Raw genomic sequence first — 452874 nt, 5'->3', positions numbered from 1 at the left:
CGACCTTGCGCCGGATCTCGGCCATGTGCCGTTTGCCGACGGGAAGTCCGGCCACCGTCACGGTCCCGGTACCACCGCTCAGAATGCCGTTGAGGTGCAGCACGAGGGTGGTCTTGCCGGCGCCGTTCGGCCCGAGCAGGGCGACGCGCTCGCCGCGCCCGATGGTGAAGTCGACGCCGAAGAGGGCCTGATGGCCGTCGGGGTAGGCGAAGGCCAGTCCGGCCACTTCGAGAGAGGGGGTCGTCACAGGGTCCATCCCAACAGGCATACAACGAGGGCGGCGAAGGGGAGGGCAAGGGCGTACGACCACTGTGCCCGGGACGCGGTCACCTCGTCGATGACCGGCATCGAGCCGGCGTACCCCCGGCTGACCATGGCGAGATGCACGCGCTCCCCGCGCTCGTAGGAGCGGATGAACAGCGCGCCCGCCGACTTCGCGAGCACCCCCCAGTGCCGTACGCCCCGGGCCTCGAACCCGCGCGACTCCCGCGCGATCCGCATCCGCCGCATCTCGTCCGCGATGACATCGCCGTACCGGATCATGAAGGAGGCGATCTGCACAAGGAGCGGCGGAAGCTTCAACCGCTGCAGGCCCAGGAGCAGTTCGCGCAGCTCGGTCGTGGAGGCCAGCAGTACGGAGGTGGCGACACCCAGCGTTCCCTTGGCGAGCACGTTCCACGCGCCCCACAAGCCGTTCACGCTCAACGACATACCCAGGACGTCCACCCGCTCGCCCTCCGCCACGAACGGCAACAGCACCGCGAAGGCGACGAACGGGATCTCGATCAGCAGCCGTTTCAGCAGGAAGAGAGCCGGTACGCGGGCCTTGTACGCGACCGTCGCGAGCAACGCGGCGTACAGCGCGAACGCCCACATCGCCTCGCGCGGGGTGGAGACGACCACGACCACGAAGCCGAAGGCGGCGGCGAGTTTGGTGTGCGCCGGCAGGGCGTGCACGGGCGAGTGCCCGTGCCGGTAGAGCTTGTGTGCGTGGCCCGCGCCCATCGGATCAGACGCCTTCGGGTACCGAGCCGGCAGACGCGTCGGCCGTACGGCGCCTGCGGACCGCCCAGAAGACCCCGGTGCCCGCGACGACGGTGACGCCGACGCCGATCACGCCCGCGAGACCGCCGGAGATCCGGGCGTCGGAGACGTCCTTGACGCCGTAGTCGGCGAGCGGCGAATCGGCCGCGGCGTGCTCCTCGACCTTCTTGTCCAGGCCCTTGTCCGTGGCGACCTTCTCCAGGCCGTCGGGGCTGGCGGAGGCGTAGAAGCTGACGAACCCGGCGAGCACGAGGGAGGTGACGAGGCCGGTGATCCACACCTTGCGGTGCGAGGCGCGGGCGGCGACGGGGACGGCGGGGGCGGGCGCGTCCACCAGCTCACCGTCGACGCGCAGCTTGAGCGGCTGCCGCAGACCGCGCGCCCCGTAGACGAGATCCGGCCGTACGGCGATGACGGCGCCGACCGTGAGCGCGGTGATCGCGGCCTCGCCGATGCCGATGAGGACGTGCACGCCGATCATGGCCGTGGCGACCTTGCCGATGGAGACGTCGGTCGTGCCGCCGAGGGCGTAGAGGAAGGTGAAGGCGAGAGCGGCGGCCGGGACGGACACCAGCGCGGAGACGAAGGCGGCAGCGGTGACGGAGCGCCGCCCCTGGGGCAGCACCTTCACCAGGCCGCGGAAGAGGGCGTATGAGACGAGGATCGTGACGATCGCCATGTCGGTGATGTTCACGCCGAGCGCGGTGAGGCCGCCGTCCGCGAAGAGGATGCCCTGCATCAACAGGACGACCGAGACGCAGAGGACGCCGGTATAGGGCCCGACGAGTATCGCGGCCAGGGCACCGCCGAGCAGATGTCCGCTGGTCCCGGCGGCGACCGGGAAGTTCAGCATCTGTACGGCGAAGATGAAGGCGGCGACCAGGCCGGCGAGCGGCGCGGTCCTCTCGTCGAGTTCGCGGCGGGCGCCGCGCAGGCTCACGGCGATGGCACCGGCGGCGACTACTCCGGCAGCCGCGGAGACCGGGGCGTTGATGAATCCGTCAGGCACATGCACCGTTCGATGATAGTGCCTTGTTGCGAATGCCTTGCAAGAGCGAGGCGCCTACGAATAGCCGCCGAGGACGGCCGGACGCGAATCCGACGGCAGCCGGACACCGACCGACCGAAGAGCCGCCCGACGCCCCCGGACGCCGGCACCCGGGGAGGCGGTTTCCGTGAGATGTGCGACATTGGAATGGTGACGGATTCACCCATTCCGCACATTTGCAGTCCCGCACAGGACATATGCCGTCCCGCACAGGTTACGCAGCGCAAGGAGTCGGCTCATGTACGCCGTCGAACAGTACGCCCGAGCCCACATCGTCACCGACACCGCCGACACCTTCGACGACGAACACCGATCCGTCCCGGTGGCCCTCCGGTACGACCCGGAGGACGACCCCCGCCTGGTGCACATCACGCTGCCCGGCCCCCATGAGTGGGTGTTCGCCCGCGAGCTCCTTGAGCAGGGGCTGCGGGTTCCGGCCAGCAGCGGCGGCGTCAGGATCTGGCCGTGCGGCCGGGTGCAGGCCGTCCTGGAGTTCCACTCGGCCCAGAGCGTGGCGGTCGTACAGCTCGACGCGAAGCCCCTGATCCGCTTCCTGCGCAGCACGTACAAGGCAGCGACCCCCGTGGCGCACTGACGCCGGAAGGGGCACCCCCGCCACCAGGCGACGGGGGTAACCCTTTCGCTGCTCGCACTACGGCGCGATCAGACCCGGAGCAGCATCAGACCTGCACCAGCGATCAGACCCGCACCAGCTCCCGCTCCTCGTCCGGATCCGGGTCCTTCGTCTGCTCGCGCAGACCCTCGCCCTCGACGTCCACGTTCGGCAGGGCACGGTCCAGCCACTTCGGCAGCCACCAGGCCTTCTTGCCCAGCAGGGCCAGGACCGCCGGGACGATCGCCATGCGCACGATGAACGCGTCGAAGAAGACGGCGATCGCGAGACCGAAGCCGATCATCTTGATCATCGACTCGCTGGAGCCGATGAAGCCGGCGAAGACGGCGATCATGATGACCGCGGCCGCCGTGACGACCCGGGCTCCGTGCCGGAAGCCGGTCACGATCGCCTGGGCGGGCTTCTCTCCGTGGACGTACGCCTCGCGCATCCGGGTCACAAGGAAGACCTCGTAGTCCATGGCGAGACCGAAGACGACGCCCACCATGAAGATCGGCATCATCGACATGATCGGGCCGGTCTCCTCGACGCCCATGAGCCCGGCCAGCCAGCCCCACTGGAAGACCGCGACGACGGCGCCGAGGGCCGCCAGCACCGAGAGCAGGAAGCCGAGGGCCGCCTTCAGCGGGACCAGGATCGACCGGAAGACCGCGATCAGCAGCAGGAAGGCGAGGCCCACGACCAGCGCCAGATACGGGACCAGCGCGTCGTTCATCTTCTGCGAGAAGTCGATGTTCATGGCGGTGGCGCCGGTGACCAGCACGTCGGTGTCCGTGTCGGCCTTGATGGCCGCGCCCTCGTCACGGATGGAGTGGACCAGGTCCTCGGTCTGCGTCGACGAGGGCTTGGAGTCCGGGATCACGGTGATGATGAAGGTGTCCCCGGCCTTGTTGTACGCCGCCGGGCTGACCGACACGACGCCGTCCAGGCCCTTGATGTCGTCGATCGTCGTCTTCTCGACCGCCTGCGGGTCGTCGCTGCCCTTGGCGTCACCCACGACCATCAGCGGGCCGTTGAAGCCGGGACCGAAGCCCTCCGACAACAGGTCGTACGCCCGCCGCTGCGTGGTCGACGTCGGCTGCGAGCCTTCGTCCGGCAGGCCCAGCTCCAGCGAGCTGACCGGACCCGCCGCGGCGCCCAGGCCGACGACGCCGAGGAGGAGGACGGCGACGGGACGGCGGACGACGAAGCTCGCCCAGCGCGTGCCCATGTTCGGCTTGCTTCCGTGCGCGGGCGCGGACTTCCTGCCGCCCCCGAGCAGCTTGCTCTTCGCGCCCGCCGGCTGCACCTTGCGGCCCGCGTAGCCGAGCATGGCCGGGATCATGGTCAGCGCGATCAGTACGGCGATGACGACTGTGCCCGCCGCCGCGAAGCCCATCTTGGTGAGCATCGGGATATTGACGACCGCGAGACCGGCCAGGGCGATCACGACCGTGAGACCGGCGAAGACCACCGCGGAGCCCGCCGTGCCGACCGCCCGGCCGACCGCTTCCTCGCGGTCGCGGCCCTCGGCGAGTTCGGCCCGGTAGCGGGAGACGACGAACAGCGCGTAGTCGATGCCGACGGCGAGGCCGATCATCATGGCCAGCGTCGAGGTGGTGGAGCCGAGTTCGAGCACGTTGGCCAGGGCCGTGATGGCGGAGACGCCGATGCCCACGCCGATGAGCGCGGTCAGCAGCGGCAGCCCGGCCGCGACCAGCGAGCCCAGGGTGATGACGAGGACGACCGCGGCGACGGCGATACCGATGATCTCGGTGGAGCCGGTCTCGGGTGTGGCCTCCAGCGCGTCACCGCCGATCTCGACGGTCAGCCCGGCGTCCCGTGCGTTCTGCGCGGCGTCCTCCAGGGCCTCCTTGGTCGAGTCCTCCAGCTCCCTGCCGGAGACGTCGTACCTGACTTGCGCGTAAGCGATCGTGCCGTCCTTGCTGACGGCCTGTGCCTGGTACGGGTTGGCGACCGAGGTGACCTCGGAGCCGCCGGACAGCTCCTTGACGGTCTTCTTGACGGTCGCCTTGTTGTCGGCCTCGGTCATCTTCTCGCCGGCGGGTGCCTTGAAGACGACACGCGCGGTCGCCCCGTCGGCGCTCATGCCGGGGAAGCGTTCGTCCAGCAGGTCGAAGGCCTTCTGGGCCTCGGTGCCGGGGATCGAGAAGGAGCTGTTGCCCGCGGCGGGGGCACTGGCCGCGCCGACGCCTGCGAGCGTCAGCAGCGCGACCCAGATCAGGGCGACGAAATGCCGTCGCCGGAAGGCGAGCCGGCCGAGTTTGTAGAGGAACGTGGCCACGTGGGCGTCTCCCGGTCAGGTCGTGGGGTGTTCAGGGGCAGGGTTGATCAACCCGGTGGGTGGCAGGGGTGATCGGCCCGACGACGTGAGCGGTCGCGTCAGGTGCTTGGTGCGAGGGACGATCAGGTGGTGGGAACGCCGAGGGCGGGGAGGACCACGGCGTCTATGTACGAGGTGAGGAAGGCCTGCGTCGGCGGCATCCCGTCGATCAGCGCGCGAGTGGCGAACGCGCCGAGCAGCATGTGCACGACGTAGCCCATCGCGGGGTTGTCCGCACGGACCTCGCCCCGGTCGACGGCGCGTTGCAGTATCCGCTGGAACTCCGCCAACTCCGGCTCCACGAGCAGTTCCTTGAACGCCCGCAGGAGATCCGGGTTGGTGTGCGCCGCCATGGCCAGCCCCCGCATCAGCGCTGCGTTCTGCTCCATGCCGCAGTCGTCCTCGCGGGTGACGAAAGCGTGGAAGTCGCCCCGCAGGGACCCGGTGTCGATGTCGGAGACCGACCCCGGCTTGCTGTGCCGGATCGCCTTCGCCACCAGCTCGGCCTTGCCGCCCCACTGGCGGTAGAGGGTGGCCTTGCTGGACCGGGTGCGGGCGGCCACGGCGTCCATCGTCACGGCGTCATAGCCGACTTCCCGGAGCAGGTCGAGCACGGCCGCGTACAGCTCGGCCTCGCGCTCGGGCGTGAGCCGACTCCGCCGCGCCGTTGCGGTCTCGGTCATGTCACTCACCTTCCCCCTCCGGACTTTTCCTTCGTACGACTCTGAAGATACTCCCGGCACGAGCGAAACGAAACCGTTTCGTACGTGTGGTGGGTCACGCTCGCGTTCTCAGAAGTTGCCGCGGTCCGCCGGGGGGAAAAGCATGGGGACGTGAGCGACGAGCACAAGAAAGCGACGGCAGGAACGGAAACGACGGAGCAGGCAACCGCAGGCACGGAAACGGCGAAGCAGGCAACCGCGGGCAAGGAGACGACAGACCGGGCGACCGCAGACAGGAAAACGACGGACCGGCCCACCGCGGACCGGGCCACAGGAGCCACCTACGCCCCCGGATACCTCCGCTACCCCCACCTCAGCGGCGACCTCCTCTGCTTCGTGGCCGAGGACGACCTGTGGCTGGCGCCCCTCGACGGGCCGGGCCGGGCCTGGCGGGTCACCGTCGACCGCACCAAGGTCGCCCACCCCCGCTTCTCGCCCGACGGCCGCCACATCGCGTACACGAGCTGGCGCAGCTACGTCCCGGAGATCCATCTGGCAGCGGTGGACGGCGGCCCCGGCAAACGGCTCACCTACTGGGGCAGCGCGGACACCCAGGTCTGCGGCTGGTCCCCGGACGGCGACATCCTCGCCGTCGCCTCGCACGGCGAGCCCTTCTCCTACTACACCTGGGCCTACAAGGTCCCCACCGACGGCGACCCCGGCGGCAAGCTGCCCTGGGGCCCGGCCGCCTCCATCCAGGTCGCCGACATCGAAGGCGAACGCAAGACCCTGCTGCTCACCGGCACCGCGCCGCACGAGCCGGCCGCCTGGAAGCGCTACCGGGGCGGTGCGATGGGCCGGCTCTGGCTGCATGGTCAGCAGTTGCTGGCCGACATCGACGGCCAGCTCGACTGCCCCATGTTCGTCGCCGGCCGGATCGCCTTCCTCTCGGACCACGAGGGCATCGGCAACCTGTACTCGTGCGCGTACGACGGCTCCGACCTGCGCCGCCACACCGATCACGACGCCTTCTACGCCCGCAACGCCTCGACCGACGGCAACCGGATCGTCTACCAGTGCGCGGGCGACCTGTGGATCGTCGACGACCTGTCCCCCGACTCGATCCCGCGCCGCCTCGACGTACGCCTGGGCGGTCCGCGCGCGGGACGCCGTCCGTACCAGGTGCCGGCGTCCCAGAACGTCGACGCGATCTCCGTGGACGAGACGGGCCGGGCCAGCGCCGTCGTCGTACGCGGCAGCCTGTACTGGCTCACCCACCGCGACGGCCCCGCGCGCGCCATCTCGGACACCCCCGGCGTACGCGTCCGGCTCCCCGAGATGCTCGGTCCCAGCGGCCGGGTCGCCTATGTGACGGACGCGGACGGCGCGGACGCCGTCGAGATCGTCTACCTGCCGCGCGCGACCGGCGACCGCGGACCGCGCCGCCTCGCCTCCGGCGAACTCGGCCTCGTACAGGAGATGGTGTCGGACCCGCAGGGCGAGTGCCTCGCGATCGCCTCGAACGACGGACGCCTGCTGCTCCTCGACGCCACCGAGGAGTCGGACGGCAAGATCACCGAGCTCATCCGGTCCATCAACGGGCCGGTACGGGATCTCGCGTTCTCCCCGGACGGGGCGTGGCTGACGTGGTCGCATCCCGGCATCGGCCGGTCGCTGCGGCAGATCAAGATGGCTCGGATGAAGGACCGGCTCATCGTCGACGTCACCAACGGGCGCTTCGAGGACGAGAACCCGGTGTTCACGCGCGACGGCCGGTATCTGGCCTTCCTGTCCTGGCGCGGCTTCGACCCCGTGTACGACGTGCACACCGGGGACCTGTCCTTCCCCGTGGGCTCCCGCCCGTACCTGGTGCCACTGTCCTCCGCGACCCCCTCCCCCTTCGCGCTGAACCCGGAGGGGCGTCCGGTCGCCGGGGGCCTGGACCCGGTCGAGGACGAGGGCGCCGACGGCGCGGTGACCGTCGAACTGGAGGGTCTGGAGAGCCGGGTGACGCCGTTCCCGGTCGCCGCCTCCAAGTACTCGTCGATGTGCCCGGTCTCGGGCGGCGGCCTCGTCTGGCTGCGCTGGCCGATCTCCGGCGCGCTGGGCGAGACGTTCGTGAACCCTGACGACAGGTCGGGCCGGCCCACCTTGGAGTACTTCAACCTCGCCAAGGCGAAGAGGTCCGAACTCGTCCAGCATCTCGACTGGTTCGCGGTGAGCGGCGACGGTTCCCGGCTGGTCGTCATGGAAGAGGGCGACCTGCGCGCCGTCCCCGCCACCGAGGCCGGCGACAGCGAGTCGACGGTCTGGATCGACCTGCGCCGCATCATGCACGAGGTGGACCCGCCCGCCGAGTGGCGTGGGGCGTACGACGAGGCGGGCCGGATCACCCGCGCCTACTTCTGGGACCCCGCCATGTCCGGCATCGACTGGGACGCCGTGCTCGACCAGTACCGCCCGCTGGTCGAACGGGTCGCGTCGCCTGACGACTTCGCGGACCTGCTGCGCGAGGTACTGGGAGAGCTGGGCACATCGCACGCGTACGTCGCCTCCGCGCGCCGCAACGAGGGCCCGGCCCACTACCAGCGCTGGCAGGGCCTGCTGGGCGCCAACTTCGTCTGCCGTGACGGCAGTTGGATGCTCAAGCGGATCCTCCCCGGCGACTCGTCCGACTCCAAGGCGCGCTCTCCTCTGGCCGGTTCGGGGATCCGCCCGGGCGCGGTGCTGACGCACGTCGACGGCCGTCCGGTGCACCCGGTCACGGGCCCGTACCCGTTGCTGGCGGGCGCGGGCGGTATGACGGTGGAGCTGACGTTCACCCCCGCGGAGGGCGACGGCCGGTCCCGGCGGGTGGCCGTGGTCCCGCTGATCGACGAACGCCCGCTCCGCTACCAGGACTGGGTGACCAAACGCCGCGAAGTCGTCCGGGAGGCGAGCGGCGGGCGCTGCGGCTACCTCCACATCCCCGACATGGGCGGCTCCGGCTGGGCCCAGTTCAACCGCGACCTGCGCATGGAGGTCTCGCGGCCCGCCCTGATCGTCGACGTACGCGGCAACGCGGGCGGCCACATCAGCGAGTTGGTCATCGAGAAACTGACGCGCACGATCCTCGGCTGGGACCTGACGCGCAACGCCCAGCCGGTGTCGTACGCCTCGAACGCGCCCCGCGGGCCCGTCGTCGCGCTGGCGGACGAGGCGACCTCGTCGGACGGCGACATGATCACGGCGGCCTTCAAGCTGTTGAAGCTGGGCCCGGTGGTCGGCCAGCGCACCTGGGGCGGCGTGGTCGGGATGACCGGGCGGCACCGCCTCGGCGACGGCACGGTGATCACGGTTCCGATGAACGCGGCCTGGTTCGACGCGTACGACTGGTCCATCGAAAACCGGGGCGTCACCCCGGACTTGGAGATCCTCCGCACTCCGCTGGACTGGGCGGAGGGCCGCCACGCCCAGCTCGTCGACGCCGTCCAGCTGGCCCTCGACCTGCTGATCACCCATCCTGCCTCGTCTCCGCCGGACTACTCGTCCGTCCCGGACCGGTCGCGGCCGAAGCTGCCGCCGCGGAACGCGGAGTGATGGACGCCGGTACGTGAGAGTGGGGTGCCCTCTTGGCAGAGGGCACCCCACTCCGGGCAAAGCCGGGTACGACGATCAGCGGTCAGACTGATCAGGCGTCGTAGTCCTGGTCGAAGCGCTCCTGGGCTTCGCGCTGCTCACGCTCCGGTTCCTGAGGGTTCCGGCCACGCCGCTGCGAGGAACGCTCGCGCGTCTGCTCGTGAGCGTCGCCCATCTTCTTCTTCGCCTGCTGCTTCAGCTGCTCGGCCTTGTCCTTGAACTGGTCTTGCATGCCCATGAGATTCACTCCCGTTGTGGGTGAGGGGGATCGGGCTCGACCAGACTGACACGCAGGGACAACGCACGCATTTCGATCAGTGACGCACGGTGAAGCGCCCCTGGTGACGCAGGGTGGGACGCACCTGGTGACGCGCCGTGGGGCGTGAGGCAGGGCGGGGGCTCACGGCGAAGTCCCTTGCCGCTCCTGCTCGTCGGCCGCCCCGCCCGCTCCGACCAGGCCCGTGCGCACGTCCCCCAGCCGCGGCTCGAACCGGCGCATCTCCCGCTGCCCGACCGCCCCGATGATCCCCGGCAGATAGCCGCGGACGCCCTGCATCCCGCGCAGCCACCACTGCGCGTACACATGGCTGGAGCGGCGCTCGATCCCCGCGACGATGCGGTCGACGGCGGGCCCCAGCGGATACGTCTTGTTGGACGGCCACGGCAGCCGCTGGCGCAGTTCGCGCATCACCTCGTCCTGGTCGGCACCGCGCACCATGTCCGTGTCGGTCCACGACAGATAACCGACCCCGACGCGCACGCCCTTGTAGCCGACCTCGGCACGCAGACTGTGCGCGTACGCCTCCACGCCCGACTTGGACGCGCAGTACGCGCTCATCATCGGGGCGGGGGTGATGGCGGCGAGGGACGCGATCTGAAGCAGGTACCCGCGGCTCTCCATCAGCACCGGCAGGAACGCCCGCGCCGTCACCGCCGACCCGATCAGATTGACCTCGATCACCCGCCGCCACGCGACCGGATCCGAGTCCATGAAAGGCCCACCGCTGGCCACACCGGCGTTCGCGACGACGATGTCGACCTTCCCGAACCGCTCCTTGACCTCCTGCGCGACCCGCGCCATCGCCTCGTGATCGGTGACGTCGGCGTACCAGTGGCCGCTGTCGCTGTGCAGCCGCTCCGAGACCTGCTTGAGCGCGTCCGCCTCAAGCCCGACGAGCGCCACCTTCGCGCCCCGCGCGGACAACTTGCGCGCCAGGAGCTCGCCGACGCCACGCGCCGCCCCCGTGACGACCGCGACCTGCCCGTCCAGGCTCACCCTGCTCATGCGCCCTCCCTGATCTCTGCGGTGTCCGAGTACGCGGCGACGCTCTCCGCGGTATCCGTGTACGCGGCGGCGAGTTCGCGTATGCGGGAGGTCACCAGCTCCGGCGCCTCCACCGGCGTCATGTGCCCGAGGCCCGGCAGCTCGGTGACACCGACGCAGTCCGGCAGGGCCGCCACGAGGGCGCGCGCGTGCACGACCGGCGTCAGCCGGTCCACCGTCCCGGCGACCACGGCCGTCGGCACCTTCAACTCCCGTACGCCATCGTCGAGATCGAGCATCTCGAGGACGACCGACCACGCATGGCGCACCCTGCGCGGACAGGCGTGCACGATCCGCGCGCACGCCTCCACCATGCCCGGCGACGAACCGGGACCCATGGTCGCGTACTTGAGGATCCGCCGGGCGACCGGCGTGACCGGCCCGAGCGGGGCGCGCGATCCGAGGACCGACTTGGTGATACGGGTCCGCAGCCGCCCGGCGCGCAACGGCACCACGCGCGCCTCCGCGACCAGCCGCGAGCTCCCCGTACTGCACAACAGCGCGGCCGCCGCGTGCTCCCGGAAACCCGCCCTCGCCGAGGCGGCCATGAGCGTCATCCCGCCCATGGAGTGCCCCACGAGCACGGCCTTCTCGCCCGGCGCGAGCGTGGCCGCGAGCACCGCCTCCAGATCGTCGGCGAGCGCCTCCGCGGTGTACGTGGCGCTCGCGGGGCTGCGCCCGTGACCGCGCTGGTCGTACGCGATGACCCGGTGGTCGGCGGCGAGGTCCCGTATCTGCGCCGCCCAGAAGGCGGTCGAGCAGGTCCAGCCGTGCACGAGGACGACCGAGGGCGCGTTCTCCGGCCCGTGCACCTCGACGTGCAGGCGCGCGCCGTCGGCGGAGACGGCGGTCAGTTCGTGCGCGGGCGCGGGAGGCGCGTACGCCCCGTGCGCCACATGCATCAGTCGGCTCACGCTTCGGCCTCCACCTTCTTCTTGCGCGCGTTCTTCGTTTGCGACGGCGGCGTCGAGCCGGGCTCGGACTCGGGTGCGGGCTGCGGTGTCCGCAGCACTTCGTACTCCCCCAGGTCCACGCGCCGCGTGGCCGTGCGGAACTCGCTCGTCGTACCCGGCCAGATGGTGGTGTTGACGCCGTTGGCGTCGAGGTACCAGCTGGTGCAGCCGCCGGTGTTCCACACCGTGCGCTTCATCCGCTCCTGGACCTTGCGGTTCCACGCGTTCACGGCACTGGGGCGTGCGTCGAGGGCCGCGCGCCCGCCGAGCCTGGGGGGTCCGGGGGGGCTCCCCCCGGAAAGCACAGTCAACTGCCGTACGAAGTCGGCCATGTAGTTCAGCTGGGACTCGATCATCAGGATCATCGACGAGTTCCCGAGACCGGTGTTGGGCCCGATGATCGTCATCCAGTTGGGGAAGCCGGCCGCGGTGGCGCCGCGCAGCGACTTCATGCCGGTCCGCCACACCTCGGCGAGCGTCTTGCCCTCCGCCCCGACGACCCGTTCCGCGATCGGCATGTCGGTGACGTGGAAGCCCGTACCGAAGATGATCGCGTCGACCTCGGCGGTACTGCCGTCGGCGGCGACGAGCGTGGAGCCGGCGATCTCGGCGAGCCCGGAGGCCACCACATCCACATTCCGCCGGGTGAGCGCCGGGTAGTAGCTGTTGGAGAGCAGGATCCGCTTGCAGCCGATCCGGTAGTCCGGGGTCAGCTTGGCCCGCAGGGCCGGGTCCTTGACGGCGCGGGCCATGTTCCGCTTGGCCAGCTGCTCGACCATGCCGAGCTCGCCCGGCCGCTTGGTGAACGCCTGGACCTGCAACTCCCGGATGCCCCACAGGAGTCCGCGCCGCGCCTGGGTCGTGAACGGCAGCTGCCGGTGCAGCCAGCGCTCGACACCGCTGATGGCCCGGTCGACACGCGGCATCACCCACGGCGGAGTGCGCTGGAAGAGGGTCAGCCTGTCGACGTCCGGCTGGATCGCGGGCACGATCTGGATGGCCGAGGCGCCTGTGCCGATCATGGCGACGCGCTTGCCACGCAGATCGTAGTCGTGGTCCCAGCGGGCCGAGTGGAAGACCTTGCCCGGGAAGGTGTCGATCCCCGGTATGTCCGGGACCTTGGGGTCGGAGAGCGGCCCGGTGGCGGAGACGACGACATCCGCCGTGAGGAACCCGCTGCTGGTCTCGATCCCCCAGCGCAGCTTCTCCGCGTCCCAGGTCATCATCTTGACCTCGGAGTTGAACCGCAGATGCGAGCGCAGCCGGAAGACGTCCGCGACGTGCTCCAGGTACGCGCGGATCTGCTCCTGCCCGGAGAAGGTGCGCGGCCAGTCGGGGTTGGGCGCGAACGAGAACGAGTACAGGTGGGACGGTACGTCGCAGGCGCACCCGGGGTAGCTGTTGTCCCGCCATGTGCCGCCCACGCTGTCGGCCCGCTCCAGGACGACGAAGTCGGTGACCCCCTCGCGGCGCAGCCGCACGGCGGCCCCCAGACCGCCGAATCCGGACCCGATCACCGCCACCCGTACATGCTCGTGCTCGGTGATCTCGCCGCTCGTATCGCCGCTCATCCGGGGCCTCCCTAGCCGCACGACCCTGCCAGTGAACACTGGCGCAATGGGGAGAGTAGAGCAGGTGCGTACTGATGGGTAGGGGTCGCGCGCGGGAAAGTTACCGGGGGTACGACGTAGGGTGCGGACGTGGCCGAGGGATCAGGAAAGCGGGGAGCGGGGGCGCGGAAGCGCGCGAACGGGACGCGTGAGCGAGGCGTTGGAGCGCAGGAGCGCAGGAGCGGAGAGCGCGCGAGCGGAGCGCGCGAACCGGGCACCGCAGCGCGGGCGCACACCACTCGGCCCGAACGCGGAAAGCGTGAGTACCGGACGGAGGAGCTGGCCAAGGAGGCCGGCATCACGGTGCGCACCCTGCGCTTCTACCGCGAGCGCAAGCTGATCCCGCCGCCCCGCCGCGAAGGCCGTATCGCCTGGTACGACGACACACACCTGGCCCGCCTGCGCACGATCTCGGCGCTCCTGGAACGCGGCCACACCCTCAGCGGCATCGCCGAGCTGGCCGAGGCCTTCGACCACGGCCGCGACGTGGGCGAGCTGCTCGGCCTGGGCGAGCCCACCGAGGAAACCCCGGTTCGCCTCTCCCCCGAGGAACTGGCCGACGTCTTCGCGGGTCAGGCGACCCCGGAGAACCTCGCCGCCGCCCTCGACCTCGGCTACCTCGGCACCGACGGCGGCGAGATCGTGCACATCAGCCACCGCCTGCTCGACGTCTCCGCGGCGCTGGTCCGCGAGGGCATCCCGCTGGCCGACGTCCTCACAGCCGCCCGCCGCGTGCGCGACCACGCCGAGGCGCTCGCCGAACTCTTCACCACCGTCGTCCTCACCGGGGACCGCACGGCCGAGGACCTCCAGCGCCTGCGCCCGCTCGCGAAGAGCGTGGTGGACGCGGAGCTGTCGATGGCACTGGACCGACGGCTACGGGATCAGCGCGATCAGGGGTCGCAGACGGATCACGGGCCATAGACGACGGTCACGGGCGCAGACGGATCACGGGCCGTAGACGAATCACAGGTCGTACACGACGGTCACGGGCGCGTGGTCGGACCAGCGCTCCCCATGCGTGGCCGCGCGCTCCACGAACCCCTTGACGGCCTTGCCCGCGAGCCCCGGCGTCGCGACGTGGTAGTCGATGCGCCATCCACTGTCGTTGTCAAATGCCCGGCCGCGGTACGACCACCACGAGTACGGCCCCTCGGCATCCGGTTGCAGCGCGCGCACGACATCGACGTACCCGCCGTCGCCCTCGTCGAGGACCTGCCCCATCCACGCCCGCTCCTCCGGCAGAAAGCCGGAGTTCTTCTTGTTGGCGCGCCAGTTCTTGAGGTCGGCCTCCTGGTGGGCGATGTTCCAGTCGCCGCAGACGACGACCTCCCGCCCGTCGGCGGCGGCACGCTCGCGCAGCTCCTTCAGGTGGGCGAGGAACTCGCCCATGAACCGGACCTTCTCGTCCTGCCGCTCGGTGCCGACTTCCCCGGAGGGGAGGTAGAGGGAGGCGACCGTGACACCGGGCAGGTCGGCCTCGACGTAGCGCCCGCTGGAGTCGAACTCGGCGGACCCGAAGCCGACCCGGACGCGGTCGGGCTCGCGACGGGTGTAGAGGGAGACGCCGGCCCGTCCCTTGGCGGCGGCGGGTGCGTGCACCACATGCCACCCGTCGGGCCGGCGCACCTCGTCCGGAAGCTGCTGCGGCTCGGCGCGCACCTCCTGGAGGCACAGCACGTCCGCGGAGGTCCCCGCGAGCCACTCCACGAAGCCCTTCTTCGCGGCGGCACGGAGCCCGTTCACGTTCACAGAGGTAACAGTCAGCACCCGGGCACGATACTTAATCGCTACCGCCGATCCGAACCCGGTCGGTATCGTCGACCGTCCACCCTCGATCCGAACCCGATGAACGCACAGATATACGATCAAGCGCATGAACATACGCCGGGTCCCCTTCGACCACCCCGACGCCATCAAGCTCAATGACCAGGTGCAGGCCGAATACGCCGAGCGCTACGAGGACGAGGGCGACGTCACCCCCCTCGACGCCTCGATGTTCGCCCCACCGTTCGGCCTCTACCTCATCGCGTACGACGAGCGGGACCGCCCGGTGGCCACGGGCGGCTGGCGCACCCAGGACGAGAACGGCGAGGGGTACGCGGACGGCGACGCCGAGCTCAAGCGCATGTACGTGATCCCCGAGGCCCGCGGCCTCGGCCTCGCCCGCCGCGTCCTGGCTGCCCTGGAGTCCGACGCCCGCGAGGCCGGCCGCACGCGCATGGTCCTGGAAACCGGCTCCAAGCAGCCCGAGGCGGTCGCCCTCTACACGTCGAGCGGCTACGAGCCCTGCCCCAAGTTCGGCTACTACCGCTTCCACGAACTGAGCCTCTGTTACGCCAAGGCGCTCTAGCCACAACTGAGGCCGCCGCATGGCGCCGACTCCCGCCCGCCGGCACCGCCTGACAGCGGTACGAGCCGCCGGCGGGCAACGTGCGCACGGCGGCCCCGAGTTGCGCGAACACAAAAGATCCCGCCCGATCAATCAGATCGGACGGGATCTCGTCAACCATCCCCGAGCTTTCTCAAGAACAGTCGCTGCGTGGACCTGAGGGGATTTGAACCCCTGGCCCCCTCGATGCGAACGAGGTGCGCTACCGGACTGCGCCACAGGCCCTTGCAACGAGTGAAACTCTAGCATCCCCATCGAGGTGCTTGGAAATCCGTTCCTGGCTGGTCAGGCGGGGGCTCCCGAGCCCCCGCCGTCACCCCTGTCACTCGTTGGCCGCACGCGGCCGGTCCCCGTCCTCGTACTGGTCGAAGAGCGGCGTTCGACCGCGCTCGCGTGCGCGCCGGGCGGACGCGGCGCGCCGTGCGTCGCTGCGACCGTCGTCGGCGGCTTCCGCGTTGTCGAGCCGCTCCTCGGCGGCCGGCTCCGCCTCCGGCGCGGACGGCTCCACGGCGCTGGAGCGTGCCGAGCTCCACGCGTCGTGCGTCCCCAGGTCGACGCTGGGCGTGGCCCGGGGCGCGACCGGCGCGGTCACGTACGTGGGCAGCGGAACCGGCACCGGGTCCCAGCTGTCGCCCTGGGCGGGACCGTGCTGGCGTTCGCGCTGCTGGTCGACCCACTCCGCGTGATCGGTCTGCTCGACGAGCGCACGGCGGTCGGCCGCGAGCGCCAGGAGGCCGGGGTCGGTCTCCGACTCTGGGCCCTCGCCCGTCTCGTCGACTCCGGGGTCGGCGGTCGGCCGTCTGCGCGGCTGCCGCTCCCGCAGCCGCTGCGCCGCGGCCTCGGCCCTGCGCCGGTCCATGGTGTAGGTGAAGCGCCGTCGCTCCTGGGCGCGCAGGTACACGATGTACGCGCTCAGCATCACGGCGGGCACGCCGGGCGCCCAGAGGAACGCGAGCCCGCCCACGGCCGCCACGATCGCGCCGAGCGTGAAGGCGAGGAAGAGCATCACCGTCGTACGCCGTCGGCGCGCGAGCACCTTCGAGCGCCGGGCACGCGCTGCGGCCTCCGCCGAAGGCCCACGACGCGCGCCCGGAACACGCCGGGACGCGGGTGCGGGCGCCGAGGCGGGCTGAGACGCGGAGATGTCTGACGACTTAGGTACGGGATGGGCCGACTGCTTCGGTACGGGCCTGCCGGCACCCGGCATCTCGTGCGTGCCCCCTTGTCTGGTGGCCGCCTGAGGCGCCGGCTCCGGCTCCGGCTGTGCCGGGGACGACGGCTGAACCTGCTCCTGCACCTGCGGCCGGTGCTGGACCTGCGCCTGGGGCCGGGTCGGAGGCATGACGAAGGCCCGGACGTCCACCGAGTCGGTGACGCCGTCCGGGTCGGCGCTGGGCTCCCCCTCCTCGGCGGAGCGCGCCCGCAGGTCCTTGGCGTACCGGCGCTCCATACCCGCCCTTCCGGACAGGAGCCGGATGGCGGTGCTGAAGCGTTCCGTCGGACGGGCTTCGTTCAGCTCGTCCTGCCTACGGAGCCACATCGGCACCAAGTAGGCGGCCCAGGCCCCGACGATGACTGCGTAGATGAGGCCGCTGCTGCTCACGTCTCACACGGTAGAGGGGTTTGCATGAGGCCATCTGCCAATTGAGCCGGTGTGTCGCACGATCTGGCTGATATTTCGAGCTTTTTTTGTGACCGATGCGATCAGCGGGCCATCGGGACCGCGAATTCAATGACCGGAGACCGACTCAAGACGATCGCCGACCGGTCAATTTCGAACACCTATTTCATTTACCGGCGTTGCCCGGCTGGCTCGGGTTCCGGCTCGGATTCTGCGCGCCCGTCTGCTCCGATCCCACCTGCTCCGAGCGGGTCTGCGCCGAGCGCGCCCGGCGCCAGCGTCCGAGCAGCCCTTCGGGCACCTCTTCGGCGGTGAGCGCGAACACGAGATGGTCGCGCCAGGCACCGTCGATGTGAAGATAACGTGGACGAAGCCCTTCCTCGCGGAATCCGAGTTTCTCCACGACCCGGCGGCTGGGCCCGTTCTCGGGCCGAATACAGACTTCGATGCGGTGCAGTCCCACGGTACGGAAGCAGTGGTCGGTCACCAGCGCCACCGCCGTGGGCATCACCCCGCGGCCGGCCACCGCCTGGTCCACCCAGTAGCCGATGTGCCCCGAGCACATCGAGCCCCAGGTGATCCCGGCGACTGTCAGCTGCCCGACGAGCCGCCCCTGGTACTCGATCACGAAGGGCAGCATCCGCCCCGCGTTGGCCTCGGCGCGCAGATGCCGGACCATCTGGCGGTAGGTCGGCCGGTGGGCTATCGGGCCGCTGGGCGTGGGCGGCGGAATGGTCGCCTCCCAGGGCCGCAGCCAGTCCCGGTTGCGCCGGTTGACCTCGCGCCAGGCCCGCTGATCGCGCAGCTTTATCGGCCGGAGGACGATGTCGCCGTCCACCAGCTCGACGGGCCAGGATGGGCTGTTCAGCTCGCACCCCCACTGCCGGTGGGTCTGGGGTGGTCGCCGCCGCGGATCTGGTCGACGGCGTGGATCAGGAGCGGCTCCAGGACGGCGAGGCCGTCGCGCACCCCGCCGGTGGAGCCCGGCAGGTTGACGATCAGCGTGCGTCCCGCGACTCCGGCGAGTCCCCGGGACAGCGCCGCCGTCGACACCTTCTCTCTTCCCAACGCCCTGATGGCCTCGGGAATGCCCGGCACCTCGTAGTCAAGCACGCGCCGTGTCGCCTCGGGCGTCCGGTCGGTGGGCGAGATCCCGGTGCCGCCGGTGGTCAGGATGACGTCGTACCCGGCGTCGACGCCCGCGCGCAGCGCCGTCTCCACCGGGTCGCCGTCGGGGACGACCTGCGGGCCGTCCACCGAGAAGCCGAACTTCGCGAGCCCCTCGGCGATCAAGGGCCCGCCCTTGTCCTCGTAGACACCGGCGGCGGCCCGGTTGGAGGCGGTCACCACCAGGGCGCTGTACGGCGCCACCAGGGCGCCGACGAGGGACGGGTCGAGGGTCATGCCCGGCTCCAGTGACCCGACTTCCCGCCTGTCTTCTCTTCCACCCGTACGTCCGTGATGACCGCCCCCTTGTCGACTGCCTTGACCATGTCGATCACGGTGAGGGCCGCCACGCTGACCGCGGTGAGGGCCTCCATCTCGACGCCCGTACGGTCCGTCGTCTTCACGGTGGCGAGGATCTCGACGGCGTCGTCCGCGACTGACAGATCAATCGTGACACCAGACACTGACAACGGGTGGCACAGCGGGATCAGGTCCGGCGTGCGCTTGGCGCCCATGATGCCCGCGATGCGCGCGGTGGCGAGGGCGTCGCCCTTCGGGACCCCCTCGCCGCGCAGCAGCTCGATCACACGAGGGGAGACCAGAACGCGGCCGCTGGCACTGGCGGTGCGCGCGGTCACGTCCTTCCCGGATACGTCGACCATGCGAGCGGCACCCGCGTCGTCGATGTGCGTCAGTCGGTCCTGCAGGGGTCCGGGGGTCTCACCCCGGGATGGAACAGTCATGTACGTGGGCGCTCCCGGTCACGGCCCCGCACGGTGCGGTGCGTGGGCCTGTTGTGCGCGACACGTTACCGCCCGCCCGTCTCCCGCCATCGCCCCCGCGTACGGCTGCGCTCCCCTCTCGATGTCGGAGCTTCCGGCGGTGCGGGCCCCTCCCGGGGCGCTCAGCCGAGCAGGACCACCTCGACCTCCGCGCCGGGCTCGGCCGAGGTGTCGTCCTCGGGGACGACGATCAGAGCGTCGGCGTGCGCGAGGGCCGCGACCAGGTGGGATCCGGCGCCGCCGACGGGCGTCACCTCGCCGTTAGCGTACGTCCCCCGCAGGAACTGCCGGCGGCCCGCGGGCGAGGACAGCGCCTTGTCGCTCTTCAGCGTCGCCCTGGTCGTGGGCCGGTGGACGTCCTCCAGGCCCATCAGGGTGCGGATCGCGGGGCGTACGAACAGCTCGAAGGAGACGTACGAGGACACGGGGTTACCCGGGAGCGCGAGCAGCGGGGTGTGGTCGGGGCCGATGGAGCCGAAGCCCTGGGGCTTGCCGGGCTGCATGGCGAGCTTGCGGAACTCGATGCCGCTGCCCGCCTCGTCCTCGTCGCCCACGGAGGACAGCGCCTCCTTGACGACGTCGTACGCGCCGACGCTCACGCCACCCGTCGTGACCAGCATGTCCGCGCGGACGAGCTGGTCCTCGATGGTGGAGCGGAGCGTCTCGGCCTCGTCGGCGACCGCACCCACGCGGTAGGCGATGGCTCCGGCGGCGCGGGCTGCGGCGCAGAGGGCGAAGCTGTTGGAGTCGTAGATCTGGCCGCTTCCCAACTCCTCGTCGGGCTGGACCAGTTCGCTGCCGGTGGACAGGACGACCACGCGCGGGCGCGGGCGCACGCGTACGGTGCCGCGGCCGATCGCGGCGAGCAGGCCGATCTGCGGCGGGCCGAGGATCGTGCCGGCTTCGAGGGCATGGTCGCCGGCCTTCACATCGCTGCCCTTCGCGCGCACGTGCGCGCGTGCCTGCACCGGGCGATGCACGTTCACGTGGCCGGTGGCGCCCTCGGGGGCCGCGCTGCGGGCGCGCATCCCGGAGACCGGGCCCTCGCCCAGGCCGCCGTCGGTCCACTCCACGGGTACGACGGCCTCGGCGCCGGGGGGCAGCGGGGCGCCGGTCATGATGCGGGCGGCCTGGCCGGGGCCCACGAAGGGCTGCTCGGCCTGGCCGGCCGCGACGTCGCCGACGACCGTGAGGGCAGCCGGGAACTCCTCGCTCGCGCCCGCGACATCGGCGACGCGGACCGCGTACCCGTCCATCGAGCTGTTGTCGAACGGCGGCAGGGAGACCGGCACCGTGACATCCTCGACCAGGACGCAGCCCTGGGCGTCGAGGAGTTGCAGCTCGATGGGTTCCAGGGGCCGGACGGTGGCGAGGATGTCCTCCAGGTGCTCCTCCACCGACCAGAGGTGATCCTGGTCGGCGGCGTGGGTCGCGGCGTTACTCAAAGTCCCTACATCTCCTCGGCTACGTAACTGCGAAGCCAGGTCCGGAAGTCCGGGCCCAGGTCTTCACGTTCGCATGCGAGTCTGACAATGGCACGCAGGTAGTCGCCACGGTCGCCGGTGTCATAGCGGCGCCCCTTGAAGACGACGCCGTGCACGGGGCCGCCGACCTTCTCGTCCGTGGCGAGCTGCTGGAGGGCGTCGGTGAGCTGGATCTCGCCGCCGCGGCCCGGTTCGGTCCTGCGCAGTATGTCGAAGATGTGCGGGTCGAGAACGTAGCGCCCGATGATCGCGTAGTTGCTGGGCGCGTCCGCCGCGTCCGGCTTCTCGACCAGGCCGGTCACCTTCACCAGGTCGCCCTCGTCGGTGGGCTCGACGGCGGCACACCCGTAGAGGTGGATCTGCTCGGGCGCGACCTCCATGAGAGCGATGACACTGCCGCCGCACTGCTCCTGGACCTCGACCATGCGGGCGAGCAGGGGGTCGCGCGGGTCGATCAGGTCGTCGCCGAGGAGGACGGCGAAGGGCTCGTGACCGACGTGCGGGGCCGCGCACAGGACGGCGTGCCCGAGGCCCTTGGGGTCGCCCTGGCGCACATAGTGCATGGTCGCTAGGTCGCTGGATTCCTGGACCTTGGCGAGGCGGCCGGCATCGCCCTTCTTCTGGAGGGCCGATTCGAGCTCGTAGTTGCGGTCGAAGTGGTCCTCGAGGGGGCGCTTGTTGCGTCCCGTGATCATGAGGACGTCGTCAAGACCCGCCGACACGGCCTCTTCGACCACGTACTGGATCGCCGGCTTGTCGACGACCGGCAGCATCTCCTTGGGAGTGGCTTTGGTGGCCGGCAGGAACCGGGTGCCGAGGCCCGCTGCGGGAATGACAGCCTTACTGATCCTGGGGTGTGACTCAGTCATGTCCGCAACCATATCCGGTGGCTATGTGCGGAATCTGTGGCTCCGGTTAATACGTTCTCATATGAGCGCATTGAGAAGGATACAGGAGCAACTGATGAGTCACGTCGGACGTGAATCCGAGCCTGGCAAGCGAATGTTGCGGCGAGGATTCCTCTCGGTGAGGAACGGGTTGACGGCCGATGACGTGCGGGAAACGGCCGCGGCTCTCGCGGCACGTGCCCTCGGGCTGCCCGAGCTGGCGCACGCGCGCACGGTGGCGGCGTACGTCTCCGTGGGGAGTGAGCCCGGCACCCTCGCGCTGCTGGACGCACTCCTCGCGCGCGGGGTACGCGTGCTGCTGCCGGTCCTGATGGCGGACAACGATCTGGACTGGGGTGCGTACGCGGGACCGGGCTCCCTCGTGCGCGTCCAACACGGCGGAAAGATGGCCCTCTTGGAGCCCGCGGGCGAGCGGCTGGGGCCGGAGGCCATCCTGGACGCCGACGCCGTCCTGCTGCCCGGTCTGGCCGTCGACGCCCGCGGCATGCGCCTGGGACGCGGCGGGGGCTCGTACGACCGCGTACTGGCCCGTCTGGAGCGCGCGGGGGCCGATCCGGCGCTGGTGGTGCTCCTGTACGACACGGAGGTCGTGGAGCGGGTGCCCGAGGAGGCGCACGACCGGCCCGTCCACGCGGTGGTGACCCCCTCCGGCGTGCGCCGCTTCCGCTGACGCCCGCCCCGCAGACGCCGGCGCCTGCCCCACACACAGGAAGTGGCCCTCCACGCGCGCGTGGAGGGCCACTTTCACGAGGCCTCGCCTTCAGGGCCTCACGGTCGTCCCGGAGGACCGCCGGAGCGTCACGGCTTCAGGAGCAGTGTGTCGCGCGTCTTCTCGTCGACCGCCTTCTCCGAGAAGGCCCATGGCAGCAGTTCGCCCTTGACCCACTTGTCCGTCTGGTCGATGTAGTGGGCGTTGTAGGCGTGCCCGGAGGCGCCGGAGAGGTTGATCCACCGGGATTTGTCGAGGTCCCCGAGGTTGACGACCATCCGCATGGACGGCACCCAGACCACTCCGTAGCCGCCCGCCGCGTTCCAGCCGGTCGCGTTGACGGTCGCCTCGCCGCCGCTGAGCTTCCAGGGGCCGCGGTTGAGCATGTACTGCAGGGCACCGGGGCCTTCGGTGCCCAGGGTCTGGTTCTTCAGGAACAAGCGGTGCAGCCGGCCCCAGCTCCAGGTGTCGATGTCCTTGCCGAGCTTGGCGGTCAGCTCCCAGCGCGCGTCCTTCATGGCCCGCGCGAACAGCTCGTCACGGGTGTCGGTCGCCTTGTCGAGGCGCGTCCTGGGCGCCGACCACCAGTCGTTGCCCTGGTCGTCGATGATCTTGCGGATGACCTCGAACCAGCGGTCGCCGCCGTCCGGCTGCGCCTGGTCCGCGTCTCGCTGGCCGCACTCGCGCACCCTCTGGTCCTCGTCCGCGGGGCCGGTGGTGTCGACCCGGTCGACCCACAGGCACTGGCCCGTGACCCGCAGCTCCTTGGGCAGCTTGTTGCCGAAGGCGAGCTTGAGGATGTTGCGCCAGGTCGCGTTGAAGTACGCGGCCGCCGCCGAGTCGGCGTCCTGGGTGTAGTCCCAGCCCTCGAGGAGCTTCTGCGCATCGCGGACGTCCTGGTCCGCGAAGTCGATCTTGAGCAGCTTGGGCACGATCAGCTTGGCGATCTCGCTGCTGTTGTCGAGCTGCATCTGGCGCATGTCGTCGGTCGAGATCTTGCCGCCGCCGTCGATCTTCGTCTTGATCAGATCGGCGATCCGCTGGCTGCGCGTGCCGTAGCCCCAGTCCGTGGTGAGCGTGTAGGGGTACTTGTTCTTGTCGACGGCGGCCTGGTTGGCCGTAACGATGTAGCCGCGCCCGGGGTCGTACTCGTAGGGCAGCTCGGCCTGCTTGATGTAGCCGGTCCACTTGTACTTGGAGTCCCAGCCCGGTGACGGGAGCGAGCCGTCGCCCTCGCCCCGCGTGGGGATCCTGCCGGGCAGCTGGTAGCCGATGTGGCCCTCGGTGTCGGCGTAGACCAGGTTCTGCGAGGGCACGTCGAAGGACGCGGAGGCCTTGCGGAACCCGGCCCAGTCCGACGCCTTGTCGATTTCGAAGACGGCGTCCATGGAGCTGCCCGGGTCCAGCGCGGTCCAGCGCAGCGAGATGCCGTAGCCGTCGCCGCGGTCGGGCGCCGCGGTGTCGACGGTGGCCTTCTTGCCGACCTTGACGAGTTCGTCGTCGCGGTCGGACAGCAGGGGCCCGTTGTTGGTCTCCCGGACGACGATCGTCTTGGACGGACCGCCCGCGACCTTGATCGTCTCCTTGCGGGACGTGAAGGGCACGACCTTGCCGTCGTACTGGTAGCCCTCGCCGGTGAGCTTCTCCAGGTAGAGGTCGGTGACGTCGACGCCCGAGTTGGTCAGGCCCCAGGCGATGTCCTGGTTGTGGCCGATGACCACTCCGGGCATGCCCGCGAAGGTGTACCCGGAGACGTCGTACTGGCACTTGGCGGAGACCGTGCGGCAGTGCAGGCCCATCTGGTACCAGACCGACGGCAGCGAGGGCGACAGGTGCGGGTCGTTGGCCAGCAGCGGCTTGCCGGTGATGGTGTGGTCGCCGTCGACCACCCAGGAGTTGGAGCCGATGCCGTCGCCGCTCACGCCGACGGCGGTGGGCAGGTCGTCGAGGACGTCGTAGAGCCCCGACAGCTGGCTCTGCAGGCCGGAGGACGCCGTGGTGTCGCCCGCGAGCCCCGTGCCCGCCGTGCCCTCCGTGCCCTCCGTGGACGCCGTGCCGGCGCTGCTCTGGGCGTACGACTCCGAGATGCTGTCGTACGCGCCCTCCTGGACGATCGTCCCGTTCCGGCTGTACGGGTACTCCGGGTACAGGTCGGCGATCTGCTTCGGGCCGAGACGGCTCGTCATCAGGGAGCGGTCGATCTCCTCCTGCATGTTGCCGCGCAGGTCCCACGCCATCGCCTTGAGCCAGGACACCGAGTCGACCGGGGTCCACTCCGCGGGCTTGTAGTCGTTGGAGAGACCGAGGGCCGCGTACTCCAGGGAGATGTCTTCGCCGTCCTTGTCCTTCAGGTAGGCGTTTACTCCCTTGGCGTACGCCTGGAGGTATTTCTTGGTGGAGGCCGACAGCTTGGTGTCGTACTCCTGCTTCGCGACCCGGTCCCAGCCCAGGGTGCGCAGGAACTCGTCGTTCTCGACCTGGCCCTTGCCGAACATCTCGGACAGCCGGCCCGAGGTCATGTGGCGGCGCACGTCCATCTCGTAGAACCGGTCCTGCGCCTGGACGAAGCCCTGCGCCATGAACAGGTCCTCGTCGGACGAGGCGTAGATCTGCGGGATGCCGTAGCCGTCGCGCTTGACGTCGACGGGGCCCGACAGGCCTTCGAGCTGAAGCGAGCCCTTGGTCTGCGGGAAGGAAGCGCGCACGGTGCTGATGCCCCAGTACGCGCCGGTGCCGACTCCCCCGAGGATGGCAAGAACCAGGACGATCAAGAACAGTCGGGCTTTGCGCCCCTTCTTCCTGCCGGACTTGCCGGGCTTTTGACCGGAAGAGGCGGTGGTGTTGGGGGGCATCGCTGTCCTTGCTGTCCTAACGCGAGCGGCAGGCGGTCCTGGAGTGCTGGAGCAACCATAGGCGCAGGGACAACCGCGCCTTGACGCGGAGTCCGGAACCCATACGGAGGAATGGTCGATCTTGCCCTCTGAAGCGTCAAGAAAGCGTCAAGAGTTAGGTAAGGTAACGAAGTACTTGGAGTGATGTACCGGTTTCGGGTGTTCGGATCGACGTGCTCGGCTCCACTGCCCGCATTCGGATTGGCGAGAAGGGAACAGCCGCTGACTGTCCACCACCTCAACCAGCTTCTGCTCGTGTGCGCGCTCGTCCTGCTCGTGGCCGTGGCAGCGGTCCGGATCTCGTCGCGCAGCGGGCTCCCCACGCTGCTCGTGTACCTGGGCATCGGCGTCGCCATGGGCCAGGACGGGATCGGCGGCATCCAATTCAACAACGCCGAGCTGACACAGGTCATCGGGTACGCGGCCCTGGTCGTGATCCTGGCCGAGGGCGGTCTGGGCACGAAGTGGAAGGAGATCAGGCCGGCCCTTCCCGCCGCCTGCTCCATGGCGCTGGTCGGTGTCGCGGTGAGCGTCGGAGTCACGGCCGCGGCGGCCCACTACCTGGTCGGACTCGAGTGGCGGCAGGCGCTCATCGTCGGGGCGGTGGTGTCCTCGACGGACGCGGCGGCGGTCTTCTCGGTCCTGCGGAAAATCCCCCTCCCCGCGCGCGTGACGGGCGTCCTGGAGGCCGAATCGGGCTTCAACGACGCTCCGGTGGTCATCCTCGTCGCCACCTTCTCCGCGGCGGGCCCTGTGGAGCACTGGTACACGCTGCTGGGCGAGATAGCCCTGGAGCTGGCCATCGGCGCGGCCATCGGCCTCGCGGTGGGCTGGCTCGGCGCGTTCGGGCTGCGGCACGTGGCGCTGCCCGCCTCCGGTCTGTATCCGATCGCCGTGATGGCGATCGCGGTCGTCGCGTACGCCGCCGGGGCGCTCGCCCACGGCAGCGGCTTCCTCGCCGTCTACCTCGCCTCGATGCTGCTCGGCAACGCGAAGCTGCCGCACTGGCCCGCCACACGCGGCTTCGCCGAAGGACTCGGCTGGATCGCCCAGATCGGCATGTTCGTGCTGCTCGGCCTGCTGGTCACGCCGCACGAGATGGGCGACGACATCTGGCCCGCCCTCGTCATCGGCCTGGCGCTGACCATGGTGGCGCGGCCGCTGAGCGTCTTCGTGAGCCTGCTGCCCTTCCGCATCCCGTGGCCGGAGCAGGCGCTGATGTCCTGGGCGGGACTGCGCGGCGCCGTGCCCATCATCCTGGCGACGATCCCGGTGGTGAGCGGCGTCGAGGAGAGCCGCCGGATCTTCAACATCGTCTTCGTCCTGGTCGCCGTCTACACCTTGATCCAGGGGCCCACGCTGCCCTGGCTGGCCCGGAAGCTGCGCCTGGGCGAGGCCGCGGAGGCCGCCGACCTGGGCATCGAATCGGCGCCCCTGGAGCGGCTGCGCGGCCATCTGCTGTCCGTCGCGATCCCCGAGGCGTCGCGTATGCACGGCGTCGAGGTGGGCGAGCTGCGGCTGCCCGCGGGCGCCGCCGTCACGCTCGTCGTACGCGAGGACAGGTCCTTCGTGCCGCTGCCCACCACCGTGCTGCGGCGCGGCGACGAACTGCTCGTGGTGGCCACCGACCCGGTCCGTGACGCGGCCGAGAAGCGGCTCCGCGCGGTGGGACAGGGCGGCAAGCTGGCCAGCTGGCTGGGCACGGTGGGCAACGGAACGGGACAGTAAACGCGACATTAAGGGGCGATGGGCATTCGCAGGCGAGCGCCGCCATGGTGCTCGTTTTCACAGGCTCCTGCGCCCGTGTCCCTGTACGATGAAGGCGCACCTTGATCGAACCAACTCTGTCTGACGCAGAGCTGGCGCGACCGTATGGCGGCCGCGGTGCCCTCGCAGTGGGCAGCCCGGTATCTACCGCAGTTCCGCGCAAGAGGACAGCTCTCGGCGCCCCCGCCCAAGGGGCCGCGCTACCAGGCGGCAGAAAGGCACGGGCCGTGGCATCCACGGTCACCTCCCGCCCTGGCTACGGACAGCTGCTGCGCACCCGCGGCGCCTGGACGTTCCTTCTTCCCGGCTTCGCCGCACGCCAGCCGTTCGCGATGCTGACCCTCTCCATCGTGCTGCTCGTGCGGCACACCACCGGCTCGTACGGGGCCGCCGGCGCCGTCGCCGCCGTCACCGGTGTCTCCATGGCGCTGTTCGCGCCCTTCACGGGACGTCTCGCCGACCGCTACGGACAGCGGGCCGTGCTGCTGCCCGGCGTCCTGGCGCACGCGCTGGCGGCCCTCTCCTTGACGGCGCTCGCGCTGGCGGACGCCCCCTTGTGGGCGCTGTTCGCCGCCGCCGTGCCGACCGGCGCCTCGGTGCCGCAGATCGGCCCCATGGTGCGTGCCCGCTGGGGCGTGAAGCTGCAGGGCTCGCCCCTGATGACCACCGCGGCCGCCTTCGAGTCCGTCACGGACGAACTGACCTTCGTGGTCGGCCCGCTGCTCGCCACGGCCCTGTGCACAACTGTGGACCCGGCCGCGGGCCTGCTGACCGAGGCCGCGCTGACGCTGGTCGGCGGCCTGCTGTTCGCCGCGCAGAAGAGCACACAGCCCTCCATCGCTGCCGACGGGCACGCGCGCGTGCGGCACGGTTCCGCTCTGCGGGTCCCCGGGGTGCGCGTTCTGATCGTGACCTTCCTGGGCATCGGCTCCGTTTTCGGCGGGATGCAGGTCTCCCTCGCCGCGTTCAGCGAGTCGGTCGGCGAACCGGAACTGAACGGCGTCCTGTACGGCATCTTCGCCGCGGGCAACATGCTCTCCGGCATCGTCTGCGGCGCCATCGCCTGGAAGGTGGCCCCGCAGCGACGGCTCGTCCTCGGGTACGTGGCCCTGGCGCTGACGGCCTCCGGGCTGTGGGCCGCCCACTCCGTGATCGTCCTCGGCGGAATCGGCCTGCTGGTCGGCATGTGCATCGCTCCGGCCCTGATCACCGGCTACACCCTGGTCGAGGGCCTGGTCCCGGCGGGCGCCCGCACCGAGGCCTTCACCTGGCTGACCGGCGCGGTCGCACTCGGCCAGGCGGCGGCCGTCACGGTCGCCGGACAGCTGGAGGACCGCCTCTGGGACGGCGCCGGGTTCCTGGTGCCGATGGCCGGTACGGCGCTGGCTCTGGCGACCCTGGTGACCCTGCGGTCCCGGCTGGTGCCGCAGGGCATGACCAGAGTGGTCGAGCAGGGCGCGGCCCGTCGCGAGCCTGTCTCTTCCGGCAAGATGTGACGTTTGTTTCTTTCGCTGTTCCTTTCACGGAATACGTCACTGTGACTCCGCCGCCGACGCGGCTTCTCACGTGGGCAGAGAAGGCCCTCACGCCGGGCAGGCCCTGCCCGCTGCCCGCGGGCAGGTGACGCGCGTTACTTCATTTGCTGGCGGCACGGGTTAGTATGGGCGATCGTTAGCACTCATTGAGTGAGAGTGCCAGGAGGAAGACAAGTGCCGACCTACCAGTACCAGTGCACCGAGTGCGGCGAGGGCCTCGAGGCGGTGCAGAAGTTCACCGACGACGCCCTGACCGAGTGCCCCAACTGCGGTGGCCGCCTGAAGAAGGTGTTCTCGGCCGTCGGCATTGTCTTCAAGGGCTCCGGCTTCTACCGCACGGACAGCCGCAGCTCCTCGTCCAGCAGCTCGTCGGCGTCGTCCAAGGCGTCAGCCTCTTCTTCGTCGTCGACGTCCTCGTCGTCTTCGTCGCCTTCGTCGTCTTCGGACGCGAAGTCGTCGGGCACCGGCTCGGCCGGCAGTTCCGCCGCGTAAGCCGCCTTCGAGGGACTCTTCTTACCGGACCCTGACGTCGTACGACGTCAGGGTCTTCGGCGTTCGCGGCCCGGCTAGGGTGCGGTCCATGGCGAACATGGAGAACCCACGGATCCCGGACGGGGATCGGACGACGGCCAGGGCCGAGATCGGTGTCATCGGCGGCTCGGGCTTCTACTCTTTCCTCGACGACGTCACCGAGATACAGGTGGACACCCCCTACGGACCGCCCAGCGACTCCCTTTTCCTCGGCGAGATCGCCGGGCGGCGGGTCGCCTTCCTCCCCCGGCACGGCCGCGGCCACCATCTGCCGCCGCACCGCATCAACTACCGGGCCAACCTTTGGGCGCTGCGCTCCCTCGGCGCACGCCAGATCCTCGGACCCTGCGCGGTGGGCGGACTGCGGCCGGAGTACGGGCCGGGGACGCTGCTCGTGCCGGACCAGGTGGTGGACCGTACGAAGGCGCGGACCCAGACGTACTTCGACGGGCTGCCGCTGCCGGACGGAACGGTGCCGAACGTGGTGCATGTGTCGCTGGCCGACCCGTACTGCCCCGTCGGGCGCAAGGTCGCCCTCGAAGCGGCACGCGGGCGGGACTGGGAGCCGGTGGACGGCGGCACGCTCGTCGTCGTCGAGGGGCCGCGGTTCTCCACGCGCGCCGAATCGCTCTGGCACCAGGCGCAGGGCTGGTCGGTGGTGGGCATGACCGGCCACCCCGAGGCGGCGCTCGCCCGTGAACTGGAGCTCTGCTACACGTCGTTGACCCTCGTCACCGACCTCGACGCGGGCGCCGAGACCGGCGAGGGTGTCTCGCACGACGACGTGCTGAAGGTGTTCGCGGCGAATGTGGACCGACTGCGGGACGTGCTGTTCGACGCGGTCGCGGGGCTGCCGGCGAACGAGACGCGGGACTGTCTGTGCACGACGGCGCTGGGTGGGATGGATCCGGGGTTTGAGCTGCCGTGATGGTTGCTGTGGCGGGTTGATGTGACGGCTGCTGTGCAGGTTGCCTCGACGGCTGCTGTGCCGGTTGGTGCGATGGCTGCTGTGCCGGTTGGTGCGGCCGTTGCTGTGCCGGCTGTTGTGGCGGTTGCTGTGCCGACGTCCGTCGCGGTGGCGGGCGAGCGGAGCGTCCCGTTCGGGTGATGGAGTTTTCCACAACTCGTCAGTAGTCCACGGGCTCCAGCGGGCTTCGTCGCGACGCCTCATCGTGGGATCGCAAACCGATCTCTCGTCGCAGGTGGTGGTCACCCATGGCACAGCTCTCCCCTCTCGCAGGCCCGCCCGGCACTCTCGTACGCCCGCCCGGCGCGGACACGCCTCCGACATGCGAGGTGCCGCACTTCGCTCCCGTACGCCTGCGCGGCGGGAGGTATCAGCTGCGGCGCCTCGCACGGCATCGACGGCGGGCCGTGGCCGCGGGGCTCGCGGTCACGGCGGCGGCCCTCGTGGCGGCGGGCCCTCGTGACGCCGAGCGGACGCGGGGGCATCCGACGGCCGCCTCCACAACCGCACCCTCTCCCGTACGCGAGCGGCGCGCTGTCAAGACGGTGATGGCGCCGGTGCGGATCTCCGACGGTGCCACCGTGCGGCTGTTGCGGCCAGGCGACCGGGTCGATGTCGTCGCGGCGGACAGTGGCGGCGCGGCGCGGGTGGTCGCGGCCGGGGCCCGGGTGACCGAGGTGCCGGACGTCAGCGCGACCGAGACCGGGGCGCTGGTCGTCCTCTCCGTCCCGCGGACGACGGCGGCACGGCTGGCCGGCGCGAGCGCCACCTCACAGCTGGCGGTGACGCTGTGCTGAATGGCGAATCGGCGTCAAGTTCCTCGATCGAGCTACGCAATTGGACAGTGCCGACAGACGCTGCCGTAGGTTGCTTAGCTGTTTGTTCCACAACCTGCGCAGAGGGGTCTCTTGGTGAGCGAGAAGAAGCAGCCCGGCGTCTGGGAGGGCTTCAAGGCCTTCCTGATGCGTGGCAACGTCGTCGATCTGGCCGTCGCGGTGGTCATCGGCGCGGCCTTCACCAACATCGTCAACTCGGTGGTCAAGGGCATCATCAACCCGCTGGTGGGTGCCATCGGCACGAAGGACCTCGACAGCTACAGCTCCTGCCTCAAGGGCCCCTGCACCGGCAGCGGCGACACCGCGACAGGTGTCCGGATTATGTGGGGCTCGGTGCTGGGCGCGACGCTCAGCTTCGTGATCACCGCTGCCGTCGTCTACTTCCTGATGGTCCTGCCGATGGCCAAGTACCTGGCACGGCAGGCGGCCCGTCAGAAGGCGAGGGAGGGCAAGCACGAGGTCATCGAGGTGTCCGAGCTGGAGGTGCTGAAGGAGATCCGCGACACCCTGGTGGCCCAGCGCGGTTCGGGACACAGCCAGAGCTGACGGCGCCACTCCGGGCCGGGGCCCAGTCAGAGCTGACGGCGCCACTCCGGGCCGGCGCCCAGCGGCTTGGAGGCCGAGCCCAAAGGCTCGGCCGCCGGGCCCGGCGGCTCCTGAGGCGCGCTCAGATGTGGTGGGGCGGCTTTTCGTCGAGGAAGCGCTTCAGGTCGGCCGCGCTGTCACTGGCGCTGTCGGGCCGCTCACCCCACCCACGGTCCGTGTCGTCCGAGGACTGTTGGCTCAGCGGGTCGTCGAAGACAAGCGCCGCCTTCGGATCGCGCGGTTCGGAGGCGGGGGCGGTACTCATGCGTCCAGGGTACGCGGAGGGGGTGGGCCGCCCTGGCTCAGCTGGGCGGCTCGGCGCCACCCTTCGGGATCTCGGCGCCCAGATTCGGGGCCCTGGCACCCAGGTCTCCTGTGAAGGAACTCACAAGAATTTCCGGGGCTTATCTGCTGTGCTTGGCCGCATGACGTCCCGTTCCACTTCAGACACCAGGCCCACTCCCCAGCCGTCCGGCCGTGGACCACTGCGCAAAATGGTCGCCCGCGGCCGCGACGAGGCGCACCGGACCGCGTCACCGCTGGAGCTCTTCTTCGACCTGTGTTTCGTCGTGGCCCTCGCCCAGGCGGGCGCCGAGCTGGTGCACGCCGCGGCCGAGGGCCACCCGGGCGAGGGCATCCTCAACTACGCGATGATCTTCTTCTCGATCTGGTGGGCCTGGATGAACTTCACCTGGTTCGCCTCCGCGTACGACAACGACGACGTGCTCTACCGGATCGTCACGCTGGTGCAGATCGCCGGTGTCCTCGTGCTCGCGGCCGGGATTTCCCGAGCCTTCGAGGACCACGAGTACCTGGCCGTCTGGCTCGGCTACGCGATCATGCGGTTCGCGATAATGGTGCAGTGGTTGCGGACGGCAATGTCCGCCGAAGGGGCCGAGAGAACCATGGCATTGCGGTACGTGGGCGGCGTACTGCTGTGCCAAATCGGCTGGCTGGGACTGCTGTTCCTGCCGCAGCCGGGCCGTCCCTGGGTGTTCCTGGTCATGATGCTCGTCGAGTTGGCCGTCCCGGTGTACGCGGAGAAGGACCTCGCCACACCCTGGCATCCGCATCACATCTCCGAGCGGTACGGACTGTTCACCATCATCGTGCTGGGCGAGACGATCGCCGCGGCCACGGCCGCCGTGAAGTCGGGCGTGGACCAGCACGGCGCGCTGCGCGATCTGCTGCCGATCGCCGCCGGCGGGCTCCTGATCGTCTTCTCCGCCTGGTGGATCTACTTCGTGGTGCCCATCCACCGGCATCTGCGGTCCAAGGCGCAGGCGTTCCCGTGGGGGTACGGCCACTATGTGATCTTCGCGTCGGCGGCCGCCATCGGTGCGGGTCTGGAGGTCGCGATCGAGCAGGCGATCGGCAAAGCACACATCTCGACGCTGGCGGCGTCCGCGGCGGTGACGCTGCCGACGGCGCTGTTCCTCCTGGCCGTGTGGGCGCTGCACTCCCGCCACTCCAAGGTGGGCATCGCGCAGCAGCTCGTCCCGCCGACCACCGCGTTGCTGGTCATCCTCTGCACGTTCCTGGGTGACCGGGCGGTGTTCGCGGCGGGCATCGTATCGGCGCTGTCGGTGGCGGTCGGGGTGATGTCGAGGGCGCGGCTGGTCGCGCGGGGGCAGGCGGAGGCCTACGCGGAGGCCTACGCGTAGGCGGTTCGCTTTCTGCCGGGGGGTGGGTCGGGGCCGTGCCGTGCGTCCGCGACTGCGGGCGAGTGGGGGCGCGCCCTCCAAACCCCATCCGGCACCATCCAGCCCGTCCGGCGTTCGCGGGCGGGGCAACGAGCCGCGCCCCCACCCACCCCGGCTGGCGAAGGTGGTTTCAGCCCGTCCGGCGCTTGAGGACGAGGCAACGAGCCGTACCCCCACCACCCACCCACCCCACCGCCCCTCCACCCCGGCCGGCGAGGTGCTTTCAGCCCGTCCGGCGCTTGAGGACGAGGCCGTTCAGGCCGAAGCGGGGGGCTGGGGGCGGCAGCCCCCAGGTACGGGAATGGGTAGGGGCGGAGGGGGCGATAAACATCCCCGCCCGCAGCTGGCAGGTGATGTCCCCGATGTCCCGCATGCGATGCGACTGACGTCGTCGGGGACGGTCGAGGGGGCGGCTGGCAAGACGGCCGCGGCGGGCAACGGGCTCAGCGGCTGGAGCACGTTGTGGATCGAGACAAGTGCCGTCTGGCGCTGGGTTTTTGACGACCGGGCAGGTCGCGTGGGAACTTGCCGCGCAAGGCGCTCGTTTTCCAAGCGTACGTTTTCTCGGTTCACGGACATGATGTCCTACCGAGGGGCTACGGTATGCACCCACAAGGTGACATGCAGCAACGCCGGGAGAAACCTTGAGCGTTCCGTACGAGACAGAAGCGTACGAACCACCCGAGTCGCCCGAGTCTCCGGAGGAGCATCTCGCGCGACTACTGGGTCGCGCCCTGAACTCCTTCGAGCTGCCCGACGAGAGGATACAGCGGCTCGACTGCGCGCTGGCGCACGACAGTTCGCTGCACTCTGCGCACCACAGCGCGGGACTGCACCGGGAGACGTACCGGCACACGTGGCTGCTCTCAGACGGCTCGGCGGTCACGCTGTGGGAGCTCGTGCACAACACGGCGCCCGGCAGCGACCCGCAGCACGAGGTGTACGTCGACGAGGAGGAGTTGCGCACCGCCACCGGCCGGCTCCCGCTGCCGCCGGACGCGCCGGACTTCGAACTGCCAGTGCTCGTCCAGTTGTCGACGATCCCCGAGCCGCGTCACGCCTACGTGCCCGACGACTCGGCGGATCACGCGCGCCGGCTCCTGCGACGGGCGGAGAACCCGGACCGGCCGGGGGCCGACATCGCGTCACTCCTGCTGGTCGAGGCGTTCGCCCACCAGATCACCCAGGCCTTCGGCCGCCCCGGCCGCGCCGGCCAGGCGGGGGTGTGCTTCTCGCTCTACGAGCACGCGTTCCTGCTGCGCGACGGGCAGGAGATCTCCCTGTGGGAGGTCGAGCACACGGCGACGCCGGACCGGCGCCACAAGTGCGAGGTGTACACGACGGAGGACGCGGCGCGGGACGCGATGGAGCGCCGCGCGGCGTGACTCGGCTGACACTGGGGCACGCGGCTTCACGCGCTACCGGCGGCTGTCGCCGAACTGGCGGACCAGGCCCGCGAAGGCGGCGCGTTCCTCGGGGGTGAGCTGGGCGGACTCCGCGGCGGGGCCGGAGCGGCGCTGGTGGGGGATGGCCCGGAGCGTGTCGCCGTCACGTCGCACAGCGACCTCGGAACGGTCGCGGCGCAGGAGGCGTACCAGGCCGACGACCCAGATGACGGTCGCCAGGGCGAGGACGGCCACGCCCATCAACGGGAGGATCGACACGTGCTCAGGCATGCGCCCCAGTAGACACCACGGTCCGGGACTTTAGTCCCGGACCGTGACGCATCTCGCAGATGCGGTGAACACCTCACAAGTGCCCTAACGGGGCAGGCGGTTGGCGGTTCAGGCCGCGACCACCGGCTCCTTCGATTCGGCCTGGGCCGATATCGGGGCGTCGGCGACCTCCGTGGCGACGCCCGCCGGGGCCGGCTTGCGCATGCCCTTCAGGACGACGACCAGGGCGGTGGTGACACAGACGCCCGCGGCGATGGCGATCAGGTAGAGGAACGGGTTGCCGATCAGCGGGACCACGAAGATGCCGCCGTGCGGGGCACGCAGCGTGGCGTCGAAGGCCATCGACAGGGAGCCCGTGACCGCGCCGCCCACCATGGCGGAGGGGATGACGCGCAGGGGGTCGGCTGCCGCGAAGGGGATCGCGCCTTCCGAGATGAAGGAGGCGCCGAGGACCCAGGCGGCCTTGCCGTTCTCGCGTTCCGTCTGGGTGAAGAGCTTGCCGCGCACCGTCGTCGCGAGGGCCATGGCCAGGGGCGGGACCATGCCCGCCGCCATCACGGCCGCCATGATCTTCATGGCCGAGTCGCTGGGGCTCGCGACCGCGATGCCGGCGGTGGCGAAGGTGTACGCCACCTTGTTGACCGGGCCGCCGAGGTCGAAGCACATCATCAGGCCGAGCAGGGCGCCGAGCAGGATGGCGTTGGTACCGGTGAGGCCGTTCAGCCAGTCGGTCATGCCCTTCTGCGCGGAGGCGATGGGCTTGCCGATCACCACGAACATCAGGAACCCGACGATCGCCGAGGAGATCAGCGGGATCACGACCACCGGCATGATGCCGCGGACGGCCGCGGGGATCTTCACCTTCTGGATCGCCATCACCACGCCACCGGCGATCAGACCGGCCGCCAGGCCGCCGAGGAAGCCCGCGTTGATCGTGAGGGAGATCGCGCCGCCGACGAAGCCCGGCACGAGGCCTGGCCTGTCTGCCATGCCGTAGGCGATGTACCCGGCCAGGACCGGGATGAGGAAGTTGAAGGCCACGCCGCCAATCTGGAAGAGCAGCGCGCCCCAGCTGTCCGCCTGGGTCCAGATGAAGTGGTCCATGACGGACGGCGCCTTGTTGATCTCGTAGCCGCCGATCGCGAAGCCCAGGGCGATCAGCAGACCACCCGCCGCGACGAACGGGACCATGTAACTGACGCCGGACATCAGCCACTTGCGCAGCTTGGTGCCGTAGCCCTCGGTGGAGTCGCCGGCCCGCTCGACCGGCGTGCCGCCGGGAGCGGCCGCCGCGCTCACCTCGCCGCGCGCGGCCTTGTCCCGCACCTCGGTGATCAGCTCGGTGGGCTTGTTGATGCCCGCCTTCACGCCGACATCGACCGTCGGCTTGCCCGCGAAGCGGTCCTTGTCCCGTACGGGTACGTCGTGCGCGAAGATCACGCCGTCCGCCGCCGCGATGACCGCCGGGTCGAGCCGGGTGAATCCGGCCGAGCCCTGCGTCTCGACGACGACCTCGACGCCCGCCTCGCGGCCCGCGTTCTCGAGCGACTCGGCCGCCATGTAGGTGTGCGCGATGCCGGTGGGGCAGGAGGTGACGGCGACGATACGGAACGGCTGAACGCCCTCGGTGCCGGTTGCGGCAGCGGTGGCGCCCGGCGCCGGGGCGGGTCCGTCCTCGACGGTCGCACCCGGCACCGGGGCCGTGCCGTCCGCGGCGGTGCCGGCGGAGGCCGCCGCATTCGACTCCGCCGCGGAGTCCTTGGAGGTACCCGGGACCTCAGCCGCCGGGCTCTCGGCCGACGGAGCCTCGGCCGCCGGTGCCTCAGCCGGGGCCTCAACCGACGGAGCCTCAGCCGCCGGTGCCTCGTCCCCGCGGATGAGCGCTGCCGCGGCGGTCGCGTCATCCACGGCCCGCAGCGCGGACATGAAGTCGGCGTTCATCAGCTGGCGGGCGAGGGACGACAGGATCGTGAGGTGGGCGTCGTCCGCGCCGGCCGGGGCGGCGATCAGGAAGATCAGGTCGGCGGGTCCGTCCAGCGCGCCGAAGTCGATCCCGGCCGCGCTGCGTCCGAAGGCGAGCGTCGGCTCGGTGACGTGTTCGCTCCGGCAGTGCGGGATGCCGATGCCGCCGTCGAGGCCGGTCGGCATCTGGGCCTCGCGGGCGGCCACGTCGGCGAGGAAGCCGTCGAGGTCGGTCACGCGGCCCAGGGCGACCATGCGCTCGGCGAGGGCGCGCGCCGCCGCTTCCTTCGTATCGGCGGACAGGTCGAGGTCGACCAGGTCCGCGTTGATCATCTCGCTCATCGCGGGCTCCTTCGCACGCGTATTGCCCGAGGGGAGTTGTGGGCGGGGGCGGGGACGGGGGTGTTGCGCTCGGAGGGGACAGGGGTGAGGGGCATGACGTGGAGAAGCGACCGGGTGCTCATGACACCGGCTCTGTCAGGACGAGATCCATCGGGACCTCCGACGTGACCGTCACCGCGGCGGGGTCGAGGTCGGCCGGACCCGGCATCACGCTGCCCGGGAGCTGGACGGCCGCGGCGCCGTGGGCGACGGCGGAGGCGAGGGCCTCGGGGCCGTTGCCTCCGGCGATCAGGAAGCCGGCGAGTGAGGAGTCGCCGGCGCCGACGTTGCTGCGTACGGCATCCACGCGCGCGCTGCCGAACCAGGCGCCCATGCCGTCCACGAGCAACTGCCCGTCCGCGCCCAGGCTCGCGAGCACGGCGCGCGCGCCCAGTTCGCGCAACTCCTCGGCCGCCTTCAGCGCATCGCCCACCGTCGCGAGGGGGCGCCCGACGGCTTCCGCGAGCTCCTCGGCATTGGGCTTCACCACGTCGGGCCGCTCGCGCAGCGCCGCGAGCAGCGCCGGGCCGGAGGTGTCGAGCGCGATCCGGGCGCCCGCCGCATGGGCCCGCGCGACCAGATCGGCGTACCAGGAGGGCGCGAGCCCGCGCGGCAGGCTGCCGCAGCAGGTGATCCAGTCGGTGTCGGCGGAACAGTACTGCCGGCGGACGGTCTCCAGGAGGAGTTCGGACTCGGCGGCGGAGAGTTCGGGGCCGGGGGCGTTGATCTTCGTGAGGGTGCCGTCGGGTTCGGCGACCGAGATGTTCGATCGGGTGGCTCCCTCGATCGGGACCGGCGCGACCTCGATGCCCTGCGCGTCGAGCAGGTCGGCGACGACCGCGCCGGGCGCACCGCCGAGGGGCAGGACGGCGACCGTGCGCTGCCCCGCGGCCGCGACCGCGCGCGAGACGTTCACGCCCTTGCCGCCCGGGTCCATACGGTCGCCGGTGGCCCGGATGACCTCGCCGCGGTCGAGGGCAGGGACCTCGTACGTACGGTCGAGGGAGGGGTTGGGGGTGACGGTGAGGATCATGCGCACTCGTTTCTCAGCACTCTCAGAGCACTCTCAGCACTTTCAGCACTCTCAACACACAGCACTTCCGTGCCGCGCTCTATACACACAGCACTTCGGTGCCGCCGCGCTCGATCGCGGAGGCGTCTTCCGGGCTCAGCCCGCTGTCGGTGATCAGCAGGTCCACATCGCTCAGGTCGCCGAAGCGGGCGAAGTGCTCCTGGCCGCTCTTGGAGGAGTCGGCGAGCAGGACCACACGGCGCGCGGCGCGCATGGTGGCGCGCTTGACCGCCGCCTCGGCGAGGTCGGGGGTGGTCAGTCCGTGGTCGGCGGAGAATCCGTTGGCGGCGATGAACAGGACATCGGCGCGGATCTCGCCGTACGCGCGGAGCGCCCACGCGTCGACGGCGGCGCGGGTACGGTGCCGGACTCGCCCCCCGACGAGATGGAGCTGGATGCCGGGGTGGTCCGCGAGGCGGGCCGCGATGGGCAGGCTGTGGGTGACGACGGTGAGCGCCGCCTCCAGCGGAAGTGCCGCGGCGAGCCGGGAGACGGTCGATCCGGCGTCCAGGATCACCGTGCCGTCGCTGGGCAGTTCGGCGACGGCCGCCTGGGCGATGCGGTCCTTCTGGTCGGCCGCGGTGGACTCGCGCTCGGCGAGGTCGGGCTCGAAGCCCAGGCGCCCGGCCGGAATCGCACCGCCGTGCACACGGCGTACGAGACCCGCGCGGTCCAGGGTCTTCAGGTCCCGGCGGATGGTCTCCGCGGTGACCTGGAACTCCTCCGCCAGGGAGAGCACGTCCACCCTGCCGCCGTCACGGGCGAGCCGGAGGATCTCCTGCTGCCGCTCCGGTGCGTACATGTCCGTTCGCCTCCGACTTCATGCCCGAACCTGTGGTTTCACTCGGAGGCTACGCCCGGATTTCTGGAAAGTAAACAGGTTCGGCGCGATCTGGGCATGAACGGACGCACCAGTCGGGCATGAACGGACTTTGGGCCTGCTGTCGCCGCAACGACAGAACGGCAGCAGGCCCGGAACCTGAGGTGCCGGGCCTGCCCTTTCCACCGGTCTCAGCCCACGAGTTCGGGCTCCGGCTTCCGCTCCCCCGCCCCGGTCTCCGCCGTCTCGGAGGCGCCCTCCACGTGCTGCGCCGGCCGCTTCGGCAGGGCGAACATCAGCAGGAAGATGACCGCCAGCACCGCCGCGACCCAGCCCAGCGCGTACTGGAAGGCGTTCGCGAAGGCGGGGCCCACCTGGGCGGGACGCAGGTGGTCACTGATCTGGCCGAAGAAGAGGACCGACACCAGCCCGAGCCCCAGGGCGTTGCCCATCTGCTGCACGGTGTTGATGAGCCCGGAGGCCGAACCGGAGTGCTCGCGCGGGACCTCCGACAGCACCGCGTCCGTCAGCGGGGCCACGATGAAGCCCATGCCAGCGCCCATGACCACCAGCGGAAGCGCCATCTGCCAGGAAGCGATGGACATTCCGTACCGGTCGGACTCCCAGATGTAGAGGAGCACTCCGAGCGCCATGATCAGGGCGCCCGCCTGCAGCACCTTGCGCCCGATGCGCGGGACCAGCAGCTGCACCGACATGCCCGCGGCCGCCGACACGGCGATCGAGAACGGCACCCCGGTCAGACCCGCCCGCAGCGGGCTCCAGCCCAGGCCGAACTGCATATACAGCGTCCAGACCAGGAAGAAGATGCCGAGCGCGACACCGAAGACGGTCTGTACGGCGATGCCCGCCGCGAAGCTCTTCACCTTGAACAGCGACAGCTCGACCAGCGGCGAACCGTCCCGCGCCGTCTTCCGCTTCTCGTACGCCACCAGCGCCGCGAAGACCACGAAGGAGCCGGCCATCGACGCGTACCCCCACAGCGGCCAGTCCAGCTCACGGCCGCGGGTGAGCGGGTAGATCAGCATCAGCATGCCGAGGGTGACGAGGGCGACGCCGACGAGATCGAGCTTGAGGGCCTTCGGGGCCTTCGACTCGCTGATGAACCGGCGGCCCAGGATCAGCGCGGCCACCCCCACCGGCAGGTTGATGAGGAAGATGGGCCGCCACTCCAGGCCGAACAGGTTCCACTCGGTGAGCAGCGCGCCGAGCAGCGGACCGGAGACCGCGCCCAGTCCCACGATCGCGCCGAAGAGGCCGAAGACCTTGCCGCGCTCGTGCGCCGGGAAGGTGGCGTGCACGATCGACAGCACCTGCGGCACCATCAGCGCGGCCATCGCGCCCTGCAGGATGCGGGAGGCGACGAGCATCTCCGGGTTCGCGGCGAAGCCGCACAGGGCGGAGGCGATCGTGAAGCCGGCTATGCCGAGGAGGAAGAGCCGCTTGCGGCCGTGGATGTCGCCGAGCCGCCCGCCCGTGATGAGTCCGGCGGCGAAGGCCAGTGCGTAGCCCGCCGTGATCCACTGGATCTGGCTGGTCGAGGCGCCCGCGTCCCGCTGGATCGACGGGATGGCGATGTTGACGATCGTGACGTCGACCAGATCCATGAAGGCGGCGGTCATCACGATGGCGAGGGCGATCCAGCGGCGCCGGTCGGCCACGGCGGTCACGCCCTGGCCGACCGGGCCGTCAGCGGGCTCGGCCGGGCTGCTGAGAGGGGTCTCGGTGGAGGTCATGGAGGGAAGATAGAGCCCTACTAGGTCAGATCATGTCCTAGATGTGCGGCACCCTGAAGAACATGACGACTGACACCCCGGCCCGGCTGCTTCAGCTCCTCTCCCTCCTCCAGACGCCCCGCGAATGGCCCGGCGGCGAGCTCTCCGAGCGGCTCGGGGTGTCCCGTCGTACGGTCCGCCGGGACATCGACCGGCTGCGGGAACTGGGGTATCCGGTGCAGGCGACCAAGGGGGCCGAAGGCGGGTACCGCCTGGTGGCGGGCAAGGCGATGCCGCCGCTCGTGCTCGACGACGAGGAGGCCGTGGCGATCGCGGTGGGGCTGCGGGCCGGTGCCGGGCACGCCGTCGAGGGCGTGGAGGAGGCCTCCGTACGGGCCCTCGCCAAGCTGGAGCAGGTACTGCCGTCCCGGCTGCGGCACCGCGTGTCCACGCTGCAAGCCGCGACCACCCCGCTGACCAGCGGGGACGGGGCGAGTATCGCGCCCGAGACACTGACCGTGATGGCGTCGAGCGTCGCCGGCCGGGAGCGGCTGCGGTTCGCGTACCGCTCCGGGGACGGGACGCCGTCGCGACGCCTGACCGAGCCGTACCGGCTCGTCTCCACCGGCCGTCGCTGGTACCTCGTCGCATACGACCTCGATCGCGAGGACTGGCGGACGTTCCGCGTCGACCGGGTCGCCGAGCCCTTCGCGACGGGGACACGGTTCGCGCCGGGCGAGCTGCCGGCGGGGAACGCGGCGGAGTTTCTGCGGCAGTCGATGTACCGGCGGCAGCAGACGTACGACTTCGAGGTCGTCTTCGCCGCGCCCGCCCTGTTCGTCGCGGCGAGCCTGCCCGCCTGGCTCGGCACGCCCGAGCCGATCGACGACCACAGCTGCCGGCTGCGCTCTTCCGCCGGCGACTCGGTGGAGTGGCTGGCGGTGCGGATCGCGATGGTCGACTGCGAGTTCGAGGTGCGGGAGCCTGCGGAACTGGTGGACTCTGTACGGGAGTTGGGTGGGCGGTTGCTGCGGGGGGTCGGCGCGGGCGGGGCGGGGTAGGAGGTTTTCGCCCCCTCCGCCCCTACCCGTCCCGTACCCCCAGACCCCCGTCTATCGCGCTTCGCTCTCGTCCTCAAACGCCGGACGGGCTGAACGCGCACTCCAGGGGAAGTCACGTAGCGCCGCGAGGTGGCGGAGCGCGAGCGCGACGGGCCCGTCCGGGCCGTCAGCGGCTTCGTCTCCCGCCGCCCAGGCCTCCACCGCGACCCGGACAGCCGCACTGGCCACGGCGGCAACGAGGCGGAGTTCGGCGGAAGGGGCAGGTGAGGGCTCGGCGGAATCGGCCCCCGGCCCTCTCGCCGCCAGCACCCCCGCCAACGTCCGTTCCGCCGTCTGGCGCGCCTCGCCCCAGACTCTCAGCAGGGCCGGGTTTTCCTCGGCCAGGCGGAGGAGGGCGCGGACCCAGTCCAAGGACTCAGGTCTGACGCCGACCCCCGGAGTCAGCGTGGAGACGATCGCGTGGTGGAGGGCCTCGGGGACCGTCAGGTGGGCCGGGACGTCGCGGACGGCCTCGGCCCACTTCTGGGCGCCCGCGGCCGGGTCACCCCGGGGTTCAGGTTCGGGGTGGCCCGGCAACGAGCTGCCCGGGGCCAGGCCCACGGCCCGCGTGGGACACCCGCGAAATCAGCGCGTAGAACACTCCCGAAGCCAAAAGAGAGCCGAGCCCCGGCGCCAGGGGGAGGACGCCGAGGCTCGGCTCGGGAAGAGTCCCGGCGCGGGGGGGGAGTGCGTCGGGACTCGGTACTGAGGGGGCGTACGCCCCGCGTGGAACCCTCAACCCTGGGCCCTGAAGTCTTGTGCCCAGAGCCCAGCAGGTTGAAGCGTTCAAAACACGGCAAGGTCTGGTCGACTTGCGGCCAAAGTTGTCCACCGTGGTCGGACAGCGCTGTCCGACGTCGTCGCCCAGCGTTGCCCAACACGGCCGGCGCGTGTCCGTAGGACCCGCACGAGGCGGGCTCCGTACGGTCACCCGAGTCAGCCGCCGTACGGTCCGCGCACGTCAGCCGCCGTACGAGCCTTACGCCGCCGCGTCGAACCCAGTGGAACGCGCCAGCTTCTTCAGCTCGAGCAGCGCGTGCTTCTCGATCTGGCGGATGCGCTCGCGCGTGAGCCCGTGCTCCTTGCCGACCTCGGTCAGCGTGCGCTCCCGGCCGTCCTCGATGCCGTACCGCATCTTGATGATGGAGGCCGTGCGCTCGTCAAGACGGCCGATCAGGTCGTCAAGTCCCTCGGTGCGCAGCAGCGTGAGGACGGACTGCTCGGGCGACACGGCCGACGTGTCTTCCAGCAGGTCGCCGAACTGGGTCTCGCCCTCGTCGTCCACCGCCATGTTCAACGAGACCGGGTCGCGGGCCCAGTCCAGGACGTCGCCCACGCGCTCCGGCGTGGAACCGAGCTCGGCGGCGATCTCCGCGTGCTCCGGCTCCCGCCCGTTCTCACGGTTGAACTCGCGCTGCACGCGCCGGATCCGGCCCAGCTCCTCGACCAGGTGGACGGGGAGACGGATCGTGCGCGACTGGTCGGCGATGGAGCGGGTGATGGCCTGGCGGATCCACCACGTCGCGTACGTCGAGAACTTGAAGCCCTTGCGGTAGTCGAACTTCTCGACCGCGCGCACCAGACCCGCGTTGCCCTCCTGAATCAGGTCGAGCAGGGGCAGGCCGCTGCGCGGATAGCGGCGGGCGACAGCCACCACCAGCCGGAGGTTCGAGCGGATGAAGATGTCCTTCGCCCGCTCGCCGTCGGCGACCAGCGCCTCCAGCTCCTCGCGGGTGGCATCCGCCCTGGCGTCCTCCGCACCGTCGAGGATCTGCCGCGCGAACACACCCGCCTCGATGACCTGGGACAACTCGACTTCCTTGGCGGCGTCGAGCAGTGGCGTACGCGCGATCTCGTCGAGGTACATGCCGACCAGGTCGCGGTCGGCGATCTCGCCGCCTACGGCGCGAACACTGCGTGCCGCGTCGGCGGTCTCGCCGGTGGCGGACGTACGACGGGCGACGGCACGGGTTGCCATGCGTGCTCCCTTGCGTATGGAGGCCCCCTGCCCGGGTGGTGCCGAGCGCTGTGGGGGAGGCTGGCGGGTGGTCCTGGACAGCGGGCTCACCCTCCCGGGCGCCTGCCATCCGAAGGAAACAACGACTGGAATCAGGACAGAATTCCCAACCCGCCCCTCAATTTTTCTGATCTTGCAGTACCCTGTCCCGCCACAGGGAGGACGGATGCCGCCGGAACGTACAGAGGTGCAGGTCAGGCCGGGAGTCGAGAGCGACCTCGACGCCCTCACGGACATCTACAACCACTACGTTCGCGAGACGCCCATCACCTTCGACACCGCCGTCTTCACGCCGGAAGAGCGTCGGCCGTGGTTGCTCTCCCACCCTGAAGACGGACCACACCGCCTGATGGTTGCCACGGACGCGGACTCCAAGGCGATTCTTGGGTACGCCACATCCAGCCCGTTCCGCCCCAAGCCCGCGTACGCCACATCCGTAGAGGTCACGGTCTACGTCGCGCCGGACGCGGGCGGACGCGGTACCGGCACACTCCTCTACAAGGCCCTCTTCGAGGCACTCGCCGGCGAGGACCTGCACCGCGCCTACGCGGGCATCGCCCAGCCCAACGACGCCGAGCCCAACGAAGCGTCCGTACGCCTGCACGAACGCTTCGGGTTCCGGCACATAGGCACCTACCGGGAGGTCGGCCGCAAGTTCGGCCGCTACTGGGACGTCGTCTGGTACGAGAAAGAGCTGAACCGATAGCGGCGAAGAGAGCCGAACGAAGAACGGCGAAGGGGCAGCCGAACCGTACGGCAGCCCAGCCGAACCGCACCGCGGCTCAGCCGAACTGCACCGACCGCTTCGCCATCCCCATCCAGAAGCCGTCGATCACGGACCTCTGCCCGTCCGGCTCACCGGCCGCGTCCGCCGCGCCCAGGGTCACGAAGAGGGGGGCGAAGTGCTCGGTGCGCGGGTGGGCCAGCCGGCCCGCCGGGGACTTGCGCTCGAAGTCGAGCAGCGCGTCCACGTCACCGGCGTCCAGGGCGCGGTGGCCCCAGTCGTCGAACTCGCTCGACCAGGACGGGACTCCCCCGCCGGCGTGCCGCAGGGCCGCCAGATTGTGCGTGAAGAAGCCGGAGCCGACGATCAGGACACCCTCGTCGCGCAGCGGCGCCAGCTTGCGGCCGATCTCGAAGAGGCGGACCGGGTCGAGGGTCGGCATGGAAAACTGCAGGACCGGGATGTCGGCCTCGGGGAACATCTCCGCCAGCGGGACGTACGCGCCGTGGTCGAGCCCTCGGTCCGGGATGTCCTGCACCGGCGTACCGGGCGCGCGCAGCAACTTCCTTACGGACTCGGCGAGTTCGGGGGCTCCGGGCGCCGCGTACGTGACCTGGTAGTAGTGCTCGGGGAAGCCCCAGAAGTCGTACACGAGCGGCACGGTCTCCACCGCGCCGAGGGCGAGCGGGGCCTCTTCCCAGTGGGCGGAGACCATGAGGATCGCCTTGGGGCGCGGCAGGTCCGCGGACCATGCGGCGAGCTGGCCGGGCCAGATCGGGTCGTCGGCGAGCGGCGGGGCGCCATGGCTCAGGTAGAGGGCGGGCATGCGCTCGAGCGCGGAACGCTCCTCGGTGGCGGCGGACATGGCGGCTCCCATGAGTACCTAGAGTCCAAAAGTCCTTAAAGTTTCAAGCTCTTTGGTCAAGCTTACGTGATTTTTGTTTAAGTTTCAAGAAGGGGCTCGTACAGTGGAGTACATGAACACGGCATCCGCTGAAGAGCCACGCTGGCTCAACGACGAGGAACAGCGCATCTGGCGTGCGTACCGGCACGCCACGACTCTCCTTGAGGACCATCTCGATCGCCAGCTCCAGCGTGACGCGGGCATGCCGCACATCTACTACGGCCTGCTCGTCCAGCTCGCCGAAGCACCGCGCAGGCAGCTGCGGATGACCGAGCTGGCGATGAGCGCGAAGATCACCCGCTCCCGGCTCTCCCACGCGATCGCGCGCCTGGAGAAGAGCGGCTGGGTACGGCGCGAGGACTGCCCCTCCGACAAGCGGGGACAGTTCGCGATCCTCACCGACGAGGGCTTCGAAGTACTGCGGCGCACCGCGCCGGGCCATGTCAGCGCCGTACGCCAGGCCCTGTTCGACCGGCTCACCCCGGACCAGCAGAAGGCCTTCGGCGACGCCATGCGGATCATCGCCGAGGGACTCCAGCCGAAGGACGCGGGGGCGGATCTGCCCTGGCTGCGTTAGGAGTGCGGAACTCTCGCCGGGCGGGCCGACGGGCCCCGGACGCGGGTCTGCCCCGGCTCCGCTCGGCCTGAGTGGCTGAGTTGGAGCCGGGGCAGTCCCTGGGAATCGTACGGACCGTCCCCATCCCGCGTCCGTACGCGAAGTACCCGGAGTGGCCGCAGTACCCGGAGTGGCCGCGGTGAGTGGCCGATGTACCCGGAGTGCGGACCGTGCCGTCAGTGGGCGATGACCGGCACCTTCACCTCGTCCTCGGCGTCCTCACCCTTGGCGACGGCCGAAGTGGCGTCCGGGCGGCCGGCGTTGATGAAGGTGAGGGCGATCGCCGCGGCGACCACGAGGATGCCGACGGCGAACCCGATCGCGCTGGTGTAGCCCTCCACCAAGCCCTCCAGCTGGACGAGCTGCTGCTGCGGCCGAGAGGCGGCACCGGCGATGTGGTCCTTGATGTACGAGGTGGTCGCCGAGGCGGCGATCGTGTTCAGCAGGGCCGTACCGATCGCGCCGCCCACCTGCTGCGAGGTGTTGACCATCGCGGAGGCGACACCGGCGTCGCGCGGCTCGATGCCGTGCGTGGACAGGGACATGGCCGGCATGAACGCCGTACCCATGCCGAGGCCGAGCAGCAGCTGGGCAGGCAGGAGCAGGCCCGCGTACGAGGAGCCGACCTCCATCTGGGTCAGCAGCAGCATGCCGACCGCGGCGGCCAGGAAGCCCGGGCCCATCAGCAGCCGGGCCGGAACGCGCGTCATCAGACGGGCACCGATCTGCGTGGAGCCCGTGATCATGCCCACGATCATCGGCAGGAAGGCGAAGCCGGTCCTGACCGGCGAGTAGCCCTTCACGACCTGCAGGTAGTAGGTCAGGAAGAGGAACAGACCGAACATCGCGATGACCGCGAGGCCGAGGGAGAGGTAGACGCCGGCGCGGTTGCGCTCGGTGATCACCCGGAGGGGCAGCAGCGGGGCCTTGACCTTGGACTCGACGAGGACGAACGCGGCCAGCAGGACGGCGGACGCGACGAACAGGCCGATCGTCATGGAGTTACCCCAGCCGTCGGACTCGGCGCGCGTGAAGCCGTAGACGAGGGCGACCAGGCCGAGGGTGGACAGGACGACACCCGGGATGTCGAGCGGCGAGCGGTTGCGGCCGCCCTCCGGCTCACGGATGACGAAGTACGCACCGGCGGCGGCGACGACCGCGAACGGGATGTTCACGAAGAACGTCCAGCGCCAGTCGAGGTACTCGGTGAGGAACCCGCCGAGGATCAGGCCGACGGCGCCACCGCCACCGGCGATCGCGCCGTAGATGCCGAACGCCTTGGCGCGCTCCTTGGCGTCGGTGAACATGACCGCGAGCAGCGACAGCGCGGCCGGCGCGAGCAGCGCGCCGAAGGCACCCTGAAGGGCGCGCGAGCCGAGCAGCATCGCCTCGTTGGTCGCGGCACCGCCCAGGGCGGACGCGCTGGCGAAGCCGATCAGGCCGGTCACAAAGGTGCGCTTGCGGCCCCACAGGTCGGCGATGCGGCCGCCGAAGAGCAGCAGACCACCGAAGGCCAGGGCGTAGGCCGTGATGACCCACTGGCGGTTGCCGTCCGAGATCCCCAGGTCCTGCTGGGCGGAGGGCAGCGCGATGTTCACGATGGTGGCGTCGAGGACGACCATCAGCTGGGCGAGCGCTATGAAGGTGAGCGCTTTCCAGCGATTGGCATGGGCGTCGGGGATGGCCGCCGACTTGCCGGTTGATGCGGATGTTGCAGACATGGGGGTACCCACTCCGGGACTTCGTAGCGAAAAAGGGCGAGGAAAGGTGAGGGAAGGCGAGGGAAAGGGACGGCTCGTCTTCGTCGACGGCCGGGCAGCTTCGTAGGACTCGGGAAGCTTTGTAGTGCTCGGGAAGCTTTGAGGCCTCGCAAAGCTTTGCGGCCCTCGGAGGCTTTGCAGGACTACTGACTGGCGCTGGGTGCTGAACTCACCGGCTCATCGGTTGCGTCATCTGTTTTCGTTCGCGTCATCGGTCGTCGTCGGTCTTCGTGTGCGTCGTCGGTCTTCGTGTGCGTCGTCGGTCTTCGGTCACGTCATCGGCTTCGGTCACGCTCGTCGGCTTCGGTCACGCTCGTCGCAGGTCCTCCACGGTGGCGGCCACTCCGGGCAGTTCGCCGGTGCGGGCCGGGGCCCGCATGCCGTCCAGGAACAGCTGCAGATGACGGTGCACGAAGCGGTCGTTGCCCTGGCACGCGGTCCCGGGCAGCGGCCTGGTGAGCTGGCTGACCGCGATCATCAGGTCGCCGAACTCGACGTCGGGGCGCAGCTGTCCGGCCTCGCGTGCGCGGGCCATCAGCTGCTCGATCAGGCCGGTGATCCGCTCGTTCGCGGCGACCAGGTCGGGATGGTGCTTGTCGAAACTCTCGGAGAGCATCGGGCACAGGGCGCCGATCCGCTCGTCGGCGGCGAAGTGCACAAAGCCGCTGAGCGCCTCGAAGGCGTCACCGCCCTCGGTGATGGCCTCCTCGACCCACTCCGACGTGCGGTCCATGACCGAGCAGACGACCTCACGCGCGAGCGCGTCGCGGTCGGGGAAGTTACGGTACAGCGTGGCGTTGCCGACACCGGCCCGGCGGGCGATCTCGTCGAACGGCACCTGAGCGCCGAACTCGACGAACATCTCGCGGGCAGCGGCGATGATCCGCTCCCGGTTGCGCAGTGCATCGGCACGGGGCCGGCCCACTCGGCGCAGCGCGGGGGTTGCGGTCTCCACGGTGTACTCCTCGGTTCGTGACCTGAGTTGAATCGGGGGTTGCGATCCGGGGACTGGCTCCCCGTTTCGCTCGGACGTATGGCTAAACGGGGAAACTGTCCCCGGTTATTTCCCGCCCTCGAAGAAATTTCATGTGACCCACATCACGTGTATTGGCTTGCGTCACGCGCATACGGGGTCCCGGCGGGGTCCTCGTGCGGAGTCCGCGGGGAGCCCTCGTACGGAGCCCTCGTACGGAGCCCTCGTACGGAGTCCACGTACGGAGTCCACGTACGGAGTCCACGTACGGAGTCCACGTACGGAGTCCACGTACGGAGTCCACGTACGGAGTCCACGTACGGAGTCCACGTACGGAGTCCACGTACGGAGTCCACGTACGGAGTCCACGTACGGAGTCCACGTACGGAGTCCACGTACGGAGTCCACGTACGGAGTCCTCATGAGCACTCCACCAGGCCCGCACCCCTCGATCGGGCTCCTCCAGCGCGCGCCCGACCCGCCGTCGACACAGGGTGATCGCAAGGGTGCAGCCCGGAACCGGCGGCTGCCGTGGAGCGAAGGGCCCCCGCATGCCGCCTGAGCGACCTCCGCTCCGCCGTCGGATACGCCCGCGCCGTACGGCCGCGCTCGCCGCGGTGACCGTCCTGACGCTGACGGTCAGCACCTCCGCAGGCACCGGACACCTCACGGGGGGCTTCACGGCGGGGGGCTCCATCGCACTGGCCCGCTCCGCCGCCCTCGGCCCCTGCCTGATCAATGGCCCAGTGGCCGTACTGATGGGGGAAGGCATACCGACCTCCCCCGGCTACGCCCGCTCCACCGGCACCGTCCGGGCCCTCACGCTGATGGTCGACTTCTCCGACGCGCCCGGAAAGGGCAGCGCGCTCGACCGCTACGGTGAGTTCTTCCCGCAGACCCAGCGCTGGTTCCATACCGGCTCGTACGGCCGCCTCGACTATCGCCCCGAGACCCCCATCAAGCGCTGGCTGCGGATGCCCAAGCCGTTCAAGGCGTACGGCATAGAGCGCGGCGCGCCCTTCGATCCCGGGTACCGCACTCTGGTCAAGGACATCGTGGCCGCGGCCGATCCGACCGTCGACTTCCGCGCGTACGACATCCTGAACGTCCTGGTGACCCCGAATGCCGGCCCCTCCGCGCTGGACACCGTGCTGTCCGTGACCTTCGCCGGCAACACGGAGGCCCCCGTCGCCGACGGCGTCCCGGTCTCCAACGCGTCCTTCGTCTACAGCCGCCAGGACGACGGCTCCGGCTCCTACACCGAGACCGGCTACCGGGTGCTCCCCCACGAGAACAGCCACACCTTCGGCCTGCCCGACCTCTACACCCAGGAGGGCGGGAGCGCGGTCGGCCACTGGGACATCATGAGCGAGGACTGGGGGGCCGACAACGATCTGCTCGGCTGGCACAAGTGGAAGCTCGGCTGGCTCGACGACACGCAGGTCCGCTGCGCGGTTGCGCCCGGCACCGCGGAGTACACGCTCACCCCGCTGGCCCGGCCCGGGGGCGACAAGCTCGTCTTCGTACCCACCGGCGCCGGCGCCGGGTACGCCCTCGAACTGCGCACCCGCGACGGCAACGACTCCGCGGTCTGCCGTCCCGGCATCCTCATCTACAAGGTCGACGCGGGCATCGACACCGGGAACGGGCCCATCACCGTGTACGACTCCCAGCGCGACAGCGGCGGCTGCACCCGCTCCCCCAACGTGCACGCGGAGCTCTCCGACGCGCCGTTCACGCCCGGCGAGTCGTTCAAGGACCCCCGGTTGGGCGTCACGGTCCGGGTCGCCGGGGTGGACCTCACGGGGAACCACCAGGTGTACGTGACGCGCCGCTGAGACCGCTCGGGCGGCGTGCCACTGACGTGCGTACGTGCGGCTGCCCTGCTGACGCGTGCCGCCGACCGGCTGTCGCGTGCGGCTTGGCCTGCTGCCGCGCGCCGCCGACCTGCTGACTGGCGCACCGCCGACCTGCTGAGGTGCCACGGCAAGCATTACGGTGTCTGTTCGGAGATCCGCACCACGGTGTCTCTCTGAGATTCGCACCACGTGTCTCTTCTGAGATCCCCACGGAGAGCCCATGCCATCGAACGTCGACCCGGCCCCCGAGACCGGGCCCGGGCCGGGGCCCGCGACCGGTCCCCAGCCAGGGACCGGGACACGGGTGCCCAAGACCGGACCCGGACGGCCGGAGACCACGGTGCCCGCCGAGGCCGTAACGCCCCTCATCCGCGGTATCGCCGTGCTGCGGCGGCTGACCGAGGCCGACGGGGTGTCCAGCCTGAGCGGGCTGGAGCGGGCCACCGGCCTGGCGCGTTCCACCGTCGACCGGATCACGGCGACCCTCGCGCGCATGGGGTACGTACGCCTCGACGGCCGGGACGCCGTACTGGCCCCGCGCCTGATGGAACTCGGCAACGCCTACCTCGCGTCCCTGCGGCTCCCCCGCCTGCTGGACGCGCACGCCGACGCGCTCGCCGACGAACTCGACGAGTCGGTGTCCCTGGCCGTGGGCGACCGGGACGGAATCCGCTTCATCCACCAGGCGACCCGGCGCCGCGCCATGTCACTGAACTTCCGCATCGGCGACCTGCTGCCCGCCGAACGCACCGCGCCGGGCCCGCTGTTCGCCACCGAGTGGGACGAGGAGGACTGGACCCGCTGGCGCGCACGCCGGGCGGCCGATCCGGAGGACCGGGGGTTTCCGGCCGTACCGGCCAGAAGCCGTCCGTACGCCGACGACGGCGCACCGGACCAGCGCACTCCACCGAGCCAACTCCCCACTGTCGGCGACGACTTCGAGCAGCGTACGGCCGAGGCCCGGGAGACCGGCTGGGCACTGGACGACCAGCTCATCGAGCCGGCGCTGGTCGCGATCTCCATGCCCGTACGGGAGGCGGGGCGGATCGCGTGTGTGGTGAGCGTGGTGAGTCACACCAGCCGGCACACCGCGGCCGACCTGCGGGACACGCTGCTGCCGCGGCTGCGGACGGCCGTGGCCGCGATGGAACGGGAGCTTCGGGAGGCGCCGCCCGCCGAACCGGACGCCGCGTCCGGGCTCGCCGGCTGGACCGGCGCCTCCAAGCAGGAGCTGGGGCGGGAGTTCGTCGAGTCGCTGGCCCGCGGGCTGACCGTGATCACGGCCTTCGGCGAGGGCCGCGCCGAGCTGACCCTCACGGAGGTCGCCCAGGCCACCGGTCTCGCCCGCGCGACCGCCCGGCGCGCCCTGATCACCCTGGAACACCTCGGATACGTCACCACGCACGGCCGCGTCTTCCGGCTCACGCCGCGTGTCCTGGGCCTCGGTTTCCCTCCGCTGTCGCGCACCTCGCTCCCCGAGATCGCGGCACCGCACCTCACCGACCTCTCGCAACGGCTGCACGACTCGGTGTCCCTCGCGGTCCTGACCGGCGACGAGATCCAGTACATGGGCCGCGTCTCCACCAGCCGTGTCATGAGCGTCAACATCACCATCGGCACCCGGCTGCCCGCGTACGCGACCTCGATGGGCCGCGTGATCCTGGCCGATCGGCCGGACCCCCGACTTCCCGATCTGCTCCCGCTGACCCCGCGCACCATCACGGACCCGGCCAAGCTCAGGGCCGAACTGGACCGCGTACGGGACGCCGGATACGCCCTGGTCGACGAGGAGTTGGAGGAGGGGCTGCGGTCCATCGCCGTACCGGTGCGCGAGCGCGGCGGCCGCGTCGTGGCCGCGGTGAACGTCGCCATGCACAGCAGCCGCCGCACCCCCGAGGAGTGCGTACGCGACGTCCTGCCCGAACTCCACGCCATGGCCGGCCGCATCGAGACGGACCTGCGCGTGGCGGGCCGCTTCCGACGCGTACCGCTCGGCTGACAGGCTCAAGAAGACGAGCGGCTCGGTTCAGTCCCCCGCGGAGACGGACGCCGACTGACGTTCCGCCTCATGGAGCCACGTCAGAAACCAGCCGGCGAAGGTCACCGGCTCACCATGCTCGTCGAGCAGTGGCGACAGGTCCTCGTCATCCACCCTGTTGTCGGACCAGATCCGCCCGCGCTCCGGGCCACTGATGACGAGCCATTGGCGGGCAGCACAGCCGATGTGGGAGATCACGATCGCGCCGACGGTGCGGTCTGAGGACCACATCACGGTTTCCCAGCGCTCATCCCATGCCTCCATGGCGTCATCGAAGTCTTCGATCTCCTCGAAGTCCTCCTCTTCCGGCTGCTCAGCAAGGAGCTCCCGCACAGCTTCGGGGTCGGCACCCTCACGCGGAAACGGCTCAGCCAGCCGGGACAAATCCGCCAGATCGGCTCCGTCTCCCTCCCACCGCCAGCGCCCTTGAACAAGCCGGACCGGAAACACCCCGTACGACGGCCCCGCCCCTCCGGCACCAACATGGCGAAGAAAGCCGCGGTACTCCTCCGGCAGCGTCACACCCATACAAGCTTCGAGGTCAGCCAGCTGAGCCGCAGTAAGCGGATCCTCAAGAAAGAACTTGTGCCCCAGCCCCCCGAACACACGGTCACCCGCGCCGACACCCCCGAGCGCCTGCACCCGCTCCCGCACACCCACCCACACCGAATCTCCCATAGGCGGAGCCTATGCACCGCAAGGCGGCCCGCACGGAGCACCCCATGACCAACACCACGGGGCTACCCCATGACCAACACCACGGGGCTCTGCACGACACCCGGAACCGGTACGACACCCGGAACCGGTACGACACCCCCTGCATACGACACCGGTACGACACCCCCGTACCGCCGGGCCAATCGAGCCCTACATCGTTGGCAACCGCCGCGGCCTCCAGACTGGCATCGCCCAGCCCCCTCCCAACCCGCCCCTCCCCCACCCCGACCTGCGAAAACCGGAACCCTCCCAGCCGCCATCCCACATCCGCTACGCTAGCCACCGGATCCCACCGAGATCCGCACGCCTTCGTAGCTCAGGGGATAGAGCACCGCTCTCCTAAAGCGGGTGTCGCAGGTTCGAATCCTGCCGGGGGCACACGACTAAGGGCCAGTTCAGAGGCTTGATCCTCTCGAACTGGCCCTTTGCCATGATCGCGGCCGTGCCACACCCGTGCCACAAAGTCCACTAAGAGTCCACGTCGCCCCGCGTCTGGCGGATCATCGAGCCGAGCCGATCGGCGATCTCCCGGTCACGGCCGCTGACCCATGTGCTGATAGATCAGCGCGGCGCGGGGTGTGCTGTGGCCCATCCGGGTCATCAGCTCGCGCAGGCTCGCGCCGGACGCGGCGAGGGTGTTCCCGGTGTGCCGAAGATCATGGAAGTGAACGTCTTCCGTGACGCCTGCCTTGGTCCGCGCCTTGATCCAGTCGTCCCGGAAGTTGCTCCGCCGCAGCCGACCGCCCTGGGGACCCTGGAAGACGTGACCATCACGGCCAGGTCCGGCGTAGCCGTCGAGGTGGCGCTTCACGTCCGGCAGGAGTTCGGCGGGAAAGGCTACCGGCCGAATCCCGGCATCGGACTTGGGCGCCTTGTCGAAGAGAGCTCCCGTCTGCATCTCGGCCTGTGAGCGCCGGACCATCAGCGCGGCATTCTCGGTGTCGACGTCCCGTCGGCGAAGTGAGGCCAGCTCCCCGAAGCGCAGCCCGGTGAAGGCAGCCAGGAGGACGAGCAGCCGGTAGCGCGGCGTGATCGCATCGGTCACGGCGAACACCTCGGCCACGGTGAGGACCGGCCGCTCTGGCACGTCGTAGCTATCGGCGCCCTACTACGCATACGTCGAGTGGCCCTGGGGCGAGATCGATCCTGAATCCCGGTTCCGGTGGAATGGGGGTCGCGCATTCGCCCGAAATCCGGACTCACAAGACTGGGTCGACTCCCCCTACCGAACGGACCCTGAACCGTGGCACCTGACCGAGAACGCCACGTGCATGGTCGGCATTCCTGAAACGATCGCTCAAGTCGTCGACATTCATCGATGCGATCAGCCCCAGGATGTGGGGTGGCTGCCTCGCCCCCGCCTCATGCTGGGCATCATTCCTGCCGACCGCTCCGAGTACATTGACCACGAAGACGCCGACGACACACGCTACTTCCCCACCGCGGAGCCGATCGCTATAAAGCGCGCGGCCGAGTGAGTGTCTGACTGCGTGACAACGCGGACGAACAGCGTCGGACAACCCCGCACACCTGCGGACCATCACCACAGCGCAGAGACACACCAATTCGAGATCGAGTCCCCGCCCGCGGGCACCTCAGCACCGCTCAACTTTGAAGACCCGCCTTGATCACTTGCCCCTCCTAGTCACTTGCCCTGCTGGGCCGGCCGGTGCCCCGGCACCGGGACGGAGGTGCCTTCGGCGGCTCGGCGGGCGACCCGGGGGTGCAGCCGGAGGATCATGACAACGCCCAGCAGCATCGGGACGTAGAGCCAGCAGAACGCCCAGCGGTAGGTCCCGGGGGTGTAGTCGCCGCCGGGGCTCGCAGCGTCCAGCAGCAGGCCGATGCCAAGGAGGGCGACCGTGGTGGAGAGGAAGCCGCCCATGTTGGCGATCCCGCTTGCCGTGCCGAGCCGCTCCGGCGGGTTGGTGGCACGGGCGTAGTCCAGGCCGATCAGGGAGGCGGGACCGTTGGCGCCCATGGCGACCATGAGGACGACGAGCAGCCACAGCGGCGGATGTCCGCCGGGCCAGGCGAGCACCACCGCCCACAGTGCGCCGGTGCCGAGTACGACGGTCAGCGCGACATGGGTGCGGGCGCCCGGGCGGCGGGCGATGAGCTGACCGAGCAGCGGGCCGCAGGGCATGCTGGCGAGCACCAGCACGGCGAGCAGTACGGCCGCCTTCTCCCGGCTGAGGCCCTGGCCCTCCACCAGATAGGGGATGCCCCACAGGATCGCGAAGGAGGCGGCCATAAACCCGGTCGTGAAGTGCACCCACAGGCCCAGCCGGGTGCCCGGTTCACCCCAGGCGGTCCTGATCTGCGGGAGGATCCGCGGCCGCGGGCCGGGCGCCGTACAGCGTGCTGGCCTGCGGGCCCCCTCGGGGGTCTCCCGCAGCAGCAGTCCGACCAGTAGCAGCACCGCGACGCCGAGCAGCGCGGTGCCGCCGAAGGTGACGGTCCAGCCGCGGCTGTGCAGCAGGGGTGCCAGTACTGCGGCCGTGCCCAGATTGCCGATGCTGCCGACCACTCCGGTGAGCTGGGCGACCAGCGGATTGCGGCGGGCGGGGAACCAGGGGCCGACGACCCGCAGCACGCTGACGAAGATCATGGCGTCGCCGAAACTGAGCAGCGCCCGGGACAGCAGCGCCGGGGTCATCGAGTGGCTGAAGGCGAACCCGAACTGGCCAAGAGTCAGCAGGGTCGCGCCGAGCAAGAGCATGGTGCGCGGCCCGAAGCGGTCGACCAGCAGCCCCACCGGAATCTGCATGCACGCGTAGATCAGCATCTGCAGTACGGCGAAGGTGGACAGCGCCGAGGCGCCGATGCCGAAGCGGTCGGCAGCGTCCAGACCGGCGACACCCAGGCTGGTCCGGTCTATGACGGCGACGAAGTAGACGGAGACGGAGACGGCCCATGCGGCCCATGCGGTGCGCCCGCCGGGCGGCGGGGACGCGGTGGGCGTCCGATTCAGAGGGGCAGACTGGCATGCGGGACTGGCAGGGTCCGTAGTCATGATGCCGCCACTCTAGTAATGCTTGATCAGGTCGGGTCGGGGTGGGTATGTCGCGGTAGCGGTGGCAGGTGGGGCACGCGCCAGTCCAGATCGCGAGAAGCGTCTGCAGCTCGCGGATGATCTGGTAGAGGCTCAGGCCGACCCCGTGTCTTTTAGGGCCCGAACCAGCTTCCCTAGCCGTGCGCGATCAACCGACGAAGGCCCATGCGTGACCAACCCGCGAGGTCACTGGCGCGGATGGCATACTTGAAGTATGGCAACCCGGAAGATCACCATCACCGTGCCGGAAGAGCTGGTGGAATCGATCAAGGAGCGCGTCGACGCGCGCGGGGTGTCCGGCTACATCGCGGCCGCCGCCGCTCATCAGGACGCCATGGACCGACTGCGCGAGTTGGCCGAACGCCTCGAAGACGAGCACGGCGCCGTGACGGACGACGAGCAGCAAGCAGCGCTGGACCGCATCGCCGCCATTGACGGCTGGCATGACGAGCAGCGCTCGCGTTCGGACGACGCCACGTGAGCCGCACCGCCCGAGCCAAGCTGCACCGGCCGCGACAGCGCGTCTTCGTGTTCGACTCCGAGGCTCTCTCCAAGGCGGTCCAGGGCGATCGGGAGATGACTGCGCTGATCAAGACGGCTCCGCGGCTCGACATCCCGATCGTCACCTCGGCGCTCACGTCCTTGGAGGCATGGGACCCTCGCGAAACGTCGAGGCAGGCACTGTGGAACTGGACCCTGTCCCGGATCCGCGTCGTGCACACGGACGACCAGGTGATCGCCAAGGCTCGCGACATGCTGAAGGCAGCCGGCCTGCATGGGCACAAGTACGCCATCGACGCCATTCTGGCGGCTGTGGCCGGGCGGGAAGCCGCGCAGGGAGCTCAGGCAACCGTCTTCACCTCCGACACCGACGACATGAATCAACTCCTCGCGGGACACTCCGTGCGAGTCGAGAAGGTCTGACGCGACGCCGCACGCACCTCACTCCGGGCGTGGTCGACCAGCGCGGCCGAGGCCGGTCCGGGTGGGCCGCAGTCGCAGGATGCGCGGGGCGCGGGACTCGGGGACCGGGCGGTTGGTCATGCGGGCGAGGGTGAGGCGCCGGCGGGAGGGCGGGACGGTCGGGCCGCAGGCGTCCATGACGGAGGTGTAGCGGAAGGCGACTCTCAGGGCGGCGAGGGCGACGGGTCAGCCAGTACCAGGCGGGGCGCCGCCACCGCAGGATGACTGCGGCAGCGACGACCAGCACCAGCGCGACCGTGAACCAGGTCATGGTCAGGCCGCCTTGGGCTTCGACGCACCGGCGGCCAGCGAGGTCACGGCGACCGCGCGGAAGGCGATGCCGTGGCGCTTCTGGCCGTTGAACTCGTTCTCCCACGCCGAGGCGACCAGGCCCGTCAGCGCGACCGGGGTGCCCATGGTCAGGTCCTCGGAGACACCGGGCTGCGGGACGGTGAGCTTGAGGATCTCGACCTCGTCGGGCGTGGAGAACATGACCTCCACGGTCATCAGCGTGACGCCGTCCTTGTCGGTGGCGATCTCGCCGGTCCGGCGGTCCTTGACCTTGGGCTGCGGAACCCGTTCCACCGACCTCAATTCGAATGCGCAGGCTATTTCTGGGAGGCGCGCATTTAGGTATTTCATTGCTGGATGAAATTCCGATATAAACCCACAGTGTCCGTTCCCAGATCGGCCAACGCGGTGAAAGATACAGTCGTCGAGGTCGCTGGTCGTCTTTATTGAGGGCGTGTGCTGGAATTAAGGAGGCGACCTGCCTATCGGGGTGCATAGCTAATGGTCTGGGCTGCGCAATTTCTGCCCATGTCCGCTGTTGCTTGTACTCCGTGGTGATTGGAAAAGAGGTGGCGGCAATTTCCGCAGCGAAGCTTTCTTGGTGTACGCGCACTGCATCAGTGTCCCTGGTGGCACTTGCGATCACGAGCGCTCTACCGACCGCTCAAGCCCAGGCCCTGGGCAATCCGGCGGGTGTGGACGCCCTTCGCGCATCCGGCACTCCGGGAGTCCCGCAGGCCCCGGTCACGGTGTTCGTCGAGGACTTCGAAAACAACACAGGCGACACCCCGACTTTCCTGGAGGACTACGTTGGGGCTCCACCGCTCAACGAGAGGTACACGGCCGACCCACCGTGGCTTGACCACGGACAGTGCAACGGCATCATCCTGAACCAGACTGGTGCTGATCAGCCTAACTGCCGGTGGGTGCAGTATTTGAAGGACATGGCCAATGCGCTGGGGCAGGTCGGCGGGATGAATCCGCCGACCAACCACGCGGTGTCGGCGTACAGCGACACTGTAAACCCTGGCTCCGACCGGGTGGAGTTCCGGACCGAGCAGCCGATCCCGATCACGAAGCCGAATCGCTACATCACCTTCGCGGTGGACGTAGCTGCGGATAATTGCGCACTCGTGAATCCGCTGCTGAAGTTCTATCTGACCGGCAGCGGTCCGGACATTCCGACCTTCACCACCCCCATCAATCCCTGTACCGACCCCAAATCCAAGCCCTACCCCGGAGGAATGAGAGGGCTCAAGGCCGGGTCGTTCGCCAGCGACAGAGCCGTACTGTTCAACGGCACCCAGTTGGGCATCAAGATGCTCAATGGGCAAGGAGAGTGGAACGGCAACGACCACGCCTTCGACAACATCCGGATCCTGGATGCGACTCCGCAGCTGGACAAGTCGTTCAGTCCCGCCACCATTGACGAGGGTGGCACCTCGACGCTCACCATGACGGTGACCAACACCAGTGAACTGGCGGCGAAGAACGACTTCGGCTTCACCGACAGCCTGCCCGCGGGCGTGAGCGTGGCCCCGTCCCCCAACACGTCGACGACCTGCGGCAACGGCACGGTCTCCGCGGCGGCGGGGGGCTCGTCCGTCGCTCTGACCGGCGGCGACCTGGCCGCCGGCGACAAGTCCTGCACGGTCACGGTGAATGTCACCGCTGACAAGGCGGGAACCTACGTCAACCGCCCCGAAGCGATCACCACGGTCGGCCTGAATCTCCCGGACCCCACGACCCTGACCGTCAAGGCAAAGGACTCGGCCGTGGGCACCGCGACGGGCTCGCCCGGTCTGCTGTCCGGCAACGTCGTACAGGCCCCGGTGGACATCCCCGTCAACGCGTGCGGCAACACCGTGAACGTCATCGGACTGCTCAATCCTGCGGCGGGCAACGCCTGCGTCAACGGCTAGCCGACCAGGTCACTCGCCGAGCTGGGACCTGGCAGGCCCCTGCGGCTACGCATGGTGCTCAACGGTCCATGAACCGGCCGACTCGCTCCCGCAGGTCCGCCAGGTCCAGGCACTGATGCCGTCGTCACGTCGTCGACCCACGACCGTCTCAAGGCGTTGCGCGTCAAGGCGCGCGAGCAGGCAAGAGCAAAGCCCACCGCGTATAAACCGTCCGGCTGACATCACCAGCTGGCATCAACGAGGCCGAACGAGACCGGACAACAGCGACTCAAGCCGGAACGCCAGGCAGCCACGAGGGCCCCTTCCACGCGGTCGCGCCACACAGCGATCGAACTCCTAAAGCGGGTGTCGCAGGTTCGAATCCTGCCGGGGCACCAGCGCAAAGGCCCCGGACCGATCATGGTCCGGGGCCTTTGACATCCACGTCTGACACCAACGAGCACGCTTACTGACGACCGGGGCGCTTCCTGAGCAGCCGGTCCATGTGGCTCATGGCCTCGCGCTGGGTGCGCGCTCCGAGCAATCAGCCGCCTGACGTCAGAGAAGGGGTACATCGTGGCTGGGGCGCTCGGCTCCAGGGACCTACGGCCCCACAGGCTGAAGCCGCCTGTGCGATCAGGGCTGGGTGATGCCAGTGCTGTCGTGGATGAAAACGGCTCGATTGTCCGAAGGGCTGTACTGCTCCTTGAACTCGAACTCTTCGGCAGTACCTGCCGTCGGGGCATCCGGTGGTTCGAAGTACAGGACGTAGGTTTTGGCCGTGTCGGTTTCACTCTCCAGTTGCAGCCACCCCGTGAAGCCCGCCGCTGGAAAGGTACCCGTCGCCTTGACCGTAACCTCGCTGGCCGAGCGGGTGACGGTGAATTGCGCCGTACCGAACTCAAGGCGCTTGAGGCCACTGTCCTTCCACCGCCTGAAGAGATCGATCCACTCCTGCGGCCACGGGCCGCCGAGCGAGACCGGCGGCATATCCGCTCCCAGACGGTCAAGGATCTGGTCCGCATGGGCGACCACATCCTCGTACGTCCACAGGTCGAAGGCGACACCCATGTGATCGCGGTCCGTCGCTCGGAACATGGGGCGGATGTGAAGCTCGTACACCGGCGTGCGCATCTAGGAGTACACCTCCATGAGGACGTCTTTCAGTTCGACTTCGTCGAGAGGTGCCACTGGCTGTGGGGGGCAGGCCGGTGTCGCTGGACGCCGGGACGCATTGCAGCGTGAGCGTGAGCACGTGGTCGGCGACAGGTGTCGGCGAACCGCCCAACACAGGGTGCGAGGTGGGTCTGCCTGCTGCAGCAGCTTTTCGAAGTAGTGCAGGGTGAGCCCGATGCCAGGGCAGGAAGAGATCTGCGCGCAGCGGTAGCAGGCGGACCAGCTTCCCTCAATTCGATGAGCCGTGCCTTACTTGAGAGGCGGCCGCGTCCCGCCCTGGCTCAACACTGTCTAGTGTGAAACGGGATGACGCAGGTCGCAACTGGCAGGAAACTGCGATGGACACAACGGACTTGGCGGGAACGTATACCTACCGAAGCTTCCTTGACCGGCCTGAACCGGTTGACGACTTCAAAACCTCAGATTTGCACAACTTGAGTTGAGGCCTACAGTCGAGAACTGAGGTGGCGTCCGCCCTCGAAGAGGCCGGCCTGTCGTCTGATCTGGCGTCGCGTCAGCCGTGGTCATGAGCCGGTGGGGCGGCATGGCCGACGCCGAGGCAGGGTTCAAGCCGGTGGACGACGGCGCGCGCGGCATCGGTTTGGGCGGTGTCCACGACGGTGGTGATCACAGGCTCGGGCCATTTCTCCGGCCGGGCGAAGCGGAATTCCGGCTTGTGCCTGGACGGATGGCCGCTGGTTCCCGGCAGACGCTCCGGCTTCGGCAGTCGCATAACCTTCGGCAGTCGCATAACACGGTCTGAATCGGTTCTGGCTACCGCGGCCCCAGATTGCGGAGGCGGCCCGCAGGAGCCACGCTGGTGCGGGTGCTATCTGTACGAGGCAGAAGTCGCACGGCTTTTCACAGATGCGGGCCGTACTTTCCGTGAAACACGTTGTGTTAGCCCGGAATTGGCGAACACGGTCACCGCCGAACGAGAGGTCGGTACAACGGCCCAGAAACCGATGGCCGACGCGAGACCGTCTGCTCCGGGCAGGCCTACGGAGGTGTATTTCAGTGTCGGAGAAGGACTCAGCGGACGAGACAGTCGAGCAGGAGTTCGGACCCAAGATGCTGCTGGAGGTCCAGCCGCCCTTCATTCCCGAGGGGGCTGCAGGGATGACCATCCTCGTCCACTGGCCTCCCGGTCACCCCGGCCTTCCTCCGCACCGCCACGCGGGGCCGGCTTTCGGCTACGTGATGGAGGGCGCGGTCCGCTTCGAGATCGAGGGTGAGCCAGAGCGCGTGGTCGAGGCCGGTGAGACGTTCTGGGAGCCGGGCGGCGACGTGATCCACTACCAGGACGCCAACGCCCTCTCGGACGCGCCGGCCAAGTTCGTCGCGTTCATGCTGTGCGAGCCGGATCAACCGATGTACACGCTGGTCGACGAGGACGAGCTGAAGCAGCGGGCGCACCTGCGCGCCCCGCGTCCCTCCGCAGGCTGACCCGCTAGGTGTGCTGTCCCGGGACGCTTGTGTTACGCGGACCGGGTCCTTGAAGAGGTGCGCGAACGCCACGATGGTCGGCATGTCCGAGCACCCCGATGCTCGACTGGTTCAACAGCCACTCAGCCTGACTGGCACCAGGCGCAAGGCACCAGAACCAGGCACCAGGACCAGCCGCCGCGCGGCGGCCCGGCCACCGCGCGGCGCTGACTCAGTCCTGGTACACCCGGTCGGTGCCCGGGCCACCGGAGAGCGTGTCGTTGTCGGCGCCCCCGTGCAGGAGGTCGTTGCCGCTGTTGCCGTACAGCTTGTCGGCGCCCGTGCCGCCGTAGAGGGTGTCGTGGCCGCGGCCGCCCTCCAGGAGGTCGGTGCCGGCGTTGCCATAGATCCTGTCGTTGCCGTCGTCGCCGTACAGGGCGTTGCCGTAGTCGGTGTACTCGGCGTTCTGCTCGCTGATGCCGCCGTGCAGGATGTCGTTGCCCGTGCCGCCGTGGCAGGTGTAGCCGCAGGCCGCGAGGTCGTCGTCGCCCGCGCCGCCGAACGCGCCCTCGCTGTAGGCTCCGCCGCCTCCGGACAGGCGGTCGTTGCCGTCCTGGCCGTAGAGGACGTCGCGGCCGTGGCCGGTCAGGGTGTCGTCGCCCGCGCCGCCGTAGATGCGCGAGTACCCGCTGTTGTTGGCGTTGACCGTCACGGTGTCGTCGCCGTCGCCGAGGTCGACGATCAGGGAGTCGAGGTCGGACGCCGAGGTGTTGGGCTCCGTCACCGTACAGGCGGCCTTGGTGTCGTCCGCGGCGTCCGGACGGACACAGCCCTCGCCCAGGGAGATCGTGACGGTGTCGTCGAAGGTGTAGATGTAGTCGGACAGCTGGGATCCCTCGTCGAACTCGCCGAGTTTCCAGGAGACGGTCAGGTTGTTCGCCTGGCCGGCGGCCGCCGTGTAGGAGAGCTTCTGGCCGGTGACGACGGCGGTCGCGGTCGCGGTCGCGGCGTGCGCCGTCGGGACGGCGACCGCCGCGGTCACGGCAGCGGTCGCGGCGGCGAGCGCCAGTGTCGCTTTCGGCAGGGCGGCGGTACGGCGACTGAACATGGTTTCCCCTTGGGCAGGTTCTGGGCTTCTGTGCGCGCTTGTGGTCGCCTTGTTCGACCCTGGGGATCCTGGGGTGGTTGTGACCACCGCCGCGTAACTTGCGTCAGTTCAGGGAGAGTTCACTCCCGATTGCCTTTCCCTTGGGGCTGACACCTCCGGGTGTTGGCGAACCACACCATCCGGCGACCCGGCGATACGGCGACGGAGGGCGGACCACAGCGTCAGCGTCACGGTGATCGAGGCAACCGCCATGACCGTCATCGCCGTTGCGGGAGAGGCGAATTGGGCGACCGCTCCCGCCAGCGCGGCGCTCACGCCCTGCATCGTGAGCATGCCCGCCGTGTGCAACCCCAGGGCGTGACCGCTCAGTTCGTCCGGGATCAGGGAGACCAGGCGTTCCTGCTGGATCAGGCTCGAGCCGAAGCCGATGGACGCGACCGCGACGGCGACCGCCGCCAACGGCACGCCCGGCCGCAGCGCGAACAGCAGATACGGCGTCGCCAGGAGCAGCAGGAACGGGATGCCCAGGCGGGCGCGCACCCGGGGCGGGAGGAAGCGGCCCGTCGTCACGTCCCCCACGAACATCCCGAACGCCGCGCAGGCGAACAGCGAGCCCGCGCGGGTCGGCGCGTACGCCACGTACAGCGACTCGCAGCCGACGATCAGGCCGTTGGGAATCCAGAGGAGGAGGTAGAGGGTGCGGCGCTCGGGCGAGGACCACAGGCGCGCGTTGGTGCGCCAGGTCTGCGCGACGGACGGGCGGCCGGAGGCGCGCGGGGCGCGGCGGGTCAGGCCCAGGCGGGCGGTCATGGCCGACGCCAGGTACAGCGCCGCCGCCGTGAGGAGCGTGATCCGCGGGGACAGCGTCGCGACGAGGACGCCGCCCGTCGCGTACCCCGTGATCTGCGCGATCCCGCTCATCATGTTGAACACCGAACGCCCCAGCAGGTAGCCCTCCTTGGCGAGGATCTCGTTCAGCAGGCCCCACAGGACTCCACCGCCGAACGACTGGATCAGGCCGAGGAGCAGGAGCAGGACAAAGATCGTCCAGACCGGGAGGCCGGGCGTCGCCATCGCCGCCGTGCCGAGCGCGAACGCGAGCGCGATGCCCGCCACCGTCGCGCGCGGCGGCAGCCGGTCCGCCGCCGACAGCAGCGTCGTCGCGCCCACGACCTGCGCCAGCGACGGGCCGAACATGCTCAGCGCGGACAGCAGCGGCGAGTCCGTGGCCCGGTACACCAGCGTGGCGAGGGCCAGACCGCTCACCGTGGAGGCCGCGGTCTTGAAACAGGTGGACACGAACAGCGGGGTGAACTCCCGCGTGCGGAAGAGGGCGGAGTAGCTGCGCATGCGCGCAGTCTCGGACGGCGCACGAGGCCGTCGATATTGTTTCGCGCAGGAGCGAAACATGTGAACGGCGCGCAAGGCGGGTGCGGGTATGGGCTGAGCAGCGGGTACGGGCACGGGCTGAGCAGCGGGTGCGGGCATGGCGGGTGCGGGCAAGGGCTGAAAGGAAGTACGGGCATGGGCTGGTGGCAGGTCAACGCCGACACCCTCGCCGGAAGCCGCTTCGTGATCTCGCCGCTCGCCGAGACCTTCGCCAGCCTGAAGGCGCTGCACGCGGGGGCGGCCACCCACCCCGGTGAGCGTGCCTGGCTGCGGGCGCATCTTCCCGCGTACCGCAAGCGGCTGGCCGCCGATCCCGTCACCGCGCTGCTCATACGTTCCGGGCTCGGGCGGGACTGGATCGCCGACTTCCTCACCCCGACCCCGTACGGCGACGAGACCTTCGAGGACGAGGTCGCCCGCGTGCGGGAGGCTTCGCCCGAGGACGCCCGCGCCCATCTCGCCCTCTCGCTGCGCGGCGGACCGCTGCCCCACGAACTGGCCGACCGTGACGATCTGCCCGCGCGTGCCGCGGGACTCCTCACCTCCGTATGGGAGGAGTCCGTACGGCCGTACTGGGACCGGCGGCGGCGCATCCTGGAGGCCGATGTGGTCGCCCGTACCGCGCAGTTGAGCCAGGGCGGCTGGGCGGCGGCACTGGACGCGCTGCGGCCGGGGACGCGGTGGCTGGGCGGGAACCGGCTCCAGGTGAACCCGCACGAGTATCCGCCGCGCGAGATCTCCGGAGCCGAGCTCCTCTTCGTGCCCGTCACGCCCAAGGCGGGGTGGGTGAGCTGGGAGGACGGCGTGCGGTACGCGGTCGTCTATCCGTGCTCGGGCGTCCTGGCCGACGCGGGGGCACGGGCCGTGGTGCCCGAGAGTCTCGGCGCGCTCCTCGGAACCGCCCGCGCCGGTGTCCTCGTCCTCCTCGACTCGCCCCTGTCCACGAGCCAGCTGGTCGCCGTGACCGGGCAGGGGCTCGGCTCGGTCGGGCGCCATCTGAAGGTGCTGCTGGACGCGCGGCTGGTGGAGCGGCGGCGGGCGGGGCGGTCGGTGCTGTACTCGCGGACGGCGGCCGGTGAGGTGCTCGTCACAGCCCAGCGCGTTTGACGGGCCTGTCGGTGAGCGCAGTTAGCATCCGCTTATGACTACTGACAACTCTGTGCTCGACGTCGAAATCGGGGCCCTCCAGGGTGGTTCCGCCGATCTGGGGCAGTACCGGGGCAAGGCCGTCCTCATTGTGAACGTGGCCTCCAAGTGCGGGCTGACCCCGCAGTACGCGGGTCTTGAGCGGCTGCACGAGCGGTACGCCGACCAGGGCTTCACGGTGCTCGGCGTGCCCTGCAACCAGTTCCTCGGGCAGGAGCCCGGGACCTCCGAGGAGATCGCCGAGTTCTGCTCGGCGACGTACGGCGTGACCTTCCCGATGACCGAGAAGGCCGAGGTCAACGGGGAGGGGCGGCACGGGCTGTACGAGCGGCTCGTGGGGACGTCCGACGCCGAGGGGCACAGCGGCGACATCCGCTGGAACTTCGAGAAGTTCCTGATCGGGCGGGACGGGAGCGTCGTGGGGCGTTTCTCGCCGCAGACCGAGCCGGAGTCCGCGGAGCTGGTGGCCGCCGTGGAGAAGGCCGTCGGCTGAGCACCGGTCGGCCTTGTTGACCTTGCCCCTGGGGCAAGGTCCACTGTGTGGGCCGGTCATCCGTGGCGGCGCAGGTCGTGGAAGAAGTCCTCGATGACGTGGAGTTGCCCGGAGCGGGCCGTCTCGTCGTAGACGTATTTGCCGACGGCGAGGTCGAGTACTCCGAGGCCGAAGGGCGAGAACACGAGGGGCCGGTCGGTGGGGGGTGTCACCCGTCCGGTCATGACGTCGGCAAGTGTGCCGTGCAGGAAGTCACGGTTGCCGGTGAGCTGTTCGGCCAGGTGCGGAGAGGTGTTGGCTTTGAGGCAGTGCTCGACGTCGTCGACGATGTTGGTCGAGCCGAGGATGATCTCGGGTGCCAGGTCGCGCAGGGACACATGAAGGACCAGGGGGTTGTGGTCGAACCAGGCCAGGTCGTTGATGTGTGGCTCGCCCGCGATGGTGGCGAAGACGACGAGGTCGCTGGAGCGGATGAGTTCCTCGGGGCTGTCGTACACGGTGATCTGTCCGGCGGCGTCGCTCTGTTGAAGGTAGTCACCGAAGCCGGCGGCGCTCTCGGGGGACAGGTCGTGGACGCCGGTCTGGTCGAAGGACCAACCCACGGCGGTCAGGAAGGTGTGGATGTAGCGGGCGATCAGGCCCGTGCCGAAGAACCCGATGCGGGTGGGGCGTTGCCGGCCGCGGATGAGGTGGCCGGCGGCCAGTGCCGCGGACGCGGCGGTTCTGGTGGCGCTGATGATGGAGCTTTCCAGGCAGGCGAAGGGGTAGCCGGTGTCGTGGTCGTTGAGGATCAGGACCGCGGAGGCCCTGGGGATGCCGGCCTGGACGTTGTCGGGGAAACTGGAGATCCATTTGAGGCCGTCCACCCGCACCTGGCCGCCGATCGAGGCGGGCAGCGCGATGATGCGGGAGGAAGGGCGGTCGGGGAAGCGCAGGAAGTAGGAGGGCGGGTTGACCGACTCTCCGGCGGCGTGCAGGTGGTAGGTGGCCTCGACGAGGTCCACGACCTGCTTCTCCCGGCCCTGCAGGGCGTGCTGGACCTGGGCGCCGGAGATCACCGCGAACGGTGGCACGGTGAGCGGCTGGGACATGGCGGGCTCCATTGCGGTCAAGGGGTGGGTGGTCATCCGGCGCTCACCTCGGAGGCCGGCAGGCACTCGGCCGGGCGTAGCGGCTCGGCCATGGCGACGAGTACCTCGCGCGGTCCTTGGAAGGCCTCCCTGCTGTGCGCGGTGCGCACATTGTCGACGAGCATGAGGTCGCCGGCCTGCCACGGCTCGCGGAGAGTGTGGGCGGTGTAGGTGTCGTTGAGGAGCTGGATGACGTCCGGGCCGATGGGGTCGCCGCCTCCGAAGCGGGTGTTGAACGGCAGTGACTCGGCGCCGTAGACGTCGATGAGGTAGTCGCGGATTTCGGGTTCGACCGTCCACTCGTTGAGGAAGGCGATCTGGTTGAACCAGCAGCGGCGGCCGGTGACCGGGTGGGCCGTCACGGCGGGGCGGCGCTGGCGGGTGCGCAGGCCGCCGTCGGGCTGCCACTCGAACGTGATCGCGTTGGCGCGGCAGTAATCCTCGATGGCCCTCCGGTCGTCGGTGCCGAAGGCCTCGGCGTAGGGGGCGCCGATCTCGTCGTTGTAGGTGCGGGTGAGCAGCCAGCCTTCCTGTTCGAAGCGGTGGACCAGCTCGGTGGGCAATGCCTCCAGGACGCTGGGGGCGTCGGCGATGGCGGTGGCTCCGCCGGTGGTGGGCGCGGTCAGACAGGCGAACAGCATGAGACCGGGCGGCTGGAGGGTGTAGCTGAGTTCGTGGTGCATGCACATCGGCTGGTTCGGCGGCCATGTCGAGGAGGAGTACACGCCTGGGGTGTAGCTCTGGCGGGGGGCGAAGGCTTCCTTGTCGGGCATCAGTGCCGGGGCCAGCCGGTGCAGGACGGCGCCGGCGTGGTCCGCGTCGCGCAGGTGCAGGCCGCGGACGAGGACCGCGCCGTGTTCGGTGACGAGGGAGCGCAGTGCGTGGTGGTGCTCGGCCGCCCAGGCCGACGCGTCGTCGGGGGTGTCGGTGTGCAGGATCGGGGGTGTGCCGGGGTGCAGGTCCACCTGGAGGAGGGACGCCGGGGTCGGGTACGGCATGGTGCTCTTTCCTTTCGATGCGGTTCAGGAGGAGGTCTCGATGCGGTTCAGGAGGAGGTCTCGATGTGGTTCAGGAGGAGGTCAGTAGTTCGGTTGCGTGGCGCCGGCGTTCGTTGTCGGCCAGGGCGGCGAGGTCGGTGAGGACGGGGTGTGCGGTGATGTCCTTGAGGGACACGGTGCGGTCCAGGGCGATGGCGAGCTTCAGCGCCGAGAGGGAGGTGCCGCCGCAGTCGAAGAAGTGGTCGCGGCGTCCGATCCGGTCGTGCGGGATGCCGAGGACCTTCGCCCAGGCGGCCGCCAGCCGCCGTTCGGCCGGTGTGGCCGGCGCCTCGTGGCCGTCCTCGGTGGCGGCGAGCTCCGCGGCGAGCGCCACCAGCACCTTCTTGTCGATCTTGCTGTTGGCGGTCAGCGGCAGGGTTGCGCGCCAGTGGAAGGCCGCCGGGACCATGTAGGCGGGCAGCGAGGCACCCAGCCGGTCGGTGAGGGTCCCGGTGTCGAGGGGTTCCGGGCCGGAGTAGAAGGCGACCAGGTGCTTGCTCCGGTCGGCGCGTTCGGCCACCACCACCGCGCCGTCGCGGACGCCTGGGTGGCGGAGCAGGGTGTTCTCGATCTCGCCGATCTCGATCCGGAACCCGCGGATCTTGACCTGGGCGTCGCGGCGGCCGAGGAACTCCAGCTTTCCCGAAGGGTGCCAGCGGCCGTAGTCGCCGCCGAGGTAGAGCCGCGCGCCCTCACGGTGCGGATCGGCCAGGTAGGTCGCTTGGGTGCGTTCGGGGTCGTTGATGTAGCCGCGGCCGACACAGACCCCGGAGAACGCGATCACGCCCGGGGCGCCCAGGGGCACCGGTGTGAGGTGTTCGTCGACGACGTAGACCTGCACGTTGTTGACCGCGTGGCCGAGCAGGATGCGGTCCGGTGCTCGGTCCATGACGTCGTGGTTGGTGTCGTCCGAGGTCTCGGTGAGCCCGTAGGCGTTGACCAGCCGGATCCGGGGCTGGGCGGTGAACCAGCGTTCGGCGAGTTCCTTCTTCAGCGCCTCGCCGGTGACCGACACGTACCGCAGGCCGGGCAGCGTGCGGGGGCGCTGTTCGAGCTCGGTCACGACGGCTTCGAGGTAGGAGGGCACGACCTGCAGGACGGTGACCCTGCCGTCCGCGATGGTGTCGAGGAAGCGGGGTACGTCGAGGATGACGTCCTGTTCGACCAGCAGGGTCCGCCCGCCGACCAGCAGCGCGGAGAGTAGCTGCCACAGGGAGATGTCGAAGCACTGCGGCGCGGTCTGGGCCACCACCTGTCCCTCGCCGACCTGGAGGTCGTCGATCTTGGCGTAGAGGTGGTTGAGCATGCCGGCGTGTTCACACATCGCGCCCTTCGGCTCACCGGTGGAGCCGGAGGTGAAGTAGAGGTAGGCGAGCTGGTCGGGCGTGACGTGGATGCCGAGATCGTCGTCGGCGTGGCCTTCCTCGTAGGCCGTGCCGACGAAGAGTGTGCCGACTCCGGGCAGGGAGTCGACGGCCCGGTCGAGGGTGGCGGTGCTGCCGGGTTCGGTCAGCACCAGGGTGCATGCGGCGCGGGAGAGGGTGGCGGCGATGCGTTCGGCCGGGAAGTGCGGCTCGATGGGGAGGTAGACACCTCCGGCTTTGAAGACCGCGATGACGGCGGCCAGCCAGTCGAGGTTGCGTTCGGTCACCACCGCGACGACGCCTTCGCGGGCAAGCCCGCGGGCTGTCAGGGCGCGAGCCAGCCGGTTCGCGCGGGCGTTGAGCTCCCCGTACGTCCACTGCCGGCCGGCGTGCACGGCGGCGACGGCCTCCGGATGGATCCGCACCCGGTCCTCGAAAAGCTGATGCATCCGCCTGTCGGGCAACTCCCGGACCGGTCCGGCCAGTTCCTCGAGCTGGAACCGCAGTTCGTCGGCGGACAGCAGGCTCTGGCGTGCGTGTTCGGCGTCGGGGTCGGCGGTGATGAGCGCGAGCGCGGTCAGGTGATAACCGGCGATGCGGGCGGCGCTGTCGGCGTCGAGCGCGTCGGTGCGGTAGCGCAGCCGCAGGACGAGACGGCCGTCGTGGTGACCGATGCCCACCCGCAGCGCTGTGTCCTCGGCGAGGTCTCCGTCGATCGCGGTGGGATCGAGGACGGTCTCGAACGACGGCCCGGTCAGGCCCAGTTCGCGCCTCAGATCGTCGATGCCACCGGCCGGGATGTCCTGGTGTGCCAGCAGGTCCGCGGCGACCTCGTGGGCGTTGTGCACCAGGTCCCGCCACGAGGCGGGTGCGGTCGTGAGCCGGCACGGCAGTGGACGGCCGTCTTCGGCGACGTACCCGGTGGTGACCTCCCGCTCTCCGGACAGTGCCGCGAGCACCTTGGCGTGCGCGGCCAGCAGGAGCGAACTGAGCGGCACCGCCAGCTCGCCCGCCAGTCGTCGCAGCCCGGTCACGGTGGCGTCGGGGATCAGTGTCCCGTACTCCCCCTCGCCGGTCACCGGGTGGAGGGTCCAGCGCGGGGCGGGGGTGAAACCACCGGCTGTCAGTACGCCGCGCCAGTACTCCCGGCCGGTCTGGGTACGACTCACATGCGTTGCCATCGGACTATTCCTCTGCTTGTTGCTGGTGTCGCGGGGTCAGTTGCCGCGTGCCGGGGCGGCGTGGGCGGCGTTGCGTTCTTGGCGGGCCTCAAGACGGGTCTGGCTGTCCGGCATGTCGCGGGCCGGGTTGCCTCCCCACTGGGCGCGCGAGGGGATTTCCTCGCCCTTCATGAGGAAGGAGTCGGGGGCGAGCAGGGCGCTGTCGCCGATCGTCACGCCGTAGTGGACGAAGGCGCCGACCCCGAGGGTGCAGCCGCTGCCGAGGGTGCTGCGGTCGGACTTGAAGGCGCCGTCCTCCTGCGAGTGGCACTGGATCACGGTCCCGGCGTTCAGCGTGCTGTCGTCGCCGATGGTGACGAGGGTGCGCTCCGGGAGGAAGCAGCCGTCGTCGAAGACCCGCTTGCCGATCCGGGCCCCCATCAGCCGCCAGATCACGTTCTTGAAGGGGGTGCCGTCGAAGATCTGGATGTAGTCGACCGAGGCCATCTTCCAGAAGCGTTCATGACGCCAGAAGGAGGGCTCGTAGATCGAGCAGTACAGCGGCTTCTGGGGCTTGAATCCGGCGGCGGCCCGTTCGATCAGCGCGAAGTAGACGACGGTGAACGTGAGGGTGAGAAGGCCGGCCAGTGCGATCGCCGGTGCGCCGAGCGAGGGGTAGAGATCGACTGTGACCATGGCGATGAGAGTGATCACGAAGAGGTGGATCAGCCGCGCCAGCAGGTACAGGCCGGCGGTCGCGGCGTTGTGCCTGTTCTTGGCGGCCAGACGGCGGCGCAGCTCGTCGCCGGTCTGCAGGTGGCTGAACTTGTTGTCACGCATCACCGTGCGCGGGATCTCGAAGCTGGGTGAGCCCAGCAGGCCCACACCTTCGCGCACCGGTCCGTCGATGGGGACCATGACCTTCGTCGCGAGCAGGCAGTTGTCACCGGTCTTGCCCTGTGGGGGGTAGGCGATGCGGTTTCCGAGGAAGTTGCGGGGCCCGATCGACGTACGGGACACACGGAACGACGTGCTCGAGAAGTCGGCGTTCATGACCGACAGCCCGTCGGCGATCATGGTGCCGGTGCCGACCGAGCTCAGATACGGGTTCTCGTGCCGCACCTCGGTGCCGAAGTTCGACCCGGTCTGCTCGACGCGGGACAGGTCGTACCCGACGTAGCGCAGGTAGTGGACGATGCCGGAGCTGTCGCCGAAGAGCGTGGTGAAGGACTTCCTGTTGGTCAGCAGCACGATCGCCCGGTGGATGCCGTAGTGGAAGCCGTACAGCGGATAGACCTTGCCGGGCTTGATGGCCCGGTTGAGGACGCGTGGCACGGTGCCCACGACCAGGAGGCCGGCGAGCAGGGAGCCGAAGAAGACGGTCAGGGAGACGGCCAGAGCGTCGGCGTAGAACGCCGGGCTGGTGAGGGCGGCCGACTGCTGGTTCAGAAGCCCATGAAGCTGCGGGACGCCGGCCAGGAGGACGCTCACGCCGACCATCGCCAGGGGCAGATACACCGTCAGCAGAATCAGGAGCTGCACCAGGCAGTAGCCGGTCCTTCTGGCCGTGGAGCAGCCGGTGGGCCCGACCGTCCGGTAGTCCACCTCGGTGGGCTGCGCCGGCGAGCCGTGCCAGGGTTCGCCGTCGGGCACCACCTGGCCGGTGTGCAGGGAGGAGGCGTGGCCCAGCTGAGCGCCGTCGCCCATCGCGGTGTCGATGTCGAGGACCGTGTGCTCACTGACGAGCACGTTGCTGCCGAGGGTGACCGGGCCCGTCCGGATCAGGCCGGACTGGGCGCGGTAGCAGGACAGGGACACGTCGTTGCGGATGACCGTGCCCTCCCCGATGGTGAGCAGGTCGGTGCAGACCGGGATCGTGCGGGAGAGGATCGTGACGCCCTTGCCGATGCGCGCGCCGAGCGCCCTGAGATAGAGCACGTAGAGCGGTGAACCGGCGAACAGGCGCAGCGGGCTGGTCCGGATCAGGGTCTTGACGACCCAGAAACGCAGATAGGCCATGCCCCACACGGGGAACTCGCCGGATCGCCAGCGGCCGATGAGCGCCCACTTCGCCACGATCGGGACCGTGCACAGAGCCACGAAGCCCGCGCCGGCGAACAGGACCGCCCGCAAGTAGACGTCGAGCAGACCCGAGCCCGCGGAGATCCACTCGTACCCCGCCGCACCGGCGAGAGCGGCGAGGCAGGAATGGACCAGGAAGAACAGGAATTGCAGCATTCCGCAGACGATGTAGCGCCGCGTACCGGCCGCTGCCGCCGCGTCGGACGACGCCCCCACGCCGGTCGGCGTCTGCGCCGGTGCCGACGCCTCCGCAACCGGGGCCGGGGACGGGACGGGCGCGGCGTCGGCGAGCGCGGTGGCCAGGCTCCGGATGGTGGAGTGCCGGTAGATGTCCTTCATCGACACCGTCGGCAGGTCCGCCCGCTTCCTGACCCGCGCGCAGAACTGGGCCATGACCAGGGAATCGGCGCCCAGGTCGTTGAAGAAGTGACCGTCAGCCGGCACCTGCTCGACGTGCAGGACGCCGGCCAGCACCTCGGCCAGAAGCCTCTGGGGGCCGGTCGCCGGGCCGGCGTCCCCGCCGTCCTGGGGGGTGGAGACGTCAGCCGGATCGGCATGCAAGACCTCCACAGTTTTCGCTGACACGTGAGCTCCTTGAGGGCGGTTCGGTAAGCGTCGGTCGGTGCGGACGGATTCGTGACGCCCGCCCCTCCAGTAGGCCCAGCCGGGGAGTACCTGTCCTGCCCCTGAATTTCGGGGCTTGACGAGGTACGCCGCTCTTGATAGCCCGACCGCTCTACCGGTCACCGCCCCGCTTTCCCTTGCTTTCTGTGCGCGTCGCCCGGCTTACGACCGCGTATCACAGGCACGACCGCGGATCACAGACACCCGATCAATCTGCGGGAAATCGAAATCGCCCGGGAATTTCGCTGACCGCCCTTTAAGCGCGAACAGGTGGACCGCCTTTAAAGCGCGAACAGGGTGCGTGTCAAGTCCCGAATTTCGGTGGCATGACAAGGCGGCACAGATTCGGCCGTACTGGAGGTGTTCCGGCGAGCCCCCACTCGCCGCCGAGATCTTCCCGGCCGAGACGGACAGCGGCCGGGAGACACCCCCGCCGCAGTCGAGGAGACAACCATGCCCGTCATATCCGTTCCCCAGGAATTCAACGAGGACGACCTCTACGTCGACCTCGAGGGAATCATCGGGCACCCGCTGTTCCTCAAATGCGAGGGCTTCAATTTCGCCGGATCGATCAAACTCAAGGCCGCCACCGAAATGGTCGAGGCCGCCGAACGCGACGGCCTGCTGACGCCGGACTCGGTTCTCGTCGAGTCGTCCTCGGGCAACCTGGGCGTGGCCCTGAGCATGATCGCGGCCAGCAAGGGCTACCAGTTCCTGTGCGTGACCGACTCCCGCTGCAACCTGGCGACCAGGCTGATGATGGAGGCCCTGGGCAGCCAGGTCCACGTCATCACCGAGCCCGACCCCGTCGGCGGCTTCCTCGGCGCGCGCATCGACCACGTCCGCGCGCTGTGCGCTTCCGACGACCGCTATCTGTGGCTCAACCAGTACGCCAACCCCAGCAACGGCATGGCCCACTTCCACAGGACCGCGCCTGCCATCGCCCGGCAGTTCCCCGACCTGGATGTGCTGTTCGTCGGGGCGGGCACCACCGGGACCCTGATGGGCTGCGCCCGCTACTTCCGCGAGTGGCACCGGCCGGTGCGCGTCGTGGCCGTCGACAGCGTGGGCTCGGTGACCTTCGGGGGCGCCCCGGGCCGGCGGATGATTCCCGGCCTTGGCACCAGCAGGCGGCCGCAGCTGCTGGACGAGTCCTACGTCGACGATGTGGTGCGCGTGACGGAGGCCGACACCATCCGGGCCTGTCACCAGTTGGCCAGGCGTGGATTTCTGTTCGGGGGCTCCACCGGCACGGTGGTCAGCGGCGCGGCGGACTGGCTGGCCCGGCAGGAGGGACGGAAGCTGACCGCGGTCGCCATCGCCCCGGATCTGGGTGAGCGGTATCTGGAGACCATCTACCAGACCAACTGGGTGAGGGACCTGTACGGCGAGGACGTCCTCGGCTCCCCGGAGCCGGCCACCGCACCCCAGGCGGCCTGAACGCGCTCGGGCCTCAGCCCCGCCCCGGCTTCCACGCACGATGTCGCGGGTGTTGCTGCCGATCCGGCTCACCTGCCGTTGCGACTCCCTCCTCCGTCCGGTCACATGGTGATCATCCAGGCAAACTCCGACCCTCACTTGAGGGTCCTGTCGGCCAACTGGAAGCGGGTTATTAGCGTCTATCCCAACAGACACCCGCCCGTACGAGCCGAACGGAAGAGCCGCAGTGGCCTTTGCCGAGCTGACCCCACGCCGCCCCGTCCTGCGAGGCGACAAGCCGGCCCGGACACGGGCGCCGTGGCATGTACGCCACCGAGTGCCGCTCACGGCCGCCGTCTGCGCCCTGCCGCTGTACTTCGTGTGGTGGGCCGTCATAGCCACCGGCGGCGGAGATCTGGCGGCACAGGTCGCGTGGGCCGAGTTCGCGAAGATGTACCCGGACTCCGCGTACAACCTGTTCTGGTACGGCGGTCTGCACGCGGTGAACTACAGCGTGCTGTCCCCGTATGTGATGGCGGCGTGCGGCGTGGTGCCCATGACGATACTTTCGGGGCTCACCGCGTCATGGCTGGCCGGTGAGGTCGTGGTGCGCACGGGCATACGCAGACCCGTGTGGCCCGCGCTGGCGGTGACGTTCTCGCTGTGGTGCCAAGTGGTCTCGGGGCGCTCGACGTTCATGCTGGGCACGGCCTTCGGCATGGCGGCCGTTCTGGCGGTGGTGAGCGGGCGGAGCGTGCGGCACCTCACGGTGGCGGCCGTGTGCGCGGCGCTGTCCACGATGGGGAGCCCCGTCGCCGGGCTGTTCCTCCTCGTGGTCGGCGCCGCGAACCTGCTGTCGCGCGAGTGGAGCCGGGCCGCCGCGCTCGTCGTGCCCCCGACCACCGTCGTCGCCGTCACCACGCTGCTGTTCCCGTTCGAGGGCGAACAGCCCATGCCTCTGGCCCGGATATGGCCGCCGGTCCTCCTGAGCCTGGTGGTCGTGCTGGTGGCGCCGCGCGCCTGGCGGGTACTGCGGTCCGGCGCCGCCGTGTACGCGCTCGGAGTGGTCCTCTGCTATCTGATCCCCACCCCCATCGGCACCAACGTCGAACGGCTCACGGAACTGGCCGCTCCCGCCGCCCTGCTCGCCATCGCGATGCACCGGTGCGACGGCCGCGCGGACGACGGCCGGCTCGGAAACGGCGCGGACGACACTCGGCGCGGAAACGGCGCGAACGACAGCCGGCGCGGAAACGGCGCGGTGTCCGCCCGGCTGCCCCAACTGCCCCTCGGCTGGTTCACACCCCGGCGGCGCACAGTGGCCTGCGTGGTGGCCATGGCCCTCTCCCTGACCTGGCTGTCCAGCAAGACCATCGCCGACATCGTCACCAACACCAAGGTTCCCGAGTGGGCCGTCAAGACCGACGGTGTCGTGAACGAGCTCAAGCGGCTGGGCGCCGAGCAGACGCGCGTCGAGGTGGTACCGGCCCGCGACCACCGGGAAGCCGCCATCCTCGCGCCCTACATCAACATGGCCCGCGGCTGGAACCGCCAGGCCGACGTCGAGCGCGGGCGCCTGTTCTACGAGGGGCACGGCGGGACCAAGGTGCCGGAGGGCGCCTTCTCCGCGGAGGCCTACCAGGCCTGGCTCTCCCAGTGGGCCGTGGGCTTCGTCGTCCTCGTCAACGGTGAACCGGACGGCCCCGCCAAGCTCGAACACGCTCTGGTGACCAGCGAGCCGGACTATCTGGAGCGCGTGTGGGAGGACGCCAACTGGAAGATCTACCAGGTGAAGAACGCGACCCCGCTGGTCGACAAGCCCGCCTCGGTGGTGAGCGCCGACGGCGCCAATCTCGTCGTCCACATGCCGAAGCCCGGCGCGGTCACCGTACGAATCGCCTACTCGCCCTGGCTGTGGGCGGACAACGGCTGCCTGGCCGACGAAGGCCATTTCACCCGGCTGACGGTCCACAAGGCCGGCGACGTCCGGATCAGCTCCGCGTACGGCGGCCCGTCCCGCAAGACCGCGCTGGAATGCGAGGATGCGGAGGACGGGAAAAACGGGGAGAACGGGAAGAACGAGGAGAACGGGGCGAAGTGAGAAAGCAGTGAGCTACTGAGGGGGACCGCCGGCGCGCGTCAGCGCCCGGCGGTGTCCACCACCCGCCGGGCGGCGGTCAGATGGGCCTCCCTGGTCGCCGTCAGGGCCCTGAAGTCCGCCGAGTGAGCCGCGATGGCGGTCCGCTGGATCCTCGTCTCGGCAGCGGACCAGACGGCCACGACCCCGGTCTCCTCCTTGCAGCGCACATCGGCGCGGGCCGCCTTGATCTCGCGGGCCGAGGGGGTTTCCCGGCCCGGCGCACAGGCTGTGCGCAGAGTCGAGAGGACGCCGGGTGGGCTGGTCAGGCCCTTGAAGTCGGTCATCCTGATCCTTACCCGCTACGGATGGTCGGTCCGGGCTCGGCTGTGAGCGATCACAGCGTTGCCAGGGGTGATCAAAGCATTAGAACTGACATTCGCCCACGACATTGATGACCAAAGCGGAACGACGACTACGAAGCCCCTTCATGACCGTCGGTGACAGGGGATCCGTGCACAATGACCGGCTTACGGACGACCCGCGCATACGGGAACGCCCCTCCCGGTTCTGTCGGACCGGAAGGGGCGCTGGGCGGTTCTGGTGCGCCGTCAGCCCAGCCGCGTCAGCTTCTTGCCGAAGCCCGGTTCCATGAGGTCCGACTGGAGCGCGACGGGGACCTCGACGGCGTCGCCCGTACCGTCTCCGACCGTGAGGACGCCCACCTCGGTTCCGGCCTTCGCCTCATGCGGGAGGGTCGTACCCCCGTCCGCCAGCTGCAGCTTGACCGTCTGCCCGGCCCAGCCCACCGCGGAGACGTCCTTGGTGGCGACGACCGGAGTACGGCCGCCGAGGCCGTCGTCGACGTAGCCGACGACGTCGCCCTTCTTCAGGATCGTGTCGGCGGTCAGCGCGTCCTGGGCGGCGAGCATCGCCTCCTTGCTGACAGCGTTGACGGTGTCGATGATCGGCGCCGTGTGCTGGCCGAGGACCGCGCCGACGACGGTGACGGTCTCGCCGCCGACCTCCTTGGTGGCGGCGAAGAGCAGGTTGCCGCCGGCCTTGGTGGTGGAGCCGGTCTTGATGCCGATCGCGTTGTCGAACGGGACGAGCGTGTTGTAATTGCGCCACTTCTTGCCGGAGGGGTCGGTCCACTCCGGGAGCTTGGTGATGTCCATCAGGGCCTGCATCTTCACCAGTTCGTTGCCCAGTTTGACCTGGTCCTCGGCGGTGGAGACGGTCGTCTCCTTCAGACCGGACGGGTCCGTGTACGTGGTGTTCTTCATCCCGAGGTCCTTCGCGGCGGCGTTCATCTTGTCGACGAAGGCCTGCTCGGACCCGTTCGCGTCCCAACGGGCCAGCAGCCGCGCGATGTTGTTCGCGGACGGGATCATGATGGCCGAGAGCGCGTCCCGCTGCGAGATCTGGGAGCCCGCCTTGACGGTGTTGAGCGTGGACTCGCCGTCCGCGTCGTAGCCGCCCTCCTTCTCGGCGGTGGCGTCGACGGTGATCGACGGGCCGTCCTCGCCCGCCTTCAGGGGCTTGTCCTTGAGGACGACGTACGCGGTCATCGCCTTGGCGACCGAGCCGATCGGCACGGCCTCCTGCTCACCGAAGCTGTCCATCGTGCCGATGCCGTTCACGTCCATCCAGCCCTGGCCCTCGCCGGGCCACGGCAGGGAGACCTTGTCGCCTTCGAAGGCGTGCGTCTCCTCGGCGGTCAGCGTGAGGGTGGGGGTCGGCAGCGGGCGTACAGCCTGCACGATCGCACCGATGATCAACAGCAGGACGACCAGCGGGGTCCAGATCTTGACGCGCCGCACGATCGTGCGGACCGGGGTCTCCGGGGGCGGCGGCGTGTTCGTCAGCTCGGCCAGGAGGTCCAGCGGCGGCCTGGGCGGCAGCGGCTGCTGGGTGGTGCGCTCGGGACCGATCTGCGGGAGGGCCGTGGTGGCCTCGGCGGGGCTGACGCGGCCGGCCTCCGGGGGCGTGAGCGCCGGGGACGCCGGGCCCGTCACGCCCGCCTGGGACGCCGGGCCTGCCGCCGGGCGCCTGGGCTCGTCGAGCGGCTTGAGGGCCACGAATTTGCTGGTGCGCTCGGAGTCGCTTTCACCGGCGGGCTTCGACTTCGTGCCCTCGGCGGCGGGATCGGTGTCCGGCTTGGACTCCGGCTTCGCGTCCCGCTTGGACTCCTGCCTGTCGCCGGGCTTGGCAGCGCCCAACTTGAGCATGGTGGTGGGCTGGTCCACCTTGGACTCCGGCTTCGCGTCCCGCTTGGACTCCTGCCTGTCGCCCGGCTTGGCAGAGCCCAACTTGAGCATGGTGGTGGGCTGGTCCACCGCGGGCGGGCGTACGGCCTTGAAGACGGCGGTGGGCTGGTCGACCTGGGGTTCGGCGGCGACGGGCTCGGAGTCCGCGGAGGTGGCCTTCGGGGAGCCGCCCGAGGGGCTCTTCGGGGAGTCCTCCGGGGCGCTCTTCGCCGAGGCGTTCGGGCTGGGGGCCGCGTCGTTGTCCGAAGTGGCGCCGCGCGGCTTGGGCTTGGGGGCGTCCTCGGAGGCGGAGGCGGATACGGGCGCGGACTCGGTCCCGGCCTCGGTCCCGGCCTCCGCCTTGGGCTCGTTCTCCGACGCGGGTGCGGACTCGGTCCCGGACTCGGTCCCGGACTCCGCCTCGGTGTTGTCATCCCCGGTCCTGACGGCGCCGACGGACGCGCTCCCGCCCCCGGACTTGGGCCCGTCCTCCGACGCGGGTGCGGGCGCGGACTCGGTCCCGGACTCCGTCCCGGACTCCGCCTCGGTGTTGTCGTCCCCGGCCCTGACGGCGCCGACGGACGCGCTCCCGCCCCCGGACTTGGGCCCGTCCTCCGACGCGGGCTCAGTCCCGGTCTCCGCCTCCGTCTTGGGGTCGGCTCCGGAGGCGCTCTCGGCGTCGGGCTCGTCCCCGGGCTCATCGGTGACGGAAGCCTCACCGGAGGTGTCCTGCGCGTCGTCGGCGTCCGCGTCGGCCGTCGCATCCCGAACTGACGCCTCGCCAGAGGCTTCCTCGGCCTCGGATGCAGCACCGTCCGCGCCACCATCGGCGTCCGCGCCGGTGTCGTCGGCGTCCGCGTCGGCGTTGGCGTTGGCGTTGGCGTTGGCGTCCGCGTCCGCGTCCGCGTCCGCGGGCTCCGCCCCGGCGCCGCGCTCCGCAGCCCCCGAGCCGCCCCCGGAACCGCCGTCGCCTTCAGCCGCCGCGGCGTCACCCGACCCCGCCACCCACGCGGCCACGGCCGCACGCAGCCGGGAGTCGCCCTCGGTGCCCTTCTCTTCGGCGTCCGAGGCCCCGTCGGCCTCCGGCTCCGTCAAGGCCTTCGTGGAGAACACGGCCGTGGCCTGATCCCCCCGTACCGCGGCCGCCCGCTCACGGGCCACCGCCAGACGGGGGTCGGCCGAAGCAGAGGCCGAAGCCGAAGCCGGGGTCGACGCGGACGCCGAAGCCGACACCGACGCCGACGCGACTCCGCGCGCCGGACCCGGAACCGACGCCGGGGCCCCCGGCGTCGGTTCTGCCGACGACGCCGATGCCGACGACTCGTGCTGCTTCGACCTGTCGGGGGACTCGCCCGCCACCGATGCCTCCTCCATGCGGCGCACGCCCTCCGCGCGCCCAACCGAACCGGCAAAACTCTTCAACCGCCGCCCGGACACCGCTGTCCGAACCATGTACCAGTGTCCTGTGTGAGGGCTTACCCCCCGCGCTAGACGAGAACGACATACCTACTGGTTCCACTACATTCCGGTCAGGCACTCTCGACAGACCAATGTGAGAGGGGTCACCCTGTCATTCATCCACGCGGGGAGGCATGGATGGGCAGGAGCCGCAGAACACTTCCGGAGGAGCTTCTGCTGCTGGCGTTGGACCCGACCACGGGTACCACCGCGCAGCCGCAGTCGCTCGACCTAGGTCTGGCCGGAGCACAGCTAGTGGAGCTGGCGCTGGCCGGACGGATAGCCCCAGACGGGGATCGTATCGCCGTGGTGGCCCCACGGCCGACTGGAGATCCGACATTGGACAGTGCGTTGGAGCTGCTTCGCCGACGCGGAGCACCCGTACGCGCGGTCAACTGGATTGGCGGACCCCGGCTGGGGCTCCGTCAGACCTACCTCTCGCATCTGGAGAGGTGCGGCATGGTGCATGCCGTGGCCGGCCAGATGTGCGGGGTGCTGCCGACGACTCGCTATCAGGCGACGGACACGGCGATCAGCCGGGAGATCAGGTCCCGGCTGGACAACGCGATCCGCACCGGCGTTCCGCCGGACCCGCGGACCGCGGCGCTCGCCGCGCTGGCCCATGCGGTCGGTCTCGGCAAGCACCTGTATCCGGGGAACGAGGGACGCTCGTCCCGCTCCCGGCTGCGGGACCTGATCAGGCACGACCCCATGGGCGGCCTCGTGGCGCACGCCGTCATGGACGTTCAGAACGGTGTGGCCGCACAGCCGCGCCGCAGCCCGGCATCGGCAGGCCGTACGGCCACCACCGGTGTCAGGTCCGCGCCGGAACCCGCCCGCGGTGTTCCGATGCAACCGCGCCGCGGTTCCATGGCGCGCGTCGTGGCCCACTGAGCCGCAGTCCCACGGCACCCGGCACCACACGCAGGACCAGCACCGCCAGTACCAAGCAGCACCGTCAGTACCTCAGCGCCGCACCGCAGTCCCCTATGACCCGGTTCGGGAGCCGTCGGCTCGCGCGGGGCGACAAGGCCGTACGTCCGGACGACGACACGGCCCCACCGCCCCGCGCGGCCGCATTGGTACGCCAGCACACGGCGATGAGCGACGCTCGCAACACGGCGACAAGCGACACTCGCACACGCCGATACGCGCCGCCGATACGCGCCGGCTCCCCGAACCGGCGTGTGCGCAGCGCATATCCGCTGTTTCCCAGCGGTAGAAAACACCTTGGTGGCAGTCTGCTCAGCAGCAGATACGCATAGTGGCAACCAGAGGCCCGCAGCCGGAGGTGCACGTCCCGTGGCGTCCAATGTCAATCCCACCGTCCGGCGGCGCCGGCTGGGCCAGGAGCTGCGCCGGCTCCGTGAGCTCAAGGGCATGACGGCCGAAGAGGTCGCCGAACGGCTGCTCGTCTCCCAGTCGAAGATCAGTCGGCTGGAGAACGGACGGCGCAGCATCAGCCAGCGCGACGTCCGCGATCTGTGCGGGGTGTACGAGGTCGAGGACCAGCGCATCGTCGAGTCGCTGATGCAGATGGCCAAGGACTCCCGCCAGCAGGGCTGGTGGCACTCCTTCGGCGACATCCCGTACAGCGTCTACATCGGCCTGGAGACCGACGCCGCGTCACTGCGCGTCTACGACCCCCAGGTCATCCCGGGACTGCTCCAGACCCGCCCGTACGCGGAGGCGCTCATCGTGGGCGCGCTCCCGGAGACCGCCACCGGCGACATCGACAAGCGCGTCCAGGTACGGCTGCGCAGGCAGGAACGAATCTCCGCCCCGGAGAACCCGTTGCGCCTGTGGACCGTGCTCGACGAGGCGGCCCTGCGCCGGGTTGTCGGCAACCGGTCGCTGATGCGCGAGCAGTTGGAGCATCTGGTCGAGCAGTCCCAGCTCCCGCACGTCACCGTGCAGGTGATCCCGTTCGAGATGGGCGCGCATCCGGGCCTCAACGGCCAGTACGCGATCCTGGAGTTCCCCGACGCGGCGGATTCCAGCGTCGTCTACATCGAGGGTGTCACCAGCGACCTCTATCTGGAAAAGGCCGCCGACGTGCAGAAGTACAGCGTGATGTACGAGCATCTGCGGGCCCAGGCCCTGAATGTGGATCAGTCCCGCCAGTTCATCGCGGGCATCGCCAAGGAGTACGCGGAGTACGGGCGCTGAGAGCCGGCAGAACCCGCCCGGCGCGGCGAGGGCCGTACGGTACACCTTCGCCTCGCCCGGACGGAAGGCCTCACTGGAATATGCCATCCAGTCGAGTGAATAGTCGCTCCGCATAGCGATGTTGGCGAGTAGCGTCGATCACGCCATCGGGTAACAGCGTTGGCGCAAACCGTGCCGTGGGTTCGGCGTGAACCACACGGGCGGCGACAGCAACTCACCACTGGTCAAGCGGAGCAAACATGGCAATTCAGCAAGGCGCCACGGACACCTGGACGAAGTCCTCGTACTCCACGGGAAACGGCGCGTGTGTCGAGGTCAAGTCCCCGGTTCCGGCGGCGATGGCCGTGCGGGACTCCAAGGTCCCGGAGGGCCCCACGCTGGCCTTCCCCGCGGTCTCCTGGAACACGTTTGTGACATCGGTCGGCCGGGGGGCGTTCGACCTCGGCTGACGCATCGATGACAACTCCATACGCACCACCGAAAGAGCCCTCTCGACTGGCCCGCCGTCCCGGCCGAGGGGGCTCGGCGTTACCGCCCGGCACCTGCCCCCTACCGCAGCCGGTCCACGTACGTGTCCGTCCCCGGCACCGTGGGAATGAACGGCGCCACCAACTCCACCCTCCCCAGTCCTGATGCGGCGACCCCCGCGTCCAGCCCCGTGAAGTACTCCTCCCAGCACTCCCGTGGATCGGCCTCCAGGAACCACAGCAGGGTCAGCCGGATGCCGACGCCCTCGACCTGCTTGACGTACGTCATGCGGTCGCCGGGGAGCGGGGTTGGCCGGAAGAGGGTGACGAGGGCGGCGGGTGAGCCGGCGAGGCGCTTGGGGAGGTGACGGGAGCGCAGCCACTCCACCAACTCGGCGCGTTGCTCTGCGGATTCCGCGTCGATGACCTCCAACACCAGGCCCGCGTAAGGGTGGTCGAGGGCGTGGAAGTCGCGGGGTCCCGCGGCACCGTCGCGGTACACCGTCGCCTCGTGGTCCTGGAACGCGGTGAAGACGTGTGTACGGTCCTGAAAGACGCGGCCGTCGCGGTTCAGCCGCTTGTTGATGCCGACGGTCCACTTCATGTGGTCGTCGTAACGGCCTTCGGTGACCCAGTACGTGGAGAGGTAGCAGCCGGTGGTGACCGGCTGGGCGACCGCCGACTTCTCCGGGTAGCGCAGGAGTTGGAGGTCACGGGTCGCCACCCAGCGGCGCCCTGCGTACATCCAGGGCATGGCCATCGCGCCGGCGTAGTAGTGGTCGTCCTCGTACCAGCGGTTGTACGCGTACTCGTGGCCCGGGTGCGGTTCGACCATGGTGATCAGGGCGTGGCCCGGGTGGACGCCGTACGGGCCGAGGGCGGCCAGCTCCGCGTACACCTCGCTGCGGGTCTCCTCACTCACGTCGCTCCCCTTCCTTCCTCCGGTCGACGCCCATACTCTGACGCCCCGTCAGGCAATGCGCCAGACTCCGCACCGGACTCAGGGAGGCCTCCGATGTCACTGCTCTCGGGCAAGACCGTCGTCGTGTCGGGGGTCGGGGCCGGTCTCGGGCATCAGGTCGCGGCGGCCGTAGTGCGCGACGGCGGGAACGCGGTGCTCGGGGCGCGTACGGAGGCGAACCTCGCCAAGGCGGCGGCCGAACTCGATCCGGACGGCGTGCACACGGCGTACCGGGCGACGGACATCACGGACGAGGGACAGTGCCGGTCACTGGCCGCGCTGGCGACGGAACGGTTCGCGGGGATCGACGCCGTCGTCCATGTCGCCGCCTGGGACAGCTACTTCGGCGGACTGGAGGACGCCGACTTCGCCACCTGGCAGTCGGTCATCGACGTCAATCTGCTGGGGACGCTGCGGATGACGCGCGCCTGTCTGCCGGCGCTGAAGGAGCGCGGCGGGTCGGTGGTCATCATCGGGACGCAGTCGGCCGTGGCCGCGCCGAGCCAGGTGCGCCAGGCCGCCTACGCGGCGTCGAAAGGCGCCCTGACCAGCGCCATGTACTCCCTCGCCCGGGAACTCGGCCCGCACCGGATACGGGTCAACACCGTGCTGCCCGGGTGGATGTGGGGCCCGCCCGTCGAGGCGTATGTGCGCTTCACGGCCCATACCGAGGGCGTACCGGAGTCGGACGTGCTGAAGCGGCTCACGGATCGGATGGCCCTGCCCGAACTCGCCACGGACGGGGATGTGGCGGACACCGCGGTGTTCCTGGTGTCCGACCGGGCGCGCGCGATCACGGGGCAGTCGCTGCTCGTGAACGCGGGCGAACTCATGCGGTAAGGGCGAGCGCGCCCTTGGCAGGCGTACGGGCGCACGATCCCGGCCGTACGGGACTCCTCACCCCCGCGGATACCGGGCCAGCCACCCGGGAGTAGACCTGCCCGGCCCATGCAGCGCCGGCCCCTGCGTCATCTCCATCGCGAAGTCGTCCGCGAGGACCAGCACCGTGGGACGGCCCTCCAGCTCGGCCAGCCAGGCCGGCGGAAGGGCCGTCTCGCCGTGCAGGGCTCCCAGCAGCCCCCCGGTGAGCGCCCCCGACACCCCCGAAGGCCCGCCCTGGTTCACCGCGAGACACAGCCCGTGCCGCACGTCCTCCCCCACCAGCGCGCAGTACACGGCGACCGCGAGCGCCCCCTCCGCCGTACCGGCCCCGGCGAGCTCCTCCACCCGCCCCGGCGAGGGCATCCCCTGCCGTACGGCCCCCAGCGCGTGCTGGAGCGCCTCGGTGACGGGCTGGTGGCCCGGACGCGGGGCCAGCATCGCGAGCGCCCGCTGTACGGCCGCGTCGAGGCTCTCGCCGCGGGCCAGGGCGTGCACGATCACGGCGTACGCGCCCGCCGAGAGGTAGGCGGTGGGGTGGCCGTGCGTCTGCGCGGCGCACTCGACGGCCAGCTGTATGACGAGCTGCGGCTCCCAGCCGACGAGCAGCCCGAAGGGCGCGGAGCGGGCGGTGGCCTCGGGCCCGAGCTCGCCGGGGTTCTTGGGCGCGTCCAGCGTGCCCATGGTCTCGTCGCCGAAGCCGAGCAGACAGGAGCGGGCGGGGTCGCGGCGGGCGTACAGCCACTCCTCGCGGGCCAGCCAGCCGTCGTCCTTGCGGCGTTCGTCGGGCCCCCAGTCGCTCTGGGTGGCGGCCCAGCGGCGGTAGGCCCGGTGGAGGTCGGTCGGCGGATGCCAGGCGCCCGTGTCGCGGCGGACCTGGGCGCGTATCAGCCCGTCGACGCTGAAGAGGGTGAGCTGAGTGAGGTGCGTCACGGCGCCGCGTCGGCCGTACCCGAAGGCCGGGTCGGTGAGGCCCTCCGCGCCGTGCGCCTCCCGGATCTCCTCCAGGCTGAGCCCGTCGAGCGGCGCGCCGAGGGCGTCGCCGACGGCCACGCCCAGCAGCGTTCCGCGCACCCGGCTGCGGAAGTCCTGCTGTTCGGCACGGCCCCAGACGGCACCGGCTGTCGCACTCACCGAGACCTCCCTAGGCACCGTCCGTACGACCGACAGCTCAGCACTGTAAACGAACGGGAACGGTCGGCTGTGGGCCCCGAACGGTATGCGCCATGTGACCGGCCAGATCGCAACAGATCACTTCTTAGCGTTGTTCGACCGGCCCTTTCGGTCACCCTGGCCGGCTACGGCGCCTCATCCGTCCCGGCGTACCGCGCCCTGATCGCGTCCCGCTCCCCCGTCACCCGCTCAAGGCGGGGCGCAAGGCGGGCCCGGTCCGCGCCGGGGCTGTCGCGGACCTCGCTCAGCAGGTCCGCCAGCCAGGCGACGTCGATCCACTCGCGGGGCTCGGCGAGCAGCCGGGTGAGCCGGTCGTCGAGGGCGGGCCAGTCCTCCAGGCCCGCGTCGATCACGGCGTGCAGGAAGTCGGCGGCGTCGCTCGTCAGCTCCCAGCCGGAGGACAGCCGGGCGGCCTCCCGCCACAGCGGCCGGGCGGCGTCCGCCCCGTCGTGGCCGCCGACGGTCATGGCGAGGCAGAACGCGCCGCCCGCCTCGTGGCGCCCCCGCATCCGCTCGGCCGTGCGCCGTGCCTCGGCCCACTGTCCGGACCTGCGCTGCGCCCTCGCCAGCTCCTCGAGCCCGGTGGGTTCTTCGAGGCCGTGCGCGAAGGCGGCGGCCACCGCGTCCTTGGCGGCCTCGGTGCGGCCGTACAGCAGATGGACCTGGGCGAGCGTGTGGTGCGCCCAGGCCAGGTCGTCGCCCTCCCGGAGGTAGTGCTCCAGACCGGCCAGGGCGTCCTCGGGCCGGCCGACGGCCAGCAGGGTGATGATCCGCCGCATCCGGTACCAGCCGCCGTCCGGATCGAGGCCGACGGCCCGGTCCAGGTCGGCCAACGCCTCCTGGAACCGGTGCAGTTCGTGCAGGACGGCGCCCCGGCAGCCGATCGCCCACGCGTTGCCGGGGTCGAGTTCGAGCGCCCGGTCCAGGTCGGTGCGGGCCTCCTCGAAGCGGCCGAGGCAGCGCAGCGCCTCACCGCGGTTCCACAGCACCCACGCCTGGTCGGGCCACAGCTCCGCGGCCCGCTCGGCGTCGGCGTACGAGGGTTCGTAGGAGGAGAGCCGGCGGTGCACCGCTGAGCGCTGGACGAGCGCCCAGGCGTACGACGGGTAGAGCTCCACGGCGCGGTCCAGGTCCGCGAGCGCCTCGTCGTGGCGGCCGAGCCGGGTGCGGGAGACGCCCCGACTCGCGTACGCCGACGCGTAGGTGTCGTTGAGCTCGATCGCCCGGTCGTAGTCGGCGAGGGCGTCCTCGTTGCGGCCCGCGACCCGCAGCGCGTCGCCGCGTTCGCAGGCCACCCAGGCCAGCTCGGGCCCCAGCTCGACCGCCCGGTCGAGATCGGCGAGTTGCTCGGTGTGCTCCCCGCGCGAGCGCCGTACGCGGGCGCGCCGCACCAGCGCCCAGACGTGCCGCGGGTCGAGCTCGAGGGCACGGTCGAGGTCGGCGAGGGCGGCGTCGGTGTCGCCCCTGCTGTGCCGGGTCACGCCCCGGGAGGCCCAGGCGCCCGCGAGTCCGGGGTCGGTCGCGATGGCACGGTCGAGGTCGGCGACGGCCTGCTCGTAGTCGCCCATGATCCGGTGGTAGTCGCCGCGCACGAACAGGATCCGCGCCTTGCCGGGACGCAGGGCGTCGGCGCGGTCCAGATCGGCGACGGCGGCCTCGTAGTCGCCCTGTTCGGCGCGGGTGACGCCACGGCCGTAGTAGGCGCGCTCCAGCTCCGGATCGAGCGCGAGGGCCGCCTCGTACTCGACGAGGGCCCGCGCGAAGTCGCGGTCCACGCGGTGGCCGAGGCCGCGCAGCATCCGGGCGACGGCTTGGCCGCGCGCGTCGAGCCCGCCCCGGTTCAGCAGCAGTCCCAGCGTGTCGTGGGTGCCGTTCTCCAGCTCCTCCAGCAGGTCGCGCCCCCACTTCGCCACGCTCTCCGCATCCGCGTCCTCGCCCGCCTCGACGAGCGTCCGCGCCCAGCGCCGGGCCACCACCGCGCCCTCGCCACACGCGTCGACGACATCGCGCAGCACGACGGGCAGCGCGGTCCGCGCCCCCGCGCACAGCAAGTGATACGACTCGGCGAGCCGCAGCTCCCGCCACTCCTCGCTGCCCCACACCTCGTCGCCAGGCAGGCCGGTTTCCGCCTCCGCCCGCCATCCGGCGAAGGTCTCGGCGAGCCGGGTGTGCCGTTCGGCCCAGCCGCGCGGGGAGCGCCGCCGTTGCAGCCGCAGCATCGGGGAACGGACCACGTCGTGGTACTGGATCCGGTCCCCGCGGTCGCTGACGAACGGCAGCCCGCGCAGCCAGCCGAACAGCGCGTCCACCTCGTCGTCCGGGCAGTCCACGGCGGCCCGGAAGACGTCCGCGTCCAGCCGCCGGGGCAGCGCGCAGGCCAGCGCGGCGGCCCGCCGTACCGGGTCCTGCTCCCACTTCAGGAAGCGCTCCACGGCCGTCGCGCTCGGATCGCCGACGTCGTCGGGGTCGCCGGGCCGGGACTCGGCGAGCGTCGACACGAGGACGGGCAGCCCGCCGGTGAGCCGCAGCACCTCCTCGACGACCGGCTCCGCCAGCACTCCCTTGTCGGCGAGCAGCCCGCGCGCCTCGGCCTCGGTGAACGGCCCGAGCGGTACGTCCGTCACGAAGTCCGCGAAGCCGCCCCAGCGGGCGGTGTCGAAGGGCCGCTGCCCGGCGGTCACGACGACGACATTCGCCGGAAGCGCCCCGTGCCGGTCGGTCGTCATCACCTCGTGCAGCCAGCCGTCGAGGAAGGGGCCGGTCCGCTCGTACGTGTCGAAGAACAGGACGAGCCAGCGGGCGCCGGCGGCGGCCTCGGCCAGCTCGCCGAGCAGCACCGGTGTCAGGACACGCTCGGGCGACAGGACGAGCTGGACGTCGTCCTGGTTGCGGAAGCGTGCGCTGAGCCCGGCGCGCAACCGGTCGGCACCGTGGGCGAGTTGAGCCGCGTCCAGGGCACCCGCTAACGAGCCGACGACCGGCACCAGGCCCAGCCCGACGAGACTGGCCCGGGCGGCCGCCATACTGGCCGGAGACGGCTGCGGTTCGAGCGTCTCCACGACCGCCGACTCCGCCTCGTGGCGCCGCTCCCGATGGGTGGCCAGCAGCCGGTCCAGCTCCTTGAACCGGTGGTCCTGCCGGGCGAATTGCGCACTGATCGCCGCCATCGCCTCGGGCACGCTGCCCACGCCCTCGTCGAGGTAGGCGGTCACGGCCCCGCGTTCCCGCGCGAGCTGCTCCAACTCCCTTACCAGGAAGGTCTTTCCGACGCCCGCGTTGCCGTGCACATGGAACAGGAACCGATGCCGCTCGTCCTCCGGCGGCACGTCGAAGTTCTCGCGGAACGCGGCCCGTTCGGCACCCCGCCCCACGAATCCGGCCCGCCTGCGCTGCAGGATCAGCTGCTGCATCGACGGCCGTGCCTGCGCCACCCGTACGTCCCCTCGTCCGCCCGCCTCAGAGCCCGTGCTTCATCATTCTGGCTCAACAAGTGGGCGCTGGGAGCCCGTCGGGATCCCTGCCATCCCTGCCTAGTCGTCCGAGCCGCCGCGCTGCCCCTGCCTCGAACTCCCGCTCGTACGCGCCAACACATGCAGCAGCTCGCCCGCCGCCCGGGTCGCGGCCGCCACCACGCGCACCCAGCGCGGGCCGCCCCGCGCCGCCCACACGACGCAGACGCATCCTCCGACGACGAGCACCAGCACAGCGGACAAGACGAGCACGGCCATGGTCATTTCCCCCTGCCTTCGATTGCGGTCGGGGCATCCTCCCAGCCCGCGCGACGGGCCGGCACACCAGCCCGCGCGACGGGCCGGCACACCAGCCCGTGCGCGTCGCCCCAGGGCTCAGTCCAACACCGGCAGCAGCTCCGGCAGATGACCGTCGGACGCCGCGGCCGTGCGCTGCCGCTCCTCCGGTACCTCTCCGTACAGCGTCGTCCGCGGCCGCGCCGGACGTCCCGCCGCCTCCGCCACCGCGATCAGGTCCTTGACCGACTTGTACGAGCCGTAGGAGGAGCCCGCCATGCGGGAGATGGTCTCCTCCATCAGCGTGCCGCCGACGTCGTTGGCGCCGGAGCGGAGCATGTCCGCCGCACCCTCGGTGCCCAGCTTGACCCAGCTGGTCTGGATGTTGGGGATGTGCGGGTGGAGGAGGAGGCGGGCCATCGCGACGACGGCGCGGTTGTCGCGGGTGGTCGGGCCGGGGCGGGCGATGCCGGCGAGATAGACCGGGGCGTTGGTGTGGATGAAGGGGAGGGTGACGAACTCCGTGAAGCCGCCGGTCTGTTGCTGGATGCGCGCGAGGGTGCGGAAGTGGCCGAGCCAGTGGCGGGGCTGGTCCACGTGGCCGTACATCATCGTGGACGATGAGCGGATGCCCAGTTCGTGGGCCGTCGTGACCACCTCGATCCAGGTCGCCGTGGGCAGCTTGCCCTTCGTCAGGACCCAGCGGACCTCGTCGTCGAGGATCTCGGCGGCGGTGCCGGGGATGGAGTCGAGACCGGCCTCCTTCGCCGACGTCAGCCACTCGCGGACGGACAGGCCGGTGCGGGTCGCGCCGTTCACCACCTCCATCGGGGAGAAGGCGTGGACGTGCATCCCCGGGACCCGCTCCTTGACCGCCTTCGCGATGTCGAAGTACGCCGTCCCCGGCAGGTCCGGGTGGATGCCGCCCTGCATGCAGACCTCGACCGCGCCGACGTCCCACGCCTGCTGCGCCCGGTCCGCGACCTGCTCCAACGACAGCGTGTACGCGTCCGCGTCCGTGCGGCGCTGGGCGAAGGCGCAGAAGCGGCAGCCGGTGTAGCAGACGTTCGTGAAGTTGATGTTCCGGGTGACGATGTACGTCACCTCGTCGCCGACCGCCGACTTGCGGACGTCGTCCGCGATCCGGCACAGGGCGTCCAGGGCCGGACCGTCCGCGTGCAGCAGGGCCAGTGCCTCGTCGTCCGTCAGACGGGTCGGGTCGTCCGCGGCCGTCGCGAGCGCCGCGCGTACGTCCGTGTCGATGCGGGACGGCGCCATGCCGGGCGCCGCCGCCTCGCGCAGCGCCTCCCAGTCGCCGTACACCGCGTCGAAGTCGTCGCGGCGGTCGGACGTACGCCCCGTGGTGTCGATCGTGTGGTGCAGGTCGGTGCGGCCCGAGGACGTAAAGGCCTCCTCCGGCTCCTGCCACGGGTGACCCTCGACCACCGCGTCCTCGCGCGCAAGACTCGTCTCGGGGTCCGCCAGCGCCCGTACGTGCGGAAGCAGGCGCGGGTCGAGCCAGGGCTCGCCGCGCCGCACAAACTCCGGGTAGACGCAGAGGCGTTCCCGCAGTGCGAAACCGGCCGCGGCCGACTTGGCCTCGAGCTCCTCGATCTGCGGCCACGGACGCTCCGGGTTCACGTGGTCGATGGTGAGCGGCGAGACCCCGCCCCAGTCGTCGATCCCCGCGCCGATGAGCCGCCCGTACTCGCTGTCGACCAGGTTCGGCGGCGCCTGGAGGCAGGCCGCCGGGCCCATGATGTGCCTCGCCACCGCGACCGTGGCGACCAGTTCGTCCAGTTCCGCGTCCGGCATCCCGCGCATCGCCGTGTCCGGCTTGGCGCGGAAGTTCTGGATGATCAGCTCCTGGACGCCGTGGTACGCGCGGGAGACGCGGCGCAGCGCGAAGAGAGACTCGGCGCGTTCCTCGTACGTCTCCCCGATGCCGATGAGGATCCCGCTGGTGAAGGGGACGGAGGAGCGGCCCGCGTCCTCCAACACGCGCAGGCGGACGGCCGGTTCCTTGTCCGGGGAGCCGTAGTGCGGGCCGCCCGGCTCGCTCCACAGGCGCGTCGCCGTCGTCTCCAGCATCATGCCCATGCTCGGCGCCACCGGCTTCAGCCGCTGGAAGTCGGTCCAGGACATGACTCCCGGGTTGAGGTGCGGGAGCAGGCCCGTCTCCTCCAGGATGCGGATCGAAATGGCCCGTACGTACGCGATCGTGTCGTCGTACCCGTGCGCGTCCAGCCACTCCCGGGCCTCCGGCCAGCGGTCCTCCGGCTTGTCGCCGAGGGTGATGAGGGCTTCCTTGCAGCCGAGTTCGGCGCCGCGCCGGGCGATGTCGAGGACCTCGTCCGGGGACATGAACATCCCGTGCCCGGCGCGACGCAGCTTGCCGGGGACGGTGACGAAGGTGCAGTAGTGGCACTTGTCCCGGCACAGCTTGGTCAGCGGGACGAACACGCTCTTCGAGTACGTGATGACGCCGGGGCGGCCCGCCGCCTCCAGGCCCGCGTCCCGCACCCGCGCGGCGGACGCGGCCAGGTCGTCGAGGTCCGCGCCGCGGGCCTGCAGCAGCACGGCCGCCTCGGCGACGTCGAGCGCGACGCCGTCGCGGGCGCGCTTGAGAGCGCGACGCAGGGAGTTCTCGGTGGGTCCGGTTCCAGAGGTCGCGGAAGTCGTCATCCTTCGAGCATACGATCGCGGTGATCGGCGTCAGGGGCGCGAGCGTATGCGTCGGGCGCGGCGGGTCGTTACGGCGTGCTCCTGGTGTCGAGGGGCGGGGCCGGCGGAGGGAGCGCCGGGCGTGCCTTGGGGCTCGGAGCTCGGCGGTTCGGAGCTCGAGGGCTCGGAGCTCGGGGACTCGAGGGCTCGGAGCTCGGCGGTTCGGAGCTCGGCGGTTCGGAGCTCGGCGGTTCGGAGCTCGGGGACTCGGAGCTCGGGGACTCGGGGACTCGGAGCTCGGGGGCTCGGAGCTCGGGGACTCGGGGACTCGGGGACTCGGGTCAGCCTTCGTCCCCGCTGTCGGCCTTTGTGAAAGCTGCCGATTCCCTTCCCGTGCATCGGCGTTCACGGCTGAATACCAGGCTTGTAGGTGCCTCGTTTGGGCCACACGATGTCATGTCACTGCCAGCGCGACACAACCCCGGGAGCAGCAGCATGTGCGACGACGACCACGGAAACGGAATGGGAAGACGTGCCCTGTTCGTGACGGGAGCGGCTGCCGCGCTTACGTTGGGGAGCGTGACTTTCGCGCAAGGCGCCGACGACCTTCACAACACCGAGACCCGGACGGTGCGCGGCACTCTGCCGCTCGGTTCCCCGGACTTCGTGTACCTGCCCGTCGAAGTCCCGTCCGGCGTACGGGAGATCAAGGTCGCCTACACCTACGAGAAGCCGCCCGTCCCGGCCGGCACCACGGGCAACGCCCTCGACATCGGCATCTTCGACGAGCGCGGCACGGAACTGGGCGGCCGGGGTTTCCGCGGCTGGTCGGGCGGGGCGCGCACGGAGTTCTTCATCCGGGCGGACGACGCGACGCCCGGCTACCTCCCCGGCCCGGTCCGCCCGGGCACCTGGCACATCGCGCTCGGCCCGTACACGGTCGCGCCGCAGGGACTGCCGTACGCGATCACGATCACGCTCACGTACGGGGAGCCCGCCGACGCGGCGAAGGCGACGTACCCGCCCACGCGGGCGAAGGGCCGCGGCCGGGACTGGTACCGCGGCGACTGCCACCTGCACTCCTGGTACTCGGACGGCCGCCGCACCCCCGCGGAGATCGCGGCGCTGGCCCGGGCCGCGGGCCTGGACTTCATCAACTCCTCCGAGCACAACACGCACTCGGCGCACGCGCATTGGGCCGCGGAGGCCGGCGACGACCTGCTGATCATGGTGGGCGAGGAGGTGACGACGCGCAACGGCCATGTGCTGGCGCTCGGCACCGAGCCCGGAACGTTCATCGACTGGCGCTACCGCGCCCGCGACAACCGCTTCGGCCGGTTCGCGCGCCAGATCCGCCGCGCCGGGGGCCTGGTCGTCCCGGCTCACCCGCACGCCACCTGCATCGGCTGCAACTGGAAGTTCGGCTTCGGGGAGGCGGACGCCGTCGAGGTGTGGAACGGCACGTACACCCCCGACGACGAGGTCGCCCTCGCGGACTGGGACAACATGCTGGTCTCGTCCGTACGCCAGGGCCACGACTGGATCCCGGCGATGGGCAACAGCGACGCCCACCGCGACCCCGACCCGGTCGGCACCCCCCAGACGGTCGTCCTCGCCGACGACCTCACCCGCGAGGCCATCCAGGAGGGCATCCGCGCGGGGCGGTCGTACGTGGCCGAGTCGAAGACGGTGTCGCTCGCGTTCTCGGCGACGGGCTCGAAGGGGGAACACGCGGGGATCGGCGAACGCTTGCGCGTGGACCGCGACACCCCGGTGACGGTCCGCCTGGAGGCCACCGGCGTCCCGCGGTGCACGGTCCGCTTCGTCACCGACCAGGGCGTGCTGTTCACGAGCGCGCCGCTGCCGGTGTCCGGATCCGGGACGGTCGAGTGGAGGACGACGGCTTCGTACGCGTCGTATGTGCGGGCGGAAGTGCGGCATGAGGTGGCGGTGGGTCCGCTGCCGGGGGCGCTGGCGGCGTTCACGAATCCGGTCTTCTTGGGGGACTGATCAGGAGCGGTGCCGGCGGACGTGACGGCGCCGCGCGTTTCACTGCGCCGCGTCGAACCAGGGCCTGTCGGCGGCCCAGTGCCTGACCCATCCGGCGAATCCGGGCTCCCCCGTGGTGAAGCCGAACTCGGCGCCGAAGGGGACCGCGCCCTCACCGCAGATGTTCCAGATGTGCCCGCGGTGCGGCCCGGGCTCCTTGGCGAACTCTGGTGGGACGCTCGGGTCCGAGTCCCACACCGCCACACAGACCCCGCCGGGCTCGGCCCCGGGGAACGAAGATGCCCACGGCCGTCCCCAGGGTGGTGAGCGGCACCGCGTGCCGTGCGAGGGCGATGAGGCCCACCCACTCGACGGCGGTACGCCGGGGAGCGGTGACGAGGTCGGCGGGGTCGGCACGCGTCACCCCGGCCACACCACCGCCTGTACCTCGCTGTACGCATGCAGCGCGTACGAGCCCACATCGCGGCCGACCCCGCTCTTCTTGAAGCCGCCGAACGGGGCCTCCATGTTGCGGCCGACGGTGTTGATGCCGACGCCGCCTGCGCGGAGCCGGCGCGCTACGCGGAAGGCGCGGGCGATGTCGCTGGACCAGACGTAGTCGATGAGGCCGTAGTCGGAGTCGTTGGCGAGGGTGATCGCCTCCTCCTCGTCGTCGAAGGGGAGGACGACGACGACCGGGCCGAAGATCTCCTCGCGGACCACCCGCATGTCCGGGGCGCAGTCCGCGAGAAGCGTCGGGGCGACGTAGAAGCCGCTGGAGAGGGCGGGGCGTACGCCGCCCACGACCACCCGCGCGCCTTCCTTCCGCCCCAGCTCGACGTACGACTCGACCCGGTCGCGATGGGCCGCCGAGATGACCGGGCCGACGACCGTCCCCCGCTCCCGCGGATCGCCCACCTTCAAGTGCCCGGCGTACTCGGCCAGTTGCCCGACGAGCCGGTCGTGCACGCCCCGCTGCACGAGCACCCGCGTCGGCGCCGTACAGATCTGCCCGCTGTAGAACGAGAACGTCGTGCCGATCCCCGACACCGCCGACTCCAGGTCGGCGTCGTCGAAGACGACCGCCGCGCCCTTGCCGCCGAGTTCCATCAACTGCCGCTTCATGCCGCGCCCGCACACCTCGGCGATGCGCTGTCCGACCGCCGTCGAGCCGGTGAAGCTGACCATGTCGACGTCGGCGCAGTCGACCGCGGCCTCGCCGGCCTCCGCCCCGGAACCGCTGACCACGTTCACCACGCCCGGCGGAGCGCCCGCCGCCTCCAGGGCCTCCGCCATGCGGTACACCGACAGAGGATCCTGGGGTGCCGGTTTCACCACCACCGTGTTGCCCATGGCCAGCGCGGGCGCGATCTTGCCGACCGGGTTCGCCCAGGGGTTGTTGTACGAGGTGACGCAGGTGACCACGCCCACCGGCTGGCGTACGGCCAGCGCGCCCATCACGGCCGCCTTGCCGAAGGGGCCCGCCTCGTTGATCTGCGGTGGCAGCGCCCATTCCGCCGGCTCGACCTTCGCGTACCGGCGGAAGCGGGCCGCCCCGACCCCCACCTGCATGCCGCGCGCTGTCGCCGTCGTCGCGCCGCTCTCGGCCTGGGCGAGTTCGGCGTACGGGACGAAGTGGCGCTGGATGACGTCCGCCGCGCGGGCCAGTACCGCCGCGCGCTCCTCGGCAGGAGTGCGCGACCACGCCTCGAAGGCCTCGCGGGCCGCCGCGGCGGCCGCGTGCACCTGATCCCGCGAGGCCTCCGGAGCCAGACCGACGACACCCTCGGTCGCCGGGTCGATCACCTCGTAGTAGCCGTGGTCGGGCACCACCCACGAACCGCCGATGAACAAGCGCTGCCCGTCCCTCATGTGGTGCTCACCGTCCGCGTGTCCCGCCCGGAGCGGAGCACCTTCCCGGGCACGGAACCCGTCACCGTGTCCTCCCGGATGGCCTCAACTCCGTTGACCCACACCGCCGTTATGCCGACGGCCTTGGAGTCGAGCCGCGGGCTGTCGCCCGGCAGGTCGTGCACCAGGGTGGCCTTGCCGGCGTCGATCCGTTCCGGGTCGAAGAGCACCAGGTCGGCATGCCACCCCTCCTCGATACGCCCGCGCTCCCGCAGCCCGAACAGCCGCGCCGGGTCGTCCGTCAGCATCTGCACGGCCCGCTCCAGCGTCACCAGCTTCCGGCCGCGCAGACAGTCGCCGATGAACCGGGTGGTGTACGGGGCTCCGCACATGCGGTCCAGATGGGCGCCCGCGTCGGAGCCGCCGAGCAGGACGTCCTGGTGCTGCCAGGTCTCGGCACGCAGCGCCCACGACGCGGGGTCGTTGTCGGTGGGCATCGGCCACAGCACCGTACGCAGGTTGTCGTGGGTGCAGATCTCGACGAGGCACGCGAACGGCTCCTGGCCGCGCTCGGCCGCGATGTCCTTGACGACCCGCCCGGTCAGGCCCTCGTTCGCCGCGCTGTACGTGTCCCCGATGACGTACCGCCCGAAGTCGGCGAGCCGCCGGAAGACGCCCGCCTCCTTACTCTCGGCCTGCCGCAGCATCTCGGCCCGTACGTCCGGGTCACGCAGCCGGGCGATCCGCTCAGGGACGGGCAGCCCCAGGATCGGCCCCCACCCGGGGATCAGGTTCAGCGCGCAGAAGGTGCCGAGCGACATGTTCATCGGCGTGAGGATCGGCATGGTGAGCGCGACGACGCGGCCGCCCGCCTTGCGGGCGCGCTCGCTCGCCTCCAGCTGGCGCGGGACGCGTCCGGGGACGGCGGCGTCGATCGTCAGGACGTTCCAGTTGAGCGGGCGGCCCGCCGCCGCGCTCATCTCCACGAACAGGTCGATCTCGGCGTCGCTGAACTGGTCGAGACACCCGGCCACGATCGCCTCGATCTGGGTGCCCTCGTGCTCCCCCACGGCCCTCGCCAGGGCGAGCAGTTCGGAGGGCTTCGCGTGCCGGGAGGCGACCGGCCTCCCGTCGCCGTCGGAGTGCGTGGAGGACTGGGTGGTGGACAGCCCCCAGGCACCGGCGTCCATCGCCTCGTGGAAGAGCGCGAGCATCTCGCCCAGCTGCTCCTGGGTCGGCTGCCCGCCCACCGCCTCCGCGCCCATCACATACCGCCGCAGCGCGCAATGCCCCACCATGAAGCCCGCGTTGACGGCGATCCGCCCCTCCAGGGCGTCCAGGTACTCGCCGAAGGTGTGCCAGTTCCAGGGCGCGCCCTCCTCCAGGGCGACCAGGGACATGCCCTCGACCTTGGACATCATGCGGCGCGTGTAGTCGGCGTCTTCGGGCCTTGCCGGGTTCAAGGGGGCGAGCGTGAACCCGCAGTTGCCGCCCGCGACCGTCGTGACCCCGTGGTTCAGGGACGGGGTGGCGTACGGGTCCCAGAAGAGCTGGGCGTCGTAGTGGGTATGCGGGTCGACGAAGCCGGGGGCGAGGACGAGACCGTGCGCGTTCTCGGCGGACCGGGCCTCCTCCGTGACGTGCGGACCGATGGCCGCGATGCGTCCGTCCCGTATCCCCACATCCGCGGTGTACGCGGGCGCGCCCGTGCCGTCCACGACGGTCGCGCCCTTGACCAGATGGTCGAGCATCTTCCCAGCACCCCCTTGTGCGGACTGCTACGCGGACTGCGGACTGCTACGCGGACTGCCGGAACCGGGTCGTCCGATGCACCGGATCCGTGTCGATCTTCGGAAGCACGTGCTCGCCGATCAGCCGGATCGTCTGGAGGGTCTCCTCCTTCGGCACCCCGACCGGCAGCCCGAAGCTCAGCTGGTCGGCCCCGGCCTGCTCCCAGCGCTTGCACTGGGTCAGCACCTCGTCCGGGTCGCCGCAGATCAACAGCTCCTCCTCGATGAGGAGTTCGACGAACTCGGCGTTGTACTCGGGCAGCGTCTCCGGCCAGACGGGGAAGCCCTCGGGGCGCGGGAAGGTGTCGTGATAGCGGAAGACGAGGGAGGGCAGGTAGTGCAGCCCGCCGCCGACCGCGATCCGTATCGCCTCGTCGTGCGTCGGGGCGCAGATGGCGGTGGTCGTCACCATCACGTTGTCGTTGACGAAGTCCCCGACCGGCTCGGCGTCGACGATCGCGGTCTTGTACTGCTGGAGCACCCACTCCATGTCGGCGACCTTCTGCACGCTGAAGCCGAGCACGCCGAGTCCCTTGCGGGCGGCCATGGCGTACGAGGGCGGCGACCCGGCGGCATACCACATGGCGGGGTGCGACGTCCCGTACGGCTTCGGCAGCACCTTGCGCGGCGGGAGCTGCCAGTGCTTGCCCTGGAACCCGGCGTACTCCTCCTGGAGCCACATCTTCGGGAACTCGGCGATGGTCTCTTCCCAGATCTCCTTGGTGTAGTTCATGTCGGTGATGCCGGGGAGGAAACCGAGGATCTCGTGGCTGCCGGCGCCGCGCCCGCTGCCGAACTCGAAGCGGTTCTCGGTGAGATGGTCGAGCATGGCGACCTTCTCGGCGACCTTCACCGGGTGGTTGACCTGGGCCAGCGGGTTGAAGATCCCGGAGCCGAGGTGGATGCGGTCCGTCGCGTGCGCCAGATAGCCGAGGAAGACGTCGTTCGCCGACAGGTGGGAGTACTCCTCCAGGAAGTGATGCTCGGAGGCCCAGGCGTACTTGAAGCCGGACTTGTCCGCCTGGATGACGTACTCGGTCTCCTCCATCAGCGCCTTGTGCTCCGCGAGCGGATCGGTCTCGGCCCGCTTGCCCACGTATCCCTGTACAAAGAGCCCGAATTCCAAGGAGATTCACCGTCCCCAGTATTTTCCTCTGACGTACCGTCAGATTCCATCTGTCGCCGACTGTTCCACCGCGCACAGGGAGCGTCAATACCTGACGCTGCGTCAGAGAACGCTCACCCCCGCCAGCCAGCCCCCGTCGATCACGAACGGCTGCCCGGTGATGTACGAGGAGTCCTCGCCGGTGAGGAAGAGGGCGAGGCGGGCCACCTCTTCCGGGCGCCCGATCCGGCCGAGCGGCACGAGCTTGCCGTACAGCTCGTCGAGCGCCTTGAGCATGTCCTCGGCGTTCCCGCCGGGGTCCAGCTGGGCCGGGTTGGACATCGCGGTGTCGATGGCGCCGGGGCACATGGCGTTGACGCGTATCCGCCGGCGGGCCAGCTCCATGGCGGCGACCCGGGTGAGCCCGAGGATCGCGTGCTTGGTCGCCGCGTAGGTGCCCACCGCCGCCATGCCGGTCATCGCGGTGTACGAGGCGGTGTTGACGATCGTGCCGCCCCCGGCCGCGGCGATCTCCGGTGCGACGCACTTGATCCCGAGGAAGCAGCCCACCTGGTTGACCTGCACGACCTGCATGAACTCGTCGAGGGGCGTGTCGAGGAGGGCGTTGAAGCGGAGAATGCCGGCGTTGTTGACGAGCCCGTCGATGCGGCCGTACGCGCTCTTCGCGACCGCCACCGCCGTGTGCCAGTCGGCCTCCTGACCGACGTCGAGATGGACGTACCGCGCGCCGATCTCCTTGGCGAGGGTCTCCCCCTGGTCGTCGAGCACATCCGCCACCACGACCTCGGCGCCCTCCTCGGCGAAGAGCCGCGCCTCCTGCTCACCCTGCCCGCGCGCCGCACCGGTGATGAGGACGACGCGTCCGTCCAGCTTGCCCATGGCTGACTCCCTAGTCGAGTTGGGGTGCGACTTCCGAGCCGAACGCCGCGATCTGGTCGGTGAGTTCGGTACGACCGCGGCTGCGGAACCGCACCTGGATCTGGTGCACACCCATGGCGCGGTACGCCCGCAGCGACTCGGCGAGGGCTTCGGGGGCGCCATGGATCGTGCGCCGCCCGACGCGCCAGCAGGGCTCACCGACGTACAACGGCTCGGTGATGGCGCCGATGGTCACGGGCTCCTCGACACCTGCCTCGGCGCGCAGGCGCCGCAGCCGGGCGATCTGCGCGGGCAGCCGGTCGCGCGGATCGCCCTGCGGCAGCCAGCCGTCCCCTTTGACGGCGGCCCGGCGTACGGCGGCGGGCGAGGAACCGCCGACCCACACGGGCACGCGCTCCTGCACGGGCCGGGGCCGCTGCCCGAGCCCTTCGAAGTCGTACAACTTCCCGTGATGGACAGGGAATTCATCAGGCCCGAGGGCCGCCTTGAGCGCGTCGATCGACTCGTCGAGCACTGCTCCCCGTTGCCGGAAGTCCACCCCGACCGCCTCGAACTCCTCCTCCACGTGCCCGGCGCCGACCCCGAGGATGAGCCGTCCGCCCGAGAGGTGATCGAGGGTGGCGTACTGCTTGGCCGTGACGAGCGGATGCCGCAGCCCGACGATCGCGACGTGACTGAGCAGCCGTACTCGCTCGGTCACAGCAGCGAGGTGGGCGAGGGTGGCGACGGGGTCGTACCAGATGGTGCCCATCGCGGGGGCGAGACGGCGCGGGATGGCGACGTGGTCGCAGACGGCTATGTACGCGAAGCCGGTGCGGTCGGCGGCGCGGGCGATCTCGACGAGGTCGGCGGGACCGGCGCCGGCTTCCCAGGGTTCGGCGTACAGGGTGCTCTGCGACTGGACGGGAAGCTGCATCCCGTAGAGCAGGCTCATGGGGCGCCGTCCCACAGGCCGTCCTCCGTCAGCCCGAGCAGCTCGATGGCGTTACCTCGTACGATCCGCTCCACAACGTCGGCCTCCAGGTGCCCCATCTGCGCCTCGCCGACCTCCCTGGACCTGGGCCAGGTGGAGTCGGAGTGGGGGTAGTCGGTCTCGTAGAGGACATTGCCGACGCCGATGGCGTCGAGGTTCCGCAGGCCGAAGGCGTCGTCGAAGAAGCAGCCGTAGACGTGGTCGGCGAACAGTTCGGACGGCGGCCGGTGGACCTTGTCGGCGACGCCGCCCCACCCGCGGTTCTCCTCCCAGACCACGTCGGCGCGTTCGAGGATGTAAGGGATCCACCCGATCTGACCTTCGGCGTACATCACCTTGAGGTTCGGGAAACGCTCGAACTTCCCGCTCATCAGCCAGTCCACCATCGAGAAACAGCAGTTGGCGAAGGTGATGGTGGAGCCGACGGCGGGCGGGGCGTCGGCGGACGTGGACGGCATGCGGCTCGACGACCCGATGTGCATGGCGATGACCGTGCCGGTCTCGTCGCACGCGGCGAGGAACGGGTCCCAGTCGTCGGTGTGGACGGAGGGCAGCCCCAGGTGCGGCGGTATCTCGGAGAAGGCCACGGCGCGTACGCCACGGGCGGCATTGCGGCGTACTTCGTCCGCCGCAAGAACGGGGTCCCAGAGGGGGACGAGCGTGAGCGGTATGAGACGACCGCGGGCGGCCGGCCCGCACCACTCCTCCACCATCCAGTCGTTGTAGGCCTTGACCCCCAGCAGTCCCAGCTCACGGTCCTCGGCCTCGGTGAACGTCTGCCCGCAGAACCGCGGGAAGGTGGGGAAACAGAGCGCGGACTGGACGTGGTTGACGTCCATGTCGGCGAGACGCTGGGGGACGTCGTACGAACCCGGTCGCATCTGCTCGTACGTGATGATGTCGAGCTTGATCTCGTCCCTGCTGTAGCCGACGGCGGTGTCGAGGCGGGTGAGCGGCCGGTGCAGATCCTCGTACACCCACCAGTCGCCGATGGGCCCGTCGTCGCCCGGGACGCCCATGACGGGCGCGAACTTGCCGCCCAGGAAGGTCATTTCCTTCAGCGGTGCGCGGACGATGCGGGGCCCGGTGTCCTGGTACTTCGCCGGGAGGCGGTCGCGCCAGACGTCCGGCGGCTCCACGGTGTGGTCGTCCACGGAAATGATGTCGGGGAAGGCGGCAGGGGTGTTGGTGGTCTCCATACGGGTCACGGTAGCGCCGATCTGACGGTCCGTCAGCTGTTGCGATGCGGGGCTTTGGCGGCTACGGCCGAGCGAACCTGCGCGAAAGTGTGGGGAGACCATGTGAGGACGTTGTGGTGTACCGTGCGGCGCCCTGTGATCGCTGTCTCGCACGGCTGACGCATCCGCCGTGAACAAGGCAAACTGGCCTCGTTGTACTGACGGTTCGGTGGGTTCGGTTGGGTTTCGGCAGGGGCAGCGATGGACGATGTGCCGCGAGTACCGGAGCAGTCGCGTCCCGGCTCTGAGGAGCCCGCGGCGCTGCGCTTCGGCGTGCTCGGGCCGGTGCGCGCCTGGCGCGGGGAGAATCCCCTGCCTGCGGGGTCCCCGCAGCAACGCGCCCTGCTGGCCGCACTCCTGCTCCGCGAGGGCCGCACGGCGACGGCATCCGAGCTCATCGACGCGCTGTGGGGGGAAGAGCCCCCGTCCCAGGCACTGGCCGCCGTACGGACGTACGCGTCGCGCCTGAGGAAGGCACTCGGAACCAACGTCCTGGTCAGCGAGTCGGGCGGCTACGCGATCCGCCTGACCCCGGGCGTCGGCACGCTGGACCTCGCCGAGGCCCAGGAACGGGCATCCGACGCGGAGAAGGCGCGGAACACCGGGGATCTCTGCAAGGCCCGCGAGCTGCTGCGCCACGCGCTCGGCACGTGGGACGGCGAGACGCTGGCGGGCGTGCCGGGCCCGTACGCGGAGAGGCAGCGCACGCGCCTGGAGGAATGGCGCCTCCAACTCCTTGAATCTCGGCTGGACATGGACCTGGAGCAGGGCTGCCACGCGGAGGCGGTCTCCGAGCTGACGGCGCTGACGGCGGCGCATCCGCTCCGCGAGCGGCTGCGCGAACTGCTGATGCTCGCGCTGTACCGCAGCGGCCGCCAGGCCGAGGCCCTGGCGGTGTACGCGGACACGCGACGCCTGCTGGCCGACGAACTGGGGGTGGACCCTCGGGCGGGCCTGAAGGAACTCCAGCAGCGCATCCTGCAGGCGGACCCGGGCCTGGCGGAACCGTCCGCCCCGGCGGCCGAACCCGCCGCGGCCCCGGTCCGCCCCGCTCAACTGCCCGCGACCGTCACTGACTTCACGGGCCGAGCCTCCTTCGTCCAGGAACTGAGCGACGTCCTGGCCTCCGCCTCCTCCGCCGAAGGCCGCGTCATGGCGGTCTCGGCGCTGGCCGGGATCGGGGGCGTGGGCAAGACGACCCTGGCGGTGCATGTGGCACACCAAGCGCGGAGCTCGTTCCCCAACGGGCAGCTGTACGTGGACCTGCAGGGCGCGGGGTCGCGGGCTGCGGAGCCGGAGACGGTGTTGGGCGCGTTCCTTCGCGCCCTGGGCACGGCGGACCCGGCGATCCCGGACTCCCTGGAGGAGAGGTCGGCCCTGTACCGCTCGGTCCTGGACGGCCGCCGGGTACTGGTCCTGCTGGACAACGCGCGGGACGCGGCGCAGGTACGTCCGCTGCTGCCGGGGACGGAGGGCTGCGCGGCGCTGGTGACGTCGAGGGTGCGGATGGTGGACCTGGCGGGCGCGCATCTGGTCGACCTCGACGTCATGTCCCCCGAGGAGGCACTCCAGCTCTTCACGAAGATCGTGGGCCAGGAACGGGTCGCCTCCGAGCGCGAAGCCGCCCTGGACGTGGTGGCGGCGTGCGGCTTCCTCCCCCTGGCGATCCGCATCGCGGCGTCACGCCTGGCCGCGCGCCGTACGTGGACCGTATCGGTACTCGCGGCCAAGCTGGCCGACGAGCGCCGCCGCCTGGACGAACTGCAGGCCGGCGACCTGGCGGTCAAGGCGACCTTCGAGCTGGGGTACGGCCAGCTGGAACCGGCCCAGGCCCGCGCCTTCCGTCTGCTGGGGCTGGCGGACGGGCCGGACATCTCGCTGGCGGCCGCGGCGGCTGTGCTGGATCTTCCGGTGGATGACACCGAGGATCTGCTGGAGTCCCTGGTGGATATGTCGCTGCTTGAGTCGGCGGCTCCTGGTCGGTACCGGTACCACGACTTGGTGCGGCTCTACGCGCGTGCTTGTGCGGAGAGGGATGAGCAGCCGCCGGGTGAGCGGGGTGCGGCTATGTCCAGACTGCTGGACTTTTACTTGGCTACGGCGGCACGGGTGTACGCCATTGAGCGCCCTGGGGACCGGACCGTGGATCACCTTGAGGTAACCCGGCACCCTGGCCAGGAGTTCAGCGATGATGGGAAGGCGCTGGACTGGCTGCACTCCGAGGCGGCTTGCATTCTGGCGTGCGTTCAGCAGTCCCTCGGGCCGGAAACGTTGCGACGAGGGGTTGATCTCCTCTTGGCAGCCAAGGACTTGACGGAATCCGGTGCCAGTTCGCTGACCTATGAAGCCGCGACCAGAGCCGCGCGGGACGCCGCGGACGCTCTGGGCGACGCCCACGCTGCGGGCCGTTGTCGAGTCACGCTCACTCAAGTGCTCAGCACGGCGGGGCGTTTCGACGAAGCCGCCGAAGAGGCCGAGCGGGCCACTGCACTGGGCCAAGCTGCCAAGGATCCCTGGACCAGCGGTAACGCGCCCAACGAGCTGGGCATCATCGCCATCTGCAGGAACGAGCACGCCGCCGGCGAAGCCCATCTCCTCAAGGCGATCGACTCCTTCCGCGCCGATGGCAACCGCCCCGGCGAGGCGAGTGCCCTGTGCAACCTTTCACGTGTCCTCGTCTCCATGGACCGCACCTCGGCGGGGATAGAACTCGTCCAACAGGGGATTGCGATCTACGACGAGCTGGGCCTGACTGTCCGGCTCGCCAACGCGAGGTACGCCCTCGGAATCGCCCTCGGCTACGCGGGCCGCGGCAACGAGGCACTGCAACAGCTGACGGAAGCCCTCACAATCTTCATCGAGAACCGCCAGCGCCTCTGGGAAGGAACCACTCACTTCCGCATCGCTCAGGTCCACCTAGCCGCCCGCAGGCCGGCCAAGGCGGCACAGCACGCCGAGCAGGCTCTCAGCACGGGCTGCATCGGCGGCGACTGGATGCGCGCGAATGTGCTCACCCTCCTCGGAAGGGCGCTCGAAGGTCTGGGGCAAGTGGACCGCGCGCGGGCTTGCTGGAACGAGGCGCTCACCATTCATGAGCAGTCGGGGGCGCCCGAGGCGGCCGAACTGCGCAGCCTCCTCAACCCCATCGCAGCGGCCTGAGGCGGTACCGGGCGGCGTTCATCGAACGTTTATGGGCAACTGCCAGTCTCGGTACATCGAGCCGTCGCGTCGGGGGGCAGACGGATCGGCGTGGGCCTCACTTATATGGTGAACGGCCCAGGAGCGCCCGTTCGGCGACCCACGGGGGAGTTGCCGAACGGGCGCTCCGTACAGAAGACCTTCAATTCCATGGGAGTTCTCAGCAATGAGCGATGCCAAGAAGAACGAGGACATCACCACCCTGGACAGCCACGCGCCCGTTCCGCCCAGCGCGGACGCCGTCGCCACCACGGATGACAGTCACGCGCCCGCGCCAAGTGGGGACTCCATCACCACGATGGACAGCCACGCGCCCGTCCCCCCCAGCGGGGACGCCATCACCACCCTGGACAGCCACGCACCCGTCCCGCCGGCGCTGGACCTGGACAACAAGTAGACCTCCATCCCGACGGGGATCGGCCGCGGCGGCGCGGAGGGGGAGCCGTCGCGGCCGAGGCGTGTCAAGGGGGAGGTTCAGGTCGATCCATGGCGGGAGCCGTTCGACTGACTCGAACAATCGTCCCCCCTGACGCTAGCGTCACTCGGTGTTCGGAAGTCCCCTCCCCAACAGGAGCCGAGATGACCCGCACCAAGAAGATCGTCGCCACCATCGCCCTGGTACTGGGCGCCACCGCCGCCGCCGCGAGCCCGGCGCTGGCCGACAACAGCGTGCCGGTGAGCCCGCAGGACACGGTCGCGGCCCCATTGGACAGCCACCAGCCCTGACAAGCACCTCACCGATGGGGCCGCACACGTCAGATGTCACCCGGCAGAAGCCGGAACGCCCCCTCCCCCGTGAGGGGCCGCATCATGCGGAAGTGGCGCTCCGTGGTGAAGATCGAGGTGGTCTGGAAGGCGGCCGCCAGGACCACGTTCATGGCGTCCGCGAGCCCAACTCCCTTGCCGCCTCCGGCGTCTTCATAGCCACGCATCACCGCCATCGCGCCACGAAGGTGCGGCGCCGCGTCCGGCATCTCGAAGCGCCGCGCCTCCGCCTGGCCGGCGATGAAGTCCAGGGCGTTCATCGACGCTCTGGGGCCCACCCGCTCCGTGAGCAGGTAGTCGAGTTCGGTGAGGACCATAGGCGACACGACGAGATGACCGACCTGAGCGAGAGCCTCGCGGTGTGCGGCATGGCGCGGGTCCTTCGGCGTGAACAGGCGGTAGAGCGCGTTGGTGTCGGCGATGGCCACGGCGACCTCAGTCATTACCTGCGCCCATTCCTCGCAGCGTCTCGTCGATCTCGTCGTCGCTCAGCGCCGGTCCGCCCAGGTCAGGAAGGTCGAGCAGCCCCATGGGGTCGGTCCTGAAGGCATACGCGGGCCGCCCCGTGCGAACCCCGCCTCGCACCCCGTGCGGAACGATGTCCCCTATCGGCACACCGTCCTTGGTGATGGTGACCGTCTCCCCCGCCTCGACGCGGGCCATGACGCGCGAGGTCTGCTGATTGAGCTCCCGGAGCGGGACTTCCCTGTTACTGCCCATACAGCGAGCGTACTACGCGTTCTACACCCTCGCCTGGCGCGCCGATGCATCGGTAGCCCCGGGCCCCCTCACCACCCCCGCAACTCCCCCTTGACCACCTTCCCGCTCGCGTTCCGCGGTAGCTCCCCCACGAACTCCACCACCCGCGGCACCTTGTAGTTCGCCATCTCCCGTCGCGACCACGCGATGAGGTCGTCGGCCGTCACGACGGCACCCGCCCGGCGGACCACGAACGCCTTGCCGACCTCGCCCAGGCGTCCGTCAGGGACGCCGATCACCGCCACGTCCGCCACATCGGGATGCAGGCCCAGCAGCTGCTCTATTTCCGCCGGGTACGCGTTGAAGCCGCCGACGATGAACATGTCCTTGATGCGGTCCGTGATGCGGAGATTGCCGTCGGCGTCCGTCACCCCCACATCCCCCGTCCGCAGCCACCCGTCCTCCCCCAGCACCTCCGCCGTCGCCGCCTCGTCCTCGTAGTAACCGCGCATGACGTTGAAGCCGCGGACCAGGACATCGCCGGGCGAGCCGAGGGGTGCGTCGACCCGTATCTCCGTGCCCGGGATCGCGCGGCCCGAGGTCGAGGCGATCACCGACGGTGGGTCGCCGCGGCGGCACATCGTGACGATGCCGCTTGCCTCGGAGAGGCCGTACGCCGTCAGGACCGTGCCCACGCCGAGTTCCGAGCGCAGGCGTTCCACCAGGCGCAGCGGCACCACCGCCGCGCCCGTCACGACCAGCCTCAACGCCGAGAGGTCGTACGCTTCCCGGGAGGGGTGGTCCAGCAACGACTGGTGGAGGGTGGGCGGGCCGGGGAGGACCGAGACGCGTTCCGACGCGACGTTCGCGAGCACCGTATCCACGTCGAACACCGGCTGCGGGATCATCGTCGCCCCGCGCATCAGGCAGGCCACGATGCCCGCCTTGTAGCCGAAGGTGTGGAAGAAGGGGTTCACGATCAGGTAGCGGTCGCCCCGCCTCAGCCCGGCCAGCTCGCTCCACACCTCGTACGCCCTCAGCGTCTGCGCGTGGGTGATCACCACGCCCTTCGGGCGGCCCGTGGTCCCCGAGGTGAAGATGATGTCCGAGGGGGAGGAGCCGGACAGGGCCGCCTCCCGCCTGAGTACCTCCGCCGTCCCTACCCCCTCCCCGCCCGCCAGGAAGTCCTTCCAGGTACGGAAGCCGGCGGGGGCGTCGTCCGCGAGCACCACCGCCTGTTCCAGGTGCGGGAGGCCGGGCAGAGGACCCTCTCCCGGGCCGTCGCCCGCCGCTCGGCGCAGGGACGCCACATACGACGTCCCCAGGAAGGTTCCCGTCACGAAGAGCAGGCGCGCCCGGCTCCGCTCAAGGACATACGCCGCCTCACTCCCCTTGTAGCGCGTGTTCAGGGGGACCAGTACGGCCCCCGCCGACACCGCGCCGAGGGCGGAGACGATCCAGTCGAGGGTGTTCGGGGCCCAGATGGCGACGCGGTCGCCCCTGCGCACCCCGCTCGCCATGCACGCCGCCGCCGCGCGTTCGACGCGGGCGCCCAGCTCCTCGTACGAGATACGGGTACGGCCCTCGACGACCGCCTCGCGGCCGGCGAAGCGCGTCGCCGCCGACCGCACCAGTCCCGGGATGCTGCCCCACTCCAGGTCTCCGCGCACAGCCGACCTCCCGCCCACTAGCTGACTACCCGTCAGATTAGCTGTAGCCTGACGCCCTGTCAGCCACCGGGAGCATCAGGACGTCTGCGGAGGTGTACGACGCATGCCAGGGATCAAGGACGCCACAGCCGTCGTCGGGATCGGGCAGACCCCCTTCGCCAAGCAACTCCCCGAGTCCGAGAAGGCCTTGGCCTGCCGGGCGATCCTCGCCGCCCTCGACGACGCCGGGATCGCGCCCGCCGAAGTCGACGGGCTCGCCTCCTACACCATGGAGGAGACGGACGAGGTGGAGGTGGCCAAGGCCGTCGGTCTTGGCGACCTCACCTTCTTCAGCAAGGTCGGGTACGGGGGCGGCGGCTCCTGCGCCACCGTCGCGCATCTCGCCGCCGCCATCGCCGCCGGTCAGGCGACGGTCGGCGTCGCCTGGCGGTCGCGGAAGAGGGGGTCCGGGCCGCGTCCGTGGAAAAACACGGCCTCCCAACTGCCCACCCCGGCCCAGTGGACCCGGCCCTTCGGGCTCCTCCGGCCCGCCGACGAGATCGCCATGCTGGCACGCCGCTACATGCATGAGTACGGGGCCACACGGGACCACCTGTTCCATGTCGCCCTCGCCTGCCGGAACAGGGCCAACCAGAACCCCGCCGCGATCATGTACGAGCGGCCCCTCACCCGGGAGATGTACATGACCTCCCGGTGGATCAGCGAGCCCCTCTGCCTTTACGACAACTGCCTTGAGACCGATGGCGCGTTGGCATGTGTCGTCGTGTCCGCCGAGCGGGCCCGGGACTGCCCGCAACGGCCCGTGTACGTCCACTCCGCCGCCCAGGGGCTGCCCGCCCAGCACCACGGCATGGTGAATTACTGGAACGACGACCCGCTCACCGGGCCTGCCTGGACCGCCGCCCGACACCTGTGGAAACACGCCGACTTCACGCCGGACGACGTGGATGTGGCGCAGATCTACGACGCGTTCACGCCGCTGATACCCCTGTCCCTGGAGGGCTACGGCTTCTGCGGCAGGGGCGAGGGCGCGGCCTTCACGGAGGGGGGCGCGCTGGAGATGGGAGGGCGGCTGCCCATCAACACCGGCGGGGGCGGGCTCTCCGAGGCCTACGTCCACGGCTTCAACCTCATCAACGAGGGCGTGAAGCAACTGCGGGGCACCAGTACCGCGCAGGTGCCCGGGGCCGCCACCTGCCTGGTCACGGCGGGGGAAGGGGTCCCGACCTCCGCCCTTCTCCTGAGGAGTTGAGATGCTGACACCTGTCGTCGACGACGACGGCGCGCCCTTCTGGCAGTACGCCGCCCAAGGCGAACTCCGCGTCCAGGCGTGCGCCGACTGCGGCGAGCTCCGTTTTCCGCCCCGGCCCTGCTGCCCGCACTGCCGCTCCTTCGCGAGCGAGTGGCGCAGGATGAGCGGGAGGGGGCGCGTGTGGTCGTACGTCATCCCGCATCCCCCACTGCTTCCCGGCTACGCGGAGCAGGCCCCGTACAACGCGATCGTGGTGGAGCTGGTAGAGGCGCCGAGGATACGGCTCGTGGGGAATCTGGTGAGTGGCCCCGGAGAGCCTCTCAACTCCCTTTCCCCGGAACGGATTCGGATCGGGGCGCGCGTGCAGGTGGTCTTCACGGACAGCGATGGTGTGTCCGTACCCCGCTGGGTCCTGGAGCGGCCATGAGTGGTGGAGGCCTGCGCGTTGCCGCCGACAAGGACACCGGGGTCGCCGTCCTCACCCTCGACCGGCCCGAGAAGCTCAACGCCATCGATCTCGACCTGGCCGCCGAACTTGCCGTCGCCTGGCGGGAGTTCCGGTACGACGACACCGTACGGGCCCTCGTCATCACCGGGGCGGGCACGCGGGCCTTCTGCACGGGGATCGACCGGGACGTGGTCGTGCAGCAGCCCAACTCTCCCTACATGGTGGACGATCCGCTCGTCGCGATCGGGCCGAAGGCGAACGACCTGTGGAAGCCCGTCATCGCCGCCGTGGAGGGGATGGCCTGCGGGGGCGCCTTCTATCTCCTCGGGGAGTCGGAGTTCGTCGTCGCCGGCGAGAGCGCGACCTTCTTCGATCCGCACACCACCTACGGGATGGTCAGCGCGTACGAGTCCATCTCCATGGCGCAGCGGATGCCGTTCGGGGAGGTGGCGCGGATGGCGTTGATGGGGACGGCCGAGCGGGTGTCCGCGCGGCGGGCGTATGAGGTGGGGCTGGTGTCGGAACTCGCGCCGGACGGTGGGGCGTTGGCGGCGGCCGTCTCGTGTGCCGGCGTGATCGCCTCGTATCCGGCGGAGGCCGTGCAGGGGACCGTGCGGGCGTTGTGGCTGGCCAAGGAGGCCGCACGCGCGCAGGCCCTCGCCCACGCGCCCCAGCTCATCTCTCTCGGGAATCTTCCCGCACGGCGCCAGGAGGAGCTGTTCCGCGGGAGGGGGCGGGAGTACCGCGTACGGTGATCCGGCCCCCTCCCCGGCCCGCTCCTCCGCCTCTCAACTCGCCGGTGTGGCCTTCGGGCCGAGGTCGCATGCGTCCACCGAGGCGACCAGAGCCTGGGAGGTACCCCCAGAGCGGGGGGACCCCCATCGTCCCTGGGGGCTGCCGCCCCCAGACCCCCGCTTCGGCCTGGACGGCCTCGTCCTCGAACGCCGGACGGGCTGAAACCTTCGCCGCCCGGGGATGGGGAGGCGCCGGACGGGCTGAGAATCTCACGTCGTCCGTGCCGTCCCCGTTCCCTTCTCCGCGTCCAGCGCGTACACGCAGCGGTCCTTGCTGCAGGCGTACACGACGCCGTCCTTGACCACCGGGGCGCCGGTGATCTCGCCACCCGTGGCGAGCTTCCAGCGCAGTCGCCCGTCGTCGGCTTTGAGGGTGTAGAGGAGGTGGTCGGTGGACCCGAAGTGGATGCGGCCGTCGGCCACGGCCGGGGCGCCCACGAGGTCACCCCCGGCCTGGAACCGCCACTTCGGCGTACCGGTGACCGCGTCCAGCGTGTACAGCCCCTTGCCGCTGCCGACGTGCACGTGCCCGGCGGCCACCAGCACCGGCTCGACCGAGGCGCGGGACTCGGTGGCGATGCGCCAGCGGTCGCGGCCGTCGGTGGCGTCGAGGGCGTAGACCGTGCCGAGGTAGTCGGCGAGATACACGCCGCCGCCCGTCACCGCCGGGCCCGGCGCGAAGGTGGGCGGACAGAGGAAGACGGCGGGTGCCTCGAAGTGCCAGCGGACATGGCCGCTGGCCACGTCGATGGCCAGGACCCGGGTGCCCGCGGTGACGTACACGTATCCGTCGGGAGCCGACGCGATCCACACCGGCACTCCCCCGCACGACGCCGCGTCGCCGATCGGGTACGACCAGCGCTCCTCGCCGGTACGGGCCTCCAGGGCGCGCAGGCGGGCGTCCTTCCAGACGTACACCGTGCCGTCGTGCAGGGCGGGCCCGGCCTCCGGGGACTCGAAGTCGGTCTGGGCGCCGGTGATCTCCCAGAGTTTCTGGCCGTTGGAGGCCTCCCAGGCCTGTACGCCGCCGCCGCGCGTGCCGGTGACAACCGTCCCGTGCCCGGCTTTCAACGAATACACCCAGGCGTCCGTCGAGAGCCGCCAGAGGTCCGCTCCCTCCCTTGCGTCCAGCGCGAAGAGCGTCGGCCCGTCGGAAGCGTGGATACGGCCGTCCGCGACCGCCATCGACCAGGCCACGTCCCGCGTCTTGAAGCGGCGCCGGCCGGTCGCGACATCGAGGGCGTGGACCTCGAAGGAGGTGACGTAGACCAGGTCGTCGGCGACCGAGGGCGTACCCCAGACATCGTTCGACATACGGAAGCGCCAGGGACGCCAGCCGGAGGGCGAGTCGGGCATGGGGGGCGCGACCGTGGGTGCGGCGGGCGCGGGGTCCGCGCCGTTCACGCCGGGGCGCGGCCGGGACCAGGACGCCGCGAGCCCGGCTTCCGGAGGAGGCGCCTTCACGGCGGCCGCGCGGGCGTCCGCGACGCGCGGGCCGGGGCCGATGGGCACCTGCGCGCCCGCGAGGCGTACGGGACCGCTGTCGGGCGCCCCTACGGGCACGGGGGCGTGCGAGGGAGGCGGAGGCACGACCGCGCGCCCCCCGCCGCTACGGCTCCCCGTCTGCGGCTTCACGGGCGGACGGCCGCCGCGGCGCGCCTCGATCAGGGCCACCGCCCGCTCGGGGAGCCACGCCGACGCCGTACCGCTGTCGTCGGAACCGGAGCCGAAGAGGTGCGGTGCCAGCTGGGCCTGGAGGTCGGCCGGGTTGGGACGGCCCGTCGCCCCCATCTGCATGCAGGACTCGATCAGCGGCCTGAGCTCGTCGGGCAGCCCCGACAGGTCCGGGCCCTCCCTGAGCAGCATGAAGACCGTCTCGACGGGGTTGGCCCCATGGAAGGGCGCGTGCCCCGTGGCGGCGAAGACGAGCATCGAGCCGAGCGAGAAGACGTCGCTCGCGCCGGTCACGCTGCGCGAGTCCTTCGCCTGCTCGGGTGACATGTACGCGGGCGTACCGACGGCGACGTTCGTCATGGTCAAACGGGTGTTCGAGACGCCGGACGCGATACCGAAGTCGATGACCCGCGGCCCGTCCTCGACGACCAGCACGTTCGACGGCTTCAGGTCGCGGTGGACGAGCCCGGCGCCGTGGATGGACTGCAGCGCCTCCGCGACGCCTGCCGCCAGCCAGCGCACCGCCTGGGCCGGGAGCGGCCCGCACTCGTTCACTATTTCCTCGAGCGAGGGCGCGGGCACGTACGCGGTGGCCAGCCACGGCACGGCCGCGCGGGGGTCGGCGTCGACCACCGCCGCCGTGTAGAAGCCGGAGACCGCCCGCGCGGCCTCCACCTCCCGTGTGAAGCGGACCCGGAACAGCTGGTCCTCGGCGAGTTCCGTCCTGACCGTCTTGATCGCCACGCGCCGGCCGGACGCCGAGCGCGCGAGATAGACCAGCCCCATGCCGCCGGCACCCAGCCGCCCCAGCACCTCGAACGGCCCGATCCGCCGCGGATCGTGTTGCGTCAGCTGATCCACCACTTGCCTGCCACCTCCCCGTACGGGCCGCGTCATCCACATGTGAACGCGACCCCGTGCAGCGTCTCACCACCGCACCGCCATGGCGGCACGCACCCCGATTCTTCCTGGCGGAGCCACAGGTTGCGAACTCGGGGGCGGATCGGGGTGTCTCGGGGCAAAAAGCCCCGCTTCACCGCCGAAGTCCCACGTGTCACCGCCGAAGTCCCCGTCTCACCGCTGGAGTACGGCGAACGACGCCCCCTGATTGTCCGTGACCACGGCCACCCGTCCGTACGACGTGTCGAAGGGTGTCGCCTGGATCCGGCCGCCGAGCCGATTCACCGTACCGATTACCTCGTCGCAGTCCTCGACGCCGAAATGGACGAGGAAGTGCGGCGGCATCTCGGCCAGGAAGACGCTGGAGACCAGCGCGCGACCGAAGTCGGGGGACGCGTCGGGGCCGAAGAGGGCGTCGTGGAAGAGGGAGCCGTAGAACCGGTCCACGGTCATCGTGTCCCGTGCGTACAGCTCGGCCCAGCAGAAGGTGCCCCGCTCGTGCCGTTTGCCGAAGCCGGAGAGGGTGTCGGCCTGCCAGAGGCCGAAGACGGCGCCCTCCGGGTCGGCCGCGAGGGCCATCGTGCCCAGGGAGTCCAACGGCTCGGGTGTCGTGATGAGCTGCCCGCCCGCGTCCGTGATCCGCCGGGCGAGTGCGGTGGCGTCGGGCGTCGCGAAGTACACCGTCCATACGGTGGGCATCCGGCCGTCCGTCTTGGGCGTGAGCCCGGCGACGGGCTCGCCGCCGAGGTAGGCCAGACCGGAGGGGCCGTACCCCTTCGCGAAGGTCCAGCCGAAGAGCTCGCCGTAGAAGCGCTTGCCCGCGTCCACGTCGGGGAGCTGTGCGTCGACCCAGCAAGGGGCGCCTTCGGTGAATACGGCCATACGGCCAAGCTAATGGTGTTTCATCCACCGCGCGCGGTGGCTTACGCCGCGAGCGCGCCGGGCACCCGCGTACGACGGCCACGCTCCGCGTACCGCGGCCCACGCTTCACCCGCGCCCCTCTTCGTCTCTTCTTCGCCCTTTCTTCGCTCCTGTTCCCCCCACTTCTTCCGGGCCTTTCGCACGGCCGCACCCCATTTGCAGTCGGCCGAATCGCGCTCCGATCACCCCTCGGTAAGCTGACGGCATGACAGGACAAGTGCGTACCGTCGACGGCCGCGTGGCCGGACGACGAGGGCAGGCGACCCGGCAGAAGCTGCTCGACTGCCTCAGCGAGATGCTCAGCTCTTCGCCCTACCGGGACGTCAAAGTCATTGATGTCGCCCGGAAGGCGGGGACTTCACCCGCGACCTTCTACCAGTACTTCCCGGACGTCGAAGGCGCCGTCCTGGAGATCGCCGAGCAAATGGCCGCGGAGGGCGCGGGGTTGACCCAGTTGCTCGAAGGGCGGTCCTGGGTCGGCAAGGCCGGTTGGCAGACCGCCCAGGAACTCGTCGACGGCTTCCTGGAGTTCTGGCGCAAGAATGACGCGATCCTCCGGGTCGTCGATCTGGGCGCCGCCGAGGGCGACAAACGGTTCTACAAGCTCCGTATGAAGATTCTGAACTCCGTGAACAACTCCCTTTCGGACTCGGTCGCCGACCTCCAGTCCAAGGGCAAGGTCGACAAGGACGTGAACCCGGCGGCCATGGCCGGTTCCCTTGTCGCCATGCTCGCGGCGGTGGCCTCGCACCAGAAGGGCTTCCAGACGTGGGGCGTCAAGCAGGCTGAACTCAAGCCGAATCTCGCGCTGTTGGTGTACCTCGGCGTGACGGGCAAGAAGCCGACCAGGTAACGCCCTCTTCCCCTTTTACTTCTCGCACACCCAACTCCTGTCATGCAGGCGGCAGTTCACCATGTGGACTGCCGCCTGCTGCGCTGTGGAGACAGTTTCCCGGCAGCGGAGGGTTCCCGCTGCGATCAGCGCCGTACGAGCCGGAACAGCCGGATCTCCCGGTCGACCCGCGCCTGATACGTGGCGTACGGCGGCCAGAAGGCCAGTACCGCCTTCCACGCCGCGTCCCGTTCCTCCCCCTGAAGCAGATGAGCGGTTACGGGGATGTCCTCGCCCTTCCGGCTGATCTCGGCGTCGGGATGGGCCAGGAGGTTGGCGGTCCAGGCGGGGTGGTCCGTACGGCCGAAGTTGGAGCCGACGAGGATCCAGCCGCGCCCGCCCTCCTCGGGCATGCAGGCGAGGGGCGTACGCCGGGAAAGGCCGCTCCTCGCCCCGGTCGCGGTGAGGATCACCCCCGGCAGCATCAGCGCGCTGAGCAGCGCCTTGCCGCGGGTGAGCCGGTGTACGGCCCGGTCGAGCGCGGGGATCACATGCGGGGCGACCAGGGCGAACCCCCGGGTCGAGGACACCTTCCGCACCGCCCGCACACCGATGACCATCAGACGGCCACCTCCTTCTGCTCGAAGAGCCGCGCCATGTGGGCCGCGTGCGCCCGCAGCCGGTGCACCGGCCCGAACAGCAGCTCGTCGCCGGCGGCGCGCTTGAAGTACAGGTGGGCCTCGTGTTCCCAGGTGAACCCGATGCCACCGTGCAGCTGGATGCCCTCGGCGGCAGCCGTCCGGAGCGCCTCCAGTGCCTGGGCGAGCGCGAGTCCGCCCGCCTTCTCCCCGTGCGCGGTCGCCCACGCCGCGTAGTACGCGGCCGAGCGCGCCGCCTGCACCGCCACGTACACGTCCGCCAGCCGGTGCTTGACCGCCTGAAAGGACCCGATCGCCCGGCCGAACTGCTCGCGCTGCCGCACGTACTCCACCGTCCGCTCCAGGGCGCGGTCGGCGGCGCCCACGGCTTCCGCGGCGAGCACGGCGGCGGCCGTGTCCCCGACGGCGGCGAGGGCGCCCAGCACGTCCGTCCCGCCCGAACGGCCCGCCCCGTCCGCACCGTCCGCACCGTCCTCGCCGAGCAACTCAGCTTCTACGTTCCGCAGTTCAAGCCGCGCCTGCGGCCGGGTGGCGTCGAGGGCGGTCTGCCGTACGCGGACGAGCCCGGCGGCGTCCCCCGTCACCAGGAACAGCAGGGTGCGGGAACGGGCGAAGCCACCGGTGTGGGCGGCGACCACGAGCAGCCCCGCACTGTGCCCGTCGAGGACCTGGTCGACCTGCCCGTACAGCCGCCAGCCGGCACGACCACGACCGTCCCCGCCGCTCCCCGCACCCCCACCGCCTGCGCCGTCCCGCCTCGCCTGTACGCCGCCCGCGCGCCCGCCACCCGCCCAGTCGCCGCCGTTGTCGCCGGTCAGGGCGAGCGCGGTGGCGAGCCCGGCGCCGGGTACGGCGAGGGCGGCGGTCAGGGCACCGGAGGAGATCCGGGGCAGCAGCTCGGCGCGCTGCGCCTCGGTACCGAGGGCGAGCAGCAGCGGGGCGGCGAGGACGGCGGTCGCGAGGAGCGGCGAGGGAGCGAGAGTCCGCCCCGTCTCCTCACCGGCGAGGGCGAGTTCGGTCACCGAGCAGCCGACGCCGCCGTACGCCTCCGGGAGGGCGAGCCCGGGCATACCGAGCTGGTCGGCGAGGGCGGCCCACAGGGCGGGGTCGTGCCCGGCGGGACCGGCGACGGCGGCCCGTACCTCCTCCGCCCCGCACCGCTTGTGCAGGAGCTCACGGAGGGTACGACGGATCTCGTCCTGTTCGGCGGTGAAGCTGGCGTCCATGGCTTCCTTCCCTGCCTTCCCCTCCGGACTTCCCTCCGGATTTGACGGGCCGTCATGTTAGGGCGGGAAGGCCGGGATGCCCAGAGGGGCGACGCCTGCCGCACAGGAACCATCTGATGTACCGTCAGATTCATGGGATCAGGGACCCGAACCCGGAAGGTCGCCGTGGTCGGCGTATCCCTCTCCGACTGCGGCCGCGTGGACGACACGACCCCATACGCGCTGCACGCCCAGGCGGCCCGGCGGGCGCTGGCCGACTCGGGGCTCGGCAGGGAGGTCGTCGACGGTTTCGCGTCGGCGGGGCTCGGCACGCTCGCGCCCATCGAGGTGGCCGAGTACCTGGGGCTGCGCCCCACCTGGGTCGACTCCACCTCCGTCGGCGGCTCCACCTGGGAGGTCATGGCGGCGCACGCGGCCGACGCGATCGCGGCGGGCCACGCGAACGCCGTACTCCTCGCGTACGGCTCCACGGCCCGCGCGGACATCAAGGCGGGCCGCCGCACCGGCAATCTCTCCTTCGGCGCCCGGGGCCCCCTCCAGTTCGAGGTCCCGTACGGTCACACGCTCATCGCCAAGTACGCGATGGCCGCCCGCCGCCACATGCACGAACACGGCACAACCATCGAGCAGTTGGCGCAGGTGGCGGTCCAGGCGAGGGCGAACGCGGCGCTGAATCCCGAGGCGATGTTCCGGGACCCGATCACGGTGGACGAGGTGCTGGACGGCCCGATGATCGCGGACCCCTTCACCAGACTGCACTGCTGCATACGCTCCGACGGCGGCGCGGCGGTGCTGCTCGCGGCCGAGGAGTACGTACGCGACTGCCGTACGAGCCCGGTGTGGATCCTCGGCACCGGCGAGCACGTCTCGCACACGACGATGTCCGCATGGCCGGACTTCACGGTGTCCCCGGCGGCGGTGAGCGGGCGGCTCGCCTTCGAGCGGGCGGGCGTACGCCCCGAGGAGATCGACTTCGCGGAGATCTACGACGCCTTCACGTACATGACGCTGGTGACGCTGGAGGATCTCGGGTTCTGCGGGAAGGGGGAGGGCGGCGCGTTCGTGGAGAAGGGGCGGCTGCGGGTGGAGGGCGGCGAGCTGCCGGTGAACACCGACGGGGGCGGGCTGTCGGCGCAGCATCCGGGTATGCGGGGACTGTTCCTGCTCGTCGAGGCCGTACGTCAGTTGCGGGGAGAGGCGGGGCGGCGGCAGATACGGCGGGCGGGCGGGGAGGTGCCCCGAATGGCGGTCGTGTCGGGTACGGGCGGGTGGTTCTGTTCCTCGGGAACGGTGGTACTGGGACGGGAATGACGACCCCCGGGCCGGTGCTCTCCGTCAGGACAGCAACGACTCGGAGGAGCATGACATGGCACTGTCCCATGAAGAGCGCGAGCAGTTTCTGGCCGAGCCGCATGTCGCCGCGCTGGCGGTGGACTCCGGGGCGGGGAGGGCCCCGCTCACCGTGCCGATCTGGTACCAGTACGAGCCCGGTGGCAACATCTGGATCATGACCGGACTCGAGTCCCGCAAGAACGCGCTGATCAGCGAGGCGGGCCGGTTCACGTTGATGGTCGACCGGATCGAACCCACCATCCGGTACGTGTCGGTGGAGGGCCCGGTGATCGACTCCGCCCCCGCGACCGTCGAGAAGCTCCGGGAGCTCACCGCCCGGTACGTGCCGGCCGAGAAGGTCGAGGGTTATGTCGAATTCGCTCTGAAGAACCACGGCGAGCAGCTGGTCATCCGCATGCGGCCCGAGCGCTGGGTGTCGGCCGACCTCGGGTCGATCTGAGGACCCGGCACCGGCGCGGACCGAGGCGCCGCGCGGAGTGATACTCGGGGCATGGAACCGGATCTTGATGAGCTGCTGAGGTCGCTGCGGGTGTGGGACACGGAGCTGCCGTCCTTCGACCCGGGCGCGGCGCCGGACGAGCCGCTGCCGCTGTTCACCGCGTGGTTCGCGCAGGCGGTGGCGGCCGGGCAGACCGAGCCGCACACGGTGTCGCTGGCGACGGCGGACGAGGACGGGCTGCCCGACGTGCGGACGGTGATGCTGCACGGGGCGGATGCCGAGGGCTGGGCCTTCGCCTCGCACGCCACGAGCCGCAAGGGACGGCAGCTGGCGGCGCGGCCGTACGCGGCCCTCGGTTTCTACTGGCCCGCCCAGGGGCGGCAGATCCGGCTGCGCGGCCCCGTCACCGTGGCGCCGCCCGAGGAGGGCCAGGCGGATCTGCACGCCCGCTCCACGGGGGCGCTGGCCGCCGCGCTGGTGGGTCACCAGAGCGAAGTCCTGTCCTCGGAGGAGGAGTTGGCGCGCGCGTCGGACGCGGCGTGGGAGCGGGCGGCCCGGGAGCCGGACACCCCGGCCCCGACGTGGACGCTGTACCGGCTCTGCCCGGACGAGGTGGAGTTCTTCCAGGGAGACGCCCGGCGACGGCACGTACGCCTCGCCTACCGCCGCACCAAGGACGGTTGGGTCAAGGAGCTGCTGTGGCCGTGAGGCCGGTCGAGCGCCCTCACCGCAGACGTCCCTCCGCGAGGTCGGGAGCCGTCGGTTCCGGATCTGTTGCCAGGCGGCCGTGCAGATGCACGTCCCGGAACGCGTCGTGCCGCCCCGCCGCGAACATCGCGCCCCGCAGCGTCCCCTCGTACGCGAATCCGCAGCGTTCGGCGACGCGGCAGGACAGGTCGTGGCCGACGGCGTGGCCGAGCTCCAGGCGGTGCAGGGCGAGGTCGGTGAAGGCGTAGCGGGCGGCGAGGAGCAGGGCGCGGGTGGCGACCTTGCGGCCGCGGGCCTCGGGGAGGACCCAGTAGCCGACGCGCGCACAGCCGGCGACGTAGTCGATGTCGTTGACGCCGATGTGGCCGAGCGGCGTGCCGGTGTCGGCGTCCGTGACGCAGAAGGCGACCGCGGTGCCGCGCTCCGCGCTCTCCGCCCGCGCACGGAGCGACTCGCGGGCGCCGTCGATGTCCCGGATGAACTTGAGCGGCGTGTTCCAGCGCTGGAACTCAGGGTCGGACAGCCCGCGCAGCCACGTCGCGACGTCGACGTCGGACTCCGCGTCCCAGGAGCGCAGCCGCAGACCGTGGCCGCGCAGCTCGGGGAAGGGATGGATGGCGTACTGCTCGTGGAGGTCGGCCATCCAGCCATTCAAACGCGTCGGGCCGCGGGGGTCACGCCCGGGGCCCCCACCCCTTCACCTCGTGCCGCTCCGCCCTCTCCCGTCGCGCCGCTCGGGATCCGGCCCCGGCACGGAGGACAGGGGCGGCCGGGGCCGGAAGACGGGCGCTCCCGCGCGGAAGGCGACCTGCAGCTCCATCCCGATCCGCAGCGCTCCCTCCTCGTACTGCACCACCTCGGTCATCATCCGGGGGCCCTCGGCGAGGTCGACGACGGCGGCGACGTACGGCACCTGCTCCCCGAACGGCGGCAGGTCGTTGCGGTGCACGACGGACCAGGTGTAGAGCGTGGCGCGCCCGCTCGCGGGCCGCCAGCGCACGTCCTCGCTCCAGCAGTGCGGGCAGAACTCCCGGGGGTAGTGGTGGGCCCGGTCGCAGGCGGCGCAGTGGCGGAGCAGCAGCAGCCCCTTCGCGGCCGCGTCCCAGTAGGGGCGGGTGAAGGCGTCCACCTCGGGGACGTCGAACCCCGCGGCGCCGGCACTTTGCGCGGCCCCGCTCACTGGAACAGTCCCAGCGCGCTGTCCAGCGACCACGTCTGCCACGACATCCCGAACAGCCCGACCACCGAGATCAGCGCCATCATCGAGTTCTGCCCCTGCTCGGCCCAGTCGTGGATCATGAGGACGAGATAGAGGACGTTCAGGACAAGCCCTCCGACCAGGGCGACCGGCGTCAGCAGTCCGGCCACCAGGCCCAGCCCGAGCGCCAGCTCGGCGTACACGACGACGTACGCCATCACCCTCGGGCGCGGCGAGACCACCACGTCGAAGCCGGAGCGCACCGCGTGCCACCGGTGCTTGGCCGCGACGTCCGCCGCCCACGCGATCCCGGTCCCGCGCTCGAACCAGCCCTTCTTGTCCTTGTGCCGCCAGCTCTCCAGCCACCACAGCCCGAGCCCGATCCGCAGCACGGCCAGCCACTCCGCCCCGCCGAGCCAGATCGTGTCCATGGCCGAACCTCCTGCCGCGCGCGGATATCTGACGGTACGTCAGTTCAGCGTACGGAGAGCACCCCCGCAAGGGGTTCGCGGCCGATCGCCGCCCTCGCGGGAGGCGTACGCGACCGCGCCCCTCCACGCCCTCACCACAACCAAGTGACCTACGCCACCGGCCCCACCCACTCCTCCTACAGCCGTGATCAGTTCGCAACCGATTCCGGTCTTGACCGAGACCTATCAACTGGGGACGTGATTACGCTCGCGCTCATGGCCGACTCGACTGCTCCCTCGACCCCCCGCACGGTGCCGTCCCACGAAGACCGCCCCGTGTACGTGATCGGCGGCGGCCCGGGCGGTCTCGCGGCGGCCTGTGCGCTGCGCACGCAGGGCATACGAGCCGTCGTGCTCGAGAAGTCGGCGGGCGTCGGGGCGTCCTGGCGGCGTCACTACGACCGGCTGCATCTGCACACCACGCGACGCCTGTCGGCGCTCCCAGGGCTCGCGATACCGCGCTCGTTCGGGCGGTGGGTGTCGCGCGACAACGTGGTGCGCTACCTGGAGAAGTACGCCGAGCACCACCAGCTGGAGATCGTCACGGGCGTCGAGGTCTCGCGCGTCGAGCCCGCCCCGGACGGCGACGGCTGGCTGCTGCACGCCACCGGCGGGCGGGAACTGACCGGCAGTGCGGTGGTCGTCGCCACCGGCTACAACCACACGCCCCACGTGCCCGACTGGCCGGGGCGCGACACATACACCGGCGACTTCCTGCACGCCGGCGAGTACCGCAACCCCGCCCCCTACACCGGCCGCGACGTCCTCGTCGTCGGCGTCGGCAACACGGGCGCGGAAATCGCCGTGGACCTGATCAACGGCGGCGCCGAGCGCGTACGGCTCTCCGTCCGCACCGCCCCGCACATCGTGCGCCGCTCGACGGCCGGCTGGGCCGCCCAGTTCACCGGGATTCTCGTACGACGGCTGCCGGTTCGCCTTGTCGACCGCCTCGCCGAGCCGATGGCCAAGCTGAGCGTGCCGGACCTGTCGGCCCAGGGGCTGCCGCGTCCCGACACCGGGCTCTACTCCCGCGTCGAGGAGGGGTCCATCCCCGTCCAGGACGTCGGCCTCATCGACGCCGTCCGCGAGGGCCGGGTGGAGATCGTGGCCGCGGTGGACGGTTTCGAGGACGGCAAGGTCGCCCTCGCCGACGGGAACCGCATCGGCCCGGACGTCGTGATCGCCGCCACGGGTTACCGGCGCGCGCTGGAGGGCATCGTCGGACACCTCGGCGTGCTCGACGACCGCGGGCGCCCGGTCGTGCGCGGCGCCCGCACCCCGGAGAACGCCCCCGGCCTGTACTTCACCGGCTTCACCAACCCCATCAGCGGCATGCTCCGCGAACTCGCCCTCGATGCCGAGAAGATCGCGAAGGCGATCGCTCGGCGGGTTGCCTCCGCACGGGGCACGTCTCGCTGAACCACCGCCCTCGCCACGGCCCGCAGCCGCCACGCACGGCCCCTCACCTGCCCGCCGCAGGCGGCGACGTTATTCGCCCCCGCCGCCCCTACCCTCCCCCACTCTCGGCTTCTCCCCCAGTGCCTTAAGGGCCTGGGAGGTACCCCCAGAGCGGGGGGACCCCCACCGTACTTGGGGGCTGCCGCCCCCAGACCCCCGCTGTCGGCCTGAACGGCCTCGTCCTCAAACGCCGGACGGGCTGAGGGGGTGCACCCGCAGTCGCAAGCGCGTGGAAGGGGCCGTGCCGTGCCGGTACATCACATGCCCGTCGCTTACGCCCGGATCTGGAAACGTCTCCCTACAGGCCAACGTCTGATTCAGCGGCGACGGGCGGATGTACCGGCACGGCACGGCCCCGACCCACCCCCCGGCAGAAGGCGCCCCGCCAGAAACCGCACGACTTTGCCCGCACAACGGTTCCTGACGTGACGTCAGTTCAGTAATCTGACACTACGTCAGTTATCAGTGGCTGTCACACAGGAGCGGGCGGACCGATGCTTGGATCAACCCACGGCACCCTCACCACCGACTCCCGCCGGGCCCGGGCCATCGCCTGCGGCGAGCAACCCTCACCGGTCGTGCACGGCCGGCCCGCCGAGGTCGACGACCTGGACGTCAGCGGCCGTCCGCTGTACGCCGGCGTACCCGATCTGGACCGCTTCTTCCGCCCTGAGTCCGTGGCCGTCGTCGGCGCCTCGGAAGCCGAGGGACGGCCGAACACCGGCATCACCCGCCAGTTGATCGCCTGGGCCGAGCGGGTCGGGGCCCGGCTGCACCCGGTGCACCCCACCCGTCAGTCCGTCTTCGGCATACCCTGCTTCCCCTCCGTCGCGGACCTGCCCGAGCAGGTCGACCTGGCCGTACTCCTTGTCGGCGACCCCCTTCCCGTGATCGAGGAACTGGCCGAGGCCAAGGTGAAATTCGCGGTCGTCTTCGCTTCCGGGTTCGCCGAGACCGGAACCGAGGGCGCCGCCGCACAGGCCCGGCTCGCCTCCGCCGTCCGCCGCTCCGGGATGCGGCTGCTCGGGCCCAACACCAACCTCAACGCCTTCGAGAAGTTCCGCGACGACCTCGACGGTCCCGCCATCGCGCTCATCACACAGTCCGGCCACCAGGGACGGCCGGTGTTCGCGATGCAGGAACTGGGCGTGCGGCTCTCCCACTGGGCGCCCACCGGCAACGAGGCCGATCTGGAAACCGCCGACTTCCTCTCCTACTTCTCCGAGCAGCCCGAGATCGGCGCCATCGCCTGTTACGTCGAGGGGCTGAAGGACGGCCGCTCCTTTCTGCTCGCCGCCGACCGCGCCGCACGCCGCGGAGTGCCCGTCGTCGCCGTCAAGGTCGGCCGCACCGAGACCGGCGCCCGCACCGCCGCCTCACACACCGGCAAGCTGACCGGCGCCGACCAGGTGGTGGACGCGGCGCTGCGGCAGTACGGCGTGATCCGTGTCGACGGACTCGACGAACTCCAGGACACCGCCGCCCTGTTGGCCCGCGCCCGCACCCCGCGGGCCGACGGCGTCGTCGTCTATTCGATCTCGGGCGGCACGGGCGCGCACTTCGCGGACCTGGCGAGCGAGGCAGGGCTCACCCTGCCCACCCTGACCTCCGCCAAGCAGGCCGAACTGCACCAGTGGATACCCGAGTACCTGAACGTCGCCAACCCCGTCGACAACGGCGGCCACCCCGTCGGCGACTGGCGCGGCCGGAAGATCATCGACGCGATCCTCGCCGACCCGGCCGTCGGCGTGCTGATCTGCCCGATCACCGGCCCCTTCCCGCCGATGAGCGACAAGCTCGCGCAGGACCTGGTGGACGCGGCGGAGCAGACGGACAAGCTGGTGTGCGTGGTGTGGGGGTCGCCGGTCGGCACGGAGGCCGCGTACCGCGAGACACTGCTCGGGTCGTCGCGGGTCGCCACCTTCCGTACGTTCGCCAACTGCATCACCGCCGTCCGCGCCTACCTGGACCACCACCGGTTCGTCTCCGCGTACCGCTCCCCCTTCGACGAGGCGCCCCGCACCCCCTCGCCCTCCTTCCGCAAGGCGCAGCCCTTGATGCGCCCGGGCAGGCAGCTGAGCGAGCACGCGGCCAAGCAGTTGCTGCGCGCGTACGGGATCCGTGTGCCGCGCGAGCAGCTGGTGACCAGCGCGGCGGCGTCCGTACGGGCGGCGAGCCTGGTCGGCTATCCGGTGGTCATGAAGGCGTCCGGCGCGCAGATCGCCCACAAGACCGAACTCGGCCTGGTGAAGACCGGGCTGACCTCCGCCAGCCAGGTCCGCGACGCCTATCGGGAGCTGACCGACATCGCGCGCTACGAAGGGATCTCGCTCGACGGGGTGCTCGTGTGCCAGATGGTCGAGCGGGGCGTCGAGATGGTCGTCGGCGTCACGCACGACCAGCTCTTCGGGCCGACCGTGACGGTCGGGCTCGGCGGCGTCCTCGTCGAGGTGCTGCGGGATGCCGCCGTACGCGTGCCGCCGTTCGGCGAGGACCAGGCGCGGGCCATGCCGGCCGAACTGCGGGGGCGGGCGCTCCTCGACGGAGTGCGCGGCGGGCCGCCCGTCGATGTCGACGCACTCGTCGAAGTCGTGCTCCGGGTGCAGCGCATGGCGCTCGAACTCGGGGACGACATCGCGGAGTTGGACATCAATCCGCTGATGGTGCTGCCCAGGGGGCAGGGGGCGGTGGCCTTGGACGCGTTGGTGGTGTGCCGCTGAGCGGTCCCACCCGCCCCTCACCATGGCGCTCACCGCCCTCCGTACGAAGACGCTCGCCACCCCCCGCACCAAGACGTTCACCACCCCCCATACGAAAAGGAGTACCCCCATGCCCGACTCCCCCCGTGAATCCCCTGAATTCCCCGGATCTCCTGAATCCACCGGATCTCCCGAACACCCGGAAAAATCCCTCGACTCATTGATACTTCACGCCACTGACAATGCCGTCTCGTGGATCACCCTCAACCGACCCGAGGCGATGAACGCCCTCACCTGGGACCAGCGGGAACGCGTGATCGTGCTGCTCGCGGCGGCGTCCGCCGACCCGGACGTACGGGCCGTCGTGATCACGGCGACGGGCCGCGGTTTCTGCGCGGGCGCGGACCTGCGCGGGGGGACGCCGGGCGGGGAGCCGGTGGCCGGGGGGCCGGTACCCGGGGCGCGGTTGACCGGGGAGCCGGTACCCGGAGCGCGGGTCGCCGGTGACATCTCCCGCACCCTCCGACTCGGCGCCCAGCGCCTGATCGCCGCCGTCCTCGACTGCGAGAAACCGGTGATCGCGGCGGTCAACGGCACGGCGGCCGGGATCGGTGCGCACCTCGCGTTCGCGTGCGATCTCGTGCTCGCCGCGGAGTCGGCCAAGTTCATCGAGGTGTTCGCGCGGCGCGGCCTCGTCCCGGACGGCGGCGGGGCCTATCTGCTGCCCCGGCTCATCGGCCCGCAGCGCGCCAAGGAACTGATGTTCTTCGGCGACGCGCTGACGGCCGCGGACGCGGAACGGATCGGCCTCGTCAACAGGGTCGTACCGCCGGACGAGCTGGAGAAGACCGCCCGCACGTGGTCCGAACGCCTCGCCACCGGACCGACCCGCGCCCTCGCCCTCACCAAACAGCTCGTCAACGCCTCCCTCGACACCGACCGCGGCACCGCCTTCGCCGCCGAGGCCGCCGCGCAGGAGATCAACATGACGACGCGGGATGCCCGGGAGGGCGTGGCGAGCTTCGTTGAGCGGCGCGGGCCCGTGTTCAAGGGGAGGTGAGCAGGCAGGGTTTCCAGGCGGAGGTAAGCAGGCAGGGTTTCCAGGGGGAGGTAAGCAGGCAGGCGGTCAGGAGGCCTTCGCCAGGATCCACAACTCCCCCGCGTCCGGGTCCCCGAATCGCACGAACAGCTCCGGCTCGTGCTCCGTACCGCCGATCGTCCAGTACGTCTCCTGCCGGCATCCGCCGTCCAGTCGTACGACGACACCGTCCCGCTCCTCGGGGCCCTTGCCGGTGTACGTGTCGTAGCGCCCCTCGCGGTCGAGCTGCCACGTGCCGTAGCCGTCGCACCGGACGTAGACCTCGTCCGCCCCGAATGCGAACTCGCCCTCGGCCGGCAGCCGGGTCACCTCGGCCCGCCCGCCGGAGCGCAGCCGCAGCACCGCCCCGTCGTCGCCGTGCCACTCGCCGGTGAGCCGGGCGGCGGACAGCACCGGAGGCTCGTACTCCTCGATCAGGCCCGTGACCGTGGCCAGCGCGCCGCCGCCGAAGGCCGCCACGCACAGCACCGGGACGGCGAGCGCCGCGCGCCACCAGGCGCCGAAGAGCCCCCATGGCTGCCCGGTGACCCGCGCGCGCCTGCGCGCGTAGGCCACGGCGAGCGCGGGCAGGACGCCGAGGGCCGCGAGGGACACGGCGGTCGCGAGGAACGGCCCGTCCCAGAGCAGGGCGGTCACCGCCGCCCAGAACACGCCGAGGAGTGCCGTGCCGAGCAGGTGGCGGGCCCAGCGTGGTCCGGGGGCGCGGCGGGCGAGGACGGTGGCCGGCATGGTGTGCGCGGCGGCGTGCAGCAGTCCCAGCACCGGCAGATACAGCGGGGCGAGGACGAAGAGGCAGAGCAGGCCGAAGGCGCCGCCGTAACCCGCGTTGTAGTCGTCGCTGACCGTGGACGCCACGATCCACCAGAGGATGAAAGCCCCCGGCAGCTGGGCGGCACCGGCCGCCGTGGCCATGGTCATGTCGGCCACCGGCCAGAGCGCCGCGCCCCTCTTGCGTATGTGTCCCCACCCCATGCCGGGAGCGTATGCGCAGGCCGCCACCGGTCTTTGCACACCCCTTCTCATCTGACGGCCCATCAGCTTCAATGGGTGGCGTGATGGGACACGCAGGGATGGCCGCCGCCGCGGTCCGCTACCTCAGGTCGGCCGGAGTCCCCGCCGCCGCGAGGCCCGTGGAGGCGTTGCCGCGCCCGGAACTGCGCGCGGTCGGCGACGACGAACGCGCGCCGGTCGATCAGGCCGAATTCCGCCGAGTCCTGGGGAACTTCGCGACCGGCGTGACCGTTGTCACCGCAGCGGCCGCCGACGGCGACCCGGGCCCCGCGGGTTTCGCCTGCCAGTCCTTCTCCTCCCTCTCCCTCGACCCTCCGCTGGTCTGCTTCATGGTCGGCCGTACGTCGACGACCTGGCCGCGGATCGCGCGCGCGGGCGCCTTCTGTGTGAACGTCCTCGGGGCGCACCAGGGCGAGCTGTGCCGCGGCTTCGCGGTGAGCGGCGCGGACAAGTTCGCCGGGGTCGTGTACGACGCGGCGCCGGTCTCCGGCTCGCCCCGCCTCGCGGGCGCCGCGGCGTGGATCGACTGCACGATCCATGCGGTGCACACGGGCGGGGATCACCTCATCGTGGTCGGCCGGGTGGACGCGCTCGGCACCGGCGACGACGACGTGGCGCCACTGCTGTTCCACAAGGGGCGGTTCGTCTAGCAGGTGCGTCCTGCAGGTGCGTCCTGCAGGTCCGTTGTGCGGGTTCAGGCGGCCGTCGCCGGCGCGGGCATCATCTGGACCGGCCGTCGGCGGCGGATCACCAGCGCCATCAGCGCCGCCGCCGCGCACAGTGCGCCCGAGGCGTACCAGACCACGTCGTACGAGCCGAAGACATCCCGTGCGACGCCGCCGAGGAAGGCGACGAGGGCGGCGCCGACCTGGTGGGAGGCGAGGACCCAGCCGAAGACGATGGCGCTGTCCTCGCCGTACTGCTCGCGGCACAGGGCCAGGGTGGGCGGCACCGTGGCGACCCAGTCGAGGCCGTAGAAGACGATGAAGAAGATCATCGGGGGGTGCACCGTCGGGGCCAGGAGCATGGGGAGGAAGAGGAGCGAGATGCCGCGCAGGGCGTAGTACACCGCCAGCAGCCGGCGGGGCTCGAAGCGGTCGGTGAACCACCCGGAGGCGATCGTTCCGACCACGTCGAAGACGCCGATGACCGCGAGGAGCGAGGCGGCCGCCGTGATCGGCATGCCGTGGTCGTGGGCCGCGGGCACGAAGTGCGTCTGGATCAGACCGTTCGTCGAGGCACCGCAGATCGCGAACGTCCCCGCCAGCAGCCAGAAGGGACCCGTGCGGACCGCGGAGAACAGGACGGTCACCGCGCGCCGGGCGGCTCCCCGCGCCGGCTCGGGCTTCGGCACGAACTCCTTCGCCCCGTACGGCTTCTGGCCCACGTCCGCCGGGTGGTCGCGCAGCAGCAGCCATACGAAGGGGACGACGGCGAGGGCGGCGAGGGCCACTGTCACCGCGGCGGGGCGCCAGTCGTGCTCGGTGACGATCCAGGAGAGCATCGGCAGGAAGATCAACTGTCCCGACGCCGAGGCCGCCGTCAGGATGCCCGTCACCAGGCCCTTCCGCGTCGTGAACCAGCGGTTCGTGACCGTCGCCGCGAAGGCCAGCGCCATCGAACCGGAGCCCACGCCCACCAACAGGCCCCAGCAGAGCAGAAGCTGCCAGGCCGCCGTCATCCAGACGGTCAGCCCGGAACCGAGCGCGATCACCGTCAGGGCGACCGCCACCACGCGCCGGATGCCGAAGCGGTCCATCAGCGCGGCCGCGAACGGTGCCGTCAGCCCGTACAGCGCGAGGTTGACCGAGACCGCCGCGCCGATCGTGCCGCGCGACCAGTCGAACTCATCGTGCAGCGGATCGATCAGCAGCCCCGGGAGCGAACGGAAGGCCGCGGCGCCGAGGATCGTCACGAAAGTGACGGCCGCCACGAACCACGCCCGGTGGATGCGGCGCCCGAAGGGGCGGGTGAACCGGGGTCGAGGTCGGGAGTCCTCTGCGGCTGAGGTGGCTTCGGTTGTCTGGGTCACGACATAGAGCTTCAGGGATGGAGTACGCCCGAGCGAGTGGCTCAAAGGTCAGCATTCGCTAGGATCGGGCCATGGACGAACAGCAGGCATCACCCGCGCCGAACGCGCCCTCCAGACACCGCGTTGTCGTTCTCGCCCTCGACGGGCTGCTGCCCTTCGAGCTGGGCATCCCGCAGCGCATCTTCGGCAAGGCGCGCGACGCGGACGGCCGCAGCCTGTACGACGTCGTCACCTGCTCGATCCGGCCGCCCGGCCCCGTCCAGACGGACGCCGACTTCGCCGTCCTGGTCGGCAACGGCCCGGAGACGCTGGCCACCGCCGACACCGTCGTCATCCCCACGTCGTACGAGCTCGGCCCCGTCCACGAGGAAGGTGTGCTCACCCCCGAACTGGCCGCCGCCCTCGCCCACGTCCGCCCCGGCACTCGTCTCGTCTCCATCTGCACCGGCGGATACATCCTCGCCGCCGCCGGCTATCTCGACGGCCGCCCGGCCACCACGCACTGGATGCACGCGGAGCACTTCCAGCAGCTCTTCCCGAAGATCCGGGTCGACGCCGACGTGCTCTTCATCGACGACGGTGACGTCCTCACCTCCGCCGGTGTCGCGGCCGGGATCGACCTGTGCCTCCATCTCGTACGCCGCGACCACGGCGCCGCCGTCGCCAACGATGTGGCCCGCCGTACCGTCGTTCCGCCGCACCGCGACGGCGGCCAGGCGCAGTACATCCAGCGTCCGGTGCCGGAGGCACAGGCGGCCACCACGACCGCCGCCCGCGCCTGGGCCCTCGGCCGCCTCCACGAGCCGATCCAGCTGCGAGACATGGCCGAGCGGGAGTCGATGTCCGTACGCACCTTCACGCGCCGGTTCCGCGAGGAGGTCGGCGTCAGCCCCGGGCACTGGCTCACCCAGCAGCGCGTCGAACGGGCCCGGCATCTGCTGGAGTCCAGCGACCTGTCGATCGATCAGGTGGCGCGGGATGCCGGATTCGGCACGGCCCAGTCGATGCGTCAGCATCTGCAGACGGTGCTCGGGGTCACTCCCACTACGTATCGGCGGACGTTCCGGGCGGGGTCCGGGAGCCGGTCCGGCTCTTAGGGTTGTTCGCCCCCTCCGCCCCTGCCCGTCCCGTATCTGGGGGCTCCGCCCCCCAAACCCCCTGTATCGCGCTTCGCGCTCGTCCTCAAACGCCGGACGGGCTAAAAGATTCAGAACGTCAGCACCGCCCTCGCCACCCTCCCCTCATGTGCGTCCTCCGTCGCCTTCTCGAAGTCCTCCACCGGATAAGTCGCCGTCACCAACTCGTCCAGGAGCAAGCGGCCTTCGCGGTACAGCTCGGCGTACAGGGCGATGTCGCGTTGGGGGCGGGAGGAGCCGTAGCGGCAGCCGAGGATGGACTTGTCCAGGTACATGGAGGAGACGAGGAAGGAGGCCTCGGCCGTTGCCGGGGGGACGCCGAGGAGGACGGCCTGGCCGTGGCGGTCGAGTGAGTCGATGGCCTGGCGGATGAGTTCGACACGGCCGACGCATTCGAAGGCGTGGTGGGCGCCGGTGGGGAGGATGTCCTTCACGCCCTCCGTGGAGGTCAGGAAGTGGGTCGCGCCGAACTGGCGGGCCAGGGACTCCTTCGCGGGGTTGGAGTCGACCGCGACGATCTTCAGGGCGCCCGCGATCCGCGCGCCCTGGAGGACGTTGAGGCCTATGCCGCCCGTGCCGATGACCAGGACGTTGTCGCCCCGGTCCACGCGGGCGCGGTTCAGTACCGCCCCCATGCCCGTCAGGACCCCGCAGCCGATCAGCGCCGCGGACGTCAGGGGGATGTCTTCCGGAATCCGGACCGCCTGCACCGCCTTCACCAACGTCCGTTCCGCGAAAGCCGAGTTGGACGCGAACTGGTACAGCGGCCGGCCGCCCCGCGTGAACGGTTGCCGCGGCTTCCCGATCGCCTTGCGGCACATCGTCGGTCGTCCCCGGTCGCACTCGGCGCAGGCCCCGCAGTTGGCGAGCGTGGACAGCGACACATGGTCGCCGGGCTGGACATGGGTGACGCCCACACCCACCGCCTCCACCACGCCCGCGCCCTCATGGCCGAGGACCACCGGAACGGGGAACGGTATGGTCCCGTCCACCACAGAGAGATCGCTGTGGCAGAGCCCGGCCGCCGAGATCGCCACCAATACCTCGCCGGGTCCTGGGTCCCGTATCTCCAGGTCGTCCACGGCCTGGGGCCGCTTCCCATCGAAGATCACGCCTCGCATCGCGACTCCCTCAGCCCTTCGGTTCCCGCGGCAGGCCGAGCACCCGCTCGGCGATGATCGTGCGCTGGATCTCGTCCGAGCCGCCGTAGATCGTGTCGGCCCGGCTGAACAGGAACAGGTGCTGGAACGCGTCCAGTTCGTACGGCGCTGCCGCCGCCCAGTCCACCGGCCCCACCGCCGCCGCGGCGCCGCGTACCTGCATCGCCAGCTCACCGAGCCGCCGATGCCAGCCGCCCCACAGCAGCTTCGCCACGCTGGGCGCCCCCGGATCCGTCCGGCCGCCCAGCGTGCGCAGGGCGTTCCAGCGCATCGTCCGCAGTTCGGCCCACTGACGTACGATCCGGTCGCGTACGACGGGATCGGCGACGGCGCCGGTCTCGACGGCTGTCTCGACAACTCGCCCCAACTCCTCGGCGAAGCCGATCTGTTGGGCCAGGGTCGACACGCCCCGCTCGAAGCCGAGGAGGCTCATCGCGACGTGCCAGCCGTTTCCCTCGCCGCCGACCAGGTGCTCGGCGCGTGCCACCGCACCGTCGAAGAAGACCTCGTTGAACTCGCTCGTGCCGGTCAACTGGCGGATCGGGCGGACCTCGACGCGGCCCGGCTGGTCCATGGGGACGAGGAGGAAGGACAGACCGTGGTGGCGGGTGGACTCCGGTTGCGTACGGGCGAGGACGAAGCACCAGTCCGCCTCGTGGGCCAGGGAGGTCCAGATCTTCTGGCCCGTGATGTGGTACGTGTCGGTGTCCCGGACGGCTGTCGTCCGCACGCCTGCCAGATCCGAACCCGCGCCCGGTTCGCTGTATCCCTGGCACCAGAGTTCCTCGCCTCGGGCGACGGTGGGGAGGAAGCGGGCCTTCTGTTCCTGGGTGCCGTGGGCGATGAGGGTGGGGGCCAGGAGGTTTTCGCCGATGTGGCCCGAGCGGGTGGGGGCGTTCGCGTGCGCGTACTCCTCGGCCCAGACGACCTGTTGGGTCAGGGTCGCCTGCCGGTTGCCGTACCCGCCCTCGGTCCACCCGAGGCCGATCCAGCCGCCCCGGCCGAGCGCCCGCTCCCAGTCCTGGCGAGCGGGGGGCCCGGCGTCGAGATGCTCCTCGAGCCACGCCCGCGCCTCCCGCCGGAATCCCTCGTCCTCCGGAGCGAATCCGAACTCCACTGTTTCCGCCTCACGTTGGGCCACCGATTTTGTTTCGCCCCCTCCGCCCCTGCCCGTCCCGTATTTGCAGCCCGTCCGGCGTTTGGGGACGAGCGCGTTCAGCGCGACACGGGGGTTTGGGGGCGGCCCTCAAGGACGTGACGGGTAGGGGCGGAGGGGGCGAAAAACCTACTCATTCGGCCGCGCCCCCTCCCCCGCCGCCCGAGCCATCGCCTCCACCCGCTCCAGCAGCGGCATCGGATCCACCCCCACCGTCCCCGGCAGGAAGTCCGCGATCTTCTCCGGTGTCCAGGAGCCCTCCGCGTACGCCGCCCGGAGTTCGCGGGGCTGGGCCCATACGGCGATCTTGGGGCCGGCGATGGTGTACACCTGCCCGGTGATCCGCTGCTCGCGGGCGCGGTCCGAGAGCAGATAGGCCACCAGTGCGGCGACGTCCTCGGGCTCGCCGATCTCCGTCAGCTCCACCGGCACCTTCGCGGACATGCGCGTACGCGCCACGGGTGCGACCGCGTTCGCCGTCACCCCGTACTTGTGCAGCCCCAGCGCCGCGCTCCGCACGAGCGAGATGACCCCGCCTTTCGCGGCGCTGTAGTTGGCCTGGGAGACGGACCCCTGATGGTTACCGCTGGTGAAACCGATCAGCGTGCCCGAGCGTTGCTTGCGCATCACCACCGACGCCGCCCGGAACACCGTGAACGTGCCCTTGAGGTGGGTCGCGACGACCGGGTCCCATTCCTCCTCGGACATGTTGAAGAGCATGCGCTCGCGCAGGATCCCCGCCACGCACACCACACCGTCCAGGCGCCCGTACGACGTCAGCGCGGTGTCGACGACCCGTTGCCCGCCCGCCATCGTCGAGATGTCGTCAGCCACCGCGACCGCGTCCCCGCCCGCCGCCTCGATCTCCTTGACGACGGCGTCGGCGACCGAACTCGTCGGCTCGGCGCCCTCGATGGAGACGCCGTAGTCGTTGACGACGACACGCGCGCCCTCGGCCGCGGCGGCGAGGGCGACGGCCCGGCCGATCCCCCGTCCCGCTCCCGTGACGGCGATGACCTTGCCTGCCAAGAAGTTCCCCACGCCCGGCCCCTTCCCGCAGTTTCTGACGGTCCGTTAGATTCGTTGAGAGGGATTCTACGACCCGTCAGATGCCTGGAGACAAGACCCCGGGGAGGACTCATGTCACTGCCGGCCGAGTTCCTGGGCCTCGCCAAGCGCGTGAACAACTGGGGGCGCTGGGGCACCGACGACGAGATCGGGACCCTGAATCTCATCACCGACGAGGTCGTAAGGAAGGCGGCGGCGAGCGTCCGTACGGGACGGCGTGTTCCTCTCGCCCTCCCCCTTCGGCACGACGGCGTGCAGACCGGCGTGATCCCCGGGCGGGTCAATCCGCTGCACACCATGGTGCAGATCAACCAGGAGATCTTCGGCCCCGGCACCGTCGCGTGCAGCGACGACGCCGTGACCATGGGGCTCCAGGCGGCGACCCATTGGGACGCGCTCACCCATGTCTCCCACTCCGGGAGGATCTACAACGGCCGCCCTGCGGACACCATCACCCCGCACGGCGGAGCCCAGTTCAGCGGCATCGACAAGCCCCGGCACATCGTCTCGCGCGGCGTCCTGCTCGACGTCGCGCGAGCGCGGGGCGAGGACCGGCTGGACGGCGGGCACGCCGTGACGCCCGAAGACCTGGACGCGGCGGAGGCGTTGGCGGGTGCGCGGGTGCGGGCCGGTGACATCGTCCTCGTACGGACGGGGCAGGTCCAGGTGTATCTCGCGGGCGACAGACACGGATACGGGTATCCGTCACCCGGGCTGTCCGTCCGGGCCCCGGAGTGGTTCCACGCGCGCGATGTCGCGGCGGTCGCGAACGACACCCTCACCTTCGAGATCTTTCCGCCCGAGATCGAGGATCTGTGGCTGCCCGTGCACGCGCTCCACCTGGTCGAGATGGGGATGCTTCAGGGCCAGAACTGGAATCTCGAAGAGTTGTCCACAGCCTGTGGAGAAGAGGGGCGCTACACCTTCCTGCTGTCAGCGATGCCCGAACCCTTCGTGGGCGGTACGGGCACACCGGTGGCGCCGGTCGCCCTGCTCTGACTGGCGGTCGCCCCGCCCTGGCGTACGGCCGGACGGCGGCGCGTCGCTGCTCGCCCCGAGCACGGCACCGCGCGCCGCCGTCCGACTCCGGCGTACCCGCCCTGCTCCTCCTGGCCCTGTAGGAGCCGACGCCGAATCGCGACCCACTCTCGCCGAGGACTCCCGTCACCGAAATCCTCGCCGTCCCCTCGCGGCGAATCGCTGAACACAAGCGTGATCAAACGGACACGTCACGTCAACACCCGTTCGGGGATTTATCACTTCACATCCCCTTTGCGACGGCGCGTACGGAAGCACGCCAGGGCGCATTCGGTCAGAACCGCGGCCCTGTACAGGTGGTGCGTGCGTACCTGCACACACCCGTGCACCCACCCGCGCGCAAAGTCCCGGGCTTCATGCCCCGCCGGCGCCTACACCGCCTCGTACGCGAAGTCCTCGTACGCCGGATACGCGGCCCCCGTCGCGGCACCCGAGTTGCAGCGGTCCACCTCGCACCAGATGCGTTTGCCCGCACCCTCGGGGTTCCAGCCCCAGCGGTCCGCGAGGCCGTCGACCAGTTCCAGGCCACGGCCGTTGGTCTCGTCGCCGTCGGCGTGCCGGGGGGCCGGCGGCCGGGCGCTGGAGTCGGCCACCTCCAGGCGGACGGTGTCGGACTCGGCCCCGCGCGGCAGGGACAGCCGCAGCACGGCCGGACAGCCGGTGTGCACCACGGCGTTGGTGACGAGTTCGGAGACGAGCAGGATCAGCGTCTCGGCGAGCGGTTCATCGGCCTCTATCCCGGACCCGGTGAGCCGCGAACGGGTCCATCGCCGGGCTCGCCCCACCTCCGCGGGGTCGGGCCGGATCTCCAGCTGCACTTGAAGCACCTGCACCGCTCACACCATCCGAACCGGCGGACACATCGCCTCGCGCCTCACAAGGGCCACGATCGTAGCCATTTTCTGCATGGCCAGAACAAGGATCACGGAACGTGATCCCCTTGCGAGACAGCATGGTTGACGTACAGTCACCCCAACAAGCGCTTCGGGCATATTCCAGCGCGAAGCAGTACGCGTGCGGCATACTGTGCGACGCTCGCTACGGGGAGTCGAACTGGCAGGCGCGGACGTCCGCCCTGCCGTGAGAGCGGCGTGCATCGCCGGGTCCGGAGTCGCCCCAAGGGCAACACCGGGATGGCTCAGCCTCAGAACCACTCGCATCTCACACAAGGTACCGGAGCCCGGCGCCGACTCCAGACCGTGACAAGTCACGCGTAGGACACAACCCGGTATCAACGCTCCGTGATTCCGGTGGGCCACGATCCGCGACATTCGGCGGCGCCCTTCTCACTCCGCGCCAGCACAGGGCCCGTTCAGCCCGCTCCGGCCAAGAGGTCGTCGGCCAACATCTCCTCACACTCCGTAGTGCCGCCCGCGCGCTGCGTCCGTATCCACGCCCTCTTGAGGTGCAGATGGACATCGGACTCCCAGGTGAAGCCCATGCCGCCGTGCACCTGAAGGCAGTCGCGGGCGCCGCGCACGGCGGCCTCGTCGGCGAGCAGCCGGGCCGCCGCGACATCCGCCGGGTCGGCGGTCACGGCGGCCGCGTAAACGGCCGCGCGGGCCACCTCCACCCGCACCAGCATCCGCGCGCACAGATGCTGCACCGCCTGGAAGGCCCCGATCGGCTGCCCGAACTGCTTGCGTGCCCGGGCGTGTTGCACGGCCAGCTCGCAGGTACGGGCGGCGCCGCCGAGCTGTTCGGCGGCGGTGAGGAGGGAGGTGAGGAGTACGGCTTCGGGGTCGGCCTCCAGGGGAACCCCGGCCGCAGGCACCCTGTGCAGCGGAGTCAGCGGATCGACCGACCTCAGCGGCTGTGCGCCGGCCGCGTCTCCTCGTACGGCATCGGCCTGGTCCAGCCACTCCACGTGCACCCCGTCCACGGCGGCCACCACGGCCTCGCCGGTGGCCGCCCCGTCGACCACGCCCGCCGCGAGGTGCGTCGCGATCAGCGGGCCGGGCAGCAGCACCCGCCCCGCCTCCTCGAAGGCCAACACCGCTTCCGGGAGACCGAGTCCGACTCCGCCGTCCGCCTCCGGCAGGCGCAGCGCGAAGAACCCGGCCTCGCCCAGCTCGCGCCACAGCGCCCGGTCGAGGGCGGGCGGCCCGCCGTCCGCGGCGGCCCGCAGCTCGGCGTGGCCGAAGCGCGCGGTCAGCAGCTCCCGCACGCCTGCCTTCAACGCCTCTTGATCATCTGTGAGTTGGAAGTCCACTTTTCGAACTCACCGCCCCTTGGGAAGGCCCAGGATCCGCTCGGCCACGATGTTCCGCTGGATCTGCGAGGTGCCGGCCGCGATGGTGTACGACAGGGATGAGAGCCGGTCGAGGGTCCAGTCCCGGCCGAGGTCGAGCGCCTCGGGGCCCAGGAGCTCGGCGGCGGCGTCGTACAGCTCCTGGCGCGCGTGCGAGTACCGCAGCTTGAAGACCGAGCCGCCGGCTCCGGGCACCCCGCCGGTCCGCTGCGCCGCGCTGACGTTCCACTGCGTGAGCCGCCACAGCGCCCGGAACTCGGCGTTGAGCCGGCCGAGACGGCGGCGCAGTACGGCATCGTCCCAGCGGCCGTTCTTCCGAGCCTCGCGGGCGAGTTCGCCAAGGACGCGGCGGCAGGCGACGACCTCGCCGACGAATGCGGTGCCGCGTTCGTAGGACAGGGTCACCATGGTCACGCGCCAGCCGTCGTTCTCGGCGCCGACGCGGTGGGCGACCGGTATGCGCACCTCGTCGAGGAAGACCTCGGCGAACTCGGCGGAGCCCGCGAGCGTGCGCAGCGGCCGGACGGTGATTCCCGGCGCGTCCATGGGCATGGCGAGCCACGAGATGCCGCGGTGCTTGGGGGCGGTGGGGTCCGTCCTGACCAGCAGTTCGCACCAGTCGGCGACCTCCGCGTGAGAGGTCCAGATTTTGGACCCGCTCACTACGTAGTCGTCGCCGTGCCGCCACGCGCGCGTGCGCAGCGCCGCGAGGTCCGAGCCCGCGCCGGGTTCGCTGAAGCCCTGGCACCAGACCTCCTCGCCGCGCAGCACGGGCGGCAGCCAGCGCGCCCGCTGTTCGGCACTTCCTTCGGAGGCAATGGTGGGTCCGGCGTGCAGCAGGCCGACGAAATTGGCCCCTACGTAGGGGGCGCCCGCCTTTTCCGTCTCCTCGAGGTAGATGAGGTGCTGCGTCGGGGTGGCGCCCCGGCCTCCCGCGTCGACGGGCCAGTGCAGTCCCGCGTACCCGGCGTCGTACAGCATCCGCTGCCACCCGAGGTCGTACGCGCGCCGCCCCGGCCAGTCGTCGGAGGACGGCTTCGGGGGCAGCGACGGAAGCGCCTGGGCGAGCCACTCGCGCAGCCGCGCCCGGAAATCCTCCTCTTCCGGGGTGCACGCGAGGTCCACTACAGGTCCAGTTCCAGCATGCGGATCGCGTTGCCCCGCATCAACTTGTGGATGGTCTCGTCGTCGAGGCCCTTCACATGGTCGAGGGCGACCTCCTTGGTGTGCGGGAAGGTCGAGTCGACGTGCGGGTAGTCCGTCTCGAAGGTGGCGTTGTCGCGGCCGACCACGTCCAGGGAGGCGACACCGTGCTGGTCGCGGAAGAAGCAGCAGAAGATCTGCCGGTAGTAGTACGTCGACGGGGGCTCGGGAACGAGGTCGCGGACCCCGCCCCAGGCGCGGTGCTCCCGCCAGACGTCGTCGGCGCGCTCCAGGGCGTACGGGATCCAGCCCATCTGGCCCTCGGAGTAGGCGAGTTTGAGGCGCGGGAACTTCACCAGTACGCCGCTGAACAGGAAGTCCATCATCGACGCCATCGCATTGTTGAAGGACAGCGACGCCTGGACGGCGGGCGGCGCGTCCGGGGACGCGGCGGGCATCTGCGACGACGAACCGATGTGCATGTTCACGACCGTGCCCGTCTCCTGGCAGACCGCGAAGAAGGGGTCCCAGTAGCCGGTGTGGATGGAGGGCAGCCCCAGGTAGGTGGGGATCTCCGAGAAGGTCACGGCCTTGACGCCCCGTGCCGCGTTGCGCCGGATCTCGGCGACCGCCAGGTCGATGTCCCACAGCGGGATCAGGCACAGCGGGATCAGCCGGCCGCCGCTGTCGCCGCACCACTCCTCGACCATCCAGTCGTTGTACGCGCGCACGCAGGCCAGGGCCACCTCCTTGTCGTGCGCCTCGGCGAACGTCTGTCCGCAGAAGCGGGGGAAGGTGGGGAAGCAGAGGCTGGCCTCGACATGGTTGAGGTCCATGTCCTTGAGGCGCTCGACGGGGTCCCAGCAGCCGCGCCGCATCTCCGCGCGCGTGATGCCCTCCAGGGTCATCTCGTCGCGGTCGAAGCCGACGGCGGCGATGTTGCGCTTGTACGGGAACTCGAGGTCTTCGTAGATCCACCAGTCGGTGGGCGGTCCTTCCGGGTCCATCGTGATCCGGTACTTGCCGCCGACGTAGGCCAGTTCCCCGATGCCGGCGGTGAGGGGCTTCGGGCCGCGCTCGCGGTACTTCCGCGGCAGCCAGGTCTCGAAGAGGTGCGCGGGCTCGATCACATGGTCGTCGACGCTGATGATGCGGGGCAGTTCCGTCATGGTTCCCCTCCGCCCGGCGGGCGTTCCCGCCTGCCGGTCCCTATGAATCTGATGGACCGTCAGAAAGTTTCCAGGAAGCAGGCTAGTCCCGCACCTCTGGACCGACAAGGCGGTGCGGCCTACGCTCTGGCCACCATCTGACAGCCCGTCAGGTACATGGCCGCAGGGGAGGCTCGTCGTGAACGACACCGCACACGCGCTGGGTGCCTCGCGCACGCTCTGGGAACTGGTCGCACGCCGCGCCGCCCTCACCCCCGACCGGCCCGTCCTCCTCCAGGACGACCGCTCGCTGTCCTTCGGCGAACTGCGCGACCGCTCCGAGCGGGTGGCCGCGGGTCTGTACGACATGGGCGTACGCCCCGGCACGGTGGTCGCCTGGCAGCTGCCCACCCGTATCGAGACCGCGCTGCTGTCCTTCGCGCTGGCCCGCCTCGGCGCCGTACAGTCCCCGGTCATCCCCTTCTACCGCGACCGCGAAGTGGGCTTCGCGCTACGGGAGTCCCAGGCCGAGTACGTCGCCGTCCCGGGCGAGTGGCGCGGCTTCGACCACACGGCGATGGCGCGGCGGCTCGGCGCGAAGGGCGTCTTCGAGGCGTACGACGTCCTGCCGGACGGCGACCCCGCCGTACTCCCCGCTCCGCCCGCCGACGGCACCTCCGTGCGCTGGATCTACTGGACCTCGGGCACGACCTCCGACCCCAAGGGCGTCCTGCACACGGACCGATCGCTGATCGCGGGCGGCTCGTGCCTCGCGCACGCGCTGCGTCTGTCGGCCGACGACGTGGGCTCGATGGCGTTCCCGTACGCCCATATCGCCGGGCCCGACTACACGGTGATGCTGCTGCTGTACGGCTTCCCGGCGGTGATGTTCGAGCACTTCGCGCTGCCCGCCGCCCTGGAGGGCTATCGCCGGCACGGCGTGACGGTGGCGGGCGGTTCGACCGCCTTCTACTCGATGTTCCTCGCCGAACAGCGCAAGCGGCCGGGCGTGCCGGTGATTCCGAGTCTGCGCCTGCTCGCAGGCGGCGGGGCGCCGAAGCCGCCCGAGGTCTACCACTCCGTCGTCCGCGAGATGGGCGTACAGCTCACCCACGGGTACGGGATGACCGAGGTCCCGATGATCACGATGGGGGCGCCGGACGACACGGCGGAGAACCTGGCGACGACGGAGGGGCGGCCGCCGGAGGGGATGGAGATACGGATCGTGGACGGGAAGGGCGCGTCTCAGCCGTACGGCGTCGACGGCGAAGTACGGCTGCGCGGGGAAGCCGTGTGCCAGGGGTACCTGGACCCGGCGCAGACGGCGGAGGCGTTCGACGGGGAAGGGTTCCTGGCCACCGGGGATGTGGGGTATCTGACGGAGAGCGGGCACCTGGTCCTCACCGGCCGTCTGAAGGACATCATCATCCGCAAGGGCGAGAACATCTCGGCCAAGGAGATCGAGGATCTGCTGCACCGGCACCCGTCCGTCGGGGATGCCGCCGTGATCGGTCTGCCCGACGCCGAGCGCGGGGAGCGGGTGTGCGCGGTGGTGGAACAGCCGCCGGGCGCCGACGAGTTGACCCTGTCCGCCGTGACGTCCTACCTGCGCGCGGAAGGGCTGTCCGTCCACAAGCTGCCGGAGCGGCTGGAGGTGGTGGACGCCCTTCCGCGCAACGAAACCCTGCGGAAGGTACTCAAGTACAAGCTGCGCGAACGCTATTCGGGCACGGTGAAGTAGCGGGCGAACGCGGACACGATCTCCGTCTCGCCGACCTTGCCGTCCGCGTCCGCGTCGAGGGCGGCGGCGGCCGTCTCGGCGACGTCCTCGCGGACCCCGAGGGCCTTGAGCACGCGCGCGGTGTCGGCGACGGTGGCCCGGCCGTCCCCGTCCGCGTCCGCGACCGCGAGGGCCGCGTGCAGGAAGGGGCGGGCGATCTCGGCGAACCGGTCGGGGTTGTCGCGCAGCCGCTTCACGGCGCCGCTCACGAACTCCTCGCGGGTGATCCGCTGGTCGCCGTCCCGGTCCGCTATCCCGGCCATGCCCTGCCAGAACGCCTCGGCGCCGACGTACAGGGCCTGGCCCTTGTCGGAGCGGGCCGTCGTACCGAACTCGGTGAGGACCGCCTTGGTCGCGGCGTTGAAGTCCTCCCGGTCGATGTAGCCATTGCCGTCTTGGTCGAAGCCGGCGAACCGGGCGGCAATCCGGCGCTCGTACTCGGTGCTGACCATGTGTGTTGGGACCGCCTCACATCTCAGCCGGACTCTGTTCCGGACTGGGGGTTCATCCGTGACGGAGCGTACGACGCGATGGCCACCGCGCGAGAGGGAAAACGACGGTTGTACCAAGACCGCGGGAATTCTGGGACAACTGTGTGGTGATGTGTCCCGGCCTGGGTGAGCGGAGTCATGCCGACGGTCGGTGCTGCGGTCGGCGTCGCGTGGAACGGCGTCACGCCGACAGGGGGCTCGACTCCTCGTCGACGGCCGTGGGGACGTCCGGGTACACGTCGAAGAGGCGGCGGACGCCGAGGGCGGCGAGGACACGGTTGACGTGGGAGCCCTCCTGCGCGCCCTGGGCGGGCAGGATCAGGCGCAGGCGGCCCTGGCAGGAGCGGAGGAGCCGGCGGGTGGCGATGAGGACGCCGACACCGCTGGAGTCGCAGAAGAGGACCTCGGAGAGGTCGAGGACAAGACTGCGGCGGCCCTCCGCCACCGCGTCGTGCACCCGCTGGCGCAGCACCGGTGACGTCACGAGGTCCAGCTCGCCCGCCACCCGCAGCACGGCCCACTCACCCTCGTCGCCGTCGGTCATCCTGAGCGTCACCACAACGCCTCTCGCTCGCCTCGCCCATCCAAAGCGGAAGCAGTTCCTACGCTTCCCTTCAGCGCGGCTGCCCCGCCGTCGTCCCATGAAACACCGGTCCGCGAAGGAAGAAACGTCTGTGTACGGTCGAAAACGCGGAGCGAGCGATCTATTTCGGACGCCTACGGTCTGGTTCGATCGGATTCGATGAGTAAGAGCGGCTGACTTTCAGCATCTACGGGCCGTTCAGGGGCGCGCATTGAAGTAAAGGGGCGTGTGCTGTCGGACGTGCCGACTACATTCGAGACAGCAGGGCACACAAGCTGAACTGGGACAGGCGCCGGGCACGACCAGGGCGAGGGGGCCGCATGGCGAAGAAGGACGCACCGCCCCGCTGGGACCGCAAGATGCAGCAACGGCTCGCACGCGGGGAGGCGGCCGCGCTCGGTGAGTTCTACGACCGGTTCGCTTCGCTCGTGCACGGCCTCGCCCACCGCGTACTCGGGGACGAGCAGGCCGCGGACGGCATCACACGCGAGGTGTTCGCCCACATCTGGGAGAACCCCGACGCGTACGACCCCAAACAGGGCCCGATGCGTTCCTGGGTCGCCACGCTGACCCACAGCCTCGCCGTGCAGCGGCTGCGCGCGACCGAGACCGCCGCGCTCGCCCGGGGCGGCCGGGGCACCACCGAGGAGCTGGAGCGCAAGGTGCGCAGCGCGTCCGTCGCCGCCCGCGCCGACTACATCGTCACGTCCATGCCGGCCCCACTGCGCGCCGCCCTTGAGCTCGCGTACTTCGAGCGCCGTGACTACCGCCAGGCCGCCGCCGACCTCGGCGTCACCGAGGACGAGGCCCGCCGCCGGCTCCGCCTCGGCCTCCAGCTCCTGTCCACCGCCCATGACACCGGCACCACCGGCGCTCCGCCCGAATACGGGGGTGCTCGGTGAACGGAGGCGCGGACCGGTTCGAGGCGTTCGGCGAGGGTGAGGGGCCTGGCGGGCATGACGGGCAGGACAGGCATGAGGGGTACGAGGGACAGGCCGGTGTAAGGGCGGGCGGGGGCGCCGCCGGTGGGGGTGACGGGTCGCGGGGGTCTCAAGGACCCCAGGGACCTCAGGGCCCCGGCGGGTCAGCTCGCGGTGACGGTGAGGACTCGGGGCCGCCCCCGCGTATACCGCTGCCGCGTTCCTCCGTCGAAGACGGCGGGCTGCCGCTGCCCGAGCCTGCCGCCGCGCTCACGCCGGCGTCGGCCGCCGCTGCCGAGCCCGCGCCGGTCGTCCTCGAGCACCCCGTACTGAAGTCGCTGCTCGGCGCGTGGGCGCTGGCCGCCTGCTCGACGGAGGAGACGGCGGCCGTCGAGGAGCACCTCGGGGAGTGCGGCTCGTGTGCGGACGAGGCACTGCGGCTGCGCGAGGCGGTGGGACTGCTGCACCCGGCCGAGAGCCTCGACCTCGACCCGACGCTGCGCACACGGGTCCTGCAGGGCTGCCTCGACCGGCGCCCGCCGCGCATCCCGGTGCCCGAGTGGGCGACTCCGTACGACGCGGAGGTCGCGCGGCTCGACGCTCTGCTGCAGGACGTAGGCGGCGCCGAGTGGCACGCGCCCGTGCGGCTGCGCTGGTTCATGGGCGACGGGCCCGTGAGCCGTCGTACGACGGTCGCCGGGGTCATCGCCCATCTGCTGAGCGTCGACGGTCTCGTCGCCGTGGCGCTGGGCCTGGAGGACCCGCTCGGCCCGGCCGCGGCCGCCGCCGAGGACGCGACCCCCGCGGGCCGCACGGAGGCGTTCTGGCGTGCGTCGCACTTCCCGCCGACGCGGTCCGTGCGCGGGCCCTGGCGGGAGCAGAGCCACAACCTCGTCCGTACGGTGTCGTTCGCGGTTGGGGGCACCTCCCGCGCGAGCGAAGCCGAGCGTGGGGGAGGTTCCGGGCGGCTGGCCGTGCCGTACGGCGGCTTCGAGCTGCCGCTCAGCGACGCGATGCTGGACCGGGCCTTCGAGTGCTGGGTGCACGCGGGGGACATCGCGGACGCCGTGGACTATCCGTACGAGCCGCCCGCGCCGCGGCATCTGCACCGGATGATCGACCTGGCCGCTCGGATGCTGCCCGGGTCGCTCGCCGAGCGGCGCCGGGCGGGGTTGTCGTCCGCCCCGGCCCACCAGCATCTCGTCGAGGCGGGGGAGCCGGGGCGGAGCCTGCGGCTGGAGATCGAGGGGTTCGGGGGTGGGGAGTGGCTGATCCCGCTCGACTCTCCCGGGGCGGTGGGGGCCGCCGAGCATGAGGTGGCGCATGTCGCGCTGGACGGGGTCGAGTTCTGCCGGCTGGCCGCCGGGCATGTCTCGCCCGAGGAGGCCGCCGCCGGGCAGGACGGCGACCGTGAGGCGATCCGGGATGTGCTGTTCGCTGCGGCGTCTTTGAGCCGGATGTAGGTGGTGGGCGGGGGCTGCCGAGCTTTTTCGCCCCCTCCGCCCCTGCCCGTCCCGTACCTGGGGGCTCCGCCCCAGACCCCGCTCCTCAAACGCCGGAGGGGCTGATTTTTGCCCGTCGGGCTGAAGGAGCGCCCTCTACGCGAAGATCACCGTTCGGCGTCCGTTCAGCAGGATGCGGCGCTCCGCGTGCCACTTCACCGCGCGGGCCAGGGCCTGGCACTCGACATCGCGGCCGATGGCGACCAGCTGGTCGGGGGTTACGCCGTGGCCGACCCGCTCGACCTCCTGCTCGATGATCGGGCCCTCGTCGAGGTCGGCGGTGACGTAGTGCGCGGTGGCACCGATGAGCTTCACACCCCGGTCGTGCGCCTGGTGGTACGGCTTCGCGCCCTTGAAGCTCGGCAGGAAGGAGTGGTGGATGTTGATGATGCGGCCACTGAGCTGCTTGCACAGGTCGTCCGACAGCACCTGCATGTAGCGGGCAAGGACGACCAGCTCGACGTTCTCACCCCGGACCAGCTCCAGGAGCTGCGCCTCGGCCTCCGCCTTGGTGTCCTTCGTCACCGGGATGTGGTGGAAGGGAATGTCATACGACGCCACGAGCTCGGCGAAGTCCGTGTGGTTGGAAACCACGGCGGCGATCTCGACCGGCAGGGCGCCGATACGGGCGCGGAAGAGCAGGTCGTTCAGGCAGTGGCCGAACTTGCTGACCATCAGCACGACGCGCATCTTCTCTTCGGCCCGGTGGATCTGCCAGTCCATGTGGAAGGAGTCACCGACCGCCGCGAAGCTTGCGCGCAGCTTGTCCACGGTCACCGGCGCCTCCGCCGAGAAGTGGACCCGCATGAAGAACAGTCCCGTGTCGTGGTCGCCGAACTGCTGACTGTCCTCGATGTTGCAGCCGGTCATGAAGAGGTAGCTCGACACGGCGTGCACGATTCCCGGCTTGTCCGGGCAGGAGATCGTCAGGACGTACTGCTCGGCGGCAGGTGCGGCGGCCCCGCGGACGGACTGCTCATTCATGCAGGACAGGGTCCCATATCAGCCGTCCGGGACGGACGGCTGACCCTCCACACGGACGCCCTGCCCGCCACCCGCACGGCTCTGGCTGTCTCCCGGACAGCCCGGCCCGCCACACCGCACCGCCTCGCCCGCCTCCCGGACAGCCCCGTCCGCCACACCGCACGGCCTCGCCCGTCTCCGGAACGCCTGCGCGGCATCCCCGGGCGTCCGGGCGTTCGGGAGTTCCGGAGTCCCTACGCCGACCGCGTCAGGATCCGCAGCACCTCGAGCGTGCGCGGCGGGGCGTCCGGGTCCTCCCCGTCGCTCCCCGCCAGGCGCACATGCGCGTCGCGCGCGGCGCGGACGGCCTCCGGCCACCCGTGGTGGTCGAGGTAGGCGGAGACGGGTGCGTCGGGCCCGACCTGGTGCATGATCCGCAGGACGCGCAGTACGGCGGTGTCGACGAGGGCCGCCTCCTGGGAGTCCCGGAAGATCGTGCCGACGTATTTCTCGGCGGACCAGCTGTCCAGCCAGGTGTCCTCGACAAGGCGGTACACGGCGTCGGTGACGTCCCCGTACCCGTCGATCCCGGCGAGCCAGACATCACGTTGGAAGGCGGGGTCGGCGAGCATGTGCAGCGCGGAGCGCACATTGCTGCGCCAGCGCCACCACGGCATGTCGTTGAGTGGCATGCCGCCCATGGTGGATGAGCGACGGCCGCGACGGGAAGAGTTCTCCGAACGTTGCACGGTCACCGATCGTACGTTCTCACCGAAAATCCAATCATCGGCCCCCGTAATTCATCTCTACGTCACCTTCCATTGACCACGGATCACACCCGGGTTAGTGATGTGAGGGAATCGTGCGTGTCCATGACCGGCAGGCGACGTACCCGCACCAGCACACCCGTCCTCCCCAGGCCCGTCAAGGCCACGTTGCTGTCCGTGGGCGCGTTGGCGGCGTGTGTGTCGATGGCCGTCGGATGCGGGGTCATCCCTGGCACGGGGGGCCCCGAGGACGACCCCATCACCATCATGACCTGGGCGCCCGAGAACACGGGCGCGACCAACAAGCCCGGCATGCCCGCGATGGCACAGGCCTACGCCCGCTGGGTCAACGCCCACGGCGGCATCAACGGACACGAGCTCAAGGTCATCACCTGCAACGACCACAACGACTCCGTGGACGCCGCGCGCTGCGCCCAGCGCGCCGTCGACGCGGACGCCGTCGCCGTCGTCGGCTCTTACAGCCAGCACGGCCGCTCGTTCCTCGCCCCGCTGGAAAGCGCGGGCATTCCGTACATCGGCGGCTACGGCGTCACCGACGACGAGTTCAGCAGCCCCCTCTCCTACCCCATCAACGGTGGCGAGCCCGCGCTGCTGGCCGGCCTCGGCGAACAGCTCGGCAAGGACTGCGGCCCGGTCGCGCTCATACGCCCCGACACCACGGCCGGCGACGAACTCCCCAAACTGCTCGACTCCGGCCTGAGGTCGAGGGGCCACGAGGCCGCCTCGGACCAGCGGGCCGCCGAGGACGCGACCGAGTACTCGCGGCAGACGCAGCAGGCGCTCGAGAGCACGACCGTCGACCCGTCCCAGCGGGGCTGCGTGGTGCCCGCGCTCGGCGACCGCACCGACACCTTCATGGACTCCTTCCGGCGCGACCGCGAGGACTACCCGGCGGTGCGCACAGGCACCGTGCTCGGCAGCATCGACCAGTCGGTCCTCGACGCCACCGGCGGAAAGTCGAGCCCGTACGAGGGCTCCTACGTCACCGGCTGGTATCCCAACGCGAACGACGCGCGCTGGAAGCCGATGCGCAAGGTGATCAATGAGCAGGCCTTCGGCGACAACCGGATCGACCCGACGGACGCCGGAGTGCAGACCACCTGGATCGGGTACACCGTGCTGAAGACGGTCGTCGAGTCGCTCGGCGACGGTGAGGTGACCGCGCGCTCGATCCAGCGCGCCCTCGACGACGGCCTCAAGGTGACCACGGGCGGGCTCACCCCGACGCTCAGCTGGCGCTTCGAGGACATGATCGCGGCCGTCGACTTCCCGCGCCTCGTCAACGCCCACGTGACCTTCCAGGTCGTACGCGAGGGTCAGCTGGTGTCGTCGGCGCGGCGTGGGTTCGTCAATGTGTCGAAGACGCTGGAGAACGCGGGCTGAGGTACGGCGGGACCGCCGGGCCCCCGGGAGGCTTCCCCCGAGGGCCCGGCGGGACCCGGTTCAGACCGGCGCGATCCGGTTCAGACCGGCGCGATCCGGTTCAGACCGGCGCGATCCGGTTCAGACCGGCGCGATCCGGTTCAGACCGGCGCGATCCGGTTCAGACCGGCGCGATCCGGTTCAGACCGGCGCGATCCGGTTCAGACCGGCGCGACCCGGTTCCGGCCAGCGGGACCCGTCAGAGCTGGGTGCGCGTCCGCTGCGTCAGGCCGTACGTCGACGCGATGGAGTTCCACAGCTTCGCGGCCTTCTCCTTCTCCGTGGACGCGGTGCCGCTGGCCCGGTTGCCCGCCTGCGTCTGTGCGGTGGTGCGGGCCTGGCCCCTCCTGCAGCCCTTCTTGTCGGCGGTCTGGTCGGCCCAGGCGGCGTAGTGGTTGTCGGCCGACTGGGAGGCCTTCCAGCCGCTGGTGAGCGCGGCGGTCAGCGCGGCGTGGTTGGGCAGCTTGTCGACGGAGAGGGCGGAGAGCCGGGTGACCAGCTCGCCGCGCTGCTTGGCCGCGTCGCGCAGATCACTGGCCGCCTGGTCCAGGTTCTGGCACACCTTCACGTTCGCCACGGCCTTGATCACCGAGTCGCGGCTGTCGCTGCTGTCCGCCAGGAGCTTGTCCAGCGCGACGGCCTGCGCCTTCACCGGGTCGGCGGACGCTGAAGCCGACTCCGTGGCCGGGCTCGTCGCCGACACCGTCTTGCTCTTGTCGTCCTCGCCGTCGGTGCCGCCGCCGCTGAGCAGGGCGCCGGCGCCGATGCCGAGCACAGCGATACCGACGCCGACGGCCGCGATCAGCGGGACGCGCGAGCCGCCGCGGCCACCGCGTCCGCCACCGCGTCCGCCGCCACCACGCTCGCCGTCGAACGCTCCGGCGCGCCGTGCTGCGGCCCGGCCGCCGGATGCGGCGGGGGCGTGCGCGCCGTGCAGGGGCGCCGACGGGTCGAAGCGCGGCATCTGCTGCGTCGCCCCGGGGCTCTCCGGCTCACTGCGGAACAGGTTGTCGAACTCCGCCGGGGGCTGCCGCTCCTCCGGCGCACCCGGCCGTATCCCGTACGGCGCCCCTTCCGGCTGCGCGGGGACGGGGGCCATGAACTGCGTCGCCTCGGCGTCCGGGTTCGCGGTGGGGGGCAGCGGTCCGGCGGCACCGCCTTGCGGCGCCTGTCCCAGGAACTGGGTCGCCTCCGCCGGCATCTCGGGCGGCAGCGCACCCGGGCCCACCGGCGGGATGTACTGAGTGGCTCCCTCGTCGGCGCCCGGGGCGGCCGGGATGTGCGGGATGTACTGGGTCGCGCCGTCATCGGCGGCGGCCGGCAGCGGCAGACCCGCGGGCGGCAGCGGCGCCGCCTGCGCGGCGGCCGGCAGGGAGGGCGAGGCGGAAGAAGCGGGCAGGGCTCCGGGGGCTCCGTACCCGTCCGCTCCCTGCGGAAGGGCGTTCCCGGGGTGCGCGAACTGCGGCGCCTGCTGGCCCGGGGCCGCGTACCCGCCGTACCCGTCCCCCACGTGCGCGCCCTGCGCCCCGGGCGCGTAACCGTTCTGCGCGCCGTAGGACGTCGCCTGCGCGCCCTCGGGCGGCAGCGGACCGGCGCCGGACGGCGGCTGCTGCAACTGCTGCGGCTGCTGCGGCGCGAAGCTCTGCTGCTGGTGGTCGTGCGCGCCGGGCTGCTGCTGGGGCGCCCAGCCCTGGGACGCGTCGTGGGTGCCCCAGTCCTGGACGGGGGCGGACTGGGGCGGCTCGGTGGCCCCCCACGCCTGGGTCTCGTTCCCCGGCGCTCCCCAGCCCTGACCGGGCCCCGGGGCGGGGGTGGTCGGCTGGTCAGGGCCGTCGGGACCCCACGGCTGGCCCCAGGCCTGACCGCCGGCCGGGGTCGTACGGTCGCCCGTCATACCCGGCAGCAGGGGCGCGCTGCCGTCGGAGGGCAGCACGACGCCTTCGCGCGCGGGCCGCGCCGAGGGCTCCTCGCCCTGTCCACTCTGCGTCACCGGGACTCCTACGAATGGGGGACCTTCGGGAAATCGTCGGCTCACGCTACCGGGTCCCCACAACCCGGTGCCACGCAGCGCTGGACGTGATCTCCGCCGCTGTGACATGGGTAACGAATCCGCCCCTCGTCGCGCTGTATATGTCACCTCCCTCTATCGGCGCGGACGTTTCCCCGGCGTTCACACCCGCCCACGCCATCCGTTCACCAGCGCACGGCAGAGGTGCGCGGCCGCGCCTTCACGCCGGCCGTGTGATTCTGAACTCGGGCGAGGCGCGCGGCCTTTCCTGCACGGGGGCGCGAGGCCACAGACACACGCAGGGTGCAAGGCCTCACACACACGCAGGGCGTGAGGCATTACCTGCACGCGGGGCGCGCACGCCCCACGTCGGTCCGCGTCCCTTCACCCACGCTCACGCCGCCGCCTGCAGCTCCATCCGCGCCCCGAACTCCCGTACCACCGGCTCCTCCCGGTACGGCTCGAGCCGCTGCTGGAAGTCGTCGAGGTACTCGGCGCCGCGGTTGGAGCGGAGGGTGCCGAGCAGCTCCACCGCGCGCAGGCCCGTGTGGCAGGCCTGTTCCACCTCGCGCTGCTGGACCTGCGCCGTGGCGAGCAGGACGAAGCCGATCGCCCGGCGGCGGGCCCGCGACTCCGGGTGTCCGGCGAGGGACTCCTCCGCGCACCGCGCGGCGGCCTCCGCCTGGCCCAGGTCACGGTGGCAGTGCGCCAGTTCGTCGGCCAAGTAGGCCTCGTCGAAGTGCCCGATCCACGCCGGGTCGTCTCCGGACGCCGCGTCGGCGCCCTCCAGGGCTGTGACCGCCCGCCCGGACGCCAATTGGGCGGCGCGCGCGTCGCCCAGCAGCGCGTGCCCGCGCGCCTCCGCCGCGTAGAACATCGACTCCGCCCGCGGTGTGACCCGCCCGCGCGCCCCCTCCTGCGCCGCGCGCGCCAACTGCGCGATCTCGCGCGGGTTTCCGAGCTGCGCCGCCAGGTGGCTCATCGACGCGGCGAGCACGTATCCGCCGTACCCGCGGTCCCCGGCTGCCTGCGCGAGCCGCAGCGCCTGGATGTAGTAGCGCTGGGCGAGCCCCGGCTGGCCGGTGTCGATGGCCATGTAGCCAGCGAGTTCCGTCAACCGCGAGACGGCGGCGAACAGTTCGCGCCCGACCGCCTCCCGGTAGGAGCCCGCGAGCAGCCCGGAGACCACGCTGTTCAGGTAGTGCACGACGACCGGGCGCACATGCCCGCTGCCGTACTGGTGGTCGAGGTCGACGAGCGCCTGCGTCATCGCGCGGACCGCCGCGACGTCCGAGGACCCGACGCGCGGCCCCGCCGAACGCGCCACCTGCGAGTCCGGCGCGGAGATCAGCCAGTCACGGCTCGGCTCGACGAGCGCGGAGGCGGCGACGGACGAGCCGGACAGGAAGTCACGGCGCCCCACATCGCTGCGCCACAACTCACACACCTGCTCAATGGCCCCCAGTACGGTCGGCGAGAACTGGAGACCGACGCCGGATGCGAGGTTCTTGCCGTTGGCCATGCCGATCTCGTCGATCGTGACCGTACGGCCCAGCTTGCGGCCGAGCGCCTCCGCGATGATCGCCGGAGCACGTCCGCGTGGCTGCTGTCCGCGCAGCCAGCGCGCCACGGACGTCTTGTCGTAGCGCAGATCGAGACCGTGCTCCGCGCCGCACATGTTGACCCGGCGGGCCAGCCCGGCGTTCGAACAGCCCGCTTCCTGGATGAGCGCCTGCAGTCGTTCGTTCGGCTGCCGCGCGACGAGAGGCCTGGCGGCCATGGCGTACCCCCTGTGGCTGCGGTGCCTGCCCACGCACCGAGTTGATGTGTCTTCGTGTGGCCGACCGCACCGAAAGAAGTCGGCCATGAAGATCAATGCCCCGCCGACATAACGAAGATGCGAGACATGTGAGGATTGCCGGGGTAAAGGCGGTTGCCCGACCCCTCCCCTGGTTACCCACCCCCCGCTGCCGTTGCCCATGCGCGCCCCCACACGTGCATCCATGCGCCCCACATGGGAAATCGATGCTCCTCCCCCGCGCAAAAAGGAAGGAGCATGACCAAAGGGCCTTCCCCGGAAGGGTGGTGGCGGGAGACGGGCGGGCCCCCGTAACCCGAGGTGGACCCGGGAGTTTAGTTCAGCGTGGACGAGACCATCGCAGGCACCGAGACCGCTCAGATCCCCACGCAGCGTGGCGAATCGCTGCAGGAAACCGCCGTGCGCTACGCCGAGGAACGCCACTGGGACGTGCTCCCCGGCACCTGGCTGGAAGCCGTCGACGGGGTGCAGCGCTGCTCCTGCGGCGAGCCCGTGTGCGCCGCACCCGGCGCGCACCCGGCGCGCGAGGACTGGCCGACGCAGGCGACGGGCAGCGCGACCGTCGCGCGCCGTATGTGGTCGAAGCGGCCTTCCGCGTCAATCCTGCTGCCCACGGGGCGCACGTTCGACGCGATCGAGGTGCCCGAGACGGCCGGCTGTCTCGCCCTCGCCCGGATGCGCCGCATGGAGCTGACCCTCGGCCCCGTCTCCTGCACCCCGGACCGGCGCATGCACTTCTTCGTGCTCCCCGGCGCCACCGCCAAGGTCCCCGATCTCGTACGGAAGCTGGGCTGGCCGCCCGCCTCGCTCGACCTCGTCACCCTCGGGGAGGGGGCGTACGTCGCCGCCCCGCCGACCCGGTTCGGCTCGCGGGGCGCGGTGCAGTGGGCCTGCCGGCCGACTGCCGTGAACCGGTGGCTGCCGGATGCGGAGGAACTCATCTCGCCGCTCGCCTACGCCTGCGGGCGAGATCGGTAGGTGCCGCATTCCGTCCTGCCCCGTCCGGTTGTTCGGCGACTGCGGCCTCTTCGTGGTTGCTCGCGCAGTTCCCCGCGCCCCTGAAGGGACGCTACTCCCCCGTATGGTGCTTGCATGACCGAGGGAACAGAGGCGGCCGTGGCCGCGGTACGTGTACGGGGGCTCTGGAAGCGGTTCGGGGAGCAGATCGCCGTGGCCGGGATCGATCTGGAGCTGCCCGCGGGCCGGTTCATCGGCCTCGTCGGGCCGAACGGGGCGGGAAAGACCACCACACTCTCGATGGTGACCGGGCTGCTCAGGCCCGACCAGGGAACCGTCGAGGTCGTGGGCCACGACGTGTGGCGCGACCCGGTGGAGGTGAAGGCACGCATCGGAGTCCTCCCGGAAGGACTCCGGCTCTTCGAACGACTCTCGGGGCGCGAACTGCTCGCGTACACCGGCCGGTTGCGCGGTCTGCCCGGCGCCGAGGTCGACAAGCGCGCCACCCAGCTCCTCGACGTCCTCGACCTCGCGGGCGCCCAGCACAAACTCGTCGTCGACTACTCGACGGGCATGCGCAAGAAGATCGGCCTGGCCTGCGCCCTCCTCCACAACCCCGAAGTCCTCTTCCTCGACGAGCCGTTCGAGGGCGTCGACCCGGTCTCCGCGCAGACCATCCGCGGCGTCCTGGAGCGCTACACCGCGTCGGGCGCCACGGTCGTCTTCTCCTCCCATGTGATGGAACTGGTCGAGTCACTCTGCGACTGGGTCGCCGTCCTGGCCGCCGGGCGCATCCGCGCACACGGCCCGCTCGCCGAGGTGCGGGGCAGCGCACCCTCGCTGCAACAGGCCTTCCTGGAACTGGTCGGCGCGAACGGCCGCTCCGCCGGAACCGACCTGGACTGGCTGGGCGGCGGGGCCGCCCGATGAGCGCGAACGCGAGCGCGAACGCGAGCACGAACGCCGGCTCGGGCGCGACGATCACCACCGCCACCCGCGCCTCCGCCGCGTCGATCACCCCCACCGTCGTACGGCTGAAGCTGTCGTTGCTGCGCAACGGGCTGCGGCAGTCGGCCGGACGGCGAGCCGCGTACATCACCTCCGTCGTCTTCGTCCTGCTGTTCGCCGCCCTCCAGCTGCTCGGCCTGATCATGCTGCGCGGCAACACGCACGCCACCACCATCGCCATGCTGCTCGTTTCGATCCTCGCGCTCGGCTGGGCCGTGATGCCGCTGTTCTTCGCGGCCGGCGACGAGACGCTCGATCCGACGCGCCTGGTGATGCTGCCGCTGCGCCCGCGCCCGCTGGTACGGGCGCTGCTCGCGGCCTCGTTGGTGGGCATCGGGCCGCTGTTCACCCTGTGCCTGCTCCTCGGTTCGGTCATCGCCGTGGCGCGCGGAACGGCGGCGTACGTCACCGCGGTCGTCGCCGTGGTCCTGACCCTGCTCGTCTGCGTGGCCCTGGCACGGGCCGTCGCGGCCGCCAACATCCGGCTGCTGTCCAGCCGCAAGGGCCGCGACCTGGCCGTGCTGAGCGGCCTGGTGATCGCGATCGGCGCGCAGCTGGTCAACTTCGGTGCGCAGCGGCTCGGTTCGGCGGGGGGCCTCTCCCAGCTCGACCCGGCGGCGGACGTACTGCGCTGGGTGCCGCCCGCGTCGGCGATCGACGCGGTGGATTCGGCGAGCGAGGGGGCGTACGGAGTCGCGGCCGTCCAACTGGCGCTGAGTGTGGCCGCTTTGGCGGGGCTGCTGGCGCTGTGGGCACGGCATCTGACCCGGCTGATGACGTCGCCGGACGGGTCGACGCTGCAGGCCGCCGAGCCCGCCGCGCGCGAGCGGGGGTCGTCGGGGCTCGCGCGGCTGCTGCCCGCCGGGCGCACCGGGACCGTCATGGAGCGCAGCCTGCGGTATGTGTGGCGCGATCCGAAGACCAAGGCCGCGTGGGTGACATCGCTGGCCATCGGGCTGATCGTGCCGGTGTTCAACGCACTTCAGGGCACCGGCTCGATCTACTTCGCGTGCTTCGCGGCGGGGATGCTCGGGATCCAGATGTACAACCAGTTCGGGCAGGACACGTCCGCGTTCTGGATGGTCGCGATGACGATCTCGTCCCCGCGCGACGCGTACGTCGAACTGCGCGGGCGCGCCCTGGCACTGCTGGTGATCACCCTGCCGTACGCGACCCTCGTGACCGTCCTGACGACCGCGATGCTCGGCGACTGGCCCAGGCTGCCCGAGGTGCTCGGCCTCTCCTTCGCGCTGCTCGGCGCGATGCTGGCCACCGGCGCCTGGTCGTCGGCCCGCTTCGCGTACTCGATCCCGCAGGAGGGCTACAAGAACGTGGCCCCCGGTCAGGCCGGCCTCGCCTGGATCTCCATCTTCGGCGGCATGATCGCGGCGGCCCTGCTGGCCGCCCCGGTCATCGCCCTCACGATCTGGCTGAACGTCACGGCCGACGGGGACAGCTGGACGTGGCTGCTGCTGCCGCTGGGTGCGGGGTACGGGGCCCTGATCACGGTGCTCGGACTACGGCTGGCGGCACCGCGGACGGCTCGGCGGCTGCCGGAGATCCTGGCGGCGGTGAGCAAGGGCTGACTGGCCCAGCCTGCGGGCAGTCGTGCCTCCCCCACTGCCTTAAGGGCGTGGGGGACCCCCAGGCGGCACGTGTGGGCGCAGGCGGCACCCCGTCGGCGCCGGGCTGCGCAACCAAGCCAGGGGCACCCCCGGCTCCGGGCAACGCTCAGCTCGTCAGGACCCCGTCCAGAAACGGTTCGATCGCCGCGCGCCAGGCCTCCGGCTGGTCGTAGTGCACGAGGTGGCCGGAGTCGGCCACCTCCGCGTACTGGCCGCGCGGCAGGACGCGGACCATCTCCTGGGACTCGGCCCGGCCGAGCTCGCCGTCCAGGCCCCGTACGACCAGCGCGGGGCACTGGACCTGCGCGAGTTCCTCCCAGTGGGCGTCGTACACCCAGGTCTGGCGGGACTTGAGCATCTGCTCGGGTTCGAAGACCGGGCGCCAGCCGTCCGGGGACTCGTGCATCACCTCGGCGTAGAACTCGCCGCGGGACGGGTTCGGGCGCTCCACCCAGGGGTCGTCCTCACCGAACCACTTGCGTACGTCGGCGAGCGTGGCGAAGGGGACGGGCCAGGCCTTGAACCAGGCCTCCCACTCACGCTGCGACGCGGCGCCCAGGGCCGATGCCCGCATGTCGCAGATGATCAGGCCGCGGACGAGGTCCGGGCGCTTGGCGGCGAGCTGCCAGGCGGTCAGTGCGCCCATGGCGTGGCCGATGACGACGGCCGGGGCGAGGCCGAGCTGCTCGAGGGCGGCCTCGGCGTCGTCGACGTATGCCTCGCGGGTGTACTCCGCCTCCGGCGCCTTGTCGCTCTGGCCGTGGCCGCGCTGGTCGAGGGCGACGGCGCGGTGCCGCTCGGAGAGCCAGCGGGCGCTGGACGCCCAGTGCGAGGCGCGGCCCATGAGGCCATGCAGTAACAGCACGCCAGGCTCTTCCGAGGCCCTCGGAGGGTCGATCTTGGGAGACTCGGCGAACTCCCAGGCAGCGAGGCGTACGCCGCCCGCTCCCGTCACGTCGATGCGCCGCACCATCGGTATTGGCACCCCCCTAGCTCGCTCGGACCGGCACACTCCCGCTCGAACCGGCCGGTCCACTCGTACCGCTTCCTACCGCCGTCGTACCGCTGCTCCTGCTGGTTGTGCTGCTCTCTAGATGTACCCCTGCTGCGCCACCACGTTATCGAATGAGGTTTCGAAAATGGCCTTCCTGGCTGCAACACCCCTCATTCGAGTGACCATGCTCCAGGATTGACCGCCGTCGCCGAGGGGAGATCTTCAGCGGGAGGCGGACCGCTCGGGGAAACCGGTCCGAGGGGAATGACCCTGAGAGCTCGGGGCTCCGGGTCAGCACAGGGGAGGACAGGCCCCGGCGCCATCTGGTGCCGGGGCCCTCTCCATGTCTGCGGCACATCCTCCCGCCCCCTCTCCGACCGCGCCCCATCGCTTCCGGACTTGCTCTCGGACAAGCTTCCAGACTTGCTCTCGGACACGGTCAAGAGCCCTCAGGTCATATGCCTCACGCGATAGCCTCGCACGCAAACGGTCCGAGCGCTGCGATTCCGCACACTGAATCTTGGTTTCAGTAGGGTCGCGGAAGGATCACAACTGCCTCTGGTGTCACGGGTGTTGTCACACCCGGCACGGGGGTGCGGCGAGCACCCCGGGTCCGACGTGGGGGGTCGGTTCGATGCCGGTCCCCTCGGCCGGCGCCCGGGGGCTGCCCCTCGCGGGTGCCGGGAAGTCAGCAGTGCGCCGGGGTGACACCGGCGCTTGGCCACGGTGCCAGCCGCGGGGTGACGCCGGCGCTTCGCCAGAAAGACAGCCGGGGGGTGAAGTCAGCGCTTGGCCACGAACACATGGGAGGCGACGTCCGCCTCCAGCTCCGCGGCCTCGCCGCCGCTGCCCACCAGGACCCCGCCCGCCGACTCGGTCACGCTCACCACGGAGCCGGGCTGCACGCCCGCCCGCCGCAGCGTGTACATCAGCTGCGCGTCCGTCTGAATCGGCTCGCCGATACGCCGAACGACCACGGTCTTGCCGTCCGAACCCGGGTCGAGCTCGGCCAGCGACACCATGCCCTCGTCCAGGAACGGGTCGGCACCGTCCTTCTCGCCGAGCTCCTCCAGACCCGGGATCGGGTTCCCGTACGGCGACTCGGTCGGGTGGCGCAGCAGCTCGAGCACACGCCGCTCGACGGCCTCGCTCATCACGTGCTCCCAGCGACACGCCTCGGCGTGCACCTGCTCCCACTCCAGGCCGATCACGTCGACGAGCAGGCACTCCGCGAGGCGATGCTTGCGCATGACGCGCGTGGCCAGCCGCCGTCCCTCCTCGGTGAACTCCAGGTGCCGGTCGCTGGCGACCGCCACCAGGCCGTCGCGCTCCATCCGCGCCACCGTCTGGCTGACCGTCGGCCCGCTCTGGTCGAGCCGCTCCGCGATCCGGGCGCGCATGGGGACCACGCCTTCCTCCTCCAGCTCGAGGATGGTGCGGAGATACATCTCCGTGGTGTCGATCAGTCCGGACATTCGTGCCCCTCGATTAGCTCTGCCGGAGACTCGATGGCTCACCGGCGCGTGCGCTGGCCCTGAACTCAATTCTGACGCATACCACTGACAACCGTGCCTCGCCGTCGCGACCACGCGGTGACGACTGCCACCGCGTGCCACCGCGTGCCACCGCGTGACTCCGCGGCCGTACGGGCCCACGGGGGCGCGGCCGGGACGGATGCGACCCGGCGCCCCTTGCCCAGTGTCGCCCCCCGCGAACCGCAGCGGGGGCCGTATTGACACAGCACTGGTCCAGACCGCAACGTGATCCGCGACACGACGGGAGTACGGCTGCGCCGGGCCGCCGGTTCGACCGCTCACCCGCCTCTGGCCACGAGACGTCCAAGGGGGCTTCGCCGATGAGCGACAGCAAGCTGGCCGGGCAGTTCTTCGGCGCCGCGATCGGCCTGCTGCAGCAGGTCCGGGACGAGGACGCCGGGGACATCGAGGCGGCCGGAACGCTGATCGCCGACACCGTCGCCGACGGCGGACGGCTCTTCGCCTTCGGCGCCGGACACTCCTCGCTCGCCGCGCAGGACATCGTCTACCGCGCGGGCGGCCTCGCCCTGATGAACCTGCTCGTCGTCCCCGGGGTCGTGGGCGTCGACGTCATGCCCGCGACGCTCGGCTCCGCCCTGGAACGCGTCGACGGCCTCGCGAGCGCCGTCCTGGAATCCAGTCCGGTCCGCTCCGGCGACGTACTCGTGATCATCTCGCTGTCCGGCCGCAACGCGCTCCCCGTCGAGATGGCCATGAAAGCCCGCGCGCTGGGCGTGAAGGTCATCGGCGTCACCTCGGTCGCGTACGCCTCCGAGACGACGTCCCGGCACGCCTCGGGGACGTACCTGAAGGACCACTGCGACATCGTCCTCGACTCGAGGATCCCGGTCGGCGACGCGGAACTCACCGCCGACGCGATCGCGGCCCCCTTCGCCCCCGCCTCCACCGTCGTCACGACGGCCCTCCTCCAGGCCGTCATGGCCACGGCCGCCGGCGCCCTCGCCGACCGCGGCATCGAGCCACCGCTGCTCCGTTCGGGCAACGTCGACGGCGGCCACGAGTGGAACAGGCGCGTGATGACGGAGTACGGGGACCGGATCTTTTACCGGCACCAGTGACGGGCGTACGGCCGAACGGGCGCTTCGGGGGCCACGGACGGCCGGGCGCCGCAGACGGCGGCAGGGGCCCCAGGAACTGGACGGAACCAGGAACTGGACGGAACTAGGACCGCCCCACCAGTTCCTCCAGATCCAGGGCCATGGCGATCCGTACGGCCACATCCTCCGCGTACGTCGCGTCCGCCCGCTCGAACTGGTTGCGCCCCGCCCCCCGCAGAAACGTCACGACGCCCAGCGTCCGCCCCCGGCTGCGCAGCACCGCGCACAGCGCGTGCACGGATTCGGGCGGCCACTGGCGGGCCACGGCCCACTCCCGCGCCTGCTCGGGAGCGACGGCGCCCGCGCTGGAACGTACGGACCCGGCGCGCTCCACGCACTGCAACGCGGGATGCCCCTCCCCGTACCGCACGGGCAGCCCCGCCTTCCCGGTCAGCACGCTCGGCCCCGGCGCCCCGGCGGGCGTGGCGGCGGCCCGTACGAGCCGAACCGGACCCTCGCCGTCCTGGGCCGAGCCCTCGGCCACGCGGTCGATCAGCGCGTAGTCGGCGAAACCGGCGAGCGCGAAGTCGAGGTGGACGGTGGCGGCCTCCCCCGGGTCCTCGCACTCGGCCGCGGCGCGCGCCGCGCGGTGCAGCTGATTGGCCCGGAACCGCAGCAGGGCGGCCTCCTGCTCGGTGTGCTTGGCCTCGGTCACGTCCTGGAAGAGCCACCCGACACCCAGCGGAACGGGTTCCTCCGCGAGCGGCGAGGCGAGCCGCAGGAAGCCGCTCCGCCAGCACCGCCGCTTCTCGCCCTCCGGCGTGCGCACACTCACCCACATCTCGGCGGGAGCGGGCGGCGCGCCCTCGGCCAGCACATGGGTCAGCGCGCTCTCCAGCTCCTCCACACCCTGGGAGAGCAGCTCCCCCAGGGGCCGCCCGAGAACCGACGTACGCCCGGTCCCCAGCGCCCGCGCCGCGTGAGCGTTGACGACAGCGGGCCGCAAATCCGCGTCCACCAGCACCACACCCCAGCTGGCGTCCTCGAACAACGCCTCGCTCAGCGCGATGGACCGCTCGAGATCGATCTGCGCGTGCACCTCGCTGAAGGCGCAGTACACCCCGGCGGGCTTCCCGTCGGGCCCGAGCACGGCGGCGGACTGCGTCCGCACGAGCACCCGCCCGCCGTCCTTGGTCAGCAGGGCGAACTCGTTCACCTGCCGCCCGGGAGCCTGCATGGCGGACATCAGCCGCCCCTCGACCTCCTCGGCGTCCGCGGTCCGCACGGCCCACCCGGCAAACCCGCGCCGACCCACCGCCTCGGCCGCGGTCCACCCCAGAATGCGCTCGGCCTCGCGATTCCAATGGGTGACGACCCCATCGGCATCGAGCGCACACAATGCCGCGTCCATCCCGTCCAACAGCGCGGCAAGCAGATCGGAACCATCCCGCTCGGGCTCGTCCGGCCCCAGCTCATCGGTGGTCCCACTACGCCGGGAAGCACTCACCTGGACCCCCTGCAGGCTGCGTCCGCTCGTACGGCGCGACAGTTCACTCACTCGCCATCATTCAACTCGAACGTGACCCAGCCCACACCACCTTCCCCAAAGATTGGACGAAATCGTTGTACGCCACAATCCCGCCCCGCCCGCCCCAACCAACCCCCTCACGCTCGCTGGCCGCCCCCGGCGCGGACCTCTCCCGGGAAGCGGAGGACTCGGCGATCCGCGCCGGGCTACGAGACGAAGGCAGGGCGGTGGAGAGGGGTGTGGCCCGAGACTGAGGGGGGAGGCTTCAAACCACATTCCGCCACGAGCCACAGCCTATTGAGTCACCCAAATGAGATGACGACTTGAGTGGGCTGATCGCCGTCTCGAAAAACCGGTTGAACGGGATGCCTCAGCTTCCTAGAGTGTGGCCAATCCGGAAGGGAGGTGGTTCGGCGAATGTATGAAAACCGGACAGGAGAGGTGGCTGCGGGCTAGCGGCCCGTCACCACATCCAGTGCGGTGCCGGACCAGCGCGTGACAGCAGCGTGCAGCCGGCCCAATCTCCAGCAGTCACCCGACCCGCGAGCTCGCCGGTACGTCCGGCCGGCTCCTCCGCCTGAGGCGGAGGGACCCGAGCTCGCGGGTCGTCTGCGTTTCTGTGGGTGTGTGAGGTGGGGCACAGGCGGATCCGTGGGCCCGCAGTACGCTTGGACCATGCTTCCGATGCTTGTTCGACGCCTGCACGTGGACTTCGTGCGCGTCACAAGCATGGGCTGTCGGCGCTCTGCCTGACCCAGCCCCTTCACATGCCCTCGCGCATGTTCTCCCGCCTTCATTCCACTTGGCACCCGTGGCCCGCCCCGCCCCTGGCAGGCGCCCGGGCACCCGTAGACCCCGCGGACTCATCTCATGTCGACGAACACGTCTTCTCACGCTCAGGCGCAGTCTCCATCTCCGTCCCAGTCTCCGTACCAGCAACTTCCGGTCATTGATCTTTCCGCGGTCGACCGCGGTCCCCAGGCCCGTGCCCGGTTGCACGCGCAGTTGCACAGTGCCGCCCATGACGTGGGCTTCTTCCAGCTCGTCGGGCATGGGGTGAGCGAGGCCGAGACCGGTGCTCTACTGCAGGCCATGCATCGGTTCTTCGCGCTCCCGGAAACCGACCGGCTCGCCATCGACAACGTCAACTCGCCCCATTTCCGGGGGTATACGCGTACGGGGGACGAGCGCACCGGCGGCAGTCGGGACTGGCGGGATCAGCTGGACATCGGGGCGGAGCGGGCTACTCGCACACCCGGGCCGGGTGAGCCCGCGTACTGGTGGCTGGAGGGGCCGAACCAGTGGCCCGACGTGCTGCCCGAGCTGCGGACGGCCGCGCTGGCGTGGATCGACCGGCTGAGCGAGGTCGCGGCGCGGCTGCTGCACGAGCTGCTCGCCGCCATCGGGGCGCCCGCCGACTTCTACGACCCGATTTTCGGCGAGCGGGCTCATCCGCAGCTGAAGCTGGTGCGGTACCCGGGGAGCGCGGGTGACGGCGCCGATCAGGGCGTCGGCGCGCACAAGGACTACGGGTTCCTGACGCTGTTGCTGCAGGATCAGGTGGGCGGGCTTCAGGTGCAGCGGGAGGACGGGCTGTTCCACGATGTGCCGCCGCTGCCGGGGGCGTTCGTCGTCAATCTGGGTGAGCTGCTGGAGGTGGCCACCAATGGGTATCTGGTCGCGACGAATCACCGGGTGGTGAGTCCGGCCGGGGCCACCGAGCGGTTCTCCGTGCCGTTCTTCTACAACCCGCGGCTCGACGCGCGGGTCGAGCCGCTGCCCTTCCCGCACGCATCCGCCGCGCCGGGTATCAGCGACGATCCGGCGAACCCGCTCTTCGCCGAGTACGGGTTCAACGAGCTGAAGGGCAAGCTGCGCGCCCATCCGCTGGTCGCCGCCCGTCATCACGCGGAGCTGCTGACGCCCGCGTGATGACCGGTGTACGGCTGGGGCAGGACCCGGACACGGACCCCGCACGCCCGGACGTCCTTAGTGCGCGATGTCCGCGTATCCCGCGATCTCCTGGGGGCTGCGAGTACCGGGGCCCACGTAGCGTGCGGAGGGGCGTACGAGGCGGCCCGTGCGCTTCTGTTCCAGGATGTGCGCCGACCATCCGGCCGTACGGGCGCAGGTGAACATCGACGTGAACATGTGGGCCGGGACCTCGGCGAAGTCGAGGACGATGGCGGCCCAGAACTCGACGTTCGTCGCCAGGACGCGGTCGGGGCGGCGGGCGTGGAGTTCGGCGAGTGCGGCCTTCTCCAGGGCTTCGGCGATCTCGAAGCGGGGGGCGCCCAGTTCGCGGGCGGTGCGGCGCAGCACGCGCGCGCGGGGGTCCTCGGCGCGGTAGACGCGGTGGCCGAAGCCCATGAGGCGTTCGCCCTTGTCGAGGGCCTGCTTGACGTAGGCCTCGGCGTCTCCGGTGCGTTCGATGTCCTCGATCATGCCGAGGACGCGGGAGGGTGCGCCGCCGTGCAGGGGGCCGGACATGGCTCCTACGGCTCCGGAGAGGGCGGCGGCGACATCGGCGCCCGTGGATGCGATGACGCGGGCCGTGAAGGTGGAGGCGTTCATGCCGTGCTCGGCGGCGGAGGTCCAGTAGGCGTCGACGGCGGCGACGTGTTTGGGGTCGGGCTCGCCGCGCCAGCGGATCATGAAGCGCTCGACGACGGACTGCGCCTTGTCGATCTCGCTCTGCGGGACCATGGGCAGGCCCTGGCCGCGGGCGGACTGGGCGACGTAGGAGAGGGCCATGACGGCGGCGCGGGCGAGGTCTTCGCGGGCCTGGTGCTCGTCGATGTCGAGGAGGGGCCGCAGGCCCCAGACGGGGGCGAGCATGGCGAGCGCGGACTGCACGTCGACGCGGATGTCGCCGGAGTGGACGGGGATCGGGAACGGCTCGGCGGGCGGCAGGCCGGGGTTGAAGGCGCCGTCGACGAGGAGTCCCCAGACGTTTCCGAAGGAGACGTGGCCGACCAGATCCTCGATGTCGACGCCCCGGTACCGGAGTGCGCCGCCCTCCTTATCCGGTTCGGCGATCTCCGTCTCGAACGCGACGACTCCTTCGAGTCCGGGTACGAAGTCGGACATCAGGCGGCTCCTCATGATGTGTACGACAGACGGATGGTTTGTGGTGGTGGTCCTGTGGTGCGGGGGTGGTGACGACCCTGTGCCGGACGGGGGTGAACGTGTCCGGTCCGGTTCCGCGGCCAGGTCCACAGACGGCTCGCGGTCCGACGCGGTCACCCCGGTGATGCCCCGTGCGGCTGGCGGTCATCCAACCGGAACGGCACCAGCACGATATCCCTGAGTGCCACCTTTGGGGAGAGCGCGTGGCACTCAGTGCCACGCAGTGATGAAGCACACTCCCCTTGGATGCGAGGGTTCACACGGCGATCCGACGAGAGGGCGGACGGGCGAGCCGACGCGAGGGCGCATACGCCCATCCGGGGGGAGGGCGCACTCGGCGGTTCCCTGCGCGGGCGCATACGGCAAGATGACCGCGTGAACGACCGCTTCCCAGATGAATCCGCCTCCGAGCCCATCGTCCAGCGCGCGGCCGAGGCCGCCGAGGCCGAGTCCGCTGCCGAAGAATTCGACGCCGACCCCGCGGCGATGCGCGCCCACTACCGGGCCGAGGGTCTGGACGAGGCGGACCTCCCCGCGCATCCGATGGACCAGTTCGACCGCTGGTTCAAACAGGCCGCGCAGGCCGCGATGCACGGGTTCGTGCACGAGCCGAACGCGATGGTGGTCTCCACGGCGGACGCGGAGGGCCGGCCCAGCTCGCGCACGGTGCTGCTGAAGCAGTACGACGAGCAGGGCTTCGTCTTCTACACCAACTACGACTCCCGCAAGGCCCGCGAGCTGGCCGAGAACCCGTACATCTCGCTGCTCTTCCCGTGGCATCCGATGGCCCGCCAGGTCATCGTCACCGGCACGGCGCGGCGCACCGGACGGGACGAGACGGCCGCGTACTTCCGCACTCGCCCGCACGGCTCCCAGCTGGGCGCCTGGGCCAGCGCCCAGTCCTCGGTCATCCCCTCGCGCGCCGAACTGGACGCCTCGTATGCGGAGTTGAGTGCCCGTTACCCGGAGGGCGAGCAGGTCCCGGTCCCGCCGCACTGGGGCGGTTTCCGCATCGCGCCGCAGGCGGTCGAGTTCTGGCAGGGCCGCGAGAACCGCCTGCACGACCGGCTCCGCTACGTGGCCCAGCCGGACGGCAGCTGGCGGGTGGAGCGGCTCAGCCCCTGAGGGTGCCCGGCGGCTCGCTCAGAGCTTGCCCCACACGTACGCCGTGCGCTGTCCGCCGAGGACGCCGGATATCTCGGCGCGGAACTCGGGCTTGAACTCCCGCCAGTTCCAGAAGAAAGTGGTCCCCCATGGCCCTGCCCCCGTGTTCACCCGCTGCCTGTCACCGGATTCCCACGCTACGCGCCACCACTGACAACGCCCTCAGCCCAGCGCCTCCTCCATCAGCGCGCCCCACTGCCCCACCACCCGCTCGCGTCGCCCCCCGTCGTCCGTGAGCAGGTTGGCGAGGCCGAGGCCGCGGGCCATGTCCAGCAGGCCCTGGACCGTTTCCCGTACGCCCGGCCGGGATTCGTCCGCGTCGAGGAGGTCGACGGCGATGCGGTGGGTTTCGCGGCCGACGCGGGCCTCCAGTTCCGTGACCTTCGGGCGGAGTTGGTCCTCGTTGGAGGCGGCGGCCCAGAGGTGGAGGGCGGCGCGGAAGAGGGGGCCGGTGTAGAGGTCGACGAGGGCGGCGACGACGACGCGGCGGTCGGCGGCGCCGTCGGGGAAGAGGGCGCGCAGGGCGGTGGAGCGTTCCTCGGCGACGTACTCGACGGCCGCCGTGAACAGGTCTTCGCGGGTCGGGAAGTGGTGCTGGGCGGCGCCCCGGGAGACGCCGGCGCGTTCGGCGACGACGGAGACCGTGGAGCCCGCCCACCCGTGTTCGGCGAGGCAGGCCACGGCGGCTTCCAGGAGCCGCTGCCGGGTGGCCCGGCTGCGGTCCTGCTTGGGGACGTGCGGAAGGCGCGCGGCGTGCTCTGTCGTGCTCACACCACCCATGCGGGATCCCGTCGTTCGAGGAAGGCCGTCATTCCCTCGCGGGCCTGCGCGGAGGAGAACAGCTCGGCCGAGAGCGCGGTCAGGCCGGCCGCGTCCCGGTCGAAGGCTTCCAGCACCTTAGCCGTGAGCAGGTCCTTCGTCGCGGCGAGGCCTTGGGGGGAGGCACGGCGCAGGCCGTCGAGGACGGGTGCCAGTACGGCGTCGACGTCGTCGCCGGCCGCTGTCAGGAGCCCGGTGCGGACCGCCTCGGCGGCGTCGAAGCGTTCGCCGGTGAGGTAGTAGCGGGCGAGGGCGCGGGGGTCGGTGCGGGGCAGCAGGGGCAGGGAGATGACGGCGGGCGCGACGCCGATGCGTACCTCCGTGAAGGCGAAACTGGCGCCCGCGCCGGCCACCGCGATGTCGCACGCCCCGAGCAGGCCGAGCCCGCCTGCCCGGACATGCCCGGTGACCCGGGCCAGCACCGGTTTGCGCAGCTCGACGATCTGCCGCAGCAGCCCGACGAGGACGTCGGGGTCCGGCGGGTCGCGCAGGTCGGCGCCTGCGCAGAACGTGTTCCCGGCGTGGGTGAGGACGACCGCGCGTACGTCGCTGTCCTTGCCGCACCGCGTGAGCCCGTCCGCGAGCCGGCCGACGAGCGCGGCCGACAGGGCGTTGCGGTTGCCGGGCGAGTCGAGGGTGAGGGTGGTGACGGCCCGGTCGTGGGCGGTGTGGACGAGGGCCGTCACGGCAGCTCCCGGAGGTGGCGGCGGAGTATCTTCCCGGAGGCCGCCCTGGGGACGCCTTCGATGAAGGTGACGTGGCGGACCCTCTTGTAGGGGGCGACGCGTTCGGCGACGTACATCATGACCTCTCCTTCGGAGAGGTCTGTCGCGGACGGCTGGCGGACCACGTACGCGTGCGGGACTTCGTTGTTGTCGTCGTTGTAGACGCCGATGACGGCGGCGTCGGCGATGCCGGGGTGGGTGAGCAGCAGTGCTTCGAGTTCGGCGGGGGCGACCTGGAAGCCCTTGTACTTGATGAGTTCCTTGACGCGGTCGACGACGAAAAGCCAGCCGTCGGCGTCCACCCGGCCGACGTCTCCCGTGTGCAGCCAGCCGTCCTTGTCGATCATCTCGGCGGTGGCGTCGGGGCGTCCCAGGTAGCCCTTCATGACCTGGGGGCCGCGGATGACGACCTCGCCGGCCTCACCGACGCCCAGGTCCTGGTCGGGGTCGTCGAGCGAGACGATGCGCATCTCGGTACCGGCGACGAGCTTGCCGACCGTCCCTGGGGGCGCGTCCGGGGTGTTCAGGGGCACCAGGTGGGTACAGGGCGACAGTTCGGTCATGCCATAGCCCTGGCCGATGGGCGGCAGCCCGAGCCGCTGCGAGGCGGCCTGCGCCAGATCCGCGTCCAGGGGCGCCGCGGCGGAAATGATGTGCTTCAGGGACGACAGGTCGTACCGGGCGGCCGCCGGGTGCTTGGCGAGGGCGAGGACGATCGGCGGTGCCACGAACAGGATGTTGATGCGGTGTTTCTCGATGGTCGCGAGGAACGTCTCCAGGTCGAAGCTGGGCAGGACGACGACGGCCGCGCCCTGCCGCAGCGGGGCGTTCATCAGGGCCGTCAGCCCGTAGATGTGGAAGAACGGCAGGACGGCCAGGATGCGGTCGCCGGGGCCCATCGGCATCGACGGCACGAGCTGCGCCAGGTTGGTGGCGATGGACCGGTGGGTGAGCATCACGCCCTTGGGGACGCCGGTCGTCCCCGAGGAGTACGGGAGGGCCGCGACGTCGGCCACCGGATCGATGTCGACCCGCGGTTCGGGTGCGGTGGTGGCGAGCAGGTCGATCAGTGAGCGGTGCCCGGGTGCCTGGTCGCAGACGAAGATCTCCCGTATCCCGCCCGCGCGTTCGGCGGCCGCGCGGGCGGTGTCCAGGAGGGGCGAGACGGTGACGATCCAGCGGGCCGCGCTGTCGCGCAGTTGCTTGGCCATTTCCTCGGGCGTGGCGAGCGGGTGCACGGTCGTGACCGACGCCCCCGCGCGCGTGGCGGCGTAGAACGCCGTCGGGAAGGCGATGGTGTTCGGGCTGTGCAGGGCGAGCACGTCGCCCTTGCGGACACCCGCGTCCGCGAACGCGGCGGCCAGCACACGGTGGAAGCGGTCCAGTTGACCGTACGTGAGCGTGGTCCCGTCGACGCCGTCGACGAGCGCGGGTGTCTCGCCGCGCTCGGCGGCACCGCCCAGGACGGCTTCGTGGATGGGTTCCTCGACGGCCGGGACATCTGCGTACGCGCTGCGGAACATGGTTCCTCCTCGAGCGATGCCGGTACACAACTTGCCGGTCCACGACGTGCGACGCGCGACGTGGCGATACGCCCTACTAGTACGGCCTACTGGTGCGGCCGCCTAGTGGTACGGCTACTGGCACGGCTCCCTAGTAGGACTTGGGCAGGCCGAGGCTCTGATGGGAGACGTAGTTGAGAATCATCTCCCTGCTGACCGGTGCGATACGAGACACGCGCGACGCCGTAATCAGTGAAGCGAGGCCGAACTCGCGGGTGAGGCCGTTGCCGCCGAGGGTGTGCACGGCCTGGTCGACCGCCTTCACGCAGGCCTCGCCTGCCGCGTATTTGGCCATGTTGGCGGCCTCCCCGGCCGCGACGTCGTCCCCGGAGTCGTACAGGAGCGCCGCCTTCTGCATCATCAGGCGGGCGAGTTCGAGCTCTATGTGGGACTGCGCGAGGGGGTGCGCGATGGCCTGGTGGGCGCCGATGGGCTCCTTCCAGACGGTGCGTTCGCGCGCGTACGCGACGGCCCTGGAGAGCGCGTACCGTCCCATGCCGATCGCGAACGCGGCCGTCATGACGCGCTCGGGGTTGAGCCCGGCGAAGAGCTGCAGCAGTCCCGCGTCCTCGTCGCCGACGAGGACGTCGGCGGGCAGCCGTACGTCGTCGAGGGTCAGCTCGAACTGCTTCTCCGCTCCCTGGAGTTCCATGTCGATCCGCCGCCGCTCGAAGCCGTCGGCGTCGCGCGGGACGATGAACAGGCAGGGCTTGAGCCGGCCCGTCCTCGCGTCCTCCGTACGTCCCACGATGAGCGTCGCGTGGGCGATGTCGACACCCGAGATGAACACCTTGCGGCCGGTGAGGATCCAGTCGTCGCCGTCGCGGCGTGCCGTGGTCGTGATGCGGTGCGAGTTGGAGCCCGCGTCGGGTTCGGTGATGCCGAAGGCCATGGTGCGGGTGCCGTCGGCGAGTCCGGGCAGCCAGGCACGCTTCTGCTCCTCCGTGCCGAAGCGGGCGATGACCGTGCCGCAGATCGCGGGCGACACGACCATCATCAGCAGCGGGCAGCCCGCCGCCCCCAACTCCTCCAGCACGATGGAGAGTTCGGCTATGCCGCCGCCTCCGCCACCGTACGCCTCCGGCAGGTTCACGCCGAGGTAGCCGAGCTTGGCGGCCTCGGACCAGAGTTCGTCGGGGTGACCTCCGTCGGCGACGACCTTGACGAGGTAGTCGCGGCCGTAGCGCTTGCCGAGCGCGGCGACGGCGGCGCGGAGGGCTTTGTGCTCTTCGGTTTCCAGGGTGGCGCTCATTCGGGCTGTTCCTCCTGTACGACGGCGAGCAGGGCGCCGACCTCGACCTGGCGGCCGGGGGCGGCGTGCAGGGCGCTGAGCGTGCCGGAGACGGGCGCGGAGATCTTGTGCTCCATCTTCATCGCCTCCAGCCATACGAGGGGCTCTCCGGCCGCCACAGCGGCTCCTACGGCCAGCCCCTCGGCGACCCGGACGACCGTGCCGGGCATGGGAGCCAGCAGCGAGCCGGGGGCCTGCTGGGCGGCCGGATCGGGAAAGCGCGGCAGGGCGGTCAGAGCGGTGGTGTTCACGTACACCTGGTCGGCGTACCGCGTGACCTCGAACTTCCTTCGTACGCCGTCCACTTCGAGGACGACGAGACGGGCGTCGGCGTGCACCACGCGCACCCCTTCGGCGGTGAGGCCCTCGCGGGTGTGCCGGTAGTGGACCTCGTGCTCGGTGCCCGCCATGAGGTAGCGCTTGGTCTGCGGCTGGGAGGGGAGGTTGCGCCAGCCTCCGCCGAACCGGGAGCGGCCGTGGGCGTCCGCGAGGGCGGCGGCCAAGGGGGCGTACGGGTCCGGAGCGGATGTCGTCACAGCGGCGAGGTGGCGCTCGTAGAAGCCCGTGTCCATCCGGGCCGCCGTGAACTCCTCGTGCCGCAGGGACCGTACGAGGAGGTCCCTGTTCGTAACCGGGCCGTGGACCGTCGCCCTCTCCAGGGCGCCGGAGAGTTTGCGGAGGGCCTCCGCGCGCGTGGGGGCGTGGGCGACGGCTTTGGCGAGCATCGGGTCGTAGTGGATGCCGATGGGGTCGCCGTCGGTGTAACCGGTGTCGAGGCGGATGCCGTCCGGGACGGCGAGGCGGTGCAGGATGCCGGTCTGCGGGGCCCACGCGCGCGCCGGGTCCTCGGCGTACAGGCGGGCCTCGATCGCGTGGCCACGCGCGCGTGGAGGGTCGTTCTCGAGTCGCGCTCCTTCGGCGACGCGGATCTGGAGGGCCACGAGGTCGATGCCGAAGACGGCCTCCGTGACGGGGTGTTCGACCTGGAGGCGGGTGTTCATCTCCAGGAAGTGCGCCTTGCCGTCGGCGACCAGGAACTCGACCGTGCCCACGCCGACGTAGTCGACGGCGCGGGCGGCGCGTACGGCCAGCGCGTGGAGTTCTTCGGTGAGCGCGGGCGAGAGGCCGGGTGCCGGTGCCTCCTCGATGACCTTCTGGTGGCGCCTTTGGAGGGAGCAGTCGCGCGTGCCGAGCGCCCACACCGTGCCGTGCGCGTCGGCGAGGATCTGCACCTCGACGTGCCGGCCGCCCTCCACATAGGGCTCGACGAAGACCTCACCGTCGCCGAAGGCGCTCGTCGCCTCGGCGCGCGCGCCCTCGAGCTCGGCGTGCAGGTCGTCGATACGGCGCACGACGCGCATCCCGCGTCCCCCGCCGCCCGCGGCCGCCTTCACCAGGACGGGCAGATCGGCCTCGGTGACCTCGCGCAGAGGCTCGATCCCCATCAGCTTCTTGGCCCGCGTCTTGGACGCCATGGCCTCGATCGCCTCCGGGGGCGGCCCGATCCAGACGAGGCCCGCGTCCAGGACGGCACGCGCGAAGTCGGCGTTCTCGGACAAGAAGCCGTACCCGGGGTGCACGGCGTCCGCGCCGGCGCTCAGGGCCGCCTTCACGATCAGGTCGCCGCGCAGATACGTCTCCCCGGGCGCCGCGCCGGGCAGGCGTACCGCCGCGTCGGCCACGCGCGCGTGGAGGGCGTTTTCGTCGGCGTCGGAGTGCACGGCGACGGTTCGGATTCCCAACTCACCGCAGGTGCGGAAGACCCGGCAGGCGATCTCGCCGCGGTTGGCGACGAGGACAGAAGTGATCACGGGTGGTCCCTCACATCCGGAAGACGCCGAAGCCACCGCGCGCGCCCTCGTAGGGCGCCGTGTGGATCGCGGACAAGGACAGGCCGAGGACGGTGCGGGTGTCGCGCGGGTCGATGACCCCGTCGTCGTACAGCCGCCCGGACAGGAACATCGGCAGGGACTCGGACTCGATCTGCTGCTCCACCATGGCGCGCAGCGCCGCGTCGGCCTCCTCGTCGTACGGCTGCCCCTTCGCGGTGGCCGACTGCCGCGCGACGATCGAGAGGACGCCCGCGAGCTGCTGGGGGCCCATGACGGCCGACTTGGCGCTGGGCCAGGCGAAGAGGAAGCGCGGGTCGTAGGCGCGCCCGCACATGCCGTAGTGGCCGGCTCCGTAGGAGGCGCCCATCAGGACGGACAGGTGCGGGACCCGCGAATTGCTCACCGCGTTGATCATCATCGCGCCGTGCTTGATGATGCCGCCCTGCTCGTACTCCTTGCCGACCATGTAGCCGGTGGTGTTGTGCAGGAACAGCAGGGGGATGTCGCGCTGGTTGGCCAACTGGATGAACTGGGCCGCCTTCTGGGACTCCGCGCTGAAGAGCACTCCCTGGGCGTTGGCGAGGACGCCGACGGGGTAGCCGTGGAGCGCCGCCCAGCCGGTCGTGAGGCTGGTCCCGTAGAGGGGCTTGAACTCGTCGAAGTCGGAGGCGTCGACGATGCGGGCGATGACCTCCCGTGGGTCGAAGGGGTGCTTCAGGTCGCCGGGGACGATGCCCAGGAGCTCGTCCTCGTCGTACTTCGGAGGGGCGGCCGGGCCCGGATCGCCGTATGCCTTGCAGTGGTTGAGGCGGGCGACCACGCGCCGGGCCTGGCGGAGCGCGTCCTGCTCGTCGACGGCGAAGTAGTCCGCGAGACCCGACACGCGCGCGTGCATCTCGGCGCCGCCCAGGGACTCGTCGTCGCTCTCCTCGCCGGTGGCCATCTTCACCAGCGGCGGCCCGCCCAGGAAGACCTTGGCCCGCTCCTTGACCATGATCACGTGGTCGGACATGCCGGGGATGTACGCGCCTCCGGCGGTGGAGTTCCCGAAGACTACGGCGAGGGTCGGGATCCCGGCGGCGGACAGCCGGGTCAGGTCCCGGAAGATGGCACCTCCGGGGATGAAGATCTCCTTCTGGGACGGTAGATCCGCGCCGCCCGACTCGACGAGGCTGATGCAGGGCAGCCGGTTGGCGAGCGCGATGTCATTGGCCCGCAGGGCCTTCTTCAGGCTCCAGGGGTTGCTGGCGCCACCGCGCACGGTCGGGTCGTTCGCCGTGATCAGGCACTCCACGCCCTCGACGACCCCGATCCCGGTGACGAGCGAGGCGCCGATCGCATAGTCGCTCCCCCAGGCCGCGAGCGGCGACAGCTCCAGGAAGGGCGTGTCCGGGTCGAGCAGCAGCTCGATGCGCTCCCGGGCGAGCAGCTTGCCGCGCTTCCGGTGCCGGGCGACGTACTTCTCGCCGCCGCCCGCGAGCGCCTTGGCGTGCTCGGCGTGCAGTTCGGCGAGCTTGGCGAGCATGGCCTCGCGGTTCGCCTTGTAGTCCGGGCCGTTGATGTCGAGCGCGGAGGAAAGGACCGTCATAGCAGGGCCTCCGGAATGTCCAGGTGGCGGGAGCGGAGCCATTCGCCGAGGGCCTTGGCCTGGGGGTCGAAGCGGTGCTGGGCGGCGACGCCCTCGCCGAGGATGCCTTCGACGACGAAGTTGAGGGCGCGGAGGTTGGGCAGTGTGTGACGGACAACTTTCAGATGACGGCTTTCAGTTATCAGATTCTGAAATCTGTCAGCTGTCAGTTGATGAACCAACCACCGCCAGGCGTCATCCGTCCGCACCCACACCCCGACGTTGGCATTCCCACCCTTGTCCCCACTGCGGGCGCCGGCGACAAGCCCGAGGGGGGCACGACGGGTCGGTCCCTCCGGCGACAGAGGTTCGGGAAGCGGCGGCTGCGGAACGTCCTCGAGTACGAGGGTGTCGTCGGCCTGCGCCACAGGAACCCGTCGCCCGTCGTGGAGAACCGCCACATGAGGGACGGCACCATGGGGGACGTACACATCCTCGAAGACCCCATAAGGCGCGCCCGTCCCAGGTGGTGCCATCACATGGAATCCGGGATAGCTGGCCAGCGCGAGCTCGATGGCGGCGCCGCTGAACGCCCGCCCCACCGCCTCCTGGTTCGCGTCCCGCACGACCAGCCGGAGCAGGGCGCTCGCGGTCTCCTCGGTGAGGGCGTCGGGGTGATCGGTGCGGGCCAGGTCCCACCGCATGTCCGCGGGGCGGGACTTGGCGGTGTCGAGGGCGGCCTCCATCTGGTCGCGCACGAGGGCGGCCTTGCGCTCGATGTCGAGCCCGGTCAGGACGAACACGACCTCGTTGCGGAAACCGCCGAGCCGGTTGCGCCCCACCTTCAGGGCGGGGGGCGGGGCCTCGCCGCGCACCCCCTCGATCCGGACGCGGTCCGGGCCCTCCTGGGTGAGCCGGGCGGTGTCGAGCCGGGCGGTGACGTCGGGTCCCGCGTACCGGGCACCCTGCGTCTCGTAGAGGAGCTGCGCGGTGACCGTGCCGATGTCGACGAGGCCGCCGGTGCCGTCGTGTTTGGTGATGACGCTCGTGCCGTCCTCGTGGAGTTCGGCGAGCGGGAAGCCGGGGTGGCGAAGGCGTGCGGGGTCGTGGTCGGCGAAGAAGGCGTAGTTGCCGCCGGTGGCCTGGGTGCCGCACTCCAGGACGTGCCCGGCGACGACGGCGCCCGCGAGCCGGTCGTACGCACGCGGCCCCCAGCCGAAGTGGGCCATGGCAGGCCCCGTGACGAGCGCCGCGTCCGTCACCCGCCCCGTCACCACGACGTCCGCGCCCTCGCGCAGGCAGACGGCGATTCCGGCACCGCCGAGGTAGGCGTGCGCGGCGAGGCTGTGCGGGTACCTCTCGGTGAGGTCGTCGCCCTCGACATGGGCGACGCGCACCGGGATGCCGAGCCGGCCGGCCAACTCCCGTACGGCGTCGGCGAGTCCGGCCGGGTTGAGGCCGCCCGCGTTCGCGACGACACGGACACCGCGCTCGTGCGCGAGGCCGAGGCATTCCTCCAGCTGGCGCAGGAAGGTGCGCGCATAGCCGCCCGCGGGGTTCTTCAGCCGGTCGCGGCCCAGGATCAGCATCGTCAGCTCGGCGAGATAGTCGCCGGTGAGGACGTCCAGCGGGCCGCCGGTGAGCATCTCGCGCAGGGCGTCGAAGCGGTCGCCGTAGAAGCCGGAGGCGTTGCCGATGCGCAGCGTCACTCGGCCGCCCCCTTGGGCGGGCGGCCTGCGCCGGGCGGGCCGGCGAAGGCCTGGGCGATGTCCAGCCAGCGGTCGGCATCGGGCCCCTCGGCCCGTACGGCGAGGTCGGCGCGGTGGGCCCGCTGGGTGACCAGGAGGCAGAAGTCGAGGGCGGGGCCGGTGACGCGCTGCGGGGCACCTTCCGGACCGTAGGCCCACAACTCCCCGGAGGGGGCGAGGATTTCCACGCGGAACTCCTCGGCGGGCGCGGTCAGCCCGTGCACCGCGAACGCGAAGTCCCTGGCCCGCACCCCGATGCGGACCACATGCCGGAGCCGGTCCGTGGGTGCGCGGACCACGCCGAGGGTGTCCGCCACGTCCTGCCCGTGGGCCCAGGTCTCCATAAGACGGCCGGTGGCCATGGAGGCGACCGACATGGGTGGGCCGTACCAGGGGAAGCGCGCCCCTGTGGGTGCCGCACGCAGGACGTCCTCGAGAGCCTTACGCCCCGCCCGCCACTCAGCGAGCAGCTCGTCCGGAGGCTTGGCCGCGCCCTCCTCCGCCCCTTCGTCGACGAACCCGTCCGGCGAGGCGATCGCCTTCTCCACCTCGCGGGTGAAGGCCTCCGGGTCCGTCACGGCAAGCAGCGCGCAGCGGTCGGTCCAGGCGAGGTGGGCGATCTGGTGGGCGACGGTCCAGCCGGCCGCGGGCGTATCGAGCCGCCACTCGTCGTCGCCCAACTCGCGCACCAGCCGGTCGAGGTCCTCGCTCTCCTCACGCAGGTCGTCGATCACGGACGTCGGATCGGACACAGGGCGCTCCCCTCGGGCACGGCGGTGTGCGGCGTGGTGCGCTTCGGAGCATGACAGCGGTCAGAAAAACAAGCAAGCATGCTTGCATGATGTGAACCGACGGACCGCCCAGGCGAGTTCACCCGGGTGAGGCCAGAGCAGCACAACGATCTCGGCCGTGATCATCAGGCTTGCGCGCGGTACCAGCGAGGCGGAGATCCGGCTCAGAGAAGGGGGTCGGGCGCCTCGCAGTAGATGGGCCGGGCGGCTCAGGGCGTGGCTCCGACTCTGGTGGCGGGCACCTCGTCGCGGCGCGGCGATGGTCAGGAAACGGTCTCCAGCCCCTTCGCCTTCCCCCGGCCCACCTGTGTCCGCACCGCTCCCATGCTCGCCGCGATGACCAGGGCGATCGCGGCGGCCTCGGTGGCGTTCAGGGCCTGGTGGAGGACGAGGAAGCCTGCCGTCGCGGCGATGGCCGGCTCCAGGCTCATCAGGATGGCGAAGGTGGAGGCGGGCAGGCGGCGCAGGGCGAGGAGTTCGAGGGTGTAGGGGAGCACGGAAGAGAGAACGGCCACGGCGGCGCCCAAGGCGAACGTGGTCGGGTTCAGGAGCTTCGGGCCGGACTCGACGATGCCCAGCGGGAGGAACACCACCGCCGCGACCACCATCGCGAGGGCGAGGCCGTCGGCCTGCGGAAAGCGTCGGCCCGTACGCGCGCTGAAGACGATATACGCCGCCCACATGGCGCCGGCGGACAGGGCGAAGGCGACACCTACGGGGTCGAGGCTGCTGAAGCCTCCACCGCCGAGGAGGAAGACGCCGGCGAGGGCGAGGCCGGCCCAGATGAGGTTCACGACGCGGCGGGAGGCGAGTACGGAGAGGGCGAGCGGGCCGAGGACTTCGAGTGTGACGGCGGGGCCCAGCGGGATTCGGGCGACCGCCTGGTAGAAGAGTCCGTTCATCGCGCCCATCGTGATGCCGAAGACGACGACGGTGCCCCAGTCGGCGCGCGAGTGCCCGCGCAGCTTCGGGCGGCAGACCGCGATCAGCACGATCGCGGCCACGACCAGCCGCAGCGTCACGATGCCGAGGGCACCCGCCCTCGGCATCAGGCTCACCGCGAGCGCCCCGCCGAACTGGACCGAGATCCCTCCCGCGAGCACCAGGCCCACCGGGCCGAGGGCGCCCCACCCCCGGGATCCCTGAGAACGGCTCGCCGGCGTCGTCGCCGGGCCGTCGGCCGGCACCACGGCGGGTGCGGCCGCGGCGACGGCCGACGCGGGCAGGTCAGCGCTGGAGTGGTTCACGGAGGGCCGTCCAGGGAGGTGGGGTCGAGACGCGTTCGTCGGGCTGCGGGATTGAGCTCATCCAGTTCATCAAGATGCACCGCGAAGTCCAGAGTAATGGACCGCGTCAGGGATGTGAACCTCTTTCGCAGCTTACGGTTCCCCCGGAAGGGCTGCGAGTGCGGACGGGCTCAGCGGCGCGACATGTACAGGCCCAGCACCTTGTGCAGCAGCCGGTTGAGGGGGAAGTCCCACTCGCCGAGGTACTCGACGGCCTCACCGCCCGCCCCCGCCTTGAAGCGGAGGAGACCGAGGAGGTGGTTGGACTCCTCCAGGGTGTCGGTGATGCCGCGGAAGTCGTACACGGCGGCGCCGAGTGCGTGGGCGTCGGTCATCATGCGCCACTGGATGGCGTTGTTGGGCTGGACCTCGCGCTTGCGGCTGGTGGAGGCCCCGTAGGAGTACCAGACGTGGGTGCCGACGGTCAGCATCGTGGCCGCGGACAGCGCCTCGCCGTCGTGGTGGGCGAGGTACAGACGCATACGCTCCGGATCCTCGGCCGTCAGCGCGTTCCACATGCGCTGGAAGTAGGGCGGCGGGCGCGGGATGAAGCGGTCGCGCCGGGCCGTCTCGGCGTAGAGCGCGTAGAACGCGGGCAGGTCGTCGTAACCGCCCCGCACCACCTTCACGCCCGCCTTCTCGGCCTTCTTGATGTTGCGCCGCCACTGCTGGTTGAGGCCTTGGTGGATGTCGTCCAATGACCTTCCCGCGAACGGGACCTGGAAGACGTAGCGCGGCTGCCCCGCCGCGAAACCGTCCTCGCCGCCCGGCTCCGCCCGCTGCCATCCCATGCCGCGCAGCCGTTCGGCGACCTCGACGGCACCCGGCTCGTACGTCGTCGCCTCCACGTCCCCCAGCCGCCGCGCCGCCGGATCGGCGATCGCGGCCTTGACCGCGTCCGCGCTCCATCGGCGTACGACCACGGGTGGACCCATCTTCACCGAGAACGCGCCGCGCGCCTTGAGGTACGCGAGCATCGGTTCGAGCCAGCGCTCGGCCAGGTCCGGGGCGTGCCAGTCGATGACCGGCCCTTCGGGCAGATACGCGAGATACCGCTTCGCCTTGGGCAGCGGGCGCAGCAGCACGAGCCCCGACCCGACCAGCCGCCCCGCCCCGTCGAACCATCCCAGGCTCTCCGCCTGCCAGTCCGGCTTCACGTCGCCCCATGACGGCACCTGCATATGACTCGCCGACGGGCGCGTCCTGACGAACGCCAGGTGTTCGGCGCGGGCAATGGCCTGGAGGCGGAGGGGCATGTGCAGGGCTCCTTCACATGGGCTGATCCCGTCAGCGTACGAGACCGCCTCCTGACCGAGGCCAAGTCAGCACGGTCAGCTCAAAAGCGTCGCAGTCCTTGGAAAATACGTTGTTGCGGGACAACGGCTGTGAGCCGTCCTTCGCGAAAGGCTTCTGCGAGCCGTGATGGGGTTTCGTCCGATCCGACCCAAGAGCGCGGTGCCCTACTGCTTCGTTCTCTGGCGGGACGCACCACCGAGACCCTGCACGACCTGCCGCGCTGACAGGTCCGCGAAAGCCGTGAACGGCGCGAGGAGCCCAACGTCGTCACGACGGCAGGTCGTAGAACGCCTCGCATACAACCCTTGCGGTCCATTGAGAGTCAGACGGTCCGTGACAAGCAAAGGGAGAGTGCAGGGCGGCGGCGGCCTGCTGCCGCTGGACCTACTGCCCGAGGACCGGCCGGGCACGTAGCGCCACGTCACCGCTGCGTGAACCGGGTCGGGCGTCGGCGCGGAGCTCCGGAGGACGGGGACTTGCCCGTGCGCTGCGAGCAACCGCCTGACCGGCAAGGACCTTCACACACTCCCGTCACCCGAAGCGCATACGATGCGCGCGATATTCGTTAGATTTCCATAAGAGGATGTGCACGTCATGATGGCCCGTACCCGACCCCGTCCCCCGCGGGGCATATCTGCTGTCGTCGCCCTGCTCGCCGTCGGCGCGGTGGGTTGCTCGGATCTCGCCGACAGCGCCAAGGAAGGCGCGAAGAAGGTGGCCCGCCAGCGGTCGGTGTACTCGCTCAGCACCGGGGACTGCTACAACCCGAACGGCAAGGCGACGGGCGAGGCGTTCGCCGTCGAGATCGTGCCCTGTGACGAGGCGCACCAGGGTCAGGTCGTCGGCGAGTTCAAACTCGACGAGGGGAAGACCTTCCCCGGCGACGACGCGGTCTCGGCGATCGTCGACGAGCGGTGCCCCGTCGAGGCGGAGAAGTTCTCCCCGGACACCTGGGCGCTCCCCAAGGGAGTCAGCATCTTCTCCTACTCCCCGACCAAGGAGAGCTGGGCAACGGGTGACCGCGCCGTGAGCTGCGCCTACTCCAAGGAATCGGGCAAGTTCACCGGCTCGCTGAAGGCCGACGCGAAGTCCCTGAAGTCCGAGCAGGCCGCGTACCTGAAGGGTTCGAACGCCGTCTACAACGCTCTGTGGGCGAACCAGCCCGACAAGGAGAACGTCGAGGACGACCTGGACGGCTACAAGGCGCAGGCCAAGGCTGTCTCGGCCGCCCTCGATGCGCACCTCGAGGGCCTGAAGGGCATCGAGGGCACGGAGGCCGGCAAGCTCCGCGAGCAGCTGGAGAAGACCGCCGGCCACTGGAAGGAGGCCGCGAACGCCACCGACGCCGACGCGTTCTACATCGCCTACGACCCGGCCTTCACCGGCATCGACCCGAACAAGTCGGTCGCCGCCCGCAAGGAACTGGGCCTGGCCACCACCGTTCCGGCCGACGATGCCGAGGTCTGGGCGGGCTGACACCCTTCCCGCCGCCCGGGGTCGCGTCCGCAAGGACCCGGCCCCGCCGCCTCATTGGTCAGCCACCGCCGTCCCGTCCCCGTCCAGACGGGTGTCCGTCCCCCTCCAGCCCCTCCGCCAGCACCTCCGCCAGGTGCCGCCCCCGTCGCCCCGCCAACTGCTCCAGCTGCGTACGGCAGGAGAAGCCGTCCGCCAGGATCACCGTGTCGTCGGTGGCCGCCCGTACCGTCGGGAGGAGTTGCTCCTCCGCACAGGCCTTCGACACCTCGTAATGCCCCTTCTCGAAGCCGAAGTTGCCCGCGAGGCCGCAGCAGCCGCCCGCGAGGGAACCGGTCAGTCCCGCCGCCGCGCGCAGCCGGCGCTCGGCGGCGTCGCCGAGGACCGCGTGCTGGTGGCAGTGGGTCTGGCCCACGGCCGGGCGGTCGAGCCGGGGCGGGGTCCAGTGCGGGGCGTGGCGTTCCAGGGCCTCCGCGAACGTCACCACCGCGGACGCCAGACGCGCCGCGCGCGGGTCGTCGGGCAGGAGCTCCGGCAGATCCGTGCGGAGGGCTGCCGCGCAGCTCGGTTCCAGGACGACGACCGAGGTGTCCTCCATGTCGAGGTACGGCTGCATCAGGTCCAGCGTCCGGCGCAGCACCGTGCGGGCCCGGTCGAGTTGCCCGGTCGAGACGTACGTCAGTCCGCAGCACACGCGGTGACGGCGCAACGGCAGCATGCCGAACCCCATGCGGCCGGAGATCCCGTCCCCGATCAACCCGCCGCCCCCGCGCGCCCCCAACCCCGTCCCCACCGTCGGCGGCAACAGCACCGTCAGCCCGGCCGCCTCCAGGACCCGTACGGCGGCACGCCCGACGGACGGTGACAGAAACTCGGTGAAGGTGTCCGGCCACACCACGACGGTGTCCCCTCCGAACCCCGGGAACGGCCGTCGCTCCCCCCGCCGCGCGTCCCGTACGAACGCCCGTGCCCGGTCCCGGAACCTCCGTGACCACCACCGGCTGAACGTCTCCCGCGCCACCTTCGGGATCTCCCGCTCGGGCGCGATCCCGCCAAGACGCTTGGCGACGGCGGCCAACGGCCGTACGAAGGCGAGGGAGTTGACCAGCCACGCCGAGCGCGTCCGGGTCACCGCGGACAGCCACACCGGCAGCCATCCCATCGCGTAGTGCGCGGCCGGGCGCCGCCGCCCCTCGTAGTGGTGGTGGAGGAACTCCGCCTTGTACGTGGCCATGTCCACGCCCACCGGGCAGTCGGACTTGCACCCCTTGCAGGACAGGCACAGGTCCAGCGCGTCACGGACCTCCGTCGACCGCCAGCCGTCCGTCACTACCTCACCCGCGAGCATCTCGTGCAGCAGCCGCGCCCGCCCGCGCGTGGAGTGCTCCTCCTCGCCGGTCACCCGGTAGGAGGGGCACATGACACCACCCGACGACACCTCCGTCGTACGGCACTTGGCGACTCCCACACACCTGCGGACCGCCGCCGAGAAATCGCCGCCGTCCGCCGGATAGCCGAACTCCACGTCCACCGGCTTCCGTGGCAGCACCGCGAACCGCAGGTTCTCGTCCAGCCGGTGCGGTCGCACCAGCATCCCGGGGTTGAGCAGATCGTCCGGGTCCCAGATGCCCTTCGCCCGCTCGAAGAGGCCGACCATCTCGGCGCCGTACATCTTGGGCAGCAGCTCCGCGCGCGCCTGCCCGTCCCCGTGCTCCCCGGACAGGGAGCCGCCGTGGGACACGACCACCTCCGCCAGTTCCTCCGAGAAGCGACGGAAACGAGCCACGCCCCGCGGCGACATCAGGTCGAAGTCGATGCGGACGTGGATGCAGCCGTCGCCGAAGTGCCCGTACGGAGTGCCGCGCAGGTCGTGGGCGGCGAGCAGTCTCCTGAAGTCCCGGAGATACGCGCCCAGCCGGGCCGGCGGCACCGCGCAGTCCTCCCAGCCGGGCCACGCCTCGCTGCCGTCCGGCATCCTCGTCGCCGTACCGCTCGCGTCCTCGCGCAGGCGCCACAGGGCGCGCTGCCCGGCCGGGTCGGTGACCACGAGGGCGTCCGTCACGTCCGCCGCGCGCACGATCGCCTCCGCACGCGCGCGTGCCTCCGCCTCCGACGCGCCGCCCGTCTCCACGAACAGCCAGGCACCGCCACGCGGCAGCCCCGCGTCCGCCCGTACGAGGTCGGCGGCCATCCCCTCCACCGTCATCGGCCGGTGCGGCAGCAGCCCCGCGGCCGCCTCCGCCGCCGCGCTCTCATCCGCGTACGCCAGGACGGCCAGCGACCGCGCGCGCGGTGCCTCGACAAGGCGTACGACCGCTTCCGTCAGCACGCCCCACGTGCCCTCGGAGCCGCAGAAGGAGCGGGCGACGTCCGCGCCCTTCTCGGGGAGCAGGGCGTCCAGCGCATACCCGGAGATACGGCGCGGCAGATCCGGGAAACCGGTGCGCAGGCGCGCCAACTCGGCCTCCACCAGGGCACGGAGACCGTCCGGCGCGCCCGCCCAACCCCGCCCCAGCCGGGCATGATTCCCCTGGCCGTCGACCACCGACAGCTCCCGCACGCTGTCCGCCGTCGTGCCCCAGGCCACCGAGTGGGACCCGCACGCGTTGTTGCCGATCATCCCGCCGAGGGTGCAGCGGCTGTGGGTCGAGGGGTCGGGGCCGAAGCGCAGGCCGTGCGGGGCGGCGGCGTCCTGGAGACGGTCGAGTACGACACCGGGCTGGACGACGGCCGTACGGGACTCCGCGTCGAGCGACACGATCCGGTTCATGTGACGCGTGAAGTCCAGGACGATGCCCGTGCCCGTGGCCTGCCCGGCGATCGACGTGCCGCCGCCGCGCGCCACCACCGGCACGCCGCGCGCGCGGCACACGGCGAGGGCGGCCGCCACGTCGTCGGCGTCGCGCGGGGACACGACGCCGAGCGGGACGCGCCGGTAGTTGGACGCGTCCATGGTGGTCAGCGCCCGCGCGGTCGCGTCGAAGGCGACCTCGCCGCACACGGCCTTCTCCAGCGCGGCCCGAAGCCCTACGGGGTCGGTCGCGTCCTGCTCCCCGAAATCCGTCATGCCCCCAGGATGCATCCGGGCACTGACAGTGACCGTCGGCCGCGCGCCCGGCAGCGCACCCGGATCACGGACCGACCGGGAAACCGAGGCGGCACGCGGGGCGGCCATCCTTGCGGAACCTTCCCAATTCAATCACGAACTCCCATATAGTGACGGTCAGTTGAGCATCAGATGTCGCTTCTCGACCAGGACACGATCGAGGACACGTTCTCCCCCCAGAGCACGACCGATGACCCGACCGAGGACCTGATTGATGACCGCGCCCTTAGCTTCCGGCGAACGCCCCCCGCTCCGCGCCGTCGCGCCCGCTCCCCTGATCGCCGCCGTCCCGGCCGCGCTCGCGGTGGTCGGCGCGGTCTCCCTGGCGCCCGACCCGGTGCGCTTACCCCTCGCCTGGGGCGCGGGCACGGCCGCGGTGCTACTGTGCACGGCCGTCGCCGTGGCCTCCCGCGCCGTACAGACGTCGAAGCTGGTACGCCGCCGCCTCGGCGCCATCGCCCAGGACGCCGGACGCCTCCTGCAGGAACGGGCGGGACTGGCCGAGGAGTTCAACCAGGAACGGGCCCGGCTGGCCGACGACTCCGCCCGCGAGCGGGCCCGCCTCGCCAAGGCGGCGGCACGGGAACGCGCGCACCTGACCGAGGCGGCCGCACAGGAACGCCTGCGCCTCACCGAGGAGTTCGCGGCCGAGCGGGAGCACCTCACCGGCGAACTCGCCCGTCTCGCCGAGGAGAACGCCCGGCAGGCCGAGCGCGCCCGGCAGGCCGCCGACGAACGGGCCGCCGCGATCTCGGCGACCGCCGGCGCGGCGGCCCGTATGCAGGCACTGGCCACCGGCACGCTCGCCGACCTGCGTGCCATGGAGGAGAAGCACTCCGACGAGGACGTCCTCGCCGACCTCCTCCACCTCGACCACCGCACCGCGCAGGCCGGCCGCCTGGCCGACTCCGTCGCCGTCCTCACCGGCGCGCGCTCGGGGCGCCGCTGGGCCCGCCCTATCGTCATGGAGTCGATCCTGCGCGGCGCGATGGGCCGCATCGGCGGCTACCAGCGCGTGCGCGTGCACTCCGCCAGCGAGGCCACCGTCGCCGGACACGCCGCGGAGGGTGTCATGCACGCGCTCGCCGAACTCCTCGACAACGCCGCGAACTTCTCGCCGCCGACCGCCGAAGTGCACGTGTACGTCGAGGAAGTCCCGGCCGGTGTCATCGTCTCCGTCGAGGACAGCGGCCTGGTCATGGGCGACGTGCAGCTGCGCCGCGCCGAGCGCGCCGTGTCCGCGGACGCCGAGAACACCGCCGGGCTCGGCGGGCTCACCGGCGGCCGGCTCGGCCTCGCGGTCGTCGGCCGGCTCGCCCGCAAGCACGGCCTGAAGGTCTCCTTCCGGCCCTCCGCGCGCGGCGGCACGGGCGTCCTGATGCTGATCCCCCAGGACCTCCTCACACGGCCGACCACGCCACTGCCGGCGGAGCCCGAGCCCGCCGCCGTCCCGTTCCCCCAGGTCCCGTACACCGCCGCCCCGCTCTCCGAGGTGTCGTACGCCGCCTCCCGCGCCCTCGGCGACCTCGACCCGGACCCGGTGCCCGCCCACGGCTCACCCTGGCACGAGCCGGTCCCGCCGTCGGCGTCGGCCGTGAACCTCCCCAAGCGCCCCCGCGGCCGCGCCCTCCCGCACGCCACGCCGCCGCCCCAGGCCGACCCGGAACCCCGAACCGCCGCCGACGACGACTCCCAGGCGCGTGCGGCGGCCCGCTTCGGCAGCTTCCGGGAGGCGGTACGGGGTGCGGCGGCGGGCGCCGAAGAGCCCGTACGGGAGTCCATCCGGGAGTCCGTACGGGGCGAACTAGCCGTACGGGACACAGCCCCCGCATCCCCCGCCGCTCCCTTGAACTGGAACTCGGACTCGGACTCGGACTCGGACCCGCACTCGGACCCGCAGCCGCACACGCAACCGCACACGCACCCGGAAGGCACCCCCAAGCCATGACCGGCACCAGCACCACCACCACCACCAGCACCACCACCGCCGACGAGAAGCTCTTCCGGCTCATCGAAGGCCTCCTTGAGCGCACCCCGGGCGCACGGCACGCGCTCGTGCTCTCCCGCGACGGACTGAAGTTGTGCCGCACCCCGGAACTCTCGGTCGACCAGGCCGACCAGCTCGCCGCGATCGCCGCCGGAATCCAGTCGCTGTCCCTCGGGGCTTCCGTGGAGTTCGGCGACGGCAGCGGGGGCGTGCGGTCCGCCATGGCGGAGTTCTACGGCGGGATCCTGTTCATCGTGGACGCGGGCGACGGCGCGCACCTCGCCCTCGTCACCGCCGAGGACGCGGACGCCGGTCTGGTCGGGCACAACATGAGCGAGCTCGTGAAGCAACTGGGCGAACACCTGAGCCCGAGGCCCCGTACGTCATGATCCGGCCGGGCAGGGACGACGCGCCCGACCGGCTGTACACCATCACGGGAGGGCGCAGCCGGTCCGGGCCCGACACCCCCTTCGACCTGGTGACGCGGGTGTTCGCGGAGTGCGATCCGATGGCGGGCATGCAGTCGGAGCACGCCGCGATCCTGCGGATGTGCGAGCGGCCGACGACGGTCGCGGAGATCGCCGCCGGGCTGAGGCTGCCGTTGTCCATCACCCGCGTCCTGCTCACCGACCTGCTCGCCGCGGGCCGCGTCAGCGCCCGTCACCCGCGCAAGGCCGCTGGTCCCGACCCCCACATCCTGGAGCAGGTGCTCGTTGCACTCCGCGCCCTTTGACGACCAGGCCAACGGAAGCGCCGGTACGCCCTGGGAGGCGCCGGCACCTCCGACGCCCGTACGATCCCCGGAGTTGGCGCTGTGAGCCCCGCACCCGTGCCCGCGCACGTCCCCGCACCCGTGTCGGCACACCTGCCCGCCCCCGTGCCCCTCAGCGGGCCCCGGTTCCAGACCGAACCCGCCGAGCTCTACCGGGAGATGCGGCGCGATCACGGTGCCGTGGTCCCGGTCGTGCTCGACGGCGACGTACCGGCGTGGCTGGTGCTCGGCTACCGCGAACTGCACCAAGTCACCGGCGATCCCGTGCTGTTCAGCCGGGACTCCGACCTGTGGAACCAGTGGGACCGCATCCCCGACGACTGGCCGCTGCTGCCGGTGATCGGCCGCAAGCAGACCTCCGTCTTCTTCACGGTCGGCGAACGCCACCGCGAGCGGGCCGCGGTGATCAGCGACGCGCTCGAAGCCGTCGATTCCTTCGAGCTGCGCGCCCAGGCCGAGACGTTCGCCGACGAACTGATCGACGCGATCTGTACCACGGGCGAGGCCGACCTCATCGGGGACTACGCGGCGCTCCTGCCCGTACGCGTCCTCGCGACGCTCTACGGCTTCGCGGAGGAACAGGGGCCGGGCCTCGTCGCCGCCCTCAACGACATGGCCGACGGACGGGAGCGGGCCCTTGCGGGCCGGCAGCATCTGGCCACGTCCGTGGCGCGGTTGGTGGCCGACCGGGTGGCGGAGCCCGCGGACGACGTCGTGTCGCGCATGCTCGCGATGGGGCGTCCCGGACCGCCGGGTCCGCCGGGTCCGTCGGGAGACGGCCCCGGTTTCACGGACGAGGAGATCGTCCAGGACCTGATGGTCATGCTGGCGGCCGGCCACCAGCCGACCGCCGACTGGATCGGCAACTCGATGCGCCTGATGCTGACGGACGACCGTTTCGCCGCGTCTCTCCTGGGCGGACGGCACAGTGTCGCCGAGGCCATGAACGAGGTCCTCTGGGAGGACACCCCCACGCAGAACGTGGCCGGTCGCTGGGCCTCCCGGGACACCCAGCTCGCCGGTCGCCGCATCCGCGCGGGCGACCTCCTCGTGCTCGGTCTCCAGGGCGCCAACTCCGACCCTCAGGTCCGGACCGACGGCTCCGCCCTCACGGGTGGCAACAGCGCGCACTTCTCCTTCGGGCATGGGGAGCATCGCTGTCCGTTCCCGGCGCAGGAGGTCGCGGAGGTGATCGCGCGGACGGGGATCGAGGTCGTGCTGGACCGGTTGCCGGACATCGACCTTGCCGTACCGGCGGAATCCCTGGCCCACCGGCCCTCCCCGTGGCTGCGGGGGCTGGCCTCGCTGCCTGTGCGGTTCACGCCGGTTCCCGCGCGGTAAGCCCCCGGCCGACCCAAGCGGTTTTTCGCCCCCTCCGCCCCTACCCGTCCCGTCCTTGGGGGCTCCGCCCCCAAACCCCCGTATCGCGCTTCGCGCTCGTCCTCAAACGCCGGACGGGCTAAGCCTGTCTCATCCGACGGACGGCGTTTCGCCCAGGTTTGCTGGAGCGGCTACGCTCCTGACCGTGGCTGATATCCAGATCCCCGCTGACATCAAGCCCGCCGACGGACGATTCGGCGCTGGCCCCTCCAAGGTGCGGACGGAGGCGCTGGACGCGCTGGCCGCGACCGGTAACTCCCTCATGGGCACCTCCCACCGCCAGGCCCCGGTCAAGAACCTGGTCGGCAAAGTGCGTGAGGGCATCCGCGAGCTGTTCCAGCTCCCCGACGGCTACGAGGTCATCCTCGGCAACGGCGGCTCCACCGCGTTCTGGGACATCGCGACCCACGGCCTGATCGAGAACAAGTCGCAGCACCTCACCTTCGGTGAGTTCAGCTCCAAGTTCGCGAAGGCCGCCAAGCTCGCGCCCTGGCTCGCCGAACCCACCGTCGTCTCCTCCGAGCCGGGCACCCACCCCGAGCCCGTCGCCGAGGCAGGCGTCGACGTCTACGCCTTCACCCACAACGAGACCTCCACCGGCGTCGCCATGCCCATCAAGCGCGTGGAAGGTGCCGACGAGGGCGCCCTCGTCCTCGTCGACGCCACCTCCGGCGCCGGCGGCCTCCCGGTCGACATCGCCGAAACCGACGTCTACTACTTCGCCCCGCAGAAGTCCTTCGCCTCCGACGGCGGCCTGTGGATCGGCGTCTTCTCCCCCGCCGCGATCGAGCGCGCCGAGCGCGTCCACGCCTCCGGCCGCCACGTGCCGGAGTTCTTCAGCCTCCCCACGGCCATCGACAACTCCCGCAAGAACCAGACCTACAACACCCCGGCCCTCGCCACCCTCTTCCTCCTCAACGAGCAGCTGGAATGGATCAACGGCCAGGGCGGACTGGACTGGTCGGTCCGGCGTACGGCGACCTCCGCGCGCACCCTGTACGGCTGGGCCGAGGAGAGCAAGTACGCCAACCCGTTCGTCGCCGACCCCGCCAAGCGCTCGGCGGTCATCGGCACGATCGACTTCGCCGACGAGATCGACGCCGCCGCCATCGCCAAGACCCTGCGCGCCAACGGCATCGTGGACACCGAGCCCTACCGCAAGCTCGGCCGCAACCAGCTCCGCGTCGCCATGTTCCCGGCGATCGACCCGGCGGACGTCGAGGCGCTGACGAAGTGCGTCGACTACGTGATCGAGAAGCTCTGACCTTCCGCGTACGTCGATGAGGGGCGCCCGGTGAACACCGGGCGCCCCTTTCTCGTCTCAAGCCGCCGTACAGCTCACGCTCGGCGCGGCAGGGGTGACAAGCCCCGCCGCCGGTGCCTCTATGGATACATGACCACTCCGACTCCGAGCCCCGAGCTCGCGCCGCTCGCCAAGCAGTACGCCGTCCTGCTGACGAGCCACAAGAAAGACGGCACCGGCGTCGGCACGCCGGTGAACATCGCCGTAGAGGGTGACCACGCGTACTTCCGCACCCCGGGCACCGCCTGGAAGGTCAAGCGCATGCGCAACAACCCGGAGGTGGAGATCGCCCCCTCCACCTTCCGCGGCGCGCCCATCGGGCCCGAGATCCACGCCCGGGCGCGGCTGCTCGACCAGGGCAGCGAGGAGGACAAGCACGCGGCGAAGCTGCTGCGGCGCAAGTACCCGTTGGTACAAGGCGTCTTCGTACCGCTCGCCCACAAGGTGATGGGAGCGCCGACACTGCATTACGAGGTACGGCCGCTGGAGGGGTAGTTCAGCCCCCTGCGCGGCGGCGGTTCAGCCCCTGCGCCGCAGTCGGCGGATCCCGAACACCGCGCACAGGACGACGGCGGCGACCACGCCGACCTTGACGTTCCCCGTCATGCCGTCGCCCCTGTCCGCGCCCTCGTCCGTGGAAGCCGAACTGCCGTCCTTGGACGGGGACTTGCCGTCGCCGGCTCCGGGGACGCTCTCCGGCTCCACACCGCTGCCCGCGCCCTCACTGCCGTACATGAGCTTCGACCCGTCGGCGGAGTACGTGAGCGACTCCCCCTGCCCTTGGAGGGGTACGTTCAGCCGCCCCTGCCGTTTGATCCTGCCACCGTTCCAGTCGTACGCGATCCCCCCGAAGTACCCGCGTACGGCGAGCTGTTCGCCGTCGGGCGAGAAGGCGCCGTCGGTGGCCCAGAGGTCGATGGCGGCGACGGACCGGAAGACGTTCGTACCGGAGGGCGAGAGCTGGGCGGGGCCCTCGTAGAGGTGGCCTCCGTCCTCTTTCTTGTCGGCGATGTAGACGCGGCCGGTCTTCGGGTGGACCATCATCGCCTCCGCGTCGCGGGGCCCGTCCGCGTACTTCACGACGTACTGCGTGGCGCGGATCGTCTGGTCCTTCAGTTCCTTCGGCTCGGGCAGCTGGTAGATCCACACGTACGACCACGTGCCGCCGAGGTTGTCGCCGATGTCACCGACGTAGAGGTCGCCGTCCGGGCCGATGGAGATGGCCTCGACATCGCGCGGGGTGCCGACCCCCGTCATGGTGATGGTGGCGACGGTCTCGCCGGTCCCGCTGTCGACGGCGTAGAGGTACGCGCCGTCATCGCTGTCGTTGTGGGTCCAGTAAATGCCGGGGTGTGCGTGCGAGGCGGCGAGTCCGCTGGACTCGGTGATCCTCGGGTCCCTGATCGTGAACCTGGCGTCCCCGTCGGCGGCTTCGGCCGGCGCCGCGAGGGCGACGACGGCGGCTGCGGCTGCGGCCCCGGCGAGGAACGGAAGCGATCGGCGCATGGCCCAAGCCTGCCATCCCGGCCGCCGGTTCACCCCGCCCGCGCGCCTCACGGCTCTCCCTGCGGCGTGTCCAGCCTCACACCCTGACGGCCCAAGACGCCTCCGCAGATCGTCCATGATGAGCGGATGCTCAGGTTCATGCCCGTCGGCGACTCCATGACGATCGGCAGCGCGGGCGAACACACATGGCGTTATCGAATGTGGCAGCACCTGCGTGCGACGTACGGAGGCCCGTTCAAGATCGTCGGTCCGCGCGAGACGCTCTACGACAAGGCGACGGAGTCCCCCGACTCGTACGAGTACGCGGACCCGGACTTCCCCCGCGCCCACCTGGCCGGCTGGGGCGAGGGCTGGCTCCACATGGCCCCGCTGATCGGCGAGGCGGTGCGCTCGCACCGGGCGGACGTGCTGCTGGTGTCGCTGGGCCTGATCGACCTCGGCTTCTACACCAACGCGCCCCAGACGGCGGCGAACACCCGCACCTTCATCGCGGAGGCCCGCGCCGCGAACCCGCGCGTCCGCATGGTCCTGCTCCCGGTGATCCCGAACGTCCGCGCCGAGTCCGACGCCCCCTTCGCCGCCGAGGTCACCGCCTTCAACGAACTCCTCGCCAAGACCGTCGCCGACCTCGACGAACCCCGCTCCCCACTCCTCCTGGCGTCCCCACCACCGTCGTACGACATCCACGTCGACACCTACGACGGCACACACCCGAACGCGAGCGGCGAACACAAGATCGCGGAAGGCTTCGCGGAGGCGATGTACCAGGCGTGGGACCTGGGCGAGCCGTACCCGGCCGAAACCGCCTGACCGAATCCAGGATGTGACCCTGATCACAGGGGTCAAGTGCATCGCGGCGAGGGGGCCACCGTCTTTCTCTAGGCATAGGGGGATGGCCAGAACGGGGACGGTGCGGATGGAACAGAGTCGGGCCGAGGGGTTCGACGGGTTCGTGGCAGCCCGCTGGTCGGCGTTGTTCCACCTCGCCCGTCTGCTGGTGGGGGGCGACCGGCACCGGGCCGAGGACCTGCTCCAGGAAGCCCTGGTCAAGCTCTGGTTCGTCTGGCCCAAGATCGCGGAGAAGGCCCCGGAGGCGTACGTACGCAAGGTTCTGGCGCGTGCGGCGGCACGCTCGGCGCGGCGGCGCTGGTGGGGCGAGCGCCCGGTCGAGCGGTTGCCCGACCTGGCGGAGGCGGGGGACGTGTCCGCCTCCGTGGTGGAGCGCTCGCGGCTGGAAGCCGCGCTGGCCCAGTTGCCGCCGCGGCAGCGGGCCGCGGTGGTGCTGCGCTACTACCAGGACCTGCCCGAGAGACAGGTCGCGGAGGTGCTGGGGTGCCCGGTGGGCACCGCTCGGTCCCATGCGTCGCGTGGCGTGGCGCGGCTGCGTCGGATCCTGACCGATGTCATCGAGCCGGTGGGGTGAACGGGAGACCATGGATCACTTCGAACGGGAGCTGGCGCGGATGATGCGCGACGCCCAGGAATCCACCCCCTTCGGGCCGGCGCACCAGAACCGTCTCCGGTCCGGGGTACGGGCCCGGCGCCGCGCCCGCGCGGCACAGAAGGCCGTCGGCTCCGTCCTGGCCGTCGCCGGACTCGGCATCGGCTTCTTCCTGCTTCCCCACGACCCCGTCGACGACAGGCCGCAGTCTCCCCTTCCGCGGCCCGCGGTGAACCCGACGTCCCCGAGTACGACTCCGGCACAGACGCACCGGTGACTACCGGAAGAAGCCCTCACGGTTCGGCGGCGGCGCCCACGCCTGGGACGTGCTGGCCAGCTGGGACGGCTGGTGGTACCAGCAGATCGCCGCACACGGGTATGACCCCGCGCTCGTCCCCATTCCCGACGCCGAAGGACTGATCACCCTCGAAGGCAACTCGGCGGCGTTCTTCCCGCTCTACCCGGCGACGATGCGGCTGGTCTCCGCATGCACGGGGCTCGGTCTGTACGGCGCCGGCATGCTGGTCTCGGTCGTCGCCTCCTTCGTCGCCGCCCTCGGCATCCACGCCGTCACCGCCCGCTTCGGCGGCCGGCGCGCCGGGCTGGCCGCGGCCGGGCTGTGGGCCGTCTGGCCCGGCTCCGGCATGGAGTGGTCGGCCTACTCGGAGTCCCTCTACGTCGCCCTCGCCGTCTGGGCGTGCCACGCCGTCATGAACGGCCGCTGGCTCACCGCGGGCATCCTCACCTTCACCGCCGGCCTCAACCGCCCCACCTCCGTCGCCCTCATCGCCGCCCTCACCGTCGCCGCGCTACTGGCGCTGCACCGCCGCCAGAAAGACCTCGCACGCCCGTGGACCGCGATGCTGATCGCGCCGCTCGGACTCGTCGGCTACCTGCTCTGGGTCGGCAACCGGATGGGCGACCTCGGCGGCTACTTCACCCTCCAGGAGGGCGCCTGGGCCCACACCTTCGACTACGGCGAGCACACGCTCGACGTCCTCACCTCCATCGCGGTGGGCCACTTCGACTACCTCTTCGCGTTCCCCTACGAGGACATCATCGGCGCGATGACCATCCTGCTGGGCCTGCTCCTGATCCCCCTCCTGATCCGCCTCCGCCCGCCGGCCGTCCTGACCGTCTACACGCTCCTCACCTTCGCCCTGGTCCTGGGCAGCCAGCAGATATTCGGCAACGTCTCCCGCTACCTGCTCCCCGCCTTCCCCCTCCTCATCCCTCTCGCCGTCCAACTGCGCGGCCTGCGCCTGCCGCTGCTGTGCACACTGCTCGGCATCGCCGCGGTCGCGTCGGGTTCGTACGCGGGGTATGTGCTCTTCGAGCTGGGGATCCCTTAGGAAGGCTGGTGGGCTTCGCGGGGGCGACGTACCAGGCGTGGCACCTGGGCGGGCCGTACCTGGCCGAGATCGTCCGACCGAATCCGGGCGTACCCCGGTCCCCGTACGTATCGTTGAACTGCGCGGCTGCACTCGACCGAGTCGCGGCCGGGGAGGAGCGCCACGATGACCGTCCTTGAAGACAGGATCGAGATGGCCGAGGAAAACGACGAGCTGACTCTGGACGCCCTGTTCGAGTCGATCGAGCGGACCACCCCCGAGGGATACAAGGTCGAGATCGTCGAGGGGGCCATCTTCATGTCGCCGCAGCGGGACACCCACTGGGAGATCATCGCGGACATCTACGAGCAGTTGCGCACCAAGTACCCGCGCAAGCGCGTGAAGTCCGACGTCCGCATCGACTACCCGGGACATCTCAACGGGTTCGCCACCGACGTGACACTCGTGGCCGAGGACGCCGAAAAGGACCCCAAGGGACTGTGGCACTGCGAGGACGTCGAGTTCGTCGCCGAGGTCATCTCCAAGGGGACGGCATCAAATGACTACGGCCCCAAGAAGACCGCGTACGCGAACGCCGAAGTGCCCGTCTACCTCATCGCCGACCCCTACCAGGGCAAGTGCCACCTCTACACCCAGCCCAAGGACGGCGACTACCTCGCCGAGACGACCGTCGCCTTCGGCGCAGCCGTCGACATGACCACCACCCTCCTCGGCCTCACCCTCAAGACGGACGAGTTCCCCCGCGACTAGGGTCCGTCTTCACAGATCTAGGACCGAAGCGCCCTCCGGAGCCGTGTGCGCAGATTGATCCTGCCGGAGGCGCTTCCAGCGTGGTTGCCCTCGGCGGCGCGCTCGGTCGGCTCAGGCGTTGGGACGCTTGCCGTGGTTGGCCTTCTTCTTCTTACGGCCGCGTCGCTTGTTGCCTCGCTTGGCCATGGTACATATCTCCCTAATCGGGACTCTTCATGCCTTCGTCAGTCTAGATTCGGCCCGGGATGTGCGCATCAGCGGTACCGCAGCCACAGCTACTCGGCTCCTCATTCATCGCGCGGCTTCGGGCGGACGCGTGCCGCAACGGGCGGTCAGCCACGGTCAACGACGGTGCCCAGCGGCTGAGAGATGCCGTCGGGGCAGGACCTCGGTCGCAGCCGACACGACCACGGCAAACGTCCCGTAGAGCACCTCTGGGCTCACAACGCGGATGTCGGCGGTTCGAAACCGTCCGCGCCCACCAGTGTCAGGACACAGCCAAGGCCCAGGTCGGCGGGGGTGAACCCGGAGACCTGGGCCTTGATCTATGTCGGCCCCTTGCTCGGCAGGGAAGGGGTGCGGACCGGTGGGTCAATCGGCATGGAGACCGTGAAGCAGGCCGGTGGACTGACCCACCTCGATGAGGTAGCCGTCGGGATCGCGCAGGTAGCAGCGCAGTTCCGCACCGCGGTCGAGGGGTTCGGTGAGGAAGTGAGCGCCCTTGGCGACCGCGTCGGCGTGGAAGGCGGCCATGTCGGCGACGCGGACATTGAGGAAGCTCGACACCCGCTCGGTGCTCTGGGGCACCTCGAGGGTGACGCCGGGCTTGTCGGGGGTGGGGCCACCCCCAGGATTCATGATGATCCAGCTGTTGGCCACCTTCACGATCGCCGGGTTCTCCTCCATCACGACCTCGCCGCCGAACACGTCGGCGTAGAAGCGCCGTGATCTCTCCACGTCGCGCACGGTCAGGAAGTGCGTGACAAGGAGCCCTCGTTGCGGGGCGGGCAGATCACCATGAGCCGTCATGGTCCGTCATCCTCACTGTGCAGGGTGGGAAGGCGGCGCCGGTCGCGAGCAGGACCGACCCCTCCGTCTGATTCGTGCCGTCGTTGAACGCCTGATCGCAGACGCGGATCCCCGGGCGGTGCCCGTCGCGATACCCGCCGGAGTCACCGGCCCGTACCCCGTGGCCGCGCCGACATCCTCGGCCGTGCCTTGAGGACCGGGCCGTCCACGGGCACCGCGCGCCCGTCGATCCAGTGAGCAGGGGCCGGAGAGACGGACCGTACCGTCGGCGACTGCGGTACGCGAGGGGAATCTGCCGGTTATTCCACGAAGTAAGAGTCGTGCTTGTCGAAGAACCTGGCGCGCTCTTCATCCGTGGCATCGGCCAGCTGTGACACCTGCTCGAAGTACTCTTCGCGCGGCGCGCCCGGTGTGAAGAGCAGCAGCATTTCGGCAGGAGCGTCGGAGTCGTTACGGAAGGCATGCAGTCCGCCTTGCGGCACATGCAGGAAGTCGCCCTTCTGCGCGTCGATCCACTCTGCGCCGTTGAAAAGACGAACGGTGCCCTCGAGGATGTAGAAGGACTCCGAGATGGTCTTGTGGTAGTGGGTCTTGGGGCCGCCGGCCTTCGCCTTCATCTCGAATCGATAGAGCCCGAACTCGCCCCGTGTGATGACCGTGGTCGCCAAGTAGTGAATGGCGTCCTTGCCGGCCGTTCCGACATTCGGTGGGGTGTTCGACGGCCGGAAATTCGCGCTGATCTCGCCGTTATCTCCCGTGTACACCTGCGTCGGGTACGACATGCAAACCATCCTCTCACTACGTTGGATGCGTAACGGCGTGTTGATGGGGGCATGCGCGGACCGCTGCCGTGGCTGCAGACCGACGGCTACCCTCGGTCCCCCGTTGGACGCGCCGCTACAGAAGAGACCGATCACCCCCGGCAGTTGTGACACCTTCCAGATCACCCCAGCACGCAGTGCCCCGCAAGTGGGGGCCGTGGCAGGGCCGTTGATGCATCGCGCCTGCTTCACATCCTTGTGACGCGATGCTTGCGAGGCACCCGCAGTCTCCCTGTCAGTGGTCGCTGCCATGATGCTCGGCACCATCGACAGCACGGGAGCGGAGCATGGTGGATCAGGCGGTACGACCGATAGTCGAGGCGATCGTCGCGAAGGCACCGAACGGCTGGACGCACGCGGTGCTGCACGGCCGGGCGGGACGGGGCGGTACCTCGGTGACCGGCGGCTACTCCCGCCGCAGTGAGCAGTGGAACGTCGGCATGCCCAGCCCCTACGTGGAACTCATGGCACTGGCGGAGGCGGTGCGCGAAGACCGCGGGTGGGAACCCGTCAGCCTGGAGATCCAGTGCCGGCCGTCCGGTGAGTACCAGCTCGTCGCCTTCACCGACGCCATCAGCCGGGTGAACGGACTGGGCAGCGGCTTCCAGGTCGTCCTGGACCCCGACTACCGGTTGCCCCAGCCCGGCCTGCACCAGGAGCCCGGCACCGCCGCGCCGGCAGGCGACCCCGAACTGGCCGTGGCCCGCTTCCGCGCCTACCTCGAGCGGCGCGCCGCGATCCTGGGACACCCCGACCAGCTGCCCCCGCCCGCATCCGCCGCCGCGATCGACGAAGCCGAACGCCGCCTCGGCCGCCGTCTGCCCGCCGACCTGCGGGCGCTGTACATGATCGCCGACGGCGACGGCATCGGCTACGAGAACCGCTACCTGTTCCAGGGCAACGCCTGGCTTCCGCTGAAGAGCGTCGTCGCCGAGCACACCGACTGGAGCGGGGGCGAACGGCCCTGGTACGGCTGGGACTTGGAATGGGAGGGCGTCGTCTTCGACACCACCCCCACCGATACGGTCCGTCGCTGCGGAGGCCACCCCGGCTGGTTGCGCTTCGGCACCAGCGAGGACGGCAACTTCCTGGCCGTCGACACGGACCCGGCCCGGGACGGCCGCCCCGGCCAGGTCATCAGCACCGGACGCGACTACGACGACGGGCCCGCCTACGTCGCCGACTCGATCACGTCACTCCTCGGCCACTACCTGGAACTGCTGGACCAAGGCGCATACGAGCAGCACGGCGACCACATCTCCCTGATCGAACCCTCCTGCGATCCCGACCCCCAGCAGATCATCGGCGACACCCCCGACGAGGTCCCGCCCACGCTCCAGGCCATCCACATCAACGACGCCAAGGGCCTCGTCGACCTCGCCCCGCTCACCGCCGCCCCCAACCTCCGCCGGCTGCACCTCAACCGCTCCACCACCGCCGACCTGACGCCGGTGCGCGAACTACCCGTCGAATCCCTGCGCGTCACCCTCGACAACGGTGATTTGACCCCGCTCTCGGGCCACCCCCACCTGACCTCCCTCGACCTGACCACCACCGTCCCGGCCGACCTCACCCCGCTGCGCGCCGTCCCCCACCTGCGCGGCCTCGACCTTTCCGGGGCCGAGGTCCCCGACCCGAGCGTCCTGGCCGACCTGACGGACCTGCGCTACCTCTCCCTCACCGGACGCCAGTGGGCCACCCTGCTGGACGAGGGCGGAGTGCCACCCACCGTCGCCGCCGCCCGCCTGGCCGAGGCGGACGCCACCCTCGACGACGCCCTCGCCTGGGCAGCCCGCCTCGGCCTCACCACCGACAACGCCCTCCGCGTCACCGGCACGCTCAAGACCACCGGCGGCTGAAAGGTTCCGCGACGGCCGGCCCTAGGCAGAGGGGCGGGTGACCACCTTGATGTTGAACGTGTGGGCACCCAGACCGCCCGCGATGCCCATGAACAGCAGGGCGAAGTGCTCCTGTCCGCGTGCGGTGGTGATGCCCCCGATGTCCAGCTGGGACGCCGGGGGCCAGCCGAGATCGGTGAGGCGGGTTAGAAGCGAGCGGGCGGCCCCAACGGCCACTTCACCGCCACCGGGTCAGCCGGACGACCACCTCGTGCAGCAGTTCCACGCCCACGAATGGCACCTCCGGCGACGGCAGGCAGCGCCAGTCCAACGGAAACGTCATGCCGGTGAGCGCCGGTACGCCCACGTACGCCAATCCTCGGTCACCGCGGGTCAGGGGGCGTACGCCGGGGGGCCACGCGTACGCCGTCACGGTTTGCGGGGGCAACAGGAAGTAGTGGTTCCGTTCGCCGGTCAGCTCTCTGACGATCGGGCCCGCCGCGAAGTCCGTGCACAGCATGAGCTCCGATGCGACGCGCTCCGCCAGGGGTGCGCCGACGCGTACGGCGTCGAAGTGGATGCCCGCGTGGCGCAGGGCGTGGCCCGTAGCGGGGATCCAGGAGTGGATGTCCGGGGGGAAGGTTTTCGCGTTCATGGAGCAAATGCTCACGGTCGCTTACATACTGTGACCAGGGTGTCGCAATGACCGTGCAGGGCCGTGCACTTGGGGAGGTCGTTGTGCAGGTAAGTGATCAACGGTCGGGGAATCTGGAGATGTTCGGCTCGTTGCTGCGGTTCTTCCGCGAGCGTGCCGGGATGACGCAGGAGTCGCTGGGCAAGTACGTGGGGTACTCCAAGTCCCAAGTGGCCATGGTGGAGCGGGGAGAGCGGGCTCCGAAGGGCCATCTCATTGAGATCGCTGACGAAGCTCTGGGTGCACAAGGTGCACTTGTCGCTACGGGGGCGAAGCTGAAGGTCAGCCGGTTTCCGTCGTGGTTCGAGGACTACGCGGAGTTGGAGGCCAAGGCGACCGCGATCTACATGTACGCCAACCACCTCATCCCCGGCCTCCTTCAGACCTCGGTGTACGGGCGTGCGACCTTCGAGGTGCACTGCCCGCCTTTGGAGGACGACGAGATGGAGGCTCGGCTCGCAGCACGCCTCGACCGGCAGCGAGTCCTGACGCGCAAACCCGCACCGATCGCGGGCTTCGTACTGGAAGAGCACGTGCTCAGGCGCCCTCTCGGAGGCGAGCAGGCCCTCAAGGAACAGTTGGGCCACATCCTGGAGATCGGAAAGCGGCGCAACATTGCCATTCAGGTGTTGCCGACCGCCCGGCAGATCCACGCCGGGCTGGACGGGCCGATGATTCTGCTGGAAGGTGCTGAGCCTGAGCGGATCGCCTACGTCGAAGGACCAAGTAACGGCTACCGGGATTCATTCGCAGTGCATCGGCCTTCAGGCCGGTGGTGAAGCGAATCTGTGACTGTGGCGCGGAGCGTCACGGGTGCTGTCCTGCGGAGCATGAGAGCGCAGGCGCCACCACGGCCGGCGCGGAGCGTCACGGGGTCCGATCCGGAGAGGCCGGGCAACGCCTCCCCCGTTCGGCCCGCTCTGTCCTGCCTGGTTTCAAGGGAGTACCGACCGTTCATACGTTCCCTCTGGTAGCGGGCGGCGCTCGTTCGTACGATCACCGCATGCAGCTTCGGTACGCCTTCAGGCTGTACCCGGAACCTGGCCAACGCCTCGCGCTGGCCAGGGCGTTCGGGTGCGCCCGCGTCGTGTACAACGATGCCGTGCGTGCTCGCGAGGACGCCCGCAGAGCGGGCGAACCCTTCCCCACGGCCGGCGAGTTGTCCAAGAAGCTGATCACCGCCGCGAAGCAGACCGCTTCACGGGCCTGGCTGGGCGAGGTCTCCTCGGTGGTGCTCCAGCAGTCCCTGCGTGACGTGGAGGCCGCCTACAAGAACTTCTTCGCCTCCCTCAAGGGCGAGCGTAAGGGCGCGAAGACCGGTGCGCCCCGCTTCAAGTCCCGCAAGGACAGCCGTCAGTCGATCCGGTTCACGGCCAATGCCCGCTGGTCGATCACTGGTTCCGGGAGGCTGAACCTCCCGAAGATCGGCGCGGTGAAGGTGAAGTGGTCGAGGACCTTGCCCGCGCGGCCCTCCTCGGTCACCGTGGTCAAGGACGCGGCCGGACGGTATTTCGCCTCGTTCGTCGTTGACACCGACCCGGGCGCGGACGCCGCCCGGATGCCCGGCACCGACCAGACGGTCGGCATCGACCTGGGCCTGACCCACTTCGCCGTCCTCTCCGACGGGACGAAGATCGACTCTCCTCGGTTTCTGCGCCGGGCGGAGAAGAAACTGAAGAAGGCCCAGCGGGAGCTGTCCCGCAAGCAGAAGGGATCGAAGAACCGGGCCAAGGCCCGTCTGAAGGTCGCCCGCGCCCACGCGAAGGTGGCCGATGCCCGCCGCGAGTTTCACCACCAGCTCTCCACTCAGCTGATCCGCGACAACCAAGCGATCGGCGTGGAGGACCTGGCGGTCCAAGGACTCGCGCGCACCAGGCTGGCCAGGAGTGTCCATGACGCCGGATGGTCGGCGTTCGTGAACATGCTGGAGTACAAGGCGGCCCGGTACGGGCGGACCCTGGTCAAGATCGGCCGGTTCGAGCCGACCTCCCAGACCTGCTCGGCCTGCGGTACCAAAGACGGCCCCAAGCCCCTGAACGTCCGGGAATGGACCTGCACCGCCTGCGGCACCGTCCACGACCGGGACCACAATGCCGCGAAGAACGTCAAAACGGCCGCCGGACGGGCGGTGACAGCCTGCGGAGCGCCGGTAAGACCAGGACTCGTCCCGGCACAGCGCGAAGAAACAGGAAGCCACGGATTCCCGCCCGAACCCTGTGCCGCGTAGCGGCACAGCAACGGACGAGAAGGCCAGAATCCTCGGGCTTCAGCCCGAGGAGCAAGTCAATTCGTCAGCGAACAGCCGGACCTGGGCAACATGTTCGCGCGGTATGGCATTCTGCGGGCGCAGGCCCTCAACCCGGAGGAATCGGCACAGTTGATCAGCGAGGTGGCAGGCGAACTATGAGCTCGGACCTCAACTGGTTCAAGAGCAGCTACAGCAGCGGCCAGGGCGGCGAATGCCTAGAGATAGCCCTCACCCCCACCACCATCCACATCCGCGACTCCAAAACCCCCACCGCCCCCACCCTCACCCTCACCCCCACCACCTGGTCGGCCTTCCTGGACTCGCTCCGCCCAGCGGGAAGGCCAGCGGGACACCCGGCATGAAGGTCAACGAGAAGGTGCTTGCCTAGAGCGCACTTCACCCCGTTGGCTAGACAGTCATGAAGTACACGCAGCTCGGACGCACGGGACTCAAGGTCAGCCGGCTCGTCCTCGGCACCATGAACTTCGGTCCGCAGACCGGTGAGGCCGACAGCCACGCCATCATGGACGCGGCGCTGGACTCGGGGATCAACTACTTCGACACCGCGAACGTGTACGGCTGGGGCGAGAACAAGGGCCGTACGGAATCGATCATCGGGAACTGGTTCGCCAAGGGCGGTGAGCGGCGCGACAAGGTCGTGCTGGCCACCAAGGTGTACGGGAACATGGCGCCCGAGGGCGAGCCCTGGCCCAACCACGACAAACTGTCGGCGCTCAACATCCGGCGGGCCGTGGACACCAGTCTCAAGCGGCTCCAGACCGACTACATCGACATCTACCAGTTCCACCACATCGACCGCTCCACTCCCTTCGAGGAGATCTGGCAGGCGATCGACGTGCTGGTGCAGCAGGGGAAGATCCTCTACGCCGGATCCAGCAACTTCCCCGGCTACAAGATCGCGCAGGCCAACGAGATCGCCGTACAGCGCGGCAGCTACGGCCTCGTCAGCGAGCAGTGCCTCTACAACCTCGCCGAGCGGCGCGCCGAGATGGAGGTCATCCCGGCCGCGCAGGAGTACGGGCTCGGGGTCATCCCCTGGTCACCGCTGCACGGCGGTGTCCTCGGCGGTGTGATCAAGAAGGAGGTCGAGGGCGGGCGGCGCGCCTCCGGCCGGGCGGCCGACGCGCTGGCCAACGCCGCCATGCGCGCGCAGATCCAGGCGTACGAGGATCTGCTCGACAAGCACGGCCTGGAGCCCGGGGAGGCCGCGCTGGCGTGGCTGCTGACCCGGCCCGGCATCACCGGCCCCATCGTCGGCCCGCGCACCGCCGAACAGCTGGAGTCCGCGCTGCGCGCCGTCGAGCTGGAGCTGTCGGACGAGCTCCTGGAGTCCCTGGACGAGATCTTCCCGGGGCCGGGACCGGCGCCGGAGGCGTTCGCCTGGTAGCCCGGCCGGGGGTCCGGGGGTTGCCCCCGGGACGGCACAGCCCAGGGCCGGGACCGGCGCCGGAAGCGTTCGCCTGGTAAACCGGCCGGGGGTCCTGGGGTTGCCCCCGGGACGGCACAGCCCGAGGGCCGGGACCGGCCCCGGAAGAGTTCGCCTGGTAGCCCGACAGGGCACGCGGCGGTAGGTGTGGTGTGGCGTCGGCGGTCTACTGGAACGCCGACGCCAGCGCCACCACGACGAACATCAGCACAAGCACACAGGCCATGATCCGGTTTCGGGTCTTCGGGTCCACGGAGTCGAGGTTAACCGGCGGCTTCCTCGGGCCCGGCGGCCGCCCCCAGCGGCCAGCTCGCGATGGTCTCGTAACGGGGCCGTTCCCCCCGTACCCCCGACGTCGGCAGGTTGCTGCGGACGAGACACAGCTCACGTACCGTCCACTCCTGCCCGGCGAAGGCGTGCAGGGTGGTGACGTGCGGCCTGAAGTCCGCGTCGCCGCGGCTGCGGGCCACCGTCAGGTGCGCGCGGTAGCGGCGGTGCTCGCCCATGTCGACGCCGGCCTTGCGCGCCGCCGCCTCCGCCCGGTCGGCGAGCAGCCGCATGGTCTCGGTGCCCCCCACGGCGCCCACCCACAGCGCGCGCCCGCCGAAGTGGCCGCCGCCGTGCAGGGAGAGCGGGAAGGGCTCCGTACGATGAGCGGCGCGCGCCAGCCGTTCCTGCAGCTCAGGGACGATCTCGTCGTCCACCTCGCCGTAGAAGGCGAGCGTGAAGTGCCAGCCGGGGCGGCCCGTCCAGCGCAGCCGCTCGGACCCCGGCAGCCGCTCCAACTCATTGATCTCCGAGGCGAGTTCGCGGATCACGCCTTCTGGGGGCAGTACCGCCGCAAAGAGTCTCATGGCGTCACCCTTCCAGGGAATGGATCACTGGGCGAGCTTCCTCGCTCAGCCGGCCCCAGGTGCCGGTCGGTCCGTCACGCCACCGTCGCCAGCTGCTCCTCGTTCTGTTCGCTCCGCTCTCTCGGGATGAAGCGGACGTGAGGGTGGCCGTGGTGCCAGCCGAGAGCGAGGCGGAGGCCGCCGACGCGGGTCAGGATCAGGCCGATCGTCGTCGCGGCCGCCAGCGACACCAGGCCGCCGAAGGCGAAGCCGGCGCGCGGGCCGTAGGCGTCGGTGACCCAGCCGACGAGGGGCGCGCCCAGCGGCGAACCGCCCATGAAGACCATCATGAACAGGGCCATCACGCGGCCGCGCATCGCGGGGTCGGTGGCCATCTGGACCGCGGTGTTCGCGGTGACGTTCACCGTCAGGCCGAAGATGCCGATCGGGATCATCAGAAGCGAGAAGAGCCAGAGCGACGGGGCCACGGCCGCGGCTACCTCCAGGACGCCGAAGGCCATCGCCGCCGCGATCAGGATGCGCGTACGGGCCTTGCCGCGGCGGGCGGCGAGCAGCGCGCCGGCCAGCGAGCCGACCGCCATCAGCGTGTTGAAGAGGCTGTACGCTCCGGCGCCCGCGTGGAAGACGTCGTCCGCGTACGCCGACAGCCAGACCGGGAAGTTGAAGCCGAAGGTGCCGATGAAGCCGACCAGGACGATCGGCCAGATCAGCGCGGGGCGCCCTGCGACGTACGCGAGTCCCTCGCGCAGCTGGCCCTTGCCGCGGGGCGCCCGCTTGACCACGTGCAGTTCGCGGGCGCGCATCAGCAGCAGGCCCGCGATGGGGGCCACGAAGGACAGGCCGTTGAAGAGGAAGGCCCAGCCCGTGCCGACGCTCGTGATCAGCAGGCCCGCCACCGCGGGGCCGACCAGGCGGGCCGACTGGAAGTTCGCCGAGTTCAGGCTGACCGCGTTCTGCAGCTGGTCCGGGCCGACCATCTCGGAGACGAAGGACTGGCGGGCCGGGTTGTCCACGACCGTGGCGAGACCGACGGCGAAGGCGGCGACGTACACATGCCAGACGTGGACGTGGCCGGAGAGGGTGAGGAAGGCGAGCGCGAGGCCGGTGACGGCCATCGCCGTCTGCGTCACGAGCAGCGCGGGGCGCTTGGGGAGCCGGTCGACGAGGACACCGCCGTACAGCCCGAAGAGCAGCATCGGCAGAAACTGCAGCGCGGTGGTGATACCGACCGCGGCGGACGAGCCGGTCAGGCTCAGCACCAGCCAGTCCTGGGCGATGCGCTGCATCCAGGTGCCGGTGTTGGAGACGACCTGGCCCATGAAGAACAGGCGGTAATTCCTGACCTTCAGCGAGCTGAACATCGAGGACTTGCGGGCAGCGGAGGGTGCCGCGGCGGCCTCGGAGGGCGCGGACGGCTCGGGGGTGGACGGGGAGTCGTGGGTGGCTGGTGCGGGGGCGGAAGGTGTTCCGGGTCCCGTACTCAAAGGGGTTCACCTCCTTGCGACGAGGTCATCGGTCGCGGTGTTCGTTCGGTGCCTGTGACAGTGCCCGTCCCCGGGGGGCGTGGCCGTGTGCCCTTGCCATCGCCGGGGGTCGCACCCAGGCGGCGGCAAGGGCACACGGGTCGTCACAGGTGCGCCAGCTTCTCCAGGACGGGGGCGGCCTCGCGGAGCTTCGCCCACTCGTCCTCGTCGAGACCCTCGACGAGCCCGGTCAGGAACGCGTTGCGCTTGCGCCGGCTCTCCTCGAGCATCGCCTCGGCCTTGTCGGTCTGGGTGACGACCTTCTGGCGCCGGTCGTCGGGGTGCGGCTCCAGCCTGACAAGCTCCTTGGCCTCGAGCAGCGCGACGATCCGCGTCATCGACGGCGGCTGCACATGCTCCTTGCGGGCGAGCTCGCCCGGCGTGGCGGTGCCGCAACGGGCAAGGGTGCCGAGCACCGACATCTCGGTCGGGCTCAGTGACTCGTCGACCCGCTGGTGCTTGAGTCGACGCGACAACCGCATCACTGCGGAGCGCAAGGCGTTCACGGCGGCCTCGTCGTCGCCATGGGTGAGGTCAGGCATGTCTTTAGAGTAACTCATTACTCTCCCTAAAGACCACCGCATTGCCCATGTCCCGCGCCACTGAACCCCAACATCACTCATATGAGTGAGCCCGTTCCGGAAAGTGACCCATCGCCCGCCGCACTCCGGCGACCCTCGACTCCATGGGGACCAGCGTGCTCAGCCTGCGGATGGACGGAGAGCTGCTCAACCGGCTCCGGCACCATGCCGCCAAACGCGGAATGAGCGTCCAGGACTATGTCGTCCGGACGCTCATCCGCGATGATTTCGACGAGCGGTTCCAGGCCGCGGTCGAGGAGACAGAGAAGTTCTACGGGGTCACGTGACGCGCATCAGCACGCGTCGACACGTAAGCCCGTAAGTCCCACCGGTCGGGCGAGACGGTCAGGTGAGACCGAGGGCCGGCATCAGGTAGTAGAAGCCGAACACCGCCGCCACCACGTACATCGCGGCCGGGATCTCGCGGGCGCGGCCCGCGGCCAGGCGCAGCACCACGAAGGTGATGAAGCCCATGCCGATGCCGTTCGTGATCGAGTAGGTGAACGGCATCATCATCATCGTCACGAAGGCCGGGATGGCGATCGTGTAGTCCGCCCAGTCGATCTCCTTGACCGAGTGGGACATGATCAGGAAGCCGACCGCGATGAGCGCGGGGGTGGCGGCCTGGGACGGGACCATCGTGGCGACCGGGGTGAGGAACAACGCCACGGCGAAGAGCGCGCCGGTGACGACGTTCGCGAAGCCGGTACGGGCACCCTCGCCGACGCCCGCCGTGGACTCCACGAAGCAGGTGGTGGCCGAGGAGGAGGTGGCGCCGCCCGCGGCGACCGCGATGCCGTCGACGAAGAGGACCTTGTTGATGCCGGGCATCTGGCCCTGCGCGTCGGTCAGCTTGGCCTCGTCGCCTACGCCCATGATCGTGCCCATCGCGTCGAAGAACGTCGACAGCAGGACCGTGAAGACGAAGAGGATGCCGGTCAGCACGCCGACCTTGTCGAAGCCGCCGAAGAGGCTGACCTGGCCGACGAGACCGAAGTCGGGGGTGGCGACCGGGTTGCCGGGCCACGTGGGGGTCGTCAGACCCCAGGAGGGGACCGTCGCGACCGCGTTGATGACGACCGCCACCACCGTCATCGAGACGATCGAGATCAGGATCGCGCCCGGCACCTTGCGCACGATCAGCGCGAGGGTGAGCAGCGTGCCGAGGACGAAGACCAGCACGGGCCAGCCGTTGAGGTGGCCGTCGCCGCCGAGCTGGAGCGGGACCGTGGTCTGCGCGACGTCCGGGATACGCGTGACGAAGCCGGAGTCGACCAGGCCGATCAGCATGATGAACAGGCCGATACCGATCGAGATGCCCTTGCGCAGCCCCAGCGGCACGGCGTTCATGACGCGCTCACGCAGACCGGTGGCGACCAGGATCATCACGAGGAAGCCCGCGAGGACGACCATGCCCATCGCGTCCGGCCAGGACATCCGCGGCGCGAGCTGGAGCGCGACAACCGTGTTCACACCCAGCCCCGCCGCCAGCGCGATCGGCACGTTGCCGATGACACCCATGAGGAGCGTCGTGAACGCGGCGGTCAGGGCGGTCGCGGTGACCAGCTGGCCGTTGTCCAGCTGGTGCCCGTACATGTCCTTCGCGCTGCCCAGAATGATCGGGTTCAGCACGATGATGTAGGCCATCGCGAAGAAGGTGGCCAGACCGCCACGGATCTCGCGGGGCAGCGTGCTGCCGCGCTCGGAGATCTTGAAGAAGCGGTCGAGAGCGCCCTGCGCGGGGCGGGGCTCCGGCTGCTCCGGGGTGGGGGCCTTGGTGGGGGCCGAGGTGGACATGCATGACCTCACGTGCGGGGCCTGGGTGGCCAGTCAGGGCGCCGGGCGGGAACGGCGCCGGGCTGGGAACATGATCGAGTCTGGCGTTCCGGCCATCACCAAACAGGTTTCGCGAAGGTTTCTGTTGGTGTTTCGTACGAACAGAAGGAGCCAAGCACAGACCGCTTCAGTATGAACATATGAAGTCCAATTGGCCATCTTCGCGCGTAGACCGTTGGCATACCGCGCGTAGACCGTTGGCATACAAGGCCACGGGTGGGGCCGGATCAGACCCGGTCCAGGGCCTCGTAAGCTGTGCACATGGCGAAGTGGACCCCCAAGCACGAGGCGCCGGAGCCCCTGGAGGGCCCCGTCGTCGCCACCATCACGGGCGGCACGATCCTCTGGTTCGTCCTCTTCCTGGTGCAACTGCCGTTCTATGGCTGGTTCGACGACCACGGGCACCTCTGGTGGGTGTGGACGTGCCTGGCCGGCGCGGGCCTCGGCCTGATCGGCATCTGGTACGTCCGCAAGCGAGCCGCCGCCCTCAAGCGAGCCGCCGCCGACACCGGCACCCACTCCGGCTCCGGCACCGAACAGTCGGCCGCTGCCGCGGAGTAACCGCCTCCCCTAGGAGCACCTACAACCACGGCATCACTCCCCGCCGCCCCCGTCCTCCCCTGGTCGGATCTTTCGGGCACTCAACGGGTGAAGCCGTATATCCGCACGTACCGTCGAATGCATGACGCACATCGACGCGGGCGCCGAACTCGATCCCGTTCACCCCGTGCCCATACCCCCCTCCCGGCGGGCACAGGGGTTGTCCGCCGCCGAGGTGGCAGAACGGGTCGCGCGCGGCGAGGTGAACGACGTCCCCGTGCGCAGCAGCCGCTCCCTGGGCGAGATCATCCGCGCCAACGTCTTCACCCGGTTCAACGCGATCATCGGCGTGCTCTGGCTGATCATGCTGATCGTGGCGCCGTTCCAGGACAGTCTCTTCGGGTACGTGATCATCGCCAACACCGGGATCGGCATCATCCAGGAGTGGCGGGCGAAACAGACCCTGGACTCGCTCGCGGTGATCGGCGAGGCGAAACCGACCGTACGCAGGGACGGAGTCGCCGCCGCCGTCAGTACGTCGGAGATCGTGCTCGGGGACCTGATCGAGATCGGGCCAGGGGACAAGATCGTCGTCGACGGCACCTGCGTCGAGGCCGACAGCCTGGAGATCGACGAGTCGCTGCTCACCGGTGAGGCCGACCCGGTGGTCAAGCAGGCGGGCGAAACGGTGATGTCGGGCAGCTTCGTGGTCGCGGGCGGAGGCGCCTTCACGGCGACGAAGGTGGGGCGGGAGGCGTACGCGGCGCAGCTCGCCGAGGAGGCGTCACGGTTCACGCTGGTCCACTCCGAGCTGCGGTCCGGTATCTCCACGATCCTCAAGTACGTGACCTGGATGATGGTCCCGACGGCGATCGGCCTGATCGTCAGCCAGCTGGTGGTCAAGGAGCACGGCTTCAAGGACTCGATCGCGCGGACCGTCGGCGGGATCGTGCCGATGGTCCCGGAGGGGCTGGTGCTGCTGACGTCGGTGGCCTTCGCGATCGGCGTCATCCGACTTGGCCGGAAACAGTGCCTCGTGCAGGAACTTCCCGCCATCGAGGGGCTCGCCCGCGTCGACACCGTCTGCCTCGACAAGACCGGCACGCTCACCGAGGGCGGCATGGACGTCACCGAGCTGCGGCCGCTCCAGGGCGCCGACGAGTCGTACGTACGCAAGGTCCTCGGCGCGCTCGGTGAGTCGGACCCGCGGCCGAACGCCTCCCTCCAGGCGGTCATCGCCGCCTACCCGGACAGCGAGGAGTGGCGCTGCACCGAATCGCTGCCGTTTTCCTCCGCCCGCAAGTACAGCGGGGCGTCCTTCAGCGAGGGCAACGGCGAGTCGAGTACGTGGCTGCTCGGCGCCCCCGACGTCCTGCTGCCCGCCGGGGCCCCGGCGCTCGCCCAGACCGAGCGGCTGAACGAGGCGGGGCTGCGGGTGCTGCTGCTCGCCCGGGCCGCCAAGGACCTCGACGACCCCAAGGTGAAGGAGGGCGCCCGGCCCAGCGCGCTGGTCGTCCTGGAGCAGCGGCTGCGCCCGGACGCGGCGGACACCCTGCGCTACTTCGCGGACCAGGACGTCAGGGCCAAGGTCATCTCCGGCGACAACGCGGTGTCGGTGGGCGCGGTGGCCGAAAAGCTCGGGCTCACCGGCTCGGTCGTGGACGCGCGCCACCTCCCCGACGAGACGGAGGAGATGGCGAAGTCGCTGGACAAGGGAACGGTGTTCGGGCGGGTCACCCCGCAGCAGAAGCGGGACATGGTGGGCGCTCTGCAGTCACGCGGGCACACGGTCGCGATGACCGGCGACGGTGTGAACGACGTACTGGCCCTCAAGGACGCCGACATCGGCGTGTCCATGGGCTCGGGTTCGGAGGCGACGCGGGCGGTGGCCCAGATCGTCCTCCTCAACAACAGCTTCACGACGCTGCCCTCGGTGGTCGCGGAGGGCCGCAGGGTCATCGGCAACATCACCCGGGTCGCGACCCTCTTCCTGGTGAAGACGGTCTACTCGGTGCTGCTGGCCATCCTGGTGGTGTGCTGGCAGGTCGAATACCCCTTCCTGCCCCGCCACTTGACCCTGCTGTCGACCCTGACCATCGGCGTCCCGGCGTTCTTCCTCGCGCTCGCCCCCAACAAGGAGCGCGCGAGACCCCACTTCGTACGGCGGGTGATGCGGTACTCGATCCCGGGCGGAGTCGTCGCCGCGACGGCCACGTTCGCGACGTATCTGATTGCCCGTCATTACTACACGGGCGAGGGCGCGTTGGACGCGGAGACGAGCGTCGCGACGCTGACGCTCTTCCTGATCGCGATGTGGGTGCTCGCGATCATCGCCCGGCCGTACACCTGGTGGCGGGTGGGCCTCGTCGCCGCGATGGGCGCGGGGTTCCTGCTGGTGCTCGTGGTGCCCGGGTTGCAGAGCTTCTTCGCGCTGAAGCTGGTCGGCACGGCGATGCCGTGGATCGCGGTCGGTATCGCCGCGGTGGCGGCGGCCGCCCTGGAGTTCCTGTGGAGGTGGGTCGACCGCCGCTTCCCCGCGTAGCTTCGCTACGGGTTACTGCACGTCGACGTAGTCACCGGTGGCGGAGACCGCCGAGGTGGTGGCGCTGCCGGCGTAGTTCAGGCGCCAGTAGCCGTCGTAGTTGGTGGAGGTGGTGGTGGTCTTCACGTAGCCGGTCGAGTCGGCGTAGACCGTCTTGAGGGTGGTGTACGTGCTGGTGCCCGCCTTGCGGAACTGCAGGTTGACCTTCTGGGTGCCGTAGCCCGTGTAGGTGCCGGTCTCCCAGTTGGCGCGGGTGAGCTTGCCGGTGACGGTCAGGGTCTTGCCCTTGGCGACCGGCTCCGGGGAGGCGTTCACCGTCATCTTGGAGTAACGCTTGATGTAGTGGTTCTTGTAGAAGTCGTTGCCGTAGATGCTGCCGTCCTTGGCGAGGGCGGCGGCCGTGACGTGCCAGGCACCCGAGAGGGTGTTCTTGTACAGGTCGAGCTGCGGGTCGACGGTGATGGTCAGCTTGCAGCTGGACGTGGTGGCGCTGGAGGCCGTGCAGGTCGCCGGGTACTCGTTCGGGCCGAGGTAACCGTCGATGTGGTCGAGGTCGGCGCCGTGCCACAGGTCGATGTACGCGTCCTCGATGCCGGAGGCGTGCGTGGCGGTGAGCGAGACCGTGATCGTCTTCACGGTCGCGGTGCCCATGACGAGCTCCTTGCCACCGTTGATGGTGACGTTCGAGACCGTCGGCTCGGCCGACTCGGCCGAAGCGGCGAACGCCGACTTCGCGTGCGCGCCGAAGACGGACGAGGCGGCCGGCTTGTCGAAGGCCGGGGCGTCGGCGGCCTGTGCCACCGGAGCGACGAAAGCGGAGAGGGCCAGGGCGCCGGAGACGGCGGCCACGGTGGCTCGAATACGCATGCAATCCCCAAGTGGAGAAAGGGGCCCGCCCGTGTCGTCTTCACGCGGGGCCCAAGTGATCGTGGAGTCTGTTGACTCACGTGATCAGATCTGTGAGGCACGGGGATGGTTGTACGGCCCGGGTAGATTTTGTGGGCGCATGACGTAGATCACATCGACTGGCCCCGAACGGTCCGGGGCCGCACGGAGATCACCCCGTACGGCCCCAACCCATCACCCTTGCACCTCAGAGCCTGTGTACAAACCCGCGCCCGGGCCCGAGGCGCCTGATCCGGACGGGGCTTTGCACACAGGCTCTCAGTCGAACCAGCGGTCCCGAGCCAGTTCCTCCGTGCGGGACGGGTCCTCCAGCAGTGCGGCGACCTCGAAGCGGCGCGGCCACTGACCGGCCGCCCAGGCGAGCCCGGCCGCGACACCCTCCAGGGTGGCGGCGTGCAGCACCCCGTCCCGGGTGCGCCGCCAGTCGATCTCGATGCCCTCGACGACGAGTTCCTCGTGCTCGACGTACGAGGTGGGGGTCGAGGGCCCGAGCAGCACCCGCACCGACTCCGGTACGTCGTGCTCCGTGCCCTCCGAGTCGACCTTCCCGGTCACCGACTCACTCAGCCGCCGCACCTGGAACAGCTCGGCGAGATCGGCGGCACGCGACGGCCGTACGGGAAGCAGCGGCACCCCGCCGGTGAAGGGCAGCAGGTCCGGCGAGTCCACGACGACGGCGTCCGCCGCGTCCACGACCCGCACCTCACCGTCGACGACGGCCCGCAGTTCGTCCGGCAGGGTCACCTGCTCGGGATCGAGATCGGCCAACGCGCCGTAGAGGGCGTGCAGTTGGGCACCCGAGACCTCGCGCTCGGGGTCGGCGAGCCGGTCGAGCAGTTCGGCGGCGCCACCGGGCTCGTCAAGGAGGGCGGCCACGGAGGTCCGTACGCCCAGCGCGCGCAGCACCTGCTCGTCGTCGAAGCCGGTCGCGTCGGCCTCGTCGTACAGGCCGTGCAGCAGCGGATCGCCGCCGGTGGAACGCAGTCCGGCCGGGCGCCGCCCGTCGAGCACGGGATGCCCGCGCAGCCACCAGGCGGTGTACGGACGGACGATCTCGTGCGTGCCGTCCGGCAGCAGGATCCGCACCGGCTGGGTCAGCGCGTCCCGCAGCGGCGGCTGCGCGAGCAGGGCGAGGGCCTGCGGCCACCGCTCGTCGTCCACCAGATCCAGGTCCCGTACGGCGACGATCTCGGTGGCGACGGGCGGCACCGGCGAGTCCGGCAACCGGTCCAGGACGTCTTCGCACCACACGTCGACGGCGTCGAGCAGTCCTGCGTCGTCGGGCTCGGCGAAGTCGCCGTCCCGCGGCTCCAGCTCGTCCGGGTCGAGGACGACATCGGTGGCGCGTACGAGGGCGAAGTTGGCGAGCACGCCACAGGCGGCCAGCGGCTGTTCGCCCCAGCGGTCGGCCAGCTCGGAGTCGACGTAGGCGAGTTCGCTCTCGCGCATGACCTGCGCGAACGGGCTGCCGGGCAGCACCAGTTCACCCGCGGGCGCGAGTTCGCCCTCGTCGTCCGTGAGGGCGAGGGCGCCGAGCCAGGGCTCGTCACCGGGTTCGAGACCGGCGTCGCGGACGAGCGCGAGCACGGTGTCCGCCAGCTCCTCGGCGCCCGGGGCGTCTCCCTCCCAGCCGTCCCAGCCGCCCTCGTCGTCGAGGGAGGCGGCGACGGCGGCCCGCACCTGCGGGGTGGTGAGCACGGCGCGGGGCGTGGCCGGGAGGGCGCCCAGCTTCTCCAGGAGCGGGTGGGCGGCGTCCGGGTGCGCGACCTTGAGGCCGAGGCGGGCGAGGGTGTCGGGGGCCGCCTGTGCCCCGTCCGCGGTGGGCAGGAGGATCTGCCGGGGCCCGATCGTCGTACGCCCGTCGGCGAGCGGTACGGGCAGCCCGGAGAGCCGGTCCGGGTCGACCCCGGCGAGGCTGTCGTACAGCCGCCGCCACCAGGTGGGGTCCTTCTCGAGCCCGGCCAGCCGGTCCACGGCCTCGGTCAGCGGAACGCGGGCGACGCCCAACGTCCGCAGCTCCACCCGGCGTTCGAGCCCGGCGGGCAGCAGGCTGGGGAGCACCTCGGCGAGGACGCGCACGGTCTCGGCACCGGCGCCCTCGACGACCTCGGCGTCGCGGGGCCGCAGGGCGGCCGGGGTCTCCGCGGCACTGCCCTCGGTCCACTCGGTGGGGGCGTCCGGGGCGCGGTCCAGGGGGACCGCGGGCGGCAGGAAGGCGGTACGGGGCAGCCGGTCGAGGATCGCCTGCCGCAGGGCGCCGTCCAGCACGCCCTTGCCGAGCGGGCCGGGCACGAGGTCGATAATCCCGGTGTCCACCGGGCGCCAGGCGGCCAGCAGTTCGGCGTACGCGTCCGCCGCGCGCTCCACGAGGAAGTCCGTGAGCGGGCCGGGCGCGGCATGCCGCCGGGTGGTGTCGAGCGGGAGCGAGGCGATGAGCAGGGCGGGTACGCCGAGGGGCTCGTCGCTGGGGGTCGGCGCGTGCACGACGGGGCTGGTACGGGGCCGGGCGGGTGCCCCGTCGTCGTCCATGGGCACGGCCCAGGTCACGGACCAGTGCGGACGCAGCCGCTCCTCGACCGGGCGGTCGGCGAGGAGAGCGGGGTCGAGGGGGCCGCTGTGGGAGACGGTGCGGTAGTGGGTGGTGCCTTCGCGCGAGTCCTCGACGACGACGCTGTGCTTGTGGGTACGGCGGCGCAGGGTTCGTACATCGTCGCCGCCGGTCTCGACGACCACTTCGTCAAGGCCGGGCAGGGCGAGCAGCAGGGCGTCGTCGATGTTCCGCAACAGCCGCTCGGCGAGATCCTGGGCGGCGGGGTCGCGCAGGGGCAGGATCACCACGGTGTCGTACGGGTCCGGGGCGGTGCCCTCGGCGGCGAACGGCAGCCGGAGCAGGGGCACATGGCCGTCGCGGCGGCGGATCTCGTCCCCGAGGCCCGGGCTGTGCCGGGCGGTGTCCGCCGCCAGTTCGCGGGCCTCGGCGAGGGACCAGCGGACGCCGCCGTGCCGGCCGACGACCGCGGGCTCGTCGGTGACGGCGAGGACGGCGGCGAAACCGACGCCGAAGCGGCCGACGGCCGTGGCGTGCGAGTCCCGCTTCGCGGAGGCGCGGAGTGTGGAGAGCGACTCGACGCCGGCCGCGTCGAGGGGGGCGCCGGTGTTGGCCGCGACGAGGACGCCGCCGCGGAGGGTGAGCCGGAGGCGGCCGGGGACGCCCGCACGGGCGGCGGCGTCGGCGGCGTTCTGGGCGAGCTCGACGACGAGCCGGTCCCGGTAGCCGCCGAGGACCAGGTCCTCTTCGGCGTTCGCGTCCTCGCGGAACCGGGCCGGGCTGGTCGCCCAGGCGTCCAGCACCCCGCGTCGCAGGCGTGCCGTCCCGAACGGGTCCGCGCCCTCGGCTGCCGGCCGCACGAACTTGCTCACCGTGTCACTCTCCCTCTCGCGGTACGCGACTGCACGCCGGGCTCGACCGCCGCCGCACGAAGGTACCGCGCTTTTTTCGCCCCCTCCGCCCGGAGCCCCAGGTACGGGACGGGCAGGGGCGGAGGGGGCGAAGAAACGCCTTTGGGTTACGAGTGGCCCAGCTCGGCCGAGGACTCGTCCGCGGTGATCGAGACCAACCCGGAATCCGGGGAGGGCCGCAGGGGGAACGGGTCCACGCGGGTTTCGTCGATCACCGGCGGAGCAGGCCGCGGAGGCTTCGGCATGACCGCAGCCTCCGAGTGCCCACCGCACCCGTACGAGAGAGAGACAACATGCCCGTCCGCGGGCGAGAACTCATTGGCACAGACACCGAACGCCTGCCCGAGCGACCCCCCGATGGGGTTCAGGAACCCACAGCTGACGCACGTCGCCGGCGCGGCCTGCGCCATCGCGGTCTTCGCCCCGTACGACTCCTCCCAGCGATCGGCGGCGACATGCAGGCCGTAGCGGGACAGGACACGAGCCCGCCGCAGGCCCAGCTCCTCGGCCACCGCCGCGATCGAGCCCCGCCGGGGCGCCACCGGCAGATGCGCGGGCGTCCCGGCGGTGACCTCCGCGTCCTCCGCCTCCACCAGCTCGGCCATGTCGTGGGAGACCGCGGAGTTCGGCGCGGGCTCGTCCTCACCGGAGAAACCGGGCTCCAGCCGCAGATCCTCGGCGTCGGTGGGCAGCAGGTCGCCCGGCCCCATGTCGCCGGGCCGCAGCCGCTCGCTCCACGGCACCCACTCGGGGGCGAGCAGCGCGTCGGGCCCGGGCAGCAGCACCGTCTCGTCGATCGTGACGAACTTCGCGCGGGAGGCGCGGGCGACGGTCACGGCCCAGCGCCACCCCCGGTACCCCGGCTCGCTGCACTCGAAGAAGTGCGTGACAACGCGGTCCCCCTCGGAGACCAGCCCCACGTGCTCGCCGACGACGCCGGGGGCGGCGGCCTCCTCGGCGGCGGAGCGCGCGAGGTCGACGGCCTCGGCGCACAGGCGGTCGGGGATGCGGCTTCGCGTTGTCGCTGCGCTCACAGGTATCGCTTCTCTCCTACGCCGTCTCACGGGTGCGCCATTCCTCGGCGGGGGAGCGGACGGAGCGGACCGGTGGGCCGCGTCGACGTCCGCGCCCGATCGCGCTCGGGCGCACCTACACCATCCATTCTGCGGGATGGCCGAGAGGCGCGCGGCCGAGAACAATCGCCGCAGGCGCGTAACGCACGCTACCTTCTCCTGGCCCCTGGGCCCACACCGGCGGCCCTCTTCGCCGCTCCGCGGCGTCTTCTTCGGCGCTCCGCGCCGCTGTCTTCTGCCGCTCCGCGGCCGGCTCTCCGGCGCTCCGCGCCCGGCTCTTCGCCGCTCCGCGGCGTCCATCTTCGGCGCTCCGCGCCCCTGTCTTCCGCCGCTCCGCGGCTGGCTCTCCGGCGCTCCGCGCCGGAATGTGCCCACCCGCCCGCCCGTCTCGGTCGGCTGGGAAAGGGGCCGTCCATATTCTGGGTCGCGTCCCCCGCCGCGACCCGCACGCGCCCATACGCGCGGTAACCCCACTACGCACCCCTATCTCGGGGCACTATGACGGGGTGGCAGTGGGCGGGACCAAGCGAGGCAGCCGGAGTGGCGGATCGGGCCGGGTGAGCGGTTCCGTCCGTGCGGTCGGGCGTGCCCTGCACTTTCCGGTGACGGGAACGGCGCGCGGCATCCGCAAGGCGACCCACGCGCACGGAGCGGGCGAGTCAGGCCTCGGCAAGCTGATCGAACTGCACGCGGTGAACGGCGCCGGAGACGTCATGATCACCGTCGCCCTCGCCTCCACGGTCTTCTTCTCCGTCCCCACCGACGAGGCCCGCGGCCGCGTAGCGCTCTACCTCGTCATCACCATGGCGCCCTTCACGCTCCTCGCCCCCGTCATCGGCCCCCTCCTCGACCGCCTCCCCCACGGCCGCCGCGCCGCCATGGCGTGCGCAATGCTGGCCCGCGCCTTCCTCGCGCTGCTGCTCTCCGGCGCGGTCGTCACCGGCAGCATCGAGCTGTATCCGGCCGCACTGGGCGTCCTGGTCGCCTCGAAGGCGTACGGCGTCGTCCGCAGTGCCGTCGTGCCACGGCTCCTGCCCCCCGGGTTCTCCCTGGTGAAGGCGAACTCCCGGGTCACCCTCGGCGGCCTCCTGGCCACCGGGATCGCCGCCCCGATCGGGGCCGGACTCCAGGCGCTCGGCCCGCGCTACCCGCTCTACGGCGCCTTCGTGATCTTCATCGCCGGTACGTTCCTCTCCTTCTCCCTCCCCCACAAGGTCGACTCGGCCAAGGGCGAGGACAAGGCGCTGCTCGCCGCCGACGCGGAGCACCTGCACGGGCCGCACAAGAAGGTGCCGCGCCCGGGGCTGCGTACGGTCGGTACGGCCGTCACCCACGCGCTCGCCGCCAACGCCTCCCTGCGCTGCCTCTCCGGGTTCCTGATCTTCTTCCTCGCCTTCCTGCTGCGCGAGCACCCGCTCGCCGGCGAGAGCGCGGCGGTCTCGCTCGGGATAGTGGCCGTCGCTGCGGGCGCGGGCAACGCGCTCGGTACGGCGGTCGGAGCGTGGCTGAAATCGCGCGCTCCCGAGCTCATCATCGTGACGGTGGTGGCGTTCGTGCTTGGGGCCGCGATCACGGCGGCGTTGTTCTTCGGCGCGTTCCTCGTGGCCTGCCTGGCGGCCGTCGCCGGGTTCGCGCAGGCCCTCGCCAAGCTGTCCCTGGACGCGCTGATCCAGCGGGACGTCCCCGAACTCGTCCGTACGTCCGCCTTCGCCCGTTCCGAGACGCTGCTGCAGGTGGCCTGGGTCCTCGGCGGCGCCATCGGCATCGTGCTGCCGCTCAACGGCACGCTCGGACTGTCCGTGGCCGCCGCGATCGTCGCCGCGGGGTGGCTGACGACCGTACGGGGGCTGCTCAGCACGGCCCGGCACGGAGGGCACGTCCGGCAGCGGGTGGCGTAGGTCCTGCCGTCGAACTCCCGCCCGCCCGGCCGTCGGGGACCGCCCGCGCCGCCGCACGGCCGACGCGGGGTCGGGTACGGCACGCCGTACCCCACGTGGGGGATGTGCTGGACACGCCCGATAGCCTTCGACCATGACCTCCCTGCCCCGCGGCAGAGCCGCTAATGGATTCAGCGGGCGCCGCCGTCGCGCCGTCGCCGCTCTCGGCGCCGTTTCCGCCGGACTTCTCGTCCTGTCCGCCTGTGACAAGCCGACGCCGGTGGCCACCATCACGGTCGGCGACAACTCGGTGAGCTCCGAGACCGACTGCTACAACGACGGCGAGGAGGTGAAGGCCGCGGATCTGGCCAAGTGCCTGAAGTCCAAGGACATCGAGTCCATCAAGGTCGACCCCGACGAGACCGTGCGGTTCGGCGTCGACCCGGCGATCGCGGACGAGGGCTGGACGATCCTGATGAACGGTCAGCCGCTGACCGACTCCAGCAAGAAGACGTACCGCACGATTCCGGGCAGCGTGTTCTTCAACGCCCAGTACGGCGCCAGTGGCGACTCCACGCTCGTCTCCATCAAGGAGGGCGAGAAGACGGTGACCGGCCTGTGGTCGTTCAAGCTCAAGAAGGACGCCTGATCGCTGCCGCTGGGCTGCGGGTGCTGGTGGCCACCGCGGTTTCCCTTGAGCGGGAGGCGGTGGCCGGGGCGTTTGCCGTCCCCGTTGAAGAGGTGCCGCTTCCCGGGGCCGCCCTGGGGCGGCTGCCCCTGCGCCCCGCTACATCGGCACCCGGCGCTGCAGGCTGTGCCCACCCTCCCCCACTCTCGGCTTCTCCCCCACTCTCGGCTTCGCTCGAGCGGGGGGACCCCCATGAGCGGGGGGACCCCCATCGCCCTGCGGGACGATTGGCCACAGCGGAAACCGCCGGGACCCTCGATCTTCTCGTCGCCGGCGTCGGGCCTGCCCATGCCGCCGCTTCCACCGCCACCGCCCTCACGGCTGCCGCCCTCGCGGGGGACCCGTACGACCTCGTCGTCTCGGCCGGGATCGGTGGCGGTTTTCAGCCGGACGCCGCCGTCGGGTCGCTCGTCGTCGCGGACGAGATCGTCGTGGCGGATCTGGGCGCGGACACCGCGGAGGGGTTCGTGCCGGTCACCGAGCTCGGCTTCGGGGCCGTCAGTCACCGTCCACCGGAATCACTCGTACGAGAGGTCGCGGCGGCCACGGGTGGACGCACCGGCACGGTCCTCACCGTCTCCACCGTGACCGGCACCGCCGCCCGCGCCGCCGAGCTGCGCGCACGTCACCCCCGTGCCCTCGCCGAGGCGATGGAGGGGTTCGGGGTCGCCGAGGCGGCCGCGGCTCATGGGGTGCCCGTCCTCGAGCTCCGCGCGGTCTCCAACCCCGTCGGCCCGCGCGACCGCGCCGCATGGCGCATCGGCGACGCTCTCGCGGCTCTCACCGAGGGTTTCGGGAAGCTCGCACCCGTCCTGGAGAGTTGGAACCCACATGACCGCACGCACTGAGCCCGCTGAGCCCCTGCAGATCGCGTACTCGCCCTGCCCCAACGACACCTTCGTCTTCGACGCCTGGGTCCACGGCCGGGTGCCCGGCGCGCCCGCGCTCGACGTCACCTTCGCGGACATCGACATCACCAACGGCATGGCCGAGCGCGGCGAGTTCGATGTGCTGAAGGTGTCGTACGCCGTGCTGCCGTACGTCCTCGACGAGTACGCGCTGCTGCCCTGCGGCGGCGCGCTGGGGCGGGGCTGCGGCCCGCTGGTCCTCACCCTCCCCCACTCTCGGCTTCGCTCGGGGGGGACCCCCATGGCCGGCGCGGACCTCACCGGGCGCAGGGTCGCCGTGCCGAGCGAGCGGTCGACGGCGTACCTGCTCTTCCGGCTGTGGGCCGCGGACACGCTCGCGGGCCGGGTCGACGAGATCGTGGTCATGCCGTTCCACGAGATCATGCCGGCCGTGCGGGACGGGGAGGTCGACGCGGGACTCGTCATCCACGAGGCGCGCTTCACGTACCAGAACTACGGGCTGCACAAGCTCGCCGACATGGGTGAACACTGGGAGCGGACGACCGGGCTGCCCATCCCGCTGGGCGCGATCATCGCCAAGCGCTCGCTGGGCGAGGACACGCTGAAGCTGCTCGCCGAGTCGGCCCGCGCCTCGGTACGGGCCGCCTGGGACGATCCCGAGGCCTCCCGTCCGTACGTCCTGGAACACGCCCAGGAGATGGACCCGAAGGTCGCCGACCAGCACATCGGCCTGTACGTCAACGAGTTCACGGCGGACCTCGGCGACGACGGCTACGCGGCGATCCGGGGGCTGCTCACCCGCGCGGCGGCCGAAGGGCTGGTTCCGCCCCTCGGCCCGGACGCGCTGAACTTCCCCTAGATACGAGCCATACGTCTGGATACGGGCCAAACGTCTGGATCGGCGGATACAGGCTATACGTCGAGCTGGTCGGCGACCGCTCGCAGCAGGCCCGCGATCTTCTTGCCGGAGGCCTTGTCGGGGTAACGGCCCTTCTCCAGCATCGGCGTGATGTTCTCGAGGAGGGTCGTCAGGTCCTGGACGATAGAGGCCAGTTCGTCCGGCTTGCGGCGCTGCGCGGCCGCGACGGAGGGCGTCGGGTCCAGGAGAGTCACCGAAAGCGCCTGGTCGCCGCGCTGACCGGCGACAACGCCGAACTCCACGCGCTGCCCTGGCTTGAGGGCGTCGACTCCGGCGGGCAGGACCGAGGAATGAACGAAGACATCACCGCCGTCGTCGCGGGAGAGAAAGCCGAAGCCCTTCTCGCTGTTGAACCACTTGACCTTGCCGGTAGGCACGTCTGTCCTCGTCCTCGTACTCGTCGGAAACTGCTCTGAAAACTGCTCGGGCGGTTGCCTGGCAACTGCCCGTAAAACGGCTCTGGATAGCACTACAGCGGGTCGTCGGGACCCGCCGGTACCAAGGCTAATGGTCCGGCGGCTGGTGACAAGACGTCGCTGGATTGTTCCTCCGCGCTGGGAACTACCCTGGTCCGGTGCGTGACAAAACCCAAGCGAATTCCACGGAAGCCGGTGACCGGCTGATCCGTGCCGGTGTCATCGTGTTCTTCGTCGGAGCCGTGGCCACTCTGGTCACCGTGGCACCACTGCTGCTCGGAACGACTCCCTTTCCGACCTACATGTTCGGCTTGAGCATGCTCATGGGTGTCGGATTCCTGTTGGCCGGAGCCGGAGTGCTCCAGTCGATCGCGGAGGGCCGCCGCCGGGCGCGCGCCGCGCGGTCCTGACGCGGATCGGACGCGGTCCCGACGCGGATCCGGCGAGCGGCCCCTCGCGGGCTACCGGTAGCTCTCCAGCCATGCCGGGAACTCCGTGAGATCGGCGAGGACGACATGCGCGCCCGCCGCGCGCAGTTCCTCGGCGTCGCACGGCCCGGTGGCCACGGCGACGGAGTACGCCTCCGCCGTACGGGCGCCGCGTACGTCGCCGGTGTGGTCGCCGACGTACACGCTCGCGCCGTGCTCGCGCAGCGCCACCGCCTTCTGCTCGGCCCACAGGTCGCCGATGACCGCGTCTGCGTCGATGCGCAGGTACTCCAGGTGGAGCTTGGCGTTCGGCTCGAACTTGGCGGTGACGACGATCGCGCGCCCGCCGGCCGCCTGGACGGCCGCTATCGCCTCGCGGGCGCCGGGCATCGCGGGCGTCGCGGCGATGGCGATCGTCGGGTACATCTCGCGGTAGAGATCGCCCACGGCCTCGACCTGGTCTGCCGGGAACCAGTTGATCAGCTCCTCCTCGAGCGGCGGGCCAAGGCGCGTGATCGCCAGGTCGGCGTCGATGTACGTCCCCGTCCGCTCGGAAAGCGCCTGGTAGCAGGCGCGAATGCCGGGGCGGGAGTCGATGAGGGTCATGTCGAGGTCGAAGCCGACGGTGAGCGCGTGCGAAGTCATATGGGCCATTGTGCCCAGCAGCTCCCCCAGCCAGGCCCGGCACCCATGTGACCTTCCACCCGTGCGGCCTGACGCCCCGCGTGACCTCCCTACTGCGTGGCCCGCCACCCGTGACATTGCCACTGCGGTCCGTCACCCGTGACCATGCCGCCGCGGTCCGTCACCCGCGCCCTGTCGCCCGCGCCCTTGCTACCCGTACCGCCGCCCGGGGCGCTTGCCACCCGTGGCACGGTCTGCCGCCCGCGGACCTGCCCACCGGGCGGGCCGTCGCCCGGAGCGCTGCCACCCGCCTGCCCCGGCTACCGCTGTCTCTGTGAGCGCCACACCAGGTACAGGGCGGAGGCCACCGCCGCGGCTCGGACGACCCAGGGCCAGGTTTCGGCGAGGGCGTCGTTCATGTGGCCCTGGGGGATGGGGGCGCCCCAGCGGCCGTTTGTGCGGCCCCACAGCCAGACGATGCCGGACGTGGCGGCGAGGCCCGGCAGGACGAGGACCGCCCACTTCGACTCGGCGGGGGTCAGCCGACGGGAGCCGTAGGCGATGAGCCACCCGAGGATGAGGGCGAACCAGTTGCCGAGGGCTGCGCCCGCGACGAGGAGTGCGGCGGCGAGCAGGAGGAGGGGGTTGTGCCAGTCGCTGCGGCTGGGGAAGCGCCGGCGTTGGGCCCGCTCGACGCCCGCCTCGGCCTCCGGCTCCTTCGTCTTCGTCTTGCTCTTCGCCTTCGCCGGTACGGCGTCCTTCGGCGGCTTCGCTCCCTCGTCGGGCTTCCCGGGCTTCTCGGGCCCCTCCTGCGGCGGCGGCTTGAGGAGCTCGGGGATCTCGATGCCTCCGGTGAACCCCGGCACGCTGTCCCCGACATCGAGCGGGCTGCTGTCCACGCGCCACCAGTCCGGCTGCGTGGCGCTGTCGCCCAGCTCGGCGGCGCTCGCGAGGTGCGGCGGGGACGGGGCGTCGGCGTGCTCGGTGGGTTCCGGCTCCGCGGGGCGGGGTCTCGGGACGACGCGGCGCAGGCCCTTGGGGCGGGCCTCCGGTTCGGTGGCGCGCTGGGCGGGCACGGCGGCCCTGGTCTCCGGACCGGGCCCGGGCCCGGCGTCGCCGCCGCCCCGGCCCGCGGCCGCGACGATCTCGTCGGGGGTGCCGAGGCGGGCGAGGATGCGGCGGACGGCCGCAGGGCTGTCGACGGCCGTCTTCGCTCGGCGCCGGTCGATCTCGTTGCGCAGCTCCGACACCAGGCGCATCCGTGTCGCGGACGGCAGCTGGCGCTGCTGGGCCAGGTCGCCGACGCGGCTCAGGTAGTCGAAGACGAGCTGGTCGCTCTCAATCCCCACGAAGTCCCCTCCGGGGCCGGTGCGTTGGATACCCCGTGGTGACGAAGGTACCGGGTTTTTCGCCCCCTCCGCCCCTGCCCGTCCCGTACCTGGGGCCCGCGGCGCAGCCGCTGATTGATGCAGCGCCCGCCAGACCCCCCTTGTCGCGCTTCGCGCTCGTCCTCAAACGCCGGACGGGCTGAACCCCTCAAGCGCCGGACGGACGGAAGAACCCGCTACCGTTGACAGGATGAGCACCGAGACCGCGGCTCCGCGTTCCCTGGCGGAAGCCCTCCGCGCGCGGGACGACGCCTCACTGTCCGCGCTGCTTCGTTCCCGCCCGGACCTGATCACCCCCGTTCCCACGGACCTCACCCAGCTGGCCACCCGTGCGGGCACCCGCGCCTCGGTCGTACGCGCCCTGGAGCGCCTGGACCGCTTCGCCCTGCAGACGGCGGAGGCCCTGGCCGTGGCGCCGGACCCGGCGACGTACGACGAACTGCTCGGCCTGATGGCGGGAGACGAGGGCGACCCGGCGGTCACGGCGGCGTTCCCGCGCGCGCTCGGAACGCTCCGCGAGCAGGCGCTCGTCTGGGGCCCCGACGACCGCCTCCGCCTGGTGCGCACCGCACGGGAGCTGCTCGCGCCGTCCGCGCAGCACCCGTCCCCGACGGGCCTGGGACCGACGGTCGCGGAGGCCACGGCGGGCATGTCCCCGGGCCGTATCCAGGAGATCGTGACCGCCGCCGGCCTGCCGACGACGCACGACTCGGTATCGGCCGTGGCGTCCCTCACCGGGTGCTTCACGGACCGTAAGGCGATGGCGGCACTCCTCGCAGGCGCCCCCGCCGAGTCGCTGGACGTGCTGTCCCGGCTGGTGTGGGGGCCGCCGTACGGCCAGGTGACGGCCGACCCGGCGCGCCATCTGCGGTGGCTGATCGACCGCGGGCTGCTGCTGCCGACGGCGCCCGGCACGGTCGTACTGCCGCGGGAGGTCGCCCTGCATCTGCGGGCGGGCCGCGCGCACCGGGCGACGGAGCCGGTGCCGCCGGCGGTCGAGCCTGCGGCGACGCACCGTCCACAGGTTGTGGACGCCGCGGCGGCCGGCCAGGCGTACACGGCTCTGGCGACGATCGAGGAGCTGCTCAAGGACTGGCACGAGGGCGGTCCGGCCATGTTGCGCGCGGGCGGGCTGAGCGTGCGGGATCTGAAGCGGACGGCGGTGGCGCTGGACGCGGCGGAGCCGGTGGCCGCGTTCTGGGTGGAACTCGCCTACGCGGCGGGCCTGTTGGCTGCGGACGGCGAGGCCGACGAGCGGTACGCGGCGACGCCCGTGTACGACGAGTGGCTGGAGCTGCCCGCCGCCGAGCGCTGGACGTGGCTCGCCTCGGCGTGGCTGGCCGCGACGCGCACGGCGGGCCTGGTCGGCGGCCGTGACGCCAAGGACCGTACGCTCGCGGCGCTGGGCCCGGGCCTGGACCGTTCCGCGGCCCCCGAGGTCCGCCACCGGGTCCTCGCCCTCCTCGCCGCACTCCCCGAGGGCGCCTCCGCCACCCCGGACTCGCTCCTGGCCCGCCTCCACTGGGAGCGCCCCCTGCGAGGCGCCCAGCCCGCCACGGACGACCTGCGCAGCCGCCTGGCCCGGTGGACCCTGTCCGAGGCGGAGCTGCTGGGGATCACGGGCCGTGGTGCGCTGTCCGCGCAGGGCCGGGCGCTGCTGGGCTTCCCGCCGGCGGCCGCGACCGCCCAGGACGCCGCGTCCGCGGGGCCCGGCGACAAGCTCCCCGTCCACCATCGGCACCACCCCGTCCCCGAGGCCGCGCGCTCCCCCGCCGAGCAGGCCGCGGCCGCCGCCCAGGCAGCCCGCCTCCTGGCCCCGCTCCTCCCGGAGCCGCTGGACCACGTCCTCCTCCAGGCGGACCTGACCGCGGTGGCGCCGGGCCCTCTGGAGCGCCCCCTGGCCGACACGCTCGGCGTCCTCGCGGACGTGGAGTCGAAGGGCGGGGCGACGGTCTACCGCTTCACGCCCGGTTCGGTACGACGTGCGCTCGACGCGGGCCGCTCGGCCTCGGACCTGCACGCGTTCCTCACCGCCCACTCCCGCACGCCGGTCCCGCAGCCGCTCGCGTACCTGATCGACGACGTGGCCCGCCGACACGGCCACCTGCGCATCGGCGCGGCATCGGCGTACGTCCGCTGCGACGACGATGCGCTGCTGAACGAGATCCTCGCCGACAAGCGCTCGCAAGGCCTCCGGCTCCGCCGACTGGCCCCCACCGTGCTGGCCGCCCAGGCCGACCCGGCGACCCTCCTCGAAGGCCTGCGCGCCATGGGCTTCGCACCCGCCGCCGAAAGCGCGGAGGGCGACGTCCTGATCACCCGCGCCCACGCCCACCGCACGCCGCCCCGCAGCGCCCCCGAACCCGTCCCGGACGGCCCCCCGGTCCCCGACGCCACCCTCCTCGGCGCCGCGATCCACGCCATCCGCGCCGGCGACCTGGCCTCCACGACCCCCCGCAAACCGACCGCCCCCTCCGCCAACGGCGACCTCCCGCGCACCACCTCCGCCGAGACCCTCGCCACCATGCAGACCGCCGTCCTCACCGGCGAGTCCCTGTGGATCGGGTACGTCAACGCCGAGGGCACCGCCACCCAGCGCGTCATCGCCCCCATCCGTGTCGAGGGCGGCTTCGTCACGGCGTACGACCACACCGCGGACGAGGTCCGTACGTATCCGTTGCACCGGGTGACGGGCGTGGCGGAGCTGGCGGACGACCAGTCATGATCACCGCTTCTTGAGGCACACTGGACGTTTGGCCGAGCATCCGCGCCGGGTGCCGGTGCGCAGAAAGGGACACGTGTGAACGGACCCCTCATCGTCCAGTCCGACAAGACACTCCTGCTCGAGGTCGATCACGAGCTGGCCGACGCCTGCCGTCGGGCCATCGCGCCGTTCGCGGAGCTGGAGCGCGCGCCCGAGCACATCCACACCTACCGGGTGACGCCGCTGGGGCTGTGGAACGCGCGGGCCGCGGGGCACGACGCGGAACAGGTCGTGGACGCGCTCGTGCAGTTCAGCCGGTACCCCGTGCCGCACGCGCTGCTCGTCGACATCGCCGAGACCATGGACCGGTACGGGCGGCTCACGCTGAGCAAGCATCCGGCGCACGGTCTTGTCCTGACGAGCACCGACCGGCCTGTGCTCGAAGAGGTGCTGCGGTCCAAGCGGATCGCGCCGCTCGTCGGCGCGCGCATCGATCCCGACACCGTCGCCGTGCACCCGTCCGAGCGCGGGCAGATCAAGCAGACGCTGCTGAAGCTGGGCTGGCCGGCCGAGGACCTCGCCGGGTACGTCGACGGCGAGGCGCATCGCATCGACCTGGCGGAGGACGGCTGGGCGCTGCGGCCGTACCAGAAGCAGGCCGTGGAGAACTTCTGGCACGGCGGGTCGGGTGTCGTCGTCCTCCCGTGCGGTGCCGGCAAGACGCTCGTCGGGGCCGGGGCCATGGCGCAGGCCAAGGCCACCACGCTCATCCTCGTCACCAACACCGTCTCGGCCCGGCAGTGGAAGCACGAACTGGTGAAGCGGACCTCGCTGACCGAGGACGAGATCGGTGAGTACAGCGGAACGAAGAAGGAGATCCGGCCCGTCACCATCGCCACCTACCAGGTGCTGACGACGAAGCGGAAGGGCGTCTACCCGCATCTCGAGCTGTTCGACTCCCGTGACTGGGGGCTCATCGTCTACGACGAGGTGCATCTGCTGCCGGCTCCCGTCTTCAAGTTCACCGCCGATCTGCAGGCCCGGCGGCGGCTGGGGCTCACCGCCACCCTCGTCCGCGAGGACGGGCGCGAGTCTGACGTCTTCTCGCTGATCGGGCCGAAGCGGTTCGACGCGCCCTGGAAGGAGATCGAGGCGCAGGGGTACATCGCGCCCGCCGACTGTGTCGAAGTCCGGGTCAATCTGACCGACTCCGAGCGGCTCGCGTACGCCACCGCCGAGACCGAGGAGAAGTACCGCTACTGCGCGACCACCGACACCAAGCGGAAGGTCACCGAGGCGCTGGTACGCCGTTTCGCCGGGCAGCAGATCCTGGTCATCGGGCAGTACATCGACCAGCTCGACGAGCTGGGCGAGCACCTGAACGCGCCCGTCATCAAGGGCGAGACCTCCAACGCCCAGCGGGAGAGGCTCTTCGACGCCTTCCGGGAGGGGGAGATCTCCGTCCTCGTCGTGTCCAAGGTCGCGAACTTCTCCATCGACCTGCCCGAAGCGACGGTCGCCATCCAGGTGTCGGGAACCTTCGGGTCCCGGCAGGAGGAGGCCCAGCGGCTGGGGCGCGTGCTGCGGCCCAAGGCCGACGGCCACCAGGCGCACTTCTACTCCGTCGTCGCCCGCGACACCATCGACCAGGACTTCGCCGCCCACCGCCAGCGCTTCCTGGCGGAACAGGGGTACGCGTACCGGATCATGGACGCGGACGAGCTGCTGGCCGAGACCGACAGCTGAGCCAGGAGCCACAGCCCCAGCAGGGGGTACGGCGACGCCAACGGCTGCTGCCACCAGGGGAGTTGGAGATCCAGGTCGCCCTGGTGCGGGATCAGCCACAAGGTGCGGGCCGTGAAGAGCGCGGTCACCGCTGCGGCCAGGCGGAGGCGGCGTTCGGCGTACAGCACGGCGATCAGCGGTACGCACCACACCCAGTGGTGCGACCAGCTGATCGGCGAGACGAGGAGCGCCGTGAGGGCGGTGACGAGGATGCCCCGGCGGCGGCCGGTGCGGGCGCGGCTCGCCAGCCACATTCCCGCCAGCGCGACGGCCAGCGCGGGTACGGCCCACGCCGGGCCGGGCGCCGGGTCGCCCAGCGCACGGGCGATCAGGCCCTGAAGCGACTGGTTGTCGACGATCCAGGCCTTGCCGACGCGGTCGGTCTCGTACAGCCGCCTGGTCCAGAAGTCGACGCTCGCGGCGGGCAGCGCGAGCGCGCCCAGCAGGACGGTTCCCGCGAAGGCCGCCGTCGCCGCACCGGCTTCCCGCCGGCGGTTGGTGAGCAGCAGGTACGCGATGAAGACGGCGGGGGTCAGTTTCACTCCGGCCGCGATGCCGAGCGCGATGCCCTTGCCCCGGGTGCCCGGCGGCCGCGTCAGGTCCCAGAGGATCAGGCAGGCCACGGCGAGGTTGATCTGGCCGAAGAGGACGGTCTGGAAGACGGGTTCGAGCCACAGCGCGAGGGCGGTGGCGGCGCAGACGGCGGGCCGCGACATCGCGATGCCCGCGAGACGGCAGGAGAGCCGGACGAGCAGGGCCAGCAGGACTACGTTTCCGGCGACGAAGGCCAGCTTGAGAGCGACCGGCGGAATCCAGGCCGCCGGTACGAAGAGGAGCGCCGCGAAGGGCGGGTACGTGGCCGGAAGGTGCCACTCCGTCACGGTGAACGCGTAGAGATCCACACCGTTCAGTACGGCCGCGCCCTCGGCCCGGTAGACCAGCGTGTCGGCCATGGGAGCGCGGGTGACGACGCACAGGGCGGAGAAGGCGGCGAGGGAGAGGGCGAGCAGGAAGAACCGGGAGAACCGGGAGAATCGGCTGGCTTCGATGGGTGAAATGCCGGTCACTGTCCGTAGGGGCACGAAGTGACCCTATGTGCCGGGCAGGTTCGGCCCGGCGTACGGCTCACCGCCGCGCGCCGGTCGCCGTACGGCTCACCGCCGTCGTACGCCCGCTTCCTCGCCGTACTCTCCGAGGATCACGACGCCGACGAAAGCCTCCGCGAACACCTTGACCGCGCGCAGGGCGTCGCCGAGGCGGTGGGGGTGGTGGGAGGAGGTGACGCCGGTCGCGCCGCTCGGCGCACCGGGGTGGACAGTGCCTGAGGTGAAGGTGGCTGCGCTCATATATCCATGGTGGAACCGTGCGCCCCGAATGGCGTCGGCCTCCGGACCGAACCTCCCGGCCGCCGCGTACGCCTGCGGGTCCCGCGCCGTACGCCTCGCGACGGACGCCGACCCCTAGGGTCCTGCGGGGTGCGTCCCTGAGGCCGCGGAAATCCGGTGGCCCCCGCTCCTGGGTCACCTAGAATCTCCGCTCTTGCCCGCCTCCCTGTCGCGGAGTGCGTCCCACCCGTCTCCCACCACCACCCTCAAACGAGGCCCTACGGGCCGCCCCTACTTGGCCGGCCGGAAACCGGACGGCATCCAGGAATCACCCACGAGGTGTCACGCACGCAGCAGGTCCCCGGAGGCAACCCCCGTGTCCACCCCGCCAGACGGCCCTTACGACCCCTACGACGCTCACGACCCCCTCTCCCGCGAGCGCACCCACCTCGCCCACTCCCGTTCCGCCCTGCGCGCGATGCGCGAGGACGTCGAGAACCTCGACATCAGCGACGTCACCGCGAACTGGGTGAACGCCGCGGTGCTCCAGCACCAGATCGACGAGCGCATCAAGGCGCTCGCCGACCTGAGCCACACCCCGCTGTTCTTCGGGCGCCTCGACTATCTGCACGCACCGGGCGCGGACAAGGCGGAGGGTGCGGAAGGCGAGCGCTTTTACATCGGGCGGCGGCATGTGCACGACGCCGAGGGCGACCCGATGGTCATCGACTGGCGCGCGCCGGTGTCGCAGCCGTTCTACCGGGCCTCGAAGAAGGACCCGATGGACGTCGGGCTGCGCCGCCGTTTCGGCTACACGGGCGGCGACCTCACGGCGTACGAGGACGAGCACCTGTCGGATCCGACCGAGGCGGCCACCAGCAAGCTGCTCCAGCAGGAGATCGAGCGCCCGCGCGTCGGCCCGATGCGCGACATCGTGGCGACCATCCAGCCGGAGCAGGACGAGATCGTACGCAGCGGGCTCGCCGGATCCGTCTGCGTGCAGGGAGGCCCCGGCACCGGAAAGACCGCCGTCGGTCTGCACCGGGTGGCGTATCTGCTGTACGCCCACCGGGAGCGGCTCGCCCGCACCGGCACCCTGGTCATCGGGCCGAACAAGTCCTTCCTGCACTACATCGAGCAGGTCCTCCCGGCTCTGGGCGAGCTGGAGGTCAAGCAGGCGACGGTCGACGATCTCGTCGCCCATGTCGAGGTGCGCGGGACGGATGACGCCGCTGCCGCCGTCATCAAGGGCGACGCCCGCATGGCCGAGGTGCTGCGCCGGGCCGTCCGCTCGCACGTGACCCCGCCCACCGAGCCGGTCATGGTGGTGCGCGGCTCGCGGCGCTGGCGCGTACCGGCGTACGAACTCGAGGAGATCGTGCGGGAGTTGCTGGACCGCGACATCCGGTACGGCGCCGCCCGCGACGCCCTTCCGCAGCGGATCGCGCACGCCGTACTGGTCCAGATGGAACGGTCCGGCGAGGCGCCGGACGACCGGGTGCAGGACGCCGTCGCCCGCAACACCGCCGTGAAGGCGGCGGTCAAGGCGATCTGGCCGCCCGTCGACCCCGCCAAACTCGTGCTGCGACTGCTCACCGACGCCGACTTCCTCGCCGTCCACGCGGAGGGGATCCTCGACGAGGACGAGCAGAAGAAGATGCTCTGGTCCAAGCCCGTACGGAGCGTGAAGTCCGCCAAGTGGTCGGCGGCGGACGCCGTGCTGATCGACGAGGCGACCGATCTCGTCCAGCGCACGCACTCCCTCGGGCATGTGGTGCTCGACGAGGCGCAGGACTTGTCGCCGATGCAGTACCGGGCGGTGGGGCGGCGCTGTACGACGGGATCGGCGACCGTGCTGGGGGATCTGGCGCAGGGTACGACGCCCTGGGCGACGCGGAGCTGGGACGAGGCGCTGGGCCATCTCGGGAAGGCCGACGCCGTGGTCGAAGAGCTGACGGCCGGTTTCCGCGTCCCCACCGACGTCATCACGTACGCGTCCCGGCTGCTGCCGCACATCGCGCCCGGTCTGACGCCGGTGGCGTCGGTGCGTGAGAACCCGGGTTTCTTCGAGGTGCGGGCGAGTGGGGCGGACGCCGACGTCGTGGGTGCCGTGCGGGAGTTGCTGGGCAACGAAGGGTCGGTCGGACTGATCGCCGCCGATGCCCGGATCCCTGCCCTCGCCGAGGCGCTGACGGCGGCCGGGCGGACGTACCTCGGCCCGGGCGAGGAGACGACGGCCGAGACCCGGCTCACCCTGGTGCCGGCCTCGCTCGCCAAGGGCCTCGAGTACGACTACGTGGTCCTCGACGAGCCGCAGGCCGTCGTCGACGGCGAACCGGACGAACGCACCGGCCTGCGCCGCCTGTATGTGGCCCTGACCCGTGCGGTCTCGGGCCTGATCGTCACGCACGCGGCGCCGCTGCCCGCCCAACTGGGCTGATCCGGCAGGTCCCTCCCGGGACCTCGGGCACGTCGCCGGCTTCCGCGCCGAGGAACGGTGCCTTCGCTACGCGTCCAGCGCCTCTCGCCACTCCCGTACCGCCTTCGCCGAGACCGGAGCGGTCCAGCCCTCGGGCCGGGCGGCTCCGCCGATGTGGAAGGCGTCGACGCCCGCGGCGAGCAGCGGCGGCAGGTGGTCGAGGCGCAGCCCGCCACCGACCATGATCCGCGGCTCGTAGCCCGGCTCGCCGGTGCGCGCGGCCTCGGCGAGGAGCGTGGGGAGCCCGTCGTCCACGCCCGCAGCGGACCCGGCGGTCAGGTAGGCGTCGAGGCCCGGCAGGTCCGCGAGCTGCTTGCGCAGGGCGTCGCGGTCGGCGGCGCGGTCGATCGCGCGGTGGAAGGTCCAGCGGCAGCCGTCCAGTTCAGCGGCGATCCGCTCCACCGCGGCCAGGTCGGGGCCGCCGTGCTCGTCGAGGAACCCGAGCACGAACTCGCCCGCTCCGGCGGCGCGCAGCTCGCGGGCGACCCGTACGAGCGCGGCGACGTCTTCGGCGTCCCCCGCCGCGAAACCGTCCGCCCGGCGCAGCATCACGCGCAGCGGGATGTCGACGGAGGCGCGGATGGCGGCGAAGGTCTCCACCGGTGGGGTGAGTCCGTCGGCGGCCATGTCGGTCACCAGCTCCAGCCGGTCCGCGCCTCCGGCCTGGGCGGCGACCGCGTCCTCCACGCCGAGGGCGATCACCTCCAGCAGTGCGCTCTTGCGCTCGCTCATCGGACCTCTTCTCTTGGGCGGCTACAGGTCTAGTCCAATCCCAGGGTACGCGGGCGGGGCGCCCCGCAGGTTTCTTCGCCCCCAAGGCCGTCGCCCCGCACGGCGAGGACAATGACCGACATGGCAGCAGAAAGTCAGCGACACCCCGCCCACGTGGACCTGGAAAAGCGCTGGGCGGCCACCGTCCTGGCCGCTCGCGACACGGACGAGTGCGGCCCGTCGCCGTACCGCCACGCCGCGAACCTCCTCACCCGCTGGGCGGAACCCCAGCGCCGCTACCACACCACCGACCACCTCCTCGCGGTCCTCGACCACATCGACGTACTGGAGGAGTACGCCGAGGACCCGGCCGCCGTACGCCTGGCGGCCTGGTTCCACGACGCCGTGTACCTCCCCGACCGCTCGGAGAACGAGGAGCGCTCCGCCCGCCTCGCCGAACGCGCCCTCCCCGAACTCGGCATCGACGAGGACCGCACGGCCGAGGTCGCCCGCCTGGTCCGCCTCACCGTCACCCACTCCCCCGCCCCCGACGACACCAACGGGGCCGTCCTGTGCGACGCGGACCTGGCCGTCCTGGCGTCACCTTCACCGTCGTACGCCGCCTACACGGCAGCCGTCCGCGAGGAGTACGCCTTCGTCCCGGACGAGGCGTTCCGCGAGGGCCGGTCGGCAGTGCTGCGCCAACTCCTCGCTCTGCCCCGCCTGTTCAGGACGCCGTACGGAGAACGGCAATGGGAGGAGCGGGCACGCCGCAACATCGCCGACGAGCTGGACCAGTTGAACCAGCCGGGGCAGCCGGGCCGGCCGGACGCGTGACGGCCCGTTCGCCTGCTTGAGCGCCCGTCCTGAAACCCGTTCGACGACGGGCGCTGAACACCGTACTAAGGGGGGTATGCCGCCACGTCCCCGCATGCCCCTGGCCGTCTACATCCTCGGCCTGTCCGTCTTCGCCCTCGGCACCAGCGAGTTCATACTCTCCGGGCTCCTGCCGCCCATCGCCGACGACATGGGCGTCACGATCCCGCAGGCGGGGCTGCTGATACCGGCGTTCGCGATCGGAATGGTGGTCGGGGCACCGCTGCTCGCCGTGGTCACCCTCCGCCTGCCCCGCCGTACCACCCTCGTCGCGCTCATCACGGTGTTCGGCCTCGGCCAGGTCGCGGGTCGCTGCTGCTGCATCGCCGTACGCAGAGCACGCGCGTCGTGTCCAAGGCGGGCGGCGCCGCGGCAAATCCTGTACGGACGGAGGCATGATCCCACCTATCCTCGCCCGCATGGGAGACAGCGGCGCAGACATGGGCGGGGACCAGGTAACGGAGGCCGTCGCGGGGAGTGTGGCCCTTTTGCGCACTGTCACCGAGCGGGACTGGGACGGCGTCGAGGCAGGCCGGCTGGCGTGGAGTTGCCGGCAGACCGCCGAGCACATCGCGTCCGATCTCATCGCGTACGCGGGGCAGTTGGCCGGGCGGGCCACCACGGCGTACGTCCCCTTCGAGATCGTCATGGAGGACGACACCGACAACGCGGGCGTCGTCGACGTGATCGAGACGACCGGCGCCCTGCTCGCCGCCACCGTCCGCACGACGCCCCGCGAGGTGCGCGCCTTCCACCCGTATCCCTTCCGCAGCGCCGACCGCGAAGGCTTCGCCGCGATGGGCATCGCCGAAGTCCTGTTGCACACGCATGACATCGCCCAGGGGCTTGGGCTCCCCTACGAGCCGCCCGCCGACCTCTGCGAAGGCGTCCTCGGCCGGATCTTTCCGCACGTCCGGCCCGGGCCCGCCCCCTGGCCCACCCTCCTGTGGGCGACCGGCCGCGGCGAACTGCCCGGCCGCGCCCCGGTCACCGAGTGGCGCTGGAGCAACAACCTGGTCATCGAGTCCGAGCGGCTCACGCTCCAGGGCGTCACCCCGGCGGCCGCCGCCGACCTGCGCGCGGGCGGCACGGGTGGCTTCGCGTGGCTGGAGGGCGGCCCGTTCCAGGGCACGCGGGACGCCGCCGGGATGGTCGTGAAGGCGTACGAGGACGGAGTGCACCTGCCGGAGTGGGGCGTGTTCGTGCTCGTACGGCGGGAGGACGGCCGCGCGATCGGCGGCATGGGCTTCCACGGCGCCCCCGACGAGGACGGCCGCGCGGAAGTCGGGTACGACCTCACCGAGAACGCCCGCGGCCACGGCTACGCCACCGAGGCCCTGCGCGCCCTCTCCGCCTGGGCCCTGGCCCGCGACGACGTCAAGCTCCTCATCGCCGCCATCGACCGGGACAACGCCCCCTCCCAGGGCGTCATTTCACGCGCCGGGTTCACGCGGGTGAGCGAGGACGTGGAGCGGGCCGCGTACGAGCTGCACGGCATGGACCGGTCACTGCGGCTGTACTCCCGCGAGGGCTGACACCTGGACCCCGCGAGGGCTGACCCCTGCTCCGACCCCGCGAGGGCTGACCCCTACTCCCGCCCCGCGAAACGCTCCGGTCTTCACCGACCGACGCGCCGGCCGACGTACTTCTTGCGCCTGCGCAGCCCCGCCCCGTGCAGCAGCCGCACCACCTCCCGGCTGCTCACCTCCACCGCACCCGCGCGCACCGCGTCCGCGTACCGGTGCGCGGGGATGTCGTAGTGGTCCCGCTCGAAGGCGCGTCGCGGGACGTCCAACTCGTCGGCGAAGGCATGCAGTTCGTCGTACGAGACGTCGCTGATCAGGTGGGACCACAGCCGCCCGTGCCCCGGCCAGGCGGCGGGGTCGATGTAGACGGTCACGAGGGCGGGGTCCCGCCGGTCGCCGAACCCAGCGACCCCAGCGACGCGACCTTCACGCCCGCCTTGTGGCACACCCAGTGCGGGTCGGGCCCCAACTCGGGCTCGACGTCGAGGGCGTGCGGGTCCCCGGAGCCGCAGACGGGGCAGAGCGGCCAGCGCCCGCGCCGCTCGAGGAGCGCGTCCTGTACGTCCTGGGCGACGAGCCCGGCGACGAAGCCCGCGCCGTCCGGCCACTGCTCAACCCACCAGCGGCGCTGCACCACCGACTCCTCGACGAGGGAGACAACGTCCGCCTCGGCGACCTCGCCCGCGACCAGGTCGGCCAGCACGAGGGCGCGAGCGGCGTGCAAGGCCTGCTCCAAGGGACTGACGGGCGTGCCGGGCGCGCCAGGGCTGCCGGGCGCGCCGGGGCTGCCGGGGAGGTCGGTGGGGTCCATGCACCTATTGTGCGCACCCTTGACCGTATGCCCCACTGGAAAATATCTTTCACTATGTGACCCATGACGTGAAGGAAATTTTCGCGGGAGAGGCGCCGCCCGCTCCCGCCGCCCTCGCGGCCAAGGTGCGCACGCTCGCCCCGTCGATGACCCGCTCCATGCAGCGGGTCGCCGAGGCGGTCGCCGGCGACCCGGCCGGCTGCGCGGCCCTCACGGTCACCGGCCTCGCCGAGCTCACCGGCACCAGCGAGGCGACGGTCGTCCGTACCGCCCGTCTCCTCGGCTATCCCGGCTATCGGGACCTGCGCCTCGCGCTCGCCGGGCTCGCCGCCCAGCAGCAGTCGGGCCGCGCGCCCGCCGTCACCGCCGACATCGCCGTGGACGACCCCATCGCGGACGTCGTGGCGAAGCTCGCGTACGACGAGCAGCAGACCCTCGCCGACACCGCCGCCGGGCTCGACACGGTCCAGCTCGGCGCGGCGGTCGGCGCGCTCGCCGCGGCCCGCCGTATCGACATCTACGGCGTCGGCGCGTCCGGGCTCGTCGCCCAGGACCTCGGCCAGAAGCTGCTGCGCATCGGGCTCATAGCCCACGCACACAGCGACCCGCACCTCGCCGTCACCAACGCGGTGCAGCTGCGCGCCAAGGACGTGGCGATAGCCATCACGCACTCGGGTTCGACCGGCGACGTGATCGAACCGCTCCGGGTCGCCTTCGAGCACGGGGCGACGACGGTCGCGATCACCGGCCGCCCGGGCGGGCCCGTCACGCAGTACGCGGACCACATCCTCACCACGTCGACGGCCCGCGAGAGCGAGCTGCGCCCGGCGGCGATGTCGTCGCGCACGAGCCAGCTGCTGGTGGTCGACTGTCTGTTCGTGGGGGTCGCCCAGCGAACGTACGAGCACGCGGCGCCGGCGCTGTCCGCCTCGTACGAGGCGCTGGCGCACCGCCACACGCCGCGCGGCGGCCGGTAGCGGCACCCTTTCGGGGCGCGGTTACGACACCTCACCCTCACCGGAAAAGAGCCTCTCCCCTCATGACCTCCACGTCCAACGCGTCCAATGTGTCCAACGTGCCCCATGCGTCCGGCGGCTCCAACGGGTCCAGTGCGTCCAGCAGCGGCGATCTTCGAGCGGAGTTGGAGACGCTGACGACCGAGGCATTCCGCCCCGAGCTGTCCGAGGTCGACCAGCTGTCCACGCTGGAGATCGCGACGCTCATGAACGGCGAGGACGCCACCGTGCCGACGGCCGTCGCCGCGCAGCTCCCGCTCATCGCCGCCGCGATCGACGACATCGCGGACCGTATGTCCCGCGGGGGCCGTCTCATCTACGCGGGCGCGGGCACCGCGGGCCGCCTCGGCGTGCTGGACGCCTCCGAGTGCCCGCCCACCTTCAACACCGACCCGTCGCAGGTCGTGGGCGTGATCGCGGGCGGCCCGACCGCGATGGTCACCTCGGTCGAGGGCGCCGAGGACTCCAAGGAGCTGGCGGCGGCCGACCTGGACGCGCTGAAGCTGACGCCCGACGACACGGTGGTCGGTGTCTCCGCCTCCGGTCGCACCCCGTACGCCGTAGGGGCCGTCGAACACGCCCGCGCCCGGGGCGCGTTGACGATCGGCCTGTCCTGCAACGCGCACAGCGCGCTGGCGACCGCCGCCGACCACGGCATCGAGGTCGTGGTGGGCCCCGAGCTGCTGACCGGCTCGACACGCCTGAAGGCGGGCACGGCCCAGAAACTCGTCCTGAACATGCTCTCGACGATCACGATGATCCGCCTCGGCAAGACGTACGGGAACCTGATGGTCGACGTACGCGCCTCGAACGAGAAGCTGCGCGCCCGCTCCCGCCGCATCGTGGCGCTGGCGACGGGCGCCTCGGACGAGGAGATCGAGCAGGCCCTCGCAGCCACGGAGGGTGAGGTGAAGAACGCGATCCTGACGATCCTGGGCGGCGTGGACGGGCCCACGGCCGCCCGCCTTCTTCAGGAGACCAAGGGACACCTGCGTGCCGCGCTGGCGGCGACGACCGGCTGACCAGCACCCTCGGGGAGTGACCACCTCCCATGCCTCGACGGCCGCCGCGATCCTCCCTCTCGTGGGCGGCCCCGCCAACGTCACCTCCGTCGCCCACTGCATGACCCGCCTCCGGCTGGGGCTCCGGGACCGGGCCCTCGTACGGGAGGACGCCCTCCGCGCGCTCCCCGCCGTACTCGGCGTCGTCGCGGACGACGACACGTACCAGATCGTGCTGGGCCCGGGCACGGTCGCGCGGGTGACGCCGGAGTTCGAGGCGCTGCTGAGGACGGCGGCGGATCGGCTGCGCACGACAGGGGCGGATCGGAATCGGCTGCTGACGACGGCGGCGGATCAACTGTCCACAACGGCTGATCAGCCGTCCACACTGGCCGATCATCCGCCTACAGCGGCGGGTCAGCCGTCCACATCAGCCGATCACCTCGCCACCAGAGGCGCCGAGTTGAAGGCCGCCCAGCGCGAACGCAACGCCACCCCCATCAAACTCCTCCTCCGCCGCATCGCCGACATCTTCGTCCCCCTGATCCCCGCCCTGATCGGCTGCGGAGTCGTCGCGGGCCTCAACGGCCTGCTGGTCAACCTGGGTTGGCTCCCGGCCCTGACCCCCGCCCTCACGGCCGTCGCCGCCGGATTCATGGCGCTGATCGCCGTATTCGTCGGCTACAACACGGCGAAGGAGTTCGGCGGCACGCCCATCCTGGGCGGCGCCGTGGCGGCGGTCATCGTGTACGCGGGCGTCGCGAAGGTGACGGTGTTCGGCATGACGCTCGCGCCGGGGCAGGGCGGCGTACTGGGCGCGCTGGCGGCCGCGGCGCTCGGCACGTACGTCGAGAAATGGTGCCGCGCCTGGGTCCCCGCGACACTGGACGTCCTTGTCACCCCCACGCTCACCGTGCTGCTCACGGGCTTGGTGACGCTGTACGCGTTGATGTACGCGGCCGGCGAGCTCTCGTCCGCCATCGGTACGGCGGCGAACTGGCTCCTCGACCACACGGGCGTCTTCGCGGGCCTGATCCTGGGCGGCCTGTTCCTGCCCCTGGTGATGCTGGGCCTGCACCAGGCGCTGATCCCCATCCACACCACCCTCATCGAGCAGCAGGGCTACACGAGCCTGCTGCCCATCCTGGCCATGGCGGGCGCGGGCCAGGTCGGCGCGGCTGCGGCGGTCTACGTCCGCCTCCGCCACGACACCTCCATCCGTACGACGATCAAGTCGGCCCTCCCGGCGGGCCTGCTCGGCGTCGGCGAGCCCTTGATCTACGGCGTCTCGCTCCCGCTCGGCCGTCCGTTCCTCACGGCATGCGCGGGCGGCGCGGCGGGAGGCGCCTTCGTCGGGTTCTTCTCCATGCTCGGCGACAAGGTGGGGTCGACGGCGATCGGGCCCTCGGGGTGGGCGCTGTTCCCGCTGCTCTCCGGCAACCGGGGCCTCGCACTGACCGCGGCGGTCTACGGGGGCGGCCTGCTGACGGGTTACGCGGTCGGCTTCCTGGCCACGTACGTCTTCGGGTTCGGCCCCGGTCTCAGGCGGTCGGAGGAGTCGGAGGATTGGGCTTGAGGAGGGCGAAGAGGGCGCCGAAGGGGTCGGCGATCCATGCGATGCGTCCGACGTCCGGTACATCCGTGGGGGGCATGAGGACGGAGCCGCCGCCGCCCTGCGCCGCGGCGACGGTGGCATCGGTGTCGGCCACCGCGAAGTAGGGGACCCAGCGCGGCTCCATGCCTTCCTGGAGCTCGGCGAGCCCACCGAACGACGCGTCCTCCTGATCACCCTCTGAGGTGGACAGCACGGTGTAGGTCATGCCGGGCATCGTCATCTCCTGCGACCGCCAGCCGAACAGGGAGCGGTAGAAGGCGAGGGTTCCCGACGGGTTCGGGGCATGGAGTTCGACCCAGCACAGCGTGTCGTCCTCCGAGGCCGCTTCCAGGCCCCCGACGGCCGCGGGCTGCCAGACGGCGAAGTCGGCGCCGCCGGGGTCGGTGAAGGCCGCCATCCGCCCGGCTTCCATCACGTCGCCGGGCTCGACACGGACGACACCGCCGCCCTGCTCCACCGCCTTGGCGGTGCTGTCCACATCCGGGGACTGGAAGTACACCGTCCAGGTCGAGCTCGCGCCCTGCTCGTTCAGCGGCCCCAGTCCGCCGACCGTTCGGCCGCCCTTCTGAAAGAAGCCGTATCCACCCGCGTCCGGCCCCGCGGTCTCGAGGTCCCAGCCGAAGACGCCTTCGTAGAAGGCTGCCGCCGCCTGGGTGTCGGGGCTGCCCAGGTCGAGCCAGTTGGGTGAGCCGGTGACGTAGTCGGTGGTGAGCATGGTGACGCGCCTGCCTCTCTCGCTTGCCGCCCTTTCCCCCTCGCTGCACTCCCCCCGTGAGCGTCACTCCGGCAACCATGCGCCGCAACCGGAGATCGGGGGCTCTGGGTCCTTGGTGACAGCGGGCGTCTTGGTTGTCAGTGGGGCGTGCGCGGGGGCGTGTGGGGGCCGTGGTGGCTTGCGTGGTGGATTGCCTGGCGACAGCGGCGGCCGTCTTACGGCAGCGGCGGCTGTCTTGGATGTCAGTGGGGCGTGCCAAGGTGGAGTCATGAACCACGCACAGCTGACCGCCCTCGGCCGCGCCCTGCGGCTGCTCGGGGAGCACGGCGACGCCCTGACCGCCGACACCCCCGACGCCAGGCTGCACGAGGTCAAGGCCGATCTGAAGCGGGCGCTCCACCTGCTCGACGAGACGGTGACGACGGCGGCGCCCAGCACACGCTGCCCGGAGCATCCGAACGGGCCCGTCGACGAGGGCGCCGCCGACCTGTGCCTGCTCTGCGAAACCCGCCGCCGCGCGGCCCGCCGCTCCGAGGTCAACGACGCGTACGGGCACGGCCGGGTGCCCGCCCCGGACGAGTCCCCCGACCGCGCCATGTCCCGCTACGGCGTCCGCGGCGACCGTCCCCAGCCCCAGCAGCGCTGGCTCCCCGAGGTGTGGAACGGCCAGGCATGGCAGCTCTGCGGCACCCCCCGCCGCGACCGCCAGGAAGCCGAGCGCTACCTCGCCGCCGAGCGCAGGACCCCCCGCCCCGGCATGGCCTACCGCCTGGTCCACGAGTTCACGGACTACGAGGTCCTCCGCATCTGGGGCACACCGGTGAGGGTGGACATCGAATCGCTGGGCAACCTGTGATGCCGTAGGGGAGGGAGGGGTCACGGCAGCCGGCCCTCCCGGTGTTTTCAAGTGAGCGTTGGGGCCGCCCGCTTCTTTGGCAATGTCGTGCTTCCGCGAGCCGAGTAAAGGGCGCTGCGCTTCGCGTCGGCTGCGCCGATCGGCCTGCGGCCGACCCTTGACTCGGCTCGCTCCAGCACGGGGGAGAAGCGAGCGGGCGGCCCGGAGGGGTGGGTGGCCGAGGCCGGTTCGCGGGTGGGGTGGGGTGGGTTGCGTGGTGGGCCGGGGGCCGACGGGCGCGCTGGCGTCTCACATGCACGCCGGGCTGGCTTAGCGGCTTGCGGTGCGTGGGTGGGGCGCGTCCGCGAGTCGGGGCACGCCGGGTCGGCTTAGCGGCTTGCGGGTGAGTGGGTAGTGCGCGTCCGCGAGTCGGGGCACGCCGGGTGGGCTTGGCGGCTGACGGCGAGTGGGTGCGGGGCGCGCTGGCGGAGTGGCGGCACGCCAGGTGGGCTTGGCGGCTGACGGCGCGTCACGAGTTCCTCCGGAGTCCCTCCGGGAGTAATTGGCAGATTCCCTTGGGGCCATCCGGGGTCTTTTTTGGCGGATTTGGGCCATGCCACTCCAGGAAAACCCCAGGTGGGATGGGGAGTCGGTGGCCCAAATGCGCCAATTACCCTTCGCTGGAAGGCAGAAGGGCCCACACCCGGCTAGTCGACTACTCCACGGCTCTCCCCTCGGCCGCCTGATCAACCGTCCTGACCGAGCGAGTAGTCGCCGAGCACAGGGCTGCGGCCACGCGCCGAAAACCGAGAGGCTCACGGAGTACGCCCCGGTTTAGACTCGGGCGTATGAGCCGACGACGACATTGATCTATCGCAGCGGGTCCGGGAACGGGCTGTCGCGGGCCGCCGCGCGGGTGAGCACCCGGCGTCCCCCGTCCGTTCCACCTGAGGACTACACGCATGCTCACGTCCTTGTCGTGCTCGCCCGCCCCGCTCGACCCCCGTGTCCGCAGCCTTGAGCGAAAGCTCTGTGCCTACGCGGGACTTGAGGACTTCGTCCTCCTCTACCCCCTCTACGCCCTGCTCTTCGCCGAGAACGGGCTGACCACCGCCGAGATCTCGAGCCTCTTCGCCATCTGGTGCATCGTCGGCCTGCTGGTCGAAGTACCGTCCGGCGTCTGGGCCGACGCGGTGTCCCGCCGGGCCATGATGGTCGTCGGCCCGGTGCTGTCCGCCGCCGGATTCGCCCTGTGGGCCATGACCCCGTCGTACGCGGCCTACGCCGTCGGCTTCACGCTCTGGGCTGTCGGCGGGTCCCTGCGTTCGGGCTCTATGGAGGCCCTCGTCCACGACGAACTCGAACGGCTCGGCGCGGCCGACCGTTACGGGCGCGTCATGGGGCGGGCCGCCGCCGCCAGCATGGCCGCGACCGCCACCGCCACGGCGGCTGCCGCTCCCGCGCTCGCCTTCGGTGGCGAGACCCTGGTGTGGGCCGGAAGCATCGGCGCGTGCCTGCTGTGCGCGGCGGCCGGCGCAACGCTCCCCGAGCACCGCGCTGCCGCCCGCCAGGAGCAGGCCGAACGGCCCGGCTACATCGCGACGTTGCGCTCCGGACTGACCGAGGTGCGCGGCAGCCGGCCGGTCCGGCGGGCGATGGCGCTCGCCGTCGCGGTCACGTCGGTGTGGGGTGTGCTGGACGAGTACGTGCCGCTGCTGGCGGCGGACACCGGTGTGGCGACCCGTACCGTGCCGCTGCTGGTGCTCGTGGTGTGGGTCGGCGTGACACTCGGCTCGCTGCTGGTGTCGGCGGGCGAACGGCTCTCGGGACGGGCGGCCGGTGCGCTGCTGGCCTGTGCGGCGGCGGCACTCGCGGCGGGTGCGCTGTCGGGCGCGCCGGCCGGTTTCGCCCTGCTCGGCGCGGCGTTCCTGGTCTTCCAGCTCGCGGACGTACTGGCGGACGTCCGCCTCCAGGCAACGATCACCGGCCCGAGCCGCGCGACGATCACGTCGCTGACCGGGCTGGGCACGAACATCACGTCCCTCTTGGCCTACGGCACGTACGCGGCACTGTCCCCGCACGTCTCCCACGGCACGGTCTTCGCACTGCTGGCAACGGCGTACCTACCGGTGGCCACCACCCTGGCCCGACAACGCCCGAGGCCAGCACCGAGTAGGGACACCCCTTAGCGCCATGCGGTGCGCGGACACTGCGCGGTCACCCGTCACCCACACGCCGGGCGACTTAACGGCCTGCGGATGGCGGATTGGGCTCCCCACACCCCTCACCTGTCACGCCAGCATCCCCCATCACGCTTCCCACGGCCGACCGAGGGTAATTGGCAGCTATGTCTCACGTAACGACAGGAAAACCCCAGGTGGGCAGCGCAACCGGTGGGACGGAAACGCCAATTGCCGTCCGCCGGCCTCGGCCACCCACCCCTCCGGGCCGCCCGCTCGCTTCTCCCCCGTGCTGGAGCGAGCCGAGTCAAGGGTCGGCCGCAGGCCGATCGGCGCAGCCGACGCGAAGCGCAGCGCAGCGCCCTTTACTCGGCTCGCGGAAGCACGACACTGACAAAGAAGCGGGCGGCCCCAACAGCAACCTGAAAACGCTGAGGAGCCCCACCGCCCCGCCAAGCCCAGCCCAGACCAGGCCAGCCCAGACCGGTCCAGACCAGCCCAGACCGGTCCAGACCAGCCCAGACCAGGCCAGCCCAGACCGGTCCAGACCAGCCCAGTCCAGGTCAGAGGTCAGCTCAGCGTCCGCAGCGCCGACGCGTCGTATGCCGCCAGGTCCTCGAAGCGTCCGGCCAGGACCTTCGCCGCCCACTGCGGGTCCTGAAGCAGCGCGCGGCCGACGGCGACCAGGTCGAACTCGTCGCTCTCCAGGCGGTCCAGGAGGTTGTCGATGTTGGCCGCCGCGGCGCCCTCGCCCGCGAAGGCCTTGATGAAGTCGCCGTCGAGGCCGACCGAGCCGACCGTGATGCTGGGCTTGCCCGTCAGCTTCTTCGTCCAGCCGGCCAGGTTGAGGTCGGAGCCGTCGAACTCGGGGAGCCAGTAGCGGCGCGTGGAGGCGTGGAAGGCGTCCACCCCGGCCGCGGCGAGCGGGGTGAGGATCGCCTCCAGCTCCTCCGGCGTCTCGGCGAGGCGGGCGTCGTAGTCCTGCTGCTTCCACTGCGAGTAGCGGAAGAGGACCGGGAATTCGGGGGAGACCGCCGCGCGCACCGCGGCCACGATCTCCGCCGCGAACTTGGTACGGGCGACCGGGTCGCCGCCGTACGCATCGGTGCGGCGGTTGGTACCCGCCCACAGGAACTGGTCGACGAGGTAGCCGTGGGCACCATGGAGTTCGACGCCGTCGAAGCCGATGCGCTCGGCGGCGGCAGCGGCATCGGCGAACGCGGCGATGACGTCGTCCAGGTCCTGCTGGGTCATGGCCTTGCCGGTGGGCTCGGCGCCCTCGGTGACCAGGCCGGACGGGCCGACGGCGGGGGCGTCCGCGAACGGCGGCTCGCCGGCCTTGCGGACCATGCCGACGTGCCACAGCTGCGGCATGATCGTGCCGCCCGCCGCGTGCACGGCCTCGGCGACCTTCGCCCAGCCGGCCAGCTGCTCCTCGCCGTGGAAGCGCGGGACGCGGTCGCTCTGCCCGGCCGACTCGTGGCCGACGTACGTGCCCTCGGTGATGACCAGGCCGACGCCCGCGGCGCTGCGGCGGGAGTAGTACGACACCACGTCCTCGCCGGGGATGCCGCCCGGGGAGAACTGGCGGGTCATCGGGGCCATCGCGATCCGGTTCGGAACGGTGAGGCCGTTGATCGCGGTCGGGCGGGACAGGATCTCCGCCGCGCGCGAGGCGGCGGCGGGCGTGGTGGCGGTCACGTAGGGACTCCTCATAAGTGTGGGGGATAAACCGGCGAGTATGTGCAGGCGCATTGGTGCATGCTCTGAAACAAATACAACCGCCGGTGCGGTGCCCCGCATTCCGCGCCCCGCGCATGCCACCGTGTGACGCCGGACACGCCCGAGGGCGACTCCCTGTCCTGCGAACCCGGACACGCCCGAGGGCGGCACCCCCTGTCGAACAGGGAGTGCCGCCCTCGGAACGAAAGGACGTTGACCAACCGCCAGGTCGATCAGAAGTCCATGTCACCGCCCGGCATGCCGCCCGGAGCGGCCGCGGCGGCCTTCTCCGGCTTGTCGGCGATGACGGCCTCGGTGGTGAGGAACAGCGCGGCGATGGAGGCGGCGTTCTGCAGGGCAGAGCGAGTCACCTTCGCCGGGTCGATGATGCCCTCGGCGATCATGTCGACGTATTCGCCGGTCGCGGCGTTCAGACCGTGGCCGACGGCCAGGTTGCGCACCTTCTCGACGACGACGCCACCCTCGAGACCACCGTTGACGGCGATCTGCTTGAGCGGGGCCTCCAGGGCGAGCTTCACGGCGTTGGCGCCGGTCGCCTCGTCACCGTCGACCTCGAGCTTGTCGAAGACGGAGGACGCCTGGATGAGGGCCACGCCACCACCGGCGACGATGCCCTCCTCGACGGCGGCCTTCGCGTTGCGAACGGCGTCCTCGATGCGGTGCTTGCGCTCCTTGAGCTCGACCTCGGTGGCGGCACCGGCCTTGATGACGGCCACGCCGCCGGCCAGCTTCGCCAGACGCTCCTGGAGCTTCTCGCGGTCGTAGTCCGAGTCGCTGTTGTCGATCTCGGTGCGGATCTGGTTCACGCGACCGGCGACCTGGTCGGCGGAGCCGGCGCCGTCGACGATCGTGGTCTCGTCCTTGGTGATGACGACCTTGCGGGCGCGGCCCAGCAGGTCCAGACCCGCGTTCTCCAGCTTGAGGCCGACCTCCTCGGAGATGACCTCGCCGCCCGTGAGGATGGCGATGTCGCCGAGCATGGCCTTGCGGCGGTCACCAAAGCCCGGGGCCTTGACGGCGACGGACTTGAAGGTGCCACGGATCTTGTTGACGACCAGGGTCGACAGGGCCTCGCCCTCGACGTCCTCGGCGATGATCAGCAGCGGCTTACCACCCTGCATGACCTTCTCCAGGAGCGGGAGCAGGTCCTTGACGTTCGAGATCTTCGAGTTGGCGATCAGGATGTACGGGTCGTCGAGGACGGCCTCCATACGCTCCATGTCGGTGGCGAAGTACGCCGAGATGTAGCCCTTGTCGAAGCGCATACCCTCGGTGAGCTCCAGCTCCAGACCGAAGGTCTGGGACTCCTCGACGGTGATGACGCCTTCCTTGCCGACCTTGTCCATCGCCTCGGCGATGAGGTCGCCGATCTGGGTGTCGGCGGCCGAGATGGAGGCCGTGGAGGCGATCTGCTCCTTGGTCTCGACGTCCTTCGCCTGCTCGAGCAGGGCACCGGAGACAGCCTCGACGGCCTTCTCGATACCGCGCTTCAGGGCCATCGGGTTGGCACCGGCGGCGACGTTGCGCAGGCCTTCCTTGACCAGGGCCTGGGCGAGAACGGTCGCGGTGGTCGTACCGTCACCGGCGACGTCGTCCGTCTTCTTGGCGACTTCCTTGACCAGCTCGGCGCCGATCTTCTCGTACGGGTCCTCGAGCTCGATCTCCTTGGCGATGGACACGCCATCGTTGGTGATCGTGGGGGCGCCCCACTTCTTCTCGAGGACGACGTTGCGGCCCTTGGGGCCGAGCGTCACCTTGACGGCGTCCGCGAGCTGGTTCATGCCGCGCTCGAGGCCTCGCCGCGCCTCCTCGTCGAACGCGATGATCTTGGCCATGTGAAGTGGTCCTCCCGGACTGGGGTGGAATCTCCAGGACCGCGCCCGCGCCCGCGACGGACGGCCTGCCGACCTCGTGGTTCCTTGCCCCACCCGGTCCGCGGGCCTCACCGACCCGGTCCTCGTTGTCACTCTCACCATCAGAGTGCTAACGCCAATGATTAGCACTCGACCCATGCGAGTGCAAGCGGCTCGCGTCGATACCAAGGTGAACTCGGGGGCGCGAACGGGCGCGGGGGCGCGGGGGCACAGGTGACCGCGGGAAGACCGAAGGGCCCGTACCCCCATCGAGGTACGGGCCCTTCGTCACGTCGAACAGTCAGTCGGCGCGTGCTTCAGCCGGCCGCCAGCCGGACCATGTCCGCCTGCGGCCCCTTCTGGCCCTGCGAGATCTCGAACTCGACCCGCTGGCCCTCTTCCAGGGTGCGGTAGCCGTCCATCTGAATCGCGCTGTAGTGGACGAAAACATCCGCACCACCGTCGACCGCGATGAAGCCGTACCCCTTCTCCGCGTTGAACCACTTGACGGTGCCCTGAGCCATGCCTAACTCCCCTATTACTGGCCCTTGCACAGGACCGCACTTCGCGGACCCGGGTCAGACCTCACCCCCCAACGGTTGGGGGTGTGCGCCGGAACGCGTCGACCGCGGCTGAATGTATCTGTCCAACTGCCGTCTGCAACAGGTCAATCGGACGAGAATTCTGGGCGCGACCGATCGGGAATATAGGGAGAATTCGCGAAGATTCAGGGCAAGTCGGGCCCCGTAAATGCCGTAAACGGCTTAAAAAGGTGGGGCACTTTGGCTACTTCTTGTCGGATGCCGGGCCGGTACTCATATGCGCCTGGCATGAAACCGCGGGAAAGGCGAAGCAGGTTCCCCAACTCTACCGCGCTCAACCATGCAGAATTGCCCCCTCCGTTTCTCTCACGGAGGGGGCAATTCGATGAACTCTCGGTGATATGCGTTACCTACGGTAACAATCTCACCCTGGGTGACGGTTCAGCCGCCCGCGACGGCCGGGATGATCGACACGCCCGCGCCGTCCGGCGTCACCGTCTGCAGGCCCTGCTCGAATCGCACGTCGTCGTCGTTGACGTACACGTTGACGAAGCGGCGCAGCTTGCCCTGGTCGTCCAGGACGCGCGCGGCGATGCCCGTGTGGTTCTGCTCCAGGTCGGCGATGACCTCGGCGAGGGTCGTGCCCTCGGCGCTCACCTCGGCCTTGCCGCCGGTGTAGGTGCGCAGGATGGTGGGGATGCGGACGGAAACACTCATGATGCGAGGCCAGCCTCTCGGAAGGAGTCGAGGTTCGGGCGGATGGTCGCGGTCAGGCCGGTGTCCGAGGCCACCGCGTCCAGGGTCTTGAGGCCGTCGCCGGTGTTCAGCACGACCGTGGTCAGGGCCGGGTCGAGCAGACCGTTCTCGATCAGCTTGCGTGTGACACCGACGGTCACGCCGCCCGCGGTCTCCGCGAAGATGCCCTCGGTGCGCGCGAGCAGCTTGATCGCGTCGACGATCTGCTCGTCGTCGACATCCTCCACCGCCCCGCCCGTGCGCCGAGCGATGTCGAGCACGTACGGCCCGTCGGCCGGGTTGCCGATGGCGAGCGACTTGGCGATGGTGTCCGGCTTCTGCGGCCGTACGACGTCGTGCCCGGCCTTGTAGGCGGCGGACACCGGCGAGCATCCCTCGGCCTGCGCGCCGAAGATCTTGTACGGCTTGTCCTCGACGAGGCCGAGCTCGATCAGCTCCCGCAGACCCTTGTCGATCTTCGTGAGCTGGGAGCCGGAGGCGATCGGCACGACCAGCTGGTCGGGGAGCCGCCAGCCGAGCTGCTCGCAGATCTCGTACGCCAGGGTCTTGGAGCCCTCCGCGTAGTACGGACGGAGGTTGACGTTGACGAAGCCCCAGCCCTCGCCGGCCGGGTCGCCGATCAGCTCGGAGCAGAAGCGGTTCACGTCGTCGTAGTTGCCCTCGATGCCGACGAGTTCACCGCCATAGACCGCGGCCATGACGACCTTGCCCTGCTCCAGGTCGTGCGGGATGAACACACAGGAGCGGAAGCCGGCACGGGCGGCGGCGGCACCCACCGCGCCGGCCAGGTTGCCGGTGGAGGAGCAGGAGAGGGTGGTGAAGCCGAAGGCGCGCGCGGCTTCCAGCGCCTGGGCGACCACGCGGTCCTTGAAGGAGTGCGTCGGGTTGCCGGAGTCGTCCTTGACGAAGAGCTTGCCGGGCTCGACGCCCAGCGCGGCCGCCAGGTTGTCGGCCTTGACGAGCTTGGTCCAGCCCGGGTTGATGTTCGGCTTGCCGGCGACGTCCGCGGGGACGGGCAGGAGAGGCGCGTAACGCCAGATGTTCGCCGGGCCCGCTTCGATGCGCTTGCGGAGTTCTTCGGTTTCGTAGGCAGAGAAGTCGTACGCGATCTCCAGCGGGCCGAAACACTCCTCGCAGGCGAAAACCGGGCCGAGCGGGACGCGGTGCCCGCACTCGCGGCAGGAAAGCGCGGCGGCGGGGCCGAGATCAACGGCGTCTGCGTCAACGGCGGCTACGGAGTTCGCGGAAGCCGCGGAGTCGGTGAGGGGCGCGGAGTTCGTGGTGCTTGCAACTGTCTGCGCTGCCATGGAGGCGAGGCCCTTTCTCCTCATCTTCCTCACGACGCACTTCGCCGTGAGACGGATTTGGCACCTTCCCTAGCCGGGAGCCTCGCGACGACGACGTAGTCGTACTCAGACGTAAGCGGTCGTACGAGACCGGCTGGAGGGTTGCCGGGGCTTCATCGGGCCGTATCCCTCTGCCCCTCTGGATGAGCGGTATTCGGTTGTTGAACGCTTGAACGCGATCAAGCGCGGATGACCGAGGACATGCGATGGTCATGCGCGTTGTTCAAGACTGTAACCGAAGGCCAGGACAGTTGAGATAGCCGTCCGCACCGCGAGACGGCTTCCACCAACCTCCCGCTGACGCTGCGGGCACACTGATGAGAGTGTGTGATCAGATAGTGAGGAGCCCCGGACTGTGCTGAAAGAAGTCGAGCGCTGGCTGAGCACACGCTCCTGGTCCAAGACCGATCGCCCGCTCCACAAGCTCATGGCCGCCAAACGCACCACAGGGTCGACGGTCAGTGTCGTACTGCCCGCGCTCAACGAGGAGGAGACGGTCGGCGAGATCGTGGCGGTCATCCGCCGCGACCTGATGCAACAGGTGCCCCTCGTCGACGAGATCGTCGTCGTCGACTCGGGCTCGACGGACCGCACCTCAGAGGTCGCCGCCGCCGCGGGCGCGCGCGTCGTGCACCGCGACGAGATCCTGCCGCGGATACCGGTCGTGCCCGGCAAGGGCGAGGTCCTGTGGCGGTCGCTGCTCGTGACGAGCGGGGACATCATCTGCTTCATCGACGCGGACCTCAGGGAGTTCTCGTCCGACTTCGTCTCCGGGATCGTGGGCCCGCTGCTCACCGACCCGGGCGTGGACCTGGTCAAGGCCATGTACGACCGGCCGCTCGGCTCCGCCGCGGGGCAGGGCGGCCGGGTCACCGAACTCATGGCGCGCCCACTGCTGAACATGCACTGGCCGCAGCTGGCGGGCTTCGTCCAGCCGCTGGGCGGCGAGTACGCGGCCCGCCGCTCCCTCCTCGAGCAACTGCCGTTCCCCGTCGGGTACGGCGTCGAGCTGGGCATGCTCGTCGACGCCCTGCACCTGGTGGGCCTGGACGCGCTCGCCCAGGTCGATGTCGGCGTCCGCAAGCACCGCCACCAGGACGGGCAGGCGCTCGGCCGGATGGCCGCCGCGATCTACCGCACCGCGCAGCTGCGGCTGGCCCGCGGGCACCTGGTCCGCCCGGCGCTCACCCAGTTCGAGCGGGGCGACGACGGTTTCGAGCCGCGTACGCACTCGGTGGACACGGAGGAACGTCCGCCGATGACCGAAATCGTCGAGTATGTAAAGCGGAGGGCCGCGTAACCGGAGCGCACTGGAGCGCCCGGAGGGGCTCGGCGAACTGCGCGATCCCCGCCATCGGTACGCCGATCGCATACAACTCGCGAACGGCCGACGGGAACGTTTGAGCGTTTCGGCACAAGGCTAGGTTTCGAGGCATGGCTTCCACCCACGGCGCCCATCGGATTCTTGTCGCCTCCAACCGCGGCCCGGTCTCCTACGAGCTGCGAGCAGACGGCGAGCTGGCCGCCAAGCGCGGCGGCGGCGGTCTGGTCTCCGGTCTCTCCGCCATCGGGCCGGACGCGGGCGCCCTCTGGGTGTGCTCCGCGCTCGGCGTCGGGGACCGCGAGGCGGTGCGGCGCGGGGTCGGCGAGGCCGGCGTACGCATGCTGGACATCGACGAGACGGTCTTCGCCGACGCGTACAACGGCATCGCGAACTCCGTGCTGTGGTTCGTCCACCACATGCTGTACCAGACGCCGCGGGAGCCGGTCTTCGACGCGGAGTTCCGGCGCCAGTGGGCGTCGTACGAGGCGTACAACCGCGCGTTCGCGCAGGCGCTGGCCGACGACGCGGCGCCGGGTGCCGTGGTCGTCGTGCAGGACTATCACCTGACCCTCGTCCCCGGGATGCTGCGTGTGCTCCGCCCCGATCTGCGGATCGGGCACTTCTCGCACACGCCGTGGGCGCCGGTGGACTACTTCCGGATGCTGCCGGACGACATCGCCGAGCAGGTGCTGCGCGGGATGCTGGGCGCGGACCGGCTCGGCTTCCTCACCCATCGCTGGGCGGACGCGTTCACCGATTGCTGCGAGGAGCTGGTCGGCGGGCTCGGTGACACCCGGGTCGGCGTGCACGGGCTCGGCGCGGACGCGGACTTCCTGCGGCGGCGCTCGCGCGAGGCGGACGTGGGCGCGCGGATGGCCGCGCTGCGCGAGGAGATCGGGCCTGGCCGCAAGACCATCGTCCGGGTCGACCGGACCGAGCTGTCGAAGAACATCGTGCGCGGGCTGCTCGCCTACCGGCAGCTGCTGAAGGACCAGCCGTCGCGGCGCGGGCACGTCGTGCATCTCGCCTTCGCGTACCCGTCGCGGCAGGACCTCGCGGTGTACCGGGACTACACGGCCGAGGTGCGGCGGGTCACCGATGAGATCAACTCCGAGTACGGGACGCCGGGTTGGACCCCGGTCATCCTCCACGTCAAGGACGACTTCGCGCGCTCGCTCGCCGCGTACCGGCTCGCCGACGTGGCCCTCGTCAACCCCATCCGTGACGGTATGAACCTCGTCGCCAAGGAGGTGCCGGTCGTCTCCGACGAGGGGTGCGCGCTGGTGCTCTCGCGGGAGGCGGGGGCGTACGAGGAGCTGGGCGAGGATGCGATCACGGTGAACCCGTACGACGTGATCGGGACCGCGCGGGCACTCCACGAGGCGCTGTCGATGCCGCCGCACGAGCGGGCCGAACGGTCCAAGCGGCTTGCTGCGGCGGGTACGGCGCTGCCTCCGGCGCAGTGGTTTCTGGATCAGCTGCGGGAACTGGAGCGGTGAGCTGGCGGGGGCGCCTGTTCGGGGGTCGCTTTCCGCCGGTGGGTGGGTCGGGGTCGTGCCGTGCCGGTACATCCGCCCGTCGCCGCTGAATCAGACGGTGGCCTGTAGGGAGCCGTTTCCAGATCCGGACGTAAGCGACGGGCATGTGATGTACCGGCACGGCACGGCCCCTTCCGTGCGTGGGCGGGTGCACCATCCAGCCCGTCCGGCGTTTGAGGACGAGGCCGTTCAGGCCGAAGCGGGGGCCTGGGGGCGGCAGCCCCCAGGGACGATGGGGGTCCCCCCGCTCGAGCAAAGCCGAGAGTGGGGGAGGGTAGGGGCGGCGGGGGCGAAAAACATCACCACCCCGCAGCGGGCAGGTGCCGCCACCCCGGGCACCGGGAGACGCCGGTCAGTTCAGTTGGGCTGCCAGGGTGGACAGTAGCTGTACGACTCCGGGTGGGCCGTCGACCACCAGGTCGGAGCGGTCGGCCAGTTCGGCTACCTCTGAGCTGCCGCTGCAGACGAGGAGGCCCGGGATGCCGTCGGAGCGGAGTTTGTCGACGGCGGCGAAGGCGGGGAGGTCGCCCAGGTCGTCGCCGGCGTAGAGGACGGATTCGGCGCCGATTTCGCGGACGTACTCGAGGAGTGCCACGCCCTTGTCCGTGCCCGGCGGGCGCAGTTCCAGGACCATGCGGCCCGGCTCGACGATCAGCCCGTACCGGGCGGCCAGGCCGGTGAGGGGATCGCGCAGGGCGTCGAACGCCGCCTGCGGGTTCGTCGCGCGGCGGGTGTGGACGGCGACGGCCCGGCCCTTCTCCTCGATCCAGGTGCCCTGCCACGCGCCGATCCTGTCCAGGAACCCGGGCAGTTCGGCGCGGACGGCGGCGACGCCGGGGTCCGGGGCGGGGGCGGTGACCGTTGAGCTCACCGCGTCCCAGCGTTCGGCGCCGTAGTGGCCGAGAACGACCAGGTGCTCCAGGCCCGGGACGCCCGCGAAGCCGCCGTGGCGGACCGCTACGCCGGCCGGGCGGCCGGTGATCACGGCGACGCTCGCCACCTTCGGGGCGAGGGCCGCGAGTGCGGGGACCGCGTCCGGGTGGGCGCGGGCCTGCTCGGGGTCGGGGACGATCGAGGCGAGTGTCCCGTCGAAGTCGAGCGCGATCACGGCCCTGGTGGGGTGCGTGAGGATGGCGTCGAGGCCGTCGCGGCCGGCCGGGGTCGAGGGGGTCGGCAAGGAGTCCGTGAATTCCGGGTGGCTGCCCATGTGCCGACCCTATCGGCGTGGGGGCGGCAGCATCCACGGCAAGAACTAGCCCCTCCGGCGTTTGAGGAGCGGGGTCTGGGGCCCTGTATCCATCAGCGGCTCCGCCGCGGGCCCAGGTTCGGGACGGGTAGGGGCGGCGGGGGCGAAAAATGTTCGGCTGGTGACCTCACCGTTCTCCCCGCCGCGCCTCCCTCACCCGGCGCAGGCGGTTCACCGTCACCGGGTCGAAGGCCAACGCCCGGGGGTCGTCCAGGAGGGCGTTGAGGAGCTGGTAGTAGCGGACCGGGGCCAGGCCCAGCTGTTCGCGTATCGCGCGCTCCTTGGCGCCGGGGCCGGAGAAGCCACGGCGTTCCATGGCGAGGATCGCCCGTTCCCTCGCAGGGAGCTCTTCCATGGACAGCACCGTAGCTTCACCCACCGACAGTGCTAGCTCGCGCTGTCCGCCGCCGTCGCCGTGAGCTGGAGTGAGCTGAAGATGCCGGTCGGGCTGCCGGCCGGGGTCACTGCCTTGGCGATCTGCTTCTTGATGTCGGCGCTGATGCCGGCCCAGGACGTCTTGCCAACGGGGTAGAGCACGGAGGCGGGAAGCTGGTCCAGGAACGGGGCGAGGTCCTGGTCGTCCTCGTCGGCGGCCATGGCCTCGGACGCGGACGTGGTGACCGGCAGCAGATCGTAGTGGTGGGAGAAGGCGAGCACGTTCTTGTCGTCGTAGACGAAGTCGAGGAAGTCGCCGATCTGCTCGGCGTGGCCGTTCTTCTTGAAGGCCATCATCCAGTCGGCGACACCCATCGTGGCCTTGGCCCTGCCGTTGACGCCGGGCATCGGCACCATGCCGAACTGCACGCCCTTCTTGGCGGCCGCCTGCATCAGGCTGGGGTGCCCGTTGAGCATCCCGACCTCGCCGCGCGCGAACGCGGCGAACGCGTCGGCGCGGTTCAGCTTCGCGGGCGCGACGGGCCCGGTGAGGCCCTTGCCGACCAGTTCGTCCTTGAGCCAGGTGAACGTCTTGATGTTCTGCTCGGAGTCGATGGAGTACGTACCGACGTCGTCGGTGTAGGCGCCGCCCCCGCTCAGCAGCCACTGCATCGTCTCGGCCTGCGCCTCCTCGGGCCCGAGCGGCAGCGCGTACGGGAACGTGACGCCCTCGGACTTGAGCACCTTCGCGGCGGCCGCGAGCCCGTTCCAGCTCTCCGGCGGGGTGAGTCCGGCCTGGGAGAAGAGCGTCTTGTTGTAGAAGAGCAGCCGCGTGGAGGACGCGAACGGCATGCCGTACTGAGTGTTGTTCGTCTGGCCCGCGTCGGAGAGCTGGGAGACGAAGTTGGCCTGGACGGGTATGGAGAGCAGTTCGTCGACCCTGTAGAGCTGGCCCTTCGCGGCGTAGTCGGCGTACGCCCCGATCTGCGCCATGTCGGGCGCGTTGCCCGCGTCGACCATCTCCTTGACCTTGCGGTCGACATCGGTCCAGGAGTAGACGCTGACGTCGACCTTGACGCCCGGGTGGTCGGACTCGTACTCCTTGGTCAGCTCGTCCCAGTACTTCTGGGAGCTGTTGGCCTTGGAGTCGCCGTAATCTGCGGCCACCAGCTTGAGGGTCACGTCGGAGGGACTGACCGAGTCGCCGCCGCAGCCCGCGAGGGTCATCGTCATTCCCAGGGCGGACACCACCGCGATCAGTCCGGTCCGTCCTGTCTTACGCCGCTGCACTGCGCTCTTGTCTCCAACCCCCGGGCCCATCCCCTGGCCCCTCTTTGCTTGTGCGTTCGTTGTATCCGTCTCGGCATGCGGCTACAAGGTGTACACCACGCGAGTGGACTAGACCTCTCATGGGGTAAGGGGCGACACTGTCCCCCGTGAGACATGTCATCGCCCTCGATGTGGGCGGCACCGGGATGAAGGCCGCCCTGGTCGGGGCCGACGGCGAGCTCCTGCATCAGGCCCGCCGGGCGACCGGCCGGGAGCGCGGTCCCGACGCCGTCGTCGAGACGATCCTCGGCTTCGCAGCCGAGCTGCGCGCGTACGGCGAGGAGCACCTCGGCGAGCCCGCCGCGGCCGCCGGAGTCGCCGTCCCCGGCATCGTCGACGCCGCGCACGGCATCGCGGTCTACTCGGCCAACCTCGGCTGGCGCGACGTCCCGCTGCGCCGACTGCTCGGCGACCGGCTCGGCGGTGTACCCGTCGCGCTCGGGCACGACGTGCGCACCGGCGGGCTCGCGGAGGGCCGCATCGGCGCGGGGCAGGGGGCCGACCGTTTCCTGTTCGTCCCGCTCGGCACCGGCATCGCGGGCGCCATCGGCATCGACGGCGGCGTCGAGGAGGGCGCGCACGGTTTCGCCGGCGAGATCGGCCATATCGTCGTACGCCCCGGAGGGACCCCGTGTCCGTGCGGGCAGCACGGCTGTCTGGAGCGGTACGCGTCCGCGGCGGCCGTCAGCCAGGCCTGGGCCGACGCGACCGGCGATCCGGAGGCGGACGCGGCGGACTGCGCGAAAGCCGTGGAGTCGGGGGACGCCACCGCCGGGGCCGTCTGGCAGGACGCCGTCGACGCGCTCGCCGACGGGCTCGTCACCGCGCTCACTCTGCTGGATCCGCGCACACTGATCATCGGTGGTGGCCTCGCGGAGGCCGGTGAAACCTTGTTCACACCGCTGCGGGCCGCCGTCGAGCGGCGCGTCACCTTCCAGAAGCTGCCCTCGGTCGTCCCGGCGGCCCTGGGGGACACCGCCGGATGCCTGGGCGCGGGGCTCCTCGCCTGGGATCTCCTGACTCCTACCAACCCCTCGGAGGTAACCGCCTGATGGCCGCTAGCAAGGTTCTCGCCGGTGCCCGGGTGGTGCTGCCCACCGGGATCGTGACCGACGGCCGAGTGAACGTCGAGGGCACGCGGATCGCCGGGACCGCTCCGGCCGGCGCGGAGATCATCGACGTACGGGACCACTGGGTGGTCCCCGGCTTCGTCGACATCCACAACCACGGCGGCGGCGGCGCGTCCTTCACCTCCGGGAGCGTCGAGGAGATCCTCCAGGGCGTCCACACGCACCGCCTGCACGGCACCACGACGGTCGTCGCCTCGACCGTCACCGGCGACATGCACGGACTCGCCGAGCGCGCCGGGCTGCTCTCCGAGCTGGCCGAGCAGGGCGACATCGCGGGGATCCACTTCGAGGGACCGTTCATCTCCCCGTGCCGCAAGGGCGCGCACTCCGAGGAGCTGCTGCGCGACCCGGACCCCGCCGAGGTCCGCAAGCTGATCGACGCGGCCCGCGGGCAGGCGCGCATGGTCACCCTCGCCACCGAACTGCCGGGCGGCATCGACTCCGTACGCCTGCTGGCCGAACGCGGGGTGATCGCGGCGATCGGGCACACCGACGCGACGTACGAGCAGACGCGGGAGGCCATCGACGCGGGCGCGACCGTGGCGACGCACCTGTTCAACGCGATGCCGGTGCTCGGCCACCGCGCGCCGGGCCCGATCGCGGCCCTCCTCGAGGACGAACGGGTCACCGTCGAGCTGATCAACGACGGCACCCATCTGCACCCCGCCTCCCTCCAGCTGGCGTTCCATCACGCGGGCGCGGACCGGGTCGCGTTCATCACGGACGCGATGGACGCGGCGGGCTTCGGCGACGGCCGCTACATGCTCGGCCCGCTGGAGGTGGAGGTGGCGGACGGCGTCGCCCGGCTCGTGGAGGGCGGTTCGATCGCGGGCTCGACGCTGACGCTCGACCGCGCCTTCCAGCGCGCGGTGACGATCGACAAGCTGCCGGTCGAGGACGTCGTCGCGGCCCTCGCCGCCAACCCGGCGCGGCTTCTCGGCGCGTACGACAAGGTGGGTTCGCTGGAGCCGGGCAAGGACGCCGACCTGGTGATTCTCGACGCCGGTTTCGGGCTCAAGGGCGTGATGCGCAAGGGGGAATGGGTGGTTGAACCCCACCTGGGGTGATTGGCCCCCTTGTCGGCACCCACCAATTGACGGCTGAGATACGGCGGTTGACCCTCGGGACTGGGCCGACCGCCGTTGTCTTTGGCATGATCGACCCTCCGGAACCACCGGTCAGCGCATTCCGAGCGTCTGTTTCATGAATTTCTATCGGGGGAGGTCAGCCCAGGTGATCCTCACGGTCACGCTGAACACCGCTCTCGACATCACCTATCGCGTACGGTCCCTGCGGCCGCACACCTCGCACCGGGTGACCGAGGTGACCGAACGCCCGGGCGGCAAGGGCCTGAACGTGGGCCGGGTGCTCGCCGCCCTCGGCCACGAGGTGACGGTCACGGGCTTCACCGGCGGCACGACCGGCCGCACGGTGCAGGACCAGCTCAGGCACACATCCGGCGTGGTGGACGCGCTCGTCCCGGTGACGGGCTCGACGCGCCGCACGATAGCGGTCGTCGACGCCGCCACGGGCGACACGACCCAGCTCAACGAACCCGGCCCGGCGATCACCGCCGCCGAGTGGTCGGCCTTCCAGGAGGTGTACGAGCACCTGCTGCGCTCCGCCTCGGCGGTGGCCCTGTGCGGCAGCCTGCCGCCGGGCGTGCCGGTCGGCGCGTACGCCCATCTCATACGGACCGCCCGCGCGTCGGCAGTCCCGGTCCTGCTGGACACCAGCGGCGAACCACTGCGCCGCGGGGTCGCGGCCCGCCCCGACATCGTCAAGCCGAACGCCGACGAACTCGCCGAACTCACCGGCTCCCACGAGCCGTTGCAGGCCACCCGGGACGCCCGCCGCCGCGGCGCGGGCACGGTCGTGGCCTCCCTGGGCGCGGAGGGCCTCCTCGCGGCCAACGCGGACGGCCGCTGGCGGGCCACCCCGCCGCGCCGCGTGCACGGCAACCCGACGGGCGCGGGCGACTCGGCGGTCGCGGGCCTGCTCTCCGGCCTGGTCGAACACCTGCCGTGGCCGGACCGCCTGGCCCGCGCCGCCGCCCTGTCCGCGGCGACCGTACTGGCCCCCGCGGCCGGCGAGTTCGACCGGGAGGCGTACGAGACGCTGGTGGGGGAGATCGCGGTGACGGGGGAAGCCGCGGCGGCGTGACCGCCGCGAGCCCTGCAGGGCCCGTCCGGCGGATCAGGGCCCCGCGCCTGCGGCAGCGGCATGATCCGCCGGACAGGCCCTAGTCCTTGACCTGGCCTTCCTTCAGCGACAGCTGGTCCAGGAGGACGTTGCAGCTGTCGCCGGCCCCGCAGGAGATGGAGAGCGTGTTGGTGCCCTTGTTGAGGCTGGGCCACGCGAAGGTCTTCGTCCAGCCCTTCGCGAAGTCGCCGTCGGGGGCGCCCGCGTAATTCTTCATGCTCAGCTTGCTGCCGAACGGCTTGCCGTTGACGGTGAGCGTCATCGCCGCGTCGGGCCCGGCCGTGCTGTACCGCGCGAAGAGGGTGTACACGCCGTCCTTGGGAATGCCGTTGACGGTCCAGGTGACCGAGGCACCGGCGGCGTTGAGGCCCGTCACATAGACACCGCCGTCGGACTTGGCGCCGGGGACGTCCGCCGCCGTCGCCACGCCGGTCCCCAGGTTCAGCGCCTTCGCGTCGATCTTCGGCAGCTCGGCCTCGGCCTGCTGGGTGGCCGACTGGCTCGGCGACGCGCTCTGGGAGGTCGACGGGCTCGCTCCCGCCTGGTTGCCGCCCTTGTCGTCGCCGCCGTCCTCGTCGCCGCCCATCATGGCGACGCCGATGCCGATGACGACGGCGGCGACCACGGCGATCGCGCCGATGAGGAGGCCCTTGGTGTTGGGGCCACGACCACGCCCGCCACCGCCGGAGCCCATCGGCGCCTGCATGGTCGTGGGCGCGCCGCCGGGGACGGTCTCGGGGGCCGCGTAGTGCGCGTTCGGCTGGCCGTACTGGCCGTAGCCCTGCGGCTGGCCGTACCCCTGCTGCTGCGGCACCTGCTGTCCGTACGGGGCCGTCGGCGCCTGCTGCCCGTACTGGCGCTCACCGACCGCCCGCACCCGGTTGACCGAGCCCGGGTAGCCGTAGCCACCGCCTCCACTGGGCGGGGCGGCTCCGTTGGCCTGACCGTCGGCGTAGAGATAGCCGAACGGGTCGTCGTCCTCGGGCGTGCTCGCGCCGTTGTTGCCGGGCGTCATCCCTTGGTCTCCTCAACAGGTGCGGTTCAGATGCGGTACATGGATGAATGGCGAGCCTACCCGCTCTCGCCGGGCCAAACGGGTGGCCTTCACCGCATCAACCCACTGACCTGCGACTTATCCGGCACGGCGATGCTGTTTGGGACGAGAACGTTTCTCGACGTACATCCGTTCGTCAGCGGATTTCAATACCTCGTCCGCCGTCATCCCACAGTGTGCCCACCCAATGCCGAAGCTGGCGCCCACACGGACGGCCCGTCCGTCCACCCGGATGGGCGGAATGATCGCGTTCCGCAGCCGTACGGCGAGGTCCTGGGCGTCGGCCCGGCCGAGTCCGTCGGCGAGCACCACGAACTCGTCGCCGCCGAGCCGGGCCACCGTGTCGCCGTCCCGGACGACGCTGGTGAGCCGCTTCGCCACCTCGATGAGGACCGCGTCACCCGCGTTGTGACCGAACCGGTCGTTGATCGACTTGAACCCGTCGAGGTCGCAGAAGAGCACCGCGAGCCCCTTGGTGCCGTCGTCCGTCTCGCCCTCGGGCGCGACCGTGTGCACGTGGTGGTCGAAGGCGTCGTACGCCTCGGAGCCGGGCCGGTGGTCGAAACCGTGGCCGTTCCCCTCGTATGCCGCCAGGTGGCCGTTCCCGTCGTACGCGCCCGGCCCGCCCGGCAGCTCCGCGAACGCCTCGTGCCCGAACGCCGCGTCAAGGGCGGCGACCGCTCCGGATACCTGAGACTGCGGACGCTGGCAGAGGCGGGCGCTGAGCCGGGAGCGCAGCTCGGCCGAGTTCGGCAGGCCGGTGAGCGCGTCGTGCGAGGCGCGGTGGGCGAGCTGCAGCTCGCGGCGCTTGCGGTCCTCGATGTCCTCGACGTGGGTGAGCAGGAAGCGGGGGCCGTCGGCGGCGTCCGCGACGACGGAGTTGCGCAGGTGGACCCAGACGTACGTGCCGTCGCGGCGGCCGAGCCTGAGTTCCGCGCGCCCGCCCTCGGCCGAGGTCCGCAGCAGGGTGCCGATGTCCTCGGGGTGCACGAGGTCGGAGAAGGAGTAGCGGCGCATCGCGGAGGCGGGGCGGCCGAGGAGGCGGCACAGCGCGTCGTTCGTGCGCAGGATGCGGCCGTGCTGGTCGCCGCCCATCTCGGCGATGGCCATGCCGGAGGGGGCGTACTCGAAGGCCTGCCGGAAGCTCTCCTCGCTCGCCCGCAGGGCCTGCTGCTCGCGCTCCAGGCGGACCAGCGCGCGCTGCATATTCGCGCGTAGACGCGCATTACTAATCGCGATGGCGGCCTGGAACGCGTACATCTGGAGCGCCTCACGGCCCCAGGCGCCCGGCCGTCTGCCGTTGCGCGGCCGGTCCACGGACAGGATGCCGATCAGCTCGCCGCAGCTGCCGCCCGAGACGCTGGGTGTGTACATCGGCGCGTAGAGGCGGTCGGAGGGGTGCCACTCGTCCTCGAAGCGGGGCTCGGGGCCCTCGGTGAACCACTGCGGCACGTCGTCCTCGTCGAGGACCCAGCCCTCGGTGTGCGGTATGAACCGCAGGTCGCCCCAGGCCTCGCCCATGTTCAGCCGGCGGTCCCAGGCGGCGCGGGAGCCGACGCGGCCGGTGATCAGGGCGGCGGCGGCGGAGTTGCCGGCGAGCGCGGCGACCACGAGGTCGCCGTCCGGGCGTACGAGGTTGACACACGCCAGCTCGTAGCCGAGGCCGGTGACCGCGCCGTCGGCGACGGTCTGCAGCGTGTCGGCCAGGCTGCGGGCGGTGTTCATGTCCGCCATCACCTGGTGCAGCTGCCGCAGGGTCGCAAGACGGACATAGGGCTCCGACTCGGTCTCCATTCGCCCTCCCCTCGAGACCTCGCAGCAACTCCAGGGTTGTCTTCGGCGTACTCGGTTACCCGGTTCTCTTCGAACCCGGTCGAACTCGGTTCGCTGCGGCGTACTGCTTGGTAGCTTCTTCCGAAGCGTCCACGCCACTGAATCACAGCGCGCTGCTCACTCGGTACACAGGGTCAACAAAATATGGCCCCTGTGACTCAAGTCACAGCGAAAGATGAACAATTGAGCGAGGTTTCTGCGTTTTCACCTTGCGCTTACTGAACGCTTGGTGAGGAGCGGTGCAGAGGCTGTGAGCGATTGTGACCGCCCTGGGACGTAGGACGTGGGGTCTTGGGACAGGGGGCCTGGGGCCTGGGCCTGGAGCTGGGGACCTAGGCCCCAGGACCTAGGTCAGGCCTAGGTCCGCTCTCGGGCCGAGGACCGATGTGCCTCCGCGGGGGCGAACACTAGCGTTTCGGCGTGCCGAAGACTGCGCCTGCCGCTCCGCCCGCCCCGTCCGCTCATGCCGAGTCCGGGCATGCTGTGGGGGTGAGCAACGACGAGTTCCGCGCCGCCATGTCCCGGCTGGCCGCGGGCGTGGTCCTGGTGACCGCGCACGAGCCCGCGCTGGACCCGGAAGGCCCCGGCGGTGACGACGTCGGCATGACGGCGACGGCCTTCATGTCCGTCTCCCTGGACCCGCCCCTCGTCCTGGTGAGCCTGCGCGAAGGCTCCCGCATGGACGACCTGCTCGCCGAACAGCCCCTGTGGGCCGTCTCCGTGCTCTCCGAGAGCCAGCGCCACGTCGCGGGCCGCTTCGCCATGAAGGGCCGCATCAGCGACCGGCTGCTCTTCGACGACATCCCGTACGTCCGCGGCGAGGCGGCCGGGGCACCCCTGGTGGGCGGCGCCCTGGCGACCCTGGAGTGCCGTACCGAGCAGCGCATGGCCGCCGGAGACCACACGCTCGTCATCGGCCGCGTACTGACCGCGCAGCTGCCGAGCGCGAACGGGGGGCCGCTGATGTACTTCAAGGGCAGGTACCGGCAGTTGGGCTGACCGTCTGCGGCCCTTCCCCGACCCCGGTCGCGCTCTAACCCCAGTCGCGCCCGGAGCGGCCGCGCTTGGTGTCGGAGCGCTGCTTCTTCTCGCGCAGCCGGCGTTCGTTGATCCCGCGCGGGATACGGGTGGCCCGGCGGGGCTTGGGCGGCGGGGCGGTGGCCTCGGCGAGCAGGGAGGCGAGTCGTACGGCCGCGGTCTCCCGGTTGCGCCACTGCGACCGGTGCTCGGAGGCCCGCACGCTGATGACCCCGTCGACGAGCCGCCCGGCGAGCCTGGCGAGGGCGCGCTCCTTCCAGACGGGCGGCAGCGCTTCGGTCTTCGCGAGGTCGAAGCGCAGCTCGACCTGCGAGTCACTGGTGTTGACGTGCTGTCCGCCGGGCCCCGACGACCGCGAGAAACGCCACATGAGCTCGGCCTCGGGAAGGGAGACGGAGCCGCGAATGACGTAAGGACCGGACATGACTCCATGGTCGCGTGTATGTCCGGGCCACGTCACGCGAATATCCCGGCCGGGAGAGGCCGAAGGGGTGCAGGTAAAGAAAGTAAAGGACCTGGAACCCTCGACACCCCCTCCGCGTTCATAGGGGTAGCTGTAGCTTCGTGCCCGTACGAAGCCGATTCGGCCCGTACGAAAGATACGTATGGCCACAGCGTACGTACGCAACGAGGGAAGGGACTCCCAACAATGGCTGTAAGCCTGTCCAAGGGTGGCAACGTCTCGCTCACCAAGGAGGCTCCGGGCCTGACCGCCGTCACCGTGGGCCTCGGCTGGGACGTCCGCAGCACCACCGGCACGGACTTCGACCTCGACGCCTCCGCGATCGCGGTGAACACGCAGGGCAAGGTCTACTCGGACGGCCACTTCGTCTTCTTCAACAACAAGCAGACCCCGGACCAGACGATCGTCCACACCGGCGACAACCGCACGGGTGAGGGCGCGGGCGACGACGAGGCGATCAACGTCAACCTGGCGGGCCTCCCCGCCGACATCGACAAGATCGTCTTCCCGGTCTCCATCTACGACGCCGAGACCCGCTCGCAGAACTTCGGCCAGGTCCGCAACGCCTACATCCGCATCATCAACCAGGCCGGCGGCACCGAGATCGCCCGCTACGACCTCTCCGAGGACGCGGCGACCGAGACCGCCATGGTCTTCGGCGAGCTCTACCGCAACGGCGCGGAGTGGAAGTTCCGCGCGGTCGGCCAGGGCTACGCGTCCGGCCTGGTGGGCATCGCCCAGGACTTCGGCGTGAACGTCTGACGGACACCGGCACCGACCGAGCCCCTGGCCGCGCTGCGGCCGGGGGCTCCGGTGCGTCACCCGGCACAACTCCCGGTGTCACACCGGACCGGTATCGCTCCGTCCGCGCCTTCCCCATCGTCGCCGACGGCTACCGAGTCACGGCTTCGCCGGCTTGCCCTCGCCGTACAGCCAGTCCGACCAGATCACCCCGAAGTCCTTGTCCGGCGCCATCTTCTCGACGTACGCCGTGAAGTCGTCCGTGTCCGCGTTGCCGTGGCGGTGCGCCGCCGTCCAGCCCTGGATGATGTCGTAGAACCTGTCGTCGCCCACGGTCTGACGGATCTTGTGGACGACCATCGCGCCACGGTCGTAGACGGGGAGATCGGAGATGTGGGCCGCGCCGGAGGGTTTCGGCGGGGGGAAGGACCAGAGCACCTTGTTGTCGTCGGGGTCGTCGTAGTAGTCGCCCTTGTAGAGGGAGTCGAAGATCTCCTCGGCCGTGCGGCCGCCGTGGTCCTCCTGCCAGAGCCACTCCGCGTACGTGGCGAAGCCCTCGTTGAGCCACATGTCCCGCCAGGACTCGGGGGTGACCGAGTCGCCGTACCACTGGTGGGCCAGCTCATGGATGAACAGCTCGGTGTCGGGGGCGCCGGGGAAGACGGAGCGGTGCTGGGTCTCCAGGGCGTAGCCCACATCTTCGCCGCGGTCCACGATCGCGCCGGTCGTGGAGAAGGGGTACGGGCCGAACCTGCCCTCCGCCCACTCCATGAACTCGGGGATCCGCGCCAGCACCTCCTCGCTCGCCTCGGCCTGCGTGGGGTCCACGGCCACATACACCGGCAGGCCGTTCTTGGTCGTCGAACGGGTGATCTCGTACGTGCCGACCGCCACCGTCGCCAGGTAGCTCGCCATCGGTTCGGCCGTGTGCCAGACGTACGTCGTACGGCCCGCCGCCGACTTGGTCTCGCTCTTCAGTTCTCCGTTGGAAACCGCCTGTACGCCCTTGGGGACCGTGATTGTGAGGTCGTACGACGCCTTGTCGGAGGGGTGGTGGTTGCCGGGGAACCACGCCATCGAACCGGTGGGCTGGCCGAGGGCCAGGGCGCCGTCGGCCGTGCGCAGCCAGCCCTCCTTTGCGGAATCCGGGTCCGAGGCCTCCGGGTCGACGAGCATCTCGGGCATGCCCGAGTAGCGGACCGTCGCGCGAAACGTCTTCCCGTTGTCGAGGTCGTCGTGCGGGCGCACGGTCAGCTCCTGGCCCGCGTGGTTCCATCGGGCGTCTTTGCCGTCGACGGTGACGCTCTCCACGTCCAGGCCCTTGAGGTCCAGGTTGAACGCGCTGAGGTTCTGGGTCGCCTTCGCCGTGATCTCCGCCGCGCCCTTGAGGTGCTTGCTCTTCGGGTCGTACGACAGCGTCAGGCCGTAGTGGGTGACGTCATAGCCGCCGTTGCCCAGCTTCGGGAAGTACGGGTCGCGGACACCGGACGCTCCGGGCTTCCCGTGCACGCTCCCGTCTCCACCGCACGTGGCGAGGGCGACAGCGAGCGTCAGGCACAGGGACAGGGCCAAAGACAGAGACAGCGGCCGAGACGGGGTAAAGCGGACGGGGGCGGAAGATTTGGGCACGCCTTTGATCCTACGAGGACGCGGTCGGCCTGTCCCCCGCGAGCGTCATCACCCGCCGCTCGACGGCAGAGGTCGACGCAGTCGGCCCGCGGCGCTGCGCCGCGCACATGGCGCTCGGCCGCCACGCGCCTGAGCCGGCCGGGCGCCAAAGCCCGCGAGCCTGATCCTCCGGCCCGATTTTCCGTGGGGTGATCCTCCGCGGGCCCGATCCTCCGCAGACCCGATCCCGCGGGGCCATCCTCCGCGAGCCCGACCCGACCCCGGCGTGGCACCATCACCTACGTGCTCGACATCGGCTATGCCCTCTCCAACCGCTTCCCGGACCCCCCGCAGACCGACTACCGCCGCGCGGACGTCCACGCGCTGCGGCACGACCTGTTCTGCGGCGACGTCTATCTCGCCGACACCAAGGCGGACCGGGAGCTGTCCACAGCCTGGGGATGGGTGCCGGTGCTCGACTTCGGGTGGGCGCTGTGCGACATCGTGGAGCAGCTCGACAAGGACCCGCTCGGCAGCCGGGCCGCCCGGCCGCAGCACGCGGAGCTGGACTTCACCGAGTCGACTGACCGGATGCTCTTCGAGCGCCGCTTCGGGTGGGTGGACGTCGAGGCCGACTGGATGCCGGGCGACCAGGAACCGCTGACCTTCTCCCACTCCGAACTCCGCCGTGAGGCCCGCGACTTCCTGCACGACCTGATCGCCGACCTCACCGACCTCCACGAGGGCCTCGCCGAGAACCCGGCGATCTGGACCCTCCAGGCCCGCTTTCCGCGGGTGCCATGAGTTTCAGCCGTCTTCCCGTATGAGCCCTATGAGAGTGACGCCGATGTCCCCGAGGGTGCGTCGCTACCTCACGTCGGCCTCCGGGGCCCGCTCGGCGCCTGAGGCACGTCAGGCAACTCAGGCACCTGCGCGGGCATGGCGGCGGCGATGACCCGGTCGACAAGGGCCAGGAGGACGTCGCGGCAGGAGTCCCGCTCACGGGCGTCGAACATGCACAGGTGGACCTCGTCGCGGAGGGCCAGGGCGCCGCGGATCTGCTCGGTGGGATAGGGCTGGTGGCCGTTGAAGCGGTTGACGGCCACCACGAAGGGGATGCCGCGCTTCTCGAAGAAGTCGATCGCGGCGAAGCTGGTCTGGAGGCGTCGCGTGTCGACCAGCACCACGCCGCCCAGAGCTCCGACGGCGAGGTCGTTCCACATGAACCAGAACCGCTGCTGGCCAGGAGTGCCGAAGAGGTAGAGGACCAGTTCGGAGGTGAGTGTGATGCGGCCGAAGTCCAGAGCCACCGTGGTGGTCGACTTCCGTTCGACGCCGGTGAGGTCGTCCACTCCCGGGCTGATGACGGTCAGTTCCTCCTCGGTGCGCATCGGCACGATCTCGCTGATGGCGGTGACCATGGTGGTTTTGCCTACGCCGAAACCTCCGGAGATGAGGATCTTGACTGCGTCGGGGGTGGTGTCAGAGCCGGGCAAGGCCGTCCCTCACTCTCTGCAGTAGGGCGATTCCCGGGCTGCCGTTCGAGGCCGCAGCTGCCTGGACGGGTGGTCGAGCGGTGATCAGGCCCACTTCCAGCAGGTCGCAGAGCATGATCGTGAGTACGGAAACGGGAAGGTCTAGTTGGGCGGCGAGTTCGACGACGGCCACCGGCCTGGGGCACAGACGCAGGATGCGCAAGTGTTCGGCCTGGAGGGCCCGGCCGACCGGGTGGGCCGACTGTTCCACCGCGGTGACGAGGGTGATCAGTGTGAAGACGTCCCGGGTTGGCTGGGTGCGCCCCCCGGTGAGGGTGAACAACCGGACGAGGCGGCCACCTACCGGGCCTCCGGAGCCTGCGCCGGGACCGTCCCTCATGGATTCTCGGGGGAACGGCTGGGATCAGTCGTGGCCTGTGGGAAGCGGGGCGCGACGCCGAAGAGTTCGCTGATGCTGTCGGCGAGCGTGTTCATCTCGAAGGCGACCACACCGACGTCGGCGTTCGCTGTGGCGATGACGGCCAGGTGGGCGCCGGCGCCGGCGCTGCTGAGGACCAGATAGCCCTCTCGCATCTCGATCAGCGCCTGGAGCACCGCTCCGCCGTCGAACTCGGCGCAGATACCGCGCCCCAGGCTCATCAGGCCCGAGGAAGTGGCCGCGAGGCGTTCGGCCTCTTCCCTGCCGATGGAGGTGGACCTGCTGACGACCAGTCCGTCGTCGGAGAAGACGACGGCGTGGCGAACGTTCGCGACACGCTGGACCAGGCCGGTCAGCAGCAGGTCCATCGGGGCGTCGGTCGAGGGCGCCGAATTTCTAGCCATGGGATGTCAACTCCGGTGATAGGGAATCAGCGAGGCGGCAGACGTGAAAGGTCCCTGGGCGGTATGCCTGCTCTGGCTCACTCTTTTCGGTGCCGTGACCGTGCGGTGCCGCTCTGGAACGCCGACATGGTCCGGGCGCTGCGCTCCGCTGTGGTGACCTGCCCGCCGGACGGGTCGGACGCCACCGCGGAATCGGGGGCATGGCGCAACTCCTGAGCCAGGCTGGCCTGAGGGGTACGGTTCGGCAGCGGTGGCAACGCATCGGGCAGTTGCTCACCCACCGGAACCTGTTCGTTCCCGTCCCCGTCCCCGTTCCCGCTCCCGTCCCCGTCCCCGTTCCCCTTCCCGTCCCCGTTCCCGTTCCCGCTCCCGTCCCCGTCCCCGTCCCCGTTCGCCATGGTGCTGTACAAGGGGGTCGGCGGAACGACCGACCGGGGCTGGGTGCGCCTGCCCGCGGCGTCGGCCGGCTCCGGTGAAGGAGTGGGGCGTACGGCGGTGACATCCCTCAGCGCCGGGATATCCGGCTGGGCGCCCTCGTGTGCCGCGTCGCGGACGAGCAGGGCCTCGGGGATGACGACCACCGCGGACGTGCCACCGAACGCCGACGGCCGCAACGTGACCCGCAGTCCGCGCCGGTTGACCAGCCAGGCGATGACGAACATACCGAGCCGGCTGTCGTCGCCCAGGGCGAGCAGGTCGAACGATGGCGGTTCGGCCAACCGCCGGTTGGCCGCCGCGTACTCCCGCTCGGTCATGCCGATACCGCGGTCCTCGATCTCGACTGCGGCGCCCTTGCCCACAGAACCCGCTCTGACGATCACGGGGCAGATGGACGGCGAGAACTTGACGGCGTTCTCCACGAGTTCGGCCACCAGGTGGACGACGTCGGCGACCGCGGTGCCCACGAGGTTCACCTCGTCGTCAGCGGTCACGGTGACGCGCTGATACTCGGAGACCTCGCCCGCGGCGCTACGGACCACGTCCGGCAGCGGCACGGGCTCGACCGAACGGCGGCTCGACCGGTCACCGCTGATGATCAACAGGTTTTCCTCGTACCGGCGCAACTGGCTGGCCTGGGAATCAAGTTGGTACAGGTCTTCGAGGACGTCGGGCTCCTGGTGCTTGCGCTCGAACCTGTCCAGCAGCTCGAGTTGGCGGTCCACCAGGTTCTGCGTGCGGCGAGCGATGATCAGGATCGCGTTCTGGAAACCGCGGCGGGCATCGACCAGGTCGACCGCGCTGCGGATGCCGGTACGCTGCACCGCGTTGAACGCCTGGGCGACCTGACCGACCTGGTCGGTCCCGTAGTCGAGTTCAAGCGCCGCGGCCTCGGCCTCGACGTCCACCGTTTCTCCGCGGTTGAGGCGGGACACCAGGTCCGGCAGTCGGTTGTCGGCCAGCTCCAAGGTGGCCGTGCGCAATCCGGCCATCCGGTGCAGCAGGGAAGACGACACACGCCAGGCCAGCACGGCCGAGAAGAGCACGGCGAGGAGCCCGAAGAGGCTGAGGAGGCCTTCGTGGAGCAGCGAACTGTTCGCGGTGTCCGCCTGCCTCGACAGCAGCTGCTGGATGCTGGCATCGATCATGTCCTTGAACTGGCTTTCCACACGGTCGAGTGCGGGACGCCACAGACGGGAGATCTCCGACAGCGGCACACCACTGCGGGAGTTGACGGGCGCCGCGATGAGGTAGTTCTCCGCCTTGACCAGGTTCTGCCATTCGGCGCTTTGAGTGATCTTCGCCAGCGCGGCGCGGTCGGCGGGCGACTGGATATAGCCCACGTCGACCATCAGCGAACGCTGCAGGCCCAGCGGGGCCATGAACGCGACCCGCTGGGCCGGGCTCATCTGGCCAGAGGGCAGCGCCCCGGACACCACCGCGTCCTCCAGCTGGATGGCCTGTTCGATCTTGATCAGCATCGACAGAGGCTGGGAGTCCGAAACCAGTGAGCCCTGCGGGACCTGCCACGCGCTGAACGCCGAAGCGATCTCGAGGGCGATGAGCGACTGGTACTTCTGGATCGCCTCGATGTCGCTGATGGTTCGATTGTCGATCTGCTGGCGCAGCCCGCGCAGCGGAAACTGCTCCAGGGCATCGAGGAAGGGCATCAGGGACGTCCGCACGTGGGCGGGGGCGTCGGCGATGCGATGACGCAGGTCGCGGAGCGACTTGATGGACGCGTCGGTGGCGGTCCGCTCGGCTCGCAGCTCCGTCGGGGAGGCGGCCGGGTCGTTCAGCCAGGCAGCGCTCTTGCGGAGTTCCGTCTCGAGCTGGGTACGTACGTCGTTCAATCGAGGATCTGTACTGCGGCCGAGACGGGCCTGCTCGCGCAGATCGAGCCCCTCGGAGAGCGTCTGGACCGTGTTCCCGCCCCAGACGGCGGCCAACGCCGTGCACGGGATCAGGGTGAGTAAGAGCAGTGAGGCCAACAATGACCTACGCCGCCGGCGTCTTCGTCTCGGTGGTGCCATCCCGTCTCCCGGTTCTTGAGCGCCTGGTTGCGGTCGGACCGTGCGTGGTGCGAAAAACGGTGCCAGGTGCCGTGTGGCCGCTACGAAAAACGGACCGGCAGATGCCGATCTCCGTGGCGGGTCGGGCGGACCGGCGGCGAGCAGGGCGCCAAGCGGTAGGGCCGGAAACTTCCCGCCCGAACCGCTCATCCCCTCGGACCGATAAGCGGAAGCCAATCCTCCGAATGGCCCTGATGGGTTGTCAAGACTCGAACGCTTCTCTTCTCAAGGCAGCGCAGAACAGAGCGTTTTTGTTACGGGTGAGACCACCGTGTTGGCCGGGGCGAACCGCCGCCATGGCGTCCCGGCCCACCGTGCTTTTGAACAGCCCTCAGCCCTCCACCCGAATCCCCATCTCGGCCGCCAACACCGGTGCCAGATCCATCAGTTGCACCGGACTGATCACCGCCCCCGCCAGCCGGTCCACCCCCCGCGCGATCTCCAGCGAAGCGGCCCCTCGCAGGTCGACGTCCGTGAGGGTCGCCGCCGTGAGGTCCGCGCCCTTCAGGGTGCAGTCGACGAACTCCACGCGCTCCAGGCGGGCACCCCCGAAGTCCGGTTCGACCAGGACGCAGCCCTGGAAGACGACATCTCTGAGGCGGGCCGTACGCAGGTTCAGGTAGTCGATCTTGCCGCCGCGGATCAGGACGCGCTCCAGTACGGAGCCGTGCAGCTGCGTTCCGCCGAGGCGGGCGTCGACCAGTTCGACGTCACGCAGGGTCGACTCGGAGAGATCGGTGCCCACACCCCGTATGCCCGTCAGAACGGAGTCCAGCACGCGCGCGTGGCGCAGTCGCGCCTCATCCAGCGCGCACCCCGTCAGCGCGCAGTCCATGAAGCGCGCGCCCCCGCCGTCCTGCCCGGCGAAGTCCGCCTCCCGGAACTCCAGCCCGTCGTAATCCCCGTCCGGCTCCAACCCGCAGCCCTCGTACGGCTCCAGGGGTGGCAGCCGCACCGCCGGCCGCCGCGCCGCCTTCACGCCGGCCCCCGTCTGGGCGGCCCGGGCCCTACCCGGCCCGCTGCCCCCACCGCTCCCACCCGTCGTTCTCCTCGCCATGCCCTCCATCCTGCACACCCCCACTGACAATCCCCCCGACCTGCGAAAACACCGCCCGCAAACCCTCCATGTCACATTTCGGCGCCCTCGATCCGTCGTACTCATGGAACCGCGACCCCAGCCACAGGGAGGGCCCCAGCCATGCGCCCCATCACCGTCATCGGCGGCGGCTTCGCCGGACTCACCGCAGCCATCACCGCCGCCGAAGCCGGTGCCAAGGTCACCGTGTACGAAGCGCACGACACACTCGGAGGCAGGGCCCGCACCACCGAGGGGCCGTACCGGACGAACGAGGGCCCCCACGCCCTCTACAACGGCGGCCCGCACTGGATCTGGCTCAAGCAGCGGGACCTGATCGGGCCGCTCGCCCCGATCCCGCCCCTGGAAGCCGCCCGGCTGCGGCTGCACCACAAGGGCGCCCTGCGCCGCACCCCGCCCTTCGCGATGCTCAAGCTGCTGCGCCGCACCTCCCAACAGGCGCCCGTGGACGTCGACTTCATGACCTGGGCCACCGAACAGGAGGGAGAAGAAGGCGCACGGGCCGCCGCGCACTACTCCGCGGTCGCCCTCTTCCACCACGACCCGGGTTCGCTCTCCGCGGCGTTCGTGCAGGAACGGCTGCGCCGCGCCACGAAGTTGCCCCCGGAGGCGCACTACCCGAGGGGCGGATGGGCGAGTGTCATCGACCGGATGGCCGGCCGGGCGTGGAATCTGGGTGTGCGGATGGAGACCCTGGCCAGGGTCGACGCCCTGCCCGAGAACCGGGGGCCCGTCATCGTCGCCACCTCCCTCGCCTCCGCCCGTCGCCTCCTCAAGGACGACTCGCTGACCTGGAGCAGTGGTCGTACGGCCCTCATCGATCTGGCGGTGCGGACGCGTCGCGGTGACGCGTTCGCCGTCTCCGATCTGGACGCGCCCGGGTGGATCGAACGGTTCACCGCCCAGGACCGGTCCCTCGCCCCCGCCGGCGAGCAGCTCATCCAGGGTCAGATCCCGATCGCCCCGCACGAGTCCAAGTCCGACGGCGTCCTGCGCGCCGAGCGGCTGCTCGACCTCGCCTTCGAGGGCTGGCGCGAGCGCGTCACCTGGCGGCGCGAGGCGGTCGCGAACGGCCGTACCGGGGCGGTCGACCTGCCCGGCACCAGCTGGCGGGACCGGCCGTCCGTCGACCGCGGCGACGGCGTCTACCTGGCGGGTGACCAGGTCGCCGCACCCGGCGTGCTCTCGGAGGTCTCCTTCAACAGCGCGCTGGAGGCCGTCGCCCTGGCCCTGAGGATCCGGGAGCTCCTTGACCTCAAGCAAGCTTGAGGTTGAAAACTGGGCTCCACGCCGGCGCAGGACAAGGCGCCGGCGCAGGACAAGGCGCCGGCGCCTGACGAGACGCCGGCGCCTGACGAAACCGGCGCGCGACGAGACACCGGCGCAATACGAGTGGGAGCCCACCATGCATGCCATCCGCCTCCATGCCTTCGGCCCGGCCGAGAACCTCACCTACGAGAAGGCCGAGGATCCCGAGCCGGGCCCCGGCCAGGTCCGTATCGCCGTGGCCGCGGCCGGCGTCCACCTCCTGGACGCCGCCCTGCGCGAAGGCACGCAGGGCCCGGCCCCCGCGCCCACATCCCTGCCCACGATCCCCGGCCGTGAGGTCTCCGGAACCGTCGAGTCCCTCGGCGAGGGCGTCGCCGGTCTCTGGCTCGGCAAGCGCGTCGTCGCCCACCTCGGCTTCGCGCCCGGAGGCTACGCCGAACTGGCCGTCACCGACGTCGACCGCCTCCACGAGATCCCCGGGAACCTGGACTTCGCGCAGGCCGTCGCCATGATCGGAACGGGCCGTACGGCCATGGGGATCCTGCAGTTCGCCGAGCTCGGCCACTACTCCGTGGTCGTCGTGCCCGCGGCCGCGGGCGGCATCGGCACCCTCCTCGTGCAGTACGCGCGGCACGCGGGCGCCACCGTGATCGGCCTCGCGGGCGGCCCGGAGAAGGTGGCCCGGGTCCGCGAGAACGGCGCGGACCTCGCCGTCGACTACAAGGACCCCGGCTGGCCGGAGAAGGTCCGCGCCCACCTCGGAGACCGAGCGGCCACCGTGGTCTTCGACGGCGTCGGCGGCGACATCGCCCGCGCCGCGGTCGGCTTCCTGGGACCCGGCGGCCGGCACGTCGTCTTCGGCTGGTCCGCCGAAGGTATCCAGAGCGGCGAGCCGTTCCTCGTCGAGGGCGTGTCCGAGCAGGTGCTCGGCCCGGTGATGCTGCGGAAGGCGGGCGGCCCCAACCCCGTACGCACCCTGGAACTGCGCGCCCTCGCCGAGGCGGCCGCCGGTCGCCTCACCCCTGCCGTGACCCGCTTCCCGCTCGCCGAGGCGGCGGCCGCCCACCGGGCTCTGGAAAACCGGAACACGATCGGAAAGGTGGTCCTGGAGCCTTGAACCCTCGCCCCCGCAAAGCGAGGGAGATTCCTGGCTCACGCTGCTCGCCCGCTCGACGAGCGGGAGAGTCTGACGCGATCAACGCCAGCCGGGACGGAACCTGCCCGGTGTGCCCTGAAAGACAAAGGTGTTGCACTGCGCCGAACTTGGTTCTCGCCCGGCACACACCGACTGTAGCGCCTCGTCGATACGCTCCGTGTCCGCACTTCGGCGATGCTCCGCGCTAGGAACGCCCGGCCACCCGGTCCGCCACCCGCGCGAGCCGCGACGACTCCGCGCTGTGCGTGGTCAGTTCGCGGCGGTCCGCCGTCCGGTACGTCGCGTACATCCCGTGCACACCGAGCCAACGCAGCGGCTCCGGCTCCCACTTGCGGACCTCGTGGTTGACCCACGGAAGACCGGTCAGCTCGGTCGCACCCGCCTGCCCGGAGTCCTGCTGGACCAGATCACGCAGCGTCCGCGCGGCGAGGTTGGCCGTGGCGACACCGGAACCGACGTAGCCGCCCGCCCAGCCGAGGCCCGTCGAGCGGTCCAGGGTCACCGTGGCGCACCAGTCGCGCGGCACACCGAGGACGCCCGACCAGGCGTGCGCCACCCGCACTCCCGCCAGGGACGGGAAGAAACGGACGAGGATCTCGTGCAACGCCTCGACGGTCGCCGGCTGCGTACGGCCGTCGTTGTCGGTGCGCGAGCCGAAGCGGTACGGGACTCCACGGCCGCCGAGTGCGATGCGGTCGTCGGCGGTGCGCTGGGCGTACATGTACGCGTGGGCCATGTCGCCGAGCGTCTCCCGGCCCTCCCAGCCGATGGTCTCCCACTGCTCGGCCGTCAGCGGCTCCGTCGCGATCATCGACGAGTTCATGGGCAGCCAGGTGCGCTTCTGCCCCTTGAGGTTCGCGGTGAAGCCCTCCGTGCAGCGCAGCACGTACGGCGCGCGGACCGTCCCGTACGGCGTGACCGCGTGCTTCGGACGGATCTCCGTGACCGGCGTCTGCTCGTGGATCGTCACACCCAGCGCCTCGACGGCCGCCGCGAGGCCCTTCACCAGCTTCACCGGGTGCAGCCGCGCCCCGTGCGGAGTCCACGTCGAGCCGACCGCGTCCGCGACGCGGATCCGCTCGGCGGTCTCCCGGGCGCCGTACAGCTCGCGGTCCTTCTCGCCGTACGACACCTCATGCGCATGAAAGGCCTTGAGCCGCGCCAACTGGGCGGGCGTGTACGCCACTTCGAGGACACCGCCCTGGTGGATACCGGCGTCGATGCCCTCCTCGGCCGCGATCCGCACAACTTCGCCGACCGTCTCGTTCATGGCCCGCTGGAGGCGTACGGCCGCCTCGTGGCCGTGCAGCTTCGCATAACGGTCGCGGCCCGCGATGCCGTTGTAGAGCCAGCCGCCGTTGCGCCCCGAGGCGCCGTAACCGCAGAACTTCTGCTCCAGGACGGGGATACGGAGGAAGGGGGCCGCCTTCTTCAGGTAGTACGCGGTCCACAGTCCCGTGTAGCCACCCCCGACGATGACGACATCGGCGGACCCGTCACCGGGCAGCGGCTCCCGCGTCCCGGGCAGACCGTCGTCCGCGTACCAGAAGGAGATGCCGCCGTTGACGGTACTGCTGCTCATGGCCGCGACGTTAACCCCTGAGAGCGGCCACTGTCTCCTTCGGATTCCGTGCGTCTCCACGGCCCCTGACCAGCGGATAGCAGGCCAGACCGATCAGCACCGAGGTGAAGTGCCCGAGATCGGTGAAGGTGCGCCCGATCGCCGGCGCAACCCCGTACGCCGCTAGCAGCACCACCGCATACGGACACCGCCAGGGCGCCGCGATCCGGTACGTGAGCACCGCCATCACGCCGGCCAGCGCGTAACTCACCCCGATGTCCACCGTGTTGATCACCGCATGGGCCACCATCCCGTGCCGGACCGCCCACAGCACCGCACCCTCGCGGATCAGCGTCGCCAGCACATGCGCCGCCACGCACACCAGCAACCAGCGCGCGGTGCCCAGCCAGCGCTCGGCCGGCGCGTGGAAGACGGTGTACAGGACGGCGTACGGCAGCCAGTGCCCGCCGTCGGTCCACATCGCGCTGGCGATCAGCACCCGCACCGGATTGTTCGACGGCTCGTGGAGGTTGGTCGAGTGCTGCCGCAGGAAGTCCCGCTCGAAATCCGGCGACATGTGGTGCAGCGCCACCGCCGTCACGAACAGGATGCCCAGCCAGACGTACGTGCCCGGAGCGCTGCGGACGTACGCCCACACCCTGCTTGGACCCCGCCGAATTCGCATGAGCCGATTCACACACGCCGGTAGGGTCCGGCAGGTGATCGACATCCCGGACGAGCTCATTGCCCGGCACAAGCGGTACGGCGGGGAGGCGGGACGGGCCTTCATCGCCGAACTCCCGGAGCGGGCCGCGCGGTTCCTGGAACGCTGGGAACTGCGGCCGGACGGGCCATCGATGGACGGCCGCTGCGCCCTGGTCCTGCCCGTGCTGCGGGCCGACGGGACGCGGGCCGCGCTCAAGCTCCAGGACGTCGACGAGGAGACCGTGGGCGAACCGGTCGCGCTGCGGGTCTGGAACGGCGACGGGGCCGTACGGCTGCTGGAGTCCGACGACGAGACGGGCACACTGCTGCTCGAACGCCTCGACTCGGAACGGCTGTTGGCCCGCCTGCCCGACTCCCGCCAGGCCACGGTGGTCGTAGCCCGGCTGCTGGCCCGGCTGACCGCCGTCCAGGCCCCGGCGGGGCTGCGGCGCCTCGGCGACATCGCGGTGAGCCTGGTGAACCGCACCGCGACGGCACTGCCCCGCGTCCCGAGCCCGGCCGAGCGCCGGCTGCTCGCGGACTGCGCGGCAGCGGTGCGCGAGGTCGTCGGCGAACCCGGCGACCGGCTGCTGCACTGGGACCTGCACTTCGAGAACGTCCTCGCCTCCGGCCGCGCGCCCTGGCTCGCCATCGACCCCAAGCCGCTCGCGGGCGACCCCGGCTTCGACCTCTTCCCGGCACTGTGGAACCGCTTCGACGCGGACGAGGTCCGGTGGCGGTTCGACGCCATGACGGAGGTGCTCGGGCTGGACCGGGACCGGGCCCACGCCTGGACACTGGGCCGGGTGCTGCAGAACTCGCTCTGGCAGATCGAGGAGGGCCGTCCCCCGGTCCCGGCCCACCTGGAAATCGCCCGCCGCCTGCGGGACGGCATGACCTAACCTCCCCCCATGATTCGCACCGCGACCCCCGCCGACATCCCCGTCATCCACACCCTGATCTGCGAACTCGCCGACTACGAGAAGGCCCCGCACGAGGCGAAGGCCACCCCGGAGCAACTGCGGGAGGCACTCTTCGGCGAGCACCCGGCGGCGTACGCGCACATAGCCGTGGACGACACCACGGGCGAGCTGGTCGGCTTCGCCCTGTGGTTCCTGAACTTCTCCACCTGGCGCGGCGTCCACGGCATCTACCTGGAAGACCTGTACGTACGCCCCACCGCCCGCGGCGCCGGCCACGGCAAGGCCCTCCTGGCGGAACTGGCGCGAATCTGCGCGGAACGCGGCTACCAGCGCCTCGAGTGGTCCGTCCTGAACTGGAACCGCCCGACGATCGACTTCTACGAGGCCCTGGGCGCCCGGCCGCAGGACGAGTGGACGGTGTACCGCCTGACGGACGAGGCACTGACAAAGCTGGCCGCCACGGCGTGAGAAAGCCCACACCGAGCAACGTAAAAGCCCAGGCCGGAGGATCCGACCTGGGCTTCGAGGAGCCCCCTGTCGGATTCGAACCGACGACCTTCGCTTTACAAGAGCGGCGCTCTGACCAGCTGAGCTAAGGAGGCCTGCACGTGCGCATGCCGCGTGCGTGCCCGTGCAGTCTACCCACGTCGCGGCGGGCCCCTGTCGAAAATTTCCGCGAACTTCACCCGCCCCGAACTACTGACAGACCGCATGAATGCCAGGTACCGTCCTGACCCAGTTCACCCATGTGGACTAAACCACTACGGGGTCACCCCGGAGTGGCTCACCACCTTCCACAACGGATCGTCCGGCACGTTCCTGCCGGTAGAAGGGGTCCATTCATCATGGCCACTGTCTCGTTCGACAAGGCGACCCGGATCTACCCGGGCACCGAGAAGCCCGCCGTCGATGGTCTGGAGATCGAGGTCGGGGACGGCGAGTTCCTCGTCCTCGTCGGTCCGTCCGGCTGCGGCAAGTCCACCTCGCTCCGGATGCTCGCGGGGCTCGAGGACGTCAACTCCGGCGCCATCCGCATCGGCGACCGCGACGTCACGCACCTCCCGCCGAAGGACCGGGACATCGCCATGGTGTTCCAGAACTACGCGCTCTATCCGCACATGACGGTCGCCGACAACATGGGCTTCGCGCTCAAGATCGCCGGTGTGCCGAAGGCGGAGATCCGCCAGAAGGTCGAGGACGCGGCGAAGATCCTCGACCTCACCGAGTACCTCGGCCGCAAGCCGAAGGCCCTCTCCGGCGGTCAGCGCCAGCGTGTCGCCATGGGTCGCGCCATCGTGCGTGAGCCCCAGGTGTTCCTCATGGACGAGCCGCTGTCGAACCTCGACGCCAAGCTCCGCGTCTCCACCCGTACGCAGATCGCGTCGCTGCAGCGCCGCCTCGGCATCACCACCGTGTACGTCACCCACGACCAGGTCGAGGCCATGACCATGGGCGACCGTGTGGCCGTGCTCAAGGACGGTCTGCTCCAGCAGGTCGACTCGCCGCGCAACATGTACGACCGCCCGGCGAACCTCTTCGTCGCCGGCTTCATCGGCTCCCCGGCGATGAACTTGGTCGAGGTCCCGATCACCGACGGCGGCGTGAAGTTCGGCAACAGCGTCGTCCCGGTCAACCGCGAGGCGCTCACCGCCGCCGCCGACAAGGGCGACCGCACGGTCACCGTCGGTGTCCGTCCCGAGCACTTCGACATCGTCGAGCACAACGGCGACGCCGCGAAGAGCCTCTCCAAGGACACCGAGGACGCCCCGGCCGGTCTCGCCGTGTCCGTGAACGTCGTCGAGGAGCTGGGCGCCGACGGCTACGTCTACGGCAGCGCCAAGGTCGGCGACGACCTCAAGGACCTCGTCGTCCGCGTCAGCGGCCGCGCGGTCCCGGAGAAGGGCGCCACGCTGCACGTCGTGCCGCGTCCCGGCGAGACCCACGTGTTCTCGACCTCCACGGGCGAGCGCCTCTCCGACTGAGCCACCCCGCGAGGGGTTCAACCCCCCGTAGCGGGTGAATTCACCCAAGTTGACGAAGAGGGCCCCGCAGCCTGCTGCGGGGCCCTCTTCGTTGTCGACAAATACCCCGGCAGACCGGGCATTTCGATACGTGTGCGTCAATGCACTACCCCAAAACCGTCGCTTCCCCATCCCCCGAACAGGTGACTAAATGTCGCCAAATCATTACCCCGCGCTACCCTCACTCGCGTGAAGCACTCCACCGCTAACCAACGGACCCGGCGTGGCCGTGGCCCCGCCCGCCGGATCGGCCGCACCCTCGCCCTCGTTCTGCCTGTCGTCCTGGTGCTCTCCGGGACCCTCGCGGTCACCCGAGTCAACTGGTCGGGGAACACCTCGAACTCGGTGCTCGCCGCGTCCTCCCGAGACCTCTCCGAGCGCGCCGTCTCCCGCGCTCCGCAGGACGTCCTGCGCGACAAACTCCTGCTGGAGCTCCAGGAGAAGAACCCGGGTGTCGCGCTCACCCACCTCCAGGAGGCGGTGAACGGGCGTCCGTCGCTCGCGAAGCACTGCGCGTCCATCGCCCGCGCCCTGGGCCGTGCCGCGGTCCGCGCATACGGCCCGACGCGTGCCCAGTCCTTCGCCCGCCCCGTCTGCGACACGTCCTTCGCCTCCGGGGTGGCCACCACGCACTCCTGAGCCACACCGGCGCCACGGGCTTCCGGGCCACGCTCCTCCGGGCCGTCGGGCAGCGGCCGATCAAGGAACGGTTGCCGCCAGAAGCCGCGAGCGGGGCGCCACGTACAGTTCGGGCATGACCGATCCGAACGCCGCGTCGCGCCCCGTTCAAGCCGTCATCCTGGCCGGCGGCCAGGGCTCCCGGCTGCGTCCGTACACCGACGACCGGCCGAAGCCGATGGTCGAGATCCCCGGCACCGGGACCCCCATCATCGGCCACCAGCTGAACTGGCTCGCCGAAGAGGGCGTGACCGACGTCGTCGTCTCCTGCGGCCACCTCGCCGAGGTCCTCCAGACGTGGCTGGAGTCGGCCGACCTGCCCGTCCGTGTCACGACGGTCATCGAGACGGAGCCCCTCGGCCGCGGCGGCGGCCTCAAGTACGCCGCCGCGCACCTCCCCCACCCCGACCAGCCGTGGTACGCGACGAACGGCGACATCTGGACCCGTTTCTCGCTGCGCGACATGGCGGACTTCCACACCGAGCGCGACGCGGTCGCGACCCTCGCCCTCGCCCGCCCCCGCATCCCGTGGGGCGCCGTCCAGACGGACGGCTTCGGCCACATCACCGACTTCATCGAGGCCCCGCCGACGACGTACGAGATCAACGCGGGCGTCTACGTCTTCTCCCCCGAGTTCGCCGGTCTGCTCCCCGAGCGCGGCGACCACGAGCGCACCACGTTCCCGCGCCTCGCCCGCGAACGCCGCCTGGCCGGCTTCCCGATCCCCCAGGGCGCGTACTGGCGCGCCATCGACACGGCGAAGGACCTGCGGGAGGCGGCGAAGGAGCTCGCGACGCTGGGGCGTTGAGCGGCGCGCTGGGGCGTTGAGCGGCGCAGACTGCTGCTGGCGGCGCTGAGGAGCCTTTCGCGCTCGTACGACGATGGGCCCCGCACGGTGATCGTGCGGGGCCCCGTCCTCGTACCCGCCGGTCGGTGAACGTCGTGCGCGCCAGCCGGTCGGTGAACGCCGTTACGCGCCCGTCGTTCACCGAACGCCGTTACGCGCCGGTCGTCCGGTGAACGTGTCAGCCCAGCAGGCCGCCCACCAGCCCCGGCTCCCCGCCGCCGGAGCCGTCGTCACCGGAGCCGCCGCCCGTCGACCCGCCGGTCGACCCGCCGGTCGAGCCGCCCGTGGAGCCGCCGGTCGCCGTGCCGCCGCTGGACGTCGGGCCCGCGCTGGTGGTCGGGGCCTGGTTCGCCGGTGAGGACTGCTGGGGCGGCGCCTGGCCGGTGCCCTGGGTCTGGCTGGGCCCGCTGCTGACCGAGCCGGTCTCGTGCACCTCGCCCGGCGTGGTGGCCACGCCTGTCGGGGACGAGGAGCTGCCCTGGGTGGGCGCCTCGGCGGAGGCCGACGGGGTGGTGGTCTTCTGCTGGTTCTTGCCGGGGGTCTCGGGGAGCGGGGAGCCCGGCAGTTCGTTGCGCGGGGCCTCGCCCGGTCCGGGGACGACCACGCGGTCGGCATCGCGGACGGCGCCGCCGAGGAGCGAGCCGAGGAGCAGCGTGAGGCCGACGACGATGGCCGACATGAGCGCGCCGCGGCGCAGCACACGCCCCCGCAGCTCCCAGATGTCGGCGCGCGGCCCGAGCCGGCGCCAGGCCTCGCCCGCGAGGCGTCCGTCGAGGGAGTAGACGGGGGCGCCCGCGATGATCAGCGGGGACCAGGCGGCGAGGTAGATGATGTCGGGCGCGTCGTAGGCGGGCACCGTCTTCCAGCTGACGGTGACGATGAGGGCGGCCGACAGCATCGCCCCGACGACCGCGGCGACCCGCTGCCACAGGCCGAGGACGGTGAGGACGCCGACGATGACCTGGAGGAAGGCGATGACGAGCCCGGCGCCGACCGGGTGCTGGAGCGCGAACTGGCGCAGTGGTTCGGCGACTTCCCAGGGGTGCAGTGTGTTGAGCCACTGCACCATGGAGCCGCGTTTGCCGCCGTCGAAGTAGAGGGGGTCGCAGAGCTTGCCCATGCCGGCGTAGATGGAGATGAACCCGAGGAAGACGCGCAGCGGGAGCAGCACGACGCCGAGGCTCATGCGGCGGCCGGGGTAGTAGGCGTGCCGGACACCTGTCGCGGTGGCTGCTGATGTCAGTGTGCCGCCGTGCCGCGTGGCGGACGCCTCGCCGTCCCCTTCCTCGAAGTCCTCCTCCCCGATGGCCCCGATGTCCCCGGTGTCCTCGAAGTCGTCGAACTCCCCGCCCCCGTAGGCCGGTTCGTCGTACACGCTGTCCACACTGCGCATCTGCGGCAGCAGGCGGATCCGACCGGAGTCGGGGGTGCGCTGGCTGCCGACGAGGGGCGTTTCGACCGTCTCGACCGTCAGGTCGCCGTCGTAGCCGTGGTGTTCGTCGATGCGCGGGATGACCTGGGTCGCTCCGGGGTCGCCCGCGGGGTCGGCGGGGTGGGCGTGGCCCACGCTCGTGCTCCGCACGGCCTGCAGCAGCCGGTGGGCGCCCGTGTCGTCCGGCGCGGACTTTCCGCTCCAGACGACGGGAGCGCGGCGGCGGGCGCCGCCCGGACCGGCCGTGCTGCCCGCGCCGCCCGCGCCCGCTCTGCCCGTCGTACCCACGGCGGGGATGCGCGTGCTGTCGTCGGTGGAGCTGAAGTGCCGTGCGACACGCGGGGATTGGTTCCGCGGCGCGGCGCCTAGCTGCACGCGGAAGCTCGCATGATTGACGATGACCTGCGCCGGATCGCTCGGCACCTTCACCATGCTCAGCGCGGGAGCGTCGTCGAATCCCGACGAGCGGTCCCCCGTGGGTGTGCGGGGTGTTCTGGTGTCCACACTCATCTAACCGAGTGACGTGTGTTTAGGACACTGCTCTGACCGCGCCGATCTGTCCGGACCGCGTCAAGGTCATCCGGATCATCCCGAACACCCCGCTGCGACGGGTTTTCAGACCCGCCGCAGCACCACCCGCAACGGCTGTCAGACCCGTCGCCGTGCCGCCTCGTACAGCACAACTCCCGCGGCCACACCGGCATTCAGCGACTCCGCGCCACCCGGCATCGGAATCCGCACCCGGAAGTCACAGGTCTCGCCGACGAGCCGGGACAGGCCCTTGCCCTCGCTGCCGACGACGATGACGACGGGGCCCTCCAGGGCTTCGAGTTCGCCGAGTTCGACCTCGCCGTCGGCGGCCAGGCCGACCACGGCGATGCCCGCCTTCTTGTACGCCTCCAGGGCGCGCGTCAGATTGGTGGCGCGGGCGACGGGGGTACGGGCCGCGGTGCCGGCGGACGTCTTCCAGGCACCGGCGGTCATGCCGGCCGCGCGCCGCTCGGGCACGACGACGCCGTGGCCGCCGAAGGCGGAGACGGACCGGACGACGGCACCGAGGTTGCGCGGGTCGGTGACCCCGTCGAGGGCGACGATCAGCGGGTCCTGGCCCTCGTCGAAGGCGGCGTTCACCAGGTCCTCCGGGTGCGCGTACTCGTACGGCGGGACCTGGAGGACGAGACCCTGGTGGTTGAGCCCGTTGGTCATGCGGTCGAGCTCGGGGCGCGGGGCCTCCATGAGGTAAATACCGCCGCGCTCACCGGCGAGCTGGAGGGCTTCGCGCACCCGCTCGTCGTTGTCGATGAACTGCTGCACGTACAGCATCGTCGCGGGCACGCCCTCGCGCAGGGCCTCGACGACGGGGTTGCGCCCGACGACCATCTCGGACGTGCCCTTGCCGCCCCGGGCGCCGCGCGCCACGGGCCGGCGCTGCATCTGCTTGGTCTTGGCGGCGGCGATGCGGTTCTTCTTGTGTCCCTTGCGCATCTCGGCGGGCGGGGTCGGGCCCTTGCCCTCCAGGCCCCGGCGTCGCTGGCCGCCACTGCCGACCTGCGCGCCCTTCTTGCCGGACATGCGACGGTTGTTAGCGGCCATGACCTACCTGTCTCTGTGAAGCGTGCGTGCGTACGTATATGAAGTGTGCCGCCCGGAGGCCCGGGCGGCACAATCGATCAAGGCCGGTCGAGGCCGACGAGGGGCGCTCAGCGCGGGCCGAGCGACCAACGCGGCCCCTGCGGGCTGTCCTCGATGACGAGGCCCGACTGGTTGAGCTGGTCGCGAATGGAGTCCGCGGTCGCCCAGTCCTTGCGGGACCGGGCAGCCTCCCGCTGGTCGAGGACCATGCGTACGAGGGTGTCGACGACGCCGTGCACGCTTTTATTGAGCACAGCCTCGCCCCGGTCGCCCTCACCGGCCCACTGCGGGTCCAGCGGGTCGAGCCCGAGGACGCCGAGCATGGAGCGGACCTCGGCGAGGCGGGCGACGGCGGCTTCCTTGTCGTCGGCCGCGAGGGCGGAGTTCCCCTGGCGCACGGTCGTGTGCACGACGGCGAGCGCCTGGGGCACGCCCAGGTCGTCGTCCATGGCCTCGGCGAAGGCGGGCGGCACCTCGGCGGCGGGCTCGACGACGCCCCCCGCCTTCTCCACCACCCGCTGCACGAAGCCCTCGATGCGCGCGAACGCCGACTCGGCCTCGCGCAGGGCCTCTTCGCTGTACTCGATCATCGAGCGGTAGTGCGGGGTGCCGAGGTAGTACCGGAGCACGATGGGGCGCCAGCGCTTGACCATTTCGGAGACGAGCACCGAATTCCCGAGGGACTTCGACATCTTCTCGCCGCTCATCGTGACCCAGGCGTTGTGCACCCAGTACTCGGCGAACTCGTCGCCGAAGGCCTTGGCCTGGGCGATCTCGTTCTCGTGGTGCGGGAAGATCAGGTCGATGCCGCCGCCGTGGATGTCGAAGGCGCTGCCCAGGTACTTGTGCGCCATCGCGGAGCACTCCAGGTGCCATCCGGGACGGCCCCGGCCCCACGGCGTCTCCCAGCTCGGCTCACCCGGCTTCGCGGCCTTCCACATGGCGAAGTCGCGCGAGTCCCGCTTGCCGGTCTCGCCCTCACTGGAGGGCTGGAGCAGGTTGTCCAGCTCCTGGTTGGACAGCTGGAGATAGTCGCCGTACGAGCGCACGTCGAAGTAGACGTTCCCGTCGGCCTCGTAGGCGTGACCGCGCTCGATGAGACCGCGCATCATCTCGATCATCTCGGTGATGTGCCCGGTGGCGCGCGGCTCGTACGTCGGCGGCAGGCACCCGAGCGCGTCGTAACCGTCGTTGAAGGCGCGCTCGTTCTCGTAGCCGATGCCCCACCAGGGGCGGCCCTGGTCGGCCGACTTGGTGATGATCTTGTCGTCGATGTCCGTGACGTTCCTGACGAACGTCACGTCATAGCCGCGGTACTCGAACCAGCGCCGCATGATGTCGAAATTGAGGCCCGAGCGGATGTGGCCGATGTGCGGGGCGGCCTGCACGGTGGCGCCACACAGGTAGATCGAGACGCAACCCGGCACGAGCGGGGTGAAGTCACGGATCTGCCGGGCGCTGGTGTCGTACAGGCGAATAGTCACCACTCCAGGGTAGTGGCCCCTGACCAGTGCCCTGCGACCGTCCACCCCAAGGGCCACGTATTCGTGACATACGGGGGTGACCGTCAGCACACTGCCGGCCCGTCCGGCGTTCGAGGGCGAGGCCGTTCAGGCCGATTCGGGGGCAGAGCCCCCGAATACGGGACGGGCAGGGGCGGAGGGGGCGAAACCCTTCGCCTCAACCCACCCGCACCACCAGCGCCGTAGCCACCGCCATCAACCCCTCGTCCCGGCCCGGGAAGCCGAGACCGTCCGTGGTCGCGCCGGACACCGACACCGGCGCCCCCACCGCGTCCGACAGAATCTTCTGCGCCTCGTCCCGCCGCTTCCCGATCTTCGGGCGCGGCCCGACGACCTGTACGGCGACGTTCCCGATGGTGAACCCGGCGGCGCGCACGATCCGCGCCGCCTCGGTCAGCAGCGTGACCCCCGAGGACCCGGACCACTCCGGGCGCCCGGTACCGAAGTGGGCCCCGAGGTCCCCGAGCCCGGCCGCCGAGAACAGCGCGTTGCACGCCGCGTGCGCGACGACATCCGCGTCGGAGTGCCCGGCGAGCCCGGGCCCCTCCCCCTCCCACAACAGCCCGGCACACCACAGCTCACGCCCGTCCTCGAAGGCGTGAATGTCGGTACCGATGCCGACCTGGGGCAACAACGGCGTCTCAGAACCCATCGTTCAGCCTCCGCCGCGCGAGAACCGCCTCCGCGAGCACGAGGTCCAGCGGCCGCGTCACCTTGAACGCCTCCTCGTGCCCGGGCACGACCACGACCCGCAGCCCCATCTGCTCGACCATGCTCGCGTCGTCGGTGACGTTGTCGTTGACGGTCTCGTGGGCCCGTACGAGCGTCTCGCGGTCGAATCCCTGCGGCGTCTGCACGGACCGCAGCAGCGCCCGCTCGGGCGTGGTGACGACGGGCTCCGGCGCACCGGGGGCGGCCGCGGGCTCGACCTGCTTGACGGTGTCGGCGAGCGGCATCGCCGGTACGACGGCGAGGGCACCCTCGCGTACGGCCTCGATGACGGCGTCGACGGTGTCCACCGGGACCAGCGGCCGGGCGGCGTCGTGCACCAGCACGATGTCGATGCCGGGCGGCAGGGCGTCGAGCCCGCACTTCACCGACTCCTGGCGGCTGTCACCGCCGGGGACGACCAGGAAGTCGGTGCGCTCGGGCAGCGCGTGCGTGTCGAGCAGCGCCTTCACCTCGGCGGCACCGTCGGGCGGCGCCACGACGACGACCAGCGAGACGGCGCGGGACGCGGCCATCGCGCGGACCGCGTGGATGAGCATCGGCGTGCCGTTCAGAGCACGGAGCGCCTTGGGGGCGCCCGGTCCGAGGCGCACGCCCCGGCCGGCAGCCGGGATCACGACGGCCGTGCGGGCTTCCGTGGGCGAAGGGCGCGAATCGTCAGACATCGGTTCCTGTCAGGTTTGTGTGCTCAGCCGGGATGGGTATGGCCTGGGCGTACCCCCTGCTCCTGGGGCAGGGGGAGTGCCGGGCGCGACGCCTTGACCGGGGACCCTTCCGTGACATCTGGTCGAGCCTGCCGCCCGGGCCCGGCACGCCAGGTACGGGGCCCCAATTCTGGCATTGGGGTTTCCCGGATGGGGCGCGGGTACGAACGTGCTGCCGCGGGTACGAACATGCCGCAGCGCCCGGCGACTGCAATTGCGTGATCACACGTGATCTGAGTGATCGGCAATTGCGTCATCGGGCACCGCGGCATTTCATTGCGCAGTTGCGCGGGCTTGTGCGTACGTCGAGACGACTGCCGTCTCGGCGACCGTTGCCGGCGTCAGGACGCGAGGACCTCGTCGAGCAGAGCCTCGGCCTTGTCCTCGTTCGTGTTCTCCGCGAGGGCGAGCTCGCTCACCAGGATCTGCCGGGCCTTGGCAAGCATGCGCTTCTCACCGGCGGAGAGTCCGCGCTCACGCTCACGACGCCACAGGTCACGGACGACTTCCGCGACCTTGATGACGTCGCCGGAGGCGAGCTTCTCCAGATTTGCCTTGTAACGACGCGACCAGTTCGTGGGCTCCTCGGCGTACGGCGCGCGCAGCACCTCGAAGACCCGGTCCAGCCCGTCCTGACCGACCACATCACGCACGCCGACGAACTCCGCATTGTCCGCTGGCACACGCACCGTCAGGTCGCCCTGGGCGACCTTCAGCACCAAGTAGGTCTTGTCCACGCCTTTGATCTGGCGAGTTTCGATGGCCTCGATCAGCGCGGCCCCGTGATGGGGATAGACCACGGTGTCGCCAACCTTGAACGTCATGTGACAGGTACCCCTTCCGTGGCTATCCAGGGTAACACGGATACGGCGTCTTCTGAATGGCGTTTTCGCAGGTCAGGGCATATCTCGGGGCTTGACAACCGCAACAGGAACGTGCTTCGAGGGGGGAGCGGAAGACGGTATTCGCAGGTCGGAGCGGCTGTCCAGGGGAAGTGAAACGCGCACGTTACACACAACAGAAGCCCCTCACCAGGGTCTGAACGTACCGGTTTGTCCAGCTCCAAGAGTACGACTTCCGCTACTCCGTTCGGTGATCGGAGTCGAGTACGAGACGAATCCGGAATTGATCACGGCCACCGAACTCCCGCCGGTGATCAATTTCCCTGGTCGTCATGCATTCGCTATGGATCCTTACGGCACCTCGCGGGAAAATCCGCAAGCCGATGTCACAGGGGTACCGCAGACGTACTTCGGAGGTACTTCAGATGGTACTTCAGGAGGCACTTCCAGAGTGCTTATGTGAATGCTGGACCATTCTGTCGCCAAAGCAGTCGATGAAGCCCCCGTGGAGTGCGCGCCGGGCGGGGCGCACACCGGGCGCAACGGAGCCCGCCGGTGCGCGCAGCCCGGCGGTGCGCGGACCGTGCCCCCTCGGCACGTGCGAGCGAGCCTGAGACGTCACATACCAGCGAGCCCGTGGACGCATAGAGGCGGGTCGGGTGCGGTGGCGCGGGAACGGCTCGGTAACCTAAGGCCGCTGACAGACCCTTAGGGCGGCTTTACACAGGAGTCGCCCTGCTTCGCCCACGTTCAAGGAGTTGCCGCCGCCGTGAGCAGCAGCCTTCGACGCGGCGCTCTCGCCGCCGCCGCCATCGCGTTCTCGATCGCCTCGCTCGCCGCGTGCGGTGCCGGCAACAACGCCCAGACGCTGGAGATCGAGCCAGACAACGCGGCGACCGCCGTCGGCGACATCAAGATCCAGAACGCCGTCGTCATCACCCAGCCCGACCTGGAGTCGACGGGGCCGGCCGTGATCTCCGCGACCGTGTTCAACAACGGCCGCACCGCCCAGACGCTGGACTCGATCACCGTGGCCGACACCGGCAAGACCGCGGAGATCAAGCCGGCCGAGGGCAGCGGCAAGCTGACGATCCCGGCCGGCGGCTCCGTCGTCATCGGGGGCAAGGGCAACGCCTCCGCGACGCTCCCCAGCAGCCGCGAGGCCGTCAGGGACGGCAACGCCCAGAAGATCACCTTCGGCTTCAGCAAGACCGGTGACGTGAGTCTGCGCGCGTTCGTCGTCCCAGCCGAGAGCTACTTCTCCGAGTGGGGTCCGAGCGACATCCCGGCGACGCCGGCGGCCTCCGCGCCGGCGACCGAGGGCACCGAGCCGTCCGAGACAGTCCCGGGCTCCCCGGCCGAGTCCGCCACGGGCACGCCCGCAGGCGAGGCGACTGCTGCGGACGAGGCGACGGGTACTGACGCGGAGGCGACCGCCTCGGAGTCGGCCGGCGGCCACTGAGGACCACCACAAACGTCTAGGGCGGGAACCTTGGTTATCGGTTCCCGCCCTTGGCGGTTCTGAGCTTTACGGCTCGACTTTTGGTGCTCCCTCAAGGGGATTCCTGCTTCACGGCATCGCGCCCCGATTACTCGGGGTCCTACCAACGCTCCACAGGCGTTTAACCTCTCCGTCCACCCGACGGCGAGGGTTACTTACCGTAGCGGATTGGCGACTTAGGGCTCAAATTTGTAGCCGAGACCGCGCACCGTGACCAGGTACCTCGGCGCCCCCGGGTCCGGCTCGATCTTCGCGCGGAGCCGCTTCACGTGGACGTCGAGCGTCTTGGTGTCGCCGACGTAGTCGGCGCCCCAGACCCGGTCGATGAGCTGCATACGGGTCAGGACGCGCCCGGCGTTGCGGAGCAGCATCTCCAGGAGGTCGAACTCCTTCAGGGGGAGGTCGACCTTGGAGCCGGAGACGGTGACCACGTGGCGGTCGACGTCCATGCGGACGGGCCCGGCCTCCAGGGCGGCGGGAGTGACCTCCTCCGGCTCCCCGCGGCGGCGCAGGACGGCCCGGATACGGGCGACCAGCTCGCGGGAGGAGAAGGGCTTGGTGACGTAGTCGTCGGCTCCTATTTCCAGCCCGACGACCTTGTCGATCTCGCTGTCCTTGGCGGTGACCATGATCACCGGGACGTTGGAGCGGCCGCGCAGCTGGCGGCACACCTCCGTGCCGGGCAGCCCCGGCAGCATCAGGTCGAGGAGGACGAGGTCGGCGCCGTTGCGCTCGAACTCGTCGAGTCCGTCGGGCCCGGTGGTCGCGATGGCGACCTCGAAGCCCTCCTTGCGGAGCATGTACGACAGGGCGTCGGAGAAGGACTCCTCGTCCTCGACGACGAGCACACGGGTCACGGAAGGACCTCCGGGGCAGGAAGCGGTTCGTACGGGGATGTGACGGTGGTCGTCCCGTCGGGCTGCCCGGTCTCGCCCTCTGCGTCGAGTCCGGGCATGTCGTGGTCGGTCACGCGGGCCGCGCCCGCCTCCGGGAGCCGCAGCGTGAACGTGGAGCCCTGGCCTTCGGAGCTCCACACCGTGACCTCCCCGGCGTGCGAGGCGGCCACGTGTTTGACGATCGCGAGACCGAGGCCCGTACCGCCTGTTTGGCGGGAACGAGCCGGGTCGACGCGGTAGAAGCGCTCGAAGATGCGCTCCTTGTCCTTGTCGGAGATGCCGATTCCCTGGTCGGTCACGGCGATCTCGATGAGGTCTCCGCCGGACGCGGTCACCCGGCGCGCGGCTATACCCACACGAGTGCGGGCCGGTGAGTAGTTGACGGCGTTCTCGACAAGGTTTCCGAGGGCGGCGGCCAGCTCTCCGCGGTTCCCCCAGATGCTCAGGTCGGCGGTGCCGCCCGCGGCCATGGTGATCTGCTTGGTGCCGGCCTGGTGGCGGCAGCGGTCGATCGCCTCGGCGACGAGTTCGTCGACCCTTACGGGCTCGGCGTCCTCGAGCGGGTCGTCGTTCTGCACCCTCGACAGGTCGATGAGCTCCTGTACGAGGTTGGTGAGCCGGGTGGCCTCTATCTGCATGCGCCCGGCGAAGCGCTCGACGGCCTCCGGGTCGTCCGAGGCGTCCATGACGGCTTCGGAGAGCAGGGAGAGCGCGCCGACGGGCGTCTTCAGCTCGTGGCTCACGTTCGCGACGAAGTCGCGTCGTACGGCTTCGATGCGGCGGGCCTCGGTGAGGTCCTCGACGAGGAGCAGCACGAGCCGCGACCCGAGGGGCGCGACGCGAGCGGAGACGGCGAGGGCCTCCCCTCGTCCGGTCCCCCGCCTCGGCAGGTCCAGCTCCACCTGACGTATCTCCCCGTCACGACGGGTGTCACGCGCCATCTGGAGCATCGGTTCGACGGCGAGTTTGCCGCCGCGGACGAGCCCGAGGGCGTACGCGGCGGAGCTGGCCTTGACGACGGCGTCCGCCTCGTCGAGTACGACGGCCGAGGACCGGAGTACGGACAGCACGGTGTCCACGCCTGGCGGAAGCACCGGGTCCGTGTGCAGGGAAGTGCGGGTCGGGCGTTTCTGGTCGCGTTCGCTCCAGCGGAACGCCAGCATGGCGATGACGCCGGTGAGCACTCCGGCGATCGCAGCCGCTGCGGCGACCGCCGCGTTCACGTCCATGCATCCAGGTTAGGCATGCCGTCAGGGCTGCCCACAGCCATCCGGGTGCGAGCTTGAACACTCGTCGCCCAGAGTTCACCCAGGAGCTAGGGTTGGTTCATTTGGGGTGACGGAAACGGACGCGTACGGGCCGGAACGTGGGAGCGTGGGGTTCACGGGGCCTGGCCGGACGTCGGGGCCCAGCGGCCCAGGGAGCGCGCTCGCGCTTCCCCGGAGCAGCTCAGCCTGCGGACTCCGCGAAGCTGACGCACGAGCCCCCCGGACCCCGAAGCCGACGTAAGAGAGGGACACCCAATGCGGGACGCGTACCACGAGGAACTTGACTCGATCGGCGAGGGCCTGGTCGAGATGGCCCGGCTCGTCGGGTCGGCGATCGGGCGCGCCACGACGGCCATCCTCGACTCCGACCTGAAGCTGGCCGAGAGCGTGATCGCGGCCGACCAGAAGGTCGACGATCTTCAGCACGAGCTGGAGGCCCGGGCGATAGCCCTGCTGGCGCGCCAGCAGCCGGTGGCGACGGACCTCCGTATCGTCGTCACCTCGCTGCGCATGTCGGCGGACCTGGAGCGCTCCGGCGACCTGGCCCAGCACGTCGCGAAGCTGGCCCGGCTGCGCTTCCCCGAGCGCGCGGTCCCGCAGGACCTGCACGCCACGATCCTGGAGATGGGCCAGCTCGCCCAGCGCCTGATGGCCAAGGCGGCCGAGGTCGTCGTCACCAAGGACGTCGACCTGGCGCTCCAGCTGGAGCAGGACGACGACGAGATGGACCTCCTGCACCGCACCCTGTTCCAGCACCTGCTGGACGACCGCTGGAAGCACGGCATAGAGACCGCCGTCGACGTCACCCTCCTCGGCCGCTACTACGAGCGTTTCGCCGACCACGCGGTGGCCGTCGCCAAGCGGGTCGTGTTCCTGGTGACGGGCGAGCACGCCGACGAGCTCCAGCAGGACATTCAGCCGGTCACGGGGGTGGAGGGGGCCTGAGCCCTGCTCCCGGCCCGCTCCGGGCCCGATCCGGGGGGCGCGCGGAAGCCTCAGTGCGCCGAGCGTGCGCCGTTGATGCGCCCGCCCGACTGGGCATGCAATGGGCAACAGGGGCTGTGCGGCGCAGTGTGCCTCGCACGCCCTCGTGCCTGAAGGAGGGACCCATGGCCGAATCCCCCAGCACGCCCGACCCGACGCAGTCCCGCGACACCGAGCAGCCCGCGGAAACGAAAAGCCTCCCGCTGCTCGGCGCCTGCGGCTGCGGCTCCGGGTGCCAGTGCGGTTGCCAGTCCGGCAACCCGTGCCAGTGCGGCTGACCGCGTACGACGCCGAAGGGCCCCGCTACTTGTAGCGGGGCCCTTCGGCATGTGGGCCGCCGCGCGGGTCGACCCCGCCGCCCAACGGGCGCAGCATGGGGGGAGGGAGAGGGAGCGGGCGGGAAACGCGTAAGGACGCGAGAGTCGCGTAAGGAGGTGACGAAGCCATGACAAAGTTCATGGACGTCCACCACGGGATGACGGGCATCACGGCCGAGCAGCTGAGGCAGGCGCACCAGGCCGACCTCGCCATCGAGAAGGAAGAAGGCGTGCACTTCGAGAGGGCCTGGGCGGACCCGGCCTCCGGCACGGTGTACTGCCTCTCCGAGGCCCCCTCGGCCGAGGCGGTCCAACGCATCCACACACGCACCGGCCACACAGCGGACGAGATCCATCCGGTCCCCCTGACTGTGTGACCGAAGTCCGCATCACCTTGTGACGGTCAGCCCTGGTCGGCCCGGACCACGCAGGGGCCCTGCCCACGGGAAGCCCGTGGGCAGGGCCCCTGCAGTGCCGCTTTCGCTGACTTCGCCGCAAGTTTCAAATCAGTGGTGCTGCGCGGCGGATCACGTCCACGACGTACTGCGCCTGTGCCGCGTGGGCCCACAGCCGCACCGGCCCCTCGGACGATTCGCACTCGATCACCAGGGCACCGGCTGGGAGCCACCACACTTCGCGGAACGTCATGCTGCGTGCGCGGACAAAGCGCAGATCAGCCGGGAGTTCACGCAGACGAGTCCACAACCGGCGAGGCTCCCATCGGAACTCCTGTATCGGCTCCCCACATCCGGCCGGTTGTTACCGACCGGGAGGAAGACCGCTTCCCCCGCATCGGCCCGCGCAGCGGTCCGCTTCACCCGCCGTCGTACGATCTAGTTCCCGATCGGCGTGCCGACGAGAACGCAGAGTGCCGTCGTCATGCGCGAAGCACATCAGACGGCCCTTGCTGGTCACGGCGGTGGACGTGTACGTCTGAGGGGTCGTCATCGGTCATCGTCGGCTGCTGTCGAGCGGCCTCGGACGGCCCAGAGACGGCCCAGCGGTGGTGCACACGAGCGGCATCAGCCGACCGATGCGGCGCGCCACTCCGCGGTGATACACCCCTCTTCCATGTCCCACCACTCCTTGGCAACACCGTGCTTGAGCAACCGTTGCACTGGCCCAGCGAGGGCCCGAGAGCATCAAAAAAGCCCCCTACCTGCGAGGAAACCGCAGGCAGGGGGCTTACTGATGTGGGCTTACTTCTTCTTGCCCTGGTTCTTGACCGCCTCGATGGCCGCCGCGGCGGCCTCCGGGTCGAGGTACGTGCCGCCGGGGTTGAGCGGCTTGAAGTCGGCGTCGAGTTCGTAGACCAGCGGGATGCCCGTCGGGATGTTCAGGCCCGCGATGTCGGCGTCGGAGATGCCGTCGAGGTGCTTGACGAGGGCGCGCAGGCTGTTGCCGTGGGCCGCGATCAGGACGGTGTGGCCGTCGAGCAGGTCCGGGACGATGTCGTCGTACCAGTAAGGGAGCATGCGGCCGACGACGTCCTTCAGGCACTCCGTCTGGGGGCGCAGCTCGGGCGGGAGATCCGCGTAACGCGGGTCGGAGAACTGGGAGTACTCCGCGTCGCGGGCCAGCGGCGGCGGGGGCGTGTCGTACGAGCGGCGCCACAGCATGAACTGCTCCTCGCCGAACTCGGCGAGGGTCTGGGCCTTGTCCTTGCCCTGGAGGGCGCCGTAGTGGCGCTCGTTCAGGCGCCAGGAGCGGTGGACCGGGATCCAGTGGCGGTCGGCGGCCTCGAGGGCGAGCTGCGCGGTGCGGATCGCGCGCTTCTGAACCGAGGTGTGGACCACGTCGGGCAGCAGGCCGGCGTCCTTGAGCAGCTCACCGCCGCGGACTGCCTCCTTCTCGCCCTTCTCGTTGAGATTGACGTCCACCCATCCGGTGAACAGGTTCTTCGCGTTCCATTCGCTCTCGCCGTGGCGGAGGAGGATCAGCTTGTACGGTGCGTCGGCCATGTGTCCGAGCGTAATGGAAGCCTTCGTCCCCGCGCGCGCCTGCCCGCGGGCCGGACAGTTGACGGCATCTGTTAATTGAGTGGCCCGCCGGGACCGGCCGGCCGTAAGTTGTGATCACTGCTTGAGCCGCTTACTTAGTGCCGTACACATCCGTGGGGGATCCCTATGTCGCTCGCCGTCCTGAGACGCGCCGCCCGAGAGACCGTCTCCGGACTTCCCCGCGAGTTCTGGTGGCTGTGGACCAGCACCCTCGTCAACCGGCTGGGCGCCTTCGTCGCCACCTTCATGGCGCTGTACCTGACTCTGGACCGCGGGTACTCCGCCTCTTACGCCGGTCTGGTCGCCTCGCTCCACGGGCTCGGCGGGGTCATCTCCTCGCTCGGCGGGGGCGTCATGAGCGACCGGCTCGGGCGGCGGCCCACGCTGCTGGTCGCGCAGTTGTCGACGGCCCTCTCCGTCGCGCTGCTGGGCTTCATGCACCATCCGGTCGCGATCGCCGCGGTCGCCTTCCTGGTGGGCATGGCCTCGAACGCCTCCCGGCCCGCCGTGCAGGCGATGATGGCCGACATCGTCCGGCCCGAGGACCGCGTCCGCGCGTTCTCCCTCAACTACTGGGCCATCAACCTCGGTTTCGCCGTCTCCGCCATGGCGGCCGGTTTCATCGCCGAGTTCAGCTACCTCGCGGGCTTCCTCATCGAGGCCGGCATGACCCTCGCCTGTGCGCTCGTCGTCTTCGCGAAGCTGCCGGAGTCCAGGCCCGTACGCGTCGCCAAGGAAGCGGAACCCGAGGTCGGCCTCGGCACGGTGCTGCGCGACGGGCGCTTCATGACCGTCGTCGGGCTGTCCTTCCTCGTCGCCCTCGTCTTCCAGCAGGGCGCCGTCGGCCTTCCGGTCGCGATGGGCGAGGCGGGCTTCACCCCGGCCGACTACGGCCTGGCGGTCGCCGTCAACGGCGTACTCATCGTCGTGCTCCAGATGCCGGTCACCCGTTTCATCGAGCACCGGGATCCGAAGCGACTGCTCGTCGTCTCGTCCCTGCTGGCCGGGTACGGCTTCGGTCTCACCGCCTTCGCCGGCTCGGTCGGCGCCTTCGCCCTCACCGTCTGCGTGTGGACGCTGGCGGAGATCGTCAACGCGCCGACGCAGACCGGCCTCGTCGTCCGTCTCTCTCCCGTGCACGGGCGCGGGCGCTACCAGGGCATGTACACCCTGTCCTGGTCCCTCGCCGCGCTCGTCGCGCCCTTGATGTCCGGCGTCGTCATCGACCGGTTCGGCGCGGCATGGCTGTGGGGACTGTGCGCGGTGGTCGGCACGGCGGCGGGCGTGGGATACGAGGTGCTGATGCGGCGGCTGCCGAAGGAGGAAGCCGGCCCGGCCGAGCAGTCGCCCGCCTCGGCGTCGGAGTCTGTGCCGGCACAGGCGGCCCGACAGGAAGCCTGACGTCCTGCGGGGCTGGGCTTCGGCCGGACACGGACAGCCCCGCAACGCCACCTTGAGTAAGTTTGGGGATACTACGGGTCACTGACTTCTGCGATCGAAAGCGGTCGAGCATGGCGGTTGTGCGGATGCCCGGCATCCTGACGGCGGCGGCAGGCGGTTCTGCCCTTGGGCGGGCTTCGGCGGCAGGCAATGCGGTCCCTACGTGGGCTTCGGCGGCAGGCAATGCCGCCCCTACGTGGGCCATGGACGACGCGTGATGCCGACGCCCTCCACCACGACCGAAAACGCCGCAGAACCCCTCGTTTCGCCGGTCAGCTCACACAACGAGTGGGACCCTCTGGAGGAGGTCATCGTCGGGCGCCTCGAGGGCGCGACGATCCCCTCCAACCATCCGGCCGTGACCTGCAACATCCCACCCTGGGCGGCGCGGCTGCAGCGGGTTGCCGCCGGCTTCAGGTATCCGCGCACGCTGATCGAGCCGGCGCAGCAAGAGCTCGATCAGTTCGTAGCTCTCCTGCAGTCCCTCGGCATCACGGTCACGCGCCCGGACGCGGTCGACCACAGGCAACGTTTCGGCACCCCCGACTGGTCGTCGCGCGGTTTCTGCAACACCTGTCCGCGCGACAGCATGCTCGTCATCGGCGACGAGATCATCGAGACCCCGATGGCCTGGCCGTGCCGGTATTTCGAGACCCACTCCTATCGCGCGATCCTCAAGGACTACTTCCGGCGCGGCGCGCGCTGGACGGCCGCGCCGAAGCCGCAGCTCACCGACGCGCTGTTCGAGGCGGATTTCCGCACCCCCGAGGGCGGCGAACCCATGCGCTACATCCTCACCGAGTTCGAGCCGGTGTTCGACGCGGCGGATTTCGTCCGCGCAGGACGCGACCTGTTCGTCACGCGGAGCAATGTCACCAACCGCATGGGCATCGACTGGCTGCGCCGCCACCTCGGACCTGGCTACCGCATCCACGAGATCGAGAGCCGCTGCCGAACGCCCATGCACATCGACACGACGTTCCTCCTGCTCGCGCCCGGCAAGGTACTGGTCAATCCCGAGTACATCGATGTCGACCGCCTGCCCGACGTCCTGAGCTCGTGGGACATCCTGATCGCCCCCGAGCCCAACCCGATCAACGAACGCTTGCTCAAGATCGCCTCGATCTGCGGCACATGGCTCAGCATGAACATTCTCATGATCGACGAGAAACGGGTGATCGCGGAGCGGCATCACACCGACATGCTGCGCGCGCTCGAGAAATGGGGGTTCGAGCCCATCCCGTGCGACCTGCTGCACTACGCGCCGTTCGGCGGCTCATTCCATTGCGCGACGCTCGATATCCGGCGTCGCGGCACGCTCGAATCGTATTTCCCCTGATCGGTCTCCCCTGATCGGGCCACCGACTTCGGTCACGGATGCATCCGCGCCCCCCTCGCACGCATCTCGGCGAGGACCTGATCGGGCCCGCCCGTCCGAAGTCGCCGCGGCCTGCGGCTTCTACGACCAGTCCCATCTGACGCGCCACTTCAAGCGGCTGGTGGGGGTGCCTCCGGGGCGGTACGCACAAAGGGCCGGCGGCCGGACGGGACTCTGAGCCGGGACGGGGATGCGCAAGGGCCAATCACGCTGTGCCGGAGGTCAGTTGGCGGGGCGTTGGGTCAGGTGAGTGAACGCGTCGAGGTTGCGGGTCGACTCGCCCCGGGACACCCGCCAGGCGTACTCCTTGCGGATCGCGGAGGCGAAACCGAGCTCAAGGAGGGTGTTGAACGAGCCGTCGGCGGCTTCCAGGACCGAGCCGAGCAGCCGGTCGATCTCGTCGGGGGTGACGGCGGCCAGCGGCAGTTTTCCGGTCACATAGATGTCGCCGAGGGGATCGACCGCGTAACTCACCCCGTACAGCTTGAGGTTGCGCTCCAGGAGCCAGCGGTGCACTCCCGGTTCGTTCTCGTCCGGGTGGCGGATCACGAAGGCGTTGAGCGACAGGGAGTGCCTGCCGACGATCAGTGAGACCGTCGTCGACAGCTTGCGGGTGCCTGGGAGCTTCACCACGTAGTGGCCGGGCTCCGGGCTTTCCCACTCGAGCTCGGCGTCCTTGAGGACCCCCTCGATGACCTGTGCCGCCTGCTGTACGTCAGCCATGGAGGGAGGGTACGCGACGCCGGTGGGCCTGCATCGCCGCCGTGTACACGTCCGCCGTCGCCGCGGCCGCGGTGTCCCAGCCGAAACGCTCCGCGTGGCGCGCGGCGGCCGCGCCCATCCGGGCCGGGAGCGTCTCGTCGTCCGCGAAATCGCGCAGCACGCGCGCGTAGTCGACGGGATTGTGCCCGGGGACGAGGAAGCCGGTCTCCCGGTCGCGCACGGCGACCGACAACCCGCCGACCTCGGCCGCGAGCACCGGCGTACCGGCCGCCTGCGCCTCGATGGCGACCAGGCCGAAGGACTCGCTGTACGAGGGCATGACCAGCACCGACGCCGCCCGGAACCAGTCCGCGAGCTGCTCCTGCCTGACGGGCGGCCGGAAGCGTACGACGTCGGCGATACCGAGCCGCGCGGCGAGCTTCTGCAGCCCCTCGGGCTTGGCGAGGCCGCTGCCGCTGGGACCGCCCACTACGGGGACGACGATGTTGCCGCGCAGCTCGGGGCGCTGGTCGAGCAGGACGGCGACCGCGCGCAGCAGCACGTCGGGGGCCTTCAGGGGCTGTATCCGGCCCGCGAAGAGGGGGATCAGGGCGTCCTGCGGGAGTCCGAGGCGGGCGCGGGCGGCGGCGCGGCCGTCGGCCGGGCGGAAGCGGTCCAGGTTCACGCCCGGGTGGACGACGGCGACCTTGCCGGGGTCGGCCTCGTAGTGGCGTACGAGTTCGCCGGCCTCTTCGGCGGTGTTGGCGATGAGGCGGTCGGCGGCGCGCACGATCTGGGTCTCGCCGATGACGCGGGCGGCGGGTTCGGGCGTGTCGCCCTCGGCGAGCGCGGCGTTCTTGACCTTGGCCATGGTGTGCATCGCGTGCACCAGGGGCGTGCCCCAGCGCTCGGCGGCGAGCCAGCCGACCTGGCCGGAGAGCCAGTAGTGGGAGTGCACGAGGTCGTAGTAGCCGGGGCGGTGACCGGCCCAGGCCTGCATGACGCCGTGGGTGAAGGCGCACAGCTGGGCGGGCAGGTCCTCCTTGGCGAGACCTTCGTAGGGGCCGGCGTCGACGTGCCGGACGAGGACGCCGGGAGCGAGCTCGACGGTCGGCGGCAGGGCGGCTGTGGTGGCCCGCGTGAAGATCTCGACCTCGATGTTGATCGCGGCGAGGCGCTGGGCGAGCTCCACGATGTAGACGTTCATGCCGCCCGCGTCGCCCGTGCCGGGCTGGTGCAGCGGCGAGGTGTGGACGGAGAGCATCGCTACACGACGGGGCCTGCGGTGCAGCCTGAGCCGTGCGGACGCCGTCGGGGAGCGACGCCCGAGCCTGCTGACGTACTGGCTCACGTGGCGGTCCTCTCGCTGCGGGCATGCCGACCAGAGGGCACCGGGAGCCCTCCAGAGGAGGGAACGCCGGAGGTGGCCGCTCCATTTCCTCTTTGATCATCTTTGCCGAATCATTACCGCTGGTCGCTCAACCGTTCGATGGCGAGGGGCGTCGACTTGCGGGCGCGGCCCGTTTTCCACAGGCGCAGCTGGGCGGCCCGGAGGTTATCCACAGGCGCGCACGGCCCTCGCCGGAGCCGCCTACTCTCGTACGCATGACAACCCGCGCAGCGTCCCTCCCCCACTCTCGGCTTCGCTCGAGCGGGGGCACCCCCATCGTGGGTACGGTGACGCGCGGGACCACGAACCCCAACCGCCTGCGTCGCATGGACCGCTGGATCGCCGCGACGCACGGCGCCGAACTGCGCCGCGCCGGCGCCCCGGTGGCGGTCGACCTCGGATACGGCGCCGCGCCCTGGACGGCGGTCGAGCTGCTGACACGGCTGCGCACCTCCGCTCCCCGCACGCACGTGGTGGGCGTCGAGATCGAACCGGCCCGGGTCGCCGCCGCGCGGCCGTACGAGCGCGAGGGCCTCGTCTTCCGGCACGGCGGATTCGAAGTGCCGGTGCAGGGCAGCCCGACCCTCATCCGCGCGGCGAACGTGCTGCGCCAGTACGACGAGGACCAGGTCGCCGAGGTCTGGCGGCGCCTGTGCGCACGCCTCGCACCGGTGGGCCCGGGCTCCCGGGGCGGTCTGCTCGTCGAGGGCACGTGCGACGAGATCGGCCGCCGGCACGTCTGGGTCGCCCTCGGCCCGGAGGGCCCGCGCACGGTCACCTTCGCCACCCGCCTCGGCTCCCTGGACCGCCCGTCCGACCTCGCCGAACGCCTGCCGAAGGCCCTCATCCACCGCAACGTCCCGGGCGAGCCCGTGCACGCCTTCCTGCGCGACTTCGACCGCGCCTGGGCGGCCGCCGCGCCCTACGCCGCGTACGGCGCACGGCAGCGCTGGATACGCACGGTCCGCGACCTGGCGGCCCACTGGCCGGTGACGGACGGGGAGACGCGCTGGCGGCAGGGCGAAGTCACGCTGCGCTGGGAGGCGTTGGCGCCCCGGACGTGACCCGCCGCCGGTACCTGCCGGCCGAGCGGCAGCGGGCGTGGCCCGCCTACGCACCGGTCGCGGACGGCAGTGGGACGCGACCGGCGGAAGCGGCCGGCAGACCACCAACGCGCGGCCGGCGGAAGCGGCCTGGGCACCGCCGACGCGTGACCCGCGGGGAACGATCGTGGTGAGTCGCACGTCACACAGCCGGGGGGATGAGATCGACATGCCGAAGCGGGCCTGGGGGAAGGGAGTTCTTGCCCGCCTCTGTCGCCTTGCGCGCCGACATGGCACGATCCCCCAGGTGTGCGTAAGTTACTGACGGTAAATCAGTTTGGGGGCAGAGCAATGGGATCCGGCAAGCGGAGCCTGACCACGATGGCCATGGCCCTGGCCTGCGCATGCGCCTGCGCGGTGCTGGCAACACCCGGCGTGGCGTACGCGAACGCGACGCCGACAACGCCCCGGACACCCGCTCCGACAACGCCGACAGCACCAACGCCGACGCCGACGCCGACGCCCGTGAGCAACAAGGAAATTGAAGCGGTCCGCAAGAAGCTGGACAAGCTCTACCGCGAGGCGGCGGTGGCCACGGACGCGTACAACGCGGCGGAGGAGAAGGCCCAGAAGCAGTCCGCCGAGATCGTCGATCTGGCCCGCGAGATCGTCAAGGGCCAGGCGAAGCTGGACGATTTGAAGGACCGTGCGGGCGCCGCGGCCCGCGCGCAGTACCGCGGCGGCGGGCTGCCGCCCGAGGCCCAGCTGTGGCTGACCGACGACCCGCAGGAGTTCCTGGACGGCGCGGGCCGCGCGCGGCAGGGCGAACACGCGACCAAGGGGCTGCTCGCCGAGATGGCGCGCACCCAGCAGGACTTGAAGCAGTACGCGAAGGACGCCTCCGCGCAATGGAAGAAGCTGGAGGCCAACCGCAAGGCCAAGGCCGAGGCCAAGAAGAAGATCAAGGAGCGGATCGCCGCCGCCGAGAAGCTGGAATCCCAGCTGGAGAAGGACGAGAAGGAGCGGCTGGCGAAGCTGGAGGAGGAGGCCGCCTACCAGGCGCAGACCGCCTGGCTGAGCTCCGGAGTCCTCGCGGAGATCAACGGCAGGGCGTCCGAGCAGGGCAAGCGGGCCGTGAAGTACGCGACCAAGCAGGTCGGCAAGCCGTACGTGTGGGGCGCCGAGGGCCCGGGGTCGTACGACTGCTCGGGGCTGACCTCCCAGGCCTGGGCGTCTGCCGGACAGGCCATCCCCCGCACCTCGCAGGAACAGTGGAAGCAGCTCGACCGCGTCGACATCAAGGACATGCGCCCCGGCGACCTGATCATCTACTTCGACGACGCCAGCCATGTCGGGATGTACGTGGGCGACGGCGCGATCGTCCACGCCCCCCGGCCGGGTCGGACGGTGACGATCGCGGGGGCGGGTTCGATGCCGATCCTGGGGGTCGTACGGCCGGACGCGTGACGCCTCACACGCGGGGGCGGCAGCGGCGTACCCCCGCGTGACCCACAGCACGTGATGGAGCACACGGTTGCCTTCCCCAGGCAACCCCGGGGACGTGACGTTCGTCATCCCGGGGGAGCCCGCAACCTGTCCAAGTGCGGTACAGGATGCGGCATATGACAGTGGCCGATTGCCAGACGCCGTGCCGCGTGCCATTCCATTGCGGCACCGGCTGCCGCTATGGTCCCCGTCGGTGGGTCGAGGTCCTTCGCCCCGCCACGCCCTCGGGGGGAGGGAAGGAAGACCCAGACGATGCCCGTACCCGTACCTCGGCAGCGAGCGATCCCGGCCGCGGAGAGTGTTCAGGCTCAAGGCGCGTTCTCACCCGGCGGCCCCTCCGGAGCCTCGACCGACGGTCCGACCGGGGCAGCATCGGTGCCCCGCGCCTCGGCCCTGACAGACAGCACCACCAGCCTGACCCTGCTGGTCATAGAAGACGACCCTGGCGGTTTGCTCAGCGTGCCCGAGATGCTCGACGCCGCGGGCAAACCGATCCGTATCCGTACCGCCCGCAACCTCACCGAGGCCGAGCGGCTGCTCACCGACGACGTCCACTGCATCCTGCTCGACCTCGCGCTTCCGGCGCCCGGCCGGGCCACCGACAGCAACGACGAGCTGACCACGCTCAAGCACGTGCTGCGGCTCGCGCCCCGGCACGCCGTCCTCGCGCTCACCGCGTCCGGGGACTCCGAGCGGGGCGCGGAGGCGGTGCGCGTCGGCGCCCAGGACTACCTTGTCCGCGAGGAGCTGGACGGCCGGCTGCTGAGCCGCGCGATCCGCTACGCGGTGGAGAGGAAACGTTCCGACACGGCCGAGCGACGGCTCACCGAGTCCAGGCTGCACGCCCAGGAGAACGCTCGCCTGGAGCGCGGGCTGCTGCCGACCCCCCTCCTGGACGGCTCTCCGCTGCGCTTCGCCGCGCGCTACCGCCCGGGCCGCTCCCGCGCGCTGCTCGGCGGCGACTTCTACGACACCGTCCGTACGCCCGACGGCACCGTGCACGCGATGATCGGCGACGTCTGCGGGCACGGGCCCGACGAGGCGGCGCTCGGCGTGGAGCTGCGTATCGCCTGGCGCGCGCTGACCTTCGCGGGCCTGTGCGGCGACGAGCTGCTCTCGACGCTCCAGCAGGTCCTGGAGCACGAGCGCGACAACGAAGAGATCTTCGCGACGCTCTGCACCGTGGACATCGCACCGGACGGCCGCCGCGCCGGGCTCTGCCTGGCCGGCCACCCGTCCCCGCTGATCGCCCGCCCGGGCCGGCCGGCCGAACTGCTGCCGTACGACAACAACGGCCCCGCGCTCGGCCTGCTGCCGCACGCCCGCTGGCCGCGCATGCAGGTGGAGCTGGGCGCCGCCTGGAGCCTGATGCTCTACACCGACGGTCTGATCGAGGGACACGTCGGCGACGGCCGGGAGCGCCTCGGCCAGGACGGCATGGTGGACATGGTCCGCCGCCAGCTGGTCCAGGGCCTCCAGGGCGAGGAGCTGCTGCGCGCGGCGGTGAACGAGGTGCGCGAGCTCAACGGCGGGGAGCTGACAGACGACGTGGCGGTGCTGTTGCTGGACAGGAGGCCGTAAGCGCCGTACGCGGCCGGGTCAGGCTTCCCGTAGTGGCTATCCGGACGGGTTTTCCGGGTGGCCTTACCGTGCGCGCGTCAGGTCCGGCTTTCCCGGGTGGGCCGGGTGGGCCATGGGCCGGATGGGCTCAGCGTCCGCCGTTGTACGGCCCGTACGGTCCGTCGCTGCTGGAGCCGCGGCGGCCGCCCCCGCCGCCGGAGACCTGCTTCAGCGCGGGGCGTACGTCCACGATGTAGACGATGCTCGCGATGACGCCGATGACCGGCAGAAACGACAGGATCGAGAACAGGTAGCTCACCACGAGGGCGATACCGAGGATGAGCAGCCAGAACATCTTGTTCTGCTTGTCCGCGGCACGGAACGCGTCGTCGCGCCGGAACGCGGCGTCGAACAGCCCGAACGCGGCGAGGGCCATGAGGACGATCTTCAAGATGCCCATGAACCCCGCGAAGCCCAACATCATCATGCTGTCCACCGCCCGTTCCTGCCGACTCCTACGCGGCCACCGTACCCGTAGAACGGGCCGGGAACCCCAGGGGTGCCGGGCCCGTTCCACCGCTTCGTCTACTTCGCCGGCGGCGTGGTCTTCTTCGCCGTGACCTTCCTGGCCGGGGCCTTCTTCGCGGTGACCTTCCTGGCCGGGGCGGGCTCGGCGGCGGTCTGGGCCGGCGTCTCCTCGGCCTCGGCCTCGTCCGGCTCGGCCTTCGGCTCGACGGCGACGGCCAGTTCCTCGATCTCCTCGGCGGCCTCGCCGCGCCAGGTCTTCACGGTCTGCTCGCCGTGCTCGGCGACCTTCTCGTACGTCTCCCGGGCCTTCACGGCGTACTCGGCGGCGACGCCGACACCGCGCAGGGCGAAGTCCTGAGCGGACTCACCGAGCTTCTTCAGGTCGGAGTCCAGGGTGGTGCCGAGCTTCTTGATGTCCGCGTCGAGGGTGCTGATGAACTCCGTCACCTTGGCCTGGATGGTCTCCTGTGCCTCCTTGGCGCGGGCGGTGGCCTTCTCCTGGACGGCGTTCGGGTCGATGTTCTTCACGGTCTCGATGCGCGCCGGGGCCTCGGCGCGGATCTGCTCCACGATGCCGGGGACCTTCTTGGCCTGCTGGACGGCCAGGTCGGCACTGCCGGCGAGGAAGTAGAGGGGCGTCGGGTCCGTGGCGGCCTTGCGGATGTCGTCGGTGATGGCCATGGCGATGGTCCTCCGGTATTCGCGTTCAGCTGAGGGTTTTGGTGATCAGCGGCGAGACCGGCCGGTCGGCGGTCGTTCTGGCGTGCTGGTCAACTGGCGGTCTGCTGCGGATCGGCGTCGCTGCCGTCGGCCGTGCGGGGGCCGGAGGCGGCGGGGTCCGGTATGTCCTGGTCCGTACGTATGCCGGGGCCGGCGGTGCGCGTGCCGTCGCCATGTGCGTCGGTGCCGGGCGCCTCGGTGCCGGGCGCCTCGGCCCCGTGAGCGCCCTCGCCCGCCTGGGCGATCTCGAACCCGTTCTCCTTGCGGAAGGACTCGTAGATCTGGAGCAGCACCTGCTTCTGCCGCTCGTTCAGCGTGGGATCCGCGAGGATGGCGGCGCGCGTCTCCACCTCGTCCCGGTCCCGCTCGGCGTCGAGGATGCCGGCCCGCACGTACAGCGTCTCGGCGGAGATCCGCAGGGCCTTGGCGACCTGCTGCAGCACCTCCGCGCTCGGCTTGCGCAGCCCGCGCTCGATCTGGCTCAGATACGGATTGGACACGCCGGCGGCATCGGCGAGCTGCCGCAGCGACAGCTGCGCGCTGCGCCGCTGTTCCCGCAGATACTCACCAAGATTGCCGACGTTGAGCGATGCCATGCCCCCACCTTGCCGCACTCCCGCTAACAATTGCAAGCACTCGCTTGCAAAAGTGCGCCACGCTGTGTCCGTTCCCCGGTATACCTGCGGCTTCCCACTGGATCTGCCTGGTGAAGTGAGCGGGGCCCGGACGAACTGAGCGACAACCTGCCCTCCGCTGGACCCGGCCTGGTTCTGAGGCCCACCGTCTGCTTCCTCGCCCTGACGGAAAACCGTTGGGGACTTCTACAGCATGGGGAATCATGAAGCATGCGACCGGATGACTGGTACCTCACCGAAGACGTCGACGACTTTCTCGTCCGAGCCGGAGACTTCCTGCGCTCGCGGCCCGGCCTGCACGTCATGCCGCTGACGTGGGCCGCGAGACTGCGAGCGCGCGGGGCGGACGCGTTCGGCACCCAAGCCCCCGTCTTCGGCGTGCTGGAGCGAGCGGGCGAGGTCCACGCCACCTTCTACCGCCTCCCGCCCCGCGCACTGGGCCTCACGCCGCTCACGCCCGAGCAGGCCGACACCCTCGCCGCCCGCCTGGCCGCCCTCGGGCACTCCCTTCCCTCCGTCAGCGCGGACCACAGCACCGCCACCGCTTTCGCCGAGGCCTGGCAGCGGCACACCGGCGCGACGCCGAGACTCCGCGACACGCGGCTCCGTCTGTACCGCCTCGGCACGCTCACCCCACCGGAGCCGCTGCCGGCGGGCCGGGGCCGCATCCTGGGCGAGCAGGACCTTGAGCAAGTCATGTTCTGGTGCGGCGAGTTCGCCAAGGCCGTCGGGGAAGTCGTCTCCATAGACGCCGGCTCCTGGGCCGACACACGCTTCGCCGACAAGCGCTATACGCTCTGGGAGACCCCCGACGGCACTCCCGTCTCCATCGCGGGCATGAACCCGATGGTCGGCGGCCAGATCCAGGTGGACATCGTCTACACCCCGGCCCACCTACGCGGTCGCGGCTACGCGGGCGCCGTGACGGTGGAGGCGAGCCGGGCCGCGCTGGCCGCGGGCGCGAGGGATGTCGTGCTGTTCGCGGACCTGTCCAACCCCACCAGCAACGCCCTCTACCAACGCCTCGGCTATCGCACGCTCACCGACTGGGCTGCGTACGACTTCTCGTGCGCCGCACCGGAAGTCGGTTAAGAACCAGCGAGCTTGCGGCGCACGACGCTAGCAGCAGGCATCAACGCCGCCGGAGCCAGCGGATCAGGGCGATCGAGCGTTATCGCGCTCAACTTCGTCTGCAGGGGCAGACACCTGCGGGCCGATCAGCGGACTTCCCTCGATGCACACCCTCGAGGCGCTGCCTACGGTTGAGCGGGACTGGGAGGAGCACGTTCGTCCCACTCAACCGTAGGCACCGCAGGTCAGAGCCTCACCATGCCCACACCCAGCGGGGACAGGACGCCTGAGGACGATAGGTGTCGTATGTGCAGGACACCTGTCGTGTCCCGTCTCACGCGATCACGACAGCCCACCCACCCTTTCGGGCCACAACCGCGCGCTCAGCCGGCGGCAGGGCCGAACCACTTGGGCAGGTGGCCGAGCTCCAGCAGCACCCGGCCGGTCCGGTAGCGCTCGGCCAGCCGGGTGGCGTCGCCGAAGCGGGAGAGCCACGAAGCGGTGACGCGCCGCGTACGGCAATACCGGCGGTCCGGCGGTCCGGAGCGCGGTCAGCTCCTCCGGTCAGGCTGTGGCCGACGAGCCTGGTTCGCCTCGCGTTTGAGCGCCCAGACGTCCGCCACCGGACCGACGTGCCCGAGCTTGTCGGGGCTGATCACCGAGCGGATCGTCTGGATCCGCCCCTCGAGTACGTCGAGAACCAGGGTGCTGATGACCTTGCCGTCCCGGTCGCGGAAGATCGCGCCCGGCTGGCCGTTCACCTGATGGGGTTCCGCTACGACGCCGATCCGGTCGAACGGCGGGACGAGCGCGGCGAGCACCCGGGCCACGTTGTCGGCGCCGATGACGGCGCTTGCGAACTGCGGGGCCTTGCCGCCGCCGTCGCCGACCAGGGACACGTCTGCGGCGAGGAGCTCCCGCAGCCCGTCGACGTCCCCTTCCCTGAAGGCGTCGAAGAATCGCTCGGCGAGTTCCTCGCGCTCCTTGCGGTCGGCCTCGAACCGGGGCCTGCCCGCGTCCATGTGTCGGCGCGCCCGCACCGCGAGTTGGCGGCACGCCGCCTCCGAGCGCCCCACCGCCGACGCGATCTCCGGGAAGCCGAACCCGAACACTTCCCGCAGCACGAAGACCGCCCGCTCGAGCGGGGTCAGCCGCTCGAGGAGGAGCAGCGCCGCCATCGACAAGGAGTCGGCCAGCTCCGCCGAGCGCTCCGGGTCCTCGTAGGGGTCGGTCAGCAGCGGCTCGGGGAACCACGGCCCGACGTACTCCTCCCGCCGGACGCGGGCCGACCGCAGGACGTCGATCGCGATCCGGGTGACCACGGCCGAGAGGTAGGCCTTGGTCGACCTGGGCTGTGCCGGGGAGGCCCCGTAGCGCAGCCAGGTCTCCTGGACGGCGTCCTCGGCCTCGCTCACGCTGCCGAGGATCCGGTAGGCGATCGCGAACAGCAGCGGTCGCAGCTCCTCGAACTCTTCGGTCCGGGTCACGCCAGCTCTTCCTTGAAGCCCTGGCGCCACGACGGATAGCGCGGCTCCCAGCCGAGCTCCCGCTTGGCCTTGGCGTTGGAGAAGCCGCGCCCCTCGGTCATCATCGCCACCACCACCTCCCCGGCCAGCAGGCGGGCCAGCCACTTGGGGACCCGCATCGGCCGCTTCGCCCCCGCGCACGCGGCCAGATACGGCAGCCACTCGCTGACCGGGGCCGGTTCGTCGTCGACGATGTTGAACACGCCCCTAGCCTTCTGCTCCAGCGCCAGGACGGTGGCGCTCGCCGCGTCGTCGAGATGCACCCACGAGATGTAGCCGGTTCCGCCGCCGACGAGCGGGAACTGCCGCTTGCGCACGAGCTCGACCTGGTCGTCGGTGGCGCCCGGTCCGTAGAACCCGCCGTAGCGCAGGACCGCGCCGCCGGCCTTGACGACCACGTCCTCGAGGTGGCGGATCGCCGCCGCCCCCTCGCTCATCGGCGTCCCCGTCGCCGGCTCCAGCGGGTCTTCCTCGGTCTTCACCCATCCGCCCTTGCGGATCCCGTTGTTGATGGCGGCGCTCTGCGCGACGACGTGGGATACGCCGGTCGCCTCGGCGGCGGCCAGCAAGTGGTCCGTCCCCTCGGCGCGCAGCCGGTTGGTGGTGGCGAACCACCGGTCCATGTGCCTCATGTCGGGCTTGCCGGCGTGCGCCATGGAGATGGCGGTCATCTGGTGCACGATCGCGTCCGGCCGTGCCGCGGCCACCGCCTCACCGACCGACGCCGCGTCCAGCCCGTCCATCACGACGCCATCTGCGCCCAGCCCCTCCAGCAGGCCCAGCTTGGCCGCGCTCGTCGTCGTAGCCGTCACCTGATGGCCCCCGGCCACGAGCCGCGGCACCAGCCGCCGCCCCAAAACCCCGGCCCCGCCTGCCACGAACACCCGCACAACCATCACCTTCCCGCTTCCGGAATCGGCTCTCACCCCACAGACGAGACAGCCCCGGACGTCTGTGACATACGGAAGGCACACACCCGGTCGCAGGCGGGGAAGCCGACCGGGAGCGCTCACCACTGACAGCCGCTGTCCTCACTTGCAGCTGCTGTCCTCCACCTCGGAACCGGCGACCAGTCGGCCAACCACTCTTCGAGGGCAGCGAAGTCCGCGTCCCTGAGACCGTGACGGTGGTCCACACGATGGAGAAGGGCTCGCGCTGGGTGGTGTGCGGCCACCCAGGCGCGGTCGGCGTCGGTGATCTCGTCGTCGACCCGGACAAAAGCACGGCCGACGGCCCAGTCGACGAGCGGGCGGGTCTTCCAATGAAGCCCACCCCGCTCATCCTCGTCGGACGGGTCCGGCCAGACCACCAAGGGCAATTGCGGCAAGCCGATCAATGGTGCGACGCATTCGTTCGCGTCAGCCATCCAGGTCGTGGCCCACACGAGATCACACGCCAGCGCCGCGAGCCGGGGCCCATGGGCGGGATTGATCCTGGCCAGCAGCGGATTCGCCTCCGCCGCCTGAGGACGCGGGCCCGTCCGGTACGTCGGATATCCGTGTGGATACAGCTCCGGCCCTGCCCCGAACGGAATCAGCGGTCCATCGACATCGAGGAAGAGAAGTGGACGCTGCACAAAACCGGTCACAGTCGCACCATAGCCGCGCTTCGAACGGACGTCAGCGGCCCACCAGCCGAGCACCGGCCAGCCCATGGTCCAGCAGCCAAGCACCCGCCCGGCCACGGTCCAGCAGCGCCGGTCAGCCCCCGGGTGTCCACTCCTCCCGGAGGAGGCCGAACTGTACGGCGTCGTGCCACTCGTCGCCCACCGGTCGCGCCCGCTTCACGGGCCTCGCCCTCCTCGACGGAGCGGTCGGCCTGGTCATGGCTCCCCTCGGCCGCCTGCGCCTGGTCCTCACCTTCACCTTCACGGACGACGACCGCATCACCGAAATCAACGTCATCGCCGACCAGGACCGCCTCAGCGAATTGGAAGTCGCCGCCCTGGACGCCTGAAATCACTCGGGCTTGAAATACCCCATTGCATAAGTGCCGTACATGGCATTAGCGTTACGCCCATGACTGCCGGGTCGGCCCTGTGCCGTGAGCGAGTTGGTTGCCCGGCCTCCGAGTGAGGCCGCGGCGGGATAGAGCCCCGCCTGCCCTTTCCGCGTACGACGTCCGCGTACGCATCCTCGTGCGACGTCCGCGTACGCCATCCAGATGCGCCGCCTGTGTGCGCCATCTGCGGTCGACGCCCCCGTACGACTTCCTTGCGCGCCCCCCTTTCGGGATTCCACGCGCCTTCACGCATCGCATTCCGCACCGCGGGCCGCCCTTGCACAGCATTGGCCGCGCGGTAATTCACGCTGCCCGAAAACACAAGAAAGCAGAGAATGCCCAACACCTTTAATCAGCAGGTCATCGAGGAATTCCGGGCCAACGGCGGGCGCGTAGGTGGTTATTTCGAGGGAGCGCGACTGCTCCTGCTGACGACCACCGGCGCGCGGAAGGGGACCCCGCACACGACCCCCGTCGGCTACTACCCCGACGGCGGCGAGCGGGTGCTCGTCATCGCGTCGGCCGGTGGCGCGCCCCAGCACCCCGACTGGTTCCACAACCTGGTCGCGAACCCCCGGTTGACCGTCGAGGACGGCGTCTTCACCTACGAGGCAAAGGCCGTCGTCCTCGAACGCGCCGAACGTGACGCCGCGTTCGCCCGCGCGGTGGAGGCCGACCCGGGATGGGCCGAGTACCAGGCGAAGACGGACCGCGTGATCCCGGTCGTCGCCCTCCACAGGATCCCGCAGGACGGCCCGCCGCAGGTGAACGCCGGCTCGATGGCGGAGTACCTGAAGGTGGTCCACGACGCGTTCCGGCGTGAACTCGCCTTGATCCGCGAGGAGTTCACGGCCACCGGCACCACCGGCACCCCCCTCGGCGCCCAGCTCCGCGTCAACTGCCTCACCCTCTGCCAGGGCCTGCACAACCACCACACCGGCGAGGACCTCGGCATCTTCCCGCTCCTCGCCGACCGCCACCCCGACCTCGCCCCGACCCTGGACCGGCTGCGCGAGGAGCACGAGCGGATCGCGGAGCTGCTCGAAGAGCTGCGCCAGGCTGTCGCTACGGAGGACGCGGACCCCAGCCACGTACGCTCCGAGGTAGACCGGCTCTCGACCGAACTCGAAGCCCATCTGACCTACGAGGAGGAACAGCTGATCCCCCTCCTGACCCCCGCAGCGACGCCCACTGGAGCACCGAAATGATCGCGCTCGTCACCGGCGCCAACCGCGGTCTCGGCCGCGAAGTCGCACGGCAGCTGACCGCCGCCGGCCACACCGTCCTGCTGACCGCCCGTTCCGCCGAGGCCGCCGCCGACGCGGCCAAGGCCCTCGGGCCGAACGCGCACCCTCTCCGCCTGGACGTCACGTCCGAGGCCGACATCGCCGCGGCCGCGCGGGACATCGACGCCCTCGACGTCCTGATCAACAACGCCGCCATCGCGTACGACACCCGGCAGCAGGCGGCCAACGCCGACCTGGACGTCGTACGCGAGGCGGCCGAGACGAATCTGTACGGTCCCTGGCGGCTGACGCAGGCGCTGCTCCCGCTCCTGCGCGCGAGCGAGCACCCGCGCGTCGTGAACGTCTCCAGCGAGATCGCGTCGCTCGCGGGCATGGAGGGCGGCACCCCGGCGTACTCCACCACAAAGGTGGCCCTCAACGCCCTCACCCGCATGCTCGCCGCCGAGCTGAGCCCCGACGGGATCCTGGTGAACTCCGTCTGCCCGGGCTGGGTCGCCACGGACATGGGCGGAGCGGGCGGCCGTCCGGTCGAGGAGGGCGCCGCGAGCGTCATCTGGGCGGCGACCCTCCCGGACGACGGCCCCACGGGCGGCTTCTTCCAGGACGGGCGGCCGCTTCCCTGGTGACTCAGGTGAGTCATCTGATCCAGATGACTCACCAGGGCAGAGGGCGTGCACACGGCTGAGCACCGGTCCTGGTAACAGGACACACTCCCGCTCAGTCTTCAGAAACGGTCGGCTTGGAGATCTCGGCGACGGAGACGGCGTCGAAGCCCTTCTCCAGGAAGAGTCCGATCGCGATGTCGGAGACGGCTTGGTACATCCGCTGCTTCTTGCGCTCGCGCAGCCCGATCCCGCCGCTGTCAGCCGCGTCACTAGCCGTATTGCTCGCCGAGTCGCTCATGGTCCCGAGCGTACGCACCGCGCAGGACGCGGGAAGACGGCGCTTGACCTCGACCGAGCTTGAGGTCGAAGACTGGCGTCCGTCACCACTACTGGTTCAGGAGTGCCCCATGCGAGCAGCACAGGTGAAGGCGTTCGGCGGCCCGGAGGTTCTCGTTCCGGTGGAGGTCCCGGACCCGGTCCCGGCGTCCGGCGAGGTCGTGATCGACGTGGCGTACGCGGACACGATCTTCGTGGAGACCCAGGTGCGGGCGGGCTGGGGCCGGGAGTACTTCCCGGTGACGCCTCCGTACGTCCCCGGGAGCGGCGTAGCGGGCGTGGTCAGTGCCCTGGGCCCGGACGCCCCCGCCGAGTGGCTGGGGCGCCGGGTCATCTCCTTCGTGACGGGCGGCTACGCGGAGCGGGCGGTGGCCCCGGCCTCGGCCCTGTCGGTCGTACCGGACTCCGTGGACCTCCTGCACGCCGCCGCCCTGGTCCACGACGGCGTCACCGCCTCCGGCCTCCTCGAACTGACCGGCATCCGCGCCACCGACCGCGTCCTCGTCCTCGGCGCCTCCGGAGGCATGGGCACGCTCCTGATCCAGCTGGCCCACGCCCGCGGGGCGCGCGTGGTCGGGGTGGCCCGGGGGGCCGCGAAGCTTGCTCTGGTACGGGAGTTGGGCGCGGACGCGGCGATCGACGCCACGCGCGACGACTGGCCGGCGGCCGCCCGCCACGCCCTCGGCGGGCGGGAGGAGGCCGCCGATGTCGTCCTGGACGGCGTGGGCGGCCAACTCGGCGCCGCCGCCTTCCCGTTGACCGCCGACGGCGGCCGCTTCTCGGCCCACGGCGCCCCCACCGGGGGCTTCTCCCCCGTCGACCCGGCCGAAGCAGCCCGCCGCGACATCACGCTCCTCGGCATCGGCGACGTCCAGTTCGGCCCCGACGACCTGCGCCGCTTCACCTCCGCCGCCCTCACGGAAGCCGCGGCGGGGCGGATGCGGCCGCTGATCGGCGAGGTGTTTCCGCTGGAAGGGGCGGGGGAGGCGCATGCGGCCATTGAGGGGCGGGAGCTGGTGGGGAAGGTGGTGCTGAAGGTGTGAGGGCCGGACGGCACCGCGGCCTCGCTCAGGCTGAGGGCCCGCGCCGCCAGCTCGGCTTCATCGACAGGTTCCACAAGTCGTCGAGATGCTTGTTCCAGGTGGCGACGATCGCCTTGGCGTCGTCGCCGGCTCCGCGGGACCAGACGCTGAGGTCGGTGCGGTAGCCCTTGGGGTCGTAGAACTCGGGCCCCGCACTGCGCAGCATGGTGCGGGCCGCCACGTTGTAGAGACCGTGGAGTACCTGTTCCCGGTTGAAGATGCAGATCTTGTCCCTCGGTATGCCGGGGTACACGCGGTACTCGCATTCCGCGCTCACGCGCCCCAAGGCGTTGAGACGCTCCCCGATTCCTGACAGCGTCTCGTCGTACTCCTGGCACTTCAGCTCCAGGCGCCTGCGGAAGTCGGGGTCGTCCACCGGGGCATCGTCCGCTCCCACCCGCGACGGCACGGTCATCGGCTGATCGAAGTCCGGGATCAGCACTCTGACGGAGACGAGCCTGGTCGGTCCGGGATCCTCGAGGAGCTTCTCCAGCCGGTGAAACAGCTCGTTGCAGAGCGTCTCCCCGGTGTAGCCGAGGAAGCTGATCTCCACCTCCCGAGCCCGGAACGCCTCGTTCACGAAGCTGCCCAGCTCGCGCGACTCGACCTGGACGCGCGGTGGCCGCCGGAGCGACATGGCCAGATCCTTGATCGTGCCGTACAGCACATAGCCGACCAGGCTGAGCAGGGCGCCGCCGAGGAACGCCTTGTCCTCCACGGCGTCACCCACGGGCTTCACGAACTGGGCGACCAGCCCGGTGACGAAGATCGCCATCAGCAGGGCCCGCGTGAACAGCGGCTCATAGCGCTCCTGGAACCGCTTCAGGTGCTCGCCCACACCGCCGTCCACCGACCTGCCGGATCTGCTCCCCGCACCAGACATCCGCCGGGCCCTCCCCCATGCCGGAGGGCCCCGCGCGGCAGGTCACACGTCCGCGGAGACCCCAGCCGTCCGTTGGTCTCCATCGTCCCGGTGCATCAGGGCGCGGGCAAGATAGGGGTTCGCCGGCGCCTTCGACCTCTTGGGAAGTCCCAGCGCGGCCGTGGCCGCGGCCAGGGTCATCGCGTACGTGTCCACCGCACGGCGGACGTTGGGGGCCTCCAGGCTGTCCCCGGTCACCAGACGGTCCAGGTCCACATAGGCCGAGCGGACGACCTCCATCCAGCGGTAGACGCGCCAGTCCTGGTTCCAGCCCTTCGTGTACTCCTCCGGCAGCAGGCGGTACCAGCGGGCGAACATGCGCTCGCGGATCTCGGCACGGGTCGGGGTGAGATGCATATGACGGACCAGGTCGTACAACGGATCCCCGACCATCGCCATCTCCCAGTCGATGAGGGTCAGGCCACCGCCCTCCCGGCGTACCAGGTTCCACGGATTGAGGTCGCCGTGCAGGAGCACCGGCTGGCGCGGAACCACGGTGTGCCGTTCGAGGATCTCGAGCAGCCGGTGGCTGCTGGGCAGGCCGAGTTCGCGGGCCACTTCCGTCGTTGCCTTGGGAAGTTCATTGACCATGCGGACCAGCTCGTACTGCAGCTCCCAGTAGAAATCCAGGCCCGTGTCCGGACCCAGGTTTTCGTCGGGACCCAGGTTTTCGCAGCCGACACGGGTCAGGGCGGCGAGCTGGTCCACGAGATCGTCCGCCTCGTGCGGCCGGAGCCCGTTCTCGGGGTGCTCGGGGGGCCTGATGCCGTCCGCCGGCCCCTCGTAGGAGTGGATGGTGAAGGGTTCCCGCAGGCCGCTGATGCCCAGGGCCAGCACGCGCGGGGCCCGCACAGGAACGTTTGCGCCCTCGATCGCCCTGAGGACGGCGTGCTCGTTGAGGAAACGGCGTTCCCGGGGATTCACCGAGCCCACCTTCCGGCGGACCATGACCGTGAACTCGACGCCGGGCACGCGGACCGCCGTATTGAGATGCGCCGTCCCCTTGAACACATGGTCCGCGGAGGCGGCACCCTCCTCGAACAGCGCATTGCTCACGGCCGTCCCGGGAAACTCCGGATGTTCCGGGACCCGCGGATCGTGGTGCCAGACGATCTGGAAGACGGACCTCTCACTGCTCGCCTTCACCCCGTGGGACTCGTTCCACCGGTACAGCGTGCGCTCGATCTCGCGCTCGTCCGGCACCTTCTTGAGCCGCAACGGCTGCTCCGCCGCCGCCAGCGCCCGGTGCACCTCTTGCGTCGCGGCATCCAGATCGCGCTGGTCGAAGGAGTCGCCGAGCGAGGTGGCGGCACGCATCACATCCGGGTAGACGGACTGGGCGCGCTCGAAGGCGAGGTAGTGCTTCAGGTCCCGGTCGAGGCCGTCGACGGCATTGCTGCGCCGGCTGCCCATGGCCGCACGCCATGCCTCGATCACCTCGGGCCACTGGTCGACGGGATACTGCATCCGCACCAGGTGCGTGGCGAGGTCGTGCAGCGGATCGCCGAAGGACGCCAGCTCCCAGTCGACGCAGATCAGGGGTGGGTCACCGTGATAGGAGACGATCACGTTGTCCCGGTGGAGGTCGGTGTGGAGGAGGCTGAAGGGGCGTCTGATGAGCGCCGGGACCCGTTCGGCGAACCGCACCAGCGCGTCTTCCGGGATGCCCAGCATCGCGAACAGGCCGCCGAACTCCCCCCAGTTGCGCTGCCGGATCTGCTCGTCCGCCGCGTACGCCAGCGCCATCAGGAAGGCTCTGCTGTTCCTGCTGGAGCGCGGCCAGGACGGCGGCAGGGGCGGCAGATGCTGTCTGCGCACCTGCGTCATGTCCGCGAAGAGACCCGCGAGAGCGGCGATCAGGTCGGAGTCGACCGGCTTGCCGTTCGGGCGGATGCTGGAGAGCGGTACCCCCTCCACATAGCTGAGGATGGTCATGTCCCCGCGCTTGACCAGGCATTGGGGCACGTGAGGGAGAAAGCGACGGATCCTGTTGAGGAGCTCCGCCTCGTCCTGCCAGGTCCTGATGACCACCGGCAGCGCCGAGGGGATCGGCTCCCGCACCGTGACCGGCTGCCCGTTCTCGCTCTCCAGCAGACTGGAATGCCCTTCGGTCAGCGGCCGCACCATGTAGTTCAGGTTGTGGTGTCCTCGGCCGAATGACCCCAAGGCACGGGCATAGCGGACGAAGCTGCCGTACTCGGTGTCCGCCGCCCTTGCCGGAGCGGGCGTACCGGGCATGGGTGGAACGCCCACGAGTCACCCCTGAATAGTTGTGCATCGCCGCTGATCTTCATGCGCCGCGAGAAAGGTGAGCACACCCTAGTGCCCCTCCTCGAGGACGGACCGACGGACTCCAGCTTTCGATACCGACCGGCAAGGGAAACCACCCGTGAGCGTGCGCGGGTCGAAGTCCCCTGGTTCCCGACGGGATTTCAGGGGGTCTCGGCGAGGAGATCCCAGCAGGAGTTGAACCAGGCCTGCATGCTCTCCATGAACACAGACCCTGGGGAGTCCGGATCACCCTCGTCGTTGACGTGGCGGGTCAACGTCGAACCCAGCCCGAGTACGTCCCTGGCCTCGACCTCCGTGCCATCGTCCAGCAGGATGGTCCGCTCCACCACTTCGTACGGCCCGAACAGGGCCTCCACGCCAGGGCGCAGGTACAGCTTGAACGCCGCGGCCAGCGGTACGTACCTGATCTCCACCTCGACCTCCGGGACCAGGCCCTCGGCGCGCAGATCGTACAGCGCGACGCGCAACGAGGTCGTGTGCCGGCGCGTGATGGCACGAAGCCGTTCCTGCAACCGGTCCGGTTGGCCTGGTTCCCGCGGCGGCCCTTCTTCCCCGGCCGGCCTCTTCGCGCGGGGATACGGGAGCTCCAGCGACTCCGAGGGCAGCAGCATGCGCAGCTCGATGCGCTCGGGCTGGATCTCTCCGAGCCGGATGCGCTCGGCCTGCAACCGGATGTGGGCGTCCAGGGACTCGGACGTGAGGGTGAACACGTCCAATTGCACGACCGGCTGAGCGAAAGCCCGTGCGATGAACGTGCCCAGGGCGGCGCGCCTGGGTACTTCCTGCTTCGGCTTCTCCAGGTGGGTGGGCCGCTTCACGACCCTGGAACCGCTGCCCTGACGGGACTTGATCCAGCCCTCGCTGTTCAGCTCACGCATGACGCGCTGCACGGTGTCGCGCGACACCTGGAACTCCTCGGCGAGTTCACGCTGCGGCGGCAGCTGGGAGTTCAGCGCGTACGTGCCGTCGGCTATGCGGGTGCGCAGGGCCGTCAGGACACGCTCGAACTCGGTTCCGCCTCCGTCGCCGCGTTCTTCGCTCACACCGCGACCGTACCGCGCCCCGGCCTCGGGCAAACCGCTTCCAGTCACATTGGTGGCCGGATTTGGCGGATGGCATATCCAGAAGTCGCCTGCCGGTTAAGGGATCTAGCAGGCAGGGCACAAACAATTCAAGATAACCAGTCCAATTGGACAGGTAGTTGATCGATTCGCTGAAGCGGACGGGGTGGGGACGTGATCTTCTTCCAACTGGTGGGTGCTGTCCTTGAATTCGGGGTCAGCCAGACGTTGCAGACGAAATTCGGGATAGCCGGCGCCGGACTGTTCCTGCTGGCCCTCATGCCGTTGCTGCTACGGCATCTGGTGCGGGCGATCGTACGGACGGTCCACAGCAACCCGGGCTGGTGGGCTGCAGGGCTCGCCGTCGTCCTTCTGGCGCTGTGCCTTCACGCCTGACCTCTGAGCACCCGCAGCACCAGTTCCAGCGACCCCACCACTTCCTCGGCACCCGCTTCGCGCAGCGCCTTCTCCTTGGCCTCGTTACGCGCGTAGCCGAGGAACGGAACTCCGGCCTGTCGGGCGGCGTGGAAGTCCGAGACGGCGTCGCCGATCATGAGCGACGCCGATGGGGCGGCGCCCAGGGCGTTCATGGCCCGGTTGAGGCAGTGCGGGTCCGGCTTGAGGTGGTGCAGGTTCTGGGTGCGGCCGTAGATGTTGGGCGCGAAGCATGCGGACAGACCCCGGCTCGCGAGGTAACGGGCGGCGGTGAGCGGGGAGTTGTTGGTCGTGATCGCCAGCCGGGCTCCGACGGCACTCCAGGTCCGTATCAGCGGATCAGCGTAGGGAGTGGGCCAGGCGGAGGCCACCGCCTTGAGTTCCTGCTGGGTGAACCGCTCCTCGAGCTCGGCCACCAGATCGCTGTGCGGACGCCGCCGGTTGACCGCGTACAGCACCACCATCGGGTCGGGGTGGACACGCTCGCGCTCCGTGAGCAGCCCCCGCATACCCTGCCGCTCCAGCCACTCGACCAGATCCTTCGCCACATCCTCCGCAGAATGCCCCGCGAAGAGCCGGCAGATCGGCCCGTCGAAGTCGAAGAGCACGAAGCGGGCGCGCTTGATCACTTCTCTCAGGTTCGCCGTGTCCGCTGCCACCGGTTCAGTCTGCGCCGTATCAGAAGTCACTAGGAGAGTGTCAGGTCCGTGGTGATGGTTTCCCAGAGGGCGTCGAACCACTTCTGGGATTGCTCCACGAAGGCGGCGTCCCGCTGGCCGGCCCGCTTCTCGAAGGAGAAGAGGAGGGAGGCGGAGCCGAGGGCGTCGTACATCTCCAGGACTCCGCTGTCCACGGTCTCCTCACGCTTGGTGATCATGTAGTACGCGATGAGCGCCTCCGACTCGTTGAGCAGGTACAGCTTCACCGGCGGGGTGAACGGCAGGGCGCGGAAGGTCACGCGGACGTCGATGCCGTGGGAGGTGCGCAGGGACTGGAGGTTGTGGCGCAGGACGTGGCCCTGGGCGTTGCGCTGGTCGAGCCAGCGCTGGTGGACGGGGTCGTCCTCGCCGCCGCGCTCCACCGGGACCGGGAACGCGAGGGTGATGTCCCGGGAGGGCAGCAGGATGCGGACGTCGATCGACTGGGGGCGGATCCTGCCCTCGTGGATCTGCCGGACCGGTTCGCCGAGGGTCAGCATCAGGGTCTCCGCGGTCAGGCACGCCGCGTCGATACGCACGTGCGGCACGGAGAACGCCTCGGTGAGGCGCGGCGCGAGGCCCACCATCGTCGGCTGGGGTTCGTCGCGTACGGGGGAGACGTCGGCGATCCGCGGCGGGCTGCCCTTGCTGACGTTGCTGAGGAGACCGTCGCTCTGGAGGGCGCGCAGGGCCTGGCGGACGGTGCCGCGCTCGACGCCGAACTCCTCTGCCAGCTCGGCCTGAGTGGGCAGGCGGTCGCCGGCCCTGAGGTCTCCCACGCGGATCCGCTCCCGCAGGACGTCGGCGATCTCCTGGGGCGAGAGCCTTCTGCTGCCGTTCACTGCCACGTTCTCCTGAGTCACGACCAAACGTTACAACTGCTATCCATCTACGGGGAGTTGTTTGCGAGTTGTTTATGAGCGTCGGCCAAGTTGGGACAACTCAGGTAGAGTTGGTTGCCAACTCGGTCACGTTGGCGAAAGCAGCAGCTCCGAGCTGATGGTCTCCCACAGCGCGTTGAACCAGAGATGGGACTGTTCCACAAACGTCGTGTCGCGCAGTCCGGCGCCCTGGGTGAAGGGGAAGAGCATGGACTGCGTGCCCTGGACGTCGTACATCTCCAGGTGCGTGTCGTCGATCTCCTCCTCGCGTTTGGCGAGGGTGTAGTACGCGAAGAGGGCCTCGGCTCCGTTGAGCAGATACAGCTTCACGGGCGGGGTGAAGGGCAGTGCGCGGAAGGTGACGTTGACGTCGATGCCGTGCGTGGACCGGAGGGCGAGCAGGTTGTGGCGCAGGACCTGGCCCTGGGCGTTGCGGTTGGCCAGCCAGTTGCGCTGCAGGCGGCCGGCGGCGGCGGAGTCGACCGCGGCCGGGAAGGCGAGATCGATGTCGCTGCTGGGCAGCAACAGGCGGACGTCGACCCTGGCCGGTTTTATTCGCCCCGCGTGAACCTGCCGCAGGGGCTCACTCATGGCGAGGGTCAGCGAGATCGACGTCAGACACAGCGCGTCTATCTCCACATGAGGGGCGGCGAAGGCGGCCGTTATCCGCGCGCCGAGCGCCACCGTGGTGGGCTGCGGCTGGGCTTCGGGCCCGGTCAGCGGCCCTTCCGGATTGCGGGCGACGGTCGCGGGGCTTCCCTTGGACACATTGACGAGCAGATGCTCCGACTGCAGGATGCGCAGCGCCTGGCGTACGGCGCCGCGCTCGACGCCGAACTCGTCCGCCAGCTTGGCCTGCGTGGGCATGCGCTGGCCAGGCCGCAGCTGACCGGACCTGATCCGGCTGCGCAGCTCGTCGGCCACCTCTCGGTGTGACTTCTGTGGCCGTGGTGACCTGTTCCGCCCATTGACGGCGGCGTGCTCCGGGTCCACAACCAAACACTACAACTTCCCGCCATCTTTGGGCAGTTGCCGGACAGGTGGTTATGAGTCGACCCAACGCGGAGATAAGTAAGAGTGAGTTGGTAGCCAACTTGCGCAACATGGTCAAACTTCCCGGGGGTTGGCCGCCGACGTCGCACCTGACAGCCAAAGGGCCCAGGTCGACCAGGCGGACGGTCCTCAGCGGGGGTCCGCCTCCCCGTCCCGAAGGAGGGACCGTCATGCCGCTCGTCGCCCTCGCCGTCGCCGCCCTCGCCATCGGATTCGAGCATCTCGTCCAGTGGAAGTTCGGGCCGATGGGCATCATCGCGTTCGTCGCGCTGACCATCGGCATCAAGGCCAAGAACACCGTGATCGGCGGCATCGGAGCTGTGATCCTCGTGATGCTGCTCGCCCAGTCCGGCTGACGGACTCCACCGTCCGGCAGTCCGGCCGACCGGGCTCCCTTCCGGAGGGGAGCCGGGAGCTCGGTCAGCCCGCACCACCGCACAGCACAGCCACAACTGAATGCGCAGCCACAACTGAATGCACCACTGCAGCACCGCAACTGAATGCACCACCGCGTCACTACAACTGAATCGCTACGGATCAACGCCTCAACGAATCAGCGGCCATCGCCCGCACGGAAGGAGGACCACCCAGCCCAAGTCAGGATCAGAAGATGTCCGGGCACCACGGTCGCCTGGACGTGCGCAGCAGGGCGTCGGCCACGAGGGCGGCGCCCGCTCGTTCTTCCCGGACCCGCCCCAGCGCGACGAGCCGCACCGCCGACTCGTCGCCCAGCCACAGTGCCCCCAACTCGCCTATGTCCAGGGTGAGATGCGCGTCCTGCGTGGTCGGCGCGCAGGACGCGCCGTCGGGCCCCGCCTCCAGCCGGTACCGCCCCGCCGACAGCCCCGCCCGGTCGGTCACCTCCAGGACCAGGCGGCCGCCCGACCCCCCGTACGTACGCGCCTCCAGGGCCCGTACGACATCCAGGATCCGCACCCACAGCCAGTCCGCCTGCGTGGTGATGCGGGCGGCGCGCGGATCGGGCAGGAAGTGCGGCAGCAGGTCGTCGGGGGCCCGCCAGCCGGTCTTGACCCGGGTGATCCAGTCGATCGAGCAGAGGTACTGCCACAGGGCGCGCTCGGCCTCCGGGGTCACCGCGATCAGCCAGTTCACGTCCGCCGTGTTCAGCGGCTGCTTGGCATCGCCCCAGTTGTCGTCCGCCTCGTACGAGACCAGGCCCTCGACCTCGCCGGCCGCGGAGCGGTACACCGCGTAGAACGGCTCCGTCCACGGCGACCGGTCCAGGGTCAGTGCGCCGGTGTTGACCTGCCACCAGCGCTCGTCGCGGCCGACGGCGCCGGGCTGGGCGAGCCTGAACCGTTCGTGCAGCTCAGGGCCGATCTTCCGTACGTCCTCGCCGTCCACGAGGTCGATACGACCACCGTCGGAGGGGCCGGACCAGCGGCGGTCCAGGCCCGTGCGCGCTACGTCGACGGTCCACTCGGCGGTGCTGGTGGCGGGGCCGAAGCCGTACCGGCCGTAGATCGGGTACTCGGCCGCGATGAGTGTCGCGACGACGTCACCGCGCTCCTTCGCTGCGGCCAGGTCGGCCGCCATCATGCGGGTGAGGAGACCGCGGCGGCGGTGGGTGGCGGTGACGGTGACGTTCGAGATGGCGTTCGCGGGGACGGGGGTGCCGCCCACCGCGGTGAGCTCCTGCGGGAACGAGCGGAAGGTCGCCACGCATCGGCCGGCGTCGAACGCGCCCAGCGTCCGGGCCGGTATCAGGTAGGAGCCCCGGTCCGCGATCTCCCTGTCCGACACGGCCGGGGATCGCAGGAAACCGGTGTTCAGCGCGCGGGTCCAGTCCGGGGTCTCGGCCTCGGTGATCGGCCGTACGTCGATATCCGTGCGGGGCGTCATGGCGCCACGCTAGGTGTACGAGGGTGGGGGTGTCGCGGGGATTTTTTCGCCCCCCGGGTTTAGCCCGTCCGGCGTTCGAGGACGAGCGCGCAGCGCGACAGCGGGGGCCTGGGGGCGGCAGCCCCCAGGTGACGATGGGGGTCCCCCCGCTCTGGGGGTACCTCCCAGGCCCTTAAGGCACTGGGAGAAGCCGAGAGTGGGGGAGGGTAGGGGCGGCGGGGGCGAAAACCCCTTGGCCCGCAGCCCGCACCCCTCAGAACGCCCCCCGCAACCCCCGGGGCAGCCGCGTCAGATGAGCAGGTCGTCTACTTGTGCTTCCCCTTCTCGGTACCTCCGGGCGATCTCCGCACTGCAGTCGTCGGCCGTGCGCTGCAGCTGCTGGCGCCGGCGGGAGACCTCCTGCTCGTACCGGACGAGCCGCCCCATCCCGGCGCCCAGCTCCTCGTCCGTGCGGGCGTCGAGGTCCGACAGCTCGACCTCGGCGAGCATGTCCGCGGCCAGCCGCCGGTACTCCTCGCCGTGCGGTGTGCCCACGGTCACATGGCGGGCCGACGAACGGTGCCGGGCGGGCGCGTCCGTCAGGATCTCCGGGAGCCGTTCGACGACCGACGGCTCCCCGGACGCGTCGAGAGACGGCTGCCCGGCGGCCGGGGCGGACCCCCGGCGCTCCCCGCGGCGCGCCAGTTCCGCCCGCAGGATGTCGATACGTCCCTGGAGCAGCCGCCGTACATAGCTGAGATCGGCCTCGTCCCGCTGGGCGTCCCGGCGCAGCGTCCGCAGCTCGGGCAGCCGGAGCACGGCGAGGTCGTGCTCGGGCGGTGGGGAGGTCACCGGGTTGCTGTCGGTGCGCTGCACCGGCGGCCGGGCCGTCATCCCTCCCGCCCGTGGGCTCGTACGGGTCAATGACACGGCCCCGGGCGGCTGCCCGGTACTCGGTGTGCTCATGTGCCTCTACCGTCCCCTCGACCGGCGCGGCCCACCCCACGGATGCACCGCAACACACCGCATGGTGCCACCCCAAGTGGCCGCTATGTGACCGAGTGCCCCCGATCGGCCCCAGATGGGGGGTTACCGACCCCGGGAATCACGCGAAGGGCCCGCACGGTGCCCCGTCGGCCGCGCACGGCATGATGGTCCACATGCGTGCGGTGGTGCAGAGAGTGGACGGCGCGAGCGTCGTCGTGGAAAACCAAGGGGCGGACCGAAGGTCCTCGGTTGAGGGTGGCGGTGGGAGACGGGCGGGCGAGACCGTCGGGGAGATCGTCGGCGAGGGGCTGTGCGTCCTCGTCGGGGTCACGCACGACGACACCAAGGAGAAGGCGGGCCAACTCGCCCGCAAACTCTGGTCGATCCGCATGCTGGCCGACGAGAAGTCGTGCTCCGACATCGACGCACCACTGCTCGTCATCAGCCAGTTCACCCTGTACGGAGACGCCCGCAAGGGCCGCCGCCCCACGTGGAACGCCGCCGCCCCCGGCGATGTGGCCGAACCCCTCGTCGACGAGGTCGTCGCCCAACTCCGCGCCCTGGGCGCGACGGTGGCGACGGGCCGCTTCGGCGCACAGATGCGCGTCTCGCTGACGAACGACGGCCCGTTCACCGTCCTGCTCGAGATGTAGAGCCCCAGAGCCCTGTCGCACCGGAGCCCATCGCCCTGTCGCCCTAGGGCTCGACCACCACTTCCTGCGCCGCCGCCGTCGTGCCCGCGACCAACGCCGCGTCCACCGGCACGTTCCGCTTCACCAGGGCCAGGGCGATCGGGCCCAGCTCGTGGTGGCGTACGGAGGTGGTGATGAAACCGATCTTCCGGCCGTCGGGCCCCTCGTCGGCGAGACGGATCTCGGTGCCGTGCGCCGGCAGATGGACCTCGCTGCCGTCGAGGTGCAGGAAGACGAGGCGGCGCGGGGGCTTGCCCAGGTTCTGCACCCGGGCGACGGTCTCCTGGCCCCGGTAGCAGCCCTTCTGGAGGTGCACCGCGGTGCCGATCCAGCCCAGCTCGTGCGGGATGGTGCGGTGGTCGGTCTCGAAGCCGAGGCGCGGGCGGTGGTGCTCGACACGCAGCGCCTCGTAGGCCAGCAGTCCGGCCGCGGGGCCGCTCCTCTCCGCGTACGACTCCAGGTCCGTACGAGGAAGGAACAGGTCACGGCCGTACGGCGTCTCGCGTACGACGACGCCCTCGGGGGCCTCGGCGATCGACCCCGCCGGCAGGTGCACGATCGCGAACTCGTCGGTCCGGTCGGCGACTTCGACCCGGTAGAAGAACTTCATCGACTCCAGGTACGCGACCAACGCCTCCTGGGTGCCGGGTTCCGCGTGCATCCACACCGTCTCGCCGTCGTCGACGAGATACAGCGCGTGCTCGATGTGGCCGTGCGCGGAGAGGATCAGCGCTTCGGTGGCCCGGCCGGCCGGGAGGTCGCTGACGTGCTGGGTGAGCAGCAGGTGCAGCCAGCTGAGCCGGTCATCGCCGGTGACGGTGATGACGGCGCGGTGGGAGAGGTCCACGAAGCCGTTGCCGTCGGCGAGGGCACGCTGTTCGCGGAACAGGTCGCCGTAATGGGCGGCGACGCCTTCGTCCACGCCCTCAGCGGGGACGGCGCCGGGCAGAGACAGCAGGGGACTCTTCATACACCTAGCCTACGACTTGGTAGTTGAACTCTTGAGCGAGCAGTCACGACAGCGGCCGAAGATCGCGAAGTGCTTCATGTCGGTGTCGAAACCGAAGGTGTCACGCAGCTTCGCGGTGAACTCGGCAGCCACGGAGAGGTCGGCCTCGATGACGTTCGTGCAGTCGCGGCACACCAGGTGTATGTGGTGGTGCCGGTCGGCAAGGTGGTACGTCGGCGCGCCGTGCCCGAGATGGGCGTGCGAGACCAGCCCGAGCTCCTCCAGGAGCTCCAGGGTCCGGTAGACGGTGGAAATGTTGACCCCCGACGCCGTCTTCCTCACCTCGATGAGGATGTCGTCGGGGGTCGCGTGCTCCAGGGTGTCCACGGCTTCGAGGACAAGCTGACGCTGCGGCGTCAGCCGGTAGCCGCGCTGCCTCAGATCGCTCTTCCAGTCGGTGCTCACCACACTGAAAGTCTAGGACTACTTGAAGAAGGCGATCCCGTTGTCCGGCATGTCGTCGGGGAGGGCCTTGGCCCAGCGCTCGACTTCCTCCGGGGTCATGGCCCTCTTCAGGTGCGCGGACATGTAGGGGCGCAGCTCGACCTCGGGGGTCTGCTTCTCGCCGACCCACAGGAGGTCGCTGTTGACGTACCCGTACAGACGCTTGCCGCCGGTGTACGGGCCGGACGCGGCTGTGCGGGCCACAGCGTCCGTGACCAGGTCGATCTGCGGCTTCTTGTCGGCCAGCTCGCCGTACCAGATCTCGACGACACCGTCGTCGCGGGTCATGACGACCTCGACCTTGCGGTTGCCGTCGATGCGCCAGAAGCCGGACTCGGTCTCCAGCGGCTTGACGTTGTTCCCGTCCGCGTCGAGCACCCAGGTGCGCGAGTGGTACTCCAGGAAGTCCCGCCCGTCGTGGGTGAAGGAGACCTCCTGCCCGAAGTTGCACTTCTCGGAGTCCGGGAAGTCGTGAACGCCCGCACCGGCCCAGTTGCCGAGCAGGAAGGCAAGGGGGACCAGGTCCTTGTGGAGGTCCGACGGGATCTCGATCATGAGGTCGATCCTTGATGGGGGGTCAGCGCTGGCCCTGGTACAGCTTCTTCACGGCCAGCCCGGCGAAGGCGACGACGCCGACGCAGACCAGGACCAGCAGGGTTTCGAAGAAGATCTCCACGGGTGCTCCTCGGATGAGCGGGGGTTGCGGTGTGCACAAGAGCCGGGACCCAGCTTACGCGGCTGGGGCCCGGCTCTCTCGGTCAGGTGCACCCCGGCGGGCTCAGCCGAGCAGCTGGCTCTGCAGGACGACCGTCTGCCGTCTGCTGGAAGGGGACCGCCTTCGCCACGCCCTTGCGGGACTGCACGACCAGGGCGAGGGTGTCTCCGGCCGACAGATACGCCAGGCGGTCCTGCTCGGCGCCGTACGGCTTGCTCTCCACGTAGGGGAACCGCATGACCTCGTCGACCGCCGAGCGCTCCAGGAACCGCTCGTCCCTGTGGACCTCTTCCGTGCCGCGCTGCGCGTACCGCGGGGAGTCGTAGTCCGCGAGCTCGGTGGCGGTCAGCTCGTCCGTGACGACCGCGGTGTCGAACTGCAGCAGGTAGATCCGCGTGTGCGTGCCGTCCCCGGTTGTCCAGCCGCGCGCGGCGATGTGCCGCAGGCCGTAGTCGGTCAGCAGCTGCCCGACGGTCTCCCGGTCCGCCTTCTCGGCGTACTCCGCCAGGAAGGTCTTCGTCGCCAGCCAGCCGTCCTCGCCGCGCAGCGCCGCGTCGGCCTTCGCGCCCTTCGGGGCGGGCAGGACGAGCTTGCGCAGGTCGGCGTAGTGCGCGCCGGTCCTGTTCGCCTCCGCCAGCGGGCCCGGGCTGCCGGAGGGCAACGGCGGCTTGGTGATCGTCGGGTAGTCCCAGCGCCCATCCGACTCCGTCGCCAGACCTGGTACGTCGGTGCGCTCCATCCGCGTGATGCCGTACGCGGCCGAGGTGCCGACCGCCGCGAACACCACGGCGGCGGCGGTCCAGCGCAGGACGGCGCGCAGGACTCGGCGGTCCTTCTTCACCGGGGCTGCCGGGGGCTCGACGGGGGCGGGCGGCGACTCGGGCATCGGCGGGAGGGCCACCTGCGGTTCGGTCTGCTCGGCCTGCTGTGCGGACTTCTCGACCTGCGGCTCGGTCTGCTCGACGGGTGTCGTCTGCTCGGTCATACCGCTTCCCCCGGTTCGGCGATGCGGTCGAGCTGTTCGCGCAGGAACGATGCGACCGCCTTGGTGTCCAGTGGCTTGACCGCGTGCGCGGAGACGCTGACCAGCACGTCGCCCTGGTAGGCGGAGCAGATCATCATGTCGAGCTTCTCGTCTTTGTCCTTGGGCGGCAGGAAGCATTCGGCGTTCTTGTGGCCCTCGATCTTCGGCCCCTTGCGGAAGATCTTGAGGGCTTCGAAGAACTCGTTCTGGAACGTGGACATGTTCCGGACCGCGGCCTTGTCCTCCATCTGCGCCAGCGCGACGCTCACCGTGAAGTCGTCGCCCGCGTCCGACGTGCCCAGGTAGGAGCGCATCGCCATGCCCTTGGTGTGCTGCTTGTCGATCTGCCTCTCCAGCCGCCGCCGCTGGGAGCGGGGCAGATCGCGGATCGACTCCTTGCGCAGGGCGGCGGCCTGGCTCCCGCTGAGCGAGGCGTCGGAACCGAACTCGGCGATGTCGGGGCCCCGGCTCCAGCCGTCCTCGTCGTACGGCACGAGCATCGCGGCGAGCCCGGATGCCGCCTTCGCCGGCGTGGCGTCGTCCTTCGCGGCCTTCGGGAACTTCCAGGTGGGCGCGCCGGCGTCACGGTCGGCGTCCTTGACGGTCACGACGGTGTACCCGGTGCCGCCGACGACGGCGCCGACGAGCAGCACGGACCCGGCGATGGCGGCGATACGACCGCGGCGCACGGACTTCTTGACGGGCGCGGGCTCCGGGGCTGGTTCCGAGGCGGGTATCGCGGCGGGCTCCGGAGCGGATTCCGCGGCGGGTTCTGCAGCGGACGCGACGGAGGTCGCCGGTTCGGCGGCCGCCACGGACTCCGATACGGGCTCCACGGGCCCCGGGTTTGTGGGGTGCTCGCTCACAGCCGCTCCATCTGCCGCTCGGCCAAGTCCATGATCTTCGCCTTGGGGATGGGCTTGGTGTCGTACACCCAGATCTCCATGGTGATGTCACCGCGCCAGGCGTGCGCCTCGGCCTCGTACACCGGCAGATAGCCGGGCTCCGTGTGGGCCTTGGTGTGTATGTACGCCATGCCGTCGCCCGTGCCGGGGATGGGCCAGCTGTTGGTGCCGTCCTCGTCGTTCGCCCAGTAGTGCTCGTTGTCGGCGGCCTCGGTGACGACGTGCCGCTCTTCCTGGCGGTACTGGATGAGCCGGATCTCGACGGTGTACGTGCTGCCGACGCGCCAGCCCGCTTCGACCCCGCGCCGGAACTCGTCGCCGAGCAGATTGCCGAAGGCCTCGGCGGGCTCGGTGTACTGCTCCGCGTGGCCGGCGACATCCAGCCAGCCGTCTTCACTCACCCACTCGGCGGCCCGCGCCCCCTTCGGCCGCTGCAGCAGCACCTTGCGCAGGTCGCCGTCCGTCTTCACCCGGCGGTCCTGGGCGGCGGACAGCGGCTCGGGGCCCTCACCCTTGGCCTGCGCCACGACCGGCTGGGACAGCGACGGCAGCTTGGTGGGCTCGCGGTCGGCCTGGATCAGAAAGCCGCTGCAGGCACCGGCGACGAGCCCGAGCGCGGCGGCGGTGGCGATCAGCAGGGTCGTACGCCCCCGACGGCGTACGCGCGGCGATTCCTCGGACGCACTTGACGCATCAGGCGCTACAGGAGCTTCAGGTACTTCCAAGACGTCCCCCCACAGGACATGAAGCGCGGATTCCGTATCCGCGTGCACGGGAGACCCATGGCCAACACCTTGGGTTGCACCGGAGTTGATCACGATTCGGACTACCATTCGGGTATGGAGAAGAAGCTCGTGATCAAGGTGACGGCGGGGGCCGATGCTCCGGAGCGCTGCTCACAGGCGTTCACCGTCGCGGCGGTGGCCGTGGCCAGCGGCGTGGAGGTCTCCCTCTGGCTGACCGGAGAGTCCTCGTGGTTCGCGTTGCCGGGCCGGGCCGCCGAGTTCGAGCTTCCGCACGCGGCGCCGCTGCCGGACCTGATCGACTCGGTCCTGGCGGCCGGGCGCATCACGCTGTGCACGCAGTGCGCGGCCCGTCGCGAGATCACGGAGAAGGACGTCCTGGAGGGCGTACGCATCGCGGGCGCGCAGGTGTTCGTGCAGGAAGCGATGGCGGATGAGACGCAGGCGCTGGTCTACTGAGGCGTCTGACGGGCTTCTGACTCGCTGCTGACTCGCTTCTGACGGGCTTCTGGCGCGCTTGTGATGCGGCGTCTGGTGCGCGTCTAGTGAGGCGGCTCGTGCGGGTGGTTCTTGCGTCTCCGGCGCGACTGATGCGTGTGTACCCAGAGGCAGAAGGGGTGCCCCGCCGGGTCGAGCATCACCCGTACGTCCTCCTGGGGCTGAAAGTCGGCGAGCCGTGCCCCCTCGGAGAGGGCACGGGCCGTTTCCGCGGCCAGGTCGTCGACCTCGATGTCGATGTGCAGCATCATCCGCTGGTCGCCGGGCGCCGCGGGCCACACGGGCGGGGTGTAGTTGCGCTCGGTCTCGAAGGCGAGCCCGGTGCCGCCGAACGACGGGCCGATGAGCACCCAGTCGGGCTCCTCGGCGCGCTTCACGTAGCCGAGCAGCCGCATGTAGAAGTCGGCCAGCCCATGGGCGTCAGGCGCGTCGAACACCACGGTGGACAATCTCGTACGCGACATATGAGCCCTTCGCTGCCGTCGTGCGTGCCGTCTACTGGTGTCGCTTCTTCCCGTCCAGCTCGTCCCACCACTCGTCGGACTTCGGGTCCCCGGACGGGTCGTCCCACCAGCGGTCCTCGGGCCCCCGCCGATTGGCCACGATCGCGGCCAGCGGCGGAATCACCATGGCCACCACGCACATCCCCACGGCGACCGGAACCGACCAGAGCCGCACGACTCCCCAGGCCAGGACGAAGAGCCCGATACACGTCCCCATCATGGCGAAGTACATGTGACGCCGGCGTGCGTACATACATCCAGCGTAGGCCGCACAAGCCGCCCACCGCAGGCCCGCGTAAGCCGTCCGGCGGGGGTCCGGGGAAGCCGTCCGGCGCGGAGCCGGGAAAGCCGTCCGGCGCGGAGCCGGGAAAGCCGTCCGGCGCGGAGCCGGGAAAGCCGTCCGGCGCGAGGCCGGGAAAGCCGAAGAGCCGCACCCCGATCCGGTAAGCGTCCAACCCCCGGGGGTGCGGCCCTCTGGCCGTTCTCTTGGTGCCGTCAGACGGCGATCGCGACCTCGGCGAGGCCGCCCGTCTGGGCGACGACCGTGCGGTCGGCGGTGCCGCCGGGCACCAGGGCGCGTACGGTCCACGTGCCCTCGGCCGCGTAGAAGCGGAACTGGCCCGTCGCGGAGGTGGGGACCTCCGCCGTGAACTCGCCGGTCGAGTCCAGGAGGCGGACGTAGCCCGTCACCGGCTCGCCGTCACGGGTCACCTGCCCCTGGATCGTGGTCTCACCGGGCTTGATCGTCGAGGCGCCGGGGCCGCCGGCCTTCGCTCCACACATATGTCGATTCCGTCCTTCAGGCCTTTGAGGGTTGCTTAGCCGGGTTACTTGTTGGCCCCGAGCTCGATCGGGACGCCGACGAGGGAGCCGTACTCGGTCCAGGAGCCGTCGTAGTTCTTGACGTTCTCCACGCCGAGCAGCTCGTGCAGCACGAACCAGGTGAGCGCCGAACGCTCGCCGATGCGGCAGTACGCGATGGTGTCCTTGGCGAGGTCGACCTGCTCCTCGGCGTAGAGCTCCTTGAGCTCGTCGTCCGACTTGAAGGTGCCGTCGTCGTTGGCGTTCTTCGACCACGGGATGTTGCGGGCGCTCGGGATGTGACCCGGGCGCTGCGACTGCTCCTGCGGCAGGTGGGCCGGGGCGAGCAGCTTGCCGCTGAACTCGTCGGGGGAACGGACGTCGACCAGGTTCTGCGCGCCGATCGCGGCGACGGCCTCGTCACGGAAGGCGCGGATCGAGGTGTCCTGGGCCTTGGCCTTGTACTCCGTCGTGGCACGGGCCGGGACCTCGGCCACCAGGTCGCGGGAGTCCAGCTCCCACTTCTTGCGGCCGCCGTCGAGGAGCTTCACGTTCTCGTGGCCGTACAGCTTGAAGTACCAGTAGGCGTACGAGGCGAACCAGTTGTTGTTGCCGCCGTAGAGGATCACCAGCGTGTCGTTGGCGATGCCCTTCTCCGACAGGAGCTTCTCGAAGCCGGCCTGGTCGACGAAGTCACGGCGGACCGGGTCCTGGAGGTCCTTGGTCCAGTCGATCCGGATCGCGTTCTTGATGTGGTTCTTCTCGTACGCGGACGTGTCCTCGTCGACCTCGACGATGGCCACGTTCGGGTCGTCCAGGTGGTCCTGGACCCAGTCGGCGTCTACCAGGACGTCGCTGCGGCTCATGCTTTTCTCCTCCGGGGCAGTTGCGGCGGGGCGATGCGTTAGAGAGGGGGGTGCGCGGTCATGCCGGTGACGGCTGCGCGGCACAAGGGTGGCCCTGACAAGAGGGGTCGAAGGGCCCGGCTCGCGGAAGTTACGAAGGCTTCCGCTCAGAAGGTGCGACAGAGCATGGCGGCGACGCGGCACAGGTCTACTGCCCGCCGCTTCGTGAGGTCCGCCTGTCGCTTCATGCCCCCGATCGTAGGGACGGACGGGCGGGCGTGTCACCGGCGTGTCGCATTCTGAGATGCGATCGTCCACGATGCGGGACGCCAGTGGGGCCGATCCCGCGCCTGCCCGATTCCCGGGCGCCCGCGTCCGCCATCAGCCCGTCCGCACATCTACTGTACGGACGGCCCCGTCTCGCTCCTCGGACATCGCGCCCCCAGGAGCCCGGCAACCGTCCGCCCGACCGACTTGACGTCCGAACCCGACCGGCTCGACGTCCCTGCCCCGACCGGCCTGACGTCCGAACCCGACCGGCTCGACGCCCTACCCGACCAGCTTGACGTCCGAACCCTTCACGGAGATGTCCACGCCGTTCTGCGTCGCCTCGACCTTGTCGAGCTGGATGCCGCCAGGCAGTTCGTCGATCTTCTGCTCGAAGTCGGTGATCGCGCGGATCCGGCCCTCGGCGAGCTCGACGCCCAGCTTGGGCAGGGTGTCGGCGTGCACCTTCACGGTGTTGCCCGAGACGCTGACGGAGCTGAGCACGGAGACCGGCTGGGGCAGCTTGGTGCCGAGGACGGTGGCCTCGACCGTGACCTTGATCTTGCCGTTGCCGCCGTCGGAGAGGCCGATCACCTGGGCGGTGACACCGGCCGCGACCTGCGTCGGCTCGGCCTTGGCCGCCTTCAGCAGCTCGGCGTACGAGATGGACGCGGTGCCGGTGGCGCTGCTGGCCGTGGCCGAGCTGTAGTCGCTGTTGAAGGCGACGCCGTGCATCTCGGCGTTCAGGTCGTCGATGCGAATGGTGTCGGCGGTGGCGTTGGCGCCGCCCGTCGAGGCCTCGTAGTCCTTGATGCCGATCTTCACGTCGTCGAGCTCGCCGCCGACGACCTGGGTGAGGAAGGGGAAGCCCTCGATGGACACGTCGGGGGTGCTGGCCAGCCCCTCGGTGCTCTTGATCCGGTCCGCCGCCTCGTCCTCCGCGAACCCGACCGCCACCCGGTCCGCGATGACGAACAGGCCGCCCAGGATGACGACGACGATCAGGATTGTCCGCAGTGCGCGCATGCTCGGTCTTTCCCCCACCTCAGTGGTCTCGGGCCCGGTCTCCGCGACCCGTGACGACCTGGGTGGCCGTCCGGCGCGAGCCTAACCCCGCAGGGCCCCCGGAAACGGGGCCCTTCGAGTCGGTTGTCGATCAGCTGTGACGATCAGCGGGGTCCCCCACGCACAACGCCGCGCAGAGCGCCACGTCCTAACCCAAGGCGCGGCCCAGGAGGTAGACCGCCGGGGCGGCCGCGGCGAGCGGCAGGGCCACGCCCGCAGTGAAGTGAACGAAACGGGACGGGTAGTCGTAACTGGCCACCCGGTGGCCGATCAGCGCGCACACCCCCGCTCCGAGGCCGAGGAACGCGCCCTGGGACCCCAGATCCGTCATCCCGCCGACCGCGAACCCGACGCCCGCGGCCACCAGCAGCGAAACCACCACGGAGGCCGCCGTGGGCAGTGGCAGCGCGCGCACGAGGATCGCCACGGCGACGGCGGCCGCGCCCACGGTGACGGCGTCCGGCTCGGCCGCGAGATGTCCGGTCGCGACGATCGCCAACGCCGCCGAGGCGACGGTCGCCATCAGGCCGTACATCCGGGTGTCCGGGTCGGCGTGGTTGCGCAGTTGCAGGACGAGGGTGAGCAGGACCCAGACGCCGAGGGTGCCGAGGATCGCGGCGGGCGCGTTCTCCCGTCCGGTCGCGAGCAGCGCCACGTCCGCGGTCACCGCGCCCAGGAACGCGAGCGCGATGCCCTGCCGGGCCGGCCACATCCCGTTCAGCCGGAACCATCCCGCCGCAGTGACGGCCTGCAGCAGGACGAGGGGGACGACAAGCGCGTACTCCCCGATCGCCGCCGCACCGGACAGCAGCAGCCCGAGCAGCGCCGTGAGCGCGGCGGGCTGGATCCCGGGTTCGATGATCGGCGACCGTCCCTCCGCGCGGGCGCGCTGGGCGTCCGTGATGCGGGGGTTGCCCGTGACGGTGGGGGGACCGTATCCGGGGGCGTCCTCGGCAAGGCTTTGGGCGGTCGTCCCGCTGGGGCCATGGGCCGGGCCACCGGCGCCGGGCGCCTGCTGGCCGGAGTGCTGGTGTGCGGGCGTCCACGCGGGCGCCGGCGCCTCCTGAGGCAGCGATGCGGTGCCGTGCCCGTACACGGGCTCCGCATACCCCTGCGTCGGCACATACGCCGTATCCGCGGCGGACACCGGCGCCTGCGCCTGCGTCTCCCAGGTCTGCCCCTCCCACTGCTGGGTGTATCCCTGCCACTCGGGCTGAGGCTGCTGCTGGGCCTGCTGATACGGGTCGTAGCCCTCGTACGGCTGATTGCTCATCGTCTCGCTCATCCTCCTGCGAACGGCGGGAGCACCTCGACCGTGCCGCCCTCGGCCAGCCGTACCGTCTCATGCTCGCGGGTCCCCACGGGGTCACCGTCGATGAGGAACGAGCATCGCCGCAGGACGCGGACGAGTTCGCCGGGGTGTCGCTCGCGGGCCTCGTCGAGTGCCTCGGCGAGCGTGCTCGCGTCGTACGGCTCCTCGGCGACGCCTGCCGCGGCCTTGGCGGCGGCCCAGTAACGCACCGTGCCCTTTGCCATCTCGTTCCTCAATCACTGGATACGTGCATCAGTGGATCTCGTACGGTGGATCTCGTACATCGGTGGATCTTGTACGTCGGTGGGTCTCGTACGTCGGTGGATCCTGTGAACACCGTCAGGCTAGCCCGCGTGTGCGACAGCCCAGTCCCCGATACGGGCCAGCAACGCGTCGTCCGCGGCGTTCTCCGCGTGCCCCATCCCGTGCTCCAGCCACAGTTCGGCGTGGCCCCCGGAGGCGGCGGCGAGCATCCGCGGGTGGTCGACGGGGAAGTAGCCGTCCTGGTCGCCGTGGACGATGAGGAGCGGGGTGGGTGCGATGAGGGGGACCGACTCGACGGGAGAGGCGGGTACGGGGTCCCACTCGCGGTGGTGGATGCGGGTGCGCAGGCCGTAGCGGCCCACTATCCGGCCCACCGGCTGCGTTACCAGCCAGTGCAGCCGTCGCATAGGGGCCGTGCCCCGGTAGTACCAGCGGGCCGGTGCGCTCACCGAAACCACCGCGTCCGTATGCGCATCCGTGCGCCCCTCGTGCTCCTGGCCCTGCTGCCGGCCCTGCCTGCGCCCGGCCTCTGCCGTTTCTCCGTAGATGGCCGCGTGCCTGAGCACGACCGACCCGCCCATCGAGAACCCCACGGTGGCCACGCGCGCGTGCCCCAGCTCCCGCGCCCACGCCACGGCCGCCGCCAGGTCGTGGACCTCGCGGTCGCCGACCGTGGAGCGGCCGCCGGAGGCGCCGTGACCACGGAAGGAGAAGGTGACGACCGGTGCGTGGCGCGCGAGAATCCCCGCCGCGCGGCACACGTGCGGGCGGTCCAGATCGCCCGTGAAACCGTGCGCGACAATGAACGCGAGGTCACCGGAAGCCCCCGTTCCGGGGTCGTACGCCGCATCGATCGTCACCCCGTCGACCGTGAGCAGAAACCTCCGCACAGGGGTGCGGGGCGCCGTCTCAAGGTGTGGACGATAGGAAGATCCCGCCGCTTGACCTGCCGAACGTGAACTCATGTGGGCTATTCTGCTGGGCAGAGGACTCGGGCAGCGTAGCCCCCGGGTCCTTTTGTGCTTTCGGAAGCGTTGTATACGAAGCGGGAAACCGCGGGTGTACGGGCCTCGAACGCGCAGGCGGATCCCAGGGGCGCGGGAACCGCACGTACACAGCAGTGCCGCAAACTCCCCCACTGCCCAAGGGCGTGGGAGGTGCCCCCATCGCAGGGACCGAGGAGGAACCAGACGTTATGGGCGAGCGAACCGTGCACGAACGTAAGACGACCCAGGCAGGTGGGGCGCGATGAGTTCTCTGCTGCTCCTGACCAATGCCCTTCAGCCGTCGACGGAGGTGCTTCCCGCTCTCGGCCTGCTGCTGCACAACGTACGCGTGGCTCCGGCGGAGGGCCCGGCTCTCGTCGACACCCCCGGCGCCGACGTCATCCTGATCGACGGCCGCCGTGACCTCCCGCAGGTGCGCAGCCTGTGCCAGCTGCTGCGGTCCACGGGCCCCGGCTGTCCGCTCATCCTCGTCGTGACGGAGGGCGGCCTCGCGGCCGTCACCGCCGACTGGGGCATCGACGACGTCCTGCTCGACACCGCGGGACCGGCCGAGGTCGAGGCGCGCCTGCGCCTGGCGATGGGTCGCCAGCAGATCGTCAACGACGACTCCCCCATGGAGATCCGCAACGGCGACCTGTCGGTCGACGAGGCGACGTACAGCGCGAAGCTCAAGGGCCGGGTCCTCGACCTCACCTTCAAGGAGTTCGAGCTCCTGAAGTACCTCGCGCAGCACCCGGGCCGCGTCTTCACGCGCGCCCAGCTGCTCCAGGAGGTCTGGGGCTACGACTACTTCGGCGGCACGCGCACGGTCGACGTCCACGTACGACGACTGCGCGCGAAGCTCGGGCCCGAGCACGAGTCGCTCATCGGAACCGTGCGGAACGTCGGTTATCGATTCGTTACTCCCGAGAAAGTGGACCGCGCCGCGGACGAGGCGAAGGCCAAGGCGGCCCAGCCAAAGCCGGATGATGCGGACGAGAGGGCGCACCTGGACGCCGCCGATGCCGAGCGGGCTGTCGCGGAGGTGCGGGAACCCGCCGTACGCCCTGCCCAGAGGTAGGTCCATCCGCGTAGACTCCGCGCGTGGCCAAGGTGACTCGGGATGATGTGGCGCGACTGGCGGGTACCTCCACCGCCGTCGTCAGCTATGTCATCAACAACGGACCCCGGCCGGTTGCCCCGGCCACGCGCGAGCGCGTTCTCGCCGCGATCAAGGAGCTGGGGTACCGGCCCGACCGGGTCGCCCAGGCCATGGCATCGCGGCGGACCGAGCTCATAGGCCTGATCATCCCGGACGCGCGCCAGCCCTTCTTCGGGGAGATGGCGCACGCGGTCGAACAGGCTGCCGCCGACCGCGGAAAAATGGTCCTCGTCGGCAACACCGACTACATCGCCGAGCGCGAGGTCCACTATCTGCGCGCCTTCCTCGGCATGCGGGTCTCCGGCCTGATCCTCGTCAGCCACGCGCTGAACGACCACGCGGCCGAGGAGATCGAGGCCTGGGACGCCCGCGTGGTGCTGCTGCACGAGCGCCCCGAGGCGATCGACGACGTCGCGGTCGTCACGGACGACATCGGCGGCGCCCAGCTCGCCACCCGCCACCTGCTCGAACACGGCTACGAGTACGTGGCCTGTCTCGGCGGCATCGCCGAGACCCCGGTCGTCGGCGACCCGGTCTCCGACCACGTCGAGGGCTGGCGGCGCGCGATGCAGGAGGCGGGCATCTCCACTCAGGGGCGCCTTTTCGAAGCCCTCTACAACCGCTACGACGCCTACGAGGTCGCCCTCCGCCTGCTCGCGGGCCCGGACCGTCCGCCGGCCATCTTCTGCTCCACCGACGACCAGGCGATCGGCGTGCTGCGGGCGGCGCGCGAGCTGCGTATCGACGTACCGGGCGAGCTGGCCGTGGCCGGCTTCGACGACGTCAAGGAAGCGGCCCTGACGGACCCGCCGCTGACGACGATCGCGTCGGACCGTTCGGCGATGGCTCGCGCGGCCGTCGATCTCGTCCTCGATGACGGGCTGCGGGTCGCGGGCTCGCGCCGCGAGCGCCTGAAGCTGTTCCCGTCACGCCTGGTCGTGCGCCGGTCCTGCGGCTGTGAGTAAGCAGGACCGACGCACGACGGTGAGCGTCTAGAACAGCAGGTTGTACTGGTTGAACCCCGTGCCCAGGCTGATCCGCGAGCCGAAGAGGCTGCTGGACGCCTTGTTGGTGCCCGGGTAGAGCCAGAGCGTGCCGCCGGAGTCGCGGGCGATGACGTCGGCGATGCCGTCGCCCGTCACGTCGCCGTTGGACACGTACGAGGTGAAGTTCCAGCCCGTACGCGCCTGGATCCGTGTCGCGAACGGCTTGTGCTCGACCTGCGTGCCCTTGTAGAGGTACAGGACCCCGGAGCTGTTGCGGACGAGCAGGTCGGCGCGGCCGTCGCCGGACAGGTCGCCGCGGCCGAAGATCTTGACGTTCTTCCAGGCCCGGTCGACGACCTTGACGCGGCCGTAGAACTGGCCGGTGCCCTTGCCCGGGTAGAGGTAGACCGAGCCGTCGGCGTCCACCGCGACCAGGTCGGGGCGGGCGTCACCGGTCATGTCGCCGGGGATGGCGTACGACTTGTAGCCGCCCCACACCGAGCTGATCTGCATCCACTCGAACTCCCACGTGGAGTGGTTCAGGTAGCTGCGGTACAGCTTGCCGTCGCCCTTCTCGCGGATGATCAGGTCCTGGAAGAAGTCCCGGTCCAGGTCGGCCTGCATGCCCCAGCTGATGGTCTCCCAGCCGCTGCTCTGGAAGGCGCGCTGCGCAAGCGAGGTGCCCTTGCTGTTCTGCTGGAACAGGCCCCCGGAGGGCGTACGGGCCAAGAGGTCGGCCTTGCCGTCGAACGACATGTCGGTGTCGTCGATGCGCGGCTGAGCGGCCCAGGTGTACGAGCTGACCTTGGTGAAGACCGGGTACGCGCCCTTGGCCGTGCAGCCCGCGACGCCCCACGAGACGATGCCGATGATCTTGCCGCCGGTGATCACCGGGCCGCCGGAGTCACCGTTGCAGGGGCTCTTGGTGCCCTCGTCGGTGCCGGTGGCCGGGGTGCCCGCGCAGAACATCGAGCCCTCGACGAAGGCGTCCTCACCGAGGACCGCCCGCATGCCGCTGTCGCAGGTGGCGTCGGACTGGACCGGCAGGTCCACCTTGCGCAGCTTGGACGACAGGTCGGCGCCGTCCTCGCCGGAGGTCAGACCCCAGCCGTAGACCGTGGCGTTGTTGCCCGGCGCGTACCACGGGGTGTCGTTGGCGGACGCGAGCCGCATCCACTTCTGCTCCAGCGGGCGGTCCAGGGTGAGGACCGCGATGTCGTTCTGGATGGTCGTGTCGTTGTAGCGCGGGTGGTTCCACTGGCGCCAGACGCCCGCGACCGTGCCGTTGGTGTCGTCGTACAGGTCGGTGGCACCGGCGAGCACGGCACCGTTGTTCACCCAGTCGAGGCCCGCGACGCAGTGCGCCGCCGTCAGAACCTTGTTCGGGGCGACGAGGGTGCCGCCGCAGAAGTAGCCCTGGCCGGTCGCGTCGTCGTAATAGGCGAGCTGGACCATCCAGGGGGCGGAGGAGACGGTCGTCTCGCTGCCCCCGATGATGAACGGGGTCGCCTTGGGGGTCTGCTCGGGGGTCGCCTGGTCCTTGGCGGCCTCGATGACGCGGTCGCGCAGAACCTTGTCGGAGGCGGCCGGCTTCACGGGCTGGGAGACCGGCGCGTCGGGCAGCGACGCCGTCGGGTCGTCCGCCGCTGTCGCGGGCTGCGCCGCGAGGGCGCCGGCGCAGGTCAGCGCCAGCGCGAGGGCGGCCGCGGGAAACGCCATGACAGGGCGTCTCAGGCAACCGCGCAGGGCACGTATCACTAGGGCTCCTGGTGTGGGTCGTCGTCGTAAGGGCCCAAGGAGGGCGTACGACGCGACACACGAGCCCGCCCGAAAGCGATCGCCACAGCACCTGCAAGCAGCTGCTCGCCATCGCTTACATCGATTCAGGCATTACCGCGGAGCCCCCCTCCGGCGCGGTGATCGTAGGCCTCACAAGCCCCTCTCCACACGTGCTTCACAGCGGCTGAACAAGTGTTCGTCGGGCGCACCCCGACTCATCACCCTCACGCAATCCGCCGTTTCCCTGGCCCGAGCGGGGCCCGAGCCGGACTCAGGCGGCTTTATATCGGGCATACGCGGTTCTGTCGGGCTTTTTAGCGGGCCCTCAGGAAGCTCTCATGATCCGGAGGAAACCTCTTTGCATGACCGAGAGCTTCCGCCGCAGCGGCGACTACCCCCAGGGCGACACCTACCAGGCGGCCGACCCCCTGCAGTCGGCGTACCCCCAGCAGCAGGTCTACGCCCCCGTCGACCAGCAGCAGGTCTCCTCCCCCGTTCACCCCGAGTGGCCGCCCTCGCCTGCGTACGAGCCGGCCGGCAAGAAGCGCTCGAAGGGCCCGCTGGCCCTCCTGGCCGCCGTCGCGATCGTCGCCGCCGCCATCGGTGGCGGTACCGCGTACGGCATACAGGAGCTGACCGGCAAGGACACCCCGTCGAGCAGCACCAGCACGAACGTGGTGCCCACCGCCAAGAAGGGCACGGTCGCCGGGGTGGCCCGGGCGGTCAGCCCGAGCATCGTCGAGATCAGCGCGACCTCGAACGCGGGTTCCTCCACCGGTTCGGGCGTGGTCATCACGGCCGACGGCGAGATCATCACCAACAACCACGTCATCTCGGGCGCCTCCGAGATCAAGGCGCAGCTGAGCAACGGCCTGTCGTACACCGCGCAGGTCGTCGGCACCGACAGCAGCAAGGACCTGGCGCTCATCAAGCTCGACAACGCGCCGTCCGGCCTGAAGGCCGCGACGCTGGGCAACTCCGACGGCGTCCGGGTCGGCGACGAGGTGGTCGCGATCGGCTCCCCCGAGGGCCTGACGGGCACGGTCACCAGCGGCATCATCTCCGCCCTTGACCGTGACGTCACCGTCTCGACCGACGAGAACCAGGGCCGGCGGCAACAGCAGGGCGGCGGCAGCGGCCAGTGGCCGTTCGAGTTCGGCGGCCAGGAGTTCAACGGCGACACGGGCTCGTCCACGACGACGTACAAGGCGCTCCAGACCGACGCCTCGCTCAACCCGGGCAATTCGGGCGGCGCCCTGATCGACATGAACGGCAACATCATCGGCATCAACTCGGCGATGTACTCGGCCACGGACGCCACGTCCTCGTCGAGCGCGGGAAGCGTGGGCCTCGGCTTCGCGATCCCGGTCAACACGGTCAAGTCCGACCTGACGAGCCTGCGGGCGGGCGGCGCGGACAGCTGACCTGAAGCACGCGGCTTCGCACGCACTCCGATCCGACACACGCACTCCGATCCGATCCGACGCACTCCGTCCGATCCGATCCGATGTACTCCGTCCGATCCGACCTTGGAGGTCGAGATGATCAAGAACATGACGCACACCACCGTTTCGCAGACGTTTGTCGGCATCGCCCCTGCCGGGATCTCCCAGGCCCTGGCCGTGGCCCACGAGCTGCACTGCCCGGAACCGCGTACCCCCGAGGCCCGCACCCCTGAGGTGGCCCCGCAGCTGATGGGCCTGCGGACGCCGGCCACGCGGCCGCACCGCCGCAAGATCCCGCTGCGCCGTCTGAGCGCGCTGTGCGTCTGACCCTCTCCCACGCGTGCTGATCCTTTCCGCCTCCGCTCGGAACGTGCGAGGCTGAGCAGGATCAGCACAGACGGGATCAGACCACCCCACCGCACCCATAGGAACCCACGCCCATGAGCCCCGCCGATGGCGACCGTGACCCCCAGCGCATCCTGATCGTCGACGACGAGCCGGCAGTGCGCGACGCACTCCAGCGCAGCCTCGCCTTCGAGGGATACGACACCGAGGTCGGGGTCGACGGCGCGGACGCCCTGGAGAAGGCGACCGCGTACCAGCCCGACCTGGTCGTCCTCGACATCCAGATGCCCCGGATGGACGGCCTGACGGCGGCACGCCGGATGCGCGGCGCGGGCACCATGACCCCGATCCTCATGCTGACGGCCCGTGACACGGTCGGCGACCGCGTCACGGGCCTCGACGCCGGCGCGGACGACTACCTGGTCAAGCCCTTCGAGCTCGACGAGCTCTTCGCCCGGGTCCGGGCGCTGCTGCGCCGCAGCTCCTACGCGGCCACGGCGGACGGCACCCAGGAGGAGGACGCGCTCACCTTCGGCGACCTCCGCATGGACCTCTCGACCCGCGAGGTCACGCGCGCCGGACGCCCGGTGGAGCTTACGCGCACGGAGTTCACGCTTCTGGAGATGTTCCTGGCGCACCCGCGCCAGGTCCTCACCCGCGAGCAGATCCTGAAGGCGGTCTGGGGCTTCGACTTCGAGCCCTCCTCCAACTCCCTCGACGTGTACGTCATGTACCTGCGCCGCAAGACCGAGGCGGGCGGCGAGCCACGCGTCGTGCACACGGTGCGGGGCGTGGGGTACGTCCTGCGCTCGGGCGGCGCGGAGTGATCCGCAGATTCAGGTCACTGCCGCTGCGGTCGCGACTGGCGTTGCTGGTGGCGGCGGCGGTGGCGTTCGGGGTGGCGGCGGTTTCGGTCACGTGCTGGTTCATCGTGCAGGGGAAGCTGTACGCCGAGATCGACAGCAGTCTCCAGGCCCAGAAGCAGTCCATGCCGTACGGCTTGGTCCAGACCGCTCTCGACAACTGCGGCAAGAACCCGAGCAACAACAACTACCGCATGCGCTTCGACTCCTACACGCAGGTGGTCCGGGCAAACGGCACTGTCTGTGCCCTTGACTACTCCGCGGACACGGTGAAGGTCACCGACAGCGACAAGGAAATGGCCCAGGACCCGAAACCCGGCATGTTCACGCTCCGGAACGGGACCGACAGCAACGGCGACGCCGTACGCGTCATGACGATGCCGCTCATCGTCACCGACGTTCCCAACCAGCTTCCCACCAGCCGGGTGATGTACAGCAAGGCCGCCCTCGTCGTGGCCGTCCCTCTCAAGAGCACCGAGTCCACCCTCAACTACCTGGCGCTCCTCCTGCTCCTCGTCTCTGGCATCGGAGTCGTCGGCGCCGGAGCCGCCGGCCTGGCAGTCGCCCGCGCGGGCCTGCGCCCGGTGGACAAACTCACCGAGGCCGTGGAACACGTGGCGCGCACGGAAGATCTCTCCATCCGCATCCCCGTCGAAGACGACGGCGAGGACGAGATCGCCCGTCTCTCGCGGTCCTTCAACTCCATGACGTCCGCGCTGGCCAGCTCCCGCGAACTGCAGCAGCAACTCATCGCGGACGCGGGCCACGAACTGCGTACGCCGCTGACCTCCCTGCGCACCAACATCGAACTCCTCACCCGCAGCGAGGAAATGGGCCGCCCGATCCCCCCGGCGGACCGCAAGGAACTCCTTGCCTCGGTCACCGCCCAGATGACCGAACTGGCCGTGCTGATCGGCGACTTGCAGACCCTGTCGCGCTCGGACGCGGGCCAGCCGGCGGACCGCGTACAGGTGGTGGCGCTGGAGGACACGGTCGAGTCGGCCCTGCGCCGGGCGCGGCTGCGCGGCCCGGAGCTGACGATCAGGGCGGACCTCCAGCCCTGGTACGTACGGGCGGAGCCGTCCGCCCTGGAGCGGGCGATCGTGAACATCCTCGACAACGCGGTGAAGTTCAGCCCCGAGGGCGGCGCGATCGACGTCATCCTCAAGAACGGCGAACTGACGGTCCGCGACCGCGGCCCCGGCATCCCCACCGAGGAACTCCCCCACGTCTTCGACCGCTTCTGGCGCTCCCCGTCGGCCCGGGCCCTCCCCGGATCGGGCCTCGGCCTGTCGATCGTGGCGCGCACGGTCCAGCAGTCGGGCGGCGAGGTCTCCCTGACACCCGCCATGGGCGGCGGCACGGTGGCGACCGTACGGCTGCCGGGGGCACCGGTACCGCCGCCCGAGACGCCCTAGCCGAGCGCCCAGGACACACCCGCCCGTCTGCGTACACGCGAGCGGGGCCGGTGCGTGTGTCCGCACCGGCCCCGCTCGCTCTGCCGAGGATCTACCGAACGACCGTGATCCGGTCAGCCGCCGGCACCGCATACGGCGTCCCTGCCGACGAGTTCGCCGTCAGGAAGGACTCGAAGGCCGCCAGGTCGTCCTCGCCGACCAGGACGTTCGTGCCCTTGCCGAGTTCGGCGAAGCCGTCGCCGCCGCCCGCGAGGAAGGAGTTCATCGCGACGCGGTAGCTCCCGGTGAGGTCGATGGCGGTGCCGTTGAGCTTGACCGAGTCGGTGACGACCCGCGCGGCGCCCGACTTCGTCAGGTCCAGCGTGTAGGTCAGTCCGGCCGAGATCTGAAGGATCTTCGGCGCCGCCTCGTTCGCCCCGCTGACCTGCTGCTGGAGCGCGGTGAGCAGTTGCGCGCCGGTCAGGTCGACCAGGTTGACCGTGTTGGAGAAGGGCTGGACGCTGTACGCCTCCCCGTACGTCACCACGCCGTCGCCCTCGCCGCCGCTCGCCGTGTGGGTGAGGCCGGCGCGGATGCCGCCGGGGTTCATCAGCGCGAGGTCGGCCTCGGGGTCGACGGACTTGGCGTACGCGAGCTGCGCGTCGGCGATCAGGTCGCCGAGCGGGGACTCGGTGCCGGTGTTGCCGATCTCGCCCGCGATGTAGCCGATGGGCCGGGAGGCGATCGGAGCGGCGAGGGTCTTCCACTTGGTGATCAGGTCCGTCATGTCGGCGGCCTTCGCCACATCACGGGTGACCACGTGGTTCGCGGACTTCACCGCCGTACGGGCGATGTCGCCGGTCCACCGGTCGTACGTCAGCGTCGTGTCCGTGTACAGACGGCCGAAGGACGCGGCCGACGTGACCGTGCGGGGCTTGCCCGCCGGGTCGGCGATCGTGCACGCGTACGCCTGGTGCGTGTGACCGGTGACCAGCGCGTCCACGGCCGGGGTGACGTTCTTGGCGATGTCGACGATCGGGCCGGAGATGCCGTCACCGGCGCCGGGGCTGTCGCAGTCGTAGTTGTACGCCGTCGACGCGGGCGCCCCGCCCTCGTGGACCAGCGCGACGATCGACTTCACACCCTGGCGCTGAAGCACCTTGGCGTACTTGTTGATCGTCGCGACCTCGTCGCCGAACTTCAGCCCCTTGACACCCTCGGCGGAGACGATGTCCGGGGTGCCCTCCAGGGTCACGCCGATGAAGCCGACCTTGACGCCGTTCTTCTTCCACACCCAGTACGGCTTGAGGATCGGCCTGCCGGTCTTCTCGTCGGTGACGTTCGCCGCGAGATAGGGGAAGGTGGCGCCGGTGAACTTCTCGCTGTCGTCGTAACAGCCGTCCTTCGGGTGGCAGCCGCCGTTCTGCAGGCGGGCCAGTTCCTTGGCGCCCTCGTCGAACTCGTGGTTGCCGACCGACGAGACATCGAGGTCGAGGCCGTTCAGCGCCTCGATCGTCGGCTCGTCGTGGAAGAGCCCGGAGATCAGCGGGGACGCGCCGACCATGTCACCGGCGGCGGCCGTGATCGAGTACGTGTTGTCCTTGCGAGCCTCGCGCAGATGCGTGGCCAGGTACTCGACGCCACCCGCGTCGATCGTCTTGGTCGTGCCGTCCTCGTGCTGCTCCGTCACCCGCCCGGAAGAACCGGCCGGCGGCTCCAGGTTGCCGTGCAGATCGTTGAAGGACAGCAGCTGTACGTCCTGGTAGCGGCCGCTTCCCTGATGGTGCGGCGGCGTCGTCCTGTCCTGGCCCGCGCTGGCGGGCATCGCGGCGGCCAGAGCACCGACGGTGGCGAGGCCGGCGGCGGCCGCGAGCAGGCGACGCGGAAGTCTGTGCCGGGGCGTCGACGACATGGGATCCCCCCTGGGAACGGAACGGTGAGAGCTGTGCCGGCCACGAGAACCGCGGAACCCACGGGAGCCGTGGGCCCCACAGGATCCGCGGAGCCCACGAGAGCCGCGGAACCCACAGGACCCGCAGAACCAACAGGAGCCGCGGAACCCACAGAACCCGCCCAACCCACAGGAACCACGGGGCCCGCACGCACGGCGAGACCACTGTGGCTATGCCCGCACCCTAGAGTCAACGCGCGTAGCACAAAAGGGGGTTGAGGGTTACGGGCTGATTGCCATCGTCTGACCACCCCGTCGGCCTCTCCTCCCGCCACGCTCGACATCCACCCCGTCCAGCTCCTTGTCCCGAAATCACCGCGCCGTACCCTCGTATGCATGACCAGCGACGACAGCGCACTGCCCGCTCTCTCCCGCTCCATCGAGACCTGCTCGGCGCTCTCCCCGGCCCAGGCCGAGCAGGTGCTCGCACTGCTCGCGGAGGCCGCCCGGGCCGACGGGCAGCAGGCGGTGTCCGAGCAGGGGCGGCTGCAGCTGAAGGGCGGGGCCCGTGAGGGCGTCCGGCATCTGCTGCTGATCGTCCGCGACGAGCTGGTCGGCTACGCACAGCTGGAGGACACCGACCCGGTGGAGGCCCCGGCCGCCGAGCTGGTCGTGCACCCCGGGCACCGTGGGCACGGGCACGGGCGGGCGCTCGGCTCGGCCCTGCTCGCCGAGTCCGGGAAGCGGCTGCGGGTGTGGGCGCACGGCGGTCACTCCGCCGCCCGGCATCTGGCACAGGTCCTCGGGCTCACCCTCTTCCGCGAACTGCGCCAGATGCGGCGGTCGTTGGCGGACCTGAACCTGCCCGAGCCGAAGCTCCCGAACGGCGTACGCGTCCGCTCCTTCGTGCCGGGCCGGGACGACGCCGCCTGGCTCGCGGTGAACGCCGCGGCGTTCGCCCACCACCCCGAGCAGGGCTCCCTCACCCAGCGCGACCTGGACGACCGGATGGCCGAGCCGTGGTTCGACCCGTCCGGGTTCTTCCTCGCCTTCCGCGGCGACGAGCTCCTCGGCTTCCACTGGACCAAGGTCCACGCCGCGGAACAGCTCGGAGAGGTCTACGTCCTCGGCGTCCACCCCGGCGCCCAGGGCACCGGCCTCGGCAAGGCCCTGACCACCATCGGCCTCCGCCACCTCGCCGCCCAGGGCATGCCCACCGCGATGCTGTACGTCGACGCCGACAACAAGTCCGCCGTGACCGTCTACGAACGCCTCGGCTTCCTCACCCACGAGACGGACCTGATGTACCGAACGGAGTCCTGACCACCACGTCCGGCCGGATACGCGCCCCAGACATCCGGATACGCGCATCCCGGGCATCCGGGTACGCCCTTCCGGGCATGTAGACGTCCGGGAGCCGCCCCCCGATATCCCGCACGTCATGTCGTCTTAACCATCGATTCAGACGACCTTGCCACGCTCAAGCAATGCAGCCCGCCGTGCCCGAGCCTTCGCCTCCGCCGGAGAACGAGTCCTCGCCGACGACAGGGAGCGAGCGCACGCCGGTCATGCGGAACGAGATCATCCGCATCGCCGATCTGCCTCGAGCCCTTTCCGACGCGCCGGTCTCGCTCCCGGCGCGGAAGAATGGGTTCATGAACCAGCCAAGCGCCCAGGCACAGGTCCAGCACCCACAGCCGTCCGTCGGCTCCCTTGCCGCTCACCGCCCGCACACCGTGGCGGCGAACGTCTCCGACCTCGAGCCCGACATCGACGCCGATCTCGACGCGTACGAGGACTCGCAGGACGCCATCGCCCTGCCCCAGGGCCGTTTTCTTGACCGGGAGCGCAGCTGGCTGGGGTTCAACGAGCGGGTTCTGGAGCTCGCCGAAGACCCGAACACGCCCCTCCTGGAGCGCGCCAACTTCCTGGCGATCTTCGCCAGTAACCTGGACGAGTTCTTCATGGTCCGGGTGGCAGGCCTGAAGCGCCGGATCGCGACCGGCGTGGCCACCAAGTCCGCCTCCGGGCTGCAGCCCCGCGAGGTCCTGGAGATGATCTGGGCCCGCTCGCGCGAACTCATGGCCCGGCACGCGGCCTGCTACCAGGAGGACGTCGCCCCCGCGCTCGCGGAGGAGGGCATCCACGTCGTCCGCTGGAGCGAGCTGACCGAGAAGGAGCAGGCCCGCCTCTTCACCCTGTTCCGGCACCAGATCTTCCCGGTCCTGACCCCGCTGGCGGTCGACCCCGCGCACCCCTTCCCGTACATCTCCGGCCTGTCCCTGAACCTGGCCGTCGTCGTACGGAACCCGGTAAGCGGCCACCGCCACTTCGCGCGCGTCAAGGTCCCGCCGCTGCTCTCCCGCTTCCTGGAGGCCTCCCCGAACCGCTACGTCCCCATCGAGGATGTGATCGCGGCCCACCTGGAGGAGCTCTTCCCGGGCATGGAGGTCCTTGAGCACCACACCTTCCGGCTCACCCGGAACGAGGACCTCGAGGTCGAGGAGGACGACGCCGAGAACCTGCTCCAGGCGCTGGAGAAGGAGCTCATGCGGCGCCGCTTCGGGCCGCCGGTGCGCCTGGAGGTCGAGGAGTCCATCGACCGGTACGTGCTCGACCTGCTCGTACGGGAGCTGAAGATCTCCGAGGCCGAGGTGTACCCGCTGCCGGGTCCCCTTGACCTCACCGGCCTCTTCGGCATCGGGAAGCTGGACCGGCCCGAGCTGAAGTACCCGAAGTTCATCGCCGGCACCCACCGCGACCTCGCGGAGGTCGAGTCGGCGTCCGCACCCGACATCTTCGCCGCCCTGCGCGAGCGCGACGTCCTGCTCCACCACCCGTACGACTCCTTCTCCACCTCCGTGCAGTCGTTCCTGGAGCAGGCCGCGGCCGATCCGGACGTGCTCGCCATCAAGCAGACGCTCTACCGGACCTCCGAGACCTCCCCCATCGTCGACGCGCTCATCGACGCCGCCGAGTCGGGCAAGCAGGTCCTCGTCCTGGTCGAGATCAAGGCACGCTTCGACGAGCAGGCCAACATCAAGTGGGCCCGCAAGCTGGAGGAGGCGGGCTGCCATGTCGTGTACGGGCTCGTCGGCCTGAAGACCCACTGCAAGCTGTCGCTGGTCGTCCGGCAGGAGGGCGACACCCTGCGCCGCTACTCCCACGTCGGCACGGGCAACTACCACCCGAAGACCGCCCGGCTGTACGAGGACCTCGGCCTGCTCACCGCCGACCCGCAGGTGGGCGCGGACCTCTCCGACCTGTTCAACCGGCTGTCGGGCTACTCGCGCCGCGAGACCTACCGCAGGCTCCTCGTCGCCCCCAAGTCCCTGCGCGACGGCCTGGTCTCACGGATCAACAAGGAAGTACAGCACCACAACGCCGGACGGCCCGCCTACGTCCGCATCAAGGTCAACTCGATGGTGGACGAGGCGGTCATCGACGCGCTGTACCGCGCCTCCCAGGCCGGAGTACCGGTCGACGTCTGGGTGCGCGGCATCTGCGCGGTGCGTCCCGGCGTCCCGGGCCTGTCCGAGAACATACGGGTCCACTCCGTCCTCGGCCGCTTCCTGGAGCACTCCCGGATCTTCGCCTTCGGCAACGGCGGCGAGCCCGAGGTGTGGATCGGCAGCGCCGACATGATGCACCGCAACCTCGACCGGAGGATCGAGGCCCTTGTCAGGGTTACCGACCCGGCTCATCGCGCCGCACTCAACCGGCTCCTTGAGACCGGCATGTCCGACAGCACCGCTTCCTGGCACCTGGGCCCCGACGGCGAGTGGCTGCGGCACGCGACCGACCCGGATGGCCAGCCACTGCGGAACGTCCAGGAGATGCTCATAGACGCCCGGAGGCGCAGGCGTGGCACAGCAGCACCTTGATCCCCCCACCGACCCCACGGCCGGGTCCGTCGCGGGCGATGTCCTCGCGGACTATCTGCGGGCCCAGGCCACGGAGTTCCTCCGTTCGCTGCGCCAGCACCGGGAGACCGGCGGCGGTGGGGGCACTCCCGCGCGAGCGAATTCAAGCGCGGGGGAGAACGGTTCGGAGGAGTCGGGCGACGCGGCGCGGGCGCTGCGCCGCTCGGCCCGCCGCATCAGCGGCAGCCTGCACACCTTCCGGCCGCTGCTCGACCCGGACTGGTCGGAGGCCATGCGCCCCGAACTGGCCTGGCTGTCCGGCACGCTGGCGCGCGAGCACGCGTACAGCGCCCGCCTGGAGCGGCTGCTCGGGGCGCTGAACCGCCTGTCGGGCTCGGCCGCCCTCCCCTCCCAGACGGGCTCGGACCCGGCCGCGGTGCCCAAGGGCCAGCTGACCGTCGGCGCGGCGAAGGCGGGCGCGCTCCTCGACCGCCAGCTGACCCTCGCCCGTACCCGGGCCCACTCGGCGGCCCTCCAGGCGCTGGGTTCCTCCCGCTTCCACGCCGTCGCGGACAGCGTCGCCGTGCTCGCCAGCGAGGTCCCGCTCACCCCGGCGGCCGCCGCCACCGATCTGCGCCCGCTGGCCGCCGCGGCGGCGGACCGCCTGACCGACGCGGTCGCCGCGCTGCCGCTGGTCACCGCGGGCCACCCGTACAACGCGGAGGCCCTCGTGCACGGCCTGTCCGCCGACACCGCGCCCCAGCCGCAGGACGCCCCCTGGCATCAGGTCCGCCTGCTGCTGCGCCTGCACCGCTACGCCCGCGAGGTCCTGTACGGCGAGCAGTGCCCGGTCGACGTACGGCTGCTCGCCGCGGGCCAGGCGCTCAACCGGCACCGGGACGCGGCGGAGGCGGCGTCCGCCGCGGCGTCGGCGGCGCGCACCCCGCGCATCGCCCCGGCGACGGCGTACGCGCTCGGTGTGCTCCACGCCGACCAGCGGCACGAGGTGGAGGCGGCGCGGTTCGCCTTCCAGCAGGCATGGCAGAAGGAAGCGGTACGCACCCCCTGAGGGAGGTCTCATGGCGGACGGCATGATCCAGGCGGCGGGCTGCGTCCTGTGGCGTCGCTCCCCGGTCGACGGCGAGCTGGAGATCTGCCTCGTCCACCGGCCGAAGTACGACGACTGGTCGCACCCCAAGGGCAAGCTGAAGCGCGGCGAGGACGCGCTCACCGGGGCGCTCCGCGAGGTGGAGGAGGAGACGGGCTACGCCGCCGTCCTAGGCGCCGTCCTCCCCACGCTCCGCTACCTCGCCGGCGGCCGCCCCAAGGAGGTCCGCTACTGGGCCGCCGAGGCCGCGGACGGCCACTTCACCCCCAGCCGCGAGGTCGACCGCGTCCTGTGGCTCTCGCCGACGGCGGCCCGCCTCCGCCTCACCCAGCCCCGGGACCGCGACCTGGTCGACGCCCTGCTCAGCGCACTGCATCTGGCGTGACGCCGGCTCGTACGACGACGGGGGCGCACTCCTACGACGACGGAGCGCGCTCGTACGACGACGGGGCGCGGGCTCGTACGATGGGACGCGACAAATACGACATGACGGAATCGGCGGCACCCCTGAAACGTGTGCGGCGCCGTTTGATTACGTAGTGTCTTCTTCTGGATTCTTGTGACTGGAATGCACCCGTGTCCTCGACGTAAGCGTTCCGTGACCTCACCGCACCGCCTACAGGGGTTCACCTCTCGTTAACTTATGCCCATCGGTGGCTTCACCTGTTCTGCCTAATTTCGGCCCTGCACGGTGCGGAGTGCGTCTCGGATGCCTCCTCCGCGTAACAGACAGCAATTCACCCGACTCCGCACGCCGCCACAAGACGGCGGCTCTTGGAAGGAACTCCCGAAAGTGAAGCTTCAGCGCATGAACCGGCGGGCCCTCACCCTCGGTGCTCTCGCCGTCTCCGGCGCCCTGGCCCTGACGGCGTGCGGCTCCGACGACACCGGCGGCAAGAGCAACGGCGGGGACAAGACGACGCCTAACGCCAGCTCCGTCGACTGCATGGACGCCAAGGGTCAGCTCCAGGCCTCCGGCTCCTCCGCGCAGAAGAACGCCGTCGACGCCTGGATCCAGTCCTACTCGGCCGCCTGCAAGGACGTGCAGCTCAACTACAACCCGACCGGTTCCGGTGCGGGTGTCACCGCGTTCCTGCAGGGTCAGACCGCGTTCGCCGGCTCCGACTCCGCCCTGGACCCGGAGGAGATCACCGAGTCCAAGAAGCTCTGCACGGACGGTCAGGCCATCGACCTGCCGATGGTCGTCGGCCCGATCGCCGTCGGCTTCAACGTCCCGGGTGTCGAGAAGCTGGTCCTGGACGCCCCGACCATGGCCAAGATCTTCGACGACAAGATCAAGAACTGGAACGACGAGGCGATCGCGAAGCTGAACCCCGACGCCAAGCTCCCCGACCTCAAGATCCAGGCCACCCACCGTTCGGACGAGTCCGGCACCACGGACAACTTCACCAAGTACCTGTCCGCCGCCGCCCCGAACGACTGGAAGTACGAGCACGGCAAGTCCTGGGAGGCCAAGGGCGGCCAGTCCGCGTCCGGCTCCTCCGGTGTCGCCCAGCAGGTGAAGCAGACCGCTGGCGCCATCGGCTACATGGAGATGTCGTACGCCAAGGAGGGCATCACCTCGGTCTCCGTGAAGACCGGTGCCGCCGAGCCCGTCGACGTCAACGTCGCCAACGCCACCAAGTCCCTGACCGAGGCCAAGGTCGTCGGCACCGGCAAGGACCTCGCGCTGGAGCTGAACTACACGCCGAAGGCCGAGGGTGCCTACCCGATCACCCTGGTCACGTACGAGATCGCCTGCGACAAGGGCAACAAGGCCGACACCCTGCCCGCCGTCAAGTCCTTCCTCGGCTACATCGCCTCGGAGGACGGTCAGGGCCAGCTGGAGGCCGCCGGTTACGCCCCGGTCCCCGACGAGATCATCGCCAAGGTCCGCGAGACCATCAAGGGCCTGAGCTGACCTGAGAGTGCGGCCCACTCCCTGAACGGAAGTGGGCCGCACCGTCCGGTGCACCGCCGCCAGGAGCCGACGCCGACCGGCGTCGGCTCCGCCTGGGGCCGTCGCGACCGACGGCTCCGCAGACCGGAGACCCCGATGGATATATCAACACAGAAGACCACACCACCCCCTTCGCCCCAGCCCTCCCCGGCCGAGCAGAAGCGTGCGGCCCGCGGCGCGACCCGCCCCGGAGACCGCATCTTCCTCGGCCTTTCGCGCGGATCCGGCATCTTCCTGCTGGTGGTCATGGCGGCCATCGCCGTGTTCCTCAGCCTCCGCGCCGCCAACGCGCTCAGCAACGACGAGGGCAACTTCTTCACCACCTTCGAGTGGAACCCCACCGGCAGCCCGCCGGTCTTCGGCATCGCCGTCCTCGCCTTCGGCACCGTCGTCTCGTCGGTCATCGCGATGGCCATCGCCGTCCCGATCGCCGTCGGCATCGCGCTGTTCCTCACCCACTACTCCCCGCGCAGGCTGGGCGGTCCCATCGCGTACGTGATCGACCTGCTCGCCGCCGTGCCGTCCATCGTGTACGGCCTGTGGGGCGTCATGGTCCTCGTGCCGAACCTGGACGGTCTGTACGGCTGGCTGGACGAATACCTCGGCTGGACCGGCATCTTCGAGTGGAGCGGCGGAGCCCCGCGCGCGCTGTTCACCGTCGGCATCCTGCTCGCGATCATGATCCTTCCGATCATCACCAACGTGAGCCGCGAGGTCTTCAAGCAGGTCCCGCAGATGCACGAGGAGGCCGCGCTGGCCCTCGGCGCCACGCGCTGGGAGGTCATCCGCATGTCGGTGCTGCCCTTCGGCCGCTCCGGCGTGATCTCCGCCTCGATGCTCGGCCTCGGCCGCGCGCTCGGCGAGACGATGGCCGTCGCCATGGTCCTGTCGCCGACCTTCGACATCAACGCCAGCCTGCTCGACCCGGGCGGCGGTACGTTCGCCCAGAACATCGCCAGCAAGTTCAACGAGGCCACCGAGAACGGCCGTGACGCCCTCATCGCCTCCGGCCTGGTCCTGTTCGTGATCACCCTGCTGGTCAACGGCACGGCCCGCCTGATCATCGCCCGCCGCAAGGAATTCTCGGGGGCCAACGCATGAGCCACGCATCGCAGCTCCGCAAGCCGAGCACCCTGCAGGGTGCCTCCCTTCCCAAGTGGTTCTCGCTGGCCGCCGCCGCGGGTTCCATCGCCCTCGGCATCGGCATCAGCGCCGCGGCCGGGCTGCAGAGCAGCATCCAGTGGGCCCTGATCGCCGCGGCCCTGTACGTCCTCGGTACGTACGCCATCGCCGCGCGCGTCGAGGGCTCCCGGCAGGGCAAGGACCGCGTGGCCACCAGTCTGATCTGGGTCGCCTTCATCCTCGCGGTCATCCCGCTGGCCTCCCTCGTCTACGAGACGATCAAGCGCGGTGTGAAGGTCCTCGACGGATACTTCCTCTCCCACTCGATGGGCCTGGTCTCCGACTCCGAGCCCGGCGGCGGCATCTACCACGCCATCCTCGGCACCCTGGAGCAGGTCGGCATCGCTACCGTGATCTCCGTGCCGATCGGTGTGCTGACCGCCATCTACCTGGTCGAGTACGGCCGCGGCAAGCTCGCCAAGGCCGTCACCTTCTTCGTCGACGTCATGACGGGCATCCCGTCGATCGTCGCGGGCCTGTTCATCCTCAGCCTCTGGATCGTCATCCTGGGCATGGGCTACTCCGGCTTCGCCGGCTCGATGGCCCTGACCATTCTGATGCTGCCGATCATCGTCCGCTCCACCGAGGAGATGCTCAAGCTCGTCCCCAACGAGCTGCGCGAGGCCTCGCTGGCCCTGGGCGTGCCGAAGTGGCGGACCATCGTGAAGGTGGTTGTACCGACCTCCATCGGCGGTATCACCACCGGTGTGATGCTCGCGGTCGCCCGTATCGCCGGTGAGACCGCGCCGGTGCTGCTGCTGGTGTGGGTCACGAACTTCATCAACAGCAACCCGTTCTCCGACCCGCAGGCTTCGCTGCCGGTGTACATCTACCTGCAGTACTCGCAGAGCGGCGGAGCCGGTGCGGCCTACGACCGCGCCTGGGCGGCGGCACTCACCCTCATCGCGTTCATCATGATCCTGAACCTGGCGGCCCGCGGCATCGCCCGCTGGAAGGCCCCCAAGACTGGTCGCTGACGCGGCCATCAGCGACCAGTACCCCTTGTGTGAAAGAAGCAGTGATTCAAATGGCCAAGCGCATTGATGTCAGCGGCCTCAGCGCCTACTACGGCTCCTTCCGGGCCATCGAGGACATCTCGATGACCGTCGAACCCCGCTCCGTGACGGCCTTCATCGGCCCGTCCGGCTGCGGCAAGTCCACGTTCCTGCGCACGCTCAACCGCATGCACGAGGTCACGCCGGGCGGCCGGGTCGAGGGCAAGGTCATGCTCGACGACGAGAACCTGTACGGCACCGGGGTCGACCCGGTGGCCGTGCGGCGCGAGGTCGGCATGGTCTTCCAGCGGCCGAACCCGTTCCCCACCATGTCGGTGTACGACAACGTGGCGGCCGGCCTGAGGCTCAACGGCTCGTACAAGAAGTCCCAGCTGGACGACATCGTCGAGAAGTCCCTCAAGGGCGCGAACCTCTGGAACGAGGTCAAGGACCGCCTGAACAAGCCGGGCTCGGGTCTTTCCGGTGGTCAGCAGCAGCGGCTGTGCATCGCGCGGGCGATCGCCGTCGAGCCGAAGGTCCTCCTCATGGACGAGCCCTGCTCGGCGCTTGACCCGATCTCGACCCTCGCCATCGAGGACCTGATCGGTGAGCTCAAGGATCAGTTCACGATCGTCATCGTGACGCACAACATGCAGCAGGCCGCCCGCGTCTCCGACCGCACCGCGTTCTTCAACCTGGCCGCGGTCGGCCAGCCCGGCAAGCTCATCGAGATCGACGACACGGAGCGCATCTTCTCCAACCCGTCGGTCCAGGCGACGGAGGACTACATCTCGGGCCGCTTCGGCTAAACCGTCGTCCCCCATACCCCTCGCGGTGCTGCATGGCGGTGCCACCGCGAGGACGAGAAGGGCCCGCCCCTGGCTCCCGGGGGCGGGCCCGCTCGTTTTGTCGGGGTGTTGTAGCCCGTCCGGCGTTTGAGGACAAGCGCGAAGCGCGACAAGGGGGGCCTGGGGGGCAAAGCCCTCCAGATACGGGACGGGCAGGGGCGGAGGAGGCGAAACCCGCGCGGACCTCAGCCCCCACGGCCGCCCCTACAGAAACGCCAGATTCACAACCCAGAAGCTGGCGGCAGCCACCACCGCAGCCGCCGGCATCGTAATGAACCAGCCAAGAACGATGTTCTTGGCAACCCCCCACCGCACCGCGTTCACCCGCTTGGTCGCCCCCACACCCATGATCGCGGACGTGATGACATGCGTCGTAGAAATCGGCGCCTTGAACAGAAACGCGGTGGTGAACATGATCGACGCCCCCGTCGTCTCGGCAGCGAACCCCTGCGGCGGATCAAGCTCAATGATCTTCCGCCCCAGCGTCCGCATGATCCGCCAGCCACCGGCGTACGTCCCCAGCGACAGCATCACGGCGCAGGCGATCTTCACCCACACCGGAATCGGGTCGCCGTAGTCCTCGACATCGGCGATGACCAGCGCCATCACCACGATGCCCATTGTCTTCTGCGCGTCCTGAAGACCATGCCCGAGCGCCATCCCGGCCGCCGACACGGTCTGGGCTATCCGGAACCCCCGCTTGGCCTTGTGGGGATTGGCCCGCCGGAAGATCCACATGATCGCGCACATCACCAGATAGCCGACGATCAGACCGACCAGAGGCGACAGGAACATCGGAATGATGATCTTGTCGATCACCCCGTGCCAGTACACGGTCGTCCCGCCCGCGAGCGCCGCCCCCACCATGCCGCCGAACAGCGCGTGCGAGGACGACGAAGGCAACCCGAAGTACCACGTAATGAGATTCCAGGTAATAGCCCCCACCAGCGCCGCGAAGAGGATCCCCATCCCCTTCGAGCCTTCGGGTGTCTGGATCAGTCCCTCACTGACGGTCTTGGCGACCCCGCTCCCCAGGAAGGCGCCGGCGAGATTCATCACCGCGGCCATCACCAGCGCGGCCCGCGGAGTGAGTGCCCGCGTGGACACGGACGTGGCGATCGCGTTCGCCGAGTCGTGGAAGCCGTTCGTGTACGTAAATCCGAGCGCGACGCCAATGGTCACGATCAGCGCAAAGGTGTCCACGAAGCCTCAGGACTCCTTGACGGCGATGGTCTCCACCGTGTTCGCCACATGCTCGAACGCGTCGGCGGCTTCTTCCAGCACGTCCACGATCTGCTTGAGCTTGAGCACCTCGATGGCGTCGTACTTACCGTTGAAGAGGTAGGCCAAAAGCTTTCTGTGGATCTGGTCGGCCTGGTTCTCCAGCCGGTTGACCTCGATCCAGTACTCGGTGAGGTTGTCCATCGTGCGGAGGTTCGGCATGGCCTCGGCCGTCAGGTCGGCGGCCCGCGCCAGCACCTCGATCTGCTGCTCGACGCCCTTGGGCAGTTCCTCGACGTTGTAGAGGACCACCAGGTCGACGGCCTCCTCCATGAAGTCCATGATGTCGTCGAGGGACGAGGCAAGCTTGTAGATGTCCTCGCGGTCGAACGGCGTGATGAACGAGGAGTTCAACTGGTGGAAGATCGCGTGTGTGGCGTCGTCACCAGCGTGTTCCGCGGCCCGCATACGCTCTGCGATCTCGGTCCGGCCGGAGGCGTCCGCCCCGAGCAGTTCCATAAGGAGTTTCGAGCCCGTGACGATGTTGTCCGCGGATGCGGAAAACATGTCGTAGAAGCTCGTCTCCCTGGGGGTCAGACGAAAGCGCACGTGGGTTCCTCGGGGTGCTTCGGTTTCGGTCAGGCTGATGCTAGGCGCATCATCCGGCCACGGCTAATGGGCCGTCCCCCAGTGTCGCCCATGAAGCACAGTGATCAGCACAGGGTCCGGTCCTGGCATCGAGCAAGGGCTCCATACCCAGCAAAGTCCGATATCATATACCCACCAGGGGTATCAGTTAGCGGGAGGACGCGATGACGACCACCGAGGCCGACGCGGCGACAGCCTCCGACGAAGCGCAGGAAATCGTCACCGACCACGACCGCGGCATCCACGGCTACCACAAGCAGAAGGACGAGCACCTCAAGCGCCTGCGCCGTATCGAGGGCCAGATCCGCGGCCTGCAGCGCATGGTCGACGAGGACGTCTACTGCATCGACATACTCACCCAGGTCTCCGCCTCCACAAAGGCCCTGCAGTCCTTCGCCCTCCAGCTCCTGGAGGAGCACCTGCGCCACTGCGTCGCGGACGCGGCCCTCAAGGGCGGCGGCGAGATCGACGCGAAGGTGGAGGAAGCGACCAAGGCGATCGGCCGCCTGCTGCGTACGTGACGACGGCGGCGTACGTCAGATGACGGCGGGGGCGTACGCGAGGCAGGGCGTGGCGGGGACCGGGCCACGCCGGGGTCTCAGGGGAGCGGGAGCGGAAACGGGAGCAGGCCTAGTCCTCCGCATCCCGCTCATGGGCACGTTCTTCGGCCACTTTCAGCACCTCGTCGATGCTCTCCAGGCTGAGCCGGTCCTCGTGGGCGGCCGAGGCCGCGATGATCAGATCGCCGCACAGCTCGATCTCGGCGAGGGCCACGTGGTCCTGAACTGCCGTACCGCCGACCGGAGCCACGCGCATCACCTCTTCCTGCCGTCACCGACTTCCTAGAGTAGGGAGCGGCCTACACACCGCGCATGGCACGGAAGGGCCATTTCCGGCCCCCCAACTCCTCCTACTCGACTCCCCTCCTTCTCGCCGCCTATTCCGCGATCTTCCCGGCGTAGATGTCCCGGGATTCCGGAAGGCGTACGTCGGCGGGGACCCCGAAGTCGTACAGCAAGGTCGTCGAGGCGACCGCGACAGTGCCCTTCTGCTGCCCGTTGACGAAGCTGAACCGGTGGCGGACCTTGCGCAGCCGCCCCTGGTCGTCGAGGTAGGCGTCGAACGGCACCTCGGCGGTGGCGAACCCTTTCGCCGCCGCCTTCAGCGCCGGCCGCTGCTCCTTCGACGCACTCTTGGCGGCAAGGTCCAGATCGGCGGTGCCGCGATAGTGCCGCACCGGAGTACCGGCCACCTCGGTCTTCCCCACATACGTCGCCGTCCGCGCTCCGCGCAGCACCTCGGCCGCCGCGTACGGGTCGGTGGCGCCGCCCGTCACCAGGTTCCCGTCGGAGAGACCGGCCGTGTCGACGCGGACCCACTTGTCGGCGGGGACACCGGCGCCGCGGTTCTTCATGTACAGGGCGCCAGGGGCGAGGAGTTCGGTAATGGGCCGGTGCTCGTCCGTACCGGCGGGATCCTGCGGCAGCAGGACTTTCAGCTGCCCCGTCTGCTTCCTGAAGTCGTACACGCCCTGCCCCCGGATGGTGACCCGGGTCCCGCCCGTGGCCATCTCCATGGACGTACGGGCCTTCGCGCTGCCCGCGCGCTCCAGCGTGGCGGCGGCATGGTGCATCACCTCGACAGGGTCGGCACCGGGGCGGGCGTCCTCGGCGGCGGCCCCACCGCCCGCGCACCCGGCGACACAGATCATGAGCCCCGCCGTGAGGGCGACGACGACGCCTCGCCCAGCCCGCTCTTCCTCCCGCGCCACCTGCGCCACCATCGCCTGCCGACCCCCAGCCGGTCCGTCCTGGGCCCTCCCTGTCGTTCCGGTTAACGACGAGTAGGGGCGCCCGTCACGCGACGCCGTCCCGTTCACTTGCCTTGGGTAACGTTGTCAATGTGCCGCACCAGGACGAGACCAACTCTCCCCAGGAACACCTCACGTCGACGGTCGAGCAGGGCCCCTTCTGCCTGGCCCGCTGCACCTGCGGCTGGAGAGGCCCGGCCCGCCGAGCCAGAAGCCTGGCCCGCACGGACGCGAAGGGCCACGGTGTCCAGCCGGCCGGAAGGTTTTAGCCCGTCCGGCGCTTGAGGACGAGCGCGAAGCGCGATACGGGGGGGCCTGGGGGGGCAGAGCCCCCAGATACGGGACGGGTAAGGGCGGAGGGGGCGAAAAACCGTTCTCTGCCCCGCCGATGGAACCCCCGGCCCCCAGGCCTCGTCTCGTTCCACGGAACCCAGGGGAGGCACACATGCAACGGCGGACGTTCATCGGCGGAGCAACCGCCGCACTAGCGGCAACAACAGCGGCATGCACCGGCGGCACCGCCAGCAACACCGGTAGCGGCGGCAGCACCGGCAGCGGCGGCAGCAACACCGGCACCACCAAAACGCCAGGCACACCCCTACGCACGGCCCCCACCAGCTCCCGCGCCCCCGCGAACTGGACCGCCCTGGCCGGCCAACTGGACGGCACCCTGATCCGCCCAGGCGCCCCCACCTGGTCATCAGCCCGCCAGCTGTACAACACTCGCTTCGACAACCTGCAGCCCGCCGCGGTCGCGTACGTCGCCCACGCCGACGACATCCGCACCACCCTGGCCTACGCCCGCGCCCACGACATCAAGGTGTCCATCCGCAACGGCGGCCACTCGTACGCGGGCTGGTCCTCCGGCAACGGCCGCCTGGTCATCGACGTCTCCAAGCTGAACAAGATCCGGGCGTCCGCGAACGAGGCGGTCGTCGGCGCCGGTTCCAAGCTGATCGACGTCTACCGTGCCCTCGCCGCCAAGGGCGTCACCGTCCCCGCCGGTTCCTGCCCCACGGTCGGCGTCTCCGGCCTGACCCTCGGCGGCGGCCACGGCGTCGCATCCCGGGCGTACGGCCTGACCTGCGACAGCCTCACCCAGGCGACCCTGATCACGGCGGACGGAAAACAGCTCACCGCGAACGCCACCGACAACAAGGACCTCTTCTGGGCCCTGCGCGGCGCCGGCAACGGAAACTTCGGCGTCGTCACCGAGCTGCGCTTCCGGACCCACCCGGCCCCGCAGGCCGTCACCGCGTACCTGACCTGGCCCTGGGCGAAGGCCGCCGCCGTGGTGAAGGCCTGGCAGGAGTGGGGTCCGAGCCAGCCGGACGAGCTCTGGTCGTCATGCCACCTCGCGAACGCGCCCGGCGGCACCCCGACGGTCTCCATCGCCGCGTTCTCCCTGGGCACCTACGGCGAACTCCAGAACGCCGTGGACCGCCTGGCCGACAAGGTCGGCGCCCCCGCGCGCAGCGTCTCCCTCAAGAAGCGCTCGTACGAGGACTCGATGGAGGTGTACGCGGGCTGCTCCTCCTTCTCGACCGACGCCCAGTGCCACCTGCCCGGGTCCACGCCCGGCCGCTCCCCGCAGGGCGCCCTCGGCCGCGAGACCTACACGGCCCGCTCGGACTTCTTCGACCGCTCGATCCCGGCGGCCGGCATCCAGACACTCCTGAACCAGATGTCATCGGTCCGCGGCGGATCGGGCAGCATCCAGCTCACCGCCCTGGGCGGCGCGGTCAACCGCGTCTCGCCGACCGCGACGGCGTTCGTGCACCGCCGCTCCCGGATGCTCGCCCAGTACATCGCCGCCTGGCAGGCGGGCACCTCCGGCACCACCGCGCAGTCCTGGCTGACCACCGCGCACACCGCCATGTCCCGCTACGCCTCGGGCGCCGCCTACCAGAACTACACCGACCCGACCCTCACCGACTGGCGCAAGGCGTACTACGGCGACGCGGCCACCCGCCTCACGGCGCTGAAGCGGCAGTACGACCCGAACCGCTTCTTCACGTTCCCGCAGGCGCTGTGACCAGACGACCAGTCAGAGCACGGCGTAACCGGTCAGACTCCGGAGTAACCGGCCAGACAGCGACGTAACCGACCAGGCCGGGGCACAAACAGCCAGACAGCGACGTACCCGATCAAGCCGGACGCCACCGGTCAGGCCGCGAGGTCCCGCTCCTCGGGCTGTTCCGCCGGCGCCGCCTCCGGAATCACGGCATCCTGCCCGGAGGGAGCCGCCCCCCGCGCCCGGATCAGCCACCCGACGCGCGGGGCCCGTTCCACAGCCTTCGTGACAGGTGTCAGCAGCGCCATCGCGAGCGGGGAGAGCAGCAGGGTGACCGCCGTGCCGAGGGCGAAGCCGCCGACGACGTCCGTCGGGTAGTGCACGCCCATGTAGACCCGGCAGAAACCTTCGAGCAGCGCGAGCCCGATGCCCACGAGTCCGAACTTCCGGTTGGCGACGAACAGCCCGACGCCCACCGCCATGGCGAGCGTCGCGTGATCGCTGACGAAGGAGAAGTCGGACTTGCCGGACACGAGGACCTCGAGGTCTTGATGGTCCACGAAGGGCCGGGGTCTCTCCACGAAGCCCCGTATCGGCACGTTCACCAGCACCGCGATACCGGCCGCCAGCGGCGCCCACACCAGCGCGGCCACGGAGGACGCCGCCTCCGCACCGCCGCGCCGCCGGACGCTCCACCAGCACCACACCACCAGCAGGACCAAGGCGAGCAGCAGCCCGAACTCACCCACGAACTCCATGCCCCGGTCGAACCAGTGCGGCGCGTCCTTGGCGAGGCCGTTGATGTCGTAGAGCAGGTCGACGTCGGGGTTGGAACCGGATCCGGCGAGTCCAGCCATGGTGCTGCGGCTCCTTCGTCGTCTTTCCCGCGGGCACACCGTTCGTGCGCCGCTCGATCCACCCCCGTGGTCGTAGAACAGCCAGACCTGTCAGACCTGCCGACCCGGCCGGATCCACAAGATCCGCCCGGCCCGCGTCATAGGCCAGTGCCGTCATGGGCCAGTGCTACGTCAAAAGGAACGCACAGTCCCCTCTACTCCGTTCCGCCCTCCACTGAATGATCACCCAGACGTTATCGAAGAGAGATACATCGTCGCAGCTCAGGGGGTGGGTTCAGATGGTCGTGGGCAATGCTTTCGCGCCATCTTCGGTCACGCGGGTGGCCCCGAAGTAATCGGGGGTGTCGACGGGGTCGAACCGGATCACGGCCCCCGGCCGGGGCGCGTCGATCATGTACCCGCCCCCCACATAGATCCCCACGTGCCGGATGGCCCGGGAATTGCTGAGGTCGTCCGAGAAGAAGACCAGATCCCCCGGCAGCAGTTCGTCCCTCTTGGGGTGCGGCCCGGCGTTGTACTGGTCATTGGCGACACGCGGCAGCGTGATCCCCACACTCTCGTACGCGGCCTTCGTGAGCCCCGAGCAGTCGAAGCGTCCGCCCTGGTCAGCGGTTCCGTTGCCACCCCACAGGTAGGGCGTGCCGAGCTTCTCCTGCGCGTATGTGATCGCCCCCGCCGCCAGCTTCGAGGGCTCGACCCGGGTCAACGGCGCGGCGAAACTCTTCTGCAGCGTCGTGATCGTCTTCACGTAGTTCTGGGTCTCCTTGTACGGCGGCACGCCCCCGTACTTAATGACCGCGTAGGCCCCCGCGTTGTACGCGGCGAGCATGTTCTCGGTCGGGTTCCCGGGCGCGTCCTTCACATACGAGGCAAGCCGGCAGTCGTACGAGGCAGCCGACGGAATCGCGTCATTCGGATCCCATACGTCACGGTCCCCGTCCCCGTCGCCGTCGACTCCGTGCGTCGCCCAGGTCCCCGGGATGAATTGCGCGATCCCTTGCGCTTTCGCCGGACTCTTCGCGCTCGGATTGAATCCGCTCTCCTGATAGAGCTGAGCGGCGAGCAGCGCCGGGTTAATGGCGCTGCACAGATTGCCCCACTTCTGTACGAGCGTCCGGTACGCGGCGGGTACGGCCCCCTTCGCGAGCCCGACCGAACCTCCGCCGATCCCGCCCCCAAGGTTCCCCGCCGCCATATACACGCCGACGCCGAGCAGCATCACGAAGCCGACCCCTGCCGCGACAGCGGAGAGCCCCACGATCCACGCCTTACGCACCGTCAACCGCCCCTCGCCGCACGGGAGTCCGCCCGGGTCAGTGTAGAGGCGACCCCAGTACGACGGGATGATCACGCACAAGGAGAAAGCACACGTGGCGATGCCGGTGTGTATGAAGAACGCCGAGGGCAGACGAAGAGTCTCCTTCGAACCGCCCCGCCGCGTCAGCTCCCGTACACGGGGAACCCGCCCGTCGCGACCTCGAACCCGAGCGGCTCGGGCAGCGGGACGGACTCCCCGTATTTGCCGGGCAGAACGTCCTTGTAGGCGCCGTTGTCGGGGCGGGTGTGCAGCGCCCAGGTGCCCTTACGGGGATCGACGACGAGGAGGACGGCGACGCCGGCGACGGCGTACCAGTCGGTCTTGTCTCTGATGTCCCTGGACTTCTCGGACGGGGACATGACCTCGACGGCGAGCGCGACGTCGCGAGGGTCGGCCAGCCAGTCGTCGTCCACATCCCACGACTCGGGCAGCACCACCAGATCAGGGGTCGCGTAGTCGTCACGGTCATCCGGCATCATCACGGACGACACCTCGTACGCGCCCAAGCCGTCGGGCAAGACCGGCTCAATCTGCTGACGCAGGCTCCTGATCACTCCCGCGTGCCTGCCGCGCGGCGTCGGGGACATCACGAGTTTCCCTCCCAGAACCTGCACACGCAGACCCGTCGCTTCCTCGATCTTTTCGGCGACTTCGCGCAGATTCCCCGGGCGCGGCTTCGGACGGATACGCGGCACGGACGACATCGGCACGGCGCACGACCTCCGTCCTTCCGCCTCCTCGGCTGCGCGAGCGGGGTCGATGGGAGGCCCGACATCCCACTCACTGGTGAATCCACCGTACTGTGCGGCCTCCGCCCCCGCCTCGCCTTCCCGGCCCGTACGCGTGCACGCGGCCCCCCTGGCCCGCTGCTCGACCTCTGTCACCGCGACCCCTCCCTCACGTTCCGATCACACGTTGTCACCCTAGGTCACCCCACTGACAATCCAGCGTGCGCGCACTCGGCCCAGAGCAGCTTCCCGCCCTTGGACGCGCCGAGCTCCCGTAAGACGGACACGCCCCACGCGTCGGCACAGGCCCGCACGAGGTGCAGACCGCGGCCGCGCTCGGCGTCCTGCGGGGGTACGGGGTCGGGAGTGCCTTCCCTGAAGCCGGGCGGGACCCTCGGGTCGGTGTCCCATACGGCGACCCGCAGCCGGTCGGGCTCCGTCGAGAGGATGCGCAGGGCGTAGGGGCCGGGTGTGTGCAGGTGGGCGTTGGTGAGGAGTTCGGATGCCAACAGCTCTGCTGTGGAGGTGAGTTCGGCGAGCCCGTGGGCCGCGAGGACGGTACGGAGGGTGGCGCGGGGATCGTGCGGGAGTTGGAGGGTGTAGGACCAGGGCGGGGATACGGTGGGCATGGAAGTCTCCGATCACGGAGGGGAGTTGGATGGTGTCGTTGGGTGCGTCGTCGGGTGTGGTTACGGTGCCCAGTGACCGCGGCCGCTCCGTCGAGCGGGGTGCTTCTGGGCGGGGCGCCTTGAGAAGAACGTAGCGTGAAGTTGTAAGTTGTTAGACCTAGAAGGTCGAAGTGCTTCATCTTTCATGCGTGTGGGTGACACGGCAGTGCCGAAGGAGTCGAACGTTGGCCATGAGAAGCACCCCCACCGGGCGTCAACTGCGGCTGGGGGCTGAACTGCGCAAGCTGCGTGAGCGGGCAGGCCTGACGTCCACGCAGGCCGCACAGCTCCTCGGCATCAAGCAGAACCAGGTCAGCAATATGGAGGCGGGACGCCATGGCGTGAGCCCCGACCGACTGCGCACCATCGCCTGCCACTACGACTGCTCGGACAAGCCTCTTGTCGAGGCACTGGCTGCCATGACTCCCGATCGCAAGCGAGGCTGGTGGGAGGATTACCGCGAGATTCTGCCGACCGGAATGCTGGATCTCGCCGAGCTGGAACACCACGCCACACGGCTGCGAACTGCCGTGACGGTGCACATCCCAGGCCTCTTCCAGACCACGGACTACGCTCGCGAGATCTTCCGTCAGGCTGTGCCCGAGCTACCGCCCCCGGACGTGGAGCACCGGGTGTCGTTCCGGGTCAAACGCCAGACCGTCCTCTTCCGCGATCCGCCGACCCCGCACCAGGTCATCGTCCACGAGGCCGCCCTGCGCATGAAGTTCGGCGGTCCTCGCGTGACCCGCGACCAGCTCAGGTACCTCCTGGAAATGAACGAGCGGGAGCATGTCGCGATCCACGTCATCCCGTTCGACGCCCGCATCTTCCCCGGCTCCGGACAGTCGATCTACTACGCAGAGGGCCCAGTACCGCAGCTCGACACCGTGAACCTCGACCAGTCGCACGGCCCGGTATTTCTCGACGCCGAGGCACAGCTGAACAAGTACCGGGTACTGCTCAATCGCATGGAGGCGGCGGCCCTCACCCCCGAGGAATCGCAGAAATTCATCCACAACGTCGTCAAAGACCTGTGAAGGAGCCCGGGATGCCCACGCTCACCTGGCAGAAGTCGTCCTACTGCCCGGAAGGCAACTCTTGCGTGCACATAGCCGCAAGCACCGCCAGAACGATCCACCTCACCGAAAGCAGCGACCCCACCGGGGCGGTACTCACTGCCACCCCAGCCGCCTTCCGCACCCTCCTCCACACCCTCCAGAAGGAACACCACCGTGGCTGAAGTCCCCTCGAACCTCGACTGGGTCCGCGCCGCCCCGGACGACGCGACGGGTCCCGGCCCCTGGATCGAACTCGCCTTTGGTGACAACGACTTGGTCTACATCAGGGAGACCAGCGACCCGGAGAACGTCGTCACGACCACTCAGAAGAAGTGGGACGCGTTTGTACTGGGCGTCCAGGCGGGCGAGTTCGACCACTTCGTGGAGGGACTGGAAGACCAGGAACCCTCTGAGTCTCACTGAACGCCAGGCATGAAGTGACCGTTGGGGCCCCCGTAGCCCAGGCCGGCGATAACCCCTTTTCGCGCGGCTTCACGCGGCTTTCATGCCGCCCCTACCGCCAGCGGCCACCGCACCCCGGTCAGCTCTTCCGACACCGCCCACAGCCGTCGGGCCGTCGCCGGGTCGCTCGCCGCTGACGTGCGGCCCACCAGCGTCGGTGCTCCTCGCATCTCGCCCAACCCGCTCGGGCCCACGTAGCTTGCGCCGGGAAGGTCCTGGGTCGCGGCGTAGAGAGTGGGGAGGGTGCCTCCCTTGTCGTCCTGGGCCAGGAACCTGTTGCCGATCAGCATGCTCACCCGGGCGACCGGATTCGCGGTGTGGCTCTGGAGGTTGGTGGCCGCCCAGCCGGGGTGGGCCGCGAGTGCGCGGACCGGGGAGCCGGACTCCGTGAGACGGCGCTGGAGTTCCAGGGTGAACAGGAGGTTCGCCAGCTTGGACTGGGCGTAGGCGCGCTGCGGGTTGTAGTCCGCGGTCAGGTTCACGTCCTCGAAGTGGATCCTCGCGCCGGGCATGCGGTGGGCACTCGAGGACACCGTGACCACCCGGCCGGTCACCTGCGGCAGGAGCAGGTTCGTCAGCGCGAAGTGGCCGAGGTGGTTCGTGCCGAACTGCATCTCAAAGCCGTCCTTGGTCCGCTGCTTCGGCAGCATCATCACGCCGGCGTTGTTGATCAGTAGATCCAGCGGACCCTGCCACGCCTCGGCGAACCCCCGTACGGAGGCGAGGTCGGCCAGGTCCAGGCGGCGGACCTCCGTACTGCCGTTCACCCGCGCGGCGGCGGCGCGGCCACGCTCAAGGTCCCGTACCGCGAACACCACGTGCGCGCCGGCGCGGGCCAGCGCGTCGGCGGCCGCGAAGCCGATACCGCTGTTGGCACCGGTCACGACGGCCCTGCGGCCGGAGAGGTCGGGGAGACGGGTCGCATCCCACTTGCTGATTTCAGTCGTCTTGGGCATGGCGTCAATGTAGGCGTCGCCAACAATGCTGTCAATGACAACAATGATGACGTCGACAACAAAGCTGCCATTGCCAACATCGGGCTACGATGGTGCGCATGCCCACGACCCGCCCTTATCACCACGGAGACCTGCGCGCCGCGCTCCTGACCAGCGCCGAGCGCACCTTGCGTGAAAAGGGGGTCGCCGCACTCTCCCTCCGCGAGCTGGCCCGCGACGTCGGCGTGAGCCACGCCGCCCCCGGACGGCACTTCAAGGACAAGCAGGCCCTGCTCGACGCCCTGACGCTCGTCGGATTCGAGCGGATGGCCCGGGCCATGGACGCCGCGGATGACCCCGAGCTGCCGCTCGAGCGGCGGCTGACCGCGCTCGCAAAGACCTACCTCGGATTCGCCATCGAGAACGCGGAGCTGCTGGAGCTGATGTTCGCGCGCAAGCACGACCCCGACGTCTCCGCACAGCTGACCGCCGCCGTCGACCGCTCCGCGGAGCCCATCACGCGGCTGATCTCGGACGCGCAGCAACGGGGCGAAATCATCGAGGGCGACCCCGAGCGCATCACCATGGTCGCGGCCGCCAGCCTGCACGGACTCGCCGCGTTCACCGCAAACGGAAGCCTGCCCGCCGAAGCCTCCCTCGCCGGCCTGGACGAGCACATCCACCACCTGCTGCACGGGCTCCGGCCGCGCTGACGTACGACGCCGCATCCGCGGTCCCGCATCGACGTAACGAACAGCCCGCCCGCTCACGCCAGTTGGCACCCGCCGACGCGCACGACGACCGAACGCCGGCCGCATCCCGTTCCGTACGCCCCAGCGGCGGGCGATAGCCTTCGGGCAACGGTCGGCGTCCACATCCCGCAGACGCGACGACCCACAGCACATCGGCTCGACGCCCCGTCAGAAACGAGACGTACGATCGTAGAAGGGGTTAACGACGGAACCACACGACAGGTACCGCTCCGACTTCATTGCCCGGCGTAACCTGCCGTGATACACAGAGTGACCACACGACCCTTCGCATACCGTCCCGTGCCCCCGAGAGGGTCCTGCGTGGGCCGGTGGCAAGGTATTCGTACGAAACCCGCCAATCAATGACGCCAAGTCGACATGCGACGGCGTCGTTGTCGGCGAGAATGGGCCCGACCTCTGCGCGCAGTGGCAGGGGGTGCAGAACTACCCACTAGGGGCGGTGACTTACATGCTTTTCGCAGCCGAAAAGGGCGACATCACCACAATCATCGGCGGGATCGCTCCGGACTGGGGTCCCTTCGGCAGCCTGGGCAACGAGGCGAAGGTGATGATCGAGGTCGTGATGGCGGTCGCCATCCTGCTCTGCCTCGGCATCGCGATCTGGGGCGCGGCGAAGCAACGTATCGGCGCGACGGCCCTCCGTGACACCTTCAGTGCCGAACAGGGCAAGGGCCTCATCATCGCGGGCCTCACGGGAGTCTTCATCATCGGATCCCTCGGCACGCTCTTCACCATCGTGTACGGCATGGCTGTCTAGGCCCGGCACGGCCGGGCCGCACTCCTCGCCTGGCGCACCGTCAGTCCCGGCCGGGCGCGCCCGGATCTCCGATCCACTCCCCTCCGACCCACCCATCCGTCGTGCCCACCGGCTGAGGTTGCGTTTCCCTGATGTCGAGTCACCACACCGCGCCCGCGCGGGAACCAGCACGGCTACCGTCGTACTACTTGGTTCAGCGAGAGGTTGAGGGGGCGTACGCGACATGAGTCTCGGTGACGAACCCGGCTACGGCGACGCCTCGCGCGGCGAGGACGGGGGGTACGGCGGCTCCGGCCAGACCCGTACCCGCCTCCCCGACCGCCCGGGCGACGTCTACGGCGGCGCCCGCCGCGGCCGGTCCTCCTCCCGGAGCCTGGTCACGGTCGTCGGCGTCGTCGTCCTCCTCATCGCAGCGATCGCCTTCGCGAACCGCGGCGACGACGACAACTCCTCCGGCGACGGCTCCGGCGACAAGGCCCAGACCTCACCTACGGCAGCCTCCGGGGAACGCCCGGTGGACTCGAAGGTGGCGGGCATCCCTTCGGGGTTCGCGCACAGCGGGCAGGGGGCACAGAGCGCGGCGGCCAACTATGCGGTGGCGTTGGGTTCGGCCGACATGTTCAACAAGGCCAGACGGGACCAAATCCTCTCGGCCGTCATCATCCCGTCCCGGGTGACCGAGTTCGAGGCGACGCTGGACAGGGCGTACACCCCGCAGTTCAACAAGAACGTCGGTCTGAACGAGGACGGCTCGACGCCCCAGGGCTACACCTTCGTCTCGCGTACGAGCCCGATCGGCACCAAGGTGACCGAGTCCACCAGCGATGCGGCGACCGTCGAGGTCTGGTGCGGCGGTCTCCTCGGCCTCGCCGGCGAGAACTCCACCAACCCCGTCACCAGCAGCTGGTTCACCATCACCATGAAGCTGGAGTGGACCGGCGGTGACTGGAAGATCGTCACGCATTCTCAGAAGGACGGCCCCGCACCCGTCCCGGGCGACGACCGGGCCTCCAGCGCCGACGACATCGCGAAGGTCGTCCAGGAGTACGGAGGGTTCACGTATGCCCGCTAACCATCGCGTACTCAAGCTGGCCGCCACCGTCGGAGCCGTACAGGCCACCGCGCTGCTCTTGGCCACACGGGCCGCCGCCGCACCCACACCGTCGCCGTCACCGTCGTCGAGCGACGATGCCTGCGGCCTCATCCACGGACCTGCCAGAAACTACTGCGAGACCGACAACGGCCGCACCGCCCCCGGCGGCTCCACAACCCTGGACCCCACCTCCACCCTCGACCCCCTCTCCTCCCTCGCCAAAGGCTGCGCCGCCGCCGCCTCCTGGACCATCGAGAAGCTCTCCGCCGCCGTGAACGACACGGCGAACGTCGACTTCACGAATCCCAAGTTCCTGCAGCAGTACGCCGTCGTCTTCGCGGCGTCCACGATCCTGACCCTTCTGCTGTGGCTGCTGGCCGTGGCGAAGAGGGCGGTGCGAGGTGTTCCCCTCACCACGGCCATCTCGGAGGCGATCGGATTCCTCTGGCTGACGGTGCTGGCATCGGCGTTCACCCCGCTGATCCTCTACACGGTCGTGTCGGCGACGGACGGCGTCACCGAGGTGCTCGCCAAGACCACCGGCAATCAGACGGACACGTTCTTCGGGACGTTCTCGGGCGCGCTGGCCAAGGGCGAGGACATCGGCGGCGGCCCGATCATGCTGATCGTCGTGTCGCTGGTGTCGATTCTCGCGGCCGGTGTGCTGTGGCTGGAGCTGGTGATCAGGGCCGCCCTCCTCTACGTGGGCGCCCTGCTCGGCACCGTCGTGTACGCGGGGCTCGTCGACAAGAACCTGTGGAGCCACGTCCGCCGCTGGGCGGGGATCATGATCGCGGTGATCCTGGTGAAGCCGGTGATCGTGATCGTGCTCGGCCTCGCGGGAGCCCTGAGCACCGACAACGGCCCCGACGCGTTCTCCGCCGTCGTCTCCGGCCTCGCCATCATCCTGCTCGCCATCTTCGCGAGCGCGATGATCTACCGCTTCGTCCCGGGCTTCGGCGACGAGATCGCCAACTCCCGCAACAACCGCCTCATGCAGGGCGCCGAGAGCAAGGCCGCGGCCGTGATCAGCTCGCCGGCGACCCTGGTCGCGCAGGGCATCAAGACCCACAGCTCCCGCACCGACAACAACGGCGGCGGAGGCGGCGGCAGCCAGTCCCGCCCCGCCAACCCCGCGTCCGGCGGTGTGGCCGCGCACAGCACACGTACGTCGAACGGAGGCGGCGGATCTGTCCCCTCCGCCGCACCCCCTCCGCGTACCAGCCCGGCCAACACCCCGCATGCGAGCAGCACCCGCAACAGCAGTACCAACCGCACGGGAGGTGAAGGGCGTTGACGACCGAGTCCCATGTGTCCCATCCGGTCACGCCCCGCCGTACATATCTGATCGGCCGCGCGCGGCCGAACGCGATCGTCGGCCGGAACCGAGAATCCGGTGAGATCGCGCTGATCATCGCGGGCGCGTTCCTCGGCATGATGTGCGGGCTCCTCGTCCCGGTCCTCTCCCTGCGGATCGTGCTGCTGATGGGCTTCCCGCTGCTCGCACTCGCCGCGGTGTACGTCCCGTACAAGCGCCGTACGTTCTACAAGTGGTTCGAGATCAACCGCAGTTACAAACGGAGCCTGCGCCAGGGCACGGCGTACCGCTCGCCTGTCATGGAGGCCGGTACGCGGTTCGACGGCCGTGAGGTCGAGATCGGGCCGCCCCCCGGCATCGGCCGGATCACCTGGCTCGCGGCACCCTTCGGGCCCGACGAGATCGCCGTACTGCTCCACGCCGACCGGCGCACGGTCACCGCCGCGATCGAGATCGAGGGGCCGGGCGTCGGCCTGCGCGACAGCGAGGACCAGGAGGCCCTCGTCGACCGCTTCGGCACGCTCCTCAAGCACGTCGCCAACGGCGACGGCTTCGTCACCCGCCTCCAGATGCTCGCCCGCACCCTCCCGGCCGACCCGGACGCCCACGCCAAGGACGTCGCCGTACGAGGGGACGAGCGGGCCCCCGGATGGCTGCAGCAGTCGTACGAGCAGCTGCAGTCCATGGTGTCGACGAGCAGCGAGCAGCACCGGGCGTACCTCGTCGCCTGCATGCACTACTCGCGCGAGCTGGCCGCCGAGGGGCACGCCATGGCGCGGGCCGCGCGCCCGCAGAGCGGCCGGAAGCTGGACCGGGACGCGGGCCTCGCAGTCGTCATGGCCCGCGAACTGATGGACATCTGCTCCCGTCTCCAGGAAGCCGACATCCGCGTACGGCAGCCGCTCGGTCAGGGGCGGCTCGCCTCCCTCGTGCACTCGATGTACGACCCCGACCACCAGATCGACCACATCCAGGCGATGACGAAGCGGAACGCCTGGCCGGCCGAGCTCGACGCCATGGAGCCCACCTACCTCCAGGCGAAGACCCGCGAGTCCTCCACCCGCGCGCCCTGGTGCCACGCCACGGCCTGGGTGAAGGAGTGGCCGATGACCCCGGTCGGCGTCAACTTCCTCGCGCCCCTTCTCGTGCACACCCCGGACGTCATCCGGACCGTGGCCGTCACGATGGACCTCGAACCCACCGAGGTCGCCATCGAGCGCATGCTGACCGAGAAGACGAACGACGAGGCCGAGGCCAGCCGCGCCGCCAAGATGAACCGGACCGTGGACCCCCGCGACATCGCCTCGCACAACCGCCTGGACCAGCGGGGTGAGGACCTCGCGAGCGGCGCCGCGGGCGTGAACCTCGTCGGCTACATCACCGTCTCCGCCCGCTCCCCCGAGGCCCTCGCGCGCGACAAGCGCACGATAAGGGCATCGGCCGGCAAGTCGTACCTGAAGCTGGAGTGGTGCGACCGCGAGCACCACCGGGCCTTCGTCAACACGCTGCCGTTCGCCACCGGAATCCGCAGGTAGGAGCTGATGTTCTGATGCGGGATCCGCTGTCCGCCCTCACCGACGCCTTCACGTCCTTCCTCTTCGGCAAGGTCGAGACGACCCGCCTCCCCGTGCGCACCTCCACGGGCCAGGCCCAGGCGGTCTACCTGCCGACGGCCGCGCCCGGCCTCGGCGACTCGGGCGTCATCATCGGGCGCGAGGTGTACTCCGGGAAGGGGTACATCTACGACCCCTTCCAGCTGTACGGGCAGCAGCTCCCGGCGCCGCACTGGCTGGTCCTCGGCGAGTCCGGCAACGGCAAGTCGGCCCTCGAGAAGACGTACGTCCTACGGCAGTTGCGTTTCCGCGACCGCCAGGTCGTCGTCCTCGACGCCCAGGGCGAGGACGGCGTCGGCGAGTGGAACCTCATCGCGGAGGAGCTGGGGATAACTCCCATCCGCCTCGATCCCACGGCGGCGCTGGACCACGGGATCCGGTTGAATCCCCTGGACCCGGCGATCACGACGACCGGCCAGCTCGCCCTGCTCCGCACGATCATCGAGGTCGCGATGGGCCACGGCCTGGACGAGCGGTCCGGCTTCGCCCTCAAGGTCGCGCACGCGTACGTCAACGAGACGGTCGTCGAGCGCCAGCCGGTCCTGACCGACATCGTGGAGCAACTGCGCCACCCCGAACCGGAGTCGGCCGAGGCGATGAACGTCGCCATAGACGACGTACGGGCCTGGGGCCTGGACGTGGCCCTGGTCCTGGACCGCCTGGTCGACGGTGACCTGAGGGGCATGTTCGACGGCCCGACGACCGTGGGGATCGACCTGGACGCGCCCCTGATCGTCTTCGACCTCTCCCACATCGACCGGAACTCGATCGCCATGCCGATCCTGATGGCGATCGTGGGTGTGTGGCTGGAGCACACCTGGATCCGGCCGGACCGCAAGAAGCGCATCTTCCTGGTGGAGGAGGCGTGGCACATCATCAACAGCCCCTTCGTGGCCCAGCTCTTCCAGCGGCTGCTGAAGTTCGGGCGGCGCCTGGGCCTGTCCTTCGTCGCGGTCGTCCACCACTTGTCGGACGTGGTCGACGGGGCGGCGGCCAAGGAGGCCGCGGCGATCCTGAAGATGGCGTCCACGCGGACGATCTACGCCCAGAAGGCGGACGAGGCGCGCTCGACGGGCCGGGTGCTGGGCCTGCCGAGATGGGCGGTCGAGATCATCCCGACGCTCACCCCCGGTATCGCGGTCTGGGACGTCAACGGCAACGTCCAGGTCGTCAAACACCTCATCACCGAGACCGAACGCCCCCTCGTCTTCACCGACCGCGCGATGACCGAGTCCTCCGCGGACCTCCGCTCCGACGACGCGCTGCGCGCCGCCGAGCTGGAGGCGGAGGAGCGGGCGGCGGCCTTCATGGAACAGCACCTCAGCGATCTCGACGACTCCTCCGAGTCCACGGTGGCGTGAGATGGGACAGGACCGGCACGACCCGCGTGGCAAGGCGGAAGGCGGCGTCCCCGACGGGCTGTTGGTCGGGATACTGGCCTTCATCCTCGGCATGACGCTGATGGTGTGGACGGCGACGGGGCTCGCGGGCTGGTTCTCCCACGGCGCCTGGCCGCACGCCGTCACCTTCAGCCGTACGCCCCTGGCCATGCGCCACCTGATCGGCCGCCCGCACGACATGACGGGCGCCTGGCCGGACACTCCCGCCGAGCAACTCTCCGGATACGGCCTCTTCTGGGGCCTGTTCATCGGCCAGCTGATGGTGCTGCTGGTCCTGACGGTGTTCGTCCTGGGCACGGTGGCGCGGTGGAGGGCGGGGCGGGCTCGGAGGCGGGCGGACGCTGCCGCGGGGACTGGCGACAGCGGGGTGGTGGCTGCCGCGGGGGACGGCGGGGCGGTGGTGCCGCCGACAAGGACAGAGCAACAGCCGAGGATGGAGCCCCAGCCGATGACGGCTCCCTTTGCCCCTGAGGGTGAACGGGTTGGTGGGTGGGAAAGTCCTCGGCCCCAGCCCACCAAGCACCCGCAGACGACAGGGACGACTCCCCTTGCAGCCAACGGTGACCGGCCAACGGGCTGGGACAGAACCCGCGCCCCCGGCGCGGTCATCCTCGCCCCCGCCGACACCCGTCACCTCACGGCGATCCAAGCCGTACGCGACGCGGATGGCCCCGTCCTGGTCGTCACCTCGAACCCCGAAACCTGGTCGGAGACCAAGGACGCCAGGTCCAAGCTGGGCCCCGTCCTCCTCTACGACCCCTCCCACCTGTGCGACACCCCGGCCCGCCTCCACTGGTCCCCCGCGTCCGGCTGCGAGGACAAGGCAACGGCGGCGGCGCGAGCGGCAGCGCTCCTCGCCCCCGTGCGCCCCACGGCCAAGGTCGACCAGGCCATGGCAGACGTCGCGGAAACGCTCCTGCGCAGCTATCTGCACGCTGCCGCGATAGAGGGGAAACCGTTCCGCCACGTCCACCGCTGGGCCCAGGGTACGCAGGTACAGGACGCCGTACGAGCCCTCCGTACGAACCCCAAGGCCTCGTCCGGCGCCGCGGGCGAACTCGAGGCCGCCCTGACCTCGCACCCCGAACGCCGGGACATCGCCCAGGAGTTGACGGCCCGCGCGCTGTCCGCACTCTTCACGGTCAATATCCGGGAATCTTGCACACCCAATCGAACTGACGCGCTCGCCTTGGATTCCTTTGCCAACGAAGGGGGCACGCTTTATGTGGTCGGTGAACCCATCGAGGACCCCAAGGCGAACCCCGGCGCGATGCCGCTGCTGACGGCCCTCGCCTCAAGCGTGGTCGAGCGCGGCCGGCGCATGGCCGAACGGTCATCCTCTGGTCGCCTCGACCCACCACTCACCCTCGTCCTGGACGACGTCGCGGCCGTTGCCCCGCTCCCCCAGCTCCCGGACCTCCTGACGACCGGAGCGAACCGCGGCCTCCCGACCCTGGCCCTCCTCCGCTCCCGCGAACAGGCAAGGTCGCGCTGGCCCCAGTACGACCTCCCGGTCTGAGGACTCCGCGCCAACTGACCCGTACCGCAGGGTCATTGGAGCACTGCCGCCCGTCGAGAAGCCCTACGGCACTCCCCGCCTAAGGACGAGTGATCGCGAACTCCAGCTCCAGCTCCCCCGCCACCCCCGGGGCCTTCACGGTCCCTCCGGTCGGCACGAACCCCGCCTTGCGGTAGAACGCCTCGGCGCGGGTGTTCTTCTCGTGCACGAAGAGCCGTACGCGGTCGAGCCCGATCCCCCAGGACCACTGGAGAGCGGCATCGAACAGCGCCCGGGTCACACCGACCCCGCTCCCCCGGTGCTCGGGCCGTACGAAAACCCCCACCAGATGCCCCTGGCGCTGCTCGATCACGCCCCCGAAGGGATCCCGCGACCCGCCCTCCTCGACCAGTACGGTCACGGACCCGGCCCACGCCCCGCCCTCACCCTCGGCGACGAACTGCTGCCGCGTGGTGCTCCCCTCGGCGGCTCCCGCGGCCCGCTCCTGCCAGAACGCGTCGTGCCTGGCGGCGGCATCCTCGTACGTCTCCAGGAACGCGAGATGCGCGACGGGATCCTGAAGGGCGGCGAGCCGCAGCTCCTTCACCCTCGCCCACTCGTCGGGACGTATGGAACGGATCACGTGGTTCATGGGTGCCACCGTATTACCCGCGTACGACATCGCTCACCTGATATCCACCCTGCCGATCACTGCCGTCAGGGCTGCCGTCATGCTCTTCCTCTGAAGAGTCCCCTCAAGACTCTTCTGAAGACACGTGAACCGCGTCTGAAGACGCTCGAACATCACCAGCTCGCCAGGGAGAAAGCCGCATGCCCAAGGTCCAACTCGACGAACTCCGCCACGTCATCCACCCTCCGGGCAAGCTGGAAAGCAGGGCGGAACACTGGGCCGGCCGCCTCTACATGCGCGCGCTCTCCCTCCGGGTGACCCGCCACCTCCTCGGCACCCGTATCTCGCCGAACCAGATCACCGTGGTGATGGTCTTCGCGGGCGTCCTGTCCGGCGTGGCCCTGGCCCTCCCGGGCCTGGGCGGCGCCGTACTCTCCATCGTGTTCATGCAGCTGTACCTGCTGCTGGACTGCGTGGACGGCGAAGTCGCCCGCTGGCGCAGGCAGTTCAGCCCGCTCGGCGTCTACCTGGACCGCCTCGGCGCCTACCTCGCCGACGCCGCCGTCATGGTCGGCATGGGCATCCGCGCCTCCCAACTCGGCCTCGACCCCTACCTGGTGGCCGGCCTGGCGGCCGCCATCGGTGTCCTACTCCTGAAGTCGTCCTCCGACCTGGTCCACGTCGCCCGCTCCGACAGCGGCATGGAGAAGGCCACGGACCAGTCCGTCGTCCCCCGCTCCAGCGGCCTCGCCCGGATACGCCGTCTGACCTCGGCCGTCGGTCTGCACCGCCTGGTCAACGGCATCGAGTGCACGCTGCTGCTGCTCGTGACCGCGATCGTGGACCTGGCGCTCGGCGACCTGACGGCGACGAAGATCGCGACGGTGGCGGTGACGGCGATCGTGTGGCTGCTCGTCCCGGCCCACATCGTCTCGATCGTCGCATCATCCCGCCTGAAGTAACCGCGGTCCACGTGAGCCCGCGCTCCCTCCTGAAGGGGAGCGGGGCTCACGCACATCACGACGTGACTCCAAAAGGACCGTAAACGCAGAAAACCCCCCTGCCATTCGGCAAGGGGGTTTTCTCTACGATTAGTTCGGCGGCGTCCTACTCTCCCACAGGGTCCCCCCTGCAGTACCATCGGCGCTGTAAGGCTTAGCTTCCGGGTTCGAAATGTAACCGGGCGTTTCCCTCACGCTATGACCACCGAAACACTATGAAACTGTGAATACCGCACCATCGCCGTGGCCCGACAACGGGGTTGTTCGTGGTTTCAGAACCAACACAGTGGACGCGAGCAACTGAGGACAAGCCCTCGGCCTATTAGTACCAGTCACCTCCACACCTTACGGCGCTTCCAGATCTGGCCTATCAACCCAGTCGTCTACTGGGAGCCTTAACCCCTCAAGGGGGTGGGAGTCCTCATCTCGAAGCAGGCTTCCCGCTTAGATGCTTTCAGCGGTTATCCCTCCCGAACGTAGCCAACCAGCCATGCCCTTGGCAGGACAACTGGCACACCAGAGGTTCGTCCGTCCCGGTCCTCTCGTACTAGGGACAGCCCTTCTCAAGACTCCTACGCGCACAGCGGATAGGGACCGAACTGTCTCACGACGTTCTAAACCCAGCTCGCGTACCGCTTTAATGGGCGAACAGCCCAACCCTTGGGACCGACTCCAGCCCCAGGATGCGACGAGCCGACATCGAGGTGCCAAACCATCCCGTCGATATGGACTCTTGGGGAAGATCAGCCTGTTATCCCCGGGGTACCTTTTATCCGTTGAGCGACGGCGCTTCCACAAGCCACCGCCGGATCACTAGTCCCGACTTTCGTCCCTGCTCGACCCGTCGGTCTCACAGTCAAGCTCCCTTGTGCACTTACACTCAACACCTGATTGCCAACCAGGCTGAGGGAACCTTTGGGCGCCTCCGTTACCCTTTGGGAGGCAACCGCCCCAGTTAAACTACCCATCAGACACTGTCCCTGATCCGGATCACGGACCCAGGTTAGACATCCAGCACGACCAGACTGGTATTTCAACGACGACTCCACAAACACTGGCGTGCCTGCTTCACAGTCTCCCAGCTATCCTACACAAGCCGAACCGAACACCAATATCAAACTGCAGTAAAGGTCCCGGGGTCTTTCCGTCCTGCTGCGCGAAACGAGCATCTTTACTCGTAGTGCAATTTCACCGGGCCTATGGTTGAGACAGTCGAGAAGTCGTTACGCCATTCGTGCAGGTCGGAACTTACCCGACAAGGAATTTCGCTACCTTAGGATGGTTATAGTTACCACCGCCGTTTACTGGCGCTTAAGTTCTCAGCTTCGCCAAGACGAATCCTGACTAACCGGTCCCCTTAACGTTCCAGCACCGGGCAGGCGTCAGTCCGTATACATCGCCTTACGGCTTCGCACGGACCTGTGTTTTTAGTAAACAGTCGCTTCTCGCTGGTCTCTGCGGCCACCCCCAGCTCGAGGAGCAAGTCCCCTCACCAGTGATGGCCCCCCTTCTCCCGAAGTTACGGGGGCATTTTGCCGAGTTCCTTAACCATAGTTCACCCGAACGCCTCGGTATTCTCTACCTGACCACCTGAGTCGGTTTAGGGTACGGGCCGCCATGAAACTCGCTAGAGGCTTTTCTCGACAGCATAGGATCATCCACTTCACCACAATCGGCTCGGCATCAGGTCTCAGACAATTGCCAGGCGGATTTACCTACCTGACGTCCTACACCCTTACCCCGGGACAACCACCGCCCGGGATGGACTACCTTCCTGCGTCACCCCATCACTCACCTACTACCAGCTCGGGTCACCGGCTCCACCACTTTCCTTTCCCCGAAGGGTCCGGAACGGCTTCACGGGCTTAGCATCACTGGATTCGATGTTTGACGCTTCACAGCGGGTACCGGAATATCAACCGGTTATCCATCGACTACGCCTGTCGGCCTCGCCTTAGGTCCCGACTTACCCTGGGCAGATCAGCTTGACCCAGGAACCCTTAGTCAATCGGCGCACACGTTTCTCACGTGTGTATCGCTACTCATGCCTGCATTCTCACTCGTGAACCGTCCACCACTGCCTTCCGGCGCGGCTTCACCCGGCACACGACGCTCCCCTACCCATCACAGCCTCCGTTGGGAGTATTGCTGCAATGACACGACTTCGGCGGTACGCTTGAGCCCCGCTACATTGTCGGCGCGGAATCACTAGACCAGTGAGCTATTACGCACTCTTTCAAGGGTGGCTGCTTCTAAGCCAACCTCCTGGTTGTCTCTGCGACTCCACATCCTTTCCCACTTAGCGTACGCTTAGGGGCCTTAGTCGATGCTCTGGGCTGTTTCCCTCTCGACCATGGAGCTTATCCCCCACAGTCTCACTGCCGCGCTCTCACTTACCGGCATTCGGAGTTTGGTTAAGGTCAGTAACCCGGTAGGGCCCATCGCCTATCCAGTGCTCTACCTCCGGCAAGAAACACACGACGCTGCACCTAAATGCATTTCGGGGAGAACCAGCTATCACGGAGTTTGATTGGCCTTTCACCCCTAACCACAGGTCATCCCCCAGGTTTTCAACCCTGGTGGGTTCGGTCCTCCACGACCTCTTACAGCCGCTTCAACCTGCCCATGGCTAGATCACTCCGCTTCGGGTCTTGAGCGCGCTACTAAACCGCCCTATTCGGACTCGCTTTCGCTACGGCTTCCCCACACGGGTTAACCTCGCAACACACCGCAAACTCGCAGGCTCATTCTTCAAAAGGCACGCAGTCACGAGACACATCCGAAGATGTGTCCGACGCTCCCACGGCTTGTAGGCACACGGTTTCAGGTACTATTTCACTCCGCTCCCGCGGTACTTTTCACCATTCCCTCACGGTACTATCCGCTATCGGTCACCAGGGAATATTTAGGCTTAGCGGGTGGTCCCGCCAGATTCACACGGGATTTCTCGGGCCCCGTGCTACTTGGGTGTCTCTCAAACGAGCCGCTGACGTTTCGACTACGGGGGTCTTACCCTCTACGCCGGACCTTTCGCATGTCCTTCGCCTACATCAACGGTTTCTGACTCGTCCTGTCGCCGGCAGACAACAGAAGAGAGATCCCACAACCCCCCAAGCGCAACCCCTGCCGGGTCTCACACACTTGAGGTTTGGCCTCATCCAGTTTCGCTCGCCACTACTCCCGGAATCACGGTTGTTTTCTCTTCCTGCGGGTACTGAGATGTTTCACTTCCCCGCGTTCCCTCCACACTGCCTATGTGTTCAGCAGCGGGTGACAGCCCATGACGACTGCCGGGTTTCCCCATTCGGAAACCCCCGGATCAAAGCCTGGTTGACGACTCCCCGGGGACTATCGTGGCCTCCCACGTCCTTCATCGGTTCCTGGTGCCAAGGCATCCACCGTGCGCCCTTAAAAACTTGGCCACAGATGCTCGCGTCCACTGTGCAGTTCTCAAACAACGACCAACCACCCATCACCCCGAACCAGTAGTCCGAGTGCACTGGGGCCGGCACTGAAGGCAGCCACATTCGGCCGTACCCTCAGACACCCAACAGCGTGCCCGACACGATCAGCTGACCAGATCAGCGTTCCACGCCCCGAGGGGCAGTACTAGCGCCTGATCCATCCTGGATCGTGCCGAATAATCAACGTTCCACCCATGAGCAACCAGCATCGGACGTTCGCCGATGTACTGGCCTCTGACCAAGTCCCCGAAGGTCGTTGGTGAGAAGTGCTCCTTAGAAAGGAGGTGATCCAGCCGCACCTTCCGGTACGGCTACCTTGTTACGACTTCGTCCCAATCGCCAGTCCCACCTTCGACAGCTCCCTCCCACAAGGGGTTGGGCCACCGGCTTCGGGTGTTACCGACTTTCGTGACGTGACGGGCGGTGTGTACAAGGCCCGGGAACGTATTCACCGCAGCAATGCTGATCTGCGATTACTAGCAACTCCGACTTCATGGGGTCGAGTTGCAGACCCCAATCCGAACTGAGACAGGCTTTTTGAGATTCGCTCCGCCTCGCGGCTTCGCAGCTCATTGTACCTGCCATTGTAGCACGTGTGCAGCCCAAGACATAAGGGGCATGATGACTTGACGTCGTCCCCACCTTCCTCCGAGTTGACCCCGGCAGTCTCCTGTGAGTCCCCATCACCCCGAAGGGCATGCTGGCAACACAGAACAAGGGTTGCGCTCGTTGCGGGACTTAACCCAACATCTCACGACACGAGCTGACGACAGCCATGCACCACCTGTACACCGACCACAAGGGGGCACCCATCTCTGGATGTTTCCGGTGTATGTCAAGCCTTGGTAAGGTTCTTCGCGTTGCGTCGAATTAAGCCACATGCTCCGCTGCTTGTGCGGGCCCCCGTCAATTCCTTTGAGTTTTAGCCTTGCGGCCGTACTCCCCAGGCGGGGCACTTAATGCGTTAGCTGCGGCACCGACGACGTGGAATGTCGCCAACACCTAGTGCCCACCGTTTACGGCGTGGACTACCAGGGTATCTAATCCTGTTCGCTCCCCACGCTTTCGCTCCTCAGCGTCAGTAATGGCCCAGAGATCCGCCTTCGCCACCGGTGTTCCTCCTGATATCTGCGCATTTCACCGCTACACCAGGAATTCCGATCTCCCCTACCACACTCTAGCCTGCCCGTATCGACTGCAGACCCGGGGTTAAGCCCCGGGCTTTCACAACCGACGCGACAAGCCGCCTACGAGCTCTTTACGCCCAATAATTCCGGACAACGCTTGCGCCCTACGTATTACCGCGGCTGCTGGCACGTAGTTAGCCGGCGCTTCTTCTGCAGGTACCGTCACTTTCGCTTCTTCCCTGCTGAAAGAGGTTTACAACCCGAAGGCCGTCATCCCTCACGCGGCGTCGCTGCATCAGGCTTTCGCCCATTGTGCAATATTCCCCACTGCTGCCTCCCGTAGGAGTCTGGGCCGTGTCTCAGTCCCAGTGTGGCCGGTCGCCCTCTCAGGCCGGCTACCCGTCGTCGCCTTGGTGAGCCACTACCTCACCAACAAGCTGATAGGCCGCGGGCTCATCCTTCACCGCCGGAGCTTTCCACCCAGGAGCATGCGCTCCCGGGTCGTATCCGGTATTAGACCCCGTTTCCAGGGCTTGTCCCAGAGTGAAGGGCAGATTGCCCACGTGTTACTCACCCGTTCGCCACTAATCCACCCCGAAGGGCTTCATCGTTCGACTTGCATGTGTTAAGCACGCCGCCAGCGTTCGTCCTGAGCCAGGATCAAACTCTCCGTGAATGTTTTCCCGTAATCGGGACGACACCACGAGAGCGGAACGATCAGCCGGAATAAGACCGATCGTTCACAGCGTCCTCGCTGTGCGCCTGCCCCGAAGGGCAGGACTTTTTCAAAGGAACCTCGCCCCAGCCGATCGGCCGGAGACGGGGTATCAACATATCTGGCGTTGATTTTTGGCACGCTGTTGAGTTCTCAAGGAACGGACGCTTCCTTTGTACTCACCCGAGAGACTCTCTCAGGCTTTCCTCCGGGCGCTTCCCTTCGGTCTTGCGTTTCCGACTCTACCAGATCTTCCCGATCCGATTTCCTCGGCGCTTTCCAGGTTTCCGCTTTCGCGTTTCCCTTTCCGGCGGGTCCGACTCTATCAGATCCTTTCGGGCCTGATTCCCAGTCAGCGGGGGTTGTCTTCCCGGCCGTTGGGCCGTTCCGACGTTCCAAACATTAGCGGATCCTCCCGGGTGGCGCCTAATCGGGCCGCCGTGTCCAAATCGAATTGAATTCGGGCACGCCGAATTCGACCCGGTTGGGTGATCGTGCTGGTGGTTGGGTGCCGCATCAGCGGCCAGGGTGCCACCGCAGAACCGTTACGGCTCCGTGGCAACTCGGAGAACTTTACGGATCCGGCATGGGGGCGTCAACCCCGTCTGTCAAGATCTTTAATCGAGGTCGCTCAGCCGGCCGCCCGCGTCCGGCTGAGCGTGCTCCACGCGTCGTAGAAGACGGGTCAGCACCTCACCCAGGACACCGCGCTCGTCGGAGGAGAGGTCCTGGAGGAGCTCCTCCTCGAAGACCGTAGCCAGGCGCATCGCCTCAAGCCACTTCTCGCGCCCCTCGTTCGTCAGCTCCACGATGACACGTACGCGATTGGACTCGTCGCGCTCGCGGGTGACCAGCCCCTCCGCGACCATTCGGTCAATGCGGTGGGTCATCGCGGCCGGGGTGAGGCCGAGGCGCTTGGCGAGGTCGCTCGGCCCCAGGCGGTACGGGGCGCCCGAGAGGACGAGGGCCTTGAGGACCTCCCACTCGGCGTTGCTGATGCCGAGCTCGGCGGTCTGGCGGCCGTAGGCGACGTTCATGCGCCGGTTGAGGCGGGAGAGAGCCGAGACGATTTTCTCGACCTGGGGGTCCAGGTCCTGGAACTCGCGCTGGTAGGCGACGATCTGCTCTTCGAGTGTCGGCTCAGTGACGCCGGGGGTGTCGCCCATGGCCAAAGTATGGCATGACGTCGCTTGGTGTCGAAGTCCTTCAATGTGTAGAGTTTAACATCTAACTTTAGCTTCGAAGTCTTCAGACCTGCATCCATGCAACCGGAAGCGGTCTGGTGGCTTCACGACCAAGGCAGGTGAAAGTGACCAGGGCGATGGGCGCGGCGATGCGCCGGATCCACGTGGGGAACGCACTCAGCGCGTTCGGGCTCGGCTTTACCGTCCCCTTCCTCTACATCTATGTGGCGCAGGTGCGGGGACTCGGCTCCATGACGGCGGGCATCGTGCTCGCCGTTTTCGCCGTGGCCGCCCTCGTCGTGCTGCCGTTCGCCGGGCGGGCCATCGTCCGGCGCGGCCCGCTGCCGGTCCTGGTCGCCTCCCTGGTCACCGCCGCCGTCGGTGCGCTGAGCCTCGGGTTCGCGAGCGGCGCGACCACCGTGCTGCTGTCGGCGGCCGCGCTCGGTGCCGGGCAGGCCGTGATGCAGCCGGCGCTCGCGACGATGATCGTGGACTGCTCGACCGCGGACACCCGCTCGCGCGCCTTCGCCCTGCAGTTCTTCCTGCATAACCTCGGGCTGGGCGTGGGCGGGCTCATCGGCGGTCACATCGTCGACACGTCGCGCGCGAGTTCGTTCACGCTGCTGTTCGCGATCGAGGCGGCGATGTTCCTGCTGCTCGTCGTGATCATGGCGACCGTACGGATGCCGCACGCGCCGCGGATCGAGGGTGACGCGCCGCAGGCCAAGGCCGGCAGCTGGAAGCAGCTGTTCGGCAACCGGGCCATGGTGCAGCTGTCCGTGCTGGGCTTCGTGCTGTTCTTCGCGTGCTACGGGCAGTTCGAGTCGGGGCTCTCCGCGTACGGCGTCGAGGCGGCCGGGATCTCCACGTCGACGCTCGGTACGGGCATGGCGGCGAACACCGCGATGATCGTGGTCGCGCAGTTCGCGGTGCTCAAGTTCGTCGAGCGCCGGAAGCGGTCCCGGGTGATCGCCGCGGTCGGCCTGATCTGGGCCGTCGCGTGGCTCGCGGCCGGGTACGCGGGCCTCGGGCACGGCAGCCAGACCATGGCGACCGCCGCGTTCATCTCGACGTACGCGCTCTTCGGGCTCGGCGAGGCGATGCTGTCGCCGACCGTCGCGCCGCTGGTCGCCGATCTGGCGCCGCCGGGCATGGCCGGTCAGTACAACTCCGCCTTCGCCCTGGTGAAGCAGCTCGCGCTGGCGGTCGGTCCCGCGGTGGGCGGTCCGATGGGAGCGTCGCTGCACGGGCCGTACATCGTGACGTTCCTGCTCTTCTCGCTCGGCATCACGTTCCTGGCCGTGCGCCTGGGTCGGCAGCTCACCCCCGTACAGAACCAGCCGTCGCTCGCGAAGAGCCGGGTGGTCGTGCAGGGCGGGGCGCCGGCGGAGCCGGTGTCGGCGAGCGCCTGACCTACGTACGTACGACGGCCGCCACCGCGTTTTCCGCGGCGGCGGCCGTCGCGCGTTTCAGCGGGCCCCCTTACCAGGTGGCCGTGAAGGGCAGGGGCGCGCTGCCGGGGGACAGGGCCAAGAGGGTTTTTCGCCCCCGCCGCCCCTACCCGTCCCGTACTTGGGGGCTGCCGCCCCCAGACCCCCGCTGTCGCGCTTCGCGCTCGTCCTCAAACGCCGGACGGGCTGAACCCCTGGGGCGGAGGGGGCGAACCCCGCTTATGGAACCCACCGCCTCAATTCCCCCCGCGCGGCAGCGCGAACTCGCACCACACCGCCTTTCCGCCGCCGGGCGTACGCCGTGAGCCCCAGCCGGAGGCGATCGTGGCGACGATGGCGATGCCGCGGCCCGCCTCGTCGGCGGGTTCGGCGCGGCGGCGGCGCGGGAGGTGGTCGTCGCCGTCGGTGACCTCGATGATGAGGCGGCGGTCGGTGCGGCGCAGGCGTAGCCGCATGGGCGGGGTGCCGTGCTGGAGGGAGTTGGCGACGAGTTCGCTCGCGGCGAGGACGCCGAGGTCGTGGAGGTCGGGCGGGAACCGCCAACTGGTGAGGACGCCGGAGGCGAAGGCACGCGCGCGTGGAGCCGCTTCCACGCCACCGAGCAACTCCAGGGCGGCGTTCCGGAAGAGGTCGCCGTCGGGGCCGGTGCGGGCCGGGTGCTGGAGGACCAGGACGGCCACGTCGTCGTCGTGGTCGGCCGTGACGCCCGCCGAGCGGACCAGGCGGTCGCAGATCACCTGGGGCGTGCCCGAGGCGCCTGCCAGGGCGCGTTCCAGGGACGCGATGCCCTCGTCCAGGTCCTCGTCGCGCCGCTCCACCAGGCCGTCCGTGTAGAGGACGGCCGTGGAGCCGGGGCCCAGCGGGACGGAGCCCGACGCGTGCAGCCAGCCGCCGGTGCCGAGCGGCGGGCCGGTTGGCTCGTCGGCGCGGTGGACGGTGCCGCTCTCGTCGCGGACCAGGATGGGGAGGTGGCCCGCCGAGGCGTACACGAGCCGCCCCTCGTTGGGGTCGTGGACGGCGTACACGCAGGTGGCGATCTGGTTGGCGTCGATCTCGGTGGCGAGGCCGTCGAGGAGCTGCAGGACCTCGTGCGGAGGGAGATCGAGGCGGGCGTACGCGCGTACGGCCGTACGCAGCTGGCCCATGACGGCCGCGGCGCGCACCCCGCGGCCCATGACGTCGCCGATGACGAGTGCCGTGCGGCCGCCGCCGAGGGTGATCACGTCGTACCAGTCGCCGCCGACCGCGGCCTCCGTGCCGCCGGGCTGGTAGGTGGCCGCGATGCGCAGGTCGTCGGGCTCCTCCAACTCCTGGGGGAGCAGGGAGCGCTGGAGAGTGACGGCCGTCTCGCGCTGGCGGCGCTCGCTGGCGCGCAGCCGCTCGGCGGCCTCGGCATGGTCGGTGACGTCGGTGGCGAAGACGAGTACGCCGCCGCCCTGGCCCTCGGGGGAGGTGTCGACCGGGGTGCAGGTGAAGGTGTACGAGCGGCCGCTCGGGACCTTGCGGGACTTGACCGTGCGGGGCTTGGCGCTGCGCAGGACCTGGTCGAGGAGCGGGAGCAGGCCGAGTTCGTCCAGTTCGGGCAGCGCCTCGCGTGCGGGCTCGCCGGCCGGCCGTGCGCCGAAGGCCGCCCTATAGGCGTCGTTGACGTACGCGACGCGGTGCTCGGGGCCGTGTACGAGGGCGACGAGCGCGGGGACGCGGTCGAGGACCTCGCGCACCGGCAACTCGTCGACGTCGAGCGCGGGCGGCGCGTCCTCGGTCAGCTGTTCGGCGCGGGCCGCCGGTACGGAGCCTTCCCCTCGCCGGTCGGGGGAGACCGTGTGCTCGGTCCGCGCTGCGGCGCGGCGCTGCGTTCCGGGGAGCCGGGCGCTCCAGCGCGTGAAGTTCACGAATCCTTGCCTCGTGTCGTTGTCGCCGGCCGACTCCGGATCCGGCTGGGGGGTCTGGGGGCCGCGCGGCGGTAGCCGCACATTCTTACTGCCCCAGGTGATGCAGCACAGTGGTGAAAGCCCCGTGGGTGAGAAGGGCGAGTGGTGGGCCCGCCCAAGGTCGTGGACCAGTCTGGCAGTCCGGCCGACCGGGCGGACATCCGTCAGACGTCGGTCCTGTCGGTGGAGTTCCTGGGTCCGGTCAGGACGACCCCTTCGGGTCGTGAGGAGGCTTTCCACCGGCCGCGAGTTCGAACTCCGCACGGGGATGTTCGAGCGAACCGAGAGACACGATCTCTCTTTTGAAGAGCCCCGCCAGGGTCCATTCGGCGAGCACACGGGCCTTGCGGTTGAAGGTCGGCACCCTGCTCAGGTGGTAGACGCGGTGCATGAACCAGGCAGGATAGCCCTTCAGTTTGCGCCCGTAGACCTGTGCGACGCCTTTGTGCAGGCCCAGGGACGCGACCGATCCGACGCATTTGTGTCCGTACGTCTCCAGGGGCTCGCCGCGCAGGGAGTGCACGATGTTGTCGCCGAGGACCTTGGCCTGGCGCACGGCGTGCTGGGCGTTGGGCGCGGTGTCCTTGCCGGGCTCCTCGGCGGTGACGTCGGGGACGGCGGCGGCGTCTCCCGCGGCCCACGCGTGCGTGGTGCCGTCGACGGTCAGCTGGGCGGTGCACTTGAGGCGGCCGCGCTCGTTGAGGCGGAGATCGGTGGCGGCCAGGATGGGGTTCGGCTTCACGCCGGCCGTCCACACGACCGTACGCGTGGGGAAGCGCGCGCCGTCACTGAGGACGGCGACCCGGTCCGCGCACGATTCGAGGCGGGTCTCCAGGCGTACGTCGATGTTGCGGCGGCGCAGTTCGGTGACCGTGTACTTGCCCATCTCCTCGCCGACTTCGGGGAGGATGCGGCCCGAGGCCTCGACGAGGATCCACTTCATGTCCTCGGGCCGGACGTTGTGGTAGTAGCGCGTGGCGTAGCGGGCCATGTCCTCCAGCTCGCCGAGCGCCTCGACGCCGGCGTAACCGCCTCCTACGAAAACGAAGGTCAGGGCCGCGTCACGGATCGCGGGGTCGCGGGTGGAGGAGGCGATGTCCATCTGCTCGATGACGTGGTTGCGCAGGCCGATGGCCTCCTCGAGCGTCTTGAAGCCGATGCCGTAGTCGGCGAGCCCGGGGACGGGGAGCGTGCGCGAGATCGAGCCGGGGGCGAGGACGAGTTCGTCGTACGTGATCTGCTCCGCGCCCGCGCCCTCGTCCTCGGTGGCGAGCGTGGTGAGGGTCGCGGTGCGCTTGACGTGGTCGATCGACTTGGCCTCGCCGATGACGACCTTGCACTGGTCGAGGACGCGGCGCAGCGGGACGACGACGTGACGCGGCGAGATCGAGCCCGCGGCGGCCTCGGGAAGGAACGGCTGATACGTCATGTACGGGGCGGGCGAGACGACCGTGATCTCGACGTCGCCCCGCTTCAGTTCGGGCTTCAGCTGTCGCTGCAGGCGCAGTGCGGTGTACATCCCGACGTAGCCGCCGCCGACAATGAGAATGCGCGTACGTTCCTTCACCATCCCATGACGCACCCCTCTCTGGAGTTTGTCCACAGGCCCAGCAAATTGTGTGACCGGCCGCCGACAACGCGCAGAGTTGGCCGATTTGCCCGAGTGCGCGGAATACTCGCAGGTCAGCGGGGGTAAGTGGGGTAGGCGGAGGAGGCGTAATCGGGACGTAACCGCCCCGTACTCCGATCGGGGGGCGCTCTGTGCGGAACCTGCCCCTTCTGAATTGACCCCCGCTCAACTATGTTCGTGTCTCGACGGGGTGTAGGGGGATGCGCTCGACGAGTCCGCAGGAGGGCTCGTGCTCACAAGCTTGTTCCACGCGCTCCGGCTACCAATGGCGGGGAGAGTCTCCGGGGGGAGACGTCATTACCGGGGGAACGCTTATGCACATTCAGGACTCTCATTGGCCTTCCGCGTCTGCCATCGCATCCGGTGGCGCGGCGGCGGGCGGCAATGGCCGCGGTCCGGGTGAAGGATCGCGTACGACGCCACTGCGCGTGGACGCACAGCGCAATCTGGAGCACGTCCTGCGCGCGGCGCGCGAGGTCTTCGGCGAGCTGGGGTACGGCGCGCCGATGGAGGACGTGGCCCGGCGCGCCCGGGTCGGTGTCGGCACGGTGTACCGGCGCTTCCCGAGCAAGGACGTCCTGGTCCGTCGGATAGCCGAGGAGGAGACCTCCCGGCTGACCGACCAGGCACGGGCGGCGCTCGGCCAGGAGGACGAGCCGTGGTCGGCGCTCTCGCGCTTCCTGCGTACGTCGGTGGCCTCGGGCGCCGGGCGGCTGCTGCCGCCGCACGTGCTGCGGGTCGGCGTCGCCGAGGACGGGGCCGAGCAGGACGAGGCGCGGGTGCCGCAGCAGCGGTCCCAGCTCACGCCCGAACTGCGGCTCGTCGAGCAGCGGTCGGCGCCCGAGGAGGAGTCGGTGGCCGCGGCGGCGGACGACGCCGGTGCGGCGGCGCTGCTCGAGGTGGTCGGCCGGCTGGTGGAGCGGGCGCGCGCGGCGGGCGAGCTGCGGGGCGACGTCACCGTGGCGGACGTACTGCTGGTGATAGCGACGGCGGCGCCCTCGCTGCCGGACGCCGCCCAGCAAGCCGCCGCCTCGGCCCGGCTCCTCGACATCCTTCTGGAGGGGCTGCGCTCCCGCCCGGCGTAAGTCCGGGAGCGGTCGCCTGCGGCCCGTACCGCACATTGCCGACGTTGCGCCAAATCCCGTGCGGGAAACGCTGATTGACCCTTCCCCAAACGAGTGAACGCTAGTGCTGTGGGGTGGCAAGACCCCACGGACGAGTGGTTGGCAGGGACAGCTGGGGCCCGCGGCAGGTCAATATGGCACTCTTTCCCGGGTATTCGGGACCGAGTGTGCAGGCGGGGGCTTTCCGCGATGAGCGTTGACGGGCGGGACGAGTCACTCGGTGACGGTGGCACGGACGGCGGCGCGGAAGCCGGCGGGCTGCCGTCGCCGCCGGTGCCCAGCCAGGGCGGGCCTCAGGAGGTCCCTCCAGGCTCCGCACCGTCCGGTGGCGCACGGCCGGGTGGCGCATCCGCCGGTAGTAGGCGCTCCGGTGGCGCGCCCGAGCCCATCGTTCCTTCGCAGCGCGACCGGTTCGACCGGCGCGACGGCAGTGTCCTGTCGCCCCCGGTCGAACCTCCGCCGTCCGACGCCGGTCTGATCGAGCGGATGCGCGCAGGCGACGACACCGCGTACGAGGAGCTGTACCGGCGCCACGCGGAGGCCGTACACCGCTACGCCCGCACCTGCTGCCGGGACGGGCACACCGCCGACGACCTCACGTCCGAGGTGTTCGCCCGCATGCTGCAGGCGGTACGCGGTGGCAGCGGCCCCGAGCACGCCGTGCGCGCGTACTTGCTGACGACGGTCCGCCGGGTCGCCGCCGGCTGGACGAAGTCGGCAAAGCGGGAGCATCTCGTCGACGACTTCGCGGTGTTCGCCACGCAGGCCGCCCGCTCCTCCGAGGTGACCGACGAGGACACTCTGGACCTGGGTGCGGACGTGCGCGCGATGCACGAGGCCGAGCAGTCCATGGCCATGCAGGCCTTCCGCTCGCTGCCGGAGCGGTGGCAGGCCGTGCTGTGGCACACGGAGGTCGAGGACGAGTCGCCGAGCGAGGTCGCCACACTCTTCGGGCTCGACGCCAACGGCACGCGCGTGCTCGCCAGCCGCGCCCGCGAGGGCCTGAAGCAGGCGTACCTCCAGGCACACGTCAGCGCCACGCTCACCATGGACGAGGAGTGCGCGCGCTACGCCGACCGGCTCGGTGCCTACGCCCGCGGCGGGCTGCGCACGCGCGCCGAACGGGGGCTGCGCAAGCACCTGGAGGAGTGCGCCAAGTGCTGGCTGGCCGCCGGTCAGATCAAGGAAGTCGCCAGCGGGATCCCCGCGGTCGTGCCGGTCGCGGTCATCGGTTGGTTCGGTGCCGCCGGGTACGCCAAGGCGGTCGGGCTCATCGCCGGTGGCGCCGGAGCGGGTGCGGCCGGAGCCGCGGGCGCGGCCGCCGCGGCGGGCGGCAGCTCCGGCGGAGCGAGCGCGGGTGGCGGCGCGGCCGCCTCGGAGGGGCTCGGCGCGCGGGCCAAGGCCGGTATCGCGGCGGGTGTCGTCGCGGTGGCCGCGGCGGCGGTGGCGCTCGCCCTGGTCGGCGACGACAGCCCGGCCAAGAAGCCGGCGGCCAAACCGTCCACCTCACCCGCCGTCGAGGCGCCGCTGCCGCCGCCGGAGCCGCCGAAGAAGACACCCCCGCCGAAGCCGCCGGTGGTGGCGCCTGCCCCGCCGCCCGCGCCGACGCCCTCTCCGACACCCAAGCCCACCCCGAAACCGACGCCCAAGCCGTCGCCGACCCCTACGCCGAAGCCGACCCCGAAACCCACGCCCAAGCCGACCCCGACTCCGACGCCGCCGTCTCCCCCGCCCGCACCGGCCGTCTACCAGTGGAGCGGGCTGGAGTACGGCGTCACCGGCGACCACACCGAACCCGAGATGCGGCTCGGTGAGAGCAGCTGGGTGTGGCAGCGCGACGGGGTGTCGATCGCGAACACGCAGTACGCGCACGGGGTGACCGTCCACGGCCATTCCTCCGTCACCATCGACCTCAACCGCAGTTGCTCCTCGTACGACGCGATGGTCGGTGCCGACGACATGACGACGGGCCTCGGCAAGGTGCGCTTCTCCGTGTACGCCGACGGGGCGCAGCTCTGGCGGTCCCCGCTGATGGAGGGCGGCGACCAGGCGATCCCCGTCCACGTGAACCTCACCGGCCGCGAGACGATCCGCCTCGTCGTCGAACCCCACTCGCCTTTCGACTCGGGAGCGCTGGCGGACTGGGCGGAGTCAAAGATGCTGTGCGAGTAACCAACGTTTCCCGCCCCCACCGCCCCTACCCATTCCCGTACCTGGGGGCTACGCCCCCAGACCCCCCTTCGGCCTGAACGGCCTCGTCCTCAAACGCCGGACGGGCTGACATGGTGCACCCGCAGTCGCCAGCGCGCGGAAGGGGCCGTGCCGTGCCGGTACATCACATGCCCGTCGCTTACGTTCGGATCTGGAGACGAATCCCCGTAAGGCAACGTCTGATTCAGCGGCGACGGGCGGATGTACCGGCACGGCACGGCCCCGACCCACCCACCGGCGGAAGCCCACCCACCGGCAGGAGACCCCGGTGAAGGCAGCGGCAGCGGCTACGTCCCCAACACCCGCCCCTGCGGCACAATCCCCGCCGGCACCGCCCGCTGCCGAGCAGGCGTCCCCGTCCAGCACGTCCCCCGTCGAGCCAGCAGGCGCCGTAGCCACACCTCCAGGGAGACCAGATCGGCCAGCCCGTCCAGAGGCAGCGCCTCCCCCTCCGCGGCCGAGCGCAGCGCCTTGCGGACGACGCGGGCCTCGACCAGGCCCGCCTGGGCGAGCAGAGGGGTGTCGAACAGAGTGATCAAGGAATCCGCCGCCACCCGCAACCCCGTACGCGCGGCCGCCGACGAGGACGCGTGCGAGGGCGCACCCCAGCCCGGGGGCAGATCAGCCACCCCGGCCCCCTCCAGCACCGTACGAAGGATCGCCGCCCGCGCCCCGGGCTGCACCCGCAGCGCCTCCGGAAGGTCACGGCACGCGCGTACCACCTGGTTGTCGAGGAACGGCGCGTGCAGCCGCTGGAAGCGGATCTCGGCCGCCTGCTCCAGGACGCGCAGATCCGCCGCGTGACGCGTGAGCGCCGCACGCGCGCGGAAGTCGCCCGGCCGCTGCCCGGGCCCGACCCCCGGCCGCCCCGCCGTCGCCCCCTGCAGGCGAACCGCTACTTCAGCCAGCGCCTCCCCGGTCAGCCAGCGCGCCGCGGGCCCGGGTCTGGCCCAGGTGAGCGCGGCGAGGGACGCCCCCACGGCGCCTCCCGGCTCCTCGAACCGCCGGTGCAGCAGCCGGTCGGCGAGCGCGTCGACGCCGGTGCGGTACGGCGTACGGGCGAGCTTCCGCGCGGCGCCGTACACGCGCGCGGGAACCATCACCGAACCGTCCGCCTTCGCCAACGCGGCCACGGGCCGCACCAGATGACGCCTCTTGCGGTCCATCAGCAGATCCGCGAGACGCGCCGGGTGCGCGTCCAGGACCTGCCGGGCGCCGTAGCCCGTGAAGTGGTCCGCGCTCCCGGAGGAGAGCCGCGCGCGGTGCCGGGCCGCCGTCACCAGGGACGGGCCCGGTTCGTCCGTCAGCGGGCCCTCCAAGTCGGCGTAAGGGAGCACCTCTTCGCCCCCGGCGACGACCACATGGTGCAGCCGGGGATTGGCGGCGAGCGTCCCGGCCCGCTCCAGCTCGGACTCCCGCCCACGGACGGCGAGGTCGTTGAAGGTGACCGCGAGCAGGCGCTCACCGGCCCCCGTCCCGTGCCCCAGAACGGTCCCCGGCGCCCCCGGAAGCCCCGCCGCGAGCAGCGCCAGCGTCCCCGACGCGGGCCCCCCGGACAGATCGGCCCCGATCCCCGGCACCGGCATCCCGCGCGCGGCGCGCCGCTCGGCGGGCCCCATCCCGGGCACGGGCCCGGGGTCCACATCGGTGCCGGGTACATGCCGCGGCGCGGCGAGACGGGCGCGTACGGCCTCGACGAGGGCGTCGCGTACGGCGTCCACGGCTCTCGTGGGGTCGGCCGCGGGCGCCGCCACCGCGAGGGAGGCGACCGGCTCGTACCCGGCGATCTCGCGCGCCCCGGCACGCAGGATCAGCGCGTGCCCCGGCGGAATGCGCCGCACGCCCTCGTACGGGGTCGAGTCGTGCACCGCGGCCGGTACGTCGGGGGCGGCGAGCAGCGCCGCCAGGTGCCCGAAGTCCAGGTTCGCCTCGATGAGGTCGGCGAGGGGGAGCGCGGCGGTCGCGTACGCCGTGCCGCCCGCCCAGGGGGTGTAGAACACCGGCCGCGCGCCCGCGAGATCACCGCAGACGGTCACTCGCCGGCCGACCTGGACGACCGCCGTGTAGCTGCCGGACCAGTTGGTCAGATGCCGAAGTGCTCCTCCGCGCGCGGCGAACAGCCCGACGCGCAGCTCTTCGTCGGAGGCCCCGCAGGTGCCGAGGACGGCGATGCGGTTCTCCGCGCCGGCCTTCACGACGCGGACCTCGTCGGGGCGCCAGTCGCCGACGGCCCACAGCGGATCGGGGTCGCCCCATAGGAGTTGGGAACCCACCGGGTGCACGGTCTCGCCGTCGTTCCCCGTGGCGCCCGCCGAGCCGAACTCAGGCGCTCTGGCGGCGGTACTGCTCCACCCCACCAACCATCGCATCGCCGCCTCCACAGGCTGTGGACAACCAGTGCACCGTACGAACCGGTCACCATGCTGCCACGAAGAAAGCGCGCTGGAGGGCCCCTGCGGCGGCTTGCGCTCCCTGAAGTGCGCCCCCTGCGGGCCTCCACGCCGCCATGGAGCCACCGCACAACGAGCCCCGGACCGCCCTCTCGCCCGACGCCCGGGCCCGCCCAACCGGCGCCCGAGCCCCACCCAGGCGCCACCCGCCCGACACTCAACCCGCCCCGAGCCGACGCGAATGCGCCCCCGCTACGCTCCCCCAAAACACCCCACGCGCCCTCAACTGACGTGGTAGGAGCCCTGATTGCCCCCGAGGGCGGCCAGCGATTTTCGGCCATTTCAGCTGCGGATGGACAGCCGTGCACACGCTCCGTACAGGCCCTGCGCACCGCTTCGGCAACGCACAGTCCGGGAGGCGGAGTTCGCCTCCCGGACCGGTCCGCCGCCCGCGGGGATGGAGGCGGCGGTGTCCCCCAGCCCACTGGATCCAGTACAGCGGGCCGACCCACGCACGACCATGGAAGCGCTCCCCCGGTGGCCGGAGAAGAGCGCACGGACGGGCGCACAGCCACACAGTGGGAGCACGCCGCGACCGTCCGTACTGTCGTATGGACCACAATCCCGCCATCCGGAACTACGCCCCTTAACGCCTGGGATTGGGCGAACTACGCTGGGTTTACGAATGCCGCGTGGTTATGCCAGCGCGGCAGCCGTCTGTGTCGAGGGGTGGCGCATGTCCAGGGAGCAACGCGGGCCGAACGAAAAGCTCGGCGCCGTTCTCGCCCTCGCGGGAATCAGCAACGCAGGACTCGCGCGACGCGTCAACGACCTTGGCGCTCAACGCGGGTTGACTCTTCGCTACGACAAGACGTCGGTGGCGCGCTGGGTGTCGAAGGGAATGGTGCCGCAAGGTGCGGCGCCGCACCTCATCGCCGCCGCCATCGGCCAGAAGCTCGGCCGCCCCGTGCCGCTCCACGAGATCGGTCTGGCGGACGCGGATCCCGCGCCGGAAGTGGGCCTCGCCTTCCCCCGTGACGTCGGACAGGCGGTGCGGTCGGCCACGGAGCTGTACCGCCTCGACCTCGCCGGGCGCCGGGCCGGCAGCGGCGGCATCTGGCAGTCGCTCGCCGGGTCGTTCGCGGTGAGCGCTTACGCGACTCCCGCCTCACGGTGGCTGATAACACCGGCCGACAGTTCGGTGGCGCGCGAGGTGAGCCCCGGTGAGGGCTCCGGAGCACCGCTGAAAGTCGGCCACAGCGATGTGCAGAAGCTGCGTGAGGCAGCCGAGGACGCCAGGCGCTGGGACTCCAAGTACGGGGGCGGCGACTGGCGTTCGTCCATGGTGCCCGAGTGCTTGAGGGTGGAGGCGGCACCGCTGCTGCTCGCCTCGTACTCGGACGAGGTCGGCAGAGCCCTCTTCGGAGCCAGCGCCGAACTGACCCGCCTCGCCGGCTGGATGGCCTTCGACACCGGCCAGCAGGAGGCCGCCCAGCGCTACTACATCCAGGCGCTGCGCCTGGCCCGAGCGGCCGCCGACGTGCCCCTGGGGGGCTACGTCCTCGCCTCCATGTCCCTCCAGGCGACCTACCGCGGCTTCGGCGACGAGGGCGTCGACCTCGCCCAGGCCGCCCTGGAGCGCAACCGGGGTCTCGCCACGGCCCGCACCATGAGCTTCTTCCGTCTCGTCGAGGCGCGCGCACACGCGCGCGCGGGTGACGCCCAGGCGGCCGGCGCCGCTCTGAAGGCCGCCGAGGGCTGGCTGGAGCGGGCCCGCGACGGCGACAACGACCCGTCCTGGCTCGGCTTCTACTCGTACGACCGTTTCGCCGCCGACGCGGCCGAGTGCTACCGCGACCTGAAGGCGCCGCGCCAGGTGCGCCGCTTCACCGAGCAGGCGCTGTCGAAGCCGACGGAGGAGTTCGTCCGTTCCCACGGGCTGCGCCTGGTGGTGTCGGCGGTCGCCGAACTCGAGTCGGGCAACCTCGACGCGGCGTGCGCGCAGGGCGTACGGGCGGTCGAGGTCGCCGGACGCATATCCTCCGCACGTACCACCGAGTACGTGAAGGACCTCCTGCACCGGCTGGAGCCGTACGGCGACGAACCGCGTGTGGTCGAACTGCGCGAGCGCGCACGGCCGCTGCTGATGGCTCCCGCCTAGGGCCGCGGTCCCCGCGCCCCTGGCCGCTGTTTCGGCGCGCCGGGGGCCTCCCCGGGTTTGAGGGCATTGTCAGTGGCGCAGTGCACTATCGGAGTCGGGAGGTGGAGCAGGTGCGGAGCATGTACGACTGCGATGTGCTGGTGATCGGCGGCGGGATCGTCGGCCTGTCGACCGCGTATGCGATCACGCGCGCGGCGCCGGGCACCCGCGTGACGGTGCTGGAGAAGGAGCTGGGCCCCGCCCGCCACCAGACGGGGCGCAACAGCGGGGTGATCCACAGCGGGATCTACTACCGCCCGGACTCCCTGAAGGCGCGGTACGCGGTGCGGGGCGCCGCCGAGATGGTCAAGTTCTGCGCGGAGTACGGCATCGCGCACACGGTCACCGGCAAGCTGATCGTCGCCACCGACAAAGCCGAGCTGCCCCGGCTGCACGCACTGGTGCAGCGCGGCCGGGAGAACGGCATTCCGGTACGCGAGCTGGGCCCGGCCCAGATCGCTGAGTACGAGCCGCACGTGCGCGGCCTCGCCGCCATCCACGTCGGCACGACGGGCATCTGCGACTTCGTCTCGGTCGCCCGGCAGCTCGCCGAGTCCTCCGGGGCCGAGATCCGCTACGGCGCGGATGTCGTCCGCATCGACCGCCGCCCCGGCCTCGGTGCCGCCGTCCGCACGGCCGGCGGTGCGGTGGTCCGCGGGCGCGTGCTGGTCAATTGCGCGGGGCTGCACTGCGACGAGATCGCCCGGCTCACGGGGGACGACCCCGGGATGCGGATCGTCCCCTTCCGGGGCGAGTACTTCGAGCTGGCGCGGCCCGAGCTGGTGCACGGACTGGTCTATCCCGTGCCCGACCCCGCCTTCCCCTTCCTCGGGGTCCATCTCACCCGGGGCATTCACGGAGACGTCCACGTCGGGCCGAACGCGGTACCGGCGCTTGCCCGCGAGGGGTACGGCTGGGGGGTCGTCCGGCCCCGCGAGCTGGGCGCGACCCTGACGTGGCCCGGAGCCTGGCGGATCGCCCGGCGGCACTGGCGGTACGGGGCGGGGGAGCTGCGGCGGTCGGTGTCGAAGCCGGCGTTCACCGACGCGGTGCGGCGGCTGCTGCCCGGGGTGGCCCCGGAGGACCTGGTCCCCGCTGCCGCGGGGGTGCGGGCCCAGGCGGTTCTCCGTGACGGGACGCTGGTGGACGACTTCCTGATCCGGGAGGGCCCGCGGACGGTCCACGTGCTGAACGCTCCCTCGCCTGCGGCGACGGCTTCCCTGCCCATCGGGCGGGAGGTCGCCCGGAGGGCACTGGGCGCGCTGGCGGAGGCGTAAGCGGTTTTCGCCCCCTCCGCCCCAGGGGTTCAGCCCGTCCGGCGTTTGAGGACGAGCGCGAAGCGCCACAAGCGGGGGTCTGGGGGCGGCAGCCCCCAGGGACGGGCAGGGGCGGAGGGGGCGAGAAAACCCCACCACCGCACCGCCCCGTAAAATCGACCCCACTGTGTCTGACTCCCTTAACCTCCCCGAGACGCAGCCCGCCGCCGGCGGCTCGCTGCGTCACACCCGCGCCAAGGGCGAACCCCGCTTCCCCGACGGCCCGAAGGCCGACCCCGCGGGCTCGCACTTCGAGCGGCGGATCCGGAGTTTCCAGCCGCGACGCAGTCGCGTGACCGCCGGCCAGGCGGACGCGCTGCAGCGGCTGTGGCCCAAGTGGGGCCTGGACATCGACGGGCAGCGGACCATCGACCTGACGGAGCTGTTCGGCACCGACCGCCCCGTAGTCCTGGAGATCGGCTTCGGCATGGGCGAGGCCACCGCGCAGATGGCGGCCGAGGCCCCGGAGACCGGCATCCTCGCCGTGGACGTCCACACCCCGGGACAGGGCAACCTGCTCAATCTCGCCGACCGGAACGGCCTGTCCAACATCCGCGTCGGCAACGGCGACGCGATCATCCTGCTCAAGGAGATGCTCCCGCCGGAGTCCCTGAGCGGCCTGCGCGTGTACTTCCCCGACCCCTGGCCCAAGAAGCGGCACCACAAGCGGCGGCTGATCCAGCCGGAGTTCCTCAGCCTCGTCGCGACCCGCCTCAAGCCGGGCGCGATCGTGCACTGCGCGACCGACTGGGAGCCGTACGCCGAACAGATGCTCGAGGTACTGACCGCACACCCGGACTTCGAGAACACCCAGCCCGACGGCGGCTACGCACCACGTCCCGGCTTCCGCCCGCTGACCCGGTTCGAGGGCCAGGGACTGGACAAGGGCCATGTGGTGCACGACCTTCTGTTCCGCCGGGTGGAGCACCCCGCCGAGCACACCCCCGGGCACCCCGCCACCGACTGAGGCGCCGTCGCGGGCCGCGCCGTCCCTCGTTAGGGTCAATGCCGTGGCCACCTGCCCCCCGCACCCGACGCATCCCAGCGGTCCCTCCGGCGGTGCGCTGCGGCACGCGCACTGGTGGCAGCGCCGATGGGTCAGATACGGCACGCTGATCACGCTGCTCGCGATCTCCGGGCTGGTGATCCTGGCCCTCGTCCGCGAACAGACCGGCACCCAGGGCTTTCTCGTCGGCCTGGGCCTCGCCGTGTTCCCTGTACCGCTGCTCATAGCCGCCTTCTGGTGGCTGGACCGGGTCGAGCCCGGCCCCTGGCGGAACCTGCTCTTCTCCTTCGCCTGGGGTGCCGGCGCGGCCGCGCTCATAGCGATCGTCGCCAACAGCTTCGCGACCAGATGGATAGCGACCACGACCACGGATCCATCCAGCGCCGACACCCTCGGCGCGACGGTCATAGCGCCCATCGTCGAGGAGTCCGCGAAGGCGGCGGCCGTGCTGCTGGTCTTCCTCTTCCGCAGACGCGACTTCACCGGGATCGTCGACGGGATCGTCATAGCCGGGGTCACCGCCACCGGCTTCGCGTTCACCGAGAACATCCTCTACCTCGGCACCGCCTTCGGCACCGACCAGCTCAGCGGCGAGAGCGGGCTCGCGTCCGTCACCGCCGCGACCTTCTTCGTCCGCGTGGTGATGTCGCCCTTCGCGCACCCGCTGTTCACCGTGCTGACCGGCATCGGCTTCGGCATCGCGGCACTGTCCGCCGAACGCCACCGTCTGCGCCGCGTGCTGCTGCCCCTGGCCGGACTGCTGCTCGCCATGGGCATGCACTCCGCCTGGAACGGTTCGGCGAGCTTCGGGGAGTACGGGTTCTTCGCGGTCTACGCCGCGTTCATGGTGCCCGCGTTCGGGCTGGTGACCTGGCTGGCCATCTGGACGCGGCAGCGCGAACTGCGCACCGTTCGCTCGGAACTGCCCGCGTACGCCGCTGCCGGGTGGCTGACCGTGCCGGAGCCGTACGTGCTCGGCTCGATGCGGGCGCGGCGGCTCGCCCGCGAGTGGGCAGGCCACCGCTTCGGGAAGGCCACGGCCCGCTCGGTCGCGGAGTACGAGGCATACGCGACCTCGCTGGCGTTCCTGCGTCACCGGGGCCGCCGGGGCCGCGCGGGCGCCGACTTCGTCGTACGGGAACGGGAGTTGCTCGACGCGCTGTGGCGCCGCCGGGAGATCGCCCGGCCGGCCCTGGCGTACGCGGCGCAGACGACGGCTCCGGTGCCCCAGCCGTGGCCCGCGTACGGATACGCCTACGGGTACGGGCAGGCGCCCGCGTACGCCCGTCCGTACGGAACCGCCACGGCGCCGTATCCCGCGTACAACCCGTATCGCTCGTAGCGGCAGAACCAGGTCGCGCGCACCGGAAACCGGCAGCCCTGACGTCGGGGGGTTGCCGTCAGGACCGCCGGGGATCGAGGGAACGCAGGCACGCGTCAGAACCGCAGGGGTCGCCCGCACGCGTCAGATCCGTACGGCTGAGGAGCCCGTACGGATCAGACGGCTGAGGAGCCCGTACGGATCAGACGGCTGAGGAGCCCGTACGGATCAGGCGACCGTACGGATCAGAGGCTGATCCCCTTGTCGCGGAGCCACGCCGCCGGGTCGATCCCGGTGCCGGAGCCGCCGGAGTGGACCTCCAGGTGGAGGTGCGCCCCGGTGACGTTGCCGGTCGCGCCCACGCGTCCGATGATGTCGCCCGTGTTGACCTTCTGGCCCACGCTGACGCTGATCGAGGACTGGTGGGCGTACCACAGCTCCGTACCGTCATCCAGGGTGAGGACCGTGCGGTAGCCGTACGAACCGCTCCAGCCCGCCTCGGTGATCGTGCCGGTGTGGATCGCCTTGAGCGGCGTGCCCGTGGGCGCGGCGAAGTCGAGGCCGGTGTGGTAACCGGAGGACCAGAGCGCGCCGGCCTGACCGAAGGTCGAGGTGATGGTGTACGAGGAGGTCGGCAGCGTGTACTGCTTGGCCAGCTCGGCCAGGCGCTCGGCCTCGGCCTTCCTCGCGGCCTCCTCCTCCGCCTTCTTCTTCGCGGCGGCGGCCTCGGCCCTGGCCTCTTCCTCCGCCTTGGCTGCGGCTTCCGCGGCCTTCTTCGCGGCGGCGGCCTCGGCTGCCTCCTGGGCCGCGGTCTCGGCCTGGTCCTGCTGCTGGTCGGCCTGGGCCATGATGCGGGTGCGCAGCGCCTCGCCGGCGTCGGTGGTGCCCTGCTCGGTGTCGGCGGAGGTCACGCCGACGCTGCTGAGCGCGGTCGCGGAGCCCTTGGGCGCCTCGGGAGTGTCGTCCGAGATCAGCGAGCCGACGTTCGGCAGGTCGGGCATCGAGATCGACACCGGCGCCTTGCCGGGCGCCGCGGTGGCGATGCCACCCGCGCCGACGGCGGCTATGACACCGACGCCGAGAACCGTGGAACTGCGGGCGAGTCCCCCACCGCGCTGCTTGCTGACGCGATGCCGGCCGCGAACGGGGCGGACGGACTCCTCAGTGGGGTTCCACTCCTCCCATGGGCCCTCGTCGTTGCCGTAGGCGTAGCCGAAGGTCTGTGTGTCGTTCGGCGCGAACGAGGTTGGCTGGGCGGGCCGGTTGGACGCCACGTGGGCGCACTCCTTTCCTTCCTTCTCGCCTACCGGGTTAGCTGACGGGTTCGGAGCAGGAAGGTCTCCTACGCGCGTCAACCACGGCTTGCTCCACCGTGAAAGACGCTCGATTCACCCCAAGTTGGTGGTTCCCCGGTTCCCTTGCGGAATTCGGCGCGTGCGCACGGAGCCGCCTCTTGTGACGGCTGGGACGACCGCGCTGCGTTATCGAACGTTAATAGACCCGGGCACCGGATTCCAAGCCGTTCCGACTGATCGTTAACGCTTTTGGCCAGGACTTTGGGGTCAGCATCGGCGAAAATAGGGCGAGTTGACCATGATTCATAAACGTACCTTTGCCTGACGGCACGTCAGTTGTTATGCGGAGGGGCACCGTCCGATCACCTCACGTGACAACGATCAAGAAACGGCACAAACGATCAAGAACCCTGCGGGGTCGGCTCCGGCGGGGTGAGGTACTCGTAGACGGCTCCGGCGGCGATGAGCAGCCCGGGCAGCGCCCGGACGAAGGCCCGCGCGTACGAGATCCCGCGCCGGCCCGGGTCCGCCGCACCGGGCGGCCGGGTGACCCCCGGGCCGGAATCCGAGTCCGCGAGGCCGGTACCGGGCGCGGGGTCGCCGGGCAGCCGCCTACCGGACCGGCCGTATGGACCCTCGGCCCGCTGCTCGCCTGCTTGCTGCCCCACTCGTCCAGGCTTCCCGGAGCGGGGGTGGCGGGCGACCGGTGTGGACCGACCGGGGGACGCGCGTGGAGGCCCGCCGCGGCCCTCAGCCGCCAGCGATCAGCAGCGGCTGTGAGGCGGCGGACGCCCGTCGGACACCGCAACCACCGAGGGCGAACACCGAGGCAAAACACGGCAAACACCGAGGGCCGGAACTCTCATTCGAGTTCCGGCCCTCGGTTTCAGTAGCGGGGACAGGATTTGAACCTGCGACCTCTGGGTTATGAGCCCAGCGAGCTACCGAGCTGCTCCACCCCGCGTCGTTGAAACCAGTGTACGCCATCCGCGGGACCCCCAGCACACACGTTTACGCGCGCTCCCTCCCCGGTTCAGCCAGAAGGTGCCGGTTGGGCGCCTTGGCCCGCTCCTCGTACTCGGGCAGGACGACGACATCGGCGCCCGCGGCCGCGAGCAGCCCGCTCCCGTCGGCCCCCGCGACGAACGTGTCCGGCTCGCGCCAGGCCGTGACGACCCGCCGTACTCCCGCGTCGAGAATCAGCCGGGCACACGGCGCAGGCCGCGAAGCGCGCCGGGCGCAGGGCTCCAGGCTGCTGTAAACCGTGGCGGAGCCGAGGCGCGGATCGGCGGGGTCGATCTTGGCGAGCGCCGCCTCCTCGGCGTGCACCACGGAGTCGCCGCCCTCACGCGAGTGCCCGCGGGCCAGCTCGGTCCCGTCGGCGGCCACCACCACCGCGCCCACGCTGAACGCGGTCTCCGACGGCGGGCACAGCTCCGCCAGCTCACAGGCGAGCGCGAGCCAGTGCCGGTCCGCGGCGGAGGCGAGAGCCTCGGTGCCGGGCGCCGTGGGGACGTACCGGATGAGGACGACGTCCCCGACGGCCCGTGTCTCCACGAGCCGCATCCGGCCGGGCGGGTACGCCCCGGGCCCGAACAGCCGCGGCGCGTCCGGCTCCCCCACGAAGAGCGGCGCGACGGCGAGCTGCAGCTCGTCCGCGAGCCCGTCCCGCATCAGCTGGGTGTGGACCCGCCCGCCACCTTCGACCATGAGGCGCCGCACACCTCGTACGTCATGAAGGTGTTCGAGCAGCACACGCCAGTCGATTTCGGCCCCGGTCGGGACGACATCGACGCCGGCGACGCCGCGCAAGAGGTCCCCGGCCCTCCCCGCCCCCTTGTCCGTCGTATAGACGACCTTCTCGCCGCCCGTGTGCCAGAACCGCGCCGCCGGATCCAGGTCGCCGGACCCGCTGACCGCGACCTTCAGCGGGTACTCGGGGCGCCCGGCGGCGACCCGCGCCGCGCGCCGTTCGGCCGAGTTGACCAGGAGCCGCGGGTTGTCGGCGCGGATCGTGCCCGCGCCGACCAGGATCGCGTCGCTGGACGCCCGTACCTCGTCGACCCGGTCGAAGTCGGCCGGGCTCGAGAGCAGCAGCCGCTCGGGGCCGGTGTCGTCCAGGAAGCCGTCGAGGGAGACGGCGGCGGACAACAGAACGTAGGGATGGGGCATGGGGGCGCGCCCTCCAGCTCGCAGGAGATTCAGTGGTGATCGCAGGAGATTCAGTGGTTAGAGGTCCCAGCTTTCACTACTCCATCCTGGCCCTGCTGTCCGAGGCACCCGTCCGGCGGCCGCGGATGGCGCCTCCGCCGTTTCCCGGACGACCTCCATTGACTGGCCTGCTGTCCCGGCAGAGGATCCCTTGAGTGGGCCGACGGGCCCCGTCAGGAGGAGTGGCCCGTGGACGCACCGGCACCGACCGCCGCGGAAGCCCTTGCCCTGCTGCGCCGGCTCGGCGCGCAGGACATCGACCACCCGGGCGGCACCCTGCTGGCCCACCTCATCCGCGTACGGGACCGGCTGACCCGCTGGGAGGCCCGCCCCGCGCTCCAACTCGCCGGGCTGTGCCACGCGTTCTACGGCACCGACGGCTTCGCCACCGCCCTCCTGCCGACCGACCGCCGGGCCGAGCTGACCGCCGTCATCGGTGCCGAGGCCGAGGCCCAGGTCCACTTCTACGCGAGCTGCGACCGGACGGCCTCGTATCCGACCCTGGCGGACCCGGCCCCGGCCTTCCACGACCGTTTCACCGGCCGCACGTGGGCGCCGCCCCTCCAGCAGCGCCGCGACTTCGCCGAACTCACCGCCGCCAACGAACTGGACCTCGTCGACGAGAACCCTCAGTGGCGAGCCCGGTGGGGCCCCGACCTCCTGGCGCTGTTCACCCGCTTCCGCCCGCTGCTCAGCGACCACGCCCGGCGCGACTGCGCGAGGACCCTGGGAACACCCTGAACAGCCGCAACAGCGGTCCCATCGCAGCGCACGTGTGGCGTACGTAACATTGAAGCCTGCGGCTGGGTGAAGCCGCCCCGGTGATCCCCCCGTCCGATCGCGATCCGATCGTGCCGGTTCCTTGGGTGGTCGGCCGGCACCGCCTGGGGAGCCTCAGGCAAGAAGAGAGCTCCCGATGAAACTCACCGCTGCGCAGTTGCGCGCCTCGCCCGAGCCCGCGGGGTCGCCGACGATCTCCGCGGGCGACTGCGGTCTGCTCCTTCTCAGGCTCACCTTCGGCCTGATCCTGGCCGGCCACGGCGCCCAGAAGCTCTTCGGGATCTTCGGCGGCTCCGGTCTGTCCGACACCGCCGACGGTTTCGCCGCCCTGGGCTACCGCCCCGGAATGGTCTTCGCCGTCATCGGCAGCCTCTCCGAGTTCCTCGGAGGGCTGGGGCTGGCGGTCGGGCTGTTCACCCCCCTGGCGGCCGCCGCCATGATCGGCGTGATGATCAACGCCATGGTGACCGTCACCGGCGAGCACGGCCTGTGGGGGACCGAAGGCGGTGTGGAGTACAACGTCTCCATCGCCATCGTCGCCCTCGCCGTCGCTGCCATCGGCCCCGGGCGACTCGCCCTGGACCGCTGGTTCCGCTGGGGGCAGGGCGGCTGGGTGGAAGCGGCCGTCGCCCTCTTCCTCGGCGGCATCGGCAGTGCCATCGTGCTGAGCCTTTGACATGCCCACCGCCCTGAAGGGTGGTGATTCTGGCCGTCCTTACCGAGTGCTGTGCCGCTACGCGGCACGGTCTGCGGCAGGGATTCCGTGGCTTCCTGCTTCGTGGCGCTGTGCGGGGACGAGTCCTGGTCCTACCGGCGCTCCACAGGCTGCAACCGCCGGTCCGGCGGCCGTCTTGACGTTCTCCGCGGCGTTGGCAACAGTCCCGGCCGGTCCTCGGCCAGCCAGCCCCGCGCCACCAGCCGCTCAAAGGCCAACGGCCTGGTGGGCCGGTTCCGGGAGCCACCGTGCAGCCCGAGGCCGGTCGCCCGGCTTTGCAGCACGTTGCGGTCCGCGCCGTGAGCAAGGCCACACCCGCGAATTCGAGGGTCCCCTCATGTTACGCTGGGCGCGTGAGCGACCGACACGTCCTGTCCGCGCCTCAGGCGCCGGCCAAACCGCTGCGCCGTGACGCGCAGCGCAACAGGGACGCGATCGTGGCCGCCGCTCGCAAGGCCTTCGCCGAGCAGGGTCTGGACGCTTCCCTGGAGGGCGTCGCCCGCGAGGCCGGCGTCGCGATCGGAACGGTCTACCGGCACTTCCCCAGTCGGCTCGACCTGGTCGAAGAGCTGTTCACCGCGAAGTTCACGGAGCTGCTCGGCGCCGTCGAAGAGGCCGCAGCCATGGACGACGCCTGGGAGGGGTTCTGCCGCTACCTGGAAAAGCTCTGTGAGCTGCAGGCCGGTGACCGAGCCTTCAACGACCTGGTCTCGGGCCGGTCGCCCCTCCCCACGCTCGGCAGGGAAATGTTCGAGCGCGCGAAAGAACTGGTTGTTCAGATCTTCCGTAACGCCCAGGAGCAGGGTGTCCTCCGCGCCGATGTCATCCCGGAAGACATCGCCTTCGTGGTCTGGTCCCAGGCCGGGATCATCCAGGGCACACGTGCCATCGCCCCCACCGCCTGGCGCCGCTACCTTCACCTGATGCTCGACGCCTTCCGCGCCGAGGGCGCCCACGAGCTGCCCGAGCCCCCGCTGGCCCCCCAGCAGTTCCCCAGACCCTTCACCACTTTTGAGCGCCCCGAAGAGGAATGCCGCGAGTGCCGCGAGGAGACATGACCGCCGCGGCAGGTGAGGTCACCGGGCAATAGGGGCATACCGCGGGGCCGGTGCCGCAGCACTGTTGCCGGGTCGCGGACGCCTGCCCCTTGGCCGCGCCGTGCTCGATAAGTGCGCGGGCGGACGCACGGTCGATGCCGCAGTTGGCCCGGGTGACGAGGGCGACTGAACCTTTGATGTTCTTCCCTTGCTGGGGCGTGCCGTGGTCGGGCAGCCGGGGGAGTTGTGCCGCCCATCCATGGCATGGGCGATATCGCATTCGTAGAACCCGGATCGGGAACTTCTCGCTCAGCGCAGACTCCTGTGCTTCGCGGGCATCGGGCGGGGACGGCTGTCTCCCTCGTCGGCCTGCCCGTTGAGGCTGAGGGATTCCGTGATCTCGCGCAGGCCCGTCTCGTCCTCGGCTCTGGAGAGTGCTTGTCGGGCCAGTGCTCGTGGGTGGAGGTCGCCGAGTTGGAGGTCGGAGTATTCGGGGCCGAGTTCTCTGCGGATGTCGGCTTGGGCGCTGTCGGAGAAGGCTCGGATCTTGCGGACGAGAGCGGATGTCTCGGAGATCGCCTTGGGGAGTTTCTCCGGGCCGAGGACGACGATCGCGATCACCAAGATGGTGAGTACTTCGAGTGGGCCCATGTCGAAGAACATGTGTGGCCTCCTGGGCAGTTGCGGTTCACGAGCGGGAACCGGCTGGGCGGCTGTGGTCTGGCTCATGGAGGGCGGGAAGCGGCGACGGCTCGTCGGGGCTGAGGGTCGCCGTGCTCTTGCGTGCGCGGCGGCGGTCGTTGAGCCAGGAGATGGCGCATGCGGCCAGATACAGCGCGGTGATGGGTCCGGCGAGTGCGAGCATGCTGAGCGGGTCGCTGCTGGGTGTGGCGATGGCGGCGAACACCGTGATGCCGATGAGCATGTACCGCCACCAGCCCGACATCCGCCGGGCGCTGAGGACACCGGCCAGGTTGAGCATGATGAGGAGGAGGGGGAGTTCGAAGGACAGTCCGAAGACCACGACCATGCGGGTGGCCAGGTCGAGGAAGTCGTCGACGGGCAGGATGTTGGTGGCCTGGCCGGGGGTGAAGGAGATCAGCACCCGTGCTGTCGTGGGCAGGACGGCGTAGGCGAACGCTGCCCCGGTCAGGAAGAGCGGGATGCCGGTGGCGAGGAAGGCGAGAGTGTACTTCTTCTCACTGCGGCGCAGGCCTGGGGCGAGAAACCTCCACAGCTGGTAGAGCCAGACGGGGCTCGCGCCGATGAGGCCGGCGGTCAGCGACACCTTCAGAGCGAGAGTGACAGGCGAGAGCAGGCCGTTGGTGGCGATGACGCCGCATCGTCCGGAGCTGGCCGGGCTCCCTCCCTCCAGGGTGGTGCAGCCCGGCAGGGGCGCGATGACGATGTCGATGAGCTGCTTGTAGAACAGCCCCGCGACAATAGTCGTCACGATGACCGCGCCGATCGCCTTCACCAGGCGGCTGCGCAGTTCGCGGAGGTGGTCCGCAAGGGTCATGTGCCCCTGGGGAGCCTGGCGTGCGGCCTCGGGGGCCTGGGATATGGCTGTGAGCACGAGCAGACCTCGGTTCCTTCCTCGCAGGCGCCGCTGGGCATCAGCGCGGGGCGAAGGCGTCCTGGAAATGGGCCGTGGCGGTGGTCTCCTGTGGCCCGCGCGCCGGAGCGATCTGGCCGGCGGAGTCGGCCTGCGCGGGGGAGGGGCCTTGGGCGGTGGTCTCGTCGTCGCGGTCGCGCATGGCCTTGGTCTCGCTCTTGAGGATGCGCATGGACTGCCCGAGCGAGCGCGCCATGTCGGGCAGGCGCTTGGCGCCGAAGAGCAGGACGATGACGACGAGGATGAGCAGGATCTCGGGTGCTCCGAGTTTGCCGAACATGATGGTTGTGCCTTTTCGTGTGGGGAGCGTTGAATCGCTCCGCCGTGGGGGGTGTTGGGGTGGGCTGGTGCGCCCGAGGGCGGGTTGCCGCCCTCGGGCGCAGGTGGTCAGCGAAGGGGCCGGAAGCCCGCGCGGAGCTCTTCCGCAAAGAGATGCGGCTGTTCCCAGGCCGCGAAGTGCCCGCCCTTTTCGAGCTTGTTGTAGTGGATGAGGTTGGGGTACGCCTTCTCGGCCCAGCTCTTGGGAGCCTGGTAGATCTCGTCGGGGAAGACGCTCACGGCGACCGGGACGGTAACGCCCTTGGCAGCGACGACGTTGAGCTTGTTCTCCCAGTAGAGACGAGAGGCGGAAACCGCCGTGTTCGTCAGCCAGTAGAGCGTGATGTTGTCGAGGACATCGTCCCGGGTCAGACCTTCGTGGTGTCCGGCGAAGGCCCGGGAGATCAGCTCCAGACTGCGCGCGTCATGGTCGAGCATGAAGGCCGCCAGACCGACGGGTGAATCCGTCAGCCCGGTCAGCGTCTGCGGGCGCGTCCCCATGATGCGGGCGTAGGCGACGTGCAGCTTGAACAGGGAGCCCAGCTGCTCACACGCGTGCTTCTCCTCGTCCGAGAGGTCGGAGGGCACCGGGTTGCCGGTCGCGAGCGCCTTGGCGATGTCGGGCGGAACCGCGCCGGGCAGGTTGGTGTGGATGCCGAGAAGCCCCGAGGGAGCCTGGATGCCCATGAGATCCACGATGACCGCACCCCAGTCGCCGCCCTGCGCCGCGTACTTGGTGTAGCCGAGGCGCTTCATCAGCTCTATCCAGGCACCGGCGATGCGGTCGAGGCCCCAGCCGGTCGTGGTCGGCTTGCCGGAGAACCCGTAGCCGGGCAGCGACGGGATCACCACGTGGAAGGCGTCCGATGCCTTGCCGCCGTGTGCGGTGGGGTTGGTGAGCGGTTCGATGATCTTCAGTTGCTCGATGACCGAGCCGGGCCATCCGTGGGTGACGATGAGCGGCAGGGCGTTCTCGTGCTTCGAGCGGACGTGGATGAAGTGGATGTCCAGCCCGTCGATCTCGGTGATGAACTGCGGCAGGGCGTTCAGCCTCGTCTCGACCTTGCGCCAGTCGTACTCCGACGCCCAGTAGCGCGCGAGCTCCTGGGTCGTCGTGAGCGGCACGCCCTGCGAGTGATCGGGGACGGTCTCGTGCTCGGGCCAGCGCGTGGACACGATGCGCCGGCGGAGATCGACCAGATCCCTCTCGGGGACATGGATACGGAAGTTGCGGATACTCCCGCCCGCTGCCGGATGGAGGCCGGCTCCCTTTTCGGCCGCTGCAGCCGGCCGGGCGGGGAACAGGCTGAAGGATCCTGCGGCCACTGCGGCCGTCGCGGCGGCCGAGGTGGAAAGAAATGCACGTCGGGAGTGCGGCGGAGTCATCTCAGGCATGGTTGAACCTCGTGGGGTATGCGAATTTGCCGAGTAAGGGCCAGGGGCGTGGACTTCGAGCAATGTCCGTGAACTGCGATCCGGCACCTCCGGATCAAACGGGTGCCTAGCTACGGAGACCATCCGGAGGGGGCCCTCATGTTCGGGCCCAGCGTACTCGAGGGGTGCCTCATGTTTGCGGTGAGGCTCATCACAGCACGTCGGCAGGGATCGGCCGGCACGAGCAGCGCGGCATTCGCCGGCCATCCCCGGCGCCTACGGGCCGCAGGGCATGTACAAGGGCGGGTTCGCGGGGAAAGCCATGTTCACCTACCGGTACAGCTACAAGCCCCAGGTGTGGGAGCGGCATCTCCTCCGGGCCGGGTTCTCTACCGCCCAGGCCGAGGTCCTCGACGCTCCGAAGCCGGGTCACATCGGGACGCTGATCGTCTCCGCCCGCGCATGACCCCAGCCAGCAGGCCCCGGCCGGACCGGAATCCCGGCCGGGGCCGCTCCATGTCTTGATCGTCTGGACTTCGGGCGAGCATCGGGCGAGCTCATGATCTCCAAACCCTCGAAACACACCGAAGCCCCAGCTCAGATGCGCTCTGAGCTGGGGCTTCTCGGTAGACCCTGTGGGACTCGAACCCACAACCAATGGATTAAAAGTCCTGGGATTTTACTCTGACCCACTCCGGGAGGCTCCGACCGGTCTGTGTTTCACCTGGTCGATGGGCTCTAGCGCTCCGGCCTACTCCGGTAATTCCGGCCCACTTTGGGACTCCCGCTCACGCACCGCTCACGCAACTGGGGGCTTCTGAGTGGGCCCTGAACTGGGCACTTCCATTGTCCCGCGCACACCTTGAGGCGCGCAATGCCCGGGCATGGAGCGGCCCCGGCCGGGATTCCGGTCCGGCCGGGGCCTGGCCCCGCCCATCCCCCTGGAGCTCACGGGGTATGGGGGCGGGCGGGGGGTCTCGAGGGGCGCAGGGCGGCCGCTGTGTCGCTCGCCGTCGCGGCCGCCCTGCCCGGCTCACCTGACCGGAGTCGGGCGGGCCGGGGTCTTCAGTGGCGTGGCGTCACCTGGACGGTCTGGGTCGGTACCGGCTTGCACAGGGCGACGTGCCGGTAGACGGTGATGCCGCCGCCCGAGGCCGATTGGATGTCGTGGGTGGTGTACTTCTCGCCGTCCCTGATGGGCTTGTCGCAGCGTCCGCAGATCATCATCGGCGTCCCTCCCGGATGAGGTGCCGCAGCGCTGTGTTGGTGTCGCAGCGGTCGGCGTTGTCGACGCACTGCTCGCACGACGGGGCGTGGTCGAGGAGAGCGCGGTACGCGGCCTCGCCGGCGTGGCGGCGGCAGCCGCGCGGGAAGGCGGTGGTGTGGCTGCTCCGGATCCTTACGCGTCGCTCGCCGAGGTTGACGGCGGTCTCTGCGGTGAGGGGCGTCTTGCACCATACGCAGGCGGCGCCGCGGAGCTGCTCCTCACTCAGGGCGTCCACGCTCGGCAGTGGCAGTGCGGCCTTCCCCCATGCCGGGGCGGTGTCGGTACGATCCGTCATGGCGGTGCTCCCTCGAAGCGTCGTCCACGCCCCCGGGCCCGTCACGGCCGCGGGGGTTCTGTGTTTCCGAAAACTACCCGTAGTAGGGGGTAGTGCACCCCCCATTGCAGCCAACTTCTACCGATCGCGGGCGGCCAGGGTGCGTGCCTACGGTGCACTCATGATCGACGAGTGGGCAGAGGACCGACCGAAGTGGGAGCAGATCGCCGACGTCATCCGGCAACGGATCGCTGACGGCACCTACCCACCGCGATCTCGTGTCCCCTCGGTGCAGCAGCTCGTCGCTGAGACCGGTGTCGCGGTCGACACCGCGCAGAAGGTGCTGGCGAACCTGCGCGATGAGGGTGCCATCTACACCGTGCGTGGCCTCGGCTCGTTCGTCGCGGCCCGAGACGACGCCGACCAGCCGTAGGGGTACCCACAATATGAGTACCCCTTGCCGTGACCAGGCTTTTTCGTGGCACCACGAAAAAGGGTACGCACAATCTGCGTACCCCCGGGCATGACGAAATGCCCCCTCCCGCCCGAAGGCGAGAGGGGGCATGCGTGTTCAGGGGTATTGGCGGCGGGTGGGGTCGAGGCCTGCGGAGAGCAAGCCGCCGCCGTTGCCGGGCTCGGGGTCGGGGGCGCCGTCGCGGCGGCACACCAGCGCGTCCGGGTCGTAGGACGGGGCCTGCATGGAGTAGCCGTCCGGGCATGTCTGGCCGTCGCGGCCGTCGGCGCCGTCGCTCCCATCCTGGCCCGGTGGACCGCTCGGACCAGGGACGGTGGAGTCTGCCCCCGGCGGGCCGGCCGGTCCCGCCGGGCCGGGCACTGTGGAGTCCGTGCCGTCCCGGCCGGGCGCCCCGGACGTGCCGGGCGACGGGGTGATGGTGGGGGCGTCCTTGCCGGGATCACCCTTCGGTCCGGGCGGTCCGGGGATGGGGACGGGGACGCGGCTGCGGTCGTCGAGGTCTTCGACGGCCTTGCTCGGGTCGGGTGCCTTCGGTGTCTCGCCCGCGGCCTGGACCTGCGCGCGCAGGACCCGCACGTCTCCAGCGAGCGTGGACACGGCGGTGCCGCGCTTGTCTGCCTCGTCGGCCAGTTGGCTGTACCAGGACCAGCCGATGACGCCCGCGCCGGACAGTGCGGTCAGCCAGCAGAAGACGGCGATCCACCGCCAATTACCGGCGAGTGCCCGTTCTGTACGGGTCACGGATCGCCTCCCAATTCGATGACTTTGACGCGGAGTCGGGCGATCTCCACCTGATCGGCCACCCGCTGCTCGAGCAGCGCGGTGATCCGGGTGTCTCGCTCGCCGAGTTCCTTGCGGAGCCCGTCCCGCTCTTCCTGGATTTGGTCGATTTCCGAGTTCATGCGGGTGGTCGCGTTCTCGCCCCGCTTGCCGAGGTACGCCACCACCGAACCGGACAGCACCCCAGCGAGCGCGAGGAGTGCGCCCAGGGTGGTGGCGTCCAAGGTGGCTCCCTACACGTCGCGCGGAGGGGTGACCGCCTGCCGGTTGGGGACGGCCCACGTGACGCCCCACGCGCCGAGGATGGCGAGGGCGATGGTGACCTCCTCGCCGGTCGTGAGGACGTTGTCCTGCACAGCGGTGGCCGCGGCGGCGGAGCCTGCGGCCAGTCCGCCGACAACCGCCTTCCACATCTTCGAGATCTTCATAGCGATTCCGTTCTGTGAGCAGGGGCGTTCATGCGTTGATCCATTGGCCGTCACGCACCCACCCGTGCAGCCCGCAGCAGCGCCACAGCAGCGAGGGTTCGAGGTGCAGCGGCTCGCGGGAGACGAGGGTGTGTGCGCTGGTGCCTGCGGCCACCCAGCAGCCGTCGTGCACCTTCTTGTCCTCGGGGACTCCCTCGAGTGCCTTGCACCAGTGCCAGAACGTCGGATTGGTCTCCTTGGCGAGCCAGCCGAAGTAGATGTCGTCGGTCAGCTTGGTCATGTCGACCATCTCGAGGCCCGGCCAGTCGGACGGCGGGGTGCCGCGGTCGTGCCCCATCACGCCACGACCGCGAAGCCGTACTTCGCGCCGAGCCTGACGAGGGAGGTCTTGCCGGGGATGCCGTCTGCGGCGGTGCCCGAGTAGCCGAGGTGGCGCTGCCACTTCGCGTAGGCCTCGACGGTGGCCCTGCCGAAGTGGCCGTCGCTGTACGCCTTGGCGAGCAGCCCGGCGTCGACGAGGGCGACCTCGACGGTCTTTACGCCGGAGTACGTGACGGGCGTGCCCGACCTGGCCGGGTCGGACTTGGCTGCGGCGACCAGCCGCGACAGGTCGACCACGGGCTTGGAAGGCTGCGGCAGCGGTGCGGGTTGGGGCTTGATCCCGAGCCGCGTCGCAATGCGCCCCCGCATCGAGGCCATGGTGAATCCTCTGGGGTCCACCTTCCCGGGCTGCCACTCCAGGTGGCCGATGACCGAGCGCTCCGACCACTTGTGGTGGCGGCAGATCGCGGCCGACACCCGCTCGACGGCGAGGAGTTGCGCCTCGGGCCACGGGTCCTTGCCGTCGCCGAGGTTCTCGCACTCGAAGCCGTAGAAGCGGGCGTTGCCGTCGGTGTTCGCCTCGCTGTCCGCGGGTAGCGCGGTCTCGTTGATGACGGCCTTCAGGACGTCGTCGTCACCCAGGCCCGCATGGTTCGCCCGGCCGTAGCCGACGAGATGCACGGTGCCGTCCTTCGCGATGACGCCATGGCACAGCGGACCAGGCAGGGCCGCGTATCCATCGCGGCAGATCTTCACCGTGGCCGCGGTGCCGGACGTGACGGTGTGGTGGATCATCACCCCGTGCACCGGGCCCCAGGCGCCCTTGCTGTTGCGGTTGTGGGTACGCCAGTTGCCGACCTCGACAACCTTCACGCCCTCGGCGCGCAGCTTGGCGATGAACTCGGCAGCGGACAGGGGGTCGGCCATGGAGCCTCCAGACATGGGAAACGCCCCGGCCAACAGGCTCGGGGCGGCAGGGGCGGGTCAGGTCAGGCGGTGCGCTTGAGCCGGGCGTAGGAGCCGGCCGACACCACCGTGGCTGTCGCGGAGCTAGTTTCCTGCGCCCATCGCAGCGCCAGCGTTCCCGGCGTCGACGACGTGGTGATGTACACGCTGGCCTGGGCGAGACATTGGTTCGACCCGGAGGCCCGGTCGCCGAGGACGATCGGCGTGGTGGGGTTGTGCACGCCCATGCGGGTGTCGCCCGTCCCGCCGGTGACCACCTGGTCGAGGGCGTCGATCGCGTAGTTGCCCGACGCGCCGGCGGGCAAGGTGCCGAAATCCATGCGGAATTTGCCCGGACTGACCGCCGCGTAGCGGATGAAGAATTCGATGAAGTAGGTAGCGTTCGCGGCGAGCTGGAACTGCAGGTCGGGGTCGTCGGCGAGCGTGATGGTCGACGCCCGCGATGTCGCGCTGGACTTGGAAACCTCCACTGGCAGCATCGACATCAGCAGCCCAGAGGTGACTGTCGTCCCTGGCTGGATGACGGGGTACTGAGACATGGCGGACTCCTAGAGGGCGACGATGGCCGGGTGGGCGAGCCGCACGTCGGCGCCCGCGCTCTGCGCCTTCACGACGCCGTTCACGGAGCGGGTCACGGTGAACTTCTGCGGGTTGATCACGCTGAAGTTGTCGTAGCGGATCTGCGGGTTGGTGTTGGTGTTGCCGGCGCCGGAGATGCTGCGCGTGCCGATCTGGTTGGCGGCAGTGAGCGCTGTGTCGGTGGCCTCGATGTGCCACGCGCCAGGCTCCGCGTCCGTGGCCCGCCAGGCCTTGGCCCGCAGGACGCTGCCCTGGACTTGGAAGCGGACGCGGACGAACGTGCCCGCAACGTGGGTGAAGGGCAGCGTGTACGAACCAAGCGACGTCTGCACGTCCGCGACAATCTTCCGGACGTTCAGGAAGATCGACCCCGACGTCGCGAACTCCAGCCTGGCCAGGTACATGTTGGAGCCGTCCAGCATGCGCGCGGTCGGCGCACCGAACAGGGAATCGCCCGTAGCCAGCGCCGACGTGGTGACGTCGCACGTGATGTCGCAGTCGGGATGGACCGCGGCCACCGCGGTCCGCCTGGACACCCCCACGGACGTCAGGGTCTGTACGCCGTAGCCGGAGCCGACGGAGTAGTCGGAGGCGGCGCCGCCTCCCACGGTGCTCCAGGCCGAGCCCGCGTCCGGGGTGCCCCACCCGTTCGACACGGTGCGGGTGAAGGTGTCCCGCAGCCACGACGAGATGCCGGTGACGGTCATCACCTCCCCGCCGGCCTTGATGTCGAACGGCAGCTCTGCCCCGTCCGTCGTCCACACCAGGCCTTCGGTGGTCAGGACGTTGAGGGCGGTGGCGGTCGACGTGGCTGCGGTGGCCAGCTCGCTGCCGTCGGTGTCGGCCTTGCCGTACACCGGGTCGTCGGTGATGCCGACGTTCCACGGCTCGGCGGGCGAGCAGTTGAACGTCACCTCCCAGCGCTGCAGGCCCATCTCGTGGCGGATGCCCTCCACAAGCAGGTCGACGTCACCGAAGCCCGCGTATGCGGGCAGGCCGGTGATGCGGATCAGGTCGCCCTCGCCGAGCGCCAGGACCTGTGGGATGAGGTTCGGCGCCTTGTGCAGCAGGACCCGCACGGTGGGGTAGCGGGGCCCGTCGAGCGTGCCCAAATGCAGTCGCCAGTAGGCGATCGGCTCGGCCTGCGCGTCGTCGTGCAGGGACAGGGTGACCGAGTCGTCGTAGATGCCGATGCCGTCCGGCGGGTCCTGGACCGACAGCGGCCCGTCCTCGAGGACCGCGCGGGCCTCGCTGCCGCCGTCGCGCACAACGGTCCGGTCGTTGCGCACGGCGGTGTCGTCGTCGACGGGCACCAGCGGCGCGGCCAGTCCCGGGGCGGCGCTGTAGGACAGGGTCAGCTTGGGGGTCTGGTTGTACAGGCTGGAGCGCTCCCGGAAGACGAGGCCCGGGCGGGTGCGGTCTTCGAGCAGCAGAGCGCCGTCGGCGTCGGCTGCGGCCTGCAGCAGGTTCAGCAGCGTGTCCGGGGCCTGTGGCCCGACCTGCTGGGTGGTTTCCGTGCCGGGGATGCTGGCCAGGGGAACGTTCTCTTCGGTGGCCAGGCGGCGCACGCGATCCCAGGCCGTCTCCCCGGTCCAGGCGTCGATGGCCCGGAGGTAGGCGGTCGTGTTGTCCGACGGCCAGGCCGAGATGTGCCCGATGGCCATGCCGTCCAGGTCGGAGGAGTAGCCGTCCGGGGGTGATGCCACGCCGGTGGGGCGGCCGACCGTGCCCGTGAAGCTGTTCGAGTAGTTGCCGTTGTCGCCGCCGACGTCGGTCCAAGTAATGGTCCAGTCGACGGTGCCGCCGTTCTGTGTGGCGGCGACCCTCACCCGCACCCACTGCCCGAACAAGTCCAGGCCGGTACCGATGTTGTGGGTGATCACCGTGGTGCCGTCGGAGTCCTTGCCGAGCACGGTGGTGCCGTTGATGTCGGACTGGATGTACCACTCGGCGAGCGTGCCCGTGGACAGGATCCGCAGGAACGTCCTGCGGGTGCTGTTGCCCTGGTCGAGCCGGTACACCCACTGCACGCTCCATGAGGTCAGGGGCGCCGTGGGGGCGGGGACGCGGCCCATCATCATGGGCAGATCACCGCTGGCTGAGGCGAGCTGCGGCAGCGGGTTGCTGCTGTCCAGGCTGTCGGCTGCGGCCCAGTCGGCGCGGGTCAGGGTGAGCGGTGGGACTCCGGCGATCGGGCTGTAGGCCCGGGTGGCGTTCTTGCCTTCCTCCATCGGCCAGTACGCCAGCGGCGCGAAGCTCGGGATGCGGCGGCGCAGGGACGAGTCCAGGGCTTTCTTGCCCTGGCCCATGCGGCGCAGGATGCCGGCGCCCTCGATGGGCACCCAGGCGTCCAAGTCGTCGGGCTGCCAGTGCTGCGGCCACTCGGGCACCTCGCCGACGATGAGGTCGGCGCGGTCGCGGATGGTGGCGGTGCCGGACAGGGTCCAGGTGCGGCCCGCGGAGTCGGCGAACGAGGTAGTGCCTGCGGCCTGCGCGGTGAAGTCCGGGCTGGCGACGACGGTCCCGTTGATGCCGTTGCGGACTTCGGCCTTGTAGACGCGGCCGTCCATCGGGTGGCGCTGCGGGTCGGTGAACGACTGGTCCGGGGCGATGGTGACCGGCGACGTGCTGTTGAAGACGGTCGTCGCCCCCGCGCCGGTGAAGGTGCCGAACTGGGTCCACGGGCCGGTCAGCGACTGTGCCCAGTACAGGGTCATGGTCCACCCGCCGGCCCCGTTGTCGGCGTCCAGGGTGGCGCGCAACGCTGCCCGCCTGGGCAGGGCAGGCAGCGTCCACGACACGAACTTGGTGTTCGTGCCGTCGGGGCTGGTCAGGAAGAACAGGGAGCCGTCCTGGAGGCGCATGCTCCACGACCGCTGCCCGTCCGCCCATTTGCCGATGAGCATCTGCGCCTCGGAGCGGTACCAGTCGGCCTCGCCCTCCCACCGCACGTCGATGTCGCCGAGGATGTCCAGGCTGGTGTGGTCCGGGGTGGAGGCGTAGTTCGCCGGGTTACCGTCCAGCACCAGGTAGGAGACGGTGCCGGGCACCGACAGGCGACAGCGGGTATTGCGTCCGATCTGGCCGTAGTACGGCGACAGGGGGTTGCGGGGGCTGTAGACGCCGCTCCGGTTGTCGATGGTGATCGACAGACGGCCGGGGTCGGTCTGGGAGGCCATGTCCCGGCGGCCGGTCTCCACCTCGATCCCGTCCCGCTCGTAGGTGCGCACCGGTATCCACACCCCGCCGACGAACAGTTCGAAGCGGGAGTCGAGCGGGGTGTCGGGGAATGCCACAGCGCAGCCTCCTTACTTGGTTCCGAAAAGGGTCTGCACGTCGCCGCCGCGGCCGTTGGTCTGCACGATGCGGCGGATGATCCGCTTGAAGTCCTCCGGACCGGCCAGCTCGATGCGCAGCCCACCGAGCGGGTCGGCCAGTTGGGCGCGGCGGCCGTGGTTGACGGCGCTCAGGCCGGGCACGTCGACCAGGCCGCGCATCGCCCGGTCCAGAGCCGGTACCTCGTCCTCGGCGCCCTGCACGATGCCGGGCGGGATCCACCGGCCGACCTCCTTCGCCAACACCTTGGAAGGGCTGGAGATACCGAGCGCCTTGGCGATCGGGCCGGGAATCAAGTCCTTGGCCCAGCCGATCAGCGTGGACCGCAGCCAGGACCCCATGGACTTGATGCCGTTCCACAGACCGCGCACCACGTCCTTGCCCTTGCCGACCAGGAGCCCGGTCAGGGACCCGATGCCGTTGGCGATCCGCCGGGGCAGGCCCCTCACCCACGACACCAGCGCGGTGGCCTTCTGCACGGCCGCATCCCGCATCGCCTGGAAGGACGAAGTGGCGCGTTGGCGCAGGATGCCGAGCAGGCTGGACAGGGCGCCGGCGAGGCGTCCCGGCAGGCCCTTGACCCAGTTGACCAGGGCGAGCGCCTTCGCAATGGCCCAGTTCTTGGCCAGGTCGAACCAGCCGCCGATCCAGCCCGGGATCTGCCCGAGGAACCCGATCGCCGCCAGGATGCCGTCCTTGGCACTGACCAGCTTGCCGACGATCCAGTCCCAAGCAGCGAGCGTCGCCGCCTTGATCTGGTCCCAGTAGATGATGATCAGCGCGACCAGGCCGATGACCGCGAGGATGATCCAGCCGATCGGACCCATCGCGATGATCCACGACGCGGCCATGCGCAGCGCCCACGCCGTCGCCCGGGCCGCCATCATGGCGAACCGTGCAACGGTGACCGCGGCGACACGGATGATGGTCGCCAGCCAGGTCGCGGTCGCGCGCGCAGCAGCGGCCGCCCACGCACCCGCGGTACGCGCGGCCGTCGCGGTCGCCGACGCGGCAATCCGCAGACCGGACTTGATACTGGTCGCCGCAGTGGACAGCCAGCGCCGGGCCACCAGACCCAGACGGGAATTCATCAGGTCGGAGGCGGCATCGACCGCCTTCGATGCGGCGCTGAACGTCTTGAAAGCAACGACCGCACCGAGGATCGCGTAGGCCAGCGCCTGCACCACCTCGGGCGGCAGGGAGTTGATGAACTCGGCCAGATGCATGGCGATGACGGCGGTGACACCGATCAGCGGCGCCAGCGCCACGGCCAGTTTCAGCGCCGCCGACGCGAACGTGCCGAGCATCGCCGCGCCTTGCTTGGCGAGGTCGATGAACTGAGCGAACCCCTCCGACTCGGAAAGGCCCTGCCCCCACTTGGCGAACGCCGCGGTGGACTCCTCGAACCCGCCGGACATCTGATCCGACATCGGCAGGAACGCCTTGATCACACCGCCGATACCCACCGCAATGTTCTTCAGCCCGAACAGGAACGACTTCAGGTTCTGCCCGGCAACCTTCGACATGGAATCGGCAAACGCCTGCAAGCCCTTGCCCTGGGTACTGCGGTCGATCTCGTCGACGAACGCGCCGAACGCCTTCGACGCTTCCTTGACGAACGGGGTCAGCAGCGGCAGCAGCCGCCGGATCACCTGCAGGCCCTGGGTGAACACCGGCATCGTCGAGGACGACAGCGAGTCGGACCACTGGCTGTAGTCCTTCTTCAGCCCGATGAACTCCTTGGCCATCGCCCGCGTGTGCGGAGGCATCGCAGCCAGGGCGTCCGTGTACGCCTTCTGCTTCTCCGCGGCGTCCTCCGCGCCTGCCGCGGCCGCCTTCTCCGCTTCCTCGGCGAGCGTCGCCGCCTCGGACACGGACTGCATCTGCGGACCGACCGCCAGCTGGAAGGCTTTCGCAGCCACTCCGGCGGACGCGAACGCCGCAGCCATGCCGCCCACACCGGCCGCCACCGCGGCCGCCACGGGCACACCAACACCAAGCCCGGCCACAGCCTTGCCGAGACCCCCCAGGACACCCTTGGCGCGGTCGGCGCCCTCGCGCAGGGCGTCGGTGTCGATGCCCAGCCGTACCGTCATCGAGGCGAGCGTGGCCACCAGCCATCACCCCCCTCAGGTCGCTATGCGGTTGTGGTGTTGAAGCTGCCGCCGAGCGCGGCATTCGCCATCTCCGCCTGACGGAACAGATCCTCGGGACTCTTACGGACCTTGGTCCGGTCCCAGCGCGGCATGAAGTCGGACACCTTCGGTGCCCGCTGGCCCTTGCCGCGGTTGGCGCCGGCGATGACGGACGCGATGAGCGCGGCCTGGACGTCGCCGCGCGCGCCGCCGAGCGGGCCGGTCAGCTGCTCGAACGCCCGCCACTCGGCCAGCTCGCTGGACGAGATACGGGCCAGCAGCTCCCGCACGGTCATGCCCCCGAGGTGCGCGGCCAGGCGGAAGTAGAACTGCCGCTGTGGCCGCGCCCTCAGTTTCCCGCGAGGTCCTGGACGTCGTCCTCGCTCATCCGCGACAGCCGGGTGGCGACGTCGCACACCCGCTGCAACGCGGCCGCCGACTTCTCGCCGAGCCGCTTCACCTCGGCCGCCGACCGGAACAGCTGCTTGCCCTCGGCGTCCACGATGGTCGCCGCAGCCAGCCGGGCACGGAAGCCCTCCAGACCCTCGGCGCGCACGCTGGCCCCGTCCTTGCCGACGAACTGCGCCTCGAACTTGTCGCGCTCGGTGCCGGGCATCTCCCGCACCCGCACCGTTCCGCCCCACTCGGGCACCTCGACGTCCTCGTACTTGAGGTCGTCGGCGCCGAGGATCTGCTCTGCTGACAGGTACGTCACGTTCATGCTCCGGTGGTGATGGTCGGCTTGCCGGACACCTTGAACGTCGCGCTGGCAGCCAGCTTGTCGTCGTGCGGGGCCTCGGGCTCGAAGTTCGTCAGGATCGCCTTGAACGCCCACTCGCCGAGCGTGCCCGGCCACACGACCTTGTAGTTGCGGGGATTGGCGTCGCCGAAGTCGGCGACCAGACCGTCGTGCTCACGCGGGTCGTAGTTGAGCTCAATCTCGACCTCCCCACCGTCCTTCAGACCGCCGATGAACTCCCGCCACGCATCCTCACTGTCATGCGCGGTGACGTCGTAGGTCTCCCGCTCGATTCCGGGCGGGGTGATGTCGGTGACGTTCGCGATCGCCGTGAACGTCTCCGTCGGGGTGGCACCGTCACCGCGCTGCAGCTGGGTCCCAAAAGCGTCGATCCCTGACACGGGCCTGTCTCCTTTACGACTTGGTCAGCCACACGCGATAGCTGACGTTGATATGCCTGATGTCGGGGTCCGGATCGCGCACCTCGGTGTGCTGCTGGTGCGCGACCGAGACGTCCTTGAAGCCGGCCACCGGCAATGGCTGCCGGTCCAGCGCGGTATCGAGGGCGGCGAGGATGGTCGCGGCCTCCTTGAAGCCGCGGTACTTCGACCACACATGCAGCACCACCGACGCCTCGAGGCCCCGCTGATTGTGGGCGTCGTCGACGTCCTCGGTGATCGAACCGAGCGTCACATAGGGGTGCGCGGCGTCCTCGGGGACCTCGTCGTACACGCCGGACACGAGGGCTATGAGCGGGGCGTGCCCGGTCAACTTGGCGTAGACCGCCTGCTGCAGCGGCCACAGCGCGGCCGTCACGACGCGCCCCCGCCCATGTGCCGGCGGAACGCAGCCCTGTAGGTGCGCGGGACTTCACGCCGGTGCTCGTTGAAAGCGGGCACGAGATAGGGCTGATCGTCCATCGAGCTGGTGCCCTTCTCCACGTACATGGCGTACTCCAGCTCGGCCGGGTCCCACACGCCGACCTCGGCGCGCCCGAAGTGCTCGTTCACTCGGTGGTCGAGGGCCTGCCACAGGTTGCCCTTGTCGCGCGGCACCCGGTCCTCGGCGCTGCCCTGGACGTTGTCGGCCCACTCGTTGAGCGTCTCGTTGCGGGCCTCACGCATCGCCTCGGGCACCCGCTCGATCGCGCGCAGGGCCCCGCGCAGCCCGTCCAGACGGATGCGGCGGGCCATGGGTCAGGGCAGCTGCAGGACAGCGACGGTGACCGCGGTGACCGCACTGTAGGTGATCGCGGCGCGGCCGGTCAGCGGGTCGCGGAACGCGGCCGCCTTCAGCGGGATGAACGCCGACCCGGAGGCCGGGATCACCTGCTGAGCGTCAGCCACAGCGAGATCGCCGACCGTGCCCGGGGTGGCGAGCGTGACGGTCTTGGAGGTGGTGTCGCCGTTGCGGACGTGCAACACCAGCTTCTCCCCGACCGGGGCCTGGTCGCCACCGCCCGCGGCGCTGGCGTAGGTGGGCTGCAGGCCGCCGAGCGGCAGCTTCTGAGCGGACAGGATGGCCATGAGGGATACCTCAGCTTTCGACTGTGGGCTGGCGGACGGTGCAGTCCGCTCGCAGGTAGGTGCCGGGCTCGGACGGGTCGAAGGTGGCGAACACCTCCACCACCCGGCCGGGGGGCCGCAGTTCGTCGCCGCGGCGCACGTCCGTGCCGGGGTGGAAGTACCAGGTTTCATCGAGGCGGGACTCGGCTTGGTCGGCTGCCTGCCGCTCCCTGGCGGTCGGCTGCGAGCGGCGGGCGCGCGGGGTGCCGATCTGCACCCAGGTGGTTTCCTGGCCGCCCCCGCCGTCGTCGACGGTGACCGCCCGCCACACCGGCACCGACGTGTTCAGCAGGCGTCCGACGCGGCTCACCGCGACCTCAGCACTGCGACGCCGCCGCCGAACCGGGCGGCCAACTGCTCGCGCAGATAGTCGGGCAGCTCGATCTCGGTGATGCGGCCGCCGTCGCCGTACTGCACCGAGTAGTCCCCGATCCGTTCGGAACGGATGTCCTTGGCGGCCAGGCCCTCGCCGCCGGGTTGCGACCGGTAGGCGACCAGGACCGCCGCCGCGATCCGGCACACCAGGCCCACAAGGTCCTCGGGCACGGTGGGCAGGCCGTGAATCTGGGTAACGGTGACCTCGGTGGGCGCGTCGCCGGACGACCAGCCGCCCGCCCGCCACAGCCGGTGCGAGCGCAGCCGCCAGTCCGTGACCGCCTGACCGTCGATCTCGACGACCGAGACGGACTGGATGGGCGGCCCGGGCAGTGTCAGCCACTGCGAATCGTCCGGGCCCTCCAGATCGACGGTGGAGGCGGTCTGGCTGATCGGCACGCCGGCCGCCTCCCGGACGGCGGCCGAGGCCTCCTGCAGGTAGGTGCCCACGATGGCGACCTCTTCGGGGGCGATGGTGAGGCCGCGGGCCTCAAGGTCGGCCACCGTCGCCAACGGTTGCAGTGCCACGGTGGCCTCCCCTCAGCTCGCCAGGTCGATCAGGTCGGCCTTGGTGTAGTTCGCCGCGTCCTCGGCCGACAGCTTGCCGAGCCGGACGACGTAGCCGATCCACTCGGACTTCGGTGCGGACTGCGCGGGTCGGCCGTCCGGCGACGGCGGGTGGGCCGGATCGTCGCCGTCCTTCGCTCCCGCGCGGGTGTCCTCGCCGGTGGCGGTGCCCTGGTAGGGCGAGCCGTCCTTGTTGACCCGGCGCAGCAGGCCCCGGGTGAGGCGGTCCTGGATCGGCTCGGGTAGCGGCACGTCCATGGCGTGGACGCCGCCGCCCTCACCGAGGACGTAGATGGTCTCGGTCTCGGCCATGTCAGGTGTTCCTCGGGACTCGGAAGGCGGTGATCGTCCCAGCGACGAAGCCCGTGGCGATGTCCACCAGGATCGAGCCGTCGGACTGCAGGAACCGCCCGGACTCGAAGGGGCCGATCCACTGGGTAGCGGAGTTCGCCACCGCGACGACCAGATCGCCCTGCCCGGCCGCGAGCGCGGGCGGGTTGCTGCCAGCCTTGACGGTGACGTTGCCGCCGGTGGCCCCAGCGACTACCCGAAGGACGGTCAGCTCCGGAACAGCCTTGGAGTTCGGGCCGGCCGTCGGGATGACGTGGCCGTTGCCGACCCCGGCGTTGGTCGCGACGGCCGTCAGCGCGGTGTCCGCGATGTTGCCGTTCGGAACGAGATTGCTGTACGCGACAGCGGTACGTGCCATCAGTCAGTTCTCCTATCAGGGAGTCTTGGAGGCGAGGAGCGTCGCAATGTAGGTAGGGCGGATGACCTTGGCGCCGTACAGGTGCAGGCCCTTGATGGCGTCCGAGAACGAGGACTCCGGCCGGTACGCCTCGGTCTTGTTGATCTGCTCCGCGTAGGAGATGGCCTCGGGCACGCCGGCCTGCACGACGAAGTCGTCGCCGGTGGGGTTCGGGGCCTGGTTGGACTGCGCCAGGTTGAAGCCCAGCGCGCGGCCGATGAAGCCGTTGCGCAGCGGCTCCGTGGTCCCGGACGCGGCGGCGTCGAGGAACTTGTTGTTCTCCAGCAGCAGGGAGAAGAACCACGGGGGCCCGACCACGTAGCGGCCCTCGTCGGGCACGTCCGTCTCGTCCAGCTTCAGCTTCAGCAGCCGCAGCTGGGTGTAGGCCAGATCCGCCGTGGTGACAGCGACGGTGCCGAGCTGGTTCGCGGCCGCAGCCTGCGTGTAGAGGTTCGCCACGACCGAGTCGGCGACCTTGGCCAGGCCGTAGGCGGCCCGGTTCATCGCCTCGGGCATGACGGAGCCCTTGGCCTGCCGCTTGTCGACGTCATCGACCTTGAAGGCGAAGTACTTCGACTGGTCGATGAGCAGCGTGCGCTGTGCGTCGGTGAGCTCCTCGGGGGTGATGACCGTGGAGTTCGGGGTGTAGGTGCCGATCGTCGGGTCGGAGATCGACGTGATGCGGACGGTGTCGCCGGACTCGGCGATCTCGCCCTCGTAGTCGCGGTTGACGACGCCCGGCTGGGCGTAGACGAGCCGGGTCTTGGTGGCGACGAGCAGTCGCGCACTCCAGACTTCCGGCCGGAAACGGGTGATAGCCACGTGGGCCCTCCTTGGGTCAGCCGGCGCCGAGGTACTCGTCGAGCTGGCCCGCGTCCTGGGCCTTCACGATCGCCTCGGCGCTCATGTTCTTGAGGTCTTTCTCTCCGAGCTGCTTGGGCCGGGACGCCTTGCGCGCTGCTCCGCCGTCGCCAGTGCCCTGGAACCTCGTCGCCTTTGCGGCTGCCAGGTAGGGCTTGTTCTTGACGAGGTCCTCGATCGCGTCGGCGATCTCGTCCTCGTCGACCGCACCGTCCGCGTCCACCTCGAATGCCGAGAGGTCGAGGAACGTCAGCGCGTCCTTGGGGTCCGCGAGGCGGCCCTTGGCCGCGGCGCGGATCTCGGCCTTGAGGATGCGGGTGTTGGCTGCGGCCGTTGCGGCCTCGGTCGCCTTGGACACCGCATCGTCATTGCCGGCAGTGGTCTTCTCTGCGAGCTTCCGCTCGGCCTCACGGCGCTTGTCGCGCTCGCTGCGCCACTTGCCCTTCATGGAGGCAAGGGCCCGCTTGCCGGGGTCGCCGAGCTTGTCGGCGCCGTCGGGGTCCGCGTCGCTGTCGTCGTCGGCGCCGTCGTCATCTCCGGCGCCCGCCTCGTCGTCCTGGTCGTCGTCGGCGTCGTCCTTGCCGTCGTCGTCCTGGTCTCCGGCGGCGTCGTCCTTGCCGTCGCCCGCGTCCGCGTAGAAGACCGAAGGGTCGATGCCATACGGGTGGGACCAGCCCGGGACACCGAGGCGGGCACGGCGGGGCAGGGTGTGGCTGCTCATCGTGATCTCTCCCATTGCGGGTGAAGGGGACCGGGCGTTGCGCGCGGTCAGAACAGATAGCCGTTGCGGCGCAGTAGCCGGATGGCGTGCTCGCGGTCGTCGGCCAGCCGGTAGATCTCCTCCGGCATCAGCCGCGGCGTCTTGGCCGTGGCGTAGCGGTTGCCCGCGATCTTCTGGAACTTCGCCTGCCGCGAGCCGTGCAGGCCGCGTCGGGTGACGCCTTCGGTGGTGGCCTTCACGGTGCGGCCGTAGCGGGTGACGGTGGTCATGCCGCGCCGTGCGTTGACGACCTGGCCGATGTCCGCGCCGTCGGCGATCGCCTTCACGGCGGCCGCGCCGAACGCGCGGCGCTGCTGGCCCTCGTCCATCTGCGCGAACAGCGCCTCAGGCATCACCGGTTTCCAGCCGTCGCCGGGCCGTTTGGGGGCGAGAGTGCAGTCACAGCGCGGATGCCGCAGGAACCCCTCGGACAGCGTGTACTCGCGGCCGGCGAGGATGATGCAGCGCGCGCACGCGGGCAGCTCCACCACCCGCACGTAGGACACCACGCGCGGGCGGGCGATCATTCCCGCCATGTCTGCAATCCGGCCCGCATCAGCGATCAGCGAGCGGGTCACCATCTCCAGGAACGCCGCCCCCGACAGGATCGACAGGGTGGTCGAGAACCCGCGGCGCAGCCGGTTGAGGGCGATCAGCAGCGGATACAGCAGCGGCACGGCCAGGTCCCCAGTCGCCGCGACGGCCGCCTCGGGATCCACCGCGCCCTCGCCGGGACCGATCTCACGGGCCAGCCACGGTTCCGCTGAGGCTGCCGCCGCCAGCTGGCCGGTGCGGATCAGCTCGGCGGCCAGTGCCGCCCGGGTCAGCCAGGACCGCTCGAGGTCCTCCGGGTCGATGCCGGACCACAGAGCCCGCACGGCGGCCGCCGTCGCCTTGCCTTGTGCCGCGCGCTCCTCCTGGTGCTGCCGGGCGGCGGCCGGCACCGTCATGCGACGTCCTCAGCCGGTTCGGGCTCGTCCTCAAATCCGGGCCCGCCCCCGGGTTCGGGAGCGGGCTCGCGCCGGGCGATCAGCGCGGCCGCGGCGGCGACCGGGTCCATCTCGGCCTCGCGCTCGCGCAGCGCCACCACGTCCGCCACCTCAGTCGGTGTCAGGCCGTAGCGCAGGGCCAGCCACTCGAAGGGGAAGCCGATGTCCTTCAGCTTCACCAGCGCGTCCGCCAGCTGCGCGTAGGACCGGGACTCGGAGTCCGCCCACAGGACCGTACCGGCGCGCATCGCCTTGGCCTTGTCGTTCTCGTCGCGGGCGAGCGCGATCAGCCGCGCGACTTCCCGCAGGCCCTGGCCGCTCCACAGTTTCTTCTCGTCGACCCGCTTGACCAGACCGGTCTCGGCGGCCAGCAGCGCGCCCTCGGCGAGGTTGGCCATCTTCCCGATCAGGTAGTGCTGCGGGGTGCGCGTCTGCGCGGCGAGGTGCCCGACGGCGACCTCCATCACGCCCGTGTACATGGCCAGGTTGGCGGCGGTCCACTCGGCGATCCGGGCGTCCTTGCCGGTGATCCACGCGACCCGGTCGACCTGGAACTTGTCCAGGTCGACGACCTGCTTGCCGACGATTTCCCCGGCGGCGTTCAGCTTGGGGATCACCGGCCGCTCGGCGCCCATGATCACGCGCTGCGGGAACGACGCGGCATCGGAGGCGGTGAACAGCTGCGCCCACAGAAGGTTGATCGCGTCCTGCATCGCGACGACGCCGGCAACGTCGCTGATCGGCTCGTCGACCAGCATCGGCTTGTTCGGCAACTCCACCATCGGCACCACACCCATGGGGTTGGGCTGGGGGTTCGGCTCGTTCTCGATCTCCCTGGGGTCCCAGGCACGGCGTCGGCGCTGCTCGCCCGGCGGCACCCACAAGCGCATCGCCTCGTCGACGTCCGCCATCTGTGGAGACTTGTCCTGCCGCGACAGCGGGCGCGAGAACTTCCACACCTCGTGCGGCAGGTACAGGGTGGCGAAGTCCTGGTTGCCGTCCTGCCAGCGCTTGAGGGCGGCCCGGCGGTTGCGGCGGGAGCCGGGCTCGTAGGCCACGATGCACTGGCTAGCATCCTCGAACGTGACGACAGGCATCTCCTCGTCGTCCGGGTTGCCCCACACCAGCACGAACGAGCGGCCCGACAGCACGCTGCCGAGGAACCCCAACTGCGAGTCGGCGTCCAGGCCGTTGACCTGCCACACCTCCCACAGATCCTTGTCCGCCTTGACCTCGCCGGAGGCCTGGAAGCCAGTCACCGCCATGCGCTCGATGGGGCTGTCGCCGACGACCTGAACCCAGTTGTCGGAGAAGTCGCGGTAGCGCTCACCGTGGAACTTCGCGAACTCCTCACTCGCGAAGCGCAGCGGGTGCTTACCCCGGTAGTAGTTGTTGTGCTTGTCGATGTCGCTGCGGCGGCGGATCAGTTCCGACTCCAGCAGAGCGACCAGCTCGAGGGCCTCGCCCACGGTGGCCATACGCCCTCCTCATCCGCCGTAGTAGTAGGACACTTCCGGGTCGGCCAGGCCCGCCGCGATCACGTCGCCGAGCGCCTCGTGCGCCAGCACGGACGCCACAGCGATGTCGATCTTCTGAGCGGGGCTCGCCTTGCGCAGCACGTACAGCCCGGACGGCCGCTCGGCCTGCCGGGTGTTCTGCACGTGCGCCTGCGTGAGCTCGCAGCCGTCGTGCGTGAACGCGGCCGCGCGCGAGCCCTCCGCCGTGTTCCGCTTCACCACGTCCGTCTTCAGCCGCTCCGCCGCGGCGTACATCTGCACCATGCGGCGCGTGTACCAGCGGATGACGCGCTCCTCGCCGTACTGGTCCACCCACTCGTCGACCTCCGTGTCCCAGTAGGGCGGGTCCGCGTACAGCCGCACGACGTCGTAGCGGTTCATCAGCTGGTCCATCGCCGCGCGCACCTCCGCGCGCGGGACCTGCCCGCCATAGTCGGCGGGGTTCCAGATGGTCGGCTCATCGTTGCCCCCGTACAGCGGGGTGAACTGGTAGCCGTCCATCGTCTCGGCGCGGATCGCCGTCCAGTCGTCCATGTCGGAGCCGTCGAACCCCAGGACGATCCGCGTCATCGGCCGCACCCGGCGCGGCTTGGCCTTGGCCGCCCACTTCGTGCCGTCCAGCCAGCCCGCGGAACCCGCCACGCACCGGTTACCGAAGAAGCGCTCAGCCTGCGCCGGGTCCTTCTCCATGATCTCGGCGGCCTCGGCCTCGATCGCGTCGAGATCCACGTGAGACGAACCCGCGTACACGGCGGCGTGGATCTTCCGGCGCTGCCGCTTGTCCTTGTACGACAACGACTTGGGCGCCTGCGGGTGGTAGCGGAAGATGTCCCGGGCTTTCGCCTCGGACGTTGTCTGCGCCACCGAGTTCTCCGACGGATCCCACCCGTTCGTCGTCTCCATCGACCGGCCGCCCATACCGGCCGCGCCGCGCCGCTGCGTCTCGGCGACCTTCCGCAGTTTGTTCGTCGCGTTGTACAGGCCGGTCTCGTCTTGCATGGCGAAGATGATCGGGTTACCCAGCCGGGACAACGCGCTCGAGGTCACCACGTCGATCCGGCCGTCGTCGCCGACCCGCGTGAACTCCTCGCCCGACTGCATGATCTCGGCGAGCGGACCGCGCTTCACCATCGACCGCAGCGGCCGGTAGACGTTGGCGACCTGGTCCTCGGAGGTGGCCGTCAACTGGATCAGCGGCGTCGGCCACGGCACGCCCATCGGCTCGCCGGGCTCGTACTGGTACCACCACCCGCAGCCGCAGCCATGGTCCGAGCAGCGGTACCGCTCGCCGCCCTTGGCCCACCCGTCGAAGACGACCGGCCCCGCCGCCTCGGCCAGGACGATCGTCGCCGACCACGGACCCTTTCCCGTCTTCTGCGGAGCGACGACCTGGCTACGGCGGTAGTGGAACGCCGGCGCCAACTGGCCGACGAGCGCCCCCGGCTTCACCCGGTAGTGGTTGACCGTGCACCACAGCTGCCACGGGTACAGCTCCATGCGCTCACCCACACGGAAGCCGTCCGGGACAGGGCAGTGTTCCTCAATCCAGTCCGGAACGATCCACAGAGTGGGGAAGTCGACGACGAACTCGGCTCCGGGGTCAGGCCCCTTCGCCACTGGGCACGACCTTCAGGCGGTCACGAGCCGACGGGCGCCGCGCAGCGGGCTCCGGGCCGGCCGTCTCGGCTTCCGGCACCTCGACCACCGGGGCGATCTTCCACCGGTTGCGGTTCATCCCCGCCACGCTCAGACCGAGGCTGTCGAGATAGCCGCGCACCATCTTCTTGACGTCCACCCGGGCGTCCGCGCGCTCGGCCTCGGCCAGCGTCCGAACGAACAGCGCCACCTCCAGCTCCTGGCCCATGTCCTCCCAGGCCGTCGCCTGCGGCTTCGCCCACAGCTCCTCCCACAGATCCAGCTCGCGCGGCGCGGCCTCGGTCAGCGGCCACTCAGGCAGTGCGCCCTCGCGCCCTTCGGCCGGCAGCGTCCGCCACCCGCCCTTGTCGAGAGACTTCGTACTGCGCAGAGACCTCGGGTCCGGCGGCGGACCGGACACTGCGCGCGCTCCACCACGGGGCATTTCGATCACTCCTTCGGCGCTGCGTTGCGCAGCCTCGAATGCCGTCACCTTGCGTGACGGAGGGGACCCTTTGAACCCGACGGACCTCCGAGAGCCCTCCCCGGCGTTCCGGGCCCCCTACCGGCCAGGGGTCACCCCCCACCCCTCTGACCTGCAACGATGCCCATCACATAGGCTCTGACCTGCAACGATGCATCATGGGCACTCTGCGCGGTCGTTCCAGCCTCCGGGCTGGTGTCGTGCGGTCTCGCGTGAGTGGTGGGCCTTGGTCATGGCCTGCAGGTTGGTCCAGTCGTGGCCGCGTGGTCCCAACGGTCCGAGTCCGTCGCGGTGGTTGACCTCGGTGGCTCGGGGCCGCAGGAGTGGGGGCAGGGCCTCGTCCTCGTCGCACTCGCATAGGGGGTGGGCTCGGAGGTAGGCGGCTCTGGTGCGTGCCCATCGGGCGTCATAGCCCTTGGCGGCCGCGCTGGTGCGCTGTCGGCCGGCCCTTCGCTGGCAGGCCTCGCAACGTCCCCCAGGGGTAAGCGTGGGGCAGCCTGGGGTCGGGCAGACCTGGAGGGCCTTACGCGATGCCATGGATGTGAAGCTTGGCCAGCATCACGGCCAGCGGGCTGGGCATCGGTCCGTCGCTATGTCCGCAGCTGCAGATGAGGGTTGCTTGGCCGGTCCGCTCGTAGCAGGCCCACCCGTCTTGCGGTGGGAGGGCTCGGATCTCGGATGTGATCCGCACGTCGTGCGGGGTGTACGCGAGCATGGCCACCTCCATGTGTCCGATCGTCGGGCAGTGGACGTCTGGACGCGACGACGCCCCGACCAGGGCCTGTGCGGTCGGGGCGTCGTCGTGCGTCTGTGGGACGTCAGCAGGTCTCGTCGTCCTTGACCGCGAAGAGGGTTACGGGCGTGTCCGTGGGGTGCGTGCCGGGCGCGGGTTCCTGGCTGCACACGGTCCAGTTGCGGTCCATGACCTGCAGGCGGTTCTGGCCGCTGGCGTCCTGGTCGTCGAGGACGTAGAACCCGGCGGCTTGTGCCTCGTCTTGGGCGGCCTGGAGGTCCTGGCCGGCGAGGTCGGGCAGCGTCGCGGTCTCCGCTTCTGCCTCGGCGGCGCCGGCGTCGCTGCCGGGCGCGTCCGTCTCCGTGGTGTCCTCGGCAGCGGTGTCCGGCTTGTTGGAGCTGCTGTCGCTGGTGCTCTCGCAGGCGGTGAGCGTGAGGAGTGCTGCGGCGGTGAGCGCGCCGAGCGTCGTGCGGATGCGCATGGTTCCCCCCTGGAACGTGGTTGCTGAGGGGACATCATGCGCCATGTGGGGGACCAGTGAAGGCGCTGTGGCTGTCCTGTGACACGGCGAAGCCCCAGCCGGGGGAACCGTGACTGGGGCTTCGTCGTGAGTGTGTGAGCGGCGACCGTCACCGTCAGGTGTCCTGGGTATCTCCCGGGGAGCATGCCGCTCTGTGCTGGTTGAGGGCACAGGTGTTCACCGAGATCGTCACACACCGTCTGACCTGCGGTCAAGCGGTCTGGCGTTCGGCGCGTTTGGCGGCGTAGGCGGCGACGTCCTTGACGGCGTACCAGGGGTGACGTTCGGTGCCGCCAGCGCGGGTGAAGTGGCCTCGGTAGACAAGGTTGCGGAGGGCGCCGGGGGTAATGCCCAGGGCACGTTGGACGTCACGGGCGGTGAGGCAGCCGGGTGGGGTGATCTGCGACTCCATGGCGGCTACAGCGCGGAGTCGAAGGTGATCGGCTTGGCGGGCCGGCGGCCGGGGATGTCTGTCACTCGGCCTGCGGCGCGTACCGCGTCCCTGCCGTTCGGCTTGATCTGCCAGAGCGGGGTGTGCGCACGCGGCTTGGCCGGGGTGGTGCTGTCCTTCATGAGCTGTTCCTATCGCTGACTGGTGCACTGGTGAGCGGGCTACTCGATGCCCATGATGCGGCAGTGAGTGACCTTGTGGTGGACGCCAGAGAGGCCGTTTCCGGGGGCACTTGAGGGTCCCAGGATGCGGCCCCACTGCCTCACTTGACTGCCGTTTGCGCTGATCAAGGCCAGTGAGGCAGGGCAGTGACCTTGGAAGTGGAAAGTCACTGCCCACTGCCGGGTCACTGAACCTCTGCGAGCTCTTCCGCGCGCCGTTCGAGGGCCCTCTCGACGCTCTCCAGCTTCACGACGGGGTAGCCGTCGAGGGTGCCGGGCTCCTCTCCGTACTCGGCCAGCAGGGCCTTGAGACGGGCGCCGTTCCAGTGCTCGTACACAGCGTGGTTGCGGGTCTTGAGGCGGTGGATGACCTCGGTGGTGCGGACGCGGGATTCACGGCCGACGACGGCGGCGAGGTCGGCGAGGTGGTCGACGGGCTGGACGACCTCCAGCTTGTGGACGGTAGCGACGTTCGCGCGGCGGGCCTTGGCCCGGTCGGTGAGCGTGACGGCGTCCTCACCGGAGATGAAGTGCGTCCGCACGGTCACGGAGGCCTGCCCGGCCTCCATCGGGATGCCCTCGCCAGCCACGACCAGCGTGCCCTTGTCGAGGCCGCGACGGAGCTTGTGCGGGGCGGCGCCGGCGTCCACCGGGGCTTCGCCGAGGGCCATCTTGGCCTGGGACTCGGTGCCGAGGACCAGCGAGCCGCGGATGTGGTTGCCCTCGCGGGACCGCTTGGGCAGGTTCTCGTCGGTCGGGTCCTGGGTGCCTTCCCAGATGGTGACGTTGACGGCGCGGCCCTGGTCGTGGATGCGCTTGACGGCCTGGAAGTAGCGGCTGGTGGCCTTGCTGCCGCCGTAGGGGCGCCCATCAGGGCTCTTGGCGCCGCAGCCGTAGGCGACTTGGGCCTCGTCGACGATGAGGACGACGGGCCGGAACCGCTTGTCGGTGCGGGCCATCTCGCGGGTGACTCCGTCGGTGGCGCCGGACTCTTCCAGCAGGGCGATGCGCTTCTGCATCTCGTCGACAGCCCATTCGACCATGTCGGTGGCCTGGGCTACGTGCTCGTCGGTCGGGCCCTGGATGAGGACCTCGGCGAGCCCGTCGAAGCCTCGCCAGTCGCCAACACCCTTGAGGTCGGCGATGTAGAAGTCGACGGTCTCGTCGAGGGCCAGCCACAGGGCGAGGGCGCGCAGGGCGGCGGTCTTGCCCTGGTTGGACAGGCCCGTCAGCAGGATGTGCCGCTGCTTGACGGAGACACCCACAGCGTCGCCGCGCAGGTTCTGCCCCCACGGCGCGCTGCCGGTGTAGTAGTCCGCGGTGGCGTCCTGGTCGAGGACGAGGGGCGAGGCGCCGATGGGCTCGTCGAGGGCGCCCGAGTCGGCGATCCACAGGCGCACCGTGCGGGGCTGCGGCGGGATGGTGATGAACACCTCGTGTTCGTGCCGGTTGAGGTTCTCGGCGAGCTTGCGGCGCTTGTTCTGGATCTCTTCGGTGGAGACACCGGAGGGCAGGTGGACGTCGACCTCGACGCCGCATCCGGCGATGGCGATGGGGGAGAGCATGCCGGCGCCGACGTCACCCATGTCGTCGATGGCCTTGCGCAGGGCGGAAATCCCCAGGTCGCGGAAGGCGACGACGACGATGGACGCGGTGATGGGGGCGCCGAGGTCGCGGGCGCTGACGGGCAGCGCCCACTGGGGGGCGGTGTGGCGGTGCTGGCCGATGGCCCATACGGCGGCGAGGCCGATCCAGGGGGCGAGGGCGAGGGCGGGGCCCCAGATGACGCCGACGATGATGGACACCCATCGGACGAGGTCGGCGACGGTCTCGAAGGGGGCTGCGACGTCGGTGATGTCGTGGTTGGCCCAGGCGAGCAGGATGCCGATCAGGAGCAGGATTCCGGCGCCGCCGACGGCGCCGGCGCCGATGGCCTTGGGTGCGTTGAGGGCGAACTGTAGGAGTTCCATGCGCCGCCTGTGCCGGGCGGCGCGGTAGTTCTGGCCGCGGGCTTCCCATTCCTTGACCTCTTCGAGGAGGCCTGCGGCTTCGGCGGCGCGGATCATCCGCTCGTAGCGGGACGCGGTGCGGCCGTCCCAGATGCGGCGTCCTACGACGCGTGTCCCGCCGAGGACGTAGGCGCCGTGGCGGACGGTGAGGCGTCCTGCGGTGCGGACGCGTTCGTCCTGGAGGGCGGCGCGGGCGATGCGCCGGTAGCGAGCTCGGCGGCGTTCGGGACGCGTCGAGGACGCCTCGGTGCCGGGCGCGTCCTCGGCGTCCTGTGGCGTCTTGATCATGGTGACTGTCATGCTTGGGGCTCCGGGTTTCGTGACGTATTTCGTGACGGAACTGCAGGGCCCGGGGACGGCGGCTGCTTGGCGGTAGGACGCCGTCCCCGGGATGGATCTACTTCTTGCGCTTGCCGTCCTCGCGCTTCTGCGCCTGCTCGCGGATGCGGGTGACCCGGTTCTCCAGGGCCTTGGTGCCCTTGCCGCGGGCCTGTCGGCGGTCGATGCGGGCGCCGAGGGCGACGACGCGGAGGATCTCGCCGAGGCTGTGCGGGTCCTTGTTGGTGAACGCCATGGTCAGCGGCCTTTCCGGTAGTCGGTCCACATGCTGCGGAGCACGAGGATGCAGATCGTGAGGGCGACCACTGCCAGGGCGAGGACGGCGGCGAGGATCGCGAAGCCGAAGACGACGAACGCGATGGCGATGGCGAGCACGGTCAGGGCGAGGACGCCGAGGCAGCCGCCCGCGATGTATGCGCCCCACGGGTGCGCCTTGATGGGCTGCAACGGCTGCGTGGCCTGCTGGGCCACGGGGGCCGCGCCGTACTGGACGGGCGGGGCGTACATGGGGTTTCCGGCGAGGTCGTAGCCGATCTGCTGCTGTACGGGCTCGGTCACTTCACCCACCTCCGGACGCGGCGGGTGATGCGCGGCCAGAGGATGACGCCGGCGGCGAACGCGAGGACCGGGGGCTGCGAGGCGACCGTGGTGGCGATGGCCAGGACGATGCCGAAGAGCGGGGGGACGGCGACGAGGATCGCGAGGACGATGCCGAACAGGATGCGCATCATGCGTATCCACCTTCCATCTCGGTCTTCTTCGCGGCTCGGGACAGGGCGGTGCGGATGTACGGCTCGGTGACGACCAGGCGCCGATGTTGGGCGATGTGGTCGGCGATGTCCCTGGGTGATGCGCTCGCCCCGAGGACCGATGCGGCCTCGGCTACGGCGCCCGCCATGTCGAGCGGTTCCAGCTCTCTGACCTGTGGCGCATCAGCCGTATCAGGTCGATGCGCCTCGTACTCCGGTGCCCGGTGGCCGAGGACCAGGGCGACCGCGACAGGGTCGACTGGCACGCCGTAGGTGCCCAGGAGCGCGGCGAGTTCGGCGGGGGGCGCATCAGGTCGCGCATCAGCTGCGAGACGGATCGCATCCGCCGGGTCCATGTCGGCGAACCGCTCGCGCAGCACCTCGGTCGCGGAGACCTGTCGGGGCCGTTCGACGGGACTGACCGACGGGCTGTCGGTCTGTCCGCCGTACATGGATGCGAGGGCCGCATCAGCTCCCGCGCGGAGCCGGACGCGCTGCACGTCGACCAGCTCGGCGCCGAGGACCTGGTCGCCTCGGCCGACCACCTTGGCCAGGCTCCAGCTCTTGCGCAGTGCGGCCTGCCGCGCTTTCTCGTCGGGGTGGCCCTCGGAGACGGCCCGCTGGTAGGCGAGCTGCTGCACGGCGTCCGCGTTGCGGCGCTGCGCCTCAGCGTCCACGCCGGTGCGGTAGATGACGATGCGGCGGGCGATGAGGCCGAGGCCCTCGGCGGCGCCCGACATGGCCAGCGGGGTCATGCCGTACACGGCGGCCTCGGTGACGCTGCTCGCGAGGGACAGGCCGGTGAGGCAGGCGGCGAGCGGGGCGAGCCACAGTCCGCCGCGTACCCACGTGGGTGAGGGCTGGCCGAGCATGGTGAGGCCGAGCATGGTGAGGGCGAGGATGAGGGTGAGGCCTTCGCCTGCGGCGACGACGCCGATGGCGGTGGCCTTGCGGTGGAACTCGGAGACGACGTTGGAGAAGGTGCCGATGGCGCCGGCCGCGCCGACGGCGACCATGACGAGGGCGGCGGCGCCGAGGACGACGGTCTGCCCCTTGGTGAGGCGGCGGGTGGTCACTGGCCACCTCCGCGGATGCGCTCGGCCTCGTCGGCGAGGTGGTCGAGGGCGTCGAGGTGGGCGCGGGTGGTGGCGACGAACGCGCGGAGGCCGTCGGGGTCGACGGATAGGGCGTCGCCGCCGATCTCCACGGCGATGATGGGCAGCGGCTCGGGGGCGAGGTCACCGTAGGGGGCGTGGGAGATCCAGGCGCGCATGTACTGGATGGTGCCGAGGCTGGTGTCGAAGGTGGCTACGGTCTCGGGTCCGTTGTGGATGATGTCGGGCCGGAACTGGGCGCGGTCGTGGGCGCCGGCGCACCAGTCGGGCTCCTCGATCTCGAGGGGCTTGGTGACGAGGACGTTGACGGTCGCGGTGCGGGGCTCGGTGCTCACCGGCGCTCACCCCGTTCGGCGTCGAGGGCTGCGACGAGGGAGCGGATTCGGTAGTTGAGGCCGGTCGCGGCGCGCAGCATTGCGTTGTGGTCGTGGATGTTGGCGGTGGCGACCTTGTCGAGGTATTCGCGGGTGAGCTTCAGTTCGCCGTCGAGGGATGCCGGGAACGGGGGCTCCTCGCCGGGGCCGTGCAGCGGGTCGTAGGAGGTCACTGCTGCTCACCTCGCTCGGTGGCGAGGAACGCGGCGACGGCGGGGAACTGGTCGTCGACGGAGCGGCGGACGGCCGCCTGCTCGGCGACTGGCAGATTTTTGCCAGACGGCTCGACCTCCGACGGGCCGCAGACGGGGCACGGCGCCGTGGCGCCGCCCTGGGCAACGAACCTCACCGCATCGGCCCCGTAGCAGCGCGTGCAGCTGGGCGACGGGGCTACGTAGGTCTCGGCATCCTGCTCGTCGACCGCCTCGGCGCCGATGGCGCGCAGCAGGATGCGCAGGGACTCGCGGAGGACCTGGTGGGCGTGGTTGAGGGCGAGGATGTCGCCGGGGTCCACGTGCTCGTGTTCGGCGAGCAGCAGCTGGGCGATGCGGATGGCGACGGCGAGGTCGCTGGGCTCGGCGAGCTGGTCGCGGATGCGGTCGGCGGCAGCCCCGTACAGGGGCTCGTCGACGGGGAGGCTGCTGATCTGGGCAGCGGGCATGGAAAGATCGGCCATAGCCGGATCTCCTCCTGGTCTAGTCAGGTAGGACTTCTCGGTCAGGCCCTTGGCCGGGACGGCAATCCCGGCCTTGGGCCGTCTTCAGTTGTGGAGCCCCAATAGCTTTCGTTCGCCGGTACGGAAGCTATTTCTGGCTGGTCTTGCGTTGGTAGGCGCGGATGGCCTGGTTGACGCTCGGAGTCTTCACGCCGAGCTCCTTGGCGACGGCGGTCTGGCTGCCGAGTTCATCGACGCCAGCGAGTAGGGCTCTGGCCCGTTCGTCGGTGGCTTCCTGGTAGGCCTGCTGTGCGGCCTCTTGCTTGCGGACGGCCTCGTCGTGCCGTGCTCTCCATGTAGTCACGTCCCTCCTCGTACCGGAGGTGACTGCCTGACCACAAATATAAGCAGGGGTGCTTATGACGGTCAAGCTATTCACGCCGCCTCGTCAGGCTGAAGTCGTGCGAGGGTGAGGAAGTCCTCCGGCCCGTAGGAAGTCCCGCACCAGTCGCACACCAGCCGCGTCTGGCCACGCTGGTGACGGATCGTCGCCCCGCACACCACGCCCGAGCTGTCGACGGCGACGCACTGCCCGATCCGTCGCCCGCGCTCCGGGAGCGCGCCGACGACCGACAGCACGCTGCGCTCCAACTCCCGCACCTCGACCGCCATATCGACGACCGGCGGAAACTCGGTCACCAGCCAGTCCAGGTTCATGGACAGGTTGCGGGCCGCGGCGACGATGCGGTGCCGGACGTCCCCGCCGACCGCAGGCCGGCTCCAGCCGCGCCACTCGGCCGCATACTCCCGCCACGACTCGAGGGTCTTCACGACCTCCACGGTGCGCAAGTCCAGCACCACCTCATTGACGGGCGCCCGCGAGCCTGCGTGGCCCGCTGAGACCCGCTCGCCGCCCGCCGTACCGCTCGGGGCGAGGAAGCCTTCCAGGACGTCCCAGAGCGTGCTCATCCGGTCGAGACGGCGGGCGAGCGCGGTCGCATCCCCCGCGCACAGGAACCCGGCCTCCAGGTCGCGGCCGCACGCGCACTGGTTCATGCGTTCCACTCCAGGATCAGGGCGTCGTCGTCGGACTTGCCGATGCGGACCTCGATGCGCTGGCCTTCGAACTCGTCGTCGATCCAGGCCTCGTAGCCGTCGGCCGCGGCCGCCCGGATCACCCCCTGGATCCGGGCAGCCCACTCCTGCGCGTTCACGCCGGGCTCCCGTGCTGCAGCCGGTACAGGCGGAGGCTGCTGTGGAACTGGTCGGCGCCGAGGATGCGGGCCTGCCGGCGGGCGGCCGCATCGGCACGCTGTCCGTCGCGCCACCCCCAGTACATGTGAAGCAGGTTCATGCTCTGCGCGCCGAGGGCGGCGCCGACGATGAGCATCTGGACCTCGTTGGGTGTCATGCTGCGAGTCCTTCCGTGTCAGGCCACTGGCAGCCGTCGAGACCGCGCCGGTGAGTGTCTGGGACGACGGCGAGCGGCCATCCCTTGTGGTGCAGGCCCATTGCGAGCAGAACGTAGGCGTCGGCCTGGTCGTACCGGCCGGGCCCGTCGCAGTCGACGCCGTACCGCTCGCGCACGGCGTCCCTGACGGCACCCTTGGAGCCGGAGCCCTTGCCGGTGGCGTATAGGGCACGGCAGGACGGCGGGACGATCGCGTAGGGGATGCCGCGGCGCCAGCAGGCGTGCCGGACCATGACGCGGAGCCCGGCGAGGTCTTCGTGCCGGTGTGCGACCCCGCCGCCGAACGACGGCCCTTCGATGACCACCAGGTCGGCGTTGCGGATATGGATGGCGACCTGGTCGACGATGAAGGCGAGCCGCGGGTGACCGCGGAGCCCGGTCCGGGGCCGGATGATGTCGGTCCAGCCCTCCCCGGCCACGCCGGTGCAGGTGAGGGACAGGTCGAGGCCGATCACCCGAGGAACCGTGGGGCTCTGCCCCACAGAGTGACCGGACGTCACCCTGTCGTTTGCGAGGTCCTCGTGGGACCTGGCAACCATGGGGATGTCCCCACGGCTGAAGTCGTGCTGCACCGGATCTCCCTTCACGCCGCGGCCATGACGTTGAGTCGGTTGAGGATCGTCGTGAACTGGTGCACGGCCTGCAGGTCCGAGACCTCACCGGCGGTGCTGCCCGACGGCACCGAGATGCCCTTGACCCGGCAGAAGTTGAGCTGCTTGACGCTGGCCGGCTTGCTGCGCCACGGCGCCGAGCGGGTGGCAAGCCACCGGCTGCCCATGGCTCGGGCCTGCTGCTCCAGCCACGCCTTGGCGTCCGCCAGGGGCAGCGGCACGTCATGCTTCGGCCCGACGATCCCGTTGCTGGTGTCGAAGCGGCGCAGCCAGTACGTGCGGTCGACGGGGTTACGGACCAGGAAGACGAAGAGCGAGTCGGCGACCGGTATGAACCACACGCCCGAGTCCGTCTTGAGCCAGCGGACCGAGGATCCGTGGAACAGGTCGATCTCCTCGACCTGGATCCGTGACAGGTCGACCTGCCGCTTCACCTTCTCCTCGGTCTCGCGGACTGCCTCTCGGAGCGTCTGTTCCTCGCCCTGCATGACGACGTCGCGGCCGGTGAGGTCGACGATGGAGGCGAGGTTGTGGCGGGTCGAGGCGCCCACCACGTCGAGGATCAGCGCGTCCTTCTTGCCGGTCTCAGGGGACAGACGCAACGCGCGCCCGGCCATCTGGCAGTACAGGCCTGCTGACTTGGTCGGGCGGGCGATGACCACGCACGATGTCCACGGGGCATCGAAGCCCTCGGTCAAGACCATGCAGTTCGTGAGGACCTGCACCTCACCGGTCTCGTACCACTTGAGAGCGGTCTGCCGCGCCTCCCTGGGCATATCGCCCCAGATGGCGGCGGCCGGGATGCCCACGTCGTTGAAGGCGTCGGCCATGGACTGGGCGGTGGCAACCGTCGGGGCGAAGACCACGCCGGGCCGGTCGCCGGCGTGCAGCCGGTACGCCTCCGCTACGACCTCGGCAGCGCCCGAGTCGTCCAGAGCCTGCCCGAGCTGGCCTTCCTGCAGGTCGCCGTTGCGGGTCTTGACCTTGTCGAGGTTGAGACCCGGCACAGTGATGCGTTTGCCGCGGACGTCGCACAGGTAGCCGTCCTCGATCATCTCCAGGATGTCGAGGGTGAAGACGACCTCGTCCCAGACGTCGGCCAGGCCGCCGTCCGCGCGGGTCATCGTCGCGGTGAACCCGGCCACCGGGATTCCGCGCCAGGCGCCGAAGTGCTCCAGCACCGTCATGTACGAGCGGGCCGCCGCGTGGTGGCATTCGTCGACGATGACCATGCCGATGTCCTGGATGGCCTGGCGCCGTCGTTCGACCGCGAGGGTCTGGATGGAGGCGACGACGACGTCCACGTCCTGATGCTCGTTGCGGGCGGCCTTCACGATGCCGACCCGGAGCGCGGGGGCAACGGCCTTGATCTTGTCGGCGGCCTGGGTGAGGAGTTCTTCGCGGTGGGCGATGACCAGGGCCCGCTCGCCACGGGCCGCGAGGACGACAAGGTGTTCGAGGATGAGGTTGGAGAAGACGACGGTTTTGCCGGCGCCGGTTGGGAGGACGACGGCGAGCCGGTTGCTGGCGCTCGTCGCCCACCGGGTGGTGAGGGCGTTGATCGCCTCCGTCTGGTACGGACGGGGCTTGAACGTCTCGGGCGTATCAGACATGACGGTCACCTCGGCTCGCGGAGTCGCGGGGTTCGCAGGGAGCGCAGACGGTCGGGGTGGGCGCTGCCCCGAAAAAACCGGGGCAGCGCCCCGAACTTGAAACCGGATCGGGGCAGGCGCGGACGGCGCCTGAGCTGGGCTTCTTCCTCGCGGCGGCGCAGCCTGCCCCGAAAGCCCCGCTTTTCTGAGGGCACAGGGGGGAGGCGAGGGGAGGCACCCTTATGTGCTCCCCATGGCTCACGCCGGAAGGGTGTCGCTCATTGCGCGAGTGTCTAGGTAGGGAAAACGGGGCTTTCGGGGCAGTAGATAGAGAGATAAGAAGAAGTCCCAGCTCAGGCCGTGTTTTGCCTTGCCCCGATCGCGTTTCAGAATCGGGGCAGTGCCCCGAAAAAAGCGGGGCAGGAGGCTCAGAACCGGGGCAGACGTTCAGGACCATCGGGTCAACGCCTCCGCCTTCAGGTGCAACACCCGCGGCCTCGCGCCCCCTGCGCTCACTTTCGTTGTGAGGTGGCCCGGGTCGGCGGAAGGTAGCAGTTCGGCGGCGAACAGCGCCTTGTGGACCCGCGCACGGCTTGTCTGCAACGGAGTGCGCATCCGGTCGGCCTGGGCGACCGCCGCCGTGTACGCCGCGCCTGGATCCAGGTAGACGTCCGTTCCGGACACCCAGCCGATCTTTTCGCCGCGCGCGGACAGGCGGTCCATGTCGTCCCGTGCCCAGCCCCATCGCGCTGCCTCCGTCTGCGGAGGAACGCCGTCGGAGTTCAGGTCGGCCAGGTAGGCGCGGCCGTTCGTGAGAGACGTGCGGATCGCGCTCAGGTAGATCGCTTCCGCAGACAGTGACCTCGTCTCCGCGGACTGGACTGCCGCACCGTCGAGGAGCGCGGTGCGGCACCGGCTGTACAGCTCCTTCTTCTCCTCATCGGTGACGGCGCCGATCTCCTGGGCGTACCGCAGGAACCAGCGCATCCCGAGCAGCAGGCCCGCGACGGCTTCCGGGGCGCGCGCGTGCCCGGCCGCCTCCTTGGCCAAGGCGTTGCGCACTCCGCCCAGTTCGACCTTCAGCTGGCCCGACCAGTCCTCGATGGACTCGTACTGCGCGGCGAGCCACTGCACGTACCCGGCCATGGCCTGCGCGTAGACGCCCTCGTCGGCAGTCCTCTGCGCGGGCGTGAGCCGGTCGCTGGTCACGTCGTCCTTGACGATCTCAACGAGGCTCGTGCGCGCCTGGAGCGACTGCCCGGGAGGCACGTCCTCCCCGGTGCACACCACCTGCGCCCGCGGGTACAGCTCTGGCCGCACGGTGCCGTCGACGCGCATCCGGGACCGGCCGGCGCTGTTCGCCGACCCGCGCACGAGACGCTCAACCTTCTCGTTCAGCTTCGCCAGGTCGGTCTTGGTGGCGGCGGCCTGTGGGACGTAGTCGTCGACGACCATCAGGACGTTCGCCAGCTGGAAGGCGATGCCTTCCATGGCGTTCGCGGTCGACTGCCATCCCGTGGGGAAACCGCGGACTGTCAGCTCGGGCCCGAAGTGCTGCGCGAACAGGGCGGCGATGTGGCTCTTGAACGCTCCCGTTCCGCCGAACGTCCACAGGGTCGTCTCCGGCTGGAGCGGCAGCGGAGCCCGGTAGGTGGCGCACAGCTGCGGGGCCATCACCTTGTCCGGCCCGAGGTCGAGCAGGGCCAGCGATGCCTTGACGGCGTCGGCGGCTTGCGTCTTGTCCGGGGCAGGGAGTGCGTACCGGTTCAGTTTCTCGGTGCCCAGGTCGACCGCGGTCGTCTCGTCCATGCCGTCCGCGCCGAGCGCCCCGGTGCTGGTGAGGAACACCTGCCGTCCGTCGATCTCGGTCCAGCCGGTGAACGCGTAGGTGGTGCGCTCCTCCACCATTCCGAGGCTGAGGAACTGGGCGGCGGCGACGACGTGCGCCTCGTCCCGGGAGCAGGGGTAGATGATGCCCCGGCCGCCGATCGCGTCGTAGGTCCAGTCGCGGGCGCTCTTCAGGCCGGCCTTTGTGACCTGCACGATCCCTTCGGCGCCGTTGACGCTGCTGGCAACCTTGAGGGTGAAGAGCTTTTGGATCTCGGCCCCGGTGTGCCGGGTGACTTCCTCGGTGACCATCGGGACGAAGTTCGCCAGGTGTACGGGCCCGAAGTGGCTGTTGAAGTACAGCCCATCGTCGTCGGTGTAGTACGGCGCGGGTGGTGCTTCGGGGAGGCCATCGAACATGTCGTCGCGCTCGGCGCGCGCCTTGGCGGACAGGGAGGCGCGTGCTTCCTTGACTGCGTCGTTCCAGTCGCCCGGCTTCACCGCCTTCGCGGCGACCAGCGCGTTCTTGTATGTGCGGAGCTTGATGTCTCCGAGCGGGATCACCCACAGGGCGATGCCGTAGATGAGGTTCTGCCGCTCTTCTTCGTCCTCGACCTTGTCGAACAGTGCGACGGTGGCGGTGAGGTTGCTGTAGTCGTGCTGCGGCTCCTGGTCCTCGTTGTCCACCGGTGCTTCGGTGGCCGTGTCGTTGATGGTCACTTCCCGGCCTCCCGGTAGGAGGCGCGGATGATGGTCATGGCGAGGTCGTTGTCGAGCCCGGCACGGACAGCCGCCTTACGGAAGGCGTCGGCGACGGTCTTCGGTTCGGCCTTGGCCTCGCGGCCAGCCTCGAACCCGTTGCGCGCAGCCCACTGGAGCAGCCCGGCAGCGTCCTCTCCGGATGCCCCGGCGACCTTCGTCACCAGCGTTCTCAGACGCTTCGCAGGATGCATGTAGGTGCGAGGTCGCGGCACAACTGCGTCAGGCTGCCGTATCCCGGCGGCCTCGCCGTCGTTGCGTGCGGTGGCCTGCCGGACGTCGTCGAGAACAGCGCCGGGCAGAGCGCGCGCGGCGGTGGTCGCGCCGTCGCGGCCGTGGGCGGCGCGGAGGATGTCGCGGGACGCCTCGGACTCGTCGCCCCCGTGGTGAAGCGCGGCGAACAACTGGCCCGGGGAGAGGACATGACCGATCGCGGCGGCGGTGATGCCCGGGAAGTTGTCGCTGCGGATGGTGACTGCGGCACCGCCCTTGTGGACGGCGATCCCGTCCTTGGAGCAAGTCTCGTCCCAGCCGGGCCGGTTCCAGCGCTGGCATCCGTTGCCGCAGTAGGAGCAGGTGCCGGGGTACTGCTCGGCGTAGGTGGCGCCGACGTGCGTGAGGATGTCGCCGCAGCAGGCGTGGTCGCCGAGGATCTCCATCGGGCCGCGTCCGCCCGGACTCCGGGTGTCTTTCGCGCGCTCCGGTCGCTGCGCTGCGGCTGGCGGCGTCCGCTTCTTCGGCTTAGGTGCCAGCCGCTCGGCGAGTTCGAGGACTTGCTCAAGGCTGTACCGCGGCCCTCCGTCCCGGACAACACGGCACATCGCCGGCGTCCGGCCGGGCTTCCGGTTGATCGTGCCCGGAACCCGGAGCACACGGGCAAGGTCCTTCACCCCCGTGCCGTAGCCGACGCCCATCCTCTTCGCGCCGCTGAGGTAGATCCCCTGCCAGGCGGACGAGAGCGTGACCACGTCCTCGAAGGCGATGTCCTCGCCAATGACGATGGGCCGAACGAATTCGTGCCAGTGATAGAGCCCGCCACCCGAGTGCTCCTCCCGGGTCGCGTCCGGCAGGCCTCCGAACCGGGGGATGTCGTGGGCTTCGTCGGCTGAGGCGGGGAGGTTCTCAGCCTTATGTAGGGCGTTACCGAAGTCGATGTCCGACCACAGGCCGAACAGGGCCACGGAGTCGCGCGCGCTGCCGCGAGTCCCCTTCGGGAACCTGCCGTTGACCGTGGTGACGCGGCAGTAGATACCTTCGACCCCAGCGCGGTCTTGGTCGAGGATCCAGCTGACGGCGTAGTCGAGGTCGTCGGTCTGGATTCCGGTCCAGTTGCCCTTGGAACAGATGGAGAGAAGGCCTGGTGCCTCGACGCGGGGGGCGAGATATGCCCGGATGATGTCCGGGTCTGCGGCCAGCGGCTCGGAGAGGTTGTTCACGAACGTGTCCCTTGGACTGGATCTGATGGTGGTCCGTGATGCGCGCCGCCCTACCCCCTAGGGCGGCGCGCGGCCTGTCATCCGGGCTTGTCGTCGGCCGGACGGCCGGGGGGCGGGTGTAGCTACACCCCCGGGCGCCGCGGTGTTCTGCTCGGCGGTCACGCCTGCCGTCCGAGGTACTCGTCGCGGATGCGGACCAGCTCGGCGTGCCGGACGCGCATCTGCGCGGTGCGGCGTTCGAGCTTGTCGATGACGACGGCGAGGGCGTCGGGGTCGAGGTCTTCGATGTAGTGGTCCTCGGTGACCTCGATGGAGGCGTGCGGGATGCGCTTGGCGGGGTCCGCGTGGAACGGTTCCGTCTTGATCTGCACGCTGAGCGTGGCCCAGTCGCCAAGGTCGCTGTTGCCGCATCCGATCGCCAGCTCGGTGGTGTTGGCCTGGTCGTACTGGACGCACCAGATCTCGTCGGCGGGCGCCTGGCCCGACGCAGCCTCCAGGTGGAGGGTGTTGCAGCCGCTCATGCAGGTGACGTTCAGCGGCATCCCGGTGTCGCTGTCGGCGACGGTCCAGGTGCGGGGCTTGTCCGCCGGTATCTGCTGGCCGGCGGCCTCGTGGTCGAGGGCGAGCCGGACCGCCTTGCTGATCAGCCGGTGCTGCTCGGCGGCCTTTGCGATGACCTGGTCCGCGGTGACCACCTGAAGGTCACCGTGGTTGGCCTCGCTGCTGGCGATCAGCGTGGGCTGGCCGTTGTCGAGGTCGTTCATGGCCTCGACGTGGAAGAAGGTGCTGATGCTCTGCTCGGCCGGGGCCGGCGTCGCCGTTGACGCCGCTGAAGGACGTGCGATAGTTGCCATGAGCTTGCTCGCTTCTACTTGCTGGAACTTGTGGTTGCGGATTGCTCGACAGGCGGCGCCGGCTGGTACCCGGCGCTGTCGTCGTTTGTGGGCAGGTGGAGCCAGGTGAGGACGTCGATCGTCCGCACGTAGCGCTTGCGCCCGAGGCGGACCGTCTCGACAGGGAGGCGGCCCTCTGCGGCCAGCTGGAACGTGGTGCTCTCGGCTAGCTGGCAGACGCCCCGGCCGAAGTCCGGCCACAGGGGCATGAGCGGCGGCTGGTCGTACATCTGAGCGACGGTGAACAGCCGGTCTTTCATGCCGCGACTTCCCGCGGCAGTAGTGGCTTGAGGTGCCCGGCGAGTTCGTCCAGGTCGACGACGAGGGCCAGGCGGTAGAGCGCTTCGATGGAGAGCTGCTTTTCGCCGCGCTCCACCTTGGACAGGTGACCCGGGTCGATCCCGGAGTCTTTCGCTGCGGCCCGCAAGGTCAGGCCTTTGGCCTCCCGAGCAACGCGCAGCGAAGGCGGATCCACTCTGCAGGTGGTGGAATCGATCTGCATGTCGTTGAACGTAAGGCATCACGCAGATTGAGTCAACCACCAGTGGAATATTCTGCGATCAGTTGAGTGAGTCTGGCGGACCGTTGACCCGTGGTCTACGGTGAGACCCATGAGTGGAGACATCGATCGTGACGCTGAGCTACTGAAAGACGAGAGCCACTACCCAGAGCATTTGCGCACGCCGCCCGAGAAGGTCCTGTCCGCTAACCAAGTGGTCGCCTTCAACATGTGGCGAGCCCGTCGGTCCTCGGGATGGAGCCAGCAGGAGGTAGCCGAACTGCTGGAGAAGTACACGGGGAGGTCTTGGTCGAATGCTTCAGTGAGCGCAGCCGAGCGATCATGGCAGGGGGGTCGGCCCCGCAAGTTCGACGCGAACGAAATCCTGGCGCTCACGAAGATCTTCGACGAGCCGATGGTCTACTTCTTCTTGCCCCCGGAGGACGCGCGCTGGAATAGGGGGAACGTCGGAATGCGCGAGTTCCCGGATGAGTTGCCCAACAAGGATCCGGAGGACAAGGACTCCGATCTCATGGGTCTTATCCCGGTGGCGGACTACATCCAATCGCTCGGCATGTGGCAGCTCACGCCCGCGATGGAGTTCCGGATCAACGAACTCACCCTCCGGCACCTGGGGCTTTCCTGGACTGCTCCGAAGTGGAGTCATCCATTCAAGCCTTACCACCCAGAGGGTTACGCATCGTCCCGCAGGACGGAGCTTCGCTCATTGAGCGACGCAGACGGACCTGCAGGGCGCGAGCTGAGCTTCACGATCGACAAAGAGGAATTCCAGCGCGTCATCAATGACGTCAGGGGGCGACTGGAGCGAAGCCTGGAACAGCACAGTGCAGATCTCGCACGGAGGGCCGCAGAGGAGATGGCGCATGAAATCCTGAACCGTCAGAGTCCACCCGAAGACGAGGCCCGGGAGTAGCCCGTGAAGGGTTCGACGTACCGCCGCTGCTACTGCCGAGACGAGGATGGCAGGGCGCTGAACAAGTCGTGCCCGCAGCTGTCGTCCCGCCGCCATGGGGTGTGGGCGGTACGTCAGGAGCTGCCCCCGCGGCAGGACGGCACCCGCCGGTCGTTCTCCCGCTCTGGCTACAGCAGCGCCAAGGACGCACAGGACGCGCTGGACCAGGTCCGCGCCCTACTCGCGATCCCCGACGGCGACGACACCGAGAACCAGACACGTATCGGCGACCTGCTCGAGGAGGTCAGCAAGAACGCGAAAGCCCCGCTCCCGGACCTGGCCGAGACGCGGCGGCGCCTGGTGCGCGGGCAGAAGCTGACGGCGACGATGACCGTCGGCGACCTGCTCGACGAGTGGCTGGACGTGAAGCGGAAGTCCCGCAAGAAGACCACCCTGAACGGCTACGAGTCCCACGTGCGGGTCCACATCCGACCGGCGCTCGCCCACTACCGGCTCGACCGGCTCGGCGTCGGCCACGTGCAGCAGATGTTCGACGGGATCGACGACGCTAACGAGGCGGTCGCCGCGGAGAACCAGGCCCGCCGCGCGCAGGAAGCCCGCTGCCGGTGGGCGAAGGGCGGCCGGCCCCCGGCGAAGGAGCGCGAGCGGCTTGCCGCCGAGCGGGCGAAGCTGGCGGAGATGCCGCCGTACCGGCGGATCACGGGCCCGGCGAGCAAGCAGGCCATCCGGCGAACGCTGCGTACCGCCCTCAACTTCGCGATCGGCCGGGAGTACATCACCTTCAATCCGGCCAGCTTCGTGGAGCTGACGCCGGCGAAGCGCCCGCCCGGCCTGCTGTGGACGGACGAACGCGTAGCTCGCTGGCGGGAGACCGGGGAGCGCCCGTCGAGCGTCATGGTCTGGACGCCGGAGCAGCTGGGCCAGTTCCTGGACGCGGCCGAGGGTGACCGCCTGTACGCGGTCTTCCATGTGATTGCCCATCACGGCCTGCGCCGCGGTGAGGCGGTGGGCCTGGACTGGGAGCACGTCTCGTTCGCGGGCAGGCAGTTGCTGGTGGCGAAGGAGATCACGGTGGACGGCTGGACGCCCATCGAGACGACGCCGAAGACCGACGGTTCCGCGGATGTGGTGAGCATCGACCGCGAGACTGTGGCCGTCCTGCAGGCGCACCGCGAGCGCCAGCTGGCGGAGCGCTCCGAGCGTCTGGACGCCGGCCTGCCGTGGGCGGACACGGGCAAGGTGTTCACCGACGAGGGCGGCGGGTGGCTTCACCCTGAGACGGTGTCGGAGACGTTCCGCGCCATCGTCGCGGACGAGGATCTGCCGCCCATCAACTTGCGTGATCTACGTCACGGGGCGGCGGCGCTCATCAAGGCGGCGGGCGGAGACCTGCACGACGCGAAGGTGAAGCTGCGGCACTCGACGATCACGCTGACCTCGGACACGTACATGACCTTGTTCCGGGAGTACGAGGACGAACTCACGGAGAAGGCGGCGGCCGTCGTGCCCCGCGCGCGGAAGGCCGCCGACGGCACATCCGCTCACGCATCGCTCACGCAGGAGCCCGGGAACGACGACGCCCCCTGACTGGTCTCAACCAATCAGGGGGCGTTCTCCCAGCGTATCCGCCAGTTGGATTTTCCAACTCAGGTAGACCCTGTGGGACTCGAACCCACAACCAATGGATTAAAAGTCCACTGCTCTGCCAATTGAGCTAAGGGTCCACGCACCGGCCCGGCACCGATCCCCTAGACCGATCCCGTGTCGACGCATCCCCGAGCATAGCCGGACGAGGCTGGGACTCCGATCGGGTATCGGGGACCCGGCCACGCCACAAGCGTGTGAGAGACCACGAAAGGCGTACGAGATTCACGGGTCGACGGGTTCGGGTGCCCCCTTGCGGGCCTCCTCACGGGCGATGGTCCGTTCGTGGCCGGGGTTGAGGAACCAGTGGCGGGCCGAGGCCAGCCACCAGGTCGCCGCGAAGCCGAGGACGACGAGGACGGCGATCGGGGCGTAGTTGAACGTCTCCCAGGTGACCGGCGAGACCTGGGGCAGCATGAAGAGGACGGTGATCACGCCCACCCAGGCGATGGCGACGATGCCCACGGGACGCGACCAGCGGCCCAGGTGCCAGGGGCCGCGCTCGAAGGCGTCGCCCTTGCGCACCCGCAGCAGCGTGGGGATGACGTACGCGACGTAGAGCCCGATGACCGCGATCGAGGTCACGGCCGCGTATGCGGTGTAGTTGATCAGGTACGGCAGGCCGAGGAGCAGTGCACCCATCGCCGCCAGCCACACCGCCGCCACCGGGGTTCGCGTGCGCGGGCTGACCGTGTGCCAGACGTGCGAGAAGGGCAGCGCGCCGTCCCGCGAAAAGGCGTAGATCATACGGCTGTTGGCCGTGACCGACGCCATCCCGCAGAAGAGCTGGGCTCCGATCACGACCAGCAGGAGGAGCTTCCCGGCCGTGGCGCCGAGCGCGTCGAGCAGGATCTGGGCCGGCGGCGCGCCCGTCGCCGAGCCCAGGGCGCCGTCGTACGACTGGATCGCGAAGGTGAAGCCGAGGAGGAGGACGAATCCCGCGATCCACGACGTCCAGATGGAGCGGACGATGCCCTTCGGGCCCGCCGTCGACGCGTCGTGCGTCTCCTCCGTCATATGGGCCGAGGCGTCGTACCCGGTGAAGGTGTACTGCGCCATGAGCAGTCCGATGAGGACGACGTAAACGCCGCTGCCCCAGCCCGTGTTGTTGACGAACTCCGTGAACACGAAGGACGCCGACTGGTGCTGGTCCGGTACGAACGTGAGCGCGCCCGCGATGACCGCGACGCCCACCACGTGCCACCACACGCTGATGCTGTTGAGGAGGGCGACGATCCGGACGCCGAAGGTGTTCAGGAGGCCGTGCAGCACCAGGATCCCGGCGAAGAGAAGGATCGTGCGGCCCGGCGTGACCTCGAAGTCGAACTGGAGGTTCAGATAGGCGCCCAGGAAGGACGCGGCGCCGAAGTCGATGCCCGCGGTCACCGCGACCTGGCCGAGGACGTTGAACCACCCCGTGAACCAGGCCCAGGCCGCCGCGCTCCGCTCCGGGGCGAGCCGGTGCGCCCAGAAGTACAGCCCGGCGGACGTCGGATAGGCCGAGCAGATCTCGGCCATGGCCAGTCCCACGAACAGCGTCATCAGTCCGACCGCGACCCATCCCCAGGTGATCACGGCGGGACCGCCGGTGTTCATGCCGAACAGGTAGAGCGTCAGGCAGCCCGACAGGACCGAGATGATCGTGAAGGAGACCGCGTAGTTCGAGAACGCCGACATGCGGCGGGCGAGCACCTGCGTATAACCGAGCTGGGCAAGCCGTTCTTCGTCCGACAGCCCACTCCTCATGGCGTCATCTGTCATGCCCCCAGCGATTCCCTCGCCGGGGGCATGACATGCGCCAACTCGTTGGCCAAAAACGGCCCTTGCCGTCTGTTCATGCCGTACGGATCTCCGGAGGGATGGTCAGGGCACAGGCGAGGGCCCGTACGACCGGAGTCGTACGGGCCCTCGATGGCTCACGTCAGGCTGTGCGGCGCACAGGCTGTGTCAGCCGTTGCGCTTCCAGCGCGGCTTCTCGTCGCGGCGGCCGAAGGAACCGGCGCCGGTGCCGCGGTGGTCGTCGCGACGGCCGTACGGGCGGTCGTGGCTGCCGGAGCGGAAACCGCTGGAGGGGCGGTTGTCCTGACGATCGCGGTTGAAGGGACGGTCGCTGCCACGGTGGCCGCCACGGTCGTCACGGCGCTCGAAGGAACGGCCGCCGCTGTCGTCACGACGGAACCCGCCACGGTCGCCGTCACGGCGGTCGTCACGGCGGTCGTCACGGCGGTCACGGTTGAAGCCGCCACGGTCGTCACGACGCTCGTTGTCCCGGCGGAAGCCACCACGGTCGTCGCGGTTGAAGCCACCGCGATCGTCACGACGCTCGTTGTCCCGGCGGACGCCGCCACGGTCGTTGTCCCGGCGGAAGCCACCACGGTCGTCGCGGTTGAAGCCACCGCGATCGTCACGACGCTCGTTGTCCCGGCGGAAGCCACCACGGTCGTCACGGCGGTCATCGCGGCGGAACCCACCACGGTCGCCGTCACGGCGGTCGTCACGACGGTCACGGTTGAAGCCACCGCGGTCGTCACGACGGTCGTTGTCCCGGCGGAAGCCACCACGGTCGTTGTCACGGCGCTCGTAGTTGCCCCGCTCGTCGCGACGCTGACGCGGCTGCTCGTACGCCGGACGCTCGGCGGGCTGCTCGGACACGGCGGCCGGGGCCGACGCCTCCGCCGCCACGGCCTGCTCGGCGACGGCATCGGCGGCCGCGGCGACGGCCGCCTCCGGGTCCTCGCCCCGCTCACGCGCGGCACGGGCGACCAGCCGGTCGGACTCCTCGCGCAGCTCGACCGCACGACGCTGCGCGCGCTCCAGCTCCTTCGTGAGCTGCGAGACCTCGCGCTCGGCCTGCTGCGCGGCGTTGCCCGCCGACTCGGCCTGGACCTCGGTCATCGAGCGGGCGCCGGTGATCTCGGCGACCTCGGGCTCGAAGGCCGTACCGGAGTTGATGATGTGACGCGAGGCGTCGACGCCCGCGTCCTCCATCAGCCGGAAGATCTGACGGCGCTGGTGCGGCAGGGACAGCGACACGACCGTGCCGGAGCGGCCCGCGCGAGCCGTACGGCCGGAACGGTGCAGGTAGTCCTTGTGGTCACCCGCCGGGTCCACGTTCAGCACCAGGTCGATGCCGTCGACGTGGATACCGCGCGCGGCCACGTCGGTCGCGACGAGCGCGTTGACGTAACCGTCTTTGAAGTCGGCCAGCGTCCGCGTCCGCGCGCCCTGCGTCATACCGCCGTGCAGCGCGTCGGCCTTCACACCGGCGTCGCGCAGCTGTTCGGCGATGCGGTCGGCGCCCAGCTGGGTGCGGACGAAGATGATCGTGCGGCCCTTGCGGGAGGCGATCGCGGCGGTGACCGGCGCCTTGTCCTTGGGCTTCACGATGAGGATGTGGTGCGACATGGTCGTCACCGCGCCCTGGGCGGCATCGACCTCGTGCGAGACCGGGTCGACCAGGTAGCGCTTGACCAGCGTGGAGATCTCGTTCTCCATCGTGGCGGAGAACAGCATGCGCTGACCGCCGGCCGGGACCTGGTCGAGCAGCTCGGTGACCTCGGGCAGGAAGCCCAGGTCGGACATCTGGTCGGCCTCGTCGAGGACGGCGACCTGGACGTTCTCGAGGGAGCAGGCGCCACGGTTGATGATGTCGCGCAGCCGGCCCGGGGTGGCGACGAGGATGTCGACGCCGCGCTCCAGGGCGTAGATCTGGTTGCCCATCGACGTACCGCCGCAGACGACCTTCATCTTCAGGCCCAGGACATCGCCGTACGGCTGCAGCGCGTCCGCGACCTGCATCGCGAGCTCACGGGTCGGGGTGAGGATGACGGCGCGCGGCTTCTTCTTCTCGGTGTGGCCGCCGGCGAGCTGCGCCAGGGTCGGCAGACCGAAGGAGAGGGTCTTGCCGGAGCCGGTGCGGCCGCGGCCGAGGATGTCCTTGCCGACCAGGGCGTCCGGGATGGTCGCGGCCTGGATCGGGAAGGGGGTGGTCACACCGTTCTGCGCGAGCTTGCGGACGACGCCCTCGGGCAGACCGAGGTCGGCGAAGGTGGCCTCGGGAGCGGCGCTCTCGTGGCCGGTCGTGCCGTTCTCGTTCTCGTCCCCGTTCTCGGGCACGACGACGTGATCAGTACTGGAAACAGACATGCGAAATACGAACCTTCCGGAGTTCTACGGCACGCGCCCAAACTCCGTGAAGTCGCAATCGACCGCCTCTATGCGGTCCGGCCACGGCAAGGGAGAGTACGCGCCACACGCGGCGCGCTCTGCGTTGGCGCCGGGCAAATGGGATCAAACGATCTACCACCATACGGGTCCACCGCCCCCGAAGGCAAACCGAGAAAAGGGGGCAGGTCAGCGACGGACACGTCTGCTCAAGGAGACGGCCTAGGCCGGCGCCCCGGCCTCAGGCGCCGGCTCCCGTTCCACCAATTGCGCCGACTGCTGCTCGTGCGCCGAGGACGACGGCTCGGCCGTACCCGGATCGGACGCGGGCGGTGACGACGCGGGCGGAGGAGGAGGCGGCGGCTCGGCCGACGTGTGCGGAGGAGGACTCGGCTCCCCCTTCGGCGGCGCGGACGGCTCCGCCCCGCCCGGACGCCCCTTCCCGCCCTTCCCGTCCGGAGCCTTGGCGGACGGCTTGGCACCGCCGGACACCGAAGCCGACGCGGACGCCCCCGCGGACGCGGACTCCCCCGGCTTCGCCGAGGCCGCGCCGCCCTTCGCCCCTTTGCCCCCGGGGAACCCGACGCCACCCCCGCTCACCGCGGATCCCCCGTCGCGCGCCTCGCCACCGCGCCGCCCCGCCGAGTGCGAGGGCCCCGGCCGCGACCCGTCGTCACCCACGCTCATACAACCGGCGGCCGCCGCGACGGCCAGGACCGTGGCGGCCAGACGGACAGGTACGTACAAGGCGCACACGGGCAGCCACCTCCGGATGGGGCCTCCCCGGCTCGAGCGAAGCCGAGAGTTGGGGAAGGGACGGGGAGTCCCCCTGCCCAACTCCCGCCGCCCACAAGAAGACACGCACCGCGAAGGCACTCGCCGGGACGTCATCCGTACCCGAGCGCGTGCAACCGGGCGTCGTCGATCCCGAAGTGATGGGCAATCTCATGGACCACGGTCACTTCGGTTTCCGCGACCACGTCCTCGCGTGTGTCGCACATCCGCAGAGTCGGCCCCCGGTAGATGGTGATCCGGTCGGGCAGCACACCCGCGTACCACTCCCCACGGTCCGTCAGCGGGGTCCCCTCGTACAGCCCGAGCAGC

At 70.2% G+C, this 452874-nt stretch carries 415 protein-coding genes, 5 tRNA genes, 3 rRNA genes, 11 pseudogenes and 2 riboswitches (2 of these 436 running past the window's edge); of the genes and pseudogenes, 172 read left to right on the top strand and 262 right to left on the bottom strand.

All coding sequences use genetic code 11. From position 1 onward, the window contains the following. The 3 genes in view from C4B68_RS23325 to C4B68_RS23315 are tightly spaced (at most 4 nt apart) and all read right to left on the bottom strand, a layout consistent with a single transcriptional unit that may run on beyond the window. Nucleotides 1-256 carry the 5' end (the start) of an energy-coupling factor ABC transporter ATP-binding protein gene (locus tag C4B68_RS23325; RefSeq protein ID WP_099501890.1) on the bottom strand. It extends 506 nt beyond the left edge of the window, so 256 of the gene's 762 nt are visible here — the first part of the coding sequence; the start codon lies at nt 254-256; its stop codon lies beyond the left edge, outside the window. Continuing rightward, nucleotides 244-1005: a cobalt ECF transporter T component CbiQ gene (gene cbiQ, locus C4B68_RS23320; protein WP_099501891.1), complete on the bottom strand. Its 762-nt coding sequence runs from the start codon at nt 1003-1005 to the stop codon at nt 244-246. The genes C4B68_RS23325 and cbiQ overlap by 13 nt, the downstream gene beginning before the upstream one ends. Nucleotides 1006-1009: 4 nt before the next feature. After that, nucleotides 1010-2059: an energy-coupling factor ABC transporter permease gene (locus C4B68_RS23315; RefSeq protein ID WP_099501892.1), complete on the bottom strand. Its 1050-nt coding sequence runs from the start codon at nt 2057-2059 to the stop codon at nt 1010-1012. 271 nt (nt 2060-2330) lie between these two features. On the opposite strand from C4B68_RS23315, the gene C4B68_RS23310 reads away from it, so the two are divergent. Further along, entirely contained in the window at nt 2331-2687 is a 357-nt protein-coding gene (locus C4B68_RS23310; protein ID WP_099501893.1) for an SsgA family sporulation/cell division regulator, read from the top strand. A gap of 103 nt (nt 2688-2790) precedes the next feature. Here the strand turns inward: C4B68_RS23310 and C4B68_RS23305 are convergent, their stop codons facing one another. Next, nucleotides 2791-5010, bottom strand: a complete 2220-nt coding sequence (locus tag C4B68_RS23305) for an MMPL family transporter (protein ID WP_099501894.1) — start codon at nt 5008-5010, stop codon at nt 2791-2793. A 122-nt stretch (nt 5011-5132) separates the two neighbouring features. Next, nucleotides 5133-5732 carry a TetR/AcrR family transcriptional regulator gene (locus tag C4B68_RS23300; RefSeq protein WP_099501895.1) on the bottom strand — a complete coding sequence of 200 codons (600 nt, stop codon included), beginning with the start codon at nt 5730-5732 and terminating at the stop codon, nt 5133-5135. A 150-nt stretch (nt 5733-5882) separates the two neighbouring features. On the opposite strand from C4B68_RS23300, the gene C4B68_RS23295 reads away from it, so the two are divergent. Continuing rightward, a complete protein-coding gene (locus tag C4B68_RS23295; RefSeq protein WP_476715115.1) occupies nt 5883-9290 on the top strand; it encodes a S41 family peptidase in 3408 nt (1135 codons plus the stop codon). Between the two features lie 91 nt (nt 9291-9381). On the opposite strand, the gene C4B68_RS23290 is transcribed toward C4B68_RS23295, so the two are convergent. From C4B68_RS23290 to C4B68_RS23275, 4 genes are all read right to left on the bottom strand, one after another. Next, nucleotides 9382-9567 carry a hypothetical protein gene (locus C4B68_RS23290; RefSeq protein WP_099501896.1) on the bottom strand — a complete coding sequence of 62 codons (186 nt, stop codon included), beginning with the start codon at nt 9565-9567 and terminating at the stop codon, nt 9382-9384. 162 nt (nt 9568-9729) lie between these two features. Continuing rightward, the gene (locus C4B68_RS23285) at nt 9730-10614 is read right to left on the bottom strand and encodes an SDR family oxidoreductase (RefSeq protein ID WP_099501897.1); all 885 of its coding nucleotides are present in this window, start codon (nt 10612-10614) and stop codon (nt 9730-9732) included. Further along, nucleotides 10611-11567, bottom strand: a complete 957-nt coding sequence (locus C4B68_RS23280; protein ID WP_099501898.1) for an alpha/beta fold hydrolase — start codon at nt 11565-11567, stop codon at nt 10611-10613. Before C4B68_RS23280 ends, C4B68_RS23285 begins: the two co-directional genes overlap by 4 nt. Then, nucleotides 11564-13177, bottom strand: coding sequence for a flavin-containing monooxygenase (locus tag C4B68_RS23275; protein ID WP_240634445.1), 1614 nt, complete (start codon nt 13175-13177; stop codon nt 11564-11566). Before C4B68_RS23275 ends, C4B68_RS23280 begins: the two co-directional genes overlap by 4 nt. A gap of 129 nt (nt 13178-13306) precedes the next feature. On the opposite strand from C4B68_RS23275, the gene C4B68_RS23270 reads away from it, so the two are divergent. Further along, complete coding sequence (locus C4B68_RS23270; protein WP_257217311.1) at nt 13307-14140, top strand: MerR family transcriptional regulator; 834 nt, start codon at nt 13307-13309, stop codon at nt 14138-14140. 42 nt (nt 14141-14182) lie between these two features. Here C4B68_RS23270 and C4B68_RS23265 read toward each other — a convergent pair whose 3' ends face one another. Beyond that, nucleotides 14183-14986, bottom strand: coding sequence for an exodeoxyribonuclease III (locus C4B68_RS23265; RefSeq protein ID WP_099501899.1), 804 nt, complete (start codon nt 14984-14986; stop codon nt 14183-14185). Nucleotides 14987-15092: 106 nt separating this feature from the next. Here C4B68_RS23265 and C4B68_RS23260 point away from each other — a divergent pair, with 106 nt between their 5' ends. Continuing rightward, nucleotides 15093-15569 carry a GNAT family N-acetyltransferase gene (locus C4B68_RS23260; protein WP_099501900.1) on the top strand — a complete coding sequence of 159 codons (477 nt, stop codon included), beginning with the start codon at nt 15093-15095 and terminating at the stop codon, nt 15567-15569. A gap of 190 nt (nt 15570-15759) precedes the next feature. Here C4B68_RS23260 and C4B68_RS23255 read toward each other — a convergent pair. The 7 genes from C4B68_RS23255 to galU form a co-directional block, all read right to left on the bottom strand. Beyond that, nucleotides 15760-15833 (bottom strand) — tRNA-Ala (locus C4B68_RS23255). Between the two features lie 97 nt (nt 15834-15930). After that, nucleotides 15931-17211, bottom strand: coding sequence for a divisome protein SepX/GlpR (gene sepX / locus C4B68_RS23250; protein WP_099501901.1), 1281 nt, complete (start codon nt 17209-17211; stop codon nt 15931-15933). A gap of 184 nt (nt 17212-17395) precedes the next feature. Beyond that, nucleotides 17396-18070 carry a GNAT family N-acetyltransferase gene (locus C4B68_RS23245; protein ID WP_240634736.1) on the bottom strand — a complete coding sequence of 225 codons (675 nt, stop codon included), beginning with the start codon at nt 18068-18070 and terminating at the stop codon, nt 17396-17398. Between the two features lie 23 nt (nt 18071-18093). Further along, complete coding sequence (locus C4B68_RS23240; protein ID WP_099501903.1) at nt 18094-18633, bottom strand: MogA/MoaB family molybdenum cofactor biosynthesis protein; 540 nt, start codon at nt 18631-18633, stop codon at nt 18094-18096. Next, the gene (gene moaC / locus C4B68_RS23235; RefSeq protein WP_099501904.1) at nt 18630-19139 is read right to left on the bottom strand and encodes a cyclic pyranopterin monophosphate synthase MoaC; all 510 of its coding nucleotides are present in this window, start codon (nt 19137-19139) and stop codon (nt 18630-18632) included. Before moaC ends, C4B68_RS23240 begins: the two co-directional genes overlap by 4 nt. A gap of 161 nt (nt 19140-19300) precedes the next feature. After that, complete coding sequence (gene glp, locus C4B68_RS23230) at nt 19301-20623, bottom strand: molybdotransferase-like divisome protein Glp (protein ID WP_099501905.1); 1323 nt, start codon at nt 20621-20623, stop codon at nt 19301-19303. Between the two features lie 5 nt (nt 20624-20628). Continuing rightward, nucleotides 20629-21531: a UTP--glucose-1-phosphate uridylyltransferase GalU gene (galU, locus tag C4B68_RS23225; RefSeq protein WP_099501952.1), complete on the bottom strand. Its 903-nt coding sequence runs from the start codon at nt 21529-21531 to the stop codon at nt 20629-20631. 94 nt (nt 21532-21625) lie between these two features. On the opposite strand from galU, the gene C4B68_RS23220 reads away from it, so the two are divergent. Then, nucleotides 21626-22240 carry a 5-formyltetrahydrofolate cyclo-ligase gene (locus tag C4B68_RS23220; protein ID WP_099501906.1) on the top strand — a complete coding sequence of 205 codons (615 nt, stop codon included), beginning with the start codon at nt 21626-21628 and terminating at the stop codon, nt 22238-22240. Between the two features lie 128 nt (nt 22241-22368). Here the strand turns inward: C4B68_RS23220 and C4B68_RS23215 are convergent, their stop codons facing one another. Then, complete coding sequence (locus C4B68_RS23215) at nt 22369-25131, bottom strand: penicillin acylase family protein (protein ID WP_099501907.1); 2763 nt, start codon at nt 25129-25131, stop codon at nt 22369-22371. A gap of 183 nt (nt 25132-25314) precedes the next feature. On the opposite strand from C4B68_RS23215, the gene C4B68_RS23210 reads away from it, so the two are divergent. The 6 genes from C4B68_RS23210 to mscL all read left to right on the top strand — a co-directional run bounded on the left by C4B68_RS23210 (nt 25315) and on the right by mscL (nt 31352). Next, on the top strand, nt 25315-26898 hold the full coding sequence (locus C4B68_RS23210) for a potassium/proton antiporter (RefSeq protein WP_099501908.1): 1584 nt from the start codon (nt 25315-25317) through the stop codon (nt 26896-26898). 266 nt (nt 26899-27164) lie between these two features. Then, on the top strand, nt 27165-28433 hold the full coding sequence (locus C4B68_RS23200; RefSeq protein WP_099501909.1) for an MFS transporter: 1269 nt from the start codon (nt 27165-27167) through the stop codon (nt 28431-28433). Nucleotides 28434-28646: 213 nt separating this feature from the next. After that, nucleotides 28647-28964 carry an FmdB family zinc ribbon protein gene (locus C4B68_RS23195; RefSeq protein WP_099501910.1) on the top strand — a complete coding sequence of 106 codons (318 nt, stop codon included), beginning with the start codon at nt 28647-28649 and terminating at the stop codon, nt 28962-28964. An 88-nt stretch (nt 28965-29052) separates the two neighbouring features. Then, complete coding sequence (locus tag C4B68_RS23190) at nt 29053-29931, top strand: S-methyl-5'-thioadenosine phosphorylase (protein ID WP_240634444.1); 879 nt, start codon at nt 29053-29055, stop codon at nt 29929-29931. 287 nt (nt 29932-30218) lie between these two features. Continuing rightward, nucleotides 30219-30767, top strand: coding sequence for a hypothetical protein (locus C4B68_RS23185; RefSeq protein WP_099501911.1), 549 nt, complete (start codon nt 30219-30221; stop codon nt 30765-30767). A gap of 114 nt (nt 30768-30881) precedes the next feature. Continuing rightward, nucleotides 30882-31352, top strand: coding sequence for a large conductance mechanosensitive channel protein MscL (gene mscL / locus C4B68_RS23180; protein ID WP_099501954.1), 471 nt, complete (start codon nt 30882-30884; stop codon nt 31350-31352). A 121-nt stretch (nt 31353-31473) separates the two neighbouring features. Here mscL and C4B68_RS23175 read toward each other — a convergent pair whose 3' ends face one another. Further along, entirely contained in the window at nt 31474-31656 is a 183-nt protein-coding gene (locus C4B68_RS23175) for a hypothetical protein (protein WP_099501912.1), read from the bottom strand. A gap of 160 nt (nt 31657-31816) precedes the next feature. On the opposite strand from C4B68_RS23175, the gene C4B68_RS23170 reads away from it, so the two are divergent. Both C4B68_RS23170 and C4B68_RS23165 read left to right on the top strand, forming a co-directional pair. Continuing rightward, entirely contained in the window at nt 31817-33055 is a 1239-nt protein-coding gene (locus tag C4B68_RS23170) for a low temperature requirement protein A (RefSeq protein WP_099501955.1), read from the top strand. Between the two features lie 683 nt (nt 33056-33738). Continuing rightward, the gene (locus C4B68_RS23165; RefSeq protein WP_099501913.1) at nt 33739-34479 is read left to right on the top strand and encodes a DUF6227 family protein; all 741 of its coding nucleotides are present in this window, start codon (nt 33739-33741) and stop codon (nt 34477-34479) included. A gap of 33 nt (nt 34480-34512) precedes the next feature. Here the strand turns inward: C4B68_RS23165 and C4B68_RS23160 are convergent, their stop codons facing one another. The 5 genes from C4B68_RS23160 to C4B68_RS23140 all read right to left on the bottom strand — a co-directional run bounded on the left by C4B68_RS23160 (nt 34513) and on the right by C4B68_RS23140 (nt 40759). Beyond that, nucleotides 34513-34770: a hypothetical protein gene (locus tag C4B68_RS23160; protein ID WP_099501914.1), complete on the bottom strand. Its 258-nt coding sequence runs from the start codon at nt 34768-34770 to the stop codon at nt 34513-34515. Between the two features lie 108 nt (nt 34771-34878). After that, nucleotides 34879-37074, bottom strand: coding sequence for a PTS fructose transporter subunit IIABC (locus C4B68_RS23155; protein ID WP_099501915.1), 2196 nt, complete (start codon nt 37072-37074; stop codon nt 34879-34881). 118 nt (nt 37075-37192) lie between these two features. Next, entirely contained in the window at nt 37193-38146 is a 954-nt protein-coding gene (pfkB, locus tag C4B68_RS23150) for a 1-phosphofructokinase (protein ID WP_099501916.1), read from the bottom strand. A gap of 79 nt (nt 38147-38225) precedes the next feature. Continuing rightward, entirely contained in the window at nt 38226-38987 is a 762-nt protein-coding gene (locus tag C4B68_RS23145; protein WP_099501917.1) for a DeoR/GlpR family DNA-binding transcription regulator, read from the bottom strand. Between the two features lie 209 nt (nt 38988-39196). Then, nucleotides 39197-40759 carry an MFS transporter gene (locus C4B68_RS23140; RefSeq protein WP_099501918.1) on the bottom strand — a complete coding sequence of 521 codons (1563 nt, stop codon included), beginning with the start codon at nt 40757-40759 and terminating at the stop codon, nt 39197-39199. A 62-nt stretch (nt 40760-40821) separates the two neighbouring features. On the opposite strand from C4B68_RS23140, the gene C4B68_RS23135 reads away from it, so the two are divergent. Beyond that, entirely contained in the window at nt 40822-41799 is a 978-nt protein-coding gene (locus tag C4B68_RS23135) for a helix-turn-helix transcriptional regulator (protein WP_099501956.1), read from the top strand. Between the two features lie 51 nt (nt 41800-41850). Here C4B68_RS23135 and C4B68_RS23130 read toward each other — a convergent pair whose 3' ends face one another. Together C4B68_RS23130 and C4B68_RS23125 are read right to left on the bottom strand one after the other, a co-directional pair. After that, nucleotides 41851-42399 carry a TetR family transcriptional regulator gene (locus C4B68_RS23130; protein WP_099501919.1) on the bottom strand — a complete coding sequence of 183 codons (549 nt, stop codon included), beginning with the start codon at nt 42397-42399 and terminating at the stop codon, nt 41851-41853. A gap of 418 nt (nt 42400-42817) precedes the next feature. After that, complete coding sequence (locus C4B68_RS23125) at nt 42818-43816, bottom strand: sigma-70 family RNA polymerase sigma factor (protein WP_099501920.1); 999 nt, start codon at nt 43814-43816, stop codon at nt 42818-42820. 205 nt (nt 43817-44021) lie between these two features. Here C4B68_RS23125 and C4B68_RS23120 point away from each other — a divergent pair, with 205 nt between their 5' ends. Next, nucleotides 44022-44561, top strand: a complete 540-nt coding sequence (locus C4B68_RS23120) for a GNAT family N-acetyltransferase (protein WP_099501921.1) — start codon at nt 44022-44024, stop codon at nt 44559-44561. 76 nt (nt 44562-44637) lie between these two features. On the opposite strand, the gene C4B68_RS23115 is transcribed toward C4B68_RS23120, so the two are convergent. Then, the gene (locus tag C4B68_RS23115) at nt 44638-45444 is read right to left on the bottom strand and encodes a dioxygenase family protein (protein WP_099501957.1); all 807 of its coding nucleotides are present in this window, start codon (nt 45442-45444) and stop codon (nt 44638-44640) included. A gap of 112 nt (nt 45445-45556) precedes the next feature. Here C4B68_RS23115 and C4B68_RS23110 point away from each other — a divergent pair, with 112 nt between their 5' ends. After that, entirely contained in the window at nt 45557-46060 is a 504-nt protein-coding gene (locus tag C4B68_RS23110) for a MarR family winged helix-turn-helix transcriptional regulator (protein WP_099501958.1), read from the top strand. 215 nt (nt 46061-46275) lie between these two features. On the opposite strand, the gene C4B68_RS23105 is transcribed toward C4B68_RS23110, so the two are convergent. Together C4B68_RS23105 and C4B68_RS23100 are read right to left on the bottom strand one after the other, a co-directional pair. Continuing rightward, nucleotides 46276-47820, bottom strand: coding sequence for an MFS transporter (locus tag C4B68_RS23105; RefSeq protein ID WP_180289250.1), 1545 nt, complete (start codon nt 47818-47820; stop codon nt 46276-46278). A 346-nt stretch (nt 47821-48166) separates the two neighbouring features. Further along, nucleotides 48167-48814 (bottom strand): TetR/AcrR family transcriptional regulator, encoded by a 648-nt coding sequence (locus tag C4B68_RS23100; protein ID WP_099501923.1) that lies wholly within the window; start codon nt 48812-48814, stop codon nt 48167-48169. Nucleotides 48815-49383: 569 nt separating this feature from the next. On the opposite strand from C4B68_RS23100, the gene C4B68_RS23095 reads away from it, so the two are divergent. Together C4B68_RS23095 and C4B68_RS23090 are read left to right on the top strand one after the other, a co-directional pair. Then, nucleotides 49384-50670, top strand: coding sequence for a M6 family metalloprotease domain-containing protein (locus C4B68_RS23095; protein WP_099501924.1), 1287 nt, complete (start codon nt 49384-49386; stop codon nt 50668-50670). A 241-nt stretch (nt 50671-50911) separates the two neighbouring features. Continuing rightward, on the top strand, nt 50912-52690 hold the full coding sequence (locus tag C4B68_RS23090; protein WP_099501925.1) for an IclR family transcriptional regulator domain-containing protein: 1779 nt from the start codon (nt 50912-50914) through the stop codon (nt 52688-52690). A 27-nt stretch (nt 52691-52717) separates the two neighbouring features. Here the strand turns inward: C4B68_RS23090 and C4B68_RS23085 are convergent, their stop codons facing one another. Further along, on the bottom strand, nt 52718-53407 hold the full coding sequence (locus tag C4B68_RS23085) for an SMI1/KNR4 family protein (RefSeq protein ID WP_099501926.1): 690 nt from the start codon (nt 53405-53407) through the stop codon (nt 52718-52720). 344 nt (nt 53408-53751) lie between these two features. Here C4B68_RS23085 and C4B68_RS23080 point away from each other — a divergent pair. Then, a tRNA-Arg gene (locus tag C4B68_RS23080) sits at nt 53752-53824 on the top strand. A 90-nt stretch (nt 53825-53914) separates the two neighbouring features. Here C4B68_RS23080 and C4B68_RS23075 read toward each other — a convergent pair. Beyond that, a pseudogene (locus tag C4B68_RS23075) lies at nt 53915-54551 on the bottom strand (tyrosine-type recombinase/integrase); the annotation flags it as partial. Between the two features lie 166 nt (nt 54552-54717). On the opposite strand from C4B68_RS23075, the gene C4B68_RS41400 reads away from it, so the two are divergent. Further along, complete coding sequence (locus C4B68_RS41400) at nt 54718-54924, top strand: hypothetical protein (RefSeq protein ID WP_143674336.1); 207 nt, start codon at nt 54718-54720, stop codon at nt 54922-54924. 167 nt (nt 54925-55091) lie between these two features. On the opposite strand, the gene C4B68_RS23070 is transcribed toward C4B68_RS41400, so the two are convergent. Further along, complete coding sequence (locus C4B68_RS23070; RefSeq protein ID WP_099501927.1) at nt 55092-56462, bottom strand: MFS transporter; 1371 nt, start codon at nt 56460-56462, stop codon at nt 55092-55094. A gap of 253 nt (nt 56463-56715) precedes the next feature. Between C4B68_RS23070 and C4B68_RS23065 the strand changes: the two genes are divergently transcribed. Together C4B68_RS23065 and C4B68_RS23060 are read left to right on the top strand one after the other, a co-directional pair. Next, complete coding sequence (locus C4B68_RS23065; protein ID WP_099501928.1) at nt 56716-56982, top strand: hypothetical protein; 267 nt, start codon at nt 56716-56718, stop codon at nt 56980-56982. After that, on the top strand, nt 56979-57425 hold the full coding sequence (locus C4B68_RS23060) for a hypothetical protein (protein WP_099501929.1): 447 nt from the start codon (nt 56979-56981) through the stop codon (nt 57423-57425). The genes C4B68_RS23065 and C4B68_RS23060 overlap by 4 nt, the downstream gene beginning before the upstream one ends. 24 nt (nt 57426-57449) lie before the next feature. On the opposite strand, the pseudogene C4B68_RS23055 reads toward C4B68_RS23060, so the two are convergent. Then, nucleotides 57450-57735 (bottom strand): annotated as a pseudogene (locus C4B68_RS23055) (plasmid transfer protein); the annotation flags it as partial. Between the two features lie 2 nt (nt 57736-57737). Then, nucleotides 57738-58106, bottom strand: coding sequence for an SCO3933 family regulatory protein (locus C4B68_RS23050; RefSeq protein ID WP_167459145.1), 369 nt, complete (start codon nt 58104-58106; stop codon nt 57738-57740). 593 nt (nt 58107-58699) lie between these two features. Here C4B68_RS23050 and C4B68_RS44425 point away from each other — a divergent pair. Continuing rightward, nucleotides 58700-59677: a chaplin gene (locus C4B68_RS44425; protein WP_338059751.1), complete on the top strand. Its 978-nt coding sequence runs from the start codon at nt 58700-58702 to the stop codon at nt 59675-59677. A gap of 615 nt (nt 59678-60292) precedes the next feature. Here C4B68_RS44425 and C4B68_RS23040 read toward each other — a convergent pair. Together C4B68_RS23040 and C4B68_RS23035 are read right to left on the bottom strand one after the other, a co-directional pair. Then, complete coding sequence (locus C4B68_RS23040; RefSeq protein ID WP_099504211.1) at nt 60293-60790, bottom strand: hypothetical protein; 498 nt, start codon at nt 60788-60790, stop codon at nt 60293-60295. A 556-nt stretch (nt 60791-61346) separates the two neighbouring features. Further along, nucleotides 61347-61565: a hypothetical protein gene (locus C4B68_RS23035; RefSeq protein WP_206337087.1), complete on the bottom strand. Its 219-nt coding sequence runs from the start codon at nt 61563-61565 to the stop codon at nt 61347-61349. 284 nt (nt 61566-61849) lie between these two features. On the opposite strand from C4B68_RS23035, the gene C4B68_RS23030 reads away from it, so the two are divergent. Further along, nucleotides 61850-62278, top strand: a complete 429-nt coding sequence (locus C4B68_RS23030) for a cupin domain-containing protein (RefSeq protein WP_373682248.1) — start codon at nt 61850-61852, stop codon at nt 62276-62278. Nucleotides 62279-62489: 211 nt separating this feature from the next. Here C4B68_RS23030 and C4B68_RS44115 read toward each other — a convergent pair whose 3' ends face one another. Together C4B68_RS44115 and C4B68_RS23020 are read right to left on the bottom strand one after the other, a co-directional pair. After that, nucleotides 62490-63365 carry a calcium-binding protein gene (locus C4B68_RS44115; protein ID WP_099504207.1) on the bottom strand — a complete coding sequence of 292 codons (876 nt, stop codon included), beginning with the start codon at nt 63363-63365 and terminating at the stop codon, nt 62490-62492. A gap of 108 nt (nt 63366-63473) precedes the next feature. Next, on the bottom strand, nt 63474-64715 hold the full coding sequence (locus tag C4B68_RS23020; RefSeq protein ID WP_099504205.1) for an MFS transporter: 1242 nt from the start codon (nt 64713-64715) through the stop codon (nt 63474-63476). 174 nt (nt 64716-64889) lie between these two features. On the opposite strand from C4B68_RS23020, the gene C4B68_RS23015 reads away from it, so the two are divergent. Further along, nucleotides 64890-65861 carry an ArsR/SmtB family transcription factor gene (locus C4B68_RS23015; protein ID WP_099504203.1) on the top strand — a complete coding sequence of 324 codons (972 nt, stop codon included), beginning with the start codon at nt 64890-64892 and terminating at the stop codon, nt 65859-65861. 34 nt (nt 65862-65895) lie between these two features. Beyond that, a complete protein-coding gene (locus tag C4B68_RS23010; protein WP_099504201.1) occupies nt 65896-66393 on the top strand; it encodes a glutathione peroxidase in 498 nt (165 codons plus the stop codon). 56 nt (nt 66394-66449) lie between these two features. On the opposite strand, the gene sbnB is transcribed toward C4B68_RS23010, so the two are convergent. The 4 genes from sbnB to C4B68_RS22990 all read right to left on the bottom strand — a co-directional run bounded on the left by sbnB (nt 66450) and on the right by C4B68_RS22990 (nt 73751). Further along, nucleotides 66450-67484 carry a 2,3-diaminopropionate biosynthesis protein SbnB gene (gene sbnB, locus C4B68_RS23005; RefSeq protein WP_099504199.1) on the bottom strand — a complete coding sequence of 345 codons (1035 nt, stop codon included), beginning with the start codon at nt 67482-67484 and terminating at the stop codon, nt 66450-66452. A gap of 32 nt (nt 67485-67516) precedes the next feature. Next, complete coding sequence (locus C4B68_RS23000; RefSeq protein ID WP_099504197.1) at nt 67517-68521, bottom strand: TauD/TfdA family dioxygenase; 1005 nt, start codon at nt 68519-68521, stop codon at nt 67517-67519. A gap of 70 nt (nt 68522-68591) precedes the next feature. Continuing rightward, nucleotides 68592-71105, bottom strand: a complete 2514-nt coding sequence (locus C4B68_RS22995; RefSeq protein WP_099504195.1) for a non-ribosomal peptide synthetase — start codon at nt 71103-71105, stop codon at nt 68592-68594. A 36-nt stretch (nt 71106-71141) separates the two neighbouring features. Continuing rightward, nucleotides 71142-73751 carry a Pls/PosA family non-ribosomal peptide synthetase gene (locus tag C4B68_RS22990; RefSeq protein ID WP_099504193.1) on the bottom strand — a complete coding sequence of 870 codons (2610 nt, stop codon included), beginning with the start codon at nt 73749-73751 and terminating at the stop codon, nt 71142-71144. Between the two features lie 492 nt (nt 73752-74243). On the opposite strand from C4B68_RS22990, the gene sbnA reads away from it, so the two are divergent. Together sbnA and C4B68_RS22980 are read left to right on the top strand one after the other, a co-directional pair. Further along, entirely contained in the window at nt 74244-75230 is a 987-nt protein-coding gene (gene sbnA, locus C4B68_RS22985) for a 2,3-diaminopropionate biosynthesis protein SbnA (RefSeq protein WP_099504191.1), read from the top strand. A 316-nt stretch (nt 75231-75546) separates the two neighbouring features. After that, nucleotides 75547-77310, top strand: coding sequence for a hypothetical protein (locus C4B68_RS22980; protein ID WP_099504189.1), 1764 nt, complete (start codon nt 75547-75549; stop codon nt 77308-77310). Between the two features lie 38 nt (nt 77311-77348). On the opposite strand, the gene C4B68_RS22975 is transcribed toward C4B68_RS22980, so the two are convergent. Further along, nucleotides 77349-77633 (bottom strand): hypothetical protein, encoded by a 285-nt coding sequence (locus tag C4B68_RS22975; RefSeq protein WP_240634443.1) that lies wholly within the window; start codon nt 77631-77633, stop codon nt 77349-77351. Between the two features lie 264 nt (nt 77634-77897). Continuing rightward, nucleotides 77898-80909: a D-alanyl-D-alanine carboxypeptidase gene (locus C4B68_RS22970; protein ID WP_099504187.1), complete on the bottom strand. Its 3012-nt coding sequence runs from the start codon at nt 80907-80909 to the stop codon at nt 77898-77900. Between the two features lie 222 nt (nt 80910-81131). Here C4B68_RS22970 and C4B68_RS22965 point away from each other — a divergent pair, with 222 nt between their 5' ends. The 3 genes from C4B68_RS22965 (at nt 81132) to C4B68_RS22955 (ending at nt 83611) form a co-directional block, all read left to right on the top strand. Further along, on the top strand, nt 81132-81887 hold the full coding sequence (locus C4B68_RS22965; RefSeq protein WP_099504185.1) for a GOLPH3/VPS74 family protein: 756 nt from the start codon (nt 81132-81134) through the stop codon (nt 81885-81887). Nucleotides 81888-82295: 408 nt separating this feature from the next. Beyond that, complete coding sequence (locus C4B68_RS22960; protein ID WP_099504183.1) at nt 82296-83162, top strand: helix-turn-helix domain-containing protein; 867 nt, start codon at nt 82296-82298, stop codon at nt 83160-83162. Between the two features lie 239 nt (nt 83163-83401). Next, the gene (locus C4B68_RS22955; RefSeq protein ID WP_099504181.1) at nt 83402-83611 is read left to right on the top strand and encodes a DUF397 domain-containing protein; all 210 of its coding nucleotides are present in this window, start codon (nt 83402-83404) and stop codon (nt 83609-83611) included. A 100-nt stretch (nt 83612-83711) separates the two neighbouring features. Here the strand turns inward: C4B68_RS22955 and C4B68_RS22950 are convergent, their stop codons facing one another. Continuing rightward, a complete protein-coding gene (locus C4B68_RS22950; protein ID WP_099504179.1) occupies nt 83712-84551 on the bottom strand; it encodes a hypothetical protein in 840 nt (279 codons plus the stop codon). Nucleotides 84552-84644: 93 nt separating this feature from the next. Here C4B68_RS22950 and C4B68_RS22945 point away from each other — a divergent pair, with 93 nt between their 5' ends. Continuing rightward, complete coding sequence (locus C4B68_RS22945) at nt 84645-85430, top strand: SDR family oxidoreductase (RefSeq protein WP_099504177.1); 786 nt, start codon at nt 84645-84647, stop codon at nt 85428-85430. A 57-nt stretch (nt 85431-85487) separates the two neighbouring features. Here C4B68_RS22945 and C4B68_RS22940 read toward each other — a convergent pair whose 3' ends face one another. The 4 genes from C4B68_RS22940 to C4B68_RS22925 all read right to left on the bottom strand — a co-directional run bounded on the left by C4B68_RS22940 (nt 85488) and on the right by C4B68_RS22925 (nt 93073). Beyond that, entirely contained in the window at nt 85488-86603 is a 1116-nt protein-coding gene (locus tag C4B68_RS22940; RefSeq protein ID WP_099504175.1) for an ADP-ribosylglycohydrolase family protein, read from the bottom strand. Nucleotides 86604-86767: 164 nt separating this feature from the next. Then, nucleotides 86768-90052 carry an ATP-binding protein gene (locus C4B68_RS22935; protein ID WP_099504237.1) on the bottom strand — a complete coding sequence of 1095 codons (3285 nt, stop codon included), beginning with the start codon at nt 90050-90052 and terminating at the stop codon, nt 86768-86770. Nucleotides 90053-90172: 120 nt separating this feature from the next. Next, the gene (locus C4B68_RS22930; RefSeq protein WP_099504235.1) at nt 90173-90370 is read right to left on the bottom strand and encodes a hypothetical protein; all 198 of its coding nucleotides are present in this window, start codon (nt 90368-90370) and stop codon (nt 90173-90175) included. Nucleotides 90371-90487: 117 nt separating this feature from the next. Beyond that, a complete protein-coding gene (locus tag C4B68_RS22925; RefSeq protein WP_099504173.1) occupies nt 90488-93073 on the bottom strand; it encodes a bifunctional FO biosynthesis protein CofGH in 2586 nt (861 codons plus the stop codon). 474 nt (nt 93074-93547) lie between these two features. On the opposite strand from C4B68_RS22925, the gene C4B68_RS22920 reads away from it, so the two are divergent. Further along, nucleotides 93548-95062, top strand: a complete 1515-nt coding sequence (locus tag C4B68_RS22920) for a CehA/McbA family metallohydrolase (RefSeq protein WP_180289326.1) — start codon at nt 93548-93550, stop codon at nt 95060-95062. Nucleotides 95063-95101: 39 nt separating this feature from the next. On the opposite strand, the pseudogene C4B68_RS22915 reads toward C4B68_RS22920, so the two are convergent. From C4B68_RS22915 to C4B68_RS22885, 7 genes and pseudogenes are all read right to left on the bottom strand, one after another. Continuing rightward, nucleotides 95102-95251, bottom strand: a pseudogene (locus C4B68_RS22915) (SMI1/KNR4 family protein); the annotation flags it as partial. A gap of 210 nt (nt 95252-95461) precedes the next feature. Further along, nucleotides 95462-96913 (bottom strand): aldehyde dehydrogenase family protein, encoded by a 1452-nt coding sequence (locus C4B68_RS22910; protein WP_099504169.1) that lies wholly within the window; start codon nt 96911-96913, stop codon nt 95462-95464. Beyond that, entirely contained in the window at nt 96910-98643 is a 1734-nt protein-coding gene (locus C4B68_RS22905; protein WP_099504167.1) for an N-acyl-D-amino-acid deacylase family protein, read from the bottom strand. Before C4B68_RS22905 ends, C4B68_RS22910 begins: the two co-directional genes overlap by 4 nt. 46 nt (nt 98644-98689) lie before the next feature. Continuing rightward, a complete protein-coding gene (locus C4B68_RS22900) occupies nt 98690-99808 on the bottom strand; it encodes an LLM class flavin-dependent oxidoreductase (RefSeq protein ID WP_099504165.1) in 1119 nt (372 codons plus the stop codon). Nucleotides 99809-99910: 102 nt separating this feature from the next. Further along, nucleotides 99911-100687: an SDR family NAD(P)-dependent oxidoreductase gene (locus C4B68_RS22895; protein WP_099504163.1), complete on the bottom strand. Its 777-nt coding sequence runs from the start codon at nt 100685-100687 to the stop codon at nt 99911-99913. A gap of 10 nt (nt 100688-100697) precedes the next feature. Then, the gene (locus C4B68_RS22890) at nt 100698-101621 is read right to left on the bottom strand and encodes an LLM class F420-dependent oxidoreductase (protein WP_099504234.1); all 924 of its coding nucleotides are present in this window, start codon (nt 101619-101621) and stop codon (nt 100698-100700) included. After that, a complete protein-coding gene (locus C4B68_RS22885) occupies nt 101618-102859 on the bottom strand; it encodes an amidohydrolase family protein (protein WP_099504161.1) in 1242 nt (413 codons plus the stop codon). Before C4B68_RS22885 ends, C4B68_RS22890 begins: the two co-directional genes overlap by 4 nt. A gap of 240 nt (nt 102860-103099) precedes the next feature. Here C4B68_RS22885 and afsR point away from each other — a divergent pair, with 240 nt between their 5' ends. From afsR to C4B68_RS42035, 3 genes are all read left to right on the top strand, one after another. Continuing rightward, complete coding sequence (gene afsR, locus C4B68_RS22880; RefSeq protein WP_099504159.1) at nt 103100-106057, top strand: SARP-family global regulator AfsR; 2958 nt, start codon at nt 103100-103102, stop codon at nt 106055-106057. Nucleotides 106058-106262: 205 nt separating this feature from the next. Next, complete coding sequence (locus tag C4B68_RS22875) at nt 106263-106493, top strand: sigma-like protein (protein ID WP_099504157.1); 231 nt, start codon at nt 106263-106265, stop codon at nt 106491-106493. Nucleotides 106494-106675: 182 nt separating this feature from the next. After that, nucleotides 106676-106822, top strand: a complete 147-nt coding sequence (locus tag C4B68_RS42035) for a hypothetical protein (protein ID WP_167459143.1) — start codon at nt 106676-106678, stop codon at nt 106820-106822. A 29-nt stretch (nt 106823-106851) separates the two neighbouring features. Here C4B68_RS42035 and C4B68_RS22870 read toward each other — a convergent pair whose 3' ends face one another. The 3 genes from C4B68_RS22870 to C4B68_RS22860 all read right to left on the bottom strand — a co-directional run bounded on the left by C4B68_RS22870 (nt 106852) and on the right by C4B68_RS22860 (nt 109230). After that, nucleotides 106852-107304, bottom strand: a complete 453-nt coding sequence (locus tag C4B68_RS22870; RefSeq protein WP_099504155.1) for a PIN domain-containing protein — start codon at nt 107302-107304, stop codon at nt 106852-106854. Continuing rightward, the gene (locus C4B68_RS22865; protein ID WP_099504153.1) at nt 107297-107581 is read right to left on the bottom strand and encodes a type II toxin-antitoxin system Phd/YefM family antitoxin; all 285 of its coding nucleotides are present in this window, start codon (nt 107579-107581) and stop codon (nt 107297-107299) included. Before C4B68_RS22865 ends, C4B68_RS22870 begins: the two co-directional genes overlap by 8 nt. Before the next feature lie 68 nt (nt 107582-107649). After that, nucleotides 107650-109230, bottom strand: a complete 1581-nt coding sequence (locus tag C4B68_RS22860; RefSeq protein ID WP_099504151.1) for a FadD3 family acyl-CoA ligase — start codon at nt 109228-109230, stop codon at nt 107650-107652. 103 nt (nt 109231-109333) lie between these two features. Between C4B68_RS22860 and C4B68_RS22855 the strand changes: the two genes are divergently transcribed. The 3 genes from C4B68_RS22855 to C4B68_RS22845 are packed head-to-tail and all read left to right on the top strand — an operon-like array spanning nt 109334 to nt 111685. Next, nucleotides 109334-110482 carry a lipid-transfer protein gene (locus tag C4B68_RS22855; protein WP_099504149.1) on the top strand — a complete coding sequence of 383 codons (1149 nt, stop codon included), beginning with the start codon at nt 109334-109336 and terminating at the stop codon, nt 110480-110482. A gap of 1 nt (nt 110483) precedes the next feature. Continuing rightward, entirely contained in the window at nt 110484-110909 is a 426-nt protein-coding gene (locus tag C4B68_RS22850; protein WP_099504147.1) for a Zn-ribbon domain-containing OB-fold protein, read from the top strand. Further along, nucleotides 110906-111685 carry an enoyl-CoA hydratase/isomerase family protein gene (locus C4B68_RS22845; RefSeq protein ID WP_099504145.1) on the top strand — a complete coding sequence of 260 codons (780 nt, stop codon included), beginning with the start codon at nt 110906-110908 and terminating at the stop codon, nt 111683-111685. The genes C4B68_RS22850 and C4B68_RS22845 overlap by 4 nt, the downstream gene beginning before the upstream one ends. Before the next feature lie 249 nt (nt 111686-111934). Here the strand turns inward: C4B68_RS22845 and C4B68_RS22835 are convergent, their stop codons facing one another. Together C4B68_RS22835 and kbpA are read right to left on the bottom strand one after the other, a co-directional pair. Continuing rightward, nucleotides 111935-114262, bottom strand: coding sequence for an outer membrane protein assembly factor BamB family protein (locus tag C4B68_RS22835; RefSeq protein ID WP_099504141.1), 2328 nt, complete (start codon nt 114260-114262; stop codon nt 111935-111937). A gap of 210 nt (nt 114263-114472) precedes the next feature. Beyond that, a complete protein-coding gene (gene kbpA / locus C4B68_RS22825) occupies nt 114473-115180 on the bottom strand; it encodes an AfsK-binding protein KbpA (protein ID WP_099504137.1) in 708 nt (235 codons plus the stop codon). A 257-nt stretch (nt 115181-115437) separates the two neighbouring features. Between kbpA and C4B68_RS22820 the strand changes: the two genes are divergently transcribed. Continuing rightward, on the top strand, nt 115438-116073 hold the full coding sequence (locus C4B68_RS22820; protein WP_099504135.1) for a TetR family transcriptional regulator: 636 nt from the start codon (nt 115438-115440) through the stop codon (nt 116071-116073). 125 nt (nt 116074-116198) lie between these two features. Here the strand turns inward: C4B68_RS22820 and C4B68_RS22815 are convergent, their stop codons facing one another. Together C4B68_RS22815 and C4B68_RS22810 are read right to left on the bottom strand one after the other, a co-directional pair. Next, a complete protein-coding gene (locus C4B68_RS22815) occupies nt 116199-116672 on the bottom strand; it encodes a nitroreductase family deazaflavin-dependent oxidoreductase (protein ID WP_099504133.1) in 474 nt (157 codons plus the stop codon). Then, nucleotides 116672-117937 (bottom strand): acyl-CoA dehydrogenase family protein, encoded by a 1266-nt coding sequence (locus tag C4B68_RS22810; protein ID WP_099504131.1) that lies wholly within the window; start codon nt 117935-117937, stop codon nt 116672-116674. The genes C4B68_RS22815 and C4B68_RS22810 overlap by 1 nt, the downstream gene beginning before the upstream one ends. A gap of 132 nt (nt 117938-118069) precedes the next feature. Here C4B68_RS22810 and C4B68_RS22805 point away from each other — a divergent pair, with 132 nt between their 5' ends. The 3 genes from C4B68_RS22805 to C4B68_RS22795 are packed head-to-tail and all read left to right on the top strand — an operon-like array spanning nt 118070 to nt 120437. Next, entirely contained in the window at nt 118070-119248 is a 1179-nt protein-coding gene (locus C4B68_RS22805; RefSeq protein ID WP_099504129.1) for a thiolase C-terminal domain-containing protein, read from the top strand. Between the two features lie 55 nt (nt 119249-119303). Next, complete coding sequence (locus C4B68_RS22800) at nt 119304-119729, top strand: pyridoxamine 5'-phosphate oxidase family protein (RefSeq protein WP_099504127.1); 426 nt, start codon at nt 119304-119306, stop codon at nt 119727-119729. 51 nt (nt 119730-119780) lie between these two features. Further along, nucleotides 119781-120437, top strand: a complete 657-nt coding sequence (locus C4B68_RS22795; protein WP_099504125.1) for a pyridoxine/pyridoxamine 5'-phosphate oxidase — start codon at nt 119781-119783, stop codon at nt 120435-120437. Nucleotides 120438-120453: 16 nt separating this feature from the next. Here the strand turns inward: C4B68_RS22795 and C4B68_RS22790 are convergent, their stop codons facing one another. From C4B68_RS22790 to C4B68_RS22780, 3 genes are read right to left on the bottom strand one after another with little or no spacing between them, the layout of a single operon-like run. Next, nucleotides 120454-121080 carry a GNAT family N-acetyltransferase gene (locus C4B68_RS22790; RefSeq protein WP_099504123.1) on the bottom strand — a complete coding sequence of 209 codons (627 nt, stop codon included), beginning with the start codon at nt 121078-121080 and terminating at the stop codon, nt 120454-120456. Between the two features lie 54 nt (nt 121081-121134). Beyond that, nucleotides 121135-121617, bottom strand: a complete 483-nt coding sequence (locus C4B68_RS22785; protein ID WP_180289325.1) for a Zn-ribbon domain-containing OB-fold protein — start codon at nt 121615-121617, stop codon at nt 121135-121137. Then, on the bottom strand, nt 121614-122066 hold the full coding sequence (locus C4B68_RS22780; RefSeq protein WP_099504118.1) for a DoxX family protein: 453 nt from the start codon (nt 122064-122066) through the stop codon (nt 121614-121616). The genes C4B68_RS22785 and C4B68_RS22780 overlap by 4 nt, the downstream gene beginning before the upstream one ends. A 255-nt stretch (nt 122067-122321) precedes the next feature. Here C4B68_RS22780 and C4B68_RS22775 point away from each other — a divergent pair, with 255 nt between their 5' ends. The 3 genes from C4B68_RS22775 to C4B68_RS22765 all read left to right on the top strand — a co-directional run bounded on the left by C4B68_RS22775 (nt 122322) and on the right by C4B68_RS22765 (nt 127322). Next, the gene (locus tag C4B68_RS22775) at nt 122322-123524 is read left to right on the top strand and encodes a flavin-containing monooxygenase (protein WP_099504116.1); all 1203 of its coding nucleotides are present in this window, start codon (nt 122322-122324) and stop codon (nt 123522-123524) included. A gap of 533 nt (nt 123525-124057) precedes the next feature. Continuing rightward, on the top strand, nt 124058-126283 hold the full coding sequence (locus C4B68_RS22770) for an acetate--CoA ligase family protein (RefSeq protein WP_099504114.1): 2226 nt from the start codon (nt 124058-124060) through the stop codon (nt 126281-126283). 109 nt (nt 126284-126392) lie between these two features. Continuing rightward, nucleotides 126393-127322 (top strand): enoyl-CoA hydratase/isomerase family protein, encoded by a 930-nt coding sequence (locus tag C4B68_RS22765; protein ID WP_099504112.1) that lies wholly within the window; start codon nt 126393-126395, stop codon nt 127320-127322. A gap of 66 nt (nt 127323-127388) precedes the next feature. Here the strand turns inward: C4B68_RS22765 and C4B68_RS22760 are convergent, their stop codons facing one another. Beyond that, the gene (locus C4B68_RS22760) at nt 127389-128333 is read right to left on the bottom strand and encodes a hypothetical protein (protein ID WP_240634442.1); all 945 of its coding nucleotides are present in this window, start codon (nt 128331-128333) and stop codon (nt 127389-127391) included. An 83-nt stretch (nt 128334-128416) separates the two neighbouring features. Here C4B68_RS22760 and C4B68_RS22755 point away from each other — a divergent pair, with 83 nt between their 5' ends. Further along, nucleotides 128417-129022, top strand: coding sequence for a flavin reductase family protein (locus tag C4B68_RS22755; RefSeq protein ID WP_099504110.1), 606 nt, complete (start codon nt 128417-128419; stop codon nt 129020-129022). A 44-nt stretch (nt 129023-129066) separates the two neighbouring features. Here C4B68_RS22755 and C4B68_RS22750 read toward each other — a convergent pair whose 3' ends face one another. Further along, the gene (locus C4B68_RS22750; protein WP_099504108.1) at nt 129067-130404 is read right to left on the bottom strand and encodes an MFS transporter; all 1338 of its coding nucleotides are present in this window, start codon (nt 130402-130404) and stop codon (nt 129067-129069) included. 71 nt (nt 130405-130475) lie between these two features. Between C4B68_RS22750 and C4B68_RS22745 the strand changes: the two genes are divergently transcribed. Continuing rightward, complete coding sequence (locus C4B68_RS22745) at nt 130476-131501, top strand: GlxA family transcriptional regulator (RefSeq protein WP_099504106.1); 1026 nt, start codon at nt 130476-130478, stop codon at nt 131499-131501. Between the two features lie 110 nt (nt 131502-131611). Here the strand turns inward: C4B68_RS22745 and C4B68_RS22740 are convergent, their stop codons facing one another. From C4B68_RS22740 to C4B68_RS22730, 3 genes are all read right to left on the bottom strand, one after another. Continuing rightward, on the bottom strand, nt 131612-132661 hold the full coding sequence (locus C4B68_RS22740) for a Zn-dependent alcohol dehydrogenase (protein WP_099504105.1): 1050 nt from the start codon (nt 132659-132661) through the stop codon (nt 131612-131614). A 10-nt stretch (nt 132662-132671) separates the two neighbouring features. After that, a complete protein-coding gene (locus C4B68_RS22735) occupies nt 132672-133817 on the bottom strand; it encodes an acyl-CoA dehydrogenase family protein (RefSeq protein WP_099504103.1) in 1146 nt (381 codons plus the stop codon). Nucleotides 133818-133985: 168 nt separating this feature from the next. Continuing rightward, the gene (locus C4B68_RS22730; RefSeq protein WP_099504101.1) at nt 133986-134897 is read right to left on the bottom strand and encodes an SDR family NAD(P)-dependent oxidoreductase; all 912 of its coding nucleotides are present in this window, start codon (nt 134895-134897) and stop codon (nt 133986-133988) included. 99 nt (nt 134898-134996) lie between these two features. Between C4B68_RS22730 and C4B68_RS22725 the strand changes: the two genes are divergently transcribed. Then, nucleotides 134997-135923, top strand: coding sequence for a cyclase family protein (locus tag C4B68_RS22725; protein ID WP_099504099.1), 927 nt, complete (start codon nt 134997-134999; stop codon nt 135921-135923). A 410-nt stretch (nt 135924-136333) separates the two neighbouring features. Here C4B68_RS22725 and C4B68_RS22720 read toward each other — a convergent pair whose 3' ends face one another. From C4B68_RS22720 to C4B68_RS22700, 4 genes are all read right to left on the bottom strand, one after another. Further along, nucleotides 136334-136795 carry an ATP-binding protein gene (locus tag C4B68_RS22720; RefSeq protein WP_099504097.1) on the bottom strand — a complete coding sequence of 154 codons (462 nt, stop codon included), beginning with the start codon at nt 136793-136795 and terminating at the stop codon, nt 136334-136336. A 479-nt stretch (nt 136796-137274) separates the two neighbouring features. Beyond that, nucleotides 137275-138174: an acyl-CoA dehydrogenase family protein gene (locus C4B68_RS22710; protein ID WP_099504093.1), complete on the bottom strand. Its 900-nt coding sequence runs from the start codon at nt 138172-138174 to the stop codon at nt 137275-137277. 9 nt (nt 138175-138183) lie between these two features. Beyond that, entirely contained in the window at nt 138184-139338 is a 1155-nt protein-coding gene (locus tag C4B68_RS22705; protein ID WP_099504091.1) for an acyl-CoA dehydrogenase, read from the bottom strand. Further along, nucleotides 139338-140525 (bottom strand): amidohydrolase family protein, encoded by a 1188-nt coding sequence (locus C4B68_RS22700; RefSeq protein ID WP_099504089.1) that lies wholly within the window; start codon nt 140523-140525, stop codon nt 139338-139340. Before C4B68_RS22700 ends, C4B68_RS22705 begins: the two co-directional genes overlap by 1 nt. 178 nt (nt 140526-140703) lie before the next feature. Between C4B68_RS22700 and C4B68_RS22695 the strand changes: the two genes are divergently transcribed. Then, nucleotides 140704-142245 (top strand): class I adenylate-forming enzyme family protein, encoded by a 1542-nt coding sequence (locus C4B68_RS22695; RefSeq protein ID WP_099504087.1) that lies wholly within the window; start codon nt 140704-140706, stop codon nt 142243-142245. Here C4B68_RS22695 and C4B68_RS22690 read toward each other — a convergent pair. Next, nucleotides 142224-142736: an EF-hand domain-containing protein gene (locus tag C4B68_RS22690; protein ID WP_099504085.1), complete on the bottom strand. Its 513-nt coding sequence runs from the start codon at nt 142734-142736 to the stop codon at nt 142224-142226. The genes C4B68_RS22695 and C4B68_RS22690 overlap by 22 nt on opposite strands. Nucleotides 142737-142956: 220 nt before the next feature. Continuing rightward, nucleotides 142957-143319, bottom strand: coding sequence for an STAS domain-containing protein (locus tag C4B68_RS22685; RefSeq protein ID WP_099504230.1), 363 nt, complete (start codon nt 143317-143319; stop codon nt 142957-142959). A gap of 359 nt (nt 143320-143678) precedes the next feature. Between C4B68_RS22685 and C4B68_RS22680 the strand changes: the two genes are divergently transcribed. Next, a complete protein-coding gene (locus C4B68_RS22680; RefSeq protein ID WP_099504083.1) occupies nt 143679-144260 on the top strand; it encodes a sigma-70 family RNA polymerase sigma factor in 582 nt (193 codons plus the stop codon). After that, on the top strand, nt 144257-145741 hold the full coding sequence (locus tag C4B68_RS22675) for a zf-HC2 domain-containing protein (protein ID WP_373682247.1): 1485 nt from the start codon (nt 144257-144259) through the stop codon (nt 145739-145741). Before C4B68_RS22680 ends, C4B68_RS22675 begins: the two co-directional genes overlap by 4 nt. A gap of 135 nt (nt 145742-145876) precedes the next feature. On the opposite strand, the gene purU is transcribed toward C4B68_RS22675, so the two are convergent. Beyond that, nucleotides 145877-146764 carry a formyltetrahydrofolate deformylase gene (gene purU, locus C4B68_RS22670; RefSeq protein ID WP_099504081.1) on the bottom strand — a complete coding sequence of 296 codons (888 nt, stop codon included), beginning with the start codon at nt 146762-146764 and terminating at the stop codon, nt 145877-145879. 233 nt (nt 146765-146997) lie between these two features. Then, nucleotides 146998-147498: an SCO4402 family protein gene (locus C4B68_RS22665; RefSeq protein ID WP_099504079.1), complete on the bottom strand. Its 501-nt coding sequence runs from the start codon at nt 147496-147498 to the stop codon at nt 146998-147000. A 117-nt stretch (nt 147499-147615) separates the two neighbouring features. Between C4B68_RS22665 and C4B68_RS22660 the strand changes: the two genes are divergently transcribed. Next, nucleotides 147616-148914 carry an ABC transporter substrate-binding protein gene (locus tag C4B68_RS22660; RefSeq protein ID WP_099504077.1) on the top strand — a complete coding sequence of 433 codons (1299 nt, stop codon included), beginning with the start codon at nt 147616-147618 and terminating at the stop codon, nt 148912-148914. 238 nt (nt 148915-149152) lie between these two features. On the opposite strand, the gene C4B68_RS22655 is transcribed toward C4B68_RS22660, so the two are convergent. Both C4B68_RS22655 and C4B68_RS22650 read right to left on the bottom strand, forming a co-directional pair. Then, nucleotides 149153-150943, bottom strand: a complete 1791-nt coding sequence (locus C4B68_RS22655) for a hypothetical protein (protein WP_099504075.1) — start codon at nt 150941-150943, stop codon at nt 149153-149155. 412 nt (nt 150944-151355) lie between these two features. Further along, complete coding sequence (locus C4B68_RS22650; RefSeq protein ID WP_099504073.1) at nt 151356-152741, bottom strand: NsdA family TPR-like regulatory protein; 1386 nt, start codon at nt 152739-152741, stop codon at nt 151356-151358. Between the two features lie 363 nt (nt 152742-153104). On the opposite strand from C4B68_RS22650, the gene C4B68_RS22645 reads away from it, so the two are divergent. From C4B68_RS22645 to C4B68_RS22635, 3 genes are all read left to right on the top strand, one after another. Continuing rightward, nucleotides 153105-153758, top strand: a complete 654-nt coding sequence (locus tag C4B68_RS22645; protein ID WP_099504071.1) for a bifunctional DNA primase/polymerase — start codon at nt 153105-153107, stop codon at nt 153756-153758. Nucleotides 153759-153872: 114 nt separating this feature from the next. Further along, nucleotides 153873-154667 (top strand): ABC transporter ATP-binding protein, encoded by a 795-nt coding sequence (locus tag C4B68_RS22640; protein ID WP_099504069.1) that lies wholly within the window; start codon nt 153873-153875, stop codon nt 154665-154667. Continuing rightward, nucleotides 154664-156331 carry a transporter gene (locus tag C4B68_RS22635; RefSeq protein ID WP_240634441.1) on the top strand — a complete coding sequence of 556 codons (1668 nt, stop codon included), beginning with the start codon at nt 154664-154666 and terminating at the stop codon, nt 156329-156331. The genes C4B68_RS22640 and C4B68_RS22635 overlap by 4 nt, the downstream gene beginning before the upstream one ends. Before the next feature lie 145 nt (nt 156332-156476). Here C4B68_RS22635 and C4B68_RS22630 read toward each other — a convergent pair whose 3' ends face one another. Together C4B68_RS22630 and C4B68_RS22625 are read right to left on the bottom strand one after the other, a co-directional pair. Then, nucleotides 156477-157343, bottom strand: coding sequence for an alpha/beta fold hydrolase (locus tag C4B68_RS22630; RefSeq protein ID WP_099504067.1), 867 nt, complete (start codon nt 157341-157343; stop codon nt 156477-156479). Between the two features lie 803 nt (nt 157344-158146). After that, on the bottom strand, nt 158147-158839 hold the full coding sequence (locus tag C4B68_RS22625; RefSeq protein WP_099504066.1) for an iron-dependent transcriptional repressor DtxR: 693 nt from the start codon (nt 158837-158839) through the stop codon (nt 158147-158149). Nucleotides 158840-159219: 380 nt separating this feature from the next. Between C4B68_RS22625 and C4B68_RS22620 the strand changes: the two genes are divergently transcribed. Next, nucleotides 159220-159978 (top strand): SIS domain-containing protein, encoded by a 759-nt coding sequence (locus C4B68_RS22620; protein ID WP_099504064.1) that lies wholly within the window; start codon nt 159220-159222, stop codon nt 159976-159978. A gap of 103 nt (nt 159979-160081) precedes the next feature. Here the strand turns inward: C4B68_RS22620 and C4B68_RS22615 are convergent, their stop codons facing one another. Beyond that, the gene (locus tag C4B68_RS22615; RefSeq protein ID WP_257217436.1) at nt 160082-161464 is read right to left on the bottom strand and encodes a PAS domain-containing protein; all 1383 of its coding nucleotides are present in this window, start codon (nt 161462-161464) and stop codon (nt 160082-160084) included. Nucleotides 161465-162355: 891 nt separating this feature from the next. On the opposite strand from C4B68_RS22615, the gene C4B68_RS22610 reads away from it, so the two are divergent. Continuing rightward, a complete protein-coding gene (locus tag C4B68_RS22610; RefSeq protein ID WP_099504062.1) occupies nt 162356-163417 on the top strand; it encodes an isopenicillin N synthase family dioxygenase in 1062 nt (353 codons plus the stop codon). A 57-nt stretch (nt 163418-163474) separates the two neighbouring features. Here C4B68_RS22610 and C4B68_RS22605 read toward each other — a convergent pair whose 3' ends face one another. Then, nucleotides 163475-164575, bottom strand: a complete 1101-nt coding sequence (locus C4B68_RS22605; protein WP_099504061.1) for a citrate synthase 2 — start codon at nt 164573-164575, stop codon at nt 163475-163477. Between the two features lie 525 nt (nt 164576-165100). On the opposite strand from C4B68_RS22605, the gene pdxH reads away from it, so the two are divergent. Beyond that, the gene (gene pdxH, locus C4B68_RS22600; RefSeq protein ID WP_099504223.1) at nt 165101-165739 is read left to right on the top strand and encodes a pyridoxamine 5'-phosphate oxidase; all 639 of its coding nucleotides are present in this window, start codon (nt 165101-165103) and stop codon (nt 165737-165739) included. Between the two features lie 18 nt (nt 165740-165757). Here pdxH and C4B68_RS44110 read toward each other — a convergent pair whose 3' ends face one another. The 11 genes from C4B68_RS44110 to C4B68_RS22550 all read right to left on the bottom strand — a co-directional run bounded on the left by C4B68_RS44110 (nt 165758) and on the right by C4B68_RS22550 (nt 178655). Further along, nucleotides 165758-165889 (bottom strand): hypothetical protein, encoded by a 132-nt coding sequence (locus C4B68_RS44110; protein WP_257217434.1) that lies wholly within the window; start codon nt 165887-165889, stop codon nt 165758-165760. A 51-nt stretch (nt 165890-165940) separates the two neighbouring features. Then, the gene (locus C4B68_RS22595; RefSeq protein ID WP_099504060.1) at nt 165941-166558 is read right to left on the bottom strand and encodes a TetR/AcrR family transcriptional regulator; all 618 of its coding nucleotides are present in this window, start codon (nt 166556-166558) and stop codon (nt 165941-165943) included. Further along, entirely contained in the window at nt 166546-167283 is a 738-nt protein-coding gene (locus C4B68_RS22590) for an enoyl-CoA hydratase family protein (RefSeq protein WP_099504059.1), read from the bottom strand. Before C4B68_RS22590 ends, C4B68_RS22595 begins: the two co-directional genes overlap by 13 nt. After that, a complete protein-coding gene (locus C4B68_RS22585) occupies nt 167280-168845 on the bottom strand; it encodes a 4-coumarate--CoA ligase family protein (RefSeq protein ID WP_099504058.1) in 1566 nt (521 codons plus the stop codon). Before C4B68_RS22585 ends, C4B68_RS22590 begins: the two co-directional genes overlap by 4 nt. Nucleotides 168846-168975: 130 nt before the next feature. Then, nucleotides 168976-170136: an acyl-CoA dehydrogenase family protein gene (locus tag C4B68_RS22580; protein ID WP_099504057.1), complete on the bottom strand. Its 1161-nt coding sequence runs from the start codon at nt 170134-170136 to the stop codon at nt 168976-168978. Beyond that, nucleotides 170133-171986 (bottom strand): acetyl/propionyl/methylcrotonyl-CoA carboxylase subunit alpha, encoded by a 1854-nt coding sequence (locus C4B68_RS22575; RefSeq protein WP_099504056.1) that lies wholly within the window; start codon nt 171984-171986, stop codon nt 170133-170135. The genes C4B68_RS22580 and C4B68_RS22575 overlap by 4 nt, the downstream gene beginning before the upstream one ends. Nucleotides 171987-171996: 10 nt before the next feature. Then, a complete protein-coding gene (locus C4B68_RS22570) occupies nt 171997-173595 on the bottom strand; it encodes an acyl-CoA carboxylase subunit beta (protein WP_099504055.1) in 1599 nt (532 codons plus the stop codon). Continuing rightward, on the bottom strand, nt 173592-175283 hold the full coding sequence (locus tag C4B68_RS22565) for an acyclic terpene utilization AtuA family protein (RefSeq protein ID WP_099504054.1): 1692 nt from the start codon (nt 175281-175283) through the stop codon (nt 173592-173594). The genes C4B68_RS22570 and C4B68_RS22565 overlap by 4 nt, the downstream gene beginning before the upstream one ends. Then, entirely contained in the window at nt 175280-176074 is a 795-nt protein-coding gene (locus C4B68_RS22560) for a TIGR03084 family metal-binding protein (RefSeq protein WP_099504053.1), read from the bottom strand. The genes C4B68_RS22565 and C4B68_RS22560 overlap by 4 nt, the downstream gene beginning before the upstream one ends. 302 nt (nt 176075-176376) lie before the next feature. Continuing rightward, nucleotides 176377-177339 carry an EamA family transporter gene (locus tag C4B68_RS22555; protein ID WP_099504221.1) on the bottom strand — a complete coding sequence of 321 codons (963 nt, stop codon included), beginning with the start codon at nt 177337-177339 and terminating at the stop codon, nt 176377-176379. A gap of 191 nt (nt 177340-177530) precedes the next feature. Next, complete coding sequence (locus tag C4B68_RS22550; protein ID WP_099504052.1) at nt 177531-178655, bottom strand: lipid II:glycine glycyltransferase FemX; 1125 nt, start codon at nt 178653-178655, stop codon at nt 177531-177533. Nucleotides 178656-179289: 634 nt separating this feature from the next. Between C4B68_RS22550 and C4B68_RS22545 the strand changes: the two genes are divergently transcribed. Next, the gene (locus tag C4B68_RS22545; RefSeq protein WP_099504051.1) at nt 179290-180171 is read left to right on the top strand and encodes a septum formation family protein; all 882 of its coding nucleotides are present in this window, start codon (nt 179290-179292) and stop codon (nt 180169-180171) included. Nucleotides 180172-180229: 58 nt separating this feature from the next. Here the strand turns inward: C4B68_RS22545 and C4B68_RS22540 are convergent, their stop codons facing one another. Continuing rightward, nucleotides 180230-183235, bottom strand: coding sequence for an FAD-binding and (Fe-S)-binding domain-containing protein (locus C4B68_RS22540; RefSeq protein WP_099504050.1), 3006 nt, complete (start codon nt 183233-183235; stop codon nt 180230-180232). A 253-nt stretch (nt 183236-183488) separates the two neighbouring features. Here C4B68_RS22540 and C4B68_RS22535 point away from each other — a divergent pair, with 253 nt between their 5' ends. From C4B68_RS22535 to C4B68_RS22510, 6 genes are all read left to right on the top strand, one after another. After that, on the top strand, nt 183489-185222 hold the full coding sequence (locus tag C4B68_RS22535; RefSeq protein WP_099504049.1) for an ATP-binding protein: 1734 nt from the start codon (nt 183489-183491) through the stop codon (nt 185220-185222). Beyond that, nucleotides 185219-185650 carry a roadblock/LC7 domain-containing protein gene (locus C4B68_RS22530; protein WP_099504048.1) on the top strand — a complete coding sequence of 144 codons (432 nt, stop codon included), beginning with the start codon at nt 185219-185221 and terminating at the stop codon, nt 185648-185650. Before C4B68_RS22535 ends, C4B68_RS22530 begins: the two co-directional genes overlap by 4 nt. Further along, on the top strand, nt 185647-185994 hold the full coding sequence (locus tag C4B68_RS22525; protein ID WP_099504047.1) for a DUF742 domain-containing protein: 348 nt from the start codon (nt 185647-185649) through the stop codon (nt 185992-185994). The genes C4B68_RS22530 and C4B68_RS22525 overlap by 4 nt, the downstream gene beginning before the upstream one ends. Nucleotides 185995-186114: 120 nt before the next feature. Continuing rightward, nucleotides 186115-187374, top strand: a complete 1260-nt coding sequence (locus C4B68_RS22520; RefSeq protein ID WP_099504219.1) for a cytochrome P450 — start codon at nt 186115-186117, stop codon at nt 187372-187374. Nucleotides 187375-187558: 184 nt separating this feature from the next. Next, on the top strand, nt 187559-188677 hold the full coding sequence (gene serC, locus C4B68_RS22515; protein ID WP_099504046.1) for a phosphoserine transaminase: 1119 nt from the start codon (nt 187559-187561) through the stop codon (nt 188675-188677). Nucleotides 188678-188806: 129 nt separating this feature from the next. After that, a complete protein-coding gene (locus tag C4B68_RS22510; protein ID WP_099504045.1) occupies nt 188807-189211 on the top strand; it encodes a PPOX class F420-dependent oxidoreductase in 405 nt (134 codons plus the stop codon). 24 nt (nt 189212-189235) lie between these two features. Here C4B68_RS22510 and C4B68_RS22505 read toward each other — a convergent pair whose 3' ends face one another. Next, nucleotides 189236-190222, bottom strand: coding sequence for a hypothetical protein (locus C4B68_RS22505; protein WP_099504044.1), 987 nt, complete (start codon nt 190220-190222; stop codon nt 189236-189238). A 126-nt stretch (nt 190223-190348) separates the two neighbouring features. On the opposite strand from C4B68_RS22505, the gene C4B68_RS22500 reads away from it, so the two are divergent. From C4B68_RS22500 to C4B68_RS22480, 5 genes and pseudogenes are all read left to right on the top strand, one after another. Beyond that, nucleotides 190349-191032, top strand: coding sequence for an SGNH/GDSL hydrolase family protein (locus C4B68_RS22500; RefSeq protein WP_099504043.1), 684 nt, complete (start codon nt 190349-190351; stop codon nt 191030-191032). A 106-nt stretch (nt 191033-191138) separates the two neighbouring features. Beyond that, entirely contained in the window at nt 191139-191645 is a 507-nt protein-coding gene (locus C4B68_RS22495) for a SigE family RNA polymerase sigma factor (RefSeq protein WP_099504042.1), read from the top strand. Nucleotides 191646-191655: 10 nt separating this feature from the next. Next, nucleotides 191656-191940 carry a hypothetical protein gene (locus C4B68_RS22490; RefSeq protein WP_099504041.1) on the top strand — a complete coding sequence of 95 codons (285 nt, stop codon included), beginning with the start codon at nt 191656-191658 and terminating at the stop codon, nt 191938-191940. Beyond that, nucleotides 191936-193015: pseudogene (locus tag C4B68_RS22485) on the top strand (hypothetical protein); the annotation flags it as partial. The gene C4B68_RS22490 and the pseudogene C4B68_RS22485, both read left to right, overlap by 5 nt. Before the next feature lie 165 nt (nt 193016-193180). Further along, entirely contained in the window at nt 193181-193765 is a 585-nt protein-coding gene (locus C4B68_RS22480; protein WP_099504040.1) for a Uma2 family endonuclease, read from the top strand. A 111-nt stretch (nt 193766-193876) separates the two neighbouring features. On the opposite strand, the gene C4B68_RS44790 is transcribed toward C4B68_RS22480, so the two are convergent. The 3 genes from C4B68_RS44790 to C4B68_RS22465 all read right to left on the bottom strand — a co-directional run bounded on the left by C4B68_RS44790 (nt 193877) and on the right by C4B68_RS22465 (nt 195576). Next, the gene (locus C4B68_RS44790; protein ID WP_099504217.1) at nt 193877-193951 is read right to left on the bottom strand and encodes a 50S ribosomal protein bL37; all 75 of its coding nucleotides are present in this window, start codon (nt 193949-193951) and stop codon (nt 193877-193879) included. A 405-nt stretch (nt 193952-194356) separates the two neighbouring features. After that, entirely contained in the window at nt 194357-194794 is a 438-nt protein-coding gene (locus C4B68_RS22470; RefSeq protein ID WP_099504039.1) for a VOC family protein, read from the bottom strand. Between the two features lie 299 nt (nt 194795-195093). Continuing rightward, nucleotides 195094-195576, bottom strand: a complete 483-nt coding sequence (locus C4B68_RS22465) for a cupin domain-containing protein (protein ID WP_167459141.1) — start codon at nt 195574-195576, stop codon at nt 195094-195096. A 326-nt stretch (nt 195577-195902) separates the two neighbouring features. On the opposite strand from C4B68_RS22465, the gene C4B68_RS22460 reads away from it, so the two are divergent. Then, a complete protein-coding gene (locus C4B68_RS22460; protein ID WP_099504037.1) occupies nt 195903-197474 on the top strand; it encodes an SMI1/KNR4 family protein in 1572 nt (523 codons plus the stop codon). A 21-nt stretch (nt 197475-197495) separates the two neighbouring features. Here the strand turns inward: C4B68_RS22460 and C4B68_RS22455 are convergent. Both C4B68_RS22455 and C4B68_RS22450 read right to left on the bottom strand, forming a co-directional pair. Next, nucleotides 197496-197654 (bottom strand): annotated as a pseudogene (locus C4B68_RS22455) (oxidoreductase); the annotation flags it as partial. Between the two features lie 37 nt (nt 197655-197691). Further along, nucleotides 197692-198108 carry a hypothetical protein gene (locus C4B68_RS22450; RefSeq protein WP_180289324.1) on the bottom strand — a complete coding sequence of 139 codons (417 nt, stop codon included), beginning with the start codon at nt 198106-198108 and terminating at the stop codon, nt 197692-197694. Nucleotides 198109-198155: 47 nt separating this feature from the next. Here C4B68_RS22450 and C4B68_RS22445 point away from each other — a divergent pair, with 47 nt between their 5' ends. The 4 genes from C4B68_RS22445 to C4B68_RS22425 all read left to right on the top strand — a co-directional run bounded on the left by C4B68_RS22445 (nt 198156) and on the right by C4B68_RS22425 (nt 201803). Beyond that, complete coding sequence (locus C4B68_RS22445; RefSeq protein ID WP_240634440.1) at nt 198156-198926, top strand: helix-turn-helix domain-containing protein; 771 nt, start codon at nt 198156-198158, stop codon at nt 198924-198926. A gap of 224 nt (nt 198927-199150) precedes the next feature. Continuing rightward, on the top strand, nt 199151-200374 hold the full coding sequence (locus C4B68_RS22440; RefSeq protein ID WP_104880007.1) for an RNA-guided endonuclease InsQ/TnpB family protein: 1224 nt from the start codon (nt 199151-199153) through the stop codon (nt 200372-200374). Between the two features lie 176 nt (nt 200375-200550). Next, on the top strand, nt 200551-200757 hold the full coding sequence (locus C4B68_RS22430; RefSeq protein WP_099503488.1) for a DUF397 domain-containing protein: 207 nt from the start codon (nt 200551-200553) through the stop codon (nt 200755-200757). 56 nt (nt 200758-200813) lie between these two features. Further along, nucleotides 200814-201803, top strand: coding sequence for an aldo/keto reductase (locus C4B68_RS22425; RefSeq protein ID WP_099503490.1), 990 nt, complete (start codon nt 200814-200816; stop codon nt 201801-201803). Nucleotides 201804-202105: 302 nt separating this feature from the next. Here the strand turns inward: C4B68_RS22425 and thpR are convergent, their stop codons facing one another. The 3 genes from thpR to C4B68_RS22410 all read right to left on the bottom strand — a co-directional run bounded on the left by thpR (nt 202106) and on the right by C4B68_RS22410 (nt 204761). Further along, a complete protein-coding gene (thpR, locus tag C4B68_RS22420; protein ID WP_099503492.1) occupies nt 202106-202696 on the bottom strand; it encodes an RNA 2',3'-cyclic phosphodiesterase in 591 nt (196 codons plus the stop codon). A 74-nt stretch (nt 202697-202770) separates the two neighbouring features. Continuing rightward, nucleotides 202771-204180, bottom strand: a complete 1410-nt coding sequence (locus C4B68_RS22415; RefSeq protein WP_099503494.1) for an MFS transporter — start codon at nt 204178-204180, stop codon at nt 202771-202773. Nucleotides 204181-204323: 143 nt separating this feature from the next. Then, complete coding sequence (locus C4B68_RS22410) at nt 204324-204761, bottom strand: MarR family winged helix-turn-helix transcriptional regulator (protein ID WP_099503496.1); 438 nt, start codon at nt 204759-204761, stop codon at nt 204324-204326. A gap of 143 nt (nt 204762-204904) precedes the next feature. On the opposite strand from C4B68_RS22410, the gene C4B68_RS22405 reads away from it, so the two are divergent. Continuing rightward, entirely contained in the window at nt 204905-205087 is a 183-nt protein-coding gene (locus C4B68_RS22405; protein ID WP_099503498.1) for a ribbon-helix-helix protein, CopG family, read from the top strand. 58 nt (nt 205088-205145) lie between these two features. Here the strand turns inward: C4B68_RS22405 and C4B68_RS22400 are convergent, their stop codons facing one another. Further along, the gene (locus tag C4B68_RS22400; protein WP_099503500.1) at nt 205146-206597 is read right to left on the bottom strand and encodes an NCS2 family permease; all 1452 of its coding nucleotides are present in this window, start codon (nt 206595-206597) and stop codon (nt 205146-205148) included. A gap of 300 nt (nt 206598-206897) precedes the next feature. Between C4B68_RS22400 and C4B68_RS22395 the strand changes: the two genes are divergently transcribed. Then, complete coding sequence (locus C4B68_RS22395) at nt 206898-207197, top strand: DUF2530 domain-containing protein (RefSeq protein ID WP_099503502.1); 300 nt, start codon at nt 206898-206900, stop codon at nt 207195-207197. A 121-nt stretch (nt 207198-207318) separates the two neighbouring features. Beyond that, nucleotides 207319-209718, top strand: coding sequence for an HAD-IC family P-type ATPase (locus C4B68_RS22390; protein ID WP_099503504.1), 2400 nt, complete (start codon nt 207319-207321; stop codon nt 209716-209718). A 12-nt stretch (nt 209719-209730) separates the two neighbouring features. Here C4B68_RS22390 and C4B68_RS22385 read toward each other — a convergent pair whose 3' ends face one another. The 3 genes from C4B68_RS22385 to C4B68_RS22375 form a co-directional block, all read right to left on the bottom strand. After that, nucleotides 209731-210585, bottom strand: coding sequence for a calcium-binding protein (locus C4B68_RS22385; RefSeq protein WP_099503505.1), 855 nt, complete (start codon nt 210583-210585; stop codon nt 209731-209733). Nucleotides 210586-210882: 297 nt separating this feature from the next. After that, nucleotides 210883-214044: a sacsin N-terminal ATP-binding-like domain-containing protein gene (locus tag C4B68_RS22380; RefSeq protein WP_099503507.1), complete on the bottom strand. Its 3162-nt coding sequence runs from the start codon at nt 214042-214044 to the stop codon at nt 210883-210885. Between the two features lie 146 nt (nt 214045-214190). Beyond that, complete coding sequence (locus tag C4B68_RS22375; protein ID WP_099503509.1) at nt 214191-215117, bottom strand: DUF3027 domain-containing protein; 927 nt, start codon at nt 215115-215117, stop codon at nt 214191-214193. 596 nt (nt 215118-215713) lie between these two features. On the opposite strand from C4B68_RS22375, the gene C4B68_RS22365 reads away from it, so the two are divergent. The 4 genes from C4B68_RS22365 (at nt 215714) to C4B68_RS22350 (ending at nt 219449) form a co-directional block, all read left to right on the top strand. Next, a complete protein-coding gene (locus C4B68_RS22365) occupies nt 215714-217054 on the top strand; it encodes an MFS transporter (RefSeq protein ID WP_099503511.1) in 1341 nt (446 codons plus the stop codon). A 133-nt stretch (nt 217055-217187) separates the two neighbouring features. After that, the gene (locus C4B68_RS22360; RefSeq protein WP_099503513.1) at nt 217188-217682 is read left to right on the top strand and encodes a DUF2771 domain-containing protein; all 495 of its coding nucleotides are present in this window, start codon (nt 217188-217190) and stop codon (nt 217680-217682) included. Next, nucleotides 217652-218569, top strand: coding sequence for a futalosine hydrolase (locus tag C4B68_RS22355; RefSeq protein ID WP_338059736.1), 918 nt, complete (start codon nt 217652-217654; stop codon nt 218567-218569). Before C4B68_RS22360 ends, C4B68_RS22355 begins: the two co-directional genes overlap by 31 nt. Then, on the top strand, nt 218553-219449 hold the full coding sequence (locus C4B68_RS22350; protein WP_099503516.1) for a 1,4-dihydroxy-6-naphtoate synthase: 897 nt from the start codon (nt 218553-218555) through the stop codon (nt 219447-219449). The genes C4B68_RS22355 and C4B68_RS22350 overlap by 17 nt, the downstream gene beginning before the upstream one ends. A gap of 53 nt (nt 219450-219502) precedes the next feature. Here the strand turns inward: C4B68_RS22350 and C4B68_RS44105 are convergent, their stop codons facing one another. After that, nucleotides 219503-219886 (bottom strand): cold-shock protein, encoded by a 384-nt coding sequence (locus C4B68_RS44105; RefSeq protein WP_099503518.1) that lies wholly within the window; start codon nt 219884-219886, stop codon nt 219503-219505. Between the two features lie 197 nt (nt 219887-220083). Between C4B68_RS44105 and C4B68_RS22340 the strand changes: the two genes are divergently transcribed. Then, the gene (locus C4B68_RS22340; RefSeq protein WP_099503520.1) at nt 220084-220335 is read left to right on the top strand and encodes a hypothetical protein; all 252 of its coding nucleotides are present in this window, start codon (nt 220084-220086) and stop codon (nt 220333-220335) included. 51 nt (nt 220336-220386) lie between these two features. Here C4B68_RS22340 and C4B68_RS22335 read toward each other — a convergent pair whose 3' ends face one another. Beyond that, complete coding sequence (locus C4B68_RS22335) at nt 220387-221007, bottom strand: HAD family hydrolase (protein ID WP_099503522.1); 621 nt, start codon at nt 221005-221007, stop codon at nt 220387-220389. A gap of 290 nt (nt 221008-221297) precedes the next feature. Continuing rightward, nucleotides 221298-222326, bottom strand: a complete 1029-nt coding sequence (locus C4B68_RS22330) for a hypothetical protein (RefSeq protein WP_099503523.1) — start codon at nt 222324-222326, stop codon at nt 221298-221300. 229 nt (nt 222327-222555) lie between these two features. Here C4B68_RS22330 and C4B68_RS22325 point away from each other — a divergent pair, with 229 nt between their 5' ends. Together C4B68_RS22325 and C4B68_RS22320 are read left to right on the top strand one after the other, a co-directional pair. Next, nucleotides 222556-225090, top strand: coding sequence for a helicase-associated domain-containing protein (locus C4B68_RS22325; protein ID WP_099503525.1), 2535 nt, complete (start codon nt 222556-222558; stop codon nt 225088-225090). 75 nt (nt 225091-225165) lie between these two features. Further along, entirely contained in the window at nt 225166-226815 is a 1650-nt protein-coding gene (locus C4B68_RS22320; RefSeq protein WP_099503527.1) for a DNA repair helicase XPB, read from the top strand. On the opposite strand, the pseudogene C4B68_RS22315 reads toward C4B68_RS22320, so the two are convergent. Continuing rightward, nucleotides 226797-227807: pseudogene (locus C4B68_RS22315) on the bottom strand (glycosyltransferase 87 family protein); the annotation flags it as partial. The gene C4B68_RS22320 and the pseudogene C4B68_RS22315 sit on opposite strands and share 19 nt — an antisense overlap. Nucleotides 227808-228008: 201 nt before the next feature. Next, a complete protein-coding gene (locus C4B68_RS22310) occupies nt 228009-228200 on the bottom strand; it encodes a hypothetical protein (protein ID WP_099503529.1) in 192 nt (63 codons plus the stop codon). Nucleotides 228201-228555: 355 nt separating this feature from the next. Between C4B68_RS22310 and C4B68_RS22305 the strand changes: the two genes are divergently transcribed. Further along, nucleotides 228556-230619: a HelD family protein gene (locus C4B68_RS22305; RefSeq protein WP_099503531.1), complete on the top strand. Its 2064-nt coding sequence runs from the start codon at nt 228556-228558 to the stop codon at nt 230617-230619. A 66-nt stretch (nt 230620-230685) separates the two neighbouring features. On the opposite strand, the gene C4B68_RS22300 is transcribed toward C4B68_RS22305, so the two are convergent. Next, nucleotides 230686-231390: a copper homeostasis protein CutC gene (locus tag C4B68_RS22300; protein ID WP_099503533.1), complete on the bottom strand. Its 705-nt coding sequence runs from the start codon at nt 231388-231390 to the stop codon at nt 230686-230688. A gap of 120 nt (nt 231391-231510) precedes the next feature. Between C4B68_RS22300 and C4B68_RS22295 the strand changes: the two genes are divergently transcribed. The 3 genes and pseudogenes from C4B68_RS22295 (at nt 231511) to C4B68_RS22285 (ending at nt 233780) form a co-directional block, all read left to right on the top strand. Next, nucleotides 231511-232206 (top strand): HD domain-containing protein, encoded by a 696-nt coding sequence (locus C4B68_RS22295; protein ID WP_099503767.1) that lies wholly within the window; start codon nt 231511-231513, stop codon nt 232204-232206. A 94-nt stretch (nt 232207-232300) separates the two neighbouring features. After that, a pseudogene (locus C4B68_RS43425) lies at nt 232301-232555 on the top strand (MFS transporter); the annotation flags it as partial. Nucleotides 232556-232685: 130 nt separating this feature from the next. Then, nucleotides 232686-233780: a GNAT family N-acetyltransferase gene (locus C4B68_RS22285; protein ID WP_099503769.1), complete on the top strand. Its 1095-nt coding sequence runs from the start codon at nt 232686-232688 to the stop codon at nt 233778-233780. Between the two features lie 83 nt (nt 233781-233863). On the opposite strand, the gene C4B68_RS22280 is transcribed toward C4B68_RS22285, so the two are convergent. After that, a complete protein-coding gene (locus C4B68_RS22280; protein WP_099503535.1) occupies nt 233864-234145 on the bottom strand; it encodes a DUF4031 domain-containing protein in 282 nt (93 codons plus the stop codon). Beyond that, nucleotides 234142-234582: a hypothetical protein gene (locus tag C4B68_RS22275; RefSeq protein WP_240634438.1), complete on the bottom strand. Its 441-nt coding sequence runs from the start codon at nt 234580-234582 to the stop codon at nt 234142-234144. Before C4B68_RS22275 ends, C4B68_RS22280 begins: the two co-directional genes overlap by 4 nt. 56 nt (nt 234583-234638) lie before the next feature. Here C4B68_RS22275 and C4B68_RS22270 point away from each other — a divergent pair, with 56 nt between their 5' ends. The 3 genes from C4B68_RS22270 to C4B68_RS22260 all read left to right on the top strand — a co-directional run bounded on the left by C4B68_RS22270 (nt 234639) and on the right by C4B68_RS22260 (nt 238175). Then, complete coding sequence (locus C4B68_RS22270; RefSeq protein ID WP_099503537.1) at nt 234639-235559, top strand: MurR/RpiR family transcriptional regulator; 921 nt, start codon at nt 234639-234641, stop codon at nt 235557-235559. A gap of 62 nt (nt 235560-235621) precedes the next feature. Then, a complete protein-coding gene (murQ, locus tag C4B68_RS22265; RefSeq protein WP_099503539.1) occupies nt 235622-236620 on the top strand; it encodes an N-acetylmuramic acid 6-phosphate etherase in 999 nt (332 codons plus the stop codon). A gap of 16 nt (nt 236621-236636) precedes the next feature. Then, on the top strand, nt 236637-238175 hold the full coding sequence (locus C4B68_RS22260; RefSeq protein ID WP_099503541.1) for a PTS transporter subunit EIIC: 1539 nt from the start codon (nt 236637-236639) through the stop codon (nt 238173-238175). On the opposite strand, the gene C4B68_RS22255 is transcribed toward C4B68_RS22260, so the two are convergent. Continuing rightward, on the bottom strand, nt 238141-238929 hold the full coding sequence (locus tag C4B68_RS22255; protein ID WP_099503543.1) for a VOC family protein: 789 nt from the start codon (nt 238927-238929) through the stop codon (nt 238141-238143). The two genes, C4B68_RS22260 and C4B68_RS22255, sit on opposite strands and share 35 nt — an antisense overlap. A 268-nt stretch (nt 238930-239197) precedes the next feature. Between C4B68_RS22255 and C4B68_RS22250 the strand changes: the two genes are divergently transcribed. Both C4B68_RS22250 and C4B68_RS22245 read left to right on the top strand, forming a co-directional pair. Then, a complete protein-coding gene (locus C4B68_RS22250) occupies nt 239198-239785 on the top strand; it encodes a hypothetical protein (protein ID WP_099503544.1) in 588 nt (195 codons plus the stop codon). A gap of 941 nt (nt 239786-240726) precedes the next feature. Further along, nucleotides 240727-241953, top strand: coding sequence for an MFS transporter (locus tag C4B68_RS22245; RefSeq protein WP_099503546.1), 1227 nt, complete (start codon nt 240727-240729; stop codon nt 241951-241953). A gap of 561 nt (nt 241954-242514) precedes the next feature. Here the strand turns inward: C4B68_RS22245 and C4B68_RS22235 are convergent. From C4B68_RS22235 to thrC, 5 genes are all read right to left on the bottom strand, one after another. After that, nucleotides 242515-243645, bottom strand: a complete 1131-nt coding sequence (locus C4B68_RS22235; RefSeq protein WP_167459140.1) for an NADH:flavin oxidoreductase — start codon at nt 243643-243645, stop codon at nt 242515-242517. Nucleotides 243646-243899: 254 nt separating this feature from the next. Continuing rightward, nucleotides 243900-245522 carry a chaperonin GroEL gene (gene groL / locus C4B68_RS22230; RefSeq protein WP_099503552.1) on the bottom strand — a complete coding sequence of 541 codons (1623 nt, stop codon included), beginning with the start codon at nt 245520-245522 and terminating at the stop codon, nt 243900-243902. Between the two features lie 335 nt (nt 245523-245857). Then, on the bottom strand, nt 245858-246064 hold the full coding sequence (locus tag C4B68_RS22225) for a cold-shock protein (protein ID WP_005486335.1): 207 nt from the start codon (nt 246062-246064) through the stop codon (nt 245858-245860). A gap of 459 nt (nt 246065-246523) precedes the next feature. Then, on the bottom strand, nt 246524-246799 hold the full coding sequence (locus C4B68_RS22220) for a MoaD/ThiS family protein (RefSeq protein WP_099503554.1): 276 nt from the start codon (nt 246797-246799) through the stop codon (nt 246524-246526). Beyond that, nucleotides 246796-248145 (bottom strand): threonine synthase, encoded by a 1350-nt coding sequence (thrC, locus tag C4B68_RS22215; protein WP_099503556.1) that lies wholly within the window; start codon nt 248143-248145, stop codon nt 246796-246798. The genes C4B68_RS22220 and thrC overlap by 4 nt, the downstream gene beginning before the upstream one ends. Before the next feature lie 17 nt (nt 248146-248162). Continuing rightward, nucleotides 248163-248334, bottom strand: a riboswitch (SAM riboswitch). Between the two features lie 205 nt (nt 248335-248539). Between thrC and C4B68_RS22210 the strand changes: the two genes are divergently transcribed. Beyond that, complete coding sequence (locus tag C4B68_RS22210; RefSeq protein WP_099503558.1) at nt 248540-249484, top strand: glucosyl-3-phosphoglycerate synthase; 945 nt, start codon at nt 248540-248542, stop codon at nt 249482-249484. Between the two features lie 134 nt (nt 249485-249618). Next, nucleotides 249619-251007: an alpha,alpha-trehalose-phosphate synthase (UDP-forming) gene (locus C4B68_RS22205; protein WP_099503560.1), complete on the top strand. Its 1389-nt coding sequence runs from the start codon at nt 249619-249621 to the stop codon at nt 251005-251007. 391 nt (nt 251008-251398) lie between these two features. Here the strand turns inward: C4B68_RS22205 and otsB are convergent, their stop codons facing one another. The 3 genes from otsB to C4B68_RS22190 form a co-directional block, all read right to left on the bottom strand. After that, nucleotides 251399-252253: a trehalose-phosphatase gene (otsB, locus tag C4B68_RS22200; protein ID WP_099503562.1), complete on the bottom strand. Its 855-nt coding sequence runs from the start codon at nt 252251-252253 to the stop codon at nt 251399-251401. Between the two features lie 166 nt (nt 252254-252419). Next, entirely contained in the window at nt 252420-252647 is a 228-nt protein-coding gene (locus C4B68_RS22195) for a DUF3263 domain-containing protein (protein ID WP_099503775.1), read from the bottom strand. Between the two features lie 32 nt (nt 252648-252679). After that, entirely contained in the window at nt 252680-253957 is a 1278-nt protein-coding gene (locus C4B68_RS22190; protein WP_240634437.1) for an ABC transporter substrate-binding protein, read from the bottom strand. 146 nt (nt 253958-254103) lie between these two features. Between C4B68_RS22190 and C4B68_RS22185 the strand changes: the two genes are divergently transcribed. From C4B68_RS22185 to C4B68_RS22175, 3 genes are all read left to right on the top strand, one after another. Then, a complete protein-coding gene (locus tag C4B68_RS22185) occupies nt 254104-255048 on the top strand; it encodes an ROK family protein (RefSeq protein ID WP_099503564.1) in 945 nt (314 codons plus the stop codon). Then, the gene (gene nagA / locus C4B68_RS22180) at nt 255048-256193 is read left to right on the top strand and encodes an N-acetylglucosamine-6-phosphate deacetylase (RefSeq protein ID WP_099503566.1); all 1146 of its coding nucleotides are present in this window, start codon (nt 255048-255050) and stop codon (nt 256191-256193) included. The genes C4B68_RS22185 and nagA overlap by 1 nt, the downstream gene beginning before the upstream one ends. A 166-nt stretch (nt 256194-256359) precedes the next feature. Further along, complete coding sequence (locus C4B68_RS22175) at nt 256360-257289, top strand: 1-phosphofructokinase family hexose kinase (protein ID WP_099503567.1); 930 nt, start codon at nt 256360-256362, stop codon at nt 257287-257289. 79 nt (nt 257290-257368) lie between these two features. On the opposite strand, the gene C4B68_RS22170 is transcribed toward C4B68_RS22175, so the two are convergent. After that, nucleotides 257369-258343, bottom strand: a complete 975-nt coding sequence (locus C4B68_RS22170) for a carbohydrate-binding protein (protein WP_099503569.1) — start codon at nt 258341-258343, stop codon at nt 257369-257371. 117 nt (nt 258344-258460) lie between these two features. Then, complete coding sequence (gene cdgB, locus C4B68_RS22165; protein WP_099503571.1) at nt 258461-260176, bottom strand: diguanylate cyclase CdgB; 1716 nt, start codon at nt 260174-260176, stop codon at nt 258461-258463. Between the two features lie 459 nt (nt 260177-260635). Between cdgB and C4B68_RS22160 the strand changes: the two genes are divergently transcribed. After that, complete coding sequence (locus C4B68_RS22160) at nt 260636-261214, top strand: flavin reductase family protein (RefSeq protein WP_099503573.1); 579 nt, start codon at nt 260636-260638, stop codon at nt 261212-261214. Nucleotides 261215-261248: 34 nt separating this feature from the next. On the opposite strand, the gene arfB is transcribed toward C4B68_RS22160, so the two are convergent. Next, a complete protein-coding gene (arfB, locus tag C4B68_RS22155) occupies nt 261249-261677 on the bottom strand; it encodes an alternative ribosome rescue aminoacyl-tRNA hydrolase ArfB (RefSeq protein WP_099503575.1) in 429 nt (142 codons plus the stop codon). A gap of 225 nt (nt 261678-261902) precedes the next feature. Here arfB and C4B68_RS22150 point away from each other — a divergent pair, with 225 nt between their 5' ends. After that, nucleotides 261903-262478, top strand: a complete 576-nt coding sequence (locus C4B68_RS22150) for a TerD family protein (protein WP_099503577.1) — start codon at nt 261903-261905, stop codon at nt 262476-262478. A 138-nt stretch (nt 262479-262616) separates the two neighbouring features. Here the strand turns inward: C4B68_RS22150 and C4B68_RS22145 are convergent, their stop codons facing one another. Next, nucleotides 262617-264041, bottom strand: a complete 1425-nt coding sequence (locus C4B68_RS22145; protein WP_373682243.1) for a M1 family metallopeptidase — start codon at nt 264039-264041, stop codon at nt 262617-262619. A gap of 327 nt (nt 264042-264368) precedes the next feature. Here C4B68_RS22145 and C4B68_RS22140 point away from each other — a divergent pair, with 327 nt between their 5' ends. Continuing rightward, nucleotides 264369-264869, top strand: coding sequence for a hypothetical protein (locus C4B68_RS22140; RefSeq protein WP_099503579.1), 501 nt, complete (start codon nt 264369-264371; stop codon nt 264867-264869). Between the two features lie 68 nt (nt 264870-264937). Here the strand turns inward: C4B68_RS22140 and C4B68_RS22135 are convergent, their stop codons facing one another. The 5 genes from C4B68_RS22135 to C4B68_RS22115 form a co-directional block, all read right to left on the bottom strand. Next, entirely contained in the window at nt 264938-265561 is a 624-nt protein-coding gene (locus C4B68_RS22135; protein ID WP_240634436.1) for a GTP-binding protein, read from the bottom strand. Further along, nucleotides 265548-265940, bottom strand: coding sequence for a DUF742 domain-containing protein (locus C4B68_RS22130; RefSeq protein ID WP_099503581.1), 393 nt, complete (start codon nt 265938-265940; stop codon nt 265548-265550). Before C4B68_RS22130 ends, C4B68_RS22135 begins: the two co-directional genes overlap by 14 nt. Beyond that, entirely contained in the window at nt 265937-266383 is a 447-nt protein-coding gene (locus C4B68_RS22125; protein WP_099503583.1) for a roadblock/LC7 domain-containing protein, read from the bottom strand. The genes C4B68_RS22130 and C4B68_RS22125 overlap by 4 nt, the downstream gene beginning before the upstream one ends. 77 nt (nt 266384-266460) lie before the next feature. Further along, on the bottom strand, nt 266461-268770 hold the full coding sequence (locus tag C4B68_RS22120; RefSeq protein ID WP_167459139.1) for a sensor histidine kinase: 2310 nt from the start codon (nt 268768-268770) through the stop codon (nt 266461-266463). A 454-nt stretch (nt 268771-269224) separates the two neighbouring features. Continuing rightward, entirely contained in the window at nt 269225-269950 is a 726-nt protein-coding gene (locus tag C4B68_RS22115; RefSeq protein WP_099503781.1) for a pentapeptide repeat-containing protein, read from the bottom strand. A 141-nt stretch (nt 269951-270091) separates the two neighbouring features. On the opposite strand from C4B68_RS22115, the gene C4B68_RS22110 reads away from it, so the two are divergent. Together C4B68_RS22110 and C4B68_RS22105 are read left to right on the top strand one after the other, a co-directional pair. Next, nucleotides 270092-271258 (top strand): FAD-dependent oxidoreductase, encoded by a 1167-nt coding sequence (locus C4B68_RS22110; RefSeq protein ID WP_099503587.1) that lies wholly within the window; start codon nt 270092-270094, stop codon nt 271256-271258. Nucleotides 271259-271394: 136 nt separating this feature from the next. Next, nucleotides 271395-272375 (top strand): zinc-binding dehydrogenase, encoded by a 981-nt coding sequence (locus C4B68_RS22105; protein ID WP_099503589.1) that lies wholly within the window; start codon nt 271395-271397, stop codon nt 272373-272375. Between the two features lie 223 nt (nt 272376-272598). On the opposite strand, the gene C4B68_RS22100 is transcribed toward C4B68_RS22105, so the two are convergent. Then, nucleotides 272599-273996: an NAD(P)/FAD-dependent oxidoreductase gene (locus C4B68_RS22100; RefSeq protein WP_099503591.1), complete on the bottom strand. Its 1398-nt coding sequence runs from the start codon at nt 273994-273996 to the stop codon at nt 272599-272601. Between the two features lie 10 nt (nt 273997-274006). Next, nucleotides 274007-274660 carry a rhomboid-like protein gene (locus C4B68_RS22095; RefSeq protein ID WP_099503593.1) on the bottom strand — a complete coding sequence of 218 codons (654 nt, stop codon included), beginning with the start codon at nt 274658-274660 and terminating at the stop codon, nt 274007-274009. On the opposite strand from C4B68_RS22095, the gene C4B68_RS22090 reads away from it, so the two are divergent. After that, complete coding sequence (locus C4B68_RS22090; RefSeq protein WP_099503595.1) at nt 274659-275582, top strand: aminoglycoside phosphotransferase family protein; 924 nt, start codon at nt 274659-274661, stop codon at nt 275580-275582. The two genes, C4B68_RS22095 and C4B68_RS22090, sit on opposite strands and share 2 nt — an antisense overlap. 9 nt (nt 275583-275591) lie before the next feature. Beyond that, complete coding sequence (locus C4B68_RS22085) at nt 275592-276071, top strand: GNAT family N-acetyltransferase (protein WP_099503597.1); 480 nt, start codon at nt 275592-275594, stop codon at nt 276069-276071. A gap of 60 nt (nt 276072-276131) precedes the next feature. Here C4B68_RS22085 and C4B68_RS22080 read toward each other — a convergent pair. After that, nucleotides 276132-276205, bottom strand: a tRNA-Thr gene (locus C4B68_RS22080). A gap of 243 nt (nt 276206-276448) precedes the next feature. Between C4B68_RS22080 and C4B68_RS22075 the strand changes: the two genes are divergently transcribed. The 3 genes from C4B68_RS22075 to C4B68_RS22065 all read left to right on the top strand — a co-directional run bounded on the left by C4B68_RS22075 (nt 276449) and on the right by C4B68_RS22065 (nt 279110). After that, nucleotides 276449-277585, top strand: coding sequence for an ABC transporter ATP-binding protein (locus C4B68_RS22075; protein ID WP_099503599.1), 1137 nt, complete (start codon nt 276449-276451; stop codon nt 277583-277585). Between the two features lie 228 nt (nt 277586-277813). Next, nucleotides 277814-278263 carry a hypothetical protein gene (locus tag C4B68_RS22070; protein WP_099503601.1) on the top strand — a complete coding sequence of 150 codons (450 nt, stop codon included), beginning with the start codon at nt 277814-277816 and terminating at the stop codon, nt 278261-278263. A gap of 115 nt (nt 278264-278378) precedes the next feature. Then, nucleotides 278379-279110, top strand: coding sequence for a nucleotidyltransferase family protein (locus C4B68_RS22065; protein ID WP_099503603.1), 732 nt, complete (start codon nt 278379-278381; stop codon nt 279108-279110). Between the two features lie 217 nt (nt 279111-279327). On the opposite strand, the gene C4B68_RS22060 is transcribed toward C4B68_RS22065, so the two are convergent. From C4B68_RS22060 to C4B68_RS22035, 6 genes are all read right to left on the bottom strand, one after another. Continuing rightward, on the bottom strand, nt 279328-281091 hold the full coding sequence (locus C4B68_RS22060) for a DoxX family protein (RefSeq protein WP_099503605.1): 1764 nt from the start codon (nt 281089-281091) through the stop codon (nt 279328-279330). A gap of 138 nt (nt 281092-281229) precedes the next feature. Further along, a complete protein-coding gene (gene rlmB, locus C4B68_RS22055) occupies nt 281230-282174 on the bottom strand; it encodes a 23S rRNA (guanosine(2251)-2'-O)-methyltransferase RlmB (RefSeq protein ID WP_099503607.1) in 945 nt (314 codons plus the stop codon). A gap of 107 nt (nt 282175-282281) precedes the next feature. After that, nucleotides 282282-283697 carry a cysteine--tRNA ligase gene (cysS, locus tag C4B68_RS22050; RefSeq protein WP_099503609.1) on the bottom strand — a complete coding sequence of 472 codons (1416 nt, stop codon included), beginning with the start codon at nt 283695-283697 and terminating at the stop codon, nt 282282-282284. 196 nt (nt 283698-283893) lie between these two features. Beyond that, on the bottom strand, nt 283894-284388 hold the full coding sequence (gene ispF / locus C4B68_RS22045) for a 2-C-methyl-D-erythritol 2,4-cyclodiphosphate synthase (RefSeq protein ID WP_099503611.1): 495 nt from the start codon (nt 284386-284388) through the stop codon (nt 283894-283896). Then, on the bottom strand, nt 284378-285130 hold the full coding sequence (gene ispD, locus C4B68_RS22040; RefSeq protein ID WP_099503613.1) for a 2-C-methyl-D-erythritol 4-phosphate cytidylyltransferase: 753 nt from the start codon (nt 285128-285130) through the stop codon (nt 284378-284380). Before ispD ends, ispF begins: the two co-directional genes overlap by 11 nt. A 380-nt stretch (nt 285131-285510) precedes the next feature. Next, nucleotides 285511-285993: a CarD family transcriptional regulator gene (locus C4B68_RS22035; protein ID WP_003953493.1), complete on the bottom strand. Its 483-nt coding sequence runs from the start codon at nt 285991-285993 to the stop codon at nt 285511-285513. A 787-nt stretch (nt 285994-286780) separates the two neighbouring features. Between C4B68_RS22035 and C4B68_RS22025 the strand changes: the two genes are divergently transcribed. Then, entirely contained in the window at nt 286781-287473 is a 693-nt protein-coding gene (locus C4B68_RS22025) for a copper chaperone PCu(A)C domain-containing protein (RefSeq protein WP_099503617.1), read from the top strand. A 215-nt stretch (nt 287474-287688) separates the two neighbouring features. Here the strand turns inward: C4B68_RS22025 and phoP are convergent, their stop codons facing one another. Together phoP and phoR are read right to left on the bottom strand one after the other, a co-directional pair. Further along, nucleotides 287689-288360: a two-component system response regulator PhoP gene (gene phoP / locus C4B68_RS22020; protein WP_010985401.1), complete on the bottom strand. Its 672-nt coding sequence runs from the start codon at nt 288358-288360 to the stop codon at nt 287689-287691. 5 nt (nt 288361-288365) lie between these two features. Next, nucleotides 288366-289637, bottom strand: a complete 1272-nt coding sequence (phoR, locus tag C4B68_RS22015; RefSeq protein ID WP_099503619.1) for a two-component system sensor histidine kinase PhoR — start codon at nt 289635-289637, stop codon at nt 288366-288368. A 294-nt stretch (nt 289638-289931) separates the two neighbouring features. Here phoR and phoU point away from each other — a divergent pair, with 294 nt between their 5' ends. The 3 genes from phoU (at nt 289932) to C4B68_RS22005 (ending at nt 291354) form a co-directional block, all read left to right on the top strand. After that, a complete protein-coding gene (phoU, locus tag C4B68_RS22010; RefSeq protein ID WP_099503621.1) occupies nt 289932-290621 on the top strand; it encodes a phosphate signaling complex protein PhoU in 690 nt (229 codons plus the stop codon). Between the two features lie 164 nt (nt 290622-290785). Continuing rightward, the gene (locus tag C4B68_RS42030) at nt 290786-290938 is read left to right on the top strand and encodes a hypothetical protein (RefSeq protein ID WP_167459138.1); all 153 of its coding nucleotides are present in this window, start codon (nt 290786-290788) and stop codon (nt 290936-290938) included. Nucleotides 290939-291105: 167 nt separating this feature from the next. Continuing rightward, the gene (locus tag C4B68_RS22005) at nt 291106-291354 is read left to right on the top strand and encodes an SCO4226 family nickel-binding protein (RefSeq protein ID WP_099503623.1); all 249 of its coding nucleotides are present in this window, start codon (nt 291106-291108) and stop codon (nt 291352-291354) included. Between the two features lie 124 nt (nt 291355-291478). On the opposite strand, the gene C4B68_RS43420 is transcribed toward C4B68_RS22005, so the two are convergent. Together C4B68_RS43420 and C4B68_RS21995 are read right to left on the bottom strand one after the other, a co-directional pair. Continuing rightward, nucleotides 291479-291625, bottom strand: coding sequence for a hypothetical protein (locus tag C4B68_RS43420; protein ID WP_240634435.1), 147 nt, complete (start codon nt 291623-291625; stop codon nt 291479-291481). 551 nt (nt 291626-292176) lie between these two features. After that, nucleotides 292177-292938: a phosphoglyceromutase gene (locus C4B68_RS21995; RefSeq protein ID WP_099503625.1), complete on the bottom strand. Its 762-nt coding sequence runs from the start codon at nt 292936-292938 to the stop codon at nt 292177-292179. Nucleotides 292939-293103: 165 nt separating this feature from the next. Here C4B68_RS21995 and C4B68_RS21990 point away from each other — a divergent pair, with 165 nt between their 5' ends. From C4B68_RS21990 to C4B68_RS21980, 3 genes and pseudogenes are all read left to right on the top strand, one after another. Then, entirely contained in the window at nt 293104-294378 is a 1275-nt protein-coding gene (locus tag C4B68_RS21990; protein ID WP_180289318.1) for an MDR family MFS transporter, read from the top strand. A gap of 256 nt (nt 294379-294634) precedes the next feature. Continuing rightward, nucleotides 294635-295756: an amidinotransferase gene (locus tag C4B68_RS21985; RefSeq protein WP_099503627.1), complete on the top strand. Its 1122-nt coding sequence runs from the start codon at nt 294635-294637 to the stop codon at nt 295754-295756. 85 nt (nt 295757-295841) lie between these two features. Further along, nucleotides 295842-295973, top strand: a pseudogene (locus C4B68_RS21980) (helix-turn-helix domain-containing protein); the annotation flags it as partial. A gap of 44 nt (nt 295974-296017) precedes the next feature. Here C4B68_RS21980 and C4B68_RS21975 read toward each other — a convergent pair. After that, complete coding sequence (locus C4B68_RS21975) at nt 296018-296518, bottom strand: type III secretion system chaperone family protein (RefSeq protein ID WP_099503629.1); 501 nt, start codon at nt 296516-296518, stop codon at nt 296018-296020. Beyond that, nucleotides 296511-297848, bottom strand: a complete 1338-nt coding sequence (mshA, locus tag C4B68_RS21970; RefSeq protein WP_099503631.1) for a D-inositol-3-phosphate glycosyltransferase — start codon at nt 297846-297848, stop codon at nt 296511-296513. The genes C4B68_RS21975 and mshA overlap by 8 nt, the downstream gene beginning before the upstream one ends. A 317-nt stretch (nt 297849-298165) precedes the next feature. Between mshA and C4B68_RS21965 the strand changes: the two genes are divergently transcribed. The 4 genes from C4B68_RS21965 to C4B68_RS21955 all read left to right on the top strand — a co-directional run bounded on the left by C4B68_RS21965 (nt 298166) and on the right by C4B68_RS21955 (nt 302017). After that, nucleotides 298166-298951: a class I SAM-dependent methyltransferase gene (locus tag C4B68_RS21965; RefSeq protein WP_180289320.1), complete on the top strand. Its 786-nt coding sequence runs from the start codon at nt 298166-298168 to the stop codon at nt 298949-298951. Nucleotides 298952-299334: 383 nt separating this feature from the next. Beyond that, nucleotides 299335-299475, top strand: a complete 141-nt coding sequence (locus C4B68_RS43415) for a hypothetical protein (protein WP_240634434.1) — start codon at nt 299335-299337, stop codon at nt 299473-299475. Beyond that, nucleotides 299456-300397 (top strand): C40 family peptidase, encoded by a 942-nt coding sequence (locus tag C4B68_RS21960; protein ID WP_240634433.1) that lies wholly within the window; start codon nt 299456-299458, stop codon nt 300395-300397. Before C4B68_RS43415 ends, C4B68_RS21960 begins: the two co-directional genes overlap by 20 nt. A 291-nt stretch (nt 300398-300688) precedes the next feature. Next, nucleotides 300689-302017, top strand: a complete 1329-nt coding sequence (locus tag C4B68_RS21955) for a PP2C family protein-serine/threonine phosphatase (protein WP_099503635.1) — start codon at nt 300689-300691, stop codon at nt 302015-302017. 127 nt (nt 302018-302144) lie between these two features. Here the strand turns inward: C4B68_RS21955 and C4B68_RS21950 are convergent, their stop codons facing one another. The 3 genes from C4B68_RS21950 to C4B68_RS21940 form a co-directional block, all read right to left on the bottom strand. After that, nucleotides 302145-302483: a DUF2516 family protein gene (locus C4B68_RS21950; protein WP_167459320.1), complete on the bottom strand. Its 339-nt coding sequence runs from the start codon at nt 302481-302483 to the stop codon at nt 302145-302147. A gap of 98 nt (nt 302484-302581) precedes the next feature. Beyond that, nucleotides 302582-303205, bottom strand: coding sequence for a hypothetical protein (locus C4B68_RS21945; protein ID WP_099503639.1), 624 nt, complete (start codon nt 303203-303205; stop codon nt 302582-302584). 89 nt (nt 303206-303294) lie between these two features. Further along, nucleotides 303295-303840, bottom strand: a complete 546-nt coding sequence (locus tag C4B68_RS21940) for a helix-turn-helix domain-containing protein (RefSeq protein ID WP_099503641.1) — start codon at nt 303838-303840, stop codon at nt 303295-303297. A 249-nt stretch (nt 303841-304089) separates the two neighbouring features. On the opposite strand from C4B68_RS21940, the gene C4B68_RS21935 reads away from it, so the two are divergent. Beyond that, complete coding sequence (locus C4B68_RS21935) at nt 304090-304971, top strand: GNAT family N-acetyltransferase (protein WP_099503643.1); 882 nt, start codon at nt 304090-304092, stop codon at nt 304969-304971. 530 nt (nt 304972-305501) lie between these two features. Here C4B68_RS21935 and C4B68_RS21930 read toward each other — a convergent pair. From C4B68_RS21930 to C4B68_RS21920, 3 genes are all read right to left on the bottom strand, one after another. After that, entirely contained in the window at nt 305502-306437 is a 936-nt protein-coding gene (locus tag C4B68_RS21930) for an RNA polymerase sigma-70 factor (protein WP_099503644.1), read from the bottom strand. Then, entirely contained in the window at nt 306434-307372 is a 939-nt protein-coding gene (locus C4B68_RS21925; RefSeq protein ID WP_099503646.1) for an NAD-dependent epimerase/dehydratase family protein, read from the bottom strand. Before C4B68_RS21925 ends, C4B68_RS21930 begins: the two co-directional genes overlap by 4 nt. 113 nt (nt 307373-307485) lie before the next feature. Continuing rightward, a complete protein-coding gene (locus C4B68_RS21920; RefSeq protein ID WP_240634728.1) occupies nt 307486-308064 on the bottom strand; it encodes an HAD domain-containing protein in 579 nt (192 codons plus the stop codon). 236 nt (nt 308065-308300) lie between these two features. On the opposite strand from C4B68_RS21920, the gene C4B68_RS44100 reads away from it, so the two are divergent. The 3 genes from C4B68_RS44100 (at nt 308301) to C4B68_RS21905 (ending at nt 310350) form a co-directional block, all read left to right on the top strand. Next, nucleotides 308301-308432 (top strand): hypothetical protein, encoded by a 132-nt coding sequence (locus C4B68_RS44100; protein ID WP_257217425.1) that lies wholly within the window; start codon nt 308301-308303, stop codon nt 308430-308432. 380 nt (nt 308433-308812) lie between these two features. After that, a complete protein-coding gene (locus C4B68_RS21910) occupies nt 308813-309685 on the top strand; it encodes a nitroreductase/quinone reductase family protein (protein WP_099503648.1) in 873 nt (290 codons plus the stop codon). After that, nucleotides 309682-310350, top strand: a complete 669-nt coding sequence (locus C4B68_RS21905) for an SDR family NAD(P)-dependent oxidoreductase (protein ID WP_099503650.1) — start codon at nt 309682-309684, stop codon at nt 310348-310350. Before C4B68_RS21910 ends, C4B68_RS21905 begins: the two co-directional genes overlap by 4 nt. A gap of 103 nt (nt 310351-310453) precedes the next feature. On the opposite strand, the pseudogene C4B68_RS21900 reads toward C4B68_RS21905, so the two are convergent. Beyond that, nucleotides 310454-310627: pseudogene (locus C4B68_RS21900) on the bottom strand (TetR family transcriptional regulator); the annotation flags it as partial. 109 nt (nt 310628-310736) lie between these two features. On the opposite strand from C4B68_RS21900, the gene C4B68_RS21895 reads away from it, so the two are divergent. Continuing rightward, nucleotides 310737-311708 (top strand): zinc-binding dehydrogenase, encoded by a 972-nt coding sequence (locus C4B68_RS21895; RefSeq protein WP_099503652.1) that lies wholly within the window; start codon nt 310737-310739, stop codon nt 311706-311708. A gap of 25 nt (nt 311709-311733) precedes the next feature. On the opposite strand, the gene C4B68_RS21890 is transcribed toward C4B68_RS21895, so the two are convergent. The 3 genes from C4B68_RS21890 to C4B68_RS21880 form a co-directional block, all read right to left on the bottom strand. Beyond that, nucleotides 311734-312585 carry a hypothetical protein gene (locus tag C4B68_RS21890; RefSeq protein ID WP_240634432.1) on the bottom strand — a complete coding sequence of 284 codons (852 nt, stop codon included), beginning with the start codon at nt 312583-312585 and terminating at the stop codon, nt 311734-311736. An 87-nt stretch (nt 312586-312672) separates the two neighbouring features. Beyond that, the gene (locus tag C4B68_RS21885) at nt 312673-314907 is read right to left on the bottom strand and encodes an aminoglycoside phosphotransferase family protein (protein ID WP_373682244.1); all 2235 of its coding nucleotides are present in this window, start codon (nt 314905-314907) and stop codon (nt 312673-312675) included. Between the two features lie 194 nt (nt 314908-315101). Next, nucleotides 315102-316004, bottom strand: a complete 903-nt coding sequence (locus C4B68_RS21880; protein WP_099503787.1) for a winged helix-turn-helix domain-containing protein — start codon at nt 316002-316004, stop codon at nt 315102-315104. 192 nt (nt 316005-316196) lie between these two features. On the opposite strand from C4B68_RS21880, the gene C4B68_RS21875 reads away from it, so the two are divergent. Continuing rightward, complete coding sequence (locus C4B68_RS21875; RefSeq protein WP_099503658.1) at nt 316197-316418, top strand: hypothetical protein; 222 nt, start codon at nt 316197-316199, stop codon at nt 316416-316418. Here C4B68_RS21875 and C4B68_RS21870 read toward each other — a convergent pair. The 3 genes from C4B68_RS21870 to C4B68_RS21860 form a co-directional block, all read right to left on the bottom strand. Beyond that, complete coding sequence (locus C4B68_RS21870) at nt 316409-317197, bottom strand: HAD family hydrolase (protein ID WP_099503660.1); 789 nt, start codon at nt 317195-317197, stop codon at nt 316409-316411. The genes C4B68_RS21875 and C4B68_RS21870 overlap by 10 nt on opposite strands. After that, the gene (locus tag C4B68_RS21865; RefSeq protein WP_099503662.1) at nt 317146-318024 is read right to left on the bottom strand and encodes a GntR family transcriptional regulator; all 879 of its coding nucleotides are present in this window, start codon (nt 318022-318024) and stop codon (nt 317146-317148) included. The genes C4B68_RS21870 and C4B68_RS21865 overlap by 52 nt, the downstream gene beginning before the upstream one ends. Nucleotides 318025-318123: 99 nt before the next feature. Next, a complete protein-coding gene (locus C4B68_RS21860) occupies nt 318124-319035 on the bottom strand; it encodes a winged helix-turn-helix domain-containing protein (RefSeq protein ID WP_099503664.1) in 912 nt (303 codons plus the stop codon). Nucleotides 319036-319259: 224 nt separating this feature from the next. On the opposite strand from C4B68_RS21860, the gene C4B68_RS21855 reads away from it, so the two are divergent. Beyond that, nucleotides 319260-319445 carry a hypothetical protein gene (locus C4B68_RS21855; protein WP_099503666.1) on the top strand — a complete coding sequence of 62 codons (186 nt, stop codon included), beginning with the start codon at nt 319260-319262 and terminating at the stop codon, nt 319443-319445. 247 nt (nt 319446-319692) lie between these two features. On the opposite strand, the gene C4B68_RS21850 is transcribed toward C4B68_RS21855, so the two are convergent. Both C4B68_RS21850 and C4B68_RS21845 read right to left on the bottom strand, forming a co-directional pair. Next, entirely contained in the window at nt 319693-320952 is a 1260-nt protein-coding gene (locus C4B68_RS21850) for a GNAT family N-acetyltransferase (protein WP_099503668.1), read from the bottom strand. 288 nt (nt 320953-321240) lie between these two features. After that, nucleotides 321241-321897: an RsiG family protein gene (locus tag C4B68_RS21845; protein WP_099503670.1), complete on the bottom strand. Its 657-nt coding sequence runs from the start codon at nt 321895-321897 to the stop codon at nt 321241-321243. Nucleotides 321898-322091: 194 nt separating this feature from the next. Between C4B68_RS21845 and dtd the strand changes: the two genes are divergently transcribed. After that, on the top strand, nt 322092-322571 hold the full coding sequence (gene dtd / locus C4B68_RS21840; RefSeq protein WP_099503672.1) for a D-aminoacyl-tRNA deacylase: 480 nt from the start codon (nt 322092-322094) through the stop codon (nt 322569-322571). Between the two features lie 43 nt (nt 322572-322614). On the opposite strand, the gene ygfZ is transcribed toward dtd, so the two are convergent. The 6 genes and pseudogenes from ygfZ to C4B68_RS21805 form a co-directional block, all read right to left on the bottom strand. Next, nucleotides 322615-323580, bottom strand: coding sequence for a CAF17-like 4Fe-4S cluster assembly/insertion protein YgfZ (gene ygfZ, locus C4B68_RS21835; protein ID WP_099503674.1), 966 nt, complete (start codon nt 323578-323580; stop codon nt 322615-322617). Nucleotides 323581-323589: 9 nt separating this feature from the next. Next, complete coding sequence (locus C4B68_RS21830; protein WP_099503676.1) at nt 323590-324027, bottom strand: Fur family transcriptional regulator; 438 nt, start codon at nt 324025-324027, stop codon at nt 323590-323592. A 15-nt stretch (nt 324028-324042) separates the two neighbouring features. Continuing rightward, on the bottom strand, nt 324043-324618 hold the full coding sequence (locus C4B68_RS21825; RefSeq protein ID WP_099503678.1) for a heme-binding beta-barrel domain-containing protein: 576 nt from the start codon (nt 324616-324618) through the stop codon (nt 324043-324045). Between the two features lie 223 nt (nt 324619-324841). Next, nucleotides 324842-325763, bottom strand: a pseudogene (locus C4B68_RS21815) (hypothetical protein). Then, nucleotides 325760-326668 carry a hypothetical protein gene (locus tag C4B68_RS21810; protein WP_306511416.1) on the bottom strand — a complete coding sequence of 303 codons (909 nt, stop codon included), beginning with the start codon at nt 326666-326668 and terminating at the stop codon, nt 325760-325762. Before C4B68_RS21810 ends, C4B68_RS21815 begins: the two are co-directional and overlap by 4 nt. Further along, the gene (locus C4B68_RS21805; RefSeq protein ID WP_240634430.1) at nt 326665-327432 is read right to left on the bottom strand and encodes a hypothetical protein; all 768 of its coding nucleotides are present in this window, start codon (nt 327430-327432) and stop codon (nt 326665-326667) included. The genes C4B68_RS21810 and C4B68_RS21805 overlap by 4 nt, the downstream gene beginning before the upstream one ends. A gap of 114 nt (nt 327433-327546) precedes the next feature. On the opposite strand from C4B68_RS21805, the gene C4B68_RS21800 reads away from it, so the two are divergent. Continuing rightward, nucleotides 327547-327909 (top strand): DsrE family protein, encoded by a 363-nt coding sequence (locus C4B68_RS21800; protein WP_099503685.1) that lies wholly within the window; start codon nt 327547-327549, stop codon nt 327907-327909. A gap of 83 nt (nt 327910-327992) precedes the next feature. Here the strand turns inward: C4B68_RS21800 and C4B68_RS21795 are convergent, their stop codons facing one another. From C4B68_RS21795 to C4B68_RS21760, 9 genes are all read right to left on the bottom strand, one after another. Then, nucleotides 327993-328412, bottom strand: coding sequence for a VOC family protein (locus C4B68_RS21795; RefSeq protein ID WP_099503687.1), 420 nt, complete (start codon nt 328410-328412; stop codon nt 327993-327995). A gap of 31 nt (nt 328413-328443) precedes the next feature. After that, nucleotides 328444-328704: a DUF3099 domain-containing protein gene (locus C4B68_RS21790; RefSeq protein ID WP_099503689.1), complete on the bottom strand. Its 261-nt coding sequence runs from the start codon at nt 328702-328704 to the stop codon at nt 328444-328446. A gap of 242 nt (nt 328705-328946) precedes the next feature. Then, nucleotides 328947-329234 (bottom strand): DUF1416 domain-containing protein, encoded by a 288-nt coding sequence (locus tag C4B68_RS21785; protein ID WP_099503691.1) that lies wholly within the window; start codon nt 329232-329234, stop codon nt 328947-328949. Nucleotides 329235-329278: 44 nt separating this feature from the next. Further along, the gene (locus C4B68_RS21780) at nt 329279-330118 is read right to left on the bottom strand and encodes a sulfurtransferase (protein ID WP_099503693.1); all 840 of its coding nucleotides are present in this window, start codon (nt 330116-330118) and stop codon (nt 329279-329281) included. Nucleotides 330119-330264: 146 nt separating this feature from the next. Then, complete coding sequence (locus tag C4B68_RS44785; RefSeq protein WP_350310325.1) at nt 330265-330345, bottom strand: putative leader peptide; 81 nt, start codon at nt 330343-330345, stop codon at nt 330265-330267. A 301-nt stretch (nt 330346-330646) separates the two neighbouring features. Continuing rightward, nucleotides 330647-331390: an LmeA family phospholipid-binding protein gene (locus C4B68_RS21775; protein WP_099503694.1), complete on the bottom strand. Its 744-nt coding sequence runs from the start codon at nt 331388-331390 to the stop codon at nt 330647-330649. Nucleotides 331391-331577: 187 nt separating this feature from the next. After that, a complete protein-coding gene (locus C4B68_RS21770) occupies nt 331578-332702 on the bottom strand; it encodes a hypothetical protein (protein WP_099503791.1) in 1125 nt (374 codons plus the stop codon). A gap of 8 nt (nt 332703-332710) precedes the next feature. Continuing rightward, nucleotides 332711-332965, bottom strand: coding sequence for a MoaD/ThiS family protein (locus tag C4B68_RS21765; protein WP_099503695.1), 255 nt, complete (start codon nt 332963-332965; stop codon nt 332711-332713). Between the two features lie 120 nt (nt 332966-333085). Continuing rightward, nucleotides 333086-333970: an alpha/beta hydrolase gene (locus C4B68_RS21760; RefSeq protein ID WP_099503696.1), complete on the bottom strand. Its 885-nt coding sequence runs from the start codon at nt 333968-333970 to the stop codon at nt 333086-333088. A 283-nt stretch (nt 333971-334253) separates the two neighbouring features. Here C4B68_RS21760 and C4B68_RS21755 point away from each other — a divergent pair, with 283 nt between their 5' ends. Both C4B68_RS21755 and C4B68_RS21750 read left to right on the top strand, forming a co-directional pair. Continuing rightward, on the top strand, nt 334254-335072 hold the full coding sequence (locus tag C4B68_RS21755) for a winged helix-turn-helix transcriptional regulator (RefSeq protein WP_099503698.1): 819 nt from the start codon (nt 334254-334256) through the stop codon (nt 335070-335072). A 23-nt stretch (nt 335073-335095) separates the two neighbouring features. Next, nucleotides 335096-336118 carry a LacI family DNA-binding transcriptional regulator gene (locus tag C4B68_RS21750; RefSeq protein WP_099503700.1) on the top strand — a complete coding sequence of 341 codons (1023 nt, stop codon included), beginning with the start codon at nt 335096-335098 and terminating at the stop codon, nt 336116-336118. A 27-nt stretch (nt 336119-336145) separates the two neighbouring features. Here the strand turns inward: C4B68_RS21750 and C4B68_RS21745 are convergent, their stop codons facing one another. Next, a complete protein-coding gene (locus tag C4B68_RS21745; RefSeq protein ID WP_240634429.1) occupies nt 336146-337858 on the bottom strand; it encodes a trypsin-like serine protease in 1713 nt (570 codons plus the stop codon). Between the two features lie 422 nt (nt 337859-338280). Between C4B68_RS21745 and C4B68_RS21740 the strand changes: the two genes are divergently transcribed. The 4 genes from C4B68_RS21740 (at nt 338281) to C4B68_RS21725 (ending at nt 341989) form a co-directional block, all read left to right on the top strand. After that, nucleotides 338281-339342, top strand: coding sequence for a S1C family serine protease (locus C4B68_RS21740; RefSeq protein WP_099503705.1), 1062 nt, complete (start codon nt 338281-338283; stop codon nt 339340-339342). A 117-nt stretch (nt 339343-339459) separates the two neighbouring features. After that, nucleotides 339460-339690, top strand: a complete 231-nt coding sequence (locus C4B68_RS21735; protein WP_167459137.1) for a hypothetical protein — start codon at nt 339460-339462, stop codon at nt 339688-339690. Nucleotides 339691-339803: 113 nt separating this feature from the next. After that, on the top strand, nt 339804-340535 hold the full coding sequence (locus C4B68_RS21730; RefSeq protein ID WP_099503707.1) for a response regulator transcription factor: 732 nt from the start codon (nt 339804-339806) through the stop codon (nt 340533-340535). Continuing rightward, nucleotides 340532-341989, top strand: coding sequence for a sensor histidine kinase (locus C4B68_RS21725; RefSeq protein ID WP_099503709.1), 1458 nt, complete (start codon nt 340532-340534; stop codon nt 341987-341989). The genes C4B68_RS21730 and C4B68_RS21725 overlap by 4 nt, the downstream gene beginning before the upstream one ends. A gap of 91 nt (nt 341990-342080) precedes the next feature. On the opposite strand, the gene C4B68_RS21720 is transcribed toward C4B68_RS21725, so the two are convergent. After that, on the bottom strand, nt 342081-343880 hold the full coding sequence (locus C4B68_RS21720; protein ID WP_099503711.1) for a bifunctional metallophosphatase/5'-nucleotidase: 1800 nt from the start codon (nt 343878-343880) through the stop codon (nt 342081-342083). Nucleotides 343881-344255: 375 nt separating this feature from the next. On the opposite strand from C4B68_RS21720, the gene mshD reads away from it, so the two are divergent. The 8 genes from mshD to pstB all read left to right on the top strand — a co-directional run bounded on the left by mshD (nt 344256) and on the right by pstB (nt 353776). Then, on the top strand, nt 344256-345182 hold the full coding sequence (mshD, locus tag C4B68_RS21710; protein ID WP_099503713.1) for a mycothiol synthase: 927 nt from the start codon (nt 344256-344258) through the stop codon (nt 345180-345182). A gap of 332 nt (nt 345183-345514) precedes the next feature. Continuing rightward, nucleotides 345515-347743, top strand: a complete 2229-nt coding sequence (locus tag C4B68_RS21705) for an RNA degradosome polyphosphate kinase (RefSeq protein WP_167459318.1) — start codon at nt 345515-345517, stop codon at nt 347741-347743. After that, nucleotides 347724-348791, top strand: a complete 1068-nt coding sequence (locus C4B68_RS21700) for a CHAD domain-containing protein (protein ID WP_099503717.1) — start codon at nt 347724-347726, stop codon at nt 348789-348791. The genes C4B68_RS21705 and C4B68_RS21700 overlap by 20 nt, the downstream gene beginning before the upstream one ends. Before the next feature lie 10 nt (nt 348792-348801). Further along, nucleotides 348802-349215 carry an NUDIX hydrolase gene (locus C4B68_RS21695; protein ID WP_099503719.1) on the top strand — a complete coding sequence of 138 codons (414 nt, stop codon included), beginning with the start codon at nt 348802-348804 and terminating at the stop codon, nt 349213-349215. Nucleotides 349216-349623: 408 nt separating this feature from the next. Continuing rightward, the gene (gene pstS / locus C4B68_RS21690) at nt 349624-350751 is read left to right on the top strand and encodes a phosphate ABC transporter substrate-binding protein PstS (protein WP_180289319.1); all 1128 of its coding nucleotides are present in this window, start codon (nt 349624-349626) and stop codon (nt 350749-350751) included. A 135-nt stretch (nt 350752-350886) separates the two neighbouring features. Continuing rightward, entirely contained in the window at nt 350887-351891 is a 1005-nt protein-coding gene (gene pstC, locus C4B68_RS21685) for a phosphate ABC transporter permease subunit PstC (RefSeq protein ID WP_099503721.1), read from the top strand. Continuing rightward, nucleotides 351888-352949: a phosphate ABC transporter permease PstA gene (gene pstA / locus C4B68_RS21680; protein ID WP_099503723.1), complete on the top strand. Its 1062-nt coding sequence runs from the start codon at nt 351888-351890 to the stop codon at nt 352947-352949. The genes pstC and pstA overlap by 4 nt, the downstream gene beginning before the upstream one ends. 50 nt (nt 352950-352999) lie before the next feature. Continuing rightward, nucleotides 353000-353776, top strand: coding sequence for a phosphate ABC transporter ATP-binding protein PstB (gene pstB, locus C4B68_RS21675; RefSeq protein WP_099503725.1), 777 nt, complete (start codon nt 353000-353002; stop codon nt 353774-353776). A gap of 243 nt (nt 353777-354019) precedes the next feature. Here pstB and C4B68_RS21670 read toward each other — a convergent pair whose 3' ends face one another. After that, a complete protein-coding gene (locus C4B68_RS21670; protein WP_099503727.1) occupies nt 354020-355018 on the bottom strand; it encodes an inorganic phosphate transporter in 999 nt (332 codons plus the stop codon). A 6-nt stretch (nt 355019-355024) separates the two neighbouring features. Continuing rightward, nucleotides 355025-355645 (bottom strand): DUF47 domain-containing protein, encoded by a 621-nt coding sequence (locus C4B68_RS21665; RefSeq protein WP_099503729.1) that lies wholly within the window; start codon nt 355643-355645, stop codon nt 355025-355027. Nucleotides 355646-355848: 203 nt separating this feature from the next. Here C4B68_RS21665 and C4B68_RS21660 point away from each other — a divergent pair, with 203 nt between their 5' ends. Continuing rightward, on the top strand, nt 355849-356205 hold the full coding sequence (locus tag C4B68_RS21660; protein WP_099503731.1) for a metal-sensitive transcriptional regulator: 357 nt from the start codon (nt 355849-355851) through the stop codon (nt 356203-356205). 109 nt (nt 356206-356314) lie between these two features. On the opposite strand, the gene C4B68_RS21655 is transcribed toward C4B68_RS21660, so the two are convergent. Continuing rightward, the gene (locus tag C4B68_RS21655; protein ID WP_099503733.1) at nt 356315-356500 is read right to left on the bottom strand and encodes a hypothetical protein; all 186 of its coding nucleotides are present in this window, start codon (nt 356498-356500) and stop codon (nt 356315-356317) included. A gap of 121 nt (nt 356501-356621) precedes the next feature. Then, nucleotides 356622-357467 carry an SCO4651 family lipoprotein gene (locus C4B68_RS21650; RefSeq protein WP_099503735.1) on the bottom strand — a complete coding sequence of 282 codons (846 nt, stop codon included), beginning with the start codon at nt 357465-357467 and terminating at the stop codon, nt 356622-356624. A gap of 119 nt (nt 357468-357586) precedes the next feature. Here C4B68_RS21650 and C4B68_RS42025 point away from each other — a divergent pair, with 119 nt between their 5' ends. Both C4B68_RS42025 and C4B68_RS21645 read left to right on the top strand, forming a co-directional pair. Further along, nucleotides 357587-357763 (top strand): hypothetical protein, encoded by a 177-nt coding sequence (locus C4B68_RS42025; protein ID WP_167459136.1) that lies wholly within the window; start codon nt 357587-357589, stop codon nt 357761-357763. Between the two features lie 176 nt (nt 357764-357939). Beyond that, complete coding sequence (locus C4B68_RS21645; RefSeq protein ID WP_099503737.1) at nt 357940-359529, top strand: FAD-binding oxidoreductase; 1590 nt, start codon at nt 357940-357942, stop codon at nt 359527-359529. A gap of 131 nt (nt 359530-359660) precedes the next feature. Here C4B68_RS21645 and C4B68_RS21640 read toward each other — a convergent pair whose 3' ends face one another. The 4 genes from C4B68_RS21640 to C4B68_RS21625 all read right to left on the bottom strand — a co-directional run bounded on the left by C4B68_RS21640 (nt 359661) and on the right by C4B68_RS21625 (nt 363040). Beyond that, nucleotides 359661-360365: a phosphatase PAP2 family protein gene (locus C4B68_RS21640; RefSeq protein ID WP_099503738.1), complete on the bottom strand. Its 705-nt coding sequence runs from the start codon at nt 360363-360365 to the stop codon at nt 359661-359663. 274 nt (nt 360366-360639) lie between these two features. After that, nucleotides 360640-361647 carry a C40 family peptidase gene (locus tag C4B68_RS21635; protein WP_240634428.1) on the bottom strand — a complete coding sequence of 336 codons (1008 nt, stop codon included), beginning with the start codon at nt 361645-361647 and terminating at the stop codon, nt 360640-360642. Between the two features lie 158 nt (nt 361648-361805). Further along, nucleotides 361806-362567, bottom strand: a complete 762-nt coding sequence (locus C4B68_RS21630) for a Uma2 family endonuclease (RefSeq protein WP_240634427.1) — start codon at nt 362565-362567, stop codon at nt 361806-361808. Between the two features lie 44 nt (nt 362568-362611). Beyond that, entirely contained in the window at nt 362612-363040 is a 429-nt protein-coding gene (locus tag C4B68_RS21625; protein ID WP_099503742.1) for an ATP-binding protein, read from the bottom strand. Between the two features lie 230 nt (nt 363041-363270). Between C4B68_RS21625 and C4B68_RS21620 the strand changes: the two genes are divergently transcribed. From C4B68_RS21620 to C4B68_RS21610, 3 genes are read left to right on the top strand one after another with little or no spacing between them, the layout of a single operon-like run. Next, complete coding sequence (locus C4B68_RS21620; protein WP_099503743.1) at nt 363271-364116, top strand: helix-turn-helix domain-containing protein; 846 nt, start codon at nt 363271-363273, stop codon at nt 364114-364116. A gap of 11 nt (nt 364117-364127) precedes the next feature. Continuing rightward, nucleotides 364128-364319: a DUF397 domain-containing protein gene (locus tag C4B68_RS21615; protein ID WP_099503745.1), complete on the top strand. Its 192-nt coding sequence runs from the start codon at nt 364128-364130 to the stop codon at nt 364317-364319. Then, nucleotides 364312-364560, top strand: coding sequence for a DUF397 domain-containing protein (locus tag C4B68_RS21610; RefSeq protein ID WP_099503747.1), 249 nt, complete (start codon nt 364312-364314; stop codon nt 364558-364560). Before C4B68_RS21615 ends, C4B68_RS21610 begins: the two co-directional genes overlap by 8 nt. Nucleotides 364561-364640: 80 nt before the next feature. Here the strand turns inward: C4B68_RS21610 and C4B68_RS21605 are convergent, their stop codons facing one another. Next, nucleotides 364641-365555, bottom strand: coding sequence for an oxidoreductase (locus tag C4B68_RS21605; protein ID WP_099503748.1), 915 nt, complete (start codon nt 365553-365555; stop codon nt 364641-364643). A gap of 89 nt (nt 365556-365644) precedes the next feature. On the opposite strand from C4B68_RS21605, the gene C4B68_RS21600 reads away from it, so the two are divergent. The 7 genes from C4B68_RS21600 (at nt 365645) to C4B68_RS21570 (ending at nt 374007) form a co-directional block, all read left to right on the top strand. Further along, nucleotides 365645-366247, top strand: coding sequence for a TetR/AcrR family transcriptional regulator (locus C4B68_RS21600; protein ID WP_099503750.1), 603 nt, complete (start codon nt 365645-365647; stop codon nt 366245-366247). Nucleotides 366248-366755: 508 nt separating this feature from the next. Next, complete coding sequence (locus C4B68_RS21595; protein ID WP_099503752.1) at nt 366756-367064, top strand: hypothetical protein; 309 nt, start codon at nt 366756-366758, stop codon at nt 367062-367064. 223 nt (nt 367065-367287) lie between these two features. Next, nucleotides 367288-368136 carry a DUF8175 domain-containg protein gene (locus tag C4B68_RS21590; protein ID WP_099503753.1) on the top strand — a complete coding sequence of 283 codons (849 nt, stop codon included), beginning with the start codon at nt 367288-367290 and terminating at the stop codon, nt 368134-368136. Beyond that, nucleotides 368126-369454, top strand: a complete 1329-nt coding sequence (locus C4B68_RS21585) for a hypothetical protein (protein ID WP_099503755.1) — start codon at nt 368126-368128, stop codon at nt 369452-369454. The genes C4B68_RS21590 and C4B68_RS21585 overlap by 11 nt, the downstream gene beginning before the upstream one ends. Next, a complete protein-coding gene (locus C4B68_RS21580) occupies nt 369451-371010 on the top strand; it encodes an SCO6880 family protein (RefSeq protein ID WP_099503757.1) in 1560 nt (519 codons plus the stop codon). The genes C4B68_RS21585 and C4B68_RS21580 overlap by 4 nt, the downstream gene beginning before the upstream one ends. Nucleotides 371011-371024: 14 nt before the next feature. Then, nucleotides 371025-372449: an ATP-binding protein gene (locus C4B68_RS21575; protein WP_099503759.1), complete on the top strand. Its 1425-nt coding sequence runs from the start codon at nt 371025-371027 to the stop codon at nt 372447-372449. 1 nt (nt 372450) lies between these two features. After that, nucleotides 372451-374007 (top strand): type IV secretory system conjugative DNA transfer family protein, encoded by a 1557-nt coding sequence (locus C4B68_RS21570; RefSeq protein ID WP_099503761.1) that lies wholly within the window; start codon nt 372451-372453, stop codon nt 374005-374007. 79 nt (nt 374008-374086) lie between these two features. On the opposite strand, the gene C4B68_RS21565 is transcribed toward C4B68_RS21570, so the two are convergent. Beyond that, the gene (locus C4B68_RS21565; RefSeq protein ID WP_099503763.1) at nt 374087-374638 is read right to left on the bottom strand and encodes a GNAT family N-acetyltransferase; all 552 of its coding nucleotides are present in this window, start codon (nt 374636-374638) and stop codon (nt 374087-374089) included. A 179-nt stretch (nt 374639-374817) separates the two neighbouring features. Here C4B68_RS21565 and C4B68_RS21560 point away from each other — a divergent pair, with 179 nt between their 5' ends. Then, nucleotides 374818-375579 (top strand): CDP-alcohol phosphatidyltransferase family protein, encoded by a 762-nt coding sequence (locus C4B68_RS21560; protein ID WP_099503765.1) that lies wholly within the window; start codon nt 374818-374820, stop codon nt 375577-375579. Nucleotides 375580-375711: 132 nt separating this feature from the next. Here the strand turns inward: C4B68_RS21560 and rrf are convergent. The 4 genes from rrf to C4B68_RS21535 all read right to left on the bottom strand — a co-directional run bounded on the left by rrf (nt 375712) and on the right by C4B68_RS21535 (nt 382090). Then, a 5S ribosomal RNA gene (gene rrf, locus C4B68_RS21555) occupies nt 375712-375828 on the bottom strand. Nucleotides 375829-375920: 92 nt separating this feature from the next. Continuing rightward, nucleotides 375921-379040: ribosomal RNA gene (locus C4B68_RS21550) — 23S ribosomal RNA — on the bottom strand. A 319-nt stretch (nt 379041-379359) separates the two neighbouring features. Then, nucleotides 379360-380885 (bottom strand): 16S ribosomal RNA (locus C4B68_RS21545). Together the 16S, 23S and 5S rRNA genes form the textbook arrangement of a ribosomal RNA operon. Nucleotides 380886-381541: 656 nt before the next feature. After that, nucleotides 381542-382090: a MarR family winged helix-turn-helix transcriptional regulator gene (locus C4B68_RS21535; protein WP_099506073.1), complete on the bottom strand. Its 549-nt coding sequence runs from the start codon at nt 382088-382090 to the stop codon at nt 381542-381544. Nucleotides 382091-382245: 155 nt separating this feature from the next. On the opposite strand from C4B68_RS21535, the gene C4B68_RS21530 reads away from it, so the two are divergent. Beyond that, complete coding sequence (locus tag C4B68_RS21530; protein WP_099506027.1) at nt 382246-383520, top strand: MFS transporter; 1275 nt, start codon at nt 382246-382248, stop codon at nt 383518-383520. Nucleotides 383521-383795: 275 nt separating this feature from the next. Here C4B68_RS21530 and C4B68_RS21525 read toward each other — a convergent pair whose 3' ends face one another. Together C4B68_RS21525 and C4B68_RS21520 are read right to left on the bottom strand one after the other, a co-directional pair. Next, a complete protein-coding gene (locus C4B68_RS21525) occupies nt 383796-385451 on the bottom strand; it encodes an ATP-binding SpoIIE family protein phosphatase (RefSeq protein ID WP_099506028.1) in 1656 nt (551 codons plus the stop codon). 241 nt (nt 385452-385692) lie between these two features. Beyond that, nucleotides 385693-387060 carry an NAD(P)/FAD-dependent oxidoreductase gene (locus C4B68_RS21520; protein ID WP_099506029.1) on the bottom strand — a complete coding sequence of 456 codons (1368 nt, stop codon included), beginning with the start codon at nt 387058-387060 and terminating at the stop codon, nt 385693-385695. A gap of 374 nt (nt 387061-387434) precedes the next feature. Here C4B68_RS21520 and C4B68_RS21515 point away from each other — a divergent pair, with 374 nt between their 5' ends. Beyond that, a complete protein-coding gene (locus C4B68_RS21515; protein ID WP_099506030.1) occupies nt 387435-388205 on the top strand; it encodes a TetR/AcrR family transcriptional regulator in 771 nt (256 codons plus the stop codon). Nucleotides 388206-388433: 228 nt separating this feature from the next. Next, the gene (locus tag C4B68_RS21510; RefSeq protein ID WP_099506031.1) at nt 388434-390416 is read left to right on the top strand and encodes a sigma-70 family RNA polymerase sigma factor; all 1983 of its coding nucleotides are present in this window, start codon (nt 388434-388436) and stop codon (nt 390414-390416) included. Between the two features lie 326 nt (nt 390417-390742). Here C4B68_RS21510 and C4B68_RS21505 read toward each other — a convergent pair whose 3' ends face one another. After that, nucleotides 390743-392824, bottom strand: coding sequence for an asparagine synthase-related protein (locus C4B68_RS21505; RefSeq protein ID WP_099506032.1), 2082 nt, complete (start codon nt 392822-392824; stop codon nt 390743-390745). A gap of 757 nt (nt 392825-393581) precedes the next feature. On the opposite strand from C4B68_RS21505, the gene C4B68_RS21500 reads away from it, so the two are divergent. From C4B68_RS21500 to C4B68_RS21485, 4 genes are all read left to right on the top strand, one after another. Continuing rightward, nucleotides 393582-395006 carry an NsdA family TPR-like regulatory protein gene (locus tag C4B68_RS21500; RefSeq protein WP_099506033.1) on the top strand — a complete coding sequence of 475 codons (1425 nt, stop codon included), beginning with the start codon at nt 393582-393584 and terminating at the stop codon, nt 395004-395006. Between the two features lie 119 nt (nt 395007-395125). Then, entirely contained in the window at nt 395126-396322 is a 1197-nt protein-coding gene (gene lhgO, locus C4B68_RS21495; protein ID WP_099506074.1) for an L-2-hydroxyglutarate oxidase, read from the top strand. 166 nt (nt 396323-396488) lie between these two features. Then, nucleotides 396489-397328 (top strand): tRNA (guanosine(46)-N7)-methyltransferase TrmB, encoded by an 840-nt coding sequence (trmB, locus tag C4B68_RS21490; protein WP_099506034.1) that lies wholly within the window; start codon nt 396489-396491, stop codon nt 397326-397328. Nucleotides 397329-397371: 43 nt separating this feature from the next. Continuing rightward, nucleotides 397372-398709, top strand: a complete 1338-nt coding sequence (locus C4B68_RS21485; RefSeq protein WP_099506035.1) for a PrsW family intramembrane metalloprotease — start codon at nt 397372-397374, stop codon at nt 398707-398709. Nucleotides 398710-398933: 224 nt separating this feature from the next. On the opposite strand, the gene C4B68_RS21480 is transcribed toward C4B68_RS21485, so the two are convergent. The 4 genes from C4B68_RS21480 to C4B68_RS21465 form a co-directional block, all read right to left on the bottom strand. Beyond that, a complete protein-coding gene (locus tag C4B68_RS21480; RefSeq protein ID WP_099506036.1) occupies nt 398934-399962 on the bottom strand; it encodes a M23 family metallopeptidase in 1029 nt (342 codons plus the stop codon). 11 nt (nt 399963-399973) lie between these two features. Then, nucleotides 399974-400131: riboswitch (cyclic di-AMP (ydaO/yuaA leader) on the bottom strand. Between the two features lie 253 nt (nt 400132-400384). Then, nucleotides 400385-400651 (bottom strand): hypothetical protein, encoded by a 267-nt coding sequence (locus tag C4B68_RS21475; protein WP_099506037.1) that lies wholly within the window; start codon nt 400649-400651, stop codon nt 400385-400387. Between the two features lie 222 nt (nt 400652-400873). After that, nucleotides 400874-400947: transfer RNA gene (locus C4B68_RS21470), tRNA-Met, on the bottom strand. Between the two features lie 47 nt (nt 400948-400994). Further along, complete coding sequence (locus C4B68_RS21465) at nt 400995-402155, bottom strand: dihydrofolate reductase family protein (RefSeq protein ID WP_099506038.1); 1161 nt, start codon at nt 402153-402155, stop codon at nt 400995-400997. 228 nt (nt 402156-402383) lie between these two features. On the opposite strand from C4B68_RS21465, the gene C4B68_RS21460 reads away from it, so the two are divergent. From C4B68_RS21460 to C4B68_RS21445, 3 genes are all read left to right on the top strand, one after another. Then, complete coding sequence (locus tag C4B68_RS21460; protein ID WP_099506039.1) at nt 402384-402935, top strand: DUF6817 domain-containing protein; 552 nt, start codon at nt 402384-402386, stop codon at nt 402933-402935. A gap of 175 nt (nt 402936-403110) precedes the next feature. Next, nucleotides 403111-403650, top strand: coding sequence for a DoxX family protein (locus C4B68_RS21455; RefSeq protein WP_099506040.1), 540 nt, complete (start codon nt 403111-403113; stop codon nt 403648-403650). A 392-nt stretch (nt 403651-404042) separates the two neighbouring features. Then, nucleotides 404043-404747, top strand: a complete 705-nt coding sequence (locus C4B68_RS21445) for a TetR/AcrR family transcriptional regulator (RefSeq protein WP_206337086.1) — start codon at nt 404043-404045, stop codon at nt 404745-404747. A gap of 288 nt (nt 404748-405035) precedes the next feature. On the opposite strand, the gene C4B68_RS21435 is transcribed toward C4B68_RS21445, so the two are convergent. From C4B68_RS21435 to C4B68_RS21420, 4 genes are all read right to left on the bottom strand, one after another. Beyond that, on the bottom strand, nt 405036-405389 hold the full coding sequence (locus C4B68_RS21435) for a twin-arginine translocase TatA/TatE family subunit (RefSeq protein WP_099506042.1): 354 nt from the start codon (nt 405387-405389) through the stop codon (nt 405036-405038). Between the two features lie 25 nt (nt 405390-405414). Beyond that, on the bottom strand, nt 405415-406245 hold the full coding sequence (tatC, locus tag C4B68_RS21430) for a twin-arginine translocase subunit TatC (RefSeq protein ID WP_099506076.1): 831 nt from the start codon (nt 406243-406245) through the stop codon (nt 405415-405417). A 97-nt stretch (nt 406246-406342) separates the two neighbouring features. Continuing rightward, entirely contained in the window at nt 406343-406621 is a 279-nt protein-coding gene (gene tatA, locus C4B68_RS21425) for a Sec-independent protein translocase subunit TatA (protein WP_099506043.1), read from the bottom strand. A gap of 107 nt (nt 406622-406728) precedes the next feature. After that, entirely contained in the window at nt 406729-408054 is a 1326-nt protein-coding gene (locus C4B68_RS21420) for an epoxide hydrolase family protein (protein WP_206337085.1), read from the bottom strand. Between the two features lie 238 nt (nt 408055-408292). Here C4B68_RS21420 and C4B68_RS21415 point away from each other — a divergent pair. Beyond that, a pseudogene (locus tag C4B68_RS21415) lies at nt 408293-408499 on the top strand (SAM-dependent methyltransferase); the annotation flags it as partial. Between the two features lie 599 nt (nt 408500-409098). Here C4B68_RS21415 and C4B68_RS42020 read toward each other — a convergent pair. Both C4B68_RS42020 and C4B68_RS21410 read right to left on the bottom strand, forming a co-directional pair. Continuing rightward, nucleotides 409099-409260 (bottom strand): hypothetical protein, encoded by a 162-nt coding sequence (locus C4B68_RS42020; RefSeq protein WP_167459134.1) that lies wholly within the window; start codon nt 409258-409260, stop codon nt 409099-409101. Next, nucleotides 409257-409595, bottom strand: coding sequence for a hypothetical protein (locus tag C4B68_RS21410; protein ID WP_099506044.1), 339 nt, complete (start codon nt 409593-409595; stop codon nt 409257-409259). Before C4B68_RS21410 ends, C4B68_RS42020 begins: the two co-directional genes overlap by 4 nt. A 160-nt stretch (nt 409596-409755) precedes the next feature. On the opposite strand from C4B68_RS21410, the gene C4B68_RS21405 reads away from it, so the two are divergent. Beyond that, entirely contained in the window at nt 409756-410007 is a 252-nt protein-coding gene (locus C4B68_RS21405) for a GntR family transcriptional regulator (RefSeq protein ID WP_099506045.1), read from the top strand. A gap of 138 nt (nt 410008-410145) precedes the next feature. On the opposite strand, the gene C4B68_RS21400 is transcribed toward C4B68_RS21405, so the two are convergent. From C4B68_RS21400 to C4B68_RS21190, 47 genes are all read right to left on the bottom strand, one after another. Further along, entirely contained in the window at nt 410146-410790 is a 645-nt protein-coding gene (locus C4B68_RS21400) for a hypothetical protein (protein WP_099506046.1), read from the bottom strand. Beyond that, nucleotides 410787-411053, bottom strand: coding sequence for a hypothetical protein (locus C4B68_RS21395; RefSeq protein WP_099506047.1), 267 nt, complete (start codon nt 411051-411053; stop codon nt 410787-410789). The genes C4B68_RS21400 and C4B68_RS21395 overlap by 4 nt, the downstream gene beginning before the upstream one ends. A 9-nt stretch (nt 411054-411062) precedes the next feature. After that, complete coding sequence (locus tag C4B68_RS21390) at nt 411063-411257, bottom strand: hypothetical protein (protein WP_099506048.1); 195 nt, start codon at nt 411255-411257, stop codon at nt 411063-411065. A 28-nt stretch (nt 411258-411285) separates the two neighbouring features. Then, on the bottom strand, nt 411286-411594 hold the full coding sequence (locus tag C4B68_RS21385) for a hypothetical protein (RefSeq protein ID WP_099506049.1): 309 nt from the start codon (nt 411592-411594) through the stop codon (nt 411286-411288). Continuing rightward, nucleotides 411594-412505, bottom strand: coding sequence for an N-acetylmuramoyl-L-alanine amidase (locus C4B68_RS21380; RefSeq protein ID WP_099506050.1), 912 nt, complete (start codon nt 412503-412505; stop codon nt 411594-411596). Before C4B68_RS21380 ends, C4B68_RS21385 begins: the two co-directional genes overlap by 1 nt. Nucleotides 412506-412567: 62 nt before the next feature. After that, nucleotides 412568-413083, bottom strand: coding sequence for a hypothetical protein (locus C4B68_RS21375; RefSeq protein WP_099506051.1), 516 nt, complete (start codon nt 413081-413083; stop codon nt 412568-412570). Nucleotides 413084-413092: 9 nt separating this feature from the next. After that, nucleotides 413093-416419, bottom strand: coding sequence for a hypothetical protein (locus tag C4B68_RS21370; protein WP_099506052.1), 3327 nt, complete (start codon nt 416417-416419; stop codon nt 413093-413095). Nucleotides 416420-416431: 12 nt separating this feature from the next. Next, nucleotides 416432-418555 carry a phage tail family protein gene (locus C4B68_RS21365; RefSeq protein ID WP_146119954.1) on the bottom strand — a complete coding sequence of 708 codons (2124 nt, stop codon included), beginning with the start codon at nt 418553-418555 and terminating at the stop codon, nt 416432-416434. Nucleotides 418556-418596: 41 nt separating this feature from the next. Continuing rightward, nucleotides 418597-418890 carry a phage tail assembly protein T gene (locus tag C4B68_RS21360; protein ID WP_099506054.1) on the bottom strand — a complete coding sequence of 98 codons (294 nt, stop codon included), beginning with the start codon at nt 418888-418890 and terminating at the stop codon, nt 418597-418599. A gap of 53 nt (nt 418891-418943) precedes the next feature. Continuing rightward, nucleotides 418944-419315, bottom strand: coding sequence for a hypothetical protein (locus tag C4B68_RS21355; RefSeq protein WP_099506055.1), 372 nt, complete (start codon nt 419313-419315; stop codon nt 418944-418946). Continuing rightward, on the bottom strand, nt 419312-419734 hold the full coding sequence (locus tag C4B68_RS21350; RefSeq protein ID WP_099506056.1) for a phage tail tube protein: 423 nt from the start codon (nt 419732-419734) through the stop codon (nt 419312-419314). Before C4B68_RS21350 ends, C4B68_RS21355 begins: the two co-directional genes overlap by 4 nt. Before the next feature lie 13 nt (nt 419735-419747). Further along, nucleotides 419748-420149 carry a DUF3168 domain-containing protein gene (locus C4B68_RS21345; RefSeq protein WP_099506057.1) on the bottom strand — a complete coding sequence of 134 codons (402 nt, stop codon included), beginning with the start codon at nt 420147-420149 and terminating at the stop codon, nt 419748-419750. Beyond that, a complete protein-coding gene (locus C4B68_RS21340) occupies nt 420146-420526 on the bottom strand; it encodes an HK97-gp10 family putative phage morphogenesis protein (protein WP_099506058.1) in 381 nt (126 codons plus the stop codon). Before C4B68_RS21340 ends, C4B68_RS21345 begins: the two co-directional genes overlap by 4 nt. A gap of 3 nt (nt 420527-420529) precedes the next feature. Beyond that, nucleotides 420530-420859 carry a hypothetical protein gene (locus tag C4B68_RS21335; RefSeq protein WP_099506059.1) on the bottom strand — a complete coding sequence of 110 codons (330 nt, stop codon included), beginning with the start codon at nt 420857-420859 and terminating at the stop codon, nt 420530-420532. Between the two features lie 10 nt (nt 420860-420869). Then, a complete protein-coding gene (locus tag C4B68_RS21330) occupies nt 420870-421208 on the bottom strand; it encodes a phage head completion protein (protein WP_099506060.1) in 339 nt (112 codons plus the stop codon). After that, nucleotides 421205-421801, bottom strand: a complete 597-nt coding sequence (locus C4B68_RS21325) for a head-tail connector protein (RefSeq protein WP_099506061.1) — start codon at nt 421799-421801, stop codon at nt 421205-421207. Before C4B68_RS21325 ends, C4B68_RS21330 begins: the two co-directional genes overlap by 4 nt. A 12-nt stretch (nt 421802-421813) precedes the next feature. Next, a complete protein-coding gene (locus C4B68_RS21320; RefSeq protein ID WP_099506062.1) occupies nt 421814-422152 on the bottom strand; it encodes a hypothetical protein in 339 nt (112 codons plus the stop codon). Between the two features lies 1 nt (nt 422153). Continuing rightward, the gene (locus C4B68_RS21315; RefSeq protein WP_099506063.1) at nt 422154-422549 is read right to left on the bottom strand and encodes a hypothetical protein; all 396 of its coding nucleotides are present in this window, start codon (nt 422547-422549) and stop codon (nt 422154-422156) included. Between the two features lie 15 nt (nt 422550-422564). Continuing rightward, entirely contained in the window at nt 422565-423410 is an 846-nt protein-coding gene (locus C4B68_RS21310) for a phage major capsid protein (protein WP_099506064.1), read from the bottom strand. Between the two features lie 16 nt (nt 423411-423426). Further along, complete coding sequence (locus C4B68_RS21305) at nt 423427-424170, bottom strand: hypothetical protein (RefSeq protein ID WP_099506065.1); 744 nt, start codon at nt 424168-424170, stop codon at nt 423427-423429. A gap of 47 nt (nt 424171-424217) precedes the next feature. Continuing rightward, entirely contained in the window at nt 424218-425159 is a 942-nt protein-coding gene (locus C4B68_RS21300) for a VG15 protein (protein WP_099506066.1), read from the bottom strand. Continuing rightward, nucleotides 425156-426676, bottom strand: a complete 1521-nt coding sequence (locus C4B68_RS21295; RefSeq protein ID WP_099506067.1) for a phage portal protein — start codon at nt 426674-426676, stop codon at nt 425156-425158. The genes C4B68_RS21300 and C4B68_RS21295 overlap by 4 nt, the downstream gene beginning before the upstream one ends. A 9-nt stretch (nt 426677-426685) precedes the next feature. Continuing rightward, nucleotides 426686-428332, bottom strand: coding sequence for a hypothetical protein (locus C4B68_RS21290; protein WP_099506068.1), 1647 nt, complete (start codon nt 428330-428332; stop codon nt 426686-426688). Then, nucleotides 428316-428795: a hypothetical protein gene (locus tag C4B68_RS21285; RefSeq protein WP_240634426.1), complete on the bottom strand. Its 480-nt coding sequence runs from the start codon at nt 428793-428795 to the stop codon at nt 428316-428318. The genes C4B68_RS21290 and C4B68_RS21285 overlap by 17 nt, the downstream gene beginning before the upstream one ends. 562 nt (nt 428796-429357) lie before the next feature. Next, nucleotides 429358-429561 (bottom strand): hypothetical protein, encoded by a 204-nt coding sequence (locus C4B68_RS21280; RefSeq protein WP_099506069.1) that lies wholly within the window; start codon nt 429559-429561, stop codon nt 429358-429360. 91 nt (nt 429562-429652) lie between these two features. Next, nucleotides 429653-430048 (bottom strand): PASTA domain-containing protein, encoded by a 396-nt coding sequence (locus tag C4B68_RS43405; RefSeq protein WP_240634425.1) that lies wholly within the window; start codon nt 430046-430048, stop codon nt 429653-429655. Between the two features lie 250 nt (nt 430049-430298). After that, nucleotides 430299-430499 carry a hypothetical protein gene (locus tag C4B68_RS21270; protein ID WP_099506070.1) on the bottom strand — a complete coding sequence of 67 codons (201 nt, stop codon included), beginning with the start codon at nt 430497-430499 and terminating at the stop codon, nt 430299-430301. Nucleotides 430500-430504: 5 nt separating this feature from the next. After that, the gene (locus C4B68_RS42015) at nt 430505-430660 is read right to left on the bottom strand and encodes a hypothetical protein (RefSeq protein ID WP_167459133.1); all 156 of its coding nucleotides are present in this window, start codon (nt 430658-430660) and stop codon (nt 430505-430507) included. Between the two features lie 224 nt (nt 430661-430884). Further along, nucleotides 430885-433008, bottom strand: coding sequence for an FtsK/SpoIIIE domain-containing protein (locus tag C4B68_RS21265; RefSeq protein ID WP_099506071.1), 2124 nt, complete (start codon nt 433006-433008; stop codon nt 430885-430887). A 97-nt stretch (nt 433009-433105) separates the two neighbouring features. After that, the gene (locus C4B68_RS42010) at nt 433106-433282 is read right to left on the bottom strand and encodes a hypothetical protein (RefSeq protein WP_167459132.1); all 177 of its coding nucleotides are present in this window, start codon (nt 433280-433282) and stop codon (nt 433106-433108) included. Nucleotides 433283-433284: 2 nt separating this feature from the next. Next, the gene (locus tag C4B68_RS21260; protein ID WP_099506072.1) at nt 433285-433605 is read right to left on the bottom strand and encodes a hypothetical protein; all 321 of its coding nucleotides are present in this window, start codon (nt 433603-433605) and stop codon (nt 433285-433287) included. Further along, entirely contained in the window at nt 433602-433778 is a 177-nt protein-coding gene (locus C4B68_RS42005) for a hypothetical protein (RefSeq protein ID WP_167459131.1), read from the bottom strand. The genes C4B68_RS21260 and C4B68_RS42005 overlap by 4 nt, the downstream gene beginning before the upstream one ends. Beyond that, nucleotides 433775-434872 (bottom strand): hypothetical protein, encoded by a 1098-nt coding sequence (locus tag C4B68_RS21255; protein WP_104880005.1) that lies wholly within the window; start codon nt 434870-434872, stop codon nt 433775-433777. Before C4B68_RS21255 ends, C4B68_RS42005 begins: the two co-directional genes overlap by 4 nt. Then, nucleotides 434869-435246: a DUF6907 domain-containing protein gene (locus C4B68_RS21250; protein ID WP_099505347.1), complete on the bottom strand. Its 378-nt coding sequence runs from the start codon at nt 435244-435246 to the stop codon at nt 434869-434871. Before C4B68_RS21250 ends, C4B68_RS21255 begins: the two co-directional genes overlap by 4 nt. Beyond that, a complete protein-coding gene (locus tag C4B68_RS21245) occupies nt 435243-435458 on the bottom strand; it encodes a hypothetical protein (protein ID WP_099505348.1) in 216 nt (71 codons plus the stop codon). The genes C4B68_RS21250 and C4B68_RS21245 overlap by 4 nt, the downstream gene beginning before the upstream one ends. Continuing rightward, the gene (locus C4B68_RS21240; protein ID WP_099505349.1) at nt 435455-435961 is read right to left on the bottom strand and encodes a hypothetical protein; all 507 of its coding nucleotides are present in this window, start codon (nt 435959-435961) and stop codon (nt 435455-435457) included. Before C4B68_RS21240 ends, C4B68_RS21245 begins: the two co-directional genes overlap by 4 nt. A gap of 127 nt (nt 435962-436088) precedes the next feature. After that, nucleotides 436089-436304, bottom strand: a complete 216-nt coding sequence (locus C4B68_RS21235; protein WP_099505350.1) for a helix-turn-helix domain-containing protein — start codon at nt 436302-436304, stop codon at nt 436089-436091. A 71-nt stretch (nt 436305-436375) separates the two neighbouring features. Next, nucleotides 436376-436996 carry a hypothetical protein gene (locus tag C4B68_RS21230; protein ID WP_099505351.1) on the bottom strand — a complete coding sequence of 207 codons (621 nt, stop codon included), beginning with the start codon at nt 436994-436996 and terminating at the stop codon, nt 436376-436378. After that, on the bottom strand, nt 436993-437154 hold the full coding sequence (locus tag C4B68_RS42000; RefSeq protein WP_167459130.1) for a hypothetical protein: 162 nt from the start codon (nt 437152-437154) through the stop codon (nt 436993-436995). Before C4B68_RS42000 ends, C4B68_RS21230 begins: the two co-directional genes overlap by 4 nt. Further along, a complete protein-coding gene (locus tag C4B68_RS21225; protein ID WP_099505352.1) occupies nt 437151-437351 on the bottom strand; it encodes a hypothetical protein in 201 nt (66 codons plus the stop codon). Before C4B68_RS21225 ends, C4B68_RS42000 begins: the two co-directional genes overlap by 4 nt. Next, nucleotides 437348-437866, bottom strand: a complete 519-nt coding sequence (locus tag C4B68_RS21220) for a hypothetical protein (protein WP_240634424.1) — start codon at nt 437864-437866, stop codon at nt 437348-437350. Before C4B68_RS21220 ends, C4B68_RS21225 begins: the two co-directional genes overlap by 4 nt. Nucleotides 437867-437994: 128 nt before the next feature. After that, complete coding sequence (locus C4B68_RS21215) at nt 437995-439635, bottom strand: DEAD/DEAH box helicase (RefSeq protein WP_240634423.1); 1641 nt, start codon at nt 439633-439635, stop codon at nt 437995-437997. Between the two features lie 426 nt (nt 439636-440061). Beyond that, nucleotides 440062-442161, bottom strand: coding sequence for a hypothetical protein (locus tag C4B68_RS21210; RefSeq protein WP_099505354.1), 2100 nt, complete (start codon nt 442159-442161; stop codon nt 440062-440064). Next, the gene (locus tag C4B68_RS21205; protein ID WP_099505355.1) at nt 442158-443636 is read right to left on the bottom strand and encodes a hypothetical protein; all 1479 of its coding nucleotides are present in this window, start codon (nt 443634-443636) and stop codon (nt 442158-442160) included. Before C4B68_RS21205 ends, C4B68_RS21210 begins: the two co-directional genes overlap by 4 nt. A 158-nt stretch (nt 443637-443794) precedes the next feature. Next, nucleotides 443795-444490 carry a DUF6907 domain-containing protein gene (locus C4B68_RS21200; protein WP_099505356.1) on the bottom strand — a complete coding sequence of 232 codons (696 nt, stop codon included), beginning with the start codon at nt 444488-444490 and terminating at the stop codon, nt 443795-443797. Between the two features lie 14 nt (nt 444491-444504). Continuing rightward, nucleotides 444505-444789 carry a DNA-binding protein gene (locus tag C4B68_RS21195; RefSeq protein ID WP_099505357.1) on the bottom strand — a complete coding sequence of 95 codons (285 nt, stop codon included), beginning with the start codon at nt 444787-444789 and terminating at the stop codon, nt 444505-444507. Beyond that, a complete protein-coding gene (locus tag C4B68_RS21190; RefSeq protein WP_099505358.1) occupies nt 444786-445031 on the bottom strand; it encodes a helix-turn-helix domain-containing protein in 246 nt (81 codons plus the stop codon). The genes C4B68_RS21195 and C4B68_RS21190 overlap by 4 nt, the downstream gene beginning before the upstream one ends. Before the next feature lie 109 nt (nt 445032-445140). Between C4B68_RS21190 and C4B68_RS21185 the strand changes: the two genes are divergently transcribed. Further along, nucleotides 445141-445962, top strand: a complete 822-nt coding sequence (locus tag C4B68_RS21185) for a hypothetical protein (RefSeq protein WP_099505359.1) — start codon at nt 445141-445143, stop codon at nt 445960-445962. Between the two features lie 3 nt (nt 445963-445965). Continuing rightward, on the top strand, nt 445966-447549 hold the full coding sequence (locus C4B68_RS21180) for a site-specific integrase (RefSeq protein WP_099505360.1): 1584 nt from the start codon (nt 445966-445968) through the stop codon (nt 447547-447549). Between the two features lie 64 nt (nt 447550-447613). Here C4B68_RS21180 and C4B68_RS21175 read toward each other — a convergent pair. The 5 genes from C4B68_RS21175 to C4B68_RS21155 all read right to left on the bottom strand — a co-directional run. Next, nucleotides 447614-447686 (bottom strand) — tRNA-Lys (locus C4B68_RS21175). 145 nt (nt 447687-447831) lie between these two features. Continuing rightward, nucleotides 447832-449367: an amino acid permease gene (locus C4B68_RS21170; protein WP_099505361.1), complete on the bottom strand. Its 1536-nt coding sequence runs from the start codon at nt 449365-449367 to the stop codon at nt 447832-447834. 186 nt (nt 449368-449553) lie between these two features. Further along, nucleotides 449554-451752 (bottom strand): DEAD/DEAH box helicase, encoded by a 2199-nt coding sequence (locus tag C4B68_RS21165; RefSeq protein ID WP_099505362.1) that lies wholly within the window; start codon nt 451750-451752, stop codon nt 449554-449556. Between the two features lie 240 nt (nt 451753-451992). Further along, nucleotides 451993-452526 (bottom strand): hypothetical protein, encoded by a 534-nt coding sequence (locus C4B68_RS21160; RefSeq protein WP_099505363.1) that lies wholly within the window; start codon nt 452524-452526, stop codon nt 451993-451995. A 131-nt stretch (nt 452527-452657) separates the two neighbouring features. Beyond that, a protein-coding gene (locus C4B68_RS21155) for a metallopeptidase family protein (RefSeq protein WP_099505412.1) crosses the window boundary here: on the bottom strand, nt 452658-452874 show its 3' portion. It continues 134 nt past the right edge of the window; the window shows 217 of its 351 coding nt (coding positions 135-351); its start codon lies off the right edge, out of view — the gene reads right to left on this strand; its stop codon occupies nt 452658-452660.

The organism is Streptomyces dengpaensis, from assembly GCF_002946835.1.
Lineage (GTDB): Bacteria > Actinomycetota > Actinomycetes > Streptomycetales > Streptomycetaceae > Streptomyces > Streptomyces dengpaensis.
This window is presented reverse-complemented; position numbering and strand designations above follow the sequence as displayed.

Coding starts and splice junctions, on each gene's coding strand:
- cbiQ (WP_099501891.1), bottom strand. CDS start 1,005: ATGGGCGCGGGCCACGCACACAAGCTCTACCGGCACGGGCACTCGCCC.
- C4B68_RS23310 (WP_099501893.1), top strand. CDS start 2,331: ATGTACGCCGTCGAACAGTACGCCCGAGCCCACATCGTCACCGACACC.
- C4B68_RS23300 (WP_099501895.1), bottom strand. CDS start 5,732: ATGACCGAGACCGCAACGGCGCGGCGGAGTCGGCTCACGCCCGAGCGC.
- C4B68_RS23290 (WP_099501896.1), bottom strand. CDS start 9,567: ATGGGCATGCAAGACCAGTTCAAGGACAAGGCCGAGCAGCTGAAGCAG.
- C4B68_RS23285 (WP_099501897.1), bottom strand. CDS start 10,614: ATGAGCAGGGTGAGCCTGGACGGGCAGGTCGCGGTCGTCACGGGGGCG.
- C4B68_RS23275 (WP_240634445.1), bottom strand. CDS start 13,177: ATGAGCGGCGATACGAGCGGCGAGATCACCGAGCACGAGCATGTACGG.
- C4B68_RS23260 (WP_099501900.1), top strand. CDS start 15,093: ATGAACATACGCCGGGTCCCCTTCGACCACCCCGACGCCATCAAGCTC.
- C4B68_RS23240 (WP_099501903.1), bottom strand. CDS start 18,633: ATGACCCTCGACCCGTCCCTCGTCGGCGCCCTGGTGGCGCCGTACAGC.
- moaC (WP_099501904.1), bottom strand. CDS start 19,139: ATGACTGTTCCATCCCGGGGTGAGACCCCCGGACCCCTGCAGGACCGA.
- galU (WP_099501952.1), bottom strand. CDS start 21,531: ATGACTGAGTCACACCCCAGGATCAGTAAGGCTGTCATTCCCGCAGCG.
- C4B68_RS23220 (WP_099501906.1), top strand. CDS start 21,626: ATGAGTCACGTCGGACGTGAATCCGAGCCTGGCAAGCGAATGTTGCGG.
- C4B68_RS23215 (WP_099501907.1), bottom strand. CDS start 25,131: ATGCCCCCCAACACCACCGCCTCTTCCGGTCAAAAGCCCGGCAAGTCC.
- C4B68_RS23210 (WP_099501908.1), top strand. CDS start 25,315: ATGTACCGGTTTCGGGTGTTCGGATCGACGTGCTCGGCTCCACTGCCC.
- C4B68_RS23190 (WP_240634444.1), top strand. CDS start 29,053: ATGGCGAACATGGAGAACCCACGGATCCCGGACGGGGATCGGACGACG.
- C4B68_RS23185 (WP_099501911.1), top strand. CDS start 30,219: ATGGCACAGCTCTCCCCTCTCGCAGGCCCGCCCGGCACTCTCGTACGC.
- C4B68_RS23175 (WP_099501912.1), bottom strand. CDS start 31,656: ATGAGTACCGCCCCCGCCTCCGAACCGCGCGATCCGAAGGCGGCGCTT.
- C4B68_RS23170 (WP_099501955.1), top strand. CDS start 31,817: ATGACGTCCCGTTCCACTTCAGACACCAGGCCCACTCCCCAGCCGTCC.
- C4B68_RS23160 (WP_099501914.1), bottom strand. CDS start 34,770: ATGCCTGAGCACGTGTCGATCCTCCCGTTGATGGGCGTGGCCGTCCTC.
- C4B68_RS23155 (WP_099501915.1), bottom strand. CDS start 37,074: ATGAGCGAGATGATCAACGCGGACCTGGTCGACCTCGACCTGTCCGCC.
- pfkB (WP_099501916.1), bottom strand. CDS start 38,146: ATGATCCTCACCGTCACCCCCAACCCCTCCCTCGACCGTACGTACGAG.
- C4B68_RS23145 (WP_099501917.1), bottom strand. CDS start 38,987: ATGTACGCACCGGAGCGGCAGCAGGAGATCCTCCGGCTCGCCCGTGAC.
- C4B68_RS23140 (WP_099501918.1), bottom strand. CDS start 40,759: ATGACCTCCACCGAGACCCCTCTCAGCAGCCCGGCCGAGCCCGCTGAC.
- C4B68_RS23135 (WP_099501956.1), top strand. CDS start 40,822: ATGACGACTGACACCCCGGCCCGGCTGCTTCAGCTCCTCTCCCTCCTC.
- C4B68_RS23125 (WP_099501920.1), bottom strand. CDS start 43,816: ATGGCAACCCGTGCCGTCGCCCGTCGTACGTCCGCCACCGGCGAGACC.
- C4B68_RS23120 (WP_099501921.1), top strand. CDS start 44,022: ATGCCGCCGGAACGTACAGAGGTGCAGGTCAGGCCGGGAGTCGAGAGC.
- C4B68_RS23115 (WP_099501957.1), bottom strand. CDS start 45,444: ATGTCCGCCGCCACCGAGGAGCGTTCCGCGCTCGAGCGCATGCCCGCC.
- C4B68_RS23110 (WP_099501958.1), top strand. CDS start 45,557: ATGAACACGGCATCCGCTGAAGAGCCACGCTGGCTCAACGACGAGGAA.
- C4B68_RS23105 (WP_180289250.1), bottom strand. CDS start 47,820: ATGTCTGCAACATCCGCATCAACCGGCAAGTCGGCGGCCATCCCCGAC.
- C4B68_RS23095 (WP_099501924.1), top strand. CDS start 49,384: ATGCCGCCTGAGCGACCTCCGCTCCGCCGTCGGATACGCCCGCGCCGT.
- C4B68_RS23090 (WP_099501925.1), top strand. CDS start 50,912: ATGCCATCGAACGTCGACCCGGCCCCCGAGACCGGGCCCGGGCCGGGG.
- C4B68_RS23085 (WP_099501926.1), bottom strand. CDS start 53,407: ATGGGAGATTCGGTGTGGGTGGGTGTGCGGGAGCGGGTGCAGGCGCTC.
- C4B68_RS41400 (WP_143674336.1), top strand. CDS start 54,718: ATGGTCGGCATTCCTGAAACGATCGCTCAAGTCGTCGACATTCATCGA.
- C4B68_RS23070 (WP_099501927.1), bottom strand. CDS start 56,462: ATGACTACGGACCCTGCCAGTCCCGCATGCCAGTCTGCCCCTCTGAAT.
- C4B68_RS23065 (WP_099501928.1), top strand. CDS start 56,716: ATGGCAACCCGGAAGATCACCATCACCGTGCCGGAAGAGCTGGTGGAA.
- C4B68_RS23050 (WP_167459145.1), bottom strand. CDS start 58,106: ATGAAATACCTAAATGCGCGCCTCCCAGAAATAGCCTGCGCATTCGAA.
- C4B68_RS44425 (WP_338059751.1), top strand. CDS start 58,700: ATGGCCAATGCGCTGGGGCAGGTCGGCGGGATGAATCCGCCGACCAAC.
- C4B68_RS23040 (WP_099504211.1), bottom strand. CDS start 60,790: ATGCGCACGCCGGTGTACGAGCTTCACATCCGCCCCATGTTCCGAGCG.
- C4B68_RS23035 (WP_206337087.1), bottom strand. CDS start 61,565: ATGCGACTGCCGAAGCCGGAGCGTCTGCCGGGAACCAGCGGCCATCCG.
- C4B68_RS44115 (WP_099504207.1), bottom strand. CDS start 63,365: ATGTTCAGTCGCCGTACCGCCGCCCTGCCGAAAGCGACACTGGCGCTC.
- C4B68_RS23020 (WP_099504205.1), bottom strand. CDS start 64,715: ATGCGCAGCTACTCCGCCCTCTTCCGCACGCGGGAGTTCACCCCGCTG.
- C4B68_RS23015 (WP_099504203.1), top strand. CDS start 64,890: ATGGGCTGGTGGCAGGTCAACGCCGACACCCTCGCCGGAAGCCGCTTC.
- C4B68_RS23010 (WP_099504201.1), top strand. CDS start 65,896: ATGACTACTGACAACTCTGTGCTCGACGTCGAAATCGGGGCCCTCCAG.
- sbnB (WP_099504199.1), bottom strand. CDS start 67,484: ATGTCCCAGCCGCTCACCGTGCCACCGTTCGCGGTGATCTCCGGCGCC.
- C4B68_RS23000 (WP_099504197.1), bottom strand. CDS start 68,521: ATGCCGTACCCGACCCCGGCGTCCCTCCTCCAGGTGGACCTGCACCCC.
- C4B68_RS22995 (WP_099504195.1), bottom strand. CDS start 71,105: ATGGCAACGCATGTGAGTCGTACCCAGACCGGCCGGGAGTACTGGCGC.
- sbnA (WP_099504191.1), top strand. CDS start 74,244: ATGCCCGTCATATCCGTTCCCCAGGAATTCAACGAGGACGACCTCTAC.
- C4B68_RS22975 (WP_240634443.1), bottom strand. CDS start 77,633: ATGACCGACTTCAAGGGCCTGACCAGCCCACCCGGCGTCCTCTCGACT.
- C4B68_RS22970 (WP_099504187.1), bottom strand. CDS start 80,909: ATGGAGGAGGCATCGGTGGCGGGCGAGTCCCCCGACAGGTCGAAGCAG.
- C4B68_RS22965 (WP_099504185.1), top strand. CDS start 81,132: ATGGGCAGGAGCCGCAGAACACTTCCGGAGGAGCTTCTGCTGCTGGCG.
- C4B68_RS22955 (WP_099504181.1), top strand. CDS start 83,402: ATGGCAATTCAGCAAGGCGCCACGGACACCTGGACGAAGTCCTCGTAC.
- C4B68_RS22945 (WP_099504177.1), top strand. CDS start 84,645: ATGTCACTGCTCTCGGGCAAGACCGTCGTCGTGTCGGGGGTCGGGGCC.
- C4B68_RS22935 (WP_099504237.1), bottom strand. CDS start 90,052: ATGCAGCAGCTGATCCTGCAGCGCAGGCGGGCCGGATTCGTGGGGCGG.
- C4B68_RS22930 (WP_099504235.1), bottom strand. CDS start 90,370: ATGGCCGTGCTCGTCTTGTCCGCTGTGCTGGTGCTCGTCGTCGGAGGA.
- C4B68_RS22925 (WP_099504173.1), bottom strand. CDS start 93,073: ATGACGACTTCCGCGACCTCTGGAACCGGACCCACCGAGAACTCCCTG.
- C4B68_RS22920 (WP_180289326.1), top strand. CDS start 93,548: ATGTGCGACGACGACCACGGAAACGGAATGGGAAGACGTGCCCTGTTC.
- C4B68_RS22910 (WP_099504169.1), bottom strand. CDS start 96,913: ATGAGGGACGGGCAGCGCTTGTTCATCGGCGGTTCGTGGGTGGTGCCC.
- C4B68_RS22905 (WP_099504167.1), bottom strand. CDS start 98,643: ATGCTCGACCATCTGGTCAAGGGCGCGACCGTCGTGGACGGCACGGGC.
- C4B68_RS22895 (WP_099504163.1), bottom strand. CDS start 100,687: ATGGGCAAGCTGGACGGACGCGTCGTCCTCATCACCGGTGCGGCGCGC.
- C4B68_RS22890 (WP_099504234.1), bottom strand. CDS start 101,621: ATGAGCCTGCTCTACGGGATGCAGCTTCCCGTCCAGTCGCAGAGCACC.
- C4B68_RS22885 (WP_099504161.1), bottom strand. CDS start 102,859: ATGGAGACCACCAACACCCCTGCCGCCTTCCCCGACATCATTTCCGTG.
- afsR (WP_099504159.1), top strand. CDS start 103,100: ATGGACGATGTGCCGCGAGTACCGGAGCAGTCGCGTCCCGGCTCTGAG.
- C4B68_RS22875 (WP_099504157.1), top strand. CDS start 106,263: ATGAGCGATGCCAAGAAGAACGAGGACATCACCACCCTGGACAGCCAC.
- C4B68_RS42035 (WP_167459143.1), top strand. CDS start 106,676: ATGACCCGCACCAAGAAGATCGTCGCCACCATCGCCCTGGTACTGGGC.
- C4B68_RS22870 (WP_099504155.1), bottom strand. CDS start 107,304: ATGACTGAGGTCGCCGTGGCCATCGCCGACACCAACGCGCTCTACCGC.
- C4B68_RS22865 (WP_099504153.1), bottom strand. CDS start 107,581: ATGGGCAGTAACAGGGAAGTCCCGCTCCGGGAGCTCAATCAGCAGACC.
- C4B68_RS22855 (WP_099504149.1), top strand. CDS start 109,334: ATGCCAGGGATCAAGGACGCCACAGCCGTCGTCGGGATCGGGCAGACC.
- C4B68_RS22850 (WP_099504147.1), top strand. CDS start 110,484: ATGCTGACACCTGTCGTCGACGACGACGGCGCGCCCTTCTGGCAGTAC.
- C4B68_RS22845 (WP_099504145.1), top strand. CDS start 110,906: ATGAGTGGTGGAGGCCTGCGCGTTGCCGCCGACAAGGACACCGGGGTC.
- kbpA (WP_099504137.1), bottom strand. CDS start 115,180: ATGGCCGTATTCACCGAAGGCGCCCCTTGCTGGGTCGACGCACAGCTC.
- C4B68_RS22815 (WP_099504133.1), bottom strand. CDS start 116,672: ATGGTCATCGGTGTGCGGGCGGTGCGGAAGGTGTCCTCGACCCGGGGG.
- C4B68_RS22810 (WP_099504131.1), bottom strand. CDS start 117,937: ATGGACGCCAGCTTCACCGCCGAACAGGACGAGATCCGTCGTACCCTC.
- C4B68_RS22805 (WP_099504129.1), top strand. CDS start 118,070: ATGGGATCAGGGACCCGAACCCGGAAGGTCGCCGTGGTCGGCGTATCC.
- C4B68_RS22800 (WP_099504127.1), top strand. CDS start 119,304: ATGGCACTGTCCCATGAAGAGCGCGAGCAGTTTCTGGCCGAGCCGCAT.
- C4B68_RS22795 (WP_099504125.1), top strand. CDS start 119,781: ATGGAACCGGATCTTGATGAGCTGCTGAGGTCGCTGCGGGTGTGGGAC.
- C4B68_RS22790 (WP_099504123.1), bottom strand. CDS start 121,080: ATGGCCGACCTCCACGAGCAGTACGCCATCCATCCCTTCCCCGAGCTG.
- C4B68_RS22780 (WP_099504118.1), bottom strand. CDS start 122,066: ATGGACACGATCTGGCTCGGCGGGGCGGAGTGGCTGGCCGTGCTGCGG.
- C4B68_RS22775 (WP_099504116.1), top strand. CDS start 122,322: ATGGCCGACTCGACTGCTCCCTCGACCCCCCGCACGGTGCCGTCCCAC.
- C4B68_RS22770 (WP_099504114.1), top strand. CDS start 124,058: ATGCTTGGATCAACCCACGGCACCCTCACCACCGACTCCCGCCGGGCC.
- C4B68_RS22765 (WP_099504112.1), top strand. CDS start 126,393: ATGCCCGACTCCCCCCGTGAATCCCCTGAATTCCCCGGATCTCCTGAA.
- C4B68_RS22760 (WP_240634442.1), bottom strand. CDS start 128,333: ATGGGGTGGGGACACATACGCAAGAGGGGCGCGGCGCTCTGGCCGGTG.
- C4B68_RS22755 (WP_099504110.1), top strand. CDS start 128,417: ATGGGACACGCAGGGATGGCCGCCGCCGCGGTCCGCTACCTCAGGTCG.
- C4B68_RS22745 (WP_099504106.1), top strand. CDS start 130,476: ATGGACGAACAGCAGGCATCACCCGCGCCGAACGCGCCCTCCAGACAC.
- C4B68_RS22740 (WP_099504105.1), bottom strand. CDS start 132,661: ATGCGAGGCGTGATCTTCGATGGGAAGCGGCCCCAGGCCGTGGACGAC.
- C4B68_RS22725 (WP_099504099.1), top strand. CDS start 134,997: ATGTCACTGCCGGCCGAGTTCCTGGGCCTCGCCAAGCGCGTGAACAAC.
- C4B68_RS22700 (WP_099504089.1), bottom strand. CDS start 140,525: ATGACGGAACTGCCCCGCATCATCAGCGTCGACGACCATGTGATCGAG.
- C4B68_RS22690 (WP_099504085.1), bottom strand. CDS start 142,736: ATGGTCAGCACCGAGTACGAGCGCCGGATTGCCGCCCGGTTCGCCGGC.
- C4B68_RS22685 (WP_099504230.1), bottom strand. CDS start 143,319: ATGACCGACGGCGACGAGGGTGAGTGGGCCGTGCTGCGGGTGGCGGGC.
- C4B68_RS22680 (WP_099504083.1), top strand. CDS start 143,679: ATGGCGAAGAAGGACGCACCGCCCCGCTGGGACCGCAAGATGCAGCAA.
- purU (WP_099504081.1), bottom strand. CDS start 146,764: ATGAATGAGCAGTCCGTCCGCGGGGCCGCCGCACCTGCCGCCGAGCAG.
- C4B68_RS22660 (WP_099504077.1), top strand. CDS start 147,616: ATGACCGGCAGGCGACGTACCCGCACCAGCACACCCGTCCTCCCCAGG.
- C4B68_RS22650 (WP_099504073.1), bottom strand. CDS start 152,741: ATGGCCGCCAGGCCTCTCGTCGCGCGGCAGCCGAACGAACGACTGCAG.
- C4B68_RS22640 (WP_099504069.1), top strand. CDS start 153,873: ATGACCGAGGGAACAGAGGCGGCCGTGGCCGCGGTACGTGTACGGGGG.
- C4B68_RS22635 (WP_240634441.1), top strand. CDS start 154,664: ATGAGCGCGAACGCGAGCGCGAACGCGAGCACGAACGCCGGCTCGGGC.
- C4B68_RS22630 (WP_099504067.1), bottom strand. CDS start 157,343: ATGGTGCGGCGCATCGACGTGACGGGAGCGGGCGGCGTACGCCTCGCT.
- C4B68_RS22625 (WP_099504066.1), bottom strand. CDS start 158,839: ATGTCCGGACTGATCGACACCACGGAGATGTATCTCCGCACCATCCTC.
- C4B68_RS22620 (WP_099504064.1), top strand. CDS start 159,220: ATGAGCGACAGCAAGCTGGCCGGGCAGTTCTTCGGCGCCGCGATCGGC.
- C4B68_RS22610 (WP_099504062.1), top strand. CDS start 162,356: ATGTCGACGAACACGTCTTCTCACGCTCAGGCGCAGTCTCCATCTCCG.
- C4B68_RS22605 (WP_099504061.1), bottom strand. CDS start 164,575: ATGTCCGACTTCGTACCCGGACTCGAAGGAGTCGTCGCGTTCGAGACG.
- pdxH (WP_099504223.1), top strand. CDS start 165,101: ATGCGCGCCCACTACCGGGCCGAGGGTCTGGACGAGGCGGACCTCCCC.
- C4B68_RS22595 (WP_099504060.1), bottom strand. CDS start 166,558: ATGGGTGGTGTGAGCACGACAGAGCACGCCGCGCGCCTTCCGCACGTC.
- C4B68_RS22585 (WP_099504058.1), bottom strand. CDS start 168,845: ATGTTCCGCAGCGCGTACGCAGATGTCCCGGCCGTCGAGGAACCCATC.
- C4B68_RS22580 (WP_099504057.1), bottom strand. CDS start 170,136: ATGAGCGCCACCCTGGAAACCGAAGAGCACAAAGCCCTCCGCGCCGCC.
- C4B68_RS22570 (WP_099504055.1), bottom strand. CDS start 173,595: ATGACGGTCCTTTCCTCCGCGCTCGACATCAACGGCCCGGACTACAAG.
- C4B68_RS22550 (WP_099504052.1), bottom strand. CDS start 178,655: ATGCCCCTCCGCCTCCAGGCCATTGCCCGCGCCGAACACCTGGCGTTC.
- C4B68_RS22545 (WP_099504051.1), top strand. CDS start 179,290: ATGATGGCCCGTACCCGACCCCGTCCCCCGCGGGGCATATCTGCTGTC.
- C4B68_RS22540 (WP_099504050.1), bottom strand. CDS start 183,235: ATGACGGATTTCGGGGAGCAGGACGCGACCGACCCCGTAGGGCTTCGG.
- C4B68_RS22535 (WP_099504049.1), top strand. CDS start 183,489: ATGACCGCGCCCTTAGCTTCCGGCGAACGCCCCCCGCTCCGCGCCGTC.
- C4B68_RS22530 (WP_099504048.1), top strand. CDS start 185,219: ATGACCGGCACCAGCACCACCACCACCACCAGCACCACCACCGCCGAC.
- C4B68_RS22525 (WP_099504047.1), top strand. CDS start 185,647: ATGATCCGGCCGGGCAGGGACGACGCGCCCGACCGGCTGTACACCATC.
- C4B68_RS22510 (WP_099504045.1), top strand. CDS start 188,807: ATGACCACTCCGACTCCGAGCCCCGAGCTCGCGCCGCTCGCCAAGCAG.
- C4B68_RS22505 (WP_099504044.1), bottom strand. CDS start 190,222: ATGCGCCGATCGCTTCCGTTCCTCGCCGGGGCCGCAGCCGCAGCCGCC.
- C4B68_RS22500 (WP_099504043.1), top strand. CDS start 190,349: ATGCTCAGGTTCATGCCCGTCGGCGACTCCATGACGATCGGCAGCGCG.
- C4B68_RS22495 (WP_099504042.1), top strand. CDS start 191,139: ATGGAACAGAGTCGGGCCGAGGGGTTCGACGGGTTCGTGGCAGCCCGC.
- C4B68_RS22490 (WP_099504041.1), top strand. CDS start 191,656: ATGGATCACTTCGAACGGGAGCTGGCGCGGATGATGCGCGACGCCCAG.
- C4B68_RS22480 (WP_099504040.1), top strand. CDS start 193,181: ATGACCGTCCTTGAAGACAGGATCGAGATGGCCGAGGAAAACGACGAG.
- C4B68_RS22470 (WP_099504039.1), bottom strand. CDS start 194,794: ATGACGGCTCATGGTGATCTGCCCGCCCCGCAACGAGGGCTCCTTGTC.
- C4B68_RS22465 (WP_167459141.1), bottom strand. CDS start 195,576: ATGTCGTACCCGACGCAGGTGTACACGGGAGATAACGGCGAGATCAGC.
- C4B68_RS22460 (WP_099504037.1), top strand. CDS start 195,903: ATGGTGGATCAGGCGGTACGACCGATAGTCGAGGCGATCGTCGCGAAG.
- C4B68_RS22450 (WP_180289324.1), bottom strand. CDS start 198,108: ATGAACGCGAAAACCTTCCCCCCGGACATCCACTCCTGGATCCCCGCT.
- C4B68_RS22445 (WP_240634440.1), top strand. CDS start 198,156: ATGACCGTGCAGGGCCGTGCACTTGGGGAGGTCGTTGTGCAGGTAAGT.
- C4B68_RS22440 (WP_104880007.1), top strand. CDS start 199,151: ATGCAGCTTCGGTACGCCTTCAGGCTGTACCCGGAACCTGGCCAACGC.
- C4B68_RS22430 (WP_099503488.1), top strand. CDS start 200,551: ATGAGCTCGGACCTCAACTGGTTCAAGAGCAGCTACAGCAGCGGCCAG.
- C4B68_RS22425 (WP_099503490.1), top strand. CDS start 200,814: ATGAAGTACACGCAGCTCGGACGCACGGGACTCAAGGTCAGCCGGCTC.
- thpR (WP_099503492.1), bottom strand. CDS start 202,696: ATGAGACTCTTTGCGGCGGTACTGCCCCCAGAAGGCGTGATCCGCGAA.
- C4B68_RS22410 (WP_099503496.1), bottom strand. CDS start 204,761: ATGCCTGACCTCACCCATGGCGACGACGAGGCCGCCGTGAACGCCTTG.
- C4B68_RS22405 (WP_099503498.1), top strand. CDS start 204,905: ATGGGGACCAGCGTGCTCAGCCTGCGGATGGACGGAGAGCTGCTCAAC.
- C4B68_RS22400 (WP_099503500.1), bottom strand. CDS start 206,597: ATGTCCACCTCGGCCCCCACCAAGGCCCCCACCCCGGAGCAGCCGGAG.
- C4B68_RS22395 (WP_099503502.1), top strand. CDS start 206,898: ATGGCGAAGTGGACCCCCAAGCACGAGGCGCCGGAGCCCCTGGAGGGC.
- C4B68_RS22390 (WP_099503504.1), top strand. CDS start 207,319: ATGACGCACATCGACGCGGGCGCCGAACTCGATCCCGTTCACCCCGTG.
- C4B68_RS22385 (WP_099503505.1), bottom strand. CDS start 210,585: ATGCGTATTCGAGCCACCGTGGCCGCCGTCTCCGGCGCCCTGGCCCTC.
- C4B68_RS22360 (WP_099503513.1), top strand. CDS start 217,188: ATGACCTCCCTGCCCCGCGGCAGAGCCGCTAATGGATTCAGCGGGCGC.
- C4B68_RS22350 (WP_099503516.1), top strand. CDS start 218,553: ATGACCGCACGCACTGAGCCCGCTGAGCCCCTGCAGATCGCGTACTCG.
- C4B68_RS22335 (WP_099503522.1), bottom strand. CDS start 221,007: ATGGCCCATATGACTTCGCACGCGCTCACCGTCGGCTTCGACCTCGAC.
- C4B68_RS22325 (WP_099503525.1), top strand. CDS start 222,556: ATGAGCACCGAGACCGCGGCTCCGCGTTCCCTGGCGGAAGCCCTCCGC.
- C4B68_RS22310 (WP_099503529.1), bottom strand. CDS start 228,200: ATGAGCGCAGCCACCTTCACCTCAGGCACTGTCCACCCCGGTGCGCCG.
- C4B68_RS22300 (WP_099503533.1), bottom strand. CDS start 231,390: ATGAGCGAGCGCAAGAGCGCACTGCTGGAGGTGATCGCCCTCGGCGTG.
- C4B68_RS22295 (WP_099503767.1), top strand. CDS start 231,511: ATGGCAGCAGAAAGTCAGCGACACCCCGCCCACGTGGACCTGGAAAAG.
- C4B68_RS22285 (WP_099503769.1), top strand. CDS start 232,686: ATGGGCGGGGACCAGGTAACGGAGGCCGTCGCGGGGAGTGTGGCCCTT.
- C4B68_RS22275 (WP_240634438.1), bottom strand. CDS start 234,582: ATGGACCCCACCGACCTCCCCGGCAGCCCCGGCGCGCCCGGCAGCCCT.
- murQ (WP_099503539.1), top strand. CDS start 235,622: ATGACCTCCACGTCCAACGCGTCCAATGTGTCCAACGTGCCCCATGCG.
- C4B68_RS22255 (WP_099503543.1), bottom strand. CDS start 238,929: ATGCTCACCACCGACTACGTCACCGGCTCACCCAACTGGCTCGACCTG.
- C4B68_RS22250 (WP_099503544.1), top strand. CDS start 239,198: ATGAACCACGCACAGCTGACCGCCCTCGGCCGCGCCCTGCGGCTGCTC.
- C4B68_RS22245 (WP_099503546.1), top strand. CDS start 240,727: ATGCTCACGTCCTTGTCGTGCTCGCCCGCCCCGCTCGACCCCCGTGTC.
- groL (WP_099503552.1), bottom strand. CDS start 245,522: ATGGCCAAGATCATCGCGTTCGACGAGGAGGCGCGGCGAGGCCTCGAG.
- C4B68_RS22225 (WP_005486335.1), bottom strand. CDS start 246,064: ATGGCTCAGGGCACCGTCAAGTGGTTCAACGCGGAGAAGGGGTACGGC.
- C4B68_RS22220 (WP_099503554.1), bottom strand. CDS start 246,799: ATGAGTGTTTCCGTCCGCATCCCCACCATCCTGCGCACCTACACCGGC.
- thrC (WP_099503556.1), bottom strand. CDS start 248,145: ATGGCAGCGCAGACAGTTGCAAGCACCACGAACTCCGCGCCCCTCACC.
- C4B68_RS22205 (WP_099503560.1), top strand. CDS start 249,619: ATGGCTTCCACCCACGGCGCCCATCGGATTCTTGTCGCCTCCAACCGC.
- otsB (WP_099503562.1), bottom strand. CDS start 252,253: ATGGGCAGCCACCCGGAATTCACGGACTCCTTGCCGACCCCCTCGACC.
- C4B68_RS22195 (WP_099503775.1), bottom strand. CDS start 252,647: ATGGAAGAGCTCCCTGCGAGGGAACGGGCGATCCTCGCCATGGAACGC.
- nagA (WP_099503566.1), top strand. CDS start 255,048: ATGGCCGCTAGCAAGGTTCTCGCCGGTGCCCGGGTGGTGCTGCCCACC.
- C4B68_RS22170 (WP_099503569.1), bottom strand. CDS start 258,343: ATGACGCCCGGCAACAACGGCGCGAGCACGCCCGAGGACGACGACCCG.
- cdgB (WP_099503571.1), bottom strand. CDS start 260,176: ATGGAGACCGAGTCGGAGCCCTATGTCCGTCTTGCGACCCTGCGGCAG.
- arfB (WP_099503575.1), bottom strand. CDS start 261,677: ATGTCCGGTCCTTACGTCATTCGCGGCTCCGTCTCCCTTCCCGAGGCC.
- C4B68_RS22150 (WP_099503577.1), top strand. CDS start 261,903: ATGGCTGTAAGCCTGTCCAAGGGTGGCAACGTCTCGCTCACCAAGGAG.
- C4B68_RS22130 (WP_099503581.1), bottom strand. CDS start 265,940: ATGAGGGACGGTCCCGGCGCAGGCTCCGGAGGCCCGGTAGGTGGCCGC.
- C4B68_RS22125 (WP_099503583.1), bottom strand. CDS start 266,383: ATGGCTAGAAATTCGGCGCCCTCGACCGACGCCCCGATGGACCTGCTG.
- C4B68_RS22115 (WP_099503781.1), bottom strand. CDS start 269,950: ATGGCGAGGAGAACGACGGGTGGGAGCGGTGGGGGCAGCGGGCCGGGT.
- C4B68_RS22110 (WP_099503587.1), top strand. CDS start 270,092: ATGCGCCCCATCACCGTCATCGGCGGCGGCTTCGCCGGACTCACCGCA.
- C4B68_RS22105 (WP_099503589.1), top strand. CDS start 271,395: ATGCATGCCATCCGCCTCCATGCCTTCGGCCCGGCCGAGAACCTCACC.
- C4B68_RS22100 (WP_099503591.1), bottom strand. CDS start 273,996: ATGAGCAGCAGTACCGTCAACGGCGGCATCTCCTTCTGGTACGCGGAC.
- C4B68_RS22090 (WP_099503595.1), top strand. CDS start 274,659: ATGAGCCGATTCACACACGCCGGTAGGGTCCGGCAGGTGATCGACATC.
- C4B68_RS22095 (WP_099503593.1), bottom strand. CDS start 274,660: ATGCGAATTCGGCGGGGTCCAAGCAGGGTGTGGGCGTACGTCCGCAGC.
- C4B68_RS22085 (WP_099503597.1), top strand. CDS start 275,592: ATGATTCGCACCGCGACCCCCGCCGACATCCCCGTCATCCACACCCTG.
- C4B68_RS22075 (WP_099503599.1), top strand. CDS start 276,449: ATGGCCACTGTCTCGTTCGACAAGGCGACCCGGATCTACCCGGGCACC.
- C4B68_RS22065 (WP_099503603.1), top strand. CDS start 278,379: ATGACCGATCCGAACGCCGCGTCGCGCCCCGTTCAAGCCGTCATCCTG.
- C4B68_RS22060 (WP_099503605.1), bottom strand. CDS start 281,091: ATGAGTGTGGACACCAGAACACCCCGCACACCCACGGGGGACCGCTCG.
- rlmB (WP_099503607.1), bottom strand. CDS start 282,174: ATGGCCGCTAACAACCGTCGCATGTCCGGCAAGAAGGGCGCGCAGGTC.
- ispF (WP_099503611.1), bottom strand. CDS start 284,388: ATGGGTTCTGAGACGCCGTTGTTGCCCCAGGTCGGCATCGGTACCGAC.
- ispD (WP_099503613.1), bottom strand. CDS start 285,130: ATGTCTGACGATTCGCGCCCTTCGCCCACGGAAGCCCGCACGGCCGTC.
- C4B68_RS22035 (WP_003953493.1), bottom strand. CDS start 285,993: ATGACGTTCAAGGTTGGCGACACCGTGGTCTATCCCCATCACGGGGCC.
- phoR (WP_099503619.1), bottom strand. CDS start 289,637: ATGGACGTGAACGCGGCGGTCGCCGCAGCGGCTGCGATCGCCGGAGTG.
- phoU (WP_099503621.1), top strand. CDS start 289,932: ATGCGGGACGCGTACCACGAGGAACTTGACTCGATCGGCGAGGGCCTG.
- C4B68_RS42030 (WP_167459138.1), top strand. CDS start 290,786: ATGGCCGAATCCCCCAGCACGCCCGACCCGACGCAGTCCCGCGACACC.
- C4B68_RS22005 (WP_099503623.1), top strand. CDS start 291,106: ATGACAAAGTTCATGGACGTCCACCACGGGATGACGGGCATCACGGCC.
- C4B68_RS43420 (WP_240634435.1), bottom strand. CDS start 291,625: ATGACGTTCCGCGAAGTGTGGTGGCTCCCAGCCGGTGCCCTGGTGATC.
- C4B68_RS21995 (WP_099503625.1), bottom strand. CDS start 292,938: ATGGCCGACGCACCGTACAAGCTGATCCTCCTCCGCCACGGCGAGAGC.
- C4B68_RS21990 (WP_180289318.1), top strand. CDS start 293,104: ATGTCGCTCGCCGTCCTGAGACGCGCCGCCCGAGAGACCGTCTCCGGA.
- C4B68_RS21985 (WP_099503627.1), top strand. CDS start 294,635: ATGCCGACGCCCTCCACCACGACCGAAAACGCCGCAGAACCCCTCGTT.
- C4B68_RS21975 (WP_099503629.1), bottom strand. CDS start 296,518: ATGGCTGACGTACAGCAGGCGGCACAGGTCATCGAGGGGGTCCTCAAG.
- C4B68_RS43415 (WP_240634434.1), top strand. CDS start 299,335: ATGCGCCTGCGCGGTGCTGGCAACACCCGGCGTGGCGTACGCGAACGC.
- C4B68_RS21955 (WP_099503635.1), top strand. CDS start 300,689: ATGCCCGTACCCGTACCTCGGCAGCGAGCGATCCCGGCCGCGGAGAGT.
- C4B68_RS21950 (WP_167459320.1), bottom strand. CDS start 302,483: ATGATGATGTTGGGCTTCGCGGGGTTCATGGGCATCTTGAAGATCGTC.
- C4B68_RS21945 (WP_099503639.1), bottom strand. CDS start 303,205: ATGGCCATCACCGACGACATCCGCAAGGCCGCCACGGACCCGACGCCC.
- C4B68_RS21940 (WP_099503641.1), bottom strand. CDS start 303,840: ATGGCATCGCTCAACGTCGGCAATCTTGGTGAGTATCTGCGGGAACAG.
- C4B68_RS21935 (WP_099503643.1), top strand. CDS start 304,090: ATGCGACCGGATGACTGGTACCTCACCGAAGACGTCGACGACTTTCTC.
- C4B68_RS21925 (WP_099503646.1), bottom strand. CDS start 307,372: ATGGTTGTGCGGGTGTTCGTGGCAGGCGGGGCCGGGGTTTTGGGGCGG.
- C4B68_RS44100 (WP_257217425.1), top strand. CDS start 308,301: ATGGCTCCCCTCGGCCGCCTGCGCCTGGTCCTCACCTTCACCTTCACG.
- C4B68_RS21910 (WP_099503648.1), top strand. CDS start 308,813: ATGCCCAACACCTTTAATCAGCAGGTCATCGAGGAATTCCGGGCCAAC.
- C4B68_RS21905 (WP_099503650.1), top strand. CDS start 309,682: ATGATCGCGCTCGTCACCGGCGCCAACCGCGGTCTCGGCCGCGAAGTC.
- C4B68_RS21895 (WP_099503652.1), top strand. CDS start 310,737: ATGCGAGCAGCACAGGTGAAGGCGTTCGGCGGCCCGGAGGTTCTCGTT.
- C4B68_RS21885 (WP_373682244.1), bottom strand. CDS start 314,907: ATGCCCGGTACGCCCGCTCCGGCAAGGGCGGCGGACACCGAGTACGGC.
- C4B68_RS21855 (WP_099503666.1), top strand. CDS start 319,260: ATGCCGCTCGTCGCCCTCGCCGTCGCCGCCCTCGCCATCGGATTCGAG.
- C4B68_RS21850 (WP_099503668.1), bottom strand. CDS start 320,952: ATGACGCCCCGCACGGATATCGACGTACGGCCGATCACCGAGGCCGAG.
- C4B68_RS21845 (WP_099503670.1), bottom strand. CDS start 321,897: ATGAGCACACCGAGTACCGGGCAGCCGCCCGGGGCCGTGTCATTGACC.
- dtd (WP_099503672.1), top strand. CDS start 322,092: ATGCGTGCGGTGGTGCAGAGAGTGGACGGCGCGAGCGTCGTCGTGGAA.
- ygfZ (WP_099503674.1), bottom strand. CDS start 323,580: ATGAAGAGTCCCCTGCTGTCTCTGCCCGGCGCCGTCCCCGCTGAGGGC.
- C4B68_RS21825 (WP_099503678.1), bottom strand. CDS start 324,618: ATGATCGAGATCCCGTCGGACCTCCACAAGGACCTGGTCCCCCTTGCC.
- C4B68_RS21800 (WP_099503685.1), top strand. CDS start 327,547: ATGGAGAAGAAGCTCGTGATCAAGGTGACGGCGGGGGCCGATGCTCCG.
- C4B68_RS21795 (WP_099503687.1), bottom strand. CDS start 328,412: ATGTCGCGTACGAGATTGTCCACCGTGGTGTTCGACGCGCCTGACGCC.
- C4B68_RS21790 (WP_099503689.1), bottom strand. CDS start 328,704: ATGTACGCACGCCGGCGTCACATGTACTTCGCCATGATGGGGACGTGT.
- C4B68_RS21785 (WP_099503691.1), bottom strand. CDS start 329,234: ATGTGTGGAGCGAAGGCCGGCGGCCCCGGCGCCTCGACGATCAAGCCC.
- C4B68_RS21780 (WP_099503693.1), bottom strand. CDS start 330,118: ATGAGCCGCAGCGACGTCCTGGTAGACGCCGACTGGGTCCAGGACCAC.
- C4B68_RS44785 (WP_350310325.1), bottom strand. CDS start 330,345: ATGAAGCGACAGGCGGACCTCACGAAGCGGCGGGCAGTAGACCTGTGC.
- C4B68_RS21775 (WP_099503694.1), bottom strand. CDS start 331,390: ATGCGCGCACTGCGGACAATCCTGATCGTCGTCGTCATCCTGGGCGGC.
- C4B68_RS21770 (WP_099503791.1), bottom strand. CDS start 332,702: ATGAGCAATCAGCCGTACGAGGGCTACGACCCGTATCAGCAGGCCCAG.
- C4B68_RS21765 (WP_099503695.1), bottom strand. CDS start 332,965: ATGGCAAAGGGCACGGTGCGTTACTGGGCCGCCGCCAAGGCCGCGGCA.
- C4B68_RS21760 (WP_099503696.1), bottom strand. CDS start 333,970: ATGAGTTCACGTTCGGCAGGTCAAGCGGCGGGATCTTCCTATCGTCCA.
- C4B68_RS21755 (WP_099503698.1), top strand. CDS start 334,254: ATGAGTTCTCTGCTGCTCCTGACCAATGCCCTTCAGCCGTCGACGGAG.
- C4B68_RS21745 (WP_240634429.1), bottom strand. CDS start 337,858: ATGGCGTTTCCCGCGGCCGCCCTCGCGCTGGCGCTGACCTGCGCCGGC.
- C4B68_RS21740 (WP_099503705.1), top strand. CDS start 338,281: ATGACCGAGAGCTTCCGCCGCAGCGGCGACTACCCCCAGGGCGACACC.
- C4B68_RS21735 (WP_167459137.1), top strand. CDS start 339,460: ATGATCAAGAACATGACGCACACCACCGTTTCGCAGACGTTTGTCGGC.
- C4B68_RS21730 (WP_099503707.1), top strand. CDS start 339,804: ATGAGCCCCGCCGATGGCGACCGTGACCCCCAGCGCATCCTGATCGTC.
- C4B68_RS21720 (WP_099503711.1), bottom strand. CDS start 343,880: ATGTCGTCGACGCCCCGGCACAGACTTCCGCGTCGCCTGCTCGCGGCC.
- mshD (WP_099503713.1), top strand. CDS start 344,256: ATGACCAGCGACGACAGCGCACTGCCCGCTCTCTCCCGCTCCATCGAG.
- C4B68_RS21705 (WP_167459318.1), top strand. CDS start 345,515: ATGAACCAGCCAAGCGCCCAGGCACAGGTCCAGCACCCACAGCCGTCC.
- C4B68_RS21695 (WP_099503719.1), top strand. CDS start 348,802: ATGGCGGACGGCATGATCCAGGCGGCGGGCTGCGTCCTGTGGCGTCGC.
- pstC (WP_099503721.1), top strand. CDS start 350,887: ATGGATATATCAACACAGAAGACCACACCACCCCCTTCGCCCCAGCCC.
- pstA (WP_099503723.1), top strand. CDS start 351,888: ATGAGCCACGCATCGCAGCTCCGCAAGCCGAGCACCCTGCAGGGTGCC.
- pstB (WP_099503725.1), top strand. CDS start 353,000: ATGGCCAAGCGCATTGATGTCAGCGGCCTCAGCGCCTACTACGGCTCC.
- C4B68_RS21660 (WP_099503731.1), top strand. CDS start 355,849: ATGACGACCACCGAGGCCGACGCGGCGACAGCCTCCGACGAAGCGCAG.
- C4B68_RS21655 (WP_099503733.1), bottom strand. CDS start 356,500: ATGCGCGTGGCTCCGGTCGGCGGTACGGCAGTTCAGGACCACGTGGCC.
- C4B68_RS21650 (WP_099503735.1), bottom strand. CDS start 357,467: ATGGTGGCGCAGGTGGCGCGGGAGGAAGAGCGGGCTGGGCGAGGCGTC.
- C4B68_RS21645 (WP_099503737.1), top strand. CDS start 357,940: ATGCAACGGCGGACGTTCATCGGCGGAGCAACCGCCGCACTAGCGGCA.
- C4B68_RS21640 (WP_099503738.1), bottom strand. CDS start 360,365: ATGGCTGGACTCGCCGGATCCGGTTCCAACCCCGACGTCGACCTGCTC.
- C4B68_RS21625 (WP_099503742.1), bottom strand. CDS start 363,040: ATGCCCACCGTATCCCCGCCCTGGTCCTACACCCTCCAACTCCCGCAC.
- C4B68_RS21620 (WP_099503743.1), top strand. CDS start 363,271: ATGAGAAGCACCCCCACCGGGCGTCAACTGCGGCTGGGGGCTGAACTG.
- C4B68_RS21615 (WP_099503745.1), top strand. CDS start 364,128: ATGCCCACGCTCACCTGGCAGAAGTCGTCCTACTGCCCGGAAGGCAAC.
- C4B68_RS21605 (WP_099503748.1), bottom strand. CDS start 365,555: ATGCCCAAGACGACTGAAATCAGCAAGTGGGATGCGACCCGTCTCCCC.
- C4B68_RS21600 (WP_099503750.1), top strand. CDS start 365,645: ATGGTGCGCATGCCCACGACCCGCCCTTATCACCACGGAGACCTGCGC.
- C4B68_RS21595 (WP_099503752.1), top strand. CDS start 366,756: ATGCTTTTCGCAGCCGAAAAGGGCGACATCACCACAATCATCGGCGGG.
- C4B68_RS21590 (WP_099503753.1), top strand. CDS start 367,288: ATGAGTCTCGGTGACGAACCCGGCTACGGCGACGCCTCGCGCGGCGAG.
- C4B68_RS21585 (WP_099503755.1), top strand. CDS start 368,126: ATGCCCGCTAACCATCGCGTACTCAAGCTGGCCGCCACCGTCGGAGCC.
- C4B68_RS21575 (WP_099503759.1), top strand. CDS start 371,025: ATGCGGGATCCGCTGTCCGCCCTCACCGACGCCTTCACGTCCTTCCTC.
- C4B68_RS21570 (WP_099503761.1), top strand. CDS start 372,451: ATGGGACAGGACCGGCACGACCCGCGTGGCAAGGCGGAAGGCGGCGTC.
- C4B68_RS21565 (WP_099503763.1), bottom strand. CDS start 374,638: ATGAACCACGTGATCCGTTCCATACGTCCCGACGAGTGGGCGAGGGTG.
- C4B68_RS21560 (WP_099503765.1), top strand. CDS start 374,818: ATGCCCAAGGTCCAACTCGACGAACTCCGCCACGTCATCCACCCTCCG.
- C4B68_RS21535 (WP_099506073.1), bottom strand. CDS start 382,090: ATGGGCGACACCCCCGGCGTCACTGAGCCGACACTCGAAGAGCAGATC.
- C4B68_RS21530 (WP_099506027.1), top strand. CDS start 382,246: ATGGGCGCGGCGATGCGCCGGATCCACGTGGGGAACGCACTCAGCGCG.
- C4B68_RS21520 (WP_099506029.1), bottom strand. CDS start 387,060: ATGGTGAAGGAACGTACGCGCATTCTCATTGTCGGCGGCGGCTACGTC.
- C4B68_RS21515 (WP_099506030.1), top strand. CDS start 387,435: ATGCACATTCAGGACTCTCATTGGCCTTCCGCGTCTGCCATCGCATCC.
- C4B68_RS21510 (WP_099506031.1), top strand. CDS start 388,434: ATGAGCGTTGACGGGCGGGACGAGTCACTCGGTGACGGTGGCACGGAC.
- C4B68_RS21505 (WP_099506032.1), bottom strand. CDS start 392,824: ATGCGATGGTTGGTGGGGTGGAGCAGTACCGCCGCCAGAGCGCCTGAG.
- C4B68_RS21500 (WP_099506033.1), top strand. CDS start 393,582: ATGTCCAGGGAGCAACGCGGGCCGAACGAAAAGCTCGGCGCCGTTCTC.
- lhgO (WP_099506074.1), top strand. CDS start 395,126: ATGTACGACTGCGATGTGCTGGTGATCGGCGGCGGGATCGTCGGCCTG.
- C4B68_RS21465 (WP_099506038.1), bottom strand. CDS start 402,155: ATGCCCCATCCCTACGTTCTGTTGTCCGCCGCCGTCTCCCTCGACGGC.
- C4B68_RS21455 (WP_099506040.1), top strand. CDS start 403,111: ATGAAACTCACCGCTGCGCAGTTGCGCGCCTCGCCCGAGCCCGCGGGG.
- C4B68_RS21435 (WP_099506042.1), bottom strand. CDS start 405,389: ATGTTCTTCGACATGGGCCCACTCGAAGTACTCACCATCTTGGTGATC.
- tatC (WP_099506076.1), bottom strand. CDS start 406,245: ATGACCCTTGCGGACCACCTCCGCGAACTGCGCAGCCGCCTGGTGAAG.
- tatA (WP_099506043.1), bottom strand. CDS start 406,621: ATGTTCGGCAAACTCGGAGCACCCGAGATCCTGCTCATCCTCGTCGTC.
- C4B68_RS21420 (WP_206337085.1), bottom strand. CDS start 408,054: ATGCCTGAGATGACTCCGCCGCACTCCCGACGTGCATTTCTTTCCACC.
- C4B68_RS42020 (WP_167459134.1), bottom strand. CDS start 409,260: ATGATGATCTGCGGACGCTGCGACAAGCCCATCAGGGACGGCGAGAAG.
- C4B68_RS21410 (WP_099506044.1), bottom strand. CDS start 409,595: ATGACGGATCGTACCGACACCGCCCCGGCATGGGGGAAGGCCGCACTG.
- C4B68_RS21405 (WP_099506045.1), top strand. CDS start 409,756: ATGATCGACGAGTGGGCAGAGGACCGACCGAAGTGGGAGCAGATCGCC.
- C4B68_RS21390 (WP_099506048.1), bottom strand. CDS start 411,257: ATGAAGATCTCGAAGATGTGGAAGGCGGTTGTCGGCGGACTGGCCGCA.
- C4B68_RS21385 (WP_099506049.1), bottom strand. CDS start 411,594: ATGGGGCACGACCGCGGCACCCCGCCGTCCGACTGGCCGGGCCTCGAG.
- C4B68_RS21380 (WP_099506050.1), bottom strand. CDS start 412,505: ATGGCCGACCCCCTGTCCGCTGCCGAGTTCATCGCCAAGCTGCGCGCC.
- C4B68_RS21375 (WP_099506051.1), bottom strand. CDS start 413,083: ATGTCTCAGTACCCCGTCATCCAGCCAGGGACGACAGTCACCTCTGGG.
- C4B68_RS21365 (WP_146119954.1), bottom strand. CDS start 418,555: ATGACGGTACGGCTGGGCATCGACACCGACGCCCTGCGCGAGGGCGCC.
- C4B68_RS21360 (WP_099506054.1), bottom strand. CDS start 418,890: ATGACCGTGCGGGAGCTGCTGGCCCGTATCTCGTCCAGCGAGCTGGCC.
- C4B68_RS21355 (WP_099506055.1), bottom strand. CDS start 419,315: ATGAACGTGACGTACCTGTCAGCAGAGCAGATCCTCGGCGCCGACGAC.
- C4B68_RS21340 (WP_099506058.1), bottom strand. CDS start 420,526: ATGGCCCGCCGCATCCGTCTGGACGGGCTGCGCGGGGCCCTGCGCGCG.
- C4B68_RS21335 (WP_099506059.1), bottom strand. CDS start 420,859: ATGGCCATCCTGTCCGCTCAGAAGCTGCCGCTCGGCGGCCTGCAGCCC.
- C4B68_RS21320 (WP_099506062.1), bottom strand. CDS start 422,152: ATGGCCGAGACCGAGACCATCTACGTCCTCGGTGAGGGCGGCGGCGTC.
- C4B68_RS21315 (WP_099506063.1), bottom strand. CDS start 422,549: ATGGCACGTACCGCTGTCGCGTACAGCAATCTCGTTCCGAACGGCAAC.
- C4B68_RS21305 (WP_099506065.1), bottom strand. CDS start 424,170: ATGAGCAGCCACACCCTGCCCCGCCGTGCCCGCCTCGGTGTCCCGGGC.
- C4B68_RS21300 (WP_099506066.1), bottom strand. CDS start 425,159: ATGACGGTGCCGGCCGCCGCCCGGCAGCACCAGGAGGAGCGCGCGGCA.
- C4B68_RS21295 (WP_099506067.1), bottom strand. CDS start 426,676: ATGGCCACCGTGGGCGAGGCCCTCGAGCTGGTCGCTCTGCTGGAGTCG.
- C4B68_RS21285 (WP_240634426.1), bottom strand. CDS start 428,795: ATGCCCCGTGGTGGAGCGCGCGCAGTGTCCGGTCCGCCGCCGGACCCG.
- C4B68_RS21280 (WP_099506069.1), bottom strand. CDS start 429,561: ATGGAGGTGGCCATGCTCGCGTACACCCCGCACGACGTGCGGATCACA.
- C4B68_RS43405 (WP_240634425.1), bottom strand. CDS start 430,048: ATGCGCATCCGCACGACGCTCGGCGCGCTCACCGCCGCAGCACTCCTC.
- C4B68_RS21270 (WP_099506070.1), bottom strand. CDS start 430,499: ATGGAGTCGCAGATCACCCCACCCGGCTGCCTCACCGCCCGTGACGTC.
- C4B68_RS42015 (WP_167459133.1), bottom strand. CDS start 430,660: ATGAAGGACAGCACCACCCCGGCCAAGCCGCGTGCGCACACCCCGCTC.
- C4B68_RS21265 (WP_099506071.1), bottom strand. CDS start 433,008: ATGACAGTCACCATGATCAAGACGCCACAGGACGCCGAGGACGCGCCC.
- C4B68_RS42010 (WP_167459132.1), bottom strand. CDS start 433,282: ATGGCGTTCACCAACAAGGACCCGCACAGCCTCGGCGAGATCCTCCGC.
- C4B68_RS42005 (WP_167459131.1), bottom strand. CDS start 433,778: ATGATGCGCATCCTGTTCGGCATCGTCCTCGCGATCCTCGTCGCCGTC.
- C4B68_RS21240 (WP_099505349.1), bottom strand. CDS start 435,961: ATGGCCGATCTTTCCATGCCCGCTGCCCAGATCAGCAGCCTCCCCGTC.
- C4B68_RS21230 (WP_099505351.1), bottom strand. CDS start 436,996: ATGAACCAGTGCGCGTGCGGCCGCGACCTGGAGGCCGGGTTCCTGTGC.
- C4B68_RS21225 (WP_099505352.1), bottom strand. CDS start 437,351: ATGACACCCAACGAGGTCCAGATGCTCATCGTCGGCGCCGCCCTCGGC.
- C4B68_RS21215 (WP_240634423.1), bottom strand. CDS start 439,635: ATGTCTGATACGCCCGAGACGTTCAAGCCCCGTCCGTACCAGACGGAG.
- C4B68_RS21200 (WP_099505356.1), bottom strand. CDS start 444,490: ATGGCAACTATCGCACGTCCTTCAGCGGCGTCAACGGCGACGCCGGCC.
- C4B68_RS21195 (WP_099505357.1), bottom strand. CDS start 444,789: ATGAAAGACCGGCTGTTCACCGTCGCTCAGATGTACGACCAGCCGCCG.
- C4B68_RS21190 (WP_099505358.1), bottom strand. CDS start 445,031: ATGCAGATCGATTCCACCACCTGCAGAGTGGATCCGCCTTCGCTGCGC.
- C4B68_RS21185 (WP_099505359.1), top strand. CDS start 445,141: ATGAGTGGAGACATCGATCGTGACGCTGAGCTACTGAAAGACGAGAGC.
- C4B68_RS21170 (WP_099505361.1), bottom strand. CDS start 449,367: ATGACAGATGACGCCATGAGGAGTGGGCTGTCGGACGAAGAACGGCTT.
- C4B68_RS21165 (WP_099505362.1), bottom strand. CDS start 451,752: ATGTCTGTTTCCAGTACTGATCACGTCGTCGTGCCCGAGAACGGGGAC.